This window comes from Brevibacterium antiquum CNRZ 918 (assembly GCF_900169145.1).
GTDB classification, from domain to species: Bacteria; Actinomycetota; Actinomycetes; order Actinomycetales; family Brevibacteriaceae; genus Brevibacterium; species Brevibacterium koreense.
In genome coordinates this window covers 1-461,373 of sequence record NZ_FXZD01000001.1, presented here as the reverse complement: position 1 = coordinate 461,373, position 461,373 = coordinate 1, and the positions used below count along the sequence as shown (strand labels likewise).

Below are 461,373 nucleotides of genomic sequence, written 5' to 3'. Positions count from 1 at the left end.
TGGTCGCCAGTGGACGAGGCCCGGGAACCCGAGATGTCGACCGAGTCAAGGACATCGTCACACGGCTCAAAGACGACAATGACGAAGTCGAGGTCTGTGCATGCCTGGGGATCCTCAAGGATGGGCAGGCAGAGACTCTCCAGGAGGCCGGTGTCGATGCCTATAATCACAACATCAACACCGCAGAGTCATTTCACGACACCATCGTGAAATCACACACCTACACGGATCGGACGAACACGGTCGCCAAGGCGAAAGCGGCCGGGCTCTCTCCCTGCAGCGGGCTCATCGTCGGTCTGGGTGAGAGCGACGAGCAGGTCGTCGAAGCCCTGTTCGCGCTCCGTGAACTTGATTCCGAGTCCATCCCCATCAATTTCCTTGTCCCGTTCGATGGAACGCCCATGGAAGGGCAATGGAATCTCACTCCCGCTCAGTGCCTGCGGATTGTCATCACAGCACGCTTCGTCTGTCCTGACAGGGAGATCAGACTGGCCGGTGGGCGGGAGATCCACCTCCGATCGCTGCAGGCTCAGGCGCTGCACGTGGCGAACTCAATCTTCCTCGGCGACTACCTCACAGCAGAGGGACAGGCCGCCGAGGACGACATTGCTCTGATTCGAGACAACGGGTTCACCATCATCGGCCACGAGAATGATCCCGATTCCTCACGCACTCCCACGCTCAGGAAACGGGGCGCGGGAACAGCGCAGGGAGCCAACGCGTGAGGGCGACTCTGCGCTGGGTCCATACCTGGCCCGAGACTCAGGCCCCGCGCAGCTGACGTTTGAGGATCTTCCCTGCCGAGTTCTTGGGCAGCTCGGCCACGAAATCGACGTGCTTGGGAACCTTGAACCCGGCCAGACGATCCTTGACATGGGCGAGCACATCCGCCTCCGTTATCTCAAACTGGTCAGGCTTGACGACGACGAAGGCCGTGACCGCTTCGATCCATTTCTCATCGGCGATACCGACGACCGCCACCTCGGCGACCTGGGGGAGTTCGAAGATCGCGTCCTCGACCTGTCGACTGGCCACAAGCACGCCGCCGGTGTTGATGACGTCCTTGACGCGGTCGACGACCTCGATGAAACCGGATTCGTCCACTGTGACGAGGTCACCGGAATGGAACCAACCGTTGTCGAAGGCTTCGGCGGTTGCCTCGGGCCGATTCCAGTAGCCTTCGCACAGCTGCGGTGATCGGTAGAGGATCTCGCCCTGCGTCCCGGCGCCGACGTCCTTCCCGTCGGCGTCGACGACACGGGTCTCGACGAAGAAGACGGGCCGGCCGGCCGAGGCCGCATGCTCATCGTGCTCTTCGGGCCGCAGGACGGTGCACAAGGGGCCCATCTCGGACTGTCCGAAGCAGTTGTAGAACCCGAGCTTCGGCAGACGCTCCCGCAGTTTCGTGAGCACCGGCCCGGGCATGATCGAGGCCCCATAATAGGCCTTGCGCAGACTCTCAAGGTTGCGTGTATCGAGGTCAGGGCTGTTGGCGAGCGCGACCCACACTGTGGGTGCGGCGAAGAAGGAATTGATCTTGCGGTCTTCGAAGATCGCCAGCAGCTGCTCAGGGACGGGTGCGGGCACGATGATGTTGTGCCCCCCGATGGACAGCAGCGGAATCAGGAAGACGTGCATCTGCGCCGAATGGTACAGCGGGAGGGCATGGACAACTCGGTCCGTGGGCGCTAAATCGAGGCTCATCAGCGATGACATATATTCGTGGACGAGCGCACGGTGCGTCATGATCGCTCCCTTGGGCGCCGAGGTGGTGCCCGAGGTGTAGAGCAGCTGTGCGACGTCGGTGTCCGCGACGTCGAATTCCCCAGGAGCAGCCGGAATGGTGTCCGTGGCGGCGGCCGGTTTCAGGAGCGTGGAGAAGTCCCTGGTCTGGAGCCCGGCACCGGTTGGCGTTGCGCTGACTGCGTCGAGGAGATCTGTATCGGCGAAGACGACCTTCGCTCCGGAATTGTCCAGAATGTAGTTGAGCTCGTCGTTCTTGAGCTGAAAATTCACGGGCACATGGATGAGACCTGCGCGAGCACATCCGAGGTAGAGGAGGAGGTAGAGATCGGAGTTCTTCCCGTAGGCGGCGATTCGATCTCCCTTCTGCGCTCCGAGACCCACCAGTTCACGCGCCACAGCCGTCACCGCCGTATCCAGGCCGGAATAGGTCCAGGTGCGGTCTCCGAATTCAACCGCGGTGTCACAGCCGAAGCGACCTGCGCTGCGACGCACTAGATCGGCGACGGTTGAGGAGAAGTGCAGCTCGGGCGATGGCGTAGTCGATGCATTCGTAGTCATGGACCAAACCTATAACTCGACGATGCTCGAGTGAACCACGTCTCATAGAATTCACCTGGGTCCCAGACATTTCTGTGCTGAACCGTCGCCCCTGCCAGGGCCCACGGTCAACATCGCCTGACCGTGACTGCTCGGATGTAATACTGTGGTGGCATGAGATACCCGAAGGTCAGCGAATGTGTGGACGTCTTCGAAACACTGTGGCCGACAGCCCTGGCAGAGAGTTGGGATTCGGTCGGTCTTGCCGTGGGGGACCCCGATGCACAGGTGCGTTCGATCCTGCTCGCGCTCGACCCCCTGGACGCGGTCATCGCCGAAGCGGTGGTGCTGGGCTCGGATCTCGTGTTCAACCACCATCCGCTCCTGCTCAAATCCGTGAAGTCGGTCAACGCCTCAACCCTGAAAGGCGGAGCCGTTCACACCCTGATCAGCAACGGCATCGCCCTATTCAATGCCCACACGAATGCGGACTCCGCACGTGGGGGAGTCTCGGATGCACTCATCTCCCTGCTCGGCATCGACGACGCAGTGCCCCTGGCACCCCATGCAGAGGGATCGACCACCGGAATCGGCCGCGTGGGAGACCTCCCCACGCCGACACCCGTCCGCGATATCGCCCGCACCCTTTCGGATCGTTTGCCGCGGACAACGACCGGTGTGCGCATCGCCGGCGACCCTGCCGCTGCCGTGACGCGAGTCGCCGTCTGCGGTGGAGCAGGAGACTCCCTGTTCGACGAGGTCCGGGCCAGCGGCGCAGAGGTGTACATCACCGCTGATCTTCGCCACCATCCAGCCACCGAGGCCCGGGACACCGCCAACAGACAGGGAGGACGGCCACAGCTCATCGATGTCTCTCACTGGGCTTCAGAGTCCGTCTGGCTCACCATGGCCGCCGAACAGCTGGAGACCGAATTCGCCCAGCGTGGATTCAGCATCGCCCTACAGCATTCGGCTGTCAACACCGATCCCTGGGTCGAGCGTTACTGACTCCCTGCACACGACCCCTGAAGCTTCGATGACAAGGAACCCACAATGCTGATCACCGCCGAACAACGCACAGAACTCGAGTCACTCATCGAACTCGCCTCCCACGGACGCGCGCTGCGGCACGAACACGATAATCCCAGTCAGGCCTCGGCGCTGAAGGATCTCGTGTCTCAGCACCGGGAGCTGGAGACCAGGAAGACCGACGCCGCCGAGGTGGTGGAGAAGTTACGTACCGAGGTCGCTCAGCATGCCGCGGCCATCGAGATACAGAATGGTCAGATCAAGAAGAAGACGGTCGAACTCAACGACGGCACCGGCCTGACCAGTCGAGACCTCGTGAATCTGCAGGGCGAAATCTCGGGTCATGAGGAACGAGTCGCTGAACTGGAGGAGACTGAGCTCGGTTCGATGGAGGAACTCGAATCCGCTGAGGCCGCCCTTTCCGACGTCGAGTCATCCCTCGCCGAGGTGACCGCCGCGGGCCGGACCACGCAAGCGGCCATCAAGGACCGCAAAGCGGAGTTGGCTGCGGAGCTCGAGGCCAACAGTGCCTCGGCTCAGAAGCTGAAGGCTGACCTGCCCGAAGCATTAGTTCAACGGTTTGATCAGAATATCGCCGCGGGCGGACCCGGGGCCGCGGTGTTGAACGGTCCGAACTGTCAGGCCTGTGGCCAGGAGATCAGCGGCATGGCGTGGAAGAGTATGCTGCTCGAGGACCCGAACCAGACCTATGAATGTCAAGAGTGCGAGGCGGTTCTGCTGCGCAAAGGCTGAGGGCACACACGCTGAAAGCGACCGTGCCTCAGTCGCGCAGGACGATGGTCAGCGCTGCAGGTGTGCTCTTCGAATGCGGGGTGAACTCGACCTCATAGGACTCTTCTGCCCGCGAGAGCAGATCCGCAATGGTCGTGGGCAGCTCACGGTCGTCTGCGAGCAGTCGACCGACGAGTTCGCCGCGATAGTACTTCGCCCAATGGGAGACCACGCTGCGTTTGGCACCGTTGACCTTCACAGCACCCAGGGTGACGACCTGTTCGTGAGGGCCGGGCCATGCGGCCCGGTACTCGCTGGAGCGGCAGTCGAGGATCACCTCGGCGGGGTCGATCGTGAACGATTTGGTCAAGACGGGTTTCCACCAGGACGACAGCTTTCCCAGGGTGCCCAAGTTCGTATTCATCGCCAGCCGATAGGCGGGGATCGGGTCGAGCCCGTTCACCTGCCCGAAGAGCGCCGAGAACACGTGCACATTCCGCAGACGCTGTGCCAGGGAATCGTCGGCCACGGCATCGGCAACGAGATCCGGCGCGCCCATCGCTTCGTAGAGGACACCGGAGTAAGTCAGCAGGGCCGGGGCACAGGGCAAGGTGTCGAGACTGACGTTGCGTTCAACGTCGGCTGAGAGGGAGGCTCCCACACCCAGCTGATCCAGTGCATCGGTGCGCTTGGAGACCTTCTGCAGAACAGTCAGGACCTTCTTTCGCTGTGGGTTGAGATCCGGGGCCGAGAGGTCCGGGAGATCAAGTGGGGAGCCCGACCTCGCGGGAGTCTTACCCTCTGAGGGCGGCAATAGGATCTTCACCTGACTATCGTAGGTGCCAACAGCGGGACCTCGATTCGCTGTCCACGTTAGTTTCATCACGCCTGGCTCGAGCCTGCTGTGAAGGGTCCCGGCAATGAGGGTAGACTTCTGTACTCGAGGACAGGTCACCAGACGGTCGCGGCTCTCTCACGAGGGCTGAGGAACGTCCGGGCTCCACAGAGCAGGGATGGTGGGTAACACCCACCCGGGGCAACCCGCGGGCCAGTGCAGCAGAAAGCAGACCGCCCAGTTCCGACTGGGTAAGGGTGAAACGGTGGTGTAAGAGACCACCAGGGCGCCGGGTGACCGGCGCCGCTGGGTAAACCCCATCCGGAGCAAGATCAGACAGACGACGTTCGAGGCTGCTCGCCGAGTCGTCGGGTGGATTGCTTGAGGCCGGTGGCAACATCGGTCCCAGATAGATGACCGTCCGTCGAGAAGGGTAACCGACTCGATGACAGAACCCGGCGTATCGGTGGCCTGTCCTCACACAAACATCGTCAGCGCATCAGCTCCGTCAGGGCATCAGCTCCGTCAGTCCATCATCCACGGTGCCGCGCCCCACCGATCTTCCCTGTATCTCCGGTTTCCGAAGAGCAGCAGCAGTGCGCACATGAGATAGACACCGGCGCTCAAGAGCACTCCCACGACGAGAATCGCGATATCGGCGGCGAAATCGATGCTTTCGGCCGGCTCGATGGGGGCATTGCCGTCGGCGCCGATGAGCACGCTGATCGTATCGCCCGTGTCGAACTCTTCGAACCCGTCCTTACCGCGATAGATCATCGGCTCCTCGATCGGTGATCCGTCGGTGTGCTGCAGGGTGTATTCGTGTGTGTAGACCTTCCGACCTCCTGGGTCGGTCGAGTCGTGAACCGTCTTGACCTCGGACGTATGGTCGACGACGACCACTTCAGTGAGTTCGCCGACGCGGCTGATGCCGAGGTCCTCGGCCAGCATGATCGATCCGAGTCCTGCCAGCGCGAATGCCGGCACCGCGAACCAGAGCACCCAACGCCGATCGAGGATCCGGCCGATGCCGACCAGGGCAACGAGGACTGAGCAGCACCCGATGATGATGCCGGCCAGCAGAAGGTTCGGCCAGAGGACGATGATCGCAGCGCCCACAGCCAGCAGAATCACCGTCGCGGCCATGACGATGAGCAGGCTGAGCTGACCGCGAAGACTGTGTGAGTCCATGCTACGAGCGGCTCTTCTTGACCTTCGCCTTGCCGTTGTTGATTGCGAGGATCGCGGCCCCGACGATGCCAGCGTTGTTGAACAGCTTGGCCGGCTTCATCTCGGCACGCGTCTTGATGTGATGGAGGAAGTCCGCATGCGACTTCGAGACTCCGCCGCCCACGAGGATGACGTCCGGGGACACGAGGAGCTCGATCTGCTGATAGTACTGCTGCAGCCGAGCCGCCCACTCCTCATAGCTGAGGTTCTCACGGACCTTGACGGACTCAGCGGCCTGAGTCTCCGCATCACGGCCGTTCATCTCGATGTGGCCCAACTCGGTGTAGGGCACCAGCCGTCCCTGCGTGAACAGTGCGGTGCCGATCCCGGTCCCCAGCGTCGTCATCAGGACGGTATTCTTGCGATGCTTGCGTCCTGCGCCGAACACCATCTCGGCGAGGCCGGCGGCATCGGCGTCATTCATGATGAAGAAGCGACGACCTGTGTGTTCGGAGAGGATCTTGACGATGCTCGAACCGATCCACGACTGGTCGAGGTTCGCCGCGAAGTGCACCTCATCATCGAGGATGACGCCGGGGAAGCCGCACCCGATCGGCAGTGCGTCGAGCACTGCACGGTCGTCGACGATCTCAAGCTCGAGCGCCTTATCAGCCAGGTGTTCGAGGAGCTGCCCGATGGCCTCTGCCACAGCGGTCGGGGTGCTCGGCTTCGGGGTGAGCACTCGCACCCGCTTGAAGGCGAGGCTCCCCGTGGCCGTGTCGACGAGTGCGGCCTTGATTCCCGTGCCGCCGACGTCGACTCCGATGGCGAAGCGTCCCTGCGTATCGTCAGTCATGTCTGTCCTGTCAGTCTTCTCGGGCAATCGGTCCCTCGGCGATGGCGGTGTCCGCATCGGGGAGGGTGAGGATCTCGGCACCGGTCTCGGTGACGACAAGAGTGTGCTCGAACTGGGCGGAGCGCTTCCTGTCCTTTGTGACCACAGTCCAGGCGTCGTCCCAGACGTCCCAATCGACGGTTCCGAGGTTGAGCATCGGTTCGATGGTGAAGATCATTCCCGGTTCCATCACCTCGGCGTGGGCAGGTGCGGCGTCGTAGTGGGGGACGATGAGGCCGGAGTGGAACTCGCGGCCGACACCGTGCCCGCTGTAGTCGCGGACGACTCCGTACTCGAAGCGCTTCGCGTACTTCTCGATGACTCGTCCGATCACGTTGATCTCGCGGCCGGGTTTGACGGCTTTGATGCCGCGCATGGTGGCTTCCCACGTCCGTTCGACGAGGAGTCGGGACTCCTCGTCAACGTCTCCGGCGTAGAAGGTGTAGTTCGTGTCTCCGTGCATGCCGTCGATGTAGGCGGTGATGTCGACGTTGACGATGTCGCCGTCGGCGATGACCGTGGAATCGGGAATCCCGTGGCAGATGACCTCGTTGAGTGAGGTGCACACGGACTTCGGGAATCCCCGATAGCCCAGCGTCGACGGATAGGCCCCGTGGTCGCACATGTACTCATGGGCAACACGGTCGATGGCGTCGGTTGTGATCCCGGGTTCGATGATCTCGCCGACAGCAGCCAGAGCATTTGCTGCGATCCTGCCCGCAACGCGGACCTTTTCGATCTCCTCGGCTGAGTAGAAGTTGTTTCCCCGACCTTCGTCGGCATCGGCGCGTCCGACATATTCGGGTCGCGTGATGCTGCGGGGGGCTGGCAGTTCGGCAGAGATGGTGCCGGGCGTGAGCAGGCGAGGCGTATCAGTCATGGTGCCTTCGATTCTAGAGCGGTTGAACCCAGATATTCCACAATTGCGGTGCCTGTCGGTGCGGGCCTGCCGTGGGAGAGGATAATAGAGTGAAAGGAACGGCCAGCGAAGGCCACAATGTTGAGCAAAGGGGAGTGATGAGCGAACGGGCAGATGTGACCGGTCCCGAATTCTCCGGACTCAGCGACGTGGTGAGCCTGACGAGTGCACCGCAGCAGATCGCAGACCACATCCTCTCCGGCATCGCCGTCGGTGCATTGCCCGAAGGCACGCTGCTGCCCGGGGAGAGAGCTCTGGCCGCCGATCTTCAGGTTTCACGCTCAAGTGTGCGTGCGGCGCTGCTGCGTTTGGAGCGCCTCGGTGTCGTCGAACGGCGGCGCGGACGCGGCGGCGGCACCTTCGTCTCCAACGCGGAACCGACTGCGCTGGCTCCCATGGCCGATCGCATCGGTGAGTTCCATGCCGAACGCAGAAATCTCCTCGATGCCCGCGCGGTCTTCCAGAACAGTCTGGCTGCGACTGCTGCACTGCGGCGAACCGATGAGGAGCTCACCGAGCTTCGGCAGTTGGCGCAGAGATACTCCGAACGCGCCGAGGCGGGGGTGGCCAGAACAGCTGACGCGCAGTTCCATTTCGCCATCGCTCGGGCCGGGCATAACCCGGAGCTCGTTCGCATGGCCATCGACATCGACACCAGGATCAACGCCGGGTTCCGTCACGATCCCTTCTCCCATGAACTCTTCGATCATGCCGTTGCCGATCACGCTGCCATCGTCGAGGCGATCGCTGGTCAGGACGCGCAGGCGGCGGGGAGGCTGTGTGAGGAGCACTTCCGGTCGACGACGATGCCACCGCGCAGCTGAGACCAATCCAGCTCCGGTGCGGCTGACGCTTCCCGCATCCCCTGTGATCTCAGAGGTACCCCCTCACATCGAGGAGCGCCCCTTAACAACGCCGAAGGCCGACACCACAACGATGGTGTCGGCCTTCCGCGTGTGCGTTTCAGGTGATATTCACCGGAACGTGTGCGCTCAGTTCGCCAGGGCGTGTTCGACGGAGACTGCCTCGAGTCCGAAGGCCTCGGCGACGTTGTCATTGGTCACGTGTCCGTTGTGGATGTTGAGTCCACGGGCCAGTGCCGAATCCTTCGACAGGGCCGCGTGCCACCCCTGGTTGGCGATCTTGACCGCGAACGGCAGGGTCGCGTTCGTCAATGCCGCTGTGGCTGTGTTCGGTACCGCTCCGGGCATGTTCGCCACGCAGTAGTAGATCGAGTTGTGGACCTCGAACGTCGGATCGTCATGCGTCGTCGGTCGCGAGTTCTCGAAGCAGCCGCCCTGATCGATGGCGATATCGACGAGCACGGAACCTGGCTTCATGCCGGCTACCATCTCGTCGGTGACGAGCTTCGGCGCCTTCTTGCCCGGGATGAGGACCGAGCCGATGACCAGGTCTGCAGAGGCCAGGGACTTCGTGATCTCGTACTTGTTCGACACCTTGGTGGCGATGGCACCGGCAAAGGTCTCATCGATCTGGCGCAGTCGGGGGATGTTGATATCGATGACCTCGACTGCGGCGCCCAGGCCCAATGCCATTCGCGCGGCATTCGTGCCGGCGACGCCGGCACCGATGACGACGACGTTGGCCCGTTCTACTCCGGGGACTCCGGAGAGCAGGATCCCGCGCCCGCCCGAGGCCTTGAGCAGACTGTGGGCTCCGACCTGGGTGGAGAGTCGACCGGCGATCTCACTCATCGGAGCCAGCAGGGGAAGGCCTCCGGCGTCGGGCTGGACCGTCTCGTAGGCGATGGCTGTGGTGCCTGCGTTCATGAGCGCCTGAGTCAGCGCTTCATCTGCAGCCAGGTGCAGGTAGGTGAAGAGAATCAGATCCTTGCGCAGGAATCCGTATTCTTCGGCGATGGGCTCTTTGACCTTGAGGACCATGTCTCCGGCGGCCCAGGTGGTCTTCGCGTCGGGAGCGATGGTGGCGCCGGCTTCGGTGTACTCATCATCGGTGATGAATGATCCTTCGCCGGCACCGGCCTGAACTGTGACGTCGTGTCCGTGGGCAACGAGCTCGTGGACGCCGGCAGCGGTGATGGCGACGCGGAACTCGTTGTTCTTGACCTCTGTGGGCACTGAAATGCGCATAGCTTTCCTTCTCTCATGTTGCCCCATGGGCAGTTCCAGCCAGTTCGAACTGTGGCTGAGGATACATCTCACTGTATTCCTTAGAAGGTCTGGAGGGCAAACCTTTATATCCAGTATTCGTGACGAATTTTGCGGAATCGGTGGAAAATTGGTCGCCTTGATACGAAATGTTGAACTTTTGTCGCTGACCGACGCAATTAAGACGAACTTTTTGGAGGCACCGACCATCGGGCGACTGGCAGGGACGACCAAGTCATGGCGGCAACGGGCAGAACCGGTAAGCTGAAATCTGTCAGGGATTCACCACACCCGCGATGGAGGGCTCGACATGGGACTGTTCAAGGATATCGACGACGCTGATTCGAAGTACTACTTCAATCTCAAGACCAACAAGGTCGAACGCGGCCTGGTCAGCGATGCGGACCATCGCATGGGCCCCTATGAGACAGAGGAAGTGGCCCAAGCCGCCCTCGAGCGTGCTCAGGCTCGCAATGAGGAGTGGGAAGAAGACGACAAGAAGTGGAACGGCTGAGGAATGTCGCGTCAGGAAGAATTCGTTCTTCGCACCGTCGAGGATCGTGAAGTCCGCTTCATCCGGCTCTGGTTCACCGACGTCCTCGGGGGCCTGAAGTCCGTCGCAGTCGTTCCCGCAGAACTCGAGGGGGCGTTCTCCGAGGGGATCGGGTTCGACGGTTCCGCTGTCGAAGGACTCTCACGTGTCTATGAGGCCGATATGGTGCTCAAGCCGGACCCTTCGACCTTCTCGCTGCTGCCTTGGCGCGGAGAGAAGGAACCCACGGGGAGGATGTTCTGCGACATCCATGTGCCCGGGGGCGAGCCGGCGCAGGCCGATCCGCGCAATGTCCTCAAACGGACGCTGGCGAAGGCTGCCGAGAAGGGCTTCTCCTTCTATGTTCACCCGGAGATCGAGTTCTACCTCTTCCAGACGTCCAACCTCGATCCCGTCAGCGGCATCCTCGAGGGCACGACTCCCATCCCCGTCGACACCGCAGGGTACTTCGACCACGTCAACGGCGGGACAGCCAACGATTTCCGACGCTCGGCAGTCACCATGCTCGAAGCCATGGGGCTGTCCGTGGAGTTCTCACACCACGAGGCCGGACCAGGTCAGAACGAGATCGACCTGCGCTACGCAGACGCCCTGACCATGGCCGACAACATCATGACCTTCCGATCGGTGATCAAGGAGGTGGCGATCTCCCAGGGCGTGTACGCCTCGTTCATGCCCAAACCCCTCAATGATCATCCAGGCAGCGGAATGCACACACACGTCTCACTCTTCGAAGGTGAGAACAACGCCTTCTTCGAGCCCGGGGCCATGTACCAGCTGTCGAAGACCGGCAGGCAGTTCATCGCCGGAGTCCTCACCCACGCCGCGGAGATCACCGCGGTGACGAACCAGCATGTGAACTCCTACAAGCGACTGTGGACCGGTCATGAGGCCCCGTCCTATATCTCGTGGGGACATCGGAACCGGTCCGCGCTGGTCCGGGTGCCGCAGTACAACTCGGGCAAGTCCTCTTCGGCTCGCATCGAGTACCGGGCCCTTGACTCCTCGGCAAACCCGTATCTGTCCTATGCGCTCCTGCTCGCCGCGGGGCTCAAGGGCATCGAGGAGGACTACGAACTGCCAGAGGAGGCAGAGGACAACGTCTGGCAGCTCTCGGACACGGAACGCCGGGCCATGGGAATTCAGGCCCTGCCGACCAGTCTGTCGCACGCCTTGGAGATCATGGAGCAGTCCGATCTCGTTGCAGAGACCCTGGGCGAGGAGGTCTTCGATTTCTTCCTGCGCAACAAACGACAGGAATGGAATGACTACCGCGCTCAGGTGACGCCGTTCGAGCTCAGCAAACACTTCACCTCGATGTAGACCCATGGCACGAATCACTTCGCGCACCTCCGTCGTCTCCTCGTCAGCGGCCCGCTTCCTCGATGAGATCGATGAGCTCGTCGGCGAGCCTCTGGCCACCGATTCTCGGTTCATCGATCTCCTCGAAGCGACCCCGGATCCCCACGCGGCCGCACTGGGCCTGCTCCGGGTCCTGGAGGCGGCGGGGGAGTCGGCACCTCAGTTCCTGTCCGCCATCCGTTCCGGGGCCGGGGAGGATCTGGCTGAGGACGAACTCGACCGTGCGCTGCTGCGTCGAGTGCTGGCGGTCATGGGCACCTCAGAAGCGATGGTCGACCACCTCGTGCGGCATCCTGAGTCTCTGCCGCAGCTGGTGGAGCAGTCACCGTTCCTCATGATCTCCACCCCGGCGGCTTCGGCGGCAGCGCTGCGCAGAGATCTGCTGAGCGCCGTGGGCGCCGACCCTGATTCACCGGCGCCTACGGCGGACCACCTCGGCGATGAGGCGATCAAGGACCTTCGTCGCACCTATCGCGATGCCCAGCTGCGGCTGGTCGCCGATGATCTCGTCGCCGAGGCGCCCGAGGAGATCGTCGACCACGTGATGGCTGTGCTCTCTGACCTGGCGGCGGCGGCGATGGATGCCGCACTGGCCATCGCCCGGGCAGAGCTCGATCCTCAGGGCACGGTTCGCATTGCGGTGATCGCCCTGGGCAAGACTGGGGCTCGTGAACTCAACTATGTCTCAGACGTCGATGTGGTCTTCGTCCTCGACTCCTCGACGAACGATGAACAGCGCGAACTGGCCACTGAACTGGCCCAACGTATGCGCAGCATCCTCTCCGACGCCGGAGCAGAACCTGCCCTGTGGGAGGTCGATACCGCGCTGCGCCCCGAAGGCAAAGCGGGGGCATTGGTGCGCACCATGTCCGAGTTCACGCGCTACTACGCCGACATCGCAAAGAACTGGGAGTTCCAGGCTCTTCTCAAGGCACGGCCCGTGGCCGGTGATGTGGGAGTGGGCGAGGAGTTCGTCGAAACGCTCCTGCCGCTCGTGTGGGAGTCCGCCAGCAGGCAGGGATTCATCGACGGAATCCGTTCGATGCGTCGTCGTGTCGTGGATCTCATTCCCGCCGCCGAGGCGCCCAGGCAGATCAAGCTCGGACGTGGGGGACTGCGTGACGTGGAGTTCTCCGCGCAGCTGCTCCAACTCGTCCACGGGCGCACGGACGAGGAGATCCGGACTCCGAATACTCTCGTGGCGTTGGAGGAGTTGGGAGAGCACGGGTACATCGGAAAAGAGGATGCCTACGTCTTCTCCTCCGCCTACCGTTTCATGCGCGTGGTCGAACACCGGGTCCAGATTCCGCGGATGCTGCGCAATGCACTCATCCCCGACGACGATGAGAAGCTGCGCATTCTCGCGCGCTCGGTCTTCACCTCGGGTTCACGCACCGGCGCCCGGCTGGAGGACACCCGCAAGGACTACGCGAAACAGGTCACCCGCCTCCACGAGCAGATCTTCTACCGCCCCATCCTCGATGCGGCGGTCGGCGTCCACGGTGCCGTGGTCGATGCACACAATCGCGGCAGCAGCATGCAGGCTGCCGCCGATCGGCTCCAGGCATTCGGGTACCGCGACCCGCAGGGGGCTCTGGCCCACATCAAGGCGCTGACGTCTGGTATGTCGCGCACCGCGCTGGTCATCAAGCAGGTCCTGCCGGCGCTGCTGGACTGGTTCTCAGACGGTGTCAGTCCCGATGCCGCGCTGTTGGCATTTCGTCGGCTCACAGACTCACTGTCATCATCCGGTTGGTTCCTCAAGATGCTCCGGGACTCCGGACTGGCGGCGAAGTCCGTAGCGGAGGTCCTCTCGCTGTCCGGCTATGCCAGCGAACTGCTGCTGCGCCAGCCTGCCGCCGTTGCCTGGTTGGACAACTTCGACAACCTCAAGTCCCGCGATTCGAAGGCACTTGCCGCCGAGGTCGCAGGGCTGCTCAAACGGCATGGGGCAGCGTCGATCACACCGATACGCGAAACCTACAGTCGTGAACTTCTGCGCATCGCTCTGCGCGATGTCCTCGATGTCGGCGATCGAGCCGAAATCCCCGGCGATCTCTCTGCCCTGATGGATCTGACGGTCAGCGGTGCGCTGCAGGCCGTGCGGCTTGACCTCGATGGGCCAGAGACTCCGCCCTACGAGTTCGCGATCATCGCAATGGGCCGCTGGGGCGGAAATGAGATCGGGTACTTCTCCGATGCTGATGTGACCTTCGTCTTCCGCTCCGTCGGTGAGGAGCTGGGTGCCGAGGATAAGGCCAAGCTGAGCAAGCACGTCAACAAGGTTGCCCTCGGGTTGGGGAGCCGACTCAAGGCCAGCGATGCCGCGCAGGGTGTGGATCTCGACGCAGATCTGCGTCCGGAGGGCAAGAACGGGCCTTTGGTCCGTGCGCTCTCGTCCTACCGGGCCTACTATGCGAAGTGGTCCCAACCGTGGGAGGCGCAGGCGCTGCTGAGGGCGCGTCCGGTCGCCGGTGACTCCGGCCTCATCGAAGACTTCACGGAGCTGATCGATCCGCTGCGCTATCCGGTGGAGATGCCGACGAAGTCGCTGACGCAGGTTCGCACCCTCAAGGCACGGATGGAGGACGAGCGTCTGCCCCGCAATGCGGACAAACGTCGCCACCTCAAGCTCGGCCGAGGCAGCCTCTCCGACGTCGAGTGGACCGTCCAGCTCCTGCAGCTTCAGCACGCCCACAGGATTCCTGGCCTGCGCACGACATCGACGCTGACAGCCCTCAGTGTCGCAGCCGAGGAAGGGCTCATCCCCACGGATGATGCCGAGGAGCTGGCGGCCGCATGGCAGCTGGCCACCAACGTCCGCTCAGCCGTGATGCTGTATCGAGGGCGAACCGCCCAATCACTGCCGGAGGAGCACTTCGAGCTGGAGGCCACGGCCCGGCTGCTCGGATATCCGGCGGGTGGCGGTCACGAACTCGAAGACGACTATCTGCGCACCACCCGCCATGCCAGGAACATCATGGAGGAACACTTCTACGGCTTCTGACGCCCGTCCTCAGGCGTCGTTGAACTCCAGGCCCAGCAGCGCGTTCTCAACGACCTCAGGCAGAGCCGGATGAATCCAGTACTGTCCCTTGGCCACCTCGTCGGCTCGCTGGTCGAACGCCATCGCCTGGATCAGCGGCTGGATGATCATGGACGCTTCATGACCGACGATGTGCGCGCCCAGGATCTTGCGCGTTGCACGGTCGGCGACGATCTTCACGATCCCGGGGTCATCGGCCATCGCCCACCCGTAGGCCACGTCGGCATACTTCTGCACCTTCACGCTCACGTCATGGCCGGCCCGCCGGGCTTCCTCCTCGGTGATGCCGACATAGGCGACCTGCGGCGAGGTGAACACCGCACCGGGAACGGCGTGATGGTTGACCTCCCGCAGCTGCGCCTCGGCGCCGCTTCCCGGTGCACCGGCTGCCACGTCCACGGCCAGGTTGTCACCGACGACGGCAGCTTCGTGATTGGCGACGTGCTTGAGCTGGTGCGGCGAGCTGATGTCGCCGAGGGCGAACACGCCGGGAACCGGACGGCCCTGGGACAGCACGCGCTGACGTGAGTCGACGCTGAGTCGCGCATCATCGAGGATGTCGAAACCGGCGTCGCCCACGCGCAGGCTCGTGGTGTTCGGTGTGCGCCCGGTGGCGATGAGAACCGCATCCGCGTCCAGCTGCGCAGGCAGATCGACATCGCCGAGGCGGCCGCTGGGTCGCAGTGTCACGCTCACCTGGTCGTTGTCGAAGCTGTAGGACGCCACCTCTGCTCCGCGGTGGACAGTATGGTTGCGTTCGAAGAGTTCGGTGAACTCCGTTGAGACTTCCTCATCGATGGTGCCGAGCAGACGTGGACCACGGGCGATCACGGTCACCTCGGTGCCGAGCCCGGCGAAGACGTGGGCGAACTCCATGGCGATGATGCCGGACCCGATGATGACCAGGCGTTCGGGTCTCTGGGGAATGCGCATGATCGAGTTGGAGGTGAAGACGGGGTAGCCATCGGTGTCCACCAGCTTCGGCTCGAGTCCTGTGGCCTCGGGGATGACGGGGGAGGCCCCGGCCGCGATGACGATTCGATCAGCTGTGATCGTCTCACCTGAGGCCGTTCGCACCGTTTTCTCTCCGACGAACTCGACGTGTTCGGCGACGACGCTCACATTGGGTTGCCGGTCGCCGCTGCGGTAGTCCCGACCTCCGGATTCGATGGCGTCGACCCGGTCGAAGATGCGTTTCTGCAGCGCGGGCCAATCCACGCCGTGAAAGTCGGTCGAGAGGTTGTAGCGGTTCGCCTCGGCTGCCTGTTCGGCGATTGTGGCGGGATAGACGAACATCTTCGTCGGTATGCATCCCACGTTGAGGCAGGTGCCGCCGAAGTGCCATTCTTCGGCAATCGCGACGTTGAGTCCGGAGAAGCGGTCGTCGAGGAACATGTTCCCCGACCCTGTGCCGATCAGTAGGAGATCGAAATGCGTCATTGTCCATCCCTGTATCAGTTGTGGTCACAATCGAATGCGGCCCTGGTCAGATGCACTGAAGGGCGCCACGGGTGAAACCCGTGACGCCCCCACTGTATTCCCTCAGTCCGTGGCTCACCTGCTCTGTGGCAGGAGCCGACTAGGTCTGGGGATGTGGCTCAGAGTCCGTAGTAGAGCTCGAATTCTGTCGGAGTCGGACGCAGACGTGCAACGTCGATCTCGTTCTCCCGTTTGATCCGAATCCACGTCTCGATCAGGTCGGAGGTGAAGACGTCGCCCGCGGTGAGGAAGTCGTGGTCCTTTTCGAGCTCGATGAGCGCCTCATCGAGGGAGCCGGGGACCAGCTTGATGTCCTTGGCCTCCTCTGGTGGGAGCTCGTAGAGGTCCTTGTCGATGGGCTCCGGGGGCTCGATGCGATTGCGGATTCCGTCGAGGCCGGCCATCAGCTGGGCCGAGAAGGCCAAGTAGGGGTTGGTCGACGGGTCCGGCACGCGGAACTCGAGACGCTTGGCCTTCGGCGAGCTGCCGGTGACCGGGATGCGGATCGCGGCGGAGCGGTTGCGAGCCGAGTAGACGAGGTTGACGGGAGCTTCGTATCCGGGCACGAGACGACGGTACGAGTTGATCGTCGGGTTGGTGAAGGCCAGCACTGCGCCTGCGTGTTCGATGAGGCCGCCGATGTACCAGCGAGCCAGATCGGAGAGCCCACCATAGCCGTTCTCGTCGTAGAACAGCGGTTCACCGTTCTTCCACAGCGACTGGTGGCAGTGCATGCCCGAACCGTTGTCATCGAAGAGCGGCTTGGGCATGAAGGTGGCCGACTTGCCGAGTTCGTAGGCGGTGTTCTTGATCACGTACTTGAAGTCGAGGAGCTGATCGCCGGCATGCTGCAGGGTCTTGAACTTGTAGTTGATCTCCTGCTGACCTGCGGTGCCGACCTCATGGTGGGCCCGCTCCATCTCGAAACCGATCTGCTCCAGCGTCAGCGACATCTGATCGCGGATGTCGGCGAACTTATCCTGGGGTGAGACAGGGAAGTATCCGCCCTTGAACGGGGTCTTGTAGCCGAGGTTGCCGCCGGGCTCGTCTTCGCCCGTGCTCCAGGCGGCTTCTTCAGAGTCGATCTTGTAGAAGCTGCTGCCCGGGGTGTTCTGGTAGCGGATGGAGTCGAAGAGGTAGAACTCCGCCTCGGCTCCGAAGAATACGGTGTCGGCGATTCCAGTGCTTTCGAGGTAGGCCTCGGCCTTGGCCGCAACCTGGCGCGGATCACGGGAGTAGGGCTCATCGGTGAAGGGATCGACGATTGAGTGAGTGATGACCAATGTTTTGGCCTCACGGAATGGGTCGATGTAGGCCGATGAGACATCGGCGAGCAGCTTCATATCCGACTCGTGAATACCCTGGAAGCCCGTGATTGAGGAACCGTCGAAGAGCAGCCCTTCGGTGATCTCTTCCGTGCCGTATGAGGCCGCTGGAAGGTTGAAATGCTGGACGACACCGGGGAGGTCGCAGAAGCGAACGTCAACGAATTTGACGTCGTTCTCCGAGATGTAGTTGACGAGTTCTTCAGCAGACGAGAACACTTAGTCTCCTAGTTAGGTTATGGTGGTCGTTTGTCTTGACCACCCCCAATCTTAGTTGCAAGCGGGTGAAGTGGTGATGTCGTCCGTGTTTCGGGCATGTTTCCTGAGGATTCGTCCAGGATCGACTTGGGTAAGCTGGGTCCGTGATTAATCGTGATGACCTCGGCTCCTGGCTTGAGGGACCCAAGATCGAACGAGAAGACGGAGACTGGCCTGGCCGGCGTTTGGGCTTGCCGGAGACCGGTTCTCATTCGGTGGCTCCGGCCTGGCGAAGGCTGCTGGGACTGATGGTCGATTGGTTCATGTGCCTGGCCATCGCCAATCTCATCGGTTCGTCCAATCCGTTCCTGGTACCCGGGCTCTTCGCCCTTGAGCATTTCCTGCTCGTGTCGACGCTCGGCTACACGGTGGGCCACCGGATCTTCGGCATCGAAGTCCGTCGCCTCGACGGTCATATGCCTGGGTTGGTCAAGACCCTCATCCGCACGGTTCTGGTCGTTCTCGTCATCCCCGCGCTGATCTTTAACCGCGACAATCGTGGTCTCCATGATCTGGCTGCCGGCACACTCATTCTCAAACGCTGAACAGTTGAGCCGCGGATTCGGTGACGAACAACCTCGGTGACGAACAACCTGGGTGACGACCTGGCTGGGGCGAAGACTGGATCGACCGAGAGCCGAAAGCAGTAAGCGCACCGTCCAGGTACGGCAGAGGGCACCGACTCATTCGAGTCGGTGCCCTCTGCTTTGTGTTCAAGACTTGAAGTCTTCGCGCAACCGGAGGACTGTCGTCCCCTGTGGCCGTCTGCTGGCTCAAGTCAGGCCAGGTTGGATCAGCGTCCGCGCATCGCCTTGTGATTCGGGCGAGCCTTGTTCGGATCGATGCCCTTCGGAATCGGGGGACGGGTGCCCTGAGTGCCGAGAGCAGCGAGGCGGTTTCGCACGGCCAGGACCTCGGTCTTATTGAGCTTACGAGGCAGCTTCTGCACGGCAGGAACGACCTGCTTCATCTTCAGCTGTCCCTCTTCGTTGCCACCCTGGAACGTATGGACCGGGACGTTGGGCAGAATGCGCTCGTGACGCTTCCTCTCCTTGGCCAGCAGTTTCGCACTGCGTCCCTTCGGTCCTTCGCTGAGCAGAACGACACCCGCACGACCCGTTGACCGAAACACGAGGTCACGGCTCTTCGGATCGATGGCGATGGGCTTGTCGTCCATCAGGTAACCGCGGCGGGCGGTGTTGAGGACGGCGCCGAAGGCTCCGGGCTGACCATCCATCTGTGCGAAGGCGGCAGTCTCAGCGAACCGACCGAGCATGAACATGCCGAGGAGCAGACCCACCATGAAGCCGAGGATCGTGGTGAAGACCGCTCCACCGAACAGAAGCCCGGCCAGCAGGCCGAGCAGTGTGCAGCCGAGGATCGCTGCGGCCAGCAGCCACGGAGTGGCCTTATTATGTTTGGCCGACAGCTCATAGACCTGCTTCATCTGCGCCAGACGGCCCGGCTTCTTGTTCGGGTCCTTGGGCTTCCGGCGGAAAAGTCCCTTGCGCGGTTCTTCGCTCATGCTCTCACTTGCTCTTGAATGGCGTGTCGACGTCGAGGCCGGGCCTCAAACGTTCTCATTGCTCAGCAGTCAAGTCTACCTCTTCGCCCGGACCGAATGTATCCACAACGGCCTGAGCCTCCTGCTTCGCGGGAGTGTGCTTGTCCAGGTGCGAGAGATGGGCTGGGATCTGCTGTCCCCGGTGGCGCATCGCGGTTGCCCACAGGCGGCCGGCACGGTACGAGGAACGCACCAGCGGACCAGACATGACACCCGAGAATCCGATCTCCTCCGCGGCATCGCGCAGCATGACGAAGTCGGCAGGTTTGACCCACCGCGTCACGGGGTGGTGGCGAGGCGAGGGACGCAGGTACTGGTTGATCGTGATGAGATCGCAACCTGCCTCGTGGAGGTCGCGCAGAGTTGCGATGATCTCGTCATTCGTCTCACCCATGCCCAACATCAGGTTGGACTTCGTGATCAGACCTGCATCGCGGGCCTGAGTGATCACGGACAGAGACCGTTCATAGCGAAATGCCGGACGGATGCGCTTGAAGATCCGGGGGACCGTCTCAACGTTGTGAGCCAGCACCTCAGGACGAGAGGAGAAGACTTCGGCGAGCTGATCCGGCTCGGCGTTGAAGTCCGGGATGAGGAGTTCGACACCGGTGCCGCTGCCGTCGGAGTAGTCGAGGTTGTGGATCTGGCGCACAGTCTCCGCGTAGAGCCATGCACCTCCGTCCTCAAGGTCGTCGCGGGCAACGCCGGTAATCGTTGAGTAGCGCAGTCCCATCTCGCTCACCGAGGCGGCCACACGACGGGGCTCGTCGGCATCGAAGTCGGCAGGCTTGCCGGTGTCGATCTGACAGAAGTCACAGCGCCTGGTGCACTGCTCGCCGCCGATGAGGAACGTCGCCTCACGGTCTTCCCAGCATTCGAAGATGTTGGGGCAGCCGGCTTCCTCGCAGACCGTGTGCAGCTCCTGCTTGCGGACCAGCGACTTCAGAGAGGTGTATTCGGGTCCGATATGGGCCTTCGCCTTGATCCAGGCGGGCTTGTCTTCGATTGGCGTCTCTGAGTTCCGTGCCTCGACACGGAGCATGCGGCGGCCTTCTGGCGCTATGGTCACGTCAATTCTCCTAGGCTGTGATGTGGTTGTGCAGGATCTCGTCAAGGCGGTTCGCGACATCCTCAGGTGTCACGTTGCGGCCGAGTTCTGCACTCATGGTCGTGGTGTCGGCGTCCGCGATACCGCAGGCGATGATCGATTCGTAGGCAGCCAGGTCGTTGCTGCAGTTGAGTGCCAGGCCGTGCATGGTGACACCTTCGTGGATGCGGATGCCGATGGCCCCGATCTTCCGGTCGCGGCGGGTTCCGTCTCCGAGGATCCAAACTCCTGCGCGTCCCTCAACGGTGGTGGCTTCGATGTCGTATTCGGCGAGGAGTTCGATCATCGAGTCCTCGAGCTGCGATACGAAGAGCCTGACCTCTTTGGGATCGTGGAGTTTGTACACGAGGTAGGCCACGAGCTGGCCCGGACCGTGCCAGGTGATCTTCCCTCCACGATCGACGTCGACGACCTCAGTGCCGTCGGTGGGTCTTTCATGGTCTTCCGTGCGTTTCCCGGCCGTGTAGACCGGTGGATGTTCGAGCAGGAGAACCGTAGATTCGCGATCTTCAGCGAGCACTTCTTCGTGGTATCTCTTCTGCAAGTCCCAGGTTCGCTGATAATCCGAATAGTCGGGCGCGAAACCCAGCGTTTCTGTGACCAGAGGCATGCACCCAGACTATGTCTCTTGTCCCGGGGGTTCAATTTCAGAGGAGATGAGCCTCGACACCTTTGCGCACCCCACGGCTATTGACATACGGACCAACATCAAACAGTATTAAATGCACACAAACACTACTGAACGTTTCTGATGAAGCCACGCAATCCATCGACGGAGATGACGAACAATGACGTGGGAACTCCAATCACCGGTCTCTGATGACATCTACCGACTCGTGAACGAACAGGGCCGGACGCTGTGGGGAGTCGCCCATCGAGGCTTCGACGTCGATCACCCTCAGGCTCTCGGCTTCGTCGAAGTCGCTCTGCCCACCGGCCCCACCTCTCTTCTCCTCGTCGAACCATTCGCCGGCGGGTTCGTCCTCGATGCCGTCCGTTCCTACCAGGGACTGGTCGAGGGGGAGCTGCGTACGCTCTTCCTCGGGATCGTCGACGAACTGCTGTCCAGCAGCGATGCCCAGTCTCGGCTCTGCCTCGAATGCATCGGACTCGATGCCGATGGACACCCGCGGATCATTCCCGGAATCAGCCGTACCCAGTCATCATCGATGCGCTTCGCCGTCGGAGAGATGATCTATCACGCGGCGTACGGTCGTCCGTGGGCGCAGAGTCCACTGCCGGTCACCGTTGCACTCTCCGACTTCTCCCAGCCCGTTCAGACCTTGGTGGCGCAGCTGTTGGACGAATCAGTCTCGGATACCGGCCTGTCCGCCACCCTCGCCGAGGTGAGCGGAACTCTTCGTCGAACCGGGACACCGAGTGCCCTTCCGCTTTTGCCTGCCGAACGCGATCTCGATCCCGGGTTGGCGCTGACGGCTCGGCTGCGCGCGGCCAAGGCACCCGGCGCCGATACTCGTTCCGCGCCGAGAGCGCTGCCTGAGCCTCCCGCGCCCACCACGGATTCCACCCGGTCGGTTGAGACAGATGGCGCGGCTGGCCGCCTGCGAGCCGCCAGTCGCGACCACGCTCGCAGGAAGGGGCAGAGAACGCGTCGCAGCCGTCGGAGTCGAGGGAGTCCATCCTGGTTCAGGCTCGTCACCTCGTGGCTGGCAACGAACAGGTCCAGCTTGGTCAGACGACTGTCTGAAAGAGATCAAAGTGAGCGAGGGTGGAGGTTCGGCACACGCACCTGGGCCATCCTTGCTGTGAGCCTCACGGTCATCGGAGGCTTCGTCATGGTCAGGTCATGGAGTTCGGGGGATAGTCCTGCCTCAGTCAGTTCCACTCAGGGGACTGGTGCCGAAGCCGAGTCGAAGCCCTCCCACGAATCGACCCCGTCTCCTGCGGAGAGTCCGAATCGAGACTCGGACCTGGACCAGGGTGGTGTGGATCGGCTCTCCGAGACTCAGATTCTCGACCTCCTGGAGGATCTCTGTCAACGGCGCTCGGAGGCACTGAGCGCTGGGGACGACCAGGCCCTGGCGGCACTGACCGTTCCCGACTCGGCGGCCGCAGCCGCCGATGAACTGCTCGACCTGCAGGCCTTCGTCGGCAATGCCTACACGATCGAAGTCGATGACCTCGTCATCACCAAGCAGACAGAGACACGCATCCTCGTTGACGCGCAGATGTCGACGAAAGTGACCGTCGACGGCGAGATCTCAGACTTCGAGCCCACCCAGGTCGAGTTCGAGCTGGAGTCCCACACCGGCGAATGGAAGATCGGCACAGTCACCGAGATCGAAGACTGAACAGTCGCAGCCGCTGGGAACATGGAGACGGGCCGGTCACAACTGTGACCGGCCCTTCTCGCCCCTTTGGTGGGTCTCGCGACTCACCGAGAGAGACAGCTCATGAAGCGACTCAGAGTTCGAGGTCCGCTTCGAAGTTTCCTTCTTCCAGACGAGCCTTGATCGTCTGCAGGAATCGTCCTGCATCCGCGCCATCGACCAACTGGTGGTTGTAGGTCAGCGGCAGGTAGACCATGTCACGGATGGCAATCGACTCTTCGCCGTCCTCAGTCTTGACGACGATCGGGCGACGCACGATCGTACCGGTGCCGAGAATACCCATCTGCGGCTGGTTGATGATCGGAGTGTCGAACAGTGCTCCCACCGAGCCGATGTTGGTGATGGTGAACGTTCCGCCGGACAGTTCATCAGGCATGATCTTGTTGTTGCGGGTGCGGTCCGCAACATCGTCAATGGACTTCGACAGCCCCGCGATACTCAGGTCACCCGCATCCTTGATCACAGGAACCAGGAGTCCGCGTGGGGTGTCCACTGCGATCGCCAGGTGCTCGTGGTCGAAGTACGAGATCTGCTGAGATTCCAGATCGTACTGTGCGTTGACCTTGGGGTGCTGCTTGAGAGCCTCGACGACTGCCTTGCCGAAGAACGGCAGGTAGGTCAGCTTCGAGCCGTGCTTGGACTGGAAGGCCTCTTTGTTGGCCTTGCGCAGCTTGACGACGCGGGTCATATCGACCTCGACCACCTGGGTGAGCTGAGCCGATACCTCGAGGGATTCGCTCATCCGCTTGGCGATGGTCTGGCGGATGCGAGAAGCCTTCTCCGTGGTGCCGCGAAGCTTGGCGGCCTCCTCGGGGATCTCGAGCTTGAACGGCTCCTTCGCGCCGCCGGCTGCTGGAGCAGCAGACCCTGCCGGAGCAGACGAACGGTTGGCCGCTGCGGCCACGACGTCCTGCTTGCGGATGCGTCCACCCACGCCGGTGCCGGTGACCGAGCTCAGATCGACACCCTCATCGCGTGCCAGGCGGCGCACGAGGGGAGTCACATATGCGGCATTCTCACCGACGGTGTCAGCAGCGGCAGGAGCCGATGCAGATCCTTCGGACTTCTCAGCAGGCTTCTTCTCGTCAGGCTTCGAAGCGGCCGGGGCAGAAGTCTCCTGCTTCGGTGCCTCTTCTGCAGGCTCAGACTTCTCGTCTTCGGCCGGAGCCTCTTCCTCAGCAGGCTCCTCAGCTGGTTCTTCGGCCGGCTCTTCCTCTGCATCAGAGGAAGACTCGGCTTCACCCGAACCGGAATCTGTCGATCCCGAGTCGGAGGACGAAGGAGCGCCGGAGCCGACGCGAGCCAATGGCTCGCCGACCTCGACTGTCTCGTCCTCTTCTGCGAGGTGTGCCTGCACGATGCCTGCCACGGGGGAGGGCACCTCGGTGTCGACCTTGTCGGTGGACACCTCGAGGAGAGGCTCGTCGACCTCAACCTCTTCGCCGACCTCCTTCAGCCAACGAGTCACAGTGCCTTCTGTCACGGACTCGCCCAGCGCCGGCATGGTGATCTCCGTGCCTTCGCCTTCGGAGCCTGACGAGGCCGGTGCTTCAGCTGCTGGTTCGTCTGCTGAGTCCGCGGATGATTCCTCGGCCGCCTCGGTCTCCTCTGCCTCTGCGGGCTCGGGAGCTTCGGCCGCTTCAGAAGAATCCTCGTCATCGGAGTCATCTTCCTCAGACGAGGCCGCGGAGTCCGATCCGCTGCCGTCGCCGATGTAGGCAAGGTCTCCACCGACTTCGACGACATCGTCCTCGTCGGCCAAGATCTTCTCCAGGACACCTGCGTACGGGCTGGGGATCTCCGTGTCGACCTTGTCGGTCGACACCTCGAGCAACGGCTCGTCTACTTCGATTTCTTCACCGACGGATTTCAGCCAGCGGGTGACTGTTCCTTCGGTCACCGACTCACCGAGAGCCGGCATCTGCACGGAATTCGACATGTCTTTCGTCTCCTCGGATCTTAAGAGTGGAAGTGCAGGGGTTTGCCGGCAAGGGCCAGGTGGGCCTCGCCGAGTGCTTCATTCTGCGTCGGGTGAGCGTGAATGAGTTGCGCAACTTCCTCTGGGAATGCCTCCCAGTTGACAATCAGTTGGGCTTCGCCTGCCTGTTCGCTCAGTCGAGCGCCGATGCCGTGGACGCCGACGACGGGTCCGTCCTTCTCACGGATGACCTTGACCAGACCCGTGGTATTCAGGATCACGGACTTGCCGTTGCCACCCAGGTTGTATTCGATGGATTCGACGCTGTCGGCTCCATACTGCTCTTCGGCCTGCTTGGACGAGAGTCCGACAGAGAAGATCTCGGGTTCGCAGTAGGTCACGCGAGGAATACCGGACTCCAAGACAGGAACCGGGTTGAGTCCAGCGATCTCCTCGGCGATGAAGATTCCCTGACCGAAGGCACGGTGGGCCAGCTGCAGGCCGGGAACGATGTCGCCGCAGGCGTAGATGTTGCCGACGCCGGTGTGGAGTCGCTCGTTGGCCAGGACGAATCCGCGGTCCATGGGGATGCCCTGCTCTTCGAAGCCGAAGCCGTCGGTGACCGGGCCACGGCCGACAGCTACGAGAAGGTACTCGGCTTCGAGGACCGAACCGTCTTCGAGAGTCACCTTGACTCCGTCGGCGGTCTCTTCGACGCCCTTGAACATGGTACCGAGCTTGAAGCCGATCTTGCGCTTCTTGAAGGCACGTTCGAGGTTCTTCGAGATCGTCTCGTCCTCGTTGGCCACGAGGTGCTTGAGTCCCTCAACGATGGTGACCTGGGCACCGAACGACGACCACACGCTGGCGAACTCGACGCCGATGACGCCGCCGCCGAGAACGATCGCCGAGCCGGGGACCTTGTCGAGCTCGAGAGCTTCAGTGCTCGTGATCACACGCTCGGTGATGTCGAGGCCGATGGTCTTCGACGTCGAACCCGTTGACAGGAGAACGTTGGTGCCGGTGACGGTGTGCTTGCCGTCTTCACCCTCGACCTCGACCGTATCCTTGCCGACGAGCTTGCCGGTGCCGAAGTACGTGTCGATTCCACGTGCCTTGACCAGACCCTGCAGGCCTTTGTAGTTACGAGAAATGACATTGTTCTTGTAGTCGAGAACTTTCTCGATGTCGATGCCCTTGAATTCGACCTCAATGCCGAAGTTGGACGATTCCTTCGCTGTGTCGGCGACTTCTGCAGCATGCAGAAGCGCCTTCGTCGGAACACAACCGCGGTGCAAGCATGTGCCGCCAACCTTGTCGCGTTCGATCAAAGCAACCTTCATGTCGAGCTCTGCAGCACGCAGCGCGGCAGCGTAGCCGCCGGTTCCGCCGCCCAGAACGACAAGGTCGTAGGTCAATGAGTCACTCACGGATTACTCCTCGTAGCTGTGAATAAGCCTGCCTTACGCAGCTTTCCTTCTATCTTTCCACTTTTCTCGCCAAGGGCGAAAGCACACGCTGTCTGTTTGGACACAGGTGGTGATGATCACGTCAAGATCGACAGTGTGTAGAAACTGTTGTGTCAGTTCACCTGCTTCGCTGCTTGGATGAGGGTCCGAACTGCCGCGCCGGTGGCGGCGACTGGGGTGTAGCCGAACGCGGACCCGGTGTTGAAGCTCGGTCCGGCGATGTCGATGTGGGCCCAGTTAGCGTCCTCGCTGACGAATTCTTGGAGGAATGCGGCGGCGGCGAGCATACCGCCGGGGCGCGGTCCGGAGTTCTTCAGGTCGGCTGCGTTGGAGTCGAAACCGGAGAGCATCTCTTCGGGGATCGGCATTGCCCACATCTCTTCGCCGGCTTCCGTCGCCGAGGCGGTCACGAGACTGCGTGCAGCCTCAGCACCCATGACGCCTGATGTCCGATTGCCCAAGGCCACGACCTGTGCTCCCGTCAGTGTGGCCACATCGATGAGCAGATCGGGATTCTCTGCGTCGGCGTCTGCCAATGCGTCGGCGAGAACCAATCGGCCCTCGGCATCGGTATTGGTGACTTCGACCGTCTTGCCGCTGCGCATATGCAGCACGTCGCTGGGTCGAGTGGCCGATGATCCCGGCATGTTCTCGGCCAGGGGCAGCCAGGCAGTCGCACGGACGGGCAGTCCCAGGTCTGCGATGGCGAACAGGGCCTGGACGACGGCTGCGGCGCCGGCCATGTCGGATTTCATGTCCTCCATGCTCGCTGCGGGCTTGAGGGAGATGCCGCCGGAGTCGAAGGTGATGCCCTTGCCGACGAAGCTCACGTGGCGTTCGGCGCCTTTGGGGGAGTACTCGACCTTGACCAGGCGCGGGCCGCGAGTTGAACCTTGGCCGACACCGGTGATTCCACCGTATCCACCGGCCTGGAGTTCCTTCTCGCCGAGGACGCTCACCTTGAGCTTGCGTTCCTTGCCCTGGTCCTTGACGCGCTGGGCGAAGGATTCGGGGTAGAGATCGAGGGGAGGGGTGTTGACGAGGTCTCGGGCCCGGTTCGTCGCTGCGGCGATGATCGCGCCGGTGGCGTGCGCGGCCGAGTGCTCCTTGCTCTTGGGCCCGAGGATGGTCACGGTGCCGGGCACCTTGTCTGAGTCCTCGCTGCGGTAGTCGATGAACCGGTAGGCACCGAGTGCGGCACCGACGGTGACAGCTTCGATGGCTTCGGCGCTCAGTGCCGGAAGGCCCACGGCGATCGAATCCACACCGTCGACGGCGCGCAGGGCATTGCCTGCGGCGCGACGCAGCACCTCGTGTGACTTTGCTGCGGCGTCAGTGCCGCGTGCTGTGGCGTCGAAGTCACCGAGTCCGACTAAGAGGATGCTTGTGGCGGAGAACCCTTTGGGAGCGGCGACGCGGGCCGTGGATCCGGCCTTGCCGGAGAATTCGATGGCCCGAGCCACGTCTTCCAAGGCTGTTCGTGCGGACTTTGCGGTCTCGAGCCCGAGAACCTTGTCGTCGGCGACTCCCAGCACCAGAACGGAAGCGGTGGCTTTCACGAGGGTGGTCGAAGAGTAGCCGGTGGGCGTGGATGCACTGGGCATATATTCCCTTTCATTGTCTTTGAACGTTGAATCGATCCTAATGCCATTTCGCGGGGGATGGATAAACGGCGACCGTTCTGAGCAGGGATCTGCGTGAATTCCTGATGTCAGCCAACTATCCCGTCTGACGTTCGGGTCACCGCCTGGCATATTCTGGTGGGTGTGTACTCACTTATCTTCAAACTCTTCTTCGCCCCTATGGATGCCGAACGTGCACATCATGTGTCGTTCACAGCGCTGAAAATCCTCGACTCCGTCCCCGGTCTGGGCCGTCTGCTGCGTCTGGTCCTAGCCCGCGGCACTCGAGACGAGGTGAATGTCCTGGGTCTGCGGTTCCCCAACCGCCTCGGGCTTGCTGCCGGCTTCGACAAGAACGGTGAGGGGATTCGCGCGCTCTCGGCGCTGGGCTTCGGCCACATCGAGGTCGGCACCATCACCGCTCATTCTCAGCCCGGCAACGACAAGCCTCGACTGTTTCGACTGCGCAACAATATTGCGCTGCTCAATCGGATGGGCTTCAACAATCAGGGCGCCCGGCAGGCCGCATTCAACATCGAGGGGCAACGGAAGTCCATTGCCTCCCTACCCGCGAGACAGCGACCGCTCATCGGGATCAACATCGGCAAGACCAAGGTCGTCGACGCCGCCGATGCGGTCGAGGACTATGCGAGTTCAGCGCGGTTCTGTGCACCTCTGGCTGACTACCTCGTCATCAATGTCAGTTCACCCAACACTCCGGGGCTGCGTGACCTGCAGTCCGTGTCTAGCCTGGAACCCATCATCGACGCCGTGCGCTCTGCCGCCGCCGAGGTGGTTGCGGCTCCTCGTTCCACGCTCGGCCATGTGCCTCTGCTGGTCAAGATCGCACCCGATCTCAGTGACGAGGATGTCGTTGAGATCTGTGATCTCGCTATGCGTTCGGGTGTTGATGGTCTCATCACCACCAACACCACGATCGATCGAACCGTGCTGAGTGGTCGTGAGGCTGACTTCGCTCGCGGGCAGGCCGGAGGCATCTCGGGCCGACCGTTGGCACACCGGTCGCTGGAAGTGCTGCGGCTGGTCAAGGCCACCGTCGGCGAGAACCTGAGCATCATCTCGGTCGGCGGAATCTCGGACGCCAATGACATCAGCGCCCGACTTGCGGCGGGCGCTGACCTGGTTCAGTCCTATTCGGAGATGATCTACTCCGGACCGTTCTGGCCCGGACGAATCCTCCGCACACGGCGTGCGCGGACTCTGCTCACTCGGGGTACTGGCGGCGCTTGACCTGAGGTTTCGGCATGCGCAGCGGACGAATCTGGACGCTGCGCATGATCGCGTAGAGCGCCAGGCCTCGTTCGACGGTACCGAACTTGGCTTTCAACCGTCCCTTGAGGATGTAGTTGACGATCACGCCGTCGAGGATGACCAGGGCCAGCAGACCCCAGACTGCGTAGGTGAAGTACTGCTGAATGGCGACCGGCTGTGTGAATGCCACAACCAGGATCAGAATCGCAGCGGGGATGAACAGCTCTCCGATAGAGAAGCGGGCATCGATGTAGTCGCGAACGTAGCGGCGCTGTGGGCCTTTGTCGCGGCGCGTGAGATACTGCTCTTCGCCATTCATCATGCCCATCCGGGCGCGATCGCGGTCCTTGCGCGTCTGTTCCTTGGCACGCTGGTTCGCCACCTTGCGATCCTTCGAAACCAGCGGCTGCTTGCGCACCGATTCCTGCTGACTGCGTTTGGGCGTCGGCCGTCCTTTCTTCTGTTCAGCCTCACGCTGCGAGACAGCGTCGGGGCGTGAACCGTCATCGTTCACCGGTCGATTGTCGGAGGATTGCGCATCCTCATGAGATTTTTTGCTTCCGAACACCTAATGAATACTACCTTTGGAGAATGAGCGAATCGACTTCTGCACTTGACAGTGCACAATTGCATGCTGAACTCGACACTATTTTCGACGAGGTCATCGACCAGCTGACCGATCTCGTGGCGATCCCCTCGGTCGCCTGGCCGAGCTTCGACCCCGCGAACGTTCGGTCCAGCGCCGAAGCCGTCGCGGACCTCGCCCGCGGCCTGGGACTCGACGTCGACATCCTGACCGCAGCCCAGGAGGACGGAACCGAAGGCTACCCGGCTGTCGTCGCCTCGGTGCCAGCTCCCGCAGGGGCTTGCACCGTGCTGCTCTACGCCCACCACGACGTTCAGCCTCCGGGCAAGCCTGAAGCCTGGAACACTGAACCCTTCGTCGCCACCCGAACCGGGGACCGTCTCTACGGTCGTGGGGCCGCCGACGACAAAGCTGGCATCATGGTCCACCTCACCGCGCTGCGCCTCCTGGCAGACCGCCTCGGCGTGGGGGTGACTCTCTTCATCGAAGGGGAGGAAGAGGCCGGCAGCCCAAGCTTCCGCAACTTCCTCGAGACTTACCAGGACAAGCTCGCAGCCGACGTCATCGTCGTCGCCGATTCCGGCAACTGGGCTGCCGGCACACCAGCTCTGACCACGAGCCTGCGCGGCATGTGCGCCATCGAATTCGACATCTCCACGCTTGATCACGCGGTGCATTCGGGAATGTACGGCGGGGTCGTCCCCGACGCGATGCTGGCGATGACAAGGGTGCTGGGCAGCCTCCACGATGAGAACGGCTCCGTTGCCGTCCGTGGTCTCAAGTCGCAGACTGAGAGCACTATCGACTACGAAGAGTCGACGATTCGCTCCGACTCCGGAATTCTTGATTCGAGTTCACTTATCGGCTCGGGGTCCCTGGCTTCACGCCTGTGGACCCAGCCGTCAATCACGGTCATCGGACTCGACATCCCCGATGTCGACGTCTCTTCGAACACACTCCAGTCGAATCTGCGAGCAAAACTGTCGATCCGCTTGGCACCAGGAGACACGCCCGACAACGCCGTCAAGGCCGTCGAAGCGCATCTGCGCGACAATCTTCCCTTCGGCGCCACCCTGACGATCGGGGACACGGAAGGCGGCAGTCCGTGGCAGGCCGATATGAACGACCCTGTAGTGCAGACCGCGCAACGTGCCCTCACCGAAGCATGGGGGCAGGAGTCCGTGACCATGGGCATCGGCGGCTCGATCCCGTTCATCGCCGATCTCCTCGAAGTGTTCCCTCAGGCATCGATTCTGGTTACCGGAGTCGAAGACCCCGATGCCAGGGCACACAGCGCAAACGAATCGCTGTATGTGCCCGATTTCAAGGCGGCTATCGTCGCTGAGGCGCTCCTTCTGCAGAAACTGGCACTCAACTGAGGACGACTTGGGAATAGGGTCACCGCCTAGAACGTTGTTCGCGGTGTAGCCTGGAGACAGGCAGGATCGAAATGAGGAGTAACCATGACTGTGACGAACGAAGCAATGGCCACGCACGAGGTCGAACTGTCGAGCACGGCAGCTGATAAGGTGCGCAGCCTGTTGCAGCAGGAAGGTCGCGATGACCTGCGTCTGCGTGTGGCCGTTCAGCCCGGCGGCTGCTCTGGTCTGATCTATCAGCTGTACTTCGACGAGCGTCAGCTTGACGGTGATGCCGTGCGCGACTTCGACGGCGTCGAGGTCATCGTCGACCGGATGAGCGTGCCCTACCTCGGCGGCTCGACCATCGACTTCGCAGACACCATCGAGAAGCAGGGCTTCACGATCGACAACCCGAACGCCGGCGGTTCCTGCGCCTGCGGCGACTCGTTCCACTGATGTCCGCCCGCTAGAAGCACACCTGAAAATCACCGAGATGGACCTGGAGGATCTGCGCGCCGTGTCATACACGGCAACGCAGTCCCAGGTCCTCTCTTCGTATCGGGCTGGACTCTTCCCCATGGGCATCGGCAGCGGCGGAACCGGACGCATGGGGTGGTGGGCCCCGCGGCGTCGCGGTGTACTTCTCCCGCGAGATCTCAAAGTCAGCAGGAGCCTGCGTAAGTCGATGCGCCGCTTCGAATGCAGTGTCGACACGGATTTCGAACAGGTCATCCGCGCCTGCGCGGATCCCAACAGGCCCGGCAGCTGGATCACCGAAGACATCATTCGCCTCTACCTCGGCCTCCACACGGATGGGTGGGCGCATTCTGTCGAGGTCAGATCCGAGGGCGTCCTCGTCGGGGGACTCTACGGGGTTGCCATGGGCTCGTTCTTCGCCGGAGAATCGATGTTTCACACCCAGCGCGATGCTTCCAAAGCCGCGCTTGTGCACCTGGTCTCCCTGTTCGACGAAACCACGCCCCCAACTCCTCCCACCTCGGTCGGTGCCGTTGCCGACACGACTGAATGGCTCATTGATACACAGTGGCAGACATCACACCTTGCAAGCCTCGGCGTGTCGGAGATCAGCGGTCTCGACTACTTGTCTCGGCTAGATTCCGCTCTCCGCGGGGATCGTTGTCAGGTTATTCTCAACAAATGATCATTTGCATGTGAATTTCTACCGCCTGTAGCGGTACTCTGGTAACTGACATAGTAAGAATTCGTCCCTTCCGAAAAACGGAGGACGAATACGGTTGTGAAAGGCTGCACGTGGATTCTCCGAATCAGGCAGGACCGGGAAGGTCCTGGGCGAAGCGGCTCGGCACTCTGGGCGCCGTCGCTGTACTGGCGTTGCTGTCCGGCTGCACGAAAGAGCAGATCTCCACAGGATTCTTCCCCGCCGAATCGAAGGGCGCCACCAACCACACCGAGGCATACACCTCACTGTGGAACGGTGCATGGATCGCCCTGCTGATCGTGGGGCTGATCGTGTGGGGCCTCATTCTGTGGGCGATGATCGCCTACCGCCGCCGCAAGAACGATCGCGGACTGCCTGTGCAGCTGCGCTACAGTATGCCGATCGAAATCCTGTTCACGGTCACTCCAGTCATCCTGGTCCTCGGATTCTTCTTCCAGAGCGTCCAGGTCATGGACAAGACCACCGACGACACCACTCCCGGTGAACAGGTTATCGAAGTCGCCGCAAAGCAATGGGCATGGGACTTCAACTACGTCAATCAAGACGTGTACTTCGCGGGAACGCAGGTCCACCTCGACGGCTCTGAGAAGCCGGGGGAGAAGGCACCGACCCTCTACCTCCCGGTCGACACCGACCTCGAGATCAGACTGCGTTCACGCGATGTCATCCACTCGTTCTGGGTCCCCGCCTTCCTCGAGAAGCGCGACATGATTCCTGGTCATGACCAGAGTCTGCATCTGCGCGCCGAGAAAGAAGGCGAGTACGTGGGCAAGTGCGCCGAGCTGTGTGGTGAGTACCACTCGGAGATGCTCTTCAATGTGAAGGTCGTGTCCAAAGCCGAGTTCGACGACTACACCAAGTCTCTCGCCGACGACGGCAACACCGGTCAGCTCGGTCCTGAATACGATCGCAACTGGTACCCGAAAGAAGGTGCTGAAAAATGACCGCAACGATGAATCAGTCGGTCCTTGACGCCCCTGTTGCTCCACGGAGCAAGGGCAAGATCATCGTCGACTGGATCACGTCGACTGACCATAAGACGATCGGGTACATGTACCTGATCGGGTCGTTCTTCTTCTTCTGCGTCGGCGGCGTCATGGCGCTCATCATCCGCCTCGAGCTCTTCGATCCCGGCATGCAGATCATTGAGACGAAGGAGCAGTACAACCAGCTGTTCACGATGCACGGCACGCTGATGCTGCTGATGTTCGCGACACCACTCTTCTCGGGCTTCGCCAACGTGATCATGCCCCTGCAGATCGGCGCTCCCGACGTGGCGTTCCCACGTCTGAACGCGTTTGCCTTCTGGATGTACCTCTTCGGTTCGCTGATCGCCATCTCCGGCTTCCTCACCCCCCAGGGTGCAGCCTCTTTCGGATGGACTGCGTACGCGCCGCTGAGTAACACCACGTTCACACCGGGTGCCGGTGGTAACCTCTGGGTTCTCGGCTTGGCGTTGCAAGGCGTTGGCACGATTCTCGGCTCGGTCAACTTCATCACCACGATCATCACGATGCGTGCTCCTGGTATGACCATGTTCAGGATGCCCATCTTCACCTGGAACACACTGATCACCGGAATTCTGGTCCTCATGGCCTTCCAGCCTCTGGCAGCAGCTCTTCTGGTGTTGGGCGCTGACCGAATATTGGGATCCCATGTCTTCAGTCCCGGAAACGGGGGACCAATCCTGTGGCAGCACTTGTTCTGGTTCTTCGGCCACCCCGAGGTTTATGTCATCGCATTGCCGTTCTTCGGCATCGTGACCGAGATCTTCCCTGTCTTCAGCCGTAAGCCTGTCTTCGGTTACAAGGAACTGGTCTTCGCAACGATTGCGATTGCAGCGCTGTCGGTGACTGTGTGGGCCCACCACATGTACGTCACCGGTGTTGTCGCCCTCCCGTTCTTTGCGTTCATGACGATGCTCATCGCTATTCCGACGGGTGTGAAGTTCTTCAACTGGGTGGGCACGATGTGGCGTGGGTCGATCACCTTCGAGACGCCGATGGTCTGGTCCATCGGATTCCTCGTCACATTCCTCTTCGGTGGTCTCACCGGTGTCATCCTGGCCAGCCCTGCCCTTGACCAACAGGTTTCGGACACCTACTTCGTCGTCGCCCACTTCCACTACGTGATCTTCGGCACGGTTGTGTTCGCGATGTTCGCCGGATTCTACTTCTGGTGGCCGAAGTGGACCGGGAAGATGCTCAACGAGAAGTTGGGACACATCCACTTCTGGATGCTGTTCATCGGCTTCCACGGCACGTTCCTCGTCCAGCACTGGCTGGGAGTCGACGGTATGCCACGTCGTTACGCGGACTACCTTCCCCAGGATGGCTTCACGTGGATGAACCAGGTGTCCACTGTCGGTGCGATGCTGCTGGGTCTGTCGATGGTTCCGTTCTTCTGGAACGTGTGGATCACCGCCCGCAATGCCCCGAAGGTCACGGTCGACGATCCGTGGGGTTATGGCGGTTCGCTGGAGTGGGCGACTTCCTGCCCACCCCCGCGCCACAACTTCACTTCGTTGCCTCGCATCCGTTCGGAGCGTCCGGCCTTTGATGTGAACCATCCGGAGCTGCTCGAATACGCCGGGCACGGCACCCCTGAACCGCAACTCGCCGGAGGTAACGTCAAGTGAAGTCGTCGATCACGCTTTTCCTGGTCAACGCAGTGTTCTTCGTCATTGTGGCTGTTGCCTACGGCTTCTTCACGGATTTCACTGAGATGGTCGGATTCCCCGCCCTGCTTCTCACCGGAGTCATGTCCGCCATGATCGGTGTCTACCTGTGGCTGACCGATCGTCGGGTCGGACGTCAGCCACAGGATTCCGAGCAGGCAGAGATCTCCGATGCCGACGCAGACTACGGTTTCTTCAGCCCATGGAGCTGGTGGCCGATCGCCTGCGCCGGGTCGGCAGCTGTGGCCTTCTACGGAATCGCCATGGGCTGGTGGATTTTCCCCTTCGGCGCCGTACTCGGACTAGTCTCTCTCGTCGGACTTTCGTACGAACACGATCGAGGGGACCACGCCCACTGATTCGTTGCAGAGCGAACACTGTTAACAGATAGCGCTGATGGCCCGGACTCAAATGAGTCCGGGCCATCAGTGTCTTCCGGTCTGGGCGCGATGCACGTATTCGACGTTCGTGGCAGGTCGTTGGCGAACGATGCAGGGTGCAACTCCGTGCGGCGCCCTAAGGCGCTTGTGTGCCCGGGCCACGGCCTTCCTCAGCTCTCAGTCCACAGCTGTCCGAGGTTCCTCGCGACTTGGGTAAGGACAGCACACCACCAACCTGGGCGCCGGGTAGATATCTGCCTGCCAGCACCCGCTTCCGCCTCCGCCCGCATTCCGCGAACATGCCCGCGCAGGATCGCTGACAGTCCTAATCGCCGCGGCTTAGCATACGCGCCCGACGTCAACGGTCGTTTTTGGACTCAGGGACAAGGCAGAGGGCCCTCATAGCCGCCTTTATGCCTCTTTGAGCAGCTTTACGCGAGGGGCCTGTCATCAACCGGCGGAGGACTTCCGGGTCGCTCGCTATTGAAGTGGTGTCTGTCCGTCAGACTCTCCTTCGTGAAACTCACGGAACCGAGTCACCGGTGGCCATAGCTTCTACCCTTCATCCTCACCATGAGCCTTGCTGCGAGGGGTCGAATCGGGAATCGCCTGTTCGTCTCTCGGACTATCAGCGCATGAGCGGGACCGCCGTGGCTGGAGCCGTTGGTCTACAACAATTGGGCTGGAGTTACTGTCCACCAGGCGGCAGCTATCCTCATCGCCGGTTTGGGCCACCGTCAGATCGTTGCCCCACACAGCTGTTGGTGGCCGTGGGATATATCCTCTCAGTACTTCTGTGCACAGATCACGGGGCATCGCCGACGTGGGTGAGACGGTCCACTGTGGTGCCTCCACGTTGAGCTACGTTAAGTTACTCATCGCAATTGAGAGTTCAGAACCGGTCGGAAGCCACCTGATTCGAGTAAGCACCTGGCGATGTAATGAGTGAGATTGTGGAAGCCCCAGGGTCGATCCCCGAAGATTTTCGAGCCTGCAATTGATCGATTCGGTGGGCCCGTTCGACGTCCCGGGCCTGGTGAAGAACGCCACTGCGTCAGGTGCACGTCGCTTCGGAGTTCTCCCCAACCGCCTCAACTCAGCCAACCCAGACCCGCCGACAAAGCATCGATGACAGCCTGCAAGAGCCTCTTGCCTTCGCTTCTGTCCTCGGCCCGGTAAGCAGCCACGATGTCTTGGTAGAGCGCCCAAGTGACTTCGGTCTCGGTGAGGTTCGCATCAGCGAAGAGAAGGGCGATCCGTGCTTGTTTGCAGCGTCCTCCTTTCCCGATACAACGGATCAGCAGCTCGTCCACGATGCCCAGTTGTCTCCTGCTGGACGCGGCGGCGAACGTCATCGAGTGCATCACGCCAGTCTTTCGGTCGTGCGGCCAACCATTGGTTTGAGGACCTGCTTCGACCGACCGGCACCATATCGCGTAGGCGTGCTGGGCCCGTGCCCTGGCTGATCGGGGTGAGATCGATGATGACCGTGACGCACTTGTCTCCCCGGCGAGTGTGGCGCCACACAGAGAGGGTACCTCCCGCTTGAGAGCGTAGCGCGCGGGGGAGTCATCGACACCAACCACAGACACGCCGTCGAAGCGGGTGGGATCGTTGATTAAAAACTGTTGTCCTTAGTCCCGAACCGCGGAATTCGCGGTATGCCGGGACACCGCGAGCTTGTCAGCGATGACTGAGACGGTGTCCTGATCGATGACGCGGGCACACAGTGCCCAGTTCACTCCTGCTCGAGAAATTGTTGCTCGGATTGGTGCCGCGTTCGTGGGGTCCTGGCGCCACACGTGGCCGCATTCGATGCACTTGTAGCGATGCAGGCGGATATGAAGTGTCGTTGGTCTGTGTCCGAAGGGTTCGTGGGCCAGGCGGCGCAGGACGGTGTCGCGGATGTCGCCGTGGCCGCCACATCGTCGGCACCGATCATCGGCCGTGTTCGGTCGGCATTTCAGCACCGCTTTGTGGGCGGTGATGTGTTGGCCGATGCATGTCAGGTCAAGGGTGTCGAGGCGGGCGAATGTCGTGAGGTCAGGGATCGAGAATATAGGCTTAGACACGTCGAGCTCTTTCGGATGGGCAGTGTGAGAACTTCCATCATCGGAAGACCTCGACGTCTATCCGGATAGCTACTCGCTCCGTTTGAAATTCCTCGGCCTACACTCTCTTTTACGATGAGCCCGTTAAGGGCTGTGACACCATCAACTCGCGTTGATCAGACGAGTCAGGCCGCAGGGGAGGGTGTCAGTCTGGAACTGGAGAGTTCCGGCACTGGGGTGTCGGCCCCGCGCGCTAACGACATGCCCGATGTCTCGTCCCTTCGGCCTCTCGCGCAGCGACTACCTGAGTCGTTCACTCACCCGTTGACAAATCACCCCAATCATCAAAGGTGACGGGTGCGGACACGATCGATGACGGCACGAATGAGGGGCCCAGCAGTAATGCTGGGCCCCTCATTCGTGCCGTCCGATTCGCTAGGATGGCGAATCGTGAACTCCGGCTATATCAGTAACCGATCTGGTTGTGGGTATTGGACTCAACCGAATCATGGTCGTGATGCGATGCATCGAGCTCCCGCTTCGTTACCGGCGAAACACGGTCTTCGAAGAAGAACTTGGACAGCTTCGCACGGAACTTCTCGAGTCCGGTGATCTTCCCGTCCTCATTCGGTTCCGCCGGCGTGTGCGAAGGCGACTCGAATGCTGTCAGCTTCCACAGTTTGTGGGGAGGCAGAGCTTCGTGACGCTCAAGGAACTCGCCATGGGGGAGCCGGATGATGTTGGCCGTCTCCCGTCCGTGCAGTGCGATCTCGCGATCCTTGCGCTGCAGACCGATGCACATCCGCTTCGTAATGATGTAGCCGATGATCGGCCCAACGAAGAAGAGGATACGGAATATGTAGATCATGTCGTTGAGTGACATCTGGAAGAACACGGCAACGATATCGCCCGAGGCTGCGGCCCACATGTTGCAGTAGAAGATTATTCCTGCAACACCGATGGCAGTGCGGGTGGGGTTGTTGCGCGGGCGATCGAGGATGTGGTGTTCACGCTTGTCCTTGAGCAGCCACGACTCGAAGAACGGATAGATGAACATGGCTCCGAAGACGCCGCCCATGACAACGACCGCGCTGTTGATATTCAATGAGATCGGCCAACCGGCGATGTAGAACTCGAGCCAGCCTGGAACGATGCGCAGGAAGCCGTCTGCCCAACCGATGTACCAGTCGGGCTGCGTGCCTGCAGACACTGGTGATGGGTCGTAGGGTCCGTAGTTCCAGATCGGGTTGATCGTGAACAAGGCTGAAATCAATGACACCAGACCGAAGATGAGGAAGAAGAATCCTCCGCCCTTGGCCGCGAATGTCGGCAGAACAGGCTCGCCCACCACGTTCTTCTCGGTGTTGCCTGCACCTGGGTACTGCGTGTGCTTGTGCACGACGACGAACACCAGGTGGATGCCTATCAAAGCGATCAGCAGCGCGGGGACGATCATAATGTGAAGCGAGTAGAGCCGAGCGACGATATCGGTGCCGGGGAACTCGCCGCCGAAGATGAAGAACGAGAGATACGTTCCGACTAGGGGCAGTGATTTGACGATTCCGTCAATGATCCTCAGACCGTTGCCCGAGAGCAGATCATCGGGAAGTGAGTAGCCGGTGAAACCTGCTGCCATACCCATGATGACCAGGAGCACACCGACGATCCAGTTGAGCTCGCGAGGGCGCCGGAACGCACCAGTAAAGAACACTCGCAACATGTGGATGCTGAGTGCGGCAACGAACAGCAACGCGCCCCAGTGGTGCATCTGGCGGATGAACAGACCACCGCGTATCTCGAATGAGATCGCCAAGGTCGAATTGTATGCCTCTGAGATCTCGATTCCGCGCAGCGGCGCCCAGGGACCTTGGTAGTGCATCTCACCCATCGCCGGGGTGAAGAAGAAGGTCAGGAACGTTCCGGAGAGGATAACGATGACGAAGCTGTAGAGAGCGACCTCGCCGAGCATGAACGACCAGTGGGAAGGAAAGATCTTCCGTCCGAACTCCCGAACGAGGACCGAAGCCCCGGCGCGCGTTTCGGCGAAGTTCGCGGCCTTCCCGATGGTGGTTGTGGGTTGTGTAGTACTCATGGGTGATTGATCTCCCAGAACGTAGGTCCGACGGGCTCAGGGAAGTCCGACTGTGCGACCAGGTAGCCGTCGCTGTCGACCGAGATGGGCAGCTGCGGAAGTGGACGTTTGGCCGGGCCGAAGATGACCTTGCAGTGTTCGGTCACATCGAAGGTCGACTGGTGGCAAGGGCAGAGCAGATGGTGTGTCTGGTGCTCATACAGTGCGACGGGGCAACCGACATGGGTGCAGATCTTGGAGTACGCGACGATACCGTCGTGTGACCAGCCCTTGCGATCCGGATCCTCTTTGAGTTCGTTGGGATTGATGCGCATGAGGAGAACGGCAGCTTTGGCCTTCTCATTCAGCGGGTGCTCAGCGTTCTCTTCATCGCCGATGCCGGATGGCAGCACGTGATAAGCCGAACCGATGGTGACGTCGTCTGCCTTGATTGGGCGTTCGGATTCCATCGATGGAATGCCGCCCGGATCCTGGATCAGTCGAACGCCTTTGTCCCAGAGTGTGTGGAACATCTTGTCCCCAGGCAGCGGCCCCAGGTCGCGGAAGACAAGAACTGCAGGCAGGGGAGCGATGGCCAGTGCCGCGATGAGTGTATTGCGCAGGAGGGGACGTCGAGCGATTCCCGACTCCTCCTTCGCCTGGTGCAGGATCTCGAGGGCAACAGCCTGATCCTCTTCACTGCCTCCGATGTCGTGACGCTCATCGATTCCCTCATGATCGCTCATAAGGTTCTTCGCCCAGAGGACAGCGCCGAAGCCGATGGAGAACATCGCTACCGCGGCGCCAAGGCCGATAGAGGTGTTGTGGAGTCGAATGCTCGCCATCGTCTCGCCAGGGGTGAACAGGAAATAGGCGACGATGAACCAGATGGTTCCGACCATGGACAGGACAAACCACAACGCCACCTGGCGTTCGGCGACCTTCGCGGCTTTCGGATCACGGTCAGCGATCCGGGGCTTGTGTTCCGGCAGCCCCGGGTTCGTGAACCCATTCAACTCCTCGAGCTGGCTGCCGCCGCCGAAGTGGTCTTTCGAGGTCATTGAATTCCCCGTCTTTTCTCGTGATGGTTACTGAACGACATTGACTGACTCACTTTGCCCTGGATGACAGCCATACTGTCAGTCCGATGACCGCGCTGAGTCCGAAGAACCAGATGAAGAGTCCTTCAGCCACAGGTCCCAGGGAGCCCAGCTTGAAGCCACCCGGTGAGGGAGTATCTGAGACCTCTTTGACATAGGCGAGCACGTCGCGCTTGTCGTCAGGAGTCAGGTTCGCGTCGTTGAAGATTGGCATATTCTGCGGGCCGGTCTGCATCGCTTCGTAAAGATGCTTCTCGGAGACATCCGACAGGTTTGGAGCGTATTTGCCTCGTGTGAGAGCACCGCCGGCGCCGACCACGTTGTGGCACATGGCGCAGTTGGTGCGGAAGAGACCGCCACCTGCTGCAGGATCGCCCTTGGATGCGTCGATGTTTTCGTCCGCAGGAACCGCGGGCCCAGGGCCCAGCGAGGCGACATAGGCGGCAAGCTGAGCAGTCTGGTCCTCATCGAACTGAGGTTCCTTGGTCCGCGCCTGCGGGCCATTGGCCTGCAGCGGCATACGTCCGGTTCCGACCTGGAAGTCGACGGCTGCGGCGCCGACACCGATGAGACCCGGCCCAGCCTTCGAACCCTCGCCGCTGAGACCGTGGCATGTTGCACAGTTCGCGGCGAAGAGCTTCTTGCCTTCGTCGACATCCGATGCGCTGGCAGTATCTGCCTTGGCACTCGAGGTCTGAGTGAAGAGTGCGTAGGCTCCGCCAGTCATCAGCAGGCCCACCAAGAGCAGCACAACCAGTGCCATTGGATGCCTGCGGCGATCTGCTAAAAGCTTCACGTGATCGTCCTTTGCTTTGAATGTTGTGAGTCCGAATGGCCTAGCATCTCGAGCCGACTACTGGAGGAGGTAGATGACTCCGAAGAGACCCACCCAGACGACGTCGACGAAGTGCCAGTAGTAGGACACGCAAATCGCGAATGTGGCCTCATGATGACCGAACTTCTTTGCCCCATATGCTCGTCCGATCACAAGCAGGAAGCAGATGAGTCCGATGGTCACGTGAATACCGTGGAACCCGGTGGTCAGGTAGAAGACGGAGCCATAGCCATCTGTGTTGATGGCGATCCCCTCGCTGACCAGAGTGGCGTATTCCATCACCTGACCGGAGACGAAGATCGCACCCAGAAGGAAGGTGAGGTAGAACCACTCGACCATTCCCCATTTGGCGATGTTGAACAGAGAGCCTGTGCGGCGCGGCCGGAACCTTTCTGCTGCGAAGACGCCCAGCTGGCAGGTGAATGAAGACGACACCAAAATGAGCGTGTTGCCGAGCGCGTATGGAATGTCGAGGACCTCTGTCTGGGTCTCCCATAATTCCGGTACGACGGATCGAATGGTGAAGTACATGGCGAAGAGCGCGGCAAAGAACATCAGGTCGCTCGCGAGGAACACGATGAAGCCCACCGTGGTCACATTCGGACGATTGACAACCGGATGTGCTGGCGCTGTTTGAGATGCAGTGGCAGTTGACACAACCCCATTATTACTCGTCTCGGGGTGAGTTTTCATCTTTTACCCAGCTTTCGGTGAATATTTTTCTACACCGTGTAGCGAAAACCTTGATTTGGTGCCGGAATCTCGTATGGGGATCACCTTGCCCCCGCGTGTCGAAGACACGATAGGATTCCGCAGGTAAGTTCCATCTCGTAGTCAGAGGTGGTGGAAGTTCCTAAGGAGAGCTCATTCGGATGACGGAGACACCGCGTACGACAGGCCCGGAAACACAGGATTCCGGGCTCCGAACCACATCCGAGGGCGCCTCCTACAGCTGGCCCGATCTGCTCATGACACTCATGCACCAGCAGGATCTCGACGAGTCCGCCGCAGCGTGGGCAATGGACCAGATCATGTCGGGACAGACGCCCGATGTGACAATGGCCGCATTTCTCGTGGCACATCACACGAAGGGTGAGACTGTTGCCGAAATAGCCGGCTTGGTCTCCGCCATGATGGACCACGCCGTGCAGTTGCCGGGTCTCGAGGATTCTGTCGACATCGTCGGCACCGGTGGCGATCGGGCAAAGACTGCCAACATCTCCTCAACCGCGGCGATGATCATCTCCGCGAGCGGGCAGCGTGTCGTCAAGCATGGCAACCGTGCGACTTCCTCTGCCTCTGGCTCCGCTGATGTGCTCGAGGCTCTCGGTGTTCGCTTCGACATCACGCCGGAACAGACTGGGACCATCGCGAAGGAGGTCGGCCTGGCGTTCTGCTTTGCCAACGTCTTCCATCCGTCGATGCAGTTCGTGGCGGCAGTTCGACGTCAGATCAATGTGCCGACCGCATTTAATATCCTCGGACCGCTGACAAATCCGGCCCGCGCTCGTCATACCGCGATCGGTGTCGCTGATGCTCAGATGGCACCCTTGGTCGTCGGAACCTTGGCCAAGCGTGGTCACCAGGCGCTCGTGTTCCGTTCGCGGGATGGGCTGGATGAATTGAGCAACACCGACGTCAATGATGTGTGGGAGATTCGTCACGGTGAGGTCGAACACATGACCTTCGATGCCCAGGATCTGGGCCTTGAGCGTGTCACAAAGAACGATCTGCGCGGTGGCGGCCCTGAACAGAATGCCGAGATCACCCGATCGGTGCTCAACGGAGAGAAGTCACCGGTACGCGACATCGTACTCATCAATACAGCAGCGGCGCTCGTCGCGGCCGATGAGTCTGCGGTGGGGAGCCTGACCGAGCGGATGGCGGCGAAGCTGGTCATTGCAGAGGAGACGGTCGATGCCGGTCTCGGTGCACAGAAGCTTAGGCAGCTGATTGAGGTCTCACACAGGGTCGCCGAGACGAACCGTCCCTGATTCCTGCGCGTGAAAGTTCGCCCCGGTACGGGGGAGCGCCCAAGCTCCCTGCATCGAGGTCAGGGTCGCTGACTGCAGCCATTGGGACAGGAGACGCGTCTCTTCCGGCAGAGAGTCGGAGGTTGCCGGAAGTTTCCCTGGTGCAGGGACCCATTCCGCAGTCGCGCGGATGGCGGCGAAGGCCTCGTCGACGTCTCCCGAGCCACGGGTGTGTGTGGCGGCGGCCAGCTTCCCGTGTCGAATGACGGCGAGATCGAGTCCGCCCTCCGGTCCTGGAGTGTACGCGAGGATCTCAGGTATGTCCCGCAGTGCACGAACTGACTCGGCCCGTGCTGCGTTTGAGAGGCTCGCACGCATGGCATCGCGCACCTCGCCGGCTGTCTCGTACCTGGCTTCGGTGGCCAATCGGGACATTCGCTGGGTCGACAGACTGCGCAGCGATGAATATTCCCCGTCCATGACCGTGATCAGCCCGGTGATGTCGGCCAGGTAGGCCTGTCTGTCTCTCACCCCCGCACAGGGTCCTCCGCACTGACCGACCTGAGAACTCACACACGGACGATGTGAGCTGAGGTTGGCGGGCGTGATCTTCGCCGTGCACCGTTTGACCGGGTAGAGAGTGTCGAGAAGCTCCTTCACCGCCTGGGCTGACTTACGTGATCGGAACGGGCCCATGGGCGTTGCGGGTGACTTCTCCAATGCTGTGTTCGACCGAACGACCGACAGACGGGGATATGCCTCATCGCTGAGTACGATCCAGGAATTGCGTTCAGGGTTCTTCGAACGACGGTTGTACGGCGGGGCGAGCTCTCCGATCAGACGAATCTCTCTGACCTCGGCCTCAAGCGCGTGCGCGCACGGCAGGCAGCTGACTTCCTGGGCTGCTGTGATCATCTCAGCCATCCGGCCGCGGTTCTCCGAAGCGTTGAAGTACCCGCGGACTCGGCGTGCCATGTTGCCCGATTTGCCGATGTAGAGGACTCGTCGAGTTCCATCGAGGAACATGTAGACGCCCGGTGCGGACGGAACTCCCTTGGCCAGATGCGATTTGGCCTGGCGCTTCGCCCACCCGGCCTGTCGAACCGTGGCCAGTTCTTCGAGAGTCGTGATGCCATAGCCGCCGAATCGCTCGAGCACCCTATGCAGCACCTCTCCCGTGGCTTTGGCATCGGAGAGTGCCCTGTGGTCGGGAGAGACCTCGGTTCCGAAGTGAGCAGCGAGCGTCGACAGCTTGTGGTTGCGGACCTCATCGCGACTCACCACTCGTCGAGACAGGGTGACGGTGTCGAGGACAGTCGGCTGGGGCCAGTGGTAGTCGAGCTTTTCGCAGGCTGAGCGGAGGAACCCGATGTCGAAGGGAGCGTTGTGCGCAACCAACACTGCACCGATGGAGAATTCCAGGAAGCTTGGCAGCACCGAGCGAATGGAGGGAGCATCATCGACCATGGCATGAGTGATTCCGGTCAGACGTGCCACGAACGGGCTGATCACCGATTCCTCAGGTTTGACCAGAGATTGGAATTCTCCGAGGATCTCACCACCGCGGGTCTTGACCGCACCGATCTCCGTGATCTCCGACTTACCGGCGGTTGTGCCGGTTGTCTCCAGGTCGACGATGACGAATGTGACCTCGTGGAGTGGAGTGCCGAGGCTGTCGAACGACAGCTGCTTGGAGGCGATAGCTGTCGGCGCTCGGTCGAATGGGGTGGGCATGTGCCCCAGTCTTTCACTCTCCCCTGACACAGAAACCGGTCCCAGGTTCGACTCCGGGATCAGACCGAGGCACCGTTGCCCCCGTCAGACGAATGGTTCGTCGGGAGATGAAAGAACAGTCCGACCGCACCACCGAGGCCGACAGCGATGCCGACCAGCAGAAACCAGCCGGGCAGCGGTCGGAAGAAGATCGCGCCGAGAACCAACAGCAGGACAGCGCCGAACGTTGCGATCACAGAGAGCATCAGAGTCGGCGAGGCAGTGCGCCAGCCGATCGGCTCAGCCGGCCCGGGTTCCCACCCCTCTTCTTCGAGTCTCTCTCTGACCTCATCGACAGGCATATCTCCCATCATCGCGCTGGGCTCGGCAATCTGATTGACGAGATCTTCCCAGTGACTGTCACTGATGCGCGAGGAATCACCGAGCCGCTCGGACTCGGGAACTTCGTCGCGCCAGTCCTCGTTCTCCTCGTCGTCCATGTCTTCTCTCAGCAATCTTCTTGGTGTCTCTATTCCCCGGCGTCGGGGGTTCGCGGCGTTGCGCGATCGGCGGATGTCGCCTTCTCAAGGATCGCCTCGGCGATGATGTCCGCGTCAACGTCAAGGGTGGCTACATGCTTGGACCGCCGCAGGGATAGGATCGTCGGCCGCTGGGGCAGACGTGACCGCAAAGTCCGGAGGGTTCGCGGACCGACCACGCCATCGCGACCGGAGACGAAGAGTGTGACCGGGCATTCGATCCGCCAGAGGTCTTCGCGAAGAGTTCTCTGGGCCGAAGCGAACGAGGCGATGGCGGCCACAGGTGTGCGGTCGTAAGCATATTCACAGCGGTCCGGATGCGCGATGTCTCCGCCGATCGCCGGCACAGAGGCGACAACGTGTTTGAGAACAGGCAGAATCGGTGTCAGCGGGGAATCGATGTAGAGGGCCGGATTGACGAGGACGAGCTCGTCGGGAGGCAAGTCGCTGGCCCCCAGTGCCAATGCCAGTGCACCGCCCATTGACAAGCCGGCCACCACTACCCGGGAGTGAGTTCGAGAGAGTGTCTTAAGTTCTGCATTCGCGGCGTCGAGCCAGTCGGACCAGGTCGTGGCATTGAGGTCCTGCCATCGAGTGCCGTGTCCGGGAAGCAGCGGCACGCTGACGCTGATTCCGTGATGGCTCAACCCCCGAGCGATGGGAAACCACGCGGCCGGAGAACCGGTGATCCCATGGAGAAACAGCACAGCAGACGCAGAGTCCGGAGCAATCTGCCGGTAGGGTGCAGTCGGCACCGGTTGTGGTGAGTAGTCGATCTCCATAGCTTCAGCATGGCATGAAAGTGCGATGGTGGTGTCGATATATGATGTCCGAGGACGACAAAGAGTCGTGACAGGGAAGGGTGCTCGTGTTCTACTGGTTTCTCAAACGAGTCGTGGCCGGACCCATTCTGCGGATTCTCTTCCGCCCCTGGGTTCGCGGTTTGGACAATCTCCCGTCCGACGGCCCCGCGATCATCGCGGGAAACCACAACCACTTCATGGATTCGATCTTCGTGCCCCTGCTCGCCCCTCGACCCGTCGTCTACCTGGCGAAGAAGGACTATTTCACCGGGCGCGGCCTCAAAGGTGCCGTCACTCGCTGGTTCTTCAAACTCAACAATCAGCTGCCGATGGACAGGGCTGGGGGTTCCGGTTCGCAGGCCTCTCTGGAATCCGGTCTCAAGGTTCTGCGGGAAGGGAACTCTCTGGGCATCTATCCGGAGGGCACACGATCACCGGACGGCAAGCTCTACCGCGGCCGCACTGGAATCGCCCGCCTGGTCCTCGAGTCCGGTGCCCCAGTGATTCCCGTCGCGATCATCGGCACCGACCAAATCCAGCCCCCTGGCCGCCTGATCCCAAAATTTCGACGTGTCGGGATAGTGTTCGGGTCCGCCATGGACTTCTCCAAGTACGAGGGGCTTCCAACCGACAGGTTCCTTCTGCGCTCCGTCACCGATGAGATCATGTACGAGATCTTGCGGCTATCCGGGCAGGAATACGTCGACAAATACGCGTCAACCGTCAAAACCAAGCTCCTCACCAGCTCCAAACCCAAGAAGGCAGAGGACCGGAAGCCCGAGGATGAAAAGCCACAGGGATCCACAGGCGCCAAGGACGACCAAGCGCAGTCTGAGACCGACTGAGCCTGTTCCCAACGGGGCTTCGAACCCTGTGTCTGACCGCGGATCAAGTGTTCGAATACTGCGATAACGGCGACACGCGCAAATCGTTACCTTGAGGTGTTTGTCCTGAAGGGCCCGGAAGAATAGCTTGGAGATGTTGAATCCCACTGTAGGTTCGCTGAGAAGAGAGCTAGAATGGTTATGTTCTCTGCCCTTCAAAGCGAGCTCGCTTCCCCCAGGGACTATAAGGAGGAGTCGGTGTGAACCGCTCAAGTCATGAAAGCGTCGAGCCGACGCCAATACCACCAGCCGCCCAAGGACTGTTGTTCGACGACGATCTGCCCGTCCTCGATGAAGAGGCCGGCTACCGTGGTCCGACCGTGTGCAAGGTCGTCGGCATCAGCTATCGCCGACTCGACTATTGGGCACGCACCGACCTGGTGACCCCGTCGATTCGCAACGCAACGGGATCGGGCAGTCAGCGGCTCTACAGCTTCCGAGACATCCTCGTTCTCAAGATAGTCAAGCGGCTCCTCGACACCGGCGTCGGACTGCAGTCGATCCGCACTGCGGTCGACCACCTGCGGTCGCGCGGAGTCCGGGATCTCTCACAGATCACCCTGATGTCAGATGGAGCCAGCGTCTTCGAATGCACCTCTCCCGATGAGGTCGTCGATCTCCTGCAGGGCGGACAGGGCGTATTCGGCATCGCCGTCGGTCGTGTCTGGAACGAAGTAGAAGGAAGCCTCTCCGAATTGCCGAGCGAACGTCTTCCCGAAGATGATTCCGCCGTGGTCGAAATGGATGAACTCGCACAGCGAAGAGCGCAGAGGCTCGGCTGAACAGCTTATCGCCCGGACGCCGGGCAGTCCCTGAGCGGGACACCATGGGGGATTGATGAGTGTGGCCCGTCCGCGAGGACGGGCCACACTCATATTCATCAACAGCATCCAGGACCTGCAGGGAGCCATCGGGCTATCTCTACGCAAGCCGGTATCGCAACACAGTCAACAGCCGCACACGGGTGGACCCAGTGGCCTATGGCAACCGAGAGAAGGCGCAAGAGGGACGCAACCGAGCCAGCATGTGTCTGAACTTGAACTCAACTGCGAAGCGCCGCATCTCAACTGCAGCGCGTCACGAAAGATGCGACATGTAGCGTGGAAGCCCAGTCCGCTGACACTGGGCGTGTCGCTGGACGCTTACAGATCCGGGGTCTTACGCGGACGGATGTTCTCCGAGCGGAGAGCGCGTTCCAGCAGTGAATCGAATGATGTTGCCACTTCCTCTGCCGGTTTTCCGGGCCAAGAGTGGATGGGACGGGCCGAACCTTGGGCCTGCTGCATCACGGCACGTTCAGCCAACGGCGGATTGAGCACCAAGGGTCCGAACATCTCCCGCATCTCGCTGATGCGATAGTCATGTTCGTGCGAACCCGCGCGCACGCGGTTGACCACAAGACCCAGTGGTTGGATGTCTGAGGTTCCTCGTTGGCGCAGTTCGTCTGCTGCCCGGAGAGCGCGATCCGCAGCCGCCACGGAGAACAGGCTGGGCTCCGTCACCACTGCAACCCGACTGCTGGCCGTCCACGCGGTCCGTGTGAGCCCGTTGAGGCTCGGTGGACAGTCGATGAGAACCAGCCGATACCCCTTGGCGACGCGACTCAGTGCGTCTTCAAGGCGCCGCAGATACTTCTCTGACAGCGAGGGTCGATCGAATTCCGCAGCTCGGGGAGAGCCGGAGATTACGTCGAGGTGTCCGAGTTCGTCGCCCACCCACCCGGAGGGGATGATCGCCTCGGACAGGATTTTCTGGGACTTGGGAGCAGCGAGCACATCGGCGATATCGACACGCGTCGACGTCGGGACATCGAGGCCGGTCGAGGAGTCCGCTTGCGGATCCATGTCGACGACCAAGGTCGGAATTCCCCGGTTGTATGCGGCCGAGGCAAGACCGAGTGTCACGGACGTCTTACCGACTCCGCCTTTGAGGCTGCTGATACTTAGGACAAGCACCCTCCTACGTTAACGTATCCAGCCGGTCTGAGCAGTCACGACCACGCCGGGCGTGGCAGCGGGATCAAAATGAGACCCCCTGTATTCGAGTGCTCTGCGTCACTGAGTAGAGTAGTTCCTCGACAGCCCGTCGACTATCGCCTCTAGGCGATCGATACAGAAGTGAGAGACACAGATGTTCTCTAAAGTTCTTGTGGCAAATCGTGGAGAGATCGCCGTTCGCGCGTTCCGTGCAGCGTACGAGCTCGGTGTCTCCACTGTCGCTGTTTTCCCGTATGAGGATCGGAACTCCGAACACCGCATGAAGGCCGACGAGGCCTATATGATCGGCCAAGAAGGGCACCCCGTTCGTGCCTACCTCAGCGTCGAAGAGATGTTGCGCGTTGCCAAGGAATGCGGAGCCGACGCCATCTACCCCGGCTACGGCTTCCTGTCGGAGAACCCCGACCTGGCGAGAGCCTGCCATGAGGCAGGAATCATCTTCATCGGCCCCAAGGCCGATGTGCTTGAACTTGCCGGCAATAAGGTGCAGGCTCTGACGGCCGCACGCAATGCCGGGATTCCCGTACTCGACTCGACCCGTCCCTCTGCCGACATCGCTCAGTTGCTGGCCGATGCGGAATCCATGGAATACCCGCTCTTCGTCAAGGCTGTGGCCGGCGGCGGCGGGCGCGGCATGCGCCGGGTTGCGCAATCCTCAGAGCTGGAGGACGCACTCAAGGCCGCTATGCGCGAAGCCGAGGGAGCCTTCGGAGATCCCACTGTATTCATCGAACAGGCTGTGCAGCGTCCGCGGCACATCGAAGTGCAGGTCCTTGCCGACAATGACTCGAACGCGATTCACCTCTTCGAACGCGACTGCTCCGTGCAGCGTCGTCACCAGAAGGTCGTCGAAATCGCACCGGCTCCGAACCTGGATCCGGCTATCGCCGCCGCACTTCACGCAGATGCCCTGAAATTCGCTGCGGCCTTGGGCTACCAGAACGCGGGAACCGTTGAGTTCCTCCTCGAGACCGATGGTCCACGCAAGGGTCAGCACGTCTTCATCGAGATGAACCCGCGCATCCAGGTTGAGCACACGGTCACAGAGGAGATCACGGACGTCGATCTGGTCGCCTCCCAGATGCGCGTCGCTTCCGGAGAGACTCTGGCAGAGATCGGCCTGACTCAGGACGACATGCGGATCAAGGGTGCTGCCCTCCAATGCCGCATCACCACCGAGGACCCCGCGAACGCTTTCCGTCCCGACACGGGAACCATCACTGCGTACCGCTCTGCCGGTGGCGCCGGTGTCCGACTCGATGGAGGAACCGTCCACGCTGGTGCCGCAGTCAGCGCGCACTTCGACTCGATGCTGGTCAAACTCACCTGCCGTGGTCGTGACTTCGAGCAGGCGATCTCTCGCGCACGTCGCGCCCTGGCTGAGTTCCGAATCCGCGGCGTATCGTCGAACATCGGCTTCCTGCGGGCTGTGCTCGAAGATGAGTCATTCATCGCTGGAGACCTCGCAACCTCATTCATCGAAGAACGCCCACATCTGCTCGACGCTCGTGTCAGCGCGGATCGCGGATCGAAGATCCTCGACTATCTGGCCGACGTCACCGTCAACCGTCCCAATGGCGAGCCCAGCGTGCGCATCCGCCCGGGAGAGAAGCTTCCCGACATCGACCTCGGCACAGATCCGACGCCGGGAAGCCGCGATCGACTTCTCGAAGTCGGTCCTGCCGGCTTTGCCCAGGCGCTGCGGAACCAGACTCCGTTGGCTGTCACTGACACCACGTTCCGCGACGCTCACCAATCCCTGCTCGCCACCCGCGTGCGCACCCGTGACCTTCTGGCCGTCGCCGGACACGTCTCCCGGATGACGCCTGAGCTGCTCAGCATCGAAGCCTGGGGTGGTGCGACATATGATGTTGCGCTGCGCTTCCTCGGTGAGGATCCCTGGGAGCGATTGGCCGCACTGCGCTCTGCCGTGCCGAACATCAACCTCCAGATGCTGCTGCGCGGTCGCAACACCGTCGGCTACACTCCGTACCCAACCCAGGTCACCGATGCCTTCGTCGATGAGGCGGCCCGGACCGGCATCGACATCTTCCGCATCTTCGACGCCCTCAACGACGTCGAACAGATGCGCCCGGCCATCGAAGCAGTTCGCGCCACGAACACCACGGTCGCCGAGGTTGCCCTGTGCTACACCTCCGACATCCTCGATCCGCGAGAAGAGCTCTACACGCTCGACTACTATCTGAAGCTCGCCGAACAGATCGTCGGGGCCGGGGCCCACGTGCTCGCGATCAAGGACATGGCCGGGCTCCTGCGCCCTGCCGCTGCGACGAAACTCGTCACGGCGCTGCGGGAGAACTTCGACCTGCCCGTCCACGTTCACACACACGACACCGCCGGTGGTCAGTTGGCCACTCTCTGCGCTGCTGCGGCAGCCGGTGCCGACGCAGTCGACGCTGCATCTGCCGCCATGGCCGGCACCACCAGCCAGCCGAGCCTGTCCGCTCTCGTGGCAGCGTTCGAGAACACCGAACGCGACACCCAGATCAGTCTCAACGCTGTCAGCGATCTCGAACCGTACTGGGAGTCTGTCCGTAAGGTCTATGCACCCTTCGAATCCGGACTGGCCGGACCGACCGGGCGTGTCTATCGGCACGAGATCCCGGGCGGGCAGCTGTCCAATCTGCGCCAGCAGGCCGTGGCGCTGGGCCTGGGGGAGCGGTTCGAAGAGATCGAACGGATGTACGCGGCAGCTGATGCGATCCTCGGCCACCTCGTCAAGGTCACACCCTCGTCGAAGGTGGTCGGTGACCTCGCACTCCACCTTGTGGGCGCCGGCGTCGACCCTAAGGAGTTCGCAGAGAATCCGGACAGGTTCGACATTCCGGACTCGGTGATCGGCTTCCTCAACGGCGACCTCGGTGATCCTCCAGGCGGATGGCCCGAACCGTTCCGCACGAAGGCTCTGGCTGGGCGCACACACAAGGCTGTGTCCGAGGATCTCGCACCCGAGGACGCAGCGGCATTGGAGACGCCGGGCACTGCACGTCAGGCCAAGCTCAATTCGCTCCTGTTCCCTGGACCGACTAAGGAATTCGAGCAGATGCGCGCCGACTACGGTGACCTGTCCGTCGTCGAGACCTCGGAGTACCTCTACGGTCTGACTGCGGGGGAGGAGCATGCGGTTGAACTGTCGAAGGGCAAGGACCTCCTCATCGGAGTGCGGGCCATCAGCGGCACAGACGAGCGCGGCATGCGGTCGGTGATGTTCACCCTCAACGGTCAGCTGCGCCCGCTGCAGGTTCGCGATCGCGCGGTCGAAAGCGACGTCAAGACAGCGGAGAAGGCCGATCCGTCGAACTCCGGTCACGTGGCCAGCCCGTTCGCAGGCGTTGTCACACTGCAGGTCGAAGAGGGGCAGCGGGTCGAGGCCGGCGCAACAGTCGCGACGATCGAGGCCATGAAGATGGAAGCCTCTATCACGACTCAGACGGCCGGTACTGTCTCGCGGATCGCCATCGGCAACGTCCAGCAGCTCGAAGGCGGCGACCTCGTCGTGGTCATTGGTGGCTGAGCGCGACATTCGCCTGTGGGGTGATCCAGTGCTGCGCAGTCCATGTGCACCGGTCACCGTCTTCGACGACGGGCTCAAGGCCTTGGCGCAAGACCTCGTGGACACGTCTCTGCCGGAGGGGCGGGCTGCTGTGGCAGCGCCGCAGATCGGTGTGGGCGTGCGGGCATTCGGTTATGACCTCGACGGCCGCACTGGGTATGTCATCAACCCGGAGGTCGTCGAGGTCGGTGGAGAGCTGCGCGACATCGAGGAAGGCTGTCTCTCAGTTCCGGGCCTGTTCTTCCCCACGCTGCGCTACGAGTTTGCTCGTGTGCGCGGTGTAGACGCGGAGAACTCACCGGTGGAGATCTCCGGCACGGAGGTCTTCGCCCAGATGCTCCAGCACGAGGTCGCTCACCTCGACGGTCAGGTCTACGTTCAGACCCTGCCCAAGGAACGTCGGCGAGAGGCGATGAAGGCCATCCGCGGGTCCGACTGGTTCCTCGCCAGACAGCCGTGACACACATGACGAACAGACACCGCAACAGAAGGAGCAGCAGATGAGCATTGAACGCACCGCAGTCATCGGAAGCGGACTCATGGGAGCCGGTATCGCCGAAGTGCTTGCGAAGTCGGGTCTCGACGTCATCGTTCGTGAGATCAACGACGAGGCCTCAGCAGCCGGGCGTGCGCGCATCGAGAAGTCCCTGGCTCGTGCGGTCGAGAAGGGAAAACTCGATTCCGAAGCTCGTGATGCGGCCCTGGGCAGGCTGCGATTCACCACCGACATCGGCGACCTCGCCGATCGTCAGCTGGTCATCGAGGCCGCGAGCGAGAACGAGGACATCAAGAAGTCGATCTTCGCCGAACTCGACGAAGTCGTGACTGATCCCGATGCGATCCTCGCCTCGAATACGTCATCGATGCCGATCATCCGGTTCGCACAGTCGACCTCACGTCCCGAGCGGGTTCTCGGGGTTCATTTCTTCAACCCGGCCCCGGTCCAGCCACTCGTTGAGATCGTCTCTTCCGTCCTCACGTCCGATTCGGTTCGTGACACGGTCACGGAGTTCGTCGCCGAGGTGCTGGGCAAGAATCCGATCCAAGCCGAGGACCGTCCCGGATTCATCGTCAACGCGTTGCTCATCCCATACCTGTGCAGCGCGATCCGCATGCTCGAGTCCGGGTTCGCAACCAAGGAAGACATCGACGCGGGAATGGTGGGCGGCTGCGCGCACCCGATGGGGCCGATCAAACTGGTCGACCTGGTCGGTCTCGATACTTGCCTGTACGCGGCAGAGAGCATCTACTCCGAAACCGGTGATCCTGCCGCCAAGCCACCGGTGCTCCTCTCACGCATGGTTGATGCCGGCCTGCTGGGCGTCAAGTCAGGTCGCGGCTTCTACGAGTACTGAGGCTCAGCGCTGACAGCGCAGCCGAAGCGCTGACAGCGCAGCGAAAGAACTCCTGGTCGGTTTCTACAACCGACCAGGAGTTCTTTTGGATCAGACGTGCCGGCAGCGCGCAGACGACGCGGCGGCAGCTCGCCTCAGCCAGCCAAGAGCTTCTCGTAGCTGGCGAGCTTCACACAGGCGACGAGACCCTGTGCCGCCAATTCGACGTCCTCGACGGTGGGCATGGTCGGAGCGATGCGGATGACGTTGTTGTGGGGATCGACACCGTAGGGGTGGGTGGCACCGGCCGGCGTCAACTTGACCCCGGCCTCGGCGGCCAATTTCACGATCCGCTCCGCGGTGTCTTCCAAGGTGGTCAGGGTGATGAAGTATCCGCCGTTGGGCTGAGTCCACTGAGCCAGGCCCTTGCCGCCCAGCTCCCGCTCCAAAGTGTTCAGCACCGCATCGAATTTCGGTGCGATGATCTTCGCATGCTGGCGCATGTGCTCCTCGACGCCCGCCGGGTCGGAGAAGAAGCGCAGATGACGCAGCTGGTTGACCTTATCGGGACCGATCGAAATCTTCCCCAGATTCGCCCGGATCCAGTCGCTGGTCTCCGGCCCTGCACCGAAGAAGGACACTCCCGCTCCAGCATGGGTGATCTTCGACGTTGACGCGAAGATCCATGGGCGTTCCGGGTGTCCTGCTTCGGCGCAGATGCTGAGGATGTCGAGGGCTTCGGGATGCTCATCGCGCAGGTGGTGGAGCCCGTAGGCGTTGTCCCACAGCAGAGTGAAGTCAGGGGCGGCTGCTGGCATTGCAGCGAGTTCACGGGCTCGTTTCTCCGTGATCGTGATGCCTGTCGGGTTGGAGTACATGGGCACCAGCCACATTCCCTTGACCGTCTCGTCCTGCGCCAGACGCTGTGCCTCGGCGACGACTGGACCTTCGGAATCCATGGGGATGCTGAGGAGTTCGAAACCCAGAGACTCGGCCAGGGTGAAGTGTCGGTCGTAGCCGGGGACCGGACAGATGAGTTTGTGTGGACTCTGGCCCCAGGGTCGTGAGTCAGCGACAGTTCCGTGCAGGAGAGCGAAGGTCAGAGCCTGGGCCATGAGAGTCAGTGAGGCGTTTCCGCCGGCCAGCAGCTGGTCCGACGGGACCTTGAGCAGCGGGGAGAAGAGTTCGCGCAGCTCGACGATTCCGTCCAGCCCTCCATAGTTGCGGGAATCGACACCGCCCGGAGTCATGACATCGTCACCTGTCACTGCGTTCAGAAGATCTGCCGACAGGTCGAGTTGCGCGTTTGCCGGCTTGCCTCGGGTGATATCAAGTTTCAATCCGCGGGAAGCGAATTCCTCATAGGCGCCAGAAGCCTTCTCCAGCTCTGCCTGCAGCTCGGACATGTGGGACATCGATGCTCCTTGTCACTGTTGTTTGACCGGTGCAACCATCCTAGTCACTTCCCGGCCGCAGTGGGGGCGGGGACCGCAGGAGAGTGGGAATTTGACGACGAGTTAGAGTTGGCCCCGATCGATCAACTTCACGAGTCAGGGTGGGCGAACTGTGAAACCACGTGCGCAAGCAGCTCATGGGCGCAGCTTCGGCAGGATGGCTGGCCTCTATGACGAAGTGCGTCCACGCTATCCCGATGCTGCCATCAACCTGGTGAGCAGGGGCTGGAATGATCTCGATGTCTGTGACCTGGGCGCTGGGACAGGCATCCTCAGCACTGCACTGCTCGACCGCGGTGCGAACGTCATCGCCATCGATCCCGACGACATGGCGCTGGCGAACAATCCTGCGCGAAGTCTCATGGGCAGCGCCGAGGATACGGGCCTGCCGGAATCCTGTGTCGATGTCGTGACCGTGGCACAGGCCTGGCACTGGTTCGACGAAGCCGCGGCTGCGGCTGAGATCGCCCGAATTCTCCGGCCCGGAGGTCATCTGATCATCCTCATCAATCAGCTCGATGTGCGCATCGACTGGGTGCTGCGTCTGAGCCGTATCATGCATGCTGGCGACGTGTACCGTCCCGCGTACCGTCCGCGCCCGGCAGGCTTCGATCTCGTCGACCATGATCTGGTCGAGTTCACCACACCGCTCACAGTTTCAGGCATCGTTGATCTGGCCAGGACCCGTTCCTATTGGCTGCGCTCGAACCAGAGGATCAGGACACGGGTCGAGTCGAATCTGCGCGAATTCTTCTCTCTCGAACATCCCGTCGACGGGGAGCTGGAACTTCCGTATATGTGCCTGGCCTATGTGCTCAAGTTCGACGGCTGAGAGAGCGCGGATCGCCAGAGCGCACACGCGTCCAGCCAAAAGAAGTGGGCCGCACTCTCTGGTGCGGCCCACTTCCAAGGCTTGAGTCTGTCGATCAGGCGCCAGCCGGATCCTCAGCCTGCGCTGGGGAGGTTTCGACAACCTCGGTGACTCTGGTCGGGGTGGAGTGTGAGACGTTGATCTTGCGTGGCCGAGCTTCCTCTGCCACGGGGATCGTCAGCGACAGCACACCGTCCTGGTAGTCAGCCTGGATCCGGTCGAGTGCGACCCTGTTGCCCAGGGTGAGTTGGCGTGCGTAGGTCCCGGTCGTACGTTCCCGGGTCAGCCATTTCACATCCTTGTCCGCAACCTCAGACTGTCGCTGAGCGCGCACGGTCAACGTGCGATCCTCAACGTCGACATCGATGCTGGACGGATCCACACCCGGCATGTCGATGCGTGCGACGAAGACCTCTCCGTCGCGATAGAGATCCATGGGAAGCGAAGTGGAGTTCGGGGTACGAGTCACTTCCGAGAAGAATCGATCGAGGTCACGGATGGGGTCAAAACGTGTAGCCATGAGCTTCCTTTCGCTAGGTCGTTACATTGAGTCAAACACACTCAACTTTGAAATGATTCCCATCTCATGAAATTCTCAGTCTCGTGAGTCTCACTCCGGTCCTCCTCGCCCTTGTTCCCGTCGTTGCTCTGATCCTCGGGGGCAGCGCACTCAAACGACTCCCAGGTTTCACCAATGCCGAATTCTGGTCAGGAGCGGAAAAACTCGCCTATTTCGTGCTGCTGCCGGTGCTGCTGTTCTCCTCCGTCGCAGATGTCAGCGTCGCACATGTTCCGCTCGGGCGTCTGGCGATCGGCCTGATCGCTCCGACAGCGGTCGTCTCGATCCTCATAATCGTCTTGCGCCGGTACGTGGCACGTGACCTGCCGTCTTTCACCTCTGTACTCCAGGGCGGGGTCCGGTTCAATACGTATATCGGGCTGTCGATATCGGCCAGCTTGTTCGGTGCCGAAGGCAGCGCCCTAGCTGCCATCGTGGCAGCGATCCTCGTGCCCACGGTGAACATCGCGTCCAGTCTCGGTTTCGAATTTCTGCGTACCGGACCCAGTTCCGTCGTCGGGATTGTTCGTGTGGTCGTGACGAATCCGCTGGTCGTCGGCTGCGCTGCCGGGGGACTGTTCAATCTTACTGGGGCTCAGGTTCCGGGTGTCCTCGACTCGGTGCTGTCTCCGTTGGCGACTGCGGCTCTGCCGATCGGACTTCTGTGCGTCGGCGCGGGCCTGCGCCGGTTTCCGTTGCGTGCCCATGTCGCCGCAATGGTCAATTCCACCGTCGCCAAGCTCATCGTTCTGCCTGCGCTGACCTTGCTCGTCCTCATCCTGCTCGAGGTGCCCACCACGCCTGCCCTGGTCGCTATGATCTTCCAGTCGATCGCCACGGCAAGCTCCGGCTATGTCATGGCGCGCCAGTTGGGTGGAAATTCGGAACTGATGGCGGCCCTCATCGCGGTCCAGACCATTCTCATGCTTCTGACGCTTCCCGTGGTCTTGCTCGTCTCCCAGGCTGCACTCGGAGCCTGAGGTGACGGTCGAGTACTGAGAGCAGCGAGCGGCCGAGCCCCTATGTGGGGTTCGGCCGCTCGCTGTGGGTCCGACTGTGACCGGTGGTCACTGGTCGGAGATCATGATCTGTCGATCACTCGCTGTCAGGCTTGATCTCAGGGTGACGTGATCCGAGCTCGGAATCGATCCGGAGCAGTCCTGATCCGCTGTCTCCAACGTGCTCCAGACGACCGATGATCTCGGAGATGGTTGATTCCTCTTCGACCTGCTCGTCGATGAACCAGTGCAGGAGCGGCAGGACGTCGAGGTCGCCTTCCGACTGCGCGGTGCGGTAGAGATTGCGGATCGACTCGGAGACCTTCTCCTCGTGGGCCAAGGCTGCCTTGAAGTAGTCGACGGGCTGCGAGCCGGAGACCTTCGGGGCAGCGATGTCACCGATCTGAGGAGCGAAGTCGCGATCCTGGCAGTGCTGGATGAATTTCGCGGCGTGGACCTGTTCCTCCTCGGACTGTGCACGCATCCAGCGTGTCATTCCGGGAAGGTCCAGATCGTCGAGCTGGATGGACAGTTGCAGGTAGACCATCGACGCTTCGAGCTCGAGGGTGACCTGCTCGCCGAGGACCTTCTGCATAGCGGGGCTCAACTGCATATGTTTCTCCTTCGCGATACGAGACGGATTCGTTCCGTCCTCATGCCCAATAGCCTGACACCTTTTCTAGAATGGTTCCAGTGTGGGAAGGCTCGGCAAACAATGCTGAGGCATGGCATACCTGATCCAGCGGATTGGGTGTGTTTGTCGATGCTGTGACTATGGACACCTCGCAGCCATAGTGCGAAGCTGGTTTCATGCAGGATCGAATCGACGAACTCACGCAATGGCAATCGGCCGACGACGCACTCCACGCACGATTCCTGACGGGATCTTTCGTCAGCGGGGTGAGGTTCATCAACGCGATCGCCGACGCCGCGGAAGCCGCAGGCCACCACCCGGATGTAGACCTGCGGTTCCCGCACGTGGACATCTCTCTGACCAGCCATGATGCCGGGTCGATCACGGACAAGGACATCGATTTGGCCAATGAGATCTCCCAGATCGCAGGGGATCAGGGCATCGACGCGGAGATCTGAGGATGGCGGCGATGGACCTGCGTCGCTGCTTCGAAGGCATGGGCCATGCGCAACAGATCCACGTCTGCGCCCGGCTTTGCCACGAGCTGAACTCCCACTGGCAGTCCTGACTTCGAGAAGCCAGCTGGCACAGAGATCGCAGGACACCCTGTGGCCGAGATCAGGCACAGGGCTCGCATCCAATCGAGATAGTTCTCGAGTCCGACCCCGTTGATCTCCGTGGGATATTCGGTCGTCGCGTCGAACGGGAGCACTTGGCAGGTGGTGAGCACCAAGAGGTCGTGCTTCCCGAAGAACCGCTCGATCTCTCCATGCAGACGGGCACGAGCACGGTCGGCGGAGGCCACCTCGGCGCCTGTGAGCTTGAGCCCCATCTCGATGTTCCAGACCACGGAGTCTTTGATCTGATCCGGGTGCTTCTGGAGCAGAGGCCCCCAGGAGTAGAGGAAGTCAAGCGCGCGACGGACGTTGAAGACCTCATCGGCATCGCCGAGGTGGGGGATCGTGTCAACGACACCCGCTCCGAGCGAGGAGAAGACGTTCGCCGTGCCGGCCACGATCTCATGCACTTCGCTCTCAACGGGAAGCAGTCCGTCCAGGTCTGGGCTGAACCCGATCGTGACGCCGTGCAGGTCGGGCTCAGCCTCGGCTTCCAGACTGAATTCGGGAAGATCGAAGACGCTGCCAGGTTCGCCTATCGAACGCGGGCCACCGCGTTCTGGTCCAGCCGTCGCGCTCATCGTCAGCGCCACGTCGGATACTGTCCGCGCCATAAAGCCGCTCTGCGCCAGCCAGGTGAACGGGTTGCCGGGGAGAGTATGCGGGATTCGCCCGTTCGACGGACGGAAGCCCACGACATTGTTGAACGACGCGGGGGAGCGCAGCGACCCACCCATGTCCGAACCATCTCCGGAGGCTTGGATCCCGGCGGCCAGGACAGCGCCGACCCCGCCGGAGGAGCCCGAGGCAGATTTGGAAGTGTCATAGGGATTGACAGTGGTGCCGAAGACCGGGTTGAAGGTGTGCGAGCCTGCTGCGAATTCCGGAACATTCGTCTTGCCCGTCGTGTTGACTCCGGCCGCTTTGAGACGGGAGATGATCAGCGAGTCGGTGTCCGGAACACGATCGGCCATGATGGGCGAGCCCCAGGTGGTGCGCAGGCCTGCGGTGTCATGTGTGTCCTTGTGGGTCATCGGCACTCCGTGGAGCACTCCGATGGGCTCTCCCCTTGCCACCGCCTCGTCCGCAGCGCCTGCTCGCACGAGTGCGGCTTCGTCATCGCGGGTGACGACCGCGTTGATGGTCGGATTGACGGAATCGATGCGGGACAGGTGATCGTTGAGCGCCTCCCGGGCTGAGATCTCTTTCGCTGCGATCTTGGCTGCCAGTTCACGGGTGGACAGCCAGCGCAATTCCTCGCTCATCGTCTCACTTCCCGACTGTGCTGAGAACGGCGGTCAGCGCCGCGCGAATGCCGGTCTCCAGAGTGGTTTCGACATCGTCGGGGGCGAAGAACGGTGAGTGATTTCCTGCAGGTGGTTCCTCACCGTCGAATTTGGCAGGGGAGTACCCTCCGAAGAACCAGTAGACGTAGGGCACGTCGATGTCGTCGCCGAAGGCTCCGAAGTCCTCGCTGCCCGTCACGGCTTGGTCCAGGTGAACCTGGTCCTCGCCGAGCTCGGCTTCGAGCACGTCGAGGAACTGGTCTGTGGCTGCCGGATCGTTGTAACAGCGCGGGAATCGGTACATCTCTTCGATGATGGGCTCTGGGGCTCCGGATGCCGCAGCCTCTGCCACGATGATCCGTTCGACGCGGTCGAGGACGACGGCGCGGACGTCCTCGTTGAAGGTGCGGATATTGAGTTTGAATTCGGCGGAGTCTGGAATGATGTTCTCCTTCAGTCCGCCGTGGAATGTCCCCACGGTGACCACGGCCATGTCGCGACCCGAGATCTCTCGCGACACGATGCTCTGGAGGCGAGTGATCATATAGGCGCCGAGGACGATCGGGTCGACTGAGCTCTCGGGCTGCGAACCGTGGGCCTGTTTGCCCCTGACCGTGACCTTGAGGCAGTCGGACATCGCCATCGCGGTTCCCTTGGCCACGTAGATGTGTCCGGCCTTGCCGGGCCACACGTGCTGGCCGTAGATGACCTCTGGTTTGACGATCGAATCCCAGAGTCCGTCATCGAGCATCGCTCGCGCTCCTGCGCCGGTTTCCTCGCCCGGCTGGAAGAGCATGATCACGGTTCCCGACCACAGATCCTTGTGCTCGACCAGATAGCGGGCAAGGTAGAGCCCGACTGTGATGTGCGTGTCGTGACCGCAGCCGTGCATCACCTTCGATGTCGTTCCGTCGGGGAGAGTTCCCTCTGCGGTCGACGCGTAGTCGTAGCCGGTGTCTTCGGAAATCGGCAGACCGTCGATGTCGGCACGGTAGGCCACAACTGGCCCTTGACCGTTTTCTATGACGCCGACGACTCCGGTTCCACCGAAGGTTTGAGCTTCAAGTCCGAGCCCTTCGAGGTTGGCGGCGATGGTCGCGGCAGTCTGGGTCTCCTGCATGGAAAGTTCAGGGCTGCGGTGGAAGTCCTTGTAGTCAGCAACCGTCTGAGCGAGGTTGGCCGAGATGGCGTCCCTGAGGGTGGTGTTGAGCGACATGATGTCCTTTCATGGTGGGTGTCTTCGATGATCTCAGGTACGCGAACCTGGTGAGTGAGCCGATCCTCAGTTGATTCCGACGCTGTCGGCGCCGCCCGTTCCCTTCGTGTCTGTGAGGGTCTTGTTGCGAGTGAACCAGGTGATCACGATTGTCAGTAGGACCACGATGGCCACATCGCCTGGGGCAAGCACGGGAACCAGTGGAATGAGGATGAGAATGACCATGGCAGCAAGGCCGAGGGCAATGATGCTCGACTTGACTTGCTTGAGCGAAACGATGAGCTGGACCGTGACGCCTCCGAGGATCGCCGGCAGGATATAGAGCTTGGCGATCAGCGTCACCGGTTCCGGAATGATCGCCACGAGCCAGGTGCCGAGGATACCGACGAAGAGGACCATGGACGCCACATGGATCAGCGCTGCTCCGCAGATGGCCATCGTTGCCGCATACTCTCCCTTCCTGGTGCCAGGTTTCACTCCGAGCGTGCCCTGGGCGACGATCGCCGAGGGCAGGAGCTTGTTGGCGACGTTGCCGATGAGAAAGGCCTGGTACATGCCGGCAGGACCGAGGATCGGGAAGTAGGTCAGGGGCTCGACGATGTAGAACACGCCGTAGACGGCGAAGACCGCGAGGAAGGCTTTGAGGATATCGCCGAAGTCGACGTCGGCTTGAGCGACGAAGAGAAGATAGAAGGGCACCGAGGTGGCGATGAGGAACGCGATGAACAGGGTGATCGATCCCCACTTCGTCGTGGTTCGCTCGAAGGCCTCATGTGAGGGTGATGTGATGATGTTCGACATGGTTTTCTCCTCAGGCTTCCGGGATTCCGAGACCGGCATAGTGGGCGAAGTAGGCCGCGATGAGTCCGCCCAGCAGGGAGATTCCCAGGCCCCATTCCTTCAGCCATGGCATCTTCAAAATGTGTGCGAGGAAGAGACAGATCGACATCACCACTGCAGAGACGAGAACGGCGATGACGTGTGTCGGGGACTTGGGGATCTCCCGAAAGGTCAGAGCTGCGAACGCCGCAAGCAAGGCCGCGCCGGGAATGATGGACATCAGAGCGGGATTGACCTTCTCGAGCTTATTGGTGCTGCGCTTGAAGACCGGCGTCAGGATCAGTGTGGAGATCATCCACCCCGCACCCGAGAGGCTCATGGCCATCAGCGACACGATGAATACCCCGCGGGTGAAGGTCTCATCCCCGAGGTTCGCTCCCATGGTGCCTGCCGCAATCGAAGCCGACGCGACCTCGGTGGCTGCAGAGCCGATGAGTCCGACACGCACGATCACCGGGGGAGTGCCGAAGAGCGGAAGCAGTGCAATTGCGACGAGAACCACGGACAGTGACGGCCCTATAGCGGCAACACCACCGGCGCGGAAGGCCGTCCTGACCTCCTTCTGGCTCATGCCGGCAGATTCCGCATTCTTCTTCACAGCGCTCATGTAGATCAGCGACTGCACCACGACCACGCACATGACCGCCAGCGCCAGAATCCAGAGCACCGGGGCATTTGCAAGACCGAGATAGTCGGCCGATTCACTTGCCATCATCATAGCCAGGCTCCTCACTTCCTTGTTGGAATACCTCACAGCGACCGAGCCACCTCGTTGTGGTCCGACTCACCTGTCTTCGTAAGGTATCCCGAGACGGGCCCCGATGGGAGATCATTGATGAGACTTCCCGACTGGCGAGAACAGACTTCTCAATGCTGACCATCATCGAATTCGATGAGTATCGTCAAGGGGACATCATCAACGTCAAGGACGACTCGAACAATGGATCTCCCGTGCATCTACAGCTATCTCGACCGAGCAGAGGTGTGCTGGGCAAACGCGCTGTCACGAGTCTCTGGAGCGGATCTTGACTCGTCGAGCGGATGTCAGGGGTGGAGCAATGAGCAGCTGATCAACCATCTCATCGGCGGAGGACTGCGGTACGAGACACTGCTTGCCCAGGCCCCACCAGCTGAGGTGGAGGCCACACGGGGGCAGAACCACCTCGGCGAGGATCGACTTGAATCCTTCTGGACGCATGAACGGGCTTTCCGAAGGATAGCGGGGGAGTGTGACCTCAACGCCGAAGTTCCCCACCGGATCGGGCCGATATCCGGACACCAACTCGTGAAGATGCGCATCCTCGAACTGGCCCTCCATGCTGCCGATCTCTCTGTCGGCACCGGCGATGAGTGGCCGATCGATGATGAGCTCGCTGAGTTCATCGACACGCGTCTGGGTAGGCTGATCGTGCAACTGGGATCGGCTGGGGGCTATGCACCTCCGCAACCGGGTGTCCGTGCAGGTGAACGTGCTCACGCCTCACGCGCTCAGCGAGTGCTGAACATCTCCGGTCGTGGAGCCGCTGTCAACGCTGTGCTGCCGCCACACAGGGGTGGCCGATGACCTGGGTGTCGGGGACTGTCGCTGTCAATGCCGCTGGCGAACACTCTCGCGCACCAAAGGCCTTGTCCCTATCCCGAACCGCGAAGACGAGGCTGAGGATCGCGCAGACGAGGCCGGTCAGCCATGTCGTAGTGAACGTTCGTTAAACTCTGCAATCGGCTCACGAAATGTTCACCCAGCCGCCACGGGAATCTGATCGCGCGGCACGGTCAGCGCGTGAGCCAGAGGCGCGACTCTACGAAGAAGATCAGGTCGGGACGATGCCGACAACTCTCACGACAGAGGAGAGTCAGGGGCTGTTTCCACTGCGACGGGAATTCTGATGCTGATGGAATCAAGCTCGGACAATGTCGAGGCGGGAGGGGTGGCAAAAGCCGTTACTTAACATAATGTATATTATCGGCGTTAGACATATGGCTCAGCAGAGTGACCACACAGCGCACATGTTCGACTACTCGAACTCATATCGCGCAGATCAGATTCATGGAACACCAATGGCAACGGCCGCGGGTGGCTCGTGTGCCATCCGCGGCCGTGAATGTGCGCAACTTGTCAGTGCTGAACGAGTGTCAGCGAACTGCGTCTGTGTCAGCTGCCGCCGAGTCCGACCTTGCCGTCATCCTTGGAGCCGCCGTCATCCTTGGACCCGTCGCCGTCGTCTGCGGCACCATTGGCCTTCGTCAGTCCAGCTTCTTCTCCGCAGACCGGCCATGCGCCCGGCCCCTGCTCCTTGAGAGTCTTCTGTGCGACGTCGATCTGCTCAGCCTTGCTGGCCTTGTGAGGCATGCCCTCACCGCCGAACGCCTTCCAAGTCTGTTTTGAGAACTGCAGACCACCGTAGTAGCCATTGCCGGTGTTGATGTGCCAGTCACCGCCGGACTCGCACTCGGCGACCTTGTCCCAGACGCCATCCGAGGACTGAGTCCCTGTGGAGGCCTGGGCCGGGCCGCTTACTCCCGTCAGTCCGGCGGCGGCGACCGCGCCGGCTCCTGCGACGAGTGCGACCTTGCGGAGGCTTGTGCTGTAGAGGTTCACTGTGTCATCTCCGTAATACGACTGCATTTCGGTTCTGCAACCCGGTCGTTACCGAGTCGTTATATACCGTAGTGGATCTGACCATCTCGAGTGAACCGGATTCCATTCCTCAGCGCTCAGAATCAACCCCCAGAAGTCACAACGCGAACTGAACACCCGGCTGTGGAGTTCGGCTCCCTGACTGCGTTCGACTCCTCCGCCGACGGATCTGGGCCATGGACCTCTTGAACCGATGGTCGAACTCTCTGTCGATCCGGTCGCGCACGCGTCGCAGGAGGACCAGCTGCTGGACAGGCACCTGGTCGTTCCTGGACGCGTTCACCCTTCGTGGACTCCCTGGGTCAGGGTCTCCCCACGGAAGTACCCGGGACTCCTGCGGGATTGGATGATCATGATGATTACGCCCAGGAGCAGGACTCCGATGCCCAACACAAAGACCAGTCCGATGCCGAAGACCGAGGATCCTGAACCGTAGTCGGGATCAAGGGAGTCGATCGCGGTGGTCACGAAGATCACCAGCAGGGTCACTCCCCCGACCAGCGGGAACAGGAACCTGAAGAAGAAGCTCTTCACCCCCGTGAACAGTGACCGGCGGAAATACCAGATGCAGGCCAGGCCGGTTATACCGTAGTAGAAGCAGACCATGAGACCCAGTGCGGTGATCGTGTCCCACAGTGCGTTCTCCGACAGCAGCCGCATGACGACGTAGAAGATGATCGCAGCCCCCGCCGAGGTGACTGTGGCCACCGATGGCGACTTGTACCGGGGTGAGATGTTGCCGTACTTCTTCGGCAGTGCACCGTAGTGGCCCATGGCCAGGATCGTGCGAGAGGGTGAGACCATCGTCGACTGCAGCGACGCCACTGAGCTCGAGAGGACGGCGATCGAGACGAGCACGGCGAAGGGTCCCATCACAGGTCCCGCGAGGGCTGCGAAGATGGATTCCTGGTTCTCCGGGTTCCCTGCGCCCAATCCGCCTGTGCCGACTCCGGCGAAGGAGATGACGGCGACGGTGCAGGCGAGGTAGATGATGACGATGGCGACGATCGTGAGCATCGCGGCCCGGCCGGGAGTCTTCTCCGGGTCCTTCGCCTCTTCGTTCATGGTGATGACGGTGTCCCAACCCCAGAAGAGGAAGATCGACAGGGACACTGCCGCTGCGACCGTGGAGAAATCACCGGCGGCGGCGGGGTTGAACCAGCCGAGTTCGACCGGTGTCGGATCGAAGGCGGTGCCGTTGGACACGTGGACGAATGCCGCAATGACGAACCAGCCGAGGGCAAGGACCTGGAACGCGACAAGCCAGACCTGGATCTTCTGGGTGGCTTCGACTCCGCGGTAGGAGATCCACGCGGCGGCCGCAGTCAGAATGATGGTGACGGGAATGTTGATCCACAGCACTCGCGTCAGGTCGGCGATCCCGGGGTCGCCGAAGATCTGAGCCAGCAGCAGAAACAGAAAATCCACGGCCACGGCGGCCAGGTTCGACAACACCAGGACTGTAGCTGAGATCAGCCCCCAACCTCCCATCCACCCGAGCCAGGGTCCGAAGGCACGGGTCGCCCAGGTGAAGGTGGTGCCGGAATCGGGCATGGCAGTGTTGAGTTCGCGGTAGCCGAAGACAACGAGCAGCATCGGAACGAAGCCGATGAGCAGAATCGCCGGGGTGTGGACTCCGACCTGCGAGATCGTTGGCCCCAGACCCGAGGTCAGCGTGTAGGCAGGAGCGATACATGAGATGCCGATGATGGCACCGCCTATGGCGCCGATCTTGCCCGCGGACAGCCCCTTGGAGCTCAGGCCCGAGCCGGAGCCAGCAGACGGACTTCCTTCCGAGCCGGGAGGTGAAGTTGCCGAGGTCATCAGCTCAACCTTTCAGGTGCATTTCAGGTGCTCAGGATCTTTGCTGCGGTGTCCTGCCCGATCCTGATCGCACCGTCGACGTGCTGGTACCCCTGTGCTGCGATGTCCGAACTCGCGAAACGAATGGGACCGACAGGATCGTTTTGGAACCGCCCCCACCGGTGCAGTCCCCCAAGGTCGTAGCTTGTCGCATAGGCGCCCCGAGTCCATTCCTCGGCTCCGAAGTCAGAAAGGTAAAACACCTCGGGCTCCAAAGCCCGTGGGCCCAGGAAATCTGCGAGTGATTCGAGAATGCGCTGTTTGCGAGTGTCCTCGTCGAGGGCGAACATGGCATCGGCGTTGACGTCGGAGATGAACCCCACGAGGGTCCCCTGGTCCTCACCGTGGTTCGTGTTGTCGTAGACCTCTTGCACGATCTGCCCAGCACCGAATCCGGTTCCGCACAGGCCGTCTTCGCGCCAGAACGGTGTCGGGTACGTGGCGTGGACCTTGATCACGAGACCCATCGACTGATGCTGATGGAAGACCTGCTGCAGGCGCGGCAGGTGCGGGGTGTAGCTGATGCGTGAGTACAGGTTCGGTGGGACGGCCACAATGACACGATTCGCTGACACGTTCATCGCATCGGTGCCCACGGTTACGGAATCCTCAGTCCACTCGATAGTGCGAACGGGGCTGTTCAGGTGAACGACGTCCTCGCCGAGTTCGGCTGCCATCTGCTCGGAGACCGACTGCATTCCTCCCACGACGCGACGGTCGAGAATGAAATGGTCATCCACGAGATGAGTGAATGATCCCGCCGAGGCGGCCATGAGGATCGCCTGCAGTGCGGAGAAGGTGGTGGCGGGCTTCGTCAGCATTCCCCCGGCAATGAACATGCCGATGTTCGCGCATGCAATCTCATCATCCGATTGGCTGCGGAGCCAATGGTGGAAGGACACCGAATCGAGTTCGGCGGCGTCTTCGGCGTCCCATGGAGCGGTGGGTCCGATGCGGGCGGCGAGCTCGTCCAGCTGGGCGATCAGGCGTTCCATCTCTGCTTGTGTGGACTCCCCCACCGGGAACATATCGCCGCTGTAGACGGTGCGTGTGCCGTCGGATGCGATATAGACGCTGTCGCCCTCCCGGTAGCGCTGGTAGGTTTCTTTACCCAGCTCAGCGACGAGTTGCAGGAGTGCCGTTTGGTCCGGTGAGATCCACTGGCCACCGATTTCGTACATCTGGCCGTCGATATGGTCGGTCCATGTCCGACCACCGACCCGGTCCCTGGCTTCGAGGACGACAACGTCTTTGCCTGCTGCCTGCAGCGTCCGGGCCGCGCTCAGGCCCGTCGGTCCGGCTCCGACGATGACCACATCGCATTGTGGATCCGACATTCTGCACTCCTTTGAAAGTTCCGCTGTTGTGCTCACAGTATCCAGGCAACATCGGTCTGCCAAGGCGCGGTCGGGATTGTCTGCGGCGGTGCGAAATCGGTTTCATCGGTAGTCACGTGCGTTCACGCCCGAGTCGGCCTCTTTGGCTGCCACGAACGCCCAGGAATCGGGTCGGGAACCATCGATATCGTCAATGTCATAAATATTGCCCAGTTCGCAGGTACTCAGTGCTGTTGTGTTGAACCGGTGGTGTTCAGGGTCTGATGCCAGTGCTACGACCGTCCGGCCCAGAAAGTGCGGAGATTCCGAGATCGCGAAATCTGCAGGCGGCAGCTCACGAGCCACATCCAGCGAATCCCTCATCCAGGTCTGCTCACTCGTGTCGAAGAGGTCGAGCATCATCTCGGATCGCAGCCAGCCGGGAGTGATCGCCACCGCAGTGCAGGCCGAGTCGGCCAGTTCGTGGCCAAGACCGAATGCCAGTCTGCTCACAGCGGTCTTCGTCAGGTCGAGATAGATGCTGTCCCGATAGCGGGCGTCATTGAACTCGGGTGTTCCGTCGGTGATCTCGATGTGCAGGCCGCCTGATCTGCGAGTCAACAGGGGCAGGCCGGCGTGCGCCGTGTTCAGATGCGTGAGCAGTCCTGCGTTCACCAGCCTCATTCCCGACTCGAAATCCGTGTCCCAGAACTTCTCGCCCCAGGAGACATAGGCCTCTCCCCCGATGTCGTTGACCAAAATATCGAGTCGCCCGTGCTGCTCATCGATTCTCCGGACCACCTCGCCGATCATCGCCGGGTGCAGGTGATCGCAGACGAGCGCCTCAGCGTGGCCGCCCTCTTCCCGAATGCTTTTCGCAGTGCCCACGATGGTCTCGTCCCGACCGTAGTCGGAGGGCCGCGCCGAGGTGGATCGTCCTGTGCAATACACGAAGGCGCCCGCCCTGGCCAGATCCCGGGCAATGGCGCGTCCGGCACCGCGCGTCGCACCGGCGACAAGCGCGACCCTGCCGTCGAGTGAACGGTGGACGAAAGGAGCGAACTCGGGTGCCGTCGACCCGTTGTGAGAAGTCATGGTGATACCTTCTCGTGCAATCACTGACACGTTATGTCAGTGACCGCAACTATTCTTGGTGGGCATGAAGGCAGCACGGCTGGTGTCAGAGATCGTCATCCTCGGTGCGCGGAGTGTGCCGATCACTGCTGAGAGTCTGGCTAACCGTCTCGAGGTCACTCAGCGCACTGTCTATCGCGACCTTGGTGATCTGTCTCGTATGGGTGTCCCCGTGGTGACGGAGTCCGGCCCGGGTGGCGGCATCAGTTTGCTCGGCTCCTGGACCACTCCCCTGTCGGGGATGACTCGTGATGAGCTTGATTCCGTACTCATCGGAGGTCTCGCGGCAGCTGACCTCGGGTTCTCCGCGGAGCTGGCGACGGCACGGGAGAAGATCCTGTCCGAGACGGATTCCGTCTTCTCATCGGATGTGCTCGTCGACGGGCCGGATTGGTTTATGAAATACGAGCGCCCGGAGGAGCTTTCGGTCATCGTAGCTGCTCTGCGTTCGCACCGTGGACTGCGATTCGACTACGCAAGCGGCGCCGGGTCGTTGGTTCGCACCGTCATACCGTTGGGGCTCGTCGTCAAGGCAGGGCGATGGTATTTGGCAGCGCAGCCCCCTGGTGGCAGGCCACGGACCTACCGGGTCTCGCGCATCGCTGAGATCAGACTGCGCTACGTCTCGATCTCACGGCCGGAGGGCTTCCACCTCGGCGACTATTGGACGAGATCTCAGACCGAATTCGACCGATCGATCCGATCTGCGACGGTGAAGCTGCGGATTCCCAGCGACAGCCTCGGTGATCTGCGACGTGCGATTCCCGGTCGAGTCACAGACGAGGCGATCGAGTCCGGCGCCAAGGTGGAGGGAAGATACGTGATCGACCTTCCGATGGAGCCACCGGCAGTCGCTGTGTCTCAGTTGATCACGGTACCGGGAGTCGAGGTGATATCACCACGCGAAATTCGTGTGGCACTGCACGAACGAGCGCGTCAGGCAGCAGTGTGCAACGGCCTCTGACGTCCGAGCGTGTCGCTCACTGAACCTCGTACTTGCCGGTGATCTGCCCGGCGCCGACTCCGCCGACCGCTTCCATGGCCGCCTTGGACAGGTCGATGCAGCGGCTTCCGTGGTACGGGCCACGGTCATTGATGCGCACCGTCACAGACTTTCCGTTGGCTGTGTTGGTGATCTTGACCTTCGAACCGAACGGCAGGGTCTTATGCGCCGCGGTCAGCTTGTTGGTGTCGAAGATCTCTCCATTGGCAGTCTGCTGGCCATCGAACCCGTCTCCTCCACCGTAGTAGGACATCGGGCAGGAACCGGACTGACCTGCGGAGTTTCCGGACTTCGACGGGCCGTCGCTGTCATCGGGCGTCGGCTTCTTTGAGCCTGAGCCGCCCGTGGTTGAATCCTTGCTCGTTACGTCCTTGTTCGTTGAGTCCTTGGACTCGGACGGCGTTGGGCTCGGTGTTTCGGTCTTGGACTCCAGGGAGATCTTGTCCGGCTTCTCTTTGGCCTGCTTCTTCGCTTTGGCCAGGAACTCGTCCGGGGACTGCGTCACTTCGGCTGCGGCAACGACAGGTGTCTCAGCAACGACCTGTTGGTCGCCACTTGTGCTGTCGGGGACCATCGCCAAGCTGGAGGCGACGACAGCGGCGGTCGCTACCGTGGGTACGATGAATGCGGAAAGCACCGGGCGTGAGCGCGCCGAGGCCAGCACTCCCCCTGCAGTGTTCGTCACGCTCTGGTCTCGTTGCGGCGAATGCCGTGCGGACTTCTTTTTCGGCGCTTTGAGCGCAGAGAAGAGCGAGCCCGTCGTTGCCGAACGGGGTGAAGAATGTTTTCCCACAGTCAGTCCTCGTAATCATTGGCTGGTGTTCTCGGCAACCAGGAGTCTCAATGATCGAGCGCACCTCAACACCGACTCCAAGTTATCGGATCGTTACCTGAGGGCAGTCTAATTAAGGAACTGTTACAAAAGCAATGCGGCACGCTCGATGAACGTGCCGCATTGGTGAGTGTCGGGTCACTTCGACTTGCGCGTCACCAGTCGGCGCACGCCGTCTGCGCCGGTCGTCACCGATTCTTGGGCCTTGTCGAAAGCACGTTCGACCTTGCCGCTGCGTACGGCATCGTCGATCGCGTGGGAGACGTTGCCCAGAGCCTTCTTCACGTTGGCCTCAGTCGTCTCAATGAGGCGGGAACCCGATGTTGCCTCGCGAGCGTTCTTCACACTGCTGCTGGCCGCATCGTAGGCCCTGGTGGCTGCCGAACGCACCTTTTCGGTCGGTGTCCTCTTAGTGGAATCGATGACGTAATCGGGTTCGATCGGATCTTGTGTTCGGCTCATGCCTCCATAGTTGTCGACCCCGACCGCGAGGTCAACAGCAACATAGGATTGAACCATGAATTCTCAGGCAGAAATCATCGCCCACAGAGGCGGGCAGTGGCCCGGCATGAGTGAGAACACCCTCGAAGCCTTCACCACCGCCCATCGGGCAGGTGTGCGCTGGATGGAAACCGACGTCCATGCGTCCGCCGACGGGGTCCTGTTCGCAGCTCATGATGCCGATCTCACCCGCATCGCCGACCGCTCACATCGCATCCGCGATCTCAACGCCAGGGAGCTCGACTCCATCGAACTCCTCGCAGGAGGACGACTGCCTCGACTGACTGCTCTCTTCGAATCACTCCCGGACACGGCGTGGAACATCGATGTCAAGGCCGCCCACAGCATCGCGCCGATGATCCGCGCCATCCGCAGCCTCGGCGCTGAAGAACGAATCCGGCTCGCCTCGTTCTCCTCGTCGACCCTGCGTAGACTGCGAGAACCTCTGCCCGGAGTTCGGTCATCGGCCGGGGTGCTGGAGTCAGCTCTGTTTGCGGCGGGAGGCCTGCCCGGCGTGGCGGATTCCGGACCCTGTCCCCTGCCTGTCGGCCTCGATGCCCTGCAGGTGCCGATGTCGTTCAAGGGCGTACCCGTCGTCACCGAAGATTTCGTGTCTCGCGCTCACCACTCGGGTCTGCAGGTGCATGTGTGGACCATCAACGACGCCGCTTCCATGCGCATGCTCCTCGACCTCGACGTCGATGGGATCGTCACGGACGATGTTTCAGTGGGGCTGCACGAGCTCACGGCGTGGACCTGAGTGCTGGGAATAGGCGCACACGGTAGACTGTTCCAACGTATGAGACGTCTGCAGTCGAGTCGGAAGGTGAATGAGATATGAGCGAACGCAGTCTCCGCGGAACACAGTTGGGCTCACGCAGCCTGGAAACGGAAGAGGGCGTCGAACCGGCACCTCGCCAGATGGTCGAATTCGAATGCGAGGATGGAACTAGGTTCAAGGTTCCCTTCTCGATCGAAGCCGAAGTTCCCTCCACCTGGGATTCGGGCATCCACGGCGTCGGTCACCGTGTCGGCGTGAACGAACCCGATGGTGAGCCGGGTAAGCACGTGCGGTCCCACTGGGACATGTTGCTCGAGCGCCGCTCCTTCGACGAACTTCAGGTTCTCCTTGATGAGCGACTCGCTGTTCGCCGTGGTGAGGTTCCCGCACAGGCCTGATCGCCTCTGCACTGACTCACACGAGCAAATCTGAACATGGAGGCGGGGCGCCGGGCATCGCCGCACCGCCCCGCCTCCATGTCTGCCCCTGAGCGCTCTTCGCGCTCTCTGCCGTCGAGCAGCGCCCGTGCAGCCAAGGTCCTCAGACAGTCGGACTGCGGCGAGCAGTGAGGCGCTCGAATGCGCCTCGAGCCTGTCGACTGCGGCGCGTCAGCCCCCAGCCGGCCACCTTGGTGAACGCCTCGGAGATGATTGATCCGCTCATCTTCGACTCGCCCAGTTCGCGTTCGACAAAGACGATGGGAACCTCGGCCACGCGAAATCCGGCTTCGACGGTGCGGTAGGTCATGTCGATCTGGAAGCAGTACCCCTGGGACTGCACTCCCGAGAGGTCGAGGTTCTGCAGAACCTCCCACGAGTAAGCACGAAATCCTGCTGTCGCATCCTTGACCCCGAGACCTATCGCTGCGTTGACGTAGATGTTGGCTGCGCGGGAGAGGAAGAATCGTGAGCGAGGCCAGTCCACGATGGCTCCGCCGCGGACCCACCTCGAGCCGATGACGAGGTCGGCATGACCCGTCTGGGCGACGGCCAAGAGCTGCCCGAGGTCCAGTGGGCGGTGAGATCCATCGGCGTCGAACTCGCAGATGATGTCGTAGTCGCGTTCCAGCGCCCATTCGAATCCGGCGATGTAAGCCATCCCCAGACCGGACTTCTCACTGCGGTGCAGAACGTGCAGACGCTTATCGGTGCGTGCCTGCTCATCGACCCAGTCACCGGTGCCGTCGGGTGAGCCGTCGTCGACGACGAGAACGTCGACTTCGGGCTGAACCTCGAACAGCCCGGACAGTGTCACCGGTAGAGCGAGTCGTTCGTTGTAGGTGGGAATGACCACCAGAGTCTTAGAAACCACGGCCACCACGATACGCCGCGGAGTGGGGAAAATATGAGCCGACACTCTCGCCTTCGGACCACGTTGGGAAACGAGTTATCTAATGACGAGAGTGCCGGCTCCATCCCAGCTGCTGTGGAATGCCAACAACGAATCTAGTGGCTGTCGCGCTCTTTGCAAAATCCCTCTGACCTGGAGTTATGTTCAAATCTCCAGGTCAGACGCAAGGCAGAAGAACTCAAATACTTTACCCTCGGCGTGTCGTCTTGATTCTCGAGATCAGTTGCCGAAATCGCCGGGGCGCCGGGTTCTACGCGTCTTCGCTGAGTGCAATCCGGGTCGGCAGGGGCACGTCGGGTGAGAGCTCTGGCAGGCCAGGGGTGCCCGAGCGCGGATCGGTGCTCCACGCGGCAACGCGTGCATCTGCAACCTGAACGACGAGTCGTTCGACCTGCCAACGGACGAAGTCCGCGTCGGCTCCGGGTGCGAGGACCCCACCGTCCGGGTTGCCGGCGGCCCGGTGAGCGAACCGGGTGGCTGCGTTGAATGCCGCTCGTGCTCCGATTCCACTGTCGCCGACAACAGCCGAGCGCACGGTGGCCCACGGTGAGTCCTGTGAGTCGGTCCACGACACCTGAGCACCTGCCGAGAGCAGCCGCGCCAGAGGCTGCGGCCGCGCGGGGTCGAGAGTCAACGCGATGCCGGAATACCCCAACGGCGTGACGAACTCCTCGTTGACACTGAAGTTCAGCAGCAGGCGATATCCGTTGCGCTGGGCCAGTGCAGCATGGTCGTGGACGCGGTCCAGGACCTCGCCGAGGCGCTGGTTCGACTCGACATCGATGTATAGGGAAGTCTCGGGCATCGTCTCGAGGCCAAGGAAGTCGGCTGCTGCGATGCTGGCTCTGTCCGTGGCCGGGTCCGTCGCTGGAGCGGTCTCGGAGCTGAGCTGGGGATATGCGATGATCCTCAGCCCCTTCGGTGCACGTGCCCGGAAGTCCCGCACAGCCTCGGCGGTGCCGAGGACGTGCACGTGGGTGAATCCGGACTCGATGAGCCGGTCACCGTCGGGAGCACCCTCGTGAAGAACCAGTCCCCCATGAACGAAACCTGGGGTGAGAAAGTCCCCGTCGAGGTTGATTGCGTTCGGCTCCGATGCGAGTGCGGCCTCATCCGAGCCGATGAACGAGACCGTCCCGTCCTTCGTGCCCAAGGCAGTCGCAAAGGGGTCGACACTGCTGTATACATCTCCACCAAAGTACATAGTCACAGCCGACAGGCTACACCTCTGAGTCCACGTCTTTGCACTCGAGTCAGCGGCGTCGGGTATCGTCATCGAGTGTGAAGCCCTTGGTTCTGATCGACACGCCCGCCCTGTACTACCGTGCCTTCTATTCGGTCCCCGATTCGATCGTCAACGACGAAGGCCAGCCGGTCAACGCCGTGCGCGGCGTCCTCGATGCGATTGCGCAGATGATTCGCCGCTTCGACTCCCCGCGAGTCGTGGCGACCATGGACGCGGATTGGCGACCAGCCTTCCGCACAGCGATCATGCCCGAATACAAGGCGGCTCGGGTCAAAGACGCCGAGGCAGGCACTGAGATCCCTCCCGAACTGGCTGTGCAGCTGCCGATCATGACCCGCGTCCTTCGTGCCGCAGGAATCCCCATCGCCGAGGTGGACGGCACTGAGGCTGACGATGTGATCGCGACCATGGCCGCCCAATCACGCACCCCTGTGGTCATCGTCTCCCCCGACCGTGACCTGCTTGCACTCATCGATAACGCGACAGACGTCAGTGTGCTTCGACCGCGCAAGGGTGGAGAGTGGGAAGCCATCACCCAAGACAATCTGCCCGAGGCCTATGGCGTGCCCGATGGGACCCGGTACCGTGAGCTCGCCGCCATGCGCGGCGACCCCTCGGACGGACTGCCAGGAGCACCGGGGATCGGAGAGAAGACCGCGGCGACACTGCTGTCGAACTTCGGTTCCCTCGAATCGATCTTCAAGGCCGCGAAGGCCGGTGTGAAGACCGGGGGTCTTAGCCCCAAACGATCGGCCACCCTGATCGAAGAAGAGGAGACGCTCCACAAGACCATCGAGGTCATGCGGTGCCTGACCGATGTGGCTCATGGACTCGACCTCGATTCCGTGCCAGGTGAGATCGATCGCACTGCGGTCGAGGCGGCAGCCCATGGCCAGAACATCCGCCGCTCGGTCGACAACCTCATCTCTGCTCTCGGCAGTGCCGACAGGGACTCCGGTGCCAGTGCACCGCCACAGCCCTCCGTGATACCCACCGGCGCAAGCGCGGCTGCTCCTGATGCCCAGGTGTCTGCAGCGCAATCGCCAGCCGCGCCGATTCCGGGCCAGGCCTCTGCCGAACCGTGGTCACAGTCGAGGCTGGTCGGTTTCGATCTCGAGACGACCGGTGTCGACCCATCGACTGCCAGGATCGTGACCGCAGCATTCGTCGAGTCCGCCGACAGCTCACGCACCTGGCTGGCCGACCCTGGGGTCGTCATACCCGAACCGGCCCGGGCGGTTCACGGAATCTCCACCGAATTCGCCCAAGCCAACGGCGCCCCCGTGGCAGACGTGGTGGTCGAGCTCTGTACGGTCCTGGCCGATCTCAAATCGGAAGGCGCCGTCGTCGTCGGCCACAATATCGTCTACGACCTCAGCGTCTTGGCTGCCGAAGTCACACGCCATCAGCCCCACATCGACCTCCCGGCACTGCTGCCGACGATCGTCGATACCTTTGTCTTGGACAAGCGAGTCGAGCAGTTCCGACGGGGCAAGAGGACCCTGACCGAGACAGCCAAGCGGTGGAAGGTCACCCTCCTCGACGCCCATGATGCCGCCGCGGATGCTCTTGCCGCCCTGGACATTTCCCGAGCGTTGGCCGAGAGCTCGGAAGAAATTGCGAACCTCACTCGGGCCGAAATCATGTCTGCCCAAGGCGAATGGAAACGCGCCCAGGCCGCTGACCTGCAGTCTTGGTTGCGCAGAAAGGGCAACGCCGAAGCCGTCGTCGATGGCTCCTGGCCCATGGCCTGAACGATAGAATCAACTGCGACCATCACTCGACGAAGGACGATAATGGGATTCTTTTCACGACTGCTCAACCGACCCGGCGCACAGGCCGACAAAGCCACGGGATGGTTCGACAGGGCCGCCGACGATATGACGGCCGCGAGTCGTGAGTACGCGGAGCTGGATGATAAAGGGCTGACAGAGGCCGCAGCCGACATCTTCACCTCCGGCCCTGTGCAGGAGAATCTCGTTCGCTACTGTGCACTGGCCCGCGAGGCAGCCGAGCGATCACTCGACGAGCGCGCCTATGATACGCAGATCAAGGGCCTCGTCGGACTGTTGCAGGCGAATATCGTGCAGATGGCCACCGGTGAGGGGAAGACCCTCGTCGGTGCTCTCGCCGCCGCCGGATACGCTCTGCAGGGTCGCCGAGTCCACGTAGTCAGCGTCAACGACTACCTCGCTGTCCGCGACCGCACCTGGATGAAGCCTCTCTTCGAGCTCCTTGGTGTGACGTCAGCGTCGATCTCCGGCACTCAGAGTGAGGCCGAGCGGCGTGAAGCCTATGGTGCTGAGGTTCTCTACGCTTCCGTGACAGAGGTCGGCTTCGACGTCCTGCGCGACCGTTTCGTCACCGACGATGACCAGATTCGCGTCCCAGATCGTGACGTCGTCATCGTCGACGAAGCTGACTCGGTGCTCATCGACGAGGCACGTGTCCCGCTCGTCCTCGCCGGATCGGCCAGCGTCGAAGACGCCAACGCTCAGATCGCGGCACTCGTCGAGACGCTGCACCCCGACGTCGATTACGAAATCAGTCCGGATCACCAAGCCGTCTCCCTCACCGACGGAGGAATCAACCGCGTCGAAGCCGAACTCGAAGTCGAGCTCTTCGGAGAAGACGCGTCCAATCTCGCCGCCGTCAACCTGGCCCTGTATGCGAAGTCCTTGGTCAAACGTGATGTCGATTATCTTGTCGTCGACGGCCGGGTCAAACTCATCTCGGCTTCCCGTGGGCGCGTGGCCGAACTGCAGCGCTGGCCTGACGGACTGCAGGCAGCAGTTGAGGCCAAAGAGGGCGTGGGAACCACTGAAAGCGGCGAGATCCTCGACCAGATGACCGTCGAAGAGCTCATCCACGGCTACGAGACCGTCTGCGGAATGACGGGAACCGCGCTGGCTGTCGGAGATGACCTGCGCGAGTTCTACAACCTTGAGATCGTCCCCGTCGACACGCATTTGCCTGTCATCCGCAACGACGAATCCGACCGGCTCTACACGTATCAGGAGTCGAAGGAACGCGCGATCGTCGACGAGGTCGCCGAGAACCATGCCAAGGATCGTCCCGTGCTCATCGGCACTTCGTCAGTGGCAGAAAGTGAATCGCTGTCGGCACGACTGATCGAACGCGGCATCGAGGTGACGGTTCTCAATGCCAAGGACGATTCGCTCGAAGCTGAGGTCATCGCGGCTGCCGGCGCCCCTGGGGCTGTCACAGTGTCGACCCAGATGGCCGGGCGCGGCACCGATATCCGCCTGGCCGACGACAGCGTCGCCGATGCCGGCGGCCTGCTGGTCATCGGCGCCGGGCGCTACCTGTCCTCACGTCTTGATGACCAGTTGCGTGGTCGTGCAGGACGCCAGGGTGATCCGGGAACGTCAGTGTTCTTCACCAGCCTCGAAGATGAGCTGTTGACACGTGTGCCCGAGATCCAACGGTTCGTCTCCGAGGGAGACGAGACCGGATGGATCGAGTCAAAGCGGGCGCTGGGTCTCGTCGAGCACGCTCAGCGCGTTGCTGAAGGTCAGAATACGGCACTGCACCGCGACACCTGGAAGTTCAACGAGCTGATGGCCAAGCAGCGCGACCTCGTCCTCACCCGACGCCGGGAGCTGCGTGTCGATGATGAGGCGATCAACGAACTCAAGGAGCGTCTCGGCGATGTGGCGAAGGATCTGTCGGCCGAGCACTCGCAGGAGCTCGTCGACGCAACCCTGCGCGAAGTGATGCTGTTCCATCTCGACGCGCGCTGGGTCGACCACCTCGCCTTCCTCAACGATCTGCGCGAGGGCATCCATCTGCGCACCTTCGCACGTGAAAAACCGCATGAGGCGTTCAATACGGAGTCGATCCGCATCTTCTCCTCGTTCTGGTCCGACGTCATTGAAGATTCGGCGTCGACGGTCGAAGAGGCAGAGTTCACGGATACCGGAATCGACCTGGCATCTCACGGGCTCAAACGACCCTCGTCAACGTGGACCTACCTGACGACGGAGAGCGCGTTCGGCTCCGACATCGAGAACATCGTCAAGAAGGTCAAGCGCTGAGACGCATCTGGGTCCGCCTCCATCGGGGAAGGCGGGCCCGTCGCTGAGGTTCATACCCCACCGCTGAGGTCGGGGACGATCTGCCGGTCAGGAGTCGGCGACGACTCCGCGGCGGATCGCTTCAATTGTGCGACGGATGCGCACTGCAGTGTCCGGCTCGGCCACCTCGGCCACCTCGGCGACCTGACCGAGCAGGTCAAGGCTCTGCTTGGCCCAACGCACGAAGTCCCCGGCAGCGATATCTGTGCCGCGCAGAGAGTCGGCGAGGTTCTTGCCTTCGGTCCAGCGGTACATCGGTTTGAACAGTCCCCGGTCGGGTTCCTGCGTCGTCGACAGGGCGTACTGCTCCTCAAGTTGGAACAGCTTGCGCCAGATCGTCACCGCCTCATCACCGTTGACCTTGAGATCGCGGCTCGGGGCGCGTTCCGGATGGAGGGTGTCACCGCGCCGGGACTGGAAGACGAAGCATGAGGCGAATGCCGCGAGTTCGGGTTCGACGAGATTGTCCCACAGGCCCTCGCGAATGGTCAGCGCCACGAGCAGGTCACGCTCCCCGTAGATCCGTCGCAGCATATCGGAGCGCTCGGGATCGAAACCAAGGGTGCGCAGCACGTCTTGAACGCGTTCGAAGACCAGAGCGATCGACGTCGTTCGGCCCTCGATCCGGGCGATGAGCGAATCGTTCTCCTTGACCAGCTTGGCCGCTCGGTTGGCCCACCTGGCGTGCATTTCGCGGTCCGGGCACTCGTGGCAGGGATGGGCTCGCAGCTGCTCAGTCATCTCCGCCACGCTCGAGCTGACGCCAGACGCACCGGATGAGGATTCCCACTGCGCCTGGGGATCGACCTTGCCCTCGTATTTGGCATCGTTGAGGATGCCCAGCAGCTGCCGGCGATCCCCCGCCTGCCTGTGATTGAACTTCTTCGGCACACGGACCCGGCCCTGTGCTGCCAGCGGTTCAGTCACCTCGTGGGGTCTCAGGTGCCAGACTTTGCCCTGCTCGGTCAGCACCGTCGGCAGCCGTGAACTCCCATCGCGGGAGCTCATGGGCGCGATGATGACAGCAGTGCCCTCGACTCGCTTCGCGGGCAGGGTGACGACATCGCCGATCTTGAGCGTACTCAGCGACTCGAGGATCTCACGTTGCCGGTTCTTCGACTTGGTGCGAGTCTCCTGTTTCTCGGTATCGCTGATGGCCTGTCGCAGACGCGCATACTCCGCGAAGTCTCCGAGTTCGCACTGCATCGACTTCTCGTAGGCCCCGATCGTCGTTTCGTTCTTCCGCACCTTCTTCGCCAACCCTACGACGGCCTTGTCGGCCTGGAACTGTGCGAACGAGGTCTCAAGGACCTTCGCGGCTTCCGCGGAGCTCATCCGCGAGAGCAGATTCGCCGTCATATTGTAGGTGGGTCCGAACGCAGAGTTGAGCGAGTAGGAACGGTTGGAGGCGAGCCCTGCGATCTCGTTGACTTCGAAGCTGGGGTGCCAGATGACGACGGCGTGGCCGATCTGGTCGATGCCGCGGCGCCCGGCGCGTCCGGTCAGCTGGGTGTACTCCCCTGGCGTGATCGAGACATGAGCCTCACCGTTGAACTTCACCAGCTTTTCAAGGACGACCGTGCGTGCAGGCATGTTGATGCCCAGCGCCAGGGTCTCCGTGGCGAAGATGACCTTGATGATGCCCTGGGAGAAGAGTTCCTCGACGAGCTGTTTGAACTGCGGGATCATTCCCGCGTGGTGGGCGGCGACTCCAAGCAGCAGACCTTCCCGGAACGAGTGGAATCCGAGGATGCCCAGATCCTCGCTGGCGAGCTCATCGCGCAGCTTTTCGAGTGCGGCATTGACGATGACCTTCTCTTCGCGGGAGTTCAGGTCGAAGCCGGAGGCCAGATACTGTTCCACCGCCTCGTCGCAGGCGTTGCGGGAGAAGATGAACATGATCGCCGGCAGCATCCCGGTCTCGGCCAGAGAGGACACGACCTGGGTGCGGCTGGGCCTGCGGAAGCGGGCACGGGTGGCTCGTTCGCGCTTCGAGCGGGGCCCACCATGGGTCCGGGTCGCATGGTTGAGAGCAGGATCAATCCGGTCGGAGTCGTGGTGGGTGAACAGATCGTACATGCGATGGCCGACGAGGACATGGTTGACCAACGGCACGGGGCGATGAGAGGTGGACACGACGGTTGTGGGTCCGCGCACCTCACGCAGCCAGGCGCCGAACTCTTCAACGTTGGATACGGTCGCTGACAGCGACACCATCTGCACCCGGTCCGGCAGGTGGATGATGACTTCTTCCCATACCGGACCGCGGAAACGATCGGCGAGGTAGTGAACCTCGTCGAGGACGACGAACCCGAGGTCGGCCAGTCCCGACAGATCGTTGTACAGCATGTTGCGCAGGACTTCTGTGGTCATGACGATGATCGGCGCATCGCGCCGGATCGAGGTGTCACCAGTGAGCAGGCCGACGTTTTCGACACCGTGGACGTCCATGAGGTCGTTGAACTTCTGGTTGCTCAGTGCCTTGATTGGCGTGGTGTAGAAGACCCGTTTGCCTTCGTCCCTGGCCAGCTCGACAGCGAATTCCGCAATCAGAGTCTTGCCGGCACCGGTGGGGGCCGTGACGAGGACATCTTTGCCCTCCTGCAGCTGAGTGCAGGCTTCGAGTTGGAAGTCGTCGAGCTCGAAGCCGGTCCTGGCGGCGAACCGCCCCAAGGGAGTCTGTGCCTTCTCCGCCCTGTCTCGATAGTCGGCGTAGGCTGCCGAGGGACTCAGTGGCTCGGTGTCTGCCGAGGGTTCGATCGGGCTCATGGATTCAGTCATGCTTCTCTCAGTCAATCGGTTCGTCGGGGTCGACCCACAGGCCCTGGGCGATGAGTCGCTTCTTGCGTCTCCGGTCGCTGATCACGCAGATAATCCACGCCGCACAGAACAGCGTCATCATCGGGATCACGAGGAAGAACATAGACAGTGCGTCGGGAGTGGGGGTGGCAATAGCGGCGAACAGGAACACGATCATCACGATCACCCGCCAAGATTTCTGGATCCTCACGGCCGAGAGGATCCCCATCATGTTGAGCCCGACCATGAGCACCGGAAGGACGAACGCCAGACCGAAGACAACGATGATGACCATCACGAAGCTCAGATAGTCCTGTGCCGGGATGATGTTCGTGCCGCCTTCTGGGGTGAATGACGTCAATGCCTTGACAGCGTTGGGAAGGGCGAAGAAGGCCATCGTCGATCCCGCGAGGAACAGCGGAATGGCTGCGCCGAGGAAACCGAACGAATAGAGCTTCTCCTTCTTCGTCAGCCCCGGAACGATGAATGCCCAGACTTCATAGAGCCAGATCGGGCAGGACAGGAAGATGCCGATGAAGAATGACAGTTTGATCTTCAGATCGAACGGGGAGGCGACTCCGGCGAAGTTGATCTCAGCCGTTCGGTCGCCCGAAGCCCGGATGCTGCGGATCGGTTCCTGCAGAATGTCGAGGACAGGATCGTAGAGGAACCAGCCGGCGACGGCACCGAGGACGATCGCGATCGCCGCGACCAGGGAACGGTTTCGGAGTTCGATGAGATGCCCGACGACGGGCATCTTCCGCTCGGGGTTCTTCTTACGTGCCGAAGACGATCGCCGGTCGTTCTGCTCTTTCACTTCTCGTGAGACTGCGGATCCTGCTTTTCCTGCGCAGGCTGCTCAGGCTTTCGGGCAGCCTCGGCGGTCGACGAAGTGTCGTTCTCGGCTGTCTCGCGGCCCAACTCACCCGGTTCGGTCTTCTTGGGCTCATCGTCATCACGGAGATCCTTGACCTCAGATTTGAAGATCTTCATTGACTGACCCAGGCTCCTGGCCAGCGCCGGCAGCTTGGGTGCGCCGAAAATGATCACGATGATGAGGATCACGATCGCGATCTGCACGAAACTCGGTTTCATGGGGACTCCTTGACTATTGTCTGCTCGAAAAGATTCTACGCTGTGTGGCTGTGCCTTTCATCCTCGCCGCACGGCAGAGCTCGAGCGCGAAGCCCGGTCTCAGTCCAGCCGCGTCAGCGCGGCTTCCACCGCTTCACTGTCGTCGATATCAGTGATGACGTCGGCATGACACAGTAGGAATCTACTCAACCAGTCCACGGAGTGCACCAGGAATCTGATTCGAACACTTGGTTCACCATTGGCGAAGTATTCACGCTGCCTCAACTCGAGTTCATCCGCGAGCCATGCGCCGGCAGGCGACAGCGTCATGGTGACTTCTCGCGCACTCGACTGCGTATTGCTCACGGCCAGCGGCGGATGTGCCGCCGGGGTCCAGGAGCGAATGCTGCTCAGAGCGAACCGGCGTGGAGCCTGCGCGGCATAGCACCAAGCATCCAGGTACCAATCCGCGCCGGGAACCAGCTTGCTGGGAGCAATGATCCGGCGTGTCAGTTCGTCTCGGGAACCGACATAGTAATCGATCTGAACCGCGGCTTCCGAGTCGATCGCCTGCTTGAGGAACGCCATGAGCTCCTCGTTCGCGGGGATCGGGCTGACCTCGACCGGGGTGCGGAGATTCTCTCCCGCGGCAAGTCTCAGCTTCTGCGCCGCCGTTCGCACAGCCTCGGTGTCGAGTCCTGGCAGGGTGTCGATGAGTTCGAGTGCCAGGACGAGGACTCCAGCCTCCTCCGCGCTGAGTCTCACGGGGACGGAGACCTCCTCAGCATTGGAGATGTAGACCTTCCCACCTTCCCAGCTGGCGTCGATGAGGTCATCGGGCATGTGACCGGGTCGACCGGTCACGAAGAGGAGCTGCAGGTCATCGATGAGGGTGTCCGAGTCGATGGTGAAATAGGCCGCAGTCTCCTCGAGATCTGCCCCCGGATGGGCGTCGAGGTAGGGAACCAGGCTGAGCAGCCGGGTGAGTCGTTCACGCGCTGAGGACATTGCGACCTCCAAGTCGTTCGAGGGACTCCCTGACCGTCTGGCGTCGGTCCTCGACAGCCTGAACCAGCTCCGATGGCGAGAGGACTTCGACAACGTTGCCGAAGCTCACGATCTCTGCGGCCAGGGAGGCCGCATCCGTGTACTCGACGATGATGGCATCGTCCTCGGTGCGGATCTGCCGCCGGCGCAGCGGATCAGCCCGATGGGCACGGATCCGAAGCTTCGCCTCGGCGACGACCGCCATCTCTGTGCTCGAGTTCAAAGCCACATGCGGAGCGAAATCGGCGGGGAAATCATAGTCTCCGGGGTCCCGTCCGCCGAGCTTCGTCAGCTTGCCCTCGACCCGGGAGAGTCGGAAAGTGCGTTCGGCATCACGGTCGATGTCATGTCCCAGCAGGTAGACCCGGTCGCCGCGGCTGAGCAGTGCGTAAGGTTCGAGCTTGACCTTGCGGGGGCTCTGGCCGGGCTTGTGGTATTTGAAGCTGATCGCCTCGCGGGCGTTGATGTGGTGGAGGGCGGTCGCGAAGTTGGCACTGCCCAACTTCCGTGCGGCGGGACCCTGGTTGGCCTCAACGTGCCCGGGTCCTGCCTTGGTGAGGTCAATGCCCAGAGCACGCAGCTTCGTCAGCGCCTGGGAGCTGGACTCGCCGAGTTCGGTGTCAGACCAGAACTGCGCAGCCACTGCCACTGCGGCGGCCTCGGAGGGGGTGAGCTCGACGTCGTCCATGGCATAGTCATCGGCAGAGATCCGATACCCGGTCTCCCCCGTATCCGAGTACGCGTCGTGTTCGGCCCGGGTGGCGATCGTGATTCCCATGTGCCGCAGAAGTTCCTTGTCACGGGAGAACTTGCGGTCGAAGGCGATGTCGTCGAGGCCCGCATATCCGTCGATGGCGCTCATCAGAGTCTTTCGCGAGACCCATCCGCGGGCGGCTCTCAGAGCGATCAGCAGGTTCATCAGACGTTCGGTCTGCTGCCTCTGTCTGCTGGGGCGGGGCGTATTCACAATTCCACCGTAACCTAATGCGGGCGATAGTCTTAGGACCATGATTCATTGGCGCAGAGGAACCGTGACCACGATTCGCTCCACCCGGCCAGGATACACAGAGGTCGAGGCCGATATTGACCAGGTGCTGCCGGGCACGACGATCACCCACGTCAAGGCGGTCGCCTATACAGAGGCCGTCGGGCATCCGCAGGTCGGGGATAGTGTCCTGCTCAACGTCTCGGCCCTGGCCAAAGGCTTGGGCACAGGTGGCTTCGGTCTGATCGTGGCACTGCCCGATGCTCTGCCGGCCGATCCACCCGAGGGCCCAGGTCATTTGGTCAAGGACCGTTACTCCCCCCTGCAGACGATGGTCCTCGGTGTCGACGATCAGGAATCGGAGCATCATGAGACCCTCGCCAGGGAAGAATCCCTGAGTGGGATGCCTGTGCTCGCCGCAGATCTGCATTCGGCTCTGCCAGCCATCATCGCCGGCATCCGTGCGGTGGATCCCGAGCTTCGCATCGCCTATGTCATCAGCGACGGTGCGGCACTGCCAGCCAGCTTCTCCCAGGCTGCGGCCGGGCTGAAGGACGCAGGGTGGCTGCACGGAACCATCAGCACCGGCCAATCCTGGGGCGCCGATCTTGAGGCTGTGACGATTCACACGGGCCTGCTCGCCGCCAAACATGTCCTCGGTGCCGATATCGCCATCGTCGCGCAGGGTCCGGGAAATCTGGGGACCGGAACCAAGTATGGATTTTCGGGTCTCGTCACCGGTGAGCATCTCAATGCGGCCGCTCTGCTGGGTGGGAGCCCGGTGGGTGTCCTGCGCATGTCCAATGCCGATGCCCGCGGCAGGCATTTCGGCATCTCCCACCATTCTCTGACGTCTCTGATCGAGGTCGCCCGTCCCGGAATGACGATTCCGGTCCCGGACTTCTCCACCCTCGCCGAGGCGGACCGTCGTGAGATGGAGATCGACCCCGCCGTCATGTCCGAGGTCGTCGCCGCACAGCTGCCGATGCTGCACATGCATGATCAAGTCACTGTCAGCGTGGAAGGTCTGTGGGCAGGGCTCAAGTCCTCGCCGGTGGGCCTGTCGACGATGGGACGAAAACTGCCCGCCGATGCAGCAGCGTTTCTTGCTGCAGCCGCGGCGGGCAGGTTGGCTGCCGAGCTCTGAGTCTCGGCACCCGTTTCATTGTTGGCGTCTCAGCGCACGTTCTCCAGATCGCAGACGAAGATCAGGGACTCGCCGGGCTGGATGACGCCGCCGGCGCCCTGGTCCCCGTAGGCCAGGTGCGGTGGGATCTGCAGGGTGCGCCTGCCGCCGACCTTCATGCCCTGGATGCCCTGGTCCCAGCCGGAGATGACCATGCCGGAGCCGAGGCGGAATTCGAGCGGGGTGCCGCGGTTGTAGGAGGCGTCGAACTCTTCACCGGTTGAATGGGCGATGCCCACGTAGTTCACGCTCACGGTATGGCCGGGGCCCGCCTCGGCGCCGTCTCCGATGATGTCATCGATGATGACGAGTTCGGTCGGAGCTTCAGTTCCGGGGAAGTCGACGACTGGTTTCTGCTTGCTCATGGTGTCTCCTTATGTCGTAGTTCTGTGGTGTGTGTTCTCAGCCACGGGCCGAGATCTACTCAGCCCTGGGCGGAGAGGACGTCGATGACGAAAACCAGGGTTGCGTTGCCGGGGATGTTCGGCGGGCTGCCCTGTTCTCCGTATCCCTTGTCGGGGGGAACCACGAGGACGATCTGGCTGCCGACCTTTGCTCCGACAAGGCCTTCGTTCCATCCGTCGATGACCTGGGCCTGACCGACGGGATCGACGGCGAAGGGTCCGCGACCATCCTGCCAGCTCGAGTCGAAGTACTTCGAATTGTCGTCCCAGAGCCAACCGGAGTAATGCACGGCCACACTCTGGCCTTCCTTGACCTTCGGTCCGTCACCCTCGATCGTCGTGTACGTTTCGAGTTCCTTCGGGGCCTTGCCCTTCGGCTTCGAAATAGACGGCTCACCGTCGTCGGCCCGCGTGACCTTCACGGGGTTCTTCGACTGGTCGACCTGCTTGCCTTCGGCACGGGTCAGGGGCTTCGTGGTCTTCTCAATGTCGATGACGTAGACGAGAGTCTGTGCGGGCTGGCCCTGCTGCGCACTGCCGTTGAGCGACATGAGCACGCGCGACCCGACCTTCGTGTCCAGGAGCGCATTGTAGAGCTCCTCCGAGATCTGGCTCTTGTCCATCGGGAATCCTGCCGGTGACTTCGAATCGTAGCTCGATTCGATCTGCTTGCCGGTGGTGCCTGAGACCAAGGTCATCTGTGCAGTGACCTGTTCACCGTCGGCGACCTTATCGCCCTTGCCCTCGCTGATGACGGACTCTCCGGTCTTGTCCACGACCAGGGGCGCGTCGAAGCTGACCTTCGGCTTCTCACCCATCTTGCCCTTGACTGTGATGTCGTCGAGACTGGTCGACTTCGCGTCCTCGGCCGAAACGGATGGCGGGGCACTTGTCGTGTTTTCCGCCTCCTCGCCCTGTCCGCAGGCGGACAGCAGCAGTGTGGCGGCCGCGATGACGGCGAGCACTTTGGTGCGCACGTGGTTCCTTTCGTTCAAGACCAGATCACTGAGATCTTACAGGCCAGCGATGAGCGCTTCAGCCTGTGGGTGTGTGGACTCGAAGGGGTTCTTAAGCGCCACGGCACGCCCGGATTCGTCGTTGAGTCGCAGATGCACCCAGTCGACGGTGTAGTCACGGCGCGCGGCATGAGCGGCACGGACGAATTCGCCGCGGATGGCTGCGCGAGTGGTCGCCGGTGGCACATCCTTCGCCTTTTCCCTTGCCTCGGGAGAGACCAGGTTCTTCGCCATCCCGGTCCGTTCCAGCTTGGGAAACAGCCCGGTGTCGGGCGTGATGTCGTGATAGGCGATGTCGAGGCGCGAGATCCGGGGATCCGTGACGGCGTCGATGCCGCGGGCCATCGCCCGATCGATGAGCGTCTTCTTCATCACCCAATCGATCTCGCGGTCAACGGCGGAGAAGTCTTGAGCTGCAATCGCTTCGAGCATCCGGGTCCACAGATCGATGACGTATTCGGCCATCCCATCATCACCGAGGCTGTGGTCGCCCCTCTGCACGAGAACTTGAGCACGGTCGCGGTAGTCCGTGAGCAGGTTCAGCGGTGTGATCGTCGTCGAGTCCGTGCGCTCGAGCTTCACCGACCCGGTGAGGTCTCTGGCGACGAGACGGATGTCGCGCACGGGGTGGCGCAGACCGTTTTCGGGGATCCGTGCGCCCTGTTCGATGAGGTCGAGCATGAGCACCGCCGAGCCGATCTTGAGCGCCGAGGTGGCTGTCGACATCGAGGAATCGCCGACGATGACATGGAGACGACGGTACTTCTCTGCATCCGCGTGCGGTTCGTCTCGAGCGTTGATGATCGGGCGTGAACGTGTTGTCGCCGACGACAATCCTTCCCACATCACATCCGAACGAGCCGAGAGACCGAACATCATGTCCGACCGGTTCGCCTCGACGTCGGGGTGGAATGAGGACTGTGCGGGGATGATGGCTCCGGCACCCACCAGCAGCTGACGGGAGACGAGGAAGGGAAGCAGCACTGTGGTCAGACGGTTGAAGTCGAGATTGCGGCGGATGAGGAAGTTCTCATGGGAGCCGTAGGAGTTCCCGGCAGCGTCCGTGTTGTTCTTGACCATGTGGATTCGCCCGCCGAGCCCATCGGCCTCGATGCTCGACTGAGCCTGACTCAGCAGATCGATCATCAGGGACTCGCCCGCCCGGTCCTGAGTGAGCAGATCGCTGAGGTTATCGCATTCTGCGGTGGCGTATTCCGGGTGGGAACCGACGTCGAGGTAGAGCCGGGAGCCGTTGGGCAGGAACACGTTGGAGGAGCGTCCCCATTCGACGATGGGTCGGAACAGATAGCGCGCGATCTCCTCCGGACCGATACGTCGGTCGCCTTCGCCAGCCGAATGGGCGAGGCCGTATTCGGTCTCGAGGCCGTAGATCCTGGCCATCAGTCCTCCCGCAGCTGCGCCAGCATGGCGTTGCTGAGTCGTTTGAAAGTACGGTGACCGTTCGCGTTCCGGTCGAGCACAGCTGCTTCGAGGTCCTGGGGCGTCAGCGTGCCGGAGCTTGCGGTGGCAAGAGCACGCACACCATGGTCAAAGACTTCTCGCAGGGGCAGTGCGGAGGTGGACAGGTCCTTCAGCGTTGCGGTGATGTCGTCGGCCTGTCCCCCGATCGCAACGTGTTCGGTCTCATCGATGACTGACCCGTCGTAGCTGAGCCGGTAGAGCTGATCGGTGTCAGCGGTGAGTCCGAGTTCAGCGACGACGAGTTCGACCTCGAAGGGCTTTGACTCGGTGGTGAAGACCCCGGCCAGCGTCTGAGCGTACGCGTTGGTCAGACCCCGCGCCGTGACATCACTGCGATGGTAGGAGTACCCGCGCAGGTCCGCGTACCTCACACCGGCTTGGCGCATCGTCTCGAATTCGTTGTACTTGCCAACGGCGGCAAAGCCGATGCGGTCGTAGATCTCAGCAATCTTGTGCAACGTCGGTGAAGGGTTCTCCGCCAGGAGGAGGATGCCTTCGTCATAGCGCAGAACCACGACGGACCGCCCCCGGGCAATGCCTTTGCGGGCGAAGTCGGCGCGATCCTTCATCAGCTGTTCGGGTGAGACGTAGAACGGTACCTGGCTCATGAAGTTGCCTCATTCATGACTGCGCCTTCCTGGTCCGACGGTCAACGACCGCGGTGGCAACAGACATCACGTCGGCGGAGGGGATCTCGACGACGCCGTGGTCCAGGTCGACGGTGAAGATCGTCGGGGCGATCTGCCTGACGAAGTCGGGGCCGCCGGTGGACGAATCATCATCGGAGGCATCGAACAGGGCCTCAACGGCCACCGAGATCGCTGCATCGATGTCGAGGCCGGGCTGCCACAGCTTCTTCAGCGCCCCACGGGCGAAGCCGGATCCGGAGCCGATCGAATGGAATCGATGCTCCTCGTATTTGCCGCCGGTGACGTCGAAGCTGAAGATCTGCCCGGCAGGAGTCGCTTCGTCGACCCCGGCGAAGAGCGGAACAACAGACAGCCCCTGCATGGCCAGGCTCAGGTTTCCGCGCAGCATCGATGCCAGACGGTTGGCCTTGCCGCCTAGGGACAGCCGGGCGCCTTCGATCTTCTCGTAGTGTTCGAGTTCGAGTTGGTACAGGCGGATGAGGTCGAGTGCCAGCCCTGCAGTACCGGCGATGCCGATGACCGAGAAGTCGTCGGCTGGTCGCACCTTCTCCATGGAGTGGGAGGCGATCATGTTCCCGATCGTCGCGCGCCGGTCTCCTGCCATGAGGATTCCCGCGGCGGTGCGGAAGCAGATGATCGTCGTGCCCTCCGGGACCTGGTGCCCCAAGTCATGCCCGGCCGTGGTGGGCAGCGCTTCTGGTGCCACAGCCCGGGCGAGTTCGACGAACGAATTGCTCGTCGAACTCAGAAATGCAGGAGAGAATCCTGACATCTCATTGGCCGCCCTTCTGGACGAAGTTGCGCACGAATTCCTCTGCGTTCGATTCGAGGACCCCGTCGATCTCATCGAGGATCGAATCCACGTTCTGGGTGTTGATCTGGCCCTGCACGGCCTCCGGCGGTTCGACGGGTGGTTCTCCCCCGCCGGACGCATGGTCTTTCTGAACCTGTTCCTGCGAACTCATTTCGCACCTCTTTCATCGTTCGTCGTTTTCAGTCTATCCACTCCCAGCGCCTGCAGCAGTGCCTGTGTGTCATGCACTTGCGCCAGTCTGTCTTCGAGGAGTTCGCGGTTGCCCTTGAGCGGTTCGCTCATCGGCAGGCGCACGATCCCGTAGTCTCCGGCGTCGAGGACGAGCGAGTCCCAGCTTGCTGCGACCAGTGAGTCCGAGAACCGGGTCACGGCCAGGGATCTGAGGTAAGCGCGAGTCCCGTCGGGTGCTGAAGTCACCGCCTTCTCCACCTCATCATCGGTCGTCAGGCGTCGGATCCGCCCGGCCTTCTCGAGCTTGTAGAACAGACCCTTCTCCGGCCGCACATCGTGGTACTGAACGTCGATGAGAGCCAGCTTCGGGTGATCCCAGTCGAGGTTCTCCTTCTGCCGGTACCCTTCGAGCAGCACCCATTTGGCGATCCAGTCGATGGAGTCGGAAAGGCTGCGGGGGTCGGTGGCCAGACCGTCGAGGAGTCTGTCCCATTCGCTGAGAACCTCGGTGGTGTCCGCGTCTTCGCCGGCGTGTTCGAGGCAGGCTGAGTAGTAGGTGTTCTGGATCTCCAGAGCGGTCATCGAGGTGCCGTCGGACATGGGCAGCTTCTGGCTCATGCTCAGATCGTGGCTGACGTCCCACAGCGCCTGCATCGGGTCGGCGAGTTCAAGCTTGGGGACGAGTCCTGCCTCGATGAGACCGAGCACCAGTGAAGTCGACCCGAATCTGACCAGGGTGGCAGGTTCGGCCATCGTGGCATCGCCGATGATCACGTGCAGCCGGCGATATTTGGCCGGATCGGCGTGGGGTTCGTCACGGGTGTTGATGATCGGCCTGCGCAAGGTGGTCTCCAGGCCCACCTCCGCTTCGAAGAAATCAGCACGCGAGGAGATCTGGAAGCCCGCGGTCTCACCTTCGCGTCCGATGCCCACCCGTCCGGATCCGCAGAGGATCTGCCTGCTGACGAAGAATGGGATCAGTCCGGCGACGAGAGCGTCGAAATCCACTGCACGGTCGACGAGGTAGTTCTCGTGGGTGCCGTAAGAGGATCCCTTCGAATCGGAGTTGTTCTTGTAGAGGTTGACGGGTTCATCCGTTGCTTCGAGGCTGCGCACCGAGGCCAACGCCACCAGGTCTCCGGCACGATCGTAGGTGACGAGATCACGCGGAGTCAGCACCTCGGGTGACGAGTATTCGGGGTGGGCATGGTCCACGTAGTAGCGGGCACCGTTCTCTGTCACAACATTGGCCAGGTACTGTGCTTCGACGGACTCCTGGGGCATGTGGGTGAGCTGGGAGATGTCTGCGTCGGCAACGTTCATGAAGAAGCCGCGTGCGTCGGCGAGAGGCGATTCGGTGGCGAAGTCCCAGAAGTTCTGTGATGACTTCAGTCCGCGCGGTCCCGCATAGGCGTCGACGACACGCGCCGAGTCACGCATCGGATTCGCGCCCGGATTGCCCGGCTGGCTCAGTCCGAACTCGGTTTCGGAACCCATCACACGGTGGACACTGAGCATCTGAACTCCCTCTAACGTTTAGACTCGGGGACGTGGCTGCAAAGAAATCTCATCTGCCGATCGCGTTGATCGTCGACCTCGTCCTGGTTGTCCTGTTCACCATCATCGGTCATTACACACATTCTCATAATTTCGACCCCCAAGGGCTTCTGACCACAGCGTGGCCATTCCTGGCCGGGCTCGGGATCGCCTGGCTGCTCTCGGCAGTCTGGGACCGTCCGATCGCTCCCTTGGCGACGGGAACATCGGTGTGGGCGATCACCGTCCTGATCGGACTCGTCATCCGCGGCGTGACCGGGGCCGGTGGCGATCCGGGACAGGTGCCTGTCAGCTTTATGATCGTGGCCACGAGCCTCAACCTCATCACCCTGGTCGGTTGGCGCATCATCGCCACGGCCGTGACAGGTGGCGGCACCAGCCCTCGCCGGCGCCGCCGCTGAACCGACTCAGACCAGGTCTGAGTTCGGATACACCTCGGCGATGTCCGTCTCGAGCGGAAGCGCAGGAGCACCACGCGTCGTATCCAGGTGCATCATCCGCAGATGTGTCACTCGCTCTCCCTTGCGACCGGAGATTCGCGCCCACTCGTCGGGGTTCGTCGTATTGGGCAGATCCTCGTGCTCGCTGAATTCCTCGGCGATGGCCTCTTCGAAGTGCTTCGGTGCCAGACCGCGTTCGCCCGTTTCCAACAGCGATTTGATCGCGCCCTTCTTGGCCCGGTCCACGATGTTGTGGATCATGGCTCCGGAGGCGAAGTCCGCGAAGTGGAGGACTTCCTTCGCACCGTTTGCATAGGTGACCTCGACGAATTCGTTCTCCGGTGACAGTGCATACATACGGTCGACACAGTACGAGATCAAGGCGCCAACCGCCCCAGCAGGTGTCTCATGACCGGTCAGCACGCTCGGGTGCAACGGCAGTTCGGCTGTGAGGTACTTCTCGAAGATGTCCCGAGCCGCATCAGCATCAGGACGTTCGATGCGGATCTTGACGTCGAGGCGACCCGGGCGCAGGATTGCGGGGTCGATGAGGTCCTCGCGGTTCGATGCCCCGATGACGATCACGTTGTCGAGCTGTTCGACACCGTCGATCTCGGTCAGCAGCTGCGGGACGATGGTCGTCTCCACATCCGAGGACTTGCCCGTACCGCGAGTGCGGAACAGAGACTCCATCTCGTCGAAGAAGACGACAACGGGGAACCCGGCCGAAGCCTTCTCCCTGGCCCGGGCGAAGATGAGTCGGAGCTGACGCTCGGTCTCGCCGACGTACTTGTCGAGCAGCTCGGGTCCCTTGATGTTGAGGAAGTAGGTTTTGCGGGACTGACCGGCACCGGTCCGGTCGGCCAAGGAGTTGGCCACGGCCTTCGCGATCAGCGTCTTGCCACAACCGGGAGGGCCGTAGAGCAGGATGCCCTTCGGCGGTTTGAGCCCGTGTTCGGTGTAGAGCTGCGGATGCTCGAAGGGCAGTTCCACTGCGTCCTTGATCTGGCCGATCTGATCGGCCAGCCCGCCGATGTCGGAGTAAGTGATGTCCGGGACCTCTTCGAGCAGCAGAGAAGAGACCTCCGGCTTCTCAACGACTTGAAGGGCATAGTGGGTGCGCGTATCGACGACCACTGCATCACCGACGCGCAGGCCGGCATCGACGAGTTCCTCGCCGAGAATGAAGACCTGCTCGTCGTCGCCGGGGGCGCCCACGAGGATCCGTGTGTCGTCGACGAACTCGCGCACATTGACAACAGAGCCGACCGGGGCGAAGGAACCGGTCCCGATGATGACGAGGCCTTCCGAGAGGAGCACGTCGGTGCCGGCCCGCAGCTGCGCCGGCTCCACCTCGGGGCCGACGGCGACGCGCATGCGGCGGCCGCTTACGATGACGTCGGCGGTCAGCCCGGAGTCACCGAGAGCCACGAGCGTGCCCCAGTTGTTGGGCGGCTCTGTCAGTCGACGGGCCTCTTCCTTGATCCTGTTCAGCTCGTCGCGAGCTGTGCGCAGGGTCTTCGACAGGGCCTCATTGCGTTTCCCGGCGCTGAAGAGCTGTTGGCGCAATGACGCGCTGTCCTCGCGCAGTCGCTTGACTTCGGTCGTGGTTTCGGTCATTGGTCCTCCTTCGACCCTGGGGTGTTCGACTCTTGGGTGTTCGACTCTGGGGTCGCCTTGTTCGACTCTGGGGTCGGCGCTTCTTGGTCCAGGCGTTTTCCTGCCTCGCGCATAACGCGGCGCAGCTTCTTTCCCTGAGCAACTCTGGCCCCGACGGCTTCATCGGTGACTTCCGGCTTCGTCCACGCATCCACGTCTTCGGTCGAGGCGGGAGAGCCCTGGGGGCGTTTCTTCTTCTCCAGCGGGGCCACTCCGGGAGCCATGCGTCGGGCGATGACGAGGAAGCCGGTGTGGGCGATCATCCGGTGGTCGGGACGAACTGCGAGTCCATCGACGTGCCAGCCTCTGACCATGGCCTCCATCGACTGGGGTTCACTGAAGCTTTCCGTGGCGCGCAGTGCTTCGACGAAGCGGGAGAGCTGTGGAACGGTGGCTACGTAGGCGATGACGACGCCGCCGGGCGCCAGTGCTGTGCTGACTGCCTCCAGAGTGTTCCATGGTGTGAGCATGTCGAGGACGACGCGGTCGACGGTGCCGGCCTCGTAGGCGCGCGGAAGTTCGTCGGAGAGATCTCCTACCGTGACCGACCAGTTGTCGGGTCGACCATCGAAGAAGTCGGCGATGTTCCCGGCTGCGATGGTGGCGAATTCCTCGCGGAGTTCGAAGGAGTGCAGCGTTCCGGTGGGGCCGACTGCCCGCAGCAGAGCCATGGACAGTGCCCCGGAGCCGACGCCGGCTTCGACGACCGTTGCACCGGGGAAGATGTCGCCGAGGGTGACGATGAGCCCGGAGTCCTTGGGATAGACGACCGCAGCCCCGCGGGGCATGGACAGAACGAAGTCCTCATAGCGCGGACGGAAGACCTGGAAGTCGATGCCCCCGGTGTTCGACACGATGATTCCCTCGGTGCGACCGATGATGGCATCGTGTTCGATGAGTCCCTTGTGCGTGTGGAACAGCTCCCCTGGAGCCAGCACGATCGTGTGCATTCGGCCTTTGGGGTCGGTGAGCTGAATCTTCTCGCCGGTTTTCAGTGCCCGGTCGGGTTCGGTATGGCTTGCCTCAGTCATGATGCATCCACTCTACGCTGGTGAGAAGAGTCTCAGCACACCTGGTTCAGGCTGCGAGAAGCTCGTCGAAGAATTCCTGCAGGTCGATCACACCGACAAGGGTGTTCTCGTCCATGACCAGGCTGAACTGCGCTTTAGGCCGGTGGGTCAGTGACTCGAGCAGGTGTGGGGCGGTGATGTCCCTCGGGACTCCGATCCATCCGGCTAATGGCCGGGCGACCTCGCCTGCCGGGACCTGGTCAAGCGACTCTGCCAGGCGACCGGCCGCTGCATGCCTGTCGACGAGCCCGTAGGGCAGGCCCTTCTGGTCGAGGACGACGATGAGGGTGCGTTCTTTTGCGTTGCCCAGCGTGTTGGCATAGTCGAGTGTGTCTGCAAGGTCTGCGTCCCAAGTTGCTGCAATGGCGGGCTGGATGACCTGCGACAGGTCGTAGGTCTCCATCTTCCGGGCCCGCTTCGCATGGGTCGCAGCGTCTCCTGCGGAGAACCACAGCATGATGGCGATCAACGACATCCACGCCACTGTCAGCGGGTCCGGGCGCTCACCTGCCAACAACGGAGTGATGACCGACCAGCCGATGAAGCCGACGGCGATGACTCGGCCAACCCAGCTGGCGACGATCGTTCCCAGGAACTGCGAACCGGTCAGGCGCCACATCAGGGCCTGCAGCGCCCACCCGCCGTCCAGCGGAATGCCCGGGAGGAGGTTGATGGCGCCGAGCGCGACGTTCGCGAAAGTCACCGCAATGAGCAGAAGCCACGGAACCGAGGTCGGCGAGACCGCGCTCAGGCACCACCAGCCCAGCAGCGCCAGCACGATGTTGACGATCGGACCGACGATGGAGATGACGAAGCTGGTGAGCGCCGCCTTGTCACGAGGATTGTCGGCCTGCGGCTCGAACCGGGTGAATCCACCCCAGATGTTGAGTTCGATCGCGGCGACCTTGAGCCCGTAGAACTGGCCGGCGACACCGTGTGCCAGTTCGTGGAGGAAGACCGAACCGAACAGGAGGACCGCATACGCGAAGGCGACGAACCAGGCCCAGACACCGAGGTCGGGCCGGACGGTATTCACCCACGGGGCGAACAGGATCGTGATCACGATGGCGGCGAGGAACCATGACCAGGCCAGGATCACCGGGGCGCCGAGAACAGTCCCCAGGCGCAAGCCCGAAGAGGCACCAGTCTGGTGATTTTTCGCGGACATGGAAGGAGTTCCTCTTGCTTGGGGTCGGGTCTACTCAGCCTAACAGCGACGGGGTCCTCGACGTGTTCTGACGCGTCGTGTCAGGGCAAGTCGTTAGAGTAGTCACATGGCCGAGCTGATCAGTCTTTCGCCCTCACGGGCAAACGACTTCGTACAATGTCCCTTGAAATTCCGATTCCGCAGCATCGACAAGCTTCCGGAACCGCCGTCGCAGGCCGCTTTCAGAGGGACCCTCGTCCATTCTGTGCTTGAGAAGCTCTTCGCCTTGCCGGCGGCGCAGCGAACCCAGGATGTCGCCGAGTCACTGCTGCGTCCCAGCTGGGACGAACTCGTCGACAAGGACCCCGAAGTGCTGGAGATCTTCGGAGACGAGGGTGAGAAGGAGACCTTCTTCACTACGGCCGCAAACCTGCTGCGTGCCTACTTCACACTCGAATTCCCCGAGCACCTCGAACCGGAGCAGACGGAGAAGTATGTCCGCACCCAGCTCGACAACGGTCTCGAGCTGCGCGGCTTCATCGATCGGGTTGATGTCGCCCCGGGCGGTGAGAAGCGTCTGGTCGACTACAAGACCGGAAAGCAGCCCAAACCCCAATACGGCAGGGAGGCCCATTTCCAGATGGGCTTCTACGCCCTCGTCGAATATCGCCTGACGGGTGAGCTCGTCCACACTCTGCAGCTCATGTATCTGGGGTCGCAGTCCATCCTCAAGTCTCATCCCACGATGAGTGACATCGAACGCACCCAGTTCGAGATCGAGTCGATCTGGAAGGACATCATCGCCTCCGCCGAGGCTGATCGCTGGCGTCCGAAGAAGTCTCCGCTGTGCAATTGGTGCACCTTCAAACCGTTGTGCCCCGCGTGGGGCAACACTCCCCCGCCGACGCCGGAGATCACACGGATTGTCGGGACGTGAGCTCCCTGAGGTCGGCAACACTGCGTCCCTCGAGGCTAGACCACAGGATCCGGCCGGGGCGTTCCTCAAGCGCAACCAGATGGGAAATACCGATTGCGATGGTGCCTGCTGCTTCTGCGCTGGCGAGACCGGGCTTCGAGTCCTCGAGTGCCACGCAGGCTCCCGGGGCGAGGCCAAGCAGCGCCGCTCCCTTGAGATAGGGCTCTGGATCGGGTTTGCCGACGGTGACCTCGTCGCCGGAGATGAGTCCGTCGAAGCTGCCGTCCGGACATGCGCAGATGACCGCCTCGGCAAGTCGCCGGTAGGACATCGTGACCATCACGCAGGGGATGCCGGCGGTGACGATCGCATCGAGGAAATCGAGAGCTCCGGGGCGAAACGGTACCGCTTCCTCGATCTTCGCGACGACCTTGTCGAGGAGCGTGTCGACGATGACCGTGCCCGGAAGGTCGAGTCCGGCGTCCTGCATCATCGCGGCAGAAGTGAGAAGATCGTTGCCCACGAACTCCAAGCCCTGCTCTTCGCTCCAGTCAATGCCGTGCGCGTTCATCAGTTCGGTCTCGGCCCTGATCCAATACGGTTCCGTATCAACCAGCGTTCCGTCCATGTCCCAGAGGACTGCGGCAGGATTCATCATGATTCCAGCGTAATCTTGAAGCATGACTTTTCTTCCATCAGGGTCCGGGTCACTCGTGTTCATCGCCTTCGAGGGACAGGACGCGGATGCCTCTGAGGCCGCCAGTTCACTGGTCAAGGATCTCATCGAGTCATGGAGACTGGGCGCGAGTGAGATTTTGGACACCGACGGCTTCTACGAGTTCAGATTCTCAGAGCCTGAGATCGTTCGGGACGAAACGGGTCGGGCCACGATTGCGTGGCCGGGAATCGAGGTCCACCGGGGACAGCATCTGGGGACGCCGGTCACCGTCATCCAGGGACATGAGCCGGGGCTGAAGTGGCGAGAGTTCCTCTCACTCATCCTCTCCGAGGTCACGGCCGAGGACTGTGTGGTCCTGCTCGGAGGTCTGCACGCGGAGGTACCCCACACACGGCCCCTGCCCGTTGTCGCGAACACAGAGGATGCAGTGCTCGCCGCGGATCTGAAGATCGACGTCAATGGTTATGCGGGTCCGATCGGCATTCTCGGACTCCTCGGCGTCGAATGCGACAGGCGAGGACTGCGTGCGATCAACCTGTGGGTCGGTGTGCCCGACTATCTCACCGACTCCCCCTCGCCCAAGGCGGAATTGGCCCTGGCCTCAGCAGTGGAGAAGTACACGGGACTCGAGATCGACATTCCCATCCTCGAGGAGGAGAGCCGGGCTTGGGAGCTCGGTGCCGATGAATTGGTCGCGCTCAACCCTCATCTAGTGGAACTGCTCAAGGGACTCGAGCAGCTCAATGATTCCACAGAACTGCCGGAAGCCAGCGGCGATGCGATCGCCGCCGAGTTCCAGCGCTATCTGCGCAAGCGCGGCCGTGAGAGGTAGAGGGCTCGAGCTCAGGCGTGCAGGTCGAGGCCAAGCAGGGCATCGACGGCGTCGGCGACCCGATTACCGCACGCCGGTGCAGTCTCGGCGGCAGGTGAATCCGCATAGTGTTCGGCCCATTCGTCGAGGATGCCCAATGCACGGGGGCTGTCGAGGTCATCGGCCAGAGATTCACGCAGCAGACCGATGATGTGTCCGCGCAGTCCCTCCCGGCATTCGGCTTCGCACATTGCAGCATGTTTCCAGGCTTGCAGTCTCGCCGAGGCGGATTCGAGCAGATCGTCGGTGAAGATCCAGTCGCTGCGGTAGTGGTTCGACAGCAGCACTGTGCGAATGACCATCGGGTCAACGCCCTGTTCGCGCAGCTTCGAGACGAGGACGAGGTTGCCCTTGGACTTGCTCATCTTCTCGCCCTGGTAGCCGACCATGCCTGTGTGCATATAGGTCTGGGCCAGCGGTGTCTGCTTCCACGCTGCCGCGTGAGCCGCGCTCATTTCGTGGTGTGGGAACACCAGATCGCTGCCACCGCCCTGAACGTCGACGGGCAGTCCTGCATAGTTGTTGGCGATGACGGTGCATTCGATATGCCAGCCCGGGCGGCCTGGCCCGAGTTTCCCGCCGTCCCAGGACGGCTCGCCCTCTCGGGCGGCTTTCCACAGCAGAGGGTCGATCTCATTGTCTTTGCCCGGTGTTTCCGGGTCGCCCCCGCGTTCGGCTGAGAGCGTGGCCATCGTGGCCTGGTCGTCGTGGCTGACGCTGCCGAAGGGCGGACGGATCGGGGTTGAGACCCGGTAGTACACGTCGCCGTTGTCCAGGGTGTACGCAGCCCGCGATTCGACAAGGTCCTCTACCGCTTCGACGATCTGATCGACCGTCTCGACGACGCCGATGTAGTGCTGGGGCGGAAGCACTCGCAGTGCGGTCATGTCCTCACGGAACAGTTCGATCTGGGATTCGGCGAGCTCACGCCAATCGACTCCCGTCGCCTTGGCCCGCTCGAGCAGAGGGTCATCGATATCGGTTGTGTTCTGCACATAGACGACGTCGAGCCCTGCGTCGCGCCATACCCTGTTCAGCAGGTCGAAGGCGACATAGGTTGCCGCGTGACCGAGATGGGTGGCGTCGTAGGGGGTGATTCCACATACATAGAGACCGGCCGCCTGGTCACGCCCTTTGAGTCTGCGTGGGCTCCGTGTGCCGGTGTCGAATACTGTCGGCACCTTTCCGGGGCTGGTGAGGCGGGGTAGCTGAGGTTCGGACCATGACTTCACGGAGACCAGCCTAACCGAGTCATAGCAGAACGGCACCTCCTGTCTCCGGCAGTGCTCCGTCTAGATCGGCGGCCAGGGAATCACGGTCCGATCCTGGGGCGGCTCGGTGAAGGTCCCTGCCTCTCCCAGGCGCTCGGCCCGGGAGCGCAGACTCTCGATCTCGGCGTCTTCCAAGCACTCAGACAGCGCGGTGCAAAGTTCCGCGGGCATTCGGGCTACCTCGTCGAGAGCGTCAATCTCTTCGGCCCTGAACGACAGACGAGAGAAACCCCACAGAACGGTACGCACCTTCTCTTCGGCGTGGAAGGTCAGACCGTTGTCGATGCCGTAGGTGCCGATGCTGGTCGGGCCGCTGCCCGGCAGGTAACTGCCGGTGATGATGTGGCCCGCCTTCCGGTCGGCGTTGTTTGCGAGAAGGTCGAAGAAGGCGATTGCCCGCAGACCTTCCCGGGTGTCGTGGGACAGCACCAGATCGGTGCCGTCCTCGGTCCTCAGGGCGAACATCGGAGTGTGATCGGCAGGGATGCCATCGACCCCGGTGAGGGCGACGGCGTCATCATGCCCGGAGTCCTCGACGTAGGCCTGGAGCGACCCTGGCCCCGCTCCCAGGTCTCCGCGCAGGACGGTCGGCGGTACCACGTTGAGGTCGAGGTGAGCGCTCAGCCGGTAGGACGCCACCTCGCGCAACGACAGGGTGTGTGGCGGAAAATCCGCCAGCGGTCGCTCCCCCGATGCCGGTTTGTAGACGGCTTTGAGGTGTGTGCCGGAGTGGTCGACGACCACGAGACGGGTGTCGTTGCTGGCCCGCGGGATCGCTCCCATTGTTGTGCAGGTGCCCTGCTCTAGGACTTGTTGCGCGAAAGCTGCGTGCATGACGCGCTCAGGTGCGCGCTATGCCGTTGGCACGGGGGCACAGGTGCCCTTCGGGCTCCAACGGCAGCGAGCAGAAGGGGCAGTCGCCACGACCAGCGGAGACGACCTGGTCGGCCCGGCGGGCGAACTCGCGGGAGCCAGCGGCGTCGAGAACGATGCGCAGTACCTCCCGGTCGACTTCATCGTCATCAGGCTCTGCTGACGTGCCCGTCTGAGCATCCTCCTCGGTGAGTTCGAAGCATTCGACCACGAGTTCATGGGCGACAGTGTCCCAGCCCAGGCTCATGGTCCCGACCCGGAATTCGGGCTCGATCGGAACGTTGAGTCCGGCGTTGTCGATGCGTTCGTCGATCGCAGACTGGGACACTCGCGCAACGGGATCCTTGACCATGACCATGTCGAGGAGCTCGGTGACGCGATCAGCGAGGACCTCAACCTGTTCCTTCTCCACCACCACTGTGGTCAGCGTGGTTCCAGATTTTGCTTGTAGGAGAAACGTTCGCTCACCCGGCAGACCGATCGTGCCGACGACGAATCGCTCTGGGGTGGGGTGGTCGTACAAAGCTGCCATGCCTTCAGCCTAGTTCAAAGACTTACATGTCCGACTTCCCTGGGATACATTTGAGTCATGAGCACTGATCCTCGTGAGGCCCTGGACGCATTCCTCGAAGCGGTGGGCGAACACTTCGCTGCATCCGCACACCGCAACGGAGACGAAGACCCTCGTGTCGAAGCCGCCTATATGGCCTTGGCCGATGCCTTCGAAATCTATGAAGACGCGATCTACACCGCGTACGACGAGGTCACTCCGTTCGAGCTCTTCGACGATGTCGAAGACGCCAAAGAGGACGATGACAATAATGAACTCGACGGTGACTTCACCGTCGACGAGGACGACGAGGACGACTGAGGCTCAGATAGTCCGACTCAGACCTCACGAGATCTGGTCGAGCACCTCGGCGATCTCGGGTTCGAGCTCGACTTCGCTGCCGACCACCTGAATCAGCTGTTCAGGGGTGCGAGCAGAGACCAATGACGACACGATTCCCTGGTGCCTGTTGAACGCCAACGCGATGTCCGTAGTGGTCACGCCCAGTGCTGCCGCCGCCTTGCGGACCCCTGCCAGCACCCGGGTCGATCGTTCGTCGAGATAGGCACCGACATAGTCGGTGAGTTCACCTGCGGCGAAGCGTGAGTCCTGCGGGGTTCCGCGCCGATATTTGTCGCTCAGCACTCCCCTGCCCAGGCCGGCACCAGCGATGAGTCCCACGCCTGCGTAGTTCGCGGCGGGAAGCAGATCGTGCTCTGCCTCCCTGTTGAGCAGGGAGTATTCGTCGATGGCGCAGGCGATCGGCACACCCGCTCCGCGCATCTCCGCGAGCTCCCAGCCAGCATGGTGGGAGACGCCGACGTAGCGGATCTTGCCCACTGTCAGGAGGGTATCGATCGCCGAGGCAGTCTCCGCCCTGTCCACGTCAGCATCGAAGACATCGAGGATGAGCACGTCAATATGGGAACGTCCGGTGGCACTCAGCAGAGCATCAACCTGATCGAGAATCCGAGCCCGGCCCAGACCCACTTCGATGCGGGATGACTCACTCATGGACACGCCCACTCGGCCAACCAACACGATCTGCTCAGGAAGACTCAGCGCAGACAGCGCCTGAGCCGCGTGCACTCCCGAACTGGGAAGCTCTATGAGGTTCCCACCAGCGCCGACGTACTCGTCGACGAGACGCTGTGCGACTGTGGTGTCGACCCGGTGCCCCCACTCAAATGTGCCGAGACCCACATCGCTGACTTCAAGACCGGTGTTGCCGAGGCGTTGGTGCTTCATGATAGTTGAGGTTACCTGATTCGGCGACTACCGTGGTTTCGTTCCCACCCCACTTTCTCAAGGAGTCGCATGTACGACTGGCTGGTCGCAGCTGTGCTTGGCATCGTTCAGGCACTGACAGAGTTTCTGCCGATCTCGTCCTCGGCGCATGTGCGCATCGTCGGTGAGTTCATGTTGCCGGGCCAGGATCCGGGCGCGTTCTTCACTGCGATCATCCAGATCGGCACCGAGGCGGCTGTCGTCGTGTACTTCTGGCGCGACATCGTCTCCATCATCTCCAAATGGTGCAAGGCGCTGGTCGGCAAACACGACCGCAAAGACCCTGAAGTTCGGCTCGGCTGGCTGATCATCGTCGGTTCGATTCCGATCGTCATCCTCGGCCTGCTGTTTCAGGACGCCATTGAGGGTGCCCTCCGCAGCCTGTGGCTCACCGCAACCATGCTCATCGTCTTCGGCCTCATCATCGGCCTCGCAGACTGGGTGGGCAAGAAGGAACGCACCCTCGACGATATGAGCTGGGGGCAGGGCATCATCTATGGCCTCGCCCAGTCACTGGCACTCATCCCCGGTGTCTCACGCTCTGGTGGCACGATCATGGCCGGGCGATTCATGGGCTTCGACCGACCTTCCGCTGCCCGCTACTCGTTCCTGCTCGCCATTCCAGCAGTCTTGGGATCGGGCTTCTACAGTGTTTTTCAGACGCTCGGCAGCACAGACATGGTCATCGGCTGGGGACCTACGATCCTGGCCACCATCATCGCCTTCGGACTCGGACTCCTTGTGATCCACTGGTTCCTCGGCTATGTGAAGACCAAGTCGTTCGCGATCTTCGTCTGGTACCGCGTGGCGTTGGGCATCGTGCTCTATATCCTGCTCGGCACGGGAGTCCTCGCAGCCACCTGATCGGTCCGGCCTGACCCAGCGGGTTCTCGGCGCCGGCTGGCTCTCGGGCCCGGCTGGCTTTTGGGCCTGGCGGGCTCTCGGGCCGGGCTGCCCCGGATGGGTGTCAGAGCAGTCCGCCACCACCGGGCGTGCTTCCCTCGGAGAGCCCGGCTGCGGTGACCGACATCGCTGTCAGCACTGGCTGTGGCCCCGAGAAGTCGATAACGGTGAACGAGCCCGGGGCAACGCTGATTCGCTGAAAATCATCAAGAGGCATGCCCAGCGCATGGGCAATGATCGCCTTGATGATATCTCCGTGTGAGACGAGCATCGCCCAGCGACTGGCCCTGCCCTCATGATCATCGCCGCTCCGGTTTCGCTGTTCCTCTTCGTTCCGTTCCTCTGTGCGGAGCTCGTCGACAACGGATCTCACACGTGACACGGCACGGTCGGCTGCCTCGGCGATGGATTCCCCACCAGGGAAACGCGCTTGCGACGCGCGTTCGAGGACGGTTTTCCACAGCTCTTCACTGCCGAGTTCCTTCAGGCTGCGCCCGGTCCATTCGCCATAGTCGACTTCGATCAGGTCATCGACGGCTGCGACAGATTCAGCGGCAATCGTTGACGCTGCGATCTGTGCCGTCTGCTCACATCGCAGGAGCGGCGAATGCAGCAGGCGGACAAAACGCTGCTGCGGGAGCATCCGCAGCGTGTCGCGAAGGGCGCTGACACCCTGATCGGTCAGCGACACGCCGGGGGCGCGTCCGGCGAGGATTCCTGCCGTATTCGCACTGGAGACGCCGTGCCGAAGGAGAACGATGACGGGCATGCAATCAACACTAGCCCAGATCGTTTACAGTGAGCCTATGAAACGTCAGCGTCCCAGCATGACCTATGAGTTCCGCAAGGTTTCGTTCTCCAGGGAGACACCACGATCTGTCAGTCTGCAGGAACTCAATGATGAGGCGGAGTACGGCAAATGGGAGCTGGCCCGGACCCGGATCTCTGTGGGAGGCACCAAGACCGTGTGGCTGCGCCGCAAGATCATGCCTCTGACGTCAAGCAGATGACGTCGAACTAAGTGAAATCCCCCGCCCCACTCCTCCCTGTCCTCTTCGCCGGCCTCGTCACCATCGTGGCCGGCGGTGCCATGTCGCTCCAAGGACGCGCCAACGGCCTGCTCGGTCCGATCCTGGGCCACTCTGTCTTCGCCGCGCTCGTCTCGTTCTTCATCGGACTCACCCTCGTGGGCACGACGCTGCTGTGCTCTCCCCGCTCTCGGACCGGTGCCCTGAATCTGATCCGGCTTGTCCGCACGCACGCGATGCCCTGGTGGATGATGCTCGGTGGTCTCAGCGGCGGCCTCGTCGTCATCGCTCAGGCCTCGACCGTGCCGATCATGGGCGTCGCGATGTTCACCATGGCGTTCGTCTCCGGCCAGGTGACCGGTGGTCTCATCGTCGACTCCACACGCCTGCCACCGGGCGGTAAGCAACGTCTGACATTCTTTCGGGCCTTCGGCGTCCTCGTCGTCATCGCGGCCCTGATCTACGGGGCCTCGGAGAGACTCACCCTGGGAGTCCCGCTCTGGGCCCTGCTGCTGCCCTTCGTCTCGGGTGCGCTGACCTCGGTCCAACAGGCGTTCAACGGACGGATCAAAGCCGCCACGGGCTCGGTCATCGTCGCCACCACCGTGAACTTCGCCGTCGGTTTCCTCGCCCTGCTCATGGCTGCTGGGGTCATCATGCTCTGGAGTGACATGGGCCGGCTTCCCGGCGGAGCCCACTCAGTGGTGGATGCTGCTGGGCGGGGCCTTCGGCGTCATCTTCATCGGTCTGACCGCGCTGACGGTGGCGAAGCTCGGCGTGCTGCTGCTCAGCCTGTTCTCTCTGTTCGGAAATCTCCTCGGCGCACTCCTGCTCGATCTCCTGCTGCCCATGCCCGGTTCCCTGGTGAGCACCACGACGGTCATCAGCGCCGCCATGGTGCTCCTCGGAATCGCGATGACGGTTATGCCTTCATCAGGAAATCGCCCAAGACCCTCGCTCCGAACTTGAGCGCGGAGATCGGCACTCGCTCGTCGACGCCGTGGAACATCGCAGGGAAGTCGAGGTCCCCCGTCAGCTGCAGCGGCGCAAATCCGTAGCCGGTGATGCCCAGTTCGGCCATGGACTTGTTGTCTGTGCCGCCCGACAACGTGTACGGCAGCACCTTCGCTGTGGGATCGTCATCGAGCAGGCTCGTGCACATCTGCGCGACGAGTGGCGTGTCGAAGGGCGCCTCCAAAGCGTCTCCTTCGTCGTTGGCCTCGATGTCGATGCCCTCACCTGCGAGTTCCTTGATTTTGAGCATCACGTCCTCGTGCTGGCCTGGAAGGGTACGGCAGTCGACGAATGCCGTGGCCGTGCCCGGGATCACGTTGTGCTTGTAGCCGGCGTTGAGGAATGACGGATTCGAGGTGTTCTGCAGGGTCGGGGCGACGAACTTCTCAACCGAGCCGAGTTCGGCCAGGAGGTCCCCGATCGTATCGGCCCGGAATTCGATGCCGGTGATCTCCGCAACTCCTTCAAGGAGCTGCCGGGTCGCGACCGGGATCTCCTGCGGCCATGGATATTCGCCGATGCGGGCGATGGCGGCGGCGAGCCGGGTGACAGGGTTGTCGTCATTGCGCTGGGAGCCGTGTCCCGCAGTGCCGTGGGCGATGAGGTTGAGCCAGGCAAGGCCCTTCTCTGCGGTCTGGACGAGGTACACGCGCTGACCGCGGACGTCGACGGAATACCCGCCGACCTCGGAGATCGCCTCAGTGGCTCCGGAGAAGAGCTCCGGGTGGTTGCGGACCATATAGCGGGCGCCGTAGGTGCCGCCGGCTTCCTCATCGGCGAAGAAGGCGATGATGAGGTCCCGACGTGGGCGCAGACCCTGGCGGAGCATGTCGCGCACGGCGGCGATGATCATCGCGTCCATGTCCTTCATATCGACGGCTCCACGGCCCCAGAGCATCTCGTCCTTGATGACACCAGCGAACGGGTCGACGCTCCAGTCCTCGGCTGCCGCCGGAACCACATCGGTGTGGCCGTGAACGACGAGCGCGTCTGCCTCGGGATCAGTTCCTTTGATCCGGGCGACCAGGGAGGCACGGCCGGGTTCGGATTCGATGATCGTGGACGTCAGTCCCACCTCATCGAACCAGCCGGCGATGAGATCCGCAGCCGGCCGTTCGGGGTTGACCTTGTTGCCTCCCCAGTTCTGTGTGTCGATGCGAATGAGCTGCTGGCACAGTGAAGTGACCTCGGCCTCGGCGGCGCTGAAATCGTACACGGAGTCTCCCGTCGGAAAAGTGAGAAGAGTTGACGTGATCCACGTTATATCAACTGCCCCAGCGCCATCCATGGTGTCCACCGATCGTGCTGGCCCCCGCCAATGCAGGAGTGAATGAGAAATGGCCTCCGGATCAGATCCGGAGGCCATTTCCTCTGTTGTGCGCGAAGGGGGACTTGAACCCCCACGCCCGATAAGTTGGGCACTAGCACCTCAAGCTAGCGCGTCTACCAATTCCGCCACTCGCGCTGGCAACAGAGATAACTTTACACGCGACATTCGGCCGTGCAAAATCAGATTGGCCGATTGTGATGCACGGCACTCAACGGCTTCTCTGAAGCTCCTCGCCGCCCACTGCACAGGCTCATTCGGCGAGTTCTGAGACCGTGGAGAGGATGTGCGGTTTGCCGGACTTGAGATCGAAGAGGGCGAACTTCGCGGCCTCGTGCCGATGCCCATCGGTGATGGCGAAGCCAACGGTCGAGGGCAGCAGCACAGGTTTCGCGAACGACACATCCCACCGATACGACTCCAGCCTCGTATCGACCGCGGACAGGGCGCGGGAGGCACCGTACATTCCGTGGGCGATGAGGCGTGGGAAGCCGAAGCCCTTCGCTGCCAACCCGTTGAGGTGGATCGGGTTGTAGTCACCCGAGGCGTGGGCATAGCGCTGGCCGATGATCGGGTCGAGTCGCCACAGTGCGCTCGGGGTGGGAGCCGTGAACTCCTCCCGCGGCGCCTGTGGTTTCGATTCCGCATTGGGCAGCTTTTTGCCCTTGGCCAGATAAGTCGTGGTCTCCCGCATACACAGAGCACCCTCAACCTTCGCCTCAACGATGACCTCGATCGTGGTTCCTGCTGAATGCTGGTAGGGACCGGCCAGCTCCACATGGAAGTCGACACTGTCACCGACATGCACGGCACGGAGGCTGTCGATCCTGTTGTGGATGTGGACCATGCCCATCATCGGCAGTGGCACCTCGGGATCGCTGAGCAGCTGCATGCTCAGTGGGAATGCGAGGACGTGGAGGTAGCCCGGGTGGACGATATTGCCCAGCCCGGCCCCGATGACAGTGGTGAAACCGGCGTAGGCATCGGCCTCGATCGGCATGCTGCGATCCAAGGCGCGATCAGGCAGGTCCGGCCTCGTGCGTGTGCCCAGCGGCAGTGCCTTGAGCACGGCCTTCGCATAGAGGGGCAGCATCGATTCCTTCGCCATCATGCACCCACCATGTTCTGACCGCACACTCGCAGCGTCGATCCGTTGATCCCACGGGCCCCCGCCGAGGCGAGGAAACCGATGGTCTCGGCCACGTCGACTGGCTGTCCTCCCTGCTGAAGGCTGGAGAGTCTGCGTGCAACCTGTCTGGTCAATGCCGGCATCTTGGCTGTCATGTCGGTTTCGATGAAACCGGGAGCCACCGCATTGATCGATCCTCCGCGCTTGCCGAAGTCCGGCGCCGAGGCGGCGGTGAGTCCGATGACCCCGGCCTTCGAAGTTGCGTAGTTCGTCTGCCCGCGGTTGCCCGCGATGCCCGAGGTCGAGGCCAGTGACACGACCTGTGCGCCCTCGGCGAATAGATCCTCGGCCTTCAGGTGGGCGTTGATTCGGGCCTGGGAGGCGATGTTGACGGCGATGACGGAATCCCAGCGGGAGGCATCCATATTCGCCAGCATCTTGTCTCGGGTGATTCCGGCATTGTGGATGAGGATGTCGACCGGACCTCCGACCGCCTCGGCGATCTTCTCCGCCGCGGTCTCTGTGGTGATGTCGAGTTGGAGGGATCTGCCTCCGACCTCATTCATCACCTCTGCCAGAGCCTGTCCGGCCTGTGGCATGTCGACGCCGATGAGGTGGGCACCATCACGGGCCAGGTTGCGCGCAATCGCGGCACCGATCCCGCGAGCGGCACCGGTGACGACAGCGGTTCGTCCTGCCAACGGGCCGGATTCGCCGGTCGACAGGAACTCCTGCAACCCGATCGGGGTGCCGGCCTGAGTCGAGACGGTGATGAACTGACCTGAGACGTAGGCAGATTTGCCTGAGAGCAGGAACCACAGCGCAGTGGACACAGAGGGGGCCTGCACGTCGACGCCGTCGAGGAGGATCCCGTTGGCGGTCGCCCCGCTGCGCATCTCATGAGCCATGGAACGTGTCAGACCGGTGATCCCCTGAGTCGCGGCGGCGAGTTCGGGGCTCTGCTGCGTCGGGTTCGGGGCTGCGGAAACTGTGATGACGCGTCCGCAGCGGACAAGGGATCGCAGCGCTGTTCCGATCTCGAGCACCGTCTCTGACAGGTCACCGGGCGCGGTGGCTGCGTCGAAGACGGCGATGATGGCTCGCAGCGACTCCCCCGAGCTGGCATGGCGTCGAACCTCGAGACCGTTGTCCAACAGCAGGTCGGCCAGCTTCTGCGCCTCAGGTCCGGAGCCGAGAACGAGGACAGGTTTCCGACGATAGTCCGCCGGGGTCGAACCGAAGCGGTGGAGTTCGACTGGCTGCGGCAGGCCCAGTGTCTTCGCGACCTGCTTCAGTGGGCCGTTGACCAAGCCCAGGTAGGTGTCTTTCATGCTGCCTCCACAATCGCGGTGAGTCCCTGGCCGCCTGCTGCGCAGATCGAGACCAGCGATCTCTTCTTTCCGGTGAGCTTGAGGTACTTAGCGGTGGAGGCGATGATGCGCCCACCGGTCGCCGCGAACGGGTGTCCGGCGGCGAGACTTGATCCGAGCGGATTGAGCTTGGTCCGATCAATGGAACCCAGTGCTCCGTCGAGGCCGACCTTGTCACGGCAGAACTTCTCAGACTCCCATGCTGCCAGGTGGCTGAGCACGGTCGAGGCGAATGCCTCGTGGATCTCGAAGACGTCGAAGTCCTCAAACGTCAGTCCGTTGCGAGCCAGTAGGCGTGGGACCGCGTAGGCCGGGGCCATGAGCAGACCCTCGGCTCCGTCGACGAAGTCGACCGCTCCGGCTTCGGCGTCGACGAGGCGGGCCAAAGGGGTGAAGCCGTGCTCGTTGGCCCAGTCCTCACTGCCGAGGAGGACAGAGGATGCTCCGTCTGTCAGCGGCGTCGAGTTGCCGGCAGTCATCGTCGCCGGCGAGCTCAGCCGCTTGCCGAACACGGGTGAGAGCTTGGCCAGAGATTCGGCGGACGAGTCCGCGCGCATGTTGGTGTCGCGGCTGACGCCGAGGTACGGCGTCGATAGATCATCGAAGAAGCCCTCATCCCAGGCGCGGGCAAGGTTGTGGTGGGAGGCCAGAGCCAGTTCGTCCTGAGCCTCACGGGTGATCTGCCACTGGGCAGTGGTGATCGCCTGATGCTCGCCCATGCTCATGCCTGTGCGCGGCTCAGCCGTCGACGGCGCCTGGGGAGCCAGATAGGCCGGTCGGATCTGCGCGGCGATCTTCGCCCGCTGGGTGAGAGTCTTTGCCCGTGAGAGTTCGAGCAGGATCTCACGCATCGAATCATTGACGACGATGGGTGCATCCGACGCGGAGTCGACGCCCGAAGCGATGCCCGACTCGAGTTGGCCGGCATTGATCTTGTTGTTGAGGCTGACCACGGTCTCCAGACCGGTGGCACAGGCCTGCCCGACGTCAAACGCCGGTGTTGTCGGCGACAGGGCGGAACCGAGGACTGCCTCGCGAGTGAGGTTGAAGTCCTTCGAATGTTTGAGGACGGCACCACCGGCAACTTCACCGATGCTCTCACCTGCCAGGCCGAAGCGAGCCACGAGTCCGTCGAGGGCGCTCGTGAGCATATCGAGATTGCTCGCTTTGGCGTATTGCTTGTTCGAACGAGCGAACGGAATGCGATTACCGCCAAGAATGACGGCGCGCTGAGTGGGAGTGGACATTTGCACCTCCGGTATATGGATTTAACTGTTACCGACAGTACCTGATACCGTCTGTCACATGAAATCGCTCACAGACGGTCGCTCCACTCGGTGGCAGCAGCATCGCGACGACAGGCGCCAGGACTTGCTGCGAGCCGTCAGGCATGTCGTCGACGAGTACGGGGACGAACTGTCGATGGAGCAGATCTCGGAGTATTCGGGCACGACGAAGTCGGTGCTCTACCGGTATTTCACGGATCGCGCCGGACTGCAGGCGGCAATGGGCGAATGGGCGATGGATGTCATCTCCAAGTCACTCGATGACGCAACAGCTGCCTCGGCGCAGGATGCACTGACCAAGATGATCCATGCTTTCGTCGCGCTCGCCGCAGAATCGCCGAATATCTACCGATTCTGCGATACCGCAGTCAATCGGTTCGCACCGACGGAGACCGGCGGGTTCTTCAACTCGATCGCCGGCCTCCTCGCCGATCGGCTGGTCCTTGAGGGCGCTCAGGGACAGCTGTGGGCAGCGGGTGCAATCGGATTCGTGCGTGCCGCGACCGAGAACTGGCTGGCCAATCCTGGCCGCCCCGATGAATTCGCAACCGCAATCAGTCAATGGCTCTGGGCCTCACTGCCCGCAAAATTAGGAGTACACGAATGAAGCTTTCCCTTGATCCACAGGCGATCAACACTGCTCTCGACGGACGTTGGGCCGAGGCTCGACGCCAGGGGCGGAACCTGGCTCACCAGGAGGTCACACACGAGGATCCCGCCGATGATCTCGAGACGACTCGGGCGAAGACGCTGACAGGAGTGGGTCTCATGGCCGACTCGGGACTGCCGATGAAGAGCCTGCCGAAGGCTCTGGGCGGCCTCAACGAACACGCGACCAACGTCGCAGGCTTCGAAGAGACCGTCACAGCCTCCCCCAGCCTCCAGATCAAGGCTGGAGTCCAGTTCGGGCTCTTCGGCGGAGCAATTCTGCACCTGGGCAACTCCGAACAGCACGAAGCCTGGCTGCTGGCCGCCCAGAAGGGTGAGCTGTTGGGATCGTTCGCGATGACGGAGATCGGTCACGGCTCTGATGTGGCAGCGGTCGGCACCACTGCGACCTATGAGGCCGAGAGCGAAGAATTCGTCATTGACACCCCCTTCCGCGCTGCGACGAAGGAGTATATCGGCAATGCCGCCCGCGACGCCCGTGCAGCAGTGGTCTTCGCCCAACTCATCACCGGTGGCGTCAATCATGGGGTGCACGCGTTCTTCGTGCCCATTCGGGACGAGGACGGTGAGGTCCTGCCGGGCATCAACATCGAAGACGACGCCTTCAAGGGAGGCCTCAGGGGCGTCGACAACGGTCGCATCGCCTTCGATCAGATCCGCATTCCTCGGTTCAACCTTCTCGATCGCTACGGAGCCGTGAATGCCGCGGGCGAATACACCTCCCCCATCGACTCACCGGGCCGCCGCTTCTTCACGATGCTCGGGACCCTGGTCCAGGGTCGTGTCTCCCTCGATGGTGCGGCTATCGTGGCCTCGAAGCTGGCCCTCGACATCGCCGTGCGCTACGGGCTCGAGCGCAAGCAGTTCACCTCTGTCGACGACATCAATGAGAGCACTCTGCTGGACTATCAGCAGCACCAACGCCGCCTGATGCCGGCCATCGCCTCCGTCTATGCTTCAGCCTTCGCTCACGAGAAGCTCCTCAGCTCGTTCGACGAGGTGTTCTCCGGCGCCGACGAAAGCGAGGAGAATCGTGCGCTGCTCGAGACTCGGGCCGCGGCGTTCAAGGCCGATACGACGTGGATGGCCCTCGACGTCATCCAGGAGTGCCGGGAGGCATGCGGCGGGGCCGGCTACATGGCCGAGAACCGTCTCGTGGGGCTGCGCGCCGACCTCGACGTCTATGCCACGTTCGAAGGCGATAACACCGTGCTCCTGCAGCTGGCTGCCAAGCGCCTCCTCGGCGACTATGCGAAGGAGTTCGCAAATATCGATGTCGGCGGGGCCGCCCGCTACATCGGCACCCAGGCGGCTGAGCGCACGCTCTACCGCACTGGACTGGCCAATGCGGGACTCGCCATCTCCGACGTCTTCACCCCCAACCTCGGCGAGAAGCGGATCCGCTCCGGACGTCTGCAGCGCTCGCTCCTCGAGACCAGACTCGAAGTCATGGTCTCCGGGCTCGCCCAGGCGCTGCGCCCAGCGATGAAGATGTCAGCAGCAGATGCTGCGGACCTGTTCAACTCCAATCAGCATGAGTTCATCGAGATGGCTCGTGCCTACGTCGAGTTGGAGAAGTGGAAGGCCCTCGACGAGGCGATGCGGGAGCAGCAGGACCCCGACCAGAACAAGGTGTTCCGACGTCTGCGCGATACCTACGGTCTCAGCCTCATTGAGAAGCATGTGGGCTGGCACCTCATGTACGGTCGTCTGCCGATGCTGCGCGCCCGGCAGCTCAACGAAACCCTCAACCGCCTGTGCGCGAAGCTGTCGACCAATGCTTTGGACCTGGTGGAGGCCTTCGGCTACGGCGATGATCATCGCCGCGCCACGATCGCGACCGGTGTTGAGGCCAAACGCCAGGACGAAGCGGCAGACTACTACCGTCACTCGCGTGCTCAGGAGGACTATGCGGTGCCGGAGAAGCAGCTGCGCAAGGCGGAGAAGGCGGCCCGGAAGGCCGCTGAGAAGGACGGCCGCAAGCCGGAGTAGAAGTCTTGACAGGCAGCGGGAGGGGCCGTGCGGCGAATCAGCCGCACGGCCCCTCCCGCGTTGTGCTGGATTCCACGACTCGTATGCGGGCGTGTCTCGTGTGCCGGACCGCAGTTGCCGGCCACCGGCAGCTCGAGCGCGACCGCGCGCAATCACTGGCAGTCAGGGGCAATCACTGGCAATCAGGCGCTGAGGAAGTCCTTCAGCGCCGCTGAGACTGTAGCAGTCTCCGTGAGGAAACCGTCGTGACCGACCTCGGATTCGATGACGTGATGGGTCACCGCTCCGGGCAGATTCTGGGCGAGAAGTTCGACCTGTGCGGGCGGGAACAGCCGATCAGAGGAGACCGAGACGACGAGGTTGTCGGTACAGGCATCGGCCAATGAAGTCGCCAGGTCGTGGCAGCGGCCCACGCGCACGTCGTGATCGCGCAGGGCGCGGGAGAGCACGACGTAGCTGTGTGGGTCGAACCGGGCGGTGAGCTTCTTCGCCTGGTGGTCGAGGTACGAGGTGACCTCATAGTAGTCAGGCGATCTGCGTCGCCTGGAGAAGCGATGGTTGAGGTCCGCATCGTTGCGGTAGGTCAGGTGGGCGATCTGACGGGCCAGGCCGAGACCTTGGGCAGGGAAACGGCCGACCGCTGTGTAGTCACCGGAGTAGTAGTCGGGGTCGAGTTCGATCGCACGTTCCTGCATCATCGCCCAGGCGATCTGATCGGCTTCACAGAAAGCTGGTGCGGCGATGATCGCGCACTTCTTCACCTTGCGTTTGTCGAGCAGGGCGAATTCGAGGGCTCTGGCTCCGCCCATTGACCCGCCGATGACGGCATGCCACGAATCGATCCCGAGTATCTGCCCGAGATTGTGTTCCAAGCGGGCCATATCGCGGATGGTGACCGCAGGAAATCTGGAGCCGTAGGGCAGTCCGTCGTCATAGACAGACTGTGGTCCTGTGGTTCCCGAGCACCCACCGAGCGAATTCGCACACACCACGAAGTATTCGTCCGTGTCGATCGCCTCACCCGGACCGACGACTCCTGCCCACCATTCGGTGACGCTGGTGTCGCCGGTCAGGGCGTGTTCGATCAGGACCGCATTGCTGCGGTCGGAGTTGAGTCTGCCGAAGGTTTCGTAGGCGACTTCGACAGTTCCGAACGTGTGTCCGGATTCTGTGACGAAGCCCAGAATTCGCTCGACGGAAGTGCTCTGGGTAGTCATGTCAGGCTGCGGCCGACGCATTCGCTGCGGCAGCGGCGAAGCCCTTGTCGATGTCGGCGATGATGTCGTCGCTGCCTTCGAGCCCCACGGACAGGCGCACGAGTGCCGGGTTCACACCGGCAGCGGCCTGCGCTTCTTCGCCAAGCTGCGAATGAGTCGTCGACGCCGGGTGGATGACCAGGGAACGGACATCACCGATGTTGGCCACGTGTGAGTGCAGTTCGAGCGCATCGACGAAAGCCACGGCGGCGTCGAAGCCGCCGGCGATGTCGAAGGACAGGACCGAGCCGACACCGTTCGGCAGGTACTTTTTGGCCTTGTCGCGCCAGGGGCTGGACTCGAGTCCGGCGAAGGCGACGCGGCTGACCTGTTCGTGGTTCTCAAGGTAGAAGGCAACCTTGTTCGCATTCTCGACATGGCGGTCGATGCGCAGGCTCAGAGTCTCCAGTCCCTGGGCGATGAGGAACGCATTGAACGGGCTGGCGGCTGGCCCGAGGTCACGCAGGCCCTGCACACGGGCCTTGAGACCGAAGGAGACGTTCGCGCCGAACGGCGAATCCGCACCGAGGTCGCGAGCGTAGACCAGACCGTTGTAGGACTCATCCGGGGTGTTGAAGCCGGGGAACTTCTCCGGCCGCGTGCCGTAGTCGAAGTTTCCGCTGTCGACGACGACACCGGCGATCGAGGTGCCATGTCCGCCGAGGTACTTCGTGGCCGAGTGGAGAACGACGTCGGCACCGTGCTCGATCGGGCGAACTAGGTAGGGGGTGGCCAGGGTGTTGTCGGTGAAGAGCGGAACACCGGCCTCGTGAGCGATGTCAGCCACAGCTGCAATGTCGAGGACATCGGAACGGGGGTTGGAGACGACCTCGGCGAAGAAGAGCTTCGTGTTCTCCTGTGTCGCGTTCTTCCAAGCATCGAGGTCGTCGACGTCGACGAACGTGGTCTCGATGCCGAGTTTGCGCAGGGTCACGTGAAGCAGGTTGTAGGTTCCGCCGTAGAGACTGGAACTGGCGACGATGTGGTCACCGGCTTCGGCGATGTTCGTAATCGCCAGCAGGGCTGCTGACTGTCCAGATGCGGTGAGCACGGCGTGGACTCCGCCTTCGAGGTCGGCGATGCGATTCTCCACGACCTCTGTGGTCGGGTTGGTGATGCGGGTGTAGATGGGACCGAGCTCGGTGAGTGCGAAGCGGTTCGCTGCCGTCTCATTGCTGTCGAAGACGAAGGAGGTGGTCTGGTGGATGGGCAGCGCACGGGAGCCGGTGGTCGGGTCCGGTGTCTGACCAGCATGGATCTGACGAGTTTCGAATGACTGGGTCATGGTGTCTCCTCCGGGTATGGCTGATTCGCCCGTGGTGGTCCGCGCGAGTGGTTGTGGTGATGTCACTACTGTCTTCGACTCTCAGGCTGCGAGTATGCGATCTCGTCATGTTCGTGTCACCTGGCGTCATGTTTCGTCACACCGTTCGCAGATCCATCACCCCGGCTGCGGGGTCCTCACCGGAAGTTGCGGGCCTTGGTCGGCAGCTGCACCTCGAGCGGGATGAGCTTGTGGGCGTAGAGGCTCACAACCTCTCCCCCGCGTTGGATCAGCCCGGTGACCACGAGGGCGTTGCGCGAGGTCGCGATCGGCCGGAACCGCTTCATCAGCCCGGGCGTGGCCACGACGTTGAGCATCCCGAATTCGTCCTCGAGGTTGATGAATGTGATCCCCGAGGCCGTGCCCGGGCGCTGTCGGTGTGTGACGATGGCGGCCACCGTCATCCGGGTCCCGTCCGCAGCCGCCGCGGCATCCGCTGTCGAGGCATAGCCCCGTTCGATCAGGGACGCTCGCAGGATCTCGGTCGGGTACCCGTCGACCGTGATCCCGGTGGAGAAGAGTTCGGCCAGGGTCGTGTCGAAGGCATCCATGGTCGGCAGGCTCGGCGCCGAGGAGATCGTGGCGGTTCCCGGGAGCACGCCCGGGTGTGCTCCCGCGACTCCTCCGGCCAGCCACAGTGCCTGCCTGCGGTCGAGGTCGAAGCTGCTCAATGCTCCCGCGGTTGCCAGCCCTTCGAGTGCCTGCTTTCCGATGCCGGTCCTCTCTGCCAGGTCTGCCACCGAGGCGAATGGTGCCCTCGCGCGTTCGGTCACGATCACCTCGGCAAAAGAACCGACATGAGCCACCGAGTCGAGACCCACTCGGATCCCGAACTCGCCCGAGGTTCCGATGCCATCGGTTTCGAGGCGTTCCAGATCGGTGCCGGCCATCGAGTGACGAATGTCCACGGGCAGAATTCTCACACCGTGCCGGCGGGCGTCGGCGACGAGTGACTGCGGCGAGTAGAAGCCCATCGGCTGACTGCGCAGCAGGCCCACAGTGAACGCCGCATGATGGTGGTATTTGAACCAGGCCGACTGGTAGACGAGGTTCGCGAAGCTGATCGCATGAGATTCGGGGAACCCGTAGTTGGCGAACGCGGCGATCGTGGAGAAGATGGACTCCGCCGTCTCCTCGTCGACTCCTTTGGCTGCGGCACCGGCCTGGAACTTCTGCGCCAGTTGGGTCATCCGCTTCTCTGATCGCCGCGACCCCATGGCCTGGCGCAGCTGATCGGCATCGGCACCGGTGAAACCGCCGACGTCGATGGCCATCTGCATGAGCTGCTCTTGGAACAGCGGCACCCCGTAGGTCTTGGCCAGGGACTTCTGCAGCAGAGGGTGGAGGTATTCGACCTCGTCGAGGCCCTGTCGTCTGCGGATATAGGGGTGGACGGAACCGCCCTGGATGGGGCCGGGTCTGATCAGTGCAACCTGGACGGCGAGGTCGTAGAACGTTTCCGGACGCAGCCTGGGAAGAGTCGCCAGCTGAGCCCGCGATTCGACCTGGAACACACCCACCGCATCGGCCTTCTGCAGCATCGTGTAGACGTCCTCGTCCTCGTCATCGATATGGGCGCGTTCGATGACCTCGCCCGTGTGCCTGTGGACCAGGTCGACCATCTCGTGGAGTGCGGTGAGCATGCCCAGTCCCAGCAGGTCGAACTTCACCAGGTCCATGGCGGCACAGTCGTCTTTGTCCCATTGGACAACGGTGCGATGGCCCATCGTGGCCTTCTCGATCGGAACGACCTCACCGATGGGACGGTCAGCGAGGATCATGCCGCCCGAGTGGATGCCCAGGTGACGGGGTGAGCCGAGGAGATCGGCGGCGATCGTGAGCACCGGGGCCGGGACCGGGGAATCGGAGGCCTCGGGCAGGGTCGACCAACGGTTGCTGACCTTTGAGAACGCATCCTGCTGGCCCGGTTCGTAGCCCAGACTGAAGGCCGCGTCCCGGATCGCTGACTTCGCCCGGTAGGTGATGACGTTCGCGACCTGAGCGGCACGTTCACGGCCGAAATGATCATAGACATATTGGATGACCTCCTCCCGCCTGCCCGATTCGATGTCGATGTCGATATCCGGATAGCCTTTGCGATCGGGTGAGAGGAAGCGGTCGAAGAGGAGTTCGTGCTTGACCGCGTCGACGGCGGTGATGTCGAGGACATAGCAGACTGCGGAGTTCGCCGCCGAACCTCTCCCCTGGCAGAAGATGCTCACTCGATGGCAGAACTCGGTGATGTCGTAGACGATGAGGAAGTATCCACAGAACCCCAGCGTCGCGATCATGTTCATCTCCCGATCAAGCTGTGCCCATGCCTTCGGGTTTACCGCCCTGGATCCGTAGCGCCTGGCGCCGCGGTCTTCAATCAGCTCGCGCAGATATTCTTCGGCCCCACGGGCATCGGGCATCGGGGCACGCGGCAGGTCCGGGCGAGCCGAGTTCAGGACGAAGGAACATTCCTTCCCGATGGCCACGGCGTTCTTTAATGCCTGCCGGGGGAAGCGTGCGGCCATCTCCTCGCCCGTATGGATCCGGGCATTCGCCGTCGCCGGCAGCCACCCGGCCAGCTCGTCGAGGGACAGTCGAGACCTCACCGATGCCCTCACCTGCGCTGACTTCCATTGCGCCCGGGTAGCGAAGTGCACACCGTTGCTGGCCACGACCGGCACATGAGCCCGCTGTGCAAGCTCGCCGAGGTGGCGCAGCCGTTCATCGTCGTCCGGGGTTCCGTCCCGGCTGAGTTCGACCGCGATCCGCTCGCGCCCGAAACGGGCGATGAGTTCGCGCAGGGCTCCGAGTCCACCGTCTGGATCATTCAGAGCTCGGCGCAGGGGGCCTTTGCGGCAGCCGGTGAGGATCGTCCAGTCCCCGCTCATCGCGGCCAGCTCTTCGAGACCGAACGCCGGCCGGTTCTTCTCTCCTGCCAGGTTGGCCTCGGTGATGGCCGTCGACAGTCGGTGATATCCCTCGACTCCGCGGGCAAGGACCACAAGGTGGGTGGCATCAGGATCGGTCTGACCGGGGATCTTCTCCTCCAACCCCACGGACAGCTCCGCGCCGAAGACGGTGGGCAGACCCACCTCGGCGGCGGCATGGGCGAATCGCACCGCACCGTAGAGACCATTGTGATCGGTCAGCGCTAAGGATGTCAGTCCCGCGGCGGCACCTGCGGCCACGAGCTCCTCCGGGTCGGAGGCCCCATCGAGGAAACTGAACTGAGAGTGTGCATGCAGCTCGGCCCATTCGACGGTGGAGGTGCGCAGAATGGGTCCCTGGCCCGGCCCCGAATACCGGCCAGCGCCATCGGAACCGCCGGGACCCACCGACACCTGATGACGGTCGGGGCGGGAGAAGGCAGGCGCGTCGGATCCATCGGCATGTTTGTCAACCGATTGCCTGTCGGTGACCTGCTTGCCGCTGGTCTGCTTGCCCTCCAGCCGCTGGGCCAGCTGGGACCAGGGGGTGCGCGGATTCGAAAAGCCCATCAGCGGTACCGACCGGTGATGTGCCATTGGCCGTTCTCTTTGCTCAGCAGCAGCGCCTGCCCCGAGTCGGTGATCACCTGCAGGCGGGTCCGGTAGGTGGCTTTCGCCGGATCCCACCAGCCGGATTCGACGGGCCAGGAGCCCGAATGGTCAACGATCGCTTCGGTGGCTCCGGTCGGAAAGCGAATCGCACACGGTGTTGCTTCCAGGCCTGCGGGACGAGCTTCCACCGGCAGGTCTCCCGCGGCGAGCACGTCGACGGGCAGATGTTCGACCGTCGTCGGTCGGGGTGCGTGCAGTGCCCCTGGCCAGGGTGCGCCGGAGCTGCGCACAGGTGATGGCGCTTGCTGCCACGGTGTCCACAGGTTCGTCTCGGCCGGATCCCATCCGCCCTGCAGACCCGGGACCAGGACCGAATCGGGACCGAACAGTCCCTGCAGTCGCTCCAGCGTGTGGGTGACCTGCCCGGTGTTCTCATCGAACAGGCTCTTCGTCGCACCGATGGGGGTGGTCAGCTCCGCGGCCACGAGGCCCACAGCGATGATGCCCTCCTCGGAGAAGTCCTCCGGGTCGGGGCCGGGATCGTCGGGAGCCGGTGTCTCCCTATCCCTGCGGGCAGAGGCTGTGTGCCTCCGGGAGCGAGCCGACCCGGGCTGAAGGGCTGGCCCGGACTCGGGTGAGCCCGGTCCCTTTCGAGCGGCTCCTGCCAACCATCCCTCTGCCTGCCACCGCAGGCGATCGGCGATGGTGTTCTCGTTCATGTCCTCGATCCGCCAGGTCCGCTTCGAAGACTGCCCCGAGACAGCGATGAGCTCGATCGTGATCTGTGTGCATACGAGCCCTCGGCGGCGCACTGTGGTCAGCAGCTCGGCGGCCAGCTGGCGGGTCAGAAATCCCAAAGTGTCACTGCGGGTGGTCGGCGTGTCCAGACCGAGCTCGACATTGAGCCGTTCTTCCCGAACATGATCATTCAGAGGCGTCCACTCGGTTCCTGTGGCCAGATCGTGCGCGCGCTTGCCCAGTGCCCCGAATCGGGAGTTCACGTTCCGCGCGTCGATTTCGGCCAGATCCCCCAGGGTTCGCAGACCCAGCTGGGTGAAGGTATCGATGAGTTCGGTCGCGCCTGCCCCTGCGTATTCGAGGGTGCTGATCGGCTGAGCTGCCAAGAACTTCGCGGTCTCCCCTGGTTCGACCCGGCGCGCCTGTCCTGCGGCGAGAACTGCCGCGAACACGGTGTCAGCGATGCCGGGGAAGAACTCCCACCCGGTGACCGACACGAGCGCGGAGATCAGAGCCTCAACGGCGGTGGGCTCGTCGGCATAGCCGTGTTTGAGCGAGTCGAGGGGAATGGCGAGTGTACCGGGGCTGAGCAGAGTGAACCGCGCCACGAGTTCCTCGAGCGCTCCGACTCCTGCGGAGAAGTGTCTGTTGTCTGCGTCCTCGTCCCAGGCCACCACGTGTGCTTCGGGACAGCGGTACCCGACCGCGCGTTTGTTGTTGCCCAGAGCGATCCCGGCTGCGCGGGCAGGCGCATTGGCGGCGATCACCTTGCCCCTGCTGAGAACCGCCACCGGAGTGCGAGGGCTGAGATCATGCTCGGTCGCGGCCGCCACCGCGGACCAATCGGGAACGGTCAGAACCAGCGTGCGACGGTCATCGATGCTCTCTTCGACAGGGACACTGTCCCCACCTGCGGGGCCGCTGCGCACAGTTGTGGGCTCAGTAGCGGCGTCAGCTGACACTGCGGATCACCGGCCGTTCGAATACACCCTCAGCCGGGGCGGGTGCTGGCGCCTCGGCGGGAGCCCCTTCCGGTCCGGGCAACAGGAACCGGTTGACGCCGGTCTGCGATCGGGCCTGCACGAGGCAGGAGCGGAGACGTCCATGGCCGTGTTCCGTGCCCGACCACTGCGTGTCCGTGATCTCAATCTGCTCCGTGCTTCCGGGCATCGACGTCAGACTGATGATGCTGATCTTGCGTTCGCGCACCTTCGCCAGCAGCCGGGCGCGTTCCCCAGCACTGGGCAGGAATCCCGGATCGACGACGAGGACGTCGAAGGATTCGATGAGAATGGAGGCCACACGCAGCCAGTCCTCGGCCGGGGTCACGAGGTTGACGAAATGGTCGAGGTCAACACCCAGATCGGCAATGGATGACACGGCCGGTTCGCCGAGTCCGATGCCGGCACACCATTTCTGTTCCTGGGTTGCGACGGCGATGGCAGCGAGGGCGCAGCTCAAGGACTGCCCCCCGGTCAGGGTCACGATCTCGCCTCGGGGAAGACCGCCTCGGCGGAACATCGGCGCCAGCACCGGATCCACGGTGCGGGGGGCAGGCCCATCGAACAGAGCGGTGGCCGTGGAGATACCCATCTCCCGGCTGAGCTGTTCAACGAGTGGCACTGCAGACATGACATCCATTATCGAACTAGTGTTCTAAATAGGCAAGATTTACGCAGCGGCATTGTTCGCCCGGGCGTGTCGCCATTCCGCCTCGAACATCCACGCAATGCAATAGTCCAGGCTGAAGCCGTACCCGCCGCCCAGAGTGCTCGGATCCGCTTCCGCTACCGCCTTCTCGGCAACATCCACCAGCCGTGCCGTGTCGAAGACGTGCCGCCCTCGCTTCCCTCCCTCGAGGGGAAGCAGCTGCGAACCTTCGGGCAGGAAGAAGGCGAATGCAGCCTGCCCGCCCAGAGTTCCGGCGAAGGGTGCTGAGGTCCGTGAGATATTCAACTCATATTTGTGCACCGCCGTGTGGTGTGTGCGGCAGAGCAGGATGAGATTGTCCAGGTCTGTCGCTCCTCCCTGTGACCAGGGGCGGATATGGTGAGCGTCGCACCTCCTGCGGGCGCGGCAGCCGGGGAACTGGCATCCCATGTCCCGCGCGCTCAGCGCCAGGCGTTGGCGTCTGCTCACCAGCCTCTTCGAACGGCCGAGCATGAGCACGTCGCCATCGGCGTCCTTGATCGCCCCGCTGATCAGGGCTTCACAGCTCAGCCGTTCTGCCGTCGCCGAGGTGATGCCTCCGAAGCCGTCAACCCGACAGGTCAGGTCCTTCTTCCGCTCCGCAGGCGTCCCCGCGGGGACGCCGTTGAGGGCAATATCGATGGCCTCGTGCTCAGCGGTTGCAGTATCAGCGGCTTCGGCACAGGCACCGAATCGGGTCACCACCTCAGCGGAGGCATGTACGAGCATGCGGGCGCGGTCGACGTCAACGGTGCCGGATGGCTCCGCCTGCGAAAACGCATGCACGATCTCCATCAGGCACATGACCTGCGAGATCGGCTCGTACAACTGCTTCTCCTGCTCGTCGCTGTCGGCATCATCCGTGAGTGCCTGCTGTTCGAGGACATGCCGAGCAGCGTCGAGCATCGAAGAGAATTCAGCGGCTTCATCCTCGCCCAGGTCGATCGTGATGCGGGTCCGTCCGGGTTCTGTGGTTCGCATACTCACGCTGTCGCTGGGAAGGAATCGGGGAACCTCACCGGTCTCGTTCGCGGCGGACAGCTGGAGGTAGTTGCGAGCTATCACACCGATCTGGCTTCCGGTGGAGACGTCGGCCAGGCGCAAGGCCTCCTCATCGGGGATCCGGCCCACCAGCCTGGTGACCTCGCGCACCTTGGAGAAGCTGACAGCTCCCTCCCCCAGGCTCTCCTTCACCTTCGGCATTTCGCGTAATGCCATCATCACTCGAACGTATTCCCGTGCGGTGTGTGCGCTCACAGCAGCGATGTGCATGACCCACTGAGGCAACGATGTCACGCCCACCCACTGTGCCCACAGACCCCGACGTTCGACCTCATCGATGAGTGCAATGACACGGGCATGACAGAAGGCGATGCACGAGATGTTGCGTCGAATGTCGGCAACCAGCTCCTCGGGAGTGAGATCGCACAACCCAGTCCCGGCATCGGTCTCAGCCTCAGCGCCGGCCCCAGCGCTCGGCTCGGTGCGCAGGGCTTGCGCCTGCGGTCTCGAGTCTTTGCCGTAGTCACTGGGATCGACGCTCAGCACGTTGAGAATCTCTGAATCTGCGAACGGATCCGGATCGTCTGCGAACGGATCTGCAGCCGTGTTCTCGACCATGGTTCCCACCTTTCCCCTTCGGCCTCCCTGGCCGTTCGGTTCATGAGTCCCCGTGACCTCGAACCGTACTTTCACCATACGAAGCACCACTGACATGAGATCCCGACCAGACTGCCTCACACCGTTGCATGGGTATGTTTCTTCCTAATCTGTTTCGTATCTGATATATATCTGTTCTGCAGAATTTGATTCTCCTGATTGTTGGCACGTCCCCGCGGGGACGCACCAATCAATGCGAGCCTCACGCCGTAGGCTGATTGCATGAGCGAAGAGACGAACGACGACGCAGGCCTCTCCCCTATCGGCCTGCAGGATTCACCCCGTGAGGCGGCCACTCGGACCTCCTACGATGCGATCGCCGAGACCTATACGGGCTGGATTGCAGACGAGCTCACGGCCAAGCCACACGATCGAGCCGTCCTCGGTGCCTTTTCGGAGCTCGTACTCGCCACAGGGGATTCCCAGACGCTTGAAATCGGGTGTGGCCCAGGTCGGATCACTGCATTCCTTGCCGCTTTGGGTCTGACTCCGACGGGCCTCGACCTTTCCCCCGCCATGATCGCCCTAGCAACGCGCCACTATCCCGCCTTCGACTTCGTCACCGGCACCATGACCGCACTGCCGTATGGCGACGACAGCTTCTCCGGGCTCCTGGCGTGGTATTCCATCATCCATGTTCCCGATGAGTCCCTGCACACCGTCTTCGCCGAGGCGGCACGAGTGCTGCGGCCGGGAGGCCTGTTCCAACTGGCCTTCCAGCTCGGCGACCGAGTCGACCATCAGTCCGAGGCAGCCGGGTTCGACGTCGATCTCGACTTCCACCGCCGCTCGATCGATCAGGTTCTCACAGTTCTCGATGAACACGGTTTTGCTCCCGTGACCCGGCTCGAGCGGGAGCCGGACCAGGCAGGCCAGTTCCCAGAGACGACGCGACAAGGCTATCTGCTCGCCCGCCTCGACCGCGCCTCGAACCCGCCAAGACCGCGCCCTGGGATCGTGCAACGGCCGAAAAGTGACAAAATGGTAGTCCTATGAACATCGACATCGTCTTCCACACGCCTGAGATCCCCGGCAACACCGGCAACGCCATTCGCCTGGCCGCGGTCACGGGCGCCCACCTCCACCTCGTCGAACCGCTTGGCTTCGATCTCTCCGATGCGAAACTGCGTCGTGCAGGACTGGATTATCACGATCTTGCCCACGTCACCATCCACGCGTCACTGACGGATCTGTGGGACCACCTCGGCGAGCGTCGAGTCATCGCATTCACCACCCATACACACGAGTCCTTCGCCGAGGTCGACTACCGTGACGGTGATGTCCTCCTCTTCGGTCAGGAGTCGACGGGCCTGCCCGATTCCGTCGTCGCTGACGAGCATGTGGATCTGTCCGTGCGCATCCCGATGCTTCCATCCAGGCGTTCGCTCAACCTCGCCAATTCCGCGTCGATCGCGATCTACGAGGCTTGGCGCCAACAGGGATACAGCGGGGCTTGAACCCGCGTAGACTTCTGCCCGATACACAATCCTGAAAGGACCACTATGACCTCCAAAGTGCTCACAATCGCCGGTTCCGACGTCTCAGGCGGAGCAGGGCTCGAAGCCGACCTGAAGATGTTCGAAGAGTACGGCGCATTCGGTACCGCGGCCGTGACCTGCATCGTCACCTTCGATCCTGCCGACAGCTTCAGCCACGTCATCGAGTTCATCGACCCTGAGGTCGTGACCCGCCAGCTTGAATCGACGCTGGCCGTACACAAATTCGCCGCCCTCAAGTCGGGCATGCTCGGTTCGGTGGAGAATGCCCTTGTCCTGGCCGAGAAGCTGAAGACCAATGAGCTTCCCTATGTCTTCGATCCCGTCCTCGTCTGCAAGGGTGCGGGCACGATGGTCGATCTCAAGGATCTTTTCGTCGACAATCTCGTGCCTTTGGCCACCGTCATCACCCCGAACCTCGAGGAAGCCGCAACGCTGGCCGGCATCGATCCGATCGATTCGGTTGAGGGAATGATCGAGGCTGCGAGGATCATCCACAATCAAGGTGCGAAGAACGTCGTCGTCAAGGGCGGCGCACGTCTGGCCGGTGACGACGCGATCGACATTCTCTTCGATGGTCAGACCGTCACGACGCTGCGTTCACGCAAGGTCAATGAGAAGCTCGTCAACGGTGCAGGCTGTTCGTTCGCCTCATCCATCGCCGCTGGAATCGCCACCGGACTGAGCATTGAGGATGCAGTTGTCTCGGCGAAGGAGAAGGTCGCCCACGGCATCGCGAACTGCCTCGACAACGCCACAGGCGTGGCCTCGCTGTTCCACCCCGCGGCACGCACTCAGCCCTCACCCGATGTGCGCGTCAGCGTGGACTGACCGAACTGATTCGCTCGAGCACAGAGAAAAAGAGAACTGCCCCGCACACCGTCAAGGGCGTGCGGGGCAGTTCGCATGAGTCAAGTGTGACGGTCGCAACCGTCGTCTCGGTCGAAACCGATAGGGGATCAGCGCTTGCCGAAGCCCTTGTAGCGATCCTTGAACTTCTCGACGCGGCCTGCGGAGTCGAGGATGCGCTGCTTTCCGGTGTAGAACGGGTGCGATGAGCTCGAGATCTCAACATCGATGACTGGGTAGGTATTGCCATCTTCCCACTCGATCGTCTTCTCGCTCTTTGCGGTCGAACGGGTGAGGATCTTGGTTCCCGATGACAGATCGTTGAACACGATCGGTGCGTATTCCGGGTGGATGTCCTTTTTCATATTCTTACCTTTGCTGAATCCGCTCAGGCGCCTGGTATGGGTCGACCCATCCGCCAGTGCCCGAATTCGTCTGCTGGACACGCCCCGCACCGTAGGAACCGGACACGAAGCGACAGTCCAGTCTATCTGATGGGCTGGCCCAAAGCGATTCCCACACCGTCTCCTAAACTGTGGCCATGAACACCAAGGAACGCATCTCAGCGCAATTCGACATCACTCCCGCGAAATCCGCGCCCGAGCTCATGGCCAAGCCCACCGCTGAGGCGATGTCGTCGGTCACCGGAGACGTCGACGCGTTCGCCATCGACCCGCAGATCGCCGACACGTCGGCCCTGCTCGACGCCACCGGTCTCGGACCGGAGACCTCGGCCAACTGTGTTCTCGTCGCGGGTTCGCGCGCCGGTGAGGAAAGGATCGCTGCCTGCATGGTGCTCGCCAACACGCGTGCCGATGTGAACAAGCGCGTGAAGAAGCTCCTCGACGTGCGCAAGGCCTCATTCCTGCCCATGGACCGTGCGGTCGATGAATCAGGGATGGAGTACGGCGGCATCGGCCCGATCGGTCTGCCTGCCAACTACCGGATTCTCATCGACACACGTGTGGCCGAGGCCGACGAGCTCATCATCGGTTCGGGCATCCGCGGTTCCAAGCTCATGCTCTCCGGCGCAGCGCTGGCATCGCTTCCCACCGCCGAGGTGGTCGAGGGGCTCGCGAACGAGATCAGCTGAGGTCGTCGGTCAGCTCAGTCCTGCCTTGTCGAGAACATAGGTGATGAGCGGTTCGTAGAGATACGGGACGACGTCGTCATCGAGGGGAACGGTGACCTCGATTGTCCCCTGTGCCTCGGCGACGAAGAGGGCCGGATCGTTGCAGTCGGCATAGCCCAGCGTGCGCAGTCCACGACTCGATGCCGCACCGGCCCACCCGTGATCGGCCACGATCAGATCCGGGGTCTGGCCACCTCGGCGGGTGATGTCGTCAAGAAGGGCGTGCATGGGCTCGGCGAGGTGAGTATGCGGGGTTCCGCCGTGCTGGTGCCAGGTCCACACCCGGTTGATCTGCCGGCAGTCACCGCCAAGATCTGGGACGGGAACGGCGTTGGCCTGGTGCGCGATCCGAGCACCGTGGGCTTCGGCGGCCGCGGCGATCGCCATGTGCACAGGAAGCAGCCCCGCAGGGTGGCCTGTGGCGAAGAGGATCTCTCCCCCGGCGCGGGTGACATCCCCGATGGTCGTGGCCAGTGTTTCAAGAGAGTCGATGCAGCGCTCGGTCGAAATCGTATCGACGCCCTCAACGAAGTCCGTCTCGGGACGCAGCCCGCACCGGTCGACCATGACGGCAAATACCGAATCGTAGTCCCAGTCCTGAGTGAGTTCGACGCCGAAGTCGAATTGCTTCTCCTGTGCCAGGAAACGGTGGATGTGGGAGAGGTTGTTCTCTCTGGGAGTGGCCACCTCTCCCGTGATGCGTCCAGTCTCCAAGGCATGCGCAAGTGTGGTGCGGTCCACTGGTCTCCTCATTCGGGTCTGATCTGCTCGCTATCAGTGTCCCATAGAGGGCCCCACCCCCTGGTCAGCGCGGTGGAGTCCAGCGCCCGCTTTCCACATCGGATTGTGACGTTCTACAGATCTGGAAGCGGCACGCGACCGATCATTGCCGTAAGCATCTCACGGGCACTCATCCTCATCTCATGCGTCCCGGTTCCCAGCTCCAGATCGACGTCCTCGGCAACCAGCCGACGCCCAGTCAGCTCGACGATCGCCGCCTTTGGTCGTATACAGCACAATCGAGTCGTTCATAGTCACACCATAGCCTGCGCCACCGACGCCACCTCAGTCGGTCTGCAGGGCGAAGCAGGCCACCGCCGAGGCGGCTGCGACGTTGAGCGAGTCGACTCCCCCGGACATCGGGATCATCACCGTCGAATCACAGGCGGCGATCGTCGAGCGTCGCAGCCCGTCGCCTTCGGTGCCGAAGACAATGGCGGTGCGTTCGGGCGCATCGGCGGCGAACTCTCGGATCGCCACAGAGTCCTCATCGAGAGCCAATGCTGCGACATGGAAGCCGAGCTCCCGCAGGGAGTCGACTCCGGCAGGCCAGGATTCGATGCGCGTCCACGGCACTTGGAACACGGTGCCCATCGAGACTCGAATGGAACGCCGGTAGAGAGGATCGGCACACCTCGGCGTGATCAGAACCGCATCGACTCCGAATGCGGCCGCGGACCGAAAGATCGCACCCACGTTCGTGTGATCTACGACGTCTTCGATGACGACGATGCGCTTGGCCTCCGCGACGAGCCGCCCGAGATCGGGCGCCTGTGGCCGGTGCATGGCCGCCAGAGCGCCACGGTGGAGGTGGAAGCCGGTGAGAGATTCGACCGCCGCATCGGTGCCGATGTGGATCGGGGCATCATTGTCGGCGATGAGGTCGGCTAGGTCGAAGAGCCATTTGGGGCTGGTCAGATACGAACGCGGAACCATGCCCGCGGCGTGGGCACGGCGGATGATCTTCGACGATTCGGCGATGAACAGTCCCTCGGCCGGTTCGCGCACACTGCGCAGGGCGACATCAGTCAGCTGGGTGTAGTCGTGCAGGTCCTCCGTCGATGAGGCCAGTGTCTCCTCATCGAAGAAGTGCAGACGGTTGGCGTCGATGCCGTGCTCGGCGGCGCGATCGATGACCTGTTGCCTGGTCAGTGGCGCCTTCGCCGGAGTGTTCATGCTTCCACCATCCGATCGATCACAGCGTCAGGATGCGCCAGATTGCGACGAGGCCGAGGATGACGATGAAGGTGCGCAGCAGCACAGGCGAGAATTTCCGTCCCACGCGGGCTCCGAAGTAGCCGCCGATGAGTGAGCCGATCGCGATGCAGATGACGGCAATCCAGTTGAGCCTATCGTGGCCGACGATGATGTATGTGCTCGCCGAGACTGTGTTGACGACGAGGACCAGAACGTTCTTCAGCCCGTTGAGACGCTGCAGGTCATCGGGCAGGAGCAGCCCGAGCAGTGCAATGAGGATGATGCCCTGGGCGGCGGCGAAGTAGCCGCCGTAGATCGCGGTGAGGAAGACGACGACGAGGACGAGTATGTAGCGCCCGGTGGAGAGCGTGTCGCCGACCGACGCCTCCACATGCTCCTCCCCTGCCCTCTGGGCACGGCGCACCGAACGGTTCTTGAGGTAGCGGGACAAGCCCGGCTGGCCCACGACCATGACGAGGGCGAGAACGAGGAGGACCGGGACGATCGTCTCAAAGGCGTCCTCCGGAAGATGGAGCAGCAGATAGGCACCGGTCAGCGAACCCAAGACGGAGGCCGGCACGAAGCCGAGGATGCGCCGCCATTGGCCCCGCAGCTCCTCCCGGTAGCCGAAAGAGGATGCGATGTTGCCCGGGATTAGGCCGACCGCATTGCTCATCGTCGACACGACCGGGGGCACACCGAAGGCGACGAGCGCCGGGAAGGTGATGAGAGTGCCGGAGCCGACAACGGCGTTGATGCCTCCGGCAGCGATTCCGGCGAGGACGATCAGCGCAATCTGCCACAGTTCCATTCCGAGAACTGGGTCCATGCTCAGTGCTGGGACCGGGCGTGGAACCGCTGCCCGTCGCGGGTGAGTTTGACGTCGATGCCGAAGGTCGCCGAAAGATTGTCAGCCGTCAGAGTCTCATCGATGGGGCCAGCAGCAAGATCAGTGCCCTCAGCCAGCAGCAGCACGTGTGTGATGCCCGCAGGGATCTCCTCGACATGGTGGGTGACCATGATCGTCGCCGGAGCCCACTTCGAGGACAGGATCTCCGTCAATGCGGCCAGCAGCTCTTCACGTCCGCCCAGGTCGAGACCGGAGGCGGGCTCGTCGAGCAGCAGCAGCTCCGGATCCGTCATCAGCGCACGTGCGATCTGCACACGCTTGCGTTCGCCTTCTGACAGCGTGCCGAAGGTGCGATCAGCCAGGTGTGTGATGTTGAACGCGCCGAGGAGATCCTTGGCGCGATCCACGTCGGCGGTTTCATACTCCTCGACCCAGCGGCCAGTGACACCGTAGGCGGCGGTGAGCACGGTGTCGAGCACGGCTTCAGTCAGTGGAATGCGGCTGGCCAGGGCTGTCGAGGCGTAGCCGATGCGTGGGCGCAGTTCGAAGACGTCGACGCGTCCGAGGCGCTCCTCCAGGATTCCGACTGAACCCGTCGTCGGGTGCATTCGTCCTGCGGCCATTTCCAGCAGAGTCGTCTTCCCGGCGCCATTGGGTCCGAGAACGGCCCAATGCTCACCTTCGGAGACGGTCAGGGAAAAATCTTGGAGGAGGAAATTCTCTCCTCGGCGCACGGAAACAGAATCCAAAGTCAGGACATCACTCATATCATCCAACTCTATCGCAGGCACGGCGTCTATTCTGGTTCGACATGGACTTGACTACCGACTCACTGCTGCTGACCCTGGCGATGAACCATCGCCTGCACTCCAGCCTCGCCCCTGACGAGGTCAGTGCCGCCTTCCTCGACGACGATCGTGATGTCCCTCTCATCGTCGCCGACGAGGTCTTCGGCACCTCACCGCCGACGGGGCTGCTGCTCTTCACCGCCGAGGCTGGCGCCGCCGGAATCACGCATGCCCGGCTGGCCCTGCACCATCCTTCACTGCCGCATACGACGCCTCCCGTGGACAAGTCCGACCGGCTCAAGGTCGGTCGGCATACCGCTCCGATCGTCCTCCACGCCGGCTCCCACCAGGTGGGGGTGGTCCTCCTCGGCGCCGAGGCGAACGTCGAGGTCATCGCCTGCCGAGACACGGTATTTCGCACGGTCACCGTGGCAACCCCCGCCGAGGCGCTGCGCAGACTGCGGCTGCTCGTCATGGAGGGCTTGAGCCTCATCGAGTCGGTCGAGGTACCGGCCGACTGGCGAGAGGGACCGTGGCGGGATTGGCAGGAGGAGCTGAGTTCGACTCACCCGATATCGAAGCTCATCCCCTCGGTCGCCGACGCTCGAGCCATCTATGCCGCACTGGACATCCATGAGCGGATGCGCACGGTGCTGGCTCCGGCCACGGTGACACCGCCTGCCTTCGGTGATCTGCTCTCGCGTCTCCACCCCGCGGCCGCCGACTACATCATGGCTGTCGCTACGATGAAGGGGTGAATGACTCTAAGAACTCAATCCAGCTGCTGGTCATGGACGTCGATTCCACGTTCATCAATGAGGAGGTCATCGACCTCATCGCCGTCCATGCCGAGGTGGGCGACCAGGTTGCCGACATCACGGAGCGCGCCATGGCCGGCCAGTTGGACTTCGCTGCGTCGCTGACCGAGCGAGTCGCGCTGCTCAAGGGTCTGCCGGTCTCAGTCCTCGACGAGGTGCGGGCCCAGATCACGTTGACGAGGGGCGCTCGCGAACTGGTCGCGGCGGTCCAGTCCGGCGGTGGCGTCGTGGCCTTGGTCTCCGGTGGCTTCACCCCGATCATCGCTCCGGTCGCGGAGACGATGGGCATCACGGAGGTGTTTGCCAATGGTCTCGACTCCGACGAGGGCTTGTTGACCGGCCTCACGAGTGGTCGGGTCATCGATCCGAGCGCGAAGGCGGAGATCTTCGGGCAGCTGACACGGAAATATGAATGCGATCCCGCCCGAACCGTGGCCATCGGCGACGGGGCCAATGACGTCGGCATGATCGCGGCTGCGGGCCTGGGGGTCGCCTTCTATGCGAAGCCGGCTCTCGTCGCCGCCGCTGATGTCTCGGTGACGAATCGTGATCTGCGTGAGGTGCTGGCCCTCATCGAGGCAGGCGCACAGGAGTGAAACTCACTGCGCGTGGAGAGATCAGGGTGAAGAGAACTCAGGCGCCTGACACTCGTTCAGACGCCTGAGCTACTTGTCTGCTGCAGCGCTCAGACCCCGAGGAAGACTCTGAGTTCCGGTGCGGGATAGTTCCCGTCCTCGACATCCCAGCTGTCGAGGACGAACACCGCAAGCGATGAGGGACGGAACGCCTCCGGGACCCCGGTGGCAGGGCACAGGTGGCCGACCACCTCGGCGACGGTGGGCTGATGGCCCACGATGTAGGCGCACTGGGCATCGGCCGGGATCGAGTTGATCGCGTCGATCCAGTCCTCGACTCCCCCACCGTAGAGGGACTCGTCCCGGCGCAGTTCGAGGCCAGCACCGGTTTCAGGTTCCCCGTTGTACCGGTTGACGGCTTCGACCACGGCCTGTCCCGTCTGGACCGTGCGCCTGGCCGCCGAGGCGATGGCCACATCAGGTGACCAGCGCTCGGCGATCTCGGCTCCGGCTTCAACGGCCTGAGCCAGTCCCTTGGCGTTCAACGAGCGTTCGAAGTCCGTCGGGCCCTCGGCTTCGGCTTTCGCATGGCGGGCGAGAATGAGCACAGGCATCGTCTTCGTCTCCGGTTCGGTGTGTGGCTCAGGCGCCGGTGGAGTGGAATCCGCCGTCGACGTGGACCATCTCGCCGGTGGTGGCGGGGAACCAGTCCGAGAGCAGAGCGACGATCGCCTTTCCTGCCGGAGTGGTGTCCTTCTGATCCCAGCCCAGCGGTGCGCGATCGCCCCACATGTCCTCGAGGGTTCCGAAGCCGGGAATCGAGGTCGCGGCAGTGGTCTTCAGCGGTCCGGCCGAGACGAGGTTGACGCGGACGCCGTCCTCGCCGACGTACTTCGCGAGGTAGCGAGCAGTGGACTCGAAGGCGGCCTTGGCCACGCCCATCCAGTCGTAGACCGGCCAGGAGATCGTGGCGTCGAAGGTCAGTCCGACGACACCGGCACCCTTGTTGAGCACGGGCTTCGCGGCGACCGTGATGGCCTTGAGCGAGAATGCGGAGACGTGGATCGCAGCGGACACCGACTCCCACGGGGTGTCGAGGAAGACGCCGCCGAGTGCGTCCTTGGGAGCGAAGGCGATGGCGTGCACGATGCCGTCGATGTTGCCTTCGAGACGCTCGGGTAGTGCTGCCAGGTCCTCATCGTTGGTGGCATCGAGTTCGATGACCTTCGGGGTCTCGGGCAGGCGTTCGGCGATCACCTGGGTGATCTTCATCTGGCGCCCGAAGCTGGAGAGGATGACTTCGGCACCCTGCTCCTGAGCGATGCGGGCGGCTGCGAAGGCGATGGACGCCTCGGTCAGAACGCCGGTGACGAGGATGCGCTTTCCGTCAAGAATTCCCATTGTGGTCCTTTCAAACTGTTCAAACGTGGGTGAAATCGTTGTCGTCGACGCTGTTGGGGTCAACGACCTTGGTGTGAAGTCTAGATGTTGACGGGGCTCAGTGCCCCATCCCCAGCCCGCCGTCGACGGGAATGACGGCGCCGGAGATGTAGGCGGCCTCATCCGAGGACACCCAACGTACGACCTTCGCGACCTCACTCGCCTCGGCGAATCGCTTCGCGGGGATCGTCGCGAGGTATTCCTTCTGCTGTTTCTCGGGAAGCTCATCGGTCATATCGGTGCGGATGAATCCGGGGGCCACGACGTTGGCGGTGATCCCGCGGGAGCCGAGCTCACGGGTGACCGAACGGGCAAGACCGACGAGTCCGGCCTTCGAGGCCGAGTAGTTGGCCTGTCCGGGGACTCCGTAGAGTCCGGAGACCGAAGAGATGAGCACGATGCGGCCCTTCTTCGCCCGGATCATGCCTGTGATGGCGCGCTTGACGGTGCGGAAGGTGCCGGTGAGGTTGGTGTCGACGACTGCCTCGAACTCCTCATCACTCATCCGCATGAGCAGATTGTCACGGGTGATTCCGGCGTTGGCCACCACCACCTCGACGGGACCCAGCTTCTCCTCGATCTGTGCGAAGGCCGTATCGAGGGACGCGGCATCGGTGATGTCTGCGGCCACGGCCAGAGCACCTTCGGGTGCGTCTCCATTGCGGGAGGTGACGGCCACCTTGTCGCCTTGGGCGAGGAATTCCTCGGCGATGGTGCGGCCGATTCCGCGGTTTCCTCCGGTCACGAGGACTATGCGTGGTTCTGACACGAATCTCTCCTGTTGGTGGACAATACAGATTGATCAAGGATTGAGATCAAACCTACCGTGCCTAACCTATCGTGTCCGGTTGCGCGTCGATACGACTCACACAAACGAAGAGTATGATTTTGTTCGAGTAATCGAGCGAAGAAGGTTATGTCCAAGCACCCGCAGCAGATCACCACGGCAGACACGGCCCTTGACGACGACATGAAGTCGCGGATCATCAAATATTCGATCACCATGGGAATTCGCACGTTGAGCTTCGTGGCGGCCTATGTCATGTTCCGAGCGGATCTGACCGTACTCATGTGGATCTGCGTCGCTGCGGCCGTGCTGCTGCCCTATCCCGCCGTGATCGTCGCCAATGCCGGCCGAGAACGCATCCGCAATGACGATTCGGCACTGCTTGACAACGCGCCCATGCCCGAGTTGCCGCCGGCTTCCGGCGACACCATCTCCGGTGAGACGATCGCTGGCGAACCTGATGACTCACCGCCAGCCGATGGCCCACCGCACGCAGACCCGACTCGAGGTGATGACATATGACGGAGAGGCTCCAGTGCTCGGCGAAGGCATGCCGAGCAGACGCGACCCGCGCAATTCTGTGGAACAATCCCAGCCTGCACATGCCCAAACGCCGAAAGACCTGGCTGGCCTGTGACGAACATCTCGACTATCTGCGTGAGTTCCTCACCTTGCGCAGCTTCTACTTAAGCGACGTTGCCATCGACGACATCCCGGAGGACGCCGGTTGATGTCACGCTATTCCTTCCTCTTCAGCCCACGGTGGCTGAAATACATTGCGATGACGATCATCGTCGTCATCGCCTGCGTGTTCCTGGCACTGTGGCAGAAGGACCGCCGCGAGCAGCGCGAGCAGGAGATCGACACGATCAACGCGAACTATTCGTCCACACCGGTCGACATCACCAGCATCCTGGACTCCACCTCGGCGAACCTCGACGAGGCCCATGAATGGCGCCAGGTGGCGCTGACCGGACACTACCGGACCGCCGATACCGTCTTCGCGCGCAACCGCACGGTCAATGACAAGGTGGGCTACTACGTCGTCGTTCCGTTCGAACTCACGTCCGGAGACACGATCGCGATCGTCAGAGGGTGGATCGCGGAACCCGATCAGGTCCCGCCGACGCCGACCGGGGCGCAGACCATCGACGCCCGTCTGCAACCGGCTCAGGACGGTTCCGAGGACGACAATCCGGACGGGCTGATCAAGGCCATCGATCCCGCCCGGATCCCCGGCATGGACTCGGCGTACAAGAACGTCTATGCCGAGGCCGTCCATACCGGGGACGGACTGCCCGATGAGACCGGGCTGACGCCCCTACCCGCACCCGACCTCAACCCGGGCAATCACCTGTCCTACATGCTCCAGTGGTTCAGCTTCGGCATTATGATCATCATCGCCGTCTCGATCTCGGCCAGACGAGAACGCAGGGCCGACGCCGAGGCGGCTGAGAAGTTCACCGGCGACGTCGAGTACGTCGTGGTGGACAAGGCGGCGCTGGGGGCAGGTGCGAAGATCTCCCGACCGGGCAGCCGCTATGGCCGCAATCGGTTGAGATCACCAAGCGTGCACGGTCGTGCCGAGGCCGACGAGGACGAGTTCATCGAGGATCGGTTCAGGTCCTCCTGAGCCTCAGGCCAGCGTGACGAGGTCCAGGTACGTTTCGTTCCACAGGTCTTCGTCGCCGTCCGGGAGCAGCAGCACACGGTCGGGGTCGAGCGCGGATACCGCTCCCTCATCGTGGGTGACGAGGATGATGGCGCCCTCATAGCGGCGGATGGCCGAGAGGATCTCTTCACGAGAGGCCGGATCGAGGTTGTTCGTCGGCTCGTCGAGGAGGAGAACGTTGGCACTGGAGACTACGAGCGTGGCCAGCGCCAGACGAGTCTTCTCACCACCGGAGAGCACCTTCGAAGGCTTGTGTACGTCATCGCCGGAGAACAGGAACGAACCGAGCACATTGCGCACCGCGGTGTCGTCGAGGTGCGGAGAATTGCGCTTCATGTTCTCCAACACGCTGCGGTCGAGGTCGAGTGTCTCGTGTTCCTGCGCGTAGTAGCCGAGCTTGAGGCCGAAGCCTGGGACGACCTCACCCGAATCCGGTTCGTCGAGACCGCCCAGCAGTCGCAGCAGTGTTGTCTTACCGGCGCCGTTGTAGCCGAGGATGACCACGCGTGAACCCTTGTCGATGGCCAGGTCGACGCCGGTGAAGACCTCTGTCGAGCCGAAGCTGCGCGATAGGCCCTCCGCCGTCAGCGGCACGCGTCCACAGTCGGCAGGGGCCGGGAACCGCAGGTTCGCGACCTTCTCGGAGCTGCGTTCGGCGTCGAGTCCCGACAGCAGTCGTTCGGCACGTTTGGCCATCTGTTGGGCGGCCACGGTCTTCGTCGCCTTCGCCATCATCTTGTTCGCCTGGGCGTGCAGGGCTGATGCCTTCTTCTCGGCATTGGCTCGCTCACGGCGGCGACGGCGCTCATCGTCTTCACGCTGCTTGAGGTAGAGGCGGTAGCCCATCGAATAGATGTCGATGGTCTGGCGGGTCGCGTCGAGGAAGAACACCTTGTTGACGACTTCGTCGATGAGGTCGAGGTCGTGACTGATGATGATGAGTCCGCCGGAGTAGCCTTTGAGGTAGTCGCGCAGCCACAATACGGATTCCGCGTCGAGGTGGTTCGTCGGCTCGTCAAGGATCATCGTGTCCGGGGCCGAGAACAGGATCCGCGCCAGTTCGACGCGGCGCCTCTGGCCGCCCGAGAGCGTACCGATCTCCTGGTTGATGAGATCTTCGTCGAGACCCAGGTTCGCTGCGATCGCGTAGGCCTCAGACTCTGCTGAGTAGCCGCCTGCAGCCATGAATTCGGCTTCGATGCGCGGGTAGCGGTCGATGGCTTTCGCCATGACATTCTCATCAGGCGAGGCCATCTGGTGTTCGGCCTTGCGCAGACGTTTGACGAGGACGTCGAGCTCGCGGGCAGAGAGGATGCGTTCCATGCCGGTGGCCTTCGGGTCGCCGCTGCGCGGGTCCTGAGGCAGGTATCCCACCGTCCCGGAGACGGAGACACTGCCTTTCGCGGCGCTGTGTCCTCCCATGATCACCTTCGTCAGGGTGGTCTTGCCCGCCCCGTTGCGTCCGACGAGGCCGACACGGTCGCCCCTGTCAACGCGGAAGGAGACCTCGGACATCAGCGTACGGGCGCCGACTATGACCTCGAGGTTGGATGCCTGAATCATTCATTCTCCAAACTGCGACCGATGATCTCGGCCAAGAATTCTTGCGGGTGGATTCCCTGAGTCTGTGCCCGGGAGACGAGTTCGTCTGCAATGTGTGTGGGTACTCGACAGGAGACGAGTGTGGTGGATGCAGCCGCCGGGGCCACCGCCGTCAGAGCTTCGGATGCGGAATCGACTGCCGAAGCCTCGACTGGGGAGTCAGCCATGATCGACTGCGACGTCCCCGCGGGGACGTATCCGGGTCCGGTCGGCACTCTTGTGTTCCTCTGATAGGCCGTGGCGGCTGCCCGTGCACGGTCGTCTGCCGCCTCGTTCATTGCGTGGTTGCTGTGGCCCTTGACCCATTCGAATTCGACGTCGCGGCCCTTCAGCGCGGAGTCGAGCTGTTCCAGGAGGTCCTTGTTGAGGACGTCCTTGCCGTCAGCCTTCTTCCACCCCTTGCGCTTCCATCCGGGCATCCACTTCGTCAGTGCGTTGATGACGTATTTGGAGTCGCAGAAGACCTTGAGATCCTCATCGGCCTGCGCTGTGGAGTTCAGCAGGTCGAGGACGGCCATGAGTTCACCGCGGTTGTTCGTCGATTCCTTCCATCCGCCGGCGTGCCAGCAGTCATCGTCGACGTACCAAGCCCAGCCTGCGGGTCCGGGGTTGCCAAGGGCTGACCCGTCTGCGGCCGCGATGATCGTCAATGGTTCTCCTAGGAAAGTCGGTCTTCATTCTGTCATGCCGAGCGTGTGCCCCTGCGTTCAGGGCAGGTGATCTCCGCAACCTCCACCCATGAACAGCGCCGAGGTGGGGGCACCGGAATCGGCGCTCCCACCTCGGCGAGGTGAGGGTGTGACGTCCTGTGGGGACCTCGACAGTATCGAAGACTCAGATGTTGAAGCCGAGGGCCCGCATCTGTTCGCGTCCATCGTCGGTGATCTTCTCGGGACCCCATGGCGGCATCCAGACCCAGTTGACCCGGTAGGCCGGCACGATTCCTTCGAGGGACTGAGCCGTCTGGTCTTCGATGACGTCGGTGAGCGGGCAGGCCGCGGAGGTCAGTGTCATTTCGATGACAGCGGTCCCATCGTCTTCGACGGAGAGACCGTAGACGAGTCCGAGGTCGACGATGTTGATACCGAGCTCCGGGTCGATGACGTCCATCATCGCTTCGCGCACCTCATCGATGCTTGCGTTCTGCGGTGCGTCTATCACTTCGGGCATTCCTACTCCTTCAGAGATGTTTGGGCTTGGTTGAGTGCGTCCTTGAACGCGACCCAGGACAGGAGGGCGCACTTGATCCTGGCTGGGAACTTCGACACTCCGCTGAACACCGCAGCGTCGCCGAGTATTTCCTCGTCGCCTTCCAGTGTCCCACGCGAGTGCATGAGTTCGTGGAATTTCGCTTCGATGACGAGCATGCCGTCAATGTCGTTCTCCGCTGCGAGCTCGGCCAGAACCGATGCCGAGGCCATCGAGATCGAACATCCGTCACCGGACCAGCGCACGGCGATGTCGCCGTCAACACTGATCTCGGTCTCGAGTTCGATCTCGTCCCCGCACGTGGGGTTGATCTGGTGCGAGGAACCGTGAGGTCCTGCTGCGGCGTCGCGTACCAGAGCCGAGTTGCCGATCCGCGACCGGGAGTGGTCGAGGATGACCTGCTGGTAGAGCTGTTGCATCTGCGTGCTCATGACACGATCCTCACTGAACTCCGAAAAAGGGGCGAACCTCGGCCAGAGCGGCCAGGAACCGCTGACAGTCCTCGGTGTTGTTGTACAGATAGGTGCTCGCCCGCGTCGTGGCGGTGACCCCGAAACGGCGGTGCAGCGGCTGAGCGCAATGGTGACCGACACGGACTGCGACCCCTTGGGAATCGAGGTACTGGCCCACGTCGTGGGCGTGGACGCCGTCAACATCGAAGGCCACGGTCCCGATCCGGTCTTCGGCGGAGCCAAGCACGCTGATCCCGGGGATCTTCGCGATGCCGTCGAGCAGAACTCGGGTGAGTTCTCGTTCATGGTCGAAGATCTTCCCCAGGCCCACCTCGGCGAGGTAGTTGACCGCTGTGGTGAATGCCGCCACCTCGGCCACGGGCTGTGTTCCCGCCTCGAACCGCTGCGGGGCGTCCATGAACTGCGAGCCCTCCATGGTCACCGTGGTGATCATGGACCCGCCGGTCAGGACCGGCGGCAGCGAGTTCAGCAGATCCGATTTGCCCCAGAGGACGCCGAGTCCGGTGGGTCCCAGCGCCTTGTGCGCGGAGAAGGCCGCGAAGTCGACATCGAGGTCGACGAAGTTCACGGGCATGTGCGGGACCGATTGGCAGGCGTCGAGGACGACCAGCGCGCCGACCTGCCGGGCCCGAGCGACGAGAGTGTCGACCGGGTTGATGGTGCCGAGCACGTTCGAGACGTGGGTGAAGGCGAACACCTTCGTTGTCTCGTCGACGATGGTGTTCAGGTCGCTGAGATCGAGTTCACCGGAGTCCGTGACGGGAAGCCATTTCAGCTTCGCACCGGTGGACTGCGCCAGCTGCTGCCAGGGCACGAGGTTCGCGTGATGTTCCATCTCGGTGACGACGATCGAATCGTCGGGCCCGAGCGCGAAGCGCTTAGCTGCCTCTCCCCCGAAGCCATGACTGGCTCGGTCGATGCCCAAGGCGGCCACGTTGAGTGCCTCGGTGGCGTTCTTCGTCCAGACCACCTGTTCGGGTGATCCGCCGACGAGTTTCGCCACTGCCTCACGGCCTGCCTCGAACGCGTCGGTGGCCATCACCGCGAGCGAGTGAGCTCCACGATGGACGGCGGCATTACGCTGCGAGTAGTACTCGGTGAACGTGTCAATGACGCACTGCGGCTTCTGGGAAGTCGCGCCCGAGTCGAGATAGCTCAGGGACGACTCCCCGATCCTGGTGTCCAGGATCGGGAAGTCGTTCCGCAGGCGGGAGAACATCAGGCCGGGGCCTGCAGGAAGCGGTCGTAGCCCTCGTTCTCAAGGCGATCGGCCAGCTCGGGTCCGCCCTCTTCAGCGACCTTGCCCTTGATGATCACGTGAACGTGGTCGGGCTTGATGTAGCTGAGGATGCGGGTGTAGTGAGTAATGAGGAGAACGCCGACATCGGTCGACTCGCGCACCCGGTTGATGCCCTCGGACACGATGCGCAGAGCATCGACGTCCAGACCCGAGTCGGTCTCGTCGAGTACGGAGAACTTGGGCTTGAGCATCTCCATCTGCAGGATCTCGTGGCGCTTCTTCTCACCGCCGGAGAATCCTTCATTGACGTTGCGGCTGGCGAACTCAGGATCCACGCGCAGGTTCTCCATCGCAGACTTGAGATCCTTGGTCCAGTGACGCAGCTTGGGTGCTTCGCCGTCGATCGCGGTCTTGGCCGAGCGCAGGAAGTTCGTCACTGTGACGCCGGGGACCTCGACGGGGTACTGCATGGCGAGGAACAGTCCGGCCTTGGCACGCTCGTCGACGGACATCGCGAGGACGTCCACGCCATCGAGGGTGACAGAGCCCGAGGTCACCTGGTACTTCGGGTGACCGGCCAAGGAGTAGGCCAGTGTCGACTTGCCGGACCCGTTGGGGCCCATGATGGCGTGGGTCTCGTTGGAGTTGATCTCCAGGTTGATGCCGTTGAGGATCGGCTTGGGACCGGTTTCGGTGTTGACGCTGACGTGCAGGTCAGTGATTTTCAGTGTGGACATGTCAATCCTTTTCAATTCAGTTGAACGTGGTGATCAGAGCGTGCAGGTGCGCCTGACGTGATCGTCAGTTGAGCACTGTGCTCGGGTCAATCAGGATGCGGCCGGCGATCTCCTTGCAGTCATAGACTGCGACGGGTTCGAAGGCCGGTGGGCTCAGCGGGCGACCGGTCGTGAGGTCGAACTGGGAACCGTGCAGCCAGCATTCGATGGCGCAGCCTTCCACCTCGCCTTCGGCCAGCGACACTTCGCCATGTGTGCAGACATCGTCGATGGCATGGATCGTGCCGTCGGAGTCGCGAGCAATGCAGATCTCGTAGTTGCCCACTTCGATTCGCATCGTCGCGCCCGCAGCCACCTCGTCGGCGGCCGCAACATCGATCATGGTCACAGAACGCTCCGGGAGAGTTCTTCCTCGATTCGTTCGTTGAGGACTTCCTCGATCTCGGGCACCTGGATCTTCTGGATCACTTCGTTGAAGAATCCGCGAACCACGAGCTGACGCGCGATATCCTCTGGGATGCCGCGGCTCATCAGGTAGAACAGGTGCTCCTCGTCGAAGCGTCCGGTCGAAGACGCGTGTCCGGCACCGGCGATGTCACCCGTTTCAATTTCGAGGTTCGGCACCGAGTCCGCGCGCGCGCCATCACTGAGGATGAGATTGCGGTTGAGTTCGTAGGTGTCGATGTCGAGCGCCTCGGGGCGGATGAGCACATCGCCGATCCAGACGCTGCGTGCGTCCTTGCCCTGGAGCGCGCCCTTGTAGTGCACGTTCGACGTCGCCTTGGGCGTGTTGTGGTCGATGTAGGTGCGGTGTTCGAAGTGCTGCCCGGCATCGGCGAAGTAGAGTCCGAGCAGTTCGGCCTCTCCCCCGGCTGCTGAGTAGCGCACATTCGTGTTCAGGCGCACGATGTCTCCACCGAGGCTGATGACGATGTGCTTGAACTTCGCATCCTTGCCCACGATCGCGTCGTGCTGGCCCATGTGCTGTGATTCGTCGTCCCAGAGTTGCAGGGACACGAAGGTCACGTTTGCACCATCACCGATGACGAGAGACACGAGCTCGGAGTGACGAGCAAGACCTGCGTGTTCGACGACGATGGTCGCCTTGGCGTTTGCTCCCACAGAGACGACGACATGTCCGTGGGAGACCTCGTTGCCGGTGCCGTCTGCGTGGATGATCACAGCGCCGTCGATCTCGGTTCCGGCGGGGACCGAGTAGTGGGTCACGGTGGCAGCGCGGTTGGCTGCCACGGCAGCGGCCCGATCCTCGGGTTCGAGGATGCCGAGTTCCTGAGCGGCCTCGAGCGAGATCTTTTCGACCGAGATGCCCTCGGGCAGGTCGCCGGTCGTGGTCAGCTTCGTCTCGGAGGCAGCGTCGGTGAAGAAATCACTGAGTTTGCGCACCGGCGAGAAACGCCATTCCTCTTCGCGTCCGTTCGGGACGGGAAAGTCGGAGACGTCGAAGCTGCGTGTGCGTGTGTCCCTCTTGGAATCGGGGACCTGGACGTCGGCGCCATGAGAGTGCTCATCGAGGCCCAACGGATTGGTGGTGTCAGTCACTTAAATAACTCCTTGTCGCGGTCGGTGGCAGGCCTGATCAGCCCACGCCACCTTCCATCTGGATCTCGATGAGGCGGTTGAGCTCGAGCGCGTATTCCATCGGCAGTTCGCGAGCGATCGGCTCGACGAATCCGCGCACGATCATCGCCATCGCCTCGGTCTCCTCCATGCCACGGCTCATGAGGTAGAAGAGCTGATCCTCACTCACCTTCGACACTGTGGCCTCGTGACCCAGCGTCACATCGTCCTCGCGGATGTCGATGTAGGGGTAGGTGTCGGAACGGGAGATGTTGTCGACCAGAAGTGCGTCACAGAGGACGTTGTTCGATGAACCCTTCGCCCCGGGGTTGACGTGGACGAGTCCGCGATAGCCCGAACGTCCGCCGCCACGGGCGACGGACTTCGCCACGATCGAGGAATGGGTGTTCGGAGCGGCGTGAACCATCTTCGCACCGGTGTCCTGGTGCTGCCCCTCACCGGCGAAGGCGACGGACAGGGTCTCGCCCCTGGCATGCTCGCCGGTCAGCCAAATGGCTGGGTACTTCATGGTGACCTTCGAGCCGATGTTTCCGTCGACCCATTCCATTGAAGCGCCCTCTTCGGCGATCGCACGCTTGGTGACGAGGTTGTAGACGTTGTTCGACCAGTTCTGGATGGTCGTGTAGCGGACCTTCGCATCCTTTTTGGCCACGATCTCGACGACTGCAGAGTGCAGCGAGTCGGTCTTGTAGACCGGTGCGGTGCAACCCTCGACGTAATGCACTGACGAGCCTTCGTCGGCGATGATCAGGGTGCGCTCGAACTGGCCCATGTTCTCAGTGTTGATCCGGAAGTAAGCCTGCAGAGGGATCTCGACGTGGACGCCCTTGGGGACGTAGACGAAGGAACCACCGGACCACACGGCGGTGTTCAGCGCCGAGAACTTGTTGTCACCGGCGGGGATGATCGAGCCGAAGTACTCTTCGAAGATCTCCGGGTACTCACGCAGACCGGTGTCGGTGTCCATGAAGATGACACCCTGCTTCTCAAGCTCTTCGTTGATCTGGTGGTAGACGACCTCGGACTCGTACTGAGCGGCGACGCCGGCGACAAGGCGCTGCTTCTCCGCTTCCGGGATGCCGAGCTTGTCATAGGTGTTGCGGATGTCTTCGGGCAGATCCTCCCAGGACGTGGCCTGGCCCTCGGTCGAACGGACGAAGTACTTGATGTCATCGAAGTGAATGCCCGTGAGATCGGCACCCCAGCTGGGCATCGGCTTCTTCTCGAAGAGCTTCAGCGCCTTGAGACGGCGCTTCAGCATCCACTCCGGCTCGTCCTTCAACTTCGAAATGTTGCGGACGACGTCTTCCGAGAGCCCGCGAGTGGCGAACTCTCCCGCGTCATTTCCGTCGTGCCAACCGTATGCGTACTGCCCGAGGTCTTTGAGCTCGGGGTTAGCATCGATGATCCGATTGCCTGTGTCAGTCATCGTGAACCTCCTTGAGGTCGATCATTGCTGTGGATGAGTGGTCTGGTGAGTTCCGAGGTCGGAATGTGGGTGGTGCAGACATGGTCGCCGTGGGCCAATGAGGACAGACGGCGAACATCGACGCCCAGGTAGTCCGAGAACATCGCAAGCTCTGCTTCGCAGACCTCGGGGAACTCGGTGGCGACTGCCTGGATGGGACAATGCCCTTGACACAGCTGCATCGCTTCGAGAGGGGTTCCGGCCGCCACCGGTGTCGCCGAGGCGGCATATCCCTCCTTGGTCAAAGCCGCAGCCAGGCCCCGGGAGCGGGAAGCCACTGTGGTGCCTCCCCGTCGATCCAGTTCCCCGCCGAGGCGGTCGCGGAGTTTCGCGACCAGGTCCTCGGTGAAGTCCTCAACGGCCTCAGGACCGACTCGGTCCTTCATGAACCGGAGGATATCGACTGCCAGCTGGTCGTAGGAGTGGGTGACCGACCCATGACCACGCGAGGTGACCACGTAGTGTCTGGCCGGTCTGCCGCGGCCTGCCTGCTTGCCGGCGAGCTCTCGGACCTCGATGAGGCCCTCACTCTCCAGTGCATCCATGTGACGACGAATCGCCGCAGGAGTCAGGTCAAGCCCCTTCGCCAACGCCGAGGCAGTGATCGGCCCTTCATCGAGCACAGATCGAAATACCTTCTCCCGGGTACGGCGATCCTCTGTGTCGTTCGCAGCCATTCTCCACCTCCTTGACTAACACAACACTATTGTTGCGTAATTTGTTTCGTAAAACTAGGTGAGCCTAACCACGGACCGATTCGACGCGTCGTAGAATGGTCTGGTGTCAGCATCGGCCCTCACCATTCGTGGTCTCCAGTACTCGTACGGCGCGCACCACGTCGTCGACGGGATCGACCTCGATGCCGCCACCGGATCCATCCTCGGTGTACTCGGTCCCAATGGCGCAGGCAAGTCGACGACGATCTCCCTCGCTGTGGGCACAAGAGCCCCCGATGCCGGTCGCGTGGAGATATTCGGCCATGATCCGTTCCGTGACCATGCACGGACATCGCTGCTCGCCGGCGTCATGCTGCAGGACGGGGGGCTGCCCATGAGCGCGAAACCGCTCCAGGTCCTGCGACACCTCGCGTCCCTCTATCCCAATCCGCTCAGCGTCGATGAACTCGCCGACCCTTTGGGTCTGCACGAGTTCTCCACACGCACGATCCGGCGCCTCTCCGGAGGGCAGAAGCAGCGTGTGGCCCTGGCTGCCGCACTCATCGGCCGACCGCGGCTGGTCTTCCTCGATGAGCCCTGCGCCGGGCTCGATCCTCAGGCCCGGGCCGTAGTCCACGATTTCATCCGGGAACTGGCAGCAGCCTCGGTGGCCGTTGTCCTGACAACCCATGACCTCGCCGAAGCGGAGGAACTCGCCGATGAGGTCGTCGTCATCGATCGCGGTCGCATCATCGCCCAGGGTGCGCCCGAGGACCTGCGCAGCGCCTCTCCCACCGGACGCCGCCTCGTCATCACGGTGGGCCGGCAGCTACAGCCAGCTCCTCGTGAACTCCTGGCCACCATGAACACGATCGCCCCCACCTCGGTCGCGGGGCCGGCCCTCGTCGTCGACGGGGACCTCGACAGCGCGCAGATCGCAGGCCTGTGCGCGGCAGTCGCCGATGCGGGGCTGGCGATCACGGACCTCGACATGCACTCACAGTCGCTGGCGGATGTGTTCTTCGAACTCACGGGCAGGCCGCTGCGATGAGCCGAGCCCACGCGAAAGATCCGGCTCCGGCAATGAGAACCAGACGTGTCATGGCGCAGGTGAGGTTCGAGACGATCTCCGTCCTCCGCAATGGTGAACAGCTGCTGCTCTCTCTCATCCTGCCGCTGGGATTGCTCATCTTCCTCGCAAAGGCTCCTCTGCTCAGCGGTCTCGGGATCGTTGCACCAGGCTCCGATCCGCTCACCGTGGCACTGCCCGGTGCGCTGAGCCTGTGTCTGGCATCGACGGCGTTCACCGGCCAGGCGATCGCCACGGCCTTCGACCGCCGCTATGGGGTCCTGCGTCAGCTGGCGACGACGCCGCTGGGCACGAATGGACTCATCCTGGGCAAGCTCGGCGCCGTCATCGTCGTCGTCATCATCCAATTCATCCTTGCTTTTGCCATCGCCCTGGGCCTGGGCTTCAACGGGCCTGTGAACACCCTCGCACTGGTCCTGACCACTCTGCTTGGCACCGCGGCACTGCTGTCTCTAGGCTTGCTCATGGCGGGTACAGTGCGCGCAGAAGCCACTCTGGCGGGAGCGAATCTGATCTGGGTGCTCATGGCCGGCGTGGGCGGACTCGTCATCGCACATCCGGGAGAATGGGGCACCGTCGTGGGCTATCTGCCCTCCGGCGCCTTGGGTGACGCAATGCGCGCGGCCGTCGGCGGTATGGGCTTCGATGTCAAAGCACTGATTGTGCTCCTCGTGTGGGGGCTGGTGGGAACGCTTGCAGCACGCAGGTGGTTCCGATTCGAATGAGGAGAGAAATGGTCACAACCAAGATCCGCATCGCTGCCTGGGCCATGCTCATCGCGCAGGGCGGAATCATCTTCAGCGGCGGCATCGTCCGCCTCACAGGATCCGGCCTCGGCTGCACCGACTGGCCCAAGTGCACCCCCGATTCACTTGTCACGACCCCGGAGATGGGCATCCACGGTGTCATCGAGTTCGGAAATCGGCTGCTGGCAGTGGGGCTGGCCCTCATCGGCGTGATCATCTTCCTCATGCTGTGGAAGAACCGGAAGAAGCGGCCGGATCTGTTCTGGCTCAACCTCGGTCTCCTCGCAATTGTGCCGGTCCAGGCCATCGTCGGTGGGATCACCGTCTGGACCAAGCTCAACCCCTGGGTCGTGGCCGGACACTTCGTCCCCTCGGCCATCGCCGTCGGCGTCGCCGCGTACTTCGTTCGCCGCACCTACGACACGGGTGTGCGCACGGGCCACAAGGCACCGTCTCCCCTGCCCGCACTCGGCTGGATCATCCTCGGCCTGACCGCGATCGTCGTACTCTTCGGCGTGCTCACTACCGGTGCGGGCCCGCACTCAGGTTCGACGATGTCGACGCGCAACGGCCTCGACAACGTCTGGATCACTCGCTCACATGCCTTCCCTGTCTGGCTGCTAGTCATCGCGACCATCACCTCCCTCGTCCTTGCCGTCAAGAAGCACACCGTCATGGTTCGACCGCTGATCGTGCTCCTCGCCGTCGAGCTTGCGCAGGGAATCATCGGCTACGTCCAGTACTTCACCGGGGTGCCCATCGTGCTCGTGGCATTCCACATGATCGGCCTCTCGGCGACGATCGCGGCAAGCGTTGCCGTCCTCGACAGCGCCTACCCGAGGAGCACCCAGGCCAACGCCGATCACGCCGTGCCCGCGGTTCACTGACCACGCCGAGGAGGCGATGGAGTTCTCCTGCTCCGTCGTCCCCATCTCGCACATCGTCTTCATCGACCGTCGAATACGGAGACCAGGCCCGGATCGACCATCACTGGTCGTCGCTCTCAGCTGTTGCGGAGTCCGAACAATGTGGTTGGCTCAAGGACAAGTACGGGATCAGTTGGCAGATTCTGCCAGCCAACCTCGGCGAGCTGATGACCGGTGAAGCTCAGGTCAAGGCCCTGATGGGGATGAAGAAGATCGTCATCGAGGAACTCGTCAACGCCAGCTGAGGTGCCGCGCCGGCTGAGGTGCCTGCCAGCATCCGCGAGGGAAACATGCCCATGCGCCGCATTGATGCTGGGCGCACACACTCTTGCCGCGCGAACGGGCACCGATGAGCCGTTCCTGCCTGCAGATTGGGCACTGCCGAAGCGCAGCTGAGGAGCGAGGCGCTGCGTCGTCGGCATGAGCGCATCCCGCCCTGCAACAGGAATAGTCACCGGGCTGAAGCGGATTGAACGGTCTCTGCTCCTGCCTCACATGCCCGAAATTGTGTAGCTGCGCTCAATACTGGCCGGCGCATCTCCCCATTCGCTCGCCTTGACGCGCGCTTGGTGGAGATCGAAGGCACGGGCGTCCTTGAAACATCACGGGCGTCCTTGAAACATTCGGAGACGTGCCCTGTCCAGGGATCATCACTTTGCTCAACAGCAAAGGAAACGCATCCCGGTTCGGCAAGCGTCAGGTCGATATGTCGAGGCAAGAGCTCCGTAGCGACTGCCCGCTCGTCATCTCCTCGGCATATCAACTGACCAGCCAGAATAATGTTGGCCACGAGGTCAGTCCTGTCGTGGACGAGGAGAACCCACCTGTAGCAGGGTTGAGACCTACCAGAAGCCGGGCAGAACGAATGGATCGATCGCAACTGCGAGGAACAGCAGTGACAAGTAGGTGATCGAGCCGTGGAAGACTTTCATCGCACGCAGAGAAGTTCCGCTCTTGCCCTTCTTCGCACGGGAGACGAGAGCATAGCAGGAGAACAGGAACCAGGCACCGGCGAGAACCGCGACACCCGTGTAGACGGGACCCATCGGGGCAAGCGGAATGAGTGCCAGTGAGCACGCCACCATCGCCCAGGTGTAGGCGATCATTTGGCGACCGACGTTCGTCGGCGGCACCTTCGAGGGCAACATCGGAACGTCTGCGGCATCGTAGTCAGCCTTGTATTTGATCGCCAGCGGCCAGTAGTGCGGCGGGGTCCAGAAGAAGACCACGAGGAAGAGCAGGAGTGCTTCCCAGGACAGCCCGCCGGTGACGGCAGACCAACCGATCAGCACAGGCATGCAGCCCGCGGCACCGCCCCAGACAATGTTCTGCGTGGTGCGGCGTTTGAGGATCAGGGTGTAGAAGACCGCGTAGAGCAGAATCGCGCAGGCGGTGAGGCCGGCGGTCACCCAGTTCGTGAAGCCACCGAGCCAGAAGATCGAACCCAGGCCCAAGGCGAAGGCGAAGATGAGTGCGGCCCGTGGTGTGATCTCACCGGTGACGAGCGGACGGTGCTTGGTGCGTTCCATCTTCGCGTCGATGTCGCGATCAACATAGCAGTTGAAGACCGAAGCGGAGGCTGCGGCAGCTGCGCCGCCGATGAGTGTGTTGATGACCAGCCAGATATTCGGCATGCCCTGTGCAGCCAGGAACATCACCGGAGCGGTGGTCACCAGCAGGAGTTCGATCACTCGAGGCTTGGTCAGTGCGATGTAGGCACCGATGATCGAGCGGGGGCGTTTTGAGAGTCGTTCCTCGTCGATTGCCCTCTGCAGAGGACGTTCACTCTGCGTGTCCTGGTTCTGACGAAGTTCACTCACGTCGTCGATTCTACCCTCTGTCGAATATTTTGCCAGTCGGTGGATGCTGTGTTTCGAAGCCGAATTCGGGAGCAGATCTCACTCATAGGGAACGGTCCCGGGAGACCACGCCCTGTCTCGGCGTTCGCGTTCTCACCCCCCTCGATCCCAGCATAGGCAATCTCACCCCTCGCGTTTACGACCCGTCGCGGTAGAGTTTGAGTGCACGCCTCTAAGACGAACGAAGGATCGCTCGAAGACATGAACTCCCTGTCCTGGACAGAACTCGACAACCGCGCAGTCGACACCGCCCGCCTCCTTGCCGCAGATGCAGTGCAGAAGGCTGGACACGGTCACCCCGGAACCGCGATGAGTCTTGCTCCCGTTGCACACTATCTCTACCAGTACGGGCTCAAGCATGATCCCGCCGATCCGACCTGGGCAGGCCGCGATCGCTTCGTTCTCTCCTGCGGGCACAGCTCGTTGACCCAGTACGTTCAGCTCTACCTCTCGGGCTTCGGTCTCGAGCTCGACGATCTGAAGGCGCTGCGCACCTGGGGTTCGCTGACTCCCGGCCACCCGGAGGTCGGTCACACTGCAGGCGTCGAGATCACCACAGGTCCGCTGGGATCCGGCCTCGCCTCGGCGGTGGGAATGGCCATGGCCTCTCGCCGCGAACGCGGCCTCTTCGACCCTGATGCTGCACCCGGTGACTCTCCCTTCGACCATTCCGTCGTGGTCCTGGCCTCCGACGGCGACCTCGAGGAGGGCGTGTCGGGTGAGGCTTCATCCCTGGCCGGAACCCAGGAACTGTCCAACCTGATCGTGATCTGGGACGACAACCGGATCTCCATCGAAGACGACACCGCGATCGCCTTCGGCGAGGACACCGCCGCTCGCTACGCCGCCTATGGCTGGCACGTGCAGCACGTGGACTTCAGGGCCGGCGACGAGTACAAGGAAGACGTGGATGCCTTCCACGCGGCCATGGAAGCGGCGAAGGCGGATTCCCGTCCTTCCTTCATCCGTCTCTCGACGATCATCGCCTGGCCCGCTCCGAACGCGCAGAACACCGGCGGATCTCATGGTTCCGCGCTCGGCGTCGACGAGATCAAGGCAACCAAGGAGATTCTCGGCTTCGATCCCGAAGAGACCTTCGCAGTTCCCGCCGAAGTTCTCAACCACACCCGTTCGGCATTGGACCGCGGCCGCAGTGCCCACATCGAGTGGGACGAGTCCTACACCGCCTGGCGCGAGGCGAACCCGGCCAACGCCGAACTCTTCGACCGTCTGGCCAAGCGCGAACTTCCGGCCGGACTCGACAACGAGTTCCCCGTCTTCGAAGCCAGCGCCAAGGGCATCGCGACTCGCGCCGCTTCCGGACAGGTCCTCAACGCCATCGCCGCAACGATGCCCGAGCTGTGGGGAGGATCCGCCGACCTCGCCGGATCGAACAACACACTGATCAAGGGCGACCCGAGCTTCCTGCCCGAGCATCGTTCGACCGGAGCGTTCTCCGGCAACGAATACGGACGCAACATCCACTTCGGCGTCCGCGAATTCTCCGCCGGACTCATCGGCAACGGCATCGCGCTGCACGGTGGCACTCGCCCCTACAGCGGCACCTTCCTCGTCTTCAGCGACTACCAGCGTCCGGCCATCCGGCTGGCCGCCCTGCAGCAGCTGCCGAACGTGTTCGTGTGGACGCACGATTCGATCGGCCTCGGCGAAGATGGACCCACGCACCAGCCGATCGAACACCTCTCTGCGCTGCGGGCGATTCCCGGTCTCGACCTGGTCCGCCCGGCCGACGCGAATGAGACCTCAGTCGTGTGGCGCAAGGTCCTCGATCGCACCGACGGCCCCAGCGGGCTCGTGCTCACCCGTCAGGCTGTCCCGGTCCTCGACCGTGAGAAATATGCTCCGGCTTCCGAGGCGGCACGGGGCGGCTACGTTCTCTTCGACACTGCGGATGAACCCGAGGTTGCCATCCTCGCCAGCGGTTCTGAGGTCGCCATCGCAATCGCCGCAGCCGAGGAGCTGCAGAGCGCAGGCACTGCCGCACGTGTCATCTCGATGCCCTGCCAGGAATGGTTCGACGCTCAGCCCGAGGACTACCGCAGAGCGGTCCTTCCTCGTGGCCTCAAGGCCCGTGTGAGCATCGAAGCCGCATCGGCGATGAGCTGGCACAAGTACCTCGGCGATGCCGGCCGTGCCGTGTCGATCGAGCACTTCGGTGCTTCGGCCGATTACGCCACACTGTATGAGAAGTTCGGAATCACCTCGGCGGCAGTCGTCACCGCTGCCGAGGAATCGATAGCAGCAGCGAAGGCGGACGCATGAGCAGAAATCTGGCACAGCTGAGCGAGTACGGAGTCTCCATCTGGCTCGACGACCTGTCACGGACCCGCCTCGAATCCGGCGATCTGGCGCGGCTCATCAAGGACTCGAACGTCACCGGAGTGACAACGAACCCGACGATCTTCGCGAATGCCATCGCCGGGTCGGACAGCTATGACTCCGCCGTTGCCGAACTCGGCGCGGACGAGGTCTCCGCCGATGAGGCGATCGAATCCCTGACCACCGCGGACGTCGCAGCGGCGGCCAGACTCTTCCGCCCCGTCTATGACGCCACCAACGGCGATGACGGGCGTGTGTCGATCGAGGTCGCTCCCCCGCTGGCACACGATGCCGAGGGCACCGTCGCGGCGGCGAAGGCACTGTGGGAGCGAGTCGGCGAACCCAATGCGATGATCAAGATCCCCGCGACCGAAGCCGGACTGCGTGCGATCTCAGAGACCATCGCAGCAGGCATCAGCGTCAACGTCACCTTGGTGTTCTCACTCACCCGTTACCGCCATGTCGTCGAAGCCTTCCTCCAAGGTCTGGAGAAGGCTCGTGCTGCCGGACATGATCTCAGTCAGATCAAGTCGGTGGCTTCGATCTTCGTCTCTCGCGTGGATGCGGAGATCGACGCACGGCTGGACGGCCTCGATGGCCCGGCGGGAGCAGACCTCAAGGGTCAGGCAGGAATCGCGAACTGTGTGCTGGCCCATGAGATCCACTCGCAGCTGTTCACTTCCGAGCGCTTCCGAGTCCTCGAACTCGCCGGCGCCACACCGCAGCGACTGCTGTGGGCATCGACCGGAGTCAAGAACCCCGACTATCCCGACACGATGTACGTGTCGGGACTCGTTGCCCAGAACACCGTGAACACGATGCCCGAACCCACGATGCAGGCCTTCGCCGACCATGGTGAGGTGACTGCCGAGATCTCGCCGGAGAACTACCGGGCCGCCGACGAGGTCTTCGACCGACTGGCACGGCTTGGAATCGACTATGCGGAGGTGATGACTGTGCTCGAGACTCAAGGACTCGAGAAGTTCGACGTCAGCTGGGCAGAGCTCCAGGACACGATTCGCACTGCTTTGGACCGCTCATGAGACTGCAGCACAGCGTTCCGGTCCCTGCTGACTATGAGGCCGAGGTGGGGCGTCTGCTGGCGGCCCGTGTTCCCTCACGCCTGGCGGCCAAGGATGCGTCGTTGTTCACCGACGATGAGCAGCCTGCGCCGCGCATGGGCTGGGTGGATCTGCCGCAGCGGTCTGCCCAGCTCGTCGATGAGATCGAATCTCTGCACTCCCGACTGGAGGCACAGGGGCTGCGCTCGATCAGCCTGACAGGAATGGGCGGTTCGTCCTTGGCCCCGGAGGTCATGGCCGAGGGGGCAGGCGTCAGTCTCGAGGTCGTGGATTCCACAGACCCCAATCAGGTCGCCGAGGCGATCGGGACCGACCTGTCTCACACCGTTCTCATCGTCGCGTCCAAGTCGGGAACGACGATCGAGACCGATGCGATCCGCCGCGCATTCTCCGCAGCCTTCGAATCGGTGGGCATCGACCCTGCCTCTCGACTGATCGCCATCACCGATCCGGGGACCGAGCTTGACGCCTTGGCCACCGAGCAGGGATTCCTGGCCACTTTCCACACCGATGAGACCGTCGGCGGGCGCTACAGTGCACTGTCAGCCTTCGGCCTCGTCCCCGCCGGTCTTGCCGGTGTCGACGTCCGCGCGATCGCGGCATCGGCAGCAGATACCGTTGGAGGCCTGGGAACCGATGCTCCTGACAATCCCGCACTGAAGTTCGGGACCTGGCTGGGCATCGGTCATGCCAGGGCAACAGAGAAGCTCGTCCTCGCTGAGACCACACCCGGCCTGTCGGGCTTAAGCAAATGGGTCGAACAGCTCGTCGCTGAGTCCTTGGGCAAGGACGGCCAGGGTATCCTGCCCGTCGTTGTCAACGGTCCCACCGACGTCGGCTTCTGCGACGCCCGGGCCGACGCAATGCTGTGCACTCTGGGACCCGTCACCGACGTCGAGGCGCCTTCCGGCTTCGACTCCGCACTCGACGGCGACCTGGGTGAACTGTTCGTGTTCTGGGAGTTCGCCACTGCGATCGCCGCCTACAGCATCGGGGTCGACCCCTTCGACCAACCGGATGTGGAGTCTGCCAAGGATCAGGCCCGGCAGGCCCTCTCACATGGCTCGTCAGCGGCACCGGCACAGCCGGCGTTTCGCGAGGAGCAGGTCGAAGTCTTCGGCGAGTTCGAGGAGGCCACTGATCTCATCGGCGCCATCGGAGAGCTCTTCGCACAGGTCGACGAGTACGGATTCGTCGGTGTGCAGGCGTTCCTCGACCGCATCGCCGATGCCGAGGCCCAAGACCTCCGAGCATTGGTCTCACAGCATTCGGGTGTGCAGACCACCTTCGGATTCGGACCGCGCTATCTGCATTCGACAGGTCAGTACCACAAGGGCGGGCACCCCAACGGGGTGTTCCTGCAGATCACAGCCGAGCCCCGGACGGACCTGCTGGTTCCCGGGCGTGGCTATGGCTTCACTGAACTGCAGCGTGCGCAGGCACTCGGAGATGCCGCAGCGCTGCGAGAGAAGGGCCGTCCCGTGCTCAGAGTTCACCTGCTCGACCGTGCACAGGGCCTCGACCAGCTGCGGCGCGCGATCGCAGACGTAGAGCCCCGGCACCACTATGGTGTTGATTGATCTGCGGCCGGAACTGACCTCCGGTTGAACGAAGATCCTCTGGGCATGACGAAGGACCCTGACCGATCGGTCAGGGTCCTTCGTCATGGTATTTGGATCGCGTAGCTGGTCTTCATGGTGCCGAAGCCCGTCCTCACGCCAAGCCCTCGGCGGGCATGTCTGCGAGGTCACGCCGTATCCCAGCCCTCACACTCAGGCAATGCCTTCGCTGCCTGAAGTTGAATGAACTCAGGCGTTGAAGCGGGTGATGAGACCCAACAGGATGATGCACGCGCCCCAGACGATCGCCATCAGAGTCGTGAACCGGTTGAGGTTGCGTTCGGCAACGCCCGAGGATCCCAGCGATGAGGTCATGCCGCCACCGAACATGTCTGACATGCCGCCGCCCTTGCCCTTGTGCATGAGGATGAGGAGAGTCAGGAAGATGCTCGTGATGACGAGCAACGCGATGAGTATGATGTTGAGGATTTCCACGTCGAGAACTACCTATATTTCGTCAGAGGATGTGTTGGTCAGTCTACTTTGCCACTGCGGCCTTGCACAAAGCGGCGAAGTCGGGGCCGTTGAGGCTGGCGCCCCCGACGAGTGCGCCGTCGACGTCGTCGGAGGCCAGGATCTGCGCGACATTGCCGGTTTTGACCGAACCGCCATAGATGATCCGGGTGCTCGAAGCCAGTGCCAAGCCGTGCTTCTCTTCCAGATGGGCACGGATAGCCGCAGCCATCTCAGCTGCATCCTCCGCCGTCGCGGTCTCTCCCGTGCCGATCGCCCAGACCGGTTCGTAAGCGATGACGAGCCCCTCGAGTGCAGCGGAGTCGAGGCCGGCCAAGGACTCTTCGAGCTGCGTGAGAGTGAAGTCCACGTGGGTTTTCTCCTGACGCTGCTCCAGCGACTCACCGATGCACAGGATGGGTGTGATGTCCTGCGCCAGCGCCGCCTTGACCTTGGCTGCGACGACGTCGTTGGTCTCGTTGTTGTTCGCACGCCGTTCGCTGTGACCGACGACGACATATGTGCAACCCAGGCGGGACAGGAACGATGCCGCGATCTCTCCGGTATGGGCCCCAGGTTCGTGCTGCGAGACATCCTGCGCACCATAGGTCAGCCACAGCTTGTCACCTTGGATGAGAGTCTGCACGGACCGGATGTCGGTGAACGGAGGAATCACGACGACATCGCATTTCGTCTCGTCGAGTTTGGCGTCTTCGAGTGCCCAGGCAAGCTTCTGGACACTTGAGATGGCTTCAAGATGATCGTGATTCATCTTCCAGTTGCCGGCTAGAAGCAGGGTGCGGTCGCTCATTGTCGTCTTCTTTCTCACGCGAGTGCTTGGAGTCCGGGCAGCGTCTTACCCTCGAGGTATTCGAGACTGGCACCGCCACCTGTGGAGATGTGGCCGAAGTCGTCGTCGGCGAAGCCGAGTGTGCGCACGGCCGCTGCCGAGTCGCCTCCACCGACGACTGTCAGACGACTCGACTCAGTGCCGGACTCGTTGGTCAGTGCCGCTGCCACGACCTTGGTACCGGCAGCGAAGGCCGGGAATTCGAAGACACCCATGGGACCGTTCCAGAACACAGTGTTCGAATCTGAGATCACCTCAGCATAGGCCTCGGCCGATTCGGGCCCGATGTCGAGGCCCAGACCCTGCGCACCCGCCGGTGTCGATTCGAGTTCCGCGACGGGACGCACCCAGTTCTCGGCGTCTGCGGCGAAGGACGCGGCCATCACGATGTCCGTGGGCAGGATAATATTCGCTCCCCCGCCCTCGGCACGTTTGAGATAGCCCTTGACGTCGTCGACTCGGTCCTTCTCCACGAGGCTGGACCCGATGTCGTGGCCGAGCGCGGCGAGGAAGGTGAAGACCATGCCGCCGCCGATGAGGAGATTGTCCGCATGATCGATGAGATTGTCGATGACGCCCAGCTTGTCGGAGACCTTCGATCCGCCGAGAACGACAGTGAATGGTGCCTGTGGGGAGTTCAGCAGACGATCGCTGACTTCGACCTCGGCCCGTACGAGTGATCCAGCGTAGTGCGGCAGCAGGGCTGCGATGTCATAGACGGAGGCCTGCTTGCGGTGGACGACTCCGAAACCGTCGGAGACGAAATCGTCTGCCAGTGCGGCCAGCTGTGCCGCGAAGGCCTTCCGCTCGGCCTCGTCCTTCGACGTCTCCCCCGGGTTGAAGCGCAGATTCTCGAGCAGGAGGACCTCACCATCGCCCAAAGCCTTCGCTTTGGCCGTCGCTTCAGCACCGACGGTGTCGGCTGCGAACACGACGTCACGGCCGATCGCCTTCGCGAGTTCGGGAACCAGAGGCTGCAGCGAATACTGCGGATCGGGTGCACCCTTGGGCCGCCCCAGGTGGGACATGACGATCACCCGGGCCCCCGCCTCGGCAAGTGTTCTGATCGTAGCGGCCGAGGCCAAGATGCGACCACGGTCGGTGATCGCGCCCTCGTCCATCGGCACGTTCAGGTCACTGCGAACGAGGACCGTGCGGTGGGAGAAGATCTGCGGGTCGTCGTATGTCCTCATTTGTTCCTTTCACCGAGGATGTAGCTGACCATGTCTTTGAGGCGGTTGGTGTAGCCCCATTCGTTGTCGTACCAGGCCACGACCTTGATCTGGTTGCCAAGCGTCATCGTGAGCTGGGAATCCACGATCGCTGAGGCGGTGGTGCCGACGATATCGGTCGACACCAGAGGCGCCGTGCTGTATTCGAGGTACGGCGAGGACTGGGCAGCCTTCGCCAGAATCTCGTTGACCTCTTCGGTCGTGGCACTCTGCTTCGGGGTGAAGGTGAAGTCGATGATCGACCCGGCAGGGACAGGAACGCGGATCGCGAGTCCGTCGAGCTTGCCCGCCAGGTGCGGCATCACCTTGCCGACGGTGCGTGCGGCGCCGGTCGTGGTCGGGACGATGTTGACTGCCGCTGCACGGGCGCGACGCAGATCGCGGTGCGGCCCGTCGACGAGCATCTGATCACCGGTGTAGGCGTGGACCGTGTTGAGCAGGCCGGATTCGACGCCGATGGCGTCGTCGACGGCCTTGACGATGGTGGCCATGCAGTTCGTTGTGCAGGAGGCGTTGGAGACGACGGTGTGCTGGGCCGGGTCGAAGTCAGCTTCGTTGACGCCCATGACGAACGTTCCGTCCACGTCCTTACCCGGTGCCGACAGCACGACTGTCTTCACAGTCCCGCCGAGGTGGACCTCGGCCTGGTCTCGTCGGGTGAATCGTCCGGTGGATTCGACGACGAGTTCGGCGTCATGCGCAGACCAGTCGATATCGTGCGGATCAGCCTGGCTGAGCACCGAGATGGTTGTCCCATCAATGGTGAGTGAGTCTTCGGCTGCTTCGACCGTGTGGTCGAATCGCGGCCACACGGAGTCATAGGCCAGCAAGTGGGCCAGCGTCTGCGTGTCGGTGAGATCGTTGATGGCGACGACCTCGAAGTCACATGAGGGTTCGAGGGACAAGCGGTACAGGGCACGACCGATACGGCCGAAGCCGTTGATGGCGATTCGTCTCATACCTCGATCTTAGCGATCTTCGAGCATTTCCGGGGTGAGACTGGCCTCTGTGCCTGGAATTCCCAGATCTTCGGCATATTTGTCGGCCGTGGACAGCAGGCGACGGATGCGACCGGCGACGGCGTCCTTGGTCATCGGCGGATCGGCCAGTTGGCCCAGTTCTTCCAGTGATGCCTGTTTGTGTGTCACGCGCAGCTGGCCCGCGTAGCGCAGGTGTTCGGGAACCTCGTCGCCGAGGATCTCCAGAGCGCGCTCCACTCGGGCCCCGGCGGCCACTGCGGCTCTGGCGGAGCGGCGCAGGTTCGCATCGTCGAAGTTGGCCAAACGGTTCGCTGTGGCACGGACCTCGCGTCGCATTCGACGCTCCTCCCACACCAGGACAGCACTGTGGGAACCCATGCGGGTGAGCAGGGCCGCGATGTCGTCGCCATCGCGGATGACGACGCGGTCAACTCCACGAACCTCCCGCGCCTTTGCGCTCAGTCCCAGTCGTCGGGCCGCGCCGACCAGGGCGAGTGCCGCCTCAGGTCCCGGACAGGTGACTTCGAGGGCAGAGGAACGACCGGGTTCGGTCAATGATCCGTGGGCGAGGAACGCTCCACGCCAGGCGGCTTCGGCATCGGCAACGGAGCCGTTGACGATGGCAGAGGGCAGTCCGCGAACGGGTCGTCCGCGGTTGTCGACGAGACCGGTCTGGCGGGCCAGCGCACCCCCGTCGCGGGTGACTCGCAGGAGGTAGCGGTTGGAGCGGCGGATTCCGGCGGCGTTGATGACGACGATGTCAGCGTATTGGCCGTAGAGGTCCTTGATTTCACTGCGGAGACGTTTGGCCGCCTGCGCGGTGTCCAGTTCGGCTTCCAACACGATCGAACCGTTGACGAGGTGAAGTGCGGAGGAGAAGCGGAAAATCGCAGACACTTCGGCTTTGCGAGCAGATGTGCGGGTGATCTTCACCCGTGCCAACTCATCCTTGACCTGAGCGGTCAGTGCCATTGTTCGTCCTCCTGCGACTGAATTTGCTACCACTGCTCGTCCACGCCGATCCCGGCGTCCACCAACATGTCACGGTAACACGCGGCTAGCTTGAGGCTGTCATGCTGTCCTGCCCGCCGTGAGTGCAGCGGGCGAGCCCACAGTTTGGCGTTGAACATCTCCCGTGCACACCGCGCCAGATCAGGCTCCACCAGTGTTGCAGCCTCGTCGACGAACACATAGTTCAGCTCGAGTGAGGGGGCATGCCTGTGCAGTGACACGAGGTGTTCGCTGAGACTGAGATCTCTTGTTTCGCCGTCGCTGGAGCTGAGGTTCAAGGTGAGGGACTTCACCGCGGAGGATCGTCTGATCGCCTCCGCGAGGGAGGGAACGAGAAGATGCGGCATCACCGAGGTGTACCAGGAGCCGGGTCCGAGATTGAGCACATCCGCCTCGGCGACAGCTTCGATCGTCTCGTGTCGGGCCGGTGGGACCGGCGGATCGAGCCGGACGGTCTCAACATGTCCCAGGGTCGAGGCGAGCACGGACTGACCCCGCACGACCTGAAAGGACCCCGGGAACTTCACATCGGCTTCGATCGTCAGTGGAATCGAAGACATGGGCAGCACCCGACCATGGGCGCGCAGCAGTTTGGCCATCCAGTCGAGGCCGGCGACATGATCACCATGGATCTGCCACAGGGCGGAGATGAGCAGGTTGCCCACGGAGTGGCCGCTGAGTTCACCGTCGGAGTCGAATCGGTGCTGGATCACGTCCCGCCAGGTCTTGCCCCAATTCCCATCGTCGCAGAGTGCTGCCAAGGCCATTCTCAGGTCACCAGGTGGGAGACCGCCGAGCTCATCGCGGAGCCTGCCGGAGGAACCTCCGTCATCGGCGACCGTGACCACAGCCGTCAGGGACTCGGTGAGCAGACGGAAGGCGCGCAGGGCAGCGTAGAGGCCGTGTCCTCCCCCGAAGGAGACGATCTTGGGTCCCTTGTCTTTGACATCAGGGATGATCTGCGGGAGGTCTTCGGTCTCCATCTCACTCTCTCCCCAGATCACGGTGGCGCACGGTGACCGGTATGCCGGTCTGCGCGGTGAGACTCTTGGCGATGCGTTCGCTGATCGCCACCGAGCGATGCTTCCCGCCGGTGCAGCCGATACCGATCATCGCGTAGCCGCGACCTTCGTGGAGGTAGCCCTGTGAGACCGTCTCCAAGGTCGCGGTGTAGCGCTCGATGAACTCCTCGGCTCCGTTCTGGCCGACGACGAAGTCCGCGACATCGGAGTCGAGTCCGTTGTGTCCGCGCAGGTGCGGAATCCAGTACGGGTTGGGCAGGAAGCGAACATCGGCGATGTGGTCAGCGTCCTTCGGCAGTCCGTATTTGAAGCCGAAGCTCATTATAGTCAGACGCAGCAGTGGGGTGTCTCCGGTGCTGAAGCGTTTGCGCACCTGGCTGGAAAGCTGATGGACGTTGAGTTCGGAGGTGTCGATGATGATGTCGGCACGGCGTTTGAGCGATTCGAGGGCCGAGCGTTCGCCTTCGATCCCTTCCAACAGCGTCCCTTCGCCTTGGAGCGGGTGAGGGCGGCGGGTGGATTCGAAGCGTCGGACGAGAACTTCGTCGGCTGCATCGAGGTAGAGGATGCGCAGGGAGAGTCCCTGATCGACGAAGTCACTGATCGTGTCTTCGAGTTCCGTGTACTTCGCCCGACCCTTCGAGTCGGTGACGATGGCGATCTTGGGCAGTGCCCCATCGGCACGGGCGACGAGTTCGACGAGGGGACGCATCATCTGCGGAGGCAGATTGTCGACGACGTACCAGTCCATGTCCTCGAGCACATTGGCCACGGTGGTCCGACCTGCTCCGGACATTCCCGTCACGAGGACGACCTCGATGGGATGGTCGGCGCCGTTCGATTCGGCCTGCGTACTCACACGTCCTCCTTGGGGTTCCGCGGTTGAAGACAGCTGTCGAGCACTACTCTAGAGCAGTTCTCCGACAGTGGGCTCAGTACCTGCCGAACCGTGAGTCTGCGGGGACCGTGAAGTCAGTCTGCAAGTGCGGCCGCGACCTTTTCTGCGAGGGCCTGGCCGATGCCCTGGACCTCGCACAGTTCTTCGATGCTGGCTGCACGGACCTTCTTCACCGAGCCGAAATGGCGCAGCAGCGCAGACCGTTTGGACTCGCCCAGTCCGGAGATGTCGTCGAGGACGGAGCTGGTCATCGCTTTTGCCCGTTTCGAGCGGTGATAGCTGATGGCAAAGCGGTGAGCCTCATCGCGCAGACGCTGCATGAGGAAGAGTCCTTCTGAGTTCCGGGGCAGGATGACGGGGAACGGATCGTCTGGGACCCAAACCTCTTCGAGGCGTTTGGCCAGACCTACCACCGAAATGTCGACGAGGCCCAGATCGTGCAGTGCCCTGGTGGCGGCCGCCACCTGGGGGCCGGCCCCGTCGACGACGAGGAGGCTGGGACGGTATCCGAACCGTTCATCCGGTTCGTCGGAGCTCATCTGCTCGAGGTAACGGCTGAATCGACGTGAGACGACGTCGTACATCGAGGCTGTGTCATCGGTTGCGGCTTCACCGTGAATGGCGAAGTGACGGTAGTCGCGCTTCTTCACGAGTCCGTCTTCGAACACCACGAGTGAAGCAACGACGTTGGACCCCTGGGTGTGCGAGATGTCGATGCATTCGATGCGCAGCGGTGCTTCGGGCAGCGACAGGTACTCCTGGATCTCCTTGAGCGCCGTGCTGCGGGTGGTCAGATCGGAGGAACGCTTGAGCTTGTGCTGAAGCAGAGCCTCTTTCGCATTCTTCGCCACGGTCTCGAGAACGGCCTTCTTCTCTCCGCGTTCCGGAACCCGGACGGTGACTCTGGATCCGCGCTGTTCACTCAGCCAGCTCTCGAGCGAGGCACTATCGGCCGGGACCGTGTCGACGAGGATTTCACGGGGAATAGCATCCGCCTCGAGTCCCGTGTATGCCTGGCGGAGGTAGTCGGTGGTGAGTTCTGCCGGGCTGTGATCGTCAGAGCGTTCAATGATCCAGCCCCGCTGTCCCCGGATGCGTCCCTGGCGGACGTGGAAGACCTGCACTGAAGCTTCGAGCTCCTCGGTGACGAGAGCGAACACGTCGCAGTCGGCGTTGACGGAGAGGACGACTGCCGACTTGTCGAGTACCTTCTGCAGTGCAGTGATCTCGTCCCGCAGGCGCGCCGCCCGTTCATAGTCAAGCTCTTCGGCGGCCGAGGCCATCTCCTTCTGCCGGTAGCTGATGAAGCGTCCGGTGTTGCCGGACATGAAATCAGAGATGCTGCGGGCCAGGTCCTTGTGGTCGTCCACACTGATCTCTCCCACACAGGGGGCAGCGCATTTGTCGATGTATCCCAACAGACAGGGACGGCCGCTGCGTTCGGCTCGTCTGTACACTCCGGCCGTGCAGGTGCGCATCGGAAAGGCCCGCAGCAGCAGGTCGAGTGTGTCCTTGATCGCCCACACCTGGGCGAAGGGCCCGAAGTACTTCACGCCCTGACGACGTTTGCCACGAGTGATGAAGGCCCGCGGCACCTCGTTGTTCATCGTGATCGCGAGGTAGGGGTATGACTTGTCGTCGCGGAACATGACGTTGAAGCGTGGGTTGAATTCGTTGATCCACGTCCATTCGAGCTGGAGCGCCTCGACCTCAGTGTCAACGACAGTCCATTCCACCGAGGCAGCGGTGTGGACCATCGTCGAGGTCCGGGGGTGCAGCTGCGCGGGGTTCGAGAAGTACGAGTTCAACCGATTGCGGAGATTCTTCGCCTTCCCGACATAGATCACCCGCCGGTCGGGGTCGCGGAATTTGTAGACCCCAGCCGAGGTCGGGATGCTGCCTGTGGCAGGGCGGTAGGACGCTGGGTCAGCCATCGAGCATCGCTTTGAGGAACCGCCCGGTGTGGCTCTTCTTGTTAGCCGCCACCTCTTCTGGGGTGCCCTGGGCGATGATCTTTCCACCGCCTCGTCCGCCTTCAGGACCCAGATCGATGACGTGGTCGGCGTTGCCGATGACATCAAGGTTGTGTTCGATGACGATGACCGTGTTGCCCTTTTCGACGAGCCCCTGCAGCACATGCAGCAGCTTCGAGATGTCCTCGAAGTGAAGCCCGGTGGTCGGTTCGTCGAGAACGTAGGCGGTGCGACCGCGGGAGCGCTTCTGGAGCTCGGCCGCGAGCTTGACTCGTTGGGCTTCACCACCGGAGAGCGTGGTCGCAGGCTGACCCAGACGAACATAGCCCAGGCCCACCTCGACAAGGGTGTTGAGGTAACGGGAGATGGCGGGGATCGCGGCGAAGAACTCGGCACCCTTTTCGATGGGCATCTCGAGCACCTCGGCAATGGATTTGCCCTTGAACGTCACTTCGAGCGTCTCGCGGTTGTAGCGGGCTCCCCCGCAGACTTCGCAGGTGACGTAGACGTCGGGCAGGAAGTTCATCTCGATCTTGATCGTGCCGTCACCGCTGCAGTTCTCGCAGCGTCCTCCCTTGACGTTGAAGGAGAATCGCCCCGGCTGGTAACCGCGGACCTTCGCCGATTCGGTCTCTGCGAACAGGCGCCGGATGCGGTCGAAGACCCCGGTGTAGGTCGCCGGGTTCGACCGTGGGGTGCGACCGATCGGGGATTGGTCGACATGGACGACCTTGTCGAGGTTGTCCAGCCCGGTGACTCGCTTGTGCCGACCGGGTACTCGTGAGGCACCGTTGAGCACGTTGGCCATCTGGGTGTAGAGAATCTCGTTGACCAGGGTCGACTTGCCTGAGCCGGAGACACCGGTGACGGCGGTGAGCACACCGAGGGGGAACGAGACCGAGACGTTGCGGAGGTTATTCTCGACGGCTTTCTCGACCGTGACGACGCGGTCATCGTCGACTGGCCGGCGGGTCGTGGGGACCTGGATCGCTCGACGTCCGGCAAGGTAATCACCAGTGATGGATCGGTCGGCGTCTTTGAGCCCGGGAACAGGACCCGAGTAGATGACCTCTCCCCCGTGTTCGCCCGCGCCCGGACCGATGTCGACGATCCAGTCGGCCGATGCGATGGTGTCCTCGTCGTGTTCGACGACGATGAGGGTATTGCCGAGTTCCTTGAGTTTGTTCAGAGTCTCGATGAGTCGTCTGTTGTCGCGCTGGTGGAGACCGATGGAGGGTTCGTCGAGGACGTAGAGGACCCCGACGAGGCCGGACCCGATCTGGGTGGCCAGGCGGATGCGCTGGGCCTCACCACCGGACAGGGAACCTGCGGGCCGGTCGAGGCTGAGGTAGTCGAGTCCGACGTCGAGAAGGAAGCCCAGACGTGCGTTGATCTCCTTCATCACCTGGGCTGCGACTGCCGCGTCGCGAGAGTCCAGCTCCAGCTGTGAGAGGAACTCAGCGGATTCGTCGAGAGCCAGCTCGGCCACCTCGGCGATCGATTTGCCGCCGACCTTGACGGCGAGGATCTCCGGCTTGAGTCGGGCACCGTTGCAGCTCGCACAGGGAATTTCGCGCATGTAGGACTCGTAGCGTTCTCGCGACCAGTCGGACTCTGTTTCCTCGTGCTTGCGCTGGATGTACTGGTAGACGCCTTCGAAACCGGTGGAGTAGGTGCGTTCGCGTCCGAACCGGTTCTTGTATTTGACGTGGACCTTGTAGTCCTTGCCGGTCAGGATCGCAGTCTTGTCGGACTTGCGCAGGTCCTTCCACGAAGTCGTCATATCGAAGTCGAGTTCGTCCCCGAGGCCCTTGAGGAGACGGTTGAAGTATTTCGTCACCTGTTTTCCGCCCGCCCAGGGAGCGATCGCGCCCTCGCCGAGGCTGAGATCCTCATCCGGAACGACGAGGGTCTCATCGACCTGGAGCCGAGTGCCGATGCCGTCACAGGTGGGGCAGGCACCGAAGGGAGAGTTGAACGAGAAGGTGCGGGGCTCGATCTCGTCGATTGCCAATGGGTGTTCGTTCGGGCACGACATGTGCTCCGAGAAGGTCCGTGTCACACCTTCGTCGACCATCTCGACATCGATGCGTCCGTCGGCGAGGCCGAGGGCTGTCTCGACTGAGTCAGTCAGTCGGGGGCGCAGGCCCGACTTCGCCACCAAGCGGTCGACGACGACGGAGATCGTGTGCTTGTACTGTTTTTCCAGAGTAGGAGGCTCGCTGAGACTGATCTGCTCCCCGTCGACAATGGCGCGAGCGAAGCCCTTGGCCTGCAGTTCGGTGAAGAGATCGACGAATTCGCCCTTGCGGGAGCGGACGATGGGAGCCAGCACGAGGAACTTCGTCCTCTCTTCGAGTTCGAGCAGCTGGTCGACGATCTGCTGTGGAGTCTGCTTCGTGATGATCTCACCGCAGACGGGGCAGTGCGGCACGCCGATCCGAGCCCACAGCAGGCGCAGGAAGTCATATACCTCGGTGATGGTGCCGACCGTGGAGCGGGGGTTGCGGGAGGTCGACTTCTGATCGATCGACACCGCCGGTGACAGACCTTCGATGAAATCGACATCGGGTTTGTCCATCTGACCCAGGAACATTCGGGCATAGGAGGACAGGGACTCGACGTAACGGCGCTGCCCCTCGGCGAAGATGGTGTCGAAGGCCAAGGATGACTTCCCCGACCCCGAGAGACCTGTGAAGACGATCATGGAGTCGCGAGGCAGGGCGACCTCCACGTTCTTGAGGTTGTGGGCGCGCGCGCCCTTGACCCGCAGAGTGTCGAGATGTGACACACCTGCCGACTGCTCACCGCTGTTAGTTTTCATCACCTGACCACTGTATTACTCGGCACTGACATTGGTTGAATGGGGACGGGCACTGATCTCTCCGACCGCGAGGATCCGGAGCACGATGTCTCCGGCTTCGTCACTTGCAGGCACGTCCACCTCGGCGTCGATGGCCCAGTCCCTGTTGTCATCAGGGTCGGCCAAGGTCTGCCGGACGGTCCACATCTGTGAACCAGGTTCGATCGAGATATATTCCTTGCCCCTGGCCTTCCCATCAGTGAGGAGGTCGCCGTACTCCTCGTAGAAGTCTTCGATCGCATCTTCCCAGGCTGTGGAGTCGAAGCCGCTGTCGGCGTCGAGACGGCCCAGCTCCGCGTAGTCGGCGCGTTCGGCCAGGAGCACCCGGTGGAACAGGGCGTTGCGGACCTCGGCGGTGAAGACCCGCACGTTCTCTGAGAACTTCCGATCGAGATCTGGCAGCTCTTCGTCAGCGAAGTCCGTCGGGGACAGCCCCTGCAGGGTTCGCCACTCGTCGAGCAGGGACGAGTCTGTCCGGGCGATCATCTCCCCCAACCATTCGATGATGGTCGAGAGCTCGTCCGTCCTGTCGTCGGCGGGCACATTGTGCGTCAGCGCGCGGAACACATCGGTGAGGTAGCGCAGCAGGCTGCCCTCCACCCGGGTGAGACTGTAGTAGCTGACGAACTGGGTGAAGCCCATCGCCTGTTCGACCATGTCGCGCACTATCGACTTCGGTTCGAAGTTCCCAGCTCGTAGCCAGGGGTGGGCCTCGATGAAGTGCTCGAAGGCGGGATTGAGGACGTCGGCCAACGGCTTCGGTCCTTCGATCTCGTCAAGGATGGCCATCCGTTCGGGATATTCGAGGCCGTCTGCCTTGAGCTCGGCCAGGGTGTCTTTTTTGATCCGATCGAGTTGGCCCTTGAGGACGGGGAAGGGCACTGGTGTGGTGGATTCCACGAGCGAGACCACATCGAGGGCATAGGTCTCTGACTCCGGATCGAGCAACTCGAGTCCGGCGAGAACGAAGGGAGCCAAGGGCTGGTTGAGGGCGAATTGGGGACCCAGATCGCTGGTCGGAACCAGTTCGTCTCCCTTCGCTTCGATGAGTCCGGCATTGATGAGAGAGCGACCGATGCTCAAAGCTGTGAGCTTGAGGTCGAGGTGGCGTTCCCGGCTCTCGTGTGTTTTGTCGATGAAATGGCTGATCGTGGCCACACCCGCTCCCGGGCGGGCGACGAGATTGAGGATCGTCGAATGGTCGATTCTCATGTGAGAGCGCAGAGATTCGGCCTGGGATTCGATGAGTTTAGTGAAGGTCTCCTCCGACCAGCCCACGAACCCGGCCGGAGCGGATTTCTTCTTGACTTTCTTCTTTTTCTTGTCCGCATTGGCCGCCTTGGCCTCTGCTCGCATGTTCTCCACAACATGTTCCGGTGCCTGTGCGATGACGTAGCCACGGGTATCGAACCCGGCGCGCCCCGCACGGCCTGCCAGTTGCTGGAATTCGCGGACTCTGAGTTTGCGCATCCTCCGGCCGTCGAATTTCGTCAGCCCTGTCAGCAGCACAGAGCGGATGGGAACGTTGATGCCGACGCCGAGTGTATCGGTGCCTGAGATGACCAACAGCAGACCCTTGAGTGCGAGCTGTTCGACCAGCCTGCGATATTTGGGCAGCATGCCGGCGTGGTGGACGCCGACGCCGTGTAGGAGCAGCTTGCGCAGGCTCTGACCGAATCCCTTCGCGAAGGTGAAGCCCTTGATGGCTGCCGCGACTGCGGCCTTCTGCTCCTTCGACACCAGGTCGACGGACAGCAGGCCCGTGGCCAGATCGATGGCACCCGCTTGGGAGTAGGACACGACGTAGACAGGGGCTTTGTCGTTGCGCACCAGAGAGCGCAGTGTGTCGGAGAGAGTCTCGGTGGAGTACTCGTATTCGAGCGGGACCGGACGGGTCGCCGAGGTGACGACGGAGCTGTCGCGACCAGTGGTGCCTTCCATGGTGCGGCAGATTTCACTCGTGTCACCCAGTGTGGCCGACATGAGCACGAACTGCGCCTGTGGCATCTCGAGCAGAGGCACCTGCCATGCCCATCCGCGTGAGGGATCGGCGACATAGTGGAATTCGTCCATGACGACCATGCCCGCGTCGACCAGGCCGCCTTCGCGCAGAGCCTGGTTCGCCAGGATCTCAGCCGTCGCACAGATCACCGGTGCATCCCCGTTGACTGTGGAATCACCGGTGATCATACCGACGTTCTCCGGGCCGAAGGCGTCGATGAGAGAGAAGAACTTCTCGCTCACCAGCGCCTTGAGCGGAGCCGTGTAGTAGGCCCTGATCCCGCGGGTGAATGATTGGTAGAGAGCGAACAGTGCCACCAGGGATTTGCCCGAACCTGTGGGAGTGGCCACGATCGTGTTGTCGCCAGCCAGAATGTTGAGAATGGCTTCGTCCTGAGCGGGGTACGGTTCGATACCCAGCTCTTCGCAGTAGTGTCCGAAGGACTCGTACACTGCGTCTTCATCAGCGAATTCCGCTGGGATCTCCTGCAATCTCACCACAACTATGCACAGACCTTTCCGTTTAGACTGATGTCCATCCTATTGATCGAACCTCAGGAGTTTCAGATGCCGGTTTTCGCTGTCAACTACGTCTATGGGCCAGATACTGACACCCGGATGGAATCACGACCTGCCCACCGTGCGTGGCAGGCCGATCTGTACGAAGCCGGAACCATTCTGGCTTCGGGACCACTGGACAACGAGCCGGTTCCCGGAGGTCTGCTGTTGATGCAGGCCGCCGACCGAAAGGACCTCGACGCTCACTTGGCCAACGATCCCTATGCTTCGATCGGTGTGATCGACGAGACGATCGTTCGGGAGTGGACCCCAGTCTTCGGTCCGTTCTCCCACGCCTGAGTCTATTCGCAATGGCTTGAGGCCGCGTGGCCCACGTGCGCGGGTGTCCCCATTCGGGAGGACACCCGCGCACAGTCACATCTGGACCGACCGGGACAATCACTCAGTCCTGCGAGTCATCTGACTTCTCGGCGCTGGTGCTGCGAATGGGGATGCCGTCCTTCTTCATCTTCGCCAACGAGGCCAGTGTCGCTGCCGCCATAGCAAAAACGATGAAGCTCAGCGACAGCCACGTCGGCACTTCGGGGATCGTTGCGCCCCAGGACAAGAAGTCCCAGTCCGATTCGTGAAGAGCGTGGATGAAGAGTTTCACGCCGATGAAGGCGAGGATCGCCGCAATACCGTAATGAAGGTAGACGAGCTTGTCAACGAGGCCGCCGAGCAGGAAGTAGAGCTGGCGCAGCCCCATCAGCGCAAAGACGTTCGCGGTGAAGACCAGGAACGTATTCTGCGTGACGCCGAATATCGCCGGAATCGAGTCGAGCGCGAACATGACGTCCGTGGACCCGATCGCGATGAAGACGATGAACATGGGCGTCCAGTACTTCTTGTCCTCGATCGTGACACGCAGGCTGTTGCCGTGGTATTCGTCGACGACGTTGATCCGTTTGCGCAGGAAGCGGATGAGACCGTTCTCTCCATTGCCCTCATCCTCATCGCTGAACGCCTGTCGATAGGCGACGATGAGGAGGAAGATGCCGAAGATGAAGAAGACTTCGACGAATGCGGTGATGATCGCCGAACCGGCCAGGATGAAGATGCCGCGGAAGACAATGGCGATGATGATGCCCACCATGAGGACTTCCTGCTGATACTTCCGCGGAACCGAGAAGCTGCCCATAATGATGATGAACACGAACAGGTTGTCGATGCTCAGCGAGTATTCGAGCAGCCAGCCGGTGAGGAACTCACTGCCGTGTGTTGCGTCTCCGATGGCGAAGAGCGCGCCGGCGAAGACGATGGCGAGGCCGACGTAGAAGACGACCCAGATGCCCGCTTCCTTCATCGACGGGGTGTGTGGCCGTTTGATGACGAGGAGCAGATCGAAGACGAGGATCGCAACGACGACGATGCCTGATGTGATCATGAACCACGCGGGGATGGCGGACTCACTCCCAGCTGCGTTTTGACCGCCTGCGGCGAGGGCGGAGGACAGGATATCCATGGATGCCTTTCAAAGGAGTCGGTGATGTACCCGTGCCGAAAGTCTCTCCCACGCTTATGACCACTGAAACAGTGGCGGCGTGCGCTCCGTGTCCGGACCCTCTGAGGGATCGTGGTGACGAGCACGGATGGACGGGATACTCCCTTTCGCCAGCCTCACCAGTATAGTCGGGCGGATGCCAGCGCACTCGCACTCGGGTCGAATCAGGCGTGCCCGGCCTGCTTCATCTGCCGCAGTTCCTTCTTGAGGTCCGAGAGTTCGTCCCTCAGCCGGGCGGCGAGCTCGAACTGCAGCTCCGCTGCGGCCGTGTGCATCTGGGACGTCAGGGATTCGATGAGCTCGGTCAGATCGGCTGCCGGTGGACGCAGGGAACCGGCTTTGCCTGCGGCCTGACGCTGTTCGTCGGTGAGCGTGGAGTTGTATCCCCTTTTGCCCTTGCCGTAGTCGAACTCGGTGAGGAGCTCTCGCGTGTCCGCATCTTCTCGCTGCAGCCGTTCGGTGATGTCGGCGATCTTCTTGACCAGCGGTGTGGGGTCGATTCCATGTTCCTTGTTGTGCGCAACCTGTATCTCACGTCGACGGTCGGTCTCGTCGATGGCCTCACGCATGGACCGCGTGATGGTGTCGGCGTACATATGAACTTGGCCGTTGATGTTGCGGGCCGCACGACCGATCGTCTGGATCAGGGAGGTGGCCGAGCGCAGGAAGCCCTCTTTGTCGGCGTCGAGGATGGCCACAAGGGAGACTTCGGGCAGGTCGAGCCCCTCACGGAGAAGGTTGATTCCGACGAGGACATCGAACTCGCCGGCCCTCAGCTCTGTCAGAAGTTCGACTCGGCGCAGGGTGTCGACGTCTGAGTGAAGGTACTGCACTCGCACATCGTGTTCGAGGAGGTAATCCGTGAGGTCCTCGGCCATCTTCTTGGTCAGTGTGGTGACCAGGACCCTTTCCTGGGCGTCGACGCGAGTTCTGATCTCCTCGAGCAGGTCGTCGATCTGTCCCTTGGTCGGTTTGACGACGATCTCCGGGTCGACGAGACCGGTGGGTCGGATGATCTGCTGGACGTAGCCGTTCGCGTTTCCCAGCTCGAAGTTGCCGGGAGTTGCCGACAGATAGACGGCCTGTCCGACGCGTTCACGGAACTCATCGAACTTCAGGGGCCGATTGTCCATCGCACTGGGGAGGCGGAATCCGTGTTCGACCAGTGTGCGTTTGCGGGACATGTCGCCTTCGTACATTCCCCCGATCTGAGGGACCGTGACGTGGGACTCGTCGATGACGAGGAGGAAGTCCTCGGGGAAGTAGTCGAGCAGGCAGTTCGGTGCCGATCCCGCGGGACGTCCGTCGATGTGTCGAGAATAGTTCTCGATGCCGGAGGTGAAGCCCATCGACTCCATCATCTCGAGATCGTAGGTGGTGCGCATCTTCAGACGCTGGGCCTCGAGGAGTTTGTTCTGCGATTCGAATTCGCTCAACCGCGTCTGCAGCTCGTTCTCGATCTCGCTGACGGCTCGCCCCATCCGGTTCTCTCCGGCGACATAGTGCGAAGCCGGGAAGACATGGATCGTCTCCTCTTCGCGGACGATCTCGCCTGTCAGAGGATGCAGTGTCTGGAGAGTTTCGATCTCGTCGCCGAAGAACTCGATCCGCAGGGCCAATTCCTCATACTGCGGGATGATCTCGACAGTGTCGCCCCTGACGCGGAAGGTGCCACGGGTGAATGCCATATCGTTGCGGGCGTACTGCATCGACACGAAGCGTTTGAGGAGTTCGTCGCGGTCGCACTGTTCGCCGCGCTTCAAGGTCACCATCCGGTCGACGTACTCTTCCGGTGTGCCCAGACCGTAGATGCAGGACACGGTCGAGACGACGACGACATCACGGCGGGTCAGCAGGGAGTTCGTCGCGGAGTGGCGCAGACGTTCGACCTCATCGTTGACAGATGAATCCTTCTCGATGAAGGTGTCAGTCTGCGGGACGTAGGCTTCGGGCTGGTAGTAGTCGTAGTAGGAGACGAAGTATTCGACCGCGTTGTTGGGCAGCAGCTGCCGGAACTCGTTGGCCAGCTGCGCGGCCAACGTCTTATTCGGCGCCATGATCAGGGTCGGTCGCTGAACCTGCTCAATCAGCCAAGCCGTGGTCGCCGACTTGCCCGTACCGGTGGCGCCCAGCAAGACGATGTCCCGCTCTCCCTGGTCGAGGCGTTCCGAGATCTCGGTGATCGCGGTGGGCTGATCACCGGATGGAGAGTATTCGGAGATGACTTCGAACGGGGCGACTGTGCGCGTGACATCCGGCCTGTGGCCGATTGCTGGCAGGGGACGTTCTGAGCTCATGGTCCAACACTAACCCTCGCCCATGACACAGCGGACAGTCGGGATGATACTCCGGCGTGCACTGTTCAGCCGAAGCTTGCTGGGACGAGTCGTCGGCGCATCGTGAGGAAGTACGATTCCTTTGCTTGCGCATACATGTCGGACTGCGCAGCGCCGGCGTGCTCATCCGCCAGAGCTCGCTTCAACTGTGCGTACCTCGCACGTTCAGCGGCGTCGGTGCACAGCAGTTCAACGAAGCCCCGCGCGAAGACGGCACCGACGGAATCCTCGGCCCGGACATGGAGGTTGACGGCTTGGCCCGGGTCCGAGTTCGCGTGGAATCGTTTGGACTCCAGCTGTCCCTCACCGAGGTTGTCGACACCGTCACTGCCCGGATATCCCAGGTCCGCCAGTTGGACAGACAGTTCACGTGCGGTGTCGAGATCGGGTACGAGCAGCTGCAGATCGATGACGTTCTTCGCCGCCAGGCCCGGGACTGCTGTCGATCCGATGTGGTCGAGGCGGAACTGTCTGCCGATGCCGTGATGCAGCTTGGCGATGATCCGCTGTGCCTGCATCGGCCAGTCCTGACCAGCAGGGTCGAGGAGTTCGACTGCCCCTCTTTCCGCACGACGTCGAGCTTCCAGATTCGCCGCAAACGGAAGAATTCGGTCTTCAACGAGGTCAGCAACTCGATCCTGCGTCGCACTGACCGCCCCTGCGTTGTCGATGATCACGTCGCAGACCGCGTATCGCTGTTCGTCGCTGGCCTGCCGGGCGATGCGCGATTCGGCATCGTCGCGGGTCATACCTCTGGCACTCATCAGCCGTTCCAGTCGCAGTTCGGCCGGAACGTCGACGAGGAGATTGAGGTGATAGGCGGGGGTCATCGCGTTCTCGACAAGCAGCGGTACATCGTGGACGACCACCCCGGCGCCGGAATGCCTGGCGAAGTGCTCAGTGGTGCGGTCGCGGATCGCGGGATGCATGAGTGCGTTCAGTGCCGCGGTCGACTCTTCATCAGCGAAAGCCGCGGCTGCCAGCTGCGCCCGGTCGAGTGCACCGTCGGCGGCGATGACGTCCTCACCGAATCTCTCGGCAAGGTCGTCGAGCAGAGGCTCCCCCGCCGCGACGACTTCCCGTGCGATCTTGTCGGCATCGATGATCACTGCACCGTAGCCGGCGAGGATCTCGGAGACGGTTGACTTCCCGGCACCGATTCCTCCGGTGAGACCTATTTTCAACATGAGCTCAGCCTAGCCATATCAGGTGACCTGTGCGATATGACGTGAGACTAGCGATTCAGCGGATAGACCAGAACCTCTTCGTCGGCGAAGGACGGTTTGCCGAGGCTGGCATCGAGAAAGTGCTCGTATTCTCCCGGTTCGCCGGGCAGAAGCGGCGCCTCCGGGGCAAGGACCACATAGTCGACGCCCGAGTTGCGCAGCTCATCAACTACTGCGTCAACTTCACTGCTGTCAGGATCCGGGAAGGGTGCGCCAGAGAACACCGAGTCGTGCAGCAGCCCGTCGAGAGCGTCTTCGGGGGCCGCATAGGTGACGTCCGACTCCGGGCTCGAGCCGATGAAGTACCCGCCGGTCTCCCGGTAGTGAAAGCCGCTCACGGCCTGCCACACCATGGCCTCATCGGCATGCGGTTCGGCCCAGGCCAGGGGGCGCGGCACGGTCTTGACCACGGACCCGGCGGGGACCACCTCGGTGATGGACTCGGTGTAGAAGTCCGGCACGTAGACCTCTCGCGAGGTCTGCACCCCGGGGACCACGACCACCGCGGAGATGACGAGCAGTCCCAGCAGCGCCTGGGCTCGGCGCCTTCGGATATTCTCCAGGGCCCATTGCAGCCCGCAGCCGAGGATCGCGAACAGGGCGATCGTCGAATGCAGGACCAGGCGCATGGGCAGAATGTTGTTGAGCACGGGGATCGCTTCGATCAGCGCGAAGGGACCGACCCCGGATACGACCGTCCCGTTGAGGAGGACGGGTGAGCCCAGTGAAAGGACGAAGACCACGAACCCCGTCGCCGAGGCGATGGCCAGGATCGTCTTATACCTTCGACTGCGGATCAGGCAGATGACGATGATGACGGCGGCGATGAGCGCGGGAATGCCGACATAGGCTCCGAGCTCGGCGGAATCGATGTCCATGACGCGCGGGATCGGCGATGATCCGGACCCGAGCAGCGTCGGGCCTGCGGGGATGATGGGGTCGAGCAGGTCGGTGTTCCACACCCCATGGGGTCTGATTGCGCCTGTGGGGGCGTTCGGGCCGCGCATGGTCAGCAGCAGGGGAATCGCGAGCAGCAGTGCAAGGGCAGAGCCGATCACACCACCAAGCCCTAACCGCAGCCAACCGGCCAGGGTCCACGCTCTTCGGCCGAAGACGGCGATGGAGATGAGCAGACACAGTGCCGCGATGAAGGTTCCGGCGAGCACCTCGGTGGAGACGTAGAACTGGAAGCCGAGGACGGCGCCGAGTCCGAGGCTCAGCGCCCAGAACTCACGGCTGGCGAAGCCCGTCTGCGGAGCCCGCAGGACCAGTTTGATGATGATCAGCGCCACCAGTGGCGGGGCGACGGCGAAGGCGAGGTTGGGATGGCCGGAGGCCTGTGCGATGACGTAGCTGGAGAAGCCGACACCGCCGGCCGCGACGAAGGCGGGGACGTGGGTGAGGAACCGTGAGAACAGCGCCGCGGTCGCCAGACTCACGAGGACAGGGATGGAGATGATGAGCAGGTTGTAGCTGACGACGGGTCCCGCTGCCCAGGTGATGGGCGCTAAGATCAGCCCCAGTCCGGCCAGGGAGGTGTTCCAAGCGCCGTTGACTCCCCCGTGGAGAGTGTTCATCGCCTCCGTGTAGAGGTAGCCGTCCGCGGTTCCGCTCTGAGCTGCGTCGTTTCCCAAGCCGAGCTGTGAGCCGAGCAGCTCGGCCGCATGTCCGAGCCACCAGATGAACAGCGATGAGTCGTCATTGCTTGCGACGACCTGTCCACCGGGATCGGCAGCGACCTGCCCGAACACACAGATGCTGACAACGGTCAGCAGAAGCGCGTACCACAGCCAGGGACGAGCCCGCTGTCGCAGAGTGGGAGCAAACACAAAGGGCTCCCGATCAATCGACCGGGAGCCCTTGTGAGTGCTGTTATCAGCTGCCTGCAAGCTTCTCACGCAGAGCTGCGAGAGCTTCGTCGCTGGCCAGTGTTCCTTCGTCGCCTGCCTCTTCCGAGGAGAACGATCCGGTGGCTGGAGCAGCTTCGGCAGGAGCGCTGCCTGCTTCTTCGGAGCCGGCTTCGGCATCCGCAGCGATCGCCTTGGCGACCTGCTTCTTGTGCTCTTCCCAGCGTTCCTGAGCGGCAGCGTACTGCTGCTCCCAGACCTCGCGCTGTGAATCGAAGCCTTCCATCCACTCGTTGGTCTCGGGATCGAAGCCTTCTGGGTACTTGTAGTTGCCGTCTTCGTCGTATTCCTGCGGCATGCCGTAGAGGGCAGGGTCGAGGAATTCGTCGGCCTCTGGGTCGACGCCTTCGTTCGCCTGCTTCAGCGACAGCGAGATGCGGCGACGTTCGAGGTCGATGTCGATGACCTTGACGTAGATGGTCTCGTCAACGGAGACGACCTGTTCTGGCAGGTCCACGTGGCGAACTGCGAGTTCGGAGATGTGGACGAGGCCTTCGATGCCGTCTTCGACGCGCACGAACGCACCGAACGGAACCAGCTTGGTGACCTTGCCGGGAACGATCTGGCCGATGACGTGGGTGCGAGCGAAGTGCTGCCATGGGTCTTCCTGAGTCGCCTTGAGCGACAGGGAGACGCGTTCGCGATCCATGTCGACGTCGAGCACCTCAACGGTGACCTCGTCACCAACGGTGACGACCTCGCCTGGGTGATCGATGTGCTTCCAAGACAGTTCAGACACGTGTACGAGTCCATCGACACCACCGAGGTCGACGAATGCACCGAAGTTGACGATCGAGGAAACGACGCCGGGACGGACCTGGCCCTTCTGCAGGGTCTGCAGGAAGTCGTGGCGGACAGCGGACTGGGTCTGCTCGAGCCATGCGCGACGGGACAGAACGACGTTGTTGCGGTTCTTGTCCAGTTCGATGATCTTGGCTTCGACCTGCTGGCCGATGTAAGGAGCAAGGTCGCGGACGCGACGCATCTCGACGAGGGAAGCGGGCAGGAAGCCGCGCAGTCCGATGTCGACGATCAGGCCGCCCTTGACAACCTCGATGACCGTACCGGTGACAACACCGTCGTCTTCCTTGATCTTTTCGATGTCGCCCCAGGCACGCTCGTACTGAGCGCGCTTCTTGGACAACATGAGTCGGCCTTCTTTGTCTTCCTTCTGAAGAACGAGGGCTTCGATTTCGTCCCCGACCTCGACGACTTCGCCGGGATCGACATCATGCTTGATGGAGAGTTCTCGCGAAAGGACGACGCCTTCCGTCTTGTATCCGATGTCGACGAGCACTTCGTCGCGATCGACCTTGACGACGGTGCCCTCAACGATGTCGCCATCGTTGAAGTACTTGATCGTTTCGTCGACTGCGGCGAGAAAGTCCTCAGCGGTTCCGATGTCGTTGACAGCGACCTGCTTCGGCTGCACCGATTCCGGCGTGGTGGTGGTCATATAGGTTGGGACTCCGATGGAATTATGGTCCAGATCCGATACTCTGAGGCGATGCTGTGAAACAGCCCGAGAACTGGATCCGGTCTCGATTACGATTTTGGACATGTATACATACGCGCATACGGTTGTCAATACTAGCATCATCCATGGCGTGAATGCACGCCGAAGTCGGAAAAGAAACATGGCGATCGCCACGGAGGAATGATGAGCGACGGAAGTTATCAAGCCGAGGTCATCAGCGGTGGCTATCTGCCCATCGATGAAGAGGCCTCAGTACGCGCCAACAGAGGGTATTGGGACAATTCCGCCGAGGAGTACCTCGCCGAACACGGCAGTTTCCTGGGCGCCTCGGAGTTCATGTGGTGTCCCGAGGGAATTCACGAATCCGATGTGAATCTGCTCGGCGATGTGCGCCGACGCCAGATCCTCGAGGTCGGCTGCGGTGCCGGTCAGTGCTCGCGCTGGTTGGCCGAAGAAGGTGCCATCGCCACGGGCGTAGACGTCTCCGCCGGCATGCTCGAGCAGGCTTCTCGCCTGCAGCGAGAGCATCCCCTCAGCGAGGACGCCACTCCCCCGACGTTCCTCCACGCCGATGCCCGAGAACTGCCGTTCGCTTCGAACAGCTTCGATGTCGCGTTCTCCTCCTACGGTGCCCTTCCCTTCGTCAAGGACGCCGAGGTGGTTCTGTCCGAGGTCGCACGTGTGGTCCGCCCCGGTGGACGGTGGGCGTTCTCAACGACCCATCCGATGCGGTGGATGTTCCCCGATGTGCCCGGTGAAGCGGGCCTGACGGTCGAATACTCCTACTTCGACCGCACCCCCTACGTCGAGATCTCCTCCGATGGACAGCCCGTCTACGCCGAGCACCATCGCACGATGGGAGATTGGGTGAATCTGCTGGTCACGGCCGGCTTCACGATCGATTCGGTGACCGAGCCGGAATGGCCGGAGTCCAATCAGACTGCCTGGGGCGGCTGGTCTCCGCTGCGCGGCTCCCTCATGCCCGGCACCGTCATCTTCTCCACCACGCTCAACAAGGACTGACTCCGGGCTCAGTGCGCTGCGTCGTGCCAGGAGGTTCCGGTGCCGACGTTGACGTCGAGCGGCACGTCGAGTTCGAAGGCTGAGCCCATCTCCTCGGTGACGATCTGCGTGACAGAGTCGATCTCCTCGGGGTGGACGTCGACGATGATCTCGTCATGGACCTGCAACAGGACCGTTGACTTGTGGTCACCGAGGCGGTCGCTGACCTTGAGCATGGCGATCTTCATGATGTCCGCGGCAGATCCCTGGATCGGGGCGTTGAGCGCAGCGCGTTCGGCCATGTCCCGCAGCTGTCGCCGGTCGCTGTGCAGTGCCGGCAGGTAGCGCCTGCGACCCATGATGGTCTCGGTGTAGCCGTTGGCGCGTGCCTGTTCGACGATCTCGTCGAGGTAGTCCTTGACTGCTCCGAAGCGTTCGAAGTACTGCTCCATGAGATTCTTCGCCTCGTCGACGCCGATGGCCAGCTGGCGGGAGAGACCATAGGCGGAGAGTCCGTAGACCAGACCGTAGGACATGGCCTTGACCTTCGAACGCATCGCCGAGTCGACCTCGTCGATGCCGACGCCGAAGACCTTAGACCCGACGTAGGAGTGCAGGTCCTCGCCGTCCTTGAATGCCTGGATCAGTGCGGCGTCGCCAGAGAGGTGGGCCATGATGCGCATTTCGATCTGCGAGTAGTCAGCCGTGAGCAGTCGAGCGTCGTCGACGTGTGGGTCGGCGATGAAGATCTCGCGGATCCGTCGCCCCGATTCGGTGCGCACCGGAATGTTCTGCAGGTTCGGGTCGAGTGAGGACAGCCGCCCTGTCGCAGCGACGGTCTGCTGGTAGGTGGTGTGGATGCGTCCGTCCTCGGCCACGGTTTTGAGAAGTCCGACGACGGTCTGCTTGAGCTTCGTGGAGTCACGGTAGGCCAGCAGGTGCTGCAGGAACGGGTGCTCGGTCTTGATGAACAGCTCCGCCAACGCCTCGGCGTCGGTGGTGTACCCGGTCTTCGTGCGCTTGGTCTTGGGCATGTCGAGCTCGTCGAAGAGCACGGTCTGCAGCTGCTTCGGCGACCCGAGGTTGACCTCATGGCCGATCGCCTCATAGGCGAGTTCTGCGCTCGCGTTGGCCTGCTTCGTGAATTCGTCGATGAGTCCGGACAGTCCTGCCTCGTCGACGGCGATGCCGGCCAGTTCCATTCTGGCCAGCACAGGCACCAACGGCAGTTCGATATCGCGATAGACCTGGCTCATATTGGCTTCGTCGATCTTCGCCGCCAGAATGTCATGGACCTCGAGCAGCGCGGCCGCCCTGTGCCCGTGGGTCTGAGCGGTTTGATCGGATTCGAGGTCAAGTGCCAGCTGCCCGCTGTCGGACTCGGCATCGCTGAGTTCTATCCCGGCGCGTTCGAGTGCGATCTGCTGCAGTTCGTAGCTGCGCTGATCGGGCACCAGCAGGTAGGCAGCCAGGGCCGTGTCACCGGCAACGTCGTCGACGTCCAGGCCCAGTGAACGCCAGGCCTTGATCTGTGTCTTCGAACTGTGCAGGATGAGGGTCTTCGACCGCAGCGCCGAGCTCAGTTTCGAGACATCGGCTTCCCCCGCCTCGGCGAGGTCGACGACCCAGGCCTCGTCGGGCGCACCGGACACGGCAAGGATCCGCACGTCACCGTGTCCGAGTTCGTACCGCGCATCGGAATCGAGGGCGAGCACATCGGAGTCCGCCATCTTCTCCAGAAGTGCGGGCACGTCGAGGGTCTCAACGGAGACCTCGCGGGCGGGACCCGAAGCCTCCTCTGGGACGGCCTCTTCGCCGAAGATCGCACTCAGTCGTTTGCCGAGGGCCTGGAATTCGAGTTGGTCGAACAGGCTCGAGAGCTCGCTCGGGTCGCCCTCTCCCCATTTGAGATCGGCATAGGTCAGGCCCAGGTCGACATTGTCGAGGAGGCGGTTGAGTCGGAAATTGCGTTCGACCTCAGAAATGTGGTCGCGCAGCTTCTCCCCGACCTTGCCTTTGATCGCGTCCGCGTTCTCCAGCACACCCGGCAGATCACCGTAGGCGGCCAACCACTTCGCTGCGGTCTTGTCACCGACCCCGGGGACGCCGGGAAGATTGTCGGCCTTCTCCCCCACCAGGGCCGCGAGCCCACGGTAGTTCACGGGCGTGACCGCGTATTTCTCTTCGATCGCGGCCGGGGTCATGCGATTGAGGTCGCTGACTCCGCGTTTGGGGTAGAGGATCGTCACGGAGTCGTTGGAGAGCTGGAAGGAGTCCTTGTCCCCGCTCATCACCTCGACCTGCGCACCGGCTTCGGTGCCCATACGCGCCATGGTCGCCAGCGCATCGTCTGCTTCGAAGCCCTCTTTGGTCACCACTGTGATGCCCATGGCCACCACGATGTCCTTGATCAGATCGATCTGCGGGTGGAACTCCGGCGGCGTTTTGGCTCGTCCTGCCTTGTATTCGGGGTACTCCTCGAGGCGGAAGGTCTGTCGCCCCAGGTCGAAGGCCACGGCCACGTGGCTGGGTGACTCGTCCCTGAGGACATTGATGAGCATCGAGATGAAGCCGTAGATGGCGTTCGTCGACTGGCCGGTGCTGGTGGAGAAGTTCTCCACCGGAAGGGCGTGGAATGCCCGGTAGGCCAGAGAGTGTCCATCGATGAGCAGGAGGGATTCGTTTACTTGAGTCACATGACATAGCCTATCGTTCAAAACTGACATGAAGGAGAACGATGTTCATTCCGACCGCATCGCTGAGCGCTCACACCACTGAAGATCAGTGTCGGGAGATGCTCGGCCAGCTCAACAGTCCAGAAGCGGTCGGTGCCCTCGCCGCGAAGATGGGCATCGAGTTCACAGAACTCAGCCATGACCATGTCACGGGAGCGGTGCCGGTGACGGACAACACTCAGCCGATGGGCCTCTTCCACGGCGGCGGTCATGTCGTGCTGGCCGAGTCCCTGGCCTCGATGCACTCGTTCCTCATCTCCGGTGGCAAGAACGTGGTCGGAGTCGACCTCAACGCCACGCATCTGCGCGCGGCTCGAGACGGTACGGTGACCGGCCGCGCCGAGGTGCTCCACCAGGGACGTACGATCGTGTCCCATGAGGTGAAGATGACCGATGCCGCCGGCCGGCTTCTCTCGATCGTGCGGATCACGAACATGATCCTCAAGACCGAACCCAAGTGAGCAGCGGCCGGTGACCGGCCGACAGGCTGTCACCGCTGAATGAAGGAGGCCGGCGAATCCTCATCGGATTCGCCGGCCTCAGTATGTGTTCGGGTGGGGTGTGAGCTACTTGCTGGAGTCGATCTGCTTGAGAACGGTGTCGGCAACCTCACGCATGGTCAGGCGGCGGTCCATCGAGGTCTTCTGGATCCACCGGAAGGCCTCGGGCTCGCTGAGACCCATCGAGGTCTGGAGCAGGCTCTTGGCGCGTTCGACGACCTTGCGGGTCTCGAAGCGTTCGGTCAGGTCGGAGATCTCACTCTCCAGGGAGCTGATCTCCGCGTGACGCGACAGGGCGATCTCGAGGGCAGGGATGAGGTCCGCGGCCGTGAAGGGCTTGACCACGTAGGCCATTGCTCCGGCATCGCGAGCTCGCTCGACGAGTTCCTTCTGCGAGAAGGCGGTGAGCAGGATCACCGGGGCGATGCGCGCCTTGGCGATCCTCTCCGCTGCGGAGATTCCGTCGAGGATGGGCATCTTGATGTCCATCACGACGAGATCTGGGCGCAGCTCTTCGGCCAGGCGGATAGCGGATTCGCCGTCTGCGGCTTCGCCGACGACGTCGTATCCGACCTCGCGCAGCATCTCGACGATATCGAGACGAATCACGGCCTCGTCTTCCGCCACTACGACGCGGCGAACCGGCACGGACTCATCTGAAGTTGGTTGTTCGCTGTTTGAAAGCACGGCACCAGTCTAAACCAGGCCTCATCCGTGCACCGACATCGGTACCCAAGTTTCTTCTGTGATGGTAGCCACCCGTGTGATGGTCACCACCGCCGCCGATTGTGCAATCACATAAAAGCTGTCGTAAACTCGACTCTGTCGCGGATTCGCTCCGCGGCCGAGCCGGATTGGCGGAATCGGTAGACGCGGTGCACTCAAAATGCATTGTCGAGAGACGTGTGGGTTCGAGTCCCACATCCGGTACTTATACCCAGACAGTCGTCAGACGGTCACAGGGCACGAAGCAGCAGTGAAGGGGCCGGCGAACTCATGTTCGCCGGCCCCTTCACTCACTCCGCGAGGAACTCATCGGCGTGGACTCGGCCGAGCGCGAAGCGCTCTGCGCCGCAACAGCTCAAAAGGCAGTTCCGGCCGACATCAGCGAAATGCTCATGCCGGCCAGATGCCCACCAGGGTCAGGAACGCGCTCCACTCGAGGGCTGTTCGAGTTCAGCCTCGTCGGAATCCCCGGCGCTCTCCTCTGCGACCTCATCAACCGGCACATAGCCGTCTACACGAACAGCATCGTAGCGGTCGACATCGAGGATGTCGTGACGCTTGGCCACAATGGCAGGGACAAGAGCCTGTCCCGAGACATTGAGCGCTGTGCGTCCCATGTCGACGATCGGCTCGATCGCCAGGAGCAGACCCACACCTTCAAGGGGCAGTCCGAGAGTGGACAGCGTGAGAGTCAGCATCACGGTGGCACCGGTCGTTCCGGCCGTTGCCGCCGAGCCGATGACGGAGACGAACACGATCAGGAAGTACTGCACGATCGTGAGATCGATTCCGAAGAACTGGGCCACGAAGACGGCGGCGATCGCCGGATAGATCGCGGCACAACCGTCCATCTTCGTTGTCGCCCCGAAGGGGACTGCGAAGGCGGCGTAGCTCTGCGGAACGCCGAAATTGTCGGTGGCGACCTTCTGGGTCACGGGCATGGTGCCGATCGAGGACCGGGAGACGAAGCCCATCTGGGCGGCCGGCCACACGCCGGAGAAATACTGACGAGCTGAGAGGCCGTTGAGCTTAGCCAGCGTCGGATAGACGACGAAGAAGACGATCGCCAATCCCACGTACACAGCAACGACGAACCACAGCAGGGAACCCATGGTCGACCACCCGTAGGAGTTGACCGCATTGCCGATGAGGCCGAGGGTGCCGATCGGTGCGATGCGCACGATCCACCAGACCACCTTCTGCACGACAGCCAAGGCCGCTTCGACGAACTGGAGGAACGGTTCGGCGGCCTTGCCGACCTTGACCGCGGCGATGCCGATGGCACCGGAGACGATGATGAGCTGAAGGATGTTGAAGTCGACCTCGGAGACCAGGCCGCCGGCCTCATCGGGTGAGGTCGCAACCTCCAGGCCGAGGAAGTTCACGGGCACAAGACCGGTCAGGAAGCCGATCCAGCTGCCTTGCGAATCAGGGGCGGAACCGCTCAACGATGCGGCGTCCGCGTGCGTACCCGGCTGAATCACGACACCGAGGATGAGTCCGATGAGTACGGCGATGAGCGCGGTGAAGGCGAACCACAGAAGGGTGGAGACTGCGAGCCTGGCTGCATTCGTCACCTTGCGCAGATTGCCGATGCTGGCGATGATCGCGGTGATGACGAGGGGTACGACGGCCGCCTTGAGGAGGGTCACATAGGACGACCCGATGGTGTCCAAGGTCTGACCGAGCCAGTTGTCCTGACCCTCGCTGACCGGACCCCAGGATCGGGCGATCAGCCCGAGGACCACGCCCGCAATCAGGGCAATGGTGACCTGCACCCCGAATGATCGGCTCCACTTGGGCAATCTCATGCCATTCCTCTTCTTCGTCTGTCGGTTTCCGAATGATGCTCAACCCGAACGCCGCTCACTTCGAGCGAATCTCAGTTCAGGCAATGTTCAACTCACAGCACAACTGTTGAGCAATCTCAGAAATTCCGCAAGTCCGAGTGAAGTGGCTCTCACTGGCGCCAACCGCTCAGGTGGCTGCTCGCGCATATGTCATCGGGACATGACAACGGCGGCCACCTCATGAAGGGGCAGCCGCCGTTTCAGAGAGCCTCAGTGCCTCGGTGTGCCGTTCTCCTTGACGATCGGCACCTCATGAGTGACCGGCGTTTCGGAGACGATGCCGTACCCGGCCAAAGGATCTTCCTCATCGTCCGAGGAGTCTTCGTAAGCAGCAGCAACACCCTTGGCGGCATCACCCATCGTGTGGATGCGCAGAGCATTGGTCGACCCGGGGATTCCAGGAGGTGACCCGGCCACAAGGATGGACTGATCACCCTCGTGGGCTGTTCCGTCCGCGAGCAGCACGGCATCGACCTGTCTGGCCATCTGATCCGTGTGCCGCACAGTCTTGACCAGGTAGGGGCGCACACCCCAGGTCAGTGCCAGCTGGTGGCGAACCTGAGCATCGGGGGTGAAGCCGAGGATCGGCCAGGCGGGACGCAGACGCGACATCCGGCGTACGGAGTCACCCGTCTGGGAGAAGGTGCACAGCAGATCGATATCGAGCTGTTCAGCAATCTGAACCGCTGCGGCCGTCACAGCCCCACCTTTGGTGTGAGGAACTGTGCCCAGCTGCGGGATCCGTTCCATGCCGTGTTCCTCGGTCGACTCGATGATGCGGCTCATGGTCCTGATCGCTTCGACCCAGTAGTCGCCCACTGAAGTCTCACCGGAGAGCATCAGAGCATCGGCTCCATCGAGGACGGCGTTGGCGCAGTCGCTCGCCTCGGCGCGAGTGGGCCTGGCCGCATCGATCATGGTCTCGAGCATCTGAGTGGCCACGATCACGGGCTTGGCCTGCTGACGGGCGATCTCAACCGCACGCTTCTGCACGATCGGAACCTGCTCCAGGGGCAGTTCCACACCGAGGTCGCCGCGGGCGACCATGATTCCATCGAAGGCATCGATGACCGCATCGAGCTGATCGACGGCCTGCGGCTTCTCCAGCTTGGCGATGACGGGTGCGGAGATGCCGACCTCGTCCATGACTGCCCTGACATCATCCATGTCCTCGGGACTGCGGACGAAGGACAGCGCCACCCAGTCGAAGCCGAGTTTGAGGCCCCACTTGAGGTCCTCGATGTCCTTCTCCGACAGCGCCGGCACGGAGACCGGAACACCGGGAAGGTTGATGCCCTTGTGGTTCGAGATCGTTCCACCGATCTCCACCTCGGTGACGACATCGGTGTCGGTGACCTCGGTGGCACGCAGACGCAGGCGCCCATCGTCGATGAGCAGCGGATCGCCGACGGACACATCGCTCGGCAGAGTCGACAGTGTGGTGCTCACGACCTCGGCGGTGCCGGCGATGTCGCGGTTAGTGATCGTGAAGGCTGCGCCTTCGACCAGCTCTTCCTTGCCGTTGGCGAAATTGCCGACCCTGATCTTCGGGCCCTGCAGATCGAGCAGCAACGCGACGGCGCGGCCGGTGTCGAGCGCGGCCTGGCGCACCCAGGCGAATTTCTCTTCGTGTTCTTCCCGCTTGCCGTGGCTGAGATTGAATCTGGCCACGTCGACGCCTTCGTCGACGAGCGCGCGGATCTCTTCATAGGAGTTCTGATTCGGACCTAATGTTGCGACTATCTTTGCACGCCTCATGCACACCACCCTACCTGTACCGTGGCGGGCGATCCGAACCGCCCGCCACGTCTGTTCGTCGGAGGAGAGTCACGCACACCGATGTGCGGACTTCTCATTAATTGACACAGATCATCTTAACATTTAAAACGATCTGTCGTGTGGTCCGACGGGTTCAGGCAGCCGAGTCGAGCCCGTGAGGAAACGATCGACCTCGGCCGCGACCGACCGTCCCTCGGCGATCGCCCATACGATGAGCGACTGACCACGCCCAGCGTCACCGGCGATGAACACTCCGGGAGTCGAACCGAGATAGGTCTCGTCGCGAGCGAAGGCGCCGCTGTCGCTGACGTCGAGGCCGAGAGCGTCGGATTCCGGCCCAGAGAAGCCGAGGGCCAGGAGCACGAGGTCGGCATCCAGGCGGTGCTCGGTGCCAGGAGTCGGCACACGGCGACCGTCGACGAACTGGGTCTCTGCCACATCGATCCCGACCACCCGGCCTTCCTCGTCTCCGGCGAACCCTGTCGTCGATGCGAGGTAGCGCCGCGTGCCGCCCTCCTCATGAGAGGACTGGACTTCGAAGATGCGCGGGACGGTGGGCCAGGGATCTGCCTCGCTGCGGTCGATGGGCGGCTGAGCTCCGATCGCCAGCGTCGTGACCGAGGCTGCAGTCTGCCGCAGGGCCGTTCCCAGACAGTCCGCACCCGTGTCGCCACCGCCGATGATGACCACGTGCTTTCCCTGAGCGTCGATGTGGCTCTCCACTCCACCGGGTCCAGGGCGCTCCCCCGCCTGCACACGATTCGAGGGCACCAGATAGTCCATCGCAAATTCGACTCCGCGAAGCTCGCGGCCGGCGATGGTCATATCACGGGGCACTGTGGCACCTGTGCACACGATGACGGCATCGAAGCTCGACTGCAGGTCCTCAAGGCTGATGTCCCTGCCGATCTCGACCGACGTCTTGAACCGGGTGCCTTCTGCGCGCATCTGATCGAGACGACGGTCGATGTGCTGCTTCTCGAGCTTGAAATCCGGGATCCCGTAGCGCAGCAGTCCGCCGAGGCGGTCGTCGCGTTCGTGGACGACGACGGTATGCCCAGCCCGTGTCAGCTGCTGGGCTGCGGCGAGTCCGGTCGGACCGGAGCCGATGACGGCAACGGTCTGCCCGGTGATCCGTTCAGGAATCACCGGCTGGATGAGTCCGGCGGCGAAGCCCTGGTCGACGATCGAGACCTCCACCTGCTTGATCGTCACTGCAGGCTGATTGATCCCGAGGACGCAGGCATTCTCACACGGTGCCGGGCACGCGCGACCGGTGAATTCCGGGAAGTTGTTCGTTGCATGCAGAAGTTCGACGGCCCGCGGAAGCTCACCGCGATACATCGCATCGTTGAACTCCGGAATCAGATTGCCCAGGGGGCAGCCCTGATGGCAGAAAGGAACGCCGCAGTCCATGCACCGCGATGCCTGCCTGCGCAGCTGCTCCGGATCGCCTGCTTCGTAGACCTCGCGGTAGTCCATGAGTCGGATGGGAACCGGGCGCCGCCGTGGCAGCTCGCGCTGGTCGGTGGTGAGGAATCCATGTGGATCAGCCATTGGCGACCTCCAGAATCTTGTGCCAGGCGTCGTCCGAATCCGCGGACTGACCTGCCGCGATGAACTCTTCCTGAACGTCTTTGACCATCGCATAGGCGACGGGAATGATCTTTGTGAAGCGGGAGAGGACGTCCTCTCCTCGGCGCAGTCCGTCAAGCAGCTGGGTAGCCAGGGGCGAGCCCGTCCACTGAACATGTTCACCCAACAGGCGCTGGAGGACCTCCATATCGGAGATTCCCACCCCGGTGAACCGGAATACGCCGGCAGCGCGTTCCTTGGGGTTGAGCTTGGCGGGGTTGAAGTCCAGGACGTAGGCAGTGCCGCCCGACATACCGGCGGCGAAGTTGCGTCCGGTGCTGCCGAGGATCACAGCGAGGCCTCCGGTCATGTATTCGAGCCCGTGGTCACCGATCCCTTCGACCACTGCTTCGGCGCCCGAATTGCGCACCATGAACCGCTCCCCCACCTGGCCGGAGACGAACAGCTTGCCGGCGGTCGCGCCGTAGCCCAGCACGTTGCCGGCGATGACGTTGTGCTCGGGTCTGGTCGGGTTCTCCTCGTGCGGATGCACGCTGATGGTCCCGCCCGAGAGCCCCTTGCCGACGTAGTCGTTGGCGTCGCCATGCAGGTCGATGGTGACTCCGCGAGGCAGGAAGGCACCGAGTGACTGCCCGGCCGTGCCGTGCAGGTCGAGCCTGATCGTGTGCTCGGGCAGGCCCACTTCGGCATGGGCGAGCGTGACATTGTGCCCCAGCAGGGTGCCGACGCTGCGGTCCGTGTTCTCGATCGCCGAGGTGATCGTGACCGTGGCCCCGGACTCGATCGACTCCCCGGCCTCGGCCAGCAGACGCAGGTCCAGCTCCCCGGCGAAGTCGCGGTTGACCTCAGTGGTGCGTTTGCGCGGCACTGCGGTGTTGCCATGGACGTCCTCGGGCACGGTGAGGATCGCGGCCAGATCGAGGTCGAGGCCTGAGGCCTCGGCACGCTTCTCATCGATGCGCAGCCTCTCGACAGCACCGATCGCCTCGTCGAGTGAGCGCAAGCCCAGCTGCGCAAGGTAGCCGCGGACCTCCTCGGCGATGAAGGTGAAGAAGTTCACGACGTGATCGGCCTGGCCATGGAAGCGTTCGCGCAGCTTCGGGTTCTGAGTCGCGACACCGACAGGACATGTGTCCTTGTGGCACACACGCATCATGATGCAGCCGGAGACCACGAGTGCCGTGGTCGCGAATCCGAACTCCTCACCACCCAGCAGGGCGGCGATGATGACGTCGCGGCCGGTCTTGAGCTGGCCGTCGACCTGCACGCTGACCTTCTCTCGCAGACCGTTGAGCACCAGGGTCTGCTGGGCTTCGGCCAAGCCGAGTTCCCAGGGGGTGCCGGCATGCTTGAGGGAGTTCAGCGGGCTGGCCCCGGTGCCTCCGTCGTGACCGGAGACGAGGACGACGTCCGCTCCGGCCTTGGCCACCCCTGCGGCCACCGTGCCGACGCCGATCCCGGACACGAGTTTCACGTGCACGCGGGCCCTGGCATTGGCGCGACCGAGATCGTGGATGAGCTGAGCAAGGTCCTCGATCGAATAGATGTCGTGATGCGGCGGCGGAGAGATCAGCCCCACTCCGGGAGTGGCATGTCTGGTCTTCGCGATCCACGGGTAGACCTTCGCCCCGGGCAGCTGTCCGCCCTCTCCCGGCTTCGCGCCCTGAGCCATCTTGATCTGCAGGTCGTCGGCCTCGGTGAGGTAATGGCTGGTGACCCCGAAACGTCCGCTGGCGATCTGCTTGACAGCCGATCGGCGTTCGGGATCGACGAGACGTTCGGTGTCCTCTCCACCTTCACCGGTGTTCGACCTTCCGCCGATGCGGTTCATCGCGATGGCCAGAGTCTCGTGTGCCTCTTGGGACAGTGAGCCGTAGCTCATGGCACCTGTCGAGAAGCGCTTCATGATCTCGCTGGCCGGCTCCACCTCGGCGATGTCGATCGGACCCGATTCCGTGGGCACGAGGTCGAACAGTCCGCGCAGAGTCATGAGCTCACGTGACTGCTCGTCGACGGCGTGGGTGTACTGCTCGAAGATGTCGAAGCGACCTGTGGCAGTGGAGTGCTGGAGCTTGAAGATCGTCTCCGGGTTGAACAGGTGGCCCGGACCTTCCCGCCGCCACTGATATTCGCCTCCGACCAGCAGATTCCGGTGCGAGGGCCGTGGATGGTCATCACGGTAGGCGTCGGCATGCCGAGCACTTGATTCCGCGGTGATCTCAATGATTCCCTTGCCCCCGAGCTGGTGCGGGGTGGAGGTGAAGAACTCGTCGATGAAGTCGTCCGAAAGCCCGAGGGACTCGAAGGTCTGGGCTCCGTGGTAGGACTGGACAGTCGAGATCCCCATCTTCGACATGATCTTCAGCAGCCCCTTGTTCAGTGCCGTGAGCACATTCTCCACGGCCGCAGATTCGCTGATGCCGCGGATCCTGTCTGAGCGCACGAGCGCTTCGGCGGTCTCCATGGCGAGGTACGGGTTGACGGCGGAGGCACCGAATGCGACCAGAGTGGCGACATGGTGGACCTCACGGACATCGCCGGCTTCGACGATGATGGACACCCGCGTCCGCGAACGCTGCCGCACCAGGTGGTGGTGAAGGGCCGAAGTCAGCAGCAGCGACGGAATCGGAGCAAGATCAGCTGTCGAGTCCCGATCGCTGAGGATGATGAACACTGCTCCGGCCTCGACGGCCGCGCTGGCTTCCCGACACAGCGCCTCGAGACGCTTTGCCATGGCATCAGGCCCGGCATTCACCGAATACAGGCCGGCCAGCGTCACACTGGGTCGTCCATTGTCGACGCCGAGGTGGTGGCCCTGGACGTACGAGATCGCCGTCAGTTCGTCGTTGTCGATGACCGGCTGATCGAGCAGGATATGCGCGGAGTCCGGCTCGGAGAACTGCAGCAGGTTGCCTTCGCGCCCGATGCCCGAGGACATGCTGGTGACGATGTCTTCGCGGATTGAGTCCAGCGGCGGATTCGTCACCTGAGCGAAGTTCTGATGGAAGTAGTCGAAGAGCAGCCTCGGTCGTTTGCTCAAGGCCGCGATCGCCGTGTCCGTACCCATGGCCCCCAGGGGCTCTGCCCCGGTCTCGGCCATCGGCGAGATGAGGATACGCAGCTCCTCCTCGGTGTAGCCGAAGGTTCGCTGACGCCTGCGCACCGATGACTGCGGGTGAGTGACGTGGATCCGAGTGGGCAGATCCGCGAGGCGGCGCGAACAGCTCTTGACCCACTCTTCATAGGGATGCTCAGTGGCGAGCTGATTCTTGATCTCCGTGTCGGAGATGATCCGTTCGGACTCGGTGTCGACGAGGAACATGCGTCCAGGCGTCAGCCGACCGCGAGCAACGATGTCCGCTTCGGGCAGGTCGACAACGCCGATCTCACTGGCCAGGACCACGGTGTCGGAGGTCATGACATAGCGCGCAGGACGCAGGCCGTTGCGATCGAGGACCGCCCCTGCCAGCTTCCCGTCGGTGAATCCCACGCAGGCGGGTCCGTCCCACGGCTCCATCAGCAGCGAATGATACTCATAGAACGCCTTGCGTGACTCTCCCATGCCGGGGTTGTTCTCCCAAGCCTCCGGGATCATCATCAGCATCGCCTGCGGCAGCGACCTGCCCGAGGCAACCATGAGTTCGAGCACCGAATTGAATGACGCCGAGTCCGAGGCGCCGGGCGGCACGATCGGGCACAATCTGTCCAAGCTCGTCGAGGTGCCGGGCACCGGGGAGACGAGCAGGTCCGAGGCCAGCTTCGATTCCCTGGCCTGCATCCAGTTGCGGTTGCCGCGCACCGTGTTGATCTCACCGTTGTGGGCGATCGTGCCGAAGGGCTGCGCCAGCTGCCAGGACGGGAACGTGTTCGTCGAGAAGCGAGAATGCACGAGCGCGATCCGAGAGGTCAGCCGTTCGTCGAGCAGTTCCGTGTAGAAGGCGGAGAGCTGGCCCGTTGAGAGCATGCCCTTATAGGTGATGGTGCCCGGGTTGAGAGAAGGGCAGTAGAGACCCGCATGGTCGAGGCGCTTCCTCACGATGTAGGACCGGCGGCTCAGATCCTGTGGGTCCCGGGAGGGATACCGCTCGTCGATGGCGAGGAAGAGCTGGCGCATGCGCGGCATCGTGGTGCGTGCGGTCTCGCCCAGCACGCTCGCGTCGTGGGGCACGTCGCGGAAGGCAAGGACCTTCAGTCCCTCTTCGGCGGCGATCCGCTTGACGAGGTCGTCCTGATCCTCGTGCGAATCGTTCCTGCCCTCTGTGACCGGAGCATCCCTGTCGTCCGTGGGGATAGCCACGTCGGGGATGAGATCCTGTCGGTAGTCCTGGGCGAAGAAGCCGATGCCTGCGGCGTAGCTGCCCGGCTCCGGAAGTTCGACGCCGTCAGCACCGAGCACCTCGGCGAAATAGTCGTGGGGTATCTGCAGGGTGATCCCGGCACCATCCCCTGTGCCTTCATCGGAGCCGATGCCGCCTCGGTGTTCGAGTTTGCGCAGTGCGGTCAGAGCCTGTTCGACGACCTCATGGTCTGCCGGGCCACGGTAGCGGACGATGAGCGCCAGCCCACATGCGTCGTGCTCGAGTGCCGGATCGTAGAGTCCGGCACGAACTGGTTGACGCGGAGCTTTCGGGGTCGTTGAGTGTTCAATGTACATCGCTGCCTTCACGGGGTGTAGGAGTTTACGTTAAAGACGGCGCTGTCCCTAGCTGTTTTCGCGGTGCCCTTCGAAGATCGTCCTCAGACACAATTGTGACGTGGTTCTCACAGTCGGTAACCCAACATACACCATGTGGTGAATCCGAATGGAATAGAAAAAGGACCGTAAAACGAACCTAAAAGTCTCAGTCGTCGGTTGTCGACCCGCCGTTGCCCCGTGCACGCCGCCTCACATCGGGGGTGATGGAGATCGCCGAGGTGACGGCTCCATAGGACCCGAAGGTGTGCTCACCGTCGGCTGCCTGAGAGGTGTCGTTCGTCGCCCGAGTGATCTTTCGGGCGCGCCGAATGAGGCGGACGATGATGATGGAGACGATGACGAGCACCACGAGCAGCGCAATGGCCCACAGCGCCCAGACCGGGATCGTAACGGAGCCGAGGCGAAGCCCAGCACCGGAGGTCAGCAGTTCGGTCAGGCTCATGCACAGCCCTCAGCGAGCTCCGCGGCAAGAGTTGCGATACCGCTGACTCCGTCGCTGTCGAGAGCACGCACGAGGGCAGATCCGACGATGACGCCGTCAGCGTATTCGGCAACCTCTGCGGCCTGGTCACGAGTCGAAACTCCGAGCCCGACGCAGGCGTGCTGGGCTCCGGTGTCCTTGAGACGTGTGACAAGCTCGCGAGCATGGTTGTCGACCTCGGAGCGGACTCCGGTCACTCCCATCGTCGAGGCGGCATAGACGAATCCGCGGCTCGCGTCGACGATCTTGGACAGACGTTCAGGCGTTGAGGAGGGAGCGGCGAGGAAGATGCGGTCAAGATCGTACTCGTCCGAAGCCGCAGTCCATGCCGCTGCCTCATCGGGGATGAGGTCAGGGGTGATGATGCCTCCCCCGCCGGCGGAGTCCAGATCTCGGGCGAAGGCGCTCACACCGTACTGCAGCACCAGGTTCCAGTAGCTCATCACGACGGCGGTACCTCCGGCTTCTGCAACGGCTGAGACGGCGGTGAAGATGTCGGAGGTGCGCACTCCGGCGTTCAGCCCCTGCTCGGCGGCGCGCTGGATGACGGGACCGTCCATTCCCGGGTCCGAGTACGGCATGCCGACTTCCACGATGTCGACGCCGGACTTCACGAGTTCGACCATGGCTTCGATGGAACCCTCGACAGAGGGGAAGCCGACGGGGAGATACCCGATCAGTGCGGCCTTGCGGCCGGCCTGAGCGACGGCGTCGAGGGTGGTACCGGTTCGGGGTCCTGAGCTCGTCATACCTGCACAGCTCCTTCGTCGAAGTAGTTGAACCATTTGGCTGCGGTGGTCATGTCCTTGTCGCCGCGCCCGGAGAGGTTGACGAGCAGAACCGCGTCGCTGCCGAGTTTCTGTCCCACTCGCATCGCGCCGGCCAGTGCATGGGCGGATTCGATTGCGGGAATGATGCCCTCAGTGCGCGACAGCAGTTGCATCGCCTCCATCGCCTCTTCATCGACGACGGGTTCGTAGGTCACGCGTTCGGAATCGTGCAGGTAGGAGTGCTCTGGTCCCACCGAGGGGTAGTCGAGGCCGGCCGAGATCGAGTGGGAGCCTCGGGTCTGCCCGTCCTCGTCCTGCAGGATGTAGGTGGCGGAGCCGTGGAGGACTCCGGGACGTCCGCCTGAGAATCGTGCCGCGTGGCGGCCGCTGTCGACACCTTCTCCTCCGGCTTCGAAGCCGAAGATCTGAACGTCCTTGTCGGCAAGGAATGCGGCGAAGATGCCCATGGCGTTCGATCCGCCGCCGACGCAGGCGCAGACAGCATCAGGCAGTCGTCCGACGGCGTTGCGTATCTGCTCGCGTGCCTCGATGCCGATGACGTCCTGGAAGGAGCGAACCATGGCCGGGAAAGGGTGCGGGCCGGCGACGGTGCCGATGATGTAGTGCGTGTTCCCTACGTTGGCGACCCAGTCGCGCATCGCTTCGTTCATTGCGTCTTTGAGCGTCTTGGTGCCGTTGGACACAGAGTTGACCTTAGCTCCGAGCAGCCGCATCCGGGCGACGTTGAGTGCCTGCCGCTGGGTGTCTTCCTCGCCCATGTAGACCTCGCACTCCATGTCGAGGAGGGCGGCCGCTGTAGCTGTGGCAACACCGTGCTGTCCGGCTCCGGTCTCAGCGATGACTCGAGTCTTGCCCATGCGCTTGGCCAGCAGAGCCTGCCCCAGAGCGTTGTTGATCTTGTGGCTGCCGGTGTGGTTGAGGTCCTCGCGCTTGAGGAAGACCCTCGCGCCGCCGCAGTGTGCGGCGAAGCGGGTGGCCTCGGTGAGCAGACTGGGACGCCCGATGTAGTTCTTCTGCAGGTCCAGCAGCTCTTCGGTGAACGCGGGATCCACCTGGGATTTGCGCCAGGTCTCTTCGATCTCGTCGAGTGCGGGGATCAGCGCTTCTGGGAAGAACCTGCCTCCGTACGAACCGAAGTAGGGTCCGTTCTCCTGGCTCAAATCGGTCATTGCAGTCCTTCGCGGTTCGAATTGGTGGTCGGGTGGATCAAGACTGGAGACTGTTCGCCGCCCGGCGCTCCCGCCCGGTCGCGGTGAAATCGGCTACGGCTGACTTCGCGTCGCCTCCGGTGACGAGGGCTTCGCCGACGAGCACGAGATCAGCTCCGGCTCCGGCGTAGGTCTCCACGTCTTCGCGACCGGTGACCCCGGACTCCGCCACCAGAGTGCAGTTGGCGGGAGCGAGATCAGCCAGCGGCGCGAAGCGATTCGTGTCGACGCTCAGATCCTTGAGGTTGCGGGTGTTGATGCCGATCAGCGGAGCATCGAGTTCGGCCGCGATGGCCAGCTCTTCGGCATTGTGCGTCTCGACGAGAGCCGTCATGCCCAGTTCGTGGGCGAGGGCGTGGAACTCGTGGAGCTGTTCGACCTCGAGTGCGGCGACGATGAGGAGGACGAGGTCGGCACCGTGGGCGCGGGCTTCATGGAACTGGTATTCCTCGACCATGAAGTCCTTGCGCAGGACGGGGATGTCGACTGCAGCGCGAACGGAATCGAGGTCCTCTAGGCTGCCTGAGAAGCGCCGCCCTTCGGTGAGCACGCTGATCGCTCGGGCTCCCCCGGCGGCATAGAGGCCGGCCAAAGTACCTGGATCAGGGATGTGGGCGAGGTCCCCGCGGGAAGGGGAACGTCGCTTCACCTCGGCGATGACACCGAAGTCGCCGGCATAGTCGAACGCACGCGCGGGCTGAGCCTCACGCGCGCGGTCGATGACGTCTGCCAATGGGGTCTGCCTCCGGCGTTCGGCGAGATCTTCGCGTACACCGGCGACGATGTCGTCGAGAACTGTCATTTCTTCTTCGGCTTGTTTCCCAGGCCGACGGCACGCAGGATGATGCCCACGATGAGGCCGAGTACGACGACTCCGACGCCGACGTAGGTGATCATCGCGGTGTGAATCGTGAAGCCGACGCAGCCGATGGCGACACCGATCAGGATGATGATGACTCCGGTCCAGCCGGCCACGGAGTTTCCGTGTCCTGGGTCGGCGATGGCGGCATAGTCGATCGTCGATTTGTCGAGATCGGTTGCGCCGTTACGAGCGACGGTTTGCGACATGGTGCTCCTTAGAGATGCAGGCGTGGCACGCGTGAAAACTTGTTGCATCCATTGTGACACGCTTCGAGTTGGGTCGAGACACCGACCCGGTCACGAGGTCATTTCGATTCATCGTCGGCCCCACCAGCGGCGGAGTCGGGATCGTCTCCGCGGGAAAGTGCGTCCCAGGTCGCGGCCGAGTCGAACTCTTCACCTCCGGCCTCTGCCGTCCGGGCGTACCGGTTCGAGTTCGTCCAGCTCGCCGAGGAGAAGGCGACGTAGACGATGACGATGAGCGCGATGGCTGCCGCGCACAGGCCCACGATCGGCCACGCGGTAGCTCCGGGGGCTGACACGGACTGCAGCGCGGTCATGCCGTAGCCCACGGCGGCCAGGCCGGCGAAGCCGAGGACGACGAAGCGTCCGATCTTTCCCAGCATGGCCGAGAGCAGTCCGGTGACGGCGATGATTGCGACGCAGGCGGTGGCGACCGGCGAGGCCTGAGAGCTCGCGTCTTCCGTGACGTCGGCCACACCTGCTGGTCCGAGCGTGTCGCCGGCGACCCCTGCCTGCCAGGAGGCGAGGCTGATCGCCCACAGGGCTCCCGCAAGAATGAGGACGAGGAGGACACCGCGTGATTTGGTCATCTCAGGTCCATTCCTCTCTCGGCTCTCCGAGCTTCGTCACCGCGCTGGCTGCCGATGCTGCACCCAAGACGGCGGCCGCCTTGTTCTGTGATTCCTGATATTCGGTTTCGGGAACCGAATCCGCGACGAGACCACCGCCGGCGTAGACGCTCATGACCGAGTCGCGGAGGACGCCGGTGCGGATGGCGATCGCCAGGTCGAGGTCTCCGGTGAATGACATGTAGCCGACGACACCCCCGTAGATTCCGCGGCCGATGGTCTCGAGCTCGTCGATGATCTGCAGAGCACGGGGTTTGGGAGCCCCGGAGAGGGTGCCCGCCGGGAACGTGGCACGAAGCACGTCCACGGCCCCCTTGCCCGGCGCGAGTTCTCCGCGCACGGTCGACGAGATGTGCATGATGTGGCTGTAGCGCACAATGTCCATGAACTCGCTGACATCCACGGTCCCCGCCTGGCAGACCTTCGCCAGGTCGTTGCGGGCAAGGTCGACGAGCATCAGGTGCTCGGCCAGTTCCTTCTCGTCGTTGATGAGGTCTCTGGCCAGGGCCGAGTCCTCTTCAGTGGTGGCGCCTCGGGGCCTGGATCCGGCGATCGGATGGGTGACGACGTCACCGGAGCGAACCGTCACGAGGGCCTCCGGAGAAGAACCGATGATGCTAGCGGGCTGGCCCTGATCATCGTGGAGGTTGAGCAGGTACATGAAGGGGCTGGGGTTCGAATGGCGCAGCATCCGGTAGACCGTCAGCGGGTCGGCGGTGCACTCGGTGTCGAAGCGCTGTCCGAGGACGACCTGGAAGATCTCGCCGTTGACGATCTCTTGCTTGGCTCGTTCGACGTTGTCGAGGTAGACCTGTGGGTCGGTGCGTGTCGAGACCTGCGGCGGGACGAAGTGAGTGCTTGAGATCTCGGCGTCGACGGGTTCGGTGATTCTGGCCAGCATCGCTTCGATCCGGTCGACACCCGCGTGGTAAGCCTCGTCGATGCCGGTGTCGGCACCGTTGACGTTGAAGACGTTGGCGACGAGCGTCAGGGTTCCTGAGTAGTGATCGTAGACCGCGATGTCGCCGGGGATCATCAGCTGCACGGTCGGCAGATGGTGCTCATTGGCCGGTGCCGGGCCGAGCTTTTCGAACTGGCGGACGATGTCCCAACCGAAGTAGCCGACGAAGCTTGAGACCATCGGTGCCAGCACCGACTCGGTCTCATCGACGGCGAGCAGTTCCAGGGTCGCGGTCACGGCGTCGAGAACGCTGCCCTCGGCGGGGATTCCCACCGGCGGTGTGCCTTCCCAGCGGAAACTCTCGCCCTCGGAGATCAGAGTGGCCACGGGAGCCGAGCCGATGAATGAGTACCGTGCCCAGGCTCCGGACACGGCCGACTCGAAGAGAAAGCTGCCGGGCCCGCCGTCGGTGAGCTTGCGGTACAGACTCAAGGGAGTCTCCGTGTCGGCAAGCACCTCCGCATGGACAGGCACCAGGCGGTGGTCGGCGCCCGAGGCTCGAAATTCTTCGAGACTGGGACGGATAGTCAGCCCGGTCTCGGTCGTCGAAGTGGACGTCGTCGAAGTCTCAGTTGGCACTGATGGTCCTTCCGGTGAAGCACGTCGGGGTCAGAGTATGGCAGGCCGGTCCGGTCTGTTCGACCTCCATGAGCAGAGCGTCTGCGTCGCAGTCGAGGCTCAGGGAGGCCACCTTCTGTGTGTTCCCCGAGGTTTCGCCCTTGACCCAGTATTCCTGCCTGGACCGGGACCAGTAGACTGCGGCGCCGGTGCTCAGGGTGCGCTCGATGGCTTCCACGTCCATCCAGGCCATCATCAGCACCTCCCGGGTGTTGACCTCCTGGACGATGACGGGGATGAGCCCGTCGGAGTTGAGAGTGATCAGTTCGCGCCAGTTCTCCGGGGTCGCGTCGATCTGCGTGGTGGTCTCGTGTGTGCTCATCGGACTTCGATCCCTTCGTTCCGGAGTGCGTCCTTGACCTCGGCGATGCTCAGAGTTCCGAAGTGGAAGACGCTCGCGGCCAGCAGCGCATCGGCTCCGGCCGCCACGGCGGGAGCGAAGTGCTCGACCCGTCCGGCTCCCCCGGAGGCGATGAGCGGAACGTCGACGGCTGCCCGTGCGGCGGCGATGAGTTCGAGATCAAAGCCATCGCGAGTGCCGTCTGCGTCGATGGAGTTGAGCAGGATCTCACCCACGCCGCGCTCGGCGGCCTCGGTGATCCAGTCGATGGCGCAGCGACCTGTGCACTCTCTGCCGCCGCGGGTGGTGACTTCGAAGCCGGAACGTGTCTGCGTCCCCTGGCTCCGTCTGGCGTCGAGGGACAGGACGAGGACCTGGTTGCCGAAATGGTGGGCGATGTCGCTGATGAGCTGCGGGTTCGCGACCGCCGAGGTGTTGACGGAGACCTTGTCGGCCCCATCACGCAGGAGGCGATCGACGTCGGTGACGCTGCGGATGCCGCCGCCGACGGTCAGAGGGATGAAGACCTCTTCGGCACAGGCCCGGACGATATCGTGAACGGTCTCCCGGTCGCCGCTGCTGGCGGTGACGTCGAGGAATGTCAGCTCGTCCGCACCGGATTCCCCGTAGCGTCGGGCCAATTCGACCGGATCGCCGGCGTCCTTGAGGTCCGCGAACTTCACGCCCTTGACGACACGTCCTTCGTCGACGTCGAGGCACGGAATGACTCTGATGGCAACCATGTGACTCTCCTAGATTCCTTGTCGACGTTCAGATTCCGAGTGTGCGATACCGTTCCATCCGGCGCGCCAGGCGCCGGTCGGATGGTTCACGCATGAGCTCGATGAGTTCGTACTCCAGTGTCGCACCCACCCGAGCCACGAAGTCCAATGGCTCCTCACTCGCATCCGGATGTTCGGCGATGATGCGGTCGACGACTCCCGTCGACATGAGCATGGGTGCATGCACACCTTGGCTCTGGGCCATCTCCGGCGCACGGTCGGTCGTCCGGTGCACGATCGCCGAGGCACCTTCCGGAGGCAGGGGCGAAAGCCACCCGTTTTCGGCACTGAGCACTCGATCCGCGGGGATCAGTGCCAGCGCTCCCCCGCCGGACCCCTCACCGAGGATGAGGGACACCGAAGGCGCATCGAGGTTCGCGAGGTCGGCGAGGCTGCGGGCGATCTCGCCGGCGATTCCGCCCTCTTCAGCAGATTTCGACAGTGCAGCACCAGGGGTGTCGATGACGGTCACCAGCGGCAGATCGAGTTCGGCGGCCAACCGCATTCCGCGCCTGGCCTCTCGCAGTGCCGCAGGCCCGAGAGGTGCCCGGGAATCCTGGCGGAAACGATCCTGACCGAGAACAATGCACGGGGCGGAGCCGAACTTCGCCAGCGCCAGCAGGAGTCCCGGGTCCTTCTCACCTTGTCCGGTGCCGTTGAGGGGCAGCACGGTGTTGGCCGCGGTGCGCAGCAGGTCGCGAACTCCGGGACGATCGGCGTTGCGGGACCGGGTGATCGCGTCCCAGGCGTCGGAGTCCGGGTCGACGATCTCGGGACGTGTGTCCGGGTCGGCGACGCGGGGCGGAATCTCCTTGGCGCCCATGAGCACGTCGAGGACGCGGGCGAGGGTGGTCTGAATCCGTTCGGGACTGATCACCGCGTCGATGATCCCGTGCTTGTGCAGGTTCTCACCCGTCTGCACGTTCTCGGGGAACTTCTCTCCGTAGATGGCTTCGTAGACACGTGGGCCGAGGAAGCCGATGAGTGATCCCGCCTCGGCGACGGTGACATGGCCCATCGACCCCCAGGAGGCGAACACGCCGCCTGTGGTGGGATGCCGCAGGTACACGAGATAGGGCAGGGCGGCCCGACGATGGGCCATCACGGCGTTGGTGATCTTGACCATCGACAGGAACGCGATCGTGCCCTCCTGCATCCTGGTCCCGCCCGAGGCGGGACCCGCCAGCAGCGGCAGCCCTTCGAGCGTCGCACGTTCGATCGCGTCGACGAGCCGCTGGGCCGCGGCCACGCCGATCGAACCGGCGAGGAAACGGAATTCGCCGGCGACGATGGCAACGCGACGACCCTCGATCCGCCCCTCTCCGGTGATGATGGCTTCGTCGACTCCGGACTTCTCCTTAGCGGCGGCGAGTTCGGCCGCGTACTCGTCGGAGATTCCTCCGGCGGGTGTGATCGGAGTCGTGTCCCAGGACACGAAGGATCCGTCGTCCACGACGATGTCGACGAGTTCATGAGCATTCAACCGTGCCACGTGCGTATCTCCTGTTTCAGATGTGTCTGACGAACGGTAAAGCGGTGTTGGACCTGCTGTGTTGGGCCTGCTGTGCTCGGGAGTCTCAGCCGTCCGAGTCGAGCCAGGACACGATCGCCTCGGCGTCCTCGTTCAGCAGCGGTGGGGCATCGTGTGCGGTCCGCGTGGTCTCGACCTCGGCCTCACCATCGGCGTCGAAGAAGCGCAGTGGCGGTCCCGGCAGGTCGATGTCGCCGAGGACCGGGTGATCGACGGAGACCTTGAGTCCCTGGCTCAGCGCCTGGTCCCAGGAGTAGACCTCTTCGAGAGTGCGCACCGTGCCGGACGGGATCCCTGCGTCGCCGAGCTTGGCGAGCAGGTCCTCTGGCCCGAAGGCGGCGAACTTGCTCTCGATGAGCTCGATCACGGCCGGGCGGTTCGCAACGCGGGAGGCGTTGTCGGACATGCCTTCGGTGGCCGGGTCGATGTCGAATGCGGCGCAGAACTTCTGCCACAGGTTCTCGTTGCCCACGGAGATCTGCACGGCGCCTTCATGGCATTTGAAGAGTCCGTAGGGAGACAGAGAAGGATGGTGGTTGCCGCCGGGCTGCGGGTTCTGCCCGGCCACTGTGGCGCGGGTGCCCTGGAAGGCGTGGACTCCGACCATTCCGGCGATGAGGGAGGTGCGGACGACCTTGCCCTTGCCGGTGCGTTCACGTTCGAGCAGGGCGGCGAGGACACCGTAGGAGCCGTAGATCCCGGCCAGGAGGTCTGCGATGGGGACTCCGACGCGCTGCATGTCGTCTGGCCCCGACCCTGTCAGTGACATCAGGCCCGCTTCGCCCTGAGCGATCTGGTCGTAGCCGGCGCGGGAGGATTCGGGTCCGTCGTGGCCGAAGCCGGTGATCGACAGGAGCACCAGGCGCGGGTTGATCTCCATGCACACCGTGGTGGAGAAGCCGAGGCGGTCGAGGACGCCGGAGCGGAAGTTCTCGATGAGCACGTCGGCCCGGGAGATGAGTTCGCGCAGCGTCTGCTTGCCGGTGTCCGACTTGAGGTCGAGGGCGATGGATTCCTTATTGCGGTTGCAGGAGAAGAAGTACGTTGCCTGCGGGTCGTCTTCGGGTCCTACGAAGGGAGGTCCCCAGGACCGCGAGTCATCGCCCTTGCCCGGGTTCTCGACCTTGATCACTCGGGCGCCGAGGTCGCCGAACATCATTCCCGCATGTGGGCCGGCCAATGCGCGAGAGAGGTCGATGACCGTGTATCCGGTCAGTGGGCCTTCGACCCCTGTGATTGTGTCGTTCGACATTCCTATTCCTCCTTGAAGTGGGTCCATCTAGCGATGAGCATACGCAATCGCTGACATTCCTCGTGGGCTCGGGGGCCATCCGCATGCTGGATCGCCATCACGCTGTAGGTGGTTCCGTCGGTCAGATCGAGGGTCGGCCAGGGGTCGTCTCCCTCCGGGGAGAAAGCGACGCCGAGAATCTGACCCCAGGCGAAGGTCCGCGTCCTGACCATGTTCTTCACGACCAGGCCGGATTCGCTGGGTCGGGCCTGGATGTCGGCGACGCGCAGCAGGGCGGCTGCGAAGATGATTCCCAGCAGGTTCATCCAGACCACATCGAGCGGGGTCCAAGGGTCCCAGTCCACGACGAGCAGTGCCACGGAGAGCACGGCAAAGCCGATGAACACCACCACTGCGCCGACGGTGCTGATGACGCGCACCTGGCGGGGTCGGAAGACGCGGAAATCAGATTCGGCAGGCGCCAATGTTCGTCACCAGAATCGCACGTGCACCGACCGCGTAGAGGCGGTCCATGACGTTGTTGACCTCTTTGGATTCGACCATGACGCGGGCGGCGACCCAGCCAGTCTCCTGCAGTGGGGAGATCGTGGGTGATTCGAGGCCGGGGGTCAGCCCGAGAGCTTGTGGCAGGAGGCGCTCTTCGATGTTGTAGTCGACGAGAACGTACTGACGGGCCACCATCACCGATTCGAGCCGGCGCTTGAGCACCTCGATGGTCTCGGCTGCCCCATCGCGTTGGACGAGGACGGCCTCGGACTCCAGCAGGGGTTCGCCGAAGGTCTCAAGTCCTGCCGCGCGCAGGGTGCTGCCGGTTTCGACCACATCGGCGATGGCATCGGCGACGCCGAGCTGGATGGAGACTTCGATCGCTCCGTCGAGCTGCACGGTCTTCGCATCGATGCCTCTGGCCTGCAGGTCGGCGTCGACGAGGTTGGGGAAGCTGGTGGCGATGCGGGCACCCGCGAGCTGTGCCGGGGAGGTGTAGGAACCGCTGACACCGGCGTAGAAGAAGCGGGAGGCACCGAATCCGAGTCCGATGACTTCCTGCGCCTCGGCCTTCGACTCCAGAAGCAGATCGCGACCGGTGATGCCGGCGTCGAGGATTCCCGACCCGACGTAGACGGCGATGTCGCGGGGGCGCAGGTAGAAGAATTCGACGCCGTTGACTTCATCCTGATGGACCAGGGTCTTGCTTCCCCGGCGGGTGGAGTATCCGGCCTCGCTGAGCATTTCGGAGGCGGCTTCGGACAGTGCGCCCTTGTTCGGCACGGCTACACGCAGCATGGTGTCCTTTTGTGTTTCATCGTCAACGGTTGTGAGTGGTGCTCGGACGGCGGTTCAGGCGGTCTCTGGTTCAGGCGGTCTCTACAGATGCGAGTTGACGTCGTCGAGGCTGAGATCCTTGGCGACCATGAGCACCTGGAGGTGGTAGAGCAGCTGGGAGATCTCCCCGGCAAGCTCGTCCTTGGTCTCGTACTCGGCCGCCATCCAGACCTCTGCGGCTTCTTCGACGACCTTCTTTCCGATCGCATGGACTCCGGCGTCGAGTTCGGCCACGGTCTTCGAGCCTTCGGGGCGATCGAGGGATTTCTGCAGGAGTTCGGCGTAGAGCGAGTCAAAGGTCTTCACGAATCCAGCCTAATACATCGCCTACTTCGCGTCCGCACAGGGTCTCGACCAGCGGGACAGCCCCAGTGAGCGGAACGGTCTCATTCCTCCGGGCTGCGGTTGATGTCCGTTGCGCCGAGGTGGGGCGCAGAGATCGTCTGCCGTGATCTCTTCGACCAGTCGATGAAGCCGATGACGACCATGACGAGGAAGATGAGGTACACAGCCCCGGAGAACACGAGGCCTCCGGCTACTGCCAGGGGAATGCCGACGAGGTCGACGGCCAGCCATACGAACCAGAACTCGACGATCGCCCGTCCCTGGGCGTACATCGCCACGAGTGATCCGATGAAGATGTAAGCGTCTGGGTAGGGGTTCCATGACCATCCGCCCAGTGCCAGGACATAGCCGAACACCGCGGTGCCCAGCAGCAGGGCACCGATCAGGAGGAATCGTTCCTTCCAGGTGGCCCAGCGGACGAGGACCTCTCCTGCGGCTTCGCGCGATTTGTTCCACTGCGTCCAGCCCCACACCGCGGCGACGATGATGACGACCTGCCGGGAGGCGTTGCCGCCCAGGCCCGCGGAGATGCTCGCGGCGAAGAGCAGGATGGAACCGAGGATCTGGACCGGCCAGGACAGGATGTTGCGGCGCAGCGCCAGGACCACAGTGGCCAGGGCGCAGATGTTGCCGAACAGGTCGGAGTACGGCACTGGTTTGCCCAGCAGTTCGAATGCCGGCGTGTTCAGCCAGTCGAGCAGTTCCATATCGGCCTTCTTCAGTGCACGTGTGATGCTGCGAGTTCACGCAGCCCTGAGATCGCGGCGGCGGCGTCTTCGGGTCCGTAGACGGCGGAGCCGGCCACGAGCACATCGGCACCGGCGTCGACAACGCGTTCGACCGTCGAGGTCGACACTCCCCCATCGACCTGAAGTTTGATCTCAAGCCCGGAAGCCGAAATCGCTTCACGCGTGCGCCGGATCTTCGGCAGGCACACATCGAGGAACTTCTGCCCGCCGAACCCGGGTTCAACGGTCATGATGAGGATCTGATCGAACTCGCCGAGGAGGTCGATGAAGGGTTCGATCGGAGTCGCCGGCTTGAGTGCGAGGCTGGCTTTGGCTCCCAGCTTCCGGATCTCCCTGGCCAGACGCACGGGTGCGGCGGCCGCCTCGGCGTGGAAGGTCACCGAGGCACAGCCGAGTTCGGCGTAGACGGGGGCGTGCCTGTCCGCCTCGGCGATCATCAGGTGAGCGTCGAGTGGGATCGGGCTGATCGCCTGGATCCGTTCGACCACGGGAGGACCGAATGTCAGATTGGGGACGAAATGGTTATCCATCACGTCGATGTGAGCCATATCTGCCGTGCTGATCTTCGCCAGTTCGCCCCGCAGGTCCGAGAAATCGGAGCTGAGGATGCTGGGATTGATCTCGATCGCCATTTCAGTTCGCCTTCCGCATCAGAGCCAAGAACATTCCATCGGTGTTGTGGACATGGGGCCACAGCTGAGCGTACCGTCCCGCTCCCCGGCTCACCGAGGTGAACTCTTCGGCATCGGCGCTCGTGACCTCGGCGAGGACCGCCGGTGCGTCGAGGATCTCAACGTCGGTCCCGCGCAGAACATCGTCGACGACGAGAACGGTTTCAGCGTAATGAGGAGAACAGGTCGAATACGCCACGACTCCTCCGGGAGCGCATGCGTTCAAGGCCGCCCGCAGCAGTTCTCGCTGCAGTCCTGCCAGCGCGTTGATGTCCTCAGGGCGACGACGATAACGGGCCTCGGGGCGACGACGCAGGGCGCCGAGTCCCGAGCAGGGTACGTCGACGAGGACCTTCGCATAGGGGCCGGTGGCATCGCGGGCGTCCTGGACGCGGGTGGTCACGTTATCGAGCGCCTGGGTGGAGGATCTCACGAGTTCGACCCTGTGCTCGCTTGAGTCGAAGGCATCAAGGGAGGTTCCCGACGTCTTCGCGATCGCTGCCAGCACTGCGGCCTTGCCGCCGGGTCCTGCACACAGGTCTGCCCAGGTGCCTGCCGGTGCCGGGGTCTGTGCCAGGGCCAGTGCCACCAGCGCGGAGCCTTCGTCTTGGACTCGGGCCCGGCCGGTGGCGACGGCCTCGACATTTTTGGGCACAGCGGTATCGAGGGTGACGCCGATGGGTGAGAATTCGGTTGGGGCTCCGGGCAGTTCGCTGCGGTCGATGAGTCCGGGCAGAGCGGAGACGCTGACCTTCGCGGCCGCGTTGTCGGCTTCGAGCAGGGCCTGCAGTTCAGAGGCCTGCCGGCCGTGGCCCTTGAGGGCCTGGGTCATGGCCCGGACGATCCATTCCGGGTGGGAGTATTCGATGGCCTGTTCGCCGACAGTGGTGGCTCCCGCGGTGACGCGACGCAGCCATTCGGCCCGGTCGACCTCGGAGATCCGACGCAGCACGGCGTTGACGAATCCGGCGGTCTTCGGTGCATTGGTCTTGATCACGGCGACGGTCTCAGACAGTGCTGCATGGTCGGGCACGCGCATGGACAGGATCTGGTGGGCGCCGAGGCGCATTCCGGCCAGCGGTTCGGCGTCGATGCTGTCGATGGGCCGGTTCGCGGCCCTGGCGATGATCGCATCGTAGAACTCCTGTTGGCGCAGGGCGCCGTACGTCAGTTCCGTTGTGAACGCCGCGTCCTGGGGTTCCATGTGCGTGCGGGCCAACTTGGCGGGCAGGAGCAGGTTCGCGTAGGAGTCCTTCGTCTCTACGTCGACGAGGACCTCCCAGGCGATGCGTCGCGGTAGGTTCTTCGCCTGTCGCGGTTCTCCTCCCCCCGCGGGTGAGCCGCCCGAGGGCTTACCGTCTGCTGGCCGGCCGCCTGTCGGCTTCCTGCCTGCTGGCGCCCTGTTGCCTGCTGGTCTCTTCCGCGGCTTGCGTTCATCTGCTGGCATCGGTCTCATGCTCCTTGCTCGGGGTCTGCCGCCGGCTCGGCGCTGGTTCCACTGGGGTCGAATCGGATGTCGCCATGGCCGCGCAGGAAGTCCACTGCAGCCATCCGCGCTTTGCCGAAGGGCTGGATCTCCTCCACGCGGACCCAGCCGTCACTGCAGCCGAGGACGGCTGCCTTCTGCCACGAGGTCAGAAGTCCGACCTCGGTGGGCGTGGCGACGTCAGGAGCGGGTGCGAGTCCGAAAAGTTTGGTCCGCTTCCCGTCGACGTTCGCCCACGGCCCGGGGCTGGGGCTGACTCCCCGGGAACGGTCGATGATCGCCTGGGCAGAGTCGGAGAAGTCGAGATGGGCGTCGGCGACGTCGATCTTGTCCGCGTGGGTCGCTTCCCCTGACTGCGGGGTCATCACTGCGGTTCCGTCCGCGAGGTCGTCGAAGGCGGCGACCAGTTCGGCCGCGCCCAGGTGAGCATAGTCGTCGAGGGCGGTGGCGACATCGGGATGGTCCAGCGGCAGTTCGAGGCGGCGCAGGACGGGGCCGGAGTCCATGCCCTCGTCGATCTTGAATACGCTGACTCCGCTGGTCCTTTGCCCGGCGATGAGAGCACGTTGAACGGGGGCGGCTCCGCGATGAGCGGGCAGGAGTGAGAAGTGGAGGTTGAACCAGCCGAGTTCGGCGGTCGACAGCGCTGCCGGGCCGGCGATGGCCCCATAGGCGACGACGGCTACGGCGTCGACCTTGAGCGCTCGGAGTTCGGCGATGACCTCACCTCGGAGGCGGCTCGCCTCGATGACGTCGAGGCCGAGTTCGAGGGCTCGAGCCTTGATGGGTGAGGGGGTGAGAACGCGCTTGCGCCCCACGGGGGCATCGGGTCGGGTGAGGACGGCACGGATGCGGTGCCGAGATTCGACGAGGGCCTCGAGGGCTGGCACTGCGGCATCCGGAGTTCCGGCGAAGACGATATCCACTTGAGGAATTCTACTTGTTCGCTTCGCGGACGCAGAGTCCGGGCATCGGGGCACTCACAGCGACCGCGGATCGTCGATGCGGATACGCACCTGCGGAAGCTTCTTCGCAGAGCGGGAGGCGGTGACATGAGCCAGCGCTTCGCCGACTGCGTCGCCTGCTGCGATCGGGTAGGCCGCGACCGCCTTCTGATCATCACCCTCGGAGTCACGGATGAGTTCTGTGAGTTCGGAGACGGTAGTGATGATGGCGTCGATGTCGGCACCTGCACCAGTGAGTTCGACGATGCGGCGGTACGGCGGAAAGCCGAGCTCCAGGCGATCGCTGAGGGCTCTGGACATGGTGGTGACCGGGTCGAAGGTGGTCACCGTGCTCCGGATCGTCTCATCGGTGTCGCCGAGGTAGACGACGCCTCCAGCGGTGCGTGATCTCACGAGGACGGCCGCACGCAGCCGGCGGCTGACCCCTTCATCGGTCGAGCGCATCCACGGCCCCGGCCACAGCGAGTCGAGCAGGATTGCGCAGGCATAGCCCCCGAGCGTGTAGGGCTCGGCCCCGGTGGTGGCGACGACGATACGTGGACTGTCGTCGATGGCGACGGGAATGTCATCGCCGCCGGACTCGAGGATCTCGATTCCCGGCATGGCCTTGCGCAGCTCCTCGACGGTCCGGCCCCTACCGCGCACGATCGAGCGCACCTGGTTCGAGTTGCACCGCCCGCAGGAGAACGAATCGGAGTGGAATCCGCACGAGCGACAGGCGAATGGGCCCACCTCGGACTGGGTGGTCAGCGTGGCCGAGCACTGGGGGCAGCGGGCGACCTCTTGGCACCTCGCGCAGGCGAATACCGGGTAGTACCCGGCACGCGGTACCTGGACGAGGACGGGTCCCACGGCATTCGTGTCCTTGGCACCGGGGCGCAGTGCACCGCGCATCAGCTGCCAGGCGCGTGAGGGGATGCGCTGCCAGGCGAAGGGGTCCCGCTCCTCGTCGGGGACAAAGACACGGGGCGCGCCCTCACGGCGCTCGGGGCCTATGGGTGTGGCGTCGTGCAGCCAGCCGACCTCGACGAGGCGCTGGATCTCTGCGCTGCGATCGGTGGAGACGAACAGCAGCCCGGTGGTGTCGATGGTCGACCTCAGCAGGCACACCTCTCTGGCGTGTGGATAAGGTGCGTGCTGGTCAAGGTAGTTCGAGTTCGAGTCGTCGAAGCAGATGATGAGGCCCAGGTCTGCGACCGGGGCGAAGGCGGCCGCCCTGGTGCCGATCGTCACGCGCGTGTGCCCGAGCAGTCCACGCAGCCACGCCGTCCACCGCTGTTCCGGTGACTGATCTGCGCTGAGCACGGAGTAGGAGGGGATGTCCGCGCTGGCGTCGAGAGATGCCGAGAGCACGGCAAGCTCACGGTGATCGGGCACCAGCCACAGCACCGACTCCCCCGCTGCCAGTGTCGCTCGGGCAGCCTCCAGTCCGGCGGTGATCCAGCTCAGACCCGGGGTGGGTCCGGGAACGCAGGTCAGAGCCATCCGCGGATGTTCGGCAGCCGGGAAATCGTCTTCCCTGTCGCGGCGAGACTCGGTGACGACCCATTCGCCGAGGCGCTCGATCGTGTCCGCTGTCCTGGCACTCTCGTGGTGTGCAGTCACAACCTCGGAGCCTGCTGTCGTGTCCTCGGAGCCTGCTGTCGTGTCCTCGGTTGCGGCACTCGCGTTGTCGCCGTCTCGCGCCGCACTGGAACTGGACGCGTTGTGCTGCAGTGTCTTCTCCGTCTTGAGCACGGCCTTCTCGGCTCGGGCGTGGCGCGGTGGAATTGCCAGACGCAGCACGTCGGAGAGAGTCCCTGCGTAGCGGCGGGCGGTGGCTGACCCGAGTCGCAGCAGCTCGGGGGTGAGCACGACGACGGGACTGGTGATGCGCTCGATCGTGGCGAGCGGTCCGATATGTTCGGACGACTCAACTCGTTCGAGGAGGAACCCGTCGCGCAGTTTGCCGGCGAATTTGACCCTGACTCGCACACCCGGTCGGGCGGTGTCGGCGAACTTCTCCGGAACTGCGTAGTCGAAGGCACGGGCCAGGTGCGGCACCGGATGATCGATGAGCACGTGGGCCACAGGATCTTCCGCTGCCAGCGGCACCTGCCCGATGGCTGAGGTGCCGGTGTCGATCGGAAGAGGTTCGTCCATCAAGCCGAGGAGACTGCGCGCAGCAGATCGTCGGCGCGGTCCGTGACCTCCCAGGTGAAGTCGGGGAGCTCACGGCCGAAGTGGCCGTAGGTCGATGTCTGGGAGTAGATCGGGCGCAGCAGATTGAGTTCCTGGATGATCATGGCAGGGCGCAGATCGAAGACCTCACGAATCGCCCGCGAGATCGCGTGCGGGTCGACCTTCTCGGTGCCGAATGTCTCAACGTAGAGACCCATCGGGTCGACACGGCCGATGGCATAGGATACCTGCACCTCGGCACGGTCTGCGAGGCCGGCGGCCACAACGTTCTTCGCGACCCAGCGCATGGCGTAGGCGGCAGAGCGGTCAACCTTCGACGGGTCCTTCCCGGAGAAGGCGCCTCCGCCGTGGCGAGAGTATCCGCCATAGGTGTCGACGATGATCTTGCGGCCTGTCAGGCCCGCGTCGCCCATCGGCCCACCGGTGACGAAGGGGCCAGCCGGGTTGATGTGGATATTCGCATGACTGTCATCGAGTCCGCAGCCTGCGATGACCGGATCGATGACGAAATCTTTGATTTCGGCGTGAAGCTGCGCCTGATCGACGTGTCCGGCGTGCTGAGTCGAGACCACGATGTTCTCGATCGACACGGCTTCGTCTCCGTCGTAGCCGAGCGTCAGCTGGGTCTTGCCGTCGGGACGCAGGTAGTCCAGTGCACCGGTCTTGCGCACCTCGGCGAGCTTCTCCGCCATGCGTGAAGCGAGGTGGATCGGCACGGGCATGAGAACGTCGGTGGCGTTGTCGGCATAGCCGAACATGAGCCCCTGGTCGCCGGCGCCCAGACTCGACCCATGGTCGGATTCCACGGCTTCGCGGAAGTCCAGTGGGTTTGTCACACCGGAATGGATGTCGGTGGACTGACTGCCGATGGACACGGAGACGCCGCAGGAATGGCCGTCGAATCCGGTATCGGAGGAGTCATAGCCGATTCCGGTGATGAGTCGGCGGGCAATGCCGGCCACGTCGGCATAGGCGGCCGTATTGACCTCGCCGGCGACGTGGACGAGACCGGTGGTGACCATCGTCTCGACGGCGACTTTAGCGTTCGGGTCCTGACTCAGCAGATCGTCGAGGACGGCATCACTGATCTGGTCACAGATCTTGTCGGGATGGCCCTCGGTGACGGATTCGGACGAGAATAGACGCAGATTTGATTGACTCACGGCGACGATTCTACGCATTCCATACGATTGGCGAGTGCCTCGATGACCTTTTCCGAAACATCGTCCTTGCTGCCGTGGAATTCCGTGCTGGTCACGACCTGGTCACCGTCATGACTCAGGATCTGGACAGCATTGTCGTCGTGGCCGAAGGCCCTGTCCTCGGAGACGTTGTTGAAGACCAGGAGGTCCACGCCCTTGCGACGGAACTTCGCTCTCGCGTAGTCCAGCGCCGTGTGATGAGAATCTCCGGTCTCCGCGGCGAATCCGACGATGACCTGGGGCTCACGACGTGACTCGACGAGTCCCACGAGCACATCAGGATTCTGAACCAGACTCAGAGTCATCCCCTCATCACCCGACTTCTTCATCTTCGAGTCGGTGCGCCCGGCTGGACGGTAGTCCGCGACGGCCGCGGCCATGATGATGACATCGGCGTCGGCTTGAACGGCATGCATCTGGGTTTGGAGTTCCAGCGTTGATTCGACCGTGGTGATTCGGACACCGTCGGGCAGGGCGGACAGCAGACCCCAATCGATGTTGGCCGCAACCAGGTCGACGCGGGCTCCGGCTGCGACGGCCGCACGTGCGAGGGCGATGCCCTGCTTGCCTGAGGAGCGGTTCCCGAGGAACCTCACGGGATCGAGTGGTTCCCTGGTCCCGCCGGCACTGATGACGACGCGTTTGTCGTTCAGCGGCCCGACTGCGGTGGCCGCTGATCCGGCAGCGGCCAGAGCGAAGTCGACGATCGTTTGGGGTTCGGGCAGACGACCGGGACCGGAATCCGGCCCGGTGAGACGCCCCACAGCGGGGTCGAGCACATGGATGCCGCGCTGCTTCAAGGTCGCGATGTTCGCGACGGTGGCGGGGTTCTGCCACATCTCGGTGTGCATGGCTGGGGCAACGACCACCTCGGCGGTCGTCGTCAGGACGGTGGCGGTCAGCAGGTCATCGGCGATGCCTGCGGCCAGCTTCGCCAGGATATTGGCCGTGGCGGGCGCAATGATGACAAGTTCGGCCTCCTGCCCGATGCGGACATGGTTGACCGATTCGACATCGTCGAAGACATCGGTGGTCACAGTCTGTGAGGACAGTGCCTCGAAGGTGGCCGCACCGACGAAATTCAGTGCACTGGCGGTGGGCACGACCTTGACGCTGTGCCCGAGTTCCCGGAGTCGCCGAATGACGTGAGCCGCCTTGTAGGCGGCGATTCCACCGGCGACGCCGAGTACGGTTCTCACTGGTCGCTGAAGTCCAGTGCGCCGTCGTTGCTGGCAGCAGGCTGCGCAGGCTCTTGGGTGAGAGCACCGAAGTCGGCTTCGGTGACTTCGCGGGCCACGATCTTGCCCTCGTTGATCTCGCGGAGCGCGATCGACAGAGGCTTTTCATGGGTGCCCGGGGTCACCAGCGGACCGACGTTCTCGAGCAGTCCTTCTTGGAGCTGGGCGTAGTAGGAGTTGATCTGGCGGGCTCTCTGAGCCGCAATCGAAACCAGTTCGTACTTCGAGCTGGTCACGGCCAGCAGATCATCAATCGGAGGATTGGTGATGCCTTCAGGTTGTGCAGGCAATGAATGTCCAATCTAATCGGTAGTGGATATACCCATCAATGATATGAGTTCTTCGGCCGCAGTGCGAACGTGGTCATTGACGATGGTGACATCGAACTCGGATTCGGCCTGCAATTCCTGTTTGGCCGTGGTCAGTCGACGCTCCTGTTCGACCGCTGATTCCGTTCCGCGCCCGGTGAGTCTCGACACGAGCTCTTCCCAGCTGGGCGGAGACAGGAATACGAACAGCGCCTCAGGCATCTTGTCCTTGACCTGGCGTGCTCCCTGCAGATCAATCTCCAGCAGGGAGGGAATACCCTGGCTCAGCTTCTCCTGAACCTGAGCCGAAGGCGTGCCGTAGCGATGGCGTCCATGGACGACAGCGTACTCGAGCAGCTCACCGGCAGCGATGAGCGAGTCGAATTCGTCATCGCTGATGAAGTGATAATGAACACCATCGATTTCGCCGGGTCGCCGCGGCCGCGTGGTGGCGGAGACGGAGAACCAGACCTCGGGATGATGATCTCTGATGTACGCACTGATGGTGCCTTTTCCCACCGCGGTGGGTCCCGCGAGGACGGTCAGTCGATTATTCACAGATCTATTGTTCACACATTCAGGAGTATTTCTCCAACAGGGCGTTCTTCTGGTGAACACCCAGGCCCTTGATCCGACGGGACGAAGCAATGCCCACGTCATCCATGGCCGCTTCCGCGCGTCGGTCGCCGACGCCGGGCAGTGATCTCAGCAGATCGACGACGCGCATCTTCGCGAGTGCTTCGTCTGCGTCGGCCTTCTTCAGGACGGCGGCGAGATCGGTTTGACCATTTTTCAGCGCGGTCTTGACCTCGGCTCGCGCCTGACGCGCTTTGAACGCCTTGTCAAGAGCGGCTGACCGCTGTTGCGGGGTCAAAGGTTCGAGTGCCACATTATCTCCTCTGTCACCATGAACGGGCAGGTAGGGAAGTTGCTTCAGTCTAAAACAAAAACCCTCGTGAGAGGCATAAAGCGGCAAAGAAAACTCGAGTGCCTGCAGAACTGGCCATTGCGGGCCCGTACCGTCTTAGCTCAGGCGATATCCGCAGACCGGTGCCCACCGTTGTGTGCATGGCTCGCGCAGGCTGGCGAAACGGGCACCCTGCGCAGTGGATCAAGTGGTGAGATTCGACATACCCTGCGCGGAACTCAGCCCACCTGGGTCAGGGACTCGTTGAGCGACCGCGCCGCTGCCCGCACACCGTCTGGCCCCGCGCTGAGCACAGCGCGCGACGTTGTGGCCAGGATCTGGTTGGCTGCGATGGCTTCGGAGCCGAATACGTCGATGAGTTCACGAATCCCAGCTCCCTGAGCGCCGACTCCCGGTGCCAGGATCGGGCCTTTGCAGTCCGTCGGGTCGAATCCGAGCTCACGTGCCGCGGAGCCGATCGTCGCCCCCACGACCAGTCCGAAGCGACCGGGATCCCGCGGAGAGTGGGCCGAGTTGCGCGCAGCAACCTGTCCGACGATCGACCCCGCCACGGAACCCCCGAAGCCGTCGACGGCCTCGCCGCACTGGGCGTGCTGGACCTCCGCGCCTTCCGGGTTCGAGGTCAGAGCAAGAACGAAGACTCCCCGATCATGGGCCTCGGCGAGTCCGAAGGCCGGTTCCAGCGCCCCGAAGCCGAGGTAGGGAGAGACGGTGATGGAATCGGCTGCCAGCGCCGAGGAAGGATCGAGGTAGGCGCGTGCATAGGCTCCCATGGTCGATCCGATGTCCCCGCGTTTGATGTCGAGGACGCTGAGGAGATCGTGTTCCCGACAGGCGGCCAAGGTCTCCTCGAGAACGGCGACTCCGGCCGAACCGTGCTGCTCGTAGAAGGCTGACTGCGGTTTGACCGCGGCCACGTTCCGGGCGAGCTCGGTCACCGTGCGCAGGGAGAATTCCCGCAGACCTTCCACAGTGCGCGGCAGACCCCAGGCCTCAAGGAGATGGTCATGGGGATCGATGCCCACACACAGCGGACCGTGCTCGTCCATGGCCGCCCGCAGACGGGTGCCGAACATCACGCGTTCCAGTCCTGCAGGCTGCGGACCTTGAAGGTCTTGTCACGGACGACCTCGAGTGAGGTGACTGCGGCGGCGAACTCGGCGAGCGTGGTGATCAGCGGAACAGAGTTCGCGGTCGCGCAGGCACGGATCTCGTAGCCGTCTGCCCGTTCCTGGCGTCCGGAGGGGACGTTGATGACCATGTCGATCGTCCCTGCGGCCAGGTAGTCGAGGATCGTGCGATCCTCGGCGTCGGCCTCGAAGTGCTTGTGCACCTGCGTGGTCTTGATCCCGTAGCGGGAGAGGACCGCGGCGGTCCCAGTGGTGGCGACCACGTCGAAGCCCAGGTCGACGAGTTCCTTGACCGGCAGGACCATGGCACGTTTGTCCCGGTCTGCAACGGAGACGAACACAGTGCCGGATGTCGGCAGCTTGATCGATGCGCCCAGGAGCCCCTTCGCAAAGGCTGTGGGGAAGTCGTGGTCGATGCCCATGACCTCACCGGTCGAGCGCATCTCCGGTCCGAGGATCGAATCGACGACCTTGCCTTCGACGGTCCTGAACCGGCGGAATGGCAGGACCGCTTCCTTGACCGCGATCGGGTGGTCCAACGGGAGTGCCGAACCGTCGCCGGTCTCCGGAAGCATGTCACCGCGCATATCGGCGATGGTGCGGCCGACTGCGATGAGTGCGGCGGCCTTCGCCAGCTGCGTGGATGTGGCCTTCGAGACGAACGGCACGGTCCGCGAGGCGCGCGGGTTGGCCTCGATGACGTGGAGGACATCGGCGGTGATCGCGAACTGGATGTTGAGCAGCCCCCGCACGTTGGTGCCTTCGGCGATGGCCAGCGTGGCCTTGCGCACACGGTCGAGCACGTCGTCGCCCAGGGTCAGCGAGGGCAGCACACAGGCCGAGTCACCGGAATGGATTCCGGCTTCCTCGATGTGTTCCATGATGCCGCCGATGAAGATGTCGGTACCGTCATAGAGGGCATCGACATCGATTTCGATGGCGTCCTCGAGGAACCGGTCAACGAGGACGGGACGATCCACGGAGATCTCCGTGGCCGTGGCCATGTAGTCCACCAGCTGCGTGCGATCGTAGACGATCTGCATTCCGCGGCCGCCGAGCACGTAGGAGGGCCGCACGAGGACCGGGTAGCCGATCTCCTCGGCGATCTTCTCGGCCTCCGAATAGGTCACTGCAGTGCCGTGCTTCGGTGCGGTGAGACCGGCACGGTCGAGGACGGCACCGAATTCGCCGCGATCCTCGGCCAGGTCGATGGCCTCGGGCTGAGTGCCGAGGACAGGCACCCCCGCGGCCTTGAGCCGATCGGCCAATCCCAACGGGGTCTGACCACCCAGGGTGCAGACGACGCCGAGTACGGGGCCGGCGGCCACCTCGGCGTGGTAGACCTCCATCACGTCTTCGAAGGTCAGTGGCTCGAAGTAGAGGCGATCAGCGGTGTCGTAGTCCGTGGACACGGTCTCCGGGTTGCAGTTGACCATGATCGTCTCGAAGCCGGCCTCGGAGATGGCCATCGTCGCGTGCACGCATGAGTAGTCGAACTCGATGCCCTGACCGATCCGGTTCGGCCCCGAGCCGAGGATGATCACGGCCGGCTTCTCGCGGGGCTCGACCTCGGTCTCCTCGTCATAGCTCGAGTAGTGGTATGGGGTGTGTGCCGCGAACTCACCAGCGCAGGTGTCGACGGTTTTGAACACGGGGCGAATACGCAGAGCGTGGCGGACTCCGGTGACGACACCAGTATCGAGGCAGCGCAGGCTCGCGATCTGTTCATCGGAGAACCCGTGGTTCTTCGCGACCTGCAGCACCTGGGCGTCGAGTTCGTCCGCCGAGGAGATGAACTCGGCGACCTCATTGATGAGTTCGATCTGGTCGAGGAACCAGGGATCGATCTCGCATACCTCGAAGACCTCGGCATTGCTCAGGCCGGCGGCCAGTCCGCGCTGCACGGAATGGATGCGGTCGGCCGTCGCGTGCGAGATCGATTCGAGGACGGATTCTCTGACATCCTCGTCACTGATGTCGGGAAGATCGGACCATGAGAAGGAGGCATCTCGCTGCTCCATCGACCGCATTGCCTTCTGCAGGGCGGTGGTGAAGTTGCGGCCCAGTGACATGACCTCGCCAACGGACTTCATGGTCGTGGTCAGCGTCGGGTCAGCAGCGGGGAACTTTTCGAACGTGAACCGTGGGATCTTGACCACCACGTAGTCGAGTGTCGGCTCGAAGCTGGCCGGTGTGACCTTTGTGATGTCGTTGGGGATCTCGTCGAGTGAGTAGCCCACGGCCAGCTTGGCAGCCATTTTGGCGATCGGGAAGCCTGTGGCCTTCGATGCCAGTGCCGAGGACCTGGAGACTCTGGGGTTCATTTCGATGACGATGATGCGTCCGGTCTTGGGATCGACGGCGTACTGGATGTTGCAGCCGCCGGTGGCGACTCCGACGGCGCGGATGACGTCGATGCCGATGTCGCGCATCTTCTGATATTCGCGGTCGGTCAGGGTCAGCGATGGGGCCACTGTGATCGAGTCGCCGGTGTGGACGCCGACGGGATCGACGTTCTCGATCGAACAGATGACGACCACGTTGTCCTTGTGGTCGCGCATGAGTTCGAGTTCGTATTCCTTCCAGCCCAGGATCGACTCTTCGAGGAGCACCTCGTGGGTGATGGAGTCACCCAAGCCGGCGCCGGCGATGCGCCGCAGGTCGGTCTCGTCATAGGCCATACCGGAGCCCAGGCCGCCCATCGTGAACGAGGGCCGCACAACTACGGGATAGTTGAGCTCTTCGGCCCCGGCCAGTGCCTCGTCGATGGTGTGGCAGATGACGGATTTGGCCGACTCGGCACCGCATTCCTCAACGATTGTCTTGAACTTCTGCCGGTCCTCGCCGCGCTGGATGGCGTCGACGTCGGCGCCGATGAGTTCGACCCCGTACTTCTCGAGGGTACCGGCATCGTGCAGAGCGATCGCTGCGTTGAGCGCTGTCTGCCCGCCCAGAGTCGGCAGGATCGCATCGGGGCGTTCCTTGTCGATGATCGATTCGATGATGTCGGGATCGATCGGTTCGACATAGGTGGCATCGGCGACGTCGGGATCGGTCATGATCGTCGCGGGATTGGAGTTGATGAGGATGACGCGCAGGCCTTCAGCCCGCAGCACACGGCATGCCTGAGTGCCCGAGTAATCGAATTCGCAGGCCTGCCCGATCACGATGGGGCCGGAACCGATGACGAGAACGGATGAGAGATCTGGTCTGAGTGGCATGGATTCTCCTTAGGCCTGTGCGACCGGGGAAGCGGACATGAGGTCGATGAAGCGATCGAACAGGTAGCTCGAATCGTGAGGACCGGCTGCGGCCTCCGGATGGAATTGGACGGAGAACGCGGGAATGTCGAGGCATTGGAGCCCTTCAACCACGTCATCGTTGAGGCACACGTGGGACACGCTCACGCGACCGAAGTTCGCATCATGCGGGGCCTGTGTCTCACCGTCTAGGGGTGCGTCGACGGCGAAGCCGTGGTTCTGCGAGGTGATCTCGACTTTGTCTGTGGTCCGGTCCATGACGGGAACGTTGATGCCGCGGTGGCCGAAGGGCAGTTTGTATGTGCCGAAGCCCAGGGCTCGGCCCAACAGCTGGTTGCCGAAGCAGATTCCGAAGAACGGGATCTTCGCCCCGAGGACCTGGCGGAGGAGCTCGACCTGAGCATCGGCGGTCGCCGGGTCACCGGGTCCGTTGGAGAAGAAGACTCCGTCGACTCCGAGTGCCTGGATCTGCGCGAAGCTCGTCGTCGCAGGCAGGAGGTGCACGTCGATGCCGCGCTCGCTCAGTCGTTCGGGGGTCATCGACTTGATGCCCAGGTCAAGGGCTGCGACGCTGAACTTCTTCTCGCCCACTGCGGGGATGAGCTGGGGCTCGGTGATCGAGACCTCTTCGGCAAGGTTCGCTCCGGCCATATGTGGAGAGGCCTGGACCTTGGCCAGCAGCTCATCGACGTTGGCCTCGGCGGCCGCGCCGGAGAAGATGCCCATGCGCATGGCCCCTGCTTCGCGCAGGTGCAGGGTCAGGGCGCGGGTGTCGACGTCGCTGATGCCCACGATGCCTGATTCTTCGAGGCGGGTGGACAGGTCGCCGATGGAGCGCCAGTTCGAGGACATGCGTGAGGCGTCGCGGACGACATAGCCGGCGACCCAGATCTTGGCCGATTCGTCGTCATCATCGGTGATTCCCGTGTTGCCGATGTGCGGCGCGGTCTGGATCACGATCTGACGGTGATAGGACGGGTCGGTCAGGGTTTCCTGATAACCCGACATCGCGGTGACGAAGACAGCTTCGCCCAGGGTCTCACCGACAGCCCCGTAGGCGGAACCGCGGAAGGTGCGTCCGTCTTCGAGGACGAGGACGGCAGGTGTGGTGGACAGTGTCATTGTGCCTCTTCGATCATTTCGCGGATGCTCTCGACGGTGGGGGTGGTGCTGGCGGCGTAACGGGCGCGGAAGCCTGTGTCGACGAGGGTCTCCCCCAGCCGCCAGGTGATGCGGACGATGCCGCCGCGTTCGACGAATTTGCCGATCATGCCGGCGGTGGTGTCGACGGAGACGATGTCGCGCCTGGGGATAAGGAAGTCCTCACGTCCGGCGAGGTCCATGATGACTCCCCCGTCGGTGACGACGATCTCTCCCGTGGTGCGGATGCCGAGACCATGGACGGCGACGCGTTCGAGTGGGTGCCCGGCCAGGGTCGTCGACACATAGGAGCCTTCGACAGGTTCTGCGACGGGCTTGATTCCCATATGCGGCTTCGCTGGCTGCGGGACGTCGGTCTGGCTCTTCTTTCGTCGGCTCCACCCCCAGGTGATGGCGAGGACCAGCAGCAGGAAGACGACCGCGATGATGATGACGCTTACTGGTCTGTCCATGATGCTCCTGCCGGATGGGGTGTGCTGAGTCGTCCGCCGGAGAGAACCCGGTGGCCGTAGAAGAATGTGTCGGTGATCGAGGTGGAGACCTCAAGACCGGCGAAGGGGTTGTTGCGGCCCTTCGTCGCGTGGTCATCGGGCACGATCGTGTGCGTCGAGTTCGGGTCGATGAGCACGATGTTGGCACTGGAGCCGATTTCGAGGCTGCCATGGCCGGTGGCCCCGGTGATCCGCGCCGGAGTCACCGACATGACCCGGGCGAGGTCGCCGTAGTCGAAGTCGTAGTCCGCCATCGCCTCGACGACGATGGACAGTGCCGTCTCCATGCCGACCATGCCCATGGCCGCGGCCGTCCACTCGCTGCATTTGTGTTCGGCGGTGTGTGGGGCGTGGTCGGTGCCGATGACGTCGATCGTGCCGTCGGCCAGCGCCTCGCGCAGTGCGGTGACATCGGCCTCGGTGCGCAGCGGCGGGTTGACCTTGTATACAGGGTCGAAGCTGCGGACGAGTTCGTCGGTGAGCATGAGATGGTGCGGGGTCACCTCGGCGGTGATCTCGACTCCGCGCGACTTCGCCCAGCGGATGATGTCGACGCTGCCTTTGGTCGAGACGTGGCAGATGTGCAGCCGTGAGCCCACATGCTCGGCCAGGAGCACATCGCGGGCGATGATCGATTCCTCGGCGACGGCGGGCCAGCCGGGCAGTCCCAGCTCAGCGGAGACGACACCCTCGTTCATCTGCGCGCCCTCGGTCAGGCGCGGTTCCTGTGCATGCTGGGCGATGACTCCGTCGAAGGTCTTGACGTATTCGAGGGCCCGGCGCATGAGCAGCGGGTCGGAGACGCAGATCCCGTCGTCGGAGAAGATGCGGACGCGAGCCGCCGATCGGGCCATGGCTCCGATTTCGGCGAGGTTCTTGCCTTCGAGTCCGATTGTCACGGCACCGATGGGCACGACTTCGGTGTAGCCGGCGGTACGCCCGAGGCGGTGGACCTGTTCGACCACGCCTGCGGTGTCGGCGACAGGTGCGGTGTTCGCCATCGCATGGACGCAGGTGAACCCGCCCGCCGCGGCCGCTCGTGACCCGCTCAGGATCGTCTCCGCGTCTTCCTTTCCCGGTTCGCGAAGATGCGTATGCATGTCGACGAGCCCAGGCAGAGCGATCAGTCCTTCTGCACTCACGACTTCCACCGAGGTGTCGTCGGGATCGAGCAGATCCGGATCGACGATCGTCGAGTCCTTGATGGCGATATCGGCACTTCCCTGGCCCAGCACGTTCGCACCGCGGATCAGATAGTCAGTCATTGGTCTCCTCCTGGCCTGTCAAGAGGCGGTACAGGACCGCCATGCGCACGCTGACTCCGTTCTCGACCTGGTCGAGGATGAGGGCGCGCGGTGAGTCGGCGGCTGCCGCTGAGATTTCGAAGCCGCGGTTCATCGGCCCCGGGTGCATGATGAAGGTCTCCTTCGGCAGTCCCGCCAGGCGGGCCGCGGAGAGTCCCCACAATCGTGCGTATTCGCGTTCGTTGGGGAAGAACGATTCGTGCATGCGCTCGTGCTGGACACGCAGCATCATCACGGCTGCGAAGTCTTCGCTGTGCAGCGCCTCGTCGAGGTCGTAGTGCAGGGTCACAGGCCAGGTCTCGACGCCCCAGGGCAGCAGCGTCGGGGGTGCGACCAGATGGACTTCGGCGCCGAGGTTGGCCAGCAGGTGAACATTCGAGCGGGCTACCCGGGAGTGGAGGACGTCGCCGACGATGGCGACCTTCGCCCCGTCGAGACCGCGTCCGCGTGGGCCGTCCTTGACAGCACCCGAGGCGGAGAATCCGCCGAGGGCACGGCGCAGGGTGAAGGCGTCGAGCAGTGCCTGAGTGGGGTGTTCGTGAGTGCCGTCGCCGGCGTTGACGACGGGAACATCGATCCAACCGGTGTGGGCCAGGCGATGCGGGGTGCCGGATCCGGGATGCCGAACGACGAGCGCATCGGCGCCCATGGCCGAGATCGTCTGGATGGTGTCCTGCAGGCTCTCGCCCTTGGATACCGAAGAGCCCTTGGCGGAGAAGTTGAGGACGTCGGCGGAAAGCCGCTTGGCCGCTGCCTCGAAGGAAAGACGGGTCCGTGTCGAGTCTTCGAAGAAGAGGTTGACCACGGTGCGTCCGCGCAGGACGGGCAGTTTCTTGACCTCACGTTCGGAGACCTGAGTCATCTCTTCTGCGATGTCGAGAATCGAGATGGCTTCTTCCCGGCTCAGGGAGATGGTGTCGAGCAGGTGTTTCATTCGCGGCCTCCCGAGATGGTGACGCCGTCTTCGCCGTCGATCTCGACCAGGGAGACGTTGACGCGTTCACTGCTGGAGGTGGGGAGGTTCTTCCCGACGTGATCGGCACGGATCGGCAGATCACGGTGGCCCCGGTCAATGAGGACCGCCAGGCGCACCTTGGCCGGGCGGCCCAGATCTGAGAGCGCGTCGAGGGCTGCTCTGATCGTGCGTCCGGAGAAGAGCACATCGTCGACGAGGACGACGGTCTTGGAATCGATGCCGTCGGCAGGGATCGTGGTGGGTTCCGGGGCGCGGTAAGCGCCGCTGCGCAGATCGTCACGGTACATCGTGATATCGAGGCTTCCGACGAGCTCATCGGCCATCTCGGGTCGTGCGGAGATCGAGGCGATCTGCTCGCCCAGACGAGTGGCCAGGGGAACCCCGCGGCGCGGGATCCCCAAGAGGACGAGGCCGTCGCTGCCTCTGTTGGACTCGATGATCTCGTGGGCGATACGGGTCATGGCCCGTTTCATATCTGGGGCATCGAGCACTGTTCGCTGTGTCATGCTTCCCCTTCTCCGCCTCTCCGGACGGTGGTTAAAGGAGTGGTTCGATTCGATTGTAGACCTCAGATGAGTGAGGTCGGTTCGCGGGTCCGGATTCCGGACCCGCGGACTCAGATCAGGGTCGGCTTGACGTCCAGGACGCGTGAGAGCAGGCCCGAGATGAAGCCAGGTGAATCATCCGTCGAGAACTGTTTGGCCAGAGACACTGCTTCATCGATTGCGGCCTTGTCGGGCACCTCATCGTTGAAGAGGATCTCCCAGGTTCCGATCTGGAGCAGGGCGAGGTCGACGGCCGGCATCCGCTCCAGGGTCCACCCCTGCGCATAGGTGGCGATGACTTCGTCGATCTCGACACGATGACCGGTGATTCCTTCGACGATCTCCACCGCGTAGGCCTTCATCGGATAGTCGGGGTCGTTGGACCGCATGGTCACGACCTGATCGGTGTCGAGGCGACGCTGTCCTGCCTCGAACATCAGTTCCAGGGCCCGGCGGCGGGCCCGCGTTCGTGCTGACACTTACTTGACGCGACCCAGGTAGTCGCCGGATCGGGTGTCGACCTTGACCTTGGTGCCCTCTTCGAGGAACAGCGGCACCTGGATGTCGTAGCCGGTCTCCAGAGTCGCCGACTTCGAGCCACCGGTCGAGCGGTCGCCCTGCAGTCCCGGTTCAGTGTGGGTGATCACGAGTTCGACTGTCAGCGGCAGTTCCACGGAGAGCGCGGTGCCCTCGTGGAAGGAGATCTGCAGGTTCTGGTTCTCGAGCATGTAGTTTGCGGCATCGCCGACGAGGTCGGGCGAGACGCTGACCTGGTCGTAGTCCTCGGCGTCCATGAAGACGTAGTCGGTGCCGTCATGGTAGAGGTACTGCATATCGCGACGGTCGACATTGGCTGTCTCGACCTTGGTGCCGGCATTGAAGGTCTTGTCGATGATCTTGCCGGAGATGACGTTCTTGAGCTTGGTACGGACGAATGCCGGACCCTTGCCGGGCTTGACGTGCTGGAATTCCAGCACCTGCCACAGCTGCTTGTCGATATTGAGCACAAGGCCGTTCTTCAGGTCGTTGGTTGAAGCCACTAATCCGTCCTTCTTCGTGTCAGTCTTGGCCACCGCGAGGTGATTCTGTGCGTCTGGCATTATCTGGCAGTTTCGCCAAACAGCAATTCTAGCAAGCTCCTCCAGGGGCTGCCATCTCGGGCCTGTCGCTCACCTTCCAAGCGACCAGACCTTCGGCCCGCGTCGCTGTGCCCAAGCTCCTCAGCCGCGTCGCTCAGCTCAGGTCTGTACCAAGCATGACCCGAGGTGAGTCCTCACCGATCTCCTGGTAGGCCGTGTGGAGAATCGAGACATCCGGGATCTCCACAGTCGCGGGTGAGCCCACCTCGCTGAGAAGCACCATGCGCAGCATGGAGCCGCGTGTCTTCTTGTCTCGCTTCATCGTCTCCAGCAGCTGCGGCCAGACATCGGCCCGGTAGGCGATGGGCAGACCCAGCTTGGAAAGCAACTCACGATGGAGGTCGACGATCTCCGGAGAGAGACTCTTGACCATCGCAGCCACCTCGGCGGCGAATACCATTCCCACGGACACGGCAGCGCCGTGGCGCCACTGGTAGCGCTCTTTGTGCTCGATGGCGTGAGCCAGGGTGTGGCCGTAGTTGAGGATCTCTCGGCGCCCGGATTCCTTGAAGTCATCGGCGACGACCTCGGCCTTGACGGCTATGGCGCGTTCGATGAGCTCGCGCAGGACGGGGCCGTCCACCTCGGCGATCTCAGCCTTCGAATGCCTGCTCACCAGATCCAGGATCGTGGGATCAGCGATGAAGCCGGTCTTGACCACCTCGGCGAGGCCGGTGAAGAGCTCGTTCTCCGGCAGGGTCTGCAAGGTGTCGAGGTCGACGAGGACACCCGAGGGCGCGTGGAAGGACCCGACGAGGTTCTTGCCCTCAGCAGTGTTGATGCCGGTCTTGCCTCCGATGGCCGCATCGACCATTCCGAGGACCGTGGTGGGAATGTGGATGACGGAGATTCCGCGCAGCCAGGTTGCTGCGACGAAGCCGCCGAGATCGGAGACGGCACCTCCACCGACTGTGATGATGGCATCGGTGCGGGTGAAGTCACTCTGACCGAGGACCTGCCAGCAGAACGCGGCGACCTGCACATGTTTGGCTTCCTCGGCGTCGGGGATCTCTGCCACAATCGCATCGAGACCGGTTGCGCGCAGGTCGTCACGGACCGTCTCCCCCGTCGTCCGCAGAGCCCGAGGATGGATGACGAGCACCTTTTCCACGCGGGGACCGAGGAGCTCGGGAAGTTCGCCCAGGAGGCCCTGCCCCACGAGAACCGGATAGTTCCCGCCGGCTTCGACGTTGATGCGTGTGAGACTCATTCGTGCACTTTCCCCTTTGCTGCCTCCGGGCACGTCATGGCCGCGGTGGCTGAACTTACGAACCTGTTGCGACCTCAAGCCTAACTCTCCGGATCGCGGCCCGAGTACTTGGCATACTCCTCGGCTCGCTGCAGGCCGGTGAGGACGTCGACGACGCGATTGACGATGGTCGACGGATGCGAATTCGAGGCGTGGACTCGGAATGTGGCGACCTGATCATAGAGGGGTTCACGCTCCTTCACGAGCGCCAACCAGTTCTCCACCTTGGTTCCTGCACCGCGCAGCAACGGTCTGTGCGGGGAGTTCAGCCGCGTCATGACGGTGTCGACGTCGATGTCGATGTGCACGACCTTGATCGCAGGATGACCCAGCTGGGCACGTGTGCCCGGATTGAGGATCGCGCCCCCGCCCAGGGACACGATGCCTGGACGGTCGAGCAGACGCCGCAGGGCACGCCGGACGACCTCCCGTTCGATCCGACGGAAATGGTCCTCACCGCGTTCGACGAAGATCTCTGCGATGACGCCGTACTTGTCGACGATGTTCGCATCCGTGTCGATGAGCGGCAGATCGAGTCGATCAGCCAGAAGGCGGCCGATCGTGGATTTGCCGGCGGCAGGCGGCCCGGTCAGCACGATGCGTGACTGCGAGGCCGGGACCGGTTCCAGCGGTGGAACCGGTTTCGGGTGCGGGCGCTGTGTCATCGGCCGATGCGGAGGTTCTCCGGAATGGCGGCCACGTAGGCATCCAAGTTCCGTCTGGTCTCTGCCACGGAGTCTCCGCCGAACTTCTCCACCACTGCTTCGGCGAGGACGAGTGCGACCATCGCTTCGGCGACGACGCCGGAGGCCGGAACCGCGCACACGTCGGAGCGCTGGTGGTTGGCCTTGGCAGGATCACCGGTGGCGACGTCGACGGTCGCCAGAGCGCGGGGAACAGTGGCGATGGGCTTCATGCCTGCCCGAACTCGCAGCGGACCGCCCGTCGACATTCCGCCTTCAGTGCCACCGGCGCGATTGCTCACGCGCCGGATCCCATCATCGCCCACGGCGAGCTCGTCGTGAGCTGCCGATCCGGGGCGCTTCGTGGTGAGGAAGCCATCACCGACCTCGACGCCCTTGATCGCCTGAATGCCCATCAGCGCGCCAGCCAGTCGGGAGTCGAGCCGGCGGTCCCAGTGGACATGCGAGCCCAGCCCAGGCGGCAGATCGTAGGCGAGGACTTCGACGACTCCACCCAGCGTGTCACCGGCCTTCTTCGCCGCATCGATCTCGGTGACCATGCGGGCCGAGAGATCGGGATCGAAGCAGCGCACAGGATCGGCGTCGAGTGCGTCCACATCGGAGGCCAGCGGCAGGGAGGGTTCCGTCGCGGAATCGACGGCGTTCTCGGCCGTCCCGATGGCCACGGTGTGGGAGACCAGAGTGATGCCGAGTTCGCGCAGGAAGTTCGAGGCGATTGTTCCCAGCGCCACACGCATTGCCGTTTCCCGCGCGGAGGCACGTTCGAGGATCGGTCGTGCCTCGTCGAATGCGTACTTCTGCATGCCGACGATATCGGCGTGGCCCGGCCGCGGCCGGGTCAGCGGGGCGTTCCGGGCCTGACCGGCGAGCTCGTCCTCGTCGATCGGGTCGGCACTCATCACGGTCTCCCATTTGGGCCATTCCGTGTTCCCGACCTCAACGGCCACCGGTGAACCCAGTGTCTGACCGTGTCGGACTCCACCGAGGAGGCGAACCTCGTCGGCTTCGAACTTCATCCGTGCTCCACGGCCGTAGCCCAATCTGCGTCGAGCCAAGCTCGCGCGGATGTCTTCCCTGGTGATCGGAACATGGGCGGGAAGCCCCTCAATGATCCCAGTCAGCGCTTCGCCGTGGGATTCGCCTGCAGTCAGCCATCTCAACATTCAACCGATTCTACAAAAGGTTTGGCGCAAGTACCGACCCGAACCACATTCCGGATAGCATTGCGGGCCCGAATGCGATCGTCGTCGCGCTCAGACTGCGTTTCGCAGCGGCAGCCACGAGGGCTGCGATTCCGGCGATGAGCATCATGATGATGAAGACGAGCGCCGGTGCCCAGGCAGAGAACAGAGTGGGCACGCAGAAGACGATGAAGGCGAGTTTGACGTCGCCGAGGCCCATCGTGGCTACGTGCATCACCCGTCCGATCAGGTACAGGACGCCGAAGAACAGAACTCCGGCACCACCGGCGATGAGGCCGAGGCCCCAGATCGCAGACTCCCCCAGCAGTTGACCGAGAACGAGAGCGAGCAGTTCAAGACCGATGAGCGGATACACGATCCGATCCGGCAGACGATGGACGACGATGTCGACGACAACGAGGAACGGTGTCGCTGCAGCGGCCGCACCCAGGCTCAGTGCCAGGAGAAGTCGGTCCATGGACCCGAACCCGGGCGCGGCGCCGGTGTCGGGGAAGAGCAGGGCGGCCGCGACTGCGAGGACGACGCCGAGGATCGCCAAGGGCAGGGGGCGGAAAAGGCGAGCTTTCGCAAGCACGGCGGAGTGCCCATCATCGGCTAACCACCAAGTCGGGCAGCGGGCCAGGAGAATGCCGGCACCAGCGCTGACGACGGCCGTGGCAGCAATCGGCCACCCGTGGAGAACTCCGATGTCCACCCTCGTCCGCCTTTCCCGTCCTTCTTGTCAGTCGCCTGCCGGTCCCGCTTGGTCCTCGAGCGCGCGGTACATGGCCGCCGTGATCACAGCGCGACGATCTGCGTGCTGAGTGGGGCTGACCTCGCCATCTGGTGCTTCGGCTGCGTCGATGAACATCTCCGACTGTGCCACGGCCTGTTCGACGAGCATCACCGTGCCTTCGACCGGGAGGAGTCCATGTGATTCGGCTTGACGAAGGAAGCCGGACTCGGCTGCATAGGCGACGTCGAGGGCTACTCCTCCGCAGAAATCAGGCGACCATTGCAGCTCGGGGACAGCCTCGGCGGGGAGGGTCGAGATGACGAGGCCAGAGGGTGCGATCAGTTTCAGCGGTGCAGTGCTCGCCGAGACCCCGAGCTGCTGGCTGAGTTCGCGGACCCGGTGGGCCCGATCAGGATTTCGCACGAGGAACTCAACCGTGGTGATGCCCAGTTCACGGCAGGCCAGCAGCGCCGAGGCAGCGGTCGCCCCGGCACCGAGGATGGTCGCCCTGTCAGCACCGTTGCTGTCGACGGTGCTCACACCTGCAGCCGCACCGAGACCACCGACCGTGGTCGGTATCGCAGCGGTGACAGCTGCTTCCCGACAGGTGTTGAGTCCTGGGGTCAACGCGCGCACGATTCCCTGCACGTCAGTGTTGGCCACCGACGTCACCCCATCGTTGCGAACCAGCGTGTTCGCCACTCCGGTCAGCCCGGCCGTGTCTTCGACCTCCCACCCGTAGGTGAGCGCGAGCTGAACGAGCCGTTCCTTCAACGGCATCGTCAATGAGAACCCGATCTGGCCTCTGTGAGCTGCGAGAAAGGATTCGAGGTCTTCGGCGCCGAGGTCGAAGCTGGCGTAGTCGCTGCCGTCGAGGCCCAGTGCCTGGAACGCCGCACGATGAAGCAACGGCGACTTGGAATGGGCGATCGGGCGACCCAGCACCGCAGCCGAGATCGTCATTTGTCGCCGCTGTCCTCTTCGTGCTCCTTGAGCCATTTCCGGTAGATCTCGACGTTCTTCTGATGCTCGTCGTAGGTCTTGGCGAACTTGGTTTCCCCCGTGTCCGGGTTCGTGGCCACGAAGAACTGCCAATCGCCCTTGGCCGGGTTGAGCGCGGCGTCGACGGCTCCGGAACTGGGCGAATTGATCGGCCCCGGGGGCAGCCCCTTCTTCTTGTACGTGTTGTACGGGCTGTCGGACTCGCGTTCCTTCTTCGTCGTCGTCAGGTCGCTGCGGGCACCGTGGATATAGGCCACGGTCGCATCGGATTGGAGCAGTTTGCCGGTCCTCGAATCCTCTGAAATGCGGTTGAGGAAGACCCGTGCCACCTTCTTCCGAACCTTTTCGTCACCGGGTGATTCGATTTCGACCAGGCTTGCCAAGGTCATGATCCGATTTGCGTCATCGAGATCGATGCCAGCGTTCTTAATCTCCAGCTTCGTCTTGGCGACCATCTTGGACACGACATCCTCGGCGGTCTTGTCTTTGTTGAGGTCGTAGGTCGCCGGATACAGATACCCTTCGAGGCTGGGGGCATCAACGTCGAGGCCGTAGTCTTTCGGAGTCTTGTCGTCGATGGCTTTGTCGACCGCTTCGGCCTTCATTCCCGACTCGACCATCGTGGATTTGATCTGATCGATCTTGCGGCCCTCTGCGATCGTGATCGTAGGAGGTTTGATCGGATTGACGATCGCTTCCACCGCAGCCTTGGAACTCATCTTCTCGCGCAGGATGATCGGTCCGGCCTGAATCGTGACATCGCGACGTTCGACCTCGTCGAGGAACGGTTCGGAATTCATGATCACACCGGCTTCGACGAGCTGGTTGGCCACGGAGCGGGCCGAGGCTCCCGGCGGGATCTCAACCGAGACCTCGCTGGTGCCGGCGCCGTCGTAATCGCCTTTGGGACCGAACAGGTCTTGAAAGACTCCGCTTGCGGCTCTGACGCCGAAGAATCCGCCGATGCCGAAGACGAGCACGCAGATGACGACGATGGCTGTCGTCCGCCGCCTGCGCAGCATCCGACGGTGCTTCTTTGCTTTGAGTTCGGACCGCGACAGCCCTTCGTCTTCTGAGAACTCGCCTGGGAACGGGCTCATTGCTGACTCTCTTCGTCGGGCATGGCTCGACCGGCCGGCTCACCGGTGTTGTGTTCGAATTCGAGGGCATTCTGCAAAATGATCACGGCGGCCTGAGCGTCGACGATCTCACGACGCTGACGCGAGTTCTTCCCTGCAGCTGCCAGAGCGTGGTGGGCTTCGACCGTGGTAAAGCGCTCATCGACGAGGCGGATGGGTGTCGACGTGGCGACGCTGATCCGCCTGGCGAACTCAAGTGCGGTGGCGGCCGCTGCCCGGGCCGCTCCATCGAGGGATTTCGGGTCGCCGATGAGCAGTTCGATCGGTTCGTATTCGTCGATGATCTCCCGCAGCGTTCTCAGCGCAGCAGGTTCGTCGGTTCGCCGCACCACGCTCAGCGGCGTGGCGAGGATGCCATCGGGATCGCTGCTGGCGACCCCGATGCGCACCGAACCGATGTCGAGGCCCACACGTCGGCCTCGGCGGAAACTCACTGGAGAGCTGCCTTGACCGCTGCGATGGCAGAGGGGATCGCGGAGACATCGCTGCCGCCGCCCTGAGCGAGGTCGGGTTTGCCTCCCCCGCCGCCGCCGAGTTCACCGCAGGCTAGGGAGACGAGCTTGCCTGCCTGGTGTCCCTCCTCGCGTGAGGAAGCCGTCGTGGCGACCACGACGACGGGCTTTCCATTGCTGGTCCCAATGCCCAGGACCACAGCGGAGCGTTCGGAGACTCGGGCGCGCAGGTCGGTGACGACGGTGCGGATGTCTCCTGCGTTTGAGACCTCGCCGAGGTCGGCGACGACGAACAGGGTTGATCCCACAGTTTCGGCGTTGTCGAGGAACTGTCCAGCCGAGGCTAAGAGCTGCTGGGAGTTGAGACGGGCGATTTCCTTCTCCGCGTCCTTGAGCTTGCTCATCAGATCTCCGACGCGTTCGCGCACATCGGTTCCCGGCACCTTGAGCATGTCGGAGAGCGAGGAGACAATTGTGCGTTCCGCGGCCAGTGAACGGAACGCGTCCATGCCGACAGCGGCTTCGATACGGCGCACCCCTGAGCCCACAGAGGCTTCGGAGAGCACGGAGATCGGCCCCACCTCGGACGAGGCACCGACGTGGGTGCCACCGCAGAGTTCACGGGAGAAGGGTCCGCCGATGTCGACGACGCGCACGATGTTCGGGTACTTCTCGCCGAAGAGCGCCATCGCACCGGACTTCTTGGCGTCCTCGAACGGCAGGAATTCGGTGCCGACCTCATAGTTCGAGCGGACGGCGAGGTTGGCGACGTCTTCGATCTCCGCCCGCATCTGCGGGCTCGGGGCTTCGGGGAACGAGTAGTCGAAGCGCATGTAGCCTGGCTGGTTCATCGAGCCGGCCTGGACTGCGTGAGTGCCGAGGATCTCACGCAGTGCGGCGTGGACGAGGTGTGTGGCGGTGTGCGCCTGCGAACCCTGGAACCGGTGGTCGTGATCGACGACGGCCAGGACTTCGGCCCCGACATGGATCTCACCGTCGACGACTTCGACCCTGTGCGCGGGGAGGCCCTTGATGGGATTCTGCACGTCGAGGACACGGGCTGTGAATCCATGGCCTTTGATGAGGCCGATGTCGGCGCGCTGTCCGCCCGCCTCGGCGTAGAACGGAGTCAGATCGAGGATGAGGTCGGCGGTCTGACCCGGTGTCAGGACTTCCTGGGCGAGCCCGTCGACGACGATTCCGCGCACCCGGGAGTCAGCTTCGAGCCTGTCGTAACCGACGAATTCGGAGGCCCCGTCTTCAAGCAGAGCCGAGTAGGCAGAGAGGTCGGCATGTCCGCCGCCCTTCTTCGCCTTCGCGTCGGCTTTCGCACGGGTCCGCTGCTCACTCATGAGGGCACGGAAACCCTCTTCGTCGACGTGGACGCCCTGTTCGGAAGCCATTTCGAGCGTCAGGTCGATGGGGAATCCATGGGTGTCGTGCAGTGCGAACGCGACGTCTCCGCTGATGGTCTTGTCCGATTCGGGCAACGAGGCGGCAGCGTTCTGGAACAGCTGCGTGCCGGACTCCAGGGTCCGCAGGAAGGCCTTCTCCTCGGCATAGGCGATGCGGGAGATGCGATCGAAGTCGGTCTCCAGCTCCGGATAGGAGAGTTTCATCGATTCCATCGACACCGGCAGCAGTTCAGGCAGGACCTCGCTGGTCACGCCGAGGAGGCGCATCGCACGCACAGCCCGGCGCAGGAGGCGGCGGAGGATGTAGCCGCGGCCTTCGTTGCCGGGACGCACACCGTCTCCGATGATGATGAGCGAGGAGCGCACGTGGTCGGCCACGACGCGCATCTGCACGTCGGCCTCGTGATCGGCACCGTAGCGGTGACCCGAGAGGCGGCTGGCGGCTTCGATGACGGGGAAGACTTCGTCGATTTCGTACATGTTCTCGACGCCCTGGAGCAGGAAGGCGACACGTTCGAGGCCCATGCCGGTGTCGATGTTCTTGGCGGGGAGGTCGCCGGCGATGTCGAAGTCGACCTTGGAGCGGACCTCGCTGAGTTCGAATTCCATGAACACGAGGTTCCAGATCTCGATATAGCGGTCCTCATCGGCCACGGGTCCGCCTTCGATACCGTAGTCCGGGCCACGGTCGAAGTAGATCTCGGAGCAGTAGCCGCCGGGGCCAGGCTGTCCGGTGTGCCAGAAGTTGTCTTCGTTGTCCCGCGGCTGAATGCGCTCACGTGGAATCGAGGTCTCCTGAAGCCACAGGTCGATGGTCTCGATGTCGTCCTCATGGACTGTTGCCCACAGGAGGTTCTTGTCGAAGCCGAGCCCACCGTCGATCACGGAGTTCGTCAGCAGACCCCAGGCGAAGCGGATGGCTTCGCGCTTGAAGTAGTCGCCGAAGGAGAAGTTGCCATTCATCTGGAAGAAGGTGCCGTGGCGGGTGGTCTTGCCGACCTCTTCGATGTCGCCGGTGCGCACGCACTTCTGCACGCTCGTGGCGCGATTGAACGGGGCGGGCTCCCGACCGGTGAGATACGGGATGAACTGCACCATTCCAGCGATGTTGAACAGGATCGATGGATCGGAGCTGATCACCGACGCTGAGGGGACGACTGTGTGTCCGTTCGCTTCGAAGTAGTCCAACCAGCGCTGTTTGATCTCTGCCGTCTTCATCCAAGGCCTTTCACATGTTGCGTGTGCACTCTTGCACTCATCAGTGATTAGTTTAGTGGCTCATCCACATTATGCGAGGTGCCGACGCTGCGCGCCGCCGACCCGCGGGTGAATGCACAACTGCCCGGAACTCGACGTTCCGGGCAGTTGATGCCGTGCGATCCCGCTGGGGTGATCAGCGCGAGTAGTGCTCGACGACCAGCTGAACGTCGACGGTCACAGGAACCTCTTCGCGCTTAGGGCGACGAAGCAGGGTGGTCTGCAGACCTTCGAGGTTGACGTTGAGGTAACCCGGGACTGCAGGGAGAACATCCTTGTGTCCACCGGCTGCGGCGACCTGGAACGGATCCATCGACGCACTCCTGGTGTGGACCTGGATGGTCTGTCCTTCCTTCACGCGGAATGAAGGACGATCGACGCGCTGACCGTCAACGGTGATGTGACGGTGCACGACGAACTGACGCGCCTGGGCGATGGTCCGGGCAAAGCCCGAACGCAGCACCAGTGCGTCGAGACGCATTTCGAGGAGCTCGACCATGGTCTCACCGGTCAGACCGGAGAGACGGCTGGACTCCTTGTAGATCTTGAGCATCTGAGCTTCGCGGATGCCGTACTGGGCGCGAAGACGCTGCTTCTCCTTGAGGCGGACCGAGTAGTCGCTGTCATTGCGACGACGTGCACGGCCGTGCTCGCCTGGAGGATACGGGCGACGCTCGAAGTACTTCTCCGCCTTCGGAGTCAGCGGCATGCCGAGGGCGCGCGAGACGCGCGTCATCCGGCGGTTACGTGCTGGTGCTGGCACAGTATTACCTTTCATCAATATGGTGTGTCTCGACCGGCCATGGGTTCTCGCCCTAGTCGACACGGTTGTTTCCCTGGATGGGAAAGAGGGATTGAGCGTCGAGATCCGCTCGCACCGACCGCCTTTAGCGTGCAGGCACAACAGCAACCAATCTTAGCGGAAGTCTGCAGCCGGGCGCAACGCGAGCCCCGCGAGCTCGGCGAGCAGATGCGTGCTGGGGAGATCATCGTCCCAGAGCAATTCGGCAGCCGTCTGATGGCACCACGCAGAGAGCCACTCCCAATGCTGGGTCACAGGTCAGCCGCCCGTGTGATCAGCATCGCTGCCGTGTCCTCTGCCCGTCGGCGGACGCATTGCCGCGTCGGCGACAGCGGCACCCGAGCCGCCGTAGATGTTGACGACGGAATGAACACCCGCATCGGTGAAATGGCTGGCCTGGTCCTGGCGCTGCACGACTGCGGCGATGGTGCCGTCGAAGCCCGCGATCCGCAGCTGGTCGAGAGCGAAGGTGTTCGAATCGTGGATCGCCATGGCCAGGATGACTGTGCGCGCGGTGCCGCCGACCACCAGGCGGTGCCAGAATTCGTGGTCCGTGGCGTCGCCCTCGAGGACGTTGAACTTCTCCCTCTTCAGTTCCCCCACCAAGAGATGGTCGTTGTCGATGCCGATGACGCTCAGGCCTCCTCGGTTGACCAGACGCTCGTAGGCTCCGCGACCGATGCGTCCCATGCCCAGCACCACGACCTCGGCGGCACCGGTGTCGATCGGACGGTCTGTGGGCCGCAGCCGGGCTTCGTTCTCCTCCGGCAGGATCTCGTCGAGGCGGGCCACGACCTGCAGGCTGTAGGCATTGGCCAACGAGGAGATGATCATGCTGATGGCGACGGCTAGAGCGGTGACAGTCAACCAGTTGTGCGCGAATACACCGTTGCCCACGCCGACTGCGACGACGATGAGCGCGAATTCGGAGAAGTTGCTCAAAGCCAGGCTGGTGCGGATGCTCGTGCGGTTGCGCAGACCGAAGAGGCGGCCCAACAGGTAGAAGCTGAGGAAATTGAAGGGGATGAGGACCACACACAGGATCAGGGCCAGAGCCAGGTCGGTCCAGGTCGGCACCGCCTGGAGGCCGATGACGACGAAGAATGCGACGAGGAAGAGTTCCTTGACGCTGAACAGAGATTTGGACAGTTCATTGGACCTGGGATGGGTGGCGAAGAGCAGGCCCATCGCCAGGGCTCCGAGGTCTCCGTGGATGCCCACGGATTCGAAAGCGACGTATCCGGGCCCCATCGCCGTGACCACGCCGAAGAGCACGAGCAGTTCGCCACGTCCGACCCGATCGAGGATGCGCCGCAGCACCCATGCCGCGGGAATCAGAAGGACCAGCGCGAACGCCCAGAGACTCGGCGGCTCCTCCCCCGCGACGGTGATGAACGCGACCGCGGCGAGGTCTTGGAAGACGAGGATGGCGATGGCGATCTGACCATAGTACGAACCGTCGTCGGAGCGCTCTTCGAGCACCTTGACCACAAGCACCGTGGAGGAGAAGGAGAGCGCGAAGCCGAGCAGTCCCATGGTTCCCAACCCACCGTCGAGGGTGACGATTCCGATGACCGCCGAAAGCCCGATCGTGCCTGCACCGACGAGGACACTCGTGAGCATGTGGAGGGCAGCAGTGCCATAGGCCTCGGGTTGGAGCAAAGATCGCAGGTCGAATTTCAGCCCAATGGTGAAGAGGAGAAGAACCACGCCCAGATCGGAGACCTGCTCGAGGCCCTCAAAGGCAGGGACGCCGAGGACGTGGAGCAGGAATCCGGCGCCGAGGAAGCCGACGAGCGGAGGAATGCGCAGCTCATAGGCGAGCATGCCCAGTACGAGTGCGACCGCGATGGTGACGATGATGTCCTGCACGTCGGACCTCCTCAGCGTTTCCGGCGCTGCCTTCCTGACCCTGGCTGCGGCGCTCATTCTTCCTGTGCACAAAGCTACCGTGTTCCAGAGTTCAAAGGGTGCGCTTCCGCCGCAGAATTCAGCGAGCGGCGGTCGAGATCAGGGTCGCAGAAGTTTCTGAAGCATCTCGAGTCGCTCCCCCAAGGAACGCTCCATGCCGTTGCCTGTCGGTACGTAGTAGCGCTTCCCTCGCAGTGTCTCGGGCAGGTATTCCTGGGCGGCGACCCCGTGAGAATAGTCGTGCGAGTATTTATAGCTCTCGCCGTGACCGAGCTCTTTGGCACCGGGATAGTGAGCGTCGCGCAGGTGCGTGGGCACCTGTCCGGAGAACCCGTTCTTGACGTCGGCGATCGCGGCGTCGAGAGCCCGGTAGCTCGCGTTCGACTTCGGTGCCATGGCCAGATAGGTGACCGCCTCGGCGAGGGGAATGCGACCTTCCGGCATGCCGATGTTCTGCACCGCCGTTGATGCCGCCACCGCGATCGGCAGAGCCTGCGGATCGGCCATTCCGATGTCCTCGGCAGCCGATATGACAACGCGCCGGGCGATGAAGCGGGGATCCTCGCCGGCGACGATCATCCTGGCCAAGTAGTGCAGCGCGGCGTCGACGTCCGAGCCGCGAATCGACTTGATGAATGCGGAGACGACGTCGTAGTGCTGGTCGCCGTTCTTGTCGTAGCGCAGCACTGTTTCTGAACTGGCCTCGGCACAGGCGGCCTCGGTGATGAGGATCGCGCGAGTCTCGGAGTCCTCGGCTTCGACCTCGTCCTCAGCATCGGCATCGGCATCAGCATCAGCATCAGACGAGTCGACAGCACCTGCCTCGGCGAAATCTGCCTGCGCGGCAGCGATGCCGGCGGCAGCTTCGAGGATCGTCAGGGAGCGTCTGGCGTCGGCACCGGCGATGCGGACGATGAAGTCCTTCGCAGCCGGCTCGAGTTCGAATTCCCCTGCCAAGCCTCGTTCGCTGGTGACCGCCCGGTCGAGGAGATCGGCGATGGCGGCATCGTCGAGTGGACGCAGCGTGAGCAGCAGCGAGCGGGACAGGAGTGGGGAGATGACGGAGAACGACGGGTTCTCGGTCGTCGCGGCGACGAGCACGACGAGGCGGTTCTCCACCGCCGGCAGCAGAGCGTCCTGCTGCGCCTTCGAGAACCGGTGGATCTCGTCGAGGAACAGCACGGTTGTGCGCTGATACATGTCACGCTCGCGCCTGGCGTTCTCGATCACCTGCCGCACGTCCTTGACGCCGGCGGTGATGGCGGACATCTCCACGAAGGTGCGGCCCGGTGCGTGGGAGATGACGTGAGCCAGGGTGGTCTTGCCGACTCCGGGTGGGCCCCACAGGATCACCGAGGAGGCTCCTGCCCGGTCTCCCCCGCTGGCTTCGACGAGTTGGACGAGGGGTGAGCCGGGGAATGTCAGGTGGTCTTGGCCGACCACCTCGGCGATGGTGCGCGGACGCATCCGCACCGCCAGCGGGTCGAGAGCTCGACCCGAGCTGGCAGAAGAACCCCCGACGCCCGGACCAGGAGTTCCCTGGTCCGGGCCATCGGAGGAGAAGAGGTCAGGACCGTTGGTCATCAGGCCTCGGCGTTGTCGTCTTCCGGTTCGAAGTCCACGCCGGCCTCGGCACGCTGTGCGTCGGTGATCGGCGCGGGCGCCTGGGTGAGTGGATCATATCCGGCACCGGTCTTCGGGAAGGCGATGACTTCGCGGATCGAGTCGACCCCGGCCAGCAGGGACACGATGCGGTCCCAGCCGAAGGCGATGCCTCCGTGTGGGGGTGCGCCGAAGTTGAAGGCCTCGAGGAGAAAACCGAACTTCTCCTGTGCGTCCTCCTCGGAGATGCCCATAATCTTGAACACGCGTTCCTGGACGTCCTTGCGGTGGATGCGGATCGAACCGCCACCGATCTCGTTGCCGTTGCAGACGATGTCATAGGCGTAGGCCAGGGCAGCGCCGGGATCGGATTCCAGAGTGTCGAGGAATTCGGGTTTCGGCGCGGTGAAGGCGTGGTGGACTGCGGTCCACGATCCCTCGCCGACGGCGACGTCGCCTGCTGCCTGTGCCGCGGCTGCGGATTCGAAGAGCGGTGCGTCGACGACCCACACGAAGGCCCAGTCACCTTCCTTGATGAGTCCGGTGCGTTCGGCGATCTCATTGCGGGCCGCACCGAGGAGTGAACGCGAGCTCGCAGGGTCACCGGCTGCGAAGAAGATCGCGTCACCAGGGTTGGCTCCGGCGGCTTCGACGAGGCCGGTCTTCTCCTCATCGGAGATGTTCTTGGCCACAGGACCGGTCAGGGTTCCGTCTTCGGCTACGAGAACGTAGGCCAGGCCCTTCGCACCGCGCTGCTTTGCCCAGTCCTGCCAGCCGTCGAGCTGACGGCGGGGCAGGGTGCCTCCGCCGGGGTAGACGACGGAGCCGACGTAGTCGGACTGGAAGACCCGGAACGGGGTGTTCGCGAAGAATTCGGTGAGGTTGTGCAGCTCGAGCTCGAAACGCAGATCGGGCTTGTCGCTGCCGTACTTCTCCATCGCCTCGGCGTAGGTGATGTGCGGGATCGGAGTTGTGATCTCGTGACCGATGAGCTTCCACAGAGCAACGAGGATCTTCTCCGCCAGGGCGATGATGTCCTCCTGCTCGACGAAGGAGGCTTCGATGTCGAGCTGGGTGAATTCGGGCTGGCGGTCCGCACGGAAGTCCTCGTCACGGTAGCAGCGAGCCAGCTGGTAGTAGCGTTCCATGCCCGCCACCTGCAGGAGCTGCTTGAACAGCTGCGGTGACTGCGGCAGGGCGTACCAGGAGCCGGGCTGCAGGCGTGCGGGAACGAGGAAGTCACGTGCGCCCTCAGGAGTGGACCGGGTCAGGGTCGGGGTCTCGATCTCCAGGAAGTCCTGCTCATCGAGGACCGTACGAGCGGCCTTGTTCGCGGCCGAGCGCAGACGCATCGTGGCGGCGGGGCCGGACCGGCGAAGGTCGAGGTAGCGGTAGCGCAGGCGAGTCTCCTCGCCGACGGTGCCGGCGTCTTCGGCGTGGTCGGAGACCTGGAAAGGCAGCGCCTCGGCGAGGCTGAGGATCTCGACGTTCGTGTCGATGACCTCGACGTCACCGGTGGGCAGGTTGGCGTTGGTGTTGCCCTCGGGGCGCAGGGACACGGTACCGGTGACCTTGACGACGGATTCGTTGCGCAGTGCGTGCGCATCGTCCTCACGGACGACGACCTGGACGATCCCCGATGCGTCACGCAGATCGATGAAGGCGACACCTCCGTGATCGCGACGACGGTCGACCCACCCGGAGAGGGTGACGGTCTGTCCTGCGTGTGAGGCTCGCAGGCTTCCGGTTTCATGGCTTCGCAGCACCTAGGGCTCCTTTACGATGTTTATGTGGCAGCGCGTGAACAATGATAGTGCCTTGCCACTCGATTACCGGCATGGCCCACTGCAGGTCATCTGCCGCGGGGCAAGAGGAAGAGGATGACATGAGCACTGGTGGTACAGGCACGGAGGGTCTCGACTCCGACGTGGAAACTAACCCCACCTCGGCGCAGGTCGAGGTGGCGGCGGAGACGTTTCGCATGCTCGCGTCCGGGACGCGTCTGCGTCTGGTCTGGACGCTGGTCAACCAGGAACTCGATGTCTCTTCCCTCGCCGAGGCGATCGGTGCGGCCGTACCCACCGTGAGTCAGCATCTGGCGAAGATGAGATTGGCGGGCCTGATCTCGTCTCGCCGGGACGGGCGTCGAATCTTCTACACCGTCGATGACCCGCACGTGGTCTCAATGGTGCGTGAGATCTTCGATCACATCGCCCCGGACGGGTCTCTGGCACCCGACCCGCCCCCGAGCGACTCCTGAATCAGGGCAGACTCTGCCTACGTCAGTCCCGATACACCCGTGGCAGGCGATCGGCCTCGACAGGCACCCAGGTCGCAGGGTCCGCCGAGGTCTGCTCGCCGGAGCGGATGTCCTTGATTTCGTGACCACTCTCACCATCGGTGAACCACACGAAGGGGATCTCACGACGCTCAGCGTAGCGAATCTGCTTGCCGAACTTCGCAGCGCTCGGTGAGACCTCGCAGGGGATGTCGCGGGCACGCAGAGCGGTGGCCACCTCATCGGCTTCGCTGCGCTTGTCCTCATCGGTCACGGCAACGACCACGGCCGAGGGTGTTCCACGCGTGGCCTTGATGCCGCTGTCAGCATCGAGGATGAAGGCCATGAGCCGCGAGACGCCGATCGACATCCCGACACCCGGATAGCACTTCTTCCCCACGGTCACCAGCGAGTCGTAGCGACCGCCCGAGGCGACCGATCCGAGTTCTTCATGCCCGATCAGCTGCGTCTCGTAGACGGCTCCCGTGTAATAGTCGAGTCCACGCGCGATCTTCAGCTGTGCCACAACGACGCCAGGTGCCCTCTCATGGGCGGCGCGAAGCATCGTGGTCAGGGATTGAAGGCCCTCGTCGAGCAATGGGTGCTCGACTCCGAGCGCCCGCACGTCGTCTGCGAAGTCCGGCGAATCCGACTCGATCGCAGCCAGTTGGAGGCACAGTCGCTGCTGTTCCTCGTCGGCGTCGGCTTCGGCAGCCAACAGCTTGCCCACCTCGGCGGGACCGATCTTGTCGTATTTGTCCAGGCAGCGCAGGACGGCCTGGATGTTCGCCAGTCCGATGCCACGAGCGAACCCCTCGAGGAGCCTGCGATCATTGACCACGATCTTGACCCCGGGCACGCCCAGCGGTGCCAGCCGGCTGAAGGCATCGGCCACGGCAAGCGGAATCTCAACTTCGAAGTGTCCGGGCAGCTCCGCCTCGGCGATGACGTCGATATCGGCCTGGATGAACTCGCGGTACCGACCCTGCTGGGGGCGTTCACCGCGCCACACCGGCTGGACCCGGGCCGCCTTGAACGGGAAGGACAGTTCGTTGGCGTTGTCGGCGATGAACCGCGCCAGCGGCACAGTGAGGTCGAAGTGCAGACCCAGTGGATTGCGCTCGGTGCCCTCAGAGTGCAGTCGGCTCACGGCGAAGATCTCTTTGTCGATCTCTCCGTCCTTCGCGAGCTGGCTGATCGGCTCGACTGCACGGTGGTTGAGTGCCGAGTATCCATGCAGCGCGAAGGTGTGTTCGAGGACGTCGATGATCGACTTCTCAATCACGCGTTCTGCTGGAAGTCGTTCCGGGAATCCGGACAGTCGGGCTGACTTCGCCATTGTTCTCCTTGGTGCTCGTCGTCTCTGATGGGGTTCGGGTGCTGTCGGTGGTCGGTTGGTCTGAATGAAAGGAACGGGTTCGTCTCTAGAAGAACGGGTTCGTCGCCAGTTCGTGACCGACACGGGAGCCTGGACCGTGTCCAGGATAGATGGGTACGTCGGGCAGCGTCGCGAACGCCTGCAGCGATTCTGCCATCGCCGAGGCATCTCCGCCCGGGAGGTCCACCCGGCCTATCGCTCCGGCGAAGACCACATCGCCGGTGAAGATGATCTCCTCACCGTCGGCTTGCACTCGCAGGAGAGTCGAACCTTCCGTGTGCCCGGGTGCGGCCACAGCGGTGATGGTGAGCCCTGCGACCTCCACAGTCTGTGCGTCGATGAGAGCGTTGACCTCGGGTGCCGACCAGTCCTTGACGAGCGGTTGAAGCATCTGGGCGAACTGCGGGCTGAGAGTTTCGGCGGGCTTGTCCAGGCGGTAGCGGTCGGAGTCTCCCAGGTAGACGGGCACATTCCAGCGGGCCAGAACGTTGGTCAGTCCGAGGATGTGGTCGGGGTGACCATGGGTGAGGAAGATGGCGAGAGGCACCAGATTCTCCTCGTCGACGATTTCGGCAAGGCCAGGTGCACAGTCGAATCCTGAGTCGACGAAAATGCAGTCGTCATGGCCTTCGGCACGCACGGCGTAACAGTTGACTTCGAGAAATTCGGCACGGGTCACAAATACATCCATGCTCAAAGTCTATCCAGAGCCTGGGGCTTGGTTATGCTGGGATAACGTCAATCAGGAAATCGAGTGATCTGCAGGCACAGAGTCCTGCAGGTTCGACCGATGGAAACAAGGTGAGTAATCATGTCGACCCCGACCCCGAAGCCGGTCCCGCGCCCGTCCTCTCTGCCCCGTCCACAGGCGGCCCGGACCGTGACCGGGACAACCGTTGATCATGATGCGGAAGTCCGACGCGCAATCGAGCACGGCCGCGCTGACCAAGAGGGCAATGTCTTCGTCGTCACCGCCGATGGCGAACGTGCGGTCGGGCAGTATCCCGATGCCAGTCCTGATGAAGCCTTGGAGTACTTCGCGAAGAAGTACGTCGAACTCGTGGAGAACGCGGCTCTGCTCCGCAATCGTCTGTCCGCTGGCGCACCAGGTCGCGAGGTGGTCTCGGCTGCGACGACTCTGCAGGAGACTCTGCCCGAGGCCAACGTCGTCGGTGATCTCAAGGGCCTGTCTGCCACCTTGGACACCCTGATCTCGGATGCACAGGCCACTGAGTCGAAGCAGGCTGCCCGTGCAGAGGCGGCCAAGCTCGAGGCCGCGCAGGAACGCGAAGAGATCGTCGCGGAGGCTGAGTCACTGGCCAAACGCGATCCCGCAAAGATCCAGTGGAAGCAGTCCGGGGCACGTCTGCGTGAGCTCTTCGGCCAGTGGAAGGACATGCAACGCAGCGGTCCCAGGCTGCCGCGTGCAGTGGACCAGGAGCTGTGGGGCCGCTTCTCGCAGGCTCGGAACACGTTCGAGCACAAGCGCAAGGAATTCTTCGCAGAGCTCGACAAGCAGAACTCCGAGGGCAAGCGGATCAAGGAGAAGCTCGTTGTCGAGGCGGAGTCGCTGTCAGATTCGACCGACTTCCGCAATGTGTCTCAGAAGTACAAGGACCTCATGAGCCAGTGGAAGAAGGCTCCACGTGCCTCACGCAAGGACGATGACGCTCTGTGGGCCCGCTTCCGTGCCGCCCAGGACGTCTTCTTCGCCGCTCGCGATGCAGAGAATGCTGCCGTCGACGAAGAGTACAAGGGCAACCTGGAGGTCAAGGAGGAAATCTTGGCCAGAGCGCAGGGCCTGCTGCCGATCGGCGATATCGGCGTGGCGAAGAAGGAACTGCGCGTCATTCAGGACGAATGGGAGGCCGCCGGCAAGGTACCTCGTGCCGACGTGTCTCGCATGGAGAGCGGACTGCGTGACGTCGAACGCGCGCTCTCCGATGCAGAGAATGCCGAATGGAAACGCAGCAACCCGGAGACCAAGGCCCGTACGTCCGGCGCGCTGAGCCAGCTCGACGATTCGATCGCCGAGTTGGAGCAGAAGTATGAGAAGGCGCAGTCCGGCGGCGACGAGAAGGCCGTCGCCGACGCGCAGTCGGCCCTCGACGCGCGTCGGGCATGGCGCGATCAGTTGGCTCAGACAGCTGCCGAACTGGGCTGACTCAGCTTCCACAGCCTGGCGACCATGAGTCGCGGCTTATCCACAGATCGAGTCCTCGGTCTTGAACACGCCTCCATACAGCGCGATAGTGGCTGTATGGAGGCGATGTTTCATCTGCGCGACTACAGCTATGAGCACCTCACCGAGCTGACGCTCGATGGTCTGCTGACTCGACTGACCGAGTCCACTTGGGTCCGCAGGGGTGCAGTGCTCAGCTCAGAGGATCGCATGGCGGCGCTACAGGCCCAGATCCCACCGCGCCTTGTGCTCTCCCATGACATCGCCTGGTGGGTCCACAGCGGCCTGGGCCGGGCTCCGAGTCCGCTGACGTTCATCACCTATCCGAGGCGGCGCTATGTCGACGGCTGCGACGTCGTCGTTCATGAGCTCACGATCACGGCAGACGAGTGGGAACTGATCAACGATCTGCCCATCACCACGCAGGACAGAACGCTCTACGATCTGTTGCTCCCGCATCTGCGCAGCCCCGACGAACGGTCGGCCCGGTCCGTGAAGAATCTCATCGACGAACTTCCCACTAGAGTCCGACAACGGTTCCGACTGTATCTGGCCGATATGTCTCGCAGGCCCTATATTGCTCACATGCGAACAGTCTTCGAGCGGACATGCGCCGCATCAGATCGCGACAGACGCTGATCCTGGTTCGTTCTGGGCCCAGACGCCGTGCTCGCGCGCTGTACCCGGGCGCGTCGTCACACGGGCGTCGAGACACGGGCACTGCGCACAGTCCCTGCGCACGGGTCCTGTTGACGGGCGATGCGCACGGAATCGTTGGCAGAATCGCGTGCGGACGCTGTCAGCCCCCGGCGATGCGGTAGATGTCGAAGACGCCTTCAACCTTGCGAACTGCTGAGAGCACGGTGTCGAGATGGCTGGCATCGCTCATCTCGAAGACGAACTTAGACTGAGCCACCCGGGCCCGGGAAGTGGCGACCGTGGCAGACAGGATATTGACGTGGGTCTCGGTGAGAACCTTCGTGATATCCGAGAGCAGACCCGAGCGGTCCAGGGCCTCCACCTGGATCTGAACCAGGTAGATCCCGCTGGTCTTCTCTCCCCAGGAGACATCGACCATTCGCTCAGGCTCCCGCTCAAGGGACGAGATGTTGGGACAGTCCACACGGTGCACAGACACGCCCGAACCGCGGGTGACGAACCCGAGGATATCGTCACCAGGCACCGGTGTGCAGCAGCGGGCGAGTTTGACCAGGACATCGTCGACGCCTCGGACTGTCACTCCCCCGGACGAGGAATGGTGACCCGAGGATTGACCAGTACGATTTCGCGGCGGCGGCAGAACCGGCTCATCGTCGTCGTCTCGGACCTCTTTAGCCAGCAGATCAACGACGTGGGCGGCCGAGCTCACTCCATTGCCGATCGCGGCGTAGAGTGCAGTGACATCGGGAAGGCGCAACTCTGTGGCGACAACCTGCAGTGCTTCCTGGCTCATCAGCGCCGAGGCCGAGAGCGTGTGGCGACGCATTGCCCGCGCCAGTTGTTCGCGACCGTTCTCGATCGCCTCTTCGCGGCGTTCCTTGGAGAACCACTGGCGGATCTTACTGCGTGCGCGTGGGCTTTTGACGAAGCCCAACCAGTCACGGCTGGGTCCCGCGTTCTCATCTTTCGAGGTGAAGACTTCGACTGAGTCGCCGTTCTTCAGCTCGGTGTCTAGCGCGACCAGTCGACCGTTGACCCGGGCGCCCATGGTCTTGTGACCGACCTCGGTGTGAACCGCATATGAGAAGTCGACGGGTGTTGCCCCTGCCGGCAGACTCATCACGTCCCCCTTGGGGGTGAAGACGTAGACCTCTCTCGAATTCACCTCATAGCGGAGGTTGTCGAGGAACTCATCGGGGTCGCTGACCTCGCGCTGCCATTCCAGCAGCTGCCGCAGCCAGGCGGCGTCATCAACTTCGCCGTCATCTGAGACCTTGACCGACCGTGCGGTATTCGACGTCACGGCCTTCGAAGCTTTGTGGCGGTCCTTGTACTTCCAGTGGGCTGCGACACCGAATTCCGCACGCCGATCCATTTCATGGGTTCGGATCTGGATCTCCACGGGCTTCCCGTTTGGTCCGATCACCGTCGTGTGCAGGCTTTGGTACATGTTGTACTTCGGCATCGCAATGTAGTCTTTGAACCGTCCTGGCACAGGACTCCAACGGGCATGGACTATGCCCAGCGTGGCGTAGCACTCGCGAACGGTTTCGACGAGGACTCTAACGCCCACGAGGTCGTAGATGTCGGCGAATTCGTGTCCGCGGACAACCATCTTCTGATAGATCGAGTAGTAGTGCTTCGGCCGCCCGGTGATCTCGGCTTCGATACTGGATTGCACGAGCTCCGATTGGAGTTCATCGGAGACCGTGGCCAGGTACTTCTCGCGTTCGGGTGCCCTGTCGGCGACGAGGCGCACTACTTCGTCGTAGACCTTGGGATGGAGGACCTGAAAGGACAGGTCTTCAAGTTCCCACTTGATCGTGTTCATGCCCAGACGGTGAGCCAAGGGGGCATAGATCTCGAGGGTCTCCCGAGCCTTCTTCGTACTTGATGAAGCGGGTACGAAACGCCAGGTGCGCGCGTTGTGGAGACGATCGGCGAGCTTGATGACGAGAACACGGATGTCCTTGGCCATTGCCACGATCATCTTCCGCACGGTCTCCGACTGTGCAGCCTGGCCATAGGTGAGTTTGTCGAGCTTGGTCACCCCGTCGACCATCGCGGCGACCTCGGGGCCGAACTCCTCAGTGAGTTCGGTCAACGAGTAGGACGTGTCTTCGACCGTGTCATGGAGCAGCGCGGCGGCGAGAGTGACCGGCAGCATGCCGATCTCAGCCAAGATCGTAGCCACGGCCACGGGGTGCGTGATGTAGTCATCACCCGATTTGCGGGTCTGCCCGCGGTGAGCCTGTTCTGCGATCTGATATGCCCGGACCACCAGGTCGATGTCGGCCTTCGGATGGTTGGACTGCAGCGCCCTGATCATCGGACCCAGGACACGTGGGTAGCCAGGGTTGCTCTGCGCCCTGGCCGCCCACCACGCTAAGCGGGAGATGCCTCGCGGACGGCGCGAATCGGCGGAAGAAGCCATGACATCCCCTTTCTGCTCAGACCTCGGAGTGAATCACCGGTGGAACATCCTCTGCTCCATTCTTCAAGCGTAATTCACGCACAGCCTCTTCTTGCTCCTTGACCGCGGGTTCATTCGACCGTAGAAGGGCGTAAAGAGGGCTGGCGACGAACAACGTCGAAACCGCTGCCACAATAGTACCGATGAACAGCGACAGAGAGATGTCGACCAAGGTTCCGGCGCCGAGAAGGAACACGCCGATGAACAGAATCGATGCGATCGGGAGCACGGAGACGACCGAGGTGTTGATCGAGCGAACTGTCGTCTGATTGACCCCGAGGTTGACCAATTCGGAGAACTTCAGGTTGCGTTTGTCCTTGAACCGAGTTGTGTTCTCTCTGATCTTGTCAAAGACCACCACTGTGTCGTAGAGCGAGAAGCTCAAGACTGTGAGGAAGCCGATCACCGCCTCAGGTGTGATCTCGAATCCTGTCGCGGAATAGATGCCCGTCGTCACGATCATGACGACGAACAGTCCGACGATCGCCGCCAGAGACATCTTCCAGGTCCGGAAGTACAACGCCATCACGATCATTGCGATGCCGACGAAGATGACCAGAGCTCGAATCATCTTCTCGGTCACGTCCTGGCCCCACTCGGGGCCGACGAACGTGGATGTGACGTCTTCTGCTTTGACGTCGTATCCGCTCACGAGAGCGTCACGGACTTCCTGCATCTGATCATCACTGAGCTGGTTCGTCTCAATCCGCACCGCGGTGTCGCTCGTCGGAGTCAGACGTGGTTCGGAACCATCGACGACCCCAGCGACGATGTCTTCGCCCTTAGCTGTTGCGGTGTCGGATACGTGGTCGATCTGGAACTGTGATCCACCCTTGAAGGCAATGCCGAAGTTGAATCCTGCGATCAACGGCACGAGCAGTGACAGAAGGACCAGGGCGCCGGTGATCAGCAGCCAGAGTTTGGCCTTCCCGACGAAGGGGATCGATGACTCACCGTTGTGGAGCCGGTTGCCCCAGGCAAAGAACCGTTTCACTTGTCTGCCTCCTTGCCCTTGTCGGCAGAATCGTCGGCAGCCTTCTTCGCAGCCGCCTTTCGCTCTGCGATCGTGCTGCCGGTCCGCCCCGAGATCGCCGGGGACTTGGTCTTCTTCTTCGACTTACTCTCGGGCTGAGCAGCTTTCAAGCCCTTCGGCTCTGCCGCATCATCCGCATCGCTTGGCTCATCGACGGGCTTGTTGGAGGCAGATACCTCGTCGGAACCCGAGGAATGAGGTTTCTTCGACGGTTCGATCTCAGTGGTCGTGCCATGTGGCTGACCGGAAGGTCCAGTGGCGGAACTGACCTTCGACTTCGACGATGCAGACGAGTCCCCAGAGGATGCAGACGAGTCCCCAGAGGAGGAAGTCGATTCGGCAGTCGATTGCTCGGCCGATTCTGTCTCGGCGTCTGAGGACATTCCTGCCTTCCGGGCTCGAGCCTTCTCCCGTCGGCGCGCCTCTGGCGACTTCTCGTCGTCGTCGATGCTGAGGTTGAGCGCGCCACGATAGGCAGCGGACTTGACCCCCAACAGCCGTGGATCCATACCGGACATCGGATGGCCCTGACCGAAGAACTTGGTACGCGAGAGCACTTCCAACATCGGGTGAGTGAACAGGAAGACGATGAGCACGTCGATGATCACTGTCAGCCCCAGGGTGAAGGCGAATCCTCGCACGGAACCGACTGCCAGCACGTAGAGGATGACCGCGGCGAGCATGTTCACTGCCTTAGAGGCCCAGATGGTGCGCTTGGCCCGATCCCAACCGACCTCGACCGCGGAGAGCAGATTTCGGCCGCTGCGCAATTCGTCTCTGACGCGTTCGAAGTAGACGATGAACGAGTCCGCTGCCATGCCGATGCCGATGATGATACCGGCCACACCTGCCAGGGACAGTCGATAACCGTATCTCCACGAAGCCAGAATCAGCAGCAGATACGTCAGTACGCCGGCGACGACGAGGCTCGAGACTGTGACGAGTCCGAGCACCCGGTACTGCAGGAGCGAATAGATGACGACGAGGATCAAACCGACGAGGCCGGTGAGCAGACCGATGTTGAGGTAGTTCGAACCCAGGGTCGGCGAAATCTGTTCCTCGCTCTGGACCTGGAAGCTCAACGGCAGGGAGCCATTCTTGAGCTGATCGGCCAGTGTCTGTGCCTCGTCAAGAGTGAAGGCACCCGAGATCTCCGCGTTTCCGTCGGTGATGACGGCGTTTGAGGACGGCGCTGAAAGCACAAGGCCATCGAGCGCGATGGCGAACTGGTTGTACGGCTGCTGCTTACCGGTGATGTCCGAGGTGATCTGCTTGAAGATCTCACGTCCGGTGGCATCGAACTTGAGGTTCACTGCAGGCTGGTTGGTCTGGACTCCGTTGGCGCCGGAGGCGTATCCGAAGTTGGCGTCAGCGAGATGATCGCCGGAGAGTTCGACGGGACCCAGAATGTACTTGGCCTCTCCGTCCTTGCCGCAGGCGACTACTGGTTCATCGGATGGCCGCTGCTCTCCACCGGTCCGGTTCTTCGGGTCGGTGCAGTCGAGTTCGGTGTACTCCATGATGATGGCCTCGGTCTGCCATTTGTCGACGTCCTTCTCAGGATCGAACAGCGGCCGCGGCGTCTCATCGGTGACCTTCGTGTCGTCACTGTCACCGGAACCGCTCTTTCCGCCTTTATCTCCTGATTTCGCAGCGTCCTTGCCCGCGGGCCCGGGAACGCTTCCACCGGCGTTGGCGACATCGCCGCCGCCCGCCGGTGCATCGTCACTGTCTTGGCCCTGTGCTCCCGCACCGCTCTGCTCGCTGCCGTCGCCTTGCGCACCGGCGTCCGCCTGAGCGCCGGCGCTGCCACCGGTGAGCTCTTTGAGGCGTTTCTTCTGCTCGTCGGTGAGTCCTTCGGAGGGGTCCTGCTGCTCTCCCCCGCCGCTCTCCTCCTGTTCCTTCTGTTCCTTCTGGATCTCCTCCTGGGAACGAGGGTCACCGACGAGGGCGACTCGACGGAAGACGAGCTGAGCGGAAGAACGGACCAGGTTGCGAGTTTCCTCGTCCGGGTTGCCCGGCAGGTTCACAACAATGTTGCGATCACCTTGAGTCGTGATCTCGGCTTCAGACACACCGGTCGAGTCCACACGCTGTCGAATGATCGACACAGCCTGGTCAAGCTGTTCCTTGCTGATGTCCGTGTCCTTCGAAACCTGGGGTTCCAGGATGATCGAGGTTCCGCCCTCGAGGTCGAGAGCGAGCTTCGGAGTGGTTGTGGCATCGGACCACACGACACCTCCGGCAATGATGCCGAGGAGCAGTGCAGCGATGATCGACAACCATACGAAGCGCAAACCAGGACGTGGTTTTTCTTCAATATCGGACACGTTTCAGCTTTCGATTGAGTGCAGTGAGCGAAGTCAGTTCTTCTTGTTGTTCTCAGGATCGGAAGAATCGGTGCCGGATGCGTCAGCATCGGTGTCACCGGTGCCATCTACGACATCATCGGCACGCTCAGAACCGGGAACATCATCGCGATTGATCGAATCTGCACCGTCGGCCTTGAGCTGATCAGCATCCGTGCTCAGTTCGGCGTCAGAGTCGACGACATCGTCCGCGGGAAATTCTGCTTCGCCGGTGGTGCCCTCGGCCCGTTTACGCTCATTCATAGCGTCGAGTTCCGCATCGGTGATCGCCGGGGAATCGCCGCTCTCAGCGTCGTTAGCAACGTCGGGCGACCCTGCGACAGCACCGTCGGCGGCGGCAGTCTGGGTTTCGGGGTTGTTGATCTGGCCGATTGCCTGACGGTGAACGCGGAGGACAGTGCCGGGGCTCGACTCGAGAGTGACCTGGTTGTTTTCATCGTCGATGGACAGGACCGTGCCGAAAACACCGAACGTCGTCATCACGGTAGCCCCGGGGACGAGTCCCGTCTTGATCTGCTCTGCACGCGCCTTCTGCTTACGCCGAGAATTGAATAGGAAAAAAATAAGCAGCGCAGCAAGCGCGAGAGGGATCAACAAATCCACAGGTATCTACCTTTCATAAGAACGAACCAGTCCACTACCTTAGTTCGTACTCAGTACTCAAGGCGAACTCAATTGCCGGGATCAGAACTCATAGTTTGCTGGGATCTGCATTCCCAGGTGCTTCCAGGCTGCGGACGTCGCAACGCGACCGCGCGGAGTGCGGCTGATCAGCCCTTCCCGCACAAGGTAGGGTTCCGATACGGTTTCAACGGTATCGGCCTCTTCTCCGACGGAGACAGCAATGGTTCCAAGTCCAACTGGTCCCCCGGCGAAGCGCTTACACAAGACTTGCAGCACTGAGCGGTCAAGACGATCCAGACCGAGTTCGTCGACTTCGTAGACCTTGAGTGCTGTGAGTGCCGCAGCTTCATCGATGATGCCGGTTCCGCGCACCTGCGCCCAGTCCCTGACTCTTCGCAGGAGCCGGTTAGCAACGCGAGGAGTGCCGCGAGACCGGGTTGAGATCTCCTTCAGACCCGCAAGATCCGCTTCGATTCCGAGCATGTGCGCTGACCGCTTCAGCACAGTCAAGAGATCGTTGCTTGAGTAGAAGTCCAAGAGTCCGGTGAAACCGAACCGGTCACGCAGAGGCGCGGGAAGCAGACCGGAGCGAGTCGTGGCTCCGACCATGGTGAATTGGGGCAGGTCGAGCGGAATCGCTGTGGCTCCCGGACCTTTGCCGACGATGACGTCGACACGGAAGTCTTCCATCGCGACATAGAGCATCTCTTCTGCGGCACGAGCCATCCGATGGATCTCGTCGATGAAGAGGACTTCGCCTTCTTCCAGGGATGAGAGGATCGCTGCGAGATCTCCTGCATGCTGAACTGCCGGCCCCGAAGTGACGCGCAGACTCGACTGCATCTCATGCGCAATGATCATCGCCAATGTCGTCTTTCCCAGTCCGGGAGGCCCCGAGAGCAGCACATGGTCAGGGGCCCTGTTCCGTGCCTTCGCCGCATCGAGCACGAGGGAAAGCTGTTCGCGGACCTGAGGTTGGCCGATGAAATCCTGCAGTCCCTTGGGACGAAGCGCAGCTTCCGCATCGCGCTCAGCGGTCTCTGCGCGACCCGAGACCAAACGCTCTTCCTCGGCGCCTGTCAGGTCCTGATCGCCGAATTCCATTTCATAGGATGTGCTTCCACCATCAAAGGAGCTAGTCACTTCCTAGCACCCAGAACCTTGAGAGCGGCCTTCAGGAGCACAGATGTGCCGGCATTCTGGCCGAGATCGTTGACCACTTCCTGCACGACGTCGGCGGCTTGAGCTTCCTTCCAGCCAAGACCGACCAGTGCATCGACGACCTGCTGATTCGCACCGCCGAAAGACAACTGCGGCCCTTGCTCCGATGGCGCGAGCTTGGGCAGCTTGTTCTCGAGCTCGAGGATGATCCGGGAGGCACCCTTTTTGCCGATACCCGGTACGCGAGTCAGCGCGTTGGCGTCCTGATTCGAGATTGCGGCTGCCAGTTCGCCCGGCCCCATCACCGACAGAATCGCCATGGCCAGGCGCGGACCGATTCCAGAGATCGACAGCAGCACTTCGAACGTATGGTTTTCGTCTTCGGTCCCGAATCCGAAGAGAGTCATGGAGTCTTCACGCACAACCAGCGTGGTCACCAGTTCGATGTCTGCACCATGCCTAGTGCCTGAAAGGGTATCCGGCGTGACGTTGACTCTGCGTCCGACACCGTAGGTGAGAATGACGAGGTGGTCAGCTGCGATGCGATGGACCGTACCGCTGAGGAAACTGATCACGGCCTGCCTTTCGAGTGGGAACACATGTACGAATCCAGGCTATCAGCTAGTTCCCGAGGACCTGACTCGACATACCGACGATACCAAGGCTCCGCCCTGCAGTGGACCGTCCGGAACACATCACCTGCACATCATTGCAGTGGAGACTCCTTCCCGTCGGACAGTCCGTCGATGATTTCTTGCGCGACGAATCTGGAGTGAAGAATCGGGCGCCGTTCGACATCGATGCTCGGTGGCGGGATCCATGCGGGTCGGCCGTCATGGAGCATTCGGGCGTACCAGTCTGATCTGTCGATCAGGTGGTGATGCAGTCCGCACGCCAATGTGAGGTTGTTGATATCGGTCTTGCCATCATCAGCCCAGGGCACAATGTGGTGAGCATCGCACCATCCCGGCGGTGCATCGCATCCGGGGAATGTGCAGCCTTGATCTCTGGCTGCGAGTATTGCCACTTGTCTGTTCGTGGCATATCGCCCTTCGGTAGCGATTTCCATCGTTTTGGCTTGGTCCGACATGAGGTGGAAGAAGACTGATCCGTTCAATCCTTCGCCGGCCGCCGTTGATATCGGAAATTCGGCTTCGCAACCTGTGATCGAGCGCCCTTTTCCGGTCGCAATGTCTTCGGCTTTAGCGGTGACGACCAAGGCGAATGGCGAACCGCGCCCTATCCGATCCATCTCGACCCGGGAGATCATTGTTGCGAATCGTTCGTAGATTCGATTGCGGACTGTTCCTTGGCTCTTGCTCGTGTCGACCATCGCTCCGTCTTCGCTTACGCCGAAGCTCGAAAACCCAGAAACGGCCGAATCGGAACCACCTGTGTCGGCACTCCAGTCCGGGTGGCCCTCGGGTAGATCGTGTGGCAACGGTGCGTCCGAGACATCCCCTGCCAGAACGGCGCGAAATATGTCGAATTCAGGCTCGGCAGGCGCCTCGTCCTTCGCAGCCGTACGCGTGCCACGTGTTGTACGCGTAACACCTGTTGTGCGCGTGCCATCGTGAGTCTGCTGACCACCCGTCGAACCCGGTGTGCTCTGTGCGTTTTCAGAATTGCCACCCGGCAGAATGCGGGAGGTCAGCAGTCCGTTGAGGATTCCTCCTGAGACTGCGTCTAAGATGCCACTGAGATCCCAGTAGCCGTCATCCCGGGCTCGCACGTTGATGCGACAACGCGAGCGATCGGGCGGAAGCTTCGGTTCCTCTCCATCCGGGTCAATCCGGTCCAGAATCGTACCGAAGATCGTTTTCAAGTCTGAAACTCGAACACGCGGTGCTTTCTCCACTAGGTCCGCTTCGACTTTGTCGCGAACGGTGGAGGATATCCAGATCGGCAGTTTGGAGAGACAGTCGTTGATCGCGGTCGCCTGACCAGCTGAGAGCACTCCCGAGTGCAGGGCTTTGGCAACGACCGGGTTGACGGGTTCTCTGGCTTGGCCCGTCATGTATACGCGGCTGCCAAGGTTCTTCGCAAGCTCGGCACGTCGGTTGGCCTCATACCCGGTCAGGTTCAACCGGTCTTGGACCAGCGCCTTCGTCGTCTTTGCTCCGTAGTCGGTGGGTGTCCCGCACCGTTCATAGACCGACAGAGCGACGGCTGACATCGCTTCGAGAATGCGAGTGGCGGTTTCGATCCCGTTGACGACCGTCATCGCGTGATCAGGCCCGAGGGGGCGTTCGAGTCTCAGCAGTGCGTCTTTGAAGACACTGAGATCACCGATGCTGCGAGTCAGCTCAGGGGCAAGTCGGTCGAGGTCGCGCCATTCTGCATCCGACAGAAGTGGATGCAACACGTCGGCAGTCGAGTCACATTCGTCGGCAGTCGCGGACCGGTCGGTACCACCGCCATCAATATGCGTTCCAGAATGGGCGGGAGGAACTCGCTCATCGGCTTGGGCGCCCTCGGTGCTGTGCCGGTCAGAATCGTCATTGTCGTGGTCGTCGATGGGCGTCGCTGGAACTGCTGCGATCGAATCGAGCTTCCCCGCCAAAGGATTGCCCGTCAGGTCCATTCCGGCGGCCTCAAGCTGCTCACGAAACGATGTCGGCTCCGACACCGACGACGATTCACCTTGGCCTGCGGCAGACTCCCCCGCAGGTGCGCCAGGTACCTGCGGGTCTTTTGCGGACTCGCCCGGGGCGGTGCCAGGTGAGCGCTTACCGCTCTTTCCTGGTGTCCGGTCGGGGGTGAGAGTCATCGTCTGAGCATCCGTTCGTCAACAACGTTGTTGCGTGTATAGTCCTATTATATACACTCCAACACATCCTGCATAGATGTATATTCGATTCTTTCTATGCGACATTCATTGCGTTCTATGCTTTTCTATTATTCTTCGGTGGCATCCATGTTCTGCCAAGAAGGATTAGAACTGCGAACACAGAACGACGAAAGTCCATCAGAACAGCGCAGTAGTCACCGCGCCGACAGCCGCGTTCGCACACACGGGCTGACGCACAAAAGAACCGTCACACCTGTTTCGCACTGCGAAATGGAATGACGGTGAAATGTCGGAGTGGGGTGCAGGAATGACGGCGAAGCAGAGAGACTGCGGGGCACCCAACCGCCACGACACTACTTGGAATTGCGAAGGGCCTTGGCCCACTGCTCCTGTGCTTTCGTCAGACCTGCGCCTTGGCGACCAGCGCTCTTGCGCTCATTCAGGTCCTTGTTCGCCCCGGGTGTCGATTGCGCGCTGAGCGCCCCGCGCCACGAGTGGCAGATGGCAATCGCGAGAGCATCCGCGGCATCGGCGGGCTTCGGCGCGGCATCGAGCTCGAGTATCCGAGTCACCATGTTCGTGACCTGCTTCTTATCAGCTCGTCCCGATCCGGTGATGGCGGCTTTGACCTCGGAAGGCGTGTGCATCGCCACCGGCAGTCCGCGTCTCGCGGCAAGACCCATGGTCAGGCCCGAGACCTGTGCGGTGCCCATGATCGTGGAGACATCGTTGCGGGCGAATACGCGCTCGATGGCTACGACATCGGGACGGTAAGCGTCCAACCAGCTGTCGAACGCCTCGGCGAGGGCACCCAGACGCAGATCCACAGAATCCGTGGACGGTGTCCGCAGCACATCGACTGAAACCATTGCGGCCTTGCGGGCGGGCAGGGTGTCGATGACACCCAGCCCGCACCGAGTCAGGCCAGGGTCAACACCGAGGATTCTCATCAGGCATCAAGTTCGGCAAGAACCTCGTCGCTGACATCCGCATTGGAGTAGACATTCTGAACCTCATCGCTGTCTTCGAGCGCATCGATGAGGTTGAAGACCTTGCTTGCAGTGTCCGCGTCCAAGCTGACTTCGATCCCGGGCACGAAGGATGCCTCGGCCGAGTCGTAGTCAATGCCTGCATCGACGAGTGCTGTGCGCACGGCAACGAGGTCGGTGGCCTCGCAGATGATCTCGAAGGTCTCGCCTTCGGCCTTGACCTCTTCGGCACCCGCGTCGAGGGTGGCCAGGACGATCGAGTCCTCGTCGGTTCCCTCGGCAGGAACGATGATGACACCCTTGCGGTCGAAGTTGTATGTGACCGATCCGGGGTCTGCCATGGTGCCGCCGTTGCGCGTCACTGCCACGCGGACTTCCGAGGCCGCACGGTTGCGGTTGTCGGTCAGGCATTCGATGAGGAGGGCGACGCCGCCGGCGGCATAGCCTTCGTACAGAATGTTCTCGTAGTTCACGGCAGAGCCGTCGAGGCCGCCGCCGCGCTTGACAGCACGGGTGATGTTGTCGGCAGGAACCGAGTTCTTCTTCGCCTTCTGAACTGCGTCGAAAAGCGTCGGGTTGCCTTCGAGATCAGGCCCACCGTTTCGAGCGGCAACCTCGATGTTCTTGATCAGCTTGGCAAAGAGCTTGGCCCGCTTAGAATCGATGGCAGCTTTTTTGTGTTTAGTCGTTGCCCATTTGGAATGACCTGACACTGGTGTTCCTTCCTATAGATACAGCCCCTAGAGTCTATACGCTCAGCACACCGTTATGTGCGGTGCGCCTCACCACGCAGCTCCCAGCTCATGCGGCACGATTCCTCAGTCGATGACGAGGGGAACGTCGGGCACAGCGCCTGCCGTGACGAGATCCATGAGGTTGAGAAGATTCTTCGGGTAGATCGTCTCCGTCGTGGTCATCAGCTCTTCGCGGGACCACCACCGGAATTCGAGCAGACTACGTTTCTCGATGTCTGTCCAGACAGCGTCCTCGAGTTCGATGTCCTCGGTTGTGCGGAATGCGAAGTATGTCTCTTGCTGATGCAGTGTCTTCTCCGTGAATTCGAAGACTTCGTCGCGGGTCGCCAACGGTCCGATGAGCTCGCCCGGTTCGCATTCGAGCCCGGTCTCCTCGGCGAGTTCGCGGGCCGCGGTCTGAGCGGCGGATTCTCCCAGTTCGGAGCCGCCGCCGCAGGTCATCCACCACTGATGGGTGGGCGTGAGCAGATCCTGAGCTCGAATCAGGAGAACCTCGTCGCGCTCATTGAGTAATACGACCCGTGAGGCCTTACGAGGTTTCATGGTTCTCCAGGAGTTGACGGTGGACGGACGCAGTCTGGGCAGAGTAGTGAAGCGGCAAGCAGCCAGCAAGACCGCAATCGTCACCGACAGAACGATATCGGGAAGTGCCCAGTCGGCCAAGCTGGTGGCGTTCAATGTGAGAAATCACCGACTTGGGACGTGTTCTGGCCGGGTGCGGCACGGGTCGGGTGATCGCCTCGGCGGCGGTGGGTCTGGTCATCGGTTCAGCGGATCGCCGAGGTGGTCTGGTCGTCAACATTGCCATCGACGTCTCCGCCCAGATGTTGGTCCCACCAGTCGAGCATCGCTTCGAAGCGCTGCCGACGGTGCCGAGGCTGACCCGAGCGCGACAGCTCGTGGTTCTCCCCCGGGAAGATGAGCAGCTCGGTGTCCACGCCGGCTCGCTGCAGTGCGGCATAGTACTGCTGTGCCTGTTCGAGCGGACAGCGGAAGTCGAGTTCTGAATGCATCACCAGGCTGGGCGTGCGCACCTGCGAGGCGTGCGCCAACGGCGACTGCCGGGCAATGGCCTGCTGGTCACGGGAGGTGTATTCCTCAGTGAAGAACCGTCCGATATCGGAGGTGCCCACGAAGCTGTCGGGGTCAAGATAGCCGCGTTCGACGATGGCTGCCTCGAAACGATGGTCGGCGGCGGTGATCATCGCCGTGAGATAGCCGCCGTAGGATCCGCCCTGGACGCCGAGGCGGCTGGAGTCGAGTTCTGCATCGCTGGCCAGCGCGTGGTCGAGGACGGCGAGGACGTCGGCCATCGCCGGGGCTGCCATGTTCCCCTGCACCGCTGTCCCCCACGCACGGGTGCGTCCACCGGAGCCGCGCGGGTTCGCATACACCACGGCATAGCCGGCCGAAGTGAGCACCTGGGTTTCATCGAACCACCCATGGGTGTACTGCGCGAACGGTCCACCGTGGATGTTGAGAATGACGGGAAACGGTCCCTGGCCGCTTGGCTTCGCCAGCCACCCGGTGATCGAACCGCCCTCACCGTCAACCCGAAGGAGCTGGGGGACGACGGAATTCGCGGGCGCAGGATGTGCCCTGACTGCGCCACCGTCGTCCGTTGCTGTCTTCCCGACGTCTGCGAGTCGCACACGGTTGAGAACAGCAGGGTTCGTGGGCGTCTCCCCTGTCCAGACGAGGCTGTCTCCGTCAACGTCGAAGCCGTTGACCACTGCGGTGTCGTCCGTGAGGAAGTCCAGTTCGCCCAGCGTTCGATTCTCGGCCGCCAGATCGATCGACATGATCCGTGAGGCTCCGTCCGTATCCACGACAGCGATGACAGACGCGTCTTCGGCGGTGCCGTGGCCGTGGCCGACGATCTGGGGCCGGATCGATGCGACAGAGACGGTCTCCGGGTCGGTCAGGCGCCGTGTCGAGCCCGAAGTCAGATCGTGGACGAAGAGTCCGGGCATCTGCCCGACGAAGTCGAGTTCGTCTCGGGTCAGTTCGTTGCCGACGAGCAGCACAGTCTCATCGTCGATCCATCGGTGCAGGTTCACGCTCATCCGCGGCAGCGTCAGCGCTTCAGGGCTGTCTCCGCTCAGCAGCCATACGGTTGAGCGCAGGTCAGGCTCGCCGTCATCGGGTGCCGATGAGGAAACCACACTGACTCTGGTGCCACTGAGTGAGAACTGTGGGTCGTGGACATCGGTCTCCGGGGTCTGCAGGAGCGTAGACAACGGGACTTCGGCACCGCCGGCGATGCCGGACTTTCCCAGGCCCGGTTCGACGAGGTCAACGAGGAAGGCCCGCGCTGGACGGTCGTTCGTGTAGCCGAGCCCATTGCTCAGGTAGGCCGCCGAGGTGATTCGCCGTGGCGCTTCCTCACCGGCGGGAATATCGTCGTCCTGACCGTAGCGTCCCGGCTCAGCCACCCGGGCGACATAGAGCGCGCGTGCGCCTTGATCATCGAGTGCGAATTCGGAGACGCCGAGGTGGTTGTCAGTGATCCGATGAGCCGTTTCAAGGCTGGAGCCGACGTACAGCTGCCCGGCTTCCTTCTTGGCCGCACTCAGATATCCGGACCAATTGCTGCAGACTTCGGGGGCGAAGTCCCGCCAATTGTGGGTCAGCCGTCTCGAGGACTCCCCCGACAACGCGAACAGCTGCGAGAGGTAGCTGTTCGACTCCAGATCGGGGCGGGTGATTGTGATGACGGCTTCGCTGCCGCGCAGCAGTGGGGACGAGTACTCGGCGAGAGAGTCGAGATCTTCGGGATTCATCTGTTCCATTCCTTTGACAGCGCCGTCTGCACGTCGGCATGCACCTGCGGCAGAGCTTTGGTCTGTGCCACGACGGGCAGGAAGTTCGAATCCCCGCCCCATCTGGGCACGATGTGCTGATGGAGGTGCGCGGCGATTCCGGCACCTGCCACGGGTCCTTGGTTCATTCCCAGATTGAAGCCGTCCGGGGACGACACGGCGCGGATCACAGTCATCGCCTTCTGCGAGAAGCGGGCGAGTTCCGCGGTCTCCGACTGGCTCAGGTCCGTGTAGTCCGCGACATGACGGTAGGGGCAGATCAGCAGGTGGCCCGGGTTGTACGGGTACAGGTTGAGCACCGCGTACACTTCGTCACCGCGAGCCACGATCAGACCCTGCTCGTCGGACTTCGTCGGCGCCGTGCAGAACGGGCAGTCGGAGACTCCGGAGTCCTTGGGTTTGTCCTGTCCTCCGATGTAGACCATCCGATGCGGGGTCCACAGTCGCTGGAAGCCATCAGCCTCCCCCGGAAAGCCCGCCGCCGCCTCGGGTTCGGGCATGCCTTCACCGTGATCGGGGTTGCCCTGCCCGAGGTGGTTGTGTGGGTCCTCTGTCATACCTGGGCCTTGGTTTCGATGGAAGAGAGGATCCGGGTGACCGCCTCGGCGACGGACACACCGTTGTCCTGCTCACCGTTGCGGAAACGGAACGACACGGCATTGGCGTCGCGGTCCTCCCCACCGGCGATGAGCACGAAGGGCACCTTCGACTTCGAGGCGTTGCGAATCTTCTTCGGGAACCGATCGTCGCTGTCGTCGATCTCGACGCGAACGCCTGCGGCCTTGAGCTGTGCGGCGACCTCGGCGAGGTAGTCGTTGAATTCTTCGGCCACGGGGATGCAGGTGACCTGGACCGGTGCCAGCCAGACGGGGAACGCGCCCGCATAGTGTTCGATGAGCACACCCATGAACCGTTCGATGGACCCGAACTTCGCCGAGTGGATCATCACCGGTTGCTTGCGGGTTCCATCGGCGGCCTGATATTCCAGGCCGAAGCGCTCCGGCTGGTTGAAGTCGAGCTGCACGGTCGACATCTGCCAGGTCCGGCCGATCGCATCGCGTGCCTGGACCGAGACCTTAGGCCCGTAGAACGCGGCTCCGCCGGGATCGGGAACCAGTTCGAGTCCGGTCTCCAACGCGACCTCTTCGAGGACCTGCGTGGCTTCTGCCCACTGCTCATCCGAACCGATGAATTTGTCCTTCTTCTTTCCGTCCTCGTCGCGAGTCGAGAGTTCGAGGTAGAAGTCGTCGAGTCCGAAATCACGCAGCAGGCTGAGGACGAATTCGAGCAGGTGGCGGATCTCCTGCGCGGCGTCCTCCTGAGCCACATAGGAGTGCGAATCGTCCTGAGTCAGTGCGCGCACACGTGTGAGACCGTGGACGACGCCAGAGGCCTCATCGCGGTAGACGGTGCCGAACTCGAAGAGACGCAGGGGAAGTTCACGATACGAGCGACCACGGGAGCGGAAGATGAGATTGTGCATCGGACAGTTCATCGCCTTGAGGCGGTATGGGGTGCCCTCCTTGACGATCTCACCGGATTCGTCGCGGACCTCGTCAACTGAGATCGGCGGGAACATGTTCTCGCCGTAGTACGGCAGGTGCCCGGAGGTGTAGTAGAGGGTCTCCTTCGAGATGTGCGGGGTGCCGACGTACTCGAAGCCCTCTTCGATGTGGCGGGCGCGGACGTAGTCCTCCATCTCGCGCTTGATCACACCGCCCTTGGGGTGGAAGACGGGCAGGCCGGAGCCGAGTTCCTCGGGGAATGAGAACAGGTCGAGTTCGGCACCGATCTTGCGGTGGTCACGGCGTTCAGCCTCGGCGAGGCGATCCTGGTGAGCCTTGAGATCCTCTTTCGAGGCCCAGGCCGTGCCGTAGACGCGCTGGAGGCTCGCGTTGGCCTGGTCTCCGCGCCAGTAAGCCGCCGAGGAGCGGGTGACGGCGAATCCGTTGCCGATGAGTTTGGTGGTGGGCAGGTGCGGCCCACGGCAGAGGTCCTGCCACACGATTTCGCCCTTACGGTCGAGGTTCTCGTAGACGGTGAGTTCACCGGCACCGACCTCGACGGAGGCTGAATCGTCGGAGCCTGCACCCTTGTCGGTGATGAGTTCGAGTTTGTAGGGCTCATTCGCCATCCGTGCCTTCGCCTCGTCCTCGGAGACGACGACACGGTTGAAGGTCTGACCGGACTTGACGATCTGGGCGGCCTTCTTCTGGATCGCTTTGAGATCCTCAGGGGTGAAGGGCTGGGCGACATCGAAGTCGAAGTAGTAGCCGTCTGTGATGTAGGGACCGATGCCGAGCTTCGCGTCGGGGAACAGGTCCTGGACAGCCTGCGCAGTGACGTGAGCGGCCGAGTGGCGCAGGATGTCGAGTCCTGCCGAAGAATCGATCGTGATCGGAGCGATCTGGTCGCCAGCAGCGAGTTCGCGGCTGAGGTCGACAGGCTGCCCGTCGAGCCACATTGCAACGACCGTGCGGTCCGTGGAGAAGATCTCCGTGCCGGTCAGTCCCTGTTTCCAAGGAATGGTCTCTCCCGCGCAGTCAATGCTGTCTGCCACTGATCTTCTCCATTCGTCTGTGTTGGGGTGTCTCGCCACTCGAGTCTAATACCAAATCGGCGGTGCGAAATCAGTTGGGTGGCAGTCGTGAGACCGCCACCCAACTGATGAATCATATGTAATTTTCGATGTCTGCGCGGTTCGCGCCGATGTCAGTCGGGATCGGAGCTTCGTCCCAACTCACATCACGCGGCCTTGCTGAATTCGAAGTCCTCGCCCTTACCCAGGTCTTGTCCCAGGGAGAGTTTGAGGTGCACTTTGTCGAGGTCAGCCGAAGGAACACCGTAGGCGAGCTGGAAAGACTTCTTGCTGCCGGCTGGAACCATTGTGTCGAAGACGAGACTGGCTTTGTACTCAGTGCCTTGGAAGACGTCGTCGTATTCCTTGCCGGCGCCATCGTTTGCAGACATCTGAGCGGTGCTCAGATCGACGTCCGAGCTGGAATTGTTCTCCACAGTCACCGTCACAACAGCGATCTGACCGTTGGAGTCCTCCGCACCAGCCGCAGTGTCGGACGCGGTACCCGGTTGCACACGGACAGCCGCGGTCAGATCGGTGCCGATCTCGACTCCCCCTTCTTCGACAGGAGGAGGAGCGGCTTCTTCGCCGCCGTCAGAGGGATCTGCGCCCTGGCTGGGGTCCTGTGCAGGCTCGGACTGGTTCTGGATCGGTGACGCGGATGAGGATGCCTCGTTGGCAGCCTCGTCGATCGCAGAGATGAACAGGCCGCCGAAGATGAAGGTGACGATGACCGAGATGATCGAGAACAGGATGGCGATGAAGCTGAGGATCATGCCGGTGATCGTCATGCCCTTGTTGTTGGCCAGCCCCTTCTTGATCGCGGAGAGACCGACGAAGGCGAAGATCACACCGGCGACGCCGAAGAGGAATCCGATCCCGAAGAAAATGGACAGGACGATGCCGGCGATGCCGCCGACCAGCGCGAGAATCCCCCAGATGTTCTTCGACTTGTTGCCACCCGAACCAGCCGAATACGATCCATAGCTCGCATTGGGGTTGGCTGGGATGAACTGGTCCGAAGAACCGTCGGCACCGACATAGGCAGGCTGCTGGCCGTACTGGTTCGCGTCGTAGCCCTGCGCGTTGGGGTCATAACCCTGGCCGTAGCCGCCCTGATTCTGGTCGTAGCCTGGAGCACCCGGATCGTTCGGCTGACCGTACTGAGGCTGCGAACCGTACTGAGGCTGCTGATTCGGATCGTTCTGTGAGCCGTACTGAGGCGGCTGCTGCCCGTTGCTCTGCGAACCGTACTGCGGCGCGCTGTTCTGATCGCCCGAAAAACCTGGCGCGTTGGGCGGCTGGTTGTCGGGGCCCGGACCGTTGGGGTTCTGATTTCCAGAACCGTTATTCGGTTCATACGGGTTCTGAGGAGTAGACATGAGTGCTCCGAAGTCTTCGTCGATGGTTACCCTCACTAGCGTACTAGTTAATATGTTGCTTTCCCCATGGCACCCACGTGGCAGTCCTGACACACGACCGACACATCGAGCCAAGCACGTCACGGCGAGAAGGAACGGACGATGAATGCACGAAGCCCCCGAGTGAGTCACTCGGGGGCTTCTTCTGTGCGCGATACTGGGATCGAACCAGTGACCTCTTCCGTGTCAGGGAAGCGCGCTACCGCTGCGCCAATCGCGCCTTATTCAGTTGTTGCACCGGAACACTAGGTCCCTGTGCGCGATACTGGGATCGAACCAGTGACCTCTTCCGTGTGAAGGAAGCGCGCTACCGCTGCGCCAATCGCGCCGACTCACCAACAGCGAACCGTTGGACGAATCCGAGGTGGCGACGGGATTCGAACCCGTGTATACGGCTTTGCAGGCCGCTGCCTCGCCTCTCGGCCACGCCACCATCAAGGCAGTGCCATGACGCCTTCGAGCGGATGACGGGATTCGAACCCGCGACCCTCACCTTGGCAAGGTGATGCTCTACCAGCTGAGCCACATCCGCATTTCTCACTGCCCGGTTTCCCTGGCAACGAGATACAACTCTATACGCAGGTGGGGGTCCATGCAAAATCAGATTCGAGTGATCGTGGTCACACACGCGAATCGAGCTTTCAGGCTCTTCGACTTATATTGGAAGTGTGAACGACGATCCCCAGGACAAGCGCCCCAAAGGGTGGCTGTCGCGCCATCACAAGCAAGGTGTGCGCCCCTGGCGCAAAACGCGTCTGAGCTTCCTGCGCTGGCGCGGAAACGTCATGGCCAACCCGCACGCGGCACGGCTCTATCGAATCGTCGTCGGTGCGGTGGGCACACTCATCGTGCTGATCGGGTTGCTGCTCGTGCCGTTGCCTGGCCCGGGATGGCTCATCGTCATCATCGGACTGTTCGTCATCTCCAGCGAGTTCCACTGGGCGCAGAGGATTCTGCGCTTCGTCCGAGTCCACGTCGAGAGGTGGACGCACTGGATCATGGCGCGGCCGCTGTGGGTGCGCTGGACGGTCGGTGCGGTCACAGCAGCGTTCGTCGCTCTCGTCGTCTGGACCGCTTTCAGGATCATCGGGCTCCCCGACTGGGTTCCCGAGCTCGAGGTCCTCAAATACCTCGAGCTGCAATAGCGCCGAGGCGACGGCGCAGAGCGCCGGCTGTCGCCAAGAGCGCCTACTACTGCGAGGAGAGTGCCGTCAGGCGTGAGAGGCTGCGCATGTACTTCTTCCGGTAGCCCCCGGCCAGTGACTCTTCGGTGAAGACCTGGTTCAGCGCCTGTCCCGAGTTGATGATCGTCACGTTGCGATCGTAGAGCCTGTCGACGAGTGCGACGAAGCGCAGCGCCACGCCCTCGTTGTCGATCGTCTTCACGTCTTCCCACACGGCTGCGTCCAGACCGTCGACCATGCGACCGTACCGAGAGGGATGGACGGTCGAGAGATGACTCAGAAGTGTCGGGAAGTCGTCGCGGGCGACTGTGCCGGCCAGTTCGGCGGTCACGGCATCGAGGTTCTCAGCCGGGACGGGTTCGGCCGGCTCGCTCAACCCACGATGACGGTAGTCCTTGCCCTCGATGCGATAGATGTCGAATTGGTCGGCAAGTGCCTGGATCTCACGGAGGAAGTCCTGTGCGGCAAAGCGGCCCTCCCCCAACGACCCGGGCAGAGTGTTGGAGGTGGCGATGATCTTCACGCCGGCGTCGGTGAGTTCGCGCATGAGTCGTGACATCAGCACCGTGTCACCGGGATCGTCGAGTTCGAACTCATCGACGCAGACGAGTTTCATCTGTGAGAGATCGTCACGGGCACGGATGAATCCGAGCGCGCCGACGAGGTTCGTGTATTCGACGAAGGTGCCGAAGGTCGCAGGCTTCTCATTGGCATGCCACGCCGCGGCCAGAAGGTGGGTCTTGCCCACACCATAGCCGCCGTCGAGGTAGACGCCTTTGGGGCCGTCCTTTCCCTTCGAGAACAGCTTGTCCAGGAAGCCCTTCGACGTTGACGACGCCACGAACTCCTCAAGTTTGTTGCGTGCCTGGGCCTGCGAGGGCTCCGAGTCATCGGTGCGGTAGCTGGCAAAGGACACGTCGTGGAACTGCGGCGGCGGGACGAGGCCCGCAATGAGATCCTCGGGTGCAACTTGGGGGGAACGGTCGCTCAGTGCGACCAGAGTCTGCTCGGCATTCACTCGGCCTAGTCTATTGCAGGTTACGCGTCGTCAATCAACTGCCGCTGACGTGAGAGTCCTCTCAGCTGAAGTCGAAGCCCAGGCGTCCCAGCTGTTTCGGGTCGCGCTGCCAGTCCTTGGCGATCTTCACATGCAGGTCGAGGTACACCTTGGTCCCGAGCAGCGCTTCGATGCCGCGCCTCGATTCGCTTCCGATCGCTTTGAGTCGGCTGCCGCCCTTGCCGATGATGATCGCCTTCTGGCTGGAGCGCTCCACGTAGAGGTTGACGTGGACGTTCCACAGCGGGTTGTTCTCGCTGCGTCCCTCACGGGGGTACATCTCCTCGACCTGGGCGGCCAGGGAGTGCGGAAGCTCGTCGCGGACACCTTCGAGCGCGGCCTCGCGGACGAGCTCGGCGATCATCATCTCTTCTGGCTCATCCGTCAGCTCGCCTTCAGGGTAGAGAGGTGGTGAGACCGGCAGGTGGCCGGTCAGCACGGAATCGACCGTGTCGATCTGAAACCCGTCGACGGCGGAGACCGGGACCACGTCGGTGAAGTCGGCGAGTGCACCCACGGCCAGCAGAGCTTCGGCGACCTTCTCCTGTGAGACTTTGTCGGTCTTCGTCACCAGGGCCACGATCGGGGTGCGCCCGTCGAGGAGTTCGAGCTGGGAAGCGATGTACCGGTCACCGGGCCCGATGGGTTCGTCAGCGGGCAGGCAGAAGCCGATGACATCGACCTCACTCAGCGTCGAGGCCACAAGATCGTTGAGACGACTGCCCAGCAGAGTCCGAGGCTTGTGGAGTCCCGGGGTGTCGACGAGGATCAGCTGATGATCTTCCTGGTGGATGATGCCGCGGATCGTGTGCCGGGTGGTCTGCGGCTTCGCCGAGGTGATCGCCACCTTCTCCCCCACCAGAGCGTTCGTCAGCGTTGATTTTCCGGTGTTCGGTCGGCCCACGAAGCAGGCGAAGCCCGCTCGGTAGTTCTCGGGGTAGTCCGTGCGAAATTCCATTTCAGTTCTCTTCCTTCGTGACCCTGACGTGGGTGATGCGGTGGCGACGGCCCTGGCCCTCCATCGCTTCGATGTTGAGCCCTTCGATCGCTGCGTTCGAGCCATCGATGGGAACGCGGCCGATGAGTTTCGTGAGAAGGCCGCCGACGCTGTTGACGTCGTCCTCGTCGATCTTCACATCGAAGTAGTCGGCAAAGTCGGAGATCGACATGCGGGTGCTGATGACGAATGAGCCGTCGTCGACCGCGACGAGTTCGTCATCACTGGTGTCGTACTCGTCTTCGATCTCGCCGACGATCTCTTCCACGATGTCCTCGATCGTAACGAGTCCGGCGGTGCCGCCGTATTCGTCGACGAGAATCGCCAGATGCGTCGAATCGACCTGCATCTGCTCCAGCAGATCATCGACGGGTTTGGTATCGGGGACGAAGAGAACTCCCCGTGCCAGGATGTCGACCGGTCGCTCCGCGTCCTCCGGGTGGAGGTGGAGTCGTCTGGCGACGTCCTTGAGATAGGCAACCCCGCGAATGTCGTCGAGGTCCTCTCCACTGACGGGGATCCGAGAGAATCCCGAGCGGAGGAAGAGGTTCATCACCTTCGACAGTGGTGTGCCGGAGTTAACTGTCACGAGGTCGGTGCGCGGGACCATGACTTCATTGGCCGAAGTGTCAGAGAGGTTGAAGACGGATTGGATCATTTCGCGTTCGCCGTCTTCGATGACATCGGACTCGCTGGCTCTCTCTACGAGGTCGCGCAGCTGATCGGAGGTCACGAAGGGCCCGTCCTTGTAGACGCGGTCCGGCGTGAGCAGGTTGCCGAGAAGGACGAGGATCTTCGTCAGCGGTTTGAGCACGACGAGTGCCGCGCCCACGACCCAGCTGAGATTGAGGCACACGGCCAGAGAACGGCGTCGGCCGATGGTCCGCGGGGACACACCGGCGACGACGAAGACCGCGATCGAGGCGGTGAGCACGGTGAGCACGACCATGAGCGGCCCGACCGAATAGATCGAGTCATAGGCCAGAGCAATGAAGACCGTGGCCAGTGCCTCCATGAAGTTTCGGACGAAGATGATGACGTTGATGTTGGTGGGCAGATCGATGAGGATCTTCTCAGCCCTGAACGCAGACTTCTTGCCCTCGTCCTTCGCATCCTGGATCGCCTGATGGGACACGCTGAGCAGAGCAGCATCGACCGCGGCCAGCGTCGCCGAGACCACGAGACACAGTGCGGCACCGAGGAACAGCCAGAGCACGGCTCAGACCTCGGTGGGCGAAGGGATGTCGGTGCGACCGTCGTAGCGGGCGGCGAAGAAGGTCAGCAGCAGATGCCGCTGCAGGGCGAACATCTCTTCCTTCTCTTCAGGCTCGCCGTGATCGTAGCCGAGCAGGTGCAAGAACCCGTGAACAGTCAGCAGGAGCACCTCGTCCATGGTCGAATGTCCCGAGGACGAGGCCTGGGCGGCGGCCACCTCGGGGCAGATGATGATGTCGCCCATCTGGCCCTCGGTAGGAACTCCGGCCTGGCCCTGTGTGAGCTGATCCATCGGGAATGACATCACATCTGTCGGACCATCGAGGTCCATCCACGTGAGGTGGAGCTCCTCCATCGCCGTCGCATCGACCATCGTCACTGCGAGCTCCGCGCCGGTATGCATGTGCAGAGCCTGACCCAGGTATTCGGTCAGAGCTACGACCTCGTCGAGGTCGATCGTCTCGTCTGTCTCGTTTGAGATCTCGGTATTCATTCGCTGCTTCCCCACAGGTCGTAGGCGTCGACGATCTTCGTCACCAGTGAGTGGCGGACGACGTCCTTACTGCCCAGGTGGCAGAACTCCAGGTCTTCGATTCCGGTCAGGATGTCCTGCACGACGTTGAGACCGCTGCGGGTCTTGCCCGGCAGGTCGATCTGGGAAACATCCCCGGTGACGACCATCCGCGCACCGAAGCCCAGACGGGTGAGGAACATCTTCATCTGCTCACCGGTCGTATTCTGCGCTTCATCGAGAACGATGAACGCGTCGTTGAGGGTCCGTCCGCGCATATACGCCAGCGGTGCGACCTCGATGGTTCCCGTTTCGATGAGCAGCGGGATCGACTCGGGATCGACCATGTCATGCAGGGCATCGTAGAGGGGCCTGACATACGGGTCGATCTTCTCACCCAGAGTTCCGGGCAGGTAGCCCAGGCTCTCCCCCGCCTCGACTGCGGGACGGGTGAGAATGATGCGTGAGACTTCTTTATGCTGCAGAGCGTTGATGGCCATGGCCATCGCCAGGTAGGTCTTACCCGTACCCGCGGGACCGATGCCGAAGGTGATCGTGTGGTTGCGGATCGCCTTGACGTAATCGTGCTGGCCCATCGTCTTGGGACGGATTGACTTTCCGCGGGTCGACAGGATGTTCGTTCCCATCACCGCAGAGGCGGCCTTCCCCTCCGAGGAGAACGACGCCACCCGATCGATCGTCTCCTCGTTGATGCGATGGCCGGAGGCGTGCAGCTTCTTGAGCTCCCCGATGACGGAGACGAATGCTGCGACGCGAGTCGGGTCCCCGTTGGCCTGCACCTGGTTGGCGCGCACATGCAGATCGAGGTCAGGGAAGACTCGCTCGAGTTTGCGCAGGTTCGACTCTCCCGGCCCGAAGAACTCGACCAGATCGATGGAGTCAGGAATCACGAGACGCACTGTGTCCGATGATGCTTCTTCGGCAGGTGTGGCGTTCACAGAGTTCGTGGGCTGAGTGGAGGTGTCCAGAATGATCCTTAGTGACTGTTCGGGCTTGCGGGGGTACAGCAATTGTGTGCTTCCATCGTAGTCCGCTTCGTCACCAACGGCCCAATGAATTCTGAGCCATGACGAGTCCGGCCGCTCCGGCGGAGGACGAACGCAGGACCGTGGGCCCCAGGAGCACAGCTTTCGCGCCGACGTCTGCAAGTGCGTCCAGCTCTGCGTCGCTGACACCGCCTTCGGGACCAACGACCAAGACGATGCGGCCAGAGGCAGGCGTCGAGGATTCTTCACCCGCCGAGGATTCTTCGGCGGTCGAGGAGTTCGCAGGACTATCGGTGCTCAGGGCTTGCGACAGTTTCAGCTCGGCGGCTTCATGGAGGACGTAGACGGTGTCGGTCTCAGCCAGAGCCGATGTGAGGCCGGTGCCGCGGACCAGGTCGTGGCGCAGGGGGAAGCGGGAGCGCCTGGCCTGCAGGGATGCCGCGCGCAGGACGTTGTCCCACTTGGCTGCGAGCTTCTCGCGCTTCTTCGCCGGCCAATCGGCGATCGAGCGCTCAGCGGCCCAGGGGATCACCTCGTCGACTCCGATCTCTGTGGCGGCTTCGATCGCCTGGAGATCGCGATCGCTCTTGGCCAGGGCCTGCACGAGGACCAACCGCGGCTGGTCCTGGTCGGTGTGTGTCACCGATGCGATGTGAAGTCCCAGTTCGTTCGCCGAGGCGCTCGAGACCGTTCCGCGCACGCGGGTGCCGGATCCGTCGACGACTTCGAGCTCGTCCCCGGGTCCGAGCCTGCGGACTCGGACCGCATGCCCGGCCACGTCCTCACCGAAAGTGAGCACGTGACCGACGGCTGCCTCGGCGACCTGGGTCGAGAAGAAGACGGGAAGACTCACCGACCGGCGAATCTCTCACGCATGCGGGAGAACATGCCACGGTTCTGGGTGGTGATCTGAGCGCGTGGGGTCTCCTCCTCACGCAGCGTCGCCAACTGGGACAGCAGGTCCTTCTGCTCATCGTCAAGTTTGTCCGGTGTCATCACGTCGACCGTGATGAGGAGGTCGCCGCGGGTCTCCGAACGCAGGCGGGTGGCACCGAGTCCGGGAAGCTTGACGACGGTGCCCGACTGGATGCCGGCTTCGATCGAAAGTTCCTGCGAGCCATCGAAGGTGTCGAAGGGTATCGAAGCACCCAGGGCAGCTGCGGTCATCGGCACGGAGACGGAGGCGCGCAGGTTGTCACCGTCGCGCTGGAAGACTTCGTGGCGGGCAACCATGACCTCGACGAAGAGGTCGCCGGCAGGACCGCCGCCGGGGCCCACTTCGCCCTGCGATGAGAGCTGGATGCGCGTTCCATCGGAGACTCCGGCGGGGATGCGGATCTTCATGGTCCGCTGTTTGCGGACGCGACCGTCACCCTGGCAGTTGAGGCAGGGGCTGGGAATGACGGTGCCGAAGCCATGGCAGGAGTTGCACGTCTGGTTCGTCACCATCTGGCCCAGCAGTGTCCGGGTCATGCGCTGGACGCTGCCGGCACCATGGCACAGGGAACATGTCTCAACCGATGTGCCCTGCTGAGTTCCGGCACCGGAACAGGTGTCGCAGACGACGGCGGTGGTGACATCGAGGTCGATGTTGCCACCGAACGCTGCGGTCTCGAGATCGATGTTGACTCCTACGAGTGCGTCTTTGCCGCGCTGTGTGCGCGGCATCGGGCCACCGGCCGAGCCGGCTCCCCCACCGAAGAAGGTCTCGAAGATGTCGCCGAAGCCGCCGAAGCCGCCACCGGCAGGGACGCCTTGTCCGTTCTCGCCGCCGCCCATGTCGTAGTTCCGGCGCTTGTCCGAATCGGAGAGGACGTCGTAGGCAAGGGAAATGGCCTTGAATTCGTCCTCATGTCCGGGGTTCACATCGGGGTGATACTTCCGGGCCAGCTTTCGGTACGACGATTTGATTTCAGCCGCTGAAGCGTCCTTGGACACTCCGAGTGCTTCATAGTGATCGGCCACAGAAACTTCTCTCTCCCTGGTGGTGTGCGTTGTTCGCGTTGTCGTGCCTGTTCGCACTGTGGTGGTTGTCTGCGCTGTGCGTTGTGCGTTCGTGTCGGTGCATCTAGCCCTGGTCGAGGACAGCGGAGACGTATTTCGCCACGGCCCGCACAGCTGTGATCGTCGTCGGATAGTCCATCCGGGTCGGCCCGAGCACAGCCAATCGCGCGGAGGACCCCGCGTCATGACCATATTCGGCGGCTACGAGGGATGTCGAGCTGAATGACTCGTGAGTATTCTCACGGCCGATCCGAACGCTGATCTCCTCGTGATCCTCAGCCATCGACGTCAGCAGCTTGAGCAGTACGACCTGCTCTTCGAATGCTTCGAGGATCGGTGCCATCTTCTCACCGAATTCCCTGCCGGAGCGAGCCAGGTTTGCTGTGCCGGCCATGATGATGCGCTCTTCACGCGTGGCCACGACGAGATCCGTGACGGCGGAGCGGACCTGCGCCAGCGCTGCGGCGACGTCCGTCCCGCCCGGGCTGGCTCCCACGACGGGTTCTGTCTGAGTGCCGTCCACGCTCTGAGCCGGAGCACTGGGCGTGGTTGTGCTCAACACTGACGACAGTTTCTGGCCGGAGAATTCGGCATTGGTCTCATCGCGGATTCCGCGCAGCGCCTCGTCATCGACGATCCCCGGCGTGATCACAATCTTCTGTTCGACCTGTCCTGCGTCGGTGATGAGGACGACGAGGATGCGGTTGGGGCCCAGCCCCACGACCTCGATGTGCTTGATCGTGGCACGCGAGACGGTTGGGTACTGGATCAGCGCCACCTGGTGGGTCAGTCCGGAGAGTACACGCACCGTGCGGTCGAGCATGTCATCGAGGTCCCCGTTGCCATCGATGAGCTGGAAGATCGCACGCCGCTCAGCGTGTGTGAGCGGTTTGAAGTCATCGATGCGATCAACGAACATCCGGTAGCCGAGGTCAGTCGGAATGCGACCGGCCGAGGTATGAGGCTGCGCAATGTAGCCCTCCTGCTCCAGGTGGGCCATGTCATTGCGAATCGTGGCCGGAGAGACGCCGAGGGTGTGGCGCGACACGATGGCCTTCGACCCGACAGGTTCATTGGTGGCGACGAAGTCTTCGACGATCGCACGCAGAACCTGTGCTCGCCTGCTGTCGTTCATTCGTCTCCTCCCTGCCTTCGGCACCTCATTTGGCACTCATCTGCTGTGAGTGCCAATTCTACGCTTATTGGATTCCGAATTCACTTTCGGCCCTGCCCCAGCGGGTCACCGCCCATCGGACCGAGTCCTTGATTAGGGTAGTTGACCGTGAATACCTTTGATCGCTACGGGCCCGATGTACTGGCAGGCTCCTCACCCTCCTCGCACCGGCCCACGAAGTCCACACCTGTTGAACTGGGGCTGGGAATGGTTCTCGAAGACGCGATGAGCGGATATGTCGGCGCCGTCGTCGGCGCGGAGAAGACGACCGCCGGAGTCGTCGTCAATCTTGAGGACCGGGCAGGAAAAGTCCGGGCATTCCCCCTGGGCCCTGGCTTCCTGCTTGAGGGCAAACCCGTCGACATCACGCTGCCGACCAAGAAGAAATCGGCTCCCAGTCGCACAGCTTCGGGCTCACGCGCAGTCGGCGATACCCGGGCCCGAGTGGCTCGCGGATCCCGCATCTGGGTCGAAGGCAAACATGATGCCGAATTGGTTGAGAAGATCTGGGGTGACGATCTGCGCATTGAGGGTGTCGTCGTCGAACCGCTGGGTGGCTTGGACGATGTTGCCGACAAGCTCGCGGCGTTCGGTCCGGACAAGGACCACCGCGTCGGTGTCCTCGCCGACCATCTCGTATCCGGCACCAAAGAATCTAAGATCGCCGAGGCGGTGCGTGGTGATCCGCGCTATCGAGACGTCGTCCACATCATCGGTCACCCCTATGTCGACATCTGGCAGGCAGTCAAGCCTCATGCCGTCGGCATCAGGGAATGGCCGGTCGTCCCCCGTGGCGAAGATTGGAAGACGGGAATCCTGGCTCGCATCGGTTGGCCGCACGCCGACCACAGGGACGTGGCCCGAGGGTGGGTGCGCATCCTGGGCAAGGTCAGCACCATCGCCGACGTCGAACCCACGCTCTCGGGTCGAGTCGAAGAGCTCATCGACTTCGTCACCGTCGGCTGAGACCTCGGCCGATTATGATCTCGGCCGATTGTGATCGATCTGGTACAGGATTCGGGCTTTCCTCACTTCGGGGCCGCGGCATTTCCGATAGTGTGATTGGCCAGAAGCTCTGAAAGGACCCGTATGTCATACAACCCCCAGCAGCCGAACAACGGCTCTGACCAGTCGCGTCCCATGCCGCCCAACTACTCTCAGGCCTCTGGACCCCAACAGCCATACAGCCAGCAGAACCATAGCTACGGCGCCCAGGAGCCAAACCCTGCTCAGCAGAACTACGGTTCCCAGCAGGGCCAGCAAGCTCAGCAGGGTTACGGTTCACAGCAGCAGGGCTATGCCTCGCAGCAGCAACAGGCCGCTTACGGTTCACAGCAGGCCTACAGCGGCCAACAACCGTATGCCCAGCAGCCCTACGGCCAACGGCCCTATAGCTACGGTCCAGCGCAGCCAGTCGGCAATCCGGCCATGTTCAACTCGCAGATGCTGCCCGAGAACGCCTACGGTCCCGGCTCCGAAATGTTCTGGCAGGCCAGTGAAAGCGAGAGGACCACGGTGCTATGGACTCACCTCGGGTCAATATTCGTCGGGTTCCTTCCCCTCATCATGTTCCTCGTGAAGAAGGACGAATCGCCCTACGTACGCGAACATTCGCGGCAGGGCCTCAACGCCATGATCACCAATGCTATCGCCACGTTTGTGGCTGTCATTGTGTTCATGGTCATCGGCTTCTTCCTCGCGCTAGTCACCTTTGGCCTCGGCTTCTTCGTCTATTTATTGGCGTTCCTCGTCCCGGTTCTCTACACGGTGCTCTACATCATCGCCGCAGTGGCCGGGAACAAGGGAGAGGGCTATCAGTTCCCGCTCGTGTTCAACTTCGTGAAGTGATCAGGCCCCTCACCTGACCTGACCATCTTTCAGGCACGGAGAAGCCGCCGTCATCGAATGTGATGACAGCGGCTTCTCTGCGCTAGGTTCGGTCGACCTCGTGTCGGTTCAGTCCACGTAGTCCGTGAGGATGCGGACCATGTAGTCAGCCATCAGCCGGCCCTGCAGGGTGGGTTCGAAGCCGCCTTCGTCCACGGCGTCACCATCGAGAAGTCCCTGCTTGACGAATCCTCTGATCGCCCTATCACTGCCTGCACCCAGGGAGTCCAGAGGCAGTTCCGAATCGATTCGAGCTGCGAGCATGACCCTCTCGATCTCCTGGGTTGATTCCTCCAGCACCTCACGTCCGATGGCAGGTGACTCACCTGCCAGCAGCCGGTCGGACCAGGCACGGGGATGTTTGGCGTTCCAGAACCGCACTCCACCGATGTGCGAATGGGCTCCGGGACCGAAGCCCCACCAATCGGCATTGCGCCAGTAGGCCATGTTGTGGTCGCAACGGGTCTCTGCTGACGTTGACCAGTTGCTGACCTCGTACCAGTGCAGCCCGGCGGCGGCCATGGCGGCATCGGCGATCTCATACTTGTCGGCCAGGTCGTCTTCGTCTGGCATCGGCAGTTCGCCACGGCGAACCATTGCCCCCATCTTCGTGCCGGGCTCGACGATGAGCGAATAGGCGGAGATGTGATCGACATCGTTGCTCAGCGCCACCTCCAGCGACTTGCGCCAATCGTCGATGGACTCCCCCGGGGTTCCATAGATGAGGTCAAGGCTGAGTTCCAGGCCGGCCTCTTTGATCCACTTCGCCACATCCGGAATCTTCTCCGGGTCGTGTGTGCGATCCAGGGTCGCGAGCACATGAGGCACAGCTGACTGCATACCCAAGGAGATCCGAGTGAACCCGGCGGCTGCCAAGGTCGCAATGTAGGTCGGGTCCAATGTGTCGGGGTTCGCTTCGGTCGTAACCTCGACGTCCGGTGCCAACCGGTAGCGGTCACGGATATCGTCCATCACCCCGGCCAGCACCTCGGCGGCCAGCATCGTCGGGGTGCCTCCGCCGAAGAAGATCGTCGTCACTCTGCGGTCGGTGGCCCCCGTCTCGGCGAGGACACGTGTCGACAGATCGAGCTCTCGGGCAAGATTGCTGCGATAGTCGTCGCGGGAGGCTCCGGGCCCCAGGTCCTCTGCGGTATAGGTGTTGAAGTCGCAGTAGCCGCAGCGGACCCGACAGTACGGGACGTGAACGTAGAGGCTCAGCCCGCGAGCGGTCGCGCCGATCCCGGCCGAGGCCGGCAGCGAACCGTCACGCGGTGGAGTCTCACCAGTCGGTTGTGCAGGCACTTACTTCTTGGATTCCTTCTTGGGCTCCGGATCATCCGAGGACAGTGCAGCGATGAAGGCCTCCTGTGGGACCTCGACGTTGCCGACGACCTTCATCCGCTTCTTGCCTTCCTTCTGCTTCTCCAGCAGCTTGCGCTTACGGCTGATATCGCCGCCGTAGCACTTGCTCAGCACATCCTTGCGAATGGCGCGGATGGTCTCACGAGCGATGATGCGCGAACCGATGGCGGCCTGGATCGGCACCTCGAACTGCTGGCGCGGGATCAGCTTGCGCAGTTTGCCGGCCATGGCCACACCGTAGGAGTAGGAGTTGTCGCGGTGGACGATCGCAGAGAAGGCGTCGACCTGGTCACCGTGGAGCAGGATGTCGACCTTGACCAGATCTGCTGCGTCTTCGCCGTCATCGGAGTAGTCGAGTGTGGCGTAGCCCTTGGTCTTGGACTTCAGCTGGTCGAAGAAGTCGAACACGATCTCGGCCAGGGGCAGTCGGTAGCGGATCTCGACCCTGTCCGAGGACAGGTAGTCCATGCCCAGAAGGTTGCCGCGACGTGTCTGGCACAGTTCCATCACCGCGCCGATGTAGTCACTCGGGGTGAGAATGGTGGCGCGAACCATCGGTTCGCGGACCTCTTTGATCTTGCCCGTCGGATACTCGCTCGGGTTCGTGACCTCCAGCTCCGACCCGTCTTCCATCGTGACGTCATAGATCACGCTGGGTGCGGTGGAGATGAGGTCAAGGTCGTATTCGCGCTCGAGGCGATCCCGCAGGACCTCCAGGTGGAGGAGTCCCAGGAAGCCGCAGCGGAAGCCGAAGCCCAGTGCCGTAGAAGTCTCCGGCTCGTAGGCCAACGAGGCGTCGTTGAGCTTGAGCTTGTCGAGCGCATCGCGCAGCACCGGGTAGTCCGATCCATCGATCGGGAAGAGCCCGGAATACACCATGGGTTTGGGTTCCTTGTAGCCTTCGAGCGCCTGCATGGCCGGTGCAGAGTTCAGAGTGACCGTGTCGCCGACCTTGGACAGGCGGACGTCCTTGACGCCGGTGATGAGGTATCCGACCTCGCCGACGCCCAGTCCCTTCGTGGCGTTCGGCTCCGGTGAGGAGACTCCGATCTCGAGGAGTTCGTGAGTGCTGCCTGTCGACATCATCGTCAGCTTCTCGCGAGGATGCAGTGCACCGTCGACGAGGCGCACATACGTCACGACGCCCCTGTACGTGTCGTAGACGGAGTCGAAGATCATGGCTCGTGGCGGCGCCTCGGCGTCGCCGACTGGAGCAGGAATGTCGGAGATGATGCGATCAAGGACCGCGTCGACGCCCTCGCCGGTCTTCCCCGACACCAGCAGGCAGTCTTCGGGTTCACAGCCGATGAGGTTGGCCAGCTCCTCCGCGTACTTCTCAGGCTGTGCAGCGGGGAGGTCGATCTTGTTGAGCACGGGAATGATCGCGAGATCGTTCTCCATGGCCATGTAGAGGTTGGCCAGAGTCTGGGCTTCGATGCCCTGTGCGGCGTCGACGAGAAGCAGAGCGCCCTCGCACGCGGCAAGCGACCGGGATACCTCATAGCTGAAGTCGACGTGGCCTGGAGTGTCGATCATGTTGAGTGCATAGGGAGCACCCTCGTTCTCCCAGGCCATGCGCACTGCCTGGGATTTGATCGTAATTCCGCGTTCGCGTTCGATGTCCATCCGGTCGAGGTACTGAGCTCGCATATCGCGCGGCTGCACCGCCCCGGTAACCTGGAGCATCCGGTCGGCCAGGGTCGATTTGCCATGGTCGATATGTGCGATGATGCAGAAATTGCGGATCAACTCGGGTGATGTAGCGGACGGCGAAATCCGTTCGAGTGCTTGCGGCTTCACCTGAGGTGACATGAACGCCCTTCCTTCGACAGACCAGAACTTCCATTGTTCCATGGGTTGCGCACCAGACTGGAATCCTCCGCGCCCCGGCGCATGAGGACGGCGCTTCCTCGAACCGACTCGAACTCCCTGAGATTCCAGGTACCGATCCGCCCATCTTGGGCACTGAGCGGCAGTTTCGGCACTGATCGGCGACGATTGGACCATGAACGATTTCTCGATCATGAGCTTCAACCTCAGATACCCCGCGATGGACGGGCATCCCGTGGCCAGGCGTCTGCCCATCGCCGCCGAACTCATCACCGAGGCTCACCCTCACATCATCGGCACGCAGGAAGGTGAGCTCGATCAGCTCGAGACGCTCATCAGCCTCCTTCCCGATGAGTACATCTGGTTGGGTGAGGGGCATTCAGGCGGCAACTCGGGTGAGTTCACCGCGGTCATCTACGACTCGTCGCGATTCGCCGTCGACACCGTCGACATCAGCTGGCTGTCTGAACAGCCGGAGACAGTCGCCTCCGAATCCTGGGGCGTCTCCCACGCCCGGACCCTGACGGTCGTCGACTTTCTGGATCGTGTCACGGGGAAGTCGTTGCGCCAACTCAACACTCACCTCGATCACAAGTCTGAGGAGGCACGCCTGGAGTCAGGGAAGATCATGGCCGGTCACCTCGCTGAGACGACCGGCCCGTCTGTTGTCACAGGAGACTTCAACGTCGCCGCCGGCTCGCCCGTCTACGACTATTTCTGCACAGAACTGGGACTCACAGACACCGCTGCAGTCGCCCCGAGCCAGAACATCGGCACCTTCCACCGCTACCAGGGACCGAAGGCCGGTGATGGCCGCATCGACTGGATCCTCACCACTGCTGATCTGCGGACCGTGTCGACTCGAATCAACACCTTCTGCACTGACGGTGAGTACCCGTCCGACCATTTTCCGGTCGAAGCGGTCCTGAGCTACGTCGACTAGGATTGGCGTACATGAGCTGGAAATCACTGGTCAATCGCGTCGTCAAGATCGGCGTCAACGAAGGCTTCAAATTCCTCAGGGAATCACAGGCGAAGAAGAAGGCGGGCCCACAGGGGTCAGGCTCTCGCCCGAGCAGCCCCTCGCGGGGTGATGCACGGTCCTCCGGCTCCGCCTCGGCGAGGGACGGCGACTATCCCGGTGACTACCGCGGAGCGGTCAACGTCTCCTATGCACCCGACCTCGACGGCGAAGCCGATCCAGGTGAGGTCGTCTGGGGATGGGTTCCCTTCGAAGAGGACCATTCCCAGGGCAAGGACCGACCCTCCCTGATCGTCGGCAAGGACGGTCGCTGGGTTCTGGCACTCATGCTCACCAGCAAAGATCACATCCCGGGTGGAATCGGAGAGGTCCGCGAAGACCGCCACGCCCGGTGGATGAACATCGGCAGTGGAGATTGGGATTCTCGGGGCAGGCCCTCTGAGATCCGTCTCGACCGTATTATCCGTCTCGATCCGCAGTCCATCCGCCGCGAAGGCTCGATCATGCCCCGCGGTATCTTCGAAAAGGTCGCAGAGAACGTCGACCCAAGCTGAGCCTGAGCCCGAGCCGAAGCTGAGACGTTCGGCGGTTTGACCCCCTCGCCGAGCCGAGATCAGGGCACCGACAATTTCTGCCTGACGGGATCAGCCTGTATCGTTGATCAGGTATCTTCATCAAAGGCGTGTGTCTCGCCTAGGTCGGGTGAAGATGCCATCAGATTCGATATCATCGATGTGTTTCCCCGCGGAGATGAATACGTCGATCAGATGTGCCCTCACGACCATGTTCCACTAACACGAAAGAGTGTTGAAATTGGCTAATATCAAGTCACAGATCAAGCGGATTGAAACCAACGAGAAGGCTCGCCAGCGCAACAAGGCTGTGCGGTCCGAGGTTCGGTCACACGTCCGCGTCGTCCGCGAGAACATTGCTGCCGGCAACAAGGACGAAGCACAGCAAGCATATGCTGTTGCCGCCCGTAAGCTCGACAAGGCTGTTTCAAAGGGTGTTCTGCACAAGAACAACGCTGCGAACCGCAAGTCGAGAATGGCCACGCAGATCAACGCTCTCTGAGTCGATCACTGAGGCTATAGCTTCGAGGGGCCCGATCCGTTTGGATCGGGCCCCTCAACTATTCACGGTTCGGCGGCTCACCCTGCAGCTGTTCGCTAGGTGTGCTGGCCAGCTGGGCCGCGTTGCACCACTCACCGTTGGCGAGCCAACCGGCAGACTTCGGAGACGAACCATTCGACCGCATAGACCGGATCACGGCCTCCGCCTTTGACCGCCTCATCGGCTTCTGCCGCCGCGATCAATGATTGCCCCAGGGCCACTTCGTTCCACCGGCGCACCTCGCGTCGGGCACGGTCGACCTGCCAAGGGGCCATCTTCAGTTCTGACGCGAGTTCACCACTCGATCCCGAGAAACCCTGAACCTTGGCCATCCCCCGCAATTTCATCGCAACGGCCGCTACCAGGGGCACCGGGTCGGAACCGGTCGACAGTGCGTGACGCAGGAGGCTCAGCGCGCTCTTCGCATCGCCCCCGACTGCTGCGTCGGCGACCTTGAAGCCAGTGGCTTCCACCCGACCGCCGTAGTACTGGTCGACGATCGCAGCGGTGATGGTTCCCTCTGTGTCCTCGACGAGCTGGTCGACACCGGCATTGAGTTCGGACAGGTCCGCCCCGAGCGCAGACATGAGTGCCGCCATCCCGGGTTCGTCGATCTGCCTCTTCGCTGCCTTGAACCGACCTTGGGCGAATTTGGCGCGGTCGCTCTCATTCTTCAGTGCCGCCGCATCGACTCGGGGAAACCCGTTGGCTTCGATCTTCTTGACCAGTTTCGCGCCCCGATTCCCTCCGCCGTGAAGAAGAATGACGACGGCATCGTCATTGGGGTCATCGAGGTAGGTGAGCGCATCAGCCAGGAATGCCTCCGAGCACTTCTCAACACTGTCGACGACGATGAGCTTCGAGGAGGAGAACAAGGACGGCGAGGCAGCCATGAGCAGCTCTCCGCCTTGGTAGCCGGCGGCATCGAACTCAATCTCCTCCGGATCGGACTTCCGTGCGGCGGTGACGATCCGATCCTTGGCCATGCGGATGAGCACCGGCTCGTTTCCGGAAATCATCACTACGGGCGCGGGCTTCGCGGAACTCCACGGGATCAGGGTCTTCTTCACTGCCATGGCCCAAGCCTATCGTCAGCCGCGGACACGGTGCGCGTCAGTCAACCGACGTGACCGACGCAGCCGCGTCCTGTGCTGTACTGTGCGTTCGCATAGACGGCGATGGTGCCGCAGAGGTCGGTGCGCAGAACCGGGACGGGGCCGAAGGCTCGTTGCGCCCGGGGCGTGGGATGACCGTAGCTGTTCTCCCCCACGGAGATCACTCCGAGGCGAGCGCCTGCGGCTGTGAAGAAGTCCTCCGACAGGTCGGAGGAGCCGTGGTGGGGAGCGATGAGCAGATCGACGGGGTCAAGATTCTGGGCCACGATGTACTGCTCATCCGCGCCGATGTCGCCGGGGACCAGGTAGCTCAGTCCCTTCTGTTGAACCCTGAGGGCCAGAGAGTCCTCGTTGCGGACTTCGGTCCCCTCCGTCTCCTTCGCAGGCGGCCAGAGCACCTCGATTCGGGCCCCACCGGCGTCGAACGTGCGTCCACGTGCTGTGGGGACCACCTCGGCGCCGGTGTCGCCGACAATGCCGCGCACCTCGTTTCCCCCGCTGACGTTGGCGGACACCCACAGTTGGTGCAGAGTCCGAGACCACGTGGTTCCGATATACCCAGCGCTGTGATCGGCGTCGAAATGGGAGACGACGAGGTCGAATTCCTCAATCCCGCCGTCGTCTAGGCACACGTCGACGGGCTTCGGGTCCTTCCCCGTATCGACGAGAAGCCCACGGCCCTCGCCGAGGTTGATCAGCGTTGCCGACCCCTGCCCCACATCGCAGATCATCACCAACCAGTCATCTGCCGGTGGCTTCGTCCGTCCGACGACGATGATCAGTGCACTCAGACAGATGCAGAGGACGACTGCTGGGACTCCCCACAGCTTTCTGCGGACTATCAGCCAGGTGCCTGCGGCCAGTACGACGAGGAGCCCGAGCGCGGCCAGTGTCCCCCACGGCGGTTCCGGCCAGTCGAGGGCTGCTCCGGGCAGTCCCGCACAGACCCTGGCCACGGCCACGATCCACCATGCGCACAGCGAACCGAGCCAGGCGGGGAGCTGAGCACACCACAGCAGTCCGGGGACACCGACGAGCCCGAGGCCCCCGCAGACCAGCGACAGGAACCCGAGAACCGTGGCCGGCAGAACTGCGGGTGCGGCCAGAGCATTGGCCGCCACCGACCACAGCCCGATCCGGGGGTCGATCGCCACGAGCACTGGTGTGCACGCCAGCTGGGCAACCAGGGGCACGAGGAGGGCACTGATGACAAGGGCGGGGACCAGTGACAGCCGCGTGCTCAGACGCCGCAGAATGATCGGGACGATGAACATGATTGCGGCAGTTGAGACGACGGAGAGTACGAAACCCACCGAGGTCGCCAGCACGGGAACCACACTGAGCAGGATGCACACGGTCGAGCTCATCACCGCCACCGGTGAGATCCCTCCCCCACGCAGGAAGACGAGAGCGACCGCGATCGCCATTCCCGCCGCGCGGATGGCACTGGGTTCGAATCCGACCACGAACACATACCCCACGCAGGTGAGCACCCCGACGGAGACGCGGATTCTGGGACCGGCCCGACACAGTCCTGCAAGCAGACCTGCGCCGAGGCTGACGATCGTGACATTGCTGCCTGAAACGGCAGAAATGTGAGTCAGGGACACCACGCGCATGTCGTCTTCCATTCGTGCATCCTGCGGCTCGGTGTCTCCGACCACGAGTCCTGGCAGCAGTGCACCACCACTGTGTCCTGAGGCCAGGGAATCATGCCGCAGCTGCATGCGCAGGTCGCCGCGCCACCGCCACAGGGTGTTCGGTGCGCGGAGGACCCTCGCATCGCTGCTGCTGATGCGGATGTCCTCGAGATCGTCTGTGCGCATAGACACGTGCGAACCTTCGGGTGGGGCGGAGGGGCTGAGCACCTCGGTGACACCGGTTGAAGTCAGCACCGTCAGCCGAGACCAGCCCGAAGCCCCCGGTTGGCTGTGACCGACCACGATGCCCTCCACTTCGGTGACTTCCCCAGTTCCACTCCCGGCACAGAGCATGGTGGTCTGCACCGTGAGCAGGCAAGTGAACACGATGAGGAACACCCCGAGGTGATGGTGTCTGCGCAGGCAGAGGAAGCCGAGGCCGACGAGGATCGGGGCGGCAAGAAGCGCCCATAATCCGGGTGCCAGCAGCGCGGTGATCCACAGGCCCAGCGCACATATGAGCAGGCGGACAGATCCGGGCCAGACCTTCGCAGCCGAGGCCACCCAGCTGACTCCGGCCCTCCACCGATCTCCCACGCGCTGAGCCGTCGACCGATCGGCTCTGCCTCGCCGGGTCCTACCCGACCGAGACACGGTCTTTGAGGCTCTCGAATGTCTTGGGTCCGATGCCCTGGACAAGCAGCAGATCTTCGACGCTGGTGAAGGGCTGCTCCTGACGATGGGCGATGATCGCCTCCGCGGTCACCGGTCCGACTCCCGGCAGTGTCTCCAGGGTCGTGAGGTCAGCGGTGTTGAGATCCACCTTTGCGCTCGGGTTCGGATCTGGTCCCTCACCACCGGATGCGCCCGCTGCGCTGTCTCCCGCGCTGCCGGACCCTGCTCCCCCTGCCGCATTCGATGCGGGGCTGTCGGAATCAGCCCGACCGGGTACTGGTTCCTCACCGTGAGCGGGGATGTGGATCTGCTCACCGTCTTGGAGGACGCGAGCGAGGTTGATCGCCTCCGCATCAGCGAGTTCCTTCAGTCCGCCTGCTGCCTCCACTGCGTCCTGGACACGGGCACCGGCTGTCAGACTCACGACGGAGGGTCTGTGCACCGCTCCGGTGACATGGACGACGACCCGGCCGGGTTCGGTGCTCTGAGTCGCAGACGTGGCCTCGGCCTGTGCTTCTTGGTCCTGTCCCGGCGGCACTCCCGCCCGCGTCGCAGTCGTGGCTGCCCTGCCCCCGGAGGCCGTGCCGCTACCTGAGTCAGCGCCACCCCCTTCGGCAGAACCCACCTGTTCTTCGGTGGCGGCATGCTGGGGGGCTGGCCGGAAGAGGAGGAAGGCGATGACGAGCACAGCAATGGTCGCGACCGCCAATGCCACGAGGATGGGCAGGCGCACTCGGCGCGGCTCAACCGGTTCTTCTTCGCCTTCGCTGTCGCTTCCGAAGACGTCTCCCGGAACCCATCCGCCGCGTTCGGCACTGGAATTGATGAGGCCTGCGAAGCGATCATCGGGAGAGACAGCCATGTCGACAAGCTATGAGCGAATGCACCGACCACACCAGTGCCGGAATATCGCCTGTGGAAACCGTGCGAGGGTCCACAGGTCGAACGCACATGAGTCGACCAGGCGTCCACAGTTCGACGCACTCAAGTGATGCTGGACGCACGAAACAGACGGTCGACGCGGGTCAGCGACGAGCAACTCAGATCAGCGAGATTCGATGCAGTGGGGGTCGAGCGCGGGGGCTCACGGTCTGGTCTGGACCGTGATTCCGATCGTGCCGGATCCGACGTGGGCGGTGATGATGGCCGACAAGGTTCGAAACGTCGTCGGCAGACCGGCGGCTTCGATCTTCTCGCGCAGCGCGACCACATCTGGGTGGGAGGGCTCACCGTCTGCATGCTGGATCTCCACGTACACATCCTGCTCATCGGAGGCGATCTCTGCCGCGGCCTCACCAGCCAGTGCAACCATGCGCTCAAGTGCCTTAGCGCGGGTCCGGACTCTGGCGACAGGAGCCACGACACCGGCGCTGAGCCCGAGCACCGGGACGATCTGCAGGGCCCGGCCCAGCAGAGAGGACGCGGCACCGATGCGACCGCCTCGGCGCAGGTGTTCCAAGGTCTCCGGAGCGAATGCGGTTCGGGTCTCGCCAGCGCACCAGTCGGCGACTGTGCCGGCGATCGATGCCACGTCGTGTCCGTGGCCGATCCCGGCGGCCGCGATCGATAGAGCACCGGCGAGGCCCGCCGAGGTGGTCCGGGAGTCGACGACGTTGATCAGCGACTCCTCGCTCTGAGCTGCAGCGACGGCCGAATCCCGGGTCCCGGAGAGCTCACCCGACATGGTCACGGCGATGATCGCCTCAGCACCATGATCAAGAAGCGTCGAATAGGCATTCGAGAACTGGGCGGGCGTCGCCATAGAGGTCGACACCTCAACGCCTTCGTCCATCTTCAGGCACAGGTCTGCCGCGTCAAGCTCCCCGTCGGTGAAGGCGACCCCTCCGACGAGGATTGTCAGGGGAACGACAGCGAAGAGGTCACCGGTGATCTCACGCAACGCGGCTGTCTCCGCATCTGACAGCTGTGCCGTCGAATCGGTGACCAGACCAATCCTCATGGACGGCCCAGCGCCCGATATGTCCAACCAGCCGAGCGCCACACCTGGGGTGTCAGCACATTCCTGCCATCGATGAGGACCCGGCCAGACACCAGCGACGCCGTAGCCACCGGATCAAGATCCCGATACTCCTGCCACTCCGTCAGCAGCAGCACAGCATCTGCACCGGCCAGAGCTTGAGACGCATCAGCCACATAGTTCAACTCGGGAAACGTCTTCGCCGCGTTGTCGATCGCCTGCGGATCCGTCACCGTCACCACACCGCCTTGTGTCGCGATCAGCCGCGCCACCGCCAGCGCAGGCGAATCCCGAACATCATCACTGTTGGGTTTGAACGCAGCTCCGAGGACCGTGATCTTCTTCCCGATGAACGATCCATCCAAGGTGTCCCTGGCAATGTCGACCATGCGCACACGCCGACGCATATTGATCGAATCGATCTCACGCAGGAACGCCACCGCCTGATCGGCACCCAACTCACCAGCACGAGCCATGAACGCACGGATGTCCTTGGGCAGACACCCACCGCCGAAGCCGAGACCAGCATTGAGGAACTTCCGTCCGATGCGATCATCCATCCCGATCGCATCCGCCAACTGGGTCACGTCCGCACCAGAGGCCTCACACAGCTCAGCCATTGCATTGATGAACGAGATCTTCGTGGCCAAGAACGAGTTCGCAGCAGTCTTGACCAGCTCGGCCGTCGCGAAGTCCGTGACCATGCGCGGCGTCTGTTCCGCCAGCATCGGCCCATACACTTCGTCGAGGACCGCCGTGGCCTGTTCACCGGCCTCACCTTCGGCAACGCCGTAGACCAGACGATTCGGGTGCAGTGTGTCCTCGACGGCATGGCCCTCACGCAGGAACTCCGGATTCCACATCAGACTCGCCCCCGTGGGAACCAGAGCAGCAGCCAGACGCTCAGCAGTACCGACAGGAACAGTGGACTTGCCCACAACCACCGACGACGAAGTCAGATGGGGAACCAGCGACTCCACAGCAGCATCGACATACGTGACATCGGCTGCGAACTCCCCCGGCTTCTGCGGAGTCCCGACACACACAAAATGGATCGCCGCGTCCGCGACACGCGAGACATCCGTGGTGAACTCGAGACTGCCGAGATTCTGACCCTTCACCAGCAATTCACTCAGCCCCGGCTCGAAGAAGGAGGGCCGACCAGAGGTCAGCGCAGCAACCTTGTCTGCATCGACGTCGACACCAACGACCTCGTGTCCCAGTGATGCCATAGCCGCCGCGTGAACAGCGCCCAGGTAACCGCAACCGATGACTGAAATCTTCAACCCGTGTTCTCCCTGCTTCGTCCCGGCATTTCAGCCACACTATATGCCACTAGGTTCCACGATATCTGCAGGTTGAAACAGTACCCTTGGAATTGTGAAGCGTTTCTTGGATTTCCTGACCAACTCACCGGCGGCGGTGACGTTCGCGGTGCTCAGCGTGCTGGGCATCGTGGTCTTCGCTGTGCCCGGACTGCATCCGTTCGCCTGGGCCATCGGCCTGATTCTGTGCCTGGGAGTCATCGTCGCCCTGCTCATGTTCCATGGTGAGTGGCGCCGGGCGCAGATACAGATCGATTCCCTGCGCCAGTTGCTGAGCACCGAGCGCGGGCGTCTTGACACCTTGGGGCTGACCCCCGTCGACGAAGAGGTCACTGCGTTGCCCGACGAAGAGCGAGCACGGCGGATCCTGGGCCTGCTCCCGGATTCTGCCGGCCTGGTGCAGTCGCTGCGTCTTGATGCGACCTACGGGACGCTCGACGTCGACGAGCTCGAGCCGCTGCACACCTTCAGGAAGGAATTCTCGAAGTCCAGCTTCGACAACCCGCGTTCCCACACCGCGTTCATGAATCTCTACCGCGCGGCCGAGGCTCTGTCGATCTGGGTGAACGAAGAGACACGGCAGCTCGCGGACGATAAGACGAAGCGAGAGATCCGTCCCGGAGACTCCCGCAAGGGCGGCTGGAGAGAGTACACGGAGGCACGCAGCCGCGGCGAGAGCCTGGGCGCCAGGTTCGTCTCCGCCCGGTGGGAATTCAACCAGACAGCGTTGGAACTCGGACTCGTCGCCTGAACGATGTCAGTGACGGATCCACCACGAATCGGTCGGGGTCACCGGGGTCCGACGTTTGTGTTCGGAGGCACGGTACTTCTCGACGAGTACTGCAGCGGCAGCCTCATCGATGTCTTTGCCCTCGAGGAAGTCGTCGATCTGGTCGTAGCTGAGGCCCAGTGACGACTCATCGGTCTGGCCCGGATCCTCATCGAGCAGATCCGCTGTCGGAACCTTTCGAACAAGATGATCGGGGGCGCCGAGGTGGTCTAGCAGTGCTCGACCCTGCCGCTTGTTCAGTCCGGCCAGCGGCACCACATCGGCGGCACCGTCACCGAACTTGGTGAAGAAGCCGGTCACGGCCTCAGCGGCATGATCGGTACCCGCGACGAGGAGCCGCTTCTCCCCCGCCAGCTCGAATTGAGCGACCATTCGCATCCGTGCCTTGACGTTTCCCTTGCCGAAATCGGTGATGGCCGCTCCGGTGGCGTTCTCATATTCAGCCGCCGCCGCGTCAGTGACCGAACCGATGTTGAAGACGATTTCGTGGTCGGCTCGGATGAATTCCATCGCAGCCTGAGCGTCACTCTCATCGGTCTGAATGTGATGCGGCAAGCGGATCGCCCAGAATTCGGCGCCAGCTCCCCGCCTGCGCAGCTCTTCGACCGCCAACTGACACAGTCGTCCGGCCAGAGTTGAATCCTGCCCACCGCTGATTCCCAAGGCCAGCCCTTTGACGCCGGTGGTCAGGATGTAGTCGGCCAGGAATTCGACGCGACGAGCGACTTCCGTCGCCGGATCTATTGTCGGTCTCACCCCCAAGGTGAGCCGGATCTCATCCCGTGTGGATTCCATTGACATATGTACTCAACCCTTCCGGGCAGACGCCGTGTCTCAGGCGTCGGGGACGATATTGACCAGTTTGGGTGCCCGAACGATGACCTTGCGTACCCCAGCCCCGTCGAGCGCTTTGAGCGCATTCGGCGATTCCAGTGCCAGCTTCTCCAGATCCTCTGCCGAGATGTCGGGGTCGACCTCGAGACGCGCTCGCACCTTGCCCTTGACCTGGACGACGCAGGTGACCTGGTCGGCTACCAGATGCTGCGGATCGACAGCGGGGAAGGTCGCATAGGTCAGCGTCGATGTGTGGCCCAGCTTTGACCACAGCTCTTCGGCCAGGTGCGGTGCGAAGGGCGAGAGCATGATGGCCAGCGGTTCAAGCACATCGGCCGTGGCTCCGCCGTGCTTCGTCGCGTGGTTCGTGAGCACGATCAGCTTAGAGATCGCGGTGTTGAATCGCAGGTGGTCCATGTCGTCACGAACACCATCGATGACCTGGTGGAGAACCTTGAGCGTCTCAGGGTCTGCCGCACCGTCCCTGATCACGGACTCACCGGTGGTTTCGTCCACGAAGAGGCGCCACACGCGCTGCAGGAACCGCTGCGCACCGACGACAGCACGCGTCTCCCAGGGACGAGCCTGTTCGATCGGTCCCATCGACATCTCATAGACACGGAACGTGTCAGCACCGTAGGCGTCATACATTTCATCGGGCATGACGGAGTTCTTCAGCGACTTGCCGATCTTGCCGTACTCACGGTTGACCTGCGCACCGTCGTGCCAGAAGGTCGAATCGCCGTTGTCATCGGTCTTCTCCTCCACCTCGGCGGCGGGAACGTAGACCCCGCGCGAGTCGGTGTAGGCGTAGGCCTGGATGTAGCCCTGATTGACCAGACGATGGAATGGCTCAGACGATGACACGTGGCCAAGATCGAACAGGATCTTGTGCCAGAACCGGGCGTAGAGCAGGTGCAGAACCGAGTGCTCGGCACCGCCGACATAGAGATCGGCGCCGCCTCGAGGTTTGGATTCGCGCGGGCCCATCCAGTACTTCTCGTTGACCGGGTCCACGAGACGTTCACTGTTGTGCGGATCGGCGTAGCGCAGCTGATACCAGGACGATCCTGCCCAGTTGGGCATCGTGTTCGTCTCGCGGTAGTACTTCTGCGGACCGTCGCCCAGGTCGAGTTCGACCTCGACCCAGTCGCGATTGCGACCCAGGGCCGGTTCCGGGTGGCTGTCGGCGTCGTCGGCGGCAAACGTCCGAGGAGCGAAGTCATCGACCTCGGGCAGCGCGACCGGCAGCATTGAGTCGGGTAAGGCGATGGGCGTTCCGGCCTCGTTGTAGACGATCGGGAAGGGTTCGCCCCAATAGCGCTGCCGTGAGAACAGCCAGTCCCGCAGACGGTACTGGGTCGACTCGGTGGCCAGCCCTTTGTCGGCCAGCCATTCGGTGATCTTTGCCTTCGCCGCTTCGACCTCGAGACCGTTGATATCGATCTCGTCGTTGGCGGAGCTGATCATCACGCCGGTTCCGGTGAAGGGCGTATCCTCATCGTGGTCGGCCGGAGGCGCAACGGTACGCACATAAGGCAGACCGAAGGACTTCGCGAAGTCCCAGTCGCGGGCGTCCTCGGCCGGAACAGCCATGATCGCACCGGTTCCATAACCCATCAGCACATAGTCGGCAACGAAGACCGGAACCTGCTCACCGGTCGCAGGATTGATCGCATAGGACCCGGTGAAGATCCCAGTCTTGTCCTTGCTCTGCTGACGATCCGCATCGGTCTTCGCAGCTGCATCGCGCTGGTAGGCGGCGATCGCCTCGGCAGGGGTGGGCTGATCACCGCGCCAGGAATCGGGCGTCTGATCGCCCCATTCAGCGGCTGTGAGCTCGGCAACCTGCGGATGCTCTGGGCTGAGCACGAGATAGGTGGCGCCGAAAAGTGTGTCCGGACGGGTCGTGTAGACCTCGACCTGAGCATCTGATGCGGCCACAGGCAGGCGCAGCAGGGCACCCTTGGAGCGGCCGATCCAATTGACCTGCATGCTGCGCACTGCCGAAGGCCAATCCAAATCGTCCAGATCGTCGATGAGGCGATCGGCGTAGGCGGTGATGCGCATGTTCCACTGCCGCAGGCGGCGGGTGTAGACCGGGAAGTTGCCGCGCTCGGACAAACCTTCGGCAGTGACCTCCTCGTTCGCGAGTACGGTGCCCAACCCCGGGCACCAGTTGACCGGGGACTCCGAGACATAGGCCAAACGGTAGTCCTGCAGGATATTCTCCTGCTCGGCCGGGCTCAGCTCGGACCAGGGACGAGAGTCAGGCGTCTGTCTGGTTCCCTGGGCGAACGCCTCGATCAGTGTGGAGATCGGCCGAGCCGCACCGAAAGAGTCCTCTCCCTCGGTGCTTGCCTCTGGGTCGTACCAGGAGTTGAAGATCTGCAGGAAGATCCACTGGGTCCACCGGACGAAGTCATCGTCAGTGGTCGCGAAGCTGCGGCGTGCGTCGTGGGCGAGCCCCAGTCGACGCAGCTGGCGTGTCATGTTCTTGATATTCGCATCAGTCGTAATGCGCGGGTGCTGGCCCGTCTGGACTGCATACAGATCTGCTGGCAATCCGAAGGCGTCATAGGACAGTGCGTGCATGACGTTGTGCCCGCGCATCCGCTGATAGCGGCCGTAGACATCCGTGCCCAGATAGCCCAGCGGGTGGCCAACATGCAGGCCCGCCCCAGAGGGGTAAGGGAACATGTCCATGATGTAGAGGGACTCACGCTCGCCGAGTGCCTGTGGCGGACCATAGGCGGACTCCGAATCCTGTCGACCAAGATCTCGGGCAGCCTGGCTCAGATCACCAGTGGGGTTCGGGGCATGGAATGTTCCCGCCTCTTCCCACGTGTGCTGCCACGACTTCTCGATCTTCTCGGCCAGCACCGCGTCATAGCGGAAACTGGTCTCCTCAGGAATCGTCGTCATTACCTTCCTTCACTGACTGGGCGTGAGCGGGTTTCGACCATCGTACTCTGAACATTCCCTGCATCGACTTGGCTAGACTGCCAGATAGACGTGTGAGGAGGGTTTGAGCTTCCAAACGTGAGGGATTTCACCTCACAACGCTCCCGCAGTAGGATAACCGGGCAGTAACTTACGCCCAGAAGGAGACCTCATGAGCCCAGCGACAATGCAGCAGTCAACAACCCCGGTCGTCGGCTTCGAGGTCGACACGACCTCTTCGACGACCGATGTCTTCCTCGCGACGGTTACAGAGAACCCGAACCGTCCTCTCGTGGCCAAGCCTGTCGAGGACGACTGGGAAGAGGTGTCTGCGGGTGAATTCCTCACCCAGGTCAGAAACGCGGCCAAGGGACTCATCGCCTCGGGTGTCGAGGTCGGAGACCGAATCGCGATCTTCGGACCGACCTCTTACGAATGGACTCTCAGCGACTACACCGCCTGGTTCGCCGGAGCGGTCTCAGTCCCGTTCTACGACACCTCCTCCGAAGCACAGCTCGCCTGGATGATCCAGGACGCAGGCGTCGGCCGCGGCCTCGTCAGCAGTCGCGAACATGCCGACCGGGTCGAAGCCGCCGCAGCCGCCGCCGGAGTCCCTGCCCCGCAGCTGTGGATCTGGGATCAGGGAGCCTTCTCCGAACTCGAGGCCACCGGCCGACAGATCAGCGACGATGCCCTCGAAACCCAGCGCCAGCAGGTCACAGGCGATTCGGTCGCCACACTCATCTACACCTCCGGCACCACCGGCAGGCCTAAGGGATGCGTCCTGACTCACGGGAACTTCGTCCAAACTGCGCAGGCAGCGCAGATGCAGATCCCTGATGTCTTCGCGACAGGCATGCGATGCCTCCTGTTTCTGCCGCAGGCACACGTCTTCGCCCGTTTCATCGAAGTTCTCTCGATCAGCTCCGGTGCCCTCCTGGCACATCAGTCCGACCTTACGAAGCTCACCGACTCCCTGGGCAGCTTTCGCCCGTCGTTCATCCTCGGGGTCCCTCGCGTCTTCGAGAAAGTCTACAACTCCGCACTGGCCAAAGCCGAATCCGGTGGTCAGGACAAGATCTTCCGCCGTGCCGAACAGGTCGCCGTGGCCTACTCCAAGGCCATGGACGCAGGCAAGATCCCGATCACGCTCAAACTGCAGCATGCACTGTTCGACAAGCTCGTGTACTCGAAGCTGCGCTCTGTCATGGGCAACAATGTCACCCACGCGGTCTCCGGCGGCGGTCCGCTCGGCGCCCACCTCGGTCATTTCTTCCGCGGAGTCGGCCTCATCGTCCTCGAGGGATACGGCCTAACGGAAACGACGGCCCCCATCACTGTGAACGTGCCGGACAAGGCCAAAATAGGCACCGTCGGAGTTCCACTGCCCGGGGTGAGCGTGGCGATCGCCCCCGATGGTGAGATCCTGGCCAAGGGCGCCCCGGTCTTCCACGAATACTGGAACAACCCGAAGGCCACCGCCAAGGAATTCCACGACGGCTGGTTCGCCACCGGCGACCTCGGGTCGCTCGACGAGGACGGCTACCTCGCGATCAACGGCCGCAAGAAGGAGATCATCGTCACCTCGAGTGGAAAGAACATCGCGCCGGCACCACTCGAAGACGCCCTGCGACGCCACCCCCTCATCGGCCAGCCCGTAGTCGTCGGAGACAACCGGAAGTTCGTCTCCGCGCTCATCTTCCTCGACTCGGAGGTGCTGCCCACATGGTTGAAGAATCATCACCTGCCGGCCATGGACCTGCGCCAGGCTTCCACTGACGAAACCGTGAGGGCCGCCATCGAGAAGGCGGTCGAGAGTGTCAACAGAACGGTGTCACGGGCGGAGGGCATCAAGAAGTTCGCGATCCTGCCGGTTGAGCTCACCGAAGACAACGGGTACCTGTCGGCAAAGCAGTCGGTCAAACGCCACGTCGTCAACAAGGACTTCGCAGCTGACATCGACGAACTCTACGCCGACTGACCACAGTCCGGCGGTGAGACGTAGGCTGGGACTCAATGAGACTACTCAGGCACCTTCGCGAGGGAGCAGACCATGTCCGATGACAGCAGTCAGATGAACAGCTATGTGGCCAAGGATGAGGTATTCGACCGAGACACGAACTATATCGACGATCGGATCCTCGCTGATCCCGACTCGCAGTGGCCGGTCGAATCCGGTCGTTACAGGCTCATTGCCGCTCGTGCCTGCCCGTGGGCGAACCGGACGGTCATCGTTCGCCGTCTGCTGGGCCTCGAGGACGTCATCTCCATCGGAATGCCGGGTCCCACTCACGATGCCAGGTCCTGGACGTTCGACCTCGACCCCGGCGGAGTGGATCCGGTGCTGGGCATCGAACGCCTGCAGCAGGCGTTCTTCGCACGGTTCCCTGACTACCCCCGCGGAATCACCGTTCCGGCGATGGTCGAGATCGCCAGCGGTGCTGTCGTGACGAACGATTTCGCGCAGATCACCGAGGACTTCTCCACTCAGTGGAAGCAGTATCACAGAGAGGGCGCCCCGGATCTCTGGCCCGAAGAATCGCGGGAGGAGATGGAGAAGGTCATGCGTCTGATCTACACCGAGATCAACAACGGCGTCTACCGGTGCGGCTTCGCCGGCTCCCAGGAGGCCTACGACGCAGCCTTCGACCGGCTGTTCACTGCTCTTCACACCATGGAGGAACGATTGAGCCATTCCCGGTACCTCATGGGTGGTTCCATCACCGAGGCGGATGTCCGTCTGTTCACCACTCTGGTTCGCTTCGACCCGGTCTACTTCGGACACTTCAAGTGCAACCGACAGAGACTGCGGGACTTCGAAAACCTCTGGGGCTATGCCCGCGATCTCTACCAGACGCCGGGCTTCGGTGACACCGTGGATTTCACTCAGATCAAACAGCACTACTACATCGTCCACGTCGATGTGAACCCGACGCAGATCGTTCCCAAGGGCCCGGATCTCGCCGGCTGGCTCTCGCCTCACGGCCGCGAGGAGCTGGGCGGATCGCCCTTCGGCAAGGGCACCGCCCCCGGGCCGGTCCCCGCCGGTGAAGAAGTTCCCGAGGAACACACCGCTGCAGCCTGGCTGTGATGATGCTGGTGAAGACCCCGCAGACAGCGTGGAACCAGCGGACTGCACTGTCGAAGACAGAACCAGCATGGTCAGAAGTCTGGATTAGAAGCACGATCCACCACTCTCAGCGCGTTCCCAGCGGTTAGTCTTGAAACAGACATCTGCGGGTTAAGATCGAAGGAGCACGAAGTGGCACCAGCCAAAGTACTGGCCTCACGCAACACCGTGGCCGAAGCCGGCCACAACGCCATCACCCAGCCGGGTCCCGCTCATCTGATGCGCGCGATCAAGCGTTTCGGCGAGCGGCTGGGCAATCAGTTCGGTGGCGCTATCACCTACTTCCTAGTCCTCGCGGTGATGCCGATCGCGATGTTCACCTTCGCAAGTCTGGGGTTCGTCCTCGATGTGCTGAGGCCGGAGCTCCTCCCCGTCGTCGTCGAGCAGATCGAGACGCAGGTGGGCGGAAATTCGTCACTGACAGATCAGTTGGAGAGCTTCCTCACCAGCTGGCAGTCGGTCGGAATCATCGCCATCCTGGCCGCCCTCTACACAGGGCAGGGATTCATCGGCAACCTCGGTGCCGCCGTGAGAGCGCAGCTGCACGCAGACTTCGATGACGTCGTCCCCGACAAAACGTTCGTCAAGAAGATCCTCAACAACGTTGCAACGCTCCTGGGACTCATCATCGGCCTGCTGCTCACCGTGGCATTGACCGTCATCGGCAGCGGCCTCCAGCCGCTCATCAGCGAGAAGCTCAATCTTCCAGGGTGGGCCTCGGGCCTGCTGGTCGTCGTTCCGATCATCATCACTCTGGGCGCCGCGTGGCTGATCTTCATGTTCCTCTTCACCATGCTGCCCGACCATCCGGTGGGCAAGAGAGCCAAGATGAGGGGCTCACTCATCGGTGCTGTGGCCTTCACGATCCTCCTCAACCTGGCCACGGTCCTCGTCGAGATCTTCTCCGGCAACAAAGCCGCAGGCGTGTTCGGTTCGATCATCGCGATCATGCTGACGATGAATATCTTCGCCCGGATAGTCCTGTTCGTTGCGGCCTGGATCGGGACCGCGAATCCACCGCGGCCGCAGGAAGATCCCTCACCCGAATACCGCCTCGTCGAGCCCCAGGTCCAGATCCAGAGCCTCGGTGCACTCCTGACCGGTGCCGGCATCGTCGCACTGACGCTGCTCGGATTCCGGCGATACGACGAGCACCAGACGAAACGCGAGTAGGCGACCCGTTAGACTGGGCGAGAATTCGCTAACTGACCGAGGAGATACGACCTTTGACTGATGCAACGACGGCTCGCCTGAATGAATGGGCGAACAAGCAGACTGCCGCCGAAGAACTCATCCCACTGACCGGACGCCTGTATCGCGAGAATGATGTTCTGCTGACGCTGTTCGGTCGGTCTCTGCTGAACAAGTCGGTGACCGGGATGATCAAGGCTCACCGCTACGCCCGCCACTTCCTCGGCGAGGATCTCGACATCGAGGTGACAGTCAAGATCGTTCGGGCCCTGACCGAGCTCGACCTAGGGCCCACCCGAATCGACTTGGGCCGCCTCATCCAGAAACAGCAGGAACAGTCCGACTCCATCGAGGACTTCCTCTCCACCGAGCTGGACTCGGTGGCGGGCACCAATGCTGAAGACGGTGCAGTTCGCGACATCGTGCTCTACGGCTTCGGCCGCATCGGCCGGCTGTTGGCCCGCATTCTCATTGATCGCGCCGGCGGCACAGGTATGCGTCTGCGTGCGATCGTCGTCCGCAAGGGCAGCGATGATGACATCGTCAAGCGTGCCTCGCTGCTGCGGCGTGACTCCGTGCACGGCAATTTCGACGGCAGCATCGTCGTCGATGAAGACGCCAACACGATCCAGGCCAACGGCACACTGATCCAGGTCATCTACTCCAACGATCCCTCGCAGGTCGATTACACCGAATACGGCATCAACGATGCCGTCATCGTCGACAACACGGGAAAATGGCGCGACGAAGAGGGCCTGTCCAAACACCTCGAGTGCCCCGGCGCGTCAAAGGTCATCCTCACTGCCCCCGGCAAGGGCGACGTCAAGAACATCGTCTACGGAGTCAACGACGCTGCCATCCTCGATGACGATACGGTGATGTCAGCGGCATCGTGCACCACGAACGCGATCACCCCGGTGCTCAAGGCCCTCCATGACAAGTACGGGGTCCGCAACGGCCACGTCGAGACGGTGCACTCATTCACCAATGACCAGAACCTCATCGACAACTTCCACAAGGGCTCCCGTCGTGGTCGCGCCGCCGGCCTCAACATGGTCCTCACGGAGACCGGAGCGGCCAAGGCCGTGGCAAAGGCTCTGCCAGAGCTCAAAGGCAAGCTCTCAGGCAACGCGATCCGCGTTCCGACACCGAACGTGTCGATGGCGATTCTCAACCTCAACCTTGAGACTGCAACGAGCGTCGATGAGCTCAACGAATTCCTGCGTGAGACCTCGATGAATTCGTCGTTGCGCAATCAGATCGACTACGTCTCCTCTCCCGAGCTGGTCTCCAGCGACCTCGTCGGTTCGAAGCGAGCAGGTGTCGTCGATGGTTTGGCCACCATCGTCGATGAAGATCGTGTCGTCGTCTACGTCTGGTACGACAACGAGTTCGGCTACAGCTGCCAGGTCATTCGCTGTGTGGCGAAGATGGCCGGGGTCGACGTTCCCGCGTTCCCCTGACCTGATCCTGTTCCCATCCGGAAGCGCCCGCAGCCTGAATGGCTGCGGGCGCTTCGCTGTCTGAGAATGGTGGCTCGTCTCGAGTGCTCTCCTGTTTACGTCTGCTGGGGTGTCCAGGCGCGGCCGGTGGCCGGCGAGGCTGGAGGCTGCTCAGGCTCGTGCTCTGCCCTGGCGTGCCTTCTCATTCTCGACCGCGTCGTGGAGCCAGATCGGGGTATAGGTGCGGAACCGATTGGCCAGAGCGTCGTCACTGTCGAGAATCACGGCGAATCGATCATCGGCGCTCGAGAGTTCGTTGGCCCATATCGGTCCCAGACAGGCGAGGATCGCACATGCCAGCACGACAGCGACTGCCAGGATCGGTGTCGTCGAGAACAGCGTCCATCCGGACAGAATACCGAGCACCGCAAAGCCAGTCGCCACAGCCATTCCCGCGTTGCGGCTCCTGGGCGCACGGGCACGGGCCGGTCTGGCGGAGGCGACTGAGTCAAGTACGTCACGATTGATCCTCGTCCATGCGACGATCGCACCCAGCGCACACACGATTCCAATCATGATGAGGCTGAAGGCGGAGAACAGCAGAACCGTGTCCACCCGAGTCCCCTGCGCCTGCATCGCCGCGCCGAGACCGGCGACGAGCATTGCGAGGGCCAAAACGAGCATGCTCAGCAGTCGTGCGCGGCGCACCGCTATGAGTTCACTGACAACCTGAGCGAGGAACGCCCGCTGGGCAGCATGGTCTGACTTCTCGGTCATCGTACGTATCCGGCTGCCTTGTCCACCGTGTGCGGGAACGTCTCGCCTGCCACGTATTTCTCAAACAGGTCGACGAACTGGTTGGCCAGACGCATGCGCCATCCATCGGTGTCCCCACTCATGTGCGGGGTGACGATGACGTTGTCCGCCTGCCACAAGGGATGTTCGGCGGGCAGCGGCTCTTCGTCGAAGACGTCGAGTCCAGCGCCAGAGATCTGGCCAGTCTCGAGCGCGTTGACGAGGTCGGAGGTGACCACGCCCTCACCACGGCCGACATTGACGAAGTAGGCGCTGGGGTCCATGGCGGCGAACACCTCGGCGTCGATGAGATTCTTCGTTTTGTCCGTCAGCGGCGCGATGTTGATGACCCAGTCCACCCCGGACAGATGAGAACTCAGCTGCGCGGAGTCGATGACGGTCCCGAAGTCAGCATCTCCGGTCCGAGCGTGGCTGCCGGCTCCGGTGACGTTGACGTCGAGGGCGCTGAGGACCCTGGCGATCTCCCGGCCGATCGAACCGGTGCCCACGATCATGGCATGAGAGCCGGCCAGATTCTTGGTCGATCGACGATTCCAGACCGAATCCCGCTGATCCTCAAGCGATCGCAGCGAGTTCTTCGCATGGATGAGGATGTAGTTGAGCACGAATTCTGCAATCGGTCGGTCGAATATTCCCCGGGCATTCGTGACCACGACGTCAGAGGCCGTGAGTTCGTCGAACAGCAGCGAGTCAACCCCTGCCGCGGCCGCGTGGATCCACTTCAGGCTGTCGGCGGTTCCGAATTCGCTGCGCAGCGCCTTTGAGAAGAAATCCCAGAGAAGGAGGACATCGGTGCCGGGCAGAGCGGAGCCCAGCTCGTGGGCCTCGACGATCCGAAGCTCGACATCCTCCCTCCGAGCGAGGTCAGTGAGCTGGTCGGGAATCTCTGTCCCGGGGGCGTTGAGTATTGTCAGTACCGTCATGAGTCGACTCCTTCAGCCTAGCCTTCTCAGCCAGACTATCCGATGAGTCGGCGAGGCTACCGGAAGCGTCCTTGAGATTATCGGATGAGCCGGTGCCCACGCTGACGAGTTCGCGTTTCGCGGTGTCAGTCTTCAATGTCTGCGCCAGCGGGGTATTCGGCAGGAAGCACAGGAAGATGAAACCAAGGACTGCCAGAGGCGCGACCCACAGGAACAGCGGCACCAACGCATCATTGTACGACGTGATGATGAGGGTATGCAGCGGCTCAGGCATGTTCGACACGATCTCGGGTGTCAACCCTGTTGAGGAGATCTTGGGCAGCGGCTGTGCGGGATTGGCCTTCGCCAGCCCGCTCATCCCGTCCTTGATGTTGTCCAGGAGGCGCTGTGTGAATACCGACCCGATGAAGGCCATGCCCAGGGTCGCGCCGACCTGTCGGAAGTAGTTGTTCGATGCAGTCGCTGTTCCCACCATGGCGACGGGGAAGGCGTTCTGGACGACGAGGACGAGCGTCTGCATGCTCAGGCCCAGTCCGAGTCCCAGCAGAGCCAGACAGCCCATCGTCTCCCATGCCGCGCTTTCGGCCTTGAGCTGCGAGAGCAGAACCAACGCGGCGGCTATGATCAGCACGCCCATGAGGGGGTACTTCTTGTACTTGCCGGTGCGGGAGACGACGAAGCCGATGAGGGTCGAGGAGATGAGCATCGTCCCCATCATCGGGACCATCATCAGTCCTGCCTTCGTGGCGTCGATACCGTGCACCATCTGAAGGTAGGTGGGCATGTAGGACAGGACGCCGAACATCGCGACTCCGATGAACAGGCCCGCGATGGTGCAGAGCAGGAAGTCGCGGTTTTTGAACAGGTACAGCGGGATGACTGGCTCGCTGACCTTGAGCTCGACGAAGATGAATCCGGCGATCGCGAGGACGCCGACGATGATGAGGCCGTTTATCTGCCACGAGCCCCACTCATAGTCGTGTCCGCCCCACGCGGAGACGAGGACGATGCAGGAGGTGACAATCGAGACGAGGGCCATTCCGACGACGTCGATCTTCGGACGCGGGCCGTGTGCGCGCTTGGGCACCTTGAGGAAGATGGCAGCGGCGATGAGAGCGATGATGCCGAGGGGGAAGTTGATTGCGAAGGCCCAGCGCCAGCCGGGTCCTTCAGTCAGCCAACCACCGATGAGGGGGCCAGCCACCGAGGAGACTGCGAAGGCCGACCCCATGATGCCCATGTACTTACCGCGTTCACGGGCCGGGACGACGGAAGCGATGATGGACTGAGCCAGAATCATCATTCCGCCACCGCCGATGCCCTGGAGGACACGACCGAAGATGAGCATCGACATATCGTTTGCAATGAGGGCGAAAGCCGAGCCCAGCAGGAAGCAGCAGATCGCGAACATGAACAGCGGCTTGCGACCGAACAGGTCACCCACCTTGCCGTAGATCGGCATCATGATCGTCGAGGCGAGCATGAACGAGGTGGACACCCACAGCATCTGGTCGACGCCGTTGAGTTCACCGACGATCGTCGGCAGGGCGGTCGCCAGCACGGTCTGGTTGAGGGAGAACATGAACATGGCGATCATCAGTCCCACGAAGAGCAGGATGATCGCAGATGTCGTCATCTGCTCGGGCTCACTACTGTCTTCCGGGGTCGTGGCCATCTCGCCAGTTCTCAGTCCCTGTTTACTTCTCATTTCAGCCTTTGTCATAGTCGGTCCAGAACCTTGAGGAAGAGACCCAATGACTCTTCGAAGAGTGGTTGTGTGCCGGTCGTGTCGTCGATGCGTTCGGGTGAGCGCTTGACAGTCTGGCCAGCGTGGTTCAAGGGCACCCGGCACAGTTGGGTCAGCATCCTGGCGCTGGCCCAGGCCGAATCTTCGGTGGAGAACTTCTGCCCGAGGACGAGCAAGCGCGCCAGCACGTGTTCGGCCACAAGTTCTTCGAGAGCCTCGGCCCGATCGAAGCGTTTGCTGACCAGCTCCGGATAGCGGGCGAACAGCTTCCTGCGCCGGGCCGGCAGACTCGGATCCATCGAACCCATGAGCAGCACCTCTCGGACGAATCGGGCAGTATCCTCGGCCAGATCGCCCATTCCGGAATCGGCGTGGACGTAGTCATCGACCAACTTGGCGTCGATATTGGACTCATCGAGTCCAACGATGGCGTCTTCCTTCGTCGCGTAGTAGTTGAAGAATGTTCGTGTGGATACGCCGACGTCGGCAGCGATGTTCGCCACCGTCGCGCATTCGAGCCCCTCATCGAGAACTCGAGTAATCGCCGCGTCATGCAGCGCATGACGCGTCTGACGCGCCTTTTTGGCACGGAGGGATTCGGGTTCGGATTCACGCATGAGACCATTTTTGCATCTCGTGCAACTTTTCACCAACTGCAAAATTGCAATTGTGCACTATTTCACGTTTTCAAGCGAGAATCACAGACTTCACATCAGTGTCTTCAACCGCGCCCTGTGCTGTTCGAGGACCTGCAGCTGCCCCAGAAGCGTCGTCTGCGCATCAGTGTCCGTGGTGTCCTGCCGCTGCAGTCGAGAATGCAGCTCCTTGGCGATCCGCTCGAGATCGTAGTCGAAGAGGCGGGCCACAATGCCCCTAGCGAATCCCTCCGCACTGACGCCGTCTGCCACCGGCAGGGGTGTCACGAGCAGTTGCGTGACATAGGGCCTGAGATCCTCGGCACTGGCGTCGAGGACGGCATCTGCCCAACGCGTTGCGTCAGCGGACCCGACTGACTTCAATCCTCCCGCGGCCTTGACCGCTGACTGGATCCGACGATACCCGGGGTGCTCGAAGGCTCGTGCGGACAGCGAGTCGAAGAGTTTGGCGTTGACGAACTCTGGATGCTGCAGCGCCACCATCAGGGCGCCCTTCTCTGTCTTGAGGCGAGCGGGGCTGATCGGTGCCGACAGGTTCGACACGTCGGGGCGTTCATCGTAGACGTATTCGATGGCGGTGTCGTCTCTTCCGGTGCCTGCCCCTGTGGGTCCGGGTGCGAACCCAGTGGTCGAGCGTTGACCGTTGATCGCCGGATACTGACCGTGCCCGGTTGTCTGCTGCCCGGGAGCCTGCTGTGCGGATCGCTCCTGCCCCGGAGCCGACCGGTTCTGTTTCCACCTGGCAGCCTGTCCCTGCGATGCGTTCATCTGCGCCTGCGGGGCACCGAAGGAAGCCTGCGGGCCAGTGGGCGAAGCCTGCGGCGGTCCCGGAGGGGCCTGGGAAGGAGCCTGCGACGATCCGCCCTGAGTCTGACGGCTCTGGTTCGACTGCGCCTTCTTCGGTCGCTTTCTGGCATCCCTGACCGCGGATTCCACCTCGTCGATGTCGACGCCGATGCGACCGGCGACGAAGCGATAGTAGTGGCTGAGGCTGTTGCGATCACGAATATCGGCCAGGACCTCGGCACTGGCTTTCACAGCAGCGATCCTGCCCTCGACTGAGTCAAGGTCGTAGCGAGAGATCGCGGTGGTGATGACGAACTCGAAGAGCGGCTTGCGACCGTCGATGAGTTCGCGCAGCGCACCATCCCCCTTCTGCATCCGCAGGTCGCATGGGTCGAGCCCATCGGGTTCGACGGCGACGAAGGTCTGAGCCGTGAACTCGCTTTCGAACTCGAAGGCTCGCAGTGCCGCTTTCTGTCCCGCAGCGTCTCCGTCGAAGGTGAAGATCACCTGCCCCGTCGGATCGTCGCCGAGCAGCCGCCTCACGATCTTCACATGTTCGGGTCCGAAGGCCGTTCCACACGTGGCCACCGCTTGTGTGACACCGGCCAGGTGGGCGGCCATGACATCCGTGTAGCCTTCGACGATGACCACGCGCTTGGTCTTCGCGATATCCTTCTTGGCCAGGTCCAACCCGTAGAGCACCTGGTTCTTGTGATAAAGGGCGGTCTCTGGAGTATTCAGATACTTCGGCCCCTGGTCGTCATCGAACAGACGTCTGGCGCCGAAGCCGATGGTCCGAGAGGTCATGTCCTTGATGGGCCAGACGACTCTGCCGCGGAAACGGTCGTAGATGCCGCGGCCGCCTTCACTGGCCAAGCCACCGGCTAGAATCTCCTCCTCGCTGAAACCAGCACGCTTGAGCTGCTTGGTCAGCGAATCCCAGGACTTGGGTGCGAAGCCGAGGCCGAACTCCTGACTCGAGCTGCTGGGGAAGCCGCGGCCTTCGAGGAACTCCCGACCGATCTGCCCCTGCTCCCCTTCGAGTGACTGTGTGAAGAAGCGCTGCGCGACCTCGTGCATCTCCAGCAGCCGTTGTCGCCGGCTGGCCTGCTCCCGATCGGGACCCTTGCCATCTTCGTAGCGCAGATGCATCCCGATTTTGCCGGCCAACGATTCGACAGTTTCGACGAAGCTGAGCTGTTCGACCTTCTGCAGGAAAGCGAAGACATCGCCGGACTCACCACAGCCGAAGCAGTGATACATCCCAACCTGGGGTCGGACGGTGAACGAGGGAGTCTTCTCATCGTGGAAGGGGCACAAGCCCTTGAGCGAGCCGATTCCCGCGGTCTTGAGCGTGACGAACTCACCTACCACCTCGTCGATGCGGGTTCGACTGCGCAGCTCGTCGATGTCCTCGCGTTTGATCAGTCCGGCCATGGTCTAGAGACGATCCTCCGCTCCTGCTTTGAGCTGGTGGTACAGCGCCCAGGCGGAGTGGTCGGTCAAGGATGCGATCTGATCGACGACGACGCGCAGCCTGGCCGCGTCGTCGGCAGCCTCGAAGTAGTCGGCCCTGAACATCGGGTCGAGATTCATCGGTGCCTCGGCATACCACTGGGCCAGATCGGTGATGACGGCGGACTGGATGTCATGCAGTCGCAGACGATCTTCGGTGACCATCACCGTCAGAGTTGCCATTCCCTTCAGAACGGCGATCTCGACAACCGTTGGTTCGGGGACGACGAGGGAGGCTGCATAGCGAGCCAGGGGCTCCCACCCGAACTCCTCACGAGTGGCAGCTTCTGCGGCACCGACGAACCGTCCGATGAGCTGACTCGTCATGTGCTTGAGTGCTGCTTGGGCCCGCCTGGATCCGTCGTAGGTCTCAGAGGGCCAATATGCCGCTGCCTGCAGTCTTGACAGCGCCTTGTCCATCTCCTCATCACTCGTAGTCGGCAGATACCACTTCCGGGTGATGTCGAAGAGCTCTCCGCGGCGGTTCTCGGCAGCGAACTCGCCCAGGTGCAGGTGACCGCCGGCGATCGAGTCTTCGACGTCGTGGACGGAGTAGGAGATGTCATCGGCAAGGTCCATCACCTGGGCTTCGATGCAGCGTTTCCCATCTTCAATGCACTCGCGATAGAAGTCGAAGACTCCTCTGTCATCGTCGTAGACGCCGAACTTTCGGACACCGGAGTCACGCCGACCGACGTTCGCTTCGCTCCTCGACCAGGGGTACTTGGTCAACGCATCGAGACTCGCCCGTGTCAGATTGAGCCCGGCTGGGCGAGAGTCGTCGGCAATCACCTTCGGCTCGATTCGCGTGACCAGGCGCAGCGTCTGCGCGTTGCCTTCGAACCCGCCGACGTCGATGCACAGCGCGTCGAGGATGGTTTCGCCGTGGTGGCCGAATGGTGGGTGGCCGAGGTCATGACTCAGGCAGGCGGTGTCGACGATATCAGGATCGCAGCCCAGGTATCTGGCAAGTTCGCGTCCGACCTGGGCGACTTCGAGGGAATGCGTGAGCCGAGTCCGAACGAAATCATCGGTTCCAGGTGAGACGACCTGTGTCTTGGCACCGAGTCGGCGCAGGCCAGCGGAGTGCAGCACCCGTGCCCGGTCGCGCTGAAAGGCCGATCGGCGCGGATTCTTTGCCGGTTCGCTCACCCACCGTTCTTCGTCCCACGGCGTGTATACCGCTACGGTTCCCGAGCGCACAGACGTGCGTGGGTGAGATTCGAATGGCATGGTCATCCTCCCGAGATGTCGAGTTCCGCCTCGGAGAGCAGAGACTTCCCGCTGACATCGAAGATGCGTGAGTCAAGCCACCCTTCGGGCAGATGCGGCTTCTTCGGGCGGGTGGTCCGCCCCCGGGAGCCTTCCGCATCCGTACCAGGATACGGTGCGTCGTGATCGAGCTGCGCCAGCAGTCCCTCGAGCTCCTCGAGCGAGGAGACCATCGCCAGCTGACGACGCAGGTCACCCCCGACCGGGTAGCCCTTGAAATACCAGGCAATGTGTTTGCGCAGGTCACGGACACCGTAGAACTCGTCCTCATAGTATTCGGCCAGGTATTCGCCGTGCTTGTAGACGGCTCGGGCCACCTCGGCGAGGCCTGGCCGGAAACGTTCATCGCTGCCGCTGAGCGCATTGGCGAGGTCACCGAACAGCCAGGGCCGTCCCTGACACCCACGGCCGATGACGACGCCGTCGCATCCTGTACGGCGCATCATGTCGAGTGCATCCTCGGCCGAGAAGATATCTCCGTTGCCCAAAACGGGAACGGTGTCGCCGAGGTGGTCCTTGAGTCTAGCGATGGCGTCCCAGTCCGCCTGGCCGGAGTACAGGTCAGCTGCGGACCGACCGTGGAGGGCGACCGCTGCCACCCCCGCATTGCGGGCTGTCTCGCCGGCGTCGAGGAAGGTCTGGTGGTCCTTGTCGATGCCTTTGCGCATCTTCACCGTCAATGGGATGCCACCACGGTCTGCTTCGGTCACGGCCGTGGTGACGATGGCTTCGAACAGGTCCTTCTTCCACGGCAGGGCCGAGCCGCCACCCTTCCGGGTGATCTTGGGTACGGGGCACCCGAAGTTGAGGTCGATGTGGTCGGCGCGGTCCTCTTCGACGATCATCCGCACAGCCTGCCCGATCGTGACCGGGTCGACGCCGTAGAGCTGAACCGAACGCGGAGTCTCGAAGGGCTCGTGTTGGATGATGCGCATGCTCTTGGGACTGCGTTCGACTAGGGCTCGGGACGTCACCATCTCCGTCACGTAGAGACCAGCCCCGTACTCACGGCACAGGCGCCGGAAGGCTGTGTTGGTGATTCCCGCCATCGGTGCGAGCACCACTGGCGAGGACAGCTCGATGGGGCCGATGCGCAGAGGCTCGGCGGTGGCTGGGGATACGGCTTCTGGGGCAGGGCTGATGACACTCACCATGCCATTATCCCCGAGCCGTCAAATGATGGGAGACCTGCACAAGCACAGGCTGTCCTCTCACGATCGCGCGCATGAGCCCTCCGTCTCATTCTCATCCCTGCCCACATCAACCCTTTCCAGGGCCAGAAATTCCCGAATGTCCCATTCGACGTCAAGTCGCAGCTCCTCGGCGAGACGATCATCGTGAGTGATGACGATCATTGCGCCGCCGAATCCGTCTAGGGCCGTGACCAGAGCGCTCAGCGATGACAGGTCGAGGTTGTTGCCGGGCTCATCGAGGACGAGCAGCTGCGGTGCGGGATCCTGGAGCAGGCTCTTCGCCAATGCCACACGGAAGCGCTCCCCTCCCGACAGGGTCGAGCACAGCTGATCGGTCCGGCCCGCTCGCAGCCCCATCGCAGCCAATACCTCGTGGACGCGCTGCGGGCCGAGACTGGGGTTGTTCTCCCTCACCGCCTCCATGACGGTCAGTGTCGGCGGCAGTCTGTACTGCTGGTCGAGGATGCCGACCGGGACCGGAACTGTGATCGACATGTTCGGAAACAGTTCGTCGATCGGCGCGCCCGTGTCTTGGCGGCCGGCGATTGCTGTCAACATCGTCGATTTCCCAGAGCCGTTGGCACCGGTCAGCCTGATGCGCTCGGGACCGACCACTGTGCGCGGCTGGTCCAGCACTCCCCCGGAGATGTCGAGTACTCGCTTACCGGAATGGATCGAGGTCTCCGGCAGATCCAGGCGAATGCTCGAGTCCCTGCGCAGGGCGTCCTTGGCAGAGCGAACAGAGGAGCGGGCCTGCTCCTCGTCGGCGGCTTTGTCTCCGCGTCGCTTTGCTGCGCTCTTCTGGGCGAAGTCCGTCAGACCGTTCATGACGATCTTGGGCCGCCGTTTGTTCTCCTTGTCCTTGGCCGCCTTTCGGTCGGATCGGGCCAGTTTCGTTTCAAGTTCGATGCGCTGGCGCTTCTCGATCGTCAGGGCCTTCTTGGCATCGACGACGTCGGCGAGCTTCGCCTCTTCCTCGGCAGCGACCATGGCCTCGTAGTCGTCGAAGTCTCCTCCGTACACCCGCAGCTGGTCCGTCATCTCGACGATCGTCGAGACCGTCGACAGAAGTGCGCGGTCGTGCGAGATCACCAGGGTCGGTCCGATCCTGTCCTTGAGCAGAGCGGCCAGGCGTCGACGCCCTGCCTCGTCGAGATTGTTGCTGGGTTCGTCGAGGATCAGCCAGCGCTCGCCTGCCAGCGCAGCTCTGGCCAAACCGATGCGCATGGCCTGACCTCCCGAGAAGGTGGACAGCCGCCGGTCCAGGGCAGGGGCGTCGAGGTTGAGGCCGAGATCGGCCAGGGCGCTCAGCGCCCGCTCTTCGATGTCCCAGTCATCCCCGATGACGTCGAAGTCATCGGGTGGGCCTCACCGGACAGGGCTGTCGACAACGCCGATCTGATGTCGGTGATCCCCAGCGCCGAGGCAACGCTGTCTTCGGTGTGCGGCAGCAGCTGATCGATGTAGACGGCGCCCTCAGCACCGGTGATGCTTCCGGCAGTGGGCCTGAGCAGTCCGGCGATGATCCTGGCGAGGGTTGATTTGCCGACTCCGTTGTCGCCGACCAGTCCGACGGCTGCAGCCGGGATCGAGGCGCTCAGCGATGTGAAGATCTCGGTGTCGTCGCCGAGGCGGTATCCGAGAGTGGAGATGGATACGGCAGCAGTCATGTGTGACCTCATTTCGTGCACAGAAGTGCGCTGCGGGTCCGATGCACCCGCGTGGTGCGGAAATGAGGAATTACTTCACGAAGCGACTGACTTTCGTCGGGAATGGATCAGAACCAGGATGCCCGAGGTCGGTTCGTTTCGTCAAGGATGCTTTCAGACCACGGGGCATTCTGCTGTCTCTGAGGCTCCCCGCAGCCCTCAGACGATGATGAGCATGAGTTCTGCCGGCTCGTCACCCGGGTTGGACAGCTGATGGGGAACGTCGCCCGGCGCCTGCGCACAGTCGCCGACTCGCAAGGTGGTCCGGCGATCGATCGTGACGATTTCGATAGCGCCGGCGAGGACGAAGAAGGTCTCACGTGAGCCGCTGCGGTGTGCCGCGAACGACGCAGTTTCGCAGTGCGGATCAAGTCTGTAGTGAACGACTTCCATGTTCTCCTGCGGCGCGGGAAGGTCCCGCCGCAGGGTGCCCCTGCCGTATGCGCTGTGGGCGGGGATGGAGTGACTGGGGGTGATGAACACCTCCGGCGGGGCGAGGAGTTCTCCGACATCGACGCCGAGAGCGCGGGAGAGGCCCATGGCGTTCGAGACGGACGTGTCCTGTTCGCCGCGTTCGATCTTCGACAAGGCTGCCCGTGAGATCCCGGCACGGACTGCGAGTTCGTTGAGCGTGAAGTCGTTGTACTTGCGGCGGGCTCTGATGCGCGCGCCGAATACTCGAGCTCCGAGGTCCTCTGTGTTCGCCATTGTGACATCATAGATTATTCTTGAATAGTAGAGTGAATTCTGCCAAAGTACCCTTTTCACATGATGGACCTTCTCATATGACACCACTGCTGGCGCTTGCCCCCATTATGCTCGCCATCGCCCTGCTCATCCTCAGGCAGAGCTCGTGGATCTCCGCCACAGCCGGGGTCATCGCCGCCGGACTCTCGGTCGTCCTCTTCTTTCCGACGCCGATGTCGGTTCTGCTCCAATCCGGTGCTGACTACTTTCCACTCATCCTCGAAGTCGCCCTCATCCTCCTCTTCGGCATGGTGCTCGCACGGCTCCTCGAAGCGGCGGGTTCGATGGGCGAGATCTCCGCCTGGGTCGAATCTGCGGCACCCAGTCGGCCGCTCGGTGTGGCCCTCGTCGTCTTCGGCATCGTCCCGTTCGCCGAATCAGTCACCGGCTTCGGCATCGGTGTGACGATCGGAGTCCCCGTCCTCCGACTGCTCGGATGCTCGCTGCGTCAATCGGCGATGCTCGGACTCCTGGGCCTCATCGCCGTACCGTGGGGAGCGTTGGGGCCGGGCACGACGGTCGCGGCGGCATTGGCCGACCTCGACGTCGACGAGCTTGGCGTCGCGACGGCGTGGATCAATGCGATCCCTGTGGTCATCGTGGCCGCCTCGGTGATCCTCATCATGCGGCCTGGCCTCGTCTCCTGCCTCGGGATCGCCGCGACCGCCGCCCTCATGTGGGCGGGCATCCTGACAGCCAGCATTGCGATCGGCATGGCCCCGGCAGGCATCATCGGCTCACTCCTCGTCATTGCAGTCATGGGCGGGCTCTTCATCATCCGGCGTCGCAGCACCGGCTTCACCCGGCGGCTGGGAATCGCTGTACTGCCCTACGCAACACTGACTCTCGGCCTGCTCCTTGCTCGCGCACTCCAGTCCACCTTCCCTTCGCTGCTGACTCAGATCGTCGCCTCTCCCCCGTTCTGGTTGGCTGCCGCCTGCATAATCGCGGCGTTCACGGTGGACTCTCGGCGCACCGTCACGCGTTCTGCCGTGCGCTCCTGGGCACCCATCGGGGCAGGGACAGCGGCCTTCATGCTCATGGGTTGGATCATGACGACAACCGGGATGAGCGCTGCGATCGGATCACTGGTACCCGCCGGCCTCGTCCTGCTCACGCCCTGGCTGACCGCCACAGGAGCTGTGGTCACCGGCTCGAACACCGGCGCCAACTCCATGTTCACCGGCACCATCGACGCAGTCGCCGCCGCATCCCACGTCTCGTCCCTGCCCGTGGTTGCCGCAGGGAACGCAGCCGGCTCACTCGCTGCGCTGGCTGCTCCCCCACGTGTGGCGATGTCCGTGCAGATGGCCGATCCCTCCGGGCCCGCCTCGGCGAGTGACATCGGCTGGGTGCAGGGCCGAGCCTTGGCCGTGGCTGGAGCCAATGCCCTCTGCCTCGGACTCTGGATCCAGTTCATGGTCTGAGGCCAAGCCGAGGAGCAGCTGCGCGGCAGGGGGACGGCCATGGATCCGAGATCACCGAGGCTCAGGTCAGACCCGGATGAGCTCGCGCGGGAACGCGGTGAATGTGTCACAGCCGGTGTCGGTGATGAGGATGGACTCCGACAGTTCGTACCCGTACCCGTTCATCCACATGCCGCAGATGAGGTGGAAGGTCATTCCCGCCTCGAGGAACTGGTCGTCCTCGGTCCTGATCGAGATCGTGCGCTCGCCCCAATCGGGCGGATATCCGATCCCGATGGAGTACCCCAGACGGCTCGGCTTCTCCAACCCAGCCAGCGCCAACACCCGATTCCACGTCCGGGCAAGTTCAGCGGTGGGGACCTCGGGCGCGGCGACGTCGAGCACCGCGGCCAGCCCCTCGGCAACGACGCCTTCGAGACGGATGAGCTCCTGCTTCGGCTTCCCCACCACGGCGGTCCGCGCCAGGGGCACGTGATAACGGCGGTGGACGCCGGCCAGCTCAATGCTCACCGACTCGTCGTCGATGAATTTGCGGTTAGTCCAGCTCAGGTGCGGCGTGTCCGCACTCTCTCCCGTGGGCAGCAGCGGAACGATGGCCGGGTAGTCACCCCAGGCACTGCCGCGCCCGCGAGCCTGCGCGGCCGCGATCTCCGCGGCCACCTCGTTCTGCGCGACACCGACCCCAATCGTGCCCAGCGCTGCGTTCATCGATTCCGTGGTCACCTCGGCGGCAGTGCGCATCAGCGCAACCTCTGCCGGGGACTTGATCGCTCGGATCCAGTTCACCAGTTCGAAGGAGTCGACCAGTCTCCACTCAGGAACGCCGTTGACCAGCGATCGGAAAGCGCGCGGAGAGAAGAAATGTGAATCCATCTCGACTCCGACCGGCGAGGAGGACGCGCGGGCGACCTCCCAGCGCTGCCGCAGCGCGAAGGACACCCAGTCGAACGGGTGGATGTGGGGCCTCTGCACATACCGTTCGGGATAGCCGACGATGTCCTCGGGCGGCAGCCACGAGGTATGCGTGGCTCCCCTGGCATCCATGTCCCGCAGGAACAGGGTGAGTGGACCCGCGGCCGGAACGAACAGGAGCTGCGGGGTGTAGAACGACCACGCGTTGTAGCCGGTCAGGTAGTAGATATTTGCGGGGTCCGTGACGATGAGCGCAGACAGCCCCTGGTCGATCATCCGATTGCGCACCGAGGCGATGCGCCCCAGATATTCGTCCGGGGAGAAGAACAGATCGTTCGCCCCGATCGTGTCGACCTCGCCCGGCCGAGGCTGGGGACGAGCCCTGACTTCCTGCCCCGCTCGGCCCTGCTCGGCGCCGGGCCGCATTCCCTGCACATCCGGCCGGTTGTCTTCTCCGGCGTAGAACAGCTCACCCTCATTCATGACTACAGTCTGGTGAGCCGCATCACACCATGTCAATGACTGCGACACGCGTGTTGTCGAGGGTGGAAATGCGGATTCATGACGAATCCAGAACGATTGTTTTTCAGATTCGACTGAATTCGCATGCGCCGATGCGTATTCCGCCTGAATCAATGGTAGATTATGCTGAGACCCAAATCACGGAGGTGAAGAATGGCCCACTTGATGCCGAGCGGAAGCAATCACCGCCTGGGCAATCTCGACGAGAAATCGAAAGCGATCATCGTCGAGTTGCAGCACGATGGACGCAAGTCCTATTCCGCCATCGGCAAATCCGTCGGGCTGTCGGAAGCTGCCGTCCGTCAGCGGGTCTCCAGACTCATCGAATCCGGCGTCATGGAAATCGTCGCCGTCACCGATCCTCTGAGTCTGGGCTTCGCCCGACAGGCCATGGTGGGAGTCAAGGTTCGGGGCGATATCTCCAAGGTCGCCGACCGACTTCACGGATACGACGAGATCGACTATCTCGTCGTGACCGCGGGGTCCTTCGACCTCTTGGTCGAGATAGTCTGCGAATCAGATCGCCACCTGATCGAATTCGTCAACCAAGAGCTCCGTTCGATCGACGCAGTCGTGGACACGGAGCTCTTCATGTACCTCTCACTCGAAAAGCAAAAATACAATTGGGGGACGCGATGACAGAGAATGTCACCAGAGCTGGCACCGGCTATCAGGATGCCATCCGCAACAACGTGTGGATGCACATGGCTCCGCACCAGTCACTGTTCAATGGTGGTGAAGCACCGATCATCACCCGTGGCGAAGGTCACCACATCTTCGACGACAAGGGCAAGAAGTACCTTGATGGTCTGGCCGGACTGTTCACAGTCCAGGTGGGCCACGGTCGCGAGGAGATCGCGAAGGCGATGTACGATCAGGCGCTGAAGCTGCCGTTCATGCCGCTGTGGTCCTTCGCCCACCCGCAGGCCATTGAGGTCTCAGAGCGCCTGGCGAGCTTCGCCCCAGGCGACCTCAACCGCGTCTTCCTCACCTCCGGCGGCGGTGACTCGGTCGAGTCCGCGATGAAGTTGGCGAAGAACTACTTCAAGATCACGGGCAAGCCGGGCAAGCACAAGATCATCTCGCGTGCCACTGCCTACCACGGCACCCCACATGGGGCCCTGTCCGTAACCTCGCTGCCGGATCTGCGCGAACAGTTCGCGCCCTTGGTGCCTGGTGCGATCAAGGTGCCCAACACGAACTTCTACCGTTCGCCGCAGCCCTACGCCCACGATGAGAAGGCCTTCGGCCGCTGGGCAGCCGACCGCATCGCCGAGGCCATCGAGTTCGAAGGTGCCGATTCGGTCGCGGCCGTCTTCCTCGAGCCTGTGCAGAACTCCGGCGGCTGCTTCCCGCCGCCACCCGGATACTTCGATCGGGTGCGCGAGATCTGCGACGAGTACGACGTGCTCATGGTCTCCGACGAAACCATCTGCGCCTACGGCCGCATCGGAGACATGTTCGCCTGCAACGACTTCGGCTATGTCCCCGACATCATCACGAGCGCCAAGGGCATCACCTCCGGCTACGCTCCGCTGGGTGCGATGATCGCCTCGGATCGTCTGTTCGAGCCGTTCGGCCCCGGTGGAGAAGAAACCTTCTATCACGGCTACACCTTCGGCGGTCACCCCGTCGCCTGTGCCGCCGCGATGGCGAACTTCGACGTGTTCGAAAAGGAGAAGCTCAACGACCACGTCCATGAGAACGCAGCCGCGTTCAAGTTCACGCTCGAGAAGCTCAAGGACCTGCCGATCGTCGGTGACGTTCGCGGTGAGGGCTTCTTCTACGGCATCGAACTCGTCAAGGATCGCGACACCAAGGAGTCCTTCACCGAGGAGGAGTCGGAGCGCATCCTCAAGAACTTCGTGTCCGCGAAGATGTACGAAAACGGCTTGTACTGCCGCGCCGATGACCGTGGAGACCCAGTCATCCAGCTCTCGCCTCCGCTGACCGTGGGTCAGAAGGAGTTCGACGAGATGGAGCAGATCATCCGCGGCGTCCTGGCCGAAGCCTGGACGAAGCTCTGATCATCGTCGTGCTCGCAGCTTGCGACCTGGCCCCAGGCTGAACAAGCACTCACACCGAAGCGGCCCCGATTCCTCATCCGAGGAGTCGGGGCCGCTTCGTGCTGTTGGAATCAGCTCAGTCGCCCTGGACTGCATCTGGCACAAGCCAAATCCGTGCCAGACATCAAATCCGCATCAGACGTCGCAGCCGAATCAGACGCCGAGGTGCTCGGCCAGGTAGTTCTCGACCTGATCGAGGCTGACGCGCTCCTGGCTCATGTCGTCACGCTTGCGGATCGTGACCGCGTTGTCGTCGAGCGAGTCGAAGTCGAACGTGATGCACAGCGGGGTGCCGATCTCGTCCTGACGACGGTAGCGACGACCGATCGCACCGGCATCGTCGAAATCGATGTTCCAGCGCTTGCGCAGACGAGCCGCGAGCTCCTTGGCCTGCGGGGACAGCTTCTCGTTGCGGCTCAGCGGCAGCACGGCCGCCTTGATCGGAGCCAGGCGCGGGTCGAGGCGCAGCACGATGCGCTTGTCCGTTCCGCCCTTGGTGTTCGGGGCTTCGTCCTCGGTGTAGGCGTCGACGAGGAAGGCCATCATCGAACGGGTCAGGCCGAAGGAAGGTTCGATGACATAAGGAGTGAAGCGTTCGCCGCTGGCCTGGTCGAAGTACTGCAGCTTCGCGCCCGATGCCTCGGTGTGGGTGCCCAAGTCGTAGTCGGTGCGGTTGGCCACACCCATGAGCTCGCCCCATTCCGACCCCTGGAAGCCGAAGCGGTACTCGACGTCGATCGTGCCGGACGAATAGTGCGCCCGGTCGTCTTCAGGGACATCGAGGCGACGCACGTTGTCTTCGCTGATACCCAGATCGAGGAACCAGTTCCAGCAGGCCTCGATCCATTCGCGATAGTAATCGTCGGCCTCTTCGGGGCGGACGAAGTACTCGATCTCCATCTGCTCGAACTCGCGGGTGCGGAAGATGAAGTTTCCGGGAGTGATCTCGTTGCGGAATGCCTTGCCGATCTGGCCGATGCCGAACGGCGGCTTCTTCCGTGCCGCGGTGATGACGTTGTTGAAGTTCACGAAGATGCCCTGAGCGGTCTCCGGGCGCAGGTAGTAAAGGCCTGCATCCGAGTCGACAGGGCCCAGGAAGGTCTTGACCAGGCCGGAGAACTCCTGCGGCTCGGTCCACTGTCCGCGGGTTCCGCAGTCGGGGCAGACGACGTCGGCCATGCCGTTCTCGGGCGCCTTGGAGTGCTTGGCCTCATAGGCTTCAACGAGGTGGTCCTCGCGGTGGCGCTTGTGGCAGTTGAGGCATTCGACGAGCGGATCGACAAAGGTCTCCACATGTCCGGAGGCCTCCCATACGCGCTTGGGCAGGATGATGGAGGAGTCGAGTCCGACAACGTCTTCACGACCGCGGACGAAGGTCTGCCACCACTGGGCCTTGATGTTGTCCTTGAGCTCAACGCCCAATGGCCCGTAGTCCCAGGCCGAACGGGATCCGCCATAGATCTCTCCGGCTTGGAAGACGAATCCTCTGCGTTTGGCCAGGGCGATGACGGCATCCAACTTGGACTGTGCCACGTTAATTCTCCTTGAGGTAGTTCGCCGACGGCCGGCTGCCGTGGCTCGCAGATACAGCCTATCTGTTCAGCTCCAGTCCGAGGGTCTTCACCCATGGGCGACGGAACTCACACTTTCTCCGGGCCTGAGTACCACCTCGGCGGGCGTGGGGCATGTAGGATTGAGGCACACCCAAACCTTTCTCCGTAATGACGGTTTTCAAGTCTGTCCAAGCAAGCCTTGGATCTCATACGGTTTCGGCCCGGATTGCTCACGATGATTGCACAAGCGGCCGCAGGGTAGATCGCCACTACAGTCATCTGCGATCAAGTGTGTGCCGACGTGAGAGAGAAAAACTCATGACAGATGTGTCAACATCCGATATCGATACAACACCGAAGTTCGCCGAGCTGGGTCTCCACCCGCTCGTCCTCCAGGCAGTCGAGGCCCAGGGCTACGAAACCCCGACCCCGATCCAGGCTGAAACGATCCCCGCACTGGTCGACGGCCGCGACGTCATCGGCCTGGCCCAGACGGGTACCGGCAAGACTGCCGCTTTCGCTCTTCCTGCACTGTCCGACCTCGCCGAGGCTGGCCGCGCCAACGATGGCCCCTTCGCTCTGGTCCTGACCCCCACGCGTGAGCTTGCGATCCAGGTCGCCGAGGCGTTCACCTCATATGCGACGAATCTCAACGACTTCTCCGTCCTCCCGATCTACGGCGGCCAGGCCTACGGCCCACAGCTGTCGGGCCTCAAGCGCGGTGCTCAGGTTGTCGTGGGAACCCCCGGTCGTGTCATCGACCACCTCAAAAAGGGATCCCTCAAGCTCGCCAGCCTCCGTCACCTCATCCTCGATGAGGCCGACGAGATGCTTAAGATGGGCTTCGCCGAAGACATCGAAGAGATCTTCAGCCAGTCCGGTGACTCACGTCAGGTGGCTCTGTTCTCCGCCACGATGCCGACTTCGATCCACCGCCTCACAGGCAAATACCTCAACAACCCCAAAGAAGTGCGGGTTGCCTCGAAGGGCCAGAGCGGTGCGAACATCCGCCAGCGCTACCACATGGTCCAGCACTCCCATAAGCTCGACGCCCTGACCCGGATCCTCGAGGTCGAAGAGTACGAGGGCATCATCATGTTCGTCCGCACCAAGCAGGCCACGGAGGAGCTCGCGGAGAAGCTGCGTGCCCGTGGCTTCAAGGCCGCAGCGATCAACGGTGACATTCCGCAGCAGGCTCGTGAACGCACGATCGACATGCTCCGCGGGGGAAAGATCGACATTCTCGTCGCCACAGATGTCGCTGCCCGCGGCCTCGATGTCGAGCGCATCACCTTGGTCGTCAACTTCGACATCCCTCACGACACCGAGTCCTACGTCCACCGCATCGGTCGCACCGGCCGTGCCGGACGTTCGGGTGAGGCGATTCTCTTCGTCACCCCGCGTGAGCAGCGCCTGCTCGGCTCCATCGAGCGTGCGACGAAGCAGAAGGTCGAGCCGTTGACGATGCCCAGCGTCGAACAGCTGACGAACACCCGTGTGGAGAAGTTCACGAAGCGCATCGACGATGTGCTTGCCACGACCGAGCTGACCGAACTCGCAACCGTCATCGAACAGTACGAGCTCTCCCGCAATGTTCCAGCGACGGACATCGCAGCTGCTCTGGCATCCATGGTCCTCGAGTCGAACTCCCTCAAGGCCGATCCCATGCCGGAACCCGGCCGTGGCAAACCCGGCCGTGATCGTGACTCCGGGGGCCGCGACGGCAAGCCCGGCCGTGAGCGCTCGTCCCGTCCGCGTGATGAGAACATGACCACCTACCGTCTGGCCATCGGCCGCAACGAACGCCTGCAGCCAGGTGCCGTCGTCGGCGCCATCGCCAACGAAGGCGGACTCACCTCGAAGGAGATCGGTCACATCGACATCCGGTCGAACCACACCCTGGTCGATCTGCCCAAGGACCTCGATTCCTCGGTCATGCGCAAGCTCTCCAACACCGAGATCCAGGGTCGCCCGATCGATATCCGTCCCGATTCGGGCCGTCCTGCTCGCCCGTTCAAGAAGCGCAACTTCGACAAGCAGCCCGGCGATAACCGCAGCTTCCGGGGTGATCGCCGCGGAGGCGCCAAGAAGTTCAGCAATGACCGCTTCGGCGGCGAACGCTCACACGACCGCTACTGAGGCGCTGGGCAGTGCGCAGTCACTGCCGCTCCTGAGCCGCCGGCACTGCTGAACCGCAGAGCGGACTTCGGCACCGAGCTCACAGACGAGAAGAGGTCCCGCAACGTTTTCGTTGCGGGACCTCTTCTCGTCTGCCGCAGCGATCGTCGTGCGCAGGCCCACCTGCGCCCGGCAGTCAAGCTGCTTCGAGTGCCGTCACATCCCTCGGAGCTGCCGGAAATGCTAGGAGCTCGCCCGATCGACGGCACCGCCGAAGCGACGGTCACGACGCGCGTACTCCTCGATCGCAGACCACAGGGTACGGCGATCGACATCGGGCCAGAGGACGTCCTGGAAGACCATCTCGGCGTAGGCGGACTGCCATAGCAGGAAGTTCGAGGTGCGCTGCTCGCCAGAGGAGCGCAGGAACAGGTCGACGTCGGGCACCTGCGCGGCGTAGAGACGCGAGCGAACGGTCTTCTCGCTGACCTTTCCGGGTTTGAGCTTCCCGGCGGCCACCTCGGCGGTGATCTGGTTGACCGCGTCGACGATCTCCGACCTGCCGCCGTAGTTGACGCAGAACTGGAGGACCAGGCCGGTGTTGTGCTTGGTCATCTCGGCCGCAGACTCGAGCTCGTCGATGACCGATCGCCACAGGCGACCACGCCGTCCAGCCCACACGATGCGCACGCCAAGCGCATTGAGCTCATCGCGGCGACGCCGGATGACATCACGGTTGAAGCCCATGAGGAACCGAACCTCGTCCGGGGACCGCTTCCAGTTCTCGGTGGAGAATGCATAGGCGGAGAGATACTCGACACCCATCTCGATGGCGCCGTGGATGACCTCGAGGAGTGAAGCCTCCCCGGCTTTGTGTCCTTCGGTGCGCGGCAGTCCGCGCTCGTTGGCCCAACGGCCATTGCCGTCCATGACCACCGCGACGTGATTCGGGACGAACTTCGACTCGATACGCGGGGGTTGGGCTCCACTGTGGTGCGGGGGAGGCGCGGGATAGCTCATCTGCTCTCCAGAACTCTCAGTGATCGGATATTGCGTTCCAAGTGCCATGACACCCAGTCCGAGACGAGTTTGGACCCGTCGATCTGGTCGTGGAGGTCCGAGGATTCCGCTCGCTGCCAGTCACCGGAGAGCAGCGCGGCCATGTGTTCCAGTGCGTCGGTGTCAGGCAGAGCCGCTCCGCTGGGTCGGCAGGTGGTGCAGACCGCTCCGCCCAGGGAAGCCGAGAACGCGCGATGGGGACCTGGCCTGCCGCATTGCGCGCAGTCAAGCAGACTCGGGGCCCAACCGGCCACGGACATGGCCCGGAGCAGATACGCGTCGAGGGCCAACCTCGGCGGGTGCTCTCCATTGCACAGGGAGCGGATTGCGGAGACGAGAAGCAGGAAGTGGGTGCGCGACTGGGGTTCGACCTCCGTGATGCGCGCGGCAGTCTCAGCCATCACGCTCGCGGCGGAATACGCGTCATAGTCCGCGCCGATGCCACGCGCGAAGGGCTCGATCAGCTCGACCTGGGTGACGATGTCGAGGCTGCGGCCGACATGGCACTGCAGATCGACGAGCATGAAGGGTTCGAGCCGGGACCCGAAACGTGACTTGGTGCGACGAATGCCCTTCGCCACTGCTCTGATCAGCCCGTGGCTGCGGGTGAGAACGGTGACGATGCGGTCAGCTTCGCCGAGCTTGTGCCCCTGGAGCACGATGCCTTCATCACGATAATTGTGCACCCGCCCATTATCGCAGAGTGCGACGAGGAAACATCCCCGCCGCACTTAGGCATCAGTTGTGAGATTTCAATTGTGCGATTGTGCCTCGACGGGTGCGGCAATCGCCGCGTCGGCAGTCGTTCCTCACCGCCTCGGCGGGCTAGTCGAGGCTCGATCAACGCCAACGTCGAATATAACGTCGCCGGGGACGGCATAGTCGAACGCGGCGTTGATCGAGCGCAGCCGTGCCGCATGCTGGGATCAGCGTTCGCGCTCACCGTCGCGGTCTCGGGCGGCACGGTTGACTGCCGACACGACAGCCTTGAGCGAGGCCTTGGTGATGTTCGAGTGCAGTCCGGCACCCCAGACCACACGGTCCTCGACTGCGAGTTCGACGTATGCGGCTGCCATGGTGTCAGCACCGGAGCCGATGGCGTGCTCGGTGTAGTCCTGGAGACGAACGTCGACGTCGAAGTTGTCGATGAGCACCTTCACCAGTGCATCGATCGGCCCCTTGCCGCGACCTTCGTAGGTGCGTTCCTGACCGTCGACGATGAGGTCGACCTCGACGCGCTCCGAGGCGCCTGAGTCGTCGACCGTGCCGGAGTCGGTGCGCAGACCCACGATCTGGAACCGGCCCCAGGCCTTGTCCTGATCGTCGCTGGGCAGGTACTCATGGTTGAAGATGCGGCGGATCTCCTCGGCGGAGACCTCTCCCCCGCCTTCAGTGTGGACCTGGACGGCACGGGAGAACTCGACCTGCATGCGGCGAGGCAGATCCAGACCGTACTCGCTCTTGAGCAGATAGGTGACTCCGCCCTTGCCGGACTGCGAGTTCACGCGGATGATCGCCTCGTACGAGCGGCCCAGATCCTTCGGGTCGACCGGCAGGTAGGGCATGTCCCATTCCATCAGGTCCACCGGCACGCCCTGCTCGTTGGCATTCTTCTCACGGTCGGCGAACGCCTTGTTGATGGCGTCCTGGTGCGAGCCGGAGAACGAGGTGAAGACGAGGTCACCGCCATAGGGGTGACGTTCGTGGACGCCGATCTGGTTGCATTCGGTGACGGTGTGGATGACTTCGTCGATGTCGGAGAAGTCCAGTTCGGGATCGACACCCTGGGTGTAGAGGTTGAGTGCGACGGTGACGAGGTCGAGGTTTCCGGTCCGTTCGCCGTTGCCGAAGAGGCAGCCTTCGACCCGGTCGGCACCGGCCATGATGCCCATCTCCGCGGCCGCCACACCGGTTCCCCGATCGTTGTGGGGGTGCAGGGACACGGCCACATCGTCGCGGTAGGGCATGTTCCGGCAGAACCATTCGATCTGGTCGGCGTAGGTGTTCGGGGTGCCTCGCTCAACTGTGGCGGGCAGGTTGACGACAGTCTCGCGGCCCGAGCCCGGCTGCCACGTGTCGAGGACGCTGCCGACGATGTCGAGGGCGAACTCTGGTTCGGTGTCGACGAAGATCTCGGGTGAGTACTGGTAGCCGAAGTCGACGTCGCCCAGCAGCGACTCGGCGTGCTTCATGACCGCTTGGGTGCCACGGGTGGCGATGTCACGAGTCTGATCGAAGCCCTCACCGTCGAAGCCGAACACGACCTTGCGGAAGACCGGCGCCGTCGCGTTGTAGAGGTGGACGGTCGGCTTCTGCGCACCGACGAGGGACTCCACCGTGCGTTCGATGAGGTCCTCGCGGGCCTGGGTGAGAACGGAGATGCGCACATCGTCAGGAATGGCGTCCTGCTCGATGATCTCGCGGACGAAGTCGAAGTCGACCTGGCTGGCTGCGGGGAAGCCGACCTCGATCTCCTTGAAGCCGAGCTTGACGAGGAGGTCGAACATCTTGCGCTTACGATCGGGCGTCATCGGATCGATGAGCGCCTGGTTGCCGTCACGCAGATCGGTGCTCAGCCAACGCGGGGCCTTCCGGATCAGCTGGTCGGGCCAGGTGCGATCGCGCATGTCGAGAGCGATCCGGTCCTGAAAGGACTTGTATTTGCCAAATGGCATGGGGGTCGGCTTCTGCAGTTTCATGGTTCCTCAATCATTGATCGCGTGCTTCATCAGCATAGGAGAACTCCGCGACGAGCGTGCTGTCCAATCAGGACTCGTCGCGGCAAGGAAGGAGGAGCAACCTGTGAGCCACACAATCAACATAGCCCTGGTTGCGCCGTCCGCCCCAAACCTGTCCAAATTCTAAGATCAGGGTCTCGATATCGCCGAGGTGGTCGATGGTGGCATGGACCTGCCCAGTCGGCTACCCTCCCCGGCCGGTATTCCTAGTCGAGGAAATCAACCGAGGCACGTCGAATGGTGAAGCCGACGCCGGTCTCATCGGACTTGCACGTCATGCCCTCGCGGGTCGATGTGCAGGTCATCCCCTCGGCAGTGATCGATTCGCCGTAGCCGAGCACCCGAGCGGGACCCGAATTTCCCGGCGCCTCGCGGCAGGAGAAGCCGGCGCCCTTCTCATTGGCCACGACGACACCTCCCCAATTGTCCAACTGGCAGTCATCGGGCTTCTCGCCGGCCGTGTAGTCGAAGGATGAGATGACGCACCGGCTGCGCTCCGAATCGATCGTGCAGGAGATGTTGCCAGACGGGGATTTGAACGATTCGGCAGCGGCCGGCGGCGCCGAGGTCGTCGGGCTGCCTGTCTCTGAGCCTGCACTGTCGGAGGGCCCCTGCGAGGATGTGTCGGACGCGGCATCGTCCTTGCCCTGCGTCGCGTCCCAGGCGATGTATCCGACGATGCCGAGAGCGACCACCAGGGCGATCACGGCCAGGGCCCAGAGCCAGCCCGGCACCTTCTTCGTCTCGGGCTCACGTCGGTGGGGTCCGCCGGGGCCGGCTGGTCCACCAGGGCCGTATCCGGCTGGTCCACCAGGGCCGTATCCGCCGGGCCCACCAGGGCCGTATCCGCCACTGCGGGGGCCGCCGGGGCCACCACCGGGCCCATAGGCTCCGCCTGCTGGTCCGTGGCCGCCACTTCCCGCATAGGCGGCTGCAGCATGTGGGGCATAGGGTGATGCACCGTTGGGCACGTGCGACTCGCTTCCGGGGTAGTCAGTGGGAGGAGGTTGAGGGGCAGGCGGCCCTGGTGCACCGAAATCGGCACCCCATGGTTCGGGATTCGGAAGGTTCCTGGCCGAGGCGCCCTGCGGATTCCACTGCTTCGGTGCGGAGGCGGCTTCTGCCTCGGCGATGTCCTCGGACCTCACCTTTCGCAGTGGCAGGTGACTGTCAGCGGATTCGTGATTCTCCGCTGCGGCAAGCTGGCGCAGCTCTTCGAGACTGAGCACCTCGGTGGCCTCGGCTCCGTCGGAGGACACCATCGACTGAAGTCTGGCCAGCTCGTCCGAGCTGAGGGCTTGAGTCGAACCATCCGCGGCAGGGGATCTGTCCTGGCCGATGAACAACTGCGTTGTGATCGAATCCGGAGACTCCTCGGCCGGCTTCCGACGCCCAGGGCGCGGAGGTTGGTTCGGCACAGGTGGAATGCTCATAGGCTCATTTTCGCATAGTCGCCTCCGCCGTGTTCTCAAGGTTCGTGAGAAGATGACCTCATGTTCAGTGGTGGAGCCCGGACCGGGACCGGTCTGACGGTCGCTGTTCTGGCCTTGACGCTGTCGTCATGCCAGACGCCGACCGACAGCGAAGACGATGACGGTGCATCTGCTCATTCTGCGGTGGTCGCGGCACCTGCACAGCGCAACGACATCGGTGATTTCGCTGCTCCCGCACAGATGACTCCCCCCGGGGCTGAGACCACCGAAGCAACGGGTCCAGCCCACCCAGTTCAGGTCCCCGGGCTGGGTCCGGAGACCGCCGCACAGATTCCCGCAGAGACCTCTCAGGTTCTCATCGCCAGCGGGGCGGAGTCGAGTTCCGATTCCGGGCAGCTGAGTTTCTACACCTTCGATGACGGGGCGTGGAAGAAGGCCAAGACCTTCGACATCCACAATGGGAAGAAGGGCTGGCTGGCCGACCGCAGAGAGGGGGACAAGACATCACCGATCGGTGTATTCACACTCAGCGATGCGGGCGGGTACAAACAGGACCCGGGGACCGCACTTCCCTATACCCAGGATGATCGACTTCCGTCGTCGGCGACAGTGGCCTACGGGCCCGAATACGAACGGGTCTTCGACTACATCATCGCAATCGACTACAACCGTGTGCCGGGCACACCTCCCACCGACAGGACCCGCCCGCTGGGGTGGGACAAGGGCGGTGGGATCTGGCTGCATCTCGATCATGATTCGGGAACGAACGGCTGCGTGACTCTCAAGGAGAAGGACCTCAAATGGATCCTTGAGACCATCGACCCCGAGGCCCACCCGCGCATCGCCATGGGACCTGAGTCCCAGCTGCAGAAGTAGAGGCACCGAGATGCGAGAGCTCATCATCTCCCTCGTGCAGACGATCAACGGATCGTATGCCCAGGACGGCTGGTCTACAGGCGTGTCCACGAAGGCCGATTTCTCCTACTTCACGTCCCTGCGCAAGCAGGCAGGTGCCATCATCATCGATCGCAGGACCGCACTCAATCCCGCACTGCCGGTCATCAACGCTCCAGGCAAAGCCCTCGAACACACTCCCGTGCATGTCCTCACCGAATCGGACCCGGCCGAACTGAGCAGACAGCTCTCGAAGGCGGGCCTCGACTACCGAGCTCAGCACTTCACTCCCGACACTGCCGCGCAGGTGCTCGACGACCTCGAGTCCACGAATGAGACTCTGGTGTGCGAGTCCGGACCCAATCTGGCCTACCGTCTCCTCGATGCCGCCCCGGGTGCCGAACTGCACCTGAGCCTCAGCCCGCTCTACTCTCGGAACACCGGCAGCCACTTCTCCCAACTCGAAGCCACCCTCAACCTGCGACTCATCGATGTCCGAACCGTCGATGACCAGATCTTCATCCGCTACGCCAAAGCATGACCTAGACGTTGAGCGCAGTGCTGATCTCGTGCTCGTCTGGCCGGGACAGGAGCGCGCTGACAGCATCGGCGACTGCGGGAAGGCCGATCGTCTCCACTCCCCCGCGCAGATCATTGCGGTCATCACCGCCGATGGGCGCCATGACTTTGAGTTCCCGGTAGTGCACCGCCTCCGTCTCCGCAGCAGCCACCCTGATGAGCATCTCCTGTGCTGCACCGAAGACGCTGATCGCTCCGGACCCGAGGCAGGCTTCGACGCTGGCCACACCGTTGAGGGCCAGGTGTCGGACAGGGGCCCGTCCCCCCTCCTCGGCGAGCGCCTCCGACACGGCACAGGCCCCGAAATGACCACGCAGGTAGGAGGAGTAGTCCTCATCGAAGGAGTCGATCCCGCGATCGATCATCGAGACATCCACGTACCACCCGCCGACCGCAGCGATGACCGCGTCGACAGGCGGTGCGTCCACTCTGCGGAGCTCGTCGATGACGGACTGCGGTCGATCCACCCAATCGGGGGCAAGGACCGGTTCGTAAGCAGTGTCGTCGGCCGGCTGCGCGCGGACTATGCCGGTGATGCGATGGTCGGCGGACAGATGCTGGGCCAGTCCCGTGCCAACATGGCCGGAGGCTCCGAAGATGAGGATGTGCATGTCCGAAGTCTATTTGCTGAGTCCACCGCTGCTTTGACTACGCGGTATTCGACGGCGAGTCCGGCACCGGGCGCGATAGGGTTCTGTCACGACCGCTTCCCCTCAGTCGAAGGACCTTATGGCCGATCAGCATGAGCTCACACGTCTCGAACAACTCCTCGACAGATTTGCCAATCGGCATCTGACTCAGGTGCCGGCCGGGGTGCGCGAGTTCCTCGTCTTCGGGATCAAACAGGCCTGGGCCTGCCTGTTCGGGGCCCTGATGCTGCTCGCGATCATCGTCACCGCCTGGTGGTACCCAGACGAAGCAGGCCTGGCCCGCAACGACCTCCTCGTGATCTTGGCTGTCCTGATCCAGACGGCGATGCTCCTCCTGCGACTGGAGACAGGGCGAGAGCTCTGGGTCATCGTGCTGTTCCACGTCGTCGGCACCGGAATGGAGATCTTCAAGACCTCGGTGGGTTCGTGGAACTATGCCGCCGGTGGTGTCCTCCACATCGCGGCTGTACCCCTGTTCACGGGGTTCATGTACGCCGCGGTCGGCTCCTACATCGTGCGCGTCTATCGTCTCTTCGACCTGCGGTTCAGTCACTACCCGCCGAGGTGGATCACCGCGGTCATCGCCGCAGCGATCTATCTCAACTTCTTCACCCACCACTATGTGGTCGATGTGCGCCTGTTCCTCGTCCTTGCGGTCGGGGTGGCCTTCTTCCGGTGTCGCATGCACTTCCATGTGCACCGTGTGACTCTGCGTATGCCGGTCCTCCTCGCGTTCGTGCTGGTGGCGTTCTTCATCTGGATCGCTGAGAACATCGGCACCGTCACCGGTGCGTGGCTCTACCCGTCCCAGATCGGCGGCTGGGAGATGGTTCCTGTAACCAAACTCGTGGCATGGTTTCTGCTGATGATGATCTCCGTCGTCCTCGTCACCTTCATCTACCCGCCTAAACCTCCAGATGAGGCTAGGTCACCTGATAATCTGAGCTGAAACTCAGACTTGGCCGAAGGAGACACATGGCAGACGCGGATTCAGAGGATTCCAGTGCTCTGGTGGCAGCGGTGCGTCCGCCGTCGGGTGCGCATCGCTTCGTGAGCGCGAAGGTTCTCATCCGTGTCCTCGCAGCGGTCCTCGTCCTACTCCTCGTCATCACCCTGCTCGGCGTCTTCCTCGTTCGACGGTCCTTCCCCACCACCGACGGTGACATGTCGCTGCCTGGCCTCAATGCCGAGGTCAGTGTCACCCGGGACGAGTCAGGAGTCCCGACCGTAGAGGCCAGCAATTCCCATGACCTCTTCATGGCTCAGGGCTTCGTCCATGCCCAGGATCGGTTCTGGGAGATGGACTTCCGCAGGCACGTCACCTCGGGCCGACTCTCGGAACTCTTCGGAGAGTCACAGTTCAGCACCGACTCGTTCATTCGCACGCTGGGCTGGCGAAAGGTCGCCGAGGCGGAGGTCGCGGCTCTTGATGACAAGACGCGAGCGTACTACGAGGCCTATGCCGAGGGTGTCAACGCCTATCTGCATGACAAATCCCCCACCGAGGTGTCTCTCGAGTACGGAGTCGTCGGCCTCCAAGCCGGTGGGGTTGAGATCGAGGAGTGGACTCCTGTCGACAGCGTCTCCTGGCTCAAGGCCATGGCCTGGGACCTGCGTTCGAACGTCGAAGACGAGATCGATCGAGCGATCAGCCAGACCGCGCTCGACGACGAGCAGATGGCCGATATCTACCCCGACTACCCCTATGACACCCGCCCCACGATCATCGGCGGCAATGCCGGTGCCAAATCGCGCGCTGCCGGCAGCAAAGGCAGCAAGACCGGTAAGGACAAGGCCGGCGACAAGTCCTCCGATGGTGAGGCACATGCCGGCGGAGAGGTGACTGCGGCACAGCCTCAGCCACCGGGACACGGGGCAGGGAGCGAGACTCCGTCCAACCTCGGCGAACTCAAACAACATCTGCGATCGCTGCCTGTGCTGTTGGGAGTCAACAGTCACGACATCGGGTCGAACTCGTGGGTGGTCTCCGGTGAGCGCACTGCCACCGGTGGCCCGCTGCTGGCCAATGATCCGCACCTGGCTCCAGCCATGCCCTCCGTGTGGCATCAGATCGGTCTGCGCTGCACCAAGATCACACCCGAATGTCCCTTCGACGTATCCGGGTTCTCGTTCTCGGGACTGCCCGGTGTCGTCATCGGACACAACCAGTCCATCGCTTGGGGCCTGACGAACCTGGGACCTGATGTCGCCGACCTCGTGGTCGAGAAGATCCGCGATGGCAAGGTCCTCCGTGATTCCGGGGACGAACCCGTGACCACGCGCAAGGAGACCGTGAAGATCGCGAAAGAGAAACCGCGCGAAATCACGATCCGTTCAACACGCAACGGTCCCCTCATCTCCGACCTCGAGGGACCCTATCGCGGCGTGCTCGATGCCTCCACCGGGGCGAACACCGCGGACACGAAATCAGGCCCAGCCGACGAGCACTACCAACTGGCGTTGCAATGGACGGCACTTGAACCCGGCAACACAGCCTCCGCGATCTTCGGACTCAACGCTGCGAGGAACTGGAAGGAATTCCGAGAGGCTTCCTCCCTCTTCGATGTGCCCTCCCAGAACCTCGTCTACGCGGACACCGCCGGCAACATCGGCTACCAAGCCCCGGGAAAGATCCCCAAACGCGGCAAGGGTGACGGCATGTTGCCACGCCACGGCTGGAAAACAGACGAGGACTGGCAGGGTTACATCGACTTCAAAGACCTGCCGAGTCTTTACAACCCCGAGCGCGGATGGATTGTGACGGCTAACAACCCGGTCACTCCCCCGGGAGAATCCGTCCAGCTGGGCAATGACTTCGACGATGGGGACCGAGCTCGACGGATCACGAAGCTGCTGCGCGACACAATGTCTCAGGGAGATGTCACGACAGCCGACATGTCCCGGATCCAGGGTGATGACCTCAATCCCCTGGCGTTGACGCTGATCCCGCTGCTGGAAGAAATCGATGCGGGCAAGGACACCAACATCGCCGAAGCGCAGAAACTGCTCGCAGACTGGGATGGCCGAGATGATGCCAACAGTGCCGCCGCAGCCTATTTCAATGTGCTCTCGAAGACGATCCTCGACGAAGTCTTCGCTCCGAAGCTGCCCGATGCGGTGCCACCTGCGGGCGGATCCCGGTGGTACCTCATCATCAAGAACCAGCTGCAGAAACCCGATTCCGAATGGTGGGTCGACGACGAGGTCGAGGGCCGGGACGAAGCATTGGCCCGGGCCATGGACTCGGCGTGGAAGACGACCGAGGATCTGCTCGGGTCCGAACCCGTGACCTGGCGGTGGGGCATTCTGCACCGGCTGACTATCCGCAATGCCAGCCTCGGCGAATCAGGGATCAAACCCGTTGAGCGGCTATTCAATCGGGGCCCCTATGAGGTCGCTGGCGGATCGGGAGAAGTCAACGCCACAGGCTGGGACGCCGCGGCCGGTTACGAGACGAACTGGGTGCCCTCGATGCGCCAGATCGTGGACCTCAAGGACTTCAACCACTCGCAGTGGATCAACCTCACCGGCGCCTCCGGACATGCTTTCCACCCGCATTATGCCGACCAGACCGATGATTGGGCCGCCAATAGGACCCAACCGTGGCCGTACACGCCCGACGCATTGGACCGGCACACCGAAGATACTCTGGTGCTGCGGCCCTGAGATCAGCTCTTGGGCAGGATCTTCGCTTCGAGGAAGTTCGCCACATCGTCTTCCCAGCGGACGGGGTCGATGTTCCATTCCTTGGTGTGGCGGGCCTTGTCATAGACGGGCATCGTCACGAGGTCGCGACGCACGGATGCCAGCGCGTGGGATGGCGCGGACGGCACGAATTCGTCATCGTCGGAGTGGATGAGCAGCACCGGAACGTCGAGCTCCGCCGCGCGTGTCACCCAGTCCAGCCGGCCCAGGTCCAAAGGCGTCTGCAGTCCGGTGATCGGTCGCGCCCACGGTTGGGTGATCATCTCCAGAGTGAGTTTGGCGATCGGCGTCGGAAGCATATTGCGGCGAGCCTGGCCGTCAAGGACATTCACCCAGTCGACGACGGGCCCGTCGAGGACGAGGGCCTTCACATACCGGCGGTTCCTGCCACGGGAGGCGGCCTGCAACGCGATGGCTCCGCCCATCGACCAGCCGAAGAGGACGACGTCGCGGGCCCCGCGTGAGATCGCGAAGTCGATTGCAGCGTCCACGTCGATCCACTCGGTGTCGCCGAGGCCGTAGCGGGATGTGGTCTCGACCCTGACCTCGGCGTCGTTGCGGTAGGACATGGCGATGGCCGGCACGCCCAAGGTGTTGAGGATCGGGGCGGCGCGCAGGCCCTCGGCTCGGGTGCTGGCACGACCATGGACGAGGATCGCCCACGTGTCCTGAGGTTCGGGATGATCGGTGGGCAGCAGCCAGGCAGGCAGTCGTCCGGCATCGGATTCGATCTCGATGTCCTCGGCGTTCACTCCTGCCGCCAACGGTTCCGGGTACACGATGCCCGTCCACCGGCCGTGAGAGGCGCGTTTGATGTCTCCGCGGGTCACCGAGAGGATCTCCCGGGACACGGTTCTCGAGCGCGGATCGTATTCGACGATATCGCCGATCACAGCATGGCCGGCACCCTGGTTAAAGTAGAGTCCATAGGTCCCGCGCACCGTGGTCTCTTCATCGGCAGGCAGATGAATGCGCATATTGGGCGGAAACCCGTCGATGTGGAGAATCTCGAGTTCTTCCGGCGCGTTCTCGGGAACGACGATTCTGCGTGCGAAATATGCGGCCAGTCCCGAGGACGCCACCGAGATCACGGTGCCGATCCCAGCACCGACACCCACCGAAGCCAGAAGCAGGCGAGTCGGGAATTTAGTGTCGCGAACCATGAAAACCTCCTGACTTCATTGTCACCCAAGGAATGAGTAGTCTCCAAACGCTGTTGTGCAGGTGAGAGGGCTCCTCTGAGCCCGAGTGCAGTGGGACAATGGACTGCAACAGAAATCGACAAGCACCGGAGGTCGCGATGAGTCAGTCGCCCAACGTCAACACAGAAGCCAATTCCGAGGAGATCCGCTGGCAGGACGTGCTCACCCCTGACGAGTTCACGGTGCTGCGACAGGGAGGGACCGAGCGTCCATTCACCGGCGAATACGTCGACACAACCACCGTGGGAATGTACCAGTGTCGTGCCTGTGGAGCAGACCTGTTCCCCTCGGACACCAAGTTCTCCTCGCACTGCGGTTGGCCCTCGTTCTACGCTCCCCTGGCCGAGGACCGGGTTCGTTACCTCCGCGATTCTTCGATGGGCATGGAGCGCGTCGAGGTTCGGTGCGCCAACTGCGATTCACACATGGGTCACCTCTTCGAGGGTGAAGGCTACGACACCCCCACCGACCAGCGATACTGCCTGAACTCGATCTCGCTGCGCCTCGTCGACGGTCAGGAGTGAGCGAAGGATCGCCGCTCGTCGTCAAAACATTCGACGAGCTGAGCGTTGCTGAACTCTACGGGATCGTCCAGCTGCGGTCGCAGGTCTTCGTCGTCGAGCAGGACTGCGTCTTCCTCGATCAGGACGGTGTCGACACATTCCCGCAGACTCTGCACGCCTTCTACCCCGATGATGCGCGGACCATATCGGACAGCCACGGCGCCGAGGTGGGCCGCAGTCTTGCTCCCAAGGCATATGCCCGTATCCTGCCGCCCGATATCCCTGACGGCCCGGCCTTCGAGCCGGGAGCCCGCAGCATCAGCCGCGTCGTGACGAACCCGCATGTGCGCGGCCAAGGCTGGGGTCGTAGGCTCATCGGCGAGATCGTGGCCGGTCATGGGCATCGCCTGCTGACGCTGAACGCCCAGTCTCATCTTGAGAGTTTCTACACGAGCTTCGGATTCAGCCAGAATGGTCCCCGGTTCATCGAAGACGGGATCGAGCACACTCCGATGTCACGTCGAGTCAGCACCTGAGGACTCCACGTCGACTGTCTTCGAGGGATCGATGGCGTTGGAGGCCTCGACCGCGTGAGACGTGTGGGAGACCTCGACCGCCTGGGAGGCGTCGACAGCCTCGATGAGACGCGTCATCATGGAGTGGAGCTCGCGCAGTTCCGCCTCACCCATATCGAGTTTGGCCATCATCTGCCCCGGAATGGCCTCAGCGGTCCCCCGCAGCTTGGCACCGGCAACGGTCAGCGAGACCTCCACAACTCTCTCGTCATGGCTGCCGCGCCGCTTCTCCACGTAGCCCAGGGCCTCGAGGCGCTTGATCAGCGGCGACACTGTTGCGGCCTCAAGGCGCAGCAGCTCGGCGATCTTCCTCACCGGCAGCGTTTCGTGCTGCCACAGAGCCAACATGACCAGATATTGCGGGTGGGTGAGGTGGATGGGCTCGAGCACCGAACGATAGGCGGAGATCACTCCGCGGGAAGCGACGGCCAAAGCAAAGCAGATCTGGCTCTCCAGAGCCAGCGGATCGTACGAGGTCGGCATCGTTTCGGTGTCCTTCCGACGAGACTGGTCTATGCGTCGACTCTATGCGTCGACCAAGCTGAACTATTAGTTAGTGCACTAACGTTTAACGTACACTGGATGTATTGTGATCGCCTCAGACGAGCACCTATCTCACCAGCTCGCCACCACCGAATGGACTCGCATGCCAGACTCACACGATTCCCAGCGACGAGTTGCATGGCTCAATCGCTTCTTCCGCAAGATCGTCGGTCCTGCACAAGTCGATAATTCCCGACCCGGTGGCTACTACGAGAACGAGCACCTGCGCCACGAACGACTCGACGCGATGGGCTTGGAGATGCGTACGGATGCCAATGGCCACTCGTATGTGGTGGAGAAGAAGAAGTCCGAGTGATCAGGCTTCTGCCTTGATCAGGCTTCTGCCTTGATTAAGTTTCTGCCCTGATCAGGACCAGGGATCCTTCGAAGTGCGAAGCGATCCGCAGAGCGCCATGTGCTTCACCCCAACTTCCATTCTCCAGGCTCTCGCGCAGATTCTCGACCGACCGCCGTTCCGTGACTTCCTTGCCAGACGATTCAGGGCCACGGCGAGGCGTTGTGCCCTGCCGCGGCCCTGAAATGGTCCTGCAGATCGATCGCTGAAGATCAGCGCCAGTCGCTGATGATGTCCACGAGTTCCCGGAGTGGTCCGGTGTAGAACGGGACCTCTTCGCGCACGTGCAGACGGGCCTCAGTGTTCCGAAGCTCGCGCATCAGATCAACGATGCGGTGAAGCTCCGGGGCTTCGAAGGCCAACAGCCATTCGTAGTCGCCGAGGGCGAAGGAGGCGATCGTGTTGGCCTTGATGTCCTTGTAGCCTGCGGCAGCCATGCCATGATCGCGCAGCATTGTGGAGCGCTCTGCGGGATCGAGGAGGTACCAGTCGTAGGACCGTACGAAGGGGTACACACAGATGTACTTGCCCGGTTCGTCGTCGGTCAGCAGCGCCGGCAGGTGTGCCTTGTTGAATTCAGCTGGTCGGTGCAGACCCACAACCGACCAGACCGGTTCAAGGACTCCGCCCAGCATGCTGCGACGCACTGCTGAGTAGGCGGCCTGGACGAGTTCGATGCTCGGCGCATGCCACCAGAACATCACATCGGCATCTGCGCGCAGGGCCGAGACATCGTAGATTCCGCGGACGACGAGGCCTTGGTCCTGCAACGGGGCGAGTGCTTCGTGGACCTCACCGGCGAGTTCGGCTCGGTCGGCATCGCCGAGTTCGCCTGCCGAGGCGAAGACCGAGTATGCGATATAGCGCGTCTCATTGTTCGCCTGTTCGATCTGTTCGCCGGTGGGGTTTGAGTATTCGCTCATTCCTGCTCCTTCTTCTGTGTGTGTCAGTGCTTGAGCTTCTGTGTGTCAGTGCTTGAGCACGGTGTGTCGGTGGTCAGTTGTCGGTGAACCGCTCAGGTTCGCCTGGAGGGCTCAGGTCTGCGTGGAGGCGATTCTCTGGGCCACCGTCTTGGCTCGGTCGATGCAGGCGGGGATGCCTAGACCGATGTAGGCCGAACCTGCCAGTTCGAGGCCGGTGATGTCGGCGATGTCCGCATCGATTCTCTCCACCATCTCGCCGTGGCCCGGCAGATACTGTGGCAGTGCGCGTTCCCACCGGTGCGCCTCGGCCGCGATGAGACGATCCGATCCGCGATCGGCGATGGACTGCCAATCCTCGTAGGCACGTGCGATGAGCTCTTCGTCCTCGCAATCCCGCCAGCCTCCCGGCCCGTCCCCGTATCGTCCGATGCTCATCCTGATCAAGGCTGCGCCCTCGGGAATGCGCTCTCCCATCCACGGCCACTTGTTCGAGACGAATGTCGAGGCCTTGATGAATGATTTCTCCGTCGGTGGGACGAGGAATCCAGATCCTTCGAGTTCACGATCTCCAACCTCGACAAGGGCCGGGATCAGAGCGGTCGAGGCGTAGGGCACGGAAGCCAGCAGCGAAGCGGAATGAGGGGCCGCCTCGGCGAGCAGATCCTTCGTCACATGCGCGGGAGTGGCCAGGACGACAGCATCGGATTCCAGGTCATCGTCCTCGGTCGTGACCATCCATCGACCACCCTCGGTCTGCACGGACGTCACGTGTGTGCCGGTGTGGATGGTGCCGCCGTGGGCACGGATGCGTTCTTCGAGTGCCGGGACGAGGCGGTTGATGCCTCCGATGAGAGACATGAACGCAGGTTGCGGACTCTCCCCCTTCGCAAGTGCCGCGGTTTGTGCATCACGCGCGGCGAGCAGGCTGGCAACGAGTTCGAGCACCGAGGTCCCCTCGAGTGCAGCCGGCAGCAGCGCGGGCACCGTTGAGGCCAGTGACAGGTCACGGCACCGTCCCGCATACACTCCCCCAAGCAGCGGGTCGATGAGTGTGTCAACGAGATCGGCGCCGAGGCGGTCCGTCAGGAAGTCCCCCAAGGACACATCCCGACCGTCGATCGGACCCGTGATGACCTCATGCGCGACCCGGTCGCTGGTAGCTGCGCCGAGGAGGTCCCTGACCTCGGTCGAGTTGCCGGGCACTCCCATGACTGTGCGTTTGGGAATCGCGTGGAGACGCCCGTTCGACAGGACGCGGGAGCTGTGCGCCGTCGAGGGGAATTCGACGTCCAACCCCAGTTCGGCGGCGAGTTCTTTCGTCTCCCTGCGCCGGTACAGGCTGGCTTCGGCACCGGTGTCGAAACCCACGGGCACAGTCCCGTCCAAGGTCGTCGAGTGCAGGCACCCGCCGAGGCGTGCCTCGGCTTCGAAAAGAGTGACCTGATGCTCGGCTGCAAGGCGATAGGCGGTGACGAGACCGGAGATGCCTCCCCCGACGATCGTGATGTGACTCATCGTCTCAGGACCGTGCGGAGAGGATCTCTGCGGAGACGCGGTGGACTTCTGCCACGATCCGCCCGGGCACTTCGGGATCGGTGTCGGGGAGAACACCGTGACCGAGGTTGAAGACGAAGCCTGCCTCATGTTCCAGGCCCTGCCTCACGATCTCCTCGATGCGCGGTGCCAGAGCCTCCCAGGGGGCGAAGAGCAGTGCCGGATCGAGGTTGCCCTGCAGAGGCTGGCCCGGCTGCACCCGAGTCGAGGCATCGGCCAGGTCGACGCGGAAGTCGACGCCGACTGCTGTGGAGCCCGCTCGCGACATGGAGGTCAGGAGCTCACCTGTCTGGACACCGAAGTGGATGCTCGGCACCTCGTGATGGCGCAGCGATTCGAAGACCGCGCTGGAGTGCTCGAGGACGTGGGCTTCGTAGTCACGCCGGGACAGATATCCGGCCCATGAGTCGAAGAGCTGGAACGCGGAGGCTCCGGCGCCCAGCTGTACGTCGAGGAATGTCGATGAGATCCGAGCGAGCTTGCTCAGCAGCAAGGAGAAGGTCTCCGGGTCTGCAGCCATGAGGGACTTGGTCTTCTCATGGTTCTTGCTGGGCCCGCCTTCGATGAGGTAGCTGGCCAGGGTGAAGGGAGCACCAGCGAAGCCGACGAGCGGAGTCGTCTGGCCCAGCTCCTCGAGGATCCGACCGATCGATTCCGCTATGTCAGGGATCTGGTCGGGTTCGAGTTCGGCCAGTGCTTCCACATCGGCGCGGCTGCGGATCGGGTTCGCGATCACGGGCCCTGTGCCGGGGACGATTTCCACATCGACACCGGCGGCCTGCAGAGGGACCACGATGTCGGAGAAGAAGATCGCGGCGTCCACGCCATGCCGCCGCACCGGCTGCAGGGTGATCTCTGAGACGAGTTCGGGCGTGCGGCAGGCATCGAGCATCGCAGTGCCTGCACGCAGCTGCCGATATTCGGGAAGTGATCGTCCGGCCTGCCGCATGAACCAGACCGGCGTGTGCGCAATCTGCTCTCCCCGCAGGGCGGGCAACAAGGTTGAAGTCATGTCCCCATCCTCCCATCCCACACGAGTCGATGCCCACCGGTTCCCGGTTTCAAGACGCTGTGTCTTGATCGCAGACGCGGGTGAAAACTCTTGGCCCCACCACGGCGTGGACGGTTCACCTCTACCGTGGCCTGATCTATCGTGGCGAGTGTGGTCAACACCTCACCTCTCAATCGCATTCCGTCGGAGTTCTCCGCCGTGACCTCGGTTCTGCGCGAAGCGCGGAACACGAACAACGTCTCGATCTCCGAAATACCTGCACCGGCCCGCTTGGCGCCGTATTCCTATGCTCTGGGTGCTGAGGTCAGCGCCGATGAGACTTTTCTGCGCGCCAGTGGTGAAGCCATCGACGAATTGGCCACCGGTCGCATCGTCGTCCTCTACGATCCCAGCTCCCCCGATGAGTGGGAGGGCCAGTTCCGACTCGTGTCCTACATCCGTGCCGAGCTCGAGCACGAACTCGGCAATGAGACGATGCTCGGTCCGGTCGCCTGGACCTGGCTAGAAGAGGCGCTTGAAGCAAATGACTGCGAGGTCGTCGCCGCTGGAGGTACGACTACCCGTGTCCTCTCGGAGAGCTTCGGCACTCTTGCCGACCGGTCATCCACGATAGACTTGGAACTGCGCGCTTCATGGACCCCTGTGATCGCGGAGCCGGAACTGATCGGCGATCACTTCGAAGCCTGGATCGATCTGCTGTGCACAGTTGCTGGACTGCCACCGCTTCCTGAAGGAGTTTCAGCCCTGCCCGGGCGACGTCGATGACAACCGAACTACCGCTCTTGGCCACACCTGCTCATGGCGTTCCGCCACTCGTCGACTCCTCGGCCGAATTCTCCGCGGCTTGTGACGAGCTCGCACATGGAACAGGTCCCATCGCCATCGATGCTGAGCGTGCATCGGGCATCAGATATGGCCAGCGTGCCTTCCTGGTTCAGCTGCGACGCTCGAGCGCAGGCACAATCCTCCTCGACTCAGAAGTGCTTGAGGATCTCAGCCCCCTCAACACCGCATTCGGCGGAGACGAATGGGTCATACATTCAGTGACTCAGGATCTGCCCTGTCTGCAGGAGCGCGGGATGCGACCGGAGCTGCTCTTCGACACCGAGCTCGCTGCCCGGATCCTGGGGTGGGACAAGTTCGGACTGGCCGCCGTGGCCGAGAGAACTCTCGGTGTTCGCCTGGCCAAGGAGCATTCGGCGGCTGACTGGTCGAAGCGACCATTGCCGAAGGAATGGCTCAACTATGCCGCCCTCGACGTCGAGGTCCTGCTGCCCATTCGCGACATCCTCCACGAAGCACTCATCGAAGCCGACAAGTGGGAGTTCGCTCGGCAGGAGTTCGAGCATCTCCTCGATTTCCAGCCCAAGCACTTCGCCGAACCCTGGCGCCGGACGCACGGATTGACCAAGCTCAAGTCACGCAAGGACATCGCCAAGGTGCGGGAGCTGTGGACGGCCCGTGACGAAATGGCCTCCGAAACTGACATCGCCCCCTCGCGCGTTCTGCGCGATCGGGATCTCGTCGCCCTGGCTCAATCCCGGGTGCACTCAAGCGATGACATCATGGCGACATGGCCCAAACTCTCCCGCGCAGACTCCGGCCGGCTCTTCCGGGCCTACCGCAAAGCGACTCGGCTCACGGTTGACGAGCTGCCTGCACGGAAGGAAGCGAACGCAGTGGTGTCGCGGACGCCGTTCAGCCACACAGACATCAAGGACAGAGTGGCAGCACTCAAGGCTGCCATGGCAGAGCTGGCCGAAGAGCACGCAATTCCTCACGACGTGCTGTTGCAGCCCGCCATCGTCAAGGCCCTCGGTGCTCAGTCGCGGGTCGACGTCGAGGAGTTCCTCGTCGGACGCGGGGCCAGGCAGTGGCAGGTGGAATTGAGCGCTCCGGTGCTCAGACGCACCATCGAGACCCTGCCCACGGCCTGAGGCCTTCGGACTCAGACTGGAGGCCGCTGGGAGTCAGACGGCTCTGCGCGACTCCTGCTGGGCTCGGTTCCTGACTTCTGCGGGCAGAATATGAACGATCTCGGACACCATTGTGGCCACGTCGAGTCCTGCATACTCAAGGATCTCGTCGCGGGTGCCCTGCGGCAGGAACTCATCGGGGGCTCCAAGCTCAAGGACTCCGATACGTGAGTCCGCGGCCCGCAGGTCGCTGCGGATCTGCGAACCGATTCCACCGATCTTGACGCCGTCTTCGATCACCGCGACGAGACTGTGTTCAACGGCCATGTCGATGACGCTACCCGGCACAGGCAGTACCCAGCGCGGGTCGACGATCGTTAACGCGATGCCCTGGTCAGCCAACTCTTCAGCGACTTCCTGGGCGCGTCCGGCGAATGGACCGACGGAGACGATGAGCACGTCCTTGGCGGAGCCCGCAGGCACCTCTCGCAGAACGTCGACACCATCATCGAGGCGACGCAGTGCTGGAATGTCCGCTCCCACGCTTCCACGTGGGAACCGGATCACGGTAGGTGCGTCCTCGATAGCGACGGCTTCGGCCAGTTCCTCCGTCAGGCGCGCGGCATCACGAGGAGCTGCCAGTTTGAGACCGGGAACGATGCGCAGCATCGCCATGTCCCAGATTCCGTGGTGGCTGGCACCATCGGGTCCGGTGATTCCGGCACGGTCGAGGACGAAGGTGACCCCCTGGCCGTGCAGGGCCACGTCCATGAGCAGCTGGTCGAAGGCGCGGTTGAGGAACGTCGCATAGATGCACACGATGGGATGCAGTCCGCCGTAGGAGAGCCCCGCTGCGGATGCCACTGCGTGCTGTTCTGCGATGCCGACGTCGAAGACCCGCTCCGGGTAGGCCTCGGCGAACTTCGCGAGGCCTACGGGCAGAAGCATTGCCGCGGTGACGGCGACGATGTCATCGCGCGTCTGTGCGATCTCAAGCACCTCTTGGCCGAATACGGACGTCCACGAGGTCTGCTTCGACGGTGTCGACTTGCCTGTCAGCGGGTCGATGACGCCGACGGAGTGGAACTGATCGGCGTCATCGTTGAGAGCCGGGTCGTAGCCCTGGCCCTTCTGGGTGATCATATGCACGATGACGGGTCCGCCGTCGTATTGTTTGGCTCTCTGCAGCGCCTTCTCCACCATCGGCAGGTCGTGCCCGTCGACTGGTCCGAGGTATTTGATCCCGAGTTCGTCGAACATTCCGGCCTGCTCCGCGCTGACCATGTCCTTGAGGCCTCGTTTGACACCGTGGATGGCGCTGTAGGCGGCCCGTCCTGGTGCGCCCGACTGTCGGAGGGTCGATTTGCCCCAGGTCAGCAGCTTCTCGTATCCGGTGGTGGTGCGCAGTTCGTCGAGGTGCTCGGCGAATCCGCCGACCGTCGGCGCGTAGGAGCGACCATTGTCATTGACGACGATGATGAGCTTGCGCGGCGGAGTCGATTTGTCTGCCGCGATCGTGTTCAGTGCTTCCCAGGCCATCCCGCCGGTCAGTGCTCCATCGCCGATGACGGCGACAACGTGACGATCGCTTTCGCCCTTGATCTGGTGAGCCTTGGCTATTCCGTCTGCCCACGACAAAGAGGCCGAAGCGTGGGAGTTCTCAATCACGTCATGTTCACTCTCGGCCCGACTGGGATACCCCGAGAGACCGTCGCGTTGGCGCAGACTCGAGAAGTCCTCCATGCGTCCGGTGAGGAGTTTGTGTACGTAGGTCTGGTGACCGACGTCGAAGAGGATCGTGTCGTGAGGAGACTCGAAGACGCGGTGCAGACCGACAGTGAGTTCGACCACGCCGAGGTTGGGGCCGAGGTGCCCACCTGTGCCCGCAACCGTAGTGACCAGGTAGTCCCTGATCTCCTTCGTCAGCACTTCGCATTCGGCTGCGTCGAGATCACGCAGCTGTGATGGCGAGTTCATCGACTCGAGGAATGTCATTCGGCCTCGCTCCTGAATGCAAAGTAGATGGTCTGAAACTGCACTTTCTGCTCGAATCATCTTAACGCCTCACGACGCAGAGTTCGTCCACCCCCAGGTTCGGCTAGGGCCGATTGTGTCTGGTTCCACTTTCATCGACCCACCCATGGCGCCTGGGTACGGCGAAGGCCGGTGGGTTGAACCCACCGGCCTTCGTCCCTCAGCGCTGGAGCTGATCGGAGCCGTCGTCACTGAGACGACGGGCCCGGATCACGCTGTTGCGAGCTGACGCAGCACGTACTGCAAGATGCCGCCGTTGCGGTAGTAATCGGCTTCACCCGGAGTGTCGATGCGGACCACTGCATCGAAGTCGACGGTGGTGCCGTCTTCCTTCGCCGCAGAGACCTTGACGGTCTTCGGGACCTGTCCTTCGTTGAGCTCGGTGATACCGGAGACCGCGAAGGTTTCGGTGCCGTCGAGTCCCAGCGAATCAGCCGATTCGCCGACGGGGAACTGCAGAGGCAGGACGCCCATGCCGATGAGGTTCGAACGGTGGATGCGCTCGAAGCTCTCGGTGATGACGGCTTCGACGCCGAGCAGCTTGGTGCCCTTGGCCGCCCAGTCACGCGAGGATCCCGATCCGTATTCCTTGCCGCCGAGGATGACCAGAGGAGTCTCGTCCTTGGCGTAGTTCACTGATGCGTCGTAGATCGAAGTCTGCGGACCGCCCTCTTGAGTGAAGTCGCGGGTGAAGCCACCCTGGACTCCGTCGAGGAGCTGGTTCTGCAGGCGGATGTTCGCGAACGTACCGCGGATCATCACCTCGTGGTTGCCGCGACGCGAACCGAAGGAGTTGAAGTCCTTGCGCTCGACGCCATGCTCGATGAGGTACCTACCGGCCGGGGTGTCGGCCTTGAAGGAGCCTGCAGGTGAGATGTGGTCAGTCGTGACCGAATCGCCGAGCTTCGCCAGCACGCGTGCACCCTTGATGTCTTCGACAGGTTCGGCCTCGAGACCCATGCCGTCGAAGAAGGTGGGCTTGCGCACGTAGGTCGACTCATCGTCCCACTCGAAGATCGCACCTTCCGGTGTCTGCAGTGCCTTCCAACGATCGTCGCCTTCGAAGATCCGACCGTATTCGGTGTCGAACATATCGGTCGAAATCGAGGAGGCAATGACCGACTCGACCTCTTCCGGCGATGGCCACAGATCCTTGAGGTAGACGTCCACGCCATCCGAGTCCTGGCCCAGGGGCTGGTTCTCGAAATCGAAGTCCATGGTTCCCGCCAGAGCATAGGCGATGACCAGCGGAGGCGAGGCGAGGTAGTTCATCTTCACATCGGGGCTGATGCGGCCCTCGAAGTTACGGTTACCGGAGAGGACCGCGCTGACTGCCAGGTCGTTGTCCTGAATGCTTTCCGAGATGTCGGAATCGAGTGGTCCGGAGTTGCCGATGCAGGTGGTGCAGCCGTAGCCGACGACGAAGAAGTTGAGCGCTTCGAGGTCCTCGATCAGGTTCGCCTTCTCGTAGTACTCGGTGACCACCTTGGACCCTGGAGCGATCGATGTCTTGACCCAGGGCTTGGAGTTGAGTCCACGCTTGCGGGCGTTGCGAGCAAGCAGGCCCGCGGCCATCATCACCGAAGGATTCGACGTATTTGTGCACGAAGTGATCGAAGCGATCGCCACAGCACCGTTGGCCAGTTCGAAGTTGGCTCCGTCGCCTGTGGTGACCGGAGCCGATTTGTTCTCTTCGCCGGGCTTCGCGTAGTTGTGGATGTCCTTGGCGAACTGGTTCTTGGCATCGGTGAGTTCGATGCGGTCCTGCGGACGCTTCGGCCCTGAGATCGAAGGCACGACTGTGGACAGATCGAGCTCGATGTATTCCGAGTACTCGACCTCGTTGTCGGGGTCGTGCCACAGGCCCTGAGTCTTGGCATAGTCCTCAACCAGCTGAATCTGCTCGGCCGAACGGCCGGTGAGCTTGAGGTAGTCGATGGTGACCTCGTCGATCGGGAAGATCGCAGCGGTCGAACCGAATTCGGGACTCATGTTGCCGATCGTGGCGCGGTTGGCCAACGGCACCGAAGCGACACCCTGGCCGTAGAACTCGACGAACTTTCCGACCGCACCGTGCTGACGGAGCATATCGGTGATCGTGAGCACGACGTCCGTTGCGGTCACACCGGAAGGGATTTCGCCGGTCAGCTTGAAGCCGACAACGCGAGGGATGAGCATCGAGACGGGCTGGCCGAGCATGGCTGCCTCGGCTTCGATGCCGCCGACGCCCCAGCCGAGCACACCGAGGCCGTTGACCATGGTGGTGTGGGAGTCGGTGCCGACCAGGGTGTCCGGGTAGGCGCGGAGGACACCGTCGACCTCACGCGGCATGACGACGCGTGCGAGGTGTTCGATGTTGACCTGGTGGACGATGCCCATGCCCGGAGGAACGACCTTGAAGTCGTCAAAGGCCGTCTGGCCCCAGCGCAGGAACTGGTAGCGCTCACCATTGCGCTTGTACTCCATGTCCATGTTGAGTTCGATCGCGTCGGTGGTGCCGAAGTGATCGATCTGAACCGAGTGGTCGATGACCAGCTCGGCCGGGGCCAGCGGGTTGACCTGGTCCGGTGAGCCACCGAGTTCGACGACCTTCTCGCGCATTGTCGCGAGGTCGACGATGCAGGGCACGCCGGTGAAGTCCTGCATGACCACACGGGCGGGAGTGAACTGAATTTCCGTAGCCGGTTCGGCACTGGGATCCCAGTTGCCGAGGGCTTCGATATGCTCCGAAGTGATATTCGCACCGTCTTCAGTGCGCAGCAGATTCTCCATCAGCACCTTGAGGCTGAATGGAAGCTTCTGGGACCCTGGGACCTGATCCAGGCGATAGATCTCATAATCCGTTTCGCCTACGGTCAGGGTGCTCTTCGATTTGAACGTATCGACGTTGCTCATCGTGATTCTCCTGTTTCATCCGACACTCATCCAAGAAACCGGGCCAGCCCGTGAGCCGCGCACCGATTTACGCGACACAAATGTTTCCAAAAGTATCTTGACGTCAAGATAAATTCTATCTTATTTGCTCGTCCTTGACCACCTTCGGACAGTGGTCTGTCGGCGAACTGAGAATCGGGTTTCCCCCAGACGCCGGTCCGGACAACTCCAGCGCGGATCGGCGTGTCGAGACCCTAATGTGGAGTCACATCAGCAGCTGCGAACAAGGAGCATTCATGGACCCGTTCACCCTCGGAGCCGGATTCGGATTCGGTGCACTCCTCGTCGGCATCATCTTCGCCGTCCTCTGTCGAACGTTGGCCGATGAGAAGGGCCGCTCCTCAGGATGGTGGGGACTATGGGGCTTCCTCACCACCTTCATCGCTCTCATCGTCCTCGTCCTCCTCCCCCAGAGAGTGCGAGTCTGACACCGCCTACCGCCGAGGTGGACGCGAGTTCAGCTCTGTCCCTCGCCGAGGCGGGCCGAAGTCCCGATCCGGTCATCGCCTGAGGACGGTGACCGTTTCCAGGTGGGCAGTCAGTGGGAACAGGTCGAAGCCGCGCAGGCTTTCGATGGCGAATCCCCCGTCGACCAGGACCGCCAAGTCCCGAGCCAGGGTGGCCGCGTCGCAGGAGACATAGACGATCGTCTTCGCATTCGATTCGAGCAGCGCTCGGGTGACTGCCTTGCCAGCGCCGGAACGCGGAGGATCGAGGATGATGACATCAGAGTTCGGAATCGTCACACGATCTGCCCGGGACGCGTCGAATTCTGCCTTGAGGCCCTTTGCGTTCACCTTCGCGTTCTCGATCGCTGACTTCGCACCCTCGACCCCGTAGAGTCGGGCACCGGTGGCGCTGCCAGCGCTGATTCCCAACAGCCCCACACCACAGTAGAGATCCGTGATCATCTGCGTCTTGTCACTCAGCGCATTGTTGACCTGCGCGCTCAGCAGCTGCGGAGCCTGTTTGTGGACCTGCCAGAACCCATCGGCCGCGACCCGGTAGTCACGCCCGGAGACCGTTTCGATCAGGTGGTCTTCTCCCCTGAGCACGGACAGCTTGGTGTGGCCACCCTTGGTGCCGATTCTCTTGCGCCCGGTTCCGTTTCGCGTATCTGCAAGCACCGACCACTGCGCAGGCAGAGCCTGGTCGAGGTCGGTGAGCGCCTCGGGATCACAGGCACCGCGCACGATGGCCGCGCCCCGATCATCTGACCAGGCGAACTCGAGTCGATCGGCACCCGGCAGCCGCAGTGAGGATAAGGCAACCTCGGCGATGGCAGGTGTCGCCAGCGGAGCCGAGGCCAGAGGCACGACATCGTGTGAACGCGGTGCCAGCATGCCCAGGCGGCCGTTGCCATCGACGGCCAGCTGGACCCGGGTCCGCCAGTTCAGTCCGGTGGTCTCCCCCGGTGCGGCCGCGACGTCGACGCTGCGCTCGATATGGCCGATGCGGGAGAGCTGATCGCGCAAGACTTCGGCCTTGAGCTCACGACTGTGGGCGAGATCGACATGGGCGAACTCCATCCCACCGAAGAGATGCGAGCCTCGGACATCCTCGGTGAGGAACTGCCGGCGTCGGTCTCCAACACGGAACTCCGAGGCCTCGAGGACCTCGGTGACGTCGGCGCGCAGGAACTTCGCAGCCGGTCCCGCTTCGGTGCGAGCACGCACGGTCTCGCCCGGAATCGCCCCGGTGACAAAGACGACCTGCCCCTCGTAGCGAGCAATGCTGCTGCCGCCGGCGGCAGGGCTCTCAACGTGCAGGGTCAGATCCATGGCCGGGATCTCTTCGGCAGAAGGTGCGCTCATCTGTGCTCAAGCCTGTCTGTACAGTGGATTGTCGTTGTCGGGTCCGTCGCCGCCGTACTGCCGGGAGAAGGACCGCAATCGCCAGGGCACGGAGACCACGACGACGTTGGGGACCAGCAGCAGACGAGTGCGCAGCTTCAAGGCTACTTGGTTGTGCAGGAGGTGTTCCCACCAACGTCCCACGATGTACTGGGGAATATAGACGATGACGAGGTCACGCGGGGATCTGCGGCGGATCGCGAGCACATGTGCCAACAGCGGCCGGACGAGCTCCCGATAGGGCGAGTCGAGGACCGTCAGCGGCACAGGCAACGCCATCTCGTTCCACTTCCGCTGCAGTGCGGAGGCAGATTCCTCATCCACGGCCACGGTGATGGCCTCGAGCTGGCTGGAGCGTGTCACCCGGGCATAGGACAGGGCCCGCAGTGTCGGCTTGTTGATCTCGTTGACGACGACGATTGCGTGGGTGTTCGACGGGATGGTGTGGGAGCCGCCGCCCGCCTCGGGTGCCAGTTCCCGGGCGACGCGAGAGTAATGACGATGAATCGCACCCATGACCAGGAACAGCCCGGCCATCGCCACGACCGCGAGCCAGGCACCGGCGAGGAACTTGGAGACGATGACAACGAGCAGGACACCCGAAGCGATGATGCAGCCGGCTCCGTTGACGAGTCGGTTGAGGTGCATGCGCGCCCGCGCCTTCGAGTCGATGACCAGCCGCAGGCGCTTGTTCCAGTGCAGGACCATGCCTGCTTGGCCGAGGACGAAGCTGGCGAAGACACCGACAAGGTAGAGCTGAATCAGCGTCGTCGCAGAGGCTCGTGTTGCGATGACGAGCAGGATCGCAGCGAAGGCCAAGAGCAGGATGCCGTTCGAAAACGTCAGCCGGTCGCCCTTCGTCGCCAGCTGCCTGGGCAGGAAGCCGTCGCGCGCCAACCGAGAGGCGAGGCCGGGGAATCCTTCGACCGCGGTGTTCGCGGCCACGAGGAGCACAAGAGCCGCGACGAGCACCACGAGATAGAACATCGCCGGTGCATTGTCGAAGATGGCATGGGCCAGCTGCGCCAGCACCGGCTCCTGTTCGTATTCGGCACTGACCGCACTGCCATCGGGTCGCATCAGGTAGAGGTGCGGATCGTCGACGTATTTGACCCCGGTCACCGAGGCCAGATATGTCAGACCTGTGAGCATCAGGGCCGCCAGCAGGCCCGAGAGCAGCAGGGTGTTGCCGGCGTTCTTACCGCGCGGCTTCTTGAACGCGGGCACCGCCGTGGCCACCGTCTGCACACCGGCCAATGCCACTGAGCCCGAGGAGAACGCGCGCAGGACGATGAGGACCGTCGCCAGACCGAGCGTGGCTTCGTCGTTGATTCCACTGTGGACAATGGTGTAGTCGGCCGTCTCAGCTTGCGGGAGGTCTCCGGCGCCGACCCGCAACAGGCCCACGCACATGGTGAGGAAGACAGCACCCAAGAACAGATAGGCGGGGACCGCAAGCAGCACCGGCGTGGCACGTGAACCGCGCAGTCCGGCCAGGGTGATGAGCAGGATCCCGATAATCGCCACGGGGACGCGGTATGGAGCCAGAAGCGGAAAGGCCGTCGTAATGTACGCCGCGAAGACCGTCATGGACACGGCCAGGGTCAGCACATAGTCAACCAACAGCGCCGCGGCGACGACCAGACCGGCACGGGGCCCGAGGTTCTTCGAAGCGACCTCGTAGTCACCGCCTCCGGACGGGTAGGCCTTGACGTTGATGCGGTAGCAGGCGACGATCACCAGGATCACCGCGCCGACGGCCACGCCGATCCAGGGCGCCACGGTGAGAGCGACGAGAGATGTCAGAGACAGTGCCAGCAGGATCTCGTCGGGAGCATAGGCCACGGACGAGAGCATGTCGGAGGCGAAGACAGGCATTGCGATGCGCTTCTTCAGCGCAGGCGTACGCTTGTCCTCACTGCGGAAGGGCCGTCCAACGAGTAGTCTTTTGACGGCATCAGAAAAACTGCTGGCCACGGGCACCAATGGTAGATCAATATGGAGAGGATTACCCATGCACTTCGTGATTATGGGCTGCGGCCGAGTCGGAGCGTCCTTGGCCAAGGCGCTCGATGCCAATGGGCACTCGGTGGCAGTCGTCGACCGCAACCCCGATGCGTTCCTCAAGCTCGGCAGGGAATTCAGCGGCTCCACAATCACGGGCATCGGGTTCGACCGCGAGACTCTCTCCCAGGCGAAGACTTCGGATGCCTACGCCTTCGCCGCCGTGTCCAGCGGCGACAATTCCAATATCCTCGCCGCGCGTGTCGCCAGGGAGACCTTCGGTGTGGTCAACGTCGCGGCCAGAATCTACGACCCCAACCGTGCCCAAGTGTTCGAACGACTGGGCATTCCGACCGTTCCCACAGTGAGGTGGACGGCCGACCAAGTGATGCGCAAACTCGTTCCGCAGGGATCCATCACTGAATTCCGCGAACCCTCAGGCAGACTCGTGCTCGCCGAAGTCCATCTTGATCCCGGCTGGGTGGCCAGGCCGATCAAGGAGATCGAGACCAGGACCAAGGCGCGGGTCGCCTACGTCACCCGGCTGTCCGAGGGCATCCTCGCTCACGAGGATCTGCTCCTCCAAGACGGGGACCTGGTCCATCTGATGTGTCCGGTGGACCGCCTCGGCGAGATCGAGAAGATACTGGACCAGCCGGTGCGAGCAATGGAGGAGAAATGAGAGTCGTCATCGCGGGGGCCGGGTCCGTCGGTCGTTCAGTGGCTCGGGAGCTCATCGACAAGAAGCACGCGGTCCTGCTCATCGATCAGAGCAAGGAAGCGTTGGACCATGAGCGCATTCCAGGAGCGGAATGGCTGCTCTCGGATGCCTGCGAGCTGGCGGGATTGGGTGAGGCCAAGCTCGAGGAGGCCGATGTTGTCGTCGCCGCGACCGGGGACGACAAGACCAACCTCGTTCTGTCTCTGCTGGCGAAGACGGAATTCGGTGTTCCGCGCACCGTTTCACGAGTCAACAACCCGAAGAACGAGTGGCTCTTCGACGAGAACTGGGGCGTCGACGTGGCAGTGTCGACTCCACGTCTGATGACTGCATTGGTCGAGGAGGCCGTCGAGGTGGGCGGCCTTGTGCATCTGATGAGCTTCGAACGCGGTCAGGCGGGTCTGATGGAGTTCACCGTCCATGAATCATCCGCGCTCGTCGCCTCACGAATCGGCGACATCGCATTCCCGCTCGACACGGTGCTCGTCGCGGTCATTCGCAACTCGCGGGCATTCGCGCCCAGCGCCGATGACGTGATCGAGGCCGGAGACGAACTGTTCTTCCTCTCCTCACCGGATCAGGAGGGCGCCCTGCTCGATCTGCTGCAGTCTCCCACCCAATGAGTTCACGCTAGGCTCCATGACCTCGAACTCTGGCCATGAGGCTCTGCTCATGCGTGGTCAGTTCTGCTCACTCTTGGTCGTCCCGGGTGTGGATCAGCTCGTAGACCGGATTGTGGGCCTTCAGCGCCCCGTCGTGAGCGCAGAAGCGCCCTTCGAGGACGATCAGTGCTCCCGGTCTGATTCCGCTGATCTCACGGCGGCCCAGGAACTGCGCGTGGACCTCTCCGGTCCCATCGGCAACGGTGATGTGCAGACGAGGGCTGTCGCCGCTGCATGACTGCGTCACAGCACTGACGACACCGGCGATCCTCGACATCTGCCGTGGGGCGAGGTCCTGCACGCTGACGACGCCGGGGATCTGGGACACCAGTCTCAGATCGGCCCGCGCCTCAGCGTCCCTCGACCCGAAGTCACGCACGAGGCGTGTGATGAGATCCAGCATGGAACTCAGCGGACCTCGGTGATTTCCGGACCGCGTTCGAACGGGTTGAGCTCGTCCTTGTCCTCATCCTCAGTCTCGGAATCTGCGTCGACTTGAGGGGCAGTGAGCACGATGAGTTCGCGCGGAGCCATCGCACCCTGTCCTCTGTCGACGATGATGCCGCGAAAGAGTGCGCTGAGTTCGGACCGGATCTCTTCGTCGGTGACGGCCTTGCCGGAAAACACTGCACGGACGAACCAGCGTGGCCCATCGACTCCTGCGAAGCGCATGGCACGCTTCCCTGGTCGGCCGTCCTCGGTCTTGGCTGGAACTTCGACAGCCAGTTCTCTGCCCAGCGAGGTATGCAGCTCCGCGGCTTCGCCGCCCTGCGATGTGACTCCGGTCGCCAACTGATTGCGAACAGTGTTCCACAGTCCTTCTGACCGTGGTGTCGCGAAGGCCTGCAGCTGGATTCCGCCGCCTTCATGGATGAGTGTCACCGCCAGCACCCGCTGCGAGTCGTCGTCCGTGTCCAGGCGCACCTGCATGCCGTCGACGACGGGCACCTTGAGAGCGCCCAGGTCGAGTCTGTTGAGCTCGGGGAATTCTTCGGCAGCGTCGAACGGGCCCTTCTCAGACCGGTCGTAGGGAGCGGACTTCTCGAGCACGGCCTCCTCGTCGAGCTCGTCGACGTCTTGGTCGTCAGTCGAGTCCGCCAAGTCTTCGTCGTCGGCCGAGTCCGCAGGTTCGCTCGAGTCGGCCTCGTCCGCGTCAGCTTCGGTCGAGTCTTCGGCGTCGGTGTCATTTGTCACAGCGTCATCGACGCCGTGCTCCTTATCGACCGTGTCGTCGATCTTCTCATCGGAAGATTTCTTGGAGAATCGGGAGAACAGTCCCATGGTCGTTCACACCTCTTTCTCGGTCAGGCCTGCTTGTACTCCACCCGTGGAGCCGAAGCCCCCTGCACCGCGATCGCTGTCGTCCAGCGATTCGACCAGGGTGAAGTCTGCTTGTTTGATTTTTTGGATGACGAGCTGGGCGATGCGGTCTCCACGCGAGACGCGCAGAGGGGTGTGCGCATCGAGGTTGATGAGCGGCACCTTGATCTCACCTCGATAACCGGCGTCGATCGTGCCCGGAGCATTGATGACGGTGACTCCGTGTCTGCTCGAGAGTCCCGATCGAGGATGGACGAATCCGGCGCAGCCGACCGGCAGGGCGATCGCGATGCCGGTGGGCACGACCTTCCGTTCGAACGGCTCGAGGACGAAGTCGATCGCCGAGCACAGGTCGGCACCCGCATCGGTCGCGTGTGCGTACGAGGGAGGAGTCATGCCTGCGTCAAGCAGTTTGAGATCAATCTTCAGGGTTTCTACCACAAAGAAGCACTCTAGTGCCGAAGCCTGAGCGCTTCCAAAAAGTCCGCTATGGGAGAATGGCCCTATGGCAACGACTCAACCCGAAACACGCGTGGTCTACACGGAAAAACTCGGCCCATCCATCGGCATGTGGATCCTCATTGTGATCGCCGCGGCTTCTACCGCTCTCATGGTCTTCCCGGTGTGGACGGCAGGCGCCGTCATCCTTCCGGTGGTCAGCTTCGTTCTCCTGGCCTGGTGGCTGCGTTCGCTCGGGATCTCAATCATCGTGACCGAACGACAGCTCTTCGTCGGTGATGCACATATCGATCGCCGGTACGTCACCGATGCCACCGGCTACGACGCCGAAGATGCACGGGCCGCCCGCGGGCCGGGTCTAGACGCTCGGGCCTTCCTCATGCTGCGCCCCTGGGCCAAGTGCGCGGTGCGGATCGACATCCACGATGAGTCTGACCCAACCCCCTACTGGCTGGTTTCGAGCAAGCGGCCAATGGAGCTCGCCGAGGCACTCGGGACCTGAGGCTGCCGCCCTGAGCAATTGCCTCCATGAAGCTGAGCCCGGAACCGAACCAGCCGAGACACAGAAACGCGCCCCGACAAGGGCGCGTTCTTGTATCGTTCGACAGCAGCTTCAGCCAGCACAGTCCGTGCAGATGGGGACTCCACCCTCTTCACTGGCCAACTGCGAGCGATGGCGAACCAGGAAGCATTCCATGCAGGTGAACTCGTCATTCTGCTTGGGCAGCACTCGAACGGAGAGCTCTTCGTTCGACAAGTCCGCACCGGGCAGTTCGAACCCTTCCGCAACCGCGGTCTCATCTTCGTCAATCTTGCTAGCCTGCGCCTGCGAGCGTGAAGCCTTCAGCTGTTCAATCGAATCGCTTTTGATTTCATCGTCTTGCTTACGAGGTGCGTCGTAATCCGTTGCCATATGGCTCATCGCTCTCTGTCGGGTGTGCTGAAGAGGATTTTCAACCCCTCTCGCCAAACGTGTCCCCAGCATTGTGCACTGTATGGTTGCGGTTGGCAAGATCAGATCGTCCATGTTCGCAGTGATTCTCGTCACTCATGTGTCGCTGCGTGACGGTTCGCACATACGACTCTCGAAAAGCTCTGCGAGAATACATGAGTCGAATAGCGCCGATAGCATTTTGTCGGTGAATGAAACGGGCATCGCCCCCTGCGTGGGACACGACCCGAGGAAGGACGGATACACGATGAGTGAATTCGCAAATCAACTCGATAACAGGATCGACGATGTCCGTCATCGCATTCATGAAGCCCGGTCCGATGGGGACGACTACCTCGTCGAGACCCTGATCGACGAACTGCAGAATCTCTTGGAACTTGCCGATCGCAACGATGTCGACACCGGTCCGATCGTTGCAGTCATCACAGCAGAGACCGGAGCGATTCCGGTCATTCCCGCCCCGGAAGAGTCCTGACTCCTCAGGAAGATCGATACCGAGAATCCCTCCCCTGCGCAACCGGCAGAGGAGGGATTCCTGCTTCCTGAGGAGTGTTGGGGGACGCCTCGTTCAGGCTGGCCAATTGGGTTCGGTAGTCCGCTCGATGCGTCCGCGACAGCACTCGATGCTGCACGCACCGCTGCCGGGAACCAGCGCAGTGGAGCCGGGAATAGTCGGAGCAGTCGTCTCATCGCCGCGAAGCTGTGCGATTCTCTCTTCGACCAGGTCAACGAGTCCCGATACGAACAGTGGGTGCGTCCCGACAGTTGCAACGCGGGTGAAGGCGAAGCCGAGTTCGGCAGCCGTCTCCTTCGCCTCGGTATCGAGGTCGAAAGCGACCTCCATGTGATCGGAGATGAATCCGATCGGAACGAGGATCACACCGCTGACCCCATCTGCAGCAAGTTCTGTCATCCGATCGTTGACATCCGGTTCGAGCCATGGAACCTCTGGCGACCCCGAACGGGAGCAGTAGACCAGCTCTGCCGGAAGCGCCTCGGACGCAGGCAACCCATTCAACAGGTGGGTCATGAGCTCTTCGTGCTGTGCGCGATAGCCGTTGGTCTCCACAGCGGAAGCGTCCTGCATGACGTTGGGGATCGAATGTGTGACGAAGAGGATCCGATGCTTCTCCGCATCAAGGGCACCGACCTGCTTCGTGAAATCGGCGAGCCCCTCTCTCAGGAGGAGAGCACACGCCTCGGCATAGCCGGGGTGGTTGTAGAACTGCCGGATCTTGTCGATCGTGACGGTCATGCCCTCGGCTGACAGTGCGCCAATCGTCTTGGCGAAGTCCTCACGATATTGGCGGCAGGATGAATAGGACGAGTACGCCGAGGTGTCGATGGACAGGAAACGAGTCCGCCCGGACTGCGCCTCGGCACGCAATTCGTCGGTCAGATACGGTTCCCAGTTGCGATTGCCCCAGATGATCGGAGTCTCGATCTCACGACGGTCGAGCTCTTCGCGCAAGGCCTGCAGGAGGGCTTTGTTCTGATCGTTGATGGGCGACTTCCCGCCGAATCCGTAGTAATGTTCACCGACTTCTTCGAGTCGCTCCTCCGGTATTCCGCGGCCAGCGGTGACGTTCTTGAGGAAAGGGACAACTTCTTCTGGAGCCTCCGGTCCCCCGAATGACATGAGGACGAGAGCGTCAATGGGTGCAGTTTTATTCACAGTTCCTGATTTTACAGCTTGCAGAGAGTCTGCGCCCGTTGTCCGCACACTGAGCCAGTTCCACTCACCGTTGAGAGCGGCCATCCATCGAACAGACCGGCCACGCACCCATGAGAGCGGTCATTTCACGACTCGCGCGCAAATCTGCCCTGCGCGCGGCGCCGGACGTGACACGATGCAGGGAGACGCGATAAAGGAGCTTAAGGCATGCGTGAACTGATCTTGAACGGAGTCGACGCCGACGGCACTCATCTGCTGCTGAACGACGAAAACGGGCTGCAGTATCGATTGGCTCTCGACGAAGCTCTGTACGCCGCTGTCCGCAAGGACCGCACTACAGTCAAGCCCGAGACCCCTGTCCGCCCTCGCGACATCCAGGCGATGATCCGTGGTGGGATGAGTGCGGAGGAGGTCATCTCCTCCACGGGCGCCGATGTCGAACAGGTCCGCACCTATGAGCGACCTGCTCTGGCCGAACGCGCACACACGGCGTACACGGCCAGTCAGCATCCGATCTACTCTGACCATGACCCCAATGGCGACCCGACTCCTCTGGTGGAACTGTGCCAGACTCGTCTGGCGATGCGCGATGTCGACATCGAGACGATGGACTGGGATGCGTGGAAGCAGCAGGACGGCAACTGGTACATCCAGCTCAGCTTCACCGCCGCGGATCGGACTCGCACGGCTGGATGGAACTACTACCGCCGGTCGTTGACTCCCATCGACGACGAAGCGAAATGGCTAGCCGATTCGGGACCGACCGACACCGGCCCCATCCCGAACTACGGAACCGGTGCGCAACGCCAGAAGAACACCGAGGAGATCGACGCCCCGACCGCGCCTCCAACTCAGACCGAGCCGTCTCCCGCTGCCCGGGACCACCAGGCGGAGACCGGGCGGATCTTGGAGAATCTGCGCAAACGTCGTCGTCATGAAGACGACGACGAGCCCCGTGGCAGGCTCCGCGCTGTCACCGAGGACCCGGAGACTCACCCTCAGGGTGCCCACACCGCGCCAGGACGGCCTGAGGAGGCCACCGATGACGAGGTCTTCGCATTCGAGGACCCGGCATCTGTCGACCCGGAAGAACCTCAGGAGCCCACACAGGAGGTCGCCAGATTCGACGATGAGAATCAGCTGTCCCTGCTCAATGAACCTGGTGTCAGCGAAGAATCGAATCAGTTCAAGGACACGGAGTCGAAAGCGAAGTCGAAGAAGAACAGTCGCGCATCGATCCCCAGCTGGGACGAGATCATGTTCGGCTCGAAGCGCGACTGAGTTCGCCACCCAACTCGACCAGTCGATCGTCGGCTGCGATCAGACTGCGATCATGAGTGACCATCACAACGGCGTGTGAGCAAAGGTTCTTCCGCAGATCATTCACCAACCGTTGTGCCATCTCATCGTCGAGGTGCGCCGTCGGTTCATCGAGCACGAGCACTTCAGCTCCGCTCAGCAGCGTCCTGGCCACGGCCAGTCGCTGACGCTGTCCTCCGGAGATCTCTGCTCCGTGATCGCCGACCCAGAGGTCGAGGCCGGCTTGATCAGCCCATTCGTCCAAGCCCGCGCTGGTCAACGCTGCGCACATCTCCTCGCTGGTGGGTGCCTCTCTGCGCGCGATCGCCAGATTGCCCCTCACCGTCGACCGGAAGATATGCGCCTCCTGCGGGCACCACGCGATTCTGCCGGCAAGGTCCGCTGGCACCAGACCGAGCACGTCCGTCTCGTGGCCTGCCTCGTCTTCGGCTCGGTAGGAGCCTGACCACGGGTCCAGGAAGCGCAGCAGCACGCTCAGCATCGTCGACTTTCCGGTGCCGCTGTCGCCATGCAGGACTGTCCATCGACCCCTCTGAGCTCGCAGATCCAGATTCTCGACGACTGGACTGGCCTCCCACCCGACACTGATGTCTTCGAGGTCGAGGCCAGTAAACGCCGTCGCGTCGGGGTGATTGCCACTGTGATCGTCCGTCGAAGGACCCGACTGGGCGGGTGACAACGCGGGGATGCGATCGAGGACAGCGCCGAGGGTCGGCAGCGCACGGAATGCAAGCAGAGACTGTGAGAAGACATCTGCAGAGCCCAGTGCGATGAGAACGACGACGGCCCGGATCTCGGTCGGCGCCGACGATGTCATCGCGATGAGCATTGCAGCGCCCACCGTGCTCAGCTGCAGCCAGAGCTGCGCGAAGCCCAAGTGGTGTGAGGAGCGACGTTGAGCACGCTGCAGCTCCTGCTCTTCGCCACTGAGCACCGTCAGCACCGTGTCGTCTGCTCGATTCGCCCGCAGGTCTGTTTTGGCATTCAACGCGCGTGCCAGGACAGAGAGTATCCGGTTGCGGACAGTTCGGACGCGGCGGGCGAGGCCGCTTTCACTCCTGATCACTGCCACTGGCAGCAGAACCAGGTTGAGAGCACCGAGGCCCAGGAACACCGGCAGCGTCGTGGGATCGAGGGCCCAGGCGGCGATGAGCACGGCGAGGAAAACCAGGGACGAGGCAACAGGAGCGAACAAAGTCCGCGGAATCAGATCCCGAACGTCATCGGCATCGGAGACCATGGTGCGCAGTGCGGCATCCGAGGTCAGCAGCTTCCGATCCCCCATACCGACCGCTTCGAAGTGCTCCCAGAGACGAGAGCGCAGTCGGCCCAACGATGCGAAGATCGCCGAGTGCAGTTTGAGGCGGCTGAGATAGAGCAGCACTGATCGGCTCAGCCCGAAGAACCGCACACCGACGATGGCAACCATGAGAATCATGATGGGAGGCTGGTAGGAAGCTTCGACGATGAGCCACGCGGAGACTGCGGTCAGCGCGATCGCCGCCAGGCTGGAGGCGCAGGACGCGAGCAGAGCAACGATCATGTTCGGGGTCACAAGTGGCATGCTCGACCGCAGGAGCGACCATCGGCGTCGCAGAATCGTGATCTGTCCCCTTATTGACGAACTGTGGTCCTCGCTCACCATGTCCGCGCTCTGTGATCTGCCCGTCGGGACAAGGCCCGAGGGTACCGCCGGCACGGTGCCCACAGCGGGGTCGGCGTGCGTCGCTGGGTCGGCGTGCGTCGCTGGGTCGGCGTGCGTCGCTGCCGCAGCACGATTCCGCAGATCCGCGTCCGAAGCTGCGTCCTGGCCACGCTCCTGCACTGACGCTGCTGCGTGCGTGCTCACACTGGTCTTTCTGGGGACGATCTCGTCCTCAGCCAGTGCGACTACCCGGTCATCATGGCTGGCTAGGACGACACGCACACGTGCTGCCGCCTCGGCGATCATGTCGATGATGATCGCAGCGTTGTCATCATCGAGGTGAGCGGTCGGTTCGTCGAGGACGAGTGCCTCGGCCTCGCCCTCAACCAGGTGCACCACCCGGACGAATGCGAGTCGACGAAGCTGGCCGGGACTCAGCGCAGACGTCGACAGCGTCGAGTCCTCGGGCAGACGGGCTCCACGCAGCGCAGTCCCCTGCTGTGAGTGCGGGAGACCGTAGGCGTCGAGCTCAGCGCCGATCGTCGCACCGAAGATACGTGGACTCTGAGGGACGAATGCGACCCGGTGCGGTGTCGTTGTGGTTGTGGCCCGGGCGGGCAGCTGTCCGGTCAGGGCTGCCAGAATCGTCGATTTTCCTGCGCCCGAGGCACCCCGAACTGCCGTGATGCCGGGAGCGGTCGGGAAGTCACCGTTCCACTCGATCGTCGTTCCGTTCGGGTAGATGACGCGGTGCTGGGCGCCTGCGGCATCGTCACGAGCCGCATCGTCGCAGTCGAACCCTTTCCGTGACGCACTGTCGGTGCCTGCGATCAGCGCATGGGCACGATCGCGTGCCTCACGACCGTTCTCGCTGGCATGGTAGCCGGCCCCGAGTTCACGCAGCGGCGTGAAGCACTCAGGAGCCAGAAGCAGGACGAAGAGGCCGGAGCTCAAGTCCATGGTTCCGGAGACGAGTCGCAGCCCGATGACGACGGCGACCAGTGCCACGGAGATCGTGGCGATGAGTTCGAGGGCGAGGCTCGAGAGGAATGCGATGCGCAGCGTTGCCAGGTTGGCGCCGTGGTACTTCTCCCCCAGGGCTCGCAGCGTGCGCGCGTGATCCCTGGATCGGCCCAGGCCGATGAGCACGGGCAGGCCCTCGGCCAACTCGGCGAGGTGATCGGACAGGCGCTCGAGTGCCGTGGTGCTGGCTGCCGTCGATTCCTCGGTGAAGCGGCCGATGAGGATCATGAAGATCGGAACCAGCGGCAGACACAGGGCGATGATGACCGCCGAGAGGACGTCGGTGAACACGATGCGCACAAGCAGCGTCACCGGAACCACCGCTGCGGCACTCAGCGCCGGCACCACGGTCGTGAAGTAGTCGTCGAGGTCGTCGATGCCGCGTGTGACGGTGATTGCCGTGTTCATTCGCGGCTGGCCGGGACCGGTGAGCAGCGACCGCAGAATCGAGAACCTCAGCCGCTGTTTGTGCGCGGCGGCCAGGGACGTCCCCAGACTGTGGTCCGTCCAGAGGCTCGCCCCCCGCAGTGCCGCTCCCAGAAGCCCCAGCACCGCCCAGACCGCGACGGGGCTGGAGCCGACGATCAGTCGCACCAGAGCCTCGGCGATGAGTACGATGCCGACTGCGCGCGACAGAGCGCTGAACAGAGAGAGACAGAACCCGCGCTGGCCACCCGGCAGATCGAGCAGGATCCGCAGCGGGGACTTCATGATCTGATCGCCACCGGCACACGGTGTGCCTCGGGGATGTGCGTCTCGGCAATCCTGCCCAGGAACATGCGATAGCTGAAGATCTGGTAGCCGATGATGATCGGCAGGCAGATCGCGGTCACCACCAGCATCACGGTGAGGGTGTAGTCCGATGAGGACGCCGAGGCGATGGTCAGCGAGTTCGCCGAGTTCAGAGTTGACGGCAGCACGTTGGGATAGGCTCCGGCGAACACAGCGAAGAGCCCGGACACCAGGTAGATCCCGTGCAGCACGAAGGCTGCCTTCTCCGCCCCGGAACGCACAGCAAAGTACGCCGCCCCCAGAGCGATCACCGCTGCAACGACCACGGCGACAAGCCACGGGCGCTGGGCGATGGAGAGGCCGAACCAGACGAGGAAGCCGATCGAGGCGGGCAACAGCAGCCTCCGGGCCCAGCGCTGCGCCTTCTCTCGTATGTCGCCCTGCGTCTTCAGACCCAGGAAGATGAGGCCGTGGACGAGGGCGAAGCCGACCCCTCCCAGACCACCGAAGACTGCGGGCCACCCCATCCAGGCGAAGGCCCCACCCACGATGTCCCCGTTGCTATTCAGCGGCAGTCCGCTTGAGGTGATGGCGAGCATGGCACCGATGAAGAACGCGATTCCAGCCGATCCGGCTGCCATCGCCCAGGTCCAGAAGGACTTCCACGCCTGGCTGTGTCCCTTGCCGCGGTATTCGATGGCGACGGCGCGGAAGATCAATGCCAGCAGACACAGTGTCAGCGGTATGTAGAGGGCGCTGAACAGGGAGGCATACCAGTGTGGGAAGGCGGCGAAGGTCGCCCCGGCCGCGGTGATCAGCCATACCTCGTTGCCGTCCCAGGTCGGCCCGATCGTGTTGAGCAGCACCCGCTTCTGCCGTTCGGTCCGGCTCAGCACCGGCATCAGCATTCCGACTCCGAGGTCGAAGCCGTCGAGGAACAGGTACCCCATCCACAGCACGATGATGAGGACGAACCAGATCGTGGCAAGAATTTCCATCGTGTCTTCTCCTCAGTACGCGAACGACAGGACGTCGTCTTCGTCGTTCGTGATCCGCGGGGTGTGGTTGGTCTTCGTGACCTCGGGCATCGCCGAGGCGACTCCTCCCCTGATGTAGACGATGAGCAGCCGCAGTTCGACGACCATGAGAATGCCGTAGACGAGGCTGAGGCTGATCAGCGAGAACAGCAGCATTGCTGGCGTGAGTTGGGGCGACAGTGCCGCCTGGGTGAACATGTACACACCGTCGAGTTGAGCAGGATTCGGCGCGACCACGAACGGCTGGCGCCCCATCTCGGTGAAGATCCAGCCGGCGGAGTTCGCGATGAATGGTGCAGTCACGGACAGGAGCGCACCGCGCATCAGCCAGGGCGAGGCAGGAACGGTGCCCTTGCGGGTCAGCCACAGCCCCAGAGCGCTGACTCCGGCGGCGATCATGCCGAACCCGATCATCATCCTGAATCCCCAGTAGGTGACGATCATGATGGGCTGGTAGTCGATCTTCTCGCCGGAGTGCTGCCCGTAGCGTTCGTCCTCGGGCAGGTGGGTACCGTACTTATCCTGATAGTCAGGAAGCAGTGTCGTCACTCCGTGGACCGGAGTGTTGAAGTCGCCCTTGGCGAGGAAGGACAGCAGGCCGGGGATCTCGAACACGTTCTCAACTCCATCGCAGTCATTCGAGGAGGGATCTCCGATCGTGAGCACCGAGAACTCTGTCCCATCGTGGCAAGCAGCCTCGGCTGAGGCCATCTTCATGGGCTGCTGTTCGAACATGAGCTTCGACTGGATGTCGCCGGTGATCGCCACTCCGAGGAATGCGACGATGCCGACTACCGCACCGATGCGCAGGGACCGGATCCACACCTGGTGGTCAATGGCATCTCTTCCGGGCACATCGGGGGCGGAGCCGACGAGGACCTTCCCGTCGGGCCCGATCGCGTCAATGCCGTCCTTGCGTCGGCGATACAGGTGATACCAGGAAATTCCGAGCAGGAAGCTGCCGCCGACCGCGAGTGCACCGCACAGCGTGTGAGTGTAGGCAGCAATCGCCGTGTTGTTCGTCATCACCGCCCAGACGTCGGTCATCACTGCTTGGCCGTCAACCAATTCGACCCCGACCGGGTGCTGCATCCAGGAGTTCGCAACGATGATGAAGTAGGCGGAGATCCATGATCCGATCACGGCGCACCAGAGGCTGCCCAAGTGAACCGCACGCGGGAGCCTGCCCCAGCCGAAGATCCAGAGCCCGAGGAATGTGGACTCCAGGAAGAACGCGAGCAGCGCCTCCAGCGCCAGCGGCGCACCGAATACGTCCCCCACGAACCGAGAGTACTCGCTCCAGGCCATACCGAATTGAAACTCTTGGACCAGGCCCGTCGCCACGCCCATGATGAAGTTGATGAGGAAGAGCTTCCCGAAGAACTTGGTGCTGCGCAGGTACATCTCGTTGCCCGTGCGGTGGTACATGGTCTGCAGTATCGCAACCAGCATGCCGAGACCGAGGGTGAGTGGGACCATCCAGAAGTGATAGACGGTGGTGATGCCGAATTGCCAGCGCCCGATGAGAACCGGATCCAGGTCCATGGGTACTCCGTTCGTGGAAGACCGATTTTCTACAACGCGTAGAATTCTACATCGCGTAGAAACATTTGCGGCAATATTCTGCCGGCTGAGATCTGCCGTCCCAGATTCCGCGTCAGTGCCCGCTAGCGTTCACTCCACTTCCACGTGGCGTGCACATCCCCGGTGTGACCAAAAGGTGCTCCACCAGCGGCCACGAAGCGGATCACGGGCGGTTTCACATGGAATTCGACAGCCAGTAGAGATAGACTGAACTGGCAAGAAGAACCATCTCTTCGAAGGACAACGACACCGTGGGAACACTGGGCGAACTCGAACGCAGCGTCATGGACGCCATCTGGGTACATGATGATGGATTGAGCGCGGCCGAACTCCGCGATGTGCTGGCAGCACGCGACCTCGCACTGACCACCGTCCACACCGTCCTCACCCGGCTGGAGAAGAAGGGCTTCGTCACTCGCGACCGTAGCATCCGCCCACATCGCTACCTCGCGGTTTCGACGCGCGAAGACCATGTCGCAGAGCTGATGACCGAAGTCCTGTCACAGGCTCCGGATCGCCAGGCCGTTCTTGCCCGATTCCTCGGCACCGTGTCGGAGGCCGACACGAAGGCTCTGCGCAATTTGCTGGGACGCAATCACTCGACCAACTCCTGAAGCAGGTCGTTTTCGAGCATGAGCATCGTGGGATCCGTCCTCGCGGTACTTGCATTTCTCTTAGCGTGGCCGGTTCCGGCCGCGCTCTCCCGTTTTCGGGGAGACCCTATTTCGAAGGTCATCCTGTGGCAGGCCGTCGGCCTTTCCGGTGGCCTCTCACTCATCGGAACAGCGCTGGCTTTCGCTGTTGCCCCCGCCTCGCGCAGCCTGCCTGAGGGGCTTTGGCAGCTTGCCAGAGGACAGTCGCACGCTCATCTCACTGTCTTCGCCTGGATTTTCCTCATCATCGCGGTGGCACTCATCGGACGACTGTTGGGATGCCTCGCCCTGACGTTCTACTCCGCGCGCAAGACTCGAATTCGCCATGATGAGATCCTGCATCTGCTCAGCGAACCGTCCGCGACGTACTCGGATACGCGGATCATCACGACCGATGAGGCTGTCGCCTATTGCCTGCCCCAGGGTCCGCGCAAAGGCACTACGGTGCTCTCAACCGGGTTGCTCGAAGTCCTCGGCGAGGACGAGCGCACGGCCGTCATCGCCCATGAGAGAGCTCATCTGGACTTCCGCCACGACGTGCTCGTGATTCCCTTCGCCGCGTGGCACCGTGCTCTGCCGTTCTTCTCGGCCACCGCGATCGGCCTCAACTCCGTCAATGGCCTGATTGAACTCATGGCCGATGACCAAGCGCGCGAAGATGTCGACCCGGCGATTCTGTCGCAGGCAGTGCGTGAAGCGGCACGCATCAGCCCCGAACATCGCAGCGATCTGTCCGACCAGCGCATCGACCGTCTCTCACGGCCCCTGGACCCTGCGCGGGTGCCGGTGCGCGTGACGTCGACCCTCGTAGCATTGGGCTTGCTGCTCGCCCCCAGCCTGTTGCTCTTCGTCCCCATCGCTCCCGGATTCTGACTCGCCGCGCCACTCCGGTGGACCCTCCGGAGCCCACCGGTTCGACTCCCGGAGGGCTCACATGCTTGACTCAGCTATCGATGCGTTCGGCGTCGAGAACAGCGGCTCCCGAGACGATGAAGTCTTTTCGCGGGCCGACAGACGAGCCCATCAGAAGCTCGAAGGTGTTCTCTGCCGCCTCGGCGTCGGCCATTGTGACCCGACGCAGTGTGCGCATGCTCGGGTCCATCGTGGTCTCCGCCAACTGGTCGGCATCCATCTCGCCAAGTCCCTTGTAGCGCTGGATGGGTTCCTTGTACGTCTTCTTCGACTTCTCCAGCTTCTTCAGCAGTGCATGGAGTTCTGCCTCGCTGTACGTGTAGATGACGTCGTTGGGCGTGCCCCGCTTCGTGACCACCTCCACACGGTGCAGGGGCGGCACAGCCGCGAACACTCGTCCCTGTTCGACCAGTGGCTTCATATAACGGAAGAACAGGGTCAGCAGCAGGGTGCGGATGTGAGCGCCGTCGACGTCAGCATCGGTCATGATGATGACACGTCCGTAGCGGGCCACATCAATGTCGAAGCTGCGGCCGGACCCGGCCCCGATGACCTGGATCAGTGCAGCACATTCGACGTTGGCCAACATGTCCGACAACGATGCCTTCTGCACGTTGAGGATCTTGCCGCGGATCGGAAACAGTGCCTGATGGTCGGAGTTGCGAGCAGCTTTCGCGGTTCCCATCGCGGAGTCACCCTCGACGATGAACAACTCCGTGTTCTCCACCCCGTTGTCACGGCAGTCGTAGAGTTTGGCTGGCAGAGACGACGCTTCAAGCGCAGTTTTGCGACGCTGGTTCTCTTTGTGTGTGCGGGCCGAGATGCGCGACTTGAGCTCTGCGACCACCTTCTCCATGAGGACGGCAGCCTGTTGCTTCTCTGCGCGCTTGGTCGAAGACAGGATTTCGCCCAGCTGCTTCTCAACCGTTTTTGCCACGATCTGTTTGACCGCAGCCGTACCCAGGACTTCCTTGGTCTGCCCTTCGAACTGAGGCTCGGCCAGCTGCACCGTGATCACAGCGGTCAAACCGGCCAGGACGTCGTCTTTTTCGAGCTTGTCCTTGCCCAGTTTGAGTTTGCGGGCGTTGGCCTCGACGGCCTTGCGCATGGCCTTGAGGCTGGCCTGTTCGAAGCCTGCCAAGTGGGTTCCGCCGTGGGGAGTGGACACGACGTTGACGAAGGACTTGACCTTCGTGTCATAGCCAGTCCCCCACCGCAGGGCGATGTCAACGCCGACTTCGCGCTCGACCTCTTTCGAGACCAGGTGACCCGAGGAGTCGAGCACCGGTACTGTCTCGCTGAACTTTCCGGTGTCCTGCAGACGCCAGGTGTCCGTCATCGGAGGGTCAATCGACAGATGGTCGACGAATTCGGTGATGCCGCCGTCGAAGCGGAAGACCTCGAGGCGTTCGGCGATGACCTCGCCGGTCTCGTCACGAGCGACTCCACGACGGTCTTCGATCCGCAGCTCGAGCCCAGGGACGAGGAACGCCGTCTGGCGTGCACGCTCGACGAGGTGCTGGTAGTCGAACTGGGCTTTGGACAGGAAGATCTGCGGGTCAGCCCAATACTGAACGCGGGTGCCCGTGACTCCCCTCTTCGCCTTTCGGACGACGTCGAGTCCGGTCGGCTCCTGGAATTCTTCGAACGGGTTGTCGGGGCCGGGCTGGCCGGAGGAATCGTCGAAACGTCCCGGCACACCTCGGTGGAAGGACATCTTGTGAACCTTGGATCCACGTGTGACTTCGACATCGAGCCGGGCGGAGAGTGCGTTGACGACGGAGGCGCCGACGCCGTGGAGACCACCGGACGCGGCATAAGAACTGCCACCGAACTTGCCTCCGGCATGGAGTTTGGTCAGGACCACCTCGACGCCGGTCAACCCGGTCTTGGGCTCGATGTCCACGGGGATGCCCCGTCCGCTGTCCGTGACCGCCACCGAACCATCAGGTTCCAGTTCGATGAGGATCGACTTGCCGAAGCCGCCCAGAGCCTCATCGACGGCATTGTCGATGATCTCCCACAGGCAGTGCATCAGCCCTCGGGAATCCGTGGTCCCGATGTACATGCCCGGGCGTTTGCGAACTGCCTCGAGGCCCGACAACACGGACAGATGCCTGGCACCGTAACTTTCCTCTTCCACACGCTTCCTCTCGTTCGATTAAATTCTAATCGCTCAACCCGATCTGTCGATGCCATTGCGAGCCGTGTCTCGCTCCGATTGCGCCGAATGCCACCGTTGGCGGCATATTTGCTGGAACAATGGCACCATGTCTCCACCTCGCCGCGCTCTGATCCCCGTCCTGTGCGCCATTCTCGCACTGCAGGGGCTGGCCGGGTGCGGTTCGAACCCGCCTCCACCCGACTCATCCACTCCGGTGGCGCCCGAAGGGATGTCTGACCCCAAGGGCTCTGAAGCCCGGGACGCCCCGACGACACAGCCCGGAACCGATCTCAGCGGTCGCACCGTCGCCATCGACCCCGGCCACAACGGCGGCAACGCCTCGCACCCGAACACGATCACTCGCCCGGTGCCCGATGGACGAGGCGGGACCAAGGCGTGCAACACCACGGGAACGGCAACCGACTCCGACTACCCTGAATCCGACTTCACCTGGGGCGTCGGTCAGAAACTGAAGCACGACCTAGAAGATGCCGGCGCCGAGGTTGTCATGAGTCGCGATGACAACGACAGTGTAGGCCCCTGCGTCGACGAACGCGGTACATTCGCCGATGACGCCGACCTCATGATCAGCATCCACGCCAACGGAAGCGAATCGACGAAGGCCAAGGGCTTCCATGTCATCGTCGCGCAGCCGGGCAGGTCCGAGAAGGCCGAGGACGATTCGAACCGCCTCGCCGATGCAATGAGCCAGGCATTGGCCGCCGACTTCACGCCCAACAAGGCATATGGCAAGAATGCGATCAGCCGCCGTCCTGATCTGGCCGGCCTCAACAACGCCTCGGTGCCGGCCGTCATCGTCGAATGCGGCGAGATGCGCAACCCCAGCGAGGCCAAGACGATGGAGTCGAAGTCCGGTCAGCAGAAATACGCCAAAGCCCTGATGCAGGGCATCGTCGACTGGTACTGAACCTGCTCGATCGGCAGCGTAACTGACTCAGCCGACAACAGAACTGAAAAGCGCAGATCGCCTGCGGTCGCGATAGTTCGCGTCCACAGGCGATCATGGTGTGCAGGCTCATTGACTGCAGGTTCTGAGCCTGCAGGGCATGGGACTCAGTCGAGGTAGTCCCGCAGAACCTGTGAGCGCGAAGGGTGTCGCAGCTTCGCCATGGTCTTGGACTCTATCTGGCGGATACGCTCACGCGTGACTCCGTAGACCTTGCCGATCTCATCCAGAGTCTTCGGCTGGCCGTCGTTGAGGCCGAAGCGCATCGACACGACGCCGGCTTCACGTTCCGACAAGGTGTCGAGAACCGAGTGCAGCTGTTCCTGCAGCAGGGTGAAGCTGACCGAGTCTGACGGTACGACTGCTTCGGAGTCCTCGATGAGGTCACCGAACTCCGAGTCTCCGTCTTCACCGAGCGGCGTGTGCAGCGAGATGGGCTCGCGGCCGTACTTCTGAACCTCAACGACACGTTCAGGTGTCATGTCGAGTTCCTTGGCGAGCTCCTCCGGGCTCGGCTCGCGTCCGAGATCCTGCAGCATCTGACGCTGGACACGAGCAAGCTTGTTGATGACCTCGACCATGTGCACGGGAATGCGAATGGTGCGAGCCTGATCGGCCATGGCACGGGTGATGGCCTGACGGATCCACCACGTGGCGTATGTCGAGAACTTGAAGCCCTTCGTATAGTCGAACTTCTCGACTGCACGGATGAGGCCCAGGTTGCCCTCCTGAATCAGGTCGAGGAAGAGCATTCCACGACCGGTGTAGCGCTTAGCCAACGAGACGACGAGACGCAGGTTCGCCTCGAGGAGGTGGTTCTTCGCGATGCGACCGTCGTGGATGATCCACTTGTAGTCCATGGACTCACGCGGTTCGGTGATGCCACCGGCATCGAGCAGATGCTCGGCGTACATTCCGGCTTCGATGCGCTTGGCCAGATCGACCTCTTCGGCCGCATTGAGCAGTGCGACCTTGCCAATCTGCTTGAGGTAGTCCTTGACCGGATCGGCGGTGGCTCCCGCAGAGACGACCTGCTGTGCAGGAGCATCTTCGTCGTCGGCATCGGAGACGATGAAGCCGCCAGCTTCTGTGACAGCGGCGTTCTTCTCCTTCTCTTCGGAGTTCTTCGTCTCGGTCGCCTCAGCTGGGCTCTGCTCAGTCCCGAGAGTGTCGGTTGCCGGCTCGACTGTCTCGCCCGCCTCGAGCGCATCATCGGACTTCTTCTTCGCCCCCGCGGCCTTAGTGGGCTTCGCGGCCGTCTTTTTGGCACCGGTGGTCTTCGCCACCTTAGCGGCGGTCGGTTTCGTCGCAGCGGTTTTGGCGGTCGGTTTCGTCGCGGCGGTTTTGGCGGTCGGTTTCGTCGCGGCGGTTTTGGCGGTCGCCGTCTTTCGGGCCGCGGTGGTCTGCTTGGTCCCGGTTTCCGCAGCGGTCGCTGAAGCCGTTGTCTTCGTCGTCTTCGTGGCTCCCTTCGACGCCGCAGCTGTCTTGGATCCAGCGGTGGAGGTCTTGGCGGCCGTTCCCTCCGACTTTTCCGTCACCGTCGTGGATTCCTTGTCGACTCTCGGCACGTGTTCACCTTTCGCGAGCGTTGAAACTTCTCGAATGCACCAGGACATTACTAAGACCCATGTCAAGAGGTCCAGGTATCGGGCCCGAGGGGAACACAGAGTTCGCCCATGATGCTATGACAGGGTCAACACCCAATTTTCGCACGATATTCCCGGCTTGGCGAATTGAGCCCTGGACGCAGGCTCCGGCCCGCGCGCCGAGGTCTTCTCAGAGAGCCGACACCGCATCGTAGGGCTCATCCGGGGCCGCGGCGTGCTGACATCAGCCAGCGTGGGAGATACCCCTGATCCACCGCGTCCAGGATCAGGGTGGCCATCGCGTGGTCAGCGTCGAGTTCGAGTCCTGCCTGGGCGTACTGCTCCGCCATCGTCGAGCCTCCCAACGACCATTCGAACCATGCGATCACAGCATATGCGGTGGCGCGGACGTCGGGATGCCCCAGGGGTATGTAGGCCCTGAGAAACTCGATGCCCAGCTGAACATCGCGGGGGCGAGGAGCACGCGGAGAGAGCCCCACCATGTGCTGTGCAGCCTGCGGAGACATCGCATATCTCTGCGCGCGAAGGTTAAGCTGCCCCGGCCCGCACGACTCAATGTCAGCCGGCGCGAAATTCGGGTGATCAAAGCTGAGGATCATTTCGAGTGCGTCCCGAGACCATTTTTCGCTGAGGATCGCGTCGACTGCCTTGATCGTCTGCAGCGTCATCAGCTCTGCCACGGCGGCCCGGTCGATGGCGTCCTCCCCCTCGCTTAGGCAGGCCAGCCGCGGGTACAGGATGGAAAGGACGTCGAAACCATCGGCGATGGTCAACCAGGTATCGCAGTGGCCGTTGCGACTCACAGTGAATTCTGCTGCCGACACGGGCCTGACGACAAGTTCCTGCGGTGATGCTGCAGGAGAGGAACCCGCTGCGACGAGTTCGGTTGCACACGCCGATGTCGAGGCGGCTTCAAGCAGGGTGCTGATCTGCGCATCGCCGTCGATGCGGCCAAATCGCTCCTCGCTGACCCACCATGCGCTCAGCGTGTCGATGCCTCGCTCTCCCAGCGACAGCGCAATCTCATCGATGGCCGCCCGGATGAGATCTCGATGGACGCGCGGGTACTCGTCACCGAGTGCCCCGACTCCCGCGAGAACAGCCTCTGGCGTGCCGCACTGGTAGTCCGAGTCGTAGAGAACGAGGAACACCCCCGTTGCAGTGCACGCTCCAGTGATGAGATCGCTGTACCACTTTCCGCCCTCGGCCACGAGATGGGCGGCAGTCTCCAAGTCGAAGTCGACGCGCAACGTCGTCGCACATGTCTGGGTGCCGTGTTCGTCGGGTCCCACGATGACAGCCACGAGGCTCTCCCGTGGAATGTAGCCAAGAGTGTGGGGCACGATTCCGATGATGTCTTCTGCTGTCTTCGCTGTGGTCTCCATGGCATCACTACAGCTCCCGAACTGCCGGATTGGCCAGAGTGAGCTGAGCGCATGTGGAAACACCTGAGGTGTCCACAGCCCAAACGCACTCAAGTGTGGGCCGATATCCCCATGCAATGTCGCGCAGAATTGCCACCGCGGCTCAACTGGCATACAAGTGAGGGGTGGCAAAACGACGGATATACACAGCACCTGGCTCACAAGTCGTCGAAATCTCGACCGGCACCGCGCGCCTGGAGAAGGTCGACGGGGAGGCCGACAGCTATGTTCTCCATGTCAATGGCGTGCCGTCCTCGTCGATCACTCTGAGCGAGCCGACTCGTCTGGACTTTGAATATCTGGATTGGATGTCGCGGATCATCGATGTCCAGTTTGCGGCCGGCCCGCTGCGAGCGGTCCACATCGGTGCTGCCGGATGCGCACTCGCCCGTGCCCTCCATGCCCGGCGACCGGGTTCGAAGCAGACAGCGATCGACATCGACTCAGCTCTCCTCGACTACTCTCGCACTTGGTTCGATCTTCCGCGCGCCCCTGGGCTGGCTCTGCGTGCTGGAGACGGCGCTGTCGAAGCCGAGAAGTTCCGTCCCGACACTCTTGACGTGCTCATCCGTGACGCCTTCGACCATGACTCCGTGCCGCCAACCCTGCAGACCTCGGAGTTCTTCACCACCTGCGCGCGGATCCTCAAAGACTCAGGCATCTATATCGCCAACGTCCCCGATTCTGGCGACCACCGCGTCCTCAGAGCCGAGCTTGAGCTGCTGAATTCTGCTTTCGAACATGTCTCGGCGGCTGCCGAGCCCGGAATTCTCAAAGGTCGCAGACGCGGGAACGTGGTCGTCATCGCCTCGAACTCCCCGCTGCGCGTGCCCGACCTCGATAGAAGTCTACGCACTGCGGCGACAATGGCGACCTTCCTGACGGGGCAAGGGCTGATGTCGAGACTGGGACTGTGACGGAACACACCAGCAGTGAATCTTTGCTTCCAACTACTCCCGGTGAGAAAAGTTCGGCATAATGGAATGCCGATTGGGAAGGTGAGATGACCGAAACTTCAGAAATACGCGTCGAACAGATCAAGCTTGACGAGCTCTATGCACGACTCGACGAATTGCGGGATGAGGCAACGGCCCGACTGGGTACTGTGAGGATCTCCGAAGTCGGTGGCAATCATCAGCACCGGAGTGAACGGGATGCGTTCGCCACCCTGTATGAGGACCAGCTGATCCGGCTCAACAGCGCCGAGGACGGCCTGTGCTTCGGTCGTCTGGATCTGCAATCAGACGCCGAGCCCAGCTACATCGGACGGATCGGGCTCACCGATGCCAACCGACAGCAGATTCTCATCGACTGGCGTGCACCGGCATCGGAGCGCTTCTACCAGTCGACTGCAGCCAACCCGGCGGGAGTCGTCCGGCGACGCCATCTGGTGACGAAGAACCGCACGGTCACAGATCTCGAGGACGATGTGCTCGACATCGAGGCTCTCGACGATGCGCAACGATCGAACCTGCAGGGCGAGGGCGCGCTGATCGCGGCACTGACCAATCACCGGACCGGTCGAATGGGCGATATTGTCGCGACCATTCAGGCCGAACAGGATGCCATCATCCGCCAACCGCTCCAAGGTGTGCTCGTGGTACAGGGCGGCCCCGGAACAGGAAAGACGGCGGTGGCACTCCATCGCGCGGCCTTCCTCCTCTATCGGCATCGGGAGCGCATCGCCAAATCAGGTGTGCTCCTGGTCGGGCCCTCCGCAGTGTTCCTCAAGTACATCGAAAAGGTCCTGCCCAGCCTCGGTGAGACGGGTGCGCTTCTGCTCACACCGGGCCAGCTCTACCCAGGTCTCGAGACCGAGCTGACAGACGACACGAATGTGGCAGTGATCAAGGGCCGATCCGAGATGGCTGCGGTGCTGAAGAATCACATCGCCAACTACGAGCGGATCCCCGACCAGAACGAAGAGCTGCGCGTCGGCTCACACACCATCTGGCTGCGCCGCCGCGACGTGCGCGGTGCCCGTGATCGAGCCCGCCGGAGCGGGGATGCTCACAACGCCGCCCGGAACGGCTTCGTCTCCGGTCTGCTCAAGACCCTCGCAGAGGATTTGGCACGGCAGATGGGGCTCGACGGTGCCGGTGAGAGACTGCCGGAGCTGATGGACGAGCTGCGGTCGAGCGTGGACGTGCGCCGAGCACTCAATCTCGCCTGGTTCCCGATCAGTCCCGCTGCGGCGCTGCGTGCACTGCTGTCCAAACCACACAAGTTGCAGGCCGCTGCCAGACACCTGCTCTCGCCGGAGGATCAGAAGACGCTGATCCGCCCGGCCAATGCCGAACTCACCGTTGAAGACGTTCCCCTCCTTGATGAGCTCGCTGAGCTGCTGGGCAGCAGTCCACAGCAGACCGCGGCTCGGGACGCGTCCGCTCGTGAGTATGCCGAAGCGGTCCTCGATATGACGGACACCTCGGCCCTCATCGATGCCGAGACGCTCGCCGCCAGGTGGGAGGAAGAGGGCCCGACGGTCGCCCTGGCCGAGCGGGCGCTCGACGATCGCGAATGGACCTACGGCCACCTCGTCGTCGACGAGGCTCAGGAGCTTTCACCCATGCAGTGGCGGGTGCTCTTCCGGCGAGTTCCCTCAAAATCAGCGACTGTGGTGGGTGACCTGGCACAGTCCTCACACGTGGACAATACCCGGACATGGAATTCCATCCTGTCCGAGTTCGTCGGGGACCGCTACGCTCTGCAGGTGCTCACCGTGTCCTATCGGACACCTCAGTCGGTGATGGACCTGGCCAACCGCTACCTGCACCGTCATTTCCCTCAGCTCGAACTCGTCGAGTCCGTCCGACAGGGCGGCCCCGACCCGCGGATGGAATCGTTCGCTTCGTCTCAGGAAGTGGTCAATGCTCTCGCGCCTACTGTCAGAGACGAGGTCGAATCGGTGGAAAGCGGCAAGATCGCTGTGATCGCACCTGTCGATCTCATCGATTCCGTCGCCGAGGTGCTCGCCGGCTTCGACATCGGCCGTTCGGTCACCGGCCTCGACCATCAGATCGCGGTCATCACTGCACAGCAGGCGAAGGGTCTCGAGTTCGATTCCGTCGTCATCGTCGAACCGGGACTGATCGCCCCCGCCGGTCATGAGGATGGGGTCGGCGCACTCTATGTGTCGCTGACGCGCACCACAGATCGGTTGCGGATCCTTGCCGCTGCGCCGACCGAACTGAGCGAGCTCATCGCCGACTGAGTCAGCGCAGACTCCCTCACGTCCACCGGACCTGATTGGACGCAGACAGGGGGCGAATCGGAGTCATCTCCGATTCGCCCCCTGTCTCGCTCCGCGCAGGCTTCTGACTGATGATCAGGCTTTTGGACCCTCGCGGAGAAAGTAAAGGGCCGCTCAACGGTTCGGCTTCCCCTCCGAACCGCAAGCGGCCGCGCGCCAGAAGCGCGCACTGTCAATGTTACACAAGAATCGGTGCCCTGGACTACTCCGCTCACAGAATTCTGAGGTGATTTTCCTAGGGTTGGAAATCTTCGGGGGTCGCCTGCCTGGCGTCTCCCGACTTCAGTGCCGCATCCGCACGCAGTGAGTCGATCGCCGTCTCAAAGTCTTCGAGGGAATCAAAGCCCTGGTAGACGCTGGCGAATCGCAGGTAGGCGACCTGGTCGAGCTCCCGCAGGGGCTCGAGGATGCTCAGGCCCACCTCGTCGGCGTCGATCTCAGCAATTCCCTTGGAGCGGATGTCCTCTTCGACCTTCTGTGCCAGCTTCGCCAGGTCGTCGTCGTTGACGGGCCGCCCCTGGCAGGCCTTGCGCACACCCGACATGATCTTCTGACGGGAGAACTCTTCGGTCACGCCGGAGCGTTTGATCACCGACAGGCTGGTCGCTTCCATGGTGGTGAAGCGGCGCCCGCAATGACGGCACTGACGCCTGCGACGGATCGCGGCGCCATCTTCGCTGGTCCGCGAATCGACGACTCGGGAATCTGATTCACGACAGAAGGGACACCGCATATCTACTCCTCGAACCTGATGCTGACGGCCCGACCGTGGGCAGGGAGCTGTTCGCTGTCCGCCAGCACCTCAATGTGTTCGGCAACCTCGGCGAGGGCCGAACGGTCATAGTCGATGACCTGGCTGACCTTGATGAACGAGTGCACGCCCAGCCCAGATCCGTGGGCGGCCGTTCCCATCGTGGGCAGGACGTGATTCGATCCTGCGCAGTAGTCGCCCAGGGACACCGGCGCCCAGTCTCCGACGAACACCGCTCCCCCGTTGGTGATCCGTGCGGCAGCAGAATGACCGTCGGCAGTGTGGACCTCGACATGTTCTCCGGCGTACCCGTTGACGACGCTGATGCCCGCGTCCAGATCATCGACGAGGACGATGGCGGACTGCTTCCCTGCCAGGGCGATGCCGATCCGCTCCTCATGGGCTGCTGCGGGGACCTGGGCGGCGAGTTCGGCCTGTACTCGCTCAACCAACTCAGTCGAATCGGTGACGAGGACAGAGGCAGCCAGTTCGTCGTGTTCGGCCTGACTGATGAGATCGGCGGCAACGAAGGCTGGATCTGCTGTCGAATCGGCGAGAACGATGATCTCGGTGGGTCCGGCTACCGCGTCGATGCCCACCTGTGTTCGCATGAGAGATTTCGCGGCGGCGACGTAGGCATTGCCCGGACCGGTGATGAGGTCGACGGGTTCCAGCTGCTCCTCATCGTCAAGGCCGTAGGCGAGAGCACCGATTGCTTGGGCACCGCCCATGGCCCAGACTTCATCGACACCGAGGATGTGGGCTGTGGCGAGCACCGTGGGGTGAGGCAGTCCATTGCTCTGGGGCGGGCTGGCGATGGCCAGTGAGACAGACCCTGCCGCCTGTGCCGGCACGACGTTCATCACGACGGTCGATGGATACACGGCAAGTCCGCCGGGCACGTAGAGGCCGACTCGTTCAATCGGCAGGTGCCGTGTGGTCACGTGCGCTCCGGAGGACAGTTCTGTGCGAACGTCAGTGGGGCGCTGGTCGTCGGCGACCTTCCTGGCCCGCGAGATCGATTCGACCAGGGCCGCTTTGACGGAAGGATCCAATTCATCTTCGGCGCGCTTCAGTTCGGAGACGGGCACACGCAGAGACTCGAGTTCGACCGAGTCGAATCTCGCAGTGAATTCCTTCACGGCACGACTGCCCCCGGCCTGCACCTGGCTCAGCAGCTCGGCCACCCGTCGTTCGATACCGGCATGCGTATCGGCGGCACGGGGCAGCTTCTGCTTAAGGAATCTCTTGCTCAGTTTCTCGCCGCGGAAGTCCAGTATGTTCACTCGCACCATTCTAGGCCCCCTCCCTCAACCGATTGCCTCTGCCTCCGCTTCAGGCGGTCAGGCGGTGTCTCAGGCGCTCAGGCAACGTGACCCCAACAGTGCCTTGAGATCACCGTAGAGGCTCGGGTTGGGGTCGACGCGGATAGCGCGGTCGAGTCGCATCACCGTGTGTCTGCCGGGCTGCGAGAGGACCAGGTGCACATCGGTCTGTCCCTTGTGTGACTCGAGGACCCGGAGCAGCTTGGATGCCATCTCCTCCGTCGCCTTCTCCATCGGCAGCATCAGGTTGAGGGGCCGATCCTTCGGATCGGTGACGTCAGGGATCGTCATCGACATCGCCATCATCGAGGTCGGTCGATCATCGGAGAGGCGGATGCGTCCGGTCAGGCTGATGACGAGGTCGGTGGCCAACAGGCTCGCCACTGGTTCGTAGGTGTCGCCGAAGAACATGACCTCTATCTCGGCCTCGAGGTCCTCCACACTCACGATCGCATACGGTTTGCCCGAGTTCTTCGAGACCTTGCGCGCAACCTGGGTGATCATGCCGCAGATCTTCACCTGAGAACCGTCGTGGCGATGGGTCTCCGGATCCACCACATCGGCGATGGAGGCCTCCGATTCGGCGGCGAGGACGCCCTCAAGGCCGTTGAGGGGGTGGTCGGAGACATAGAGGCCGATCATGTCGCGCTCGAATGCCAGCTTCTCCTTCTTCTCCCATTCGGGTCGATCGGGAATCGCCACGGAGAAGCTCGGTTCGTCATCGCCGCCGCCGAGCCCGGCGAACAGGTCAAACTGTCCATTGGCTTCTTGACGCTTGACGCCGATGACGGAATCCACTGCTTCTTCGTGCACTTCGACGAGTGATCTCCGGGTCTGTCCCAATGAGTCGAAGCCGCCGGCCTTGATGAGCGATTCGATCGTGCGCTTGTTGCATACGTGGCTGGGCACCTTATCGAGGAAATCCGTGAATGAGGTGAATGCCCCCTTCTCTTCACGTGCTTCGACAATGCCGTCAACGACGTTGGCACCGACGTTGCGCACAGCACCCATGCCGAAGCGAATGTCCTCACCGACTGGTGTGAAGTGCAGAGCCGAATCATTGACATCTGGTGGCAGCACTGTGATGCCCAGCCGCCGGCACTCGTTGAGGTAGATGGCCAGTTTGTCCTTGTTGTCGCCCACCGAGGTGAGCAAGGCTGCCATGTACTCCGCCGTGTAGTGAGCCTTGAGGAACGCGGTCCAGTAGGACACGAGACCGTAGGCGGCCGAGTGGGCCTTGTTGAACGCATAGTCGGAGAAGGGCAGCAGAATGTCCCACAATGCCTGAGCCGCCGCCTCGGAGAAGCCGCGTTCCTTCATCCCTCCGAAGAAGCCCACCTGCTGTTTGTCCAGCTCGGACTTCTTCTTCTTGCCCATCGCACGACGAAGAATGTCTGCTTGGCCCAGCGAGTACCCGGCGACCTTCTGCGCGATCGCCATCACCTGCTCCTGGTAGATGATGAGCCCATAGGTGCTGCCGAGGATGTCCTCAAGCGGCTCTTCGAGCTCCGGGTGGATCGGCGTGACGTCCTGCAGTCCGTTCTTGCGCAGTGCGAAGTTAGTGTGGGAGTCAGCACCCATCGGGCCCGGACGGTAGAGCGCAATCGTCGCGGAGATGTCTTCGAAGTTGTCCGGCTTCATCAGCCGCAGCAGGGCACGCAGTCCGCCACCGTCGAGCTGGAATACACCGAGGGTGTCACCGCGAGAGAGCAGATCATAGGCCCCTCGATCGTCGAGGTCGAGGTGTTCCAAGTCGAGATCGTCATCACGGTTTGCCTTGATGTTCTCCACAGCGTCGGAGATGATCGTGAGGTTTCGCAGCCCCAGGAAGTCCATCTTGATCAGTCCGAGGCCCTCGGAGGTGGGGTAGTCGAACTGGGTGATGACCTGGCCGTCTTGGAACCGGCGCATGATCGGGATGACGTCGATGATCGGATCCGAGGACATGATCACTCCGGCTGCGTGGACGCCCCACTGCCGTTTCAGACCCTCAATGCCCTTTGCGGTCTCAAAGGTCTCCCGCGCATCCGTGTCCGAGTCGACGAATGCTCTGAACTCCCCCGCCTCGTTGTGGCGCTTGGATTCGGTGTTCTCGATATCGGCCAGCGGAATGTCCTTGGCCATCTCGGCTGGTGGCAGCGCCTTCGTCAGCCGCTCCCCCATGGAGAACGGTTTGCCGAGGACTCGTGCGGAGTCCTTGAGCGCCATCTTCGTCTTGATCGTGCCGTAGGTGACGATCATCGCGACCCGTTCGTCGCCGTATTTCCGTGTTACATAGTCGATGACTTCGCCGCGTCGGCGATCATCGAAGTCGACGTCGAAGTCGGGCATGGAGACACGGTCAGGGTTGAGGAAGCGCTCAAAGAACAGTCCGTGCTTGAGCGGATCGAGATCGGTGATGCGCATCGCGTAGGCGACCATGGAACCGGCACCCGAACCGCGCCCCGGACCGACCCGGATGCCGTTGTCCTTGGACCAGTTGATGAAGTCGGCGACGACGAGGAAATAGCCGGGGAAGCCCATTGAGATGATGACGTCGAGTTCGTAGTCAGCCTGCTTGCGCACATCGTCGGGAATTCCTCCCGGATACCGATATTCGAGCCCCGTCTGGACCTCTTTGACCAGCCAAGAGGTTTCGTCCTCTCCGGGCGGGCAGGGGAACTTCGGCATATAGTTCGCAGACGTGTCGAAGGAGACTTCGCACTTCTCAGCGATCTCGAGCGTGTTGTCGCAGGCTTCCGGGAACTCGGAGAACAGTGCCCGCATCTCCGCGGGTGATTTGAGATAGTAGCCGGATCCGGAGAAGGCGAAGCGCGAACCGCCCTGGTCATAGGTGGGTTCGATCAGCTTCGACCCGGATTGGATGGCCAGCAGCGCTTCGTGCGCCTTCGCATCAGACTCATGTGTGTAGTGCAGGTCGTTGGTCGCGACCAAGGGGATGTCCATCTCCTTTGACAGACGGATCAGGTCCTTGGTCACTCGCTTCTCGATGGAGAGCCCATGATCCATGAGTTCGACGTAGTAATTGTCTTTACCGAATATCTCACGGTACTTACCCGCCGCAGCTCTGGCCTCTTCGTACTGTCCCAGGCGCAACCGAACCTGGATCTCCCCCGATGGGCAGCCCGTGGTCGCGATCAGTCCGTCAGAGTAGGTTTCAAGCAGGTCTTGGTCGATGCGCGGCCACTTGCTGAACACCGAATCGAGGGATGCGTAGGACGAGGCCTTGAACAGATTGCGCATGCCGGTGTTATTGCGTGAGAGCAGCGTCATGTGGGTGTAAGCACCGCCGCCGGACAGGTCGTCGCGTTTCTGCGACTCGTCCGTGCGCCATTTCACCCTCGTCTTGTCCCGCCGATCCGTGCCCGGGGTGACATAGGCTTCAACACCGATGATGGGCTTGATGTCGGCGGCAGTCGCCTGTGACCAGAAGTCAAAGGCTCCGAACAGGTAGCCGTGGTCTGTGGTCGCGATGGCCGACATTCCGGAGGCCTTGGTCGCGGCCATCAAATCCGTGAGCCGGGCTGCTCCGTCCAACATCGAGTATTCGGTGTGGACGTGAAGATGGACGAAGTCGTCTTTCGGCACTGGCAGCCTTCCCTCAGATATGACCGTTGTTGCGACCCCCAGCTTAGACCATCGAAGGGTCGCCCAGCGGAGCCTCGGCGGCCGACAGACGCGAAGTCGTCGAGGTCATGATGCGGCGTTCTGGGTGCTCACCGGCGCTTGCGTTCAGGGTGTGCGGATGCGGTCGATCGCATACTGCAGGTCCTCGGGGTACCCGCTCTCGAATTCGACCCACTCGTTCGAGTCGGGATGATGGAACCCGAGTTTGACAGCGTGCAGCCACTGACGTTCCAGACCAAGATCCTTAGCCAGGACCGGATCAGCCCCGTAGGGAAGATCACCGACGCAGGGGCGCTTGAGCGCGGAGAAATGAACTCGAATCTGGTGGGTCCGCCCGGTTTCGAGATGAACTTCGACCAGGGAGGCTCGGCGGTGTGCTTCGAGCACCTCATAGTGGGTGATCGCATTCTTCCCTCCGCTGTGGACCGCATAGAGGCCGTCATGTCGCGGGTTGCGAGCGATGGGCGCGTCAATGGTGCCGAGCACGGGATCCGGCAGTCCTTGGACCACCGCGTGATAGGTCTTCTCAACGGTGCGTTCTTTGAACGCACGTTTGAGCACGCTGTAGGCGTACTCGCTCTTCGCGATGACCATCAGGCCCGAGGTGCCCACGTCCAGGCGCTGTACGATCCCCTGCCGTTCGGGCGCACCCGAAGTGGCGATCCTGAAACCGGCGGCGGCGAGACCACCCACGACGGTCCTTCCCTTCCACCCCAGTGCCGGATGTGCGGCCACGCCAACGGGCTTGTCGACCACGACGAACGAATCTTCGTCATGGACGATCTTCATCCCCGGGACCGGATCGGCCACGACCTCCAAGGGCCGCGGAGGTTCAGGCATCATGATGTCCAGGCGTGCGCCGGCTTCGACGCGGTCTGATTTCGCCACGACGTGCCCGGACAGCTGCACGCCCCCTTCTGCGCAGATGTCGGCGGCTGCTGTACGGGAGAGTCCCAACAGCTTCGACAGCGCCGAGTCCACTCGCTGGCCTTCGAGGCCCTCGGGTACCAGGATTGAGCGTTCAGCCATGTGTATCCTCTCCGACCGTGCTCGCGTGCTTCGAGTCCGATCCGTCCAGTTCAATGCCTCTGAGGCTTGTCACCACGAGGGTGACCGCCGCTGCGGATATCGCAATGTCGGCGACATTGCAGATGAAAAACGATAGGTCGATGAAATCGACGACGGCGCCGTGGAGGAAACCGGGCTGCCGGAACAGCCGATCCACGAGATTGCCGAACAGTCCGCCCAACAGCAGTCCGAGCCCGATGGCCCACGCCACAGAACCCAACTTCCTCGACAGCATGATGATCGCTGCGAACACAGCAATCGCGATGAGGGGGAAGATCCAGGTCACACCAGACCCGAGGCCCAGCGCCGCTCCGGGGTTCCGATAGAAGTTGAAGCCCGCCAGAGTACCGATGACTGAGATCGGCTCCTGTCCCTCGAGGAATCTCACCGCGAGGAACTTGGTGAACTGATCCACCACGAGGACGATCACGGCTATGCCGAACAACGCCCCGAGCATCCTGCGCCGCCGGGGTCTCGTGTTCGTGGCATCATCGTTCATTTGACTCATTCTAACTTACTGTCTTCGGACACGAAGGCGCTGGCTGCCAAGCTCTGCTCCAACTCACGGGCGCACGAACAAGGCCCGGGATCTCCATAGAGTTCCCGGACCTTGCGTGTCTGCTGTGACGAATCAGAGCTTGTGATTCGACGACGAACCGAAGGTGTTCCCGTCCAGGGTCTCCGGTGCCAGACTCGTTGAGTTTTCGAGGTCGCGCAGCTGATCGTTGAGGTAGCTCTTCAGACGCGTCCGGTACTGACGCTCGAAGTTCGACAGCTGGTCGATGGAACGCTCAAGGGTCGACTTCTGCGTTTCCAGAGTCGACAGGGTCTCATCGCGCTTCGTCTCGGCCTTGCCGACGATGTCCTTGGCTTCGGTCTCTGCGCTCTTGATGAGCTCGTCGCGACGGCGTTCGCCCTCTGCCACGTGCTCGTCGTGGACGCGCTGAGCAAGAGCGATGAGCCCGTGGGCGTCGCCGTCTCCACTGCCCAAGCCCGATCCGAGGCCCAGTCCAGCGGCGGTGCCTGTTGCAGCAGGTGCAGCACCGTCGACGGCTGGAGCGGATTCCTTCGAAGCGGATTCCTTCGCAGCGGGGGTCTGCGCAGCGGGAGCTGCTTCCTTGACTGCAGGTGCTGATGGCTGCTCGGTCGCTTCCGGGACAGCGGGAGCTTCGGGAGCCTTCTCCTGCTCCGGCTCCGGCGCCTCGGTCTCCTTCTGCGAAGAGGGAGCCGGCACCGCTGCAGGCATTGCCTGGGTGGCGTCGGTATCCTCAGCAGGTGCGGCAGGAGATGCCCCGCCAGCGTCGAGTTCCTTGACGCGCTGTTCCGCGGTCGACAGCTTCTGACGAAGTTCGTCGTTCTCCTGGTAAAGACGGCGAATCTCTACGACAACCTCATCGAGGAAATCGTCGACTTCATCCTGGTCGTACCCGTCGCGGAACTTCACCTGCTGGAACCGCTTGTTTACTACGTCTTCAGGCGTGAGCGCCATGAGGTCACCTTTGGTCGATCTACATTCATTACGCTGCCGCCATCAAGACGGCTTCAACGTCACATTAGCGTAACACCTGCAGTTTTGTCCTGCAGAAATGCCGTGTCACGTATTCATTGACAAAATTTCCCGAATCGAGCCTAACAACACCTGGAACGATTCGGCCAACTGAGACTCATCACAGCGAACCTCTGAGAAGACTGCCACAGGCACAGAACCCAGTGGTTCCATCACCGACGACGGGGTGCTCAGTTGCAGATCCCAGGATTGTCACGATTAGGATCAGGCCGCTCCAAGCGCGAGGCTTCGTAGGAAATACGCAACAATCTGGACTCCGATCAAGAGCACGATGAAGCCCAGATCCAGTGAGATCTGTCCCAACCGCAAGGGTGGAATCACCTTGCGCAGCAGACGCAGGGGCGGATCGGTCAGTGTGTACACGATCTCGGCCAGCACGAGGAAGAAACCGGCGGGCTTCCATTCGCGCGAGAAGACCTGCACGAGGTCGAGGACCACCCGTGCCAGGAGAACATAGACGTAAAGACTGAGTGCTGTGCCGAGGATGTAGAAGATGATGGCCACGTGTTTCCTCGTGCCTTTCTTTGGTGCTTAGCTGTCGATACCCAGCGTATACGTCCGAGCTGAGGATGAGATAAGAACGACCTCAACCGAAGGCCGAAGCACTCAGCTTTGGTTGAAGAAGCTCGCCTGGGTGTCCGGATCCGACTCGTTCTCTCCGCTGACCTCGATGTTCTCGGGGGTGAGAAGGAACACCTTGTTGGTCACGCGTTCGATGGAACCGTGCAGGCCGAAGATCAGACCGGCAGAGAAGTCAACGAGGCGCTTCGAGTTGTTCTCGTCCATCTCGGAGAGATTCATGATCACCGGTGTTCCCTCGCGGAACGCGGCACCGATCACCATAGCGTCATTATAGCTGCGGGGGTGGATTGTCTTGATGCGGTTCATGGAGATTCCTGGCGCGGGAGAGTCGACTGGGCGAATCGGTGACGGGTGGATCGGCGTCACTTGGGCAGGGGGCCGTTCCTCGTCCTCGACATGGTCGTCGACGGGCTCTTCGTAGGTGTCGATGACCTCACGGTCACGACGTTCGACGGGCTCGTCCTCTTCTTCGACGAAACCCAGGTATTCCAGCGTCTTCTTTATTGCTGACATTTTTCCGCTCCTCGGCCTTCGGCACTTCCTCGCCTGCCGCCAAACTATCTCAACTGACCAGTTTGGCTGGTGAGTCTCATGGGTGTGTCGTGGGGTTTTCTTCCTGCAGCCAGACCAAGCCTGCGAATCGGCCGGTGCTGCATTGTCTCCGGTAGGAGAACAGATCCTCGGATTCCCGTGTGCAGGTGCGGGAGAAATGGTCGATGCTCACGCCTGCGCGTCGCAGCTGTTCCGCCACTGCCCCCGCGACGTCGATCGCCGGGGTCCCGGTCACGGACACAGAGGCGGCCACGGGCTCGATCGCAGCAACTTCTTCCCGCAGCGCGGCGGGAACTTCGTAGCAGCGCGGGCACACTGACGGTCCGATGATCGCATGGATGTCAGTCGCGCCCAGGTGATGCATTTCAGCGATTGTCTCCGGCACGACCCCTGCCGCCATGCCGGGGCGTCCGGCATGGATCGCGCCGATCACACCAGCTTCCGGGTCCGCGAGCATGATCGGTGTGCAGTCTGCCACCATGATCGCCAATCCGATACCGGCGCGTGTCGTGACCTGCGCGTCTGCCGTCATAGGATCGTCGCGCAGCTGCTCTGGCGAATCGATGATGGCCACGTCGGTTCCGTGGACCTGGGAAACGAAGCTCAGTCGTTCTCCGCTCAGCCCGAGAACCTGGGCCAGAGCGGCCCGGTTTGCGGCGACGAGCTCATCGTCGTCGCCTACGTGTCGCGCGAGGTTGAACGATGACAGGTCACCCCTCGAGTAGCCGCCGTGCCGGTCGGTGAACGCCACATGTGCGTTCAGCCTTCCGGGAACGACGAATCTCGAGTGCAGCATCTTACTTCAGGAAATCCGGGATATCGAGATCGTTGTCGAGGCTCGAGTTGCTGCGCTCGCTGGGCAGAGAGGTCGGGATCTGATGCTCGTCGCGGCGAGGTTCGGGCTCGACATCTCCTGCGGGCTCTGCCTGTTCCGCTGGCGCGGATTCGACATCCGCCGGGTTCGACGCCATCGGAATCGAGGCGGGTGCAGCTTCGGCTGGGGCTGAGTCCTGGCCGGCGACGGTGTTGTCGAACCCTGCCGCGATCACGGTCACACGGCATTCATCGCCGATGTTGTCGTCGATGACTGCACCGAAGATGATGTTGGCTTCGGGGTGTGCAGCTTCCTGCACCAGCCGGGCTGCTTCGTTGACTTCGAACAGGCCGAGGTCGGCACCGCCCTGGATGCAGAACAGCACGCCGTGGGCACCGTCGATGCTGGCTTCGAGCAACGGTGAGGCGATGGCGGACTCGGCTGCCTGGACGGCGCGGTCATCACCGGTAGCCGCTCCGATGCCCATCAGCGCGGTGCCGGCATCCTGCATCACGGACTTCACGTCGGCGAAGTCGAGGTTGATCAGTCCCGGGACGGAGATCAGGTCGGTGATGCCCTGAACGCCCGAGCGCAGAACCTCATCGGCCGAGCGGAACGCGTCGACGACGGAGACGCTGCGGTCTGAGATGGAGAGCAGTCGGTCGTTCGGGATGACGATGAGGGTGTCGACCTCTTCGCGAAGCGCGGCGATGCCGGCCTCGGCCTGCGCGGAACGGCGGCGTCCCTCGAACGTGAATGGGCGTGTGACGACGCCGATCGTCAGTGCTCCCAGAGAACGTGCGACGCGGGCGACGACCGGAGCCGCACCTGTGCCCGTTCCTCCGCCTTCACCGGCGGTGACGAAGACCATGTCGGCACCCTCGAGTGCGTCGCGGATGGCCTCTTCGCTGGAGTCTGCAGCCTTGCGGCCGATCTCCGGGTCAGCACCGGCGCCGAGTCCGCGAGTCTGGTCGCGGCCGATCTCCAGCTTCACATCGGCGTCCGAAAGCACGAGTGCCTGGGCGTCGGTGTTGATCGCGATGAACTCCACGCCGCGCAGTCCGACGTCGATCATCCTCTGAACAGCGTTGACACCGCCGCCGCCGGTACCGGCAACTTTGATATCCGCTCCGGATTGTGGGAATTCAGCCAAGTCGGTTCCTCTTTCGGCGCATCGTCCACGCATCATCTGCGTGCAAATTCGAAAAGTCTTCTTTGCCCTGAGGCTATTGTCCGGGGCAACACCACTGCAACCATTCTCCCCGGAGTGTCGGACATCGGCCAAACTTCAGCCCCGGTGTGTCGGCGGCAATGACAGTCAACTCGCCCGGTTTCGCCAGTTTTCAGTTCGTCACGGGCACCGAGGGGACAGAGACGTCGATATCGGTGCGGCCATCAGCCGCCAGCTGCAATGCGGTGCGCATCTTCAGGCTCGCGCTTGTGCTGTCGCCGAAGGCGACTTTCGCCTGTGCCTTTCCCTTGTCGATGACCCCTGCGAGGTTGTTCTCGTCCTTGGCGTGGATCGAGGCTAAGTCGGAACGCAGCCCTGGTCGAAGTTCCGCCATGAACCGGATCACAGCGGCCACGGTCTTCTGGTCTGGTGCACCGCCGGAGTCTTTGAGCACGGTCACGCCCTTGGGCACTTTCTCAACGGTGCCCAGGTTGACGGCTTCATCGTCGAAGAGTTTGAACCCTTCTGCCGTGGTGATCGCCAGAACCGGGTTCCTGTCGGTGATGACGATGCTCAGGCTGCGCGGTCCCGAATAGTGCACCGAGGCTTCTTTCGCGCGCGGAAACTCCTCGAGTACGTTCTTCTCCACCGTCCCTGGGCGCACCCGGGGCAGCGGTGTGCCGCCGTCGGTGTGGAGGACCGATTCCGAGACCTGTTCATGGTCGATCAGCTCGCTGCCTTTGACGCTGACCTTGTCCAGAGCCAACAGCGGCGAGAACCAGAGCACGGCAGCGATGACGAGGACCGCCGCGATTGCACCGATGAGCAGGAGGCGCTGGCGCCACACCTGTTTCCGGCGTGCGCGGATGACGCCGGTGAGGTCCGCAGTCGAGTTGTCGTCGGTGCGCGGTTCGGGAAGTGGCACCACTGTGTTCAGGCCTCCAGAGCGGTGAGCAGTTCAGGGCCGAGGATCGTCACATCCCCGGCGCCAAGGGTGAGCACAAGGTCGCCTGGGCGCACACGCGCAGCAACATACGGCACCGCTTCGTTGAATGATTCGACGAAGGCCACATTTTTGTGTGGGACACGATCGGCGATCAGCGCACCGGTGACACCCGGTACCGGATCCTCCCTGGCTGGGAACACGTCGAGGACGACGACCTCGTCGGCCAGTCCGAGCGCCTCACCGAACTCGGCTCGGAACTCCATCGTGCGCGAATACAGATGCGGTTGGAAGATCGCCCACACCCGGCCCTCTTCGGTGACGACACCGCGAGCCGCGCTGAGAACCGCTCGCAGCTCCGTCGGGTGGTGAGCGTAATCGTCGATGACACGGACACCGGCGGCGATTCCCCGTTCCTCGAAACGACGTCGAGTGCCTCCGTAGCTCCCGAGACCACTTGCCGCCTTGGCAACATCGGCGCCGAGGCTGTGGGCGACGGCGATCGCCGCCGTCGCATTGAGGGCGTTGTGGGTGCCCGGTTGCCGCAGTGCCACCGGCAGCGGCTCCGTCCGTCCCGGTACGTCGAGAACGAACTCCGAGACCAGACCCGAACGGAGTTCGCGCAGGCGGACATCGGCGGATTCGGAGGCTCCGTAGAGGATGACGGAGGTCCCCTGCGCCCGGGCCTGCTCGGCGACGTCGAGTGAACCTGGATCATCGGCGCAGGCGATGACGGTACCGCCGTCGGCGCCGATGCCGGCACAGAATTCGACGAAGGCCTCCCTCACCTTCTCGGGTGTCCCGTAGTAGTCCAGGTGATCCGCTTCGACGTTGGTGAGGATGCCGATCGCGGGTTCGTAGAGCAGGAACGAACCGTCCGATTCGTCCGCTTCTGCGACGAAGACATCTCCGGTGCCCAGATGGGCGTTGGTGCCCGTGGTGGACAGGACTCCCCCGATGACGAACGAGGGGTCGAGCCCACAGGCTTGCAGCGCCACGGTCGTCATGGAGGTCGTGGTGGTCTTGCCATGAGTGCCGGCCACCGCCACGGCTCGCTTGTCGGCCATCAGCGAGGCCAGTGCACCTGACCGGTGGAGAATCCGCAGGCCCTTGCGCTCAGCTTCGACGAGTTCGGGGTTGTCCTTGCGAATGGCTGAGGAGATGACCAGTGAGTCTGCCTCGCCGAGGTTGTCCGCCGAGTGCCCGATCTCGACTCTGGCACCCAATGTCCGCAGGACGTCGACGACTGCTGATTCCTTCGCATCTGAGCCTGAAACGGTGACGCCGTTCATGACCATGATCCGTGCGATCCCGGACATGCCCGAACCGCCGATTCCGATGAAGTGGACGGCGCCCAGTTCTGTGGCTGGGACGATTTCAGCTGTGCTCATGTTCAACCTCTCAGAGCGCGAGTGACGATAGTGGCCATGGTGGCGGCGGCATTGGTCGGATAGTGCAGCTCGAGGGCCGCTTCGCTCATGGCATCCAAGCGGGCTTGGTCCCTGACCAGGGGCAGGATCTGATCGATCACGGTCGACGGGGTGAAGTTCGCGTTGTCGACGAGCAGTGAGGCTCCGGCTCTGACGCTGCCGGCCGCGTTGAGACGCTGTTCACCGTTGCCGATGGCCAATGGGACGTAGAGCGCCGGAACCCCGACGACGGTGGCCTCGGAAACGGTCGCTGCACCGGAACGTGCCACGAGCAGATCAGCGACCGCGTAGGCCCTGTGCATTCCGTTCACGTAATCGACGACGTGGTAGTCGGACAACTTTGCCGCAGCTTCCCGCAGGGCCTCATCCTTGCCGGCACCGGTGATGTGCAGGACCTGCACCCCGTTCTCCTGGCACAGCGGCGCCGCGGCGAGGAATGCGTCGTTGATGCGCTGCGCCCCAGAGGACCCACCGGTCACCACGAGTACGGGTTTGTCGTCGCTCAGGCCGAGGTCTTCTCGCCATTCCTGTCGCTGGGCGAAGTCGCTGCGGTCGAGTGCGGAGATCTCGGTCGGCATCGGCATGCCGACCAATTCCGAATTGCGCAGCTTCGTATCGGGGAAGGTGACTCCGACCATTCCCCGTTTCGTCAGGAAGGCGCCGAGGCGGTTGGCCATTCCGGGCTTGGCATTGGCTTCGTGGACGAGCAGAGGGATGTTCGCCTGTTTGGCTGCGATGAAGGCGGGTGGGCAGACATAGCCGCCGACGCCGACGACGGCTTTGACATCTCGCTCGGCGATGATCTGCTTGACGCGCGAAACGTTGGCGGCGAAGCGCTTCGGAAATTTCAACGCGGCGGGGCTGATCGAACGCGGCATGGGCACTTTGTCGATGGTGAGGAGTTCGAAGCCGGCCTTCGGAACGATGTCGGCTTCGAGTCCGTCTGCGGTGCCGAGCGCGAAGACGTCCCAATCGGGATGGATCTCACGCAGCTCACGGCCGATCGCCAACATGGGCGAAATATGGCCGGTGGTGCCTCCACCGGCAAGGAGAATGCTCGTCATCTCACTTCTTTCTCTTTCTGGCCAATACTGCGAACGACGATCTCACGCGGTCTTTGTGCACCTTGATCGCGGCGGAAGCTCCGTCCTCGGTTCTGGCAAAGGACAGAATCACCCCGACCGCCAGCAGAGACGCGACGATGGAGGATCCGCCGTAGGACACGAAGGGCAGGGGCAGCCCGATGACCGGCAGAAGTCCGGTCACAACACAGATGTTGATTGCGGCCTGGCCGATCAGCCAGGCGAAGAGGCCGGCCGTAGCGACCTGGACGAACCTGGATTTCGAACGCAGAATCACCCGGACCATGCCGCAGGCCAGTGCCACGAACATCAGTATCACGGCCAGCGACCCGAGCAGGCCGAGCTCCTCACCGATGATGGCGAAGATGAAGTCGTTGTGGGCTTCGGGCAGCCAGGACCATTTCTCGCGACTGGCGCCGAGGCCCACACCCAACCAGCCTCCGGAGGCCAAGGAGAACAGACCGTGGTTGGACTGCCAAGCCTGGCCGGTGACGTCGGACGCTGTCTGGTCTGCGTGGCCGGTGAGTGCGGCGGTGATGCGTTGGAGCCGGTTCTGCGAGCTGAAGACGAAGAATGCGGCGACGGCTCCCAAGGAGCCGAAGAGCAGCAGGAAGTACTTCCACGGGAAGAAGCCGATGAACAGACAGACGAGGGCCATGGCCATGAGCACCAGCCCCGTGCCGAGGTCATTGCCGCCGACGACGAGACCGACAGCGAGGATGATGCCCGGGACAACGGGGATCATGGCGTGGCTGAAGGTTGTCATCTTTCCGTATTTGCGGGCCAGGACGGCGCCCAACCACACAGCCAGAGCAACCTTGAGGAACTCTGAGGGCTGGAGTTGAAACCCTCCGAACTGGATCCAGTTCGCGTTGCCCTTCGTTGCCTTGCCGACGCCCGGGAAGAAGACAGCCGCCTGCATGGCAACGCCAAGTAACAGCGCGGGCCAGGCCAGCTTGAACCACCAGTTCAGCGGGACGAACGTGGCCGCGACCATGAGGACGATGCCCATCGCGACGAAGCCTGCCTGCTTGTTGAAGTAGGCGAAGGATGACCCCGCTCCTCCGTCATAGGAGGTGATCGAGGACGCTGAGAGGACCATGACGAGTCCGAGTGACGTCAGAGCGAGGACCGAAACCAGAATCAGGTAGTAGGTCGTCAGCGGGTAGGCAGAGACTTTGGCGAATTCACGGCGCACCGAGGCCAGCATTGCCCGCGCAGCTCCTGTCCGAGGCTGATTCTCAGCGTGGGTCGTGTGGGGGGTGTGGACGCTCGTTGACTGTTTTCCGTTGCGAGCCGAGCCCGTGCCGCTGGTCTTCTTCGCCGCGGTCTTCTTCGCGGCGGTCTTCTTCGTGCCAGTGGTCCTCTTCGGTGCGGTCCGCTTCGTGGCAGCGGTTGTCTTCGCACCCGCAGTATTTTTCGTGGGCGGCGACTTCGTGCTCGACTTCGCGCTCGGCTTCGCGGCGGCCTTCTTCGCTGCGACCTTCGTGTCTCCTGCGCGGCCTACGGCCGGTTCGGCCGACCTGGTCGATCGGAGACGGCGTGACTGAGATTTCGCAGTTGTCTGCCGTCCCATGTCAGCTCCCCAGGTGAGCGTGGACAGCCTGAGTGAAGAGTTCACCCCGAGTGTTGTAGTTGAGGAACTGGTCCATGCTGGCTGCCGCGGGAGCCAGCAGCACGGTATCGCCGGCGTGGGCAATGCCTGCGGCAGCTTCCACTGCGGCAGCGACCACGGCTTCACCCCGGCGACGGGGAACTCCCGAATCCACTCCGAGCGCAGGTTCGATCCGGATCACGTCGAGGTCGGGAACGCTCGCAGCGATAGCCTCGCGGAAGGCAGCATCATCGGATCCGATGAGCACGAGTGCTCGAAGACGATGGCCGTGGTCGGTGAACAGTGACGTGAAATCCGCGCCCTTGGGCAGTCCCCCGGCGATCCAGACGATCGAGTCGAAGCTGCTGAGCGAGGCGTTGGCCGCGTGGGTATTCGTCGCCTTCGAATCGTCGACCCAGCTGACACCGTTGCCTTCAGCGACAGTGACCATGCGGTGGGCACCGAGCGAATGATTCTTCAAGCCTTCGGAGATCGCCTGACCGGGAACTCCGATGCTGCGGGCCAGAGCGGCAGCGGCGAGAGCATTTGAGACTTGGTGGTCTGCCGGCTCTCGGCCGGGAACGCCTGTCGCGGCGGCCACATCATTCACAGAGGCGAGCTCGGCGGCCGAAGAGTAACGCTGTGGGATGAAGGCGCGATCCACCAGCATGTCCTCGACGACGCCCAGCTCTCCCGGTCGGGGGATGCCCGTGGTGAAGCCGATGGCTTTGGCACCCTCGACGACGTCGGCGTCCTCGACCATGCGCAGGGTCACTTCGTCACCGACGTTGTAGATGCACGCGGTCTTGGCCTGGTGATAGATCTTGGCCTTATCAGCCTCATAGGCATCGGCGCTGCCGTGCCAGTCCAGATGATCGGGGGCGATGTTGAGCACAGCGGCAGCATCAGCACTCAGCGAATACTGCCAGTGGAGCTGGAAGCTTGAGAGTTCGATCGCCAGCACCTCGAGTCCGGGTTCGAGTACCGCTTCCAGAAGCGGTGCACCGATGTTGCCGCAGGCCTTGGCCTTCAGGCCGTCGGCCAGGAGCATGGATTCGAGCATGGTCGTAGTCGTCGTCTTGCCGTTGGTGCCGGTGATGGCCAGCCACTTGGCATCGTTGGTGCCACGGATCCGCCATGCCAACTCGACCTCGCCGATCACGGGAACGCCCGCCTCGGCGGCGGCCAGGAGCAGCGGGTGGTCGGGACGCCAACCGGGTGATGTCACGACCAGATCGAGCGGTTCCTCGGGCAGTGTCGAGACATGATCGGCGCCGCGGCGTATATCGACGTCGAAGACCTCGAGGATCTGTTCCTTCTCGCTGACATCCGCCTGATCATCGCCGTCGACGACGATCACGTCGGCACCGCGTTCGCCGAGGTGGACAGCTGCGGGAAACCCAGTCACGCCGAGACCGGTGACGAGGATCCGCAGCCCGTCCAATGACGAGCTGGGCCCCACGAGTGCGGCCGGGATCGCCTCGGCGTTCGGATAGTCAGTCAGGGGATTCTCAGCCAATGCGAGACACCCATTCGGCGTAGAAGAGACAGATTCCGGCGATGACGAACAGTGCGGCGATGATCCAGAAGCGCACCACGATCGTGACTTCTGCCCAGCCCTTGAGTTCGAAATGATGTTGGAGCGGGGCCATTCGGAAGACGCGTTTTCCGGTGGTCTTGAACGAGATGACCTGGATGATCACGGACAGGGTGATGATGACGAAGAGTCCGCCGAGAGCGACGAGCAGAAGCTCGGTCCGCGACATGATCGCGAGACCGGCGATTGCGCCGCCGATGGCCAGCGAACCCGTGTCGCCCATGAAGATCTTCGCGGGCGAGGTGTTGAACCACAGGAAGCCGAAACACGCGGCCGCCATGGCGCCCGCGACCATTGCGAGGTCGCGCGGATCGCGCATGTAGTAGCAGGCGCTCGTGGCGTCTGTCATCAGGTTGCAGTTCTGCGTCGACTGCCATGTGCCGATGACGACGTAGGCGGCGAATACGATCACCGAAGCGCCCGCGGCCAATCCGTCCAGGCCGTCAGTCAAGTTCACCGCATTGGATACCGCGGTGACGATGAGGTTGGCCCAGATGACGAACAGGATCAGACCGAGCACCGCGGACCCGAAGGCCAGGTCGAGGTTGGTGTCGCGAATGAACGACACCTTCGTCGACGCCGGGGTTTCTCCGAATGAGTTCGGGAACTGGAGTGCCATCACCGCGAACGAGATTCCGACGAAGGCCTGACCAAGGAGCTTGGGCAACGGTCGCAGTCCAAGAGAGCGCTGCTTCTTGATCTTGATGAAGTCGTCGAGGAAGCCGACCACACCGAGTCCCGCGGCCAGCCATAGGACGAGGAGTCCTGAAGCGGTGGGAACGGACCCTGTGAACAGGTGTCCGAGCAGGTAGGCCAGGATGGCGGCACCGATGATGACGACGCCGCCCATGGTCGGAGTCCCGCGCTTCGTGGCGTGAGAGGTCGGACCGTCATCACGGACGAACTGGCCGTAGCTTCGTTTGACGAGGACACGGATGAACAGAGGTGTGCCGACCATCGCCAGGATCAGTGCCAGGCAGGCGGCGAGCAGTACGGCGATCATTGGGCCCCCGATACACCGGCGATTTCATCTCCGAGATAGCGCAGGCCGGCGTCTCTGGAGGATTTGAACAGGACGATATCCCCGGGAGCCAATTCCGCACTCAACAGGTCCTTCGCTTCGGCAGCGGTCGCGACCCACGCCGCTTCGTTGCCCCAGGAACCTTCGAGGTTCGCAGCGTTGAAGATAGGTTTTGCTCCGTCACCGACGACGATGGTGCGGGTGATGTTCAGTCTTACGACGAGCTCGCCGATATCGGAGTGGGCGGAGATCGATTCGTCGCCGAGTTCCAGCATTTCGCCGAGGACAGCGAAGGTCCGGCGCGGCCGGCTGTCCTCGTCGCCGCGGCCCATCGATGCCAGCGTCTTCAGGGAGGCGCGCATTGATTCCGGGTTCGCGTTGTAGGCGTCATTGAGCACGGTCACCCCCGACGGGGAGTCGATGAGCTCCATCCGCCAACGACTCGCGGCAGAGGACGTTGCGAGTGTGGTCACGATGGACTTCACTCCCACCCCACAGGCATGGGCGATAGCCGCGGAGGCCAAGGCGTTGCCGACGTGATGTTCGCCGATCAGAGCCAGACGGACGTCCTGTGGCTCTTCTCCCGGCAAGGTCAGTGAGAAGGCGGCGTGTCCGGAGGCGTCAGTCGTGACACCTGTGCCGCGGACAACGGAGTCCTCGCCCGCGACCCATTCGGGCAGCGATTCCCGTTGCGAGAACCACAATGTGTCGACCTCAGGTGAGAGCACCTCACGCATCCCGGCCACTCGAGGGTCGTCGGCGTTGAGAATCGCGACGGACCCGGCGGTGAGAGACTCGACGAGTTCAGCCTTGGCACGGGCGGTGTTCTCTATCGAACCGAACACGCCTGAATGGGCAGTGCCGACAGCGAGTTCGACAGCAATGTCGGGACGGACCAGGCTGGTGAGGTAGGCGAGGTTGCCGATGGAACGAGCGCCCATCTCAAGGACCAGGAAACGCGTGGTCTCCCTTGCCTGCAGAGCCGTCAGCGGCACTCCGACCTCATTGTTGTAGGAGTTGGGCGGCCACACTGTCTCGGCCTCGCCGGCGAGCAGATCGGCTGCAAGATCCTTCACGGTGGTTTTGCCGACCGAGCCGGTGATCGCGATGACCGTGATCTCACCGACCTCACGCAGTGCCTCGATGTTGCACTTGGCCAACTGGCCCAGTGCCTCAGTGGCATCGGAGACAAGGAGGGTCGGCAGGGTCTCATCGTCGAGGGTGGGAACAGATTCACCGATGATCAGCGCTGCACCGGCCTCCACGGCTGCTGCCGCGAATTCGATGCCGTCAAAGGACTCACCTCGGCGGGCAACGTAGATATCGCCGGGGCCGACTTCTCTCGAATCGGTGACAACTCCAGCGGACAATTTGGTCTCGGGGTCTACGCCGTACAACTCGCCTGAGACGGCGGTTGCTATTTCGGCTGCACTCAGTCGCTTCATATCAACTGTGAACTTTACCTGTTTGTGCGCCGCTAAGTCGCGTGCGCAGCGCTGAGCGTGTCCTCGACCGGTCGTCGAAGTCGGTCACCACCCCGGCGGCGGACTGTCCGGTTTCGTGCCCCTTCCCAGCAATGAGTACGGTTGCAAAGGCCCCGGCGGCAGCGATCGCCTCGTCGATGGCGGCCCCTCGTTCTGCCACTTCAATGACTTTCTTCACACGTGCACCTCCGGTTGAGACCTCAGCATCGATGCCCTCTTTGATGGCGGCCCGGATCGACCCCGGGTCCTCGGTGCGTGGATTGTCGTCGGTGAGGACGACCACGTCTGCTCCCCGAGCGGCGGCCTGGCCCATGCCGAATCGCTTTCCCCTGTCACGGTCGCCACCGGCACCGAAGACGATGACCAGTTCCTCACTGTCAGCGTGGAGTGACTCCAGTGCCTTCTCGATCGCATCGGGTGTGTGTGAGTAGTCGACGATCGCACGAGGGAGGCGTTCCGGATGCGACTCGCCCTCGGCTCGCGGGCCGCTGACGTCGATGATCTCCATCCGCCCGGGCACCGAGGCCGTGAAGGTTCGACCGATTGCATTCAGGTCGGTGGCCGCGATCCCGGCTTCCAGCAGCATGGCTGCGGCCAGCGCAGTGTTTGTGACGTTGAAATCGCCCGGCAGCGGAGATCGCAGTGCGATGCCATCGCCGTCGGATTCGTCGAGGTGGAGGATGAAGTCGGACTCTCCTGGAGTGTGCTCGATCTGCCAGTCGCTGCGATCGTCACGTCCCAGCGTGCGCACAGGCACCTGAGCCGCCTCGACCATCTTCTCGCCCCACATGTCCTCAACGACGATGACGGCAGTATCCGAGAAGGCGCGGGTGAACAGCTCGGCTTTGACTCCGAAGTACTCTTCCATGGAGTTGTGGAAGTCGAGATGATCCTGAGAGAGGTTCGTGAAACCTGAGACAGCGAAGTGGGCGCCGTCGACACGGTGCTGACTCAGCGCATGCGAGGACACTTCCATGGCGCAGGTGTCGACCTCCGCGGCGCGCATCTTCGCGAACAGGGCATGCAGCTCGGGAGCTTCTGGAGTCGTGCGCACGCTCGGCTCGGCCACACCGGCGATGAGCGTCGCCACTGTCCCGATGACACCGGTGCGATGTCCGAGGGCCTCAAGCATTCCGTCCACCAGATAGGTTGTGGTCGTCTTCCCGTTGGTTCCGGTCACACCGATCAGCCGGGGAGAACCCGAGGTGCCGTACACAGCGGCCGAGACGTAGCCCAGAACGGACCGCGGGTGCTCCACGATCAGCCCGGTCACCTCGGAGAGGGCCGGCGGGTCGACGCTCTCGGCGATCATGGCCCAACCGGTCGCGTCGGTGAGGATCGCTGTGACCCCGCGCCCGATGAGTTCCGGCGCGAATTTCGCTCCATGGACGTTTGCACCCGGTAGCGCGGCATACAGCTGACCCGGCGATACCGTGCGCGAATCGTGGGAGACTCCCCCGACCTCGCGGTCGGGATCTCCATGAATGGTTCCAGGGGCTGCCGGCAGCAGCTGTGAGATACGCATTATTTCCATTCTCGAGCAGGTAGCTGGGGATCCGCGGTCGACGGTGGGATCTTGAGGTGGCGCATGGTGAAACCGGCGACATCGGAGAATACCGGGGCGGCGGCGCTTCCACCGTAATAGCCGTTTCGGGGCCGCTGCAACGTCACAGAGATCGCGATCTGTGGGTCCTCGGCGGGAAGGACACCGACGAATGAGGCGGTGTAGCCGTCGTAGCCGCCGCCTTCTGCAGCCGGAGCCTGCGCGGTTCCCGTCTTTCCCGCCACCCTGTAGCCGGAGACTTGCGCCGATTTGCCGGTGCCCTCCGCGACGACGCCTTCGAGCATGGCCAGGGTCTGGTCGGCGGCCTTCTTGCTGATGACCCGATCGGTCTCGCCTGCCGGGTTCGGGATCGTCTTCCCCGACGGCGAGACGGTTCCATCGATGAGTGTCGAGGGGACATGCACTCCGCCATTGGCGATGGTTGCGATGACATCGGTGGTCTGGAGGGCGTTCGCGGCCACTCCCTGACCGAACATCACCGTGTACTTGGTCCGGCCGTCCCACTCCTTGTATGGGTGGAGGATGCCAGCGGTCTCGGCAGGGAATCCGATGCCCGTTGTCGATCCGAAGCCGAACTTCTTCATGTAGCTGTAGCGCTGTGCTTCGCTGAGCGCGTTTCCGGCCAGGATGGTGCCGGTGTTCGAGGATTCGGCAAGGATTCCCGCGAAGGTGAGCTTCTCATCAGGGTGCGGGTGCGAGTCCCGGAACTCCTCTTCGTTGGGGGCCTTCCACTTGTCCGGGACGGTGAACTCCTGTTCGGGGGTGACTAGACCCTGGTCGAGCAGAGCTGCGGCCGTGACCATCTTGGCAGTCGAGCCGGGTTCGAAGACGTCGGTGAAGATGCGCGATCCTCGGTCAGGTCCGTCGACTTTGCCGGGTGAGTTGGGATCGACGCTGGGTGCATCTGCTGCGGTGAGAATCTCACCGGTCTTGATGTCTTTGATGACGATCGAGGCTGATTCAGCCTCGTGCTTCTTCCGCTGTTCCTCGATCGCCTGCTGGGCGTAGTACTGCAGTGCCGGGTCGATCGTTGTCTGCAGCCCCTTGCCATCGACCGCATTTCGCGTGTTGTTGTCGCCGAGCGGGATGATCTCACCGCGAGCACCGCGTTCGTACTGCTGTTGACCATCGCGCCCACTCAGCTGCTCGTTGTAGGCCAGTTCCAGGCCCGCCTGAGGTTGGCCGTCGGAGCTGAGGAACCCCACCAGGTTCCCGGCCACTGCACCTGAGGGATAGGAGCGCACTGCATATTCCTCAGCGGACACGCCGAGGATGTTGAGCTCCTTTACCGCACGCCAGGTCTCGGAGGTCAGCCCCTTGGCAACGGGGTTCCAGCGTTTGTCGCCGACAAGTTTCGGATACAGCAGTCCGGGGTCGGTGTCGAGAGGTTCGGCCAGGGCTTCTGCGGCTCCCCAGGCCCCGACAAGTTCTCCGTCGATCTTGTACTGGGCCACGTTCTGCTGGTCTACGACGACCTGGTACCGGGAGACGCTGTCGGCGAGGACCGTGCCGTCGGAGGCCAGGATCTGACCTCGCGCGGCAGGCAGGGTCTTGGTGACGAGCCGGTTGGACAGTGCCTTCTCGGCCAGTTTCATCGAATCCATTCCCTGGATCGAGACCAGGCGCCCGGAGGTGACGAGAAGAACCAGGATGGACAGAACCGCAATCAGTCCCATCCGCAGACGAAGGTTGGGTTTGCCTCGTCTGCCTTTTTTCTTCACCCGAGTGGCTCGTGGGCCCATTGCACTGTCCTTGGTCCTTGCTTGTCGGCGAACGGCTGTCGGACTCGCCCTATTTCGGAGCGTCCTGAGCCGGTGACGCGATGTCCTTGCTGGGACTGCCACCGACTACAGGCAGCTTCTCATCCGATCGTAGATTGGGACGGAGGTCTTCGCGGGTATTGGCACGCGGGCCGGGGACAACTGTCGGCTTCTTTTCTCCGCTGACGTCGATCGGCGGCGCATCGATGATCTTCCCGGTCTTCGCATCGAGGAATTCGGGCGAGGAGTCGCGGACCAGTCCGAGCTCTTCGGCCGCGATCGAGATGTTCTGCGGAGATTCGCGGTACGAATTGTCTTCGACCAGTCGATCCTTCTGCTCGGCCAGCTGTTCCTTCTCAGAATTCAGCTGGTCGATCTGATACGAGGTGTGGGAGATGAAGATGTTGAGCAGCAGCACTGCGACCAAAGTGGCGACGAGGATCGCCACGCACAGCATTGAGAACGGGACCCTGGCTTTCGGCAGCTCGAATTTGAGGAGCATGAGCCGCGGCGGTGTTGGCTGACTGACGTGCTCTTCGAGACGCCGCGTCCGTTCAGTGACACGGGATTGGCGGACGGCCGCTTGCGCGTTCCTCACGATTGTTTCTCCCTGATCTTCTGTACTGCACGCAATCGCACGCTCTTGGCGCGAGGGTTCCTGTCTGCTTCGTCGCTGTCGGCCAGTTCGGCACCCCGAATGATTTCGGACAACCATGGTTGGAGCTCTTCGGGAACGACCGGCATGTCTGGCGGCGCCGAGGTGGTGGTCGCGGAGCGGAAGATCTTCTTCACGATCGTGTCCTCGAGGGACTGGTACGACTCGATGACCGCAACTCCCCCGATGTGCAGTGCCTTCAATGCCTCAGGGAGAGCAGTCCGCAGCACACCGAGTTCGTCGTTGACTTCGATGCGCAGGGCTTGGAACGTTCGCTTCGCGGGATGAGACTTCTTCTTCGTCTGAGGGAGAACCCGTCCCAGCATCGCTGCGAGCTGCTGGGAAGTCTCCCAGGGGGCAGTCTCACGGTCGGTGACGATGATCTTTGCGATCCGACCCGCCATCTTCTCTTCGCCGTACTCACGGAGGATGCGGCGAAGTTCAGCTTCGGGGTAGGTGGCCAACACCTCGGCGGCGGTCAGGGGCTGGGTTCGGTCCATTCTCATGTCCAGGGGCGCCTCACGGGAGTAGGAGAATCCTCGTTCGTCCTCGTCGAGCTGCAGGGACGATACCCCGAGGTCGAGGAGAACGGCACTGATGTGATCGACGCCGAGGTCATCAAGGATCTCTGGGATCTCGTCGTCGACGGCATGGACGATGTCGATGCGGTCAGAGAAGGGCGCGAGTCGCTTCGCAGCGATGTCGATGGCCTGGGTATCGCGATCGACTCCGATGAGGTGGACATCAGGGAAGGCTGTGAGGATGGCTTCCGAGTGCCCGCCCATCCCCAGGGTTCCGTCCACGACGATCGGTGAGTGACCATTGTCTCTGGCAGCTTGGACCCCGACCCCGATGAGCTCGACCACGCGCTCCAGGAGCACCGGTACATGCTGATCGTTCATAGGTGAGTCCTTCGTGGATGGTGGTCGTGGGGGTGAACTGCTGGAGCCAGAACCTTGTCCGCCGCCGCCCTGGCACCGGGGAAGTGTGTCAGGACTGCCGAGCTTCGGAAACGGGGAAGTTCCCCGAAACTCGAACACGGCGGGCAAGGATCAAACCCGAGCAGAATCAGATCACTCCAGGGATCACCTCGTTCTCACGTTCAGCGAATGTCTGCTGAGCGCCGACCAGGTAGTTATCCCATGTCGGTGAATCCCAGATCTCGACACGGTTGCCCATGCCGATCACTGCAACTTCCCGTGTCAGTGATGCGTACTGCCGCAATATGTTCGGGACCGTGATGCGTCCCTGTTTGTCCGGCTGATCTGCAAAGGCCGCCGACAGGAACACACGCTGGTAATCGCGAGCTTCCTTATTCGTCTTCGGCGCGTTCTGGATTCGCTCGTGCTCGGCTTCGAATTCCGTGGTGGGGAACAGGGTGAGGCAGTTCTCCTGTCCACGGGTCAATACGAGACCGGGCGAAAGCTCCTCCCGGAACTTTGCGGGCAGGATGAGCCGACCTTTGTCGTCGAGCTTCTGCAAATGAGTGCCCAAGAACATGTCGTCTCACCCCTTTCGAAACCCAATTGGCTCCGATAGCAACCACAGTACTCCACTTCCCTCCACCCAATCTAGTGGCCCACTACCCAAAGACCTATTCGACCCATAAAACCCCAGGTCAGACAGGTGGAGGAAAGTGGGGAAAATTTGTGATCGGCGAGTCGCAAGTGGTGCGCTGAGGCCCTTTTCAAGCGCTTCCCGACCGTCGCTGCAGTCTCGACGCGGAGCCAGGCGGGGGCCCAGATCCCTGAATTTCCGGGGCAGACCGATGCTTGCGACCACTCGGGGAGGAAAGTGGGGGCCTCCGGTGGAGGAAAGTGGGGAGGAAAGTGGGGGGGGGCGATGTGGGGAGGAAAGTGGGGAACGATGTGGAGGCGCCCAATTCAGCCGGGCAGGGAGACAGCTGCGCAGCCCCGCAGCCACCGGCACCGTGGCAGAAACACCAGGCTCAGTCGCCGGCTAAAGCATCACCAGAGAGATCGGACGGTGACTGTTCGAAAGGCCGAGCGGCGTCCATGTGGATGCAGGACACGGGATAGGGGACAATGGGATCATGTCGATCAGCCAAGAAGGTACTCAGACCAATTCCGTGATCGGTGCCGAGCACATCGAATGGGTGCAGCAACTGACCTCACGGGCACGCACGGCGATGAACGCCGTCCTCGAAGGCAAGGACGAAGCTGTCGGACTGTCCTTGGTAGCACTCCTGGGCGGAGGCCATGTCCTCCTCGAGGACGTGCCCGGAGTCGGGAAGACTCTGTTGGCACGAGCCATGGGGAAGGTCGTCGATGGTTCGGTCAGGCGCATCCAGTTCACTCCCGACCTGCTGCCGACCGACGTTGTCGGTGTGAACCTGTTCAATCAGGAGACCCGACACTTCGAGTTCCGGCAAGGCCCGGTATTCGCCAATATCGTCATCGCCGACGAGATCAACCGCGCCTCCCCCAAAACTCAGTCCGCAATGCTTGAGTGCATGGCCGAAGGGCAGGCCACCATTGACGGCGAGACCTACCAGATGCCCTCGCCTTTCATCGTCGTCGCCACTCAGAACCCGATCGACATGGAAGGTACTTACGCACTTCCCGAAGCGCAGCGGGACCGCTTCATGACTCGCATCTCCCTGGGCTACCCCAACACTGCTGACGAGATCGACCTCCTCGACAACCAGATCGAGCACGATCCGCTCTCCAGCGCGACTCCGGTGACCAGCCTCGAGCAGATCAACCAGGCCCGGGGAATCATCCGACATGTCAGCGCAACCAGGCAGCTGCGCGAATACATCGTCTCCATCCTCCACGCCAGCCGCAATGACGAGGCCATCCTTCTCGGATGCTCGCCCAGAGGTGGTGTTCACCTTCTCCGAGCGGCCAAGGCTCGCGCCGCTCTCTCGGGCCGGACCTTTGTGACACCGGACGACATTCAGGCGCTGGCCCCCTACATCCTGGCTCACCGGATCATCCCGCGCGATGGCGACGATTCCGAGCTGGCAGCCGAGCTGATCGGCCGGCTCCTGGCCCGAGTGCCCATCTCGACGGTTCAGTGACCACATGCGTCTGAGCACCTCGGGAATCATCTTCATCCTCGCCGGAGTCGCACTGATCATCACCGCGTATCGGTTCGCGCTCCCCGGGCTGCTGCCTGCTGGGATTCTGCTTCTGGCGCTGGTCCTCCTCTCGGCGCTGCTGATCACCTGGGGCACCCGCCGTGTTTCGATCACGCTGCGGACGGGACTGCCCACGGTGGCACTGCCTCAGTCCAGAGACCGCTACCCGCTGGCGCACGAGGGAAAAGAGGTCCAGGTCGAGGCCCTGGTGACTAACACCGGGCGTCTGGCCCTCCCGTCCTCGACCATCAGCTTCGTGGCAGCTGAGGGCTTCGGCGATTCCACGGTCGGGCAAGTTCCTCCCCTGACTCACGGTGCCTCTCAGACCGTCTTGACATCCTTTACACCCAATCGTCGTGGTCTCAGCGGAGTTGAAACCGTGCTGATCACTGTTTCGGGTCCCTTCGGCCTGGTGACGAGGAAGAAAAAGGTCGTCGCCGGATATCCTGTGGCTGTCTCAGTGCCGATCCTTCCCGCACGGATTCCCTCCGACTCGGCGATCAGACCGGCCCGTCTGGATGACGGCAAGGTGCGCGCCGGCCACACTGCTCGGGACTTCCACACGCGCGAGTACGTGCCCGGAGACGATCTCAGACACGTCCACTGGCCGAGCACCGCGAAGTCTGGTGAGCTCATGGTCCGTCACGAAGCTGACGAGGAGACGCGCTACGCACTCATCGTCGTCGATCTCAAGGGAGAGGACGGCCACCCGGATTCCCTCGAAATCGAATTCCTCCTGGCCGCAGCGGCTGCCGCCGGGACGGCTTTTCTGCGTGCTGACTATGAGGTCTTCGTCGTCGCCCCCGGCCATCAGATCAGGTTCAAAGGACAGCGCGATATCGACAGACTGCGATTGCTCACCGCCCTCGTCGAGGCCGGCAAAGTGCAACTGCCTTCCCATGACAACCCCAACCACATAGTTATCTGCGCCGTTGATGACGGTCGAGGACAAGAGCTGGCAGCACAATTCTCCCGGCGCGTTCCGGTCACCGTGCGCAGCCTCGACGACATCAATGATCTGACGATGGTGGGACTGAGCGAGGATCTGCCCGAATCATGGACCGCATTCGATTCGAAGCGGGTGAAGCGATGAGCCCCGACACAACTGAGAGCCCCGACAGGCATCCCTCGGCTTGGCTCGAGGCCTGTGCCGTGTTCGTGGCCATGATTTTGGCCGCAATCGGGCTCTCCGCCGTGTTCTCCGACTTCGCATGGCTTCCCTCTGTCCTCATCTCGATCCTCCTGATCGTCGTCGTCGGCGCAATCTTCCGCAGCGTCCCGGTCCTTCGAGCCACCGGAGCTGCTGTCATCGCACAATGCATCGTGGGCCTGATCACAGTCCTCGTACTGTGTGCACCGAGCACGCTTGTTCTCGGTGTCGTGCCCACCGGCAGTTCATTCACCACCGTGATCGATCTGCTGTCCTCGGGAGTCAGCGATCTGTACGCCACCACTCCCCCAGCAGCCAGCACTCCTGGCTTCACCACGATGCTGACGATCGCGTTCACCCTGATCACCATCCTCATCGACGGACTCGTCTCCGACCTCAGAGCCCCCAAAGTCAGTGGTGTTCTGCTCCTGGTGCTGTGGATGATCCCGGTCTTCTTCGCCCCCACCCAAGTCCAGTGGTGGCACGTCGTCGCCATCTTGGCGGCCTTCCTCCTACTCATGCTCAGCCCATACTTACCCGCAGCGAAGTGGCGCGGCGGCCTGACCGCAACCGTGGCCGGAGCTGTGGCTGTCGCAATCGGCATCGGAGTTCCCGTGCTGCTGCCGGAGGTTCCGACCCTGCCTGATCGGGCGTCGAGCGACAAGGGCGACCTCACCGTGACGAACCCGTTCCTCGACCTACGTGCCGATCTCGGTGACCGTGACGATTCGACCATCTTCGACTACACCACGACAGAGTCCAAAGGACAGCCGATCAGGCTGACCTCAATCAGCTCCTTTGACGGCCAGTCCTGGGCACCGACCCCTTTCCCCCTCGATCCCTTCGCCATCGCAAACGAGGGCTTGCCCTGGCCAGAGGGACTCCCACGGGAGAAGAACTACAGTGAAGAGCGCATCGACGTCACAATCACTGACGAATTCGATCAGCAGTATCTTCCCACCCCGTACGCCCCACAGCAGCCGACCGGTTTAAACCGGCGCTGGATCTATGACGAGAAATCGCTGACAGTCGTCGGCAATGGTGAGAAGTCCGGTGGGCAGGACTACTCGATGGATTATCTCTCCATCAACCCTGACGTCAACGATCTGCAGAACGCAACACCCGTGAACTCCAGCGATTTCGAGACGGAACTCGAAGTCCCGGACAGCCTGCCGGGCAGCGTCAAGGAGACCGCTGAGAAGATCACAGCGGACGCAGACAACCAATGGGAAGCCGCCGTCCTGCTCCAGGCCTATTTCCGCGGAGGCGACTTCGAATATTCGCTGGATGCTCCCGAAAGAGCCAGCGGAGATGCGATCTCCGACTTCCTCGTCGACAAGAAGGGATACTGCGTTCAGTTCTCATCGGCGATGACCATCATGGCCCGAACGATGGGAATTCCGGCACGCATCGGTGTCGGCTTCGGCGAAGGCACCGAGGCCGGCGGGGGCTTCGAGGTCAGCATGCAGGATTCGCATGCGTGGCCGGAATTGTACTTCGAGGGAGCCGGATGGGTCCGCTTCGAGCCCACTCCAGGCGGTCCCGCCGGCGACCCGCCCAAATGGACGGTGGCCAGCGGCAGCACCACAGAGAACTCCGAGGAGGATTCCACAGAGACCTCGTCTCCGTCAGAGGAGCCCACAGACGGCTCCAAGGAGTCCGAAGCAGCGGAGTCCGAGAGCCCCAGTACTGAGACGGCAGCGGCTGGAGAACCAGCTGGTGCGAATCTCGGTACGTACCTGTGGGCGAGCCTCATCGTGCTTGTGCTCCTGCTGCTCGCAGCGATACCCGCTCTGTGGAGACTCATCCTGCGCCATCGACGCACACGGGACCCCGGACAGCTCGAAAAGGTCTGGACGGAGGTCAGGGCACTGTCGACCGACTATGGTCAGAGCCTCGACCCCAGCCGAACACTGCGATTCAACGAACTCGTACTGGCCGGCAGGAACAGCGGCGGGACTGATGAATCTGGCGACTCCACTGCGGAACCTGGTTCTTCGTCATCTGAGTCACGAGGCGATTCCGGTGATGGATTCACCGCGTTGCGCAGCCCGGCCCCGCCTTCGGGGGCACACCGCGCCGTCGATGACAGTGCCTTGTCGGCCTTCGTAGACGCTCTTGAGGCCCAACGATACGGTGCGAGTGAGAAGAGCATCTCGTCACCTGAGGTCAGTGCCCTCATCGATGAAGTCCGGACAGACCTCGCGGACAACGCGTCTCCCGGAAACAGGATCACCGCCAGAATCTGGCCGGCCAGCATCTTCAATCCACCGCGCTGATTGCGATTGCCTGTCGCTGCTCCCGATGCCCTTCGTGTCCGGGGCAGCGCCCATTCAAGCGCCACCGCTGCAGCCTCAGTGGGAATAGACTTCCTCAACGGGCGTGGGCCTTCTCAACGGGAGTGGGCCTGGCCAGTGCGTGTGCGGTATCGGCAGGCGTGAACGGTATCGGCAGGCGTGAGCCCTCACCGCGGAGTTCCCTCGCCGTCGCTGCTCTGCACCGGTATGACCATGACCACGGACGATCTACTGCGAGCAACAGCGCCCACACAAGCCGGCGCTCGTGCGTGCCGACACCTGCAAGCGCCGATGCCTACGTATGCCCGATAGCGAGCACGAAAAAGCGCCCCTGCGGAGAGGACGCTTCGCTGGTGCGTAGTTGTGCGCCGAGGGTTCGTCGGAGGCAATCCGCACGCAATGACGATCGGGTTTCAGATCATCCGGCTGTGAATCACTCTCACCGGCACATCTGAGCACCGCGAGAGTCACTCACCGCGCTGGCGCTTCTCCCACCGGTCTTCGATCCGGTTCATGAAACCGGTCGATCCCTTCGCCTCAGACTGTGGACCATTCGAAGGCTGAGCTCGCTTCGTCTTGTCGCCGATCTGACGTGGGCGGCTGAAAGCCCAGTACATGCCGGCAACCATAAGACCGAATCCGACAACGCCGAGGATGATCCACCAGGCGCTGTTCGTCACCATGGAAATGGCGAAAATCGTTGCAGCGAGCCCTACCAGGGTGAGCAGAATACCCAGTACGAACCGCTTTGCGGAGAACCCCGGCCCGTTGGCTGCGGCCTGGGTTTCTGAAATATTGCGTGCGAACCGTGGGTCTTCACTGCGCAACTGCTTCTCCAACTGATCGAGCAGCTGCTGTTCGTGATCGGAGAGTGGCATCTCGAACCCCCGTTTCCTTACTCTGGCCTGATGACACAATCATAGTCTCTGAACACCGAAAAAACACCTTGGGGACCGTTGCATGCCCGGATTCCCACTGCGTCCTCAGACTATGGTGCGCCTCACCGCCTAAACGTGGTCTGGACCCGTATTTTCGTGGTCATGACGCCTTCTGAGCAGAGACGCCTGGGAGATCGAGGCGGTCCCAAATTTCTTCCGCACATCGTCGAGGGCAACTTCTGCCTCTCTGCCCGAGTGCTCTGCCTCGTCCAATCGCGCCTGCCTGCCGCTGACCGCGAAATCCATCAGACCGGCTGCGCGGATACCCAGCAGACGCACCCCCTTGGATTTCTGCTCCCGCAGGTTCCTCATTGCCGGTCGCAGGGCCTCATAGATCTCGCGGGCGAGGTCGGTCGGAGCATCGAGAGTGATCGATCGCGACAATGTCGTGAAATCCGCAAGACGATATTTCAGTCCCAAAGTAGTGGCGACCTTGCCATCGGCTCGAACCCTGTGCGCAACTTTGTCAGACAAGCGCAGCAGCTCGTGCTCCAGCTGGCTCAGATCCCAGACGTCGTCATTGAAGGTGTGCTCAGCACTGATCGACCGGTCTTTGACCTGCCTGTCCATCCCATGTGAGTCCAGTCCGTGGGCACTGCGCCACAGATGCTGGCCATGGGCACCGAAGACCCGACCCGCCCAGGCTTCGTCGACTGCCGCCAAATCCCCGATCAGGCGTATTCCGTACCTGAAGAACCCTTCCTTCGTCTTCTCCCCCACTCCCGGAAGCGCTTCAATCGGCATCGGATCGAGGAATTCCTGAGTAGCCGGCAGCGGGACGAGCAGCTGTCCGTGTGGCTTGGCACGGGTGGACGCGAGTTTCGCCACGACACGGCTGCCGGCGATCCCCACTGATGCACTCAGTCCTGTCTGTGCTTCGATCTCGGTTCGCAGCTCAGACGTGATCAGTACCGGAGGTCCCAATCTGCGCACCGCCGCGGACACGTCGATATAGGCTTCGTCGACACTGACCTGTTGAAAATCAGGAGTCACCTCGCCCACCAGGTCGAAGACCTTTTGGGAATACGAGGAGTACAGACCGTGAGAAGGAGGGATCACCTCGGCGAAGGGGCAGAGACTCATCGCCCGACCCATGGGCATGGCCGCATGGACTCCGAACTCACGAGCCTCATAGCTGGCCGACACCACGACACCCCGCCCGCTGCGACCACCGACGATGACGGGACGACCAAGAAGCTCCGGACGGCTCAGAAGCTCCACCGACACGAAGAAGGAATCCATGTCGAGGTGGAGCATCGTGGCACCGGTGTCATCCGTCCCGAGACGGCTGAGATCGCCACCGGACCGTGCCAGCTGCTTACGGCTCATCGCGCACCCATGTGTCTGCGTTGGCTCCTTTCGGCTCCCGTCCCTCAGTCCGGGTAGTCTGTAGACATGGTATCGCGCGCCACTGTCATGACATTGCCCCTCGCCGCCGCTCTCGTCCTCGCCGGATGTTCGGGACCGGCCAACGAGGCGGCAGAAGGAACGCCCACTGCAGAAGAGACCCAGTCTTCGGCCGCCGCCTCACCGCCTGAGGGTTCGGAGGCCGCGAGCAGCGAACAGCCGAGCAAGGATTCGGAGTCTGCTTCCACTAACGTCGAAGACCTTCCGGGCTATCTCAAGCCCTACCCGGACTCGACCGTGTTGTCGAGCGCTCGAGCGAAAGCCGAAACCGGAGCCGATTCGGGGAAGCTCGAACAGGTCAGTCTGGTCATGAGCGCCAAGGCCAAGCCGAAGGACATCTTCACGTTCTACTCCAAGGCACTGACGAAGGCCGGTTTCGAATCGTACGGCGAAGAGATCAAGACGAAGAGTGCTCAAGTCGTGAACTTCCGACACAAGGACAATGACGGTCTGCTCGTCGTCACGATCGCCCAGGACCCGTCGGAGAAGGCGAATTCGATCGTGACGGTCGGCGGGAACATCGTGCCATGATGGGTGCCGATGCTCCGTCCACGGTTGGCGCGGGAGCTGCGGAGACAGCAGAGAGTTCTCACCAGAACAGCACCATCGACGCTCTTGATTCGCCGGAGTCCATTGCGGCCGAGGTATCGACGAGGATCGAAGTTTTCCTCGAATCGAAGGCAGCCGAGTTCCTCGCGATCTCACCGGATGCCCACGACATAGGGCAAGCTCTCCTCGACTTCACTCGGGGCGGGAAGATGATTCGTCCGGTCCTGCTGTGGTGGGGTTTCCAGCTGGCAGTCGGCGATGATCAGTCCCGGGATCGTCTGGCTGGCGGTGTCGCCGAAGCCGCGGGATCGCTCGAGCTTCTCCACGCGGCCGCCCTCATCCATGACGACGTCATCGATCATTCCGATACACGTCGCGGCAAGCCGTCGCTGCATCGCCGATTCGAGGCCCGCCACTGTGAACGCCGCTACCAAGGCGGAGCCGAACCCTTCGGTGTCGCGGCCGCCATCGTCATCGGAGACATCTGCCTCGCACTCAGCGAAGAGCTCTTCGAGAAGTCCCAGACAGTCCTGGGCATCACGTCCTCAGCGCGAAGTCTGCGGGCCACGCTCCGACGCGATGTGATGGTCGGGCAGTACCTGGATGTCCTCGCCGAGGTGGTCCCACTTGAGGACGAACGCATCGGCGAACGGGCGTGGGAAGTTCTCAGCTACAAGTCCGCGAAGTATTCGGTTGAACAGCCCCTCCTGCTCGGCGCGGCACTGGGAGGTGCCGACGAGGATCAGCTTGCGGAAATCTCCAGATTCGGGCTCCCGCTGGGCCAGGCATTCCAACTCCGCGACGATGTGCTCGGCGTCTTCGGCGACCCTGCCGCCACAGGTAAACCTGCAGGCGATGACATCCGTGAGGGCAAGCGCACAGTTCTCATTGCGGAGAGCATGAAGAACCTCAGCCCGAAGCAGGTTCAGTTCATGGCCGAGCGTCTCGGAGACCCGAATCTCTCTGATGCCGAGGTGGGAGAATGCGTGGCGATGCTCACTGAGTCAGGGGGACTCGATGCAGTCGAGTCCTTCATCCGGACCAAATATGACGAAGCTCTGTCTGTGGTCCGACAATGGGCGACTGCAGGCCCCCACTCTGACACCGCCCGGACGAAGATCGGCCCCACGGCTCTCGATCAGCTCGAGAGGTTCGCAGAGGCTCTCAGCTATCGAAGGAGCTGAGTGCCCCCGCTGAAGAGCTAGAAGGCCAGGGCCTGTGCCCGTCGCCTGACCTCTTTGCGGTTACCGGCCCGCAGCAGATCGATGGGACGACCGGGCAGGGAGTCATCCGGGGTGAAGAGCCAGTCGATGGCCTCTTGATCATCGAAGCCCGCATCCCGCAAAGTGCTCAGGGTGCCTTTCAGAGGGGTGAGCACCGAGCCGTCGATGAAGAATGCTGTCGGCACCCTCATCACTTTGGGCTTCCCGTGCTTGTAGCCGCAGATAGCACCGTCCTCCATGAGCCTGCGCACCTGCATGATGTCAAGGCCTGTCGACTCGGCGATATCTGGCAATGTGGCCCAATCCTGGACGAGTTCTTCCGTATTCACATCCTCAAGCCTAGCAATATTTGAGAGAAACACCCCGCCATGCGGAGTCGAATGCTCGAGTGCGAGCCGGGCACTCGATAGTCTGGAGAGTGAAACTTCCCCATCCGATATGAAGTCAGCAGGTGACAGATGAGACGCATGCAACGGAATCCTCAGGTGCCCGTTACCGCCGCTCCTGACATCCGGGCTGCTTCGAAGGTGAATTCCACCGGACCCATTCCGGGCCTCACCGACCCCATTCCCACAGATCGTGACAACGCTGACATCGACTTCGCCGAGGCACCATCCTCTCCCCGTGCCGACGACTCCCCCCGTGCTGACGAGCATGAGAACTCCCCCAGCACAATCACCGACCGCCCACCGTCGACGGTGACTGCGCCGGGACCGCAATGGACGTCTGGAACCAACGGCGAGACCATTCCGGTGACTCACGGCGGTCGAACCTACAAGACCAAAGAAGGCGACACTCTGTACGGAGTCGCCAGCAAACACGGCGTTTCCGTGCCTGCTCTGGCTGAGCTCAATCGCATTTCGCCGCGTCAGAATCTCCGTCAGGGTCAGGTGCTGTCCCTGCCCGAGAAGAACGACCTGCCCGATACCGACCCGTCACATCTCGTCGCGCCGGGTGAAACGCTGCCCGGAATCGCCGCCAGACACCAGATGTCTCCCGGGGCGCTGCGTCGCGCAAATTCGATGGGCGGCGATTCCTTCCTCCAGGTGGGTGAACTGCTGCTGCTCAGGGATTCGACGGCTCGACGCCATCGCACGCCTCCAGAACCTCCGACCGACATTCCGCGGGTCGCGACGAGCGCGCAGGTCGAGGGCATTCGGCCCAATGTGCTTGCAGCCGCCCGTCTCAACAAGTTCACTCTTCTGCAAAGAACTCACCCAGCACCGGCCCAGGCCCGAATCATCGTTGCGTCAATCGCCGAGGAACTCGGTGCCGACCCAGCACTCATGCAGGCTGTTGCCGCACAGGAATCAGGTTTCCAGCACACCACGGTCTCAGCTGGGAATGCCATCGGCATCATGCAGGTCACCCCTCGCTCGGGCAGATGGGCCAGCGACATCGTCGGACGCAGCCTCGATCTCCTCGACATCGCCGATAACATCGTTGCGGGAACTGTGATCTTGGGGTGGCTGGTCGAAACTGCAGAATCAGAGAACGAGGCGCTGGCAGGCTATTACCAGGACCTGCGCTCTGTGAGATCCGAGGGACTGCTTCCTGAGACGAAGGCATTCGTCCGCAGCGTTCAAATGCAGCGACAGCGAATGCAGGAGGCGCTATGAGTGCCCGCACGGATCCGCTCATCGGCACTGTTCTCAATGATCGGTATCGCATCGATGGGAAGATCGCACGCGGTGGAATGGCCATGGTCTACCGCGGCACGGATCTGCGTCTCGACCGTGAGATCGCGATCAAGGTCATGCATGAACACCTCATCAGCGACGAGACCTTCGTCGAACGATTCCGACGCGAGGCCATCAACGCCGGGCGACTGACCCACCCGAATCTTGTGGCCATCCATGATCAGGCCCGCGACGGTGACACCGTCTATCTCGTCATGGAGTACCTGCCGTCGGTGACCTTGCGCCGTGAGCTCAAGCACCGGGGCACCTTCACTCCTCGTCAGGCGATCGTCGTCCTCGATGCGATCCTCGCCGCACTCGAAGCAGTCCATTCCACGGGAATCATCCATCGAGATCTCAAACCTGACAATGTCCTCCTCGGCACCGACGGACAGGTCAAGCTCGCGGACTTCGGCTTGGCACGCGCTGTCACCACCGCGACTACGACAAAGACTCTGATCGGCACCGTCGGATATGTGGCCCCCGAGCTCGTCACACGTGCGGGAGCGGATATCCGCACCGACCTCTACACGGTCGGCATCATGTTCTACGAGATGCTCACCGGGATGCAGCCATATACGGACGAAGTCCCGATCCAGGTCGCCTACCGCCACGTACACGATTCCGTACCACCCCCGTCTGACCAGGTCACCGGCCTCAGCCCCCGCCTCGACGCACTGGTGCTGTGGGCGACGTCCAAAGATCCTGACGATCGTCCCGACGATGCCGCGGAATTCCGCCATGCCCTCGCCGAGGCTCGATCCGAGATGAGCGAAAGCGAACTCGACCTCGGCGACCCCAATGTCATACCGGGTGAGCACTCCTCCGAACTGACAGCAAGCATCGATCTCGGAGCTGAAGCCCCGAAGGAGAAGCGATCGCGCACCGATGAGATTCCCTACCTGGAGAACGACGAAGACGAGGACAGCGAGGACGCCGAGGCGAACAGCTCCCACACTGATCCCGACCAGGAATCTGCCGCAGTGGGAGCCATCGCTGCGGCTGGGGCCGCAGGCGTCGGTGCGAGCGGAGCCGCTGCTGTTATGCAGGCAGACGATGCCGGGCATCCTACCGATGGTGCGTCCCAGGAGAACATCGATCACAGCGCCGAAGACGGACCCGGCCACGGCGAAGACGACTCCGATGACAAGGCCGCAGCCGCGGCCGCTGCAGGGACAGCCTCGGCGAGTGCGGCACCGAACCGTCGACGCAGACGACGGCTGGCTACGACCATCGGCGCCGCGTTGCTCGTCCTCGCCCTTGTGGCCTGGCTGGTCATCGCGAACCTTCCCGCGCCTACCTCCATCGTTCCTGCTCAGCTGGCAGGCAAAGACCTTGACAAGGTGACCTCGCAGATTGAGGACACCGGTCTCGATGCGCAGCCGAAGGAAGTCTTCGACGACAGCGTCCCGGCTGGTGTCGTCATCGGAACCGACCCGGTCGGTGGAGCCGAACTTGCCCCCGACTCGACCGTCACTGTTGTCGTGTCCAAGGGCGAAGAGATGTTCGCAGTTCCCAAGCTCGAGGGCCTCAGCGCCGATGACGCTGAGGCCGCGCTGAAGAAGGCAGACCTGAAACTTGGCAAGGTCGACAAGGAATACAGCGACGCCGTGGACAAGGACGACGTCATCTCGGCATCGAAGAAGTCGGGCGAGGACCTGTCCAAGGGCACCAAGGTGGACCTGGTGGTGTCCAAGGGCGTCAAACCGACCCCCGTGCCCAATGTCGAGGGCCTGACGTTCGACGCAGCATATGCCACCCTGGCCAAACGCGGATTCCGTGTGGGCAAGGACGAAGTATTCTCCGACGACGTTCCCAAGGGCAAGGTCGTCTCACAGTGGCCGAAGAGCTCCGAAGCGAAGCCCTATGACTCCCTCATCATCGTCCGCATCTCCAAAGGCAAGGAGAAGAAAGACGAGTCCAAGGACGACAAGAAGGACGAGAAGAAGAAGGACGAGTCCAAGGACAGCAAAAAGGACAAGGACACGAAGAAGGGCGACTGATCCGGTCGATCAGAGTCCGACCCTGGTGCGGGTCTTCTCCTGAAGCTGAATGACACCGGTGGCCGTGCGATCTGATCGCACGGCCACCGGTGTCAGTGCTGTCGGCAGAAGACGAGTCGAGGTCTGCCGACTGATTCTCACATCAGTTGCGACGAGTGAGGTACTCCGCGACCTGGAATGCCATCTCCAGTGACTGGTCGTGATTGAGACGTGGATCGACCAGCGTCTCATAGCGACGGCGCAGGCCCTCGTCGTCGATCTCGGTCGCTCCGCCCATGATCTCTGTGACGTCGTCACCGGTGAGCTCGATGTGCAGGCCGCCCGGAACGGTCCCGGCATCCTGATGCGCGGTGAAGAAGCCTTCCACCTCGGCCATGACGTCTTCGAACCGGCGGGTCTTGTACCCGGTGTTCGAAGTGATGGTGTTGCCGTGCATCGGGTCGCAGACCCAGGTGACGTGGGGCAGACGGTCCCCGATTCCGGCAAGCAGCTTCGGCAACGCCTCGGTGATCTTCCCCGCACCCATGCGAGTTACGAAAGTCAGTCGGCCAGGCTCGGCCTCAGGGTCCAGCTTCTCAGCCAGCGCCAGAGCGTCATCGGCCGTGGCTGTCGGACCGAGTTTGACGCCGATCGGATTGCGGACCTTCGACAGGAAATCCACGTGGGCTCCGTCAATGTCACGAGTGCGTTCGCCGATCCACAAGAAATGTCCGGACACATCGTAGGCCTGGCCCGTGCGCGAATCGATCCGGGTCAGTGCGCGTTCGTATTCGAGCAGCAGCGCCTCGTGAGCGGCGTAGAACTCAGTGGTCTTCAACGCGTCGAAGTCGGCTCCACACGCGTCCATGAAACGGATTGCACGATCGATTTCGCGCGCAGTCTGCTCGTAACGCTGGTAGCCGGGGTTCGACGTCAGGAACCCACGATTCCACTCGTGGACGAGTCGCAGGTCTGCGAAACCGCCCTGGGTGAAGGCACGAATGAGGTTGAGTGTGGAAGCGGAGACATGGTAGCCCTGCAGCAGCCGCGCAGGATCGTGACGGCGTGATTCCTCGTTGAATTCATAGCCGTTGACGATGTCGCCTCGATATGAGGGAAGCGTGACACCATCCCGCGTCTCCATATCGGCGGAACGGGGCTTGGCGAACTGGCCCGCCATGCGACCGATCTTGACGACCGGCATCGAACCACCGTAGGTGAGCACCGCCGCCATCTGCAGCACAGTCTGAACTCTGGCGCGGATCTTATCGGCCTGAGCCCCGGCGAAGGACTCGGCGCAGTCACCACCGGCAAGGACGAAGGCCTCACCGCGGGAGGCGGCCGCAATGCGCTGCTTGAGCACGTCGGCCTCGCCCGCGAAGATCAGTGGCGGAGAGCTGCGCAGGCTGGTCAGAGCATCATCGAGCGCCGACCCGTCAAGATAGGTCGGCTGCTGCTGCGGATCCATCTCACGCCAATCGTCAAGACCGCTGAGATCGTTCGTGCCAGCTGGAGCACTGTTCCTGTTGGCGAATACCGGATCGATATGGAAGCTCACAATCGTTCTTTCATGATGTTTCGGTGCCGGTTTCGAAGTCCTCGGCCGAGACGTTGTCGAGGAAGTCCCGGAACTGGGCCACTTCCTCTTCGTCAGCCGCGGGTGCTTCGATTCCGGCCTCTTCGAGAAGTTCGGAGTCGACGTAGACGGGGCACTGGGCCGTGAGGGCAAGGGTCACCGCGTCGGAGGGGCGGGCCGAGATCGACTTTCCATCGTTCGTATGAAGTTCGGCCAGGAATACCTGCCCATCGCGGCCGGTGATCGTGACATCGGCCAATGACGCTTCATATGCTTCGAGGGTGTCGAGCAGCAGCGCGTGGGCCATCGGTCGCGGCGGGGTCAGACCCCGTTGCGCAATCGAGAGCGCATTCGCCTCGATGGCGCCCACCCAGATGGGCAGATAGTAGGCAGGCTCAGTTGCTTTGAGCAAAAGGATCGGCTGGTTGGCCGGCATCTCGATGCGAACACCAACAACCTCAACTTCGACGTTTGACATTATCCCCCGGTCAGGAGCGCGGACGCTGCTGGAAAATCATCCGGAACTTGCCGATCTGCACATCGGCTCCGTTCTGCAGTTCAATGGAATCGATCAGCTGACGGCCCACATAGGTTCCGTTGAGCGAACCAGTGTCGCGAAGCGTGAATCCACTCGGGGTGCGAATGAATTCAGCATGCTTGCGCGACACTGTGACATCGTCAAGGAAGATGTCAGCGTTCGGGCTGCGCCCCACAGTCACCACATCCGTGTCGAGCAGAATCTGCGAACCCGAGTCCGGGCCCGAGACGACAACGAGAAGCGCATCTGTCTCCTGCAGACCTTCAAGATCAGGCACTGGGTGGATCTCGCCGGTATGCGGATCCAGAATCCCTTGGAACTGCTGGCTGCCGGAATCGTTGGAGACCGGCCCGTCGTTACGGTACTGCTGTCCCTGACCATTTCCGTTGTGCGGATCCTGGCTCTGATTGCCGTACTGCGGCTGATTGTCCTGAGGCGGGTACTGGCCCTGATCCTGCTGATACTGAGGCGGCTGGCCCTGCTGACCGTTGTCGTACTGGCCCTCTTGCCCCCGGTTATGCGGGGCAGAGTATTGGCCTTCTCCGGATTGCTGAGCGCTGTTCTGCTGTGGAGCACTGCCGTACTGCGGCGCCTGCGGCCCGTTGTTCACCGGCTGCTGGCCGTGGGGAGGTGTCTCCTGCGGAACTGGTCCGCCCTGCGGCTGTGGTGGCGCATAGCTCCCCTGGCCGTTGCCTTGGCTGCCGCCGCTGGTCTGACCGTCAGGGTCAACCTGCGGGTTGTGGCGTGTCTCCGGGCCCGTACCCTCGTCACCATTGCCGGCACCGAACGGAAACTTCTTCGACTGCGGCACCTGGCCGTTGTCGTACCAGGACTGCGAGGGGTTGGGACGACCTTGATCGTTATTCTGCGACATTACGCCTCCTCGCTCTGAATGAACTCTTGGTACTGTTCACTGTCCAACAGCGCACCAACCTGCTCGGGATCACTGAGTTCGACGAGATACATCCAGCCGTCCTGGAACGGTGAGGTATTCACAGCCTCAGGAGCGTCATCGAGCCCCCCGTTGACTTCCGTGATCGAACCGGACACGGGTGCGATGAGATCGGACACGCTCTTCGTGCTCTCAACCTCGCCACAGGATTCTCCAGCAGTGGTCTTATCGCCGACATCAGGAAGATCGACATAAACGACGTCACCCAGCTGTTCCTGGGCAAAATCAGTGATACCCACACGGACAACTGCACTATTGTCCGTGGTCTCGACCCATTCATGGTCGCGCGAGTATCGCAAGGACACTGGATAATCCAGGTTCGCCATGTCGACTCCTCTTAGCTTGTTGGTCCTTCAAGCATAGCCGCCTGAGGTGGTTTCATAACAATCACGAAACAGAAATGTCACTGATCCTCGGGACCAGCCCAGGCTCGCACCCACCTCTCACGCGACTACCTGGGATGATACCCGTTTTTTCAAGGTCACGAAACGCAGTTTTGGCACTTCGCGGAGGATCGTTATAGGCTGGGTCTCGTTGCTTTCCGAAGCAGCACGGATACGGGCTATAGCGCAGCTTGGTAGCGCGCTTCACTGGGGGTGAAGAGGTCGTGGGTTCAAATCCCGCTAGCCCGACCGTGTGATGTGTCGCGACATCGTTCCTACGATGTCGCGGCACATTTCTCATTTCTGACCCACTCATGCCTCACGTCATCGTTCCGGTTTTTACGTTGGTGTCTCGCGTCATCGTGCGGCGTATGTCTGTCGACATCGTTGATTCCCTGTTTGGCACCGTCCTGCCGTGGCCCGCGGTGCCAGGCCCTCAGGCCCCAGCACAATATGTCGAAGCTGGCGATGATTCCGACCAGCGTCACGCCTCCGGCCCTCCACACAGCCGGAATATGGGCAGCAGCTCTGAGTGCCCCTGGAACAAGGGTCGCCGCGACCAGTTTATGTGCGATGTCCTCGACCGCCGTTCCGCAGATTGCGACAACGACCAAAGGCAGCGATGCAAACAGAATCGGACGTTTCACACCGGTTCGCGCCGCGGCTGAAGGCTCGCTGACGCCAGCCACGGCGTCATCTTCGGCAACCGTTCCCAGGCAGCTGCTGCGCGGGGCCGCGGCTCCGATCACCCAGCGGGCTGACACGATAACACTGAAAGACACCACCGCAATCAGAGCCAGGTGGGTCCTCGTGTCCGCGCTGTTCTGTGCCACATCCACTCCGTGCCACATTCACAACGGCATCGAAGAAGCCGAAGACTCATTCGCCAGGCTCGTTCGTGCGGTCGTTCGAGCCTGTCTTCTTCTCCGCCTCAAGTCTGCCTGCTTCCATATTCAGTCCGGCTCGGCCGAGCACAAGCAGAGTCAGCAGCACGCCGAGCAGCTTCCACCAGCCGCCATCCGCCATGAACAGCAGCACCATGGCAGCCAGGACCGGGAGAAGGTGAGTCATCGACCAACCGACGTAGCCACCGAAACTGGGCATCTCCACGTCCGCCGAGTCCGCAACGGCCTTCACCATGAAATTCGGCCCATTGCCGATGTAGGTGATCGCCCCGCCCATGACCGCGCCCAGGGACAGCGCGATCAACAGAGTCTCTGCCACCCCGGCAACCCGTGGCTCCCCCGGCACCTGAGCAGCCATTTCGAAGAAGGTCACATATGTCGGAGCATTGTCGAGCACCGAGGAGAGGCCACCGGTGAATACGAACAGAGAGATCTCATTGAGCGGTATCCGGTGCGCGATCTGACCGAGGTAGGCCAGTGCGGGCATCATCGTGAGGAAGATGCCGATGAACAGTGCCCCGACTTCCAGAATCGGGGTCCACGTGAATTTGTTGAGGTTGAAGCGGGCACCATGATCTCCGAAGAGGAACGATGCGAATGCTGCGGTGAGCATCACGACCTCACGCCAGGGAACGTACTGGGGCAGGCTCGCATGCCCGGATTCGACCGCATGCATGTCGATCGAGGGGATGAACGCGACGGCGATGATGATGACGGCAAGGAAGGCGAGTCCACTCGCCCCGCGCAGCCCGAGTTTGGTGACGTGCTTCGCATCCGTCTCCAGCGCCTCGGCGGGCTCCTTCGCGTACATCTTGCGATCCAGTCCATAGAAGCTGATCAGGAGCAGTGTATTGACGAACAGCCAGTAGGGCCACAATCCGAAGGTCCATTCGAAGGGGACCCCGCGCAGCATTCCGAGGAACAGCGGCGGATCGCCCAGCGGGGTCAAGAGTCCACCGCAGTTGGCCACAATGAAGATCGTGTAGACGACGGTGTGGGTCCGGTGTCTGCGGTCCTGGTTGGTGTTGAGGATCGGCCGGATGAGGAGCATCGCCGCCCCGGTAGTGCCGATGAACGATGCCAGCGCTGCACCGATCGCCAAAAAGATCGTGTTGTTCTTCGGCGTTGCTTTGATATCGCCGATGAGGAAGATTCCACCCGAGGCGACGAACAGGCTGCCGACCAGGACGATGAACTGGAAGTATTCCACCAAGGCATGGGAGACAACGGAACCGGCTCCGCCGAGAACGAACCACACGGCGATGGGAACACCGAGCACGAGGGCCACGGTGAGCTTGACGAGGTTACGGTCCCAGATCTTCTCGGTGGCCGGAATGAGCGGCAAGACCGCTATGCAGGCCAAGAGCAGAACGAACGGGAGGATACTCCACCAGGCAACAGCCATCCGGCGGTCCCTTTCTCATGATGGTGACGACGATTTCCACCCAGCTCGTCGACGACGGCGTGGCCCTACTCTACTGACAATCGGTCCGATCCCTGCAGTGGCCCGGCCCATTTCTCGCACAGTCGCGTGCGCAGCAGCTTGTCAGTGGAATACCCTGGGGTGGCGTTCAACGACGTCACATTCGCACCGTGTGCCCAAGGACATCCTCAGGAGGAGACCCACGTGCCTCAGAACGACCCATCCCCCGATGGCAGACTGCACGGTCGAGAACGGGTGAACTCCCGTATCGTCGGAATCTCACTGGCCGCCGCGCTGGGCGGGTTCCTCTTCGGCTTCGACACGGCTGTCATCAACGGCGCCGTCGATGCCTTGGCAGAGGAGTTCGCCCTCAGTGCTGGCCTGAAGGGCTTCGCAGTCTCCTCGGCACTGCTGGCGTGCGCACTCGGAGCCTGGTTCGCCGGCACTCTGGCCAATCGCTACGGCAGACTCCCCGTCATGGTCGTCGCCGCGGCTCTGTTCTTCGTCTCTGCCATCGGTTCGGGCCTGGCCTTCGGCGTCACGGATCTCATCATCTGGCGCATGGTCGGCGGACTCGGCGTAGGTGCCGCTTCCGTCATCGCTCCTGCCTACATCGCCGAGGTGTCCCCCGCCCGGGTGCGCGGTCGCCTCGGGTCGCTGCAGCAGTTGGCGATCGTGACCGGAATCTTTGCGGCACTGCTGTCGAATGCGCTGTTGGCGTCACTGTCCGGCGGGGCCGCCGATGTGCTGTGGTTCGGAATCGAGACCTGGCGCTGGATGTTCATGATCGAAACGCTGCCCGCTCTGGTCTACGGACTCATGGCACTCGGCCTTCCGGAATCCCCACGGTTCCTGGTGGCCCGCGGCAGAGAGGATGAGGCCACGCGAGTCCTGCGTGACTTCACCGGGGTCACCGACACCGATTCCCTCATCGAACGGATCGGCGACTCGATCCGACGGGAAGACAAAGAGTCCTTCAGAGACCTCATCGGCAAACGGTTCGGCCTCAAGCCGATCGTCTGGATCGGAGTCCTGCTGTCTGTCTTCCAGCAGTTCGTCGGAATCAACGTCATCTTCTACTATTCGACGACGTTGTGGAAGTCGGTCGGATTCGACGAATCAAGTGCTCTTCTCACTTCGGTCATCACTTCTGTGACGAACATCGTCGTGACAATCGTGGCGATTCTTCTCGTCGACAAGGTCGGGCGTCGGAAGATGCTGCTGGCCGGTTCATTCCTGATGGGAATCTCACTGGCGATGATGGCGGTGTCATTCTCGTTCGCGGAACTCGCCACCGCTTCCGATGGCACCACCAGCGCCCAGTTGGATGCGCCGTGGTCGATCATCGCGCTGATCTCAGCGAATGTGTTCGTCGTCGGGTTCGGCACCACATGGGGCCCTCTGGTGTGGGTGCTGCTGGGCGAGATGTTCCCCAACCGGATCCGTGCCGGTGCCCTGGCTGTGGCTGCTGCGGCCCAGTGGATCGCGAACTTCGCCATCTCGACGACGTTCCCGATCTTCTCCGATATCAGCCTGACCTTCGCCTACGGCTTCTACGCCTTCTTCGCGATACTCTCGTTCTTCTTCGTCTGGTGGAAGGTGCCCGAGACGAAGGGAATCGAGCTGGAGGACATGACGGAAGATCTCACCGCGCGTCCACGCGACTGACTCCGCCGAGGTTGTCCCGGGCGCAGTCGATCACGCCGAGGTTGTCCATAACAGGACAGGTCACGCCGTGCCGTGGGCGGCGGGCTCGGTCCGCTCGTCCTTCTTCTTCAACCCGATGAACAGCCCGGCGATGGCAAAGACGAAACAGGCGCCCAGTCCGATCGTCAGCCCAGGCTCGGCTTGGTAGGCGGTTGTCAGGGCCTTGAAACCGATGAGTCCGACCGTCGAATAGATCAGGGCCCACAGCGACCCGCCGACAAATAGAGCCGGAAGATAGCGACGGTAGCTCATGCCGCTGGTTCCAGCAGCCAGGTTGAGCACGGTCTGCACCCCGATCATGAGGAAGCTCACGGCGATCACTGGTGCGCCGAAACGCTCGATCATCGCCTCAGCCTTCCAGTACTTCGGGCCGGACATGATCGTGTTGATGCGTTCGATCCTTCGAATGCCCCTGCGCGCCAATCGCCCCAGGAGGAAGGTTCCGCCCGCGCGGGCCAGAATGATGCCGAACAGAATGAGCCACGTGACGGCAATGGGAAACGACCAGTTCAAGGGGTTCATCGCGAATCATCGCCCCTGCCTCTGGCTATGCCTCTGCTGTTGGCACTGGCACTGCACGGAAGGTTTCGATTGCTCACGCCACGATTGTACGCCAGGTGAGGTTAGTCTGCCCTCACCTGGCGTATTCTCACGTTCTCATGCACAGGCGTCCGGTCAGTCGCTTCAGACGAGTTCGCCGCCCAGGTGCACTGAACTTACTCGGGACTCGATCCCTCTGACGTCTTCGGTGCTGAGGTCACCGTCGATGACCACGAGGTCGGCGAGCGCCCCCTCATCGATCCGGCCGACGTTATCGTGGCCCAGCAGTTCGGCCGCGACGGACGTTCCGGCCGCCAGCGCTTCGGTGGTGGAGAGGCCGACCCCGGCGAGGAGGCTGATCTCTTCAAGGTTCTCACCGTGGGGGCCGACACCAGCATCGGTGCCCATAGCGATTCGGACCCCCGCTTCATGGGCCTTCGAGATCGACGCATAGTGCGCCTCGACCACCGAGTATGCCTTGTCGACCACGGCCTGGGGCAGAGCCGAACCTGCCTCGGCGGCCTTGATCACTGCCTGCGGCGCCTGCAAGGTCGGGACCAGGAAGGTGTTGTTGTCGAGCATCAGGTCGATGGCTTCGTCGTCGAGGTAGATGCCGTGCTCGATCGAACGCACTCCTGCTCGGACCGCGTTCTTGATTCCTGGTGCGCCCTGCGCATGGGACATGACGTGCGCGCCTTGGGCGGCCGCCTCGGCGACGATGACGGCGATCTCCGCCTCGGTGAACTGAGAGTGCCGGGGATCGTCACGCGGCGAGAGCACTCCACCTGTCGAGCAGATCTTGATGTGATCGGCTCCGGCTCGCAGCAGTTCACGGGTCTTGCGCTGCACGCCCTCGAGTCCGTCGGCAACACCCGAGGGCCGTCCCGGATGCGGGGCGAGGAACGGTGATTCGGCACCCGAAACCAGGTGGAAGTCACCATGCCCACCCGTCTGGGACATGATGTTCACCGCGATCGACAGACGAGGCCCACGGACGATTCCCGTCTCGACGGCAACCTTCGCGCCGAGGTCTGTGCCACCGGCGTCGCGCACGGTGGTCACACCGCCCTTGAGCGTCTTCGCCATATTGTCGACGGAGTTGTAGAACTGCAGCGAGAACGGATCATGGAACGATGAGGTGTTGCCGGCCCCCGTGCTCATCAGATGCACGTGGCAGTCGATGACGCCGGGAATGATCGTCTTGCCCGCACAGTCAATGTAGGTGTCGCCGGCATCGTGTGAGCCCTGTCCGCCCTCGGCGACCGCGGAGATCACTCCCCCGTCGACGACGATATCTCGCAGCCCCGCCAGGAACCTGGTTCCGTCGAAGACCTTGGCATTCTTGAAGACTGTGACCATTGGCGTTCTCCTCATCATTGTCAATCATTCGGGTGACGTGCTTCATGCCCGTGGTTCAGCTCTATCACGGTCATCTGCGTCTCGTCATGCTCTGATCCAGAATAGTGAAGCACTGGCCTGACAGTGAAGCCGTTCACGGTCCGAGATGAGGACTTCACGCGAGTGCCCGAGCTGATGAACGCCGTGATCTCAGCGTGGCTATCGGCCCATAGCTGCACGAAGAAGCGCTGCGCGAGCCCCCTCAGCTATTTGAGCGACTTGACGAGGATGTCGGAGTCCCCACTGCGTCCGACAGCAGCGAAGCCTCGGTCCTGGTAGAGGCGTGCTGCCCCGTTTCCGTACTCGACCGAGAGGCTGACGGCGGGAAACCCGCTCATCCTGGCCAATGTGCACACTGCGTCGAGGAGCATGCCGCCGATGCCCTGAGACTGATGGTCGGGCAGGACAGCCAACGACAGCTCGGGAATGCCTGCCGCCACCCAGCCATACCCGGCGAACTGGGACCCCTCCGCTGTGGGCTTCTCGCCTGCGGTGGTGGGCTCGCCTGCGGTGGTGGGCTCGCCTACCGCAGCGACGTCACCAGGTGCAGTGTCGTGACTCGAGCTTGTGACCACGGCATCGACCGCAGCCAGACGCAGCCACGCGAGACCGACGATGTCCGGGGCCGAATCTTCGGCGGAGGAGGCCTTCTCGACGCGTGAGCTGTCGCCGAATGCGTCTTTTGCAGCTGTCGCCGCATCGCTGCTGTCTTCGGCATCGGGTTCCACGGCATGTGCTGCCACTGCGATGTCGCCGCTACGGCCCCAGTCCTTGAAGTAGAAGGCGGCATCGTCGCGCTTGAGGAGCTCGTCGAGCTCGACTCGAGGCTTGTCCATCGACCAGTTGAAGCACAGCTCGAGGAAGGGCAGGAACACCTCGTCCGGGGTCTCGTCACTCAGCGGGCGGATCCGTGATCTGAGTTCGGCCCGTCGACCCACCTCGGCGGAATCCTGGTTCTGACGTTCGTTCATGAGGTTCCTTTCTCGACCGCACGAGCGATCCATCTGCGGTTGCGCACGCGCCATCCCAATGTCAGGGCCCGGAGACCGACGAAGCCGATGCAGAACGCGGCCCATAGCCCCAGAGCACCGGGCCAATAGAGGACAACCGGAATCAGCAGAATCGCATATCCGCTCACAGCAGCCAATTGTGCCAGAGCAAGATACCTGGCGTCCTCGGCGCCCATGAGGACTCCGTCGAGGACGAAGACATAGCCGGCGATGGGCATGCTCAGGGCGAGCACGGGCAGCAGACTCGTCATCAGTGCGACGACCTCCGGGTCCGAAGAGAAGCCGCGGGGGATGATTCCGGCACCAGCTAGGAGAATGAGACCGACGACGATCCCGAAGACGATGCCCCACAGACACAGCCTGCGGTTGATCGCGGCCACTGCCTCGACCTTGCGCGCGCCCAACTGCAGTCCGATCAAGGCCTGACCGGCAATGGCCAGTGAGTCGAGGGCGAGCGCGAGGGAGAAGAAGATGCTCTGTGCGACTTGGATCGCGGCGAGTTCGGCCGTTCCCATAGCCGTGGCGAGGAAGACGAGGATGATCAGAGCCGCGCGCAGGGAGGCATTGCGCACCAACAGCCACCCGGAGGTCTTCGCCGAGGAGAGCACCCCCGCCCAGTCTGGCCGGAATGTGGCGTGGAATCGTCGTGCCGCCCTGATCGAGATCGCTACGTAGACGGAGCACATCCCCGCTTGGGCGATGACCGTCCCCAGAGCCGAGCCTGCGACCCCCATATCGAGGCCGTAGATGAAGAACGCATTCAGTCCGATGTTGGCGATGCATCCGATTGCCGCCACCAAGAGAGGTGTGCGCGTGTCCTGAAGCCCGCGCAGGAGCCCGGTGGCGGCGATGACGACGAGCATGAAGGGCAGGCCCCACCAGGAAATGGCGAGATAGGAGTGCGCACCCGCAGCGATGTCGGCACCGGGCCCGAAAGCGGCGATCAGCTGCTTGAGCAGAGGCAGTCCGATGGCCAGCAGCACGACCGAGGTGCACAGAGCGAGCCAGATCCCGTCGAAGCCCGCGTTAATGGCGCCGGGGCGGTCTCCCGCACCCATGCGCCTGGCGACCCTTGGCGTGGTGGCGTAGGCGAGGAAGATCATCAGTCCGAGGACGGTCTGCAGAATTGTCGACGCGATCGCCAACGATCCCAGAGCACCAGCACCAAGATGGCCGACCATGGCCGTGTCGGAGAGTAGGAATATGGGTTCGGCAATCAGCGCTCCGAGGGCCGGAAGTGCCAAACGGAGAATGTCTTTGTCGATCGCTGCCACGGATCGAGTCTAACGAATCGCTGGCTCTCCTCCTCATGTCAGTGGCGGATGAGATCATATGACAACAAAGACGATATTTGATCATGCTAGAGGCTACATGGACTTCCATCCTGTGTCCTGATGATCAAAATATTCCTCTGATCTATTATAAAATCATCGATTTCCCTCTGTTATTCGAATATCTATAGCCTTCAGTTCTATTCTTAGTTATACTTTGAATAGTTGCTCGCGCCATCAAACAGACTCCACGAAGCGGTGGAGAGGAGGCAACGCGATGAAGCACATGAACGACGACAGTTCGCACTACCGTGTGCGCTCGGACGGCTCGCGCTCGTCAGCCTTCAGCGGCCGTTGCCTCGATATCGACGAAGATTCGCCATTCAACGATCTGTCAGCTGTCTACGCGTGCAGCGACCAGGCACAGTTTGCGGCTCTGGACGCAACCAGCGGCATCTTCGTCCGAGAGGTTGCGCATTACCTCGGCCTTGCCGGACCTGACCTGACGATTCCATACGACTTCGCACCACTTGCGGAGACCGTGCGCCGACGCAGCGGCCGCAAACGACGCAACGGCACTTCGGCCACGAGTACCAGCGACAGCGCTGGTTACGGTGAGAACGCCGATCACGAGACTGCTGCGCCCATAGGCGGGCACACTCCCACCTCGAGCCGCAAGAAGGACCGCGGAGCGGGGCGAAGGATGCGCCGTGAACAGCGGGAGGCTCGAGAACACCCCGAGCAGCTGCCGGACTTCCCTGCATTCAGCCCCACGTCGACGTTCAACGGTTGGACACATCAATACGCTTGGGCTGAAGACATCAGCGAGTACTCGGCGCTTCTCGGTGCCACCACGTCTGGAGCCTATAAGCACATCACCTCTGCGATGACACTGGTACACGGGCTTCCGAAGTTCCACCAGCGGTGCAGCGACGGCGACTTCACCATTGAACATGTGGCATTCGTGACCCGTCGCTGCAGGGACGTCGCGTTCAGATACCTACCGAGCATTGATGACTATTTGGCCGACAGGCGTGCAGACATCACAATCGAAACGTTCAAACGCTCTCTGACGCTGAAGATCGCAGCGACCCAACCAGCAGAGGAGACGCTTGAGAAGGTCGCAGTCCGCCGCCGGGTCGACATCAGCACGGGTGACGACGGGACCGCTTACCTCACCCTCACCGGTCCGGCCCCAGAACTCCACGCCTGCTATAGAAGGGTCGAAGCATTCGCTCGAGCCGTCTACAAGGGAAACACTGCTGCATTCGGCGACCAGCTCATGCCCGGGGAGTCATTCGACGACGATCGCGGCATCGATGCGCTCATGCTCGACATATTCACTCGCACCCGACCACAGCTGAAACTTCGGATCACCAGCAACAACACCACAACGGGCGACACGTCGAGCACCGACTTCCCAATCGATGGTCTGTTCGCGGGACCTGACGGTGTCCCCATGTCTCCCGAGGAATCTCTGCTCGATTACATCGAACGAACCTTCGGCCAAATGGGCGACGAGGCTTCAGCAGCGGCCGACGCAGAAGGGCAGGGGCAGGCTGCGCCCGACTACTGGTTGCGCGACCCACGGTTCTTCGAAGCGCTGAAGAACAGCCGACCAGCTCCCGGTACAGCCTCCCGACCGCCGGGGTCGGACCCCCATGCACCATTCGGCACTGGTTCTTCGCCCCCGGATGACGGGTCATCGTGCGCAGTCAGCTACGAGGTCCTCCTCGACATGCCCACCCATGAATATTGGCTCTCCCATCAGGCTCGGACGACGATCACCGTCCCTATGTTCACGCTGCTCAGCCAATTCCTCCGCACCTCAGGTGACGATGCGAGCACAGCAGCTGTCCGGGCACCCGAGACAGAAACGCACTCAGAAGGCCCAACGGCAGAGGCTGAAGAAGAAACAGGGACAAACGGAAAGGCGGAGGCGGCGGCGTGGACAACGGCATCATCAGCAAACACGGCTGACAAGCAGTGGGCCGACGCAGATGTATGCGATTTGGCCGGAATGCTTCCGGACGGTTCCCCTCTTCCAGCCGACATGGCGCGCAGGCTTGCCGGATATGCATCGACCTGGACAAGAATCCTCACGGACCCTGCGACCGGCACGCCCCTCGATGCGAAGGCCACCAGCTATACGATCCCCAACAGCATTCGCCAGCCCCTCGCTGCGCAGTGGATGAACTGCACCATGCCCGGATGCATCCGTCGTGCCGAGGCTACCGAGGTCGATCACATCATTCCCTTCGACCACGACAGCCCAGAAAGCGGCGGGGCCACTCGATTCGGAAACCTTCATCATCTCTGCAAGCAACATCACCAGGCGAAGACAGACCGGAAGTTCTCAGTCAGAATGACCGAACCCGGGCGACTCGAATACACCTTCAAACACGGAATCACCACCGAGGTCATGCCACCCGACAACCCGATCAACGTCGAGCACGCCAAACTCTTCCTCAAGTATTTCGCTACACCACCGCCCCAACCGACTGCTCCCCAACCGACAGCTCCCCCACCGACTGAACCGCCGACTGCACCACCGACGGTTGTGCCCCCGACTGCACCGTCCCCGGCGGGAGCTGCCCCTTCTGGCACGGAGGCTGTCCCTTCTGGCACGGAGGCGGTCCTGAGTAAGAAGGAACGACAGAGGAAACAGGCGAAGGCAGAAGAAAAACCGTCGACCGTACAGTCAGAAACTGCACAGTCGACGACTGATCCCGCCGGAGGCAATCAGTGCCCCGGATGGGTCGAATACGTCGACCCCTTCTCTCGCCAACCCGAGCAGAACGCGAAACTGTGGTTCTGGGACTCGGGTGAACAGCCACCCTTCTGATGGCGCAGCCGACTCTGTTGTGACAACAGCCTCAGAAGTTTCAGCCAGCGATACTGGCTCAGCAGATCTCGAAGAGTCCTGCGGCGCCCTGCCCGCCGCCAATACACATAGTGACGACGACATACTTGACTCCGCGGCGACGCCCCTCGATGAGGGCATGGCCGACAAGACGAGCACCGGTCATTCCATAAGGGTGACCGACCGAAATACCTCCACCGTCGACGTTGTACTTCTCAGGATCAATCCCCAAACGCTCACGGCAGTAGAGAGCCTGCACGGCGAATGCTTCGTTGAGCTCCCACAGCCCGATGTCATCGATCGAGAGTCCCTGCGCCTTGAGCAGCTTCGGAATCGCAAAGACGGGCCCGATCCCCATTTCGTCAGGATCACAGCCGGCCACGGCCATTCCCCGATAGATGCCCAGCGGTTCCAGACCGCGCCGACTCGCCTCATCACCCGACATCAGCACCGACGCAGAAGCACCGTCAGACAGTTGTGAGGCGTTGCCCGCGGTGATGCTCGGAACCTTTGATGCATCGCCGGGCTTGAGCACAGGGTTCAAACCCGCCAAACTCTCCACAGTCGTCGATGGGCGGTTCCCCTCGTCGCGGTCAAGAGTCACCTGCTGGGTCGACGATTCCTTCGTCTCCTTGTCGACGACGATCTTCGTCGTCGGCAAGGCCACGATCTCATCGTTGAACCGGCCGGCTTCCTGAGCAGCCGCGGTCCTCTGCTGCGAGGACAGCGAGTATTCGTCCTGCGCTTCACGACTGATGCCATACCGCTCGGCAACCACCTCGGCGGTGGCGAGCATCGGGTAGTAGATTCCGGGAACATGTTCGACCAGCCACGGGTCCTGCGCCCGGTACATGTTCATCTTGTCGTTCTGCACCAGCGACACCGACTCGACGCCGCCGCCGACTGCAATCTCCTGACCGTCGAAGAGGATCTGCTTCGCTGCGGTCGCGATTCCCATCAGTCCTGAGGAGCACTGACGATCGATCGTCATGCCGGGAACGGTTGTGGGAAGTCCCGCTCGGAGTGCCGCCTGGCGGGCGATATTGGTGGACTGACTGCCCTGCTGGAGAGCTGCACCGAGGACGACGTCGTCGACCTCGCCGCCTTCCAGACCAGCCCGTGAGACCGCGTGGGAAATGGCATGGCCCGCCAGCTCCTGGGCCTGGGTGTTGTTGAACGCGCCTTTATACGCCTTTCCGATCGGAGTTCTGGCGGTGGAGACGATGACTGCTTCGCGCATGACGTGCCTTTCTTCAGTGAGATGCGCCGGACCTGAGTTCGCCGCGATGATGGTGGAACCAGAATTCGCTGCTGGTCAGTCCTTCGGTCCGCCGGCCACGTAGATGACCTGCCCGGAGACGAAGCCGGCCCCTTCGGAGGCGAGGAATGAGGCTGTGTGCGCAATGTCTTCGGGTTTTCCCGTACGCGCCACGGGAATCTGTCCGACTCCCGCTGCGATGAAGTCCTCATAATTCACACCCATCCGCTCAGCGGTGGCTTTGGTCATGTCGGTTTCGATGAGACCGGGTGCAATCGCATTGGCCGTGACACCGAACTTGCCGAGCTCGATCGACCACGTCTTCGTCATTCCCTGGATCCCTGCCTTGGCCGCAGAGTAGTTCGTCTGACCACGGTTGCCCTGTGCGGATGTCGACGACATCGACACGATGCGGCCGAATTTCGCTTCGACCATGTATGACTGAACGGCCTTTGTCATCAGGAATGCTCCGCCGAGGTGAACAGAGAGGACCTTCTGGAATTCCTCATGGGTCATCTTGAACAGCAGATTGTCCCGGAGAATGCCGGCGTTGTTGACAAGGACAGTCGGAGCACCGAGAGTCTCTGCGACAGTCTTCACGGCGGATTCGACAGAAGCCTCGTCAGAGACATCAGTCTCGACCCCCAGCCCTTTCATACCTGCAGATTCGACAGCCCTGACCGAGTCTTCGGTGGGGCCCATGTCGAGGATCGCGACGTTCATTCCGTCCGATGCCAGGCGCTGGGCGATGGCGGCTCCGATGCCGCGGCCGCCACCAGTGACGATTGCTGTCCGAGTCATGACGATTTTCCTCCGAGGTGATGGTTCGTGATTGGGCTGCGACGAGAGTGACCTGGATCTCACCTCCCGCAGCTTCCACCATAGACCACAAAAGTAACTGAACGATTGTTTGCTCAGAAATTGGGATCTTGAATCCCGGCCGACTTCGCCAGATGCCGCCACACGGGGTACACCAGACCGAACGGAGACTAAGTCCAGACCAAACATCGACGACGGGAAAGAGAATTGCCAGAGATATCGACACTGAGATTGACATCACATTTGATGATGGATAAGTTCCTCTCTAAGCCTCAATCGAATATTCGTTCAGATTGGCTTCGGGGTTCTGCTCAGGCATCCCGACAACCTTGAGCAACGCTGCTGCTCAGCTTCACTTTTCAAAGGAGAAAAGATGACCTCAATCCCCCGAAGGGCGAGCCGTCCTGTGCTTGCCACTGCCGTCATCAGCACATTCGCACTGGCTCTCGGCGCCTGCGGTGGAGGTGGTGAAAGCGGTGACTCCGGCGGCGACGGCTCGGTCGTCATCGGCTATACCGGCCCCCTGAGCGGCGGTGGCGCGTCCTACGGGGAGAATGTCCAGACGGGCCTCCAGATGGCAGTCGATGATCTCAACGAGGATGGACTCGAGGTCGACGGGAAGAAGGTCACCATCGAGCTCAAGTCCCTCGATGACAAGTACGCGCCGTCCACCGCAGCCAGCAATGCCCAGCGACTGGCTGACCAGGACAAAGCACCCGTTGTCGTCTCCCCCAACGCCGGCGCGATCAAAGCGATCCAGCAGATCAACGACGGTCGGTCCAAATTCATGATCTCCGCGTACACCTCGGATCCTGCGATCGTACAGTCCGATAACCCGCTGACGATGATGATTCCGCCGAACTTCGAGTCCTATGCCAAGCCGTTCACTGAACAGGGAATGAAGCACGGGGGCAAGAAGCTCGCGCTGCTCGGCACGCAGAGTGAGTACGGTCAGCAGTGGACGAAGGCGATCACGGACGAGTGGAAGAAGGCTGACGGCAAAATCGGCGCAGACAACAGCGTTGACTACGCCACTGTGTCGGACTTCGCTGGGCCAGTCTCGAAGGCCCTGTCTGAGAAGCCGGACAGCATTTTCGTCGGTGGCCCTTCCCAGCCGACCGCGCTGATCATGGAAGAGGCGAAGAAGCAGGGCTTCGAGGGCAGCTTCCTCGTGATGGACCAGGCAAAACTCGACGAGATGGCAACCGTGACCAAGATCAAGAACCTGACGAACTCCGTCGGCGTTCTTCCTGTCAAGGAATACGACGACCCCGGCAACAAGGACTTCATGAAGAGTTTCGCGGAAGTTGCCGGCGATAAGAAGGTGGCGACCAGCGAGACTGCGCTGAATTATCAGGGTATCGCCATCATCGCCAAGGCAATGGAAGTCGCGGGGACTACCAGTGATCCCGAGAAGATCCGTGCTGCCGTGCCCGACGCACTGAGCAAGGTCGACGACAAGTACAAGGTCAACGGCTTCCCGACCGAAATCACAGATCAGGGACACCTGATGAATCCTGATTTGGAGGCCACCTACTTGGACAAGGACGAGAAGTACACGAAGGTACCCATCGAACAGGTATCCGACGCCAAATAGTCACCATCGTCGGCGCTTCCCACAGCGGGGTATGAGCTTCATACCCCGCTGTCGCGCCGTCTGACGTCCTGTGAGGAATCACTTCATGACACTTTTCATCCAACAGCTCTTCAACGGCGTTGCACTCGGCGGTGTGTACTGCCTTGCCGCCATCGGTCTGACCTTGGTCTTCGGCGTTCTGCGCATCCCCAACCTCGCGCACGGCGCGCTGTACATGCTCGGCGCCTATGTCACCTACTTCTTTCTGACCACGGTCGGCGTGCCCTATGTGGCTGCCATCGGCCTTGCAGCGCTCGTCCTGTTCGTCCTCGGCGTGCTACTCGAACGCTTGGTCTTCCACCCTCTGCGCAACTCACCCCACACTCACCACATGATTGCAGCCATCGGCGCCATGTTCTTCTTCCAGGCCGTCGCACAGGCAATCTGGGGTGCTGACTTCAGGCGGATGGAGACACCGATCTCCGGAAGCCTACATATTCTGGGCGCACAGATCTCCGCGCAGCGCATCGTGATCATCGTGACTGCAGTCGTTGTGCTCGTCCTGCTGACATGGTTCATCAAGCGCTCCATCCATGGTCAGACGATCGAAGCCATCGAGCAGGATCGGACCGGATCGGCTCTGGTCGGAATCAACCCGGCTATGGTCTCGATGCTCACCTTGGGACTGTCGGCGCTTCTGGTCACAATCGCAGCCGGCCTCGTGTCTCCCATCAACCTCCTCTCCCCCACCATGGGCGACTCGCTCAACCTCAAGGTGTTCGCGATCATCATCCTCGGCGGACTCGGTTCACTGCCAGGTGCCATCGTCGGCAGCTTCGCGCTTGCGATCGCAGAGACGATGACATCGACGTACATCTCCTCGGCCGTCGGCGAGGCCGTGGCCTTCGTCGTTCTGGTGGCGGTGCTGGCGATCAGACCCACAGGCCTGTTTGCAAAGGCGGTGCAGCGATGAGTGCACTGAAGAATCCTCGGATCCTCGGAACTTTGGCCGTGCTTCTCGTCATTGCCCTGACACCGGTGGCATTCGGCGATGAGAACTACATCATGCGAGTGATCACCGTCGGTCTGTGCTCGGCGATCGCGGTCTACGGGATGAACATCATCCTCGGCTTCACAGGGCAGCTGTCTCTGGCCCAGGGCGGCTTCTTCGGCATCGGAGCATACGCAGTCGGCTTGCTGACGACCGATTTCGACTGGTCGTTCTGGCAGGCTTTCCTCGTCGGTGTGGTCGGCACTTCTGCCATCGGCTATCTGTCCGGACTGATCGCCCTGCGCACGAAGGACGAGTACTTCGCCATCTTCACGATGGCCATCGGCTTCATCATCTACCTGACCATCAGCCGTTGGGAGGCAGTGACGCACGCCCATTCCGGGGTGAACAATGTGAAGTTCCCCGAGGCGGGAGACATCGTGGACTTCAGCAATCCGACGGCGATGTTCTATCTCGTCTTCGTCATCCTGCTGATCTGCGTCTACATCACCTACGCGATTCGTCGCTCAAGCGTTGGGCGCACTCTGCTGACGATTCGAACCAGCGAAGACCTTGCCGATGCGATCGGTGTCAATGTCGGGCTGAGCAAGCAACTCGCCTTCGCCGCATCAGCATTCTTCGGCGGCATCGGCGGTGGCCTCTATGCCTCAGTGGTCGGCTTCATCGGCCCCGATGCGGCAACCGTGGACAAGACCTTCGAGTTCCTGATGTTCATCCTGGTCGGAGGGATGGGCACTGTCGCTGGGCCGCTGGTGGGCACCATGATTGTGACCTTCCTGTTCGAGTTCTTCCAGGACTTCCAGGCTTACCGGTTCATCGTGCTCGGCCCCATCATCATTGCTCTGGTGATCTTCGCACCCCGCGGAATCGTGGGGTATCTGGGAGAGTTCATCGACAAGCGAGCTCGAAAGCGACGAATCGGCTCCGCCCGCAAGGATGGGCCTGCCCGGACCGACGACTCTGCCTGGGCAGACGACTCTGTTCGCGCTGACAACGCTGATCGCAGGGAAGGTACTGCCGACATCACCACCACCGAGGAGAATAAGTGATGCTGCTCGAAATTCGAGGGCTCGGGAAGCGCTTCGGCGGGCTCGATGCCGTGAAGAACGTCGATCTCGATGTGCAGGAAGGACAGGTCACCGCTGTGATCGGCCCGAACGGTGCCGGCAAGTCAACGCTGTTCAACCTCATCCATGGGTTCTATCGCCCCACAGCTGGGACCGTGTCCTTCAACGGTCGTGATATCACCCAGTCGTCTCCGCACAACTCGGTCAAAGGAGGAATCGCGCGAACTTTCCAGACGACTCATCTCTTCGACGATTCCACACTGTTGGAGAACGTGTTGGCCGGCCGGATCGTGCGTTCCAAGTCCAATGTGTTCGATGCGATCTTCCACACTCCACGGCATCGACGCGAATCCGCGCTCAACCACGACAAGGCGCTTGAGGCGCTCGAATTCTGCGGTGTCGGCGAATTCCGTCACGATCTCGCGTCCAATGTGCCTCAAGAAGTGCAGAAGCGCACGGCTGTCGCCGTGGCGTTGGCGACCCAACCGGAGCTGATACTCCTCGATGAACCGGCTGGAGGCATTCCCGAGGAAGAGACAACGGACTTCGGCAACCTCATTCGTTCTCTGCCCAATCGCGGGGTGTCGGTGCTGCTGGTTGAACACAAGATGTCGATGATCATGGACCTGGCGGACACGATCCTCGTCCTCGATCACGGTCAGAAGCTGGCGATCGGCTCCCCCGCGGAGATTCAAAGCAACCCGGACGTGATTCGTGCCTACCTGGGATCGACCAAGGATGAGGAGAGCTGGTGCTTTCTCTGGAGAACATAAGCGTCGGCTATGACGCGACTGACGTGCTTCACGGGGTGAGCATCACTGCCCAGCCCGGTGAGCTGACAGTGATCCTCGGAGCGAACGGCTCTGGAAAGACCACGTTGTTCAAAACCATCAGCGGACTTCTGCGAACTCGTACGGGAACGATCGAATACAACGGGCAGGCGATCCAACGAATGCGCCCAAATGCCATCGTCAAGCGCGGCATCGCACATTGCCCAGAGGGACGGCATCTTTTCGGGAAGATGTCGGTGGAGAAGAATCTCCGGCTGGGCACGTACCCGCACAGGGACCGCACCCGCACCGAGGAGATCCTGAGCGAAGTACTCGAGCTGTTTCCCATCCTGAAGGAGAAATCGGCGCAGCCAGCAGGCTCACTCTCAGGCGGACAGCAGCAGATGGTGGCAATCGGCCGTGCACTGATGTCAGACCCCAGCCTGCTGATCTTGGACGAACCATCTATGGGACTGGCTCCCCTGGTTGTCGAACAGGTGCTCGAGTCGATTGCACAGATCAACCGGAACGGAATCGGCGTGCTGCTCAGTGAGCAGAATGCGAAGGCTTCGCTGGCCATCGCTCACCGCGGATATGTGCTGGCAGAAGGTCGTGTGGTGCTCGCCGATGATGCCGACAATCTGCTCGACAACCCCCAGGTGCAGGCAGCCTACCTGGGACTGTGAGCGTCTAATGCGCGAATAGCCCGTGTGCTCCTCCGCCTGTGGTGCCTCGCTATGGTGACGAGGCACCACAGGTCGAAGAACCGCTGATGCTCATTCGAAGCGTGAGACGTCTCCGGCCCCGACGCGTGCGACCTCTGGCTCTCGACCGGTGAAGTCGATGACGGAGGTGGGGACGGTTCCCGGCACTCCGGACTCGATGACCACATCCACATCGTTGCCGATCTGCTCGACGACATCATCAGCCTGGGTCAGCGGGTCCTCGGCGCCGGGCAGCAGCAGGGTCGATGACAGGATGGGTTCGCCCATTGCTTCAACGAGCGCCAGAGCTGTCACATTCTGTGGGATCCGCGCACCGACCGAGTGCTTTTTGGCGTGCATCATGCGACGTGGGACTTCCTTCGTCGCCTTCATGATGAACGTGTAGGGCCCCGGGGTCATCGACTTGATGACCCTGAAGTCAGAGTTGTCGACGATGACGAACTGTCCCAACTGCGCGAAGTCGTGGCACATCAGAGTGAAGTGATGTTTCGAGTCCAACTGTCTGATGCGGGTGATCCGCTCGATCCCGGCCTTGTTGTCCAAGGCGCAGCCCAACGCATAGCACGAGTCCGTGGGGTAGGCGATCAGTCCGCCGTCCCGCAGAGTCTGCACGGCCTTCTCGATCATTCGGTTCTGTGGATTCTCAGGATGCATATTCAGTAGTGTCGCCATACCTCATGCTAACCACTCACAGCGCACGAGGCGAGAGGCATTGCGCAATCGATCGGACAATTATTAGTCCACGCACCTGAGACCTGAGCAGTCTGAGTCCTCTGCTGCCGACTCACCGGATCAGTTCGTCGGTGACTCGTCCGCCCTCGGCATCAGAGAACTGTCTCCAGTCGACGCGGGAGTCTCGTCCCCGCAAGTCGACGCGGGAGTCTCCTCCCCAGCCGTCGACGCGGGAGTCTCCTCCCCCGCAGCTGACGCGGTAACGTCTTCCCCCGCTGCCGATGTGGAGACGCCGTGCTCGGCTTCGACCCGTGGCGCCGTTGGAGCATCCGCCGTCGACGTATTCGCGGTCTTCGGATCCGAGGCGAGAAGGATATTCACCCATTTCGCCTTCGGATCCGCGTCAACGAGCAGCGCCTTCAACAGCAGAGTCGCAGGCAGTGCCAGGAGTGCACCGAGCCATCCCAGCACCCACACCCAGAACAGCAGCGACAGGAAGGACACCAACGGCGTGACTCCGACCGACTCTCCTGTGAACTTCGGTTGGATGATCGATTGGATGACGAAGTTGAGCACGCTGTAGGCGATGACGACCCACAGTGCCGACTGCCACCCTCCGTCGACGAGCGCGAGCAGTGCTGGAGGGACGAGGCCGATGACGAAACCGATGTTCGGAATGTAGTTCGTCAGGAACGCGAGCACACCCCACACCCAGATCAGCGGCACATCGATGATCGCCAAGGCAATGACGTCGAGCAAAGCGACGATGAGGCCGAAGATCGTTGCCACGATCCAATAGCGTCGCACACCGCTGGCGAAGCTTCCCAGTGAAGCCGACAGCGAGGGTTTGACGTCAAGGAGCATCAGCATGCGTCTGTCGATGCCCATGGAGTCCATGGCCACGAAGAAGACCGCCATCACGACAGTGGTGAGCAGGCCTGCAACCATCGACACATTGGTCAACAGCGGATAGACGGCATCGATGAGAGATCTGACGTCGAACTGATTGAACTGCTGTTCGAGCACAGTGGAGGTGACGCCGATGTCGGACAGGAACACCAGAGCATTCTGATAGGTCGCGATGAGCTGTTGGCCGTAGCTAGGGATGAGGATCACCAGTTCGGCAACTGACCATGCCGTCAGCCCGAAGAAGCCGAAGATCATCACCAGCACGAGGATCACCGAGACACAGGCACCGATTGCACGTGGGACCTTCAGCCTGGTCAGGTACCTCTGCAGCGGATAGACGACGATGTAGAAGTTGAGTGCCAGAAACACTGGGGCGACGATGTCCTGAAGTCCTTTGAAGAACATCAGAGCATAGGCAAGACCGGCAATCGTCAGGGCGATTACCAGCACCCTGGCAGGCTGGCTCGCATGCCAGGGCCGCTGCTCGCGAGTCAGCTCCGACTGATGCTGCCGGAACTGAGGGTCATCGCTCACTCAGCGCCCTTTCCGCTTCTCCCTGATCCGCATCGACACCTCGATGGGGGTTCCCTTGAACCCGAACGTCTCGCGCAGACGCCTGATGATGAAACGACGATACCCCGGATCGAGGAAACCGGAGGTGAAGAGCACGAATTTCGGCGGCCGAGACTGTGCCTGGGTCCCGAACAGGATCCTCGGCTGCTTGCCTCCACGCACCGGGTGGGGGTTCGCGGCGACGAGTTCCCCGAGGAATGCGTTGAGCCGTCCGGTCGGGATGCGCATATCCCACCCCTCCAGTGCGGTCTCCATGGCCGGGACGAGCTTTTCGGCATGGCGTCCGGTCTTCGCAGAGATGTTCACCCGCGGGGCCCAAGACACGTGTGCCAGGTCCCGTTCGATCTCACGTTCGAGATAGTAGCGACGTTCGTCATCAAGGAGATCCCATTTGTTGAACGCCAGCACCACGGCACGACCAGCCTCGGCGGCCGTCGTGACGATGCGGACGTCCTGCTCACTCAGCGGTTCCTGAACCTCGAGGAGGACGAGGGCCAACTCGGCGCGCTCCAATGCGGTCTGCGTGCGCAGTGCCGCATAGAAATCGGCGCCACTGGCCTGATGTGCACGACGGCGGATACCTGCGGTGTCGACGAATCTCCACTGCTTGTCGCCGAGTTCGATGAGCTCGTCGACCGGGTCGCGGGTGGTGCCGGCGACATTGTCGACGAGCACACGGTCGGAGCCGATGAGCTGGTTGAGCAGCGATGATTTGCCGACATTGGGTCGGCCCACCAGTGCGATCCTCCGAGGCCCACCCTCGTCAATCCGGGTTTCGACGGCGGAGACCTCGGGCAGGATGTTCAGCACCTCGTCGAGGAGGTCAGCGACCCCGCGTCCGTGGAGTCCGGACACCGTCCACGGCTGTCCCAGGCCCAGGCCCCAGAGTTCGGCGGCCATGAGCTCGCCGCGTTCGTCATCGACCTTGTTCGCTGCGAGGATGACAGGCTTCTTCTTCTTGCGCAGCATCTTCACGATCAGCTCATCGGTCGCGGTCGGTCCGGTCGTCGCATCCACGACGAGGACCACAGCGTCGGCCATGTCGACTGCGACTTCGGACTGGATCGCGATGCGAGAGGCCATGCCCTTGGAATCCGAGTCCCATCCGCCGGTGTCGACGAGGGTGAAATCCTTCGTGTTCCATTCCGCCCGGTAGCTCACCCGGTCACGGGTGACTCCGGGAACGTCTTCGACCACGGCTTCGCGACGGCCGAGAATCCTGTTGACCAGGGTCGATTTGCCCACGTTGGGTCGACCGACGACAGCCAGGACAGGATCGGCCCCGCGGGTCTCCTCGGTTTCGTATTCGAAGCCGTAGGCGTCGAGCAGAGCCCGATCCTCGTCTTCGAGGTCATAGCCTTCGAGACCGGCTTCGAGAGCTGTCGCCCTCTTCTCGGCCTCCTCATCGCTGATGCTCTCGAGACGTTCGACCAGATGGTCATCGGGGTTCTCGTTGAATTCTGATTCAGTCATTGTGAGTCCTTCACCAGTTTCAGCACCGTCTCGACCACCTGGTCGAAATCGATGTCACTGGTATCGAGTGTGTAGACGCCTGCGGAGGCTTCGAGGAAGCTTGTTGTCGCTGAGTCCTTGGCGTCACGGCCGGTGACCTGGGATTGGGTGGCGGCGAGAGCCTCGGCGTCGGCGCTTCCGTGGAGCTCCTTGGCCCGTCGGGCCACGCGCACCTCGTCACGAGCGGTCATCAGGATGCGGACCTCGGCATCCGGAGCCACGACGGTCGTGATGTCACGACCCTCGACGACAATGCCCTCAGGTGCGGCGGCGATGATGGTCCGCTGCATGTCGATGAGCTCTTCGCGGGCATCGACGACGGCAGACACGGTCTGCACGTTCTCCGACACCTCGGGTGCACGGATCTCCTGACTGACATCGATTCCGTCGACGGAGACGAAGAACTCGTCAGGATCGGTCGAGATCTCCAGATCGACCCCGCGCACCTGTTCGAGGACGTCGACCGGGTCGTTCACGCCCCGGTTCAGGCACAGCCAGGCCATCGCACGGTACATGGCCCCCGTGTCGAGGTAGCGGTAGCCCAATCGGCGGGCCGTTTCCTTCGCGGTGCTCGACTTGCCGACCCCGCTGGGTCCGTCAATGGCGACGACGCTCATGCAATTCCCTCTTTCTCGATGACGGATTCGGGAATCTGCCATCCCTTCGACAACAAACCGATTTCAAGTTCCTGCTGGGTGGCCGGCACCACCGAGACATCGACGATTCCCAGCTTCTGACCTGGAGCGTGGTCCATCCGGAAGTCCTCGACGTTGATGTTCAGGTCGCCGATGTCCTTGAACAATGTGGCCAGGGTTCCCGGAGTGTCGGGAATCAGGATCGTGACCACAGCATATGTGGTCGGAGCCTGCCCGTGCTTGCCCGGGATCCGATCGTGACCTTCGTTGCCCAACGCAATCGCCTTGGCCAGCGCACCCGTCGATCCCGGGCCCAGTTCCAAAGCGGTGATGACCTCGTCGAGCTCGGTCCGCAGATCCTGCAGGACGGAGCGGACCTCCTCGGAGTTGCCGGCCAGGATCTGCGTCCACAGACGAGGATCGGAGGCGGCGATCCGAGTCACATCCCGCAGTCCCTGACCTGCCAGTGCGACCTCCTCCAGCGGCGCATGCCGCAACTGAGAGGCGACCAGCGAGGAGATGACCTGCGGCACGTGTGAGACCTTCGCAACCGCGGCATCGTGGATGCGTGGGTCGAGGTGGATGACCGAGGCACCGGTGGCTTCTGCCATCGCCTCGACCTCGCCGAGGCGGTTGCGTGGTGTGTCCGCGTCCGAGCAGATCACCCATGGTCGGGCCGTGAACAGATCCGACCGGGCAGCGATCGCTCCCGACTTCTCCCGACCCGCCATCGGGTGACACCCGATGTAACGGTCAAGTTCGCTGCCGTCGACACGTTCACGCACCGATTCGAGCAGTCGTGTCTTGACGCTTGCGACGTCCGTGACCGTCGCATGCGGGTAGGTCGCCAGAGCCGTTGCGATGGTCTGAGCCGCAACATCGGGTGGGGTGGCGACGACGACGATCTGCGGATCCTCGACATTGCTGTCTTCGGCCAGGACCGTTCCTGCACCCAGATCGGCCGCCAACTGCTGAGCCGTCGGTGAGGTGTCCTCGAGGCTGACCTGGTATTTCTGTGCGCTCAGCGCCAGTCCGAGGCTTGCGCCCAGCAGACCGGTGCCGATGATGTGGATTCTCACAAGCCGACGGCCTCGAAGAGCTCGCCGATTTCGTCCGACCGCAGTGGGCGGATCTTGCCCTGCCTCTGTTCGTCCAATGTGATCGGACCGAATTTCGTGCGCACCAGACGCTCGACCGGGTTGCCGACCTCCTTGAGCAGTCGGCGCACGATCCGGTTGCGACCCGAATGCAGAGTCAGTTCGACCACGGACCGACCCGGCGTCGAATCCACGAGCTTGAACGCGTCGACCTTGACGAAGCCGTCGTCGAGGTCGATGCCGGCCTTGAGGCGGGAGCTGACGTCCTTGGCCAGCTGTCCCTTGACCTGGGCCAGGTAGGTCTTCGGGATCTCGTAGCGTGGGTGAGCCAGTCGGTTGCTCAGCTCCCCGTCGTTGGTCAGGAGGATCAGGCCTTCGGTCTCGGTGTCGAGTCGTCCGACGTGGAAGAGTCGCTCGACGCGGTTATTGACGTAGTCCGCTAGGCAGGGTCGACCATCCGGGTCACTCATCGTCGACACGACACCTGCAGGCTTATTCAGCACCAGGTAGACCTTCGCAGTCTGTGTCGAAATTCTCACTGTGTCCACGTACACGGACTGGGTCTCGGGGTCGATTCGGGTGCCCAGCTCGGTCACCATGGAACCATCCACTTCAACCCGTCCGTCGAGGATCAGCTGCTCACATGCACGACGTGAGCCCAGGCCCGCCTCGGCGAGGATCTTTTGGAGTCTCACACCCCCGCTGACATGGGCATCCGACTTCTCGCCCGTGCCTGACGGCGAACGCTGGGAGGCCTTTGCAGAGGTGTTGGATCGATGTTTTCGGGTCGGACGATTGTTGCGCCCGCCTGGCGCTCGGGGATCACGGTATGGACTCATAATCTCCATTCTCTCAAATCAATCGTCAACTCGTGACATCTCCTCGTCAAGATCGCCCAACTCTGACTCCGCAGAGGCCAGAACCTCGGAGTTGTCGGCACCCAGTTCGGCGAGGTCGGCATCCTCGGGAAGGTACGGAGCGATCTCCGGCAGGTCGTCGATGCTGTTCATTCCCAGCGCGTCGAGGAACTGGTGCGTGGTGGTGTACAGCAGAGCCGAGGTGGTCGCTTCCTTCCCCGCTTCGACGATGAGTCCACGCAGGAGCAGGGTGCGAATGACACCGTCGACGCTGACCCCGCGGACCGCGGCGATGCGCGGCCGTGAGATCGGCTGCCGGTAGGCGATGACGGCGAGGGTCTCGAGTGCGGCCTGGGACAGTTTCGCGCTCTGACCCGAGGTGAGGAAGTCCTTGACGATCTCGTGATAGTCACCGCGGGAGAAGATTCGGAAGCCTCCGGCGACCAGTCGGATCTCGAACCCGCGCTGCCTGCCGCCGTGTTCACCGTCGTAGTCGGCTTTGAGTTCGGCGATGGCATCAGTGATGGTGTCCTCATCGAGCCCGAGGGCAGTGGCCAGCTCATTCGCCGACACCGCGGAGTCACTGATCATGAGGACCGCTTCGATCCCGGCCAGAATTTCATCGTCGATCATGACGATCCTCCTTCGTCATCTGAGCGTTCGTCATTGTGGCCTTGGTCGGCTGTCGCATCACCGTCCCACTCCCCCTCTGTGCGCAGGTCCACACCGTCGTCGGTGGACTCGGTACGGGAGATGAACAGTGGACCGAGCGGCTCCTCCTGCGAGAAGTCGCAGAGGCCGACCTTGAACAGTTCCAGCAGTGCCAGGAATCGGGCCACGACGACCAACGTGTTGTCGGAGGTGTCGAGGAGAAGCTGGAAGTCGAGGTCCCCGGACCGCAGCAGGCTGAGGATGTGGCCGCGTTGTTCGGAGACGCTGACTAGGGGCAGGTGGATGTGGTCGACCGCGACGCTCGGGGGCGTGTGGTCACGTTGGAGCACGGTCGCATAGAGTCCCGCCAGCTCGCCTGGGCCGATGTGGATCTCCAGCGGGGGCAGGACGTCCTGGAACTCGGCCTCGAGTCCGACGCTGCGCGGTACCCTGATCGATCCCGCGGCCATGGCGTCGGCGAAGAATCGGCTCACGGACTTATAGGCCCGGTACTGCAGGAGGCGGGCGAACAGAAGATCACGGGCCTCAAGCAGTTCGAGATCGAGTTCCTCTTCCCCGTCCTCATTGGGCAGCAGGCGTGCCGTCTTGAGGTCAAGCAGAGTGGCAGCCACCAGCAGGAACTGAGAGATCTCGGCAAGGCTGGAACCGGCTTTGGCACCGGCTCGTTGTCTCAGACCGGTCGTGTAGGCGATGAACTCATCGGTCACCTCGGCGAGGGCGATCTCCGTGACGTCGAGACGACGTTTGGAGATCAGACCGAGGAGCAGGTCGAAGGGACCGGAGAAGTTCTCCAGCTCAACCTGGAACCCTTCACTGACGGTCTCGCTCAGGGTGCGCCTCCGCGGGCGATGAGCTCCCTGGCCAGGCGACGGTAGGCTTCCGAGCCTGCGTGCTTGGGGGCGAAGCTCGTGATCGGTTCGGCCGCGACCGAGGCATCCGGGAACTTCACGGTGCGGTTGATGACCGTGTCGAAGACCTTGTCGTCGAAGGCCTCTGTCACACGTGACATGACCTCTTTCGAGTGAAGCGTGCGCGAGTCGAACATCGTGGCCAGGATCCCGTCGACGACGAGGGAGGGATTGAGCCTGTCCTGGATCTTCTCGATGGTCTCCACCAGCAGGGCGACGCCGCGGAGGGCGAAGAACTCGGTTTCGAGCGGAATGATCACGCCGTGGGCTGCGGTCAGTGCGTTGACGGTGAGCAGGCCCAGGGAGGGCTGGCAGTCGATGAGGATGACATCGTATTCGTCGGCGACCTTCGACAGCACCCGCGACAGGATCTGCTCTCGGGCCACTTCGCCCACGAGCTGGACTTCGGCTGCGGAGAGGTCGATGTTGGCCGGGAGGATGTCGATGTTCTCGAAATCGGTGCCGACGATGACCTCGTGGGGATCCAGACGAGAATTCATCAGCAGGTTGTAGACGCTGATGTCCAGGTCGTAGGGGTTGACGCCCAGACCGACCGACAGTGCGCCCTGCGGGTCGAAGTCGACGAGGAGCATTTTGCGACCGTAGGCGGCCAGAGAGGCGCCGAGGTTGATCGACGATGTCGTCTTGCCGACGCCGCCCTTCTGGTTGACCATCGCGATGATGCGGGCGGGCCCATGAGTGTCCAGCGGTGCTGGTTCGTCGAAGTCCTGCTGCTCTGGGGCAGTGGATTTCGACTTGGGAATATCCAACGCCTGTTGCGTATTCATCACTCGGATGGCCACCTTTCGTTGCTCTCTGCAGATAACCCTACCGTGCCCGGGGGTGCGAGGTCGCGTACACTTCCCGCAATGTTTCCTCTGACACCTTGGTATAGATCTGTGTGGTCGTGACTGACGCGTGTCCAAGCAGTTCTTGGACGACTCGGATATCGGCGCCGCCTTCGAGCAGGTGTGTCGCGAACGAGTGTCGGAACGTGTGCGGAGACACCTCGGCGTCGAGCCCTGCCAGTTCGCCGGCGTCCTTGACGATCTGCCACGCGCTCTGGCGTGAGAGACGGGTCCCCCGCGCGTTGAGGAACAGGGCACCGGCCGGGGCTGCTGTCCGTGCCTTCGCCGCCATGCTCGGACGAGTCCGCGACACCCAGGCACCGAGTGCCCTGGAGGCGTGGGAGCCGAAGGGCACGATCCGTTCCTTGCCGCCTTTGCCGTAGAGGCGCACGAGGCTGGTCTCGAGATCGAGGTCGTCGAGGTCGACGCCTACCGCCTCGGAGATCCGTGCGCCTGTTGCGTAGAGCAGCTCCAGAAGTGCGGCCGCACGGATCTGTGCAGGCTCCTCGCCGGCGCTCGTGGACAACATCGCTTCGACATCGTCTAAGGACAGCGCCTTGGGCAGACGCAGCCCCTCCCGTGGCGGGCTGACCTCGGAGGCCGGATCCGTCCCCGCCAGTCCCTCACCGAGGGCGAAGCCGTGGAAACGGCGCACCGCGACGAGTGCTCGCGCACGGGTCCGCGGGGCCAGGCTCTCATCGAGCAGATGCAGAGCAAAGGCTTCGACATGCGTCCGGTCGACCTCGCCGAGGCGGTCGATCCCCTGCCCGTTGAGCCAGGTTCCGTACCTGGACAGGTCGCGGGCGTAGGCGTCGATGGAGTTCCGCGAGAGTCCGCGCTCGAATCGCAGCGAGTTCAGGTATGTTTCGAAGCCGCGGGCCAGGGACTGCGGCAGCTCCGGGAGCAGTTCGGCACCATGCCGGGCCATGGCTCAGACCTCAGGCTCGCGGTCGGTCTGAAGCGCCGGTGGCGGCTGGATCTGCGGTTGCACCGGCGGCTTCATCTCCACGGCCGTCAACGAGACGACGGGGTGCATCGACGCTGCGGGTCCGGGTGGGCTTCCCGGCGGCTTCCGCACGTAGGATACGGTCCACCTGCAGGATCGCCAGCTGCGCGATCGAGTTTGTGATCTCGCCCGCACTCACCGCGTCGAGCGCCTCGTCGAGGCTGGCCCACCGGAAGTTGAAGCCCGCTTCCTCTTCGCTGCGTTCGTGTCGATCCTCGTCGGCGATGAGCTCAAAGTCCCTGGCCAGGTACAGCCGGATCGATTCGCTGCTGCCGCCGGGGGTCAGGCAGGAGTCGGTGAGGACTTCCCAGCGTGCCGCCCGGAGATCGGCCTCCTCTGCCAGTTCACGCTGGGCGGCGGCGAAGGGATCTTCGCCGGGCACATCGAGGAGACCGGCTGGGACTTCCCAGAGTCTGGCCCGAACGGGATGACGGTACTGCTGGATGAGCAGGATCCTGCCCTGCTCATCCACACACGCTATGGCCACAGCACCCGTGTGAGCCATCATGTCTCGAACCAGCCCAGTTGCCTCAGGCAGGTCGAAGGTCTCTCGCCGAATGTTCCAGACCGCTCCGTGGTAGACGACCTCGGATGCGGTGATGGTCGGCGTATAGGCCTCGTCTTGCAGATCGCTCATGCGTGCCTTGCCTACTTCTGGGCCTTCAGCGCCGCTGCCACGAGTCCCGCGAAGAGCGGGTGGGGCCTGGTCGGGCGCGACTTGAGCTCGGGGTGAGCCTGGGTTGCGACGTAGAACGGGTGCTCGGATTCCGGCAGCTCCACGAATTCCACGAGCTCTCCGCTGGGTGAGGTGCCCGAGAAGCGCAGACCAGCCTTGGCCAGCTCTTCCCGGTAGATGTTGTTGACCTCGTAGCGGTGGCGGTGGCGTTCGGTGATGAGGGTCGAGCCGTAGACTCCTGCCACGACGCTGCCCTCATCGAGTTTCGCCTCGTAGGTGCCCAAGCGCATGGTCCCGCCCAGGTCGCCTTCGCCTTCGACGATGGACAGCTGTTCGGCCATCGTCGCAATCACGGGGACCGTCGTATCGGGGTCGAACTCGGAGGATGAGGCTTGGTCGATTCCGGCCACATTGCGGGCGTATTCGATGACCATGCACTGCAGTCCCAGGCACAGGCCGAGGGTCGGAATGCCATTCGTCCGGGCGTATTCGAGGGCTCCGAGTTTGCCGTCGATGCCGCGGATGCCGAAGCCGCCGGGCACGCAGATCGCGTCGAGGCCGGACAGACGCTCCCGTGCCCCTTCTTCGGTGTCACAGTCATCGGACTGGATCCACTCCACCTTGACCTTGGCGTTGTTGGCGAAACCGCCGTGACGCAGCGCCTCGGTGACCGACAGGTACGCGTCGGGAAGGTCGATGTACTTGCCGACGATGCCGATGCGCACATGGTGTTCGGGGTGGTGGACGCGTTCGAGCACCCAGTCCCACTTCGTCCAGTCGACGTCGCGGAAGGGAAGGTTGAGGCGACGGATCACGTAGACGTCGAGGCCCCCGTCGTAGAGGACCTTCGGAATGTTGTAGATGCTGGGTGCGTCCACGCAGGACACGACGGCATCGGACTCAACGTCGCATGAGGAGGCGATCTTCGTGCGGATCGAGTCGGGCAGTGCCCGGTCGGAGCGCAGCACGATCGCGTCGGGCTGGATGCCGATCGACCGCAGTGCCGCCACCGAGTGCTGGGTCGGCTTCGTCTTCAGCTCGCCGGAGGGTCCGAGGTAGGGCACGAGGGACACGTGGATGAAGAACACGTTGTCTCGGCCGATGTCGTGCCGGACCTGGCGCGCGGCCTCGAGGAACGGCTGGGACTCAATGTCACCGACGGTTCCGCCGATCTCGGTGATGATGACATCGGGGCGCTCGTCGACGGGACGTTCAGCCTGAGCCCGCATCCGCGACTTGATCTCGTCGGTGATGTGCGGGATGACCTGAACGGTGTCGCCGAGGTAGGCCCCGCGACGTTCCTTGGCGATGACCGAGGAGTAGACCTGCCCGGTCGTCACATTGGCCGCACCGTCAAGATCGACGTCGAGGAAACGTTCGTAATGGCCGATGTCGAGGTCGGTCTCAGCACCGTCTTCGGTGACGAAGACCTCACCGTGCTGGAAGGGATTCATTGTTCCCGGATCCACATTGAGGTAGGGATCCAGCTTCTGCATTGCTACCGAGAGTCCGCGCTGAGTGAGCAGGTGACCGAGGCTTGAAGCCGTCAGTCCCTTGCCCAACGAAGAGGCAACGCCTCCCGTGACGAAGATGTGTTTTGCCGTATTTGTGCCGCCTGGGCCAGTTCGATTCACCACGGGATTTGATCCTATCAAAGTCGGGCTCAGGAATCCGACGATTCGGCGACTTCGGCGTAGAGATCAAGCAGCGTCTCAGAGATCGCGGCCCCGTTGTTCACGTCGATGACGCGCTTCTTCGCGGCTACAGCCTGTGTTCCGCGTCCGGCAGGGTCGTCGAGAAGATGATTGATCTCACTCAGAAGTGCGTCCGTGTCGTCGGCTGCGACGGTCCTCGCCGCGGCACCCCAGATGCCTGCGCGTCTCGGGTTGCCGATGAAGACCGCCGGCTTCGACAGCTGCATGAGGTCCTCATGGCTGAGTCCGGTCATGGTCTCGCTGGCGATGACGACGTCCGCGGCGGCTGCCACGTCGACGAGGTCTCCGGCCGGGGCGACGATGACGCCGCGATCAGAGAACGCGGACTCAATCGTGCTCCGGTCTTTGCCGGTGCCTGTGAGCACCGTGACGACGGGACGGCCGGGCCGCTTCGTGTTGATCTGGTCCGCAGCATCGAGGACCGTGGCCAAAGCTGTGTGGTCACGCAGGGCAATGGGGCTGGCGACCATCCATGTGCCCTCTTGCACGCCGAGTTCCCGGCGCACCTGTGCCCGCGGCGTCCTGACGGTGAGGTCGACGTCGATGTCCGGGTGGACGAGCTCCGCGCGTTCGACGATGGGGACCTTCTCCCCGAAGTAGTCGACGACCGGTTCCGTGGTGCCCAGAATCGCGGTCGCGGTGCGGCCTACGATCTCCGCACCGGTCTTCTCGATGACGCCGGCCGCGTCGAAGGACTCGATCGTCGCAACGATCTTCGGATGCAGTCTGGCCGGGAGGCCGGTGAAGGCGAGCCCGGCGAGAGTCGCAGCATGCAGGCCGTGAGCGTGGACGATGTCCACGTGCTGGTAGTGCTTGTGCAGAGTGAACGCGGTATTGGGATCTGCCAAGGAAAAGCGTCGTCGGGCTGCCAGCTCGATCTCGCGGAAATTGTCCGCCAGTTCCTCGGGAACGCCGAACGTGCCCAGCAGCGAACGGTGGGCGGCGACCGCAACTTTGAAGCCGGCACGCAGATGCCCGAGCACCGCGAGTTTCGCCACCTCGACGACGGGACCCGTGGTTTCGGCGAGTACATGCAGAATCCTCGTGTCTTCGCTGAGTGGGTGGACCTCGCCGGATTCGCTCATTTCCTCATCCTTTTCATTAGATCGACGCTGCTTCTACCCTACCTGGGAGGGCATGAGTTCCGTGTATATGCTCACCAGTTCTTTGGCCACGTCCCTCTCATCGGGAAGTTGTGATCCGCGGGCCTGGGCGCGCGCGGCCAGATCGGCCCTGCGAGCGGGATCAGCGGCCAGTTCACCGATGGCTGCGGCAAGGGCCGTATCGTCATCGTCGTCGATGAGAATACCCGCATCACCGACGAGTTCGGCGCTCCCACCGGTGTTGGTGGCGATGATGGCCCGCCCGGAGATCAGTGCCTCCTGCAGCACCAGTGCACGGGCCTCCCAGACGCTGGTGAGGACGTAGAGATCGGCCGCCGAGTTCAGCGCGGCGATATCGTCTCGCGGACCGAGGAAATGCAGAGCAGGCACCGCCGAGGTGGCGGCGAGGTCCTCGTACTGCGAACGGACTTCGTCGAGGACGCTCTGGTCTGCGGCTCCCGCAATGAGGAAAACGAGTTCAGGTGTTTGAGGTTCAGCGGGCTCAGATGACTCAGGCGCGCCGAGGTGGCCCAACGCCCGGACGAGCATCGGATAGTTCTTCTGCGGTGCGACACGACCGACGGCGAGCACGAGGACGGCGTCGGGCCCGAAGCCGAACTCCTCGGCCAGTGCCGCACGGGTGGCAACAGCCGCCTCGGCGGGGATCTCGTGGACCTCCGGTGCTGCGGCGGGCAGGAACCGGGCATCGCGGGCACCAAGGTCATGGGCCCGGACCACGAGGTCGGTGCTGGCCCCCAGTGTCAGGTCCGCTCCCCTGGCCAGCAGGGTCTCGATGCCGGTTTCGACGTGGGCCCTGGCTCCGCGGCCGCTGGCTCGGTTGTGCAGGCTGATGATGAAGCTGGGGCGGTGCCGGGGGCGCAGGGTGCGCGAGGCGAGGAGAGCGATGAAGCCAGCGCGGAAGCCGTGAGCGTGGACGATATCGGGTCCGAAGCTGCGGATCGCACGTCGGAGTCGGATGATCAGGGCCGCATCCTGGGCACCGATCCCGGTTCCCATGTCGAGTGCGGCGAACCGGACGCCGGGCAGCGAGGAGAAGCCGAAGTGCTCGTCGGTCTGGGCCGGTCCGATGACCCCGATTTCATGCCCGGCGGCGGCCACATCCCGGGCCAGGGCCCGCACATGGGTGCCGACTCCCCCGGTCGATGTTCCGAGCACGTAGACGATTCTCATCTCTCATCCTCATTCTTTCTCGCAGTGGTCGGCCCGGCGGGCGAATCTGCTGTGGTTGTCTGCTCAGGACCACCTCGGCGATTCGACAGCAGACGGCGAACCTCGGTGAGGTAGCTGCGGTCGAATGTGATGATGGTGATGAAGATCGCACAGCCGACGAGCGCGGAGATCACGCCATTGGCCACCGAGGGCCATGCGTCGGTGCCGAAGAAGCCGGCCAACCACTGCGTGACGACGACGCCTGCGATCGAGGCCACCGTCGCAGCCAGCAGAGACAGCAGACCACGGCGCAGAATTCTCTGCAGACCGGCTGCTCCCAGCACTCGGCGCATCGAGATGAGCAGCGACAGACCCGCCACGCTCATGCCGAGGACATAGCCGATGCAGATCGCCACCAGGGTCCGGCCCGGATCTCCGGCGGCGTCGGTGACCAGGATCGCGAGCACCATTCCGACGATGACGAGGAGCCACCCCGCCGTTGTCGCCGCTGCAGAGTATCGGGAACGTTCCATGGCGTAGAAGACGCGTGTGCCCCAGGCGACGAAGGACCAGCCGGGGACGGCGAGGGCCATGACCATGATGGCCTGACTCATCGAAGCAAAGGGCACATCCGTGTGGTCTCCGGCTGCATCGATGGCGGTGAAGAAGGTCTCCAGTGAGGCTGCAGCGCTCATCAGGATCACCGTGCCCAACAGCCCGATGCTGATGATCACGGCCGAGGTGGTCGAGGTCAGCTGGTGGAGTCGGACCTGTGCCGCTTCGCGATCCTCGGGGCTCGATTCGGGATCGGTCGTTCTCCCCACCCACCCGGACAGCGCGGGGAACATCACCGTTGCCACAGTCACCGCGAGGACCGCATAGGGCAGGAGATAGACCGCATTGACGTAGCTGAAGAGGACGAAGGTGCCCTTGCCGCCGGACTGGTTCGACAGCATCAGGGTCACCAGCACGGCACCCTGCTGGGCAAGCAGAGCCGCCATGCCCGCACCGGCCAGGCGCAGTGCCCGGTGTGCGACTCCGGGTGGAAAGGCCCAGGTGGGTGAGATCTTCAGACCGGTCGAACGCATCGGCAGGGCCAGCGGCAGTGCGAGGGCCGCAACACCGATCGTGGTGCCCCAACCGAGCCAGCCGATATGGGACCGCCACGTCTCATCGGTGCCGCCGACCGTCTCGTAGGCGATGTAGCAGCCGATCACGACGAGGCTGGAGAGCAACGGCGCGAAGGCCGGCCAGAGGAACTTCCGATGCGCCTGGAGCACACCGGTGAGGACTGCGCCGATGCCGTAGAGGACGAGTTGAGGCGCGAACATCAGCAGGAAGATCGCTGTCGCCGCCTGTTCCTCCGCACCGTCTTTGATGAGCAGATGGGCGATCGGGTCGGCGAAGACGGCCAGAACGATGCTGATCGGCAGAGTCACGGACACGGCCCAGGTCAGAAGCGCCGAGGCGATCTTGCCGGCCGTCTCCTTGTCCGACCTGGCCAGCGGTATCGCCAACAGCGGAATGATGGCACCGGCCAGGGCACCGCCGGCGACAACCTCGAAGAGGATGTTCGGCACCTGGTTCGCCGATTGATAAGCGGTGCCGACGGTGCCGGCTCCCACCGTGGGAGAGAACACCAGCCACCGGAGGAAGCCGACGAGTCGGGTGGCAAGAGTGACGACCGAGACGAGCAGCGCCGCAGAGGCGAAGACTCGAACCAGCTTACTCACACGGTCTCGCGTCCGAAGGCGTCGATCTCACGCAGTCCGGGGGTGGATTCGATGATCGAGGTGAACGAGACCTTCTCACTCAGCAGGGTGAGACCGACCAGGCCGGACAGAACCAGGCCACGCTGCGTGGCAGTCGAATTTTCAGCGACGATCGTGCCCAATGCGGCTCCGAGGGCGTTGGCACCGGTGTCACCGAGCATCACCGCACCGTCGAGATCGTCTGGCCACGCCGCCGCACTGGACCCGGCGATGGCCGCGCTGGGCGCCCACGTCAGGCCGTGCTTGTGCGGCATGAAGGCCAGCGTCAGCAGGCCCGCTTTGAGTGCGCGTCCGGGGCGCAGGTCGAGCAGGTTGAACAGGTTCGCTGTGCCGGCGATGACTCCCCCGGTGACGACGACGTCGACCGTGGAGCCCAACCAGGTCTGGTTCGGCGTCGTTGCCCTCGACAAGAACGGCCCGTGGCTGCTTCTGCCGGTCCGCAGAATCGTCGCGGCGGCGATCGAGGCCAGGGGGATTCCGATGACCTTGATCCCGCCGGTCGTGATCTGACCATGGGCCAGGGCGCTGAGGTGGCCGCGCAGACCCTTCGAGCCACCGGATTCGAGGAAGTCATCAACCGCGCCCAAACCGCCGGCGACGGTGGTCACCAGCAGGGTCGCAGCGCGTTGCCGTGGTGCTTCGATGAGGAGGCTGCCTGCGACCAGTCCCGCAGTGACCGCGGGTCCTTCGACGAGCGAGACGTCATCGCCGGCATGGTTCGTGCGCACGACCTTCTCGTGTGTGCGCAGCTTCGAGGTCAGGATGGCCCTGGTCGCCGTGTACCCGAGGAGGCCGGCGACGGCGGAGCTGACAAGTGAGCGGATCATCTCAGTCCTTCCCTGGCATGATCTCTTCGGCATCGTCGGAGAATCCGTAGTGGCCGTGAGTCCCGGCCACGCCTGCGGCAAGCGCCCGGACGGTGATGACCGCACCTGCACCCAGTCCGAGTCCGTCGACGGTGCTGGCCCGCGATTTCTCGGTCCGGAGGACCGAGACGAGCCCGTTCTGGGCCGAGCCGGCGTCTCCTGCCACGACCACCGACGTCGACTCCGATGTCAGCGAATTGATGAAGTCGGTGATGAGGGTGCGTGTGGCTTTGTCGTCGGTGGCCTCCGGGCTGGGCTCTGTGTCGTCGGCGAGCGTCGAGTTCTCGTCGTCGATGACGACGAAGAGCGAGGTCGGCTTGTGGTCGGTGTCGGTGCGCAGGCGACCCGCATCGACGAAGGCGTCGAAGAGAGCGGAGGATTTCTTCTCTGCCGCGACGCGATCCTTGCCTTTTTCGAGCATCGAGGCGTTGCCGGTCATTGCGATGACGAGCGCGGATCGCATCGCTGTGGAATCGTCTTTGGGCAGACTCGGCACCAGGTCTCGCAAGGTCGTGAGGAAGGCTGTGGAGTCGGCCAGTGACAGGGTGCTGTCCACGAAGGAGACGTCGCCGCCGATCGTCCCGCCAGCTTCCTTGATTCGGTTGGTGATCTCTTCGACCTGCTCGGAGTCGGCCTTCGGAGCGCTGATGATGCTGACGTCTTCGCCCTTCAACGTGTCGCCGATGAGCTCAGGGGCCGCAGAGGTCACGAAGTCGTTCTGCTTGTCGATATTGCCGTTGGCTGCCTCGATCTTCGCGCGCAGATCGTCGCGGTCTGCACGCAGTGAGTCGACCTGGCTCTGCAGCGACTCACCGATCGGCTCCTTCAGGGGTCCAGCGCCCAGCACGATTCCCACCGCCAGGGCGAGAAACACCGAGACGAGAGAGACAAGATGGTAACGAAAATCAATCACTGGTCAGTCCTTGGAAGATGCTGGCAGATTCTAACGATGCAGCGGGGTCGCCGCCGAACAGGGAGCCGAACCATCCGAAGACTCCGTCGAGTTGGGCTCCGATGAGCCCGATGAGGGTCTGCCCGGCCGCGGTCGCAAACAGGGCCACGCCGAGTGCGACGAGGCCTGCGATGATCAGGACGCTCAGCTGCAGGCTGGAGATCCTCTGTCGGTACAGCAGTGAGACGCCTTTGGCGTCGATGAGCTTCGAGCCCACCCGCAATCGCGTGATGAATGTCGAGGCCATGCCCTTGCGGCCCTTATCGAGGAACTCCATGACGGTGTCGTGTGTGCCCACGGCCACGATCAGGCTGGCACCCTTATCGTCGGCGAGGAGCATCGCGATATCCTCACTGGTGCCCGAGGCGGCGAAGGCCACACAGTCGACGCCCAGGGAATGGACGCGCTCAGTTCCGGGCGCGTTTCCGTCCCGGTAGGCGTGGACGACGATCTCCGCACCGGAGGTCAGCGCGGTGTCGGAGACGGAGTCCATGTCCCCAACGATCATGTCGGGCTTGTATCCGGCTTCGATGATGGCGTCGGCTCCACCGTCGACGCCGACGAGGAGCGGGCGATATTCCCGAATGTAGGAACCGAGGATCGCGAGGTCCTCTTTGTAGTGGTAGCCGCGGACGACGATGAGGACGTGTCGGTCCTCGAACTTCGTGGCCACCTCGGGAACGACGAGTTCGGCCGAGAGCAGGTCTGAGTCCTTGCGGATGTATTCGATCGTGTTGTCGACGAAGTCCACGAGCACGGAGTTCATTCCGGCTTCGGCTTCGTGCATGTCCTCCGCGATCGACTCCGAGGTCTGGACGATGCCGGTGGCGATCTCTGTCTCGTCGAGGAACACCGTGTCGTCGGCAATGCTGATCTGGGAGTTCTCCTCGACTAAGTCGAAGATCTCCGGACCGGTGGCGTCGATGAGAGGGATTCCGGCGTCGATGATGATTCCCGGTCCCAGGTTGGGGTACCGGCCGGAGATCGACTTGTCCGCGTTGATGACTGCCGCGGGTTTGCAGCCAACGAGTGCTTCGGCGGAGACCCGGTCGATGTCGGCGTGTTTGATGACCGCGATATCGCCTGCGCTCAAACGCTTGGTGAGGTCTTTCGTCCGCCGATCGAGCCTGGCTGGAGCCGGGCCCGACCTGGTCGGGACTGTGGGCTTCTCCCGGGTTCTACGCGCTTTCATGGTCCGCCCATTCTCTCATGTCAGCGCCACCGAGCCGGTCTTGACCTGCCGTGCTGAGTCGAGGAGTTCGGCCGCATGGGCCTTCGCCGAGGAGGAGTCCTCCATTCCGGCGAGCATCCGCGAGAGTTCGATGACCCGTTCGTCTTCGCTGAGTTTCCTGACCCCGGACTTCACGGTCTCGGCGTCGTCGTCCTTGACAATGGTGACGTGGGTGTCGGCCCAGGCTGCGACCTGAGGCAGATGGGTGACGACGATGACCTGCGCGTTCTCAGCCAGCTTCGCGAGGCGACGACCGATCTCGATGGCGGCCTTTCCCCCGACACCGGCGTCGACTTCGTCGAAGACGTAGGTGGGGATGGCCTCCCCCGCCGCGCGGACGACTTCGATGGCGAGCATCACTCGTGAGAGCTCACCACCGCTGGCGACCTTGCCGATATCGTCACCGACTGAAGAATCGTGCGGGGCGAAGGTGAGGCGCACATCGTCGCAGCCGTGGGCCGTGGGTTCCCGTTCGGTGAGTTCGAAGGTCACCTGGGCCTTCGGCATCGACAGGGCCGCAAGCTCTGCGCTCACGGCGCGGGAGAAGGATGTGGCAGTCGCGGCTCTGATCTCGGTCAGGGCGCTGCCGGCAGCTTCCATGGCGTTGCGTGCCTCGTCCAGTTCGGCGTCGAGGCGCCCGAGGTCGCGGTCATCGGCTTCGAGCTCAGCCAGCTCCTGAGCAGAGCGTGTTTCGAAGTCGAGGACTTCGGCCACGTCCTGCCCGTAGGCTGCCAGTGAACCAAGTTCGGCTCTGCGAGCTTCGGTGTCTTCGAGTGAGATCTCCCCCAGCTCGTCGAATCCGGTGAGGTAGGAGCTGAGCTCCGCGGCTGAATCGGAGAGACGCAGGACCGCGTCGTTGAGGGCGGCTTTGATGCGAGCCAGTTCCGGGTCCGCAGATTCCACGTCGGACAAGGCGCTGATCGCCTGGTGGACGTGGTCGACTGCGGCGCCGGCATCGTCGAGTTCGCTGCCGAGGAGGAGGTCGTGGGCACTGCCGACGGCCTGCGTGATCTCAGCCGCGGCACCGAGTTTCGCGGCCTGTGCGGTCAGGGCCTCGTCTTCACCTGGGATCGGGCGGACCTTGTCGATGGCTTCCAGACAGCCGTTCAGCCACAGGATCCGTTCCCGCCTGGCCGCGGTGCTGTCCTTGATCCGCGCGACTCGGGCCTGAGTCTCACGCCAGTTCTCAAATGCCGCGTGGTAGGTGTCGGCCACTGCCGCGAGTTCGGGCCCTCCGGCTGCGTCGAGCAGCTGCCGCTGTTGGGCGGGGCCTTTGAGTCGCAGCTGTTCGGACTGTCCGTGCAGGGTGATGAGCTCGTCGGAGATCTCGGTCAGCACGGAGATGGGGACGGTGCGTCCTCCGGCGGTGGCGCGGGCGCGACCCTTCTGTGCCACGGTGCGGGAGATGATGGCTTCATCCTCGGCGCTGCCTCCGGCCTCTTCGATGCGGGAGCGCACGGAGTCGGTGACGGCGGAGAAGATGCCTTCGACCTCGGCCTTCTCAGCACCTTTGCGAACCACACCTGCACCGACCTTGCGGCCCATGAGCAGGCTCAGCGCGGAGACGAACATCGTCTTACCGGCACCGGTCTCACCGGTCACGACGGTGAAGCCCGTGGAGAGTTCGACCTCTGCTTCGGCGATCACGCCGAGGTGGGAGATCCTCAGTTCGGAAATCATCTACGCCTCCTCGATCGGTCCCCGCCAACCGGAGACGGGCAGTCGGAACTTCGCCACCAATCGATCGGTGAAGGGACCCTTGTGAAGTCGGGCCAGCTTGATCGGCGACCGTGAACGCTTGGCTTCGATCCGTGCCCCGGCGGGCAGTTCCAGGGCTCTGCGACCGTCACACCACAGGACTGCGGCGAAGTCAGGATTGCCAGGAGAGATTTCGACGCCGAGGCGGGAGTCGGGGTTGACGACGAGCGGTTCGGTGAACAGGGCGTGGGCTGAGATGGGGATGAGCAGCAGTGCTTCGACCTCGGGCCAGACGATGGGGCCGCCGACGGAGAACGCATATGCGGTCGAACCTGTGGGTGTGGCCAGGATGACCCCGTCGCAGCCGAACGACGACACCGGTCGAGCGTCGACGCCGAGGACGACATCGATCATGCGTGCCTTGGACGTCTTCTCGATTGTGGCCTCGTTGAGGGCCCAGGCGTTGTAGATCGCCTCCCCCTCATGCCAGACGGTCACGTCCAGGGCGAGGCGCTCCTCTACCAGGTAGTCACGCTGGGAGGCGCGATGGACCGCCTCGGCGAGGTCTTCTCGTTCACTCTCGGCAAGGAAACCCACATGTCCGAGATTGATGCCCATCAGCGGGACCCCGGAACCATGGAAGCGTTCGGCTGCCCGCAGGATAGTGCCGTCACCGCCGAGGACGATGACGAGTTCGCATCTGGTCTTCCAGATCGCGAGCTCGGCCGGGCCGATGACCTCGCAGCGGCTGAGGAGATCCCTCTGGACGTCGGCGTGGGAACTGCGCGCGGCGAAGTCGAGGACTTCTTCGTCGAGGACGACCGGGATGATCCCGTCATCGAGGAGCGCCTTCCACACGCTCACTGCTGCCACTGCTGATTCCTCGCGCTGAGGGTGCAGCAGCACCATGATGTGTCGGCTCACGGCTCTCCTCTCATGATCTGGTCCAGATGGGCTGCGATGTCTGCCTCATTGAGCCTATCGGACTCGGTTCGTGTTTTCCCTGGTCGAACACGCAGGAAGTACTCCCGGTTTCCGCTGGGCCCGGGGAGCACGGAGGCCGCGATGTCGATCACGCGAGCCTCATGTTCGGCAATGCTGTCGAGGACGGAGTCAAGGGCCCGACGTCGGTTGCCCACTGTTGACACGACGCCGTGCTTATCCAGTGCGCCCCGGGCGAGTTCGAACTGGGGCTTGACCATGAGCAGCAGTTCACCGGTGGACAGTGTGGCTGCCAGCAGAGGAGCCAAGAGCAGACGCAGGGAGATGAATGACACGTCGGCGACGACCACATCGACCTGTGGCACGTCGGAACTGCCCAGTTCGCGTAGGTTGAGGCCCTCCCGGACACGGACTCGTGGGTCCTGCCGGAGTCCTGAGTCGAATTGATCGTGCCCGACATCGACGGCCCACACCTCTTTCGCTCCCCGGTGCAGGAGGACCTGGGTGAAGCCGCCGGTGGAGGCACCGGCGTCGAGCGCGGTACTGCCTGCGAAGTCGGCGATGGAGAAGGAGTCGAGGGCACCGAGGAGTTTGTGTGCGCTGCGCGCCACCCAGGGGTCGGGTTCCGTGACCGTGAGCTCGTCGGCGTCGGTCACGTCCAGAGAGGGCTTCACGGCTGCTCTGCCGTTGACGCTGACCCGTCCGGCAGCGATCTCCCGTGCCGCACGGGAGCGTGTGGCGATCAGTTCCCGTTCGACCAGTTCACGATCGAGTCGGCTCACAATGAACTCACCTGTGAGTCGAGGTCATCAAGGAGGGTGGACAGGAGTCCGTGTCGTTCGGCGCCTGGGGCTTCACTGATCTGCACAAGGTTGCGGCGCCAGGTTTCGACCGGCACATCACCATTGACGGAGGCTGGTGTGGGTGCAGCGGCCTGGTTCGGTCCGACGGTCTGCTGTGGTTCGTGCATCGGTTCAGTCATGGATCCTCCGTGGCAGATTCCCTGGAGCCACGTCGTCGCCGCGGTCCATCGCCTCCCATGCTAATCGGAGTGCGTCCTGGACGACGGAGGCCTCAAGGTGGGCCGATTCGTCCAGGCGCAGTTCGCCATCGACGATTCGCCAGTCCCCGGCTCCGTGCGTCCCCTGAGCAGTAGGCCGGGGGCTCGACTGGGCACTGTCGGCGATGAGTCTCGGCAGGCCGCGCAGGCTCGGCAGGATGTAGGTGGGGCGCAGACCAGGACGTGCTTGCAAGGCGTCATGAATGTCGTGGACGCCGGTGAGGACGAGAGCGGTTTCGAAACCCGCCGAGTTGCCGCCTTCGATATCCGTGTCGAGGCGGTCTCCGACCATGAGGGGTCGTTTGGCTCCGATCCTGTGTGCCGCGAACTCCATCATGTGTGGAGAGGGTTTGCCGACGACGGTCGGCTGGGCACCTGTGAGTCGGGAGAGCATGTCGATGAAAGCCCCATTGCCCGGGACCCGGCTTCTGGGCCCGACCATCGAAAAGTCGGGGTTCGTCGCCCACCATTCGATGCCTGATGTGATCGCCTCACAGGCGCGCACGATGGCCTGGTAGGTGATGTCCGGGTCGAGGCCCTGGGCGATGGCGACGGGGTCGTCGTCTAAGCTGCGCGTGACGCTCAGGCCCTCGGATTCCAGCGCTGCGGCCAAGCCTGTTGTGCCCACCAGGTAGATGGGTGCCCCGGTTGGAAATTGTGCGGCAAGCTGTCCCGCCAGCACCTGCGCCGAGGTGGTCACCTCGGCGACTGTTGTGCTGATTCCCAGTGTGGAGATGTGCTCGGCGACCACCTCGGCGGTGCGGGTGGCGTTGTTCGTCACATAGTTGACGGGAATGGACTTCTCGTGGAGGACATTGATGCCCTCCACTGCTCCGGAGATCGGGTCCGGACCGTGGTAGACGACACCGTCGAGGTCGAACAGCACACAGTCGATCGGTGCGCCCGATTCCTCAGGCGCACGTCGATCGACCGGTGATGTTGCGTTCGCGACTTGCGTCACTGATGACCGTTCAGCCGATAGGACACGTTCGACTCCTCTGGCTTCGCGTTGTCAGGAGCCTTGAGGCTCGTGTCCGATTCTTCGGGTTCCGCGTGAGCTTCTTCGGAGGCTTCGGAAGTCTCCTCATCGGAGGCCTCGACTTCCTCAGCGTCCTCGAGCAGTTCGTCGAGTTCGGCTTCGATCTCCTCATCGGAGACCTTGACCTTCTTCAGTTCCTTCTCCGAGACATGTGTCTTCGACTTCGCCGGAATCTGATCGTCTCCAGCATCGTCTGCGACATCGTCCGCAACGGAGTCGTCTGCAACCACACTATCCGTGCCGGTGTCGTCAACCTCGGCGTCTGCTGCCTCAGCATCGGACTCGTCAACCGCCTGATCTTCATCGGCAGCATCGGTCTCGTCGGTGGCATCGGTCTCGTCGGTGGCATCGGCAGCGTCATCCCCTGGCTCAATGAGCTCCTCATCGGGGACTTCTTCGACAGTCTCGATCTCCACGCCGAGGTTGGGGTCCGGTTCCTCGTCTCCGAAGAGGGTTCCCGTGGCCTTGGCAGTGCGACGTGACAGTTCTTCGTACTTGTCGGCCATCTCGGTTTCACCGTGCAGGCGCAGCAAGTCGGAATACGCGGCCATCAGTCGCACCAGTGCACCGCTTGGCTTCTGGGTGAAGTCTTCGGCTTCGATCAGAGCTCGTGCGCCCTTGAGGTCACCGAGGTCCGATTTCGCTCCGGCAGCAACAATGACGAGTTCGGTGCGAGCATCGTTGTCGAGTTCGAGCTCACCGGCGGACTCAAACAGTTCGATGGCCTTCTTAGGCTTGTCACGACCGCGTTCTGCATCGGCGATGAGCGCAATATTGTCGTTCGAACCGGAGATGCGTCGGTGCGTGCGCAGTTCGCGAACTGCCTCGTCGTACTTCTCCACGTGATAAGCGGCAATGCCGAGGGCTTCTCGGACCAGGCCGACGCGACCCGCACGGGCCATGGCCGCCTTCGCGTGTTCGTAGGCGCGTTCCGGATCGACATCCAGGAACCCTCCTGCGGAGACGAGGTGCTTGGCAACTGCTGCTGCGTTCTCTTTGTCAAGGGGACGCAACTGCCCCAGCAGCTCTTTGTCGAGCTCCTTACCGGTGACCTCTTCGGGAATCGGCGGCTCCTGGATCCGCGGCCGGCGCGCACGCTGCTCGCGTGCGTATTCGCCGGTATCAGTAGATCGCGTGGCCCTGCGGTCGTTATTGTTCCGACCGGAACCTCCGCGGTCTCCGCCGTCATCGTCACGACGTCGACTTCCTCCGCGATCATCGCGGCGGTTGCCCTGGTAGCCACCGCGACGCTCACCATCGTTACTCCGATTGCCCTGGTAACCACCACGACGCTCACCGTCATTGCTCCGGTTACCCTGGTAACCGCCACGGCGGTCGTCGCGACGCTCACCATCGTTACTCCGGTTACCCTGGTAACCACCGCGACGGTCATCACGACGGGCGCCCCCGAAGCTGCGACGCTCACCATCGTTGCTGCGATTACCCTGGTAGCCCCCGCGACGCTCACCATCGTTACTCCGATTACCCTGGTAGCCCCCGCGACGCTCACCATCGTTACTCCGATTGCCCTGATAACCGCCACGACGGTCACCGTCGTTACTCCGGTTACCCTGGTAACCACCGCGACTGTCATCACGACGGTCGGCCCCGAAGCTGCGACGCTCGCCGTCGTTACTCCGATTGCCCTGATAACCGCCACGACGGTCACCGTCATTGCTCCGGTTACCCTGGTATCCGCCACGGCGGTCGTCGCGACGCTCGCCGTCATTGCTCCGATTGCCCTGATAACCGCCACGACGCTCACCGTCATTGCTGCGATTACCCTGGTATCCGCCTCGGCGGTCGTCGCGACGATCGGAGTTACGTGACCCGCGCTCGTCCCGGGACTGGTGGGAGTCCTGTCGACGATTGTGATTGCTGTCGCGGTCTGAGCGGCGCCCGCCGTCCGAGCGGCGGTTGTGCTGGCTGTCTCGCGAATCCCCTGGGGCCACGATTCTCCCTATAAAGTCTTTTCAATGATTCCGCACCATTCTAGTCCACTCGAAACGGGTAAGTCCTGTGGGTGGGAACACGTATTGAATGCCAGCGGGGCACCTCGGTATCCGCGGTTCGTTCTCTATCGCAGTCACCGGCCAGGCCGAAGCCGCACAATCTCTGGTCAGCGGTCGCCTCGATTCGACCGCCGACCAGAGGGTGCATGATTAGGCGGAACACTCCCCTAATAGGAATTAGGTGCCAACAACAGCTCGGGATCGCTGTTAAGCGCTCTGTTAGAATCATGGCGAAGCGCCCCGTGGGCAAAGGGCTACGGGACGCACGGTCATCTCATCGCGGTCAGTAGGGGATTCATGAAGCCTGGTGTGAAAGATTCGAGCATTGTGGTCCAATCCTCGTCCGCCTCCGCATCAATGGTTTTATCACCCCTTAAAACTACATCCGCAATTGATCATCTCCGGAAAGCACGTCCTAATGATGGAGCGCAGCTTAGGCACCATCGCGGGATTACCTGCTCTTTCAACTCTCCTATCGACCTTCCGACAATTGTGCTCATTGTCACCGGACACTCCGCGCACAGATCGCACGATGAGGTCCCACAGGGCAGCCGCGGAACCGGGCGCAGCGCAGACATAGGCGAGGGCACCGGGCGTCGTGCAAGGCCGCATGTGCGCACCGTATCGTCGGCTTTCTGTGATCCGGTTCATTCGATTGAGCATCGAATGCCCTTGTTCGCATATCGTGGCTTTCGGAAGCGTCACCACCAGCGCAAGGAGGAGGCATGCTGACAGCTTTGACTCCCACTTCGACATGGGTGGACCAGACAGCCTCAATCTCAACAACAAACACCATCAAGGAATAGGAGACATCGTGCCCAACACGCTTTTCATCGATGGACAGTGGGTTTCGGCCCAGAGCGGCGGGATCAGAGAGATCCACAATCCTGCCGACGGCAGTTTCGTCGCCGAGGTGGACGAAGCCAGCCCAGCCGACACCGAGCTCGCAATCGCTGCCGCCCGTCGGGCCTATGACTCGGGTGTATGGTCAAGCGTGCCCGCCAGCGAGCGGGGCGATCTTCTCCTCAAATTCGCGTCGGTCCTGCGTGAGCGCAAGGCCGAGTTCGCACGCGCCGAGTCACTCGACACGGGCAAGCGCTACGTCGAGTCCGAGATCGACATGGACGACATCGCCAACTGCTTCGACTACTTCGGCAAGCTTGCCGCCAACGATGCAGGCCGCGTCGTCGACGCCGGCACCGACACGGTCGCCAGCCGCATCGTCCACGAACCTGTCGGCGTCTGCGCCCTCATCACCCCCTGGAACTACCCGCTGCTGCAGGCCGCATGGAAGATCGCACCGTGCCTGGCAGCAGGCAACACGTTCATCCTCAAGCCTGCCGAACTCACGCCGCACACGGCGATTCTGACTCTGCAGGTGCTTGAAGAGCTGGGACTTCCTGCCGGAGTCGGCAACCTGATCCTCGGTGCCGGTGCGGATGCAGGGGCACCACTGTCAACACATGATGACATCGATATGGTCTCCTTCACCGGTGGCCTGGTCACGGGACGTCTCCTGGCGGCAAACGCAGCCGCGACCGTGAAGAAGATCGCCCTCGAGCTGGGCGGCAAGAACCCGAACGTCGTCTTCGCCGATGCCGACTTCGAAGCCGCTGTCGACAATGCGCTCAACGCCGCATTCGTCCATTCCGGTCAGGTCTGCTCCGCCGGAGCCCGACTGATCGTCGAAGACTCGATCGCAGAGAAGTTCGTCGATCGCCTCGTCGAGCGCGCTCAGCAGATCCGCCTCGGCGGGCCCTTCGATGACAACGCTGAGACCGGACCCCTCATCTCTGCAGCCCACCGCGACAAGGTCACCGCCTACGTCGACAAGGGCGTCGCCGAAGGTGCCCGCGTGCGCTGCGGCGGCACATGGGGCGAAGGCGAGCTGGAGAAGGGCTACTACTACCTGCCCACCATCCTCGACCAGGTCGAACGCGGAATGTCCGTGGTCTCTGACGAAGCCTTCGGCCCCGTCGTCACAGTCGAGACCTTCTCCTCAGTCGACGAGGCAGTCGAGATCGCCAACGACACCTACTACGGCCTGGCCGGAGCAGTCTGGAGCCAGGATGCGGGCAAGACCCAGCTGGTCGCCCAGCGTCTTCGCCACGGAACCATCTGGATCAACGACTTCCACCCCTACCTGCCACAGGCGGAGTGGGGCGGATACAAGCAGTCGGGCTCCGGCCGCGAGTTGGGACCGACCGGTTTGGCCGAATACCAGGAAGCCAAGCACATCTACCAGAATCTCGAGCCAGCCGTCACCGGCTGGTTCCCCGATCACAGCAAATAAGGAGAGTCGGAACGTGGAAACTACTCATAGCTTTGACTATGTTGTCGTGGGCGGAGGCTCCGCAGGCGCTGCCGTCGCAGCTCGCCTCAGCGAGGATCCCGAGGTCAGCGTCGGCCTCCTGGAAGCAGGCCCGACCGATGTCGGCCAAGACATGGTTCTGCGCCTCAACCGGTGGATGGAACTGCTCGAGTCCGGTTTCGACTGGGACTACCCCATCGAGAAGCAGGAGCACGGCAACTCGTTCATGCGCCATGCTCGCGCGAAGGTCCTCGGCGGCTGCTCGTCTCACAACTCGTGCATCGCCTTCTGGGCGCCGCGGGAGGACCTAGATGACTGGGAAACCAAGTTCGGCGCCACCGGATGGGGCTCGAAGGACACCTTCGGCCTGTATAAGAAGCTCGAGACCAACGAGCTCCCAGGTGACCACCACGGCCATGACGGTCCCGTGCACCTGATGAATGTGCCACCGGCCGATCCGTGCGGTATTGCCCTGCTCGACGCCTGTGAACAGGAGGGCATCCCCCGGGTTCAGTTCAACGAGGGCGAAACCGTCATCAACGGTGCCAACTTCTTCCAGGTCAACCGCAAGGCAGACGGCACGCGTTCGTCGTCCTCGGTGTCCTACCTGCACCCGATCCTCCACCGTGAGAATCTCACGATCCTCACCGACACTCAGGCCAAGGAGCTCGAGTTCGATGCAGAAGAGAACTGCACAGGGGTCCTCGTCGTCAACAATGCCTTCGGTCATACCAAGCGCATCGAAGCCAAACGCGAGGTCATCGTCTCCTCCGGTGCGATCAACACGCCTCAGCTGCTCATGCTCTCGGGCATCGGACCGAAGGATCACCTCGCCGAGGTCGGAGTCGACGTCCGCGTGGATTCGCCGGGAGTCGGTGAACACCTGCAGGACCATCCCGAGGGTGTGATCTCTTGGGAGGCTAAGAAGCCGATGGTCGAGGACTCCACTCAGTGGTGGGAGGCCGGCATCTTCACCCCCACCGAGGAGGGCTTGGATCGCCCCGATCTGATGATGCACTACGGTTCTGTGCCATTCGACATGCATACTCTCCGCCAGGGGTACCCGACCGCGGAGAACACGTTCTGTCTGACACCGAATGTCACGCATGCCCGTTCGCGCGGAACGGTGCGCCTGCGCTCATGTGACTTCAGGGATAAGCCGCTCGTTGATCCGCGGTATTTCACCGATCCTGAGGGCCACGATATGCGGGTGATGATCGCTGGAATTCGCAAGGCCCGCGCAATCGTCTCGCAGGATGCCATGTCCGAGTGGGCCGGTGAAGAGCTGTTCCCCGGCAAGGACGTCCAGACCGATGCGCAGATCGAGGACTACATCACCCGCACCCACAACACCGTCTACCACCCGGTGGGTACGACACGGATGGGTGCCGCCGATGATCAGTCCTCGCCTTTGGACCCTCAGCTGCGGGTCAAGGGCGTCAACCGCCTGCGCGTCGTCGATGCCTCCGCAATGCCGGAGATCACGACGGTCAACCCGAACATCACGGTCATGATGATGGGTGAGAAGTGTGCAGAGATGATCAAGGCAGGAAACTGAACCAGTCGCGACGCTGCTGAATAGCCAGCGTCAGCGCATAGACAACGGGGCTGAACCGAGTCAAGTATCGGTTCAGCCCCGTTGTCGTCTCAGGAACCGGTCATGGCCATGAGTCCAGGTCGTTCAGCGGGTGTGAACCCGCGAGCTGCTCACTCCTGACCTGTGCCGTCACCGCTGGACTTTTCTGCACTGCCGGTGCGAGAGGCCAGGGCTGAGGGCCGTTTGCCTTTGCCCTTGCCCTTAGCCGGGTCGGCATAGGGATCGCGGAATGTTGGCGCCGGTTCGACCGGTTCGGGAGCTGTGACGACTTCGACCTCATCGTCATACTCGTGGCCGAACTCGTCGTCGCCCTCTCTGCGTTCGACTTCCTCGGGTGGCAGAACCTTCTTCCATCTGCGCATGCGGACCCGGGGAAGGTCACCGGCGTCTTCGCGCAGAGCGCGCATCAGGGCATAGATCTGGAAGTAGGCGATGACGAAGAAGGGCAGCCCCACGAGGATGATCGTGGACTGGAGTGCTTCGAGTCCCCCGGATCCGGAGAAGACGAGCAGCGCGGCGGTGACGACGGCAACGGCCAGCGCCCAGAAGATGCGCTGAGGCAGCGGGTTGAAGTCTTCATGACCGTTGTTCATCGTGTCGACGACGAGTGCCGCGGAATCCACCGAGGTGACGAAGAAGATGACCACGAGGATGATGGCGATGATCGACATCACTCCCGACAGCGGATAGTGCTCCAGGAACGCGAACAGGGCCCCGGGGATGTCACCGTCTCCGACGACACGGTCGACGAGGCCTCCGCCCTTGTTCATCTCAATGTCGAAGGACGCATAGCCGAACACGCCGAACCAGATCACGGAGAACGCCGACGGGATGGCCAGGACGCCGATGACGAACTGGCGAATCGTCCGACCGCGGGAGATCCGTGCAATGAAGATGCCGACGAACGGTGACCAGGTGATGGTCCATGCCCAATAGAACACGGTCCAGCTGCTCTGCCAACCTGTGTCTGCGAAGGTGTCATTCCACAGAGCCAGTTCGGGCAGGGACTGAATATAGGTGCCAAGCGACTCGAAGATGCCTCGCGCCATGAACAGGGTCGGGCCGAGGACGACGATGAAAACAAGAAGCAGAATGGCCACGACGATGTTGATGTTGGACAACACCTTGATGCCCTTGTCCAGGCCCAGCGACACAGAGATCGTTGCCAGCCCGCAGACGACGCCGATGATGATGAGCTGCCACAGCGCGTTCTCCGGAATTCCGAGAACCTGGGCCAGACCACCGTTGATCTGGAGCGTACCGAGACCGATGGATACGGCGACTCCGAAGACAGTGCCGATGATCGCCACGACGTCGATGGTCTTACCGATCGGTCCGTGGATGCGTTCACCCAGGATGGGCTGGAAGATCGAACTCACGCGCGGCGGGAGATTGCGTTTGTGGATGAAGTAGGCGAAGCACAGCGCCGGCAGGGTGAAGATCGTCCAGGTGTGCAGGGTGAAGTGGTAATAGGTGAAGTTCATGGCATCCACCGCGGCTTCGACGCTGCCCGGCTCGATTCCTAGGGACGCCCGGGGAGGGTCACCGAAGTGGCTGACCGGTTCTGCGACGCCCCAGAACATGAGGATGGATCCGATGCCAGCGGCGAAGAGCATGGCGAACCAGGCACCGTTGGAGTGCTCGGGTGCTTCATTGTCGGGACCAAGCTTCGCTCGCCCGTATCGCGACGCTGCGATGTAGATGAGGAAAACCAGGAAGACCGTGACACCGAGGATATAGAACCATCCCAGGTTTCTCAGCAGCCAATCCGACGCAACCGAGACTCCTGCGTCGAGGGCATCGGTGAAGAAGATGGTTCCAAGGACAAACAGAATGATGACTGCGGCCGATGAGAAGAAGATCGCAGGATTCGTTCGAAGCCTGAGGCTATCGTGCAAGCGATTGAGCATATGCGTTGCCTTCCTATGCTGTGTGCGATCCACATTACCGATAGGACCTGCACAGAATACAAACCGACCTGTTACAGCTGTATATCGATGCAGCCGAAGGGTTCCCCTACGTGTCAGGCTGGAGCGGGACCACGGTGACAGAGCAAATCAGTCCGACCACGTAGGGCGAGAACCAGGAAGCCAATCAATATGTCGAGTCTCGTTGTGGCCGAAGTAGGCCAAAATGGGTCC

At 62.5% G+C, this 461,373-nt stretch carries 399 protein-coding genes, 7 tRNA genes, 1 other RNA gene and 3 pseudogenes (1 of these 410 only partly in view); 119 read left to right on the top strand and 291 right to left on the bottom strand.

Annotated features, from left to right (window positions below; all coding sequences use genetic code 11):
- On the top strand, positions 1–725 hold the 3' portion of the coding sequence (gene bioB, locus BANT918_RS02055; protein WP_101618730.1) for a biotin synthase BioB. 331 nt of this gene lie to the left of the window's left edge; the window shows 725 of its 1,056 coding nt (coding positions 332–1,056); the start codon falls outside the window, past its left edge; its stop codon occupies positions 723–725.
- 37 nt (positions 726–762) lie between these two features.
- Here the strand turns inward: bioB and BANT918_RS02050 are convergent, their stop codons facing one another.
- The gene (locus tag BANT918_RS02050; RefSeq protein WP_101618729.1) at positions 763–2,304 is read right to left on the bottom strand and encodes a fatty acyl-CoA synthetase; all 1,542 of its coding nucleotides are present in this window, start codon (positions 2,302–2,304) and stop codon (positions 763–765) included.
- A gap of 153 nt (positions 2,305–2,457) precedes the next feature.
- Here BANT918_RS02050 and BANT918_RS02045 point away from each other — a divergent pair, with 153 nt between their 5' ends.
- Both BANT918_RS02045 and BANT918_RS02040 read left to right on the top strand, forming a co-directional pair.
- Entirely contained in the window at positions 2,458–3,291 is an 834-nt protein-coding gene (locus BANT918_RS02045; protein ID WP_101618728.1) for a Nif3-like dinuclear metal center hexameric protein, read from the top strand.
- Positions 3,292–3,336: 45 nt separating this feature from the next.
- Positions 3,337–4,065, top strand: a complete 729-nt coding sequence (locus BANT918_RS02040) for a zinc ribbon domain-containing protein (protein ID WP_101618727.1) — start codon at positions 3,337–3,339, stop codon at positions 4,063–4,065.
- Positions 4,066–4,093: 28 nt separating this feature from the next.
- On the opposite strand, the gene BANT918_RS02035 is transcribed toward BANT918_RS02040, so the two are convergent.
- Positions 4,094–4,870: a YaaA family protein gene (locus tag BANT918_RS02035; protein WP_233429221.1), complete on the bottom strand. Its 777-nt coding sequence runs from the start codon at positions 4,868–4,870 to the stop codon at positions 4,094–4,096.
- A 120-nt stretch (positions 4,871–4,990) separates the two neighbouring features.
- Here BANT918_RS02035 and rnpB point away from each other — a divergent pair.
- Positions 4,991–5,358: RNase P RNA component class A (gene rnpB / locus BANT918_RS02030), an RNA gene on the top strand.
- Between the two features lie 46 nt (positions 5,359–5,404).
- On the opposite strand, the gene BANT918_RS02025 is transcribed toward rnpB, so the two are convergent.
- The 3 genes from BANT918_RS02025 to map are packed head-to-tail and all read right to left on the bottom strand — an operon-like array spanning position 5,405 to position 7,824.
- Positions 5,405–6,070, bottom strand: a complete 666-nt coding sequence (locus BANT918_RS02025; RefSeq protein ID WP_009885205.1) for a hypothetical protein — start codon at positions 6,068–6,070, stop codon at positions 5,405–5,407.
- 1 nt (position 6,071) lies between these two features.
- Positions 6,072–6,905 carry a polyphosphate--glucose phosphotransferase gene (gene ppgK, locus BANT918_RS02020; protein WP_009885206.1) on the bottom strand — a complete coding sequence of 278 codons (834 nt, stop codon included), beginning with the start codon at positions 6,903–6,905 and terminating at the stop codon, positions 6,072–6,074.
- A gap of 10 nt (positions 6,906–6,915) precedes the next feature.
- Positions 6,916–7,824 (bottom strand): type I methionyl aminopeptidase, encoded by a 909-nt coding sequence (gene map, locus BANT918_RS02015; protein ID WP_009885207.1) that lies wholly within the window; start codon positions 7,822–7,824, stop codon positions 6,916–6,918.
- A 137-nt stretch (positions 7,825–7,961) separates the two neighbouring features.
- Between map and BANT918_RS02010 the strand changes: the two genes are divergently transcribed.
- Entirely contained in the window at positions 7,962–8,687 is a 726-nt protein-coding gene (locus BANT918_RS02010; protein WP_009885208.1) for a FadR/GntR family transcriptional regulator, read from the top strand.
- A gap of 168 nt (positions 8,688–8,855) precedes the next feature.
- On the opposite strand, the gene ald is transcribed toward BANT918_RS02010, so the two are convergent.
- On the bottom strand, positions 8,856–9,974 hold the full coding sequence (gene ald, locus BANT918_RS02005) for an alanine dehydrogenase (protein WP_009885209.1): 1,119 nt from the start codon (positions 9,972–9,974) through the stop codon (positions 8,856–8,858).
- A gap of 328 nt (positions 9,975–10,302) precedes the next feature.
- Between ald and BANT918_RS02000 the strand changes: the two genes are divergently transcribed.
- Genes BANT918_RS02000 through BANT918_RS01990 form a run of 3 tightly spaced genes read left to right on the top strand, consistent with a single transcriptional unit; the run spans position 10,303 to position 14,914 of the window.
- The gene (locus BANT918_RS02000) at positions 10,303–10,506 is read left to right on the top strand and encodes a hypothetical protein (RefSeq protein ID WP_009885210.1); all 204 of its coding nucleotides are present in this window, start codon (positions 10,303–10,305) and stop codon (positions 10,504–10,506) included.
- A gap of 3 nt (positions 10,507–10,509) precedes the next feature.
- Positions 10,510–11,868 (top strand): type I glutamate--ammonia ligase, encoded by a 1,359-nt coding sequence (gene glnA / locus BANT918_RS01995; RefSeq protein WP_009885211.1) that lies wholly within the window; start codon positions 10,510–10,512, stop codon positions 11,866–11,868.
- A 4-nt stretch (positions 11,869–11,872) separates the two neighbouring features.
- Positions 11,873–14,914, top strand: coding sequence for a bifunctional [glutamine synthetase] adenylyltransferase/[glutamine synthetase]-adenylyl-L-tyrosine phosphorylase (locus BANT918_RS01990; RefSeq protein WP_069600123.1), 3,042 nt, complete (start codon positions 11,873–11,875; stop codon positions 14,912–14,914).
- A 9-nt stretch (positions 14,915–14,923) separates the two neighbouring features.
- Here the strand turns inward: BANT918_RS01990 and BANT918_RS01985 are convergent, their stop codons facing one another.
- A complete protein-coding gene (locus BANT918_RS01985) occupies positions 14,924–16,393 on the bottom strand; it encodes a mycothione reductase (protein WP_009884663.1) in 1,470 nt (489 codons plus the stop codon).
- A 158-nt stretch (positions 16,394–16,551) separates the two neighbouring features.
- The gene (glnA, locus tag BANT918_RS01980; protein WP_009884662.1) at positions 16,552–17,976 is read right to left on the bottom strand and encodes a type I glutamate--ammonia ligase; all 1,425 of its coding nucleotides are present in this window, start codon (positions 17,974–17,976) and stop codon (positions 16,552–16,554) included.
- Positions 17,977–18,119: 143 nt separating this feature from the next.
- Here glnA (BANT918_RS01980) and BANT918_RS01975 point away from each other — a divergent pair, with 143 nt between their 5' ends.
- Positions 18,120–18,560, top strand: coding sequence for an RDD family protein (locus BANT918_RS01975; protein WP_009884661.1), 441 nt, complete (start codon positions 18,120–18,122; stop codon positions 18,558–18,560).
- A 248-nt stretch (positions 18,561–18,808) separates the two neighbouring features.
- On the opposite strand, the gene BANT918_RS01970 is transcribed toward BANT918_RS01975, so the two are convergent.
- The 3 genes from BANT918_RS01970 to lipB are packed head-to-tail and all read right to left on the bottom strand — an operon-like array spanning position 18,809 to position 21,297.
- The gene (locus tag BANT918_RS01970; protein WP_009884660.1) at positions 18,809–19,540 is read right to left on the bottom strand and encodes a DUF4191 domain-containing protein; all 732 of its coding nucleotides are present in this window, start codon (positions 19,538–19,540) and stop codon (positions 18,809–18,811) included.
- A gap of 55 nt (positions 19,541–19,595) precedes the next feature.
- Entirely contained in the window at positions 19,596–20,648 is a 1,053-nt protein-coding gene (gene lipA, locus BANT918_RS01965; protein WP_009884659.1) for a lipoyl synthase, read from the bottom strand.
- Between the two features lie 10 nt (positions 20,649–20,658).
- On the bottom strand, positions 20,659–21,297 hold the full coding sequence (gene lipB / locus BANT918_RS01960) for a lipoyl(octanoyl) transferase LipB (RefSeq protein ID WP_009884658.1): 639 nt from the start codon (positions 21,295–21,297) through the stop codon (positions 20,659–20,661).
- A gap of 178 nt (positions 21,298–21,475) precedes the next feature.
- Between lipB and BANT918_RS01955 the strand changes: the two genes are divergently transcribed.
- Entirely contained in the window at positions 21,476–22,999 is a 1,524-nt protein-coding gene (locus tag BANT918_RS01955) for a hypothetical protein (protein ID WP_009884657.1), read from the top strand.
- Between the two features lie 112 nt (positions 23,000–23,111).
- Here BANT918_RS01955 and sucB read toward each other — a convergent pair whose 3' ends face one another.
- From sucB to BANT918_RS01940, 3 genes are all read right to left on the bottom strand, one after another.
- Positions 23,112–24,977 carry a 2-oxoglutarate dehydrogenase, E2 component, dihydrolipoamide succinyltransferase gene (gene sucB, locus BANT918_RS01950; protein ID WP_009884656.1) on the bottom strand — a complete coding sequence of 622 codons (1,866 nt, stop codon included), beginning with the start codon at positions 24,975–24,977 and terminating at the stop codon, positions 23,112–23,114.
- Between the two features lie 20 nt (positions 24,978–24,997).
- Positions 24,998–26,386 (bottom strand): dihydrolipoyl dehydrogenase, encoded by a 1,389-nt coding sequence (gene lpdA / locus BANT918_RS01945; protein WP_009884655.1) that lies wholly within the window; start codon positions 26,384–26,386, stop codon positions 24,998–25,000.
- Positions 26,387–26,538: 152 nt separating this feature from the next.
- Positions 26,539–28,029 carry a leucyl aminopeptidase gene (locus tag BANT918_RS01940; RefSeq protein WP_069600142.1) on the bottom strand — a complete coding sequence of 497 codons (1,491 nt, stop codon included), beginning with the start codon at positions 28,027–28,029 and terminating at the stop codon, positions 26,539–26,541.
- A gap of 162 nt (positions 28,030–28,191) precedes the next feature.
- Between BANT918_RS01940 and BANT918_RS01935 the strand changes: the two genes are divergently transcribed.
- A complete protein-coding gene (locus BANT918_RS01935) occupies positions 28,192–29,298 on the top strand; it encodes a quinone-dependent dihydroorotate dehydrogenase (RefSeq protein ID WP_101618725.1) in 1,107 nt (368 codons plus the stop codon).
- Here the strand turns inward: BANT918_RS01935 and BANT918_RS01930 are convergent.
- Positions 29,273–29,833, bottom strand: a complete 561-nt coding sequence (locus BANT918_RS01930; protein ID WP_233429220.1) for a DUF3043 domain-containing protein — start codon at positions 29,831–29,833, stop codon at positions 29,273–29,275. The genes BANT918_RS01935 and BANT918_RS01930 overlap by 26 nt on opposite strands.
- 77 nt (positions 29,834–29,910) lie before the next feature.
- Between BANT918_RS01930 and BANT918_RS01925 the strand changes: the two genes are divergently transcribed.
- From BANT918_RS01925 to BANT918_RS01900, 6 genes are all read left to right on the top strand, one after another.
- Positions 29,911–31,284: a dipeptidase gene (locus BANT918_RS01925; protein WP_101618723.1), complete on the top strand. Its 1,374-nt coding sequence runs from the start codon at positions 29,911–29,913 to the stop codon at positions 31,282–31,284.
- An 84-nt stretch (positions 31,285–31,368) separates the two neighbouring features.
- Positions 31,369–31,722 (top strand): HesB/IscA family protein, encoded by a 354-nt coding sequence (locus BANT918_RS01920; RefSeq protein ID WP_101618722.1) that lies wholly within the window; start codon positions 31,369–31,371, stop codon positions 31,720–31,722.
- Between the two features lie 37 nt (positions 31,723–31,759).
- Complete coding sequence (locus BANT918_RS01915; protein WP_101618721.1) at positions 31,760–32,428, top strand: leucyl/phenylalanyl-tRNA--protein transferase; 669 nt, start codon at positions 31,760–31,762, stop codon at positions 32,426–32,428.
- Positions 32,429–32,538: 110 nt separating this feature from the next.
- Entirely contained in the window at positions 32,539–33,411 is an 873-nt protein-coding gene (gene coxB / locus BANT918_RS01910) for a cytochrome c oxidase subunit II (RefSeq protein WP_101618720.1), read from the top strand.
- Positions 33,408–35,105, top strand: a complete 1,698-nt coding sequence (ctaD, locus tag BANT918_RS01905; RefSeq protein ID WP_101618719.1) for a cytochrome c oxidase subunit I — start codon at positions 33,408–33,410, stop codon at positions 35,103–35,105. The genes coxB and ctaD overlap by 4 nt, the downstream gene beginning before the upstream one ends.
- Positions 35,102–35,503, top strand: coding sequence for a cytochrome c oxidase subunit 4 (locus tag BANT918_RS01900; protein WP_101618718.1), 402 nt, complete (start codon positions 35,102–35,104; stop codon positions 35,501–35,503). The genes ctaD and BANT918_RS01900 overlap by 4 nt, the downstream gene beginning before the upstream one ends.
- Before the next feature lie 896 nt (positions 35,504–36,399).
- Here the strand turns inward: BANT918_RS01900 and BANT918_RS01895 are convergent.
- From BANT918_RS01895 to BANT918_RS01875, 5 genes and pseudogenes are all read right to left on the bottom strand, one after another.
- Positions 36,400–37,596, bottom strand: a pseudogene (locus tag BANT918_RS01895) (transposase).
- Between the two features lie 445 nt (positions 37,597–38,041).
- Positions 38,042–39,667: a cytochrome b gene (locus tag BANT918_RS01890; protein ID WP_101618717.1), complete on the bottom strand. Its 1,626-nt coding sequence runs from the start codon at positions 39,665–39,667 to the stop codon at positions 38,042–38,044.
- Complete coding sequence (locus BANT918_RS01885; RefSeq protein ID WP_101618716.1) at positions 39,664–40,707, bottom strand: ubiquinol-cytochrome c reductase iron-sulfur subunit; 1,044 nt, start codon at positions 40,705–40,707, stop codon at positions 39,664–39,666. Before BANT918_RS01885 ends, BANT918_RS01890 begins: the two co-directional genes overlap by 4 nt.
- Before the next feature lie 49 nt (positions 40,708–40,756).
- The gene (locus tag BANT918_RS01880; protein WP_101618715.1) at positions 40,757–41,542 is read right to left on the bottom strand and encodes a c-type cytochrome; all 786 of its coding nucleotides are present in this window, start codon (positions 41,540–41,542) and stop codon (positions 40,757–40,759) included.
- Between the two features lie 57 nt (positions 41,543–41,599).
- Positions 41,600–42,169: a cytochrome c oxidase subunit 3 gene (locus BANT918_RS01875; RefSeq protein ID WP_101618714.1), complete on the bottom strand. Its 570-nt coding sequence runs from the start codon at positions 42,167–42,169 to the stop codon at positions 41,600–41,602.
- Between the two features lie 284 nt (positions 42,170–42,453).
- On the opposite strand from BANT918_RS01875, the gene trpD reads away from it, so the two are divergent.
- Positions 42,454–43,575, top strand: a complete 1,122-nt coding sequence (trpD, locus tag BANT918_RS01870) for an anthranilate phosphoribosyltransferase (RefSeq protein WP_101618713.1) — start codon at positions 42,454–42,456, stop codon at positions 43,573–43,575.
- On the opposite strand, the gene BANT918_RS01865 is transcribed toward trpD, so the two are convergent.
- Genes BANT918_RS01865 through BANT918_RS01855 form a run of 3 tightly spaced genes read right to left on the bottom strand, consistent with a single transcriptional unit; the run spans position 43,543 to position 46,588 of the window.
- On the bottom strand, positions 43,543–45,288 hold the full coding sequence (locus tag BANT918_RS01865) for a DEDD exonuclease domain-containing protein (RefSeq protein ID WP_101618712.1): 1,746 nt from the start codon (positions 45,286–45,288) through the stop codon (positions 43,543–43,545). The two genes, trpD and BANT918_RS01865, sit on opposite strands and share 33 nt — an antisense overlap.
- Before the next feature lie 59 nt (positions 45,289–45,347).
- Entirely contained in the window at positions 45,348–45,767 is a 420-nt protein-coding gene (locus tag BANT918_RS01860) for a hypothetical protein (protein ID WP_101618711.1), read from the bottom strand.
- Positions 45,768–45,796: 29 nt separating this feature from the next.
- A complete protein-coding gene (locus BANT918_RS01855; protein ID WP_101618710.1) occupies positions 45,797–46,588 on the bottom strand; it encodes an alpha/beta hydrolase in 792 nt (263 codons plus the stop codon).
- Between the two features lie 86 nt (positions 46,589–46,674).
- Between BANT918_RS01855 and BANT918_RS01850 the strand changes: the two genes are divergently transcribed.
- Both BANT918_RS01850 and BANT918_RS01845 read left to right on the top strand, forming a co-directional pair.
- Positions 46,675–47,454 carry a lysophospholipid acyltransferase family protein gene (locus BANT918_RS01850; protein ID WP_101618837.1) on the top strand — a complete coding sequence of 260 codons (780 nt, stop codon included), beginning with the start codon at positions 46,675–46,677 and terminating at the stop codon, positions 47,452–47,454.
- A 239-nt stretch (positions 47,455–47,693) separates the two neighbouring features.
- Positions 47,694–48,275: a MerR family transcriptional regulator gene (locus BANT918_RS01845; RefSeq protein WP_101618709.1), complete on the top strand. Its 582-nt coding sequence runs from the start codon at positions 47,694–47,696 to the stop codon at positions 48,273–48,275.
- Between the two features lie 360 nt (positions 48,276–48,635).
- Here BANT918_RS01845 and BANT918_RS01840 read toward each other — a convergent pair whose 3' ends face one another.
- Positions 48,636–49,448: a ParA family protein gene (locus tag BANT918_RS01840; RefSeq protein WP_101618708.1), complete on the bottom strand. Its 813-nt coding sequence runs from the start codon at positions 49,446–49,448 to the stop codon at positions 48,636–48,638.
- Between the two features lie 175 nt (positions 49,449–49,623).
- Between BANT918_RS01840 and BANT918_RS01835 the strand changes: the two genes are divergently transcribed.
- Genes BANT918_RS01835 through BANT918_RS01825 form a run of 3 tightly spaced genes read left to right on the top strand, consistent with a single transcriptional unit; the run spans position 49,624 to position 54,419 of the window.
- Entirely contained in the window at positions 49,624–53,025 is a 3,402-nt protein-coding gene (locus BANT918_RS01835) for a pyruvate carboxylase (RefSeq protein WP_101618707.1), read from the top strand.
- The gene (locus tag BANT918_RS01830; RefSeq protein ID WP_101618706.1) at positions 53,018–53,524 is read left to right on the top strand and encodes a peptide deformylase; all 507 of its coding nucleotides are present in this window, start codon (positions 53,018–53,020) and stop codon (positions 53,522–53,524) included. Before BANT918_RS01835 ends, BANT918_RS01830 begins: the two co-directional genes overlap by 8 nt.
- A gap of 40 nt (positions 53,525–53,564) precedes the next feature.
- A complete protein-coding gene (locus BANT918_RS01825) occupies positions 53,565–54,419 on the top strand; it encodes a 3-hydroxybutyryl-CoA dehydrogenase (protein WP_101618705.1) in 855 nt (284 codons plus the stop codon).
- 134 nt (positions 54,420–54,553) lie between these two features.
- Here BANT918_RS01825 and BANT918_RS01820 read toward each other — a convergent pair whose 3' ends face one another.
- Entirely contained in the window at positions 54,554–55,813 is a 1,260-nt protein-coding gene (locus tag BANT918_RS01820; RefSeq protein ID WP_101618704.1) for an aminotransferase class I/II-fold pyridoxal phosphate-dependent enzyme, read from the bottom strand.
- Positions 55,814–56,009: 196 nt separating this feature from the next.
- On the opposite strand from BANT918_RS01820, the gene BANT918_RS01815 reads away from it, so the two are divergent.
- Entirely contained in the window at positions 56,010–56,684 is a 675-nt protein-coding gene (locus BANT918_RS01815; protein ID WP_101618703.1) for a class I SAM-dependent methyltransferase, read from the top strand.
- A 94-nt stretch (positions 56,685–56,778) separates the two neighbouring features.
- Here the strand turns inward: BANT918_RS01815 and BANT918_RS01810 are convergent, their stop codons facing one another.
- Positions 56,779–57,243: an Hsp20/alpha crystallin family protein gene (locus tag BANT918_RS01810; RefSeq protein ID WP_101618702.1), complete on the bottom strand. Its 465-nt coding sequence runs from the start codon at positions 57,241–57,243 to the stop codon at positions 56,779–56,781.
- 83 nt (positions 57,244–57,326) lie between these two features.
- Between BANT918_RS01810 and BANT918_RS01805 the strand changes: the two genes are divergently transcribed.
- Positions 57,327–58,262 (top strand): AEC family transporter, encoded by a 936-nt coding sequence (locus tag BANT918_RS01805; RefSeq protein ID WP_101618701.1) that lies wholly within the window; start codon positions 57,327–57,329, stop codon positions 58,260–58,262.
- Between the two features lie 115 nt (positions 58,263–58,377).
- On the opposite strand, the gene BANT918_RS01800 is transcribed toward BANT918_RS01805, so the two are convergent.
- On the bottom strand, positions 58,378–58,893 hold the full coding sequence (locus BANT918_RS01800) for a ferritin (protein WP_101618700.1): 516 nt from the start codon (positions 58,891–58,893) through the stop codon (positions 58,378–58,380).
- 197 nt (positions 58,894–59,090) lie between these two features.
- On the opposite strand from BANT918_RS01800, the gene BANT918_RS01795 reads away from it, so the two are divergent.
- On the top strand, positions 59,091–59,372 hold the full coding sequence (locus tag BANT918_RS01795) for a 4a-hydroxytetrahydrobiopterin dehydratase (protein WP_101618699.1): 282 nt from the start codon (positions 59,091–59,093) through the stop codon (positions 59,370–59,372).
- Here the strand turns inward: BANT918_RS01795 and BANT918_RS01790 are convergent.
- The 4 genes from BANT918_RS01790 to BANT918_RS01775 form a co-directional block, all read right to left on the bottom strand.
- The gene (locus tag BANT918_RS01790; protein ID WP_101618698.1) at positions 59,348–60,796 is read right to left on the bottom strand and encodes an amidase; all 1,449 of its coding nucleotides are present in this window, start codon (positions 60,794–60,796) and stop codon (positions 59,348–59,350) included. The genes BANT918_RS01795 and BANT918_RS01790 overlap by 25 nt on opposite strands.
- A gap of 4 nt (positions 60,797–60,800) precedes the next feature.
- Positions 60,801–62,033: an amidohydrolase gene (locus BANT918_RS01785; protein ID WP_101618697.1), complete on the bottom strand. Its 1,233-nt coding sequence runs from the start codon at positions 62,031–62,033 to the stop codon at positions 60,801–60,803.
- Positions 62,034–62,099: 66 nt separating this feature from the next.
- Entirely contained in the window at positions 62,100–62,834 is a 735-nt protein-coding gene (locus tag BANT918_RS01780; RefSeq protein WP_101618696.1) for a hypothetical protein, read from the bottom strand.
- Between the two features lie 10 nt (positions 62,835–62,844).
- On the bottom strand, positions 62,845–63,591 hold the full coding sequence (locus BANT918_RS01775) for a DUF5058 family protein (protein WP_101618695.1): 747 nt from the start codon (positions 63,589–63,591) through the stop codon (positions 62,845–62,847).
- Between the two features lie 174 nt (positions 63,592–63,765).
- Here BANT918_RS01775 and BANT918_RS01770 point away from each other — a divergent pair, with 174 nt between their 5' ends.
- Entirely contained in the window at positions 63,766–64,437 is a 672-nt protein-coding gene (locus tag BANT918_RS01770; protein ID WP_324761541.1) for a maleylpyruvate isomerase N-terminal domain-containing protein, read from the top strand.
- Positions 64,438–65,025: 588 nt separating this feature from the next.
- On the opposite strand, the gene BANT918_RS01765 is transcribed toward BANT918_RS01770, so the two are convergent.
- From BANT918_RS01765 to BANT918_RS01745, 4 genes are all read right to left on the bottom strand, one after another.
- Positions 65,026–65,472, bottom strand: a complete 447-nt coding sequence (locus tag BANT918_RS01765; protein ID WP_291545901.1) for a transglycosylase family protein — start codon at positions 65,470–65,472, stop codon at positions 65,026–65,028.
- Positions 65,473–65,790: 318 nt separating this feature from the next.
- Complete coding sequence (locus tag BANT918_RS01755; RefSeq protein WP_101618691.1) at positions 65,791–67,335, bottom strand: APC family permease; 1,545 nt, start codon at positions 67,333–67,335, stop codon at positions 65,791–65,793.
- A 23-nt stretch (positions 67,336–67,358) separates the two neighbouring features.
- Positions 67,359–68,711: a flavin monoamine oxidase family protein gene (locus BANT918_RS01750; RefSeq protein ID WP_101618690.1), complete on the bottom strand. Its 1,353-nt coding sequence runs from the start codon at positions 68,709–68,711 to the stop codon at positions 67,359–67,361.
- Between the two features lie 102 nt (positions 68,712–68,813).
- Positions 68,814–69,785 carry an SDR family oxidoreductase gene (locus BANT918_RS01745; RefSeq protein WP_101618689.1) on the bottom strand — a complete coding sequence of 324 codons (972 nt, stop codon included), beginning with the start codon at positions 69,783–69,785 and terminating at the stop codon, positions 68,814–68,816.
- A 64-nt stretch (positions 69,786–69,849) separates the two neighbouring features.
- On the opposite strand from BANT918_RS01745, the gene BANT918_RS01740 reads away from it, so the two are divergent.
- Positions 69,850–70,788 carry a helix-turn-helix transcriptional regulator gene (locus BANT918_RS01740; protein WP_233430318.1) on the top strand — a complete coding sequence of 313 codons (939 nt, stop codon included), beginning with the start codon at positions 69,850–69,852 and terminating at the stop codon, positions 70,786–70,788.
- A 16-nt stretch (positions 70,789–70,804) separates the two neighbouring features.
- Here BANT918_RS01740 and BANT918_RS17975 read toward each other — a convergent pair whose 3' ends face one another.
- Entirely contained in the window at positions 70,805–71,512 is a 708-nt protein-coding gene (locus tag BANT918_RS17975) for a septal ring lytic transglycosylase RlpA family protein (protein ID WP_291545902.1), read from the bottom strand.
- 285 nt (positions 71,513–71,797) lie between these two features.
- The gene (locus tag BANT918_RS01730; protein ID WP_233429217.1) at positions 71,798–72,121 is read right to left on the bottom strand and encodes a hypothetical protein; all 324 of its coding nucleotides are present in this window, start codon (positions 72,119–72,121) and stop codon (positions 71,798–71,800) included.
- A gap of 55 nt (positions 72,122–72,176) precedes the next feature.
- Between BANT918_RS01730 and BANT918_RS01725 the strand changes: the two genes are divergently transcribed.
- Both BANT918_RS01725 and BANT918_RS01720 read left to right on the top strand, forming a co-directional pair.
- Positions 72,177–72,920 carry a glycerophosphodiester phosphodiesterase family protein gene (locus BANT918_RS01725; protein ID WP_101618685.1) on the top strand — a complete coding sequence of 248 codons (744 nt, stop codon included), beginning with the start codon at positions 72,177–72,179 and terminating at the stop codon, positions 72,918–72,920.
- A gap of 77 nt (positions 72,921–72,997) precedes the next feature.
- Positions 72,998–73,339 carry an RNA polymerase-binding protein RbpA gene (locus BANT918_RS01720; RefSeq protein ID WP_101618684.1) on the top strand — a complete coding sequence of 114 codons (342 nt, stop codon included), beginning with the start codon at positions 72,998–73,000 and terminating at the stop codon, positions 73,337–73,339.
- 142 nt (positions 73,340–73,481) lie between these two features.
- Here the strand turns inward: BANT918_RS01720 and BANT918_RS01715 are convergent, their stop codons facing one another.
- Together BANT918_RS01715 and BANT918_RS01710 are read right to left on the bottom strand one after the other, a co-directional pair.
- Positions 73,482–74,258, bottom strand: a complete 777-nt coding sequence (locus BANT918_RS01715) for a polyprenol monophosphomannose synthase (RefSeq protein WP_101618683.1) — start codon at positions 74,256–74,258, stop codon at positions 73,482–73,484.
- 283 nt (positions 74,259–74,541) lie between these two features.
- Positions 74,542–75,495, bottom strand: coding sequence for a metal-dependent hydrolase (locus BANT918_RS01710; RefSeq protein WP_101618682.1), 954 nt, complete (start codon positions 75,493–75,495; stop codon positions 74,542–74,544).
- 77 nt (positions 75,496–75,572) lie between these two features.
- On the opposite strand from BANT918_RS01710, the gene BANT918_RS01705 reads away from it, so the two are divergent.
- The gene (locus BANT918_RS01705) at positions 75,573–77,291 is read left to right on the top strand and encodes a 5'-3' exonuclease H3TH domain-containing protein (protein ID WP_233429216.1); all 1,719 of its coding nucleotides are present in this window, start codon (positions 75,573–75,575) and stop codon (positions 77,289–77,291) included.
- A gap of 42 nt (positions 77,292–77,333) precedes the next feature.
- On the top strand, positions 77,334–79,595 hold the full coding sequence (gene secA2, locus BANT918_RS01700) for an accessory Sec system translocase SecA2 (RefSeq protein ID WP_101618680.1): 2,262 nt from the start codon (positions 77,334–77,336) through the stop codon (positions 79,593–79,595).
- An 87-nt stretch (positions 79,596–79,682) separates the two neighbouring features.
- On the opposite strand, the gene BANT918_RS01695 is transcribed toward secA2, so the two are convergent.
- The 5 genes from BANT918_RS01695 to BANT918_RS01675 form a co-directional block, all read right to left on the bottom strand.
- Positions 79,683–82,415 (bottom strand): DEAD/DEAH box helicase, encoded by a 2,733-nt coding sequence (locus BANT918_RS01695; RefSeq protein ID WP_101618679.1) that lies wholly within the window; start codon positions 82,413–82,415, stop codon positions 79,683–79,685.
- A 7-nt stretch (positions 82,416–82,422) separates the two neighbouring features.
- Positions 82,423–83,190 (bottom strand): twin-arginine translocase subunit TatC, encoded by a 768-nt coding sequence (gene tatC, locus BANT918_RS01690; RefSeq protein WP_101618836.1) that lies wholly within the window; start codon positions 83,188–83,190, stop codon positions 82,423–82,425.
- A gap of 56 nt (positions 83,191–83,246) precedes the next feature.
- Positions 83,247–83,528 carry a Sec-independent protein translocase subunit TatA gene (tatA, locus tag BANT918_RS01685; RefSeq protein WP_101618678.1) on the bottom strand — a complete coding sequence of 94 codons (282 nt, stop codon included), beginning with the start codon at positions 83,526–83,528 and terminating at the stop codon, positions 83,247–83,249.
- 99 nt (positions 83,529–83,627) lie between these two features.
- The gene (locus tag BANT918_RS01680; RefSeq protein ID WP_101618677.1) at positions 83,628–84,515 is read right to left on the bottom strand and encodes a WYL domain-containing protein; all 888 of its coding nucleotides are present in this window, start codon (positions 84,513–84,515) and stop codon (positions 83,628–83,630) included.
- On the bottom strand, positions 84,499–85,521 hold the full coding sequence (locus tag BANT918_RS01675) for a helix-turn-helix transcriptional regulator (protein WP_233430317.1): 1,023 nt from the start codon (positions 85,519–85,521) through the stop codon (positions 84,499–84,501). Before BANT918_RS01675 ends, BANT918_RS01680 begins: the two co-directional genes overlap by 17 nt.
- A 40-nt stretch (positions 85,522–85,561) precedes the next feature.
- Between BANT918_RS01675 and BANT918_RS01670 the strand changes: the two genes are divergently transcribed.
- Positions 85,562–86,686 carry a DUF3866 family protein gene (locus BANT918_RS01670; RefSeq protein WP_101618675.1) on the top strand — a complete coding sequence of 375 codons (1,125 nt, stop codon included), beginning with the start codon at positions 85,562–85,564 and terminating at the stop codon, positions 86,684–86,686.
- 29 nt (positions 86,687–86,715) lie between these two features.
- Here the strand turns inward: BANT918_RS01670 and BANT918_RS01665 are convergent, their stop codons facing one another.
- From BANT918_RS01665 to dop, 7 genes are read right to left on the bottom strand one after another with little or no spacing between them, the layout of a single operon-like run.
- Positions 86,716–87,090 carry an FKBP-type peptidyl-prolyl cis-trans isomerase gene (locus tag BANT918_RS01665; protein WP_101618674.1) on the bottom strand — a complete coding sequence of 125 codons (375 nt, stop codon included), beginning with the start codon at positions 87,088–87,090 and terminating at the stop codon, positions 86,716–86,718.
- A gap of 59 nt (positions 87,091–87,149) precedes the next feature.
- Positions 87,150–88,106 carry an FKBP-type peptidyl-prolyl cis-trans isomerase gene (locus BANT918_RS01660; protein WP_233430316.1) on the bottom strand — a complete coding sequence of 319 codons (957 nt, stop codon included), beginning with the start codon at positions 88,104–88,106 and terminating at the stop codon, positions 87,150–87,152.
- A 36-nt stretch (positions 88,107–88,142) separates the two neighbouring features.
- A complete protein-coding gene (gene pafA / locus BANT918_RS01655; RefSeq protein ID WP_233430315.1) occupies positions 88,143–89,546 on the bottom strand; it encodes a Pup--protein ligase in 1,404 nt (467 codons plus the stop codon).
- On the bottom strand, positions 89,546–90,235 hold the full coding sequence (prcA, locus tag BANT918_RS01650) for a proteasome subunit alpha (protein WP_101618672.1): 690 nt from the start codon (positions 90,233–90,235) through the stop codon (positions 89,546–89,548). Before prcA ends, pafA begins: the two co-directional genes overlap by 1 nt.
- Positions 90,236–90,248: 13 nt before the next feature.
- Positions 90,249–91,049, bottom strand: coding sequence for a proteasome subunit beta (prcB, locus tag BANT918_RS01645; protein WP_101618671.1), 801 nt, complete (start codon positions 91,047–91,049; stop codon positions 90,249–90,251).
- A gap of 1 nt (position 91,050) precedes the next feature.
- Complete coding sequence (locus tag BANT918_RS01640) at positions 91,051–91,242, bottom strand: ubiquitin-like protein Pup (protein ID WP_101618670.1); 192 nt, start codon at positions 91,240–91,242, stop codon at positions 91,051–91,053.
- Positions 91,239–92,780 (bottom strand): depupylase/deamidase Dop, encoded by a 1,542-nt coding sequence (gene dop / locus BANT918_RS01635; protein WP_101618669.1) that lies wholly within the window; start codon positions 92,778–92,780, stop codon positions 91,239–91,241. The genes BANT918_RS01640 and dop overlap by 4 nt, the downstream gene beginning before the upstream one ends.
- Positions 92,781–92,812: 32 nt before the next feature.
- Between dop and BANT918_RS01630 the strand changes: the two genes are divergently transcribed.
- Entirely contained in the window at positions 92,813–93,220 is a 408-nt protein-coding gene (locus BANT918_RS01630) for a DUF3054 domain-containing protein (protein ID WP_101618668.1), read from the top strand.
- Positions 93,221–93,226: 6 nt separating this feature from the next.
- Here the strand turns inward: BANT918_RS01630 and arc are convergent, their stop codons facing one another.
- Genes arc through BANT918_RS01615 form a run of 3 tightly spaced genes read right to left on the bottom strand, consistent with a single transcriptional unit; the run spans position 93,227 to position 97,156 of the window.
- Complete coding sequence (arc, locus tag BANT918_RS01625) at positions 93,227–94,879, bottom strand: proteasome ATPase (protein WP_101618667.1); 1,653 nt, start codon at positions 94,877–94,879, stop codon at positions 93,227–93,229.
- A complete protein-coding gene (locus BANT918_RS01620; RefSeq protein ID WP_233430314.1) occupies positions 94,876–95,949 on the bottom strand; it encodes a tRNA (adenine-N1)-methyltransferase in 1,074 nt (357 codons plus the stop codon). Before BANT918_RS01620 ends, arc begins: the two co-directional genes overlap by 4 nt.
- A 46-nt stretch (positions 95,950–95,995) precedes the next feature.
- Complete coding sequence (locus BANT918_RS01615; protein WP_101618666.1) at positions 95,996–97,156, bottom strand: site-2 protease family protein; 1,161 nt, start codon at positions 97,154–97,156, stop codon at positions 95,996–95,998.
- A gap of 163 nt (positions 97,157–97,319) precedes the next feature.
- On the opposite strand from BANT918_RS01615, the gene BANT918_RS01610 reads away from it, so the two are divergent.
- Positions 97,320–98,072, top strand: coding sequence for a RecB family exonuclease (locus tag BANT918_RS01610; protein ID WP_418904408.1), 753 nt, complete (start codon positions 97,320–97,322; stop codon positions 98,070–98,072).
- Here BANT918_RS01610 and BANT918_RS01605 read toward each other — a convergent pair.
- Complete coding sequence (locus BANT918_RS01605; RefSeq protein ID WP_233430313.1) at positions 98,050–98,709, bottom strand: HAD family hydrolase; 660 nt, start codon at positions 98,707–98,709, stop codon at positions 98,050–98,052. The two genes, BANT918_RS01610 and BANT918_RS01605, sit on opposite strands and share 23 nt — an antisense overlap.
- Positions 98,710–98,731: 22 nt before the next feature.
- Between BANT918_RS01605 and BANT918_RS01600 the strand changes: the two genes are divergently transcribed.
- A complete protein-coding gene (locus BANT918_RS01600) occupies positions 98,732–99,562 on the top strand; it encodes a proteasome assembly chaperone family protein (RefSeq protein WP_101618663.1) in 831 nt (276 codons plus the stop codon).
- An 11-nt stretch (positions 99,563–99,573) separates the two neighbouring features.
- Here BANT918_RS01600 and mshC read toward each other — a convergent pair whose 3' ends face one another.
- From mshC to BANT918_RS01585, 3 genes are read right to left on the bottom strand one after another with little or no spacing between them, the layout of a single operon-like run.
- Positions 99,574–100,833, bottom strand: coding sequence for a cysteine--1-D-myo-inosityl 2-amino-2-deoxy-alpha-D-glucopyranoside ligase (mshC, locus tag BANT918_RS01595; RefSeq protein ID WP_101618662.1), 1,260 nt, complete (start codon positions 100,831–100,833; stop codon positions 99,574–99,576).
- 60 nt (positions 100,834–100,893) lie between these two features.
- Positions 100,894–101,706, bottom strand: coding sequence for an SCO1664 family protein (locus BANT918_RS01590; RefSeq protein WP_101618661.1), 813 nt, complete (start codon positions 101,704–101,706; stop codon positions 100,894–100,896).
- Between the two features lie 7 nt (positions 101,707–101,713).
- The gene (locus BANT918_RS01585; RefSeq protein ID WP_101618660.1) at positions 101,714–102,277 is read right to left on the bottom strand and encodes a DUF3090 family protein; all 564 of its coding nucleotides are present in this window, start codon (positions 102,275–102,277) and stop codon (positions 101,714–101,716) included.
- A 57-nt stretch (positions 102,278–102,334) separates the two neighbouring features.
- Between BANT918_RS01585 and BANT918_RS01580 the strand changes: the two genes are divergently transcribed.
- Positions 102,335–102,616 (top strand): hypothetical protein, encoded by a 282-nt coding sequence (locus tag BANT918_RS01580; RefSeq protein ID WP_101618659.1) that lies wholly within the window; start codon positions 102,335–102,337, stop codon positions 102,614–102,616.
- A gap of 24 nt (positions 102,617–102,640) precedes the next feature.
- Here BANT918_RS01580 and BANT918_RS01575 read toward each other — a convergent pair whose 3' ends face one another.
- Positions 102,641–103,543 carry an aldo/keto reductase gene (locus BANT918_RS01575; protein ID WP_101618658.1) on the bottom strand — a complete coding sequence of 301 codons (903 nt, stop codon included), beginning with the start codon at positions 103,541–103,543 and terminating at the stop codon, positions 102,641–102,643.
- A 69-nt stretch (positions 103,544–103,612) separates the two neighbouring features.
- Between BANT918_RS01575 and BANT918_RS01570 the strand changes: the two genes are divergently transcribed.
- Positions 103,613–104,446 (top strand): undecaprenyl-diphosphate phosphatase, encoded by an 834-nt coding sequence (locus BANT918_RS01570; protein ID WP_101618657.1) that lies wholly within the window; start codon positions 103,613–103,615, stop codon positions 104,444–104,446.
- Positions 104,447–104,549: 103 nt separating this feature from the next.
- Here the strand turns inward: BANT918_RS01570 and BANT918_RS01565 are convergent, their stop codons facing one another.
- Positions 104,550–105,254 (bottom strand): histidine phosphatase family protein, encoded by a 705-nt coding sequence (locus BANT918_RS01565; protein WP_101618656.1) that lies wholly within the window; start codon positions 105,252–105,254, stop codon positions 104,550–104,552.
- A gap of 37 nt (positions 105,255–105,291) precedes the next feature.
- On the opposite strand from BANT918_RS01565, the gene BANT918_RS01560 reads away from it, so the two are divergent.
- The 3 genes and pseudogenes from BANT918_RS01560 to BANT918_RS17905 all read left to right on the top strand — a co-directional run bounded on the left by BANT918_RS01560 (position 105,292) and on the right by BANT918_RS17905 (position 106,482).
- Entirely contained in the window at positions 105,292–105,495 is a 204-nt protein-coding gene (locus BANT918_RS01560; RefSeq protein ID WP_233430311.1) for a DUF5703 family protein, read from the top strand.
- Positions 105,496–105,575: 80 nt separating this feature from the next.
- A pseudogene (locus BANT918_RS17910) lies at positions 105,576–106,106 on the top strand (DMT family transporter); the annotation flags it as partial.
- Between the two features lie 115 nt (positions 106,107–106,221).
- The gene (locus tag BANT918_RS17905; RefSeq protein ID WP_267892060.1) at positions 106,222–106,482 is read left to right on the top strand and encodes a DMT family transporter; all 261 of its coding nucleotides are present in this window, start codon (positions 106,222–106,224) and stop codon (positions 106,480–106,482) included.
- Here the strand turns inward: BANT918_RS17905 and BANT918_RS01550 are convergent.
- From BANT918_RS01550 to BANT918_RS01530, 5 genes are all read right to left on the bottom strand, one after another.
- The gene (locus BANT918_RS01550; protein WP_167389351.1) at positions 106,436–107,743 is read right to left on the bottom strand and encodes a M20/M25/M40 family metallo-hydrolase; all 1,308 of its coding nucleotides are present in this window, start codon (positions 107,741–107,743) and stop codon (positions 106,436–106,438) included. The genes BANT918_RS17905 and BANT918_RS01550 overlap by 47 nt on opposite strands.
- A 161-nt stretch (positions 107,744–107,904) precedes the next feature.
- Positions 107,905–107,992: transfer RNA gene (locus tag BANT918_RS01545), tRNA-Leu, on the bottom strand.
- Between the two features lie 115 nt (positions 107,993–108,107).
- Positions 108,108–108,965, bottom strand: coding sequence for a MaoC family dehydratase (locus tag BANT918_RS01540; RefSeq protein WP_233430310.1), 858 nt, complete (start codon positions 108,963–108,965; stop codon positions 108,108–108,110).
- Complete coding sequence (locus BANT918_RS01535) at positions 108,962–110,314, bottom strand: 3-oxoacyl-ACP reductase (RefSeq protein ID WP_101618653.1); 1,353 nt, start codon at positions 110,312–110,314, stop codon at positions 108,962–108,964. The genes BANT918_RS01540 and BANT918_RS01535 overlap by 4 nt, the downstream gene beginning before the upstream one ends.
- The gene (locus BANT918_RS01530) at positions 110,311–111,600 is read right to left on the bottom strand and encodes an acetyl-CoA C-acetyltransferase (protein ID WP_101618652.1); all 1,290 of its coding nucleotides are present in this window, start codon (positions 111,598–111,600) and stop codon (positions 110,311–110,313) included. Before BANT918_RS01530 ends, BANT918_RS01535 begins: the two co-directional genes overlap by 4 nt.
- Before the next feature lie 58 nt (positions 111,601–111,658).
- Between BANT918_RS01530 and BANT918_RS01525 the strand changes: the two genes are divergently transcribed.
- Together BANT918_RS01525 and BANT918_RS01520 are read left to right on the top strand one after the other, a co-directional pair.
- Positions 111,659–112,246, top strand: a complete 588-nt coding sequence (locus BANT918_RS01525; RefSeq protein WP_101618651.1) for a TetR/AcrR family transcriptional regulator — start codon at positions 111,659–111,661, stop codon at positions 112,244–112,246.
- Positions 112,243–114,300 (top strand): acyl-CoA dehydrogenase, encoded by a 2,058-nt coding sequence (locus BANT918_RS01520; RefSeq protein ID WP_101618650.1) that lies wholly within the window; start codon positions 112,243–112,245, stop codon positions 114,298–114,300. Before BANT918_RS01525 ends, BANT918_RS01520 begins: the two co-directional genes overlap by 4 nt.
- Before the next feature lie 182 nt (positions 114,301–114,482).
- Here the strand turns inward: BANT918_RS01520 and metX are convergent, their stop codons facing one another.
- From metX to BANT918_RS01490, 6 genes are all read right to left on the bottom strand, one after another.
- On the bottom strand, positions 114,483–115,517 hold the full coding sequence (gene metX, locus BANT918_RS01515) for a homoserine O-acetyltransferase MetX (RefSeq protein WP_101618833.1): 1,035 nt from the start codon (positions 115,515–115,517) through the stop codon (positions 114,483–114,485).
- A gap of 1 nt (position 115,518) precedes the next feature.
- A complete protein-coding gene (locus BANT918_RS01510) occupies positions 115,519–116,841 on the bottom strand; it encodes an O-acetylhomoserine aminocarboxypropyltransferase/cysteine synthase family protein (protein WP_101618649.1) in 1,323 nt (440 codons plus the stop codon).
- Between the two features lie 176 nt (positions 116,842–117,017).
- Positions 117,018–120,398 (bottom strand): error-prone DNA polymerase, encoded by a 3,381-nt coding sequence (locus tag BANT918_RS01505; protein ID WP_418904407.1) that lies wholly within the window; start codon positions 120,396–120,398, stop codon positions 117,018–117,020.
- The gene (locus BANT918_RS01500) at positions 120,371–122,113 is read right to left on the bottom strand and encodes a Y-family DNA polymerase (protein WP_233429208.1); all 1,743 of its coding nucleotides are present in this window, start codon (positions 122,111–122,113) and stop codon (positions 120,371–120,373) included. Before BANT918_RS01500 ends, BANT918_RS01505 begins: the two co-directional genes overlap by 28 nt.
- Positions 122,103–122,783, bottom strand: a complete 681-nt coding sequence (locus BANT918_RS01495; RefSeq protein ID WP_233430309.1) for a DNA recombination/repair protein RecA — start codon at positions 122,781–122,783, stop codon at positions 122,103–122,105. The genes BANT918_RS01500 and BANT918_RS01495 overlap by 11 nt, the downstream gene beginning before the upstream one ends.
- 39 nt (positions 122,784–122,822) lie before the next feature.
- Positions 122,823–124,460: an HNH endonuclease signature motif containing protein gene (locus BANT918_RS01490; RefSeq protein ID WP_167389350.1), complete on the bottom strand. Its 1,638-nt coding sequence runs from the start codon at positions 124,458–124,460 to the stop codon at positions 122,823–122,825.
- 261 nt (positions 124,461–124,721) lie between these two features.
- On the opposite strand from BANT918_RS01490, the gene BANT918_RS01485 reads away from it, so the two are divergent.
- Genes BANT918_RS01485 through BANT918_RS01475 form a run of 3 tightly spaced genes read left to right on the top strand, consistent with a single transcriptional unit; the run spans position 124,722 to position 126,826 of the window.
- Positions 124,722–125,495: a class I SAM-dependent methyltransferase gene (locus tag BANT918_RS01485; RefSeq protein WP_101618645.1), complete on the top strand. Its 774-nt coding sequence runs from the start codon at positions 124,722–124,724 to the stop codon at positions 125,493–125,495.
- Entirely contained in the window at positions 125,492–125,956 is a 465-nt protein-coding gene (locus tag BANT918_RS01480) for a tRNA (cytidine(34)-2'-O)-methyltransferase (RefSeq protein ID WP_101618644.1), read from the top strand. The genes BANT918_RS01485 and BANT918_RS01480 overlap by 4 nt, the downstream gene beginning before the upstream one ends.
- A 45-nt stretch (positions 125,957–126,001) precedes the next feature.
- Positions 126,002–126,826 carry a PfkB family carbohydrate kinase gene (locus BANT918_RS01475; RefSeq protein ID WP_101618643.1) on the top strand — a complete coding sequence of 275 codons (825 nt, stop codon included), beginning with the start codon at positions 126,002–126,004 and terminating at the stop codon, positions 126,824–126,826.
- Between the two features lie 128 nt (positions 126,827–126,954).
- Here BANT918_RS01475 and BANT918_RS01470 read toward each other — a convergent pair whose 3' ends face one another.
- The gene (locus BANT918_RS01470; RefSeq protein ID WP_101618642.1) at positions 126,955–127,209 is read right to left on the bottom strand and encodes a type B 50S ribosomal protein L31; all 255 of its coding nucleotides are present in this window, start codon (positions 127,207–127,209) and stop codon (positions 126,955–126,957) included.
- Positions 127,210–127,385: 176 nt separating this feature from the next.
- Between BANT918_RS01470 and BANT918_RS01465 the strand changes: the two genes are divergently transcribed.
- Entirely contained in the window at positions 127,386–127,937 is a 552-nt protein-coding gene (locus tag BANT918_RS01465) for a YbaK/EbsC family protein (RefSeq protein WP_101618641.1), read from the top strand.
- Between the two features lie 9 nt (positions 127,938–127,946).
- Here the strand turns inward: BANT918_RS01465 and BANT918_RS01460 are convergent, their stop codons facing one another.
- The 4 genes from BANT918_RS01460 to BANT918_RS01445 form a co-directional block, all read right to left on the bottom strand.
- Positions 127,947–128,717 carry a phosphatase gene (locus BANT918_RS01460; protein ID WP_208617965.1) on the bottom strand — a complete coding sequence of 257 codons (771 nt, stop codon included), beginning with the start codon at positions 128,715–128,717 and terminating at the stop codon, positions 127,947–127,949.
- A gap of 324 nt (positions 128,718–129,041) precedes the next feature.
- Complete coding sequence (locus BANT918_RS01455) at positions 129,042–129,932, bottom strand: TrmH family RNA methyltransferase (protein WP_101618639.1); 891 nt, start codon at positions 129,930–129,932, stop codon at positions 129,042–129,044.
- Positions 129,933–129,951: 19 nt separating this feature from the next.
- Positions 129,952–130,764: a sulfite exporter TauE/SafE family protein gene (locus BANT918_RS01450; RefSeq protein ID WP_101618831.1), complete on the bottom strand. Its 813-nt coding sequence runs from the start codon at positions 130,762–130,764 to the stop codon at positions 129,952–129,954.
- A 20-nt stretch (positions 130,765–130,784) separates the two neighbouring features.
- On the bottom strand, positions 130,785–131,570 hold the full coding sequence (locus BANT918_RS01445) for an ABC transporter ATP-binding protein (protein WP_101618638.1): 786 nt from the start codon (positions 131,568–131,570) through the stop codon (positions 130,785–130,787).
- Positions 131,571–131,614: 44 nt separating this feature from the next.
- On the opposite strand from BANT918_RS01445, the gene BANT918_RS01440 reads away from it, so the two are divergent.
- Together BANT918_RS01440 and serB are read left to right on the top strand one after the other, a co-directional pair.
- Positions 131,615–132,349 (top strand): hypothetical protein, encoded by a 735-nt coding sequence (locus BANT918_RS01440; protein ID WP_101618637.1) that lies wholly within the window; start codon positions 131,615–131,617, stop codon positions 132,347–132,349.
- Entirely contained in the window at positions 132,346–133,005 is a 660-nt protein-coding gene (serB, locus tag BANT918_RS01435; RefSeq protein WP_233430308.1) for a phosphoserine phosphatase SerB, read from the top strand. Before BANT918_RS01440 ends, serB begins: the two co-directional genes overlap by 4 nt.
- An 89-nt stretch (positions 133,006–133,094) precedes the next feature.
- On the opposite strand, the gene BANT918_RS01430 is transcribed toward serB, so the two are convergent.
- The 3 genes from BANT918_RS01430 to BANT918_RS01420 all read right to left on the bottom strand — a co-directional run bounded on the left by BANT918_RS01430 (position 133,095) and on the right by BANT918_RS01420 (position 135,193).
- Positions 133,095–133,598 carry a SixA phosphatase family protein gene (locus BANT918_RS01430; RefSeq protein WP_101618636.1) on the bottom strand — a complete coding sequence of 168 codons (504 nt, stop codon included), beginning with the start codon at positions 133,596–133,598 and terminating at the stop codon, positions 133,095–133,097.
- Positions 133,599–133,626: 28 nt separating this feature from the next.
- On the bottom strand, positions 133,627–134,385 hold the full coding sequence (gene fabI / locus BANT918_RS01425) for an enoyl-ACP reductase FabI (protein ID WP_101618635.1): 759 nt from the start codon (positions 134,383–134,385) through the stop codon (positions 133,627–133,629).
- A 97-nt stretch (positions 134,386–134,482) separates the two neighbouring features.
- The gene (locus tag BANT918_RS01420) at positions 134,483–135,193 is read right to left on the bottom strand and encodes a beta-ketoacyl-ACP reductase (RefSeq protein WP_101618634.1); all 711 of its coding nucleotides are present in this window, start codon (positions 135,191–135,193) and stop codon (positions 134,483–134,485) included.
- A gap of 147 nt (positions 135,194–135,340) precedes the next feature.
- On the opposite strand from BANT918_RS01420, the gene BANT918_RS01415 reads away from it, so the two are divergent.
- Genes BANT918_RS01415 through BANT918_RS01405 form a run of 3 tightly spaced genes read left to right on the top strand, consistent with a single transcriptional unit; the run spans position 135,341 to position 136,844 of the window.
- Positions 135,341–135,733 (top strand): DUF3099 domain-containing protein, encoded by a 393-nt coding sequence (locus tag BANT918_RS01415; RefSeq protein ID WP_101618633.1) that lies wholly within the window; start codon positions 135,341–135,343, stop codon positions 135,731–135,733.
- Positions 135,730–135,942, top strand: a complete 213-nt coding sequence (locus BANT918_RS01410) for a hypothetical protein (protein WP_101618632.1) — start codon at positions 135,730–135,732, stop codon at positions 135,940–135,942. The genes BANT918_RS01415 and BANT918_RS01410 overlap by 4 nt, the downstream gene beginning before the upstream one ends.
- Positions 135,942–136,844, top strand: a complete 903-nt coding sequence (locus BANT918_RS01405) for an SURF1 family protein (RefSeq protein WP_101618631.1) — start codon at positions 135,942–135,944, stop codon at positions 136,842–136,844. The genes BANT918_RS01410 and BANT918_RS01405 overlap by 1 nt, the downstream gene beginning before the upstream one ends.
- Positions 136,845–136,847: 3 nt before the next feature.
- On the opposite strand, the gene BANT918_RS01400 is transcribed toward BANT918_RS01405, so the two are convergent.
- The 10 genes from BANT918_RS01400 to BANT918_RS01355 all read right to left on the bottom strand — a co-directional run bounded on the left by BANT918_RS01400 (position 136,848) and on the right by BANT918_RS01355 (position 145,888).
- Positions 136,848–138,446: an ABC-F family ATP-binding cassette domain-containing protein gene (locus BANT918_RS01400; protein ID WP_101618630.1), complete on the bottom strand. Its 1,599-nt coding sequence runs from the start codon at positions 138,444–138,446 to the stop codon at positions 136,848–136,850.
- Positions 138,443–139,135 (bottom strand): ribonuclease H family protein, encoded by a 693-nt coding sequence (locus tag BANT918_RS01395; RefSeq protein ID WP_101618629.1) that lies wholly within the window; start codon positions 139,133–139,135, stop codon positions 138,443–138,445. The genes BANT918_RS01400 and BANT918_RS01395 overlap by 4 nt, the downstream gene beginning before the upstream one ends.
- A gap of 184 nt (positions 139,136–139,319) precedes the next feature.
- Positions 139,320–139,655: a metal-sulfur cluster assembly factor gene (locus BANT918_RS01390; protein ID WP_101618628.1), complete on the bottom strand. Its 336-nt coding sequence runs from the start codon at positions 139,653–139,655 to the stop codon at positions 139,320–139,322.
- 2 nt (positions 139,656–139,657) lie between these two features.
- On the bottom strand, positions 139,658–140,125 hold the full coding sequence (sufU, locus tag BANT918_RS01385; RefSeq protein WP_101618627.1) for a Fe-S cluster assembly sulfur transfer protein SufU: 468 nt from the start codon (positions 140,123–140,125) through the stop codon (positions 139,658–139,660).
- A 10-nt stretch (positions 140,126–140,135) separates the two neighbouring features.
- Positions 140,136–141,386: a SufS family cysteine desulfurase gene (locus BANT918_RS01380; RefSeq protein ID WP_101618626.1), complete on the bottom strand. Its 1,251-nt coding sequence runs from the start codon at positions 141,384–141,386 to the stop codon at positions 140,136–140,138.
- On the bottom strand, positions 141,386–142,144 hold the full coding sequence (gene sufC / locus BANT918_RS01375; protein WP_101618625.1) for a Fe-S cluster assembly ATPase SufC: 759 nt from the start codon (positions 142,142–142,144) through the stop codon (positions 141,386–141,388). The genes BANT918_RS01380 and sufC overlap by 1 nt, the downstream gene beginning before the upstream one ends.
- A gap of 64 nt (positions 142,145–142,208) precedes the next feature.
- A complete protein-coding gene (locus BANT918_RS01370) occupies positions 142,209–142,532 on the bottom strand; it encodes a non-heme iron oxygenase ferredoxin subunit (RefSeq protein WP_101618624.1) in 324 nt (107 codons plus the stop codon).
- Positions 142,529–143,704, bottom strand: coding sequence for a Fe-S cluster assembly protein SufD (gene sufD / locus BANT918_RS01365; protein ID WP_101618623.1), 1,176 nt, complete (start codon positions 143,702–143,704; stop codon positions 142,529–142,531). The genes BANT918_RS01370 and sufD overlap by 4 nt, the downstream gene beginning before the upstream one ends.
- 37 nt (positions 143,705–143,741) lie before the next feature.
- A complete protein-coding gene (sufB, locus tag BANT918_RS01360) occupies positions 143,742–145,172 on the bottom strand; it encodes a Fe-S cluster assembly protein SufB (protein ID WP_101618622.1) in 1,431 nt (476 codons plus the stop codon).
- Positions 145,169–145,888 (bottom strand): helix-turn-helix transcriptional regulator, encoded by a 720-nt coding sequence (locus tag BANT918_RS01355; RefSeq protein ID WP_101618621.1) that lies wholly within the window; start codon positions 145,886–145,888, stop codon positions 145,169–145,171. Before BANT918_RS01355 ends, sufB begins: the two co-directional genes overlap by 4 nt.
- A gap of 103 nt (positions 145,889–145,991) precedes the next feature.
- Here BANT918_RS01355 and BANT918_RS01350 point away from each other — a divergent pair, with 103 nt between their 5' ends.
- The 4 genes and pseudogenes from BANT918_RS01350 to BANT918_RS17600 form a co-directional block, all read left to right on the top strand.
- Positions 145,992–146,918 carry an ABC transporter ATP-binding protein gene (locus BANT918_RS01350; RefSeq protein WP_101618620.1) on the top strand — a complete coding sequence of 309 codons (927 nt, stop codon included), beginning with the start codon at positions 145,992–145,994 and terminating at the stop codon, positions 146,916–146,918.
- Positions 146,919–146,950: 32 nt separating this feature from the next.
- Positions 146,951–147,682: an ABC transporter permease gene (locus tag BANT918_RS01345; RefSeq protein WP_101618619.1), complete on the top strand. Its 732-nt coding sequence runs from the start codon at positions 146,951–146,953 to the stop codon at positions 147,680–147,682.
- Positions 147,683–147,690: 8 nt separating this feature from the next.
- The gene (locus BANT918_RS01340) at positions 147,691–148,590 is read left to right on the top strand and encodes a COX15/CtaA family protein (RefSeq protein WP_101618618.1); all 900 of its coding nucleotides are present in this window, start codon (positions 147,691–147,693) and stop codon (positions 148,588–148,590) included.
- A pseudogene (locus tag BANT918_RS17600) lies at positions 148,476–148,712 on the top strand (hypothetical protein); the annotation flags it as partial. The gene BANT918_RS01340 and the pseudogene BANT918_RS17600, both read left to right, overlap by 115 nt.
- Before the next feature lie 759 nt (positions 148,713–149,471).
- Here the strand turns inward: BANT918_RS17600 and BANT918_RS01325 are convergent.
- Positions 149,472–150,449 carry a heme o synthase gene (locus BANT918_RS01325; RefSeq protein WP_101618617.1) on the bottom strand — a complete coding sequence of 326 codons (978 nt, stop codon included), beginning with the start codon at positions 150,447–150,449 and terminating at the stop codon, positions 149,472–149,474.
- Between the two features lie 240 nt (positions 150,450–150,689).
- Between BANT918_RS01325 and tkt the strand changes: the two genes are divergently transcribed.
- From tkt to BANT918_RS01310, 3 genes are read left to right on the top strand one after another with little or no spacing between them, the layout of a single operon-like run.
- Complete coding sequence (gene tkt / locus BANT918_RS01320; RefSeq protein ID WP_101618829.1) at positions 150,690–152,771, top strand: transketolase; 2,082 nt, start codon at positions 150,690–150,692, stop codon at positions 152,769–152,771.
- Positions 152,768–153,871 (top strand): transaldolase, encoded by a 1,104-nt coding sequence (gene tal, locus BANT918_RS01315; protein ID WP_101618616.1) that lies wholly within the window; start codon positions 152,768–152,770, stop codon positions 153,869–153,871. Before tkt ends, tal begins: the two co-directional genes overlap by 4 nt.
- Entirely contained in the window at positions 153,868–155,490 is a 1,623-nt protein-coding gene (locus BANT918_RS01310; RefSeq protein WP_101618615.1) for a glucose-6-phosphate isomerase, read from the top strand. Before tal ends, BANT918_RS01310 begins: the two co-directional genes overlap by 4 nt.
- A gap of 228 nt (positions 155,491–155,718) precedes the next feature.
- On the opposite strand, the gene secG is transcribed toward BANT918_RS01310, so the two are convergent.
- From secG to BANT918_RS01260, 10 genes are all read right to left on the bottom strand, one after another.
- Positions 155,719–155,964 carry a preprotein translocase subunit SecG gene (gene secG, locus BANT918_RS01305; RefSeq protein ID WP_101618614.1) on the bottom strand — a complete coding sequence of 82 codons (246 nt, stop codon included), beginning with the start codon at positions 155,962–155,964 and terminating at the stop codon, positions 155,719–155,721.
- A gap of 43 nt (positions 155,965–156,007) precedes the next feature.
- A complete protein-coding gene (gene tpiA / locus BANT918_RS01300; RefSeq protein ID WP_101618613.1) occupies positions 156,008–156,793 on the bottom strand; it encodes a triose-phosphate isomerase in 786 nt (261 codons plus the stop codon).
- A gap of 14 nt (positions 156,794–156,807) precedes the next feature.
- Complete coding sequence (locus BANT918_RS01295) at positions 156,808–158,025, bottom strand: phosphoglycerate kinase (RefSeq protein ID WP_101618612.1); 1,218 nt, start codon at positions 158,023–158,025, stop codon at positions 156,808–156,810.
- Positions 158,022–159,023: a type I glyceraldehyde-3-phosphate dehydrogenase gene (gene gap, locus BANT918_RS01290; protein ID WP_101618611.1), complete on the bottom strand. Its 1,002-nt coding sequence runs from the start codon at positions 159,021–159,023 to the stop codon at positions 158,022–158,024. Before gap ends, BANT918_RS01295 begins: the two co-directional genes overlap by 4 nt.
- A gap of 9 nt (positions 159,024–159,032) precedes the next feature.
- The gene (whiA, locus tag BANT918_RS01285; RefSeq protein WP_101618610.1) at positions 159,033–160,016 is read right to left on the bottom strand and encodes a DNA-binding protein WhiA; all 984 of its coding nucleotides are present in this window, start codon (positions 160,014–160,016) and stop codon (positions 159,033–159,035) included.
- Between the two features lie 26 nt (positions 160,017–160,042).
- Positions 160,043–161,038: a gluconeogenesis factor YvcK family protein gene (locus BANT918_RS01280; RefSeq protein WP_101618609.1), complete on the bottom strand. Its 996-nt coding sequence runs from the start codon at positions 161,036–161,038 to the stop codon at positions 160,043–160,045.
- A 1-nt stretch (position 161,039) separates the two neighbouring features.
- Positions 161,040–161,936 carry an RNase adapter RapZ gene (rapZ, locus tag BANT918_RS01275; protein WP_101618608.1) on the bottom strand — a complete coding sequence of 299 codons (897 nt, stop codon included), beginning with the start codon at positions 161,934–161,936 and terminating at the stop codon, positions 161,040–161,042.
- A gap of 113 nt (positions 161,937–162,049) precedes the next feature.
- Complete coding sequence (gene uvrC / locus BANT918_RS01270; protein WP_101618607.1) at positions 162,050–163,909, bottom strand: excinuclease ABC subunit UvrC; 1,860 nt, start codon at positions 163,907–163,909, stop codon at positions 162,050–162,052.
- On the bottom strand, positions 163,902–166,772 hold the full coding sequence (gene uvrA / locus BANT918_RS01265) for an excinuclease ABC subunit UvrA (protein ID WP_101618606.1): 2,871 nt from the start codon (positions 166,770–166,772) through the stop codon (positions 163,902–163,904). Before uvrA ends, uvrC begins: the two co-directional genes overlap by 8 nt.
- Before the next feature lie 15 nt (positions 166,773–166,787).
- Positions 166,788–169,313, bottom strand: coding sequence for a DEAD/DEAH box helicase (locus BANT918_RS01260; protein ID WP_101618605.1), 2,526 nt, complete (start codon positions 169,311–169,313; stop codon positions 166,788–166,790).
- 66 nt (positions 169,314–169,379) lie between these two features.
- On the opposite strand from BANT918_RS01260, the gene BANT918_RS01255 reads away from it, so the two are divergent.
- Entirely contained in the window at positions 169,380–169,670 is a 291-nt protein-coding gene (locus BANT918_RS01255) for a YciI family protein (RefSeq protein ID WP_101618604.1), read from the top strand.
- A gap of 103 nt (positions 169,671–169,773) precedes the next feature.
- Here the strand turns inward: BANT918_RS01255 and BANT918_RS01250 are convergent, their stop codons facing one another.
- The 5 genes from BANT918_RS01250 to rpsA form a co-directional block, all read right to left on the bottom strand.
- Positions 169,774–170,835, bottom strand: coding sequence for a TerC family protein (locus BANT918_RS01250; RefSeq protein ID WP_101618603.1), 1,062 nt, complete (start codon positions 170,833–170,835; stop codon positions 169,774–169,776).
- A 203-nt stretch (positions 170,836–171,038) separates the two neighbouring features.
- Positions 171,039–173,171, bottom strand: a complete 2,133-nt coding sequence (gene uvrB / locus BANT918_RS01245) for an excinuclease ABC subunit UvrB (RefSeq protein WP_101618602.1) — start codon at positions 173,169–173,171, stop codon at positions 171,039–171,041.
- A gap of 65 nt (positions 173,172–173,236) precedes the next feature.
- The gene (gene coaE, locus BANT918_RS01240) at positions 173,237–174,397 is read right to left on the bottom strand and encodes a dephospho-CoA kinase (RefSeq protein WP_101618601.1); all 1,161 of its coding nucleotides are present in this window, start codon (positions 174,395–174,397) and stop codon (positions 173,237–173,239) included.
- Between the two features lie 47 nt (positions 174,398–174,444).
- A complete protein-coding gene (locus BANT918_RS01235) occupies positions 174,445–176,265 on the bottom strand; it encodes a hypothetical protein (RefSeq protein WP_101618600.1) in 1,821 nt (606 codons plus the stop codon).
- Positions 176,266–176,311: 46 nt separating this feature from the next.
- Positions 176,312–177,799: a 30S ribosomal protein S1 gene (rpsA, locus tag BANT918_RS01230; RefSeq protein ID WP_069600240.1), complete on the bottom strand. Its 1,488-nt coding sequence runs from the start codon at positions 177,797–177,799 to the stop codon at positions 176,312–176,314.
- A gap of 204 nt (positions 177,800–178,003) precedes the next feature.
- Here rpsA and BANT918_RS01225 point away from each other — a divergent pair, with 204 nt between their 5' ends.
- Positions 178,004–178,843 carry a class I SAM-dependent methyltransferase gene (locus tag BANT918_RS01225; protein ID WP_009881388.1) on the top strand — a complete coding sequence of 280 codons (840 nt, stop codon included), beginning with the start codon at positions 178,004–178,006 and terminating at the stop codon, positions 178,841–178,843.
- A gap of 8 nt (positions 178,844–178,851) precedes the next feature.
- On the opposite strand, the gene polA is transcribed toward BANT918_RS01225, so the two are convergent.
- Positions 178,852–181,518, bottom strand: coding sequence for a DNA polymerase I (polA, locus tag BANT918_RS01220; RefSeq protein WP_101618599.1), 2,667 nt, complete (start codon positions 181,516–181,518; stop codon positions 178,852–178,854).
- Positions 181,519–181,559: 41 nt separating this feature from the next.
- Here polA and BANT918_RS01215 point away from each other — a divergent pair, with 41 nt between their 5' ends.
- Positions 181,560–182,018, top strand: coding sequence for a PaaI family thioesterase (locus tag BANT918_RS01215; protein WP_009881391.1), 459 nt, complete (start codon positions 181,560–181,562; stop codon positions 182,016–182,018).
- Between the two features lie 105 nt (positions 182,019–182,123).
- Here the strand turns inward: BANT918_RS01215 and BANT918_RS01210 are convergent, their stop codons facing one another.
- Complete coding sequence (locus BANT918_RS01210) at positions 182,124–182,744, bottom strand: ANTAR domain-containing response regulator (protein WP_418904335.1); 621 nt, start codon at positions 182,742–182,744, stop codon at positions 182,124–182,126.
- Positions 182,745–182,905: 161 nt separating this feature from the next.
- Here BANT918_RS01210 and BANT918_RS01205 point away from each other — a divergent pair.
- Positions 182,906–182,987 (top strand) — tRNA-Leu (locus BANT918_RS01205).
- Between the two features lie 212 nt (positions 182,988–183,199).
- Here the strand turns inward: BANT918_RS01205 and BANT918_RS01200 are convergent.
- The 49 genes from BANT918_RS01200 to aspS all read right to left on the bottom strand — a co-directional run bounded on the left by BANT918_RS01200 (position 183,200) and on the right by aspS (position 239,019).
- The gene (locus BANT918_RS01200; protein ID WP_101618597.1) at positions 183,200–184,594 is read right to left on the bottom strand and encodes a dicarboxylate/amino acid:cation symporter; all 1,395 of its coding nucleotides are present in this window, start codon (positions 184,592–184,594) and stop codon (positions 183,200–183,202) included.
- A 249-nt stretch (positions 184,595–184,843) separates the two neighbouring features.
- Entirely contained in the window at positions 184,844–186,391 is a 1,548-nt protein-coding gene (gene pyk / locus BANT918_RS01195; RefSeq protein WP_101618596.1) for a pyruvate kinase, read from the bottom strand.
- A gap of 123 nt (positions 186,392–186,514) precedes the next feature.
- Positions 186,515–187,969, bottom strand: coding sequence for a glutamate synthase subunit beta (locus BANT918_RS01190; RefSeq protein ID WP_101618595.1), 1,455 nt, complete (start codon positions 187,967–187,969; stop codon positions 186,515–186,517).
- Complete coding sequence (gene gltB, locus BANT918_RS01185; RefSeq protein WP_101618828.1) at positions 187,962–192,662, bottom strand: glutamate synthase large subunit; 4,701 nt, start codon at positions 192,660–192,662, stop codon at positions 187,962–187,964. The genes BANT918_RS01190 and gltB overlap by 8 nt, the downstream gene beginning before the upstream one ends.
- Before the next feature lie 187 nt (positions 192,663–192,849).
- Entirely contained in the window at positions 192,850–193,146 is a 297-nt protein-coding gene (locus BANT918_RS01180) for a hypothetical protein (RefSeq protein ID WP_101598263.1), read from the bottom strand.
- Positions 193,143–193,934 carry a tryptophan synthase subunit alpha gene (trpA, locus tag BANT918_RS01175; RefSeq protein ID WP_101598262.1) on the bottom strand — a complete coding sequence of 264 codons (792 nt, stop codon included), beginning with the start codon at positions 193,932–193,934 and terminating at the stop codon, positions 193,143–193,145. The genes BANT918_RS01180 and trpA overlap by 4 nt, the downstream gene beginning before the upstream one ends.
- Positions 193,931–195,145 carry a tryptophan synthase subunit beta gene (gene trpB / locus BANT918_RS01170; protein WP_096161939.1) on the bottom strand — a complete coding sequence of 405 codons (1,215 nt, stop codon included), beginning with the start codon at positions 195,143–195,145 and terminating at the stop codon, positions 193,931–193,933. Before trpB ends, trpA begins: the two co-directional genes overlap by 4 nt.
- Positions 195,146–195,182: 37 nt before the next feature.
- Positions 195,183–195,986, bottom strand: coding sequence for an indole-3-glycerol phosphate synthase TrpC (gene trpC / locus BANT918_RS01165; RefSeq protein WP_096161938.1), 804 nt, complete (start codon positions 195,984–195,986; stop codon positions 195,183–195,185).
- On the bottom strand, positions 195,983–196,252 hold the full coding sequence (locus BANT918_RS01160; protein ID WP_009881401.1) for an HGxxPAAW family protein: 270 nt from the start codon (positions 196,250–196,252) through the stop codon (positions 195,983–195,985). Before BANT918_RS01160 ends, trpC begins: the two co-directional genes overlap by 4 nt.
- Positions 196,253–196,350: 98 nt before the next feature.
- The gene (locus BANT918_RS01155; protein ID WP_069600244.1) at positions 196,351–196,878 is read right to left on the bottom strand and encodes a Trp biosynthesis-associated membrane protein; all 528 of its coding nucleotides are present in this window, start codon (positions 196,876–196,878) and stop codon (positions 196,351–196,353) included.
- Position 196,879: 1 nt separating this feature from the next.
- Positions 196,880–198,457, bottom strand: a complete 1,578-nt coding sequence (gene trpE / locus BANT918_RS01150; protein ID WP_009881403.1) for an anthranilate synthase component I — start codon at positions 198,455–198,457, stop codon at positions 196,880–196,882.
- Complete coding sequence (gene hisI, locus BANT918_RS01145) at positions 198,447–198,818, bottom strand: phosphoribosyl-AMP cyclohydrolase (RefSeq protein ID WP_009881404.1); 372 nt, start codon at positions 198,816–198,818, stop codon at positions 198,447–198,449. Before hisI ends, trpE begins: the two co-directional genes overlap by 11 nt.
- Entirely contained in the window at positions 198,815–199,579 is a 765-nt protein-coding gene (hisF, locus tag BANT918_RS01140; RefSeq protein ID WP_101618594.1) for an imidazole glycerol phosphate synthase subunit HisF, read from the bottom strand. Before hisF ends, hisI begins: the two co-directional genes overlap by 4 nt.
- A 28-nt stretch (positions 199,580–199,607) precedes the next feature.
- Positions 199,608–201,110: a carboxyl transferase domain-containing protein gene (locus BANT918_RS01135; RefSeq protein WP_096158776.1), complete on the bottom strand. Its 1,503-nt coding sequence runs from the start codon at positions 201,108–201,110 to the stop codon at positions 199,608–199,610.
- Between the two features lie 85 nt (positions 201,111–201,195).
- A complete protein-coding gene (locus BANT918_RS01130; RefSeq protein ID WP_009881407.1) occupies positions 201,196–202,401 on the bottom strand; it encodes a CaiB/BaiF CoA transferase family protein in 1,206 nt (401 codons plus the stop codon).
- 2 nt (positions 202,402–202,403) lie between these two features.
- The gene (locus tag BANT918_RS01125) at positions 202,404–202,820 is read right to left on the bottom strand and encodes a PH domain-containing protein (RefSeq protein WP_233429204.1); all 417 of its coding nucleotides are present in this window, start codon (positions 202,818–202,820) and stop codon (positions 202,404–202,406) included.
- A gap of 25 nt (positions 202,821–202,845) precedes the next feature.
- Positions 202,846–203,685 carry an ATP phosphoribosyltransferase gene (hisG, locus tag BANT918_RS01120; protein ID WP_101618593.1) on the bottom strand — a complete coding sequence of 280 codons (840 nt, stop codon included), beginning with the start codon at positions 203,683–203,685 and terminating at the stop codon, positions 202,846–202,848.
- A gap of 81 nt (positions 203,686–203,766) precedes the next feature.
- Positions 203,767–204,030, bottom strand: coding sequence for a phosphoribosyl-ATP diphosphatase (locus BANT918_RS01115; protein WP_009881410.1), 264 nt, complete (start codon positions 204,028–204,030; stop codon positions 203,767–203,769).
- Positions 204,031–204,110: 80 nt separating this feature from the next.
- Positions 204,111–204,776, bottom strand: a complete 666-nt coding sequence (locus BANT918_RS01110; protein ID WP_009881411.1) for a nicotinamide mononucleotide transporter family protein — start codon at positions 204,774–204,776, stop codon at positions 204,111–204,113.
- An 11-nt stretch (positions 204,777–204,787) separates the two neighbouring features.
- On the bottom strand, positions 204,788–205,450 hold the full coding sequence (gene rpe, locus BANT918_RS01105; protein WP_009881412.1) for a ribulose-phosphate 3-epimerase: 663 nt from the start codon (positions 205,448–205,450) through the stop codon (positions 204,788–204,790).
- A gap of 1 nt (position 205,451) precedes the next feature.
- A complete protein-coding gene (locus BANT918_RS01100; RefSeq protein WP_101618592.1) occupies positions 205,452–206,936 on the bottom strand; it encodes an RsmB/NOP family class I SAM-dependent RNA methyltransferase in 1,485 nt (494 codons plus the stop codon).
- 5 nt (positions 206,937–206,941) lie between these two features.
- Positions 206,942–207,901 carry a methionyl-tRNA formyltransferase gene (gene fmt / locus BANT918_RS01095; RefSeq protein ID WP_101618591.1) on the bottom strand — a complete coding sequence of 320 codons (960 nt, stop codon included), beginning with the start codon at positions 207,899–207,901 and terminating at the stop codon, positions 206,942–206,944.
- 54 nt (positions 207,902–207,955) lie between these two features.
- A complete protein-coding gene (locus tag BANT918_RS01090) occupies positions 207,956–210,082 on the bottom strand; it encodes a primosomal protein N' (RefSeq protein ID WP_101618590.1) in 2,127 nt (708 codons plus the stop codon).
- Entirely contained in the window at positions 210,082–211,284 is a 1,203-nt protein-coding gene (gene metK, locus BANT918_RS01085; RefSeq protein WP_208617963.1) for a methionine adenosyltransferase, read from the bottom strand. The genes BANT918_RS01090 and metK overlap by 1 nt, the downstream gene beginning before the upstream one ends.
- Positions 211,281–212,522 (bottom strand): bifunctional phosphopantothenoylcysteine decarboxylase/phosphopantothenate--cysteine ligase CoaBC, encoded by a 1,242-nt coding sequence (coaBC, locus tag BANT918_RS01080; protein WP_101618588.1) that lies wholly within the window; start codon positions 212,520–212,522, stop codon positions 211,281–211,283. Before coaBC ends, metK begins: the two co-directional genes overlap by 4 nt.
- Positions 212,519–212,851 carry a DNA-directed RNA polymerase subunit omega gene (gene rpoZ, locus BANT918_RS01075; RefSeq protein WP_101618587.1) on the bottom strand — a complete coding sequence of 111 codons (333 nt, stop codon included), beginning with the start codon at positions 212,849–212,851 and terminating at the stop codon, positions 212,519–212,521. Before rpoZ ends, coaBC begins: the two co-directional genes overlap by 4 nt.
- A gap of 12 nt (positions 212,852–212,863) precedes the next feature.
- Positions 212,864–213,427: a guanylate kinase gene (gene gmk, locus BANT918_RS01070; RefSeq protein ID WP_101618586.1), complete on the bottom strand. Its 564-nt coding sequence runs from the start codon at positions 213,425–213,427 to the stop codon at positions 212,864–212,866.
- Between the two features lie 19 nt (positions 213,428–213,446).
- The gene (mihF, locus tag BANT918_RS01065) at positions 213,447–213,758 is read right to left on the bottom strand and encodes an integration host factor, actinobacterial type (protein WP_101618585.1); all 312 of its coding nucleotides are present in this window, start codon (positions 213,756–213,758) and stop codon (positions 213,447–213,449) included.
- A gap of 257 nt (positions 213,759–214,015) precedes the next feature.
- On the bottom strand, positions 214,016–214,873 hold the full coding sequence (gene pyrF, locus BANT918_RS01060; protein ID WP_101618584.1) for an orotidine-5'-phosphate decarboxylase: 858 nt from the start codon (positions 214,871–214,873) through the stop codon (positions 214,016–214,018).
- Positions 214,873–218,148, bottom strand: a complete 3,276-nt coding sequence (carB, locus tag BANT918_RS01055; protein WP_101618583.1) for a carbamoyl-phosphate synthase large subunit — start codon at positions 218,146–218,148, stop codon at positions 214,873–214,875. Before carB ends, pyrF begins: the two co-directional genes overlap by 1 nt.
- Before the next feature lie 9 nt (positions 218,149–218,157).
- Positions 218,158–219,309 (bottom strand): glutamine-hydrolyzing carbamoyl-phosphate synthase small subunit, encoded by a 1,152-nt coding sequence (carA, locus tag BANT918_RS01050; protein ID WP_101618582.1) that lies wholly within the window; start codon positions 219,307–219,309, stop codon positions 218,158–218,160.
- Positions 219,306–219,800, bottom strand: a complete 495-nt coding sequence (locus BANT918_RS01045; protein WP_101618581.1) for a hypothetical protein — start codon at positions 219,798–219,800, stop codon at positions 219,306–219,308. The genes carA and BANT918_RS01045 overlap by 4 nt, the downstream gene beginning before the upstream one ends.
- Complete coding sequence (locus BANT918_RS01040; RefSeq protein ID WP_009881425.1) at positions 219,785–221,104, bottom strand: dihydroorotase; 1,320 nt, start codon at positions 221,102–221,104, stop codon at positions 219,785–219,787. The genes BANT918_RS01045 and BANT918_RS01040 overlap by 16 nt, the downstream gene beginning before the upstream one ends.
- Entirely contained in the window at positions 221,097–222,077 is a 981-nt protein-coding gene (locus BANT918_RS01035; protein WP_101618580.1) for an aspartate carbamoyltransferase catalytic subunit, read from the bottom strand. Before BANT918_RS01035 ends, BANT918_RS01040 begins: the two co-directional genes overlap by 8 nt.
- A complete protein-coding gene (gene pyrR / locus BANT918_RS01030; protein WP_101618579.1) occupies positions 222,074–222,625 on the bottom strand; it encodes a bifunctional pyr operon transcriptional regulator/uracil phosphoribosyltransferase PyrR in 552 nt (183 codons plus the stop codon). Before pyrR ends, BANT918_RS01035 begins: the two co-directional genes overlap by 4 nt.
- Before the next feature lie 110 nt (positions 222,626–222,735).
- Positions 222,736–223,143, bottom strand: a complete 408-nt coding sequence (gene nusB, locus BANT918_RS01025) for a transcription antitermination factor NusB (protein WP_101618578.1) — start codon at positions 223,141–223,143, stop codon at positions 222,736–222,738.
- The gene (efp, locus tag BANT918_RS01020) at positions 223,144–223,704 is read right to left on the bottom strand and encodes an elongation factor P (protein WP_101618827.1); all 561 of its coding nucleotides are present in this window, start codon (positions 223,702–223,704) and stop codon (positions 223,144–223,146) included. It lies immediately after the preceding gene.
- A gap of 193 nt (positions 223,705–223,897) precedes the next feature.
- Positions 223,898–225,013, bottom strand: coding sequence for a 3-dehydroquinate synthase (gene aroB / locus BANT918_RS01015; RefSeq protein WP_101618577.1), 1,116 nt, complete (start codon positions 225,011–225,013; stop codon positions 223,898–223,900).
- Between the two features lie 80 nt (positions 225,014–225,093).
- Positions 225,094–225,717, bottom strand: a complete 624-nt coding sequence (locus BANT918_RS01010) for a shikimate kinase (RefSeq protein WP_101618576.1) — start codon at positions 225,715–225,717, stop codon at positions 225,094–225,096.
- Complete coding sequence (aroC, locus tag BANT918_RS01005; RefSeq protein ID WP_101618575.1) at positions 225,714–226,919, bottom strand: chorismate synthase; 1,206 nt, start codon at positions 226,917–226,919, stop codon at positions 225,714–225,716. Before aroC ends, BANT918_RS01010 begins: the two co-directional genes overlap by 4 nt.
- Before the next feature lie 10 nt (positions 226,920–226,929).
- On the bottom strand, positions 226,930–227,652 hold the full coding sequence (locus BANT918_RS01000) for a hypothetical protein (RefSeq protein WP_101618574.1): 723 nt from the start codon (positions 227,650–227,652) through the stop codon (positions 226,930–226,932).
- A gap of 27 nt (positions 227,653–227,679) precedes the next feature.
- Complete coding sequence (locus BANT918_RS00995) at positions 227,680–228,636, bottom strand: shikimate dehydrogenase family protein (protein ID WP_101618573.1); 957 nt, start codon at positions 228,634–228,636, stop codon at positions 227,680–227,682.
- Positions 228,633–229,775, bottom strand: a complete 1,143-nt coding sequence (mltG, locus tag BANT918_RS00990; RefSeq protein WP_101618572.1) for an endolytic transglycosylase MltG — start codon at positions 229,773–229,775, stop codon at positions 228,633–228,635. Before mltG ends, BANT918_RS00995 begins: the two co-directional genes overlap by 4 nt.
- On the bottom strand, positions 229,772–230,248 hold the full coding sequence (gene ruvX / locus BANT918_RS00985) for a Holliday junction resolvase RuvX (protein ID WP_101618571.1): 477 nt from the start codon (positions 230,246–230,248) through the stop codon (positions 229,772–229,774). The genes mltG and ruvX overlap by 4 nt, the downstream gene beginning before the upstream one ends.
- Positions 230,245–232,899, bottom strand: a complete 2,655-nt coding sequence (gene alaS / locus BANT918_RS00980; RefSeq protein ID WP_101618570.1) for an alanine--tRNA ligase — start codon at positions 232,897–232,899, stop codon at positions 230,245–230,247. The genes ruvX and alaS overlap by 4 nt, the downstream gene beginning before the upstream one ends.
- A 175-nt stretch (positions 232,900–233,074) precedes the next feature.
- A complete protein-coding gene (gene rpsD, locus BANT918_RS00975) occupies positions 233,075–233,674 on the bottom strand; it encodes a 30S ribosomal protein S4 (RefSeq protein ID WP_180957260.1) in 600 nt (199 codons plus the stop codon).
- A gap of 324 nt (positions 233,675–233,998) precedes the next feature.
- Positions 233,999–235,669 carry a cation:proton antiporter family protein gene (locus BANT918_RS00970; RefSeq protein WP_233429203.1) on the bottom strand — a complete coding sequence of 557 codons (1,671 nt, stop codon included), beginning with the start codon at positions 235,667–235,669 and terminating at the stop codon, positions 233,999–234,001.
- Between the two features lie 81 nt (positions 235,670–235,750).
- Positions 235,751–237,235, bottom strand: a complete 1,485-nt coding sequence (locus tag BANT918_RS00965) for a replication-associated recombination protein A (RefSeq protein ID WP_101618567.1) — start codon at positions 237,233–237,235, stop codon at positions 235,751–235,753.
- On the bottom strand, positions 237,235–239,019 hold the full coding sequence (aspS, locus tag BANT918_RS00960) for an aspartate--tRNA ligase (protein ID WP_101618566.1): 1,785 nt from the start codon (positions 239,017–239,019) through the stop codon (positions 237,235–237,237). The genes BANT918_RS00965 and aspS overlap by 1 nt, the downstream gene beginning before the upstream one ends.
- A gap of 119 nt (positions 239,020–239,138) precedes the next feature.
- Between aspS and BANT918_RS00955 the strand changes: the two genes are divergently transcribed.
- Positions 239,139–239,513, top strand: coding sequence for an ArsR/SmtB family transcription factor (locus BANT918_RS00955; RefSeq protein WP_101618565.1), 375 nt, complete (start codon positions 239,139–239,141; stop codon positions 239,511–239,513).
- A 22-nt stretch (positions 239,514–239,535) separates the two neighbouring features.
- On the opposite strand, the gene hisS is transcribed toward BANT918_RS00955, so the two are convergent.
- A complete protein-coding gene (hisS, locus tag BANT918_RS00950) occupies positions 239,536–240,870 on the bottom strand; it encodes a histidine--tRNA ligase (RefSeq protein ID WP_101618564.1) in 1,335 nt (444 codons plus the stop codon).
- Between the two features lie 85 nt (positions 240,871–240,955).
- Positions 240,956–241,600, bottom strand: a complete 645-nt coding sequence (locus tag BANT918_RS00945) for an MBL fold metallo-hydrolase (protein ID WP_167389349.1) — start codon at positions 241,598–241,600, stop codon at positions 240,956–240,958.
- Between the two features lie 120 nt (positions 241,601–241,720).
- On the opposite strand from BANT918_RS00945, the gene BANT918_RS00940 reads away from it, so the two are divergent.
- Both BANT918_RS00940 and BANT918_RS00935 read left to right on the top strand, forming a co-directional pair.
- On the top strand, positions 241,721–243,073 hold the full coding sequence (locus tag BANT918_RS00940) for a DUF349 domain-containing protein (RefSeq protein ID WP_101618562.1): 1,353 nt from the start codon (positions 241,721–241,723) through the stop codon (positions 243,071–243,073).
- 96 nt (positions 243,074–243,169) lie between these two features.
- Entirely contained in the window at positions 243,170–243,730 is a 561-nt protein-coding gene (locus BANT918_RS00935; RefSeq protein ID WP_233430307.1) for a hypothetical protein, read from the top strand.
- 160 nt (positions 243,731–243,890) lie between these two features.
- On the opposite strand, the gene BANT918_RS00930 is transcribed toward BANT918_RS00935, so the two are convergent.
- The 18 genes from BANT918_RS00930 to BANT918_RS00845 form a co-directional block, all read right to left on the bottom strand.
- Positions 243,891–246,185: a RelA/SpoT family protein gene (locus tag BANT918_RS00930; RefSeq protein ID WP_101618561.1), complete on the bottom strand. Its 2,295-nt coding sequence runs from the start codon at positions 246,183–246,185 to the stop codon at positions 243,891–243,893.
- 16 nt (positions 246,186–246,201) lie between these two features.
- Positions 246,202–247,218 carry a protein translocase subunit SecF gene (gene secF, locus BANT918_RS00925; RefSeq protein ID WP_101618560.1) on the bottom strand — a complete coding sequence of 339 codons (1,017 nt, stop codon included), beginning with the start codon at positions 247,216–247,218 and terminating at the stop codon, positions 246,202–246,204.
- Positions 247,215–249,587: a protein translocase subunit SecD gene (gene secD, locus BANT918_RS00920; protein WP_233430306.1), complete on the bottom strand. Its 2,373-nt coding sequence runs from the start codon at positions 249,585–249,587 to the stop codon at positions 247,215–247,217. The genes secF and secD overlap by 4 nt, the downstream gene beginning before the upstream one ends.
- 33 nt (positions 249,588–249,620) lie before the next feature.
- On the bottom strand, positions 249,621–250,229 hold the full coding sequence (locus BANT918_RS00915; protein ID WP_233430305.1) for a preprotein translocase subunit YajC: 609 nt from the start codon (positions 250,227–250,229) through the stop codon (positions 249,621–249,623).
- A gap of 81 nt (positions 250,230–250,310) precedes the next feature.
- Positions 250,311–251,354: a Holliday junction branch migration DNA helicase RuvB gene (gene ruvB / locus BANT918_RS00910; protein ID WP_101618558.1), complete on the bottom strand. Its 1,044-nt coding sequence runs from the start codon at positions 251,352–251,354 to the stop codon at positions 250,311–250,313.
- 35 nt (positions 251,355–251,389) lie between these two features.
- On the bottom strand, positions 251,390–252,010 hold the full coding sequence (gene ruvA, locus BANT918_RS00905) for a Holliday junction branch migration protein RuvA (RefSeq protein WP_101618557.1): 621 nt from the start codon (positions 252,008–252,010) through the stop codon (positions 251,390–251,392).
- Positions 252,011–252,117: 107 nt separating this feature from the next.
- Positions 252,118–254,181, bottom strand: a complete 2,064-nt coding sequence (locus tag BANT918_RS00900) for an HNH endonuclease signature motif containing protein (protein ID WP_101618556.1) — start codon at positions 254,179–254,181, stop codon at positions 252,118–252,120.
- Between the two features lie 374 nt (positions 254,182–254,555).
- Positions 254,556–255,152: a crossover junction endodeoxyribonuclease RuvC gene (ruvC, locus tag BANT918_RS00895; RefSeq protein WP_101618555.1), complete on the bottom strand. Its 597-nt coding sequence runs from the start codon at positions 255,150–255,152 to the stop codon at positions 254,556–254,558.
- The gene (locus BANT918_RS00890; RefSeq protein ID WP_101618554.1) at positions 255,152–255,904 is read right to left on the bottom strand and encodes a YebC/PmpR family DNA-binding transcriptional regulator; all 753 of its coding nucleotides are present in this window, start codon (positions 255,902–255,904) and stop codon (positions 255,152–255,154) included. Before BANT918_RS00890 ends, ruvC begins: the two co-directional genes overlap by 1 nt.
- A 105-nt stretch (positions 255,905–256,009) precedes the next feature.
- On the bottom strand, positions 256,010–256,489 hold the full coding sequence (locus BANT918_RS00885) for an NUDIX hydrolase (RefSeq protein WP_233429199.1): 480 nt from the start codon (positions 256,487–256,489) through the stop codon (positions 256,010–256,012).
- A 224-nt stretch (positions 256,490–256,713) separates the two neighbouring features.
- The gene (locus BANT918_RS00880; protein ID WP_101618552.1) at positions 256,714–258,729 is read right to left on the bottom strand and encodes an alpha/beta hydrolase family protein; all 2,016 of its coding nucleotides are present in this window, start codon (positions 258,727–258,729) and stop codon (positions 256,714–256,716) included.
- Entirely contained in the window at positions 258,726–259,325 is a 600-nt protein-coding gene (locus tag BANT918_RS00875) for an HIT family protein (protein ID WP_101618551.1), read from the bottom strand. The genes BANT918_RS00880 and BANT918_RS00875 overlap by 4 nt, the downstream gene beginning before the upstream one ends.
- Positions 259,322–261,328 carry a threonine--tRNA ligase gene (thrS, locus tag BANT918_RS00870; RefSeq protein WP_101618550.1) on the bottom strand — a complete coding sequence of 669 codons (2,007 nt, stop codon included), beginning with the start codon at positions 261,326–261,328 and terminating at the stop codon, positions 259,322–259,324. The genes BANT918_RS00875 and thrS overlap by 4 nt, the downstream gene beginning before the upstream one ends.
- Positions 261,329–261,513: 185 nt before the next feature.
- On the bottom strand, positions 261,514–262,728 hold the full coding sequence (locus BANT918_RS00865; protein WP_233430304.1) for a DUF4190 domain-containing protein: 1,215 nt from the start codon (positions 262,726–262,728) through the stop codon (positions 261,514–261,516).
- Between the two features lie 187 nt (positions 262,729–262,915).
- Positions 262,916–262,987: transfer RNA gene (locus tag BANT918_RS00860), tRNA-Val, on the bottom strand.
- A gap of 36 nt (positions 262,988–263,023) precedes the next feature.
- Positions 263,024–263,095, bottom strand: a tRNA-Val gene (locus BANT918_RS00855).
- A 34-nt stretch (positions 263,096–263,129) separates the two neighbouring features.
- Positions 263,130–263,200: transfer RNA gene (locus tag BANT918_RS00850), tRNA-Cys, on the bottom strand.
- Positions 263,201–263,226: 26 nt separating this feature from the next.
- A tRNA-Gly gene (locus BANT918_RS00845) sits at positions 263,227–263,299 on the bottom strand.
- A 136-nt stretch (positions 263,300–263,435) separates the two neighbouring features.
- Here BANT918_RS00845 and BANT918_RS00840 point away from each other — a divergent pair.
- A complete protein-coding gene (locus BANT918_RS00840) occupies positions 263,436–263,912 on the top strand; it encodes a PGPGW domain-containing protein (protein ID WP_233429197.1) in 477 nt (158 codons plus the stop codon).
- A 46-nt stretch (positions 263,913–263,958) separates the two neighbouring features.
- Here the strand turns inward: BANT918_RS00840 and zapE are convergent, their stop codons facing one another.
- From zapE to hrcA, 8 genes are all read right to left on the bottom strand, one after another.
- The gene (gene zapE, locus BANT918_RS00835) at positions 263,959–264,969 is read right to left on the bottom strand and encodes a cell division protein ZapE (RefSeq protein WP_101618548.1); all 1,011 of its coding nucleotides are present in this window, start codon (positions 264,967–264,969) and stop codon (positions 263,959–263,961) included.
- A gap of 61 nt (positions 264,970–265,030) precedes the next feature.
- On the bottom strand, positions 265,031–265,966 hold the full coding sequence (era, locus tag BANT918_RS00830) for a GTPase Era (RefSeq protein WP_101618547.1): 936 nt from the start codon (positions 265,964–265,966) through the stop codon (positions 265,031–265,033).
- A 1-nt stretch (position 265,967) separates the two neighbouring features.
- On the bottom strand, positions 265,968–267,221 hold the full coding sequence (locus BANT918_RS00825; protein ID WP_101618546.1) for a hemolysin family protein: 1,254 nt from the start codon (positions 267,219–267,221) through the stop codon (positions 265,968–265,970).
- Between the two features lie 3 nt (positions 267,222–267,224).
- Positions 267,225–267,713: an rRNA maturation RNase YbeY gene (gene ybeY, locus BANT918_RS00820; protein WP_101618545.1), complete on the bottom strand. Its 489-nt coding sequence runs from the start codon at positions 267,711–267,713 to the stop codon at positions 267,225–267,227.
- Positions 267,710–268,759 (bottom strand): PhoH family protein, encoded by a 1,050-nt coding sequence (locus tag BANT918_RS00815; protein ID WP_418904338.1) that lies wholly within the window; start codon positions 268,757–268,759, stop codon positions 267,710–267,712. Before BANT918_RS00815 ends, ybeY begins: the two co-directional genes overlap by 4 nt.
- A 31-nt stretch (positions 268,760–268,790) precedes the next feature.
- Positions 268,791–269,591 (bottom strand): 16S rRNA (uracil(1498)-N(3))-methyltransferase, encoded by an 801-nt coding sequence (locus BANT918_RS00810; RefSeq protein WP_101618543.1) that lies wholly within the window; start codon positions 269,589–269,591, stop codon positions 268,791–268,793.
- Positions 269,588–270,703 (bottom strand): molecular chaperone DnaJ, encoded by a 1,116-nt coding sequence (dnaJ, locus tag BANT918_RS00805; RefSeq protein WP_101618542.1) that lies wholly within the window; start codon positions 270,701–270,703, stop codon positions 269,588–269,590. The genes BANT918_RS00810 and dnaJ overlap by 4 nt, the downstream gene beginning before the upstream one ends.
- A gap of 103 nt (positions 270,704–270,806) precedes the next feature.
- A complete protein-coding gene (gene hrcA / locus BANT918_RS00800) occupies positions 270,807–271,877 on the bottom strand; it encodes a heat-inducible transcriptional repressor HrcA (protein ID WP_101618541.1) in 1,071 nt (356 codons plus the stop codon).
- 141 nt (positions 271,878–272,018) lie between these two features.
- Here hrcA and BANT918_RS00795 point away from each other — a divergent pair, with 141 nt between their 5' ends.
- Complete coding sequence (locus tag BANT918_RS00795; protein ID WP_101618540.1) at positions 272,019–272,882, top strand: DUF3097 domain-containing protein; 864 nt, start codon at positions 272,019–272,021, stop codon at positions 272,880–272,882.
- A gap of 123 nt (positions 272,883–273,005) precedes the next feature.
- Positions 273,006–273,764, top strand: coding sequence for a DUF4870 domain-containing protein (locus BANT918_RS00790; protein WP_101618539.1), 759 nt, complete (start codon positions 273,006–273,008; stop codon positions 273,762–273,764).
- 108 nt (positions 273,765–273,872) lie between these two features.
- On the opposite strand, the gene hemW is transcribed toward BANT918_RS00790, so the two are convergent.
- Positions 273,873–275,105, bottom strand: a complete 1,233-nt coding sequence (gene hemW / locus BANT918_RS00785) for a radical SAM family heme chaperone HemW (protein ID WP_101618538.1) — start codon at positions 275,103–275,105, stop codon at positions 273,873–273,875.
- Entirely contained in the window at positions 275,106–276,977 is a 1,872-nt protein-coding gene (lepA, locus tag BANT918_RS00780; RefSeq protein ID WP_101618824.1) for a translation elongation factor 4, read from the bottom strand.
- 193 nt (positions 276,978–277,170) lie between these two features.
- Here lepA and BANT918_RS00775 point away from each other — a divergent pair, with 193 nt between their 5' ends.
- The 3 genes from BANT918_RS00775 to rpsT all read left to right on the top strand — a co-directional run bounded on the left by BANT918_RS00775 (position 277,171) and on the right by rpsT (position 279,051).
- Positions 277,171–277,938 carry an endonuclease/exonuclease/phosphatase family protein gene (locus tag BANT918_RS00775; RefSeq protein WP_101618537.1) on the top strand — a complete coding sequence of 256 codons (768 nt, stop codon included), beginning with the start codon at positions 277,171–277,173 and terminating at the stop codon, positions 277,936–277,938.
- Between the two features lie 11 nt (positions 277,939–277,949).
- Complete coding sequence (locus tag BANT918_RS00770; protein WP_101618536.1) at positions 277,950–278,531, top strand: type II toxin-antitoxin system PemK/MazF family toxin; 582 nt, start codon at positions 277,950–277,952, stop codon at positions 278,529–278,531.
- Positions 278,532–278,790: 259 nt separating this feature from the next.
- Complete coding sequence (rpsT, locus tag BANT918_RS00765) at positions 278,791–279,051, top strand: 30S ribosomal protein S20 (RefSeq protein ID WP_101618535.1); 261 nt, start codon at positions 278,791–278,793, stop codon at positions 279,049–279,051.
- 131 nt (positions 279,052–279,182) lie between these two features.
- Here the strand turns inward: rpsT and holA are convergent, their stop codons facing one another.
- The 5 genes from holA to BANT918_RS00740 all read right to left on the bottom strand — a co-directional run bounded on the left by holA (position 279,183) and on the right by BANT918_RS00740 (position 285,784).
- The gene (gene holA, locus BANT918_RS00760; RefSeq protein WP_101618534.1) at positions 279,183–280,166 is read right to left on the bottom strand and encodes a DNA polymerase III subunit delta; all 984 of its coding nucleotides are present in this window, start codon (positions 280,164–280,166) and stop codon (positions 279,183–279,185) included.
- Between the two features lie 41 nt (positions 280,167–280,207).
- A complete protein-coding gene (locus BANT918_RS00755; protein WP_233429196.1) occupies positions 280,208–282,442 on the bottom strand; it encodes a ComEC/Rec2 family competence protein in 2,235 nt (744 codons plus the stop codon).
- Between the two features lie 40 nt (positions 282,443–282,482).
- Positions 282,483–283,382 carry a ComEA family DNA-binding protein gene (locus BANT918_RS00750; protein ID WP_101618532.1) on the bottom strand — a complete coding sequence of 300 codons (900 nt, stop codon included), beginning with the start codon at positions 283,380–283,382 and terminating at the stop codon, positions 282,483–282,485.
- A gap of 222 nt (positions 283,383–283,604) precedes the next feature.
- Positions 283,605–284,480 (bottom strand): DegV family protein, encoded by an 876-nt coding sequence (locus tag BANT918_RS00745; protein WP_167389348.1) that lies wholly within the window; start codon positions 284,478–284,480, stop codon positions 283,605–283,607.
- Positions 284,477–285,784, bottom strand: coding sequence for a UDP-glucose dehydrogenase family protein (locus BANT918_RS00740; RefSeq protein ID WP_101618530.1), 1,308 nt, complete (start codon positions 285,782–285,784; stop codon positions 284,477–284,479). The genes BANT918_RS00745 and BANT918_RS00740 overlap by 4 nt, the downstream gene beginning before the upstream one ends.
- A 94-nt stretch (positions 285,785–285,878) precedes the next feature.
- Between BANT918_RS00740 and BANT918_RS00735 the strand changes: the two genes are divergently transcribed.
- On the top strand, positions 285,879–286,574 hold the full coding sequence (locus BANT918_RS00735) for a hypothetical protein (protein ID WP_233429195.1): 696 nt from the start codon (positions 285,879–285,881) through the stop codon (positions 286,572–286,574).
- Between the two features lie 6 nt (positions 286,575–286,580).
- Here the strand turns inward: BANT918_RS00735 and nadE are convergent, their stop codons facing one another.
- Positions 286,581–287,408 (bottom strand): ammonia-dependent NAD(+) synthetase, encoded by an 828-nt coding sequence (gene nadE / locus BANT918_RS00730; RefSeq protein ID WP_101618822.1) that lies wholly within the window; start codon positions 287,406–287,408, stop codon positions 286,581–286,583.
- A gap of 39 nt (positions 287,409–287,447) precedes the next feature.
- Entirely contained in the window at positions 287,448–290,372 is a 2,925-nt protein-coding gene (gene leuS / locus BANT918_RS00725) for a leucine--tRNA ligase (RefSeq protein ID WP_101618529.1), read from the bottom strand.
- Positions 290,373–290,562: 190 nt separating this feature from the next.
- Here leuS and BANT918_RS00720 point away from each other — a divergent pair, with 190 nt between their 5' ends.
- The 4 genes from BANT918_RS00720 (at position 290,563) to BANT918_RS00705 (ending at position 296,174) form a co-directional block, all read left to right on the top strand.
- The gene (locus tag BANT918_RS00720; RefSeq protein WP_101618528.1) at positions 290,563–292,371 is read left to right on the top strand and encodes an AMP-dependent synthetase/ligase; all 1,809 of its coding nucleotides are present in this window, start codon (positions 290,563–290,565) and stop codon (positions 292,369–292,371) included.
- A 72-nt stretch (positions 292,372–292,443) separates the two neighbouring features.
- Positions 292,444–293,481 carry a glutathione S-transferase family protein gene (locus BANT918_RS00715; protein WP_101618527.1) on the top strand — a complete coding sequence of 346 codons (1,038 nt, stop codon included), beginning with the start codon at positions 292,444–292,446 and terminating at the stop codon, positions 293,479–293,481.
- A 171-nt stretch (positions 293,482–293,652) separates the two neighbouring features.
- A complete protein-coding gene (locus BANT918_RS00710) occupies positions 293,653–294,693 on the top strand; it encodes a YhjD/YihY/BrkB family envelope integrity protein (protein ID WP_101618526.1) in 1,041 nt (346 codons plus the stop codon).
- 53 nt (positions 294,694–294,746) lie between these two features.
- Positions 294,747–296,174: a glyceraldehyde-3-phosphate dehydrogenase gene (locus BANT918_RS00705; RefSeq protein WP_101618525.1), complete on the top strand. Its 1,428-nt coding sequence runs from the start codon at positions 294,747–294,749 to the stop codon at positions 296,172–296,174.
- Between the two features lie 150 nt (positions 296,175–296,324).
- On the opposite strand, the gene BANT918_RS00700 is transcribed toward BANT918_RS00705, so the two are convergent.
- The 10 genes from BANT918_RS00700 to BANT918_RS00660 form a co-directional block, all read right to left on the bottom strand.
- Positions 296,325–296,930, bottom strand: coding sequence for a hypothetical protein (locus BANT918_RS00700; protein ID WP_101618524.1), 606 nt, complete (start codon positions 296,928–296,930; stop codon positions 296,325–296,327).
- Entirely contained in the window at positions 296,927–297,892 is a 966-nt protein-coding gene (locus BANT918_RS00695; RefSeq protein ID WP_101618523.1) for a D-2-hydroxyacid dehydrogenase, read from the bottom strand. Before BANT918_RS00695 ends, BANT918_RS00700 begins: the two co-directional genes overlap by 4 nt.
- Positions 297,834–299,600 (bottom strand): DHA2 family efflux MFS transporter permease subunit, encoded by a 1,767-nt coding sequence (locus tag BANT918_RS00690; RefSeq protein ID WP_101618821.1) that lies wholly within the window; start codon positions 299,598–299,600, stop codon positions 297,834–297,836. The genes BANT918_RS00695 and BANT918_RS00690 overlap by 59 nt, the downstream gene beginning before the upstream one ends.
- Positions 299,601–299,611: 11 nt before the next feature.
- Positions 299,612–300,256, bottom strand: coding sequence for a TetR/AcrR family transcriptional regulator (locus BANT918_RS00685; protein ID WP_101618522.1), 645 nt, complete (start codon positions 300,254–300,256; stop codon positions 299,612–299,614).
- A 90-nt stretch (positions 300,257–300,346) separates the two neighbouring features.
- Positions 300,347–302,518, bottom strand: coding sequence for a DNA primase (gene dnaG, locus BANT918_RS00680; RefSeq protein ID WP_101618521.1), 2,172 nt, complete (start codon positions 302,516–302,518; stop codon positions 300,347–300,349).
- A gap of 3 nt (positions 302,519–302,521) precedes the next feature.
- A complete protein-coding gene (locus BANT918_RS00675; protein WP_101618520.1) occupies positions 302,522–303,829 on the bottom strand; it encodes a deoxyguanosinetriphosphate triphosphohydrolase in 1,308 nt (435 codons plus the stop codon).
- A gap of 2 nt (positions 303,830–303,831) precedes the next feature.
- Positions 303,832–305,022: a tRNA dihydrouridine synthase DusB gene (gene dusB / locus BANT918_RS00670; protein ID WP_101618519.1), complete on the bottom strand. Its 1,191-nt coding sequence runs from the start codon at positions 305,020–305,022 to the stop codon at positions 303,832–303,834.
- 57 nt (positions 305,023–305,079) lie between these two features.
- On the bottom strand, positions 305,080–306,327 hold the full coding sequence (locus tag BANT918_RS00665; protein WP_233430324.1) for an ATP-binding cassette domain-containing protein: 1,248 nt from the start codon (positions 306,325–306,327) through the stop codon (positions 305,080–305,082).
- A gap of 41 nt (positions 306,328–306,368) precedes the next feature.
- A complete protein-coding gene (locus BANT918_RS17595) occupies positions 306,369–306,731 on the bottom strand; it encodes an ATP-binding cassette domain-containing protein (RefSeq protein ID WP_233430303.1) in 363 nt (120 codons plus the stop codon).
- Positions 306,732–306,929: 198 nt separating this feature from the next.
- Positions 306,930–307,478, bottom strand: coding sequence for a helix-turn-helix domain-containing protein (locus BANT918_RS00660; protein WP_101618518.1), 549 nt, complete (start codon positions 307,476–307,478; stop codon positions 306,930–306,932).
- 77 nt (positions 307,479–307,555) lie between these two features.
- Here BANT918_RS00660 and BANT918_RS00655 point away from each other — a divergent pair, with 77 nt between their 5' ends.
- Complete coding sequence (locus tag BANT918_RS00655; RefSeq protein WP_101618517.1) at positions 307,556–308,944, top strand: L-lactate permease; 1,389 nt, start codon at positions 307,556–307,558, stop codon at positions 308,942–308,944.
- 66 nt (positions 308,945–309,010) lie between these two features.
- Here BANT918_RS00655 and BANT918_RS00650 read toward each other — a convergent pair whose 3' ends face one another.
- The gene (locus BANT918_RS00650; RefSeq protein WP_180957254.1) at positions 309,011–310,339 is read right to left on the bottom strand and encodes a M24 family metallopeptidase; all 1,329 of its coding nucleotides are present in this window, start codon (positions 310,337–310,339) and stop codon (positions 309,011–309,013) included.
- A 192-nt stretch (positions 310,340–310,531) separates the two neighbouring features.
- Here BANT918_RS00650 and BANT918_RS00645 point away from each other — a divergent pair, with 192 nt between their 5' ends.
- Positions 310,532–311,017: an Lrp/AsnC family transcriptional regulator gene (locus BANT918_RS00645; RefSeq protein ID WP_101618516.1), complete on the top strand. Its 486-nt coding sequence runs from the start codon at positions 310,532–310,534 to the stop codon at positions 311,015–311,017.
- Positions 311,014–312,405 carry an aspartate aminotransferase family protein gene (locus tag BANT918_RS00640; RefSeq protein WP_101618515.1) on the top strand — a complete coding sequence of 464 codons (1,392 nt, stop codon included), beginning with the start codon at positions 311,014–311,016 and terminating at the stop codon, positions 312,403–312,405. The genes BANT918_RS00645 and BANT918_RS00640 overlap by 4 nt, the downstream gene beginning before the upstream one ends.
- A 192-nt stretch (positions 312,406–312,597) precedes the next feature.
- Here the strand turns inward: BANT918_RS00640 and BANT918_RS00635 are convergent, their stop codons facing one another.
- Positions 312,598–313,977 (bottom strand): glycine--tRNA ligase, encoded by a 1,380-nt coding sequence (locus BANT918_RS00635; RefSeq protein WP_101618514.1) that lies wholly within the window; start codon positions 313,975–313,977, stop codon positions 312,598–312,600.
- Positions 313,978–314,315: 338 nt separating this feature from the next.
- Between BANT918_RS00635 and BANT918_RS00630 the strand changes: the two genes are divergently transcribed.
- Positions 314,316–316,136 carry a DEAD/DEAH box helicase gene (locus tag BANT918_RS00630; protein WP_101618513.1) on the top strand — a complete coding sequence of 607 codons (1,821 nt, stop codon included), beginning with the start codon at positions 314,316–314,318 and terminating at the stop codon, positions 316,134–316,136.
- 222 nt (positions 316,137–316,358) lie between these two features.
- On the opposite strand, the gene BANT918_RS00625 is transcribed toward BANT918_RS00630, so the two are convergent.
- From BANT918_RS00625 to BANT918_RS17300, 4 genes are all read right to left on the bottom strand, one after another.
- A complete protein-coding gene (locus BANT918_RS00625; protein WP_101618512.1) occupies positions 316,359–317,135 on the bottom strand; it encodes an isoprenyl transferase in 777 nt (258 codons plus the stop codon).
- Entirely contained in the window at positions 317,132–317,860 is a 729-nt protein-coding gene (gene recO / locus BANT918_RS00620) for a DNA repair protein RecO (protein WP_101618511.1), read from the bottom strand. Before recO ends, BANT918_RS00625 begins: the two co-directional genes overlap by 4 nt.
- A 240-nt stretch (positions 317,861–318,100) precedes the next feature.
- Complete coding sequence (gene leuA / locus BANT918_RS00615; protein ID WP_101618510.1) at positions 318,101–319,873, bottom strand: 2-isopropylmalate synthase; 1,773 nt, start codon at positions 319,871–319,873, stop codon at positions 318,101–318,103.
- A 245-nt stretch (positions 319,874–320,118) separates the two neighbouring features.
- On the bottom strand, positions 320,119–321,345 hold the full coding sequence (locus BANT918_RS17300; protein WP_167389342.1) for a DUF6636 domain-containing protein: 1,227 nt from the start codon (positions 321,343–321,345) through the stop codon (positions 320,119–320,121).
- 60 nt (positions 321,346–321,405) lie between these two features.
- On the opposite strand from BANT918_RS17300, the gene BANT918_RS00600 reads away from it, so the two are divergent.
- Positions 321,406–322,221 carry a L,D-transpeptidase family protein gene (locus tag BANT918_RS00600; RefSeq protein ID WP_101618507.1) on the top strand — a complete coding sequence of 272 codons (816 nt, stop codon included), beginning with the start codon at positions 321,406–321,408 and terminating at the stop codon, positions 322,219–322,221.
- A 10-nt stretch (positions 322,222–322,231) separates the two neighbouring features.
- On the top strand, positions 322,232–322,780 hold the full coding sequence (locus tag BANT918_RS00595; RefSeq protein WP_101618506.1) for a hypothetical protein: 549 nt from the start codon (positions 322,232–322,234) through the stop codon (positions 322,778–322,780).
- Between the two features lies 1 nt (position 322,781).
- Here BANT918_RS00595 and BANT918_RS00590 read toward each other — a convergent pair whose 3' ends face one another.
- On the bottom strand, positions 322,782–323,429 hold the full coding sequence (locus BANT918_RS00590; protein ID WP_101618505.1) for a hypothetical protein: 648 nt from the start codon (positions 323,427–323,429) through the stop codon (positions 322,782–322,784).
- Between the two features lie 118 nt (positions 323,430–323,547).
- Between BANT918_RS00590 and BANT918_RS00585 the strand changes: the two genes are divergently transcribed.
- Positions 323,548–324,417 carry a DUF817 domain-containing protein gene (locus tag BANT918_RS00585; protein WP_101618504.1) on the top strand — a complete coding sequence of 290 codons (870 nt, stop codon included), beginning with the start codon at positions 323,548–323,550 and terminating at the stop codon, positions 324,415–324,417.
- Between the two features lie 26 nt (positions 324,418–324,443).
- Positions 324,444–327,134, top strand: a complete 2,691-nt coding sequence (locus BANT918_RS00580) for a penicillin acylase family protein (protein WP_101618503.1) — start codon at positions 324,444–324,446, stop codon at positions 327,132–327,134.
- Positions 327,135–327,136: 2 nt separating this feature from the next.
- Here the strand turns inward: BANT918_RS00580 and BANT918_RS00575 are convergent, their stop codons facing one another.
- The gene (locus BANT918_RS00575) at positions 327,137–328,336 is read right to left on the bottom strand and encodes an alpha/beta hydrolase family protein (RefSeq protein WP_101618502.1); all 1,200 of its coding nucleotides are present in this window, start codon (positions 328,334–328,336) and stop codon (positions 327,137–327,139) included.
- Between the two features lie 137 nt (positions 328,337–328,473).
- Here BANT918_RS00575 and msrB point away from each other — a divergent pair, with 137 nt between their 5' ends.
- Positions 328,474–328,899: a peptide-methionine (R)-S-oxide reductase MsrB gene (gene msrB / locus BANT918_RS00570; protein ID WP_180957252.1), complete on the top strand. Its 426-nt coding sequence runs from the start codon at positions 328,474–328,476 to the stop codon at positions 328,897–328,899.
- On the top strand, positions 328,896–329,414 hold the full coding sequence (locus BANT918_RS00565; RefSeq protein ID WP_101618500.1) for a GNAT family N-acetyltransferase: 519 nt from the start codon (positions 328,896–328,898) through the stop codon (positions 329,412–329,414). Before msrB ends, BANT918_RS00565 begins: the two co-directional genes overlap by 4 nt.
- On the opposite strand, the gene BANT918_RS00560 is transcribed toward BANT918_RS00565, so the two are convergent.
- Positions 329,394–329,936: a MarR family winged helix-turn-helix transcriptional regulator gene (locus BANT918_RS00560; protein ID WP_324761538.1), complete on the bottom strand. Its 543-nt coding sequence runs from the start codon at positions 329,934–329,936 to the stop codon at positions 329,394–329,396. The two genes, BANT918_RS00565 and BANT918_RS00560, sit on opposite strands and share 21 nt — an antisense overlap.
- Positions 329,937–330,099: 163 nt before the next feature.
- Here BANT918_RS00560 and BANT918_RS00555 point away from each other — a divergent pair, with 163 nt between their 5' ends.
- Positions 330,100–330,312: a hypothetical protein gene (locus tag BANT918_RS00555; protein ID WP_101618819.1), complete on the top strand. Its 213-nt coding sequence runs from the start codon at positions 330,100–330,102 to the stop codon at positions 330,310–330,312.
- A 251-nt stretch (positions 330,313–330,563) separates the two neighbouring features.
- Here BANT918_RS00555 and hemQ read toward each other — a convergent pair whose 3' ends face one another.
- From hemQ to hemE, 3 genes are all read right to left on the bottom strand, one after another.
- Positions 330,564–331,274 carry a hydrogen peroxide-dependent heme synthase gene (hemQ, locus tag BANT918_RS00550; protein ID WP_101618499.1) on the bottom strand — a complete coding sequence of 237 codons (711 nt, stop codon included), beginning with the start codon at positions 331,272–331,274 and terminating at the stop codon, positions 330,564–330,566.
- A gap of 111 nt (positions 331,275–331,385) precedes the next feature.
- Positions 331,386–332,789 (bottom strand): protoporphyrinogen oxidase, encoded by a 1,404-nt coding sequence (gene hemG, locus BANT918_RS00545; RefSeq protein WP_101618498.1) that lies wholly within the window; start codon positions 332,787–332,789, stop codon positions 331,386–331,388.
- 4 nt (positions 332,790–332,793) lie between these two features.
- On the bottom strand, positions 332,794–333,840 hold the full coding sequence (gene hemE, locus BANT918_RS00540) for a uroporphyrinogen decarboxylase (protein ID WP_101618497.1): 1,047 nt from the start codon (positions 333,838–333,840) through the stop codon (positions 332,794–332,796).
- 150 nt (positions 333,841–333,990) lie between these two features.
- Here hemE and BANT918_RS00535 point away from each other — a divergent pair, with 150 nt between their 5' ends.
- A complete protein-coding gene (locus BANT918_RS00535; protein WP_101618818.1) occupies positions 333,991–334,605 on the top strand; it encodes a DUF3000 domain-containing protein in 615 nt (204 codons plus the stop codon).
- On the top strand, positions 334,602–335,777 hold the full coding sequence (locus BANT918_RS00530) for an HRDC domain-containing protein (RefSeq protein WP_167389347.1): 1,176 nt from the start codon (positions 334,602–334,604) through the stop codon (positions 335,775–335,777). The genes BANT918_RS00535 and BANT918_RS00530 overlap by 4 nt, the downstream gene beginning before the upstream one ends.
- 33 nt (positions 335,778–335,810) lie before the next feature.
- Here BANT918_RS00530 and dxs read toward each other — a convergent pair whose 3' ends face one another.
- The gene (gene dxs, locus BANT918_RS00525) at positions 335,811–337,751 is read right to left on the bottom strand and encodes a 1-deoxy-D-xylulose-5-phosphate synthase (protein WP_101618496.1); all 1,941 of its coding nucleotides are present in this window, start codon (positions 337,749–337,751) and stop codon (positions 335,811–335,813) included.
- Between the two features lie 249 nt (positions 337,752–338,000).
- Positions 338,001–340,685 (bottom strand): aconitate hydratase AcnA, encoded by a 2,685-nt coding sequence (gene acnA / locus BANT918_RS00520; protein ID WP_101618495.1) that lies wholly within the window; start codon positions 340,683–340,685, stop codon positions 338,001–338,003.
- A gap of 275 nt (positions 340,686–340,960) precedes the next feature.
- On the opposite strand from acnA, the gene BANT918_RS00515 reads away from it, so the two are divergent.
- The gene (locus BANT918_RS00515; RefSeq protein ID WP_101618494.1) at positions 340,961–341,152 is read left to right on the top strand and encodes a hypothetical protein; all 192 of its coding nucleotides are present in this window, start codon (positions 340,961–340,963) and stop codon (positions 341,150–341,152) included.
- A 72-nt stretch (positions 341,153–341,224) separates the two neighbouring features.
- Here BANT918_RS00515 and BANT918_RS00510 read toward each other — a convergent pair whose 3' ends face one another.
- Positions 341,225–342,538, bottom strand: a complete 1,314-nt coding sequence (locus BANT918_RS00510) for a class I SAM-dependent RNA methyltransferase (protein ID WP_233429194.1) — start codon at positions 342,536–342,538, stop codon at positions 341,225–341,227.
- A gap of 6 nt (positions 342,539–342,544) precedes the next feature.
- On the bottom strand, positions 342,545–344,455 hold the full coding sequence (locus tag BANT918_RS00505) for an APC family permease (protein ID WP_101618493.1): 1,911 nt from the start codon (positions 344,453–344,455) through the stop codon (positions 342,545–342,547).
- A gap of 136 nt (positions 344,456–344,591) precedes the next feature.
- Between BANT918_RS00505 and BANT918_RS00500 the strand changes: the two genes are divergently transcribed.
- A complete protein-coding gene (locus tag BANT918_RS00500) occupies positions 344,592–345,263 on the top strand; it encodes a potassium channel family protein (protein WP_101618492.1) in 672 nt (223 codons plus the stop codon).
- Positions 345,260–345,925: a potassium channel family protein gene (locus BANT918_RS00495; protein ID WP_101618491.1), complete on the top strand. Its 666-nt coding sequence runs from the start codon at positions 345,260–345,262 to the stop codon at positions 345,923–345,925. Before BANT918_RS00500 ends, BANT918_RS00495 begins: the two co-directional genes overlap by 4 nt.
- A 67-nt stretch (positions 345,926–345,992) precedes the next feature.
- Here BANT918_RS00495 and BANT918_RS00490 read toward each other — a convergent pair whose 3' ends face one another.
- The 3 genes from BANT918_RS00490 to dut are packed head-to-tail and all read right to left on the bottom strand — an operon-like array spanning position 345,993 to position 347,725.
- Positions 345,993–346,367 carry an OB-fold nucleic acid binding domain-containing protein gene (locus tag BANT918_RS00490; protein ID WP_101618490.1) on the bottom strand — a complete coding sequence of 125 codons (375 nt, stop codon included), beginning with the start codon at positions 346,365–346,367 and terminating at the stop codon, positions 345,993–345,995.
- 5 nt (positions 346,368–346,372) lie between these two features.
- A complete protein-coding gene (locus BANT918_RS00485) occupies positions 346,373–347,245 on the bottom strand; it encodes a DUF3710 domain-containing protein (protein WP_101618489.1) in 873 nt (290 codons plus the stop codon).
- Positions 347,246–347,251: 6 nt separating this feature from the next.
- Entirely contained in the window at positions 347,252–347,725 is a 474-nt protein-coding gene (gene dut / locus BANT918_RS00480) for a dUTP diphosphatase (protein WP_180957251.1), read from the bottom strand.
- A 64-nt stretch (positions 347,726–347,789) separates the two neighbouring features.
- Here dut and BANT918_RS00475 point away from each other — a divergent pair, with 64 nt between their 5' ends.
- Positions 347,790–348,245 carry a DUF3093 domain-containing protein gene (locus BANT918_RS00475; RefSeq protein WP_101618488.1) on the top strand — a complete coding sequence of 152 codons (456 nt, stop codon included), beginning with the start codon at positions 347,790–347,792 and terminating at the stop codon, positions 348,243–348,245.
- Positions 348,246–348,356: 111 nt separating this feature from the next.
- Here BANT918_RS00475 and BANT918_RS00470 read toward each other — a convergent pair whose 3' ends face one another.
- Positions 348,357–348,656, bottom strand: coding sequence for a DUF4193 domain-containing protein (locus tag BANT918_RS00470; protein WP_092107696.1), 300 nt, complete (start codon positions 348,654–348,656; stop codon positions 348,357–348,359).
- Between the two features lie 286 nt (positions 348,657–348,942).
- Here BANT918_RS00470 and BANT918_RS00465 point away from each other — a divergent pair, with 286 nt between their 5' ends.
- Positions 348,943–349,170: a hypothetical protein gene (locus BANT918_RS00465; protein ID WP_101618814.1), complete on the top strand. Its 228-nt coding sequence runs from the start codon at positions 348,943–348,945 to the stop codon at positions 349,168–349,170.
- Between the two features lie 93 nt (positions 349,171–349,263).
- On the opposite strand, the gene BANT918_RS00460 is transcribed toward BANT918_RS00465, so the two are convergent.
- Positions 349,264–350,370, bottom strand: coding sequence for a ferrochelatase (locus BANT918_RS00460; RefSeq protein WP_101618487.1), 1,107 nt, complete (start codon positions 350,368–350,370; stop codon positions 349,264–349,266).
- A gap of 207 nt (positions 350,371–350,577) precedes the next feature.
- On the opposite strand from BANT918_RS00460, the gene sepH reads away from it, so the two are divergent.
- Entirely contained in the window at positions 350,578–351,651 is a 1,074-nt protein-coding gene (gene sepH, locus BANT918_RS00455) for a septation protein SepH (protein ID WP_101618486.1), read from the top strand.
- Here the strand turns inward: sepH and cydC are convergent.
- The 3 genes from cydC to BANT918_RS00440 are packed head-to-tail and all read right to left on the bottom strand — an operon-like array spanning position 351,626 to position 357,672.
- Entirely contained in the window at positions 351,626–355,069 is a 3,444-nt protein-coding gene (cydC, locus tag BANT918_RS00450; protein ID WP_101618485.1) for a thiol reductant ABC exporter subunit CydC, read from the bottom strand. The genes sepH and cydC overlap by 26 nt on opposite strands.
- On the bottom strand, positions 355,066–356,088 hold the full coding sequence (gene cydB / locus BANT918_RS00445) for a cytochrome d ubiquinol oxidase subunit II (protein WP_101618484.1): 1,023 nt from the start codon (positions 356,086–356,088) through the stop codon (positions 355,066–355,068). The genes cydC and cydB overlap by 4 nt, the downstream gene beginning before the upstream one ends.
- A 12-nt stretch (positions 356,089–356,100) precedes the next feature.
- Complete coding sequence (locus BANT918_RS00440; protein ID WP_101618483.1) at positions 356,101–357,672, bottom strand: cytochrome ubiquinol oxidase subunit I; 1,572 nt, start codon at positions 357,670–357,672, stop codon at positions 356,101–356,103.
- A gap of 290 nt (positions 357,673–357,962) precedes the next feature.
- Between BANT918_RS00440 and BANT918_RS00435 the strand changes: the two genes are divergently transcribed.
- Positions 357,963–358,325 carry a BlaI/MecI/CopY family transcriptional regulator gene (locus tag BANT918_RS00435; RefSeq protein ID WP_009884389.1) on the top strand — a complete coding sequence of 121 codons (363 nt, stop codon included), beginning with the start codon at positions 357,963–357,965 and terminating at the stop codon, positions 358,323–358,325.
- A gap of 18 nt (positions 358,326–358,343) precedes the next feature.
- On the top strand, positions 358,344–359,237 hold the full coding sequence (locus BANT918_RS00430) for a M56 family metallopeptidase (protein WP_101618482.1): 894 nt from the start codon (positions 358,344–358,346) through the stop codon (positions 359,235–359,237).
- A 70-nt stretch (positions 359,238–359,307) separates the two neighbouring features.
- On the opposite strand, the gene BANT918_RS00425 is transcribed toward BANT918_RS00430, so the two are convergent.
- Positions 359,308–361,419, bottom strand: coding sequence for a DNA gyrase/topoisomerase IV subunit B (locus tag BANT918_RS00425; protein ID WP_101618481.1), 2,112 nt, complete (start codon positions 361,417–361,419; stop codon positions 359,308–359,310).
- Between the two features lie 127 nt (positions 361,420–361,546).
- On the opposite strand from BANT918_RS00425, the gene BANT918_RS00420 reads away from it, so the two are divergent.
- Complete coding sequence (locus tag BANT918_RS00420; protein ID WP_101618480.1) at positions 361,547–362,368, top strand: N-acetylmuramoyl-L-alanine amidase; 822 nt, start codon at positions 361,547–361,549, stop codon at positions 362,366–362,368.
- A 146-nt stretch (positions 362,369–362,514) separates the two neighbouring features.
- Here BANT918_RS00420 and BANT918_RS00415 read toward each other — a convergent pair whose 3' ends face one another.
- Positions 362,515–363,975: an RNA polymerase sigma factor gene (locus tag BANT918_RS00415; protein ID WP_101618479.1), complete on the bottom strand. Its 1,461-nt coding sequence runs from the start codon at positions 363,973–363,975 to the stop codon at positions 362,515–362,517.
- Between the two features lie 236 nt (positions 363,976–364,211).
- Positions 364,212–365,399: a DUF4192 family protein gene (locus BANT918_RS00410; protein ID WP_167389346.1), complete on the bottom strand. Its 1,188-nt coding sequence runs from the start codon at positions 365,397–365,399 to the stop codon at positions 364,212–364,214.
- A gap of 164 nt (positions 365,400–365,563) precedes the next feature.
- On the opposite strand from BANT918_RS00410, the gene BANT918_RS00405 reads away from it, so the two are divergent.
- Together BANT918_RS00405 and BANT918_RS00400 are read left to right on the top strand one after the other, a co-directional pair.
- The gene (locus BANT918_RS00405) at positions 365,564–366,355 is read left to right on the top strand and encodes a spermidine synthase (RefSeq protein WP_101618477.1); all 792 of its coding nucleotides are present in this window, start codon (positions 365,564–365,566) and stop codon (positions 366,353–366,355) included.
- Between the two features lie 86 nt (positions 366,356–366,441).
- Complete coding sequence (locus tag BANT918_RS00400; protein WP_101618476.1) at positions 366,442–368,652, top strand: HelD family protein; 2,211 nt, start codon at positions 366,442–366,444, stop codon at positions 368,650–368,652.
- Between the two features lie 274 nt (positions 368,653–368,926).
- Here BANT918_RS00400 and nrdR read toward each other — a convergent pair whose 3' ends face one another.
- The 22 genes from nrdR to mraZ form a co-directional block, all read right to left on the bottom strand.
- Complete coding sequence (gene nrdR, locus BANT918_RS00395) at positions 368,927–369,424, bottom strand: transcriptional regulator NrdR (protein ID WP_101618475.1); 498 nt, start codon at positions 369,422–369,424, stop codon at positions 368,927–368,929.
- Between the two features lie 2 nt (positions 369,425–369,426).
- Entirely contained in the window at positions 369,427–370,737 is a 1,311-nt protein-coding gene (gene hisD, locus BANT918_RS00390) for a histidinol dehydrogenase (protein WP_101618474.1), read from the bottom strand.
- Between the two features lie 60 nt (positions 370,738–370,797).
- The gene (gene dnaE / locus BANT918_RS00385; protein ID WP_233430323.1) at positions 370,798–374,307 is read right to left on the bottom strand and encodes a DNA polymerase III subunit alpha; all 3,510 of its coding nucleotides are present in this window, start codon (positions 374,305–374,307) and stop codon (positions 370,798–370,800) included.
- A 192-nt stretch (positions 374,308–374,499) separates the two neighbouring features.
- Positions 374,500–375,423 (bottom strand): RluA family pseudouridine synthase, encoded by a 924-nt coding sequence (locus tag BANT918_RS00380; RefSeq protein ID WP_101618472.1) that lies wholly within the window; start codon positions 375,421–375,423, stop codon positions 374,500–374,502.
- Complete coding sequence (locus BANT918_RS00375) at positions 375,416–375,961, bottom strand: signal peptidase II (RefSeq protein ID WP_101618471.1); 546 nt, start codon at positions 375,959–375,961, stop codon at positions 375,416–375,418. The genes BANT918_RS00380 and BANT918_RS00375 overlap by 8 nt, the downstream gene beginning before the upstream one ends.
- A 132-nt stretch (positions 375,962–376,093) precedes the next feature.
- A complete protein-coding gene (locus BANT918_RS00370; protein ID WP_101618470.1) occupies positions 376,094–376,951 on the bottom strand; it encodes a DivIVA domain-containing protein in 858 nt (285 codons plus the stop codon).
- 282 nt (positions 376,952–377,233) lie between these two features.
- Positions 377,234–377,533, bottom strand: a complete 300-nt coding sequence (locus tag BANT918_RS00365) for a YggT family protein (protein ID WP_101618469.1) — start codon at positions 377,531–377,533, stop codon at positions 377,234–377,236.
- Positions 377,534–377,635: 102 nt separating this feature from the next.
- Positions 377,636–378,124 (bottom strand): cell division protein SepF, encoded by a 489-nt coding sequence (locus tag BANT918_RS00360; protein ID WP_101618468.1) that lies wholly within the window; start codon positions 378,122–378,124, stop codon positions 377,636–377,638.
- Between the two features lie 76 nt (positions 378,125–378,200).
- A complete protein-coding gene (pgeF, locus tag BANT918_RS00355) occupies positions 378,201–378,914 on the bottom strand; it encodes a peptidoglycan editing factor PgeF (RefSeq protein WP_233430302.1) in 714 nt (237 codons plus the stop codon).
- A gap of 46 nt (positions 378,915–378,960) precedes the next feature.
- Positions 378,961–380,130 (bottom strand): cell division protein FtsZ, encoded by a 1,170-nt coding sequence (ftsZ, locus tag BANT918_RS00350; RefSeq protein WP_101618466.1) that lies wholly within the window; start codon positions 380,128–380,130, stop codon positions 378,961–378,963.
- Between the two features lie 190 nt (positions 380,131–380,320).
- Positions 380,321–381,076 carry a cell division protein FtsQ/DivIB gene (locus BANT918_RS00345; protein WP_101618465.1) on the bottom strand — a complete coding sequence of 252 codons (756 nt, stop codon included), beginning with the start codon at positions 381,074–381,076 and terminating at the stop codon, positions 380,321–380,323.
- A gap of 5 nt (positions 381,077–381,081) precedes the next feature.
- Complete coding sequence (murC, locus tag BANT918_RS00340) at positions 381,082–382,482, bottom strand: UDP-N-acetylmuramate--L-alanine ligase (RefSeq protein ID WP_101618464.1); 1,401 nt, start codon at positions 382,480–382,482, stop codon at positions 381,082–381,084.
- 2 nt (positions 382,483–382,484) lie between these two features.
- Complete coding sequence (locus tag BANT918_RS00335; RefSeq protein ID WP_101618463.1) at positions 382,485–383,585, bottom strand: UDP-N-acetylglucosamine--N-acetylmuramyl-(pentapeptide) pyrophosphoryl-undecaprenol N-acetylglucosamine transferase; 1,101 nt, start codon at positions 383,583–383,585, stop codon at positions 382,485–382,487.
- 1 nt (position 383,586) lies between these two features.
- Positions 383,587–385,179: a putative lipid II flippase FtsW gene (ftsW, locus tag BANT918_RS00330; RefSeq protein WP_101618462.1), complete on the bottom strand. Its 1,593-nt coding sequence runs from the start codon at positions 385,177–385,179 to the stop codon at positions 383,587–383,589.
- 1 nt (position 385,180) lies between these two features.
- A complete protein-coding gene (gene murD / locus BANT918_RS00325) occupies positions 385,181–386,716 on the bottom strand; it encodes a UDP-N-acetylmuramoyl-L-alanine--D-glutamate ligase (protein WP_101618461.1) in 1,536 nt (511 codons plus the stop codon).
- A complete protein-coding gene (mraY, locus tag BANT918_RS00320) occupies positions 386,709–387,797 on the bottom strand; it encodes a phospho-N-acetylmuramoyl-pentapeptide-transferase (protein WP_101618460.1) in 1,089 nt (362 codons plus the stop codon). Before mraY ends, murD begins: the two co-directional genes overlap by 8 nt.
- Positions 387,794–389,260 (bottom strand): UDP-N-acetylmuramoyl-tripeptide--D-alanyl-D-alanine ligase, encoded by a 1,467-nt coding sequence (locus BANT918_RS00315; RefSeq protein ID WP_101618459.1) that lies wholly within the window; start codon positions 389,258–389,260, stop codon positions 387,794–387,796. The genes mraY and BANT918_RS00315 overlap by 4 nt, the downstream gene beginning before the upstream one ends.
- 1 nt (position 389,261) lies before the next feature.
- Positions 389,262–390,824, bottom strand: a complete 1,563-nt coding sequence (locus tag BANT918_RS00310; RefSeq protein ID WP_101618458.1) for a UDP-N-acetylmuramoyl-L-alanyl-D-glutamate--2,6-diaminopimelate ligase — start codon at positions 390,822–390,824, stop codon at positions 389,262–389,264.
- Positions 390,824–392,605 carry a peptidoglycan D,D-transpeptidase FtsI family protein gene (locus tag BANT918_RS00305; RefSeq protein WP_101618457.1) on the bottom strand — a complete coding sequence of 594 codons (1,782 nt, stop codon included), beginning with the start codon at positions 392,603–392,605 and terminating at the stop codon, positions 390,824–390,826. The genes BANT918_RS00310 and BANT918_RS00305 overlap by 1 nt, the downstream gene beginning before the upstream one ends.
- A gap of 49 nt (positions 392,606–392,654) precedes the next feature.
- Positions 392,655–393,125, bottom strand: coding sequence for a hypothetical protein (locus BANT918_RS00300; protein ID WP_233429190.1), 471 nt, complete (start codon positions 393,123–393,125; stop codon positions 392,655–392,657).
- A gap of 92 nt (positions 393,126–393,217) precedes the next feature.
- A complete protein-coding gene (gene rsmH, locus BANT918_RS00295; RefSeq protein WP_101618455.1) occupies positions 393,218–394,180 on the bottom strand; it encodes a 16S rRNA (cytosine(1402)-N(4))-methyltransferase RsmH in 963 nt (320 codons plus the stop codon).
- A gap of 166 nt (positions 394,181–394,346) precedes the next feature.
- Positions 394,347–394,778 (bottom strand): division/cell wall cluster transcriptional repressor MraZ, encoded by a 432-nt coding sequence (gene mraZ, locus BANT918_RS00290; protein ID WP_101618454.1) that lies wholly within the window; start codon positions 394,776–394,778, stop codon positions 394,347–394,349.
- Between the two features lie 553 nt (positions 394,779–395,331).
- Here mraZ and BANT918_RS00285 point away from each other — a divergent pair.
- Genes BANT918_RS00285 through BANT918_RS00275 form a run of 3 tightly spaced genes read left to right on the top strand, consistent with a single transcriptional unit; the run spans position 395,332 to position 399,810 of the window.
- Complete coding sequence (locus BANT918_RS00285) at positions 395,332–396,321, top strand: AAA family ATPase (RefSeq protein WP_101618453.1); 990 nt, start codon at positions 395,332–395,334, stop codon at positions 396,319–396,321.
- Positions 396,322–396,325: 4 nt separating this feature from the next.
- Entirely contained in the window at positions 396,326–397,474 is a 1,149-nt protein-coding gene (locus tag BANT918_RS00280) for a DUF58 domain-containing protein (protein WP_101618452.1), read from the top strand.
- On the top strand, positions 397,438–399,810 hold the full coding sequence (locus BANT918_RS00275) for a transglutaminaseTgpA domain-containing protein (protein ID WP_101618451.1): 2,373 nt from the start codon (positions 397,438–397,440) through the stop codon (positions 399,808–399,810). Before BANT918_RS00280 ends, BANT918_RS00275 begins: the two co-directional genes overlap by 37 nt.
- 485 nt (positions 399,811–400,295) lie before the next feature.
- Here the strand turns inward: BANT918_RS00275 and BANT918_RS00270 are convergent, their stop codons facing one another.
- Entirely contained in the window at positions 400,296–400,706 is a 411-nt protein-coding gene (locus tag BANT918_RS00270; RefSeq protein WP_101618450.1) for a DUF3040 domain-containing protein, read from the bottom strand.
- Between the two features lie 129 nt (positions 400,707–400,835).
- Positions 400,836–402,095 carry a DNA polymerase IV gene (dinB, locus tag BANT918_RS00265; protein ID WP_101618449.1) on the bottom strand — a complete coding sequence of 420 codons (1,260 nt, stop codon included), beginning with the start codon at positions 402,093–402,095 and terminating at the stop codon, positions 400,836–400,838.
- 66 nt (positions 402,096–402,161) lie between these two features.
- On the opposite strand from dinB, the gene BANT918_RS00260 reads away from it, so the two are divergent.
- Together BANT918_RS00260 and BANT918_RS00255 are read left to right on the top strand one after the other, a co-directional pair.
- Positions 402,162–402,704, top strand: a complete 543-nt coding sequence (locus BANT918_RS00260) for a hypothetical protein (protein WP_233429189.1) — start codon at positions 402,162–402,164, stop codon at positions 402,702–402,704.
- The gene (locus tag BANT918_RS00255; RefSeq protein WP_101618447.1) at positions 402,701–403,906 is read left to right on the top strand and encodes a polyprenyl synthetase family protein; all 1,206 of its coding nucleotides are present in this window, start codon (positions 402,701–402,703) and stop codon (positions 403,904–403,906) included. Before BANT918_RS00260 ends, BANT918_RS00255 begins: the two co-directional genes overlap by 4 nt.
- 17 nt (positions 403,907–403,923) lie before the next feature.
- On the opposite strand, the gene BANT918_RS00250 is transcribed toward BANT918_RS00255, so the two are convergent.
- The gene (locus BANT918_RS00250; RefSeq protein WP_101618446.1) at positions 403,924–404,274 is read right to left on the bottom strand and encodes an Rv2175c family DNA-binding protein; all 351 of its coding nucleotides are present in this window, start codon (positions 404,272–404,274) and stop codon (positions 403,924–403,926) included.
- 138 nt (positions 404,275–404,412) lie between these two features.
- Here BANT918_RS00250 and BANT918_RS00245 point away from each other — a divergent pair, with 138 nt between their 5' ends.
- Both BANT918_RS00245 and BANT918_RS00240 read left to right on the top strand, forming a co-directional pair.
- Positions 404,413–405,564, top strand: coding sequence for a lytic transglycosylase (locus tag BANT918_RS00245; protein WP_101618445.1), 1,152 nt, complete (start codon positions 404,413–404,415; stop codon positions 405,562–405,564).
- Complete coding sequence (locus tag BANT918_RS00240) at positions 405,561–407,627, top strand: protein kinase domain-containing protein (protein ID WP_101618444.1); 2,067 nt, start codon at positions 405,561–405,563, stop codon at positions 407,625–407,627. Before BANT918_RS00245 ends, BANT918_RS00240 begins: the two co-directional genes overlap by 4 nt.
- Positions 407,628–407,769: 142 nt before the next feature.
- On the opposite strand, the gene BANT918_RS00235 is transcribed toward BANT918_RS00240, so the two are convergent.
- The 4 genes from BANT918_RS00235 to gcvH are packed head-to-tail and all read right to left on the bottom strand — an operon-like array spanning position 407,770 to position 410,998.
- Positions 407,770–409,164, bottom strand: coding sequence for a class II 3-deoxy-7-phosphoheptulonate synthase (locus tag BANT918_RS00235; RefSeq protein ID WP_101618443.1), 1,395 nt, complete (start codon positions 409,162–409,164; stop codon positions 407,770–407,772).
- Positions 409,165–409,174: 10 nt separating this feature from the next.
- On the bottom strand, positions 409,175–409,660 hold the full coding sequence (locus BANT918_RS00230; RefSeq protein WP_101618442.1) for a bifunctional nuclease family protein: 486 nt from the start codon (positions 409,658–409,660) through the stop codon (positions 409,175–409,177).
- Positions 409,661–409,670: 10 nt separating this feature from the next.
- On the bottom strand, positions 409,671–410,594 hold the full coding sequence (locus BANT918_RS17970; RefSeq protein ID WP_180957250.1) for an FHA domain-containing protein: 924 nt from the start codon (positions 410,592–410,594) through the stop codon (positions 409,671–409,673).
- Complete coding sequence (gene gcvH / locus BANT918_RS00220) at positions 410,594–410,998, bottom strand: glycine cleavage system protein GcvH (RefSeq protein WP_101618441.1); 405 nt, start codon at positions 410,996–410,998, stop codon at positions 410,594–410,596. The genes BANT918_RS17970 and gcvH overlap by 1 nt, the downstream gene beginning before the upstream one ends.
- A 232-nt stretch (positions 410,999–411,230) precedes the next feature.
- On the opposite strand from gcvH, the gene BANT918_RS00215 reads away from it, so the two are divergent.
- Positions 411,231–411,304, top strand: a tRNA-Pro gene (locus BANT918_RS00215).
- Positions 411,305–411,934: 630 nt separating this feature from the next.
- On the opposite strand, the gene BANT918_RS00205 is transcribed toward BANT918_RS00215, so the two are convergent.
- Positions 411,935–413,365 (bottom strand): sodium:proton antiporter, encoded by a 1,431-nt coding sequence (locus BANT918_RS00205; RefSeq protein ID WP_101618439.1) that lies wholly within the window; start codon positions 413,363–413,365, stop codon positions 411,935–411,937.
- Between the two features lie 285 nt (positions 413,366–413,650).
- On the opposite strand from BANT918_RS00205, the gene BANT918_RS00200 reads away from it, so the two are divergent.
- Complete coding sequence (locus BANT918_RS00200) at positions 413,651–415,051, top strand: sugar porter family MFS transporter (RefSeq protein ID WP_167389356.1); 1,401 nt, start codon at positions 413,651–413,653, stop codon at positions 415,049–415,051.
- Positions 415,052–415,111: 60 nt separating this feature from the next.
- Here the strand turns inward: BANT918_RS00200 and BANT918_RS00195 are convergent, their stop codons facing one another.
- From BANT918_RS00195 to BANT918_RS00180, 4 genes are all read right to left on the bottom strand, one after another.
- Positions 415,112–415,612 (bottom strand): DedA family protein, encoded by a 501-nt coding sequence (locus tag BANT918_RS00195; RefSeq protein WP_101618438.1) that lies wholly within the window; start codon positions 415,610–415,612, stop codon positions 415,112–415,114.
- A gap of 162 nt (positions 415,613–415,774) precedes the next feature.
- Complete coding sequence (locus tag BANT918_RS00190; protein ID WP_101618437.1) at positions 415,775–416,989, bottom strand: metal-dependent hydrolase family protein; 1,215 nt, start codon at positions 416,987–416,989, stop codon at positions 415,775–415,777.
- A 245-nt stretch (positions 416,990–417,234) separates the two neighbouring features.
- Positions 417,235–417,999: a GNAT family N-acetyltransferase gene (locus tag BANT918_RS00185; protein ID WP_167389345.1), complete on the bottom strand. Its 765-nt coding sequence runs from the start codon at positions 417,997–417,999 to the stop codon at positions 417,235–417,237.
- Entirely contained in the window at positions 417,996–419,312 is a 1,317-nt protein-coding gene (locus tag BANT918_RS00180; RefSeq protein WP_101618435.1) for an MATE family efflux transporter, read from the bottom strand. The genes BANT918_RS00185 and BANT918_RS00180 overlap by 4 nt, the downstream gene beginning before the upstream one ends.
- Positions 419,313–419,586: 274 nt before the next feature.
- On the opposite strand from BANT918_RS00180, the gene BANT918_RS00175 reads away from it, so the two are divergent.
- On the top strand, positions 419,587–422,154 hold the full coding sequence (locus BANT918_RS00175; protein ID WP_233429188.1) for an HNH endonuclease signature motif containing protein: 2,568 nt from the start codon (positions 419,587–419,589) through the stop codon (positions 422,152–422,154).
- Between the two features lie 58 nt (positions 422,155–422,212).
- Here the strand turns inward: BANT918_RS00175 and BANT918_RS00170 are convergent, their stop codons facing one another.
- Together BANT918_RS00170 and BANT918_RS00165 are read right to left on the bottom strand one after the other, a co-directional pair.
- Positions 422,213–423,412 carry an acetyl-CoA C-acyltransferase gene (locus tag BANT918_RS00170; RefSeq protein ID WP_101618434.1) on the bottom strand — a complete coding sequence of 400 codons (1,200 nt, stop codon included), beginning with the start codon at positions 423,410–423,412 and terminating at the stop codon, positions 422,213–422,215.
- 75 nt (positions 423,413–423,487) lie between these two features.
- Positions 423,488–424,231 (bottom strand): SDR family oxidoreductase, encoded by a 744-nt coding sequence (locus tag BANT918_RS00165; protein WP_101618433.1) that lies wholly within the window; start codon positions 424,229–424,231, stop codon positions 423,488–423,490.
- A 391-nt stretch (positions 424,232–424,622) separates the two neighbouring features.
- Between BANT918_RS00165 and BANT918_RS00160 the strand changes: the two genes are divergently transcribed.
- From BANT918_RS00160 to BANT918_RS00140, 5 genes are all read left to right on the top strand, one after another.
- Entirely contained in the window at positions 424,623–425,846 is a 1,224-nt protein-coding gene (locus BANT918_RS00160; RefSeq protein WP_101618432.1) for an ABC transporter substrate-binding protein, read from the top strand.
- An 85-nt stretch (positions 425,847–425,931) separates the two neighbouring features.
- The gene (locus BANT918_RS00155) at positions 425,932–426,798 is read left to right on the top strand and encodes a branched-chain amino acid ABC transporter permease (RefSeq protein ID WP_101618431.1); all 867 of its coding nucleotides are present in this window, start codon (positions 425,932–425,934) and stop codon (positions 426,796–426,798) included.
- Complete coding sequence (locus BANT918_RS00150; protein WP_233429187.1) at positions 426,795–427,886, top strand: branched-chain amino acid ABC transporter permease; 1,092 nt, start codon at positions 426,795–426,797, stop codon at positions 427,884–427,886. The genes BANT918_RS00155 and BANT918_RS00150 overlap by 4 nt, the downstream gene beginning before the upstream one ends.
- Positions 427,886–428,677 (top strand): ABC transporter ATP-binding protein, encoded by a 792-nt coding sequence (locus BANT918_RS00145; protein WP_101618430.1) that lies wholly within the window; start codon positions 427,886–427,888, stop codon positions 428,675–428,677. Before BANT918_RS00150 ends, BANT918_RS00145 begins: the two co-directional genes overlap by 1 nt.
- Positions 428,656–429,360, top strand: coding sequence for an ABC transporter ATP-binding protein (locus BANT918_RS00140; RefSeq protein WP_101618429.1), 705 nt, complete (start codon positions 428,656–428,658; stop codon positions 429,358–429,360). Before BANT918_RS00145 ends, BANT918_RS00140 begins: the two co-directional genes overlap by 22 nt.
- A gap of 90 nt (positions 429,361–429,450) precedes the next feature.
- On the opposite strand, the gene BANT918_RS00135 is transcribed toward BANT918_RS00140, so the two are convergent.
- The 24 genes from BANT918_RS00135 to BANT918_RS00020 all read right to left on the bottom strand — a co-directional run bounded on the left by BANT918_RS00135 (position 429,451) and on the right by BANT918_RS00020 (position 454,325).
- A complete protein-coding gene (locus tag BANT918_RS00135; protein WP_101618428.1) occupies positions 429,451–430,071 on the bottom strand; it encodes an L-threonylcarbamoyladenylate synthase in 621 nt (206 codons plus the stop codon).
- 120 nt (positions 430,072–430,191) lie between these two features.
- Positions 430,192–431,514, bottom strand: a complete 1,323-nt coding sequence (locus BANT918_RS00130; protein ID WP_101618427.1) for an AI-2E family transporter — start codon at positions 431,512–431,514, stop codon at positions 430,192–430,194.
- Positions 431,515–433,026 (bottom strand): ribosome biogenesis GTPase Der, encoded by a 1,512-nt coding sequence (der, locus tag BANT918_RS00125; protein WP_101618426.1) that lies wholly within the window; start codon positions 433,024–433,026, stop codon positions 431,515–431,517.
- Positions 433,023–433,682 (bottom strand): (d)CMP kinase, encoded by a 660-nt coding sequence (gene cmk, locus BANT918_RS00120; RefSeq protein WP_101618425.1) that lies wholly within the window; start codon positions 433,680–433,682, stop codon positions 433,023–433,025. The genes der and cmk overlap by 4 nt, the downstream gene beginning before the upstream one ends.
- Entirely contained in the window at positions 433,679–434,779 is a 1,101-nt protein-coding gene (locus BANT918_RS00115; protein ID WP_101618424.1) for a prephenate dehydrogenase, read from the bottom strand. Before BANT918_RS00115 ends, cmk begins: the two co-directional genes overlap by 4 nt.
- On the bottom strand, positions 434,776–435,636 hold the full coding sequence (locus BANT918_RS00110) for a pseudouridine synthase (RefSeq protein ID WP_233429186.1): 861 nt from the start codon (positions 435,634–435,636) through the stop codon (positions 434,776–434,778). The genes BANT918_RS00115 and BANT918_RS00110 overlap by 4 nt, the downstream gene beginning before the upstream one ends.
- An 18-nt stretch (positions 435,637–435,654) precedes the next feature.
- Positions 435,655–436,287: an SMC-Scp complex subunit ScpB gene (gene scpB / locus BANT918_RS00105; RefSeq protein ID WP_101618423.1), complete on the bottom strand. Its 633-nt coding sequence runs from the start codon at positions 436,285–436,287 to the stop codon at positions 435,655–435,657.
- Positions 436,284–437,078 (bottom strand): segregation and condensation protein A, encoded by a 795-nt coding sequence (locus BANT918_RS00100; RefSeq protein WP_267892059.1) that lies wholly within the window; start codon positions 437,076–437,078, stop codon positions 436,284–436,286. Before BANT918_RS00100 ends, scpB begins: the two co-directional genes overlap by 4 nt.
- Positions 437,079–437,152: 74 nt before the next feature.
- Entirely contained in the window at positions 437,153–438,022 is an 870-nt protein-coding gene (locus BANT918_RS00095) for a ParA family protein (RefSeq protein ID WP_101618421.1), read from the bottom strand.
- Between the two features lie 40 nt (positions 438,023–438,062).
- A complete protein-coding gene (gene xerD, locus BANT918_RS00090; RefSeq protein ID WP_101618420.1) occupies positions 438,063–439,010 on the bottom strand; it encodes a site-specific tyrosine recombinase XerD in 948 nt (315 codons plus the stop codon).
- Between the two features lie 10 nt (positions 439,011–439,020).
- Positions 439,021–439,725 (bottom strand): NUDIX domain-containing protein, encoded by a 705-nt coding sequence (locus tag BANT918_RS00085; RefSeq protein WP_233429184.1) that lies wholly within the window; start codon positions 439,723–439,725, stop codon positions 439,021–439,023.
- A gap of 11 nt (positions 439,726–439,736) precedes the next feature.
- The gene (locus BANT918_RS00080; protein ID WP_418904332.1) at positions 439,737–441,419 is read right to left on the bottom strand and encodes a CTP synthase; all 1,683 of its coding nucleotides are present in this window, start codon (positions 441,417–441,419) and stop codon (positions 439,737–439,739) included.
- Positions 441,420–441,427: 8 nt separating this feature from the next.
- Complete coding sequence (locus BANT918_RS00075) at positions 441,428–442,564, bottom strand: glycosyltransferase (RefSeq protein ID WP_101618418.1); 1,137 nt, start codon at positions 442,562–442,564, stop codon at positions 441,428–441,430.
- 33 nt (positions 442,565–442,597) lie between these two features.
- Positions 442,598–443,773, bottom strand: a complete 1,176-nt coding sequence (locus BANT918_RS00070; RefSeq protein ID WP_101618417.1) for a glycosyltransferase family 4 protein — start codon at positions 443,771–443,773, stop codon at positions 442,598–442,600.
- On the bottom strand, positions 443,770–445,485 hold the full coding sequence (gene murJ, locus BANT918_RS00065) for a murein biosynthesis integral membrane protein MurJ (protein WP_101618416.1): 1,716 nt from the start codon (positions 445,483–445,485) through the stop codon (positions 443,770–443,772). Before murJ ends, BANT918_RS00070 begins: the two co-directional genes overlap by 4 nt.
- Positions 445,482–446,351: a hypothetical protein gene (locus BANT918_RS00060; RefSeq protein WP_101618415.1), complete on the bottom strand. Its 870-nt coding sequence runs from the start codon at positions 446,349–446,351 to the stop codon at positions 445,482–445,484. The genes murJ and BANT918_RS00060 overlap by 4 nt, the downstream gene beginning before the upstream one ends.
- A 1-nt stretch (position 446,352) precedes the next feature.
- The gene (locus tag BANT918_RS00055) at positions 446,353–447,303 is read right to left on the bottom strand and encodes a copper transporter (protein WP_101618414.1); all 951 of its coding nucleotides are present in this window, start codon (positions 447,301–447,303) and stop codon (positions 446,353–446,355) included.
- A complete protein-coding gene (gene steA, locus BANT918_RS00050) occupies positions 447,296–448,534 on the bottom strand; it encodes a putative cytokinetic ring protein SteA (RefSeq protein WP_101618413.1) in 1,239 nt (412 codons plus the stop codon). Before steA ends, BANT918_RS00055 begins: the two co-directional genes overlap by 8 nt.
- Positions 448,535–448,549: 15 nt before the next feature.
- Entirely contained in the window at positions 448,550–450,253 is a 1,704-nt protein-coding gene (gene recN, locus BANT918_RS00045) for a DNA repair protein RecN (RefSeq protein WP_101618412.1), read from the bottom strand.
- Positions 450,254–451,195, bottom strand: coding sequence for an NAD kinase (locus BANT918_RS00040; RefSeq protein ID WP_208617958.1), 942 nt, complete (start codon positions 451,193–451,195; stop codon positions 450,254–450,256).
- Positions 451,192–451,995 carry a TlyA family RNA methyltransferase gene (locus BANT918_RS00035; RefSeq protein WP_101618411.1) on the bottom strand — a complete coding sequence of 268 codons (804 nt, stop codon included), beginning with the start codon at positions 451,993–451,995 and terminating at the stop codon, positions 451,192–451,194. The genes BANT918_RS00040 and BANT918_RS00035 overlap by 4 nt, the downstream gene beginning before the upstream one ends.
- The gene (locus BANT918_RS00030; protein ID WP_101618410.1) at positions 451,992–452,195 is read right to left on the bottom strand and encodes a hypothetical protein; all 204 of its coding nucleotides are present in this window, start codon (positions 452,193–452,195) and stop codon (positions 451,992–451,994) included. Before BANT918_RS00030 ends, BANT918_RS00035 begins: the two co-directional genes overlap by 4 nt.
- On the bottom strand, positions 452,188–453,234 hold the full coding sequence (locus tag BANT918_RS00025; RefSeq protein WP_101618409.1) for an HAD-IIA family hydrolase: 1,047 nt from the start codon (positions 453,232–453,234) through the stop codon (positions 452,188–452,190). The genes BANT918_RS00030 and BANT918_RS00025 overlap by 8 nt, the downstream gene beginning before the upstream one ends.
- Positions 453,231–454,325, bottom strand: a complete 1,095-nt coding sequence (locus BANT918_RS00020) for a hypothetical protein (RefSeq protein ID WP_233430301.1) — start codon at positions 454,323–454,325, stop codon at positions 453,231–453,233. The genes BANT918_RS00025 and BANT918_RS00020 overlap by 4 nt, the downstream gene beginning before the upstream one ends.
- On the opposite strand from BANT918_RS00020, the gene BANT918_RS17295 reads away from it, so the two are divergent.
- The 3 genes from BANT918_RS17295 (at position 454,281) to BANT918_RS00010 (ending at position 459,193) form a co-directional block, all read left to right on the top strand.
- Positions 454,281–455,141, top strand: coding sequence for a hypothetical protein (locus tag BANT918_RS17295; RefSeq protein ID WP_167389341.1), 861 nt, complete (start codon positions 454,281–454,283; stop codon positions 455,139–455,141). The two genes, BANT918_RS00020 and BANT918_RS17295, sit on opposite strands and share 45 nt — an antisense overlap.
- Before the next feature lie 997 nt (positions 455,142–456,138).
- Complete coding sequence (locus tag BANT918_RS00015) at positions 456,139–457,617, top strand: aldehyde dehydrogenase family protein (protein ID WP_101618807.1); 1,479 nt, start codon at positions 456,139–456,141, stop codon at positions 457,615–457,617.
- 13 nt (positions 457,618–457,630) lie between these two features.
- Positions 457,631–459,193, top strand: a complete 1,563-nt coding sequence (locus tag BANT918_RS00010) for a GMC family oxidoreductase (protein WP_101618408.1) — start codon at positions 457,631–457,633, stop codon at positions 459,191–459,193.
- Positions 459,194–459,342: 149 nt separating this feature from the next.
- Here BANT918_RS00010 and BANT918_RS00005 read toward each other — a convergent pair whose 3' ends face one another.
- Positions 459,343–461,142, bottom strand: coding sequence for a BCCT family transporter (locus BANT918_RS00005; RefSeq protein WP_101618407.1), 1,800 nt, complete (start codon positions 461,140–461,142; stop codon positions 459,343–459,345).
- Between the last annotated feature and the right edge of the window lie 231 nt (positions 461,143–461,373).

Bases quoted from the DNA above. Each gene is read 5' to 3' on its own strand.
- BANT918_RS02050 (WP_101618729.1), bottom strand. From the start codon at position 2,304: ATGACTACGAATGCATCGACTACGCCATCGCCCGAGCTGCACTTCTCC.
- BANT918_RS02045 (WP_101618728.1), top strand. From the start codon at position 2,458: ATGAGATACCCGAAGGTCAGCGAATGTGTGGACGTCTTCGAAACACTG.
- BANT918_RS02040 (WP_101618727.1), top strand. From the start codon at position 3,337: ATGCTGATCACCGCCGAACAACGCACAGAACTCGAGTCACTCATCGAA.
- BANT918_RS02025 (WP_009885205.1), bottom strand. From the start codon at position 6,070: ATGGACTCACACAGTCTTCGCGGTCAGCTCAGCCTGCTCATCGTCATG.
- ppgK (WP_009885206.1), bottom strand. From the start codon at position 6,905: ATGACTGACGATACGCAGGGACGCTTCGCCATCGGAGTCGACGTCGGC.
- map (WP_009885207.1), bottom strand. From the start codon at position 7,824: ATGACTGATACGCCTCGCCTGCTCACGCCCGGCACCATCTCTGCCGAA.
- BANT918_RS02010 (WP_009885208.1), top strand. From the start codon at position 7,962: ATGAGCGAACGGGCAGATGTGACCGGTCCCGAATTCTCCGGACTCAGC.
- ald (WP_009885209.1), bottom strand. From the start codon at position 9,974: ATGCGCATTTCAGTGCCCACAGAGGTCAAGAACAACGAGTTCCGCGTC.
- BANT918_RS02000 (WP_009885210.1), top strand. From the start codon at position 10,303: ATGGGACTGTTCAAGGATATCGACGACGCTGATTCGAAGTACTACTTC.
- glnA (WP_009885211.1), top strand. From the start codon at position 10,510: ATGTCGCGTCAGGAAGAATTCGTTCTTCGCACCGTCGAGGATCGTGAA.
- BANT918_RS01990 (WP_069600123.1), top strand. From the start codon at position 11,873: ATGGCACGAATCACTTCGCGCACCTCCGTCGTCTCCTCGTCAGCGGCC.
- BANT918_RS01985 (WP_009884663.1), bottom strand. From the start codon at position 16,393: ATGACGCATTTCGATCTCCTACTGATCGGCACAGGGTCGGGGAACATG.
- BANT918_RS01970 (WP_009884660.1), bottom strand. From the start codon at position 19,540: ATGAGCGAAGAACCGCGCAAGGGACTTTTCCGCCGGAAGCCCAAGGAC.
- lipB (WP_009884658.1), bottom strand. From the start codon at position 21,297: ATGCCTCTGGTCACAGAAACGCTGGGTTTCGCGCCCGACTATTCGGAT.
- BANT918_RS01955 (WP_009884657.1), top strand. From the start codon at position 21,476: ATGACGTGGGAACTCCAATCACCGGTCTCTGATGACATCTACCGACTC.
- sucB (WP_009884656.1), bottom strand. From the start codon at position 24,977: ATGTCGAATTCCGTGCAGATGCCGGCTCTCGGTGAGTCGGTGACCGAA.
- BANT918_RS01940 (WP_069600142.1), bottom strand. From the start codon at position 28,029: ATGCCCAGTGCATCCACGCCCACCGGCTACTCTTCGACCACCCTCGTG.
- BANT918_RS01925 (WP_101618723.1), top strand. From the start codon at position 29,911: ATGAGCGAATCGACTTCTGCACTTGACAGTGCACAATTGCATGCTGAA.
- BANT918_RS01920 (WP_101618722.1), top strand. From the start codon at position 31,369: ATGACTGTGACGAACGAAGCAATGGCCACGCACGAGGTCGAACTGTCG.
- BANT918_RS01915 (WP_101618721.1), top strand. From the start codon at position 31,760: ATGGACCTGGAGGATCTGCGCGCCGTGTCATACACGGCAACGCAGTCC.
- ctaD (WP_101618719.1), top strand. From the start codon at position 33,408: ATGACCGCAACGATGAATCAGTCGGTCCTTGACGCCCCTGTTGCTCCA.
- BANT918_RS01890 (WP_101618717.1), bottom strand. From the start codon at position 39,667: ATGAGTACTACACAACCCACAACCACCATCGGGAAGGCCGCGAACTTC.
- BANT918_RS01885 (WP_101618716.1), bottom strand. From the start codon at position 40,707: ATGACCTCGAAAGACCACTTCGGCGGCGGCAGCCAGCTCGAGGAGTTG.
- trpD (WP_101618713.1), top strand. From the start codon at position 42,454: ATGACGGAGACACCGCGTACGACAGGCCCGGAAACACAGGATTCCGGG.
- BANT918_RS01865 (WP_101618712.1), bottom strand. From the start codon at position 45,288: ATGCCCACCCCATTCGACCGAGCGCCGACAGCTATCGCCTCCAAGCAG.
- BANT918_RS01860 (WP_101618711.1), bottom strand. From the start codon at position 45,767: ATGGACGACGAGGAGAACGAGGACTGGCGCGACGAAGTTCCCGAGTCC.
- BANT918_RS01855 (WP_101618710.1), bottom strand. From the start codon at position 46,588: ATGGAGATCGACTACTCACCACAACCGGTGCCGACTGCACCCTACCGG.
- BANT918_RS01835 (WP_101618707.1), top strand. From the start codon at position 49,624: ATGTTCTCTAAAGTTCTTGTGGCAAATCGTGGAGAGATCGCCGTTCGC.
- BANT918_RS01825 (WP_101618705.1), top strand. From the start codon at position 53,565: ATGAGCATTGAACGCACCGCAGTCATCGGAAGCGGACTCATGGGAGCC.
- BANT918_RS01820 (WP_101618704.1), bottom strand. From the start codon at position 55,813: ATGTCCCACATGTCCGAGCTGCAGGCAGAGCTGGAGAAGGCTTCTGGC.
- BANT918_RS01815 (WP_101618703.1), top strand. From the start codon at position 56,010: ATGGCTGGCCTCTATGACGAAGTGCGTCCACGCTATCCCGATGCTGCC.
- BANT918_RS01810 (WP_101618702.1), bottom strand. From the start codon at position 57,243: ATGGCTACACGTTTTGACCCCATCCGTGACCTCGATCGATTCTTCTCG.
- BANT918_RS01800 (WP_101618700.1), bottom strand. From the start codon at position 58,893: ATGCAGTTGAGCCCCGCTATGCAGAAGGTCCTCGGCGAGCAGGTCACC.
- BANT918_RS01795 (WP_101618699.1), top strand. From the start codon at position 59,091: ATGCAGGATCGAATCGACGAACTCACGCAATGGCAATCGGCCGACGAC.
- BANT918_RS01790 (WP_101618698.1), bottom strand. From the start codon at position 60,796: ATGAGCGAGGAATTGCGCTGGCTGTCCACCCGTGAACTGGCAGCCAAG.
- BANT918_RS01785 (WP_101618697.1), bottom strand. From the start codon at position 62,033: ATGTCGCTCAACACCACCCTCAGGGACGCCATCTCGGCCAACCTCGCT.
- BANT918_RS01780 (WP_101618696.1), bottom strand. From the start codon at position 62,834: ATGTCGAACATCATCACATCACCCTCACATGAGGCCTTCGAGCGAACC.
- BANT918_RS01775 (WP_101618695.1), bottom strand. From the start codon at position 63,591: ATGATGATGGCAAGTGAATCGGCCGACTATCTCGGTCTTGCAAATGCC.
- BANT918_RS01770 (WP_324761541.1), top strand. From the start codon at position 63,766: ATGAGTATCGTCAAGGGGACATCATCAACGTCAAGGACGACTCGAACA.
- BANT918_RS01755 (WP_101618691.1), bottom strand. From the start codon at position 67,335: ATGACCTCGGCAACTTCACCTCCCGGCTCGGAAGGAAGTCCGTCTGCT.
- BANT918_RS01750 (WP_101618690.1), bottom strand. From the start codon at position 68,711: ATGTCGGATCCACAATGCGATGTGGTCATCGTCGGAGCCGGACCGACG.
- BANT918_RS01745 (WP_101618689.1), bottom strand. From the start codon at position 69,785: ATGACTTCTCACAACGGGTCGACGGCACCCGAGTTCGCTCCTTTCGTC.
- BANT918_RS01740 (WP_233430318.1), top strand. From the start codon at position 69,850: ATGAAGGCAGCACGGCTGGTGTCAGAGATCGTCATCCTCGGTGCGCGG.
- BANT918_RS01730 (WP_233429217.1), bottom strand. From the start codon at position 72,121: ATGAGCCGAACACAAGATCCGATCGAACCCGATTACGTCATCGATTCC.
- BANT918_RS01725 (WP_101618685.1), top strand. From the start codon at position 72,177: ATGAATTCTCAGGCAGAAATCATCGCCCACAGAGGCGGGCAGTGGCCC.
- BANT918_RS01720 (WP_101618684.1), top strand. From the start codon at position 72,998: ATGAGCGAACGCAGTCTCCGCGGAACACAGTTGGGCTCACGCAGCCTG.
- BANT918_RS01710 (WP_101618682.1), bottom strand. From the start codon at position 75,495: ATGTACTTTGGTGGAGATGTATACAGCAGTGTCGACCCCTTTGCGACT.
- secA2 (WP_101618680.1), top strand. From the start codon at position 77,334: ATGGGATTCTTTTCACGACTGCTCAACCGACCCGGCGCACAGGCCGAC.
- BANT918_RS01695 (WP_101618679.1), bottom strand. From the start codon at position 82,415: ATGACTGAATCCATGAGCCCGATCGAACCCTCGGCAGACACCGAGCCA.
- tatC (WP_101618836.1), bottom strand. From the start codon at position 83,190: ATGCCCGTCGTCGGGCATCTCATCGAACTCCGAAACCGTTCCCTGGTC.
- tatA (WP_101618678.1), bottom strand. From the start codon at position 83,528: ATGAAACCGAGTTTCGTGCAGATCGCGATCGTGATCCTCATCATCGTG.
- BANT918_RS01680 (WP_101618677.1), bottom strand. From the start codon at position 84,515: ATGTCCTCAGCGCGTGAACGACTCACCCGGCTGCTCAGCCTGGTTCCC.
- BANT918_RS01670 (WP_101618675.1), top strand. From the start codon at position 85,562: ATGATTCATTGGCGCAGAGGAACCGTGACCACGATTCGCTCCACCCGG.
- BANT918_RS01665 (WP_101618674.1), bottom strand. From the start codon at position 87,090: ATGAGCAAGCAGAAACCAGTCGTCGACTTCCCCGGAACTGAAGCTCCG.
- pafA (WP_233430315.1), bottom strand. From the start codon at position 89,546: ATGGCCAGGATCTACGGCCTCGAGACCGAATACGGCCTCGCCCATTCG.
- prcA (WP_101618672.1), bottom strand. From the start codon at position 90,235: ATGAGCCAGGTACCGTTCTACGTCTCACCCGAACAGCTGATGAAGGAT.
- prcB (WP_101618671.1), bottom strand. From the start codon at position 91,049: ATGTCAGGATTCTCTCCTGCATTTCTGAGTTCGACGAGCAATTCGTTC.
- BANT918_RS01640 (WP_101618670.1), bottom strand. From the start codon at position 91,242: ATGAGTTCGCAGGAACAGGTTCAGAAAGACCATGCGTCCGGCGGGGGA.
- dop (WP_101618669.1), bottom strand. From the start codon at position 92,780: ATGCTCAGTGTCCACCGTGTGATGGGTTCCGAAACCGAGTTCGGACTG.
- arc (WP_101618667.1), bottom strand. From the start codon at position 94,879: ATGACCGAAACCACGACCGAAGTCAAGCGACTGCGCGAGGACAGCGCG.
- BANT918_RS01620 (WP_233430314.1), bottom strand. From the start codon at position 95,949: ATGACTGAGGCAAGCCATACCGAACCCGACCGGGCACTGAAAACCGGC.
- BANT918_RS01615 (WP_101618666.1), bottom strand. From the start codon at position 97,156: ATGTCCGCGAAAAATCACCAGACTGGTGCCTCTTCGGGCTTGCGCCTG.
- BANT918_RS01605 (WP_233430313.1), bottom strand. From the start codon at position 98,709: ATGATGAATCCTGCCGCAGTCCTCTGGGACATGGACGGAACGCTGGTT.
- BANT918_RS01600 (WP_101618663.1), top strand. From the start codon at position 98,732: ATGACTTTTCTTCCATCAGGGTCCGGGTCACTCGTGTTCATCGCCTTC.
- BANT918_RS01590 (WP_101618661.1), bottom strand. From the start codon at position 101,706: ATGCACGCAGCTTTCGCGCAACAAGTCCTAGAGCAGGGCACCTGCACA.
- BANT918_RS01585 (WP_101618660.1), bottom strand. From the start codon at position 102,277: ATGGCAGCTTTGTACGACCACCCCACCCCAGAGCGATTCGTCGTCGGC.
- BANT918_RS01580 (WP_101618659.1), top strand. From the start codon at position 102,335: ATGAGCACTGATCCTCGTGAGGCCCTGGACGCATTCCTCGAAGCGGTG.
- BANT918_RS01575 (WP_101618658.1), bottom strand. From the start codon at position 103,543: ATGAAGCACCAACGCCTCGGCAACACCGGTCTTGAAGTCAGCGATGTG.
- BANT918_RS01570 (WP_101618657.1), top strand. From the start codon at position 103,613: ATGTACGACTGGCTGGTCGCAGCTGTGCTTGGCATCGTTCAGGCACTG.
- BANT918_RS01565 (WP_101618656.1), bottom strand. From the start codon at position 105,254: ATGCCCGTCATCGTTCTCCTTCGGCACGGCGTCTCCAGTGCGAATACG.
- BANT918_RS01560 (WP_233430311.1), top strand. From the start codon at position 105,292: ATGAAACGTCAGCGTCCCAGCATGACCTATGAGTTCCGCAAGGTTTCG.
- BANT918_RS17905 (WP_267892060.1), top strand. From the start codon at position 106,222: ATGCTGCTGGGCGGGGCCTTCGGCGTCATCTTCATCGGTCTGACCGCG.
- BANT918_RS01540 (WP_233430310.1), bottom strand. From the start codon at position 108,965: ATGATGGCGAAGGAATCGATGCTGCCCCTCTATGCGAAGGCCGTGCTC.
- BANT918_RS01535 (WP_101618653.1), bottom strand. From the start codon at position 110,314: ATGAAAGACACCTACCTGGGCTTGGTCAACGGCCCACTGAAGCAGGTC.
- BANT918_RS01530 (WP_101618652.1), bottom strand. From the start codon at position 111,600: ATGTCCACTCCCACTCAGCGCGCCGTCATTCTTGGCGGTAATCGCATT.
- BANT918_RS01525 (WP_101618651.1), top strand. From the start codon at position 111,659: ATGAAATCGCTCACAGACGGTCGCTCCACTCGGTGGCAGCAGCATCGC.
- BANT918_RS01520 (WP_101618650.1), top strand. From the start codon at position 112,243: ATGAAGCTTTCCCTTGATCCACAGGCGATCAACACTGCTCTCGACGGA.
- metX (WP_101618833.1), bottom strand. From the start codon at position 115,517: ATGACTACCCAGAGCACTTCCGTCGAGCGAATTCTGGGCTTCGTCACA.
- BANT918_RS01510 (WP_101618649.1), bottom strand. From the start codon at position 116,841: ATGACCCAGTCATTCGAAACTCGTCAGATCCATGCTGGTCAGACACCG.
- BANT918_RS01505 (WP_418904407.1), bottom strand. From the start codon at position 120,398: ATGGCACATCACCGGTCGGTACCGCTGATGGGCTTTTCGAATCCGCGC.
- BANT918_RS01495 (WP_233430309.1), bottom strand. From the start codon at position 122,783: ATGTCTGCAGTGCCACTCGTTGAACAGCTCAGCCGGGAGATGGGTATC.
- BANT918_RS01490 (WP_167389350.1), bottom strand. From the start codon at position 124,460: ATGGTCGAGAACACGGCTGCAGATCCGTTCGCAGACGATCCGGATCCG.
- BANT918_RS01485 (WP_101618645.1), top strand. From the start codon at position 124,722: ATGAGCGAAGAGACGAACGACGACGCAGGCCTCTCCCCTATCGGCCTG.
- BANT918_RS01480 (WP_101618644.1), top strand. From the start codon at position 125,492: ATGAACATCGACATCGTCTTCCACACGCCTGAGATCCCCGGCAACACC.
- BANT918_RS01475 (WP_101618643.1), top strand. From the start codon at position 126,002: ATGACCTCCAAAGTGCTCACAATCGCCGGTTCCGACGTCTCAGGCGGA.
- BANT918_RS01470 (WP_101618642.1), bottom strand. From the start codon at position 127,209: ATGAAAAAGGACATCCACCCGGAATACGCACCGATCGTGTTCAACGAT.
- BANT918_RS01465 (WP_101618641.1), top strand. From the start codon at position 127,386: ATGAACACCAAGGAACGCATCTCAGCGCAATTCGACATCACTCCCGCG.
- BANT918_RS01455 (WP_101618639.1), bottom strand. From the start codon at position 129,932: ATGAACACTCCGGCGAAGGCGCCACTGACCAGGCAACAGGTCATCGAT.
- BANT918_RS01450 (WP_101618831.1), bottom strand. From the start codon at position 130,764: ATGGAACTGTGGCAGATTGCGCTGATCGTCCTCGCCGGAATCGCTGCC.
- BANT918_RS01445 (WP_101618638.1), bottom strand. From the start codon at position 131,570: ATGAGTGATGTCCTGACTTTGGATTCTGTTTCCGTGCGCCGAGGAGAG.
- BANT918_RS01440 (WP_101618637.1), top strand. From the start codon at position 131,615: ATGGACTTGACTACCGACTCACTGCTGCTGACCCTGGCGATGAACCAT.
- BANT918_RS01430 (WP_101618636.1), bottom strand. From the start codon at position 133,598: ATGCCTGTGCTCATTCTCGCCCGCCATGCGAAAGCCGAAGCCGAGGGC.
- fabI (WP_101618635.1), bottom strand. From the start codon at position 134,385: ATGGGAATTCTTGACGGAAAGCGCATCCTCGTCACCGGCGTTCTGACC.
- BANT918_RS01415 (WP_101618633.1), top strand. From the start codon at position 135,341: ATGTCCAAGCACCCGCAGCAGATCACCACGGCAGACACGGCCCTTGAC.
- BANT918_RS01410 (WP_101618632.1), top strand. From the start codon at position 135,730: ATGACGGAGAGGCTCCAGTGCTCGGCGAAGGCATGCCGAGCAGACGCG.
- BANT918_RS01405 (WP_101618631.1), top strand. From the start codon at position 135,942: ATGTCACGCTATTCCTTCCTCTTCAGCCCACGGTGGCTGAAATACATT.
- BANT918_RS01400 (WP_101618630.1), bottom strand. From the start codon at position 138,446: ATGATTCAGGCATCCAACCTCGAGGTCATAGTCGGCGCCCGTACGCTG.
- BANT918_RS01390 (WP_101618628.1), bottom strand. From the start codon at position 139,655: ATGCCCGAAGTGATAGACGCACCGCAGAACGCAAGCATCGATGAGGTG.
- sufU (WP_101618627.1), bottom strand. From the start codon at position 140,125: ATGAGCACGCAGATGCAACAGCTCTACCAGCAGGTCATCCTCGACCAC.
- BANT918_RS01380 (WP_101618626.1), bottom strand. From the start codon at position 141,386: ATGTTCTCCCGCCTGCGGAACGACTTCCCGATCCTGGACACCAGGATC.
- sufC (WP_101618625.1), bottom strand. From the start codon at position 142,144: ATGTCCACACTGAAAATCACTGACCTGCACGTCAGCGTCAACACCGAA.
- sufB (WP_101618622.1), bottom strand. From the start codon at position 145,172: ATGACTGACACAGGCAATCGGATCATCGATGCTAACCCCGAGCTCAAA.
- BANT918_RS01355 (WP_101618621.1), bottom strand. From the start codon at position 145,888: ATGGCTGCGAACGACACAGAGGATCGCCGTACCCGGGAGAAGGTATTT.
- BANT918_RS01345 (WP_101618619.1), top strand. From the start codon at position 146,951: ATGAGAACCAGACGTGTCATGGCGCAGGTGAGGTTCGAGACGATCTCC.
- BANT918_RS01340 (WP_101618618.1), top strand. From the start codon at position 147,691: ATGGTCACAACCAAGATCCGCATCGCTGCCTGGGCCATGCTCATCGCG.
- tkt (WP_101618829.1), top strand. From the start codon at position 150,690: ATGAACTCCCTGTCCTGGACAGAACTCGACAACCGCGCAGTCGACACC.
- tal (WP_101618616.1), top strand. From the start codon at position 152,768: ATGAGCAGAAATCTGGCACAGCTGAGCGAGTACGGAGTCTCCATCTGG.
- BANT918_RS01310 (WP_101618615.1), top strand. From the start codon at position 153,868: ATGAGACTGCAGCACAGCGTTCCGGTCCCTGCTGACTATGAGGCCGAG.
- tpiA (WP_101618613.1), bottom strand. From the start codon at position 156,793: ATGAGCGACCGCACCCTGCTTCTAGCCGGCAACTGGAAGATGAATCAC.
- BANT918_RS01295 (WP_101618612.1), bottom strand. From the start codon at position 158,025: ATGAGGACATACGACGACCCGCAGATCTTCTCCCACCGCACGGTCCTC.
- gap (WP_101618611.1), bottom strand. From the start codon at position 159,023: ATGAGACGAATCGCCATCAACGGCTTCGGCCGTATCGGTCGTGCCCTG.
- whiA (WP_101618610.1), bottom strand. From the start codon at position 160,016: ATGGCACTGACCGCTCAGGTCAAGGATGAGTTGGCACGGGTGAAGATC.
- BANT918_RS01280 (WP_101618609.1), bottom strand. From the start codon at position 161,038: ATGGAGACCGAAGACCTCCCGCAGATCATCCCTGATGTCAAAGACAAG.
- uvrC (WP_101618607.1), bottom strand. From the start codon at position 163,909: ATGGCTGACCCAGCGTCCTACCGCCCTGCCACAGGCAGCATCCCGACC.
- uvrA (WP_101618606.1), bottom strand. From the start codon at position 166,772: ATGAAAACTAACAGCGGTGAGCAGTCGGCAGGTGTGTCACATCTCGAC.
- BANT918_RS01255 (WP_101618604.1), top strand. From the start codon at position 169,380: ATGCCGGTTTTCGCTGTCAACTACGTCTATGGGCCAGATACTGACACC.
- BANT918_RS01250 (WP_101618603.1), bottom strand. From the start codon at position 170,835: ATGGATATCCTGTCCTCCGCCCTCGCCGCAGGCGGTCAAAACGCAGCT.
- uvrB (WP_101618602.1), bottom strand. From the start codon at position 173,171: ATGAGCTCAGAACGTCCCCTGCCAGCAATCGGCCACAGGCCGGATGTC.
- coaE (WP_101618601.1), bottom strand. From the start codon at position 174,397: ATGTTGAAAATAGGTCTCACCGGAGGAATCGGTGCCGGGAAGTCAACC.
- rpsA (WP_069600240.1), bottom strand. From the start codon at position 177,799: ATGACCACCACCACGCCGGAATCGGTGCAGCCGAAGCAGGTCGCTGTC.
- BANT918_RS01225 (WP_009881388.1), top strand. From the start codon at position 178,004: ATGAGCGACGGAAGTTATCAAGCCGAGGTCATCAGCGGTGGCTATCTG.
- BANT918_RS01215 (WP_009881391.1), top strand. From the start codon at position 181,560: ATGTTCATTCCGACCGCATCGCTGAGCGCTCACACCACTGAAGATCAG.
- BANT918_RS01200 (WP_101618597.1), bottom strand. From the start codon at position 184,594: ATGAGATTGCCCAAGTGGAGCCGATCATTCGGGGTGCAGGTCACCATT.
- pyk (WP_101618596.1), bottom strand. From the start codon at position 186,391: ATGAGGCGTGCAAAGATAGTCGCAACATTAGGTCCGAATCAGAACTCC.
- BANT918_RS01190 (WP_101618595.1), bottom strand. From the start codon at position 187,969: ATGGCTGATCCACATGGATTCCTCACCACCGACCAGCGCGAGCTGCCA.
- gltB (WP_101618828.1), bottom strand. From the start codon at position 192,662: ATGTACATTGAACACTCAACGACCCCGAAAGCTCCGCGTCAACCAGTT.
- BANT918_RS01180 (WP_101598263.1), bottom strand. From the start codon at position 193,146: ATGAGCCTGACCGAACTGCTGACCTCCGGTGCTGGGCTTCGCCTCGGC.
- trpA (WP_101598262.1), bottom strand. From the start codon at position 193,934: ATGACGAGCTCAGGACCCCGAACCGGTACCACCCTCGACGCCGTCGCT.
- trpB (WP_096161939.1), bottom strand. From the start codon at position 195,145: ATGACCGATTTGAGCCAGGAGAACGGACCCTACTTCGGTTCGTACGGA.
- trpC (WP_096161938.1), bottom strand. From the start codon at position 195,986: ATGACAGTTCTCGACGACATCGTCGCCGGTGTACGCGAAGATCTCGCC.
- BANT918_RS01160 (WP_009881401.1), bottom strand. From the start codon at position 196,252: ATGTCGCAAACCGTCGCTCGTAACGGCGCAACCGATCTCGACAAATCG.
- BANT918_RS01155 (WP_069600244.1), bottom strand. From the start codon at position 196,878: ATGACCAAATCACGCGGTGTCCTCCTCGTCCTCATTCTTGCGGGAGCC.
- hisI (WP_009881404.1), bottom strand. From the start codon at position 198,818: ATGAGCACACACGAGACCACCACGCAGATCGACGCGACCCCGGAGAAC.
- hisF (WP_101618594.1), bottom strand. From the start codon at position 199,579: ATGGTTGCCATCAGAGTCATTCCGTGCCTCGACGTCGACGAAGGACGT.
- BANT918_RS01130 (WP_009881407.1), bottom strand. From the start codon at position 202,401: ATGTCGAACGACACAATCACAGGGGTCGAAGGCCCACTGACCGGATAC.
- hisG (WP_101618593.1), bottom strand. From the start codon at position 203,685: ATGCTGCGTGTAGCCGTGCCGAACAAGGGCGCACTGTCCGAAGCCGCC.
- BANT918_RS01110 (WP_009881411.1), bottom strand. From the start codon at position 204,776: ATGGAACTGCTCGACTGGCTGAACACGCCGGCATTCGAACTGCTGGGC.
- rpe (WP_009881412.1), bottom strand. From the start codon at position 205,450: ATGGCGATCGAGATCAATCCCAGCATCCTCAGCTCCGATTTCTCGGAC.
- BANT918_RS01100 (WP_101618592.1), bottom strand. From the start codon at position 206,936: ATGCCAGCAGATGAACGCAAGCCGCGGAAGAGACCAGCAGGCAACAGG.
- BANT918_RS01090 (WP_101618590.1), bottom strand. From the start codon at position 210,082: ATGGACGAACCTCTTCCGATCGACACCGGCACCTCAGCCATCGGGCAG.
- pyrF (WP_101618584.1), bottom strand. From the start codon at position 214,873: ATGTTCGGCACCCGTCTGCGGGCGGCCATGGACGAGCACGGTCCGCTG.
- carB (WP_101618583.1), bottom strand. From the start codon at position 218,148: ATGCCACTCAGACCAGATCTCTCATCCGTTCTCGTCATCGGTTCCGGC.
- carA (WP_101618582.1), bottom strand. From the start codon at position 219,309: ATGACACTGTCCACCACACCTGCCGTCCTCGTCCTCGAAGACGGACGC.
- BANT918_RS01045 (WP_101618581.1), bottom strand. From the start codon at position 219,800: ATGGACAGACCAGTAAGCGTCATCATCATCGCGGTCGTCTTCCTGCTG.
- BANT918_RS01040 (WP_009881425.1), bottom strand. From the start codon at position 221,104: ATGACTGACTATCTGATCCGCGGTGCGAACGTGCTGGGCCAGGGAAGT.
- BANT918_RS01035 (WP_101618580.1), bottom strand. From the start codon at position 222,077: ATGAAACACCTGCTCGACACCATCTCCCTGAGCCGGGAAGAAGCCATC.
- pyrR (WP_101618579.1), bottom strand. From the start codon at position 222,625: ATGACACAGCGAACAGTGCTCGATGCCCCAGATATGAAACGGGCCATG.
- aroB (WP_101618577.1), bottom strand. From the start codon at position 225,013: ATGAGTCTCACACGCATCAACGTCGAAGCCGGCGGGAACTATCCGGTT.
- BANT918_RS01010 (WP_101618576.1), bottom strand. From the start codon at position 225,717: ATGACACAGCGCCCGCACCCGAAACCGGTTCCACCGCTGGAACCGGTC.
- aroC (WP_101618575.1), bottom strand. From the start codon at position 226,919: ATGTTGAGATGGCTGACTGCAGGCGAATCCCACGGCGAAGCGCTGACT.
- BANT918_RS00995 (WP_101618573.1), bottom strand. From the start codon at position 228,636: ATGACGATCTCGGCTGCGGTGCTGGGTCGCCCGATCGCCCATTCCAAG.
- mltG (WP_101618572.1), bottom strand. From the start codon at position 229,775: ATGAGCCCGTTCCCAGGCGAGTTCTCAGAAGACGAAGGGCTGTCGCGG.
- alaS (WP_101618570.1), bottom strand. From the start codon at position 232,899: ATGAAGACGGCAGAGATCAAACAGCGCTGGTTGGACTACTTCGAAGCG.
- rpsD (WP_180957260.1), bottom strand. From the start codon at position 233,674: ATGACGCGCGTCTCGCGCGCCCTCGGCATGCCGCTGACTCCGAAGGCG.
- BANT918_RS00970 (WP_233429203.1), bottom strand. From the start codon at position 235,669: ATGAGCGCCGCAGCCAGGGTCAGGAAGGCAGCGCCGGAAACGCTGAGG.
- BANT918_RS00965 (WP_101618567.1), bottom strand. From the start codon at position 237,235: ATGACCAACGGTCCTGACCTCTTCTCCTCCGATGGCCCGGACCAGGGA.
- BANT918_RS00955 (WP_101618565.1), top strand. From the start codon at position 239,139: ATGAGCACTGGTGGTACAGGCACGGAGGGTCTCGACTCCGACGTGGAA.
- hisS (WP_101618564.1), bottom strand. From the start codon at position 240,870: ATGGCGAAGTCAGCCCGACTGTCCGGATTCCCGGAACGACTTCCAGCA.
- BANT918_RS00945 (WP_167389349.1), bottom strand. From the start codon at position 241,600: ATGGATGTATTTGTGACCCGTGCCGAATTTCTCGAAGTCAACTGTTAC.
- BANT918_RS00940 (WP_101618562.1), top strand. From the start codon at position 241,721: ATGTCGACCCCGACCCCGAAGCCGGTCCCGCGCCCGTCCTCTCTGCCC.
- BANT918_RS00935 (WP_233430307.1), top strand. From the start codon at position 243,170: ATGGAGGCGATGTTTCATCTGCGCGACTACAGCTATGAGCACCTCACC.
- BANT918_RS00930 (WP_101618561.1), bottom strand. From the start codon at position 246,185: ATGGCTTCTTCCGCCGATTCGCGCCGTCCGCGAGGCATCTCCCGCTTA.
- ruvB (WP_101618558.1), bottom strand. From the start codon at position 251,354: ATGGAATTCGGCGATCAGGACCTGACAGGCGCCGAGGAAGAGCGTTTG.
- BANT918_RS00900 (WP_101618556.1), bottom strand. From the start codon at position 254,181: ATGACTCTCACCCCCGACCGGACACCAGGAAAGAGCGGTAAGCGCTCA.
- ruvC (WP_101618555.1), bottom strand. From the start codon at position 255,152: ATGAGAATCCTCGGTGTTGACCCTGGCCTGACTCGGTGCGGGCTGGGT.
- BANT918_RS00885 (WP_233429199.1), bottom strand. From the start codon at position 256,489: ATGAAACCTCGTAAGGCCTCACGGGTCGTATTACTCAATGAGCGCGAC.
- BANT918_RS00880 (WP_101618552.1), bottom strand. From the start codon at position 258,729: ATGAATCCCGAAGATCTCGACTCTCTCGCCGAGTACTCGTCCCCACTG.
- BANT918_RS00875 (WP_101618551.1), bottom strand. From the start codon at position 259,325: ATGACAGAGGACCCACACAACCACCTCGGGCAGGGCAACCCCGATCAC.
- BANT918_RS00865 (WP_233430304.1), bottom strand. From the start codon at position 262,728: ATGTCTACTCCTCAGAACCCGTATGAACCGAATAACGGTTCTGGAAAT.
- era (WP_101618547.1), bottom strand. From the start codon at position 265,966: ATGGAATTTCGCACGGACTACCCCGAGAACTACCGAGCGGGCTTCGCC.
- ybeY (WP_101618545.1), bottom strand. From the start codon at position 267,713: ATGAATACCGAGATCTCAAACGAGACAGACGAGACGATCGACCTCGAC.
- hrcA (WP_101618541.1), bottom strand. From the start codon at position 271,877: ATGAACGACAGCAGGCGAGCACAGGTTCTGCGTGCGATCGTCGAAGAC.
- BANT918_RS00790 (WP_101618539.1), top strand. From the start codon at position 273,006: ATGTCATACAACCCCCAGCAGCCGAACAACGGCTCTGACCAGTCGCGT.
- lepA (WP_101618824.1), bottom strand. From the start codon at position 276,977: ATGTCACCTCAGGTGAAGCCGCAAGCACTCGAACGGATTTCGCCGTCC.
- BANT918_RS00775 (WP_101618537.1), top strand. From the start codon at position 277,171: ATGAACGATTTCTCGATCATGAGCTTCAACCTCAGATACCCCGCGATG.
- BANT918_RS00770 (WP_101618536.1), top strand. From the start codon at position 277,950: ATGAGCTGGAAATCACTGGTCAATCGCGTCGTCAAGATCGGCGTCAAC.
- holA (WP_101618534.1), bottom strand. From the start codon at position 280,166: ATGGCAGTGAAGAAGACCCTGATCCCGTGGAGTTCCGCGAAGCCCGCG.
- BANT918_RS00750 (WP_101618532.1), bottom strand. From the start codon at position 283,382: ATGGCTGTCTCTCCCGATGATCGCTTCGCAGGCCTCATCAATTCCAGT.
- BANT918_RS00745 (WP_167389348.1), bottom strand. From the start codon at position 284,480: ATGAGGATTGGTCTGGTCACCGATTCGACGGCACAGCTGTCAGATGCG.
- nadE (WP_101618822.1), bottom strand. From the start codon at position 287,408: ATGGAATCCACACGGGATGAGATCCGGCTCACCTTGGGGGTGAGACCG.
- leuS (WP_101618529.1), bottom strand. From the start codon at position 290,372: ATGACGACGATTCCTGAGGAGACCAGTTTCCGCTATGACGCGGTGCTG.
- BANT918_RS00720 (WP_101618528.1), top strand. From the start codon at position 290,563: ATGAGCCCAGCGACAATGCAGCAGTCAACAACCCCGGTCGTCGGCTTC.
- BANT918_RS00715 (WP_101618527.1), top strand. From the start codon at position 292,444: ATGTCCGATGACAGCAGTCAGATGAACAGCTATGTGGCCAAGGATGAG.
- BANT918_RS00700 (WP_101618524.1), bottom strand. From the start codon at position 296,930: ATGACCGAGAAGTCAGACCATGCTGCCCAGCGGGCGTTCCTCGCTCAG.
- BANT918_RS00695 (WP_101618523.1), bottom strand. From the start codon at position 297,892: ATGACGGTACTGACAATACTCAACGCCCCCGGGACAGAGATTCCCGAC.
- BANT918_RS00690 (WP_101618821.1), bottom strand. From the start codon at position 299,600: ATGAGAAGTAAACAGGGACTGAGAACTGGCGAGATGGCCACGACCCCG.
- BANT918_RS00685 (WP_101618522.1), bottom strand. From the start codon at position 300,256: ATGCGTGAATCCGAACCCGAATCCCTCCGTGCCAAAAAGGCGCGTCAG.
- dnaG (WP_101618521.1), bottom strand. From the start codon at position 302,518: ATGGCCGGACTGATCAAACGCGAGGACATCGACGAGCTGCGCAGTCGA.
- BANT918_RS00675 (WP_101618520.1), bottom strand. From the start codon at position 303,829: ATGCCATTCGAATCTCACCCACGCACGTCTGTGCGCTCGGGAACCGTA.
- dusB (WP_101618519.1), bottom strand. From the start codon at position 305,022: ATGGTGAGTGTCATCAGCCCTGCCCCAGAAGCCGTATCCCCAGCCACC.
- BANT918_RS17595 (WP_233430303.1), bottom strand. From the start codon at position 306,731: ATGACTGCTGCCGTATCCATCTCCACTCTCGGATACCGCCTCGGCGAC.
- BANT918_RS00660 (WP_101618518.1), bottom strand. From the start codon at position 307,478: ATGGCGAACACAGAGGACCTCGGAGCTCGAGTATTCGGCGCGCGCATC.
- BANT918_RS00655 (WP_101618517.1), top strand. From the start codon at position 307,556: ATGACACCACTGCTGGCGCTTGCCCCCATTATGCTCGCCATCGCCCTG.
- BANT918_RS00650 (WP_180957254.1), bottom strand. From the start codon at position 310,339: ATGAATGAGGGTGAGCTGTTCTACGCCGGAGAAGACAACCGGCCGGAT.
- BANT918_RS00645 (WP_101618516.1), top strand. From the start codon at position 310,532: ATGGCCCACTTGATGCCGAGCGGAAGCAATCACCGCCTGGGCAATCTC.
- BANT918_RS00640 (WP_101618515.1), top strand. From the start codon at position 311,014: ATGACAGAGAATGTCACCAGAGCTGGCACCGGCTATCAGGATGCCATC.
- BANT918_RS00630 (WP_101618513.1), top strand. From the start codon at position 314,316: ATGACAGATGTGTCAACATCCGATATCGATACAACACCGAAGTTCGCC.
- BANT918_RS00625 (WP_101618512.1), bottom strand. From the start codon at position 317,135: ATGAGCTATCCCGCGCCTCCCCCGCACCACAGTGGAGCCCAACCCCCG.
- leuA (WP_101618510.1), bottom strand. From the start codon at position 319,873: ATGAAACTGCAGAAGCCGACCCCCATGCCATTTGGCAAATACAAGTCC.
- BANT918_RS17300 (WP_167389342.1), bottom strand. From the start codon at position 321,345: ATGAGCATTCCACCTGTGCCGAACCAACCTCCGCGCCCTGGGCGTCGG.
- BANT918_RS00600 (WP_101618507.1), top strand. From the start codon at position 321,406: ATGTTCAGTGGTGGAGCCCGGACCGGGACCGGTCTGACGGTCGCTGTT.
- BANT918_RS00595 (WP_101618506.1), top strand. From the start codon at position 322,232: ATGCGAGAGCTCATCATCTCCCTCGTGCAGACGATCAACGGATCGTAT.
- BANT918_RS00590 (WP_101618505.1), bottom strand. From the start codon at position 323,429: ATGCACATCCTCATCTTCGGAGCCTCCGGCCATGTTGGCACGGGACTG.
- BANT918_RS00585 (WP_101618504.1), top strand. From the start codon at position 323,548: ATGGCCGATCAGCATGAGCTCACACGTCTCGAACAACTCCTCGACAGA.
- BANT918_RS00580 (WP_101618503.1), top strand. From the start codon at position 324,444: ATGGCAGACGCGGATTCAGAGGATTCCAGTGCTCTGGTGGCAGCGGTG.
- BANT918_RS00575 (WP_101618502.1), bottom strand. From the start codon at position 328,336: ATGGTTCGCGACACTAAATTCCCGACTCGCCTGCTTCTGGCTTCGGTG.
- msrB (WP_180957252.1), top strand. From the start codon at position 328,474: ATGAGTCAGTCGCCCAACGTCAACACAGAAGCCAATTCCGAGGAGATC.
- BANT918_RS00560 (WP_324761538.1), bottom strand. From the start codon at position 329,936: ATGCCGACCTCGTACGATCCGCTGGCTCTGGAGAGCCAGATCTGCTTT.
- BANT918_RS00555 (WP_101618819.1), top strand. From the start codon at position 330,100: ATGCCAGACTCACACGATTCCCAGCGACGAGTTGCATGGCTCAATCGC.
- hemQ (WP_101618499.1), bottom strand. From the start codon at position 331,274: ATGAGCGAATACTCAAACCCCACCGGCGAACAGATCGAACAGGCGAAC.
- hemG (WP_101618498.1), bottom strand. From the start codon at position 332,789: ATGAGTCACATCACGATCGTCGGGGGAGGCATCTCCGGTCTCGTCACC.
- hemE (WP_101618497.1), bottom strand. From the start codon at position 333,840: ATGACTTCAACCTTGTTGCCCGCCCTGCGGGGAGAGCAGATTGCGCAC.
- BANT918_RS00530 (WP_167389347.1), top strand. From the start codon at position 334,602: ATGACAACCGAACTACCGCTCTTGGCCACACCTGCTCATGGCGTTCCG.
- dxs (WP_101618496.1), bottom strand. From the start codon at position 337,751: ATGACATTCCTCGAGTCGATGAACTCGCCATCACAGCTGCGTGATCTC.
- acnA (WP_101618495.1), bottom strand. From the start codon at position 340,685: ATGAGCAACGTCGATACGTTCAAATCGAAGAGCACCCTGACCGTAGGC.
- BANT918_RS00515 (WP_101618494.1), top strand. From the start codon at position 340,961: ATGGACCCGTTCACCCTCGGAGCCGGATTCGGATTCGGTGCACTCCTC.
- BANT918_RS00510 (WP_233429194.1), bottom strand. From the start codon at position 342,538: ATGAGCGCACCTTCTGCCGAAGAGATCCCGGCCATGGATCTGACCCTG.
- BANT918_RS00505 (WP_101618493.1), bottom strand. From the start codon at position 344,455: ATGCCTGTCTTCGCCTCCGACATGCTCTCGTCCGTGGCCTATGCTCCC.
- BANT918_RS00500 (WP_101618492.1), top strand. From the start codon at position 344,592: ATGCACTTCGTGATTATGGGCTGCGGCCGAGTCGGAGCGTCCTTGGCC.
- BANT918_RS00495 (WP_101618491.1), top strand. From the start codon at position 345,260: ATGAGAGTCGTCATCGCGGGGGCCGGGTCCGTCGGTCGTTCAGTGGCT.
- BANT918_RS00490 (WP_101618490.1), bottom strand. From the start codon at position 346,367: ATGCTGGATCTCATCACACGCCTCGTGCGTGACTTCGGGTCGAGGGAC.
- BANT918_RS00485 (WP_101618489.1), bottom strand. From the start codon at position 347,245: ATGGGACTGTTCTCCCGATTCTCCAAGAAATCTTCCGATGAGAAGATC.
- BANT918_RS00475 (WP_101618488.1), top strand. From the start codon at position 347,790: ATGGCAACGACTCAACCCGAAACACGCGTGGTCTACACGGAAAAACTC.
- BANT918_RS00470 (WP_092107696.1), bottom strand. From the start codon at position 348,656: ATGGCAACGGATTACGACGCACCTCGTAAGCAAGACGATGAAATCAAA.
- BANT918_RS00465 (WP_101618814.1), top strand. From the start codon at position 348,943: ATGAGTGAATTCGCAAATCAACTCGATAACAGGATCGACGATGTCCGT.
- sepH (WP_101618486.1), top strand. From the start codon at position 350,578: ATGCGTGAACTGATCTTGAACGGAGTCGACGCCGACGGCACTCATCTG.
- cydC (WP_101618485.1), bottom strand. From the start codon at position 355,069: ATGAAGTCCCCGCTGCGGATCCTGCTCGATCTGCCGGGTGGCCAGCGC.
- cydB (WP_101618484.1), bottom strand. From the start codon at position 356,088: ATGGAAATTCTTGCCACGATCTGGTTCGTCCTCATCATCGTGCTGTGG.
- BANT918_RS00440 (WP_101618483.1), bottom strand. From the start codon at position 357,672: ATGGACCTGGATCCGGTTCTCATCGGGCGCTGGCAATTCGGCATCACC.
- BANT918_RS00430 (WP_101618482.1), top strand. From the start codon at position 358,344: ATGAGCATCGTGGGATCCGTCCTCGCGGTACTTGCATTTCTCTTAGCG.
- BANT918_RS00420 (WP_101618480.1), top strand. From the start codon at position 361,547: ATGTCTCCACCTCGCCGCGCTCTGATCCCCGTCCTGTGCGCCATTCTC.
- BANT918_RS00410 (WP_167389346.1), bottom strand. From the start codon at position 365,399: ATGGAGACCACAGCGAAGACAGCAGAAGACATCATCGGAATCGTGCCC.
- BANT918_RS00400 (WP_101618476.1), top strand. From the start codon at position 366,442: ATGACCGAAACTTCAGAAATACGCGTCGAACAGATCAAGCTTGACGAG.
- nrdR (WP_101618475.1), bottom strand. From the start codon at position 369,424: ATGCGGTGTCCCTTCTGTCGTGAATCAGATTCCCGAGTCGTCGATTCG.
- hisD (WP_101618474.1), bottom strand. From the start codon at position 370,737: ATGGTGCGAGTGAACATACTGGACTTCCGCGGCGAGAAACTGAGCAAG.
- dnaE (WP_233430323.1), bottom strand. From the start codon at position 374,307: ATGTTGGACGGAGCAGCCCGGCTCACGGATTTGATGGCCGCGACCAAG.
- BANT918_RS00380 (WP_101618472.1), bottom strand. From the start codon at position 375,423: ATGGCTGAACGCTCAATCCTGGTACCCGAGGGCCTCGAAGGCCAGCGA.
- BANT918_RS00375 (WP_101618471.1), bottom strand. From the start codon at position 375,961: ATGAACGATGATGCCACGAACACGAGACCCCGGCGGCGCAGGATGCTC.
- BANT918_RS00370 (WP_101618470.1), bottom strand. From the start codon at position 376,951: ATGGCGCTCACGCCTGAAGACGTAGTAAACAAGCGGTTCCAGCAGGTG.
- BANT918_RS00360 (WP_101618468.1), bottom strand. From the start codon at position 378,124: ATGTCAGCAATAAAGAAGACGCTGGAATACCTGGGTTTCGTCGAAGAA.
- murC (WP_101618464.1), bottom strand. From the start codon at position 382,482: ATGAGCACAGCTGAAATCGTCCCAGCCACAGAACTGGGCGCCGTCCAC.
- BANT918_RS00335 (WP_101618463.1), bottom strand. From the start codon at position 383,585: ATGACGAGCATTCTCCTTGCCGGTGGAGGCACCACCGGCCATATTTCG.
- ftsW (WP_101618462.1), bottom strand. From the start codon at position 385,179: ATGGGACGGCAGACAACTGCGAAATCTCAGTCACGCCGTCTCCGATCG.
- mraY (WP_101618460.1), bottom strand. From the start codon at position 387,797: ATGATCGCCGTACTGCTCGCCGCCTGCCTGGCACTGATCCTGGCGATG.
- BANT918_RS00315 (WP_101618459.1), bottom strand. From the start codon at position 389,260: ATGAAGCGACTGAGTGCAGCCGAAATAGCAACCGCCGTCTCAGGCGAG.
- BANT918_RS00310 (WP_101618458.1), bottom strand. From the start codon at position 390,824: ATGCGTATCTCACAGCTGCTGCCGGCAGCCCCTGGAACCATTCATGGA.
- BANT918_RS00305 (WP_101618457.1), bottom strand. From the start codon at position 392,605: ATGGGCCCACGAGCCACTCGGGTGAAGAAAAAAGGCAGACGAGGCAAA.
- BANT918_RS00300 (WP_233429190.1), bottom strand. From the start codon at position 393,125: ATGCTCCTCAAATTCGAGCTGCCGAAAGCCAGGGTCCCGTTCTCAATG.
- rsmH (WP_101618455.1), bottom strand. From the start codon at position 394,180: ATGAACGATCAGCATGTACCGGTGCTCCTGGAGCGCGTGGTCGAGCTC.
- mraZ (WP_101618454.1), bottom strand. From the start codon at position 394,778: ATGTTCTTGGGCACTCATTTGCAGAAGCTCGACGACAAAGGTCGGCTC.
- BANT918_RS00285 (WP_101618453.1), top strand. From the start codon at position 395,332: ATGTCGATCAGCCAAGAAGGTACTCAGACCAATTCCGTGATCGGTGCC.
- BANT918_RS00280 (WP_101618452.1), top strand. From the start codon at position 396,326: ATGCGTCTGAGCACCTCGGGAATCATCTTCATCCTCGCCGGAGTCGCA.
- BANT918_RS00275 (WP_101618451.1), top strand. From the start codon at position 397,438: ATGGACCGCATTCGATTCGAAGCGGGTGAAGCGATGAGCCCCGACACA.
- BANT918_RS00270 (WP_101618450.1), bottom strand. From the start codon at position 400,706: ATGCCACTCTCCGATCACGAACAGCAGCTGCTCGATCAGTTGGAGAAG.
- dinB (WP_101618449.1), bottom strand. From the start codon at position 402,095: ATGAGCCGTAAGCAGCTGGCACGGTCCGGTGGCGATCTCAGCCGTCTC.
- BANT918_RS00260 (WP_233429189.1), top strand. From the start codon at position 402,162: ATGGTATCGCGCGCCACTGTCATGACATTGCCCCTCGCCGCCGCTCTC.
- BANT918_RS00255 (WP_101618447.1), top strand. From the start codon at position 402,701: ATGATGGGTGCCGATGCTCCGTCCACGGTTGGCGCGGGAGCTGCGGAG.
- BANT918_RS00245 (WP_101618445.1), top strand. From the start codon at position 404,413: ATGCAACGGAATCCTCAGGTGCCCGTTACCGCCGCTCCTGACATCCGG.
- BANT918_RS00240 (WP_101618444.1), top strand. From the start codon at position 405,561: ATGAGTGCCCGCACGGATCCGCTCATCGGCACTGTTCTCAATGATCGG.
- BANT918_RS00230 (WP_101618442.1), bottom strand. From the start codon at position 409,660: ATGTCAAACGTCGAAGTTGAGGTTGTTGGTGTTCGCATCGAGATGCCG.
- BANT918_RS17970 (WP_180957250.1), bottom strand. From the start codon at position 410,594: ATGTCGCAGAATAACGATCAAGGTCGTCCCAACCCCTCGCAGTCCTGG.
- gcvH (WP_101618441.1), bottom strand. From the start codon at position 410,998: ATGGCGAACCTGGATTATCCAGTGTCCTTGCGATACTCGCGCGACCAT.
- BANT918_RS00205 (WP_101618439.1), bottom strand. From the start codon at position 413,365: ATGGCTGTTGCCTGGTGGAGTATCCTCCCGTTCGTTCTGCTCTTGGCC.
- BANT918_RS00195 (WP_101618438.1), bottom strand. From the start codon at position 415,612: ATGAACCCCTTGAACTGGTCGTTTCCCATTGCCGTCACGTGGCTCATT.
- BANT918_RS00190 (WP_101618437.1), bottom strand. From the start codon at position 416,989: ATGGTCACAGTCTTCAAGAATGCCAAGGTCTTCGACGGAACCAGGTTC.
- BANT918_RS00185 (WP_167389345.1), bottom strand. From the start codon at position 417,999: ATGAACGAACGTCAGAACCAGGATTCCGCCGAGGTGGGTCGACGGGCC.
- BANT918_RS00175 (WP_233429188.1), top strand. From the start codon at position 419,587: ATGAAGCACATGAACGACGACAGTTCGCACTACCGTGTGCGCTCGGAC.
- BANT918_RS00170 (WP_101618434.1), bottom strand. From the start codon at position 423,412: ATGCGCGAAGCAGTCATCGTCTCCACCGCCAGAACTCCGATCGGAAAG.
- BANT918_RS00165 (WP_101618433.1), bottom strand. From the start codon at position 424,231: ATGACTCGGACAGCAATCGTCACTGGTGGCGGCCGCGGCATCGGAGCC.
- BANT918_RS00160 (WP_101618432.1), top strand. From the start codon at position 424,623: ATGACCTCAATCCCCCGAAGGGCGAGCCGTCCTGTGCTTGCCACTGCC.
- BANT918_RS00155 (WP_101618431.1), top strand. From the start codon at position 425,932: ATGACACTTTTCATCCAACAGCTCTTCAACGGCGTTGCACTCGGCGGT.
- BANT918_RS00150 (WP_233429187.1), top strand. From the start codon at position 426,795: ATGAGTGCACTGAAGAATCCTCGGATCCTCGGAACTTTGGCCGTGCTT.
- BANT918_RS00145 (WP_101618430.1), top strand. From the start codon at position 427,886: ATGCTGCTCGAAATTCGAGGGCTCGGGAAGCGCTTCGGCGGGCTCGAT.
- BANT918_RS00135 (WP_101618428.1), bottom strand. From the start codon at position 430,071: ATGGCGACACTACTGAATATGCATCCTGAGAATCCACAGAACCGAATG.
- der (WP_101618426.1), bottom strand. From the start codon at position 433,026: ATGACTGAATCAGAATTCAACGAGAACCCCGATGACCATCTGGTCGAA.
- cmk (WP_101618425.1), bottom strand. From the start codon at position 433,682: ATGAGCGTCGTCGCCATTGACGGACCCAGCGGGGTCGGCAAGTCGAGC.
- BANT918_RS00110 (WP_233429186.1), bottom strand. From the start codon at position 435,636: ATGAGTCCATACCGTGATCCCCGAGCGCCAGGCGGGCGCAACAATCGT.
- scpB (WP_101618423.1), bottom strand. From the start codon at position 436,287: ATGATCGACGATGAAATTCTGGCCGGGATCGAAGCGGTCCTCATGATC.
- BANT918_RS00095 (WP_101618421.1), bottom strand. From the start codon at position 438,022: ATGAATACGCAACAGGCGTTGGATATTCCCAAGTCGAAATCCACTGCC.
- xerD (WP_101618420.1), bottom strand. From the start codon at position 439,010: ATGGCCCGGCATGGTGCCGAACTGCTCCCGGAGCTGCCGCAGTCCCTG.
- BANT918_RS00085 (WP_233429184.1), bottom strand. From the start codon at position 439,725: ATGAGCGATCTGCAAGACGAGGCCTATACGCCGACCATCACCGCATCC.
- BANT918_RS00075 (WP_101618418.1), bottom strand. From the start codon at position 442,564: ATGAGCGAATCCGGCGAGGTCCACCCACTCAGCGAAGACACGAGGATT.
- BANT918_RS00070 (WP_101618417.1), bottom strand. From the start codon at position 443,773: ATGAGAATCGTCTACGTGCTCGGAACATCGACCGGGGGAGTCGGCACC.
- BANT918_RS00060 (WP_101618415.1), bottom strand. From the start codon at position 446,351: ATGATCCGCTCACTTGTCAGCTCCGCCGTCGCCGGCCTCCTCGGGTAC.
- steA (WP_101618413.1), bottom strand. From the start codon at position 448,534: ATGAAAGCGCGTAGAACCCGGGAGAAGCCCACAGTCCCGACCAGGTCG.
- recN (WP_101618412.1), bottom strand. From the start codon at position 450,253: ATGATTTCCGAACTGAGGATCTCCCACCTCGGCGTGATCGCCGAAGCA.
- BANT918_RS00030 (WP_101618410.1), bottom strand. From the start codon at position 452,195: ATGACTGAACCGATGCACGAACCACAGCAGACCGTCGGACCGAACCAG.
- BANT918_RS00005 (WP_101618407.1), bottom strand. From the start codon at position 461,142: ATGCTCAATCGCTTGCACGATAGCCTCAGGCTTCGAACGAATCCTGCG.